Source organism: Pseudarthrobacter sp. 01T43 (assembly GCF_056398665.1).
The window spans coordinates 115,344-493,374 of record NZ_JBFTPV010000003.1 but is presented as its reverse complement, the minus strand read 5'-3'; the positions used below and the strand labels follow the sequence as shown (position 1 = coordinate 493,374).

The following is a 378,031-nucleotide window of genomic DNA, read 5'->3' as shown; positions in this document are numbered from 1 at the left end:
TGAAAACGGGCATAACCGCAGCCAGGCCTCAAGCCCGGGCACCACGCCGTTGGCGGAGGCCTTCCTGTKAGGCAACGAAGCGCCTTCCCGGAGGTTTTCCACTGAGGCAACGACTGCAGCTACGCGGAGGTCTTCTATGAGTCAACGCGGGTACTTGGCTATTGGGCTACTAGCCGGTAGATTTTATCCATCGATTGGACGGCGTTGTCCGGATTCGAATAATCCAATTCACGTATCTAAGAGGGTTTAAAGTGCATGACGACCGCCGGATTACCGAAGTCCGACTGGCCCGGTTTGTCCGCGAGCGGATCAATCCCGCCGTTTACACCCGCAGCGTTCCCCTCACCCTGAGCAGTTGGGACGCGCCCGGCGAACCTGTCGCCGTGATGGAGGCCCTTCGTCATGACTTCCTCCCGCAGGAACACGGTGCAGCCTGGGGCCAGCCGTGGGGCACCAAATGGCTTCGGCTCCAAGGCGATGTTCCCGAGGCCTGGGGTACAGGCCCGGACACGACGGTGGAGATCGTGGTAGACCTCGGGTTTATCAACGAAGCCCCCGGCTTCCAGTGCGAAGGCATCGCGTGGCGTCCCGACGGAACCATCATCAAGGCGATTTCGCCGCGGAACCAATACATCCCGCTCAAACTGCTGGGTAGCGGCATGGCCGTTGACTTCTATGTTGAGGCAGCCGCCAACCCTGATATGGCGCAGGGTTGGACCTTCGCCGCCACCACGTTGGGCGACAAGGGGACGGCGGGCACGGCCCCGCAGTACCGGCTCGGCAAGATCGCCATTGCCGAGCTGAACCAGACGGTCTGGGAGCTTCAGCAGGACGTCTGGACCCTCTCCGGGCTGATGCATGAGCTTCCGATGGAGCAGCCGCGGCGCCATGAGATTCTCCGCGCGCTGGAGCGCATGATGGACCGGATGGACCCGGACGATGTCCCCGGTACTGCCGCCGCCGGCCGCGCGGTCCTGGCCGAGGTACTGTCCCGTCCTGCTTATGCGTCCGCGCACCAGCTGGTGGCCACCGGTCACGCCCATATCGACTCCGCCTGGCTGTGGCCGGTGCGCGAGACCATCCGCAAGTGCGCCAGGACGTTTTCCAATGTCGTGGCACTGATGGACGAGGATCCGGGTTTTGTGTTCTCTTGTTCCTCGGCCCAGCAGTTTGCATGGATGAAGGAGTTCTACCCCGAGCTGTTTGGCAGGATCCGGGAGAAGGTCAAGGCAGGCCAGTTTGTGCCGGTGGGCGGCATGTGGGTTGAATCGGATACAAACATGCCCGGCGGTGAGGCCATGGCCCGCCAGTTCGTTGAGGGAAAGAGCTTCTTCCTGCAGGAATTCGGTGTCGAATGCCGCGAAGCTTGGCTGCCGGATTCGTTCGGGTACTCCGCAGCCCTGCCGCAGATTGTCAGGTCGGCCGGCAGCCGCTGGTTCCTTACGCAGAAAATTTCGTGGAACCAGGTCAACCGGATGCCGCACCATACCTTCAACTGGGAAGGCATCGACGGCACGCGGCTCTTCACGCATTTCCCGCCGGTGGACACCTACAACGCCGAACTGAGTGGGCGGGAACTGGCGCACGCTGAACGGAATTTCCGCGACCATGGGCGCGCCAACACCTCGCTGGTGCCGTTCGGCTACGGCGACGGCGGCGGCGGGCCCACCCGTGAAATGCTGGCCGCCGCACACCGCACCGCGAACCTGGAGGGCTCGCCCAAGGTCAGGGTAGGCTCCGCCGAAAGTTTCTTCACCCAGGCGGAAGAGGGCTATGCGGCGCTGCCCGTGTGGGTGGGGGAGATGTACCTCGAACTTCACCGCGGTACCTACACCAGCCAGGCCAAGACCAAGGGCGGCAACCGGCGCAGCGAACACCTGCTGCGCGAGGCCGAACTCTGGTGCGCCACGGCCGCCGTCCGCAGCTCCTTCGCCTACCCGGCTGCCGAGCTGAAACGCCTCTGGCAACTGGTGCTCCTGCACCAGTTCCACGACATCCTGCCAGGCAGTTCCATCGCCTGGGTCCACCAGGACGCGGAACGGAACTACGCCGCCATCAGCGCCGGCCTGGAAACCATCATTGGCCAGGCGGCGGCCGCACTGCTGGGGGAAGGTTCACGGACGTTCCTGCTCAATGCTGCACCCCACGCGCGCAACGGCGTTCCGGCACTCGGAGCCGCCGAGCCGTCCGTCGGGGGCCGGCCTGTCCAAGCCACTGGGCTGGACGGCGGTTTTGTGCTGGACAACGCCATCATCCGGGCTGTCCTGGACGGCGATGGCCTGCTCACGTCCCTCACCGACTACGCGTCGGGCCGCGAAGCCATCGCGCCCGGATCGCGCGGCAACCTGCTGGAGCTGCACCGGGACACCCCCAACGAATGGGACGCCTGGGACATCGATGAGTTCTACCGCCGTAACGTCACCGCCCTGACAAGCGCGCAGGACGTCCGGCTGGAGCACGTCGGAAACAGTGCCGTTGTGGTGGTGCAGCGTCTTGCAGGTTCGTCGCCGGTCACCCAGCGGATCACGCTGGACGTAGGCAGCGACTCCCTGGCCATCACCACTGCCGTTGAGTGGCAGGAGAGCGAGAAACTCCTCAAGCTGGGGTTCCCGCTTGACGTCAAGGCGGACCGCTCCGCTGCTGAAACGCAGTTCGGGCATCTCTTCCGGCCCACGCACAACAACACCTCCTGGGAGGCGGCCAAGTTCGAGATCTGCGCGCACCGCTGGATCCACGTGGCCGAACCCGGCTACGGCGTGGCGATTTCAAACTCGGCCACCTACGGCCACGATGTCACCAGGAATGTCAGGGAGGCCGACGGCGGGACCACCACGTCAGTGCGGCTCTCCCTGTTGCGGGCACCGAAGTTCCCCGACCCGGCGGCGGATCGCGGACACCATGAACTGACGGTCACGATCCGTCCCGGTGCAGGAATCGCCGAGGCCGTGGAGGAGGGGTACCGCACCAACCTGGTGCCGCGCCTGGTTCGCGGTGGCCGCGGGGCGGAGCCGTTATTCACCGTGGACAACCCGGCCCTGGTCATTGAAGCCGTCAAGCTCGCGGAGGACGGCTCCGGCGATGTGGTGGTCCGGCTCTACGAGTCCCTGGGCCAGCGCTCGGGCGCTGTCATCACAGCCGCTTTCCCGGTCCGTGACGTGCAGGCAACGGACCTCCTGGAACGCCCACTGGATGCACCCGGGGTGACGCCGGCGGAGCAGGGGAGCGTCAGCCTGGCCCTTCGCCCGTTCCAGCTGGTCACGTTGAGGTTCGCCCGGTAGTCCGCATGGAACCGGGAGTTGGCGCTGCTCCTCGCAACTCAACGCGCAGGAACGCGTGACATGGTTGGGCCCTTAAGCAGGCTGAGTGGGGGCGGTCCCCAACGGCCGCCACCACTCATCCCCCCAATGCGCGCAAAGGCATAGGGGCAGCGCGGCGTCCAAGAAGTTATCCCCGTTCGCAAACACCCGCGCGCCACCTTCACACATTCATGATTGTGCCATGTCTAATGATTTTGTGAAAGCTGGACAGGCTACTTTTCAGTAGAAGTCTTTTTCAGCCGGCCGTTTTGGCCACGCCGCAGGCTCGCCACGCCGATCAAAGCCAGCCCAAACACAAAGCAGAGTATTGCCGTGTAGTTGATGATGAACTCCACTGACCCCAGCTCCGGCGGGATGAGCGGGAACAACAGGCTCAGCCCGGTGGCCGCCGCACCGCCGGCCAGCAGGAGCGCCGACACGCGGACCAGCGGCGGGAGCGTGCTGCTGACTGCACGCGCCATGGCCGGCAGCAGGACCAGCGCAACGTAGGCCGGATATGCTCGGCCGGCTGCGCCGTAGTACTCAACCAGCAGTCCGTTCCTGGCGTCCCGGCCCGACACTGCGACCAGGCCTGCAGAGGACCCTGCGGTATCCATCATCAAAAAAAGAATCACCACGATCAGCGAGGTAAGTGCCAGCATTGCCATCCCGATCCGCCCGGCGATCAGCCGGTAGGCGCCGGTGGCCCCAAAGCCCCTGGTGATGCGGATCCCCACAAAAAAGATGACGGCAAAAACGACCAGCCGTAGCAGCAGATTGGCGATGTTCATACCACCCAGGGCTTGGTCTATGGCAACATACGGCGCCTCAATGCTGAGGAGGATCGCCAAGGTCATCAGGGCAAAAATGTAGAAAATTGTCCGGTTCTTCCCCCGCAAGGCGCTGGGAATGCGGGCCATGGCCACCACACCGCAAGCAGCCAAGGTGGACCACTGCAGGATCTCGATCATCCTAGGTTCTCCCAGATCTTGTCGGTTCGTTCTTGGTCATGTTCCTGCCGACGGAGCGCGCGGGCAAGGGTCTGCAGCCGTTCCCCTGCCAGGGTGGTCAGCTCGCCGTCGGTCATACTGTCCAGCGCCGCCTGCCTGGCCCCGGGAGGCCAACCGGCCTCCGCCTCCGTGATGAGCCCGGTTGCCACCAGGCCGCCGGCCGTGGCGACGCCGGCAGCCGAGGCCGTAGCCACGGCCAGTTCCGGGGCGAGCCTGTTGGCAGTCAACTGCGCCGAATAGTTCTGCGGTGCGATCCCAGTGGCTGTCGAGACGCGGTGGCGCAGTTCGCCGTCGTCGATTGCCTCCACCCAGTCCCGCACCGACGTGGCATGCGGTGGCGGGCCCAAGGCCGTTGGCCCCATACCGGGAAGGCCTGCGTCGGGGATCGCCGAGTCGCCTTGGCCGGCCGCCGCTGGTCCGTCCGGTTCAGTGGCGCCGCGCAACAGGAGCGCCCGCAGAAGATCGGCCGTGGAAATCTGGCTGACCAGCTCCGACCTCGTGGGCTGGCGCGGCGGCCCCGCGAGCTGGCTGTAGGCGTCAAAGCCGGCCAATGCGGACACTGGGTCGACGTGATAGGCACGGCTGATGCTCACCACAGTCGCCTCGGCCACCTTGCCCCGGACCAATTGCTGGGCCAGCGTGGTCCGTTTGATCCCGGCCGCCCGGCAAATGTCAGAGGTACTCGTTTCCGGGGCGATATCGTGCAGCCAGCGCTGGAACGCCTTGGCAGGAATGGGCATATCTGCTCTCTGCTGAACGGATGATTGCTCTTGATTTTAGCCTGCCTGCGGCTGACGGTTTGATGCGGGCCGCGGAGTCGACTATGCTTGATGGTCGAGCCCGTTGGTCCGCACACCCCCCAAGTCCGGACCGGCGGGCTCTTTAGTGTCCCGGCACTTTTGCGGGCTGGCATGCTGCGGATTCCCCGCAATTCCGGCTGATTAAGGCGAGGTCAAGAGGCCTTCCGCCGGCCGGGCGAGAGGACTGACCAAGCCATGACTGCAACCCTTGTTGCTAAAGACCTTTCCGGTGGCCACGACCACCGGACACTTTTCTCCAAGCTCTCCCTCACGGTTGCCCCCGGCGACGTTGTGGGCGTGGTAGGTGCCAACGGCGCCGGAAAATCCACCCTGCTGCGCCTGCTGGCCGGAGTTGACCAGCCCCAGGACGGGAGCATAAGCCTCGCGCCCGCCGACGCGTTTGTGGGCTGGCTTCCCCAGGAACACGAGCGCATCGCGGGAGAATCCGTGGCCGGTTACATCGCCCGGCGCACCGGCTGTGCCCTGGCGACGGCGGATATGGAATCCACTGCCGAGGCGCTGGGTTCCGGGGCCCCCGGCGCAGACGACGCCTATTCCCTCGCCTTCGACCGTTGGATGGCATCCGGCGCGGCGGACCTCGATGAACGCATTCCGGCCGTCTTGGCCGACCTCGGGCTGGAAACCGGCCCGGAAGCCCCGATGACCGGCCTCTCCGGCGGCCAGGCCGCCCGCGTAGCGCTGGCTGCCCTGCTGCTCAGCCGCTTTGACGTAGTGCTCCTCGATGAGCCCACGAACGACCTCGACCTGGCCGGACTGGCCAAACTGGAAGCGTTTGTCCAGGGCCTTCGCGGCGGCGTGGTGCTGGTGTCCCACGACCGTGAGTTCCTTGCACGTTGCGTCACTACCATCGTGGAATTGGACCTCGCCCAGAATTCCGTCGCTGTATACGACGGCGGCTACGAGGCTTTCCTGGAGGAGCGCGCGGTAGCCAGGCGGCACGCACGCGAAAAGTTTGAGGAGTTTTCCGCCACCAAGGCAGACCTGGTTTCGCGGGCCCGGACGCAGCGCGAATGGAGCTCCCAGGGCGTGCGGAACGCCATGAAGAAGAGCCCGGACAATGACAAGATCCGCCGCGCGGCCAGCACCGAATCCTCCGAAAAGCAGGCCCAGAAGGTCAGGCAGATGGAGTCCCGGATCGCACGCCTGGACGTGGTGGAGGAACCCCGGAAGGAATGGCAGCTGCAGTTCACGATCGGCCAGGCGCCGCGGTCCAGTGCGGTCGTGGCCACCTTGCGTGATGCCGTCGTCAACCAGGGCAGCGTCACCCTGGGCCCGGTCAACCTCCAGCTGAATGCGGGGGAACGGATTGGCATCACTGGCCCCAACGGGGCAGGCAAATCCACGTTGCTGCGCCTGCTCCTGGGCGTCCAGGCACCGGACTCAGGCAACGCAGCCATGGGCGCCTCGGTGGCCATCGGCGAAATTGACCAGGCCCGCGGACTGCTGGCCGGCCACCTCAACCTGGCGGACGCCGTCGAAACTGTCCTGACGGACCTGACCCCGGCTGAAGTCCGCACCCTGCTGGCCAAATTCGGGCTGAAGGCAGACCACACCACCCGGCCCGTGGATTCCCTCTCACCTGGCGAACGGACACGCGCTGCACTGGCACTGTTGCAGGCACGCGGCGTGAACCTGCTGGTCCTGGACGAACCAACAAACCACCTTGACCTGCCGGCCATCGAACAGTTGGAAGAAGCCCTGGAAAGTTACGAGGGGGCACTGCTGCTGGTCACCCACGACCGGAGGCTGCTCGAGAACGTGCGGCTGGATGTACGGTGGAATGTGGACAACGGCGTCGTCACCGAACTGTTGGGCCACGCCGCCCCGAAAGGCAACAACTCATGAGCATGGACCGGGTAGCCTGGAGCTCCCTCTATAACATCACCCGCGCTTCGAGCGGCTCCAAGCCCTTCTCGAAGGCGACGCTCAAGCGTGTTTTCGGCTTCGCCCGGCCGCACAAGGGCAATCTGATCGCCTTCGTCCTGTTGTCCATCGTGATGGCCGTCCTGGCCGTCGCCACGCCGGTCCTCGCCGGCCAGGTGGTTGATGCAATCATCGCCGGCGCGGGCACCGACGTCGTCATCTGGCTGGCCGTGCTGATCGCCATTGTGGCGGTCGCCGAAGCCGGTCTGGGACTGGTCACCCGCTGGCTTTCCTCCACGATCGGCGAAGGCGTGATCGTGGACCTCCGCACCAAGGTCTTCGACCATGTACAGAAGATGCCCATCGCCTTTTTCACCCGCACCCGCACTGGTGCCCTGGTGAGCCGGCTCAACAATGATGTGATTGGCGCGCAGTCGGCCTTCGCCGGGACCCTGTCCGGGGTGGTCAGCAACGTTGTGGCTCTCGCGCTGACCCTCGTGGTGATGCTGGGGAAATCCTGGCTCATCACCGTGCTCGCCATGATCCTGCTGCCGCTCTTCCTGATCCCCGCGCGGCGGATGGGCTCGAAGCTGGCCGACCTCCGCCGCGAAGCCGCGGAACACAACGCCTCCATGGGTACCCAGATGACCGAGCGGTTCTCCGCTCCGGGCGCCACGCTGGTGAAGCTCTTCGGCCGGCCGGATGAGGAATCCCGCGAGTTCGCCGCGAGGGCGGGCCGGGTGCGTGACATCGGCATCCGGACGGCGATGCTGCAGTTCACCTTCGTGACCGCCCTGACGCTTGTCTCGGCGCTGGCTCTGGCGCTGGTCTACGGCCTCGGCGGCTTCCTGGCGTTGCAAGGGCAGCTGGCCGCGGGCGACGTGGTGGTGCTGGCACTGCTGCTCACCCGCCTGTACGCCCCGCTCACGGCGCTTTCCAACGCCCGGGTGGAGATCATGAGTGCCCTGGTCAGCTTCGAGCGGGTCTTTGAGATCCTGGACCTCAAGCCCCTGATCCAGCAGAAGCCCGATGCGGTGTCATCTCCCCCCGGACCGCTGTCCGTGGAGTTCGACGACGTCCGCTTCTCCTACCCATCGGCCGACAAGGTCTCGCTCGCCTCGTTGGAGGACGTTTCCACCCTGGACACCCGCGGCGGCGAAGAGGTGCTGCACGGTATCAGCTTCCGTGTGGAACCCGGCCAGACCATTGCCCTCGTGGGCTCCTCAGGGGCCGGAAAGTCAACCATCGCGCAGCTGCTTTCGCGCCTGTACGACGTGGATTCCGGTGCCGTCCGCTTTGGCGGGGCCAGGCCCGGGACCGGAGTTGACGTCCGCGACCTCACTTTCGATTCGATGCGGCAAACCCTCGGCATGGTGACGCAGGACGGGCACCTGTTCCACGAGAGCATTGCCTCCAACCTGCGACTGGCCCGTCCCGACGCCAGCGACGAACTCATGTGGGATGTCCTGCGGCAGGCCAGGCTGGAGACCATGGTCCGGTCCCTGCCCGACGGCCTGGACACCGTGGTGGGGGAGCGCGGATACCGGCTTTCGGGTGGCGAACGCCAGCGGCTCACCATCGCCCGCCTGCTCATTGCGCAGCCGCGCGTCGTGATCCTGGACGAGGCCACCGCGGCCCTGGATTCCACGAACGAAGCCGCCGTGCAGGCGGCCCTGGGCGCCGCGCTCGAGGGGCGTACCGCCGTCGTGATTGCCCACCGGCTGTCCACCATCCGCGCCGCGGACGCAATCCTGGTGGTGGAAGACGGGCAGATCGTGGAGCGCGGAACGCACACGGAGTTGCTCGCGGCCGAAGGCCGGTACGCCGAGCTGTACCGGACGCAGTTCGCTGAGGCCACCGCAGTGGCTGAAGAAGCCGTTCCCGAGTACTAAAGCCCGCGATTCCGGCGCCGAGTGGCGACGTCCCGGCGTTAAGGCGGCACTATAGCGCCGAGATCTCGCCGCTCACCGGCGGGAGGCGGCCAAGAGCGGCAGGATGTGGTCCGTCAGGAGCGGCGCCAGGTCCGCCGCGAGCTGGTCCAACGCGCCCCGGACCAACGCACCCTGTTCTAGTGCGGCCAGGTCCAGCCAACGGATTTCGGCGATTTCGGCCGACGGGCGGGCTGTCCAGGTACTGGGTGCCAGGAAGACGGTGGCTTCGATGTCGGTTTCGGCCTCGTTTGCGGCGTCGGCAATCCAGACACCCATCAGTTCGAGGTCGCCCGGCGCAACAATGATCCCCACTTCCTCTGCCAGTTCCCGGGACGCAGCCTGGACGGCGCTTTCGCCGGGTTCGGGCTTGCCGCCGGGGTGCATAAACATGGTGGTGCCGCGCTTGCGGACGGTCAGGAGCCGCCCGGCGTCGTCGAACACGCAGACGGCAGAGACAACAATGCGGGCTTTCACGGCTTCGAGCCTAATACTGTTCGGCCCGGCCCACCCTGGCCTGTTCACGGCAGTCGCCGGAGCGCCGACGTCAGCAGCAGGTCCTTGCGCGGTCCGCTGACGTCCCAGGTGTAGCCGAACGCGTCCGGGCCCTCGTAGCTGTAGTCGACATGGTAGGTGTCGGGGTCGCACCAGTGGGTGTCCAAATTAGCTTCCGGAGTGAAACTCATCCGGTGGAAGGGGCGCCCATCGTCGAAACATACGTCCAGGGTGTCAACCCGGTCGGCGGGTTTCAGGAGGTACTTCCGGGAGGCGGGGCCGGCGAAGGTGGGCCAGCGGATGGTGCCTTCTTCACGGAACACCAGGCCGCCGTCGTCCGTGGGAACAAAATGTACGACGCCGGAAAACGTTCCGCGGGTGCCGGCCGCCCGGTCCAGCAGTTGCCTTTCAACGGACCACTTTCCCGCAACGGCGGGGCGGGCCGGCGATAGGCCGAGCAGGTAGGCGCGGAGGCCGAAGTCCGGAGCAGGAAGGTTCAAGTGCCCTCGATTGGAATCGAACCAACGACACCGGCTTTAGGAGAGCCGTGCTCTATCCACTGAGCTACGAGGGCGCGTGTCCGTTGTTCCGGCAGGGCCGGTCCGTCCGGACACGGATACAAGCATACAAGGTGGGAGGCCGTACTACGCTCTTGGCATGAGTTCAGCACCGTCGTACGCTCCCGCCGCGGTCTTTATCCCGGACACGGCGTCCACCCGCCATTACATCGGCGCCTGGTCCGTCCTGAGCGTCCTGCAGTATTTTGTGGCCGAAGAAGCCGTGATCGGGGGCTGGGCCGGGCCGCGGCCCTATGACCGCCTGACCGGCTATATCAGCGACCTGGGTGCGCTCCATTGCGGGGTCTATGCCGGCCGAGACGTCTGTTCGCCGCTCCACTGGCTGATGAACGCTTCCTTTGTGGCGCAGGGGCTGGGCATGCTCCTGGGCGCATTGCTGCTGACTTCGGGGTTGCTGTGTGTCGCCGCCCGGCCGGGAGCGAGGGTACAGCCGGGACGCCGGAAACCCTGGCTGGCCGCGGTCTGGGTCCGGATCCTGGCCGGCACCGCCGGCGCCGGGACCATGATCGTGGGACTGGTACCGGAGGACCTCGGTTCCGGCTGGCACTACACCGGCGCGCTCATGTACTTTATTGCGGGCGCCCTGGCGTTGCTGGTGCTGGGCGCTTTGTGGCTGCGGCAGACGCCGCTCGCATGGTTCGTTTTAGTGTGCGGGGTGGCTTCGCTCGCAGCACTGGTGACCGGGGCCCTGACGCGGATGGACGTTCCAGAGCCCGGCGCGCTGGAACGGCTGATGGGGTATCCCGTGACGGTCGGCATGGCAGCCGCGGGCCTGGTGATAGCTCAGCGCGTGCACCGGCACCGGCGGGAGCTTCGCCTTCACCCATCCGTTGCTCCGTAAACGCCGTTAAGGGCGCCCACAAGGGCAGTTACGCAGCAGTCGATGGGGAGGCGGCCGTTTCGGCAGACTTTCTGGCCAGGAACACGGCGGCGGCACCGGCCAGCAGGCTCAGAACGAACAGCACCCACCCCGTAACGGTGAGAGCGGATGCCAAGGCGACCTGGCCGGCGTCGGCCGTTTCTGCAGCAAGCGCTGCATCAATGGTGACGTTGCCCCACAAACGGACCACCACAAACAGCAGCGGGACGGCCCACAGAGCCCACCGGAGCGATTTCCTGGCCACGTTGGTGCCGATCAGCAGCAGCCAGGTGAAGCCGAAGATGAGCGGGAACAGTGTGCCTGCGGTTTTGTGGATGTAGTTGAGCTGGCCGCGGGCGTCGCCGTCCATCGCAGCGTTCAGCTGGCCAACGTAGGACGCGTCGAAGCCGCCCACCAGGGAATCCGGCATGGCCAGTCCGCCGGACAGCTGGGTCATCTGGTTCAGCACGAGCAGGTGCAGGTACCAGAACAGGAACAGGCTGGCCACCACGCCCGCGATCAGGATTAAGTTGGTGTTGGACTGGGCCTTCTGCGGCGTACGGCTGGTGGTGGGGTTGATCACCGGCGGAAGGTTGTGCTGCGGCACAACCGCCTTCGAGCCGTGCTTCTTGATCCGCTGCGCTGGGGTTTTGGCCATGGCACCATTATGGCGCTGCATAGACTGGTGCAATGACCACTGGCAGGCACAGCGCCCTCGAACTTGACCCCGCCCTGGATGACTACCAACTGGCATCGGCGCTGGTGCGCGAGGCCGGGCAGCTGGCGCTGCTGATGCGCATGGCCGGCCTGCAGTCGACGCAGAAAACGTCCATCTCCGACGTGGTGACGGCGGCCGATCACGCCGCCGAAGCCTATGTTTTGGAGCAGCTCCAGCGGTGCCGGCCGGACGACGGGATCCTGGGCGAGGAGGGCGCCTCGGTAGCCGGTACCAGCGGCCGGACCTGGGTGATCGACCCCGTAGACGGCACCTACAACTTCCTGCACGGATCCACGTACTGGTGCTCGGCCATTGCCCTGAAGGACTCCTCAGACGTGCTGCTGGGCGCGATCTTCCAGCCGGAGGAGGACAAACTGTGGCTCGGCGGGACTGCGCAGGCCGCGACACTGAACGGTGAGGCGCTGGCTGCTTACCGGGACGGCGGTGCGCGCAACCGCAACCCCCTCGCAGAAGTCGGGGCGGCCACCTACATCCACCCCACGTGGCTGATGGATCCGCTCTGCGCCATGCCGTGGCACGCCGCGGCGACCTCCGCCGCCGCCCTGCGCATGTTCGGCTCCGGATCCTGCGACCTGGGCCGCGTGGCCGACGGTGAGCTGGGCTGCTGGTTCCAGCACAGCTGCCCGGAATGGGACTGGCTGCCGGGCCAGGCGATTGTCCGCGCCGCGGGCGGCGCCACGGACACCGTGCAGGTCAACGGGCTGCAGTGGTTCATGGCTGGAGGCACGACGGCGGTGCAAGAGCTGCGTGTGGCACTCCTCTCCGGCTCGGTGGCCTGAGCCGGGGCTGGGTACTGCTGGCGGGCTGCTGGCGGCAGCGTGGTGCCGGGAAGGCAGTGTTATCCACAGGTTGGACCTGACTGTCAGCCCCACCGCCTAGACTTGTAGGCACCATGGATATGTTGTTTGACCCGTACTCTGACGGACCGTTCAAGGCTGCATCGGCAGCGTCAGCCCGCACCAAGTCGCGCCCGGAAGGCCTTTCCCGGGCTGCCGAATTGGGTGGCGGCGGGACCGGGCAGCAGCGCCCGGCTGACAGCGGCCAGCGCACGGGTGACACCGCCCAGCGCACGGGTGACACCTCGCAGTTCCCGGGCGGCTGGGCCAGCCAGCAGCCCCGCGGAGAGGGCGACGGCGACCAGCCGCACCACCGGCCGAATGCGGCGGAGCTGCTGCAGGGGCTGAACCCGCAGCAGGAAGAGGCCGTCAAGCACGCCGGCAGCGCCCTGCTGATTGTGGCCGGCGCAGGCTCGGGCAAGACCCGTGTGCTCAGCAACAGGATTGCGTACCTGATTGCCACCCACCGGGCCCATTACGGGGAGATCCTGGCTATCACCTTCACCAACAAGGCTGCCGCGGAGATGCGGGAGCGCATCGCGGCGCTGGTGGGCGGCCGGGCCAAGATCATGTGGATTTCCACGTTCCACTCCTCCTGCGTCCGCATCCTGCGCCAGGAAGCGGCGAACGTGGGCCTGAAGTCAAACTTCTCCATCTACGACTCCGCCGACTCCTTGCGCTTGGTGACCCAGGTGTCCAAGAGCCTGGACCTGGACCCCAAAAAGTTCGCGCCAAAGGCCATTCAGCACAAGATCTCCGCGCTGAAGAACGAGCTCATCGACGCCGACTCGTTCGCCTCCACCGCCAATTTCAACGATCCGTTCGAAAGCGCTGTGGCGGACGTCTTCAAGGGCTACACCCAGCGGCTGCGCCAGGCCAACGCCATGGACTTCGACGACCTCATCGCGGAGACTGTCTACATGTTCCGGGCCTTCCCGGCGCTCGCGGASTCCTACCGCCGCCGGTTCCGGCACGTCCTGGTGGACGAATACCAGGACACCAACCACGCCCAGTACGCCCTGGTCCGGGAGATTGTGGGCGAGGGCCCCGGCGCGTCCGAGCTCACGGTGGTGGGCGACTCGGACCAGTCCATCTACGCCTTCCGCGGCGCTGACATCCGCAACATCGTGGAGTTCGAGAAGGACTACCCGGAAGCCCGCACCATCAAGCTGGAGCAGAACTACCGCTCCACCCAGAACATCCTCACCGCGGCCAACTCCGTGATCTCCCGCAACCCCAACCGCCCGGAAAAGCGGCTGTGGACGGCGGAGGGCGATGGCCACAAGATCATCGGCTACGTGGGCGAGAACGAGCACGACGAAGCCCGGTTCATTGCCAAGGAAATTGACCGGCTCCAGGACGAGGACAACCTCCGCCCCGGCGACGTCGCTATTTTCTACCGCACCAACGCGCAGTCGCGGTCCATCGAGGACGTGCTGGTCCGGGTGGGCCTGCCGTACAAAGTGGTGGGCGGCACCCGCTTCTACGAACGCAAGGAAATCAAGGACGCCCTCGCGTACCTCCGGGTCCTGGTCAACCCGGACGACGACGTCAACCTGCGCCGGGTGCTCAACGAACCCAAGCGCGGCATCGGTGACCGCGCCGAAGGTGCCGTGGCGGCGCTCGCGTCGCGGGAGCGGATGTCGTTCATGGCGGCCGCCCGGCGTGCCGAGGAGGCCCCAGGCATGGCAACGCGCTCCGTCAACGCCGTCCTGGGGTTCGTGAAACTGCTCGATGACCTCGCCGAGGTCGCCTCCGGCTCGGGTGCGGCCGCAGCGCTGGAGGCCGTCCTGGAGCAGACCGGCTACCTGGCCGGGCTGCGTTCCAGTACTGATCCACAGGATGAGTCCCGCGTGGAGAACCTGGCGGAACTCGTCGCCGTCGTGCGTGAATACGAACAGGAGAACCCGGAAGGGTCCCTGGGCGCTTTCCTGGAGCAGGTGTCCCTGGTGGCTGACGCGGACCAGATTCCCGACGCCCCGGGCGCGGACATCGACGCCGCCGTGGCTGAGGCCAAGCGCCTGGGCGTGGTCACGCTGATGACCCTCCACACCGCCAAGGGCCTCGAATTCCCCGTGGTGTTCCTGACCGGCATGGAGCATGGGCTGTTCCCGCACCAGCGCTCGGCTACGGACCCCAAGGAGCTCGCGGAAGAACGCCGCCTGGCCTATGTGGGCCTGACCCGCGCCCGCAAGCGCCTCTACGTCACCCGGTCCGAAGTCCGCAGCATGTGGGGCCAGAGCCAGTACAACCCCGCCAGCCAGTTCCTCGAGGAAATCCCGGCCGAGCTGGTGGAGTGGAAGCGCGAAGGCACCAGCAGGCAAACCGGCGGCTGGGGGAGCGGTGGGTCCATCGGCTCCAGCCGGTACGGTGGATCGTTCTGGGGTGCAGGCTCCTCCCGCGGGCCCGCGGCCGATTCCTCGGCGGGTTTCAATGCGGATGTGCCGGCCGTCATCGCCAAGAACCGGGTCCAGCCACAAAAGGAAATCGTGGCCGTCAGTGTGGGGGACAAGGTCAACCACACCAGCTTCGGCAACGGCACGGTGCTGGCACTGGAAGGCGCGGGGGACAAGACCGTTGCCAAGGTGAAGTTCGACGTCGGCGAGAAGCGGCTCCTGCTCCGCTACGCGCCGCTGACCAAGCTGGACGCTTAAGCACTGGACGCTTAAGCACTGCACGCCTGAGCGAAACTGCGGGGAGCGGGCTTCTACTCCGGATGGTCTACTGAGACGGATTCAAGGTACTCGGGTACACGGGCCTTCCACCCCAGCTCACGTTTGATCCGGATGCGGATGGCATCGGATGAGTCAGCTTCCCCATGGGTGATATAGGTCATGGCCGGCGCGGTTGGGGCGGCCTGCATCCATCGGATCAACTCGTCGGCGTCCGCGTGGGCGGACAGGCCTTCCATCTGGATGACTTCCGCGCCGATCCGGATGTCCCGGCCGTAGATGCGCAGATGCTGCTCGCCCGCCGCGAGGGATGCGCCTCTGGTTCCCGCAGCCTGGTATCCGCTGAGGATGATCGCGTTACGCGGATCGGGACCGTAGTTTTCAAGGTGATGCAGGATCCTGCCTCCGGTGAGCATGCCGCTGGCGGACAGGATGATCATGGGGCCGCCCCGGAGATTGAGCAGTTTGGAATCATCGGCGCTTCGGACGGGGGTGGCCAGTTTGTACATCGCCTCAAATTCGTGCTTTTCGAGCCTGTGTTCTTCACGGTGGCGCTGATACATGCCGGATGCATCAATGGCCATAGGACTGTTGAGATAGACAGGGATATGCGGGACCGCATCCTTGCTCATCAGGCGGGACAGGTGCAGCAACACCGTCTCGGCCCGTCCCACGGCGAAGGCCGCGATCATGATCACACCCTGCCGTTTGGCGACGCGCCTGATGATCTCGCCCAGTTCGGCCTCGGGATCTCCGCCGGGGTGTGCCCGGTTCCCGTAGGTGGATTCGGTCACCAGCACGTCGACGGATTCCAGGGCTCTGGGCGGATACATCAGCGGATCGTTAGCCCGGCCGAGATCGCCGGTGAAATGCACGGATCGGCCGTCGAGGTTGAGATGGATCTGTGCAGCGCCGAGGATGTGGCCGGCGGGAAGGAACGTTGCCTCAATTCCGTTTCCCAGCGCGAACGGGGTGTCGAAGCCCCGGGTCTCAAAGCTGTTGAGGGAACGAACGGCGTCTTCCGCGGTATAGAGCGGCGCCGGGGGACGATGTTGGGAAGACCCCCGGTTATCTGCGTAGCGGGCTTCCTCCTCCTGCAGGTATCCGCTGTCAGGCAGGAGCAGCGTGCACAGTTCGGTGGTCCCCGGTGTTGCATAGACCGGCCCGCGGAAGCCGTCCCGTACCAGCGCGGGGACGTAGCCGGTGTGGTCCAGATGGGCGTGGGTGAGGACTACGGCATCAAGGCTTGCCGGACTGACGGGAAAGGCTATGCGGTTTCGATCCCGGATCCGTTTGTAGCCTTGAAAGAGCCCACATTCCACCAGGATTCGCTTTCCGCGTGATTGGATCAGGTACCTGGATCCTGTCACGGTGTCTGTTGCGCCGAGAAACCTCAGCCTCGGCGACTGATTCTTCTCCACGGGGCGCTCCTTAGATGCGGGATTCCGGGAATAGGCCCAGGCCCACCAGCTTCCATGTGCCCAAGTGAAAACAGCCCACGCCCCGGAGATTTATTCGGCCACGGCTAAAGCGCAGAGCGAGCTGATCCTCAGGTTATCCGCAGCGGCTGAGCTCGGGTGCAGCCGCAGCCATGAAGCATAATGGGGACCATGCGACGGACTGTTCTGGGGATCTTCGCCGCCTTTATTCTGCTGGCGGCCACGGCCTGCACCATCACCACTGAGGACCCGGGTTACGTTGCGCCGCCGCCGCTGCCGCCCTTGGAACAGCTGGAACGGGCGGCCCTGGTGGACCCGGCCGGGTTCCGGACCGGCCAGGACGTCCTATCGTTTATCACCGAGGACCGGAACATCGCGTGCTCGCTGACGTCCGCCAAGGGTGAGCACCTCAACCTCCCGTACGCGCCGAACAGCTTCATGGACAGCGCCAACGACAAAATGGCCACTGTTCCGGTGGCATACTGCCAGTTGGCGAGCTACCCCAAACCTGCCGCCGTCGACATCAAGGACGATTGCGCCGGCACCGGGTTGGGCTATCTCGGCGGCACGGCGCTGCTCACACCGGAGAAGGTCACCTACGGGGAATGCCGTTCAGGTGTCACACAAATGGAGGCCGCTTACGGGCCCAAGGGGAGCAAGACCGGCCCGCTCAGCGAACTGCCTGTCCTGGCGGACGGTGCCAACCTGGAACGGAACGGGCTCCGCTGCTCCGCCTACAACCACGGCGTGGCGTGCGGCAACGTCTCCGGTGGCGTCGCCTTCTTCGTCGCCAGGGATCATTACGGAGCCTTTTCGAAGTCTGCCGAAACAACCGGCCCGGCCCCGTCTGAAGGTGCAAAAACCCCGTAATCTAGGGGTTTTTCTACGCTCCATAGAATAGTGTGCTTACTCACATAAGAGGTACTGTGGAACGGGCCGGTCCTCAGAGAGGACTAGAGTTCCGAGTGGAGCATCGCATGCTGTGGCTCGTTTCCGAACAGGTCGCAGGTGCTTGCAATCCGCAGCCCGGTCATCGTCTTCGGCGGTGTCCGACTGTACAGAAACTACTTCGACGTAGAAGGACACTAAACCGTGGACCTGTTTGAATACCAGGCGCGCGATATGTTCGAGGCGCACGGTGTACCCGTGCTTGCCGGCATCGTGGCGTACACCCCAGAAGAAGCAAAAGCAGCAGCCGAAAAAATCGGCGGCGTGACTGTTGTTAAAGCACAGGTCAAGGTAGGCGGTCGCGGCAAGGCCGGCGGCGTCAAGGTAGCCAAGTCCGCTGATGAGGCGCTTGAGTACGCCACCGACATCCTGGGCATGGACATCAAGGGCCACACCGTTAACAAGGTGATGATTGCCCAGGGTGCCGACATCGCCGAGGAGTACTACTTCTCCGTGCTGCTGGACCGGGCCAACCGCAACTACCTGGCCATGTGCTCGGTTGAAGGCGGCATGGAAATCGAGCAGCTCGCCGTCGAACGCCCCGATGCGCTGGCCAAGGTCGCCATCGATCCGGCCGTCGGCATCGACCAGGCCAAGGCTGACGAAATCGTTGCAGCCGCAGGCTTCGCTGAGGAACTGCGCGGCAAGGTCGCCGCCGTGATCCTCAAGCTGTGGGACGTCTTCAAGAAGGAAGACGCCACCCTGGTGGAGGTCAACCCGCTGGTCAAGACCGGCGCGGGTGACATCGTGGCCCTGGACGGCAAGGTCTCGCTGGACGAGAACGCCGAGTTCCGTCACGCCAAGCACGCCCTCCTTGAGGACAAGGACGCTGCTGACCCGCTCGAGGCAAAGGCCAAGGCGCAGGACCTGAACTACGTCAAGCTGGACGGCGAAGTGGGCATCATCGGTAACGGTGCAGGCCTGGTTATGTCCACGCTGGACGTCGTTGCCTACGCCGGTGAAAACCACGGCAACGTTAAGCCCGCCAACTTCCTGGACATCGGCGGTGGAGCTTCCGCCGAGGTCATGGCTGCAGGCCTCGACGTCATCCTCGGCGACGAGCAGGTCAAGTCCGTGTTCGTCAACGTCTTCGGTGGCATCACCGCATGYGACGCYGTCGCCAAGGGCATCGTTGGTGCGCTGGCCGAGCTKGGCCACAACGCSAACAAGCCGCTGGTAGTCCGCCTCGACGGCAACAACGTTGAGGAAGGCCGCCGCATCCTGGCCGAGGCCAACCACCCGCTGGTTACCCTGGCCGCCACCATGGACGAGGGCGCCGACAAGGCCGCCGAGCTCGCCAACGCAGCTAAGTAAAGGGACGCACCATGTCTATCTATCTGAACAAGGACTCCAAGGTCATCGTCCAGGGCATCACCGGCGGCGAAGGCACCAAGCACACCGCCCTGATGCTGAAGGCCGGCACCAACATCGTGGGCGGCGTCAACGCCCGCAAGGCCGGCACCACGGTCATGCACGGGGATGCTGAAATCAACGTCTATGGCACCGTCAAGGAAGCCATGGCAGAAACCGGCGCCGACGTCTCCATCGTCTTTGTCCCGCCGGCATTCACGAAAAACGCCGTTGTTGAAGCCATCGAAGCCGGCATCGGCCTCGTAGTTGTCATCACCGAAGGCGTGCCCGTCCAGGATTCCGCCGAGTTCTGGGCCCTCGCCCAGGCTACGGTTGACGCCGACGGCAACCAGGTCACCCGCATCATCGGACCGAACTGCCCCGGCATCATCACCCCGGGCGAAGCGCTGGTCGGCATCACGCCGAACAACATCACCGGCAAGGGCCCCATCGGACTCGTCTCAAAGTCAGGCACCCTGACCTACCAGATGATGTACGAACTGCGCGACCTTGGCTTCTCCACCGCCATCGGCATCGGCGGGGACCCCGTCATCGGCACCACGCACATTGACGCCCTGGCTGCGTTCGAAGCGGATCCCGAGACCAAGGCAATCGTGATGATCGGCGAAATCGGTGGCGACGCTGAAGAGCGTGCCGCCGAGTTCATCAAGGCGAACGTCACCAAGCCGGTTGTCGGCTACGTGGCCGGCTTCACCGCTCCCGAGGGCAAGACGATGGGCCACGCCGGCGCCATCGTCTCCGGTTCCGCAGGAACCGCGCAGGCCAAGAAGGAAGCCCTCGAAGCCGCAGGCGTGAAGGTCGGCAAGACGCCGTCCGAGACCGCCACGCTGCTGCGCGAAGTTTTCGCAGCGCTCTAGGCTCGAAGCGCCACAGCACCACAAACGCGGGGTCACTCCCTGCCCCTTCCAGAGGTTGGATCGGGCACGGAGTGGCCCCGCGTTGCTGTTTAAAGATTGCTGACTAAAGCACGACGGCGTCCGTCACCTTCCACCGGAAGGCGGCGGGCGCCGTCGTCGTAAGTCCTTCCGTGCCGGATTCTGCCCAATCATTCGCCGGGGGACGACCCCGGGGCGCGGTATGACGCTGATGCGCTCTGTGGAGGAGCCAAGGATGGAGCAGAATCCGTCGCAGCCACTAAGAAAGCCCGCAACCTTCTTGTTCCACGATCCTTGATTTTGTTAGTATGTCAGGACAAACTAACTCAGGGAGAAGCAATGCCGTTGGTTCGAATTGATGTCAATGCCGGCCGAAGTCCCGAGGAGCTTGGCGGCCTCAGCCGCCGGATCCACGATGCCATCCTGGCCGAGTATGGCATTCCGGAGCGCGACTATTTCCATATCGTGACGGAGCATCCACTGGGCCAGATATTCGCCCAGGACGCCGGTCTTGGCTTTGAGCGCAGTTCCGATGTGGTGATGATCCAGATCTTCACTCAGGGCGGGCGCAGCCAGGAGGCCAAGCAGTCTCTCTTTGCGGCCATTGCTGAGCAGTTGGCCGAAGTGGGGGTGACTGGTGAGGATGTTTTCCTTGGCTACGTGGAAAACAGTGCAAGCGACTGGTCTTTCGGGTTTGGGCGCGCCCAGTATGTCACGGGCGAATTGGAGATTCCGCGCAAATAGGGGGCAGGCAGGGGCATCCGGGCCCGGATTCGGGCCCGCCGGGAGCGCCTGCCAGGAAGCTTACGTTTTGTTGTAAATATGTCAGTACAAACCTTTGACAGGACATGAATATTGGTGCAGAGTAGTGGTTGTGGCCCCGCTCACGTGCGGTCCGGCCCAGGCACCGGAGCTCCGTCCCGCAAGAGTTCACAACAGAAAGGTCCGCGATTACCGTGACCCACGAACTGCTCACGATCGGGCGCATCAGCGTTGATATCTACCCGAACGACATTGGGGTGGACCTGGAGGACGTGCAGTCCTTCGGCAAGTACCTCGGCGGCTCACCCTCGAACGTAGCGGTGGCAGCTGCCCGCCATGGCCGCAGGACCGGCGTGATCACCCGCACCGGCGACGACGCCTTCGGCACCTACCTGCACCGCGAGCTGCGCAAGTTCGGCGTGGACGACCAGTTCGTCACCCCGGTCAAGGAGTGGCCCACCGCGGTGACGTTCTGTGCGATCAAGCCGCCGGATGATTTCCCGCTGTACTTCTACGGCCGGTTCCCCACCGCGCCGGACCTCCAGATCAGGGCCGAAGAGCTTGACCTGGACGCCATCCGGGCGGCACGTATCTTCTGGTCAACCGTGACCGGATTGTGCCAGGAGCCCAGCCGTGAGGCGCATCTGAAGGCCCATGAGGCCCGGGACCGTGACCAGCTGAAGATCGGCCAGTTCACGGTCCTTGACCTTGACTACCGGCCCATGTTCTGGGCTTCCGAGGAGGAAGCCCGGGGCGAGATCGCGAAGATTCTGCCGCACGTTACAGTTGCCATCGGTAACGACAAGGAATGCGCTGTTGCGGTAGGGGAGGGAACTCCTGACGAGCAGGCAGACCGGCTGCTGGCCGCCGGCGTGGAGATCGCCGTGGTGAAGCTCGGTCCCGACGGTGTCATGGCCAAGACCCGTTCGGAGCGCGTTGTGTCAGCACCCGTGAAGGTGGAGACCGTCAACGGGCTGGGAGCCGGCGATTCCTTTGGCGGTGCTTTCTGCCATGGTCTGCTGGCCGGCTGGCCGCTCGCGGAAGTGCYGGACTTCGCCAACGCAGCGGGTGCCATTGTCGCCTCCCGTCTTTCCTGCGCAGATGCGATGCCGACGCCGGACGAAGTCACCTCGCTGCTGGCCGACCGCGGCCGACTGGTGCCCGAATTCGCCGGCGCGGCTGCACCTACATCCCATGCAGCAGTCTCCGAAGGAGCAGCGTCTTGAGCGCCAACGACGATCCCCGCCGCTACCAGCACCTGAGCGCCCTCCGGCTCGAAGATCCAGACGCCGTGGCCCGCGCCGCAGCCACGCGCAGGCGCCACCCGGGGCTGAAGTACGGTGTTCAGAACTTCATCGTCGCCGCCGACCACCCCGCCCGCGGAGCCCTCTCCGTGGGAAACGACCAGGTGGCCATGGCGGACCGGCTTGACCTGCTGGACCGCCTCCGGATCGCCCTGGCGAACCCCGCCGTGGACGGTGTGCTCGCGTCACCGGACATCATGGATGACCTGCTCCTGCTGGGGGCCCTGGAGGGCAAGCTTGTCTTCGGTTCCATGAACCGCGGTGGCCTGGCCGGGCTCGTCAACGAAATTGATGACCGCTTCACCGGCCACACCGCCGAGGCCCTGGCGGCACTGGGAGCCGACGGCGGCAAGATGCTCACCCGCATCTGCCTCGGCGACCCGGACACCGCCTCCGCCCTGGAAGCCACGGCGCGGGCCGTCGATTCGCTCGCCGCACGTAAGCTGATCGCCATGGTGGAACCGTTCCTCTCGGTCTGGCAGAACGGCAAGGTCCGCAACGACCTCAGCCCGGACGCCGTCATCAAGTCCGTCGCGATCGCGCAGGGACTGGGCTCCACGAGCGCCTACACGTGGATGAAGCTGCCCGTGGTTGCCGAGATGGAACGCGTCATGGCGTCCACCACGCTGCCCACAGTGCTCCTCGGCGGGGACCCGGAAGGCACCCAGGATGAGGTCTTTGCCAGCTGGCAGGCCGCACTGGCCTTGCCAGGAGTCCAAGGCCTCACCGTGGGCAGGACCCTGCTTTACCCGGCCGACGGCGATGTGGCAGGAGCAGTCGCCACCGCCGCCTCGCTCCTCAAGACCCCTGTGCTGCAGTCCTCAGCGAAAGTATCGGAGTAATCATCGTGGGAACAACAACCCGCCGAATGACGGTGGCCCAGGCCGTCGTCGAGTACCTGTCCAAGCAGTACACCGTGGATTCCGTCGGTGGCCAGGAGTTCCGGCAGCGACTGATCCCCGGGACGTTCGGCATCTTTGGGCACGGCAATGTGGCCGGCGTGGGGCAGGCCTTGAAGCAGTACCAGCAGCTTGACCCGAGCATCATGCCCTACTACCAGGGCCGAAATGAGCAGGCCCAGGCGCACCAGGCCGTGGGCTACGCCCGCCACACCCGGCGCCGCCAGACCTTCGCCATTAGCACCTCGATCGGCCCGGGTTCCTCCAACCTGCTCACCGGCGCGGCGCTGGCGACGACCAACCGGCTGCCCGTCCTGCTTTTGCCTAGTGACACGTTCGCCACCCGCGCCGCGGACCCGGTCCTGCAGCAGCTTGAGCAGCCCTACGCCTACGACATCACCGTCAACGATGCGTTCCGGCCGCTGTCGAAGTTCTTCGACCGCGTCTCCCGGCCCGAGCAGCTCTTCTCAGCCTTCCACCACGGCCTCCGCGTCCTCACCGACCCGGCCGAGACCGGCGCGGTCACGATCTCGCTGCCCCAGGATGTCCAGGCCGAAGCGTTTGACGTCCCCGAGGAATTCCTGGCCGAGCGCGAATGGCGGATCCGCCGTCCCGAAGCCGACGACGGGGACATCGCCCGCGCCGCCGAGGCCATCCGCGCCGCCAAGCGCCCGCTGATCATTGCCGGCGGCGGCGTGCTCTACGCCTACGCCAACGATGAACTCGCTGCTTTCGTGGAGTTGACAGGCATTCCGGTGGGCAACACGCAGGCCGGCGTCGGCGTCCTGCCGTGGGATCACAAGTTCTCCCTCGGCGCGATTGGCTCCACCGGAACGACGGCGGCGAACGCCATCGCTGCCGAAGCTGACCTGATCATCGGCATCGGCACGCGCTACGAGGACTTCACTACGGCGTCGCGGACGGCGTTCCAGAATCCGGACGTGCGGTTCATCAACATCAACGTTGCCGCGATCGACGCGTACAAGCACGGCACCACGCTCCCGATCGTGGCCGACGCCCGCAAGGCACTGGTCAAACTCAACGCGGCGCTCGGCGGCTACCGCGTGGGCGCAGACCTGGAACAGCAGGTCGCGGCCGAGAAGAAGCGCTGGGACGCCACCGTGGATGAGGCCTTCGATACCCGTTTCACGCCGTTGCCGGCCCAGAACGAAATCATCGGCGCCACGTCCCGCGCCATGGACGCGGCCGACGTCGTCATTTGCGCTGCCGGGTCCCTGCCCGGTGACCTGCACAAGATGTGGCGGGTGCGTGACCCGTTCGGCTACCACGTGGAATACGCCTACTCCTGCATGGGCTACGAAATCCCGGGTGGCCTGGGCGTCAAGCGCGCGGCGCTGGCCGAAGCCGCGCGCGGTGGTGAACAGCGCGACGTCGTGGTCATGGTGGGGGACGGCTCCTACCTGATGATGCACACTGAACTGGTCACCGCCGTCGCCGAACGCATCAAGCTGATCGTGGTCCTGATCCAGAACCACGGCTACGCCTCCATCGGCTCCCTGTCCGAATCGCTGGGCTCGCAGCGGTTCGGGACCCAGTACCGGGCCCTGAACGAGGAGCAGCACAGCTTCGACGAAGGCGACACCCTTCCCGTGGACCTGGCCCTGAACGCCGAAAGCCTTGGCGTGAAGGTGGTCAGGATCGAACCGGGGGAGAAGGTCATCGCCGAACTTGAACAGGCCATCCGGGATGCCAAGGCCGCACCCGAACGTGGCGGACCCATCCTGATCCACGTCGAATCCGACCCGCTGCTGGACGCACCGTCGTCCGAGTCCTGGTGGGACGTTCCCGTCTCTGCCGTTTCGGAGTTGGAGTCCACCCGGCAGGCCTACAAGACCTACACCGACCACAAGGACCGCCAGCGCAAGATGCTCGGCTAAGTTCCCGCCTTTCATCCCCTTTCGACTACTCAAGGAAGAGTCCCATGACTGCCACCTCCACTGAGACCACCACTATCAGCCACTTCATCAACGGCGCCGAGACCGCCGGCGAGGGTGACCGCACCCAGCCCGTTTACAACCCCGCCACCGGTGCCGTCTCGGCCCAGCTGCGGCTGGCCAACCGGGCAGACCTTGACGCCACCGTCGCCGCGGCCCGCGCCGCCGCCGACAGCTGGGGCGACATCTCCCTGGCCAAGCGCACCGCCGTCCTGTTCAAGTTCCGCGAACTCGTCGCCGCCCACGTGGATGACCTCGCCGAACTGATCACCGCCGAGCACGGCAAGGTCCTCTCCGACGCGAAGGGCGAGATCGGCCGCGGCCTGGAGGTCATCGAGTTCGCCTGCGGCATCCCAACCCTGCTCAAGGGCGACTACTCGGACCAGGTCTCCACCGGCATCGACGTCTTCTCCTTCCGTGAGCCGCTCGGCGTAGTTGCCGGCATCACCCCGTTCAACTTCCCCGTGATGGTGCCGCTGTGGATGGCCCCGATGGCCATCGCCACCGGCAACGCCTTCATCCTCAAGCCCTCCGAACGCGACCCCTCCGCCTCGATGCTGCTCGCCAAGCTGTGGAAGCAGGCTGGCCTGCCCGACGGCGTCTTCCAGGTCCTGCACGGCGACAAGGAAACCGTTGACGGGCTCCTGACCCACCCGGACGTGGACGGCATTAGTTTTGTTGGTTCCACCCCGATCGCCCAGTACGTCCACGAGACCGCCACCAAGCACGGCAAGCGTGTCCAGGCCCTTGGCGGGGCGAAGAACCACGCCATCGTGATGCCCGACGCCGACCTCGACAACGCCGCCGACCACCTCGCCGCCGCCGCCTTCGGCTCCGCCGGGGAACGCTGCATGGCGATCTCCGTGGCCGTCGCCGTCGGCGACGCCGCAGACCTGATCGTCAAAAAAGTCGAAGAACGCGCCCTGGCCGTGAAGGTCAACAACGGCACCGAACCCGGCGCGGAAATGGGCCCGGTGATCACCCCGGCGTCCAAGGAACGCATCGTCAGGATCGTCACCGAAGCCGAAGCCGCAGGAGCCGCCATGGTGGTGGACGGCCGCGACCTCGTGGTCCCCGGCCACGAGGACGGCTTCTGGGTCGGACCCACCGTACTGGACCACGTGAAGACCGAAATGACCGCCTACACCGAGGAAATCTTCGGACCCGTCCTCGTCGTCGTCCGCGTCCCGGACCTGGAGTCCGGCATCAAACTAATCAACGCCAACCCGTACGGCAACGGCACCGCTATCTTCACCTCCTCCGGCGCGAACGCCCGCACTTTCCAGCGCTCCGTGACCGTGGGCATGATCGGCATCAACGTCCCCCTGCCCGTCCCCGTGGCCTACCACTCCTTCGGCGGCTGGAAGGCCTCCCTCTTCGGCGACAAGCACATCTACGGCCCCGAGGGCGTGTCCTTCTACACCCGCGGCAAGGTAGTCACATCCCGCTGGCCGGAACCCACCCACGCCTCCGGCGCTTCGTACAACTTCCCGTCCAACTAATCCCCACCGCCAACCACCATCGATTGCTCCGTAAACGCCGTTTTGAGCGTCCAAAAGGGCACCTACGGAGCAATCGATGAGAAGGAACAGTCATGACTGACGTCGAGAACAAGCTCATCATCGGCACCGCCCCGGACTCCTGGGGTGTCTGGTTCCCGGACGACCCCCAGCAGACCCCGTGGGAACGCTTCCTGGATGAGGTTGCAGAGTCCGGCTACAAATGGATCGAGCTCGGTCCGTACGGCTACCTGCCCAACGACCGCACCCGGCTTGCAGAGGAACTCAAACAACGGGACCTGAAGGTCACCGCCGGAACGGTCTTTACCGCTTTCCACCGTGGCGCCAAACAGTACGACGAAGCCTGGGAGCCTGCCCGCAAGGTGGCCGAACTGACAGCGGCCATGGGCGGCGAAAACATCGTGGTCATCCCGGCCATGTGGCGTGACGATGTCACCGGCGAAGCGGTCGAGAGCGGCGAGCTCACCGAGGCGGCATGGGCCGACCTGTTCGCAGGACACAACCGCATGGGCAAGGTCCTGCTGGAGGACTTCGGGCTGAAGCAGCAGTTCCACTCCCACGCGGACTCCCACGTCGGGGCCCAACGCGACATCGAAACCCTGCTGGCCGCCACGGACCCGAAGTATCTCAACCTCTGCCTGGACACCGGCCACGCAGAATACTGCGGGGCATCCAGCCTTGAGCTGATCAAGAACTACCCGGACCGCATTGGCTACCTGCACCTGAAGCAGATCAACCCGGACGTCCTCCAGAAGGTCAACGAGGAAAACATGACTTGGGCCGCGGCCAACCTGGCCGGTGTGATGACCGAGCCGCCCAACGGCCTGCCGGACCTGCGTGCCGTCATCGAAGCCGTCGAGGCCCTCAACCGCCCGATCTTCGGCATTGTGGAGCAGGACATGTACCCCGTTGCCTTCGACGTCCCCATGCCCATCGCCAAGCGCACGCGCAACTACCTGCTCTCCTGCGGTTCCCGCACGCGGGTCCAGTAAATAGCCGAACCTCACCAAAGGACAGAACAATGACTGACATTCTCCGCGTTGCCGTGATCGGCGCAGGCCGGATGGGAGCCGACCACATCAAGCGGCTCAGYACCCGCATTCACGGCGCTGAAGTAGCCGCCGTCGTCGACGTCGATCTTGCCCGGGCGCAGGCCGCCATCGAAGGCATCGACGGTGCCGTGGCCCTGACCAGCGCCGATGAAGCGCTCAACAACGGCGACGTCAACGCCGTGCTGATCGCCACGCCGGGCTTCCTGCACGAGGAAATCCTGTACAAGGCACTGGAGAAGGATTTCCCCATCCTTTGCGAAAAGCCGCTCACGCCCGATGCGGAGAGCGCCTGGAAGGTTGTCCAGGCGGAGACCGCGCTGGGCCGCAAGCGTATCCAGGTTGGTTTCATGCGCCGCTTCGATGCAGAGTACGCGGCGCTGGGTTCGGTTATCCGCAACAGCGAACTGGGGGAGCTGCTGATGCTGCACCACCAGCACCGCAACCCGAGCACCCCCGAGGGCTTCACTAACGAGATGCTCATCAACGACTCCGTGGTCCACGAGTTCGATGCAATCCGCTACTTCACCGGTGAGGAAATCACCTCCGTCCAGGTCCGCCTCGGCAAAGCCACACGCAATGCCCCCAACGGCCAGCACGACCCGCAGCACGTCCTGCTGGAGACCGAGTCCGGTGTCCTGGCCGACGTCGAAATCTACGTCAACGCCAAGTTCGGCTACCAGGTGGCCACGCAGGCCTCGTTCGAGGACGGCATCGTGAGCATCGGCGGGGACAGCGGACCGTACATCCAGTCCGCGGGCAAGTGGGGCGGCAACGTCACGCCCGGGTTTGAGGACCGCTTCGGTGCGGCGTACGACGTCGAGGTCCAGGCTTGGGCGGACGCCGCCCGCCGCGGCGAAATCGGCGGCCCCACCGCCTGGGACGGCTACGCCACCGCAGCCTGCTGCGAGGCCGGCGTCGAGGCCCAGAAGTCAGGCGAGAAGGTCAAAGTCCAGCTCAACAGCAAGCCGGCGCTGTACACGTAGCTTTCCGAACCACAGAGGAGTGACGATGAAAATCGCCCTGGACCCCACCCCGTTCCACCACAGCCACAGCCTGCTGGAATTTCCGCGCGTAGCCGCCGATCTTGGCTACAAGTACCTGCAGCTGACCCCGCACGCCGATGTGATCCCGTTCTACAACCACCCCAAAGCCGACGACGAACTGGTGGCCCAGCTGAACAAGGCCTGCAAGGATGCCGGAGTGGAGATAGCCTCGGTGCTTCCGGTCCTGCGCTGGTCTGGCCCGGACGAGGATGCCCGGGAGGCGGCCGTGCGCTACTGGAAGCGTGCCATCCAGATTGCCGTGGACCTCGGCGTCAGCACCATGAACACCGAATTCAGCGGCCGGCCCGAGAAAGCCGAAGAGTCCGAGCGAGCCTTCTACCGCTCCATGGAGGAGCTGCTGCCGATCATCGAGCGCGAAGGCCTGGATGTCCTGATCGACCCGCACCCGGACGACTTCGTCGAAGACGGCCTGGCCGCCATCCGCGTCATCCGAGGGCTCAACTCGCCCAACATCGGCATGGTCTACGTGGCCTCGCACTCGTTCCATATGGGCAACAAGCCGTTGGAGATCATGCGGGCCGCCGGGGATAAACTTCGCCTCGTCCACGTCTCGGACACCATGGACCACCACGCCTCCCACGGTCTGCGCTACATCACCAACCCGCCGGGCAACGCCGTGCGCGTGCACCAGCACCTGAAGATCGGCGACGGCGACGTCAACTGGGATGAGTTCTTTGGCGGGCTCAAGGAAATCGGCTTCCTGGCCAAGGACAACACCGTGATGGTGTCCAGTGTCTTTGCCGAGGACGACAACGCCGAGGAGGTCTCCCGCTACCAGTTGGAGACGATGCGCCAGTACATCCAAAAGGTCAGCGTATGAGTGCCCCTGTCCCTGCGGCCACCGGACAGCAGCCCGGCAACCACAAGAGGGCGCTGCGGACCGTTACGATTATCTCCACGTTCGGCGGCCTTCTCTTTGGCTACGACACCGGCGTGATCAACGGTGCCCTGCCCTACATGCAGGAGGACCTGGGCCTTACGCCACTGACCGAGGGGCTGGTCACCTCATCTCTCTTGTTCGGTGCAGCATTCGGTGCACTTCTCGGTGGACGGCTGGCCGACCGGAACGGCCGCCGCAAAATGATCATGGCCCTCGCGGTCATCTTCCTCGTGGGCACGCTGGCCTGCACCTTCGCGCCGAGCACGGAGATCATGATCGTGGCACGGTTCGTGCTGGGACTGGCCGTGGGCGGCGCGTCCGTGACCGTCCCGGTGTACCTGGCGGAGGTCTCGCCCAGCGCGCGTCGCGGCCGGATCGTCACCCAGAACGAACTCATGATCGTCACCGGCCAGCTGCTCGCCTTCATCTTCAACGCGTACCTCGGCAACACCTTCGGGGAAGCTGGCGGCATCTGGCGCTGGATGCTGGTCATCGCCACCCTCCCCGCCATCGCGCTGTGGATCGGCATGAACTTTATGCCGGAGAGCCCGCGCTGGTTGGCCTCGATGGGAAGCTTCGGTGAGACGCTCAGCGTGCTGCAGCGCATCCGGTCGCAGCCCGATGCACGGACGGAATTCGAAGAAGTCAAGGCCATGGCCGTGGAGGACTACAAGTCCAAGATGGGATCGTGGAAGGACCTCGGCATTCCCTGGCTCAGGCGGATCTTTGTCGTCGGCATCGGGCTGGCGGTCATCCAGCAGATCACGGGCGTGAACTCGATCATGTACTACGGCACCCAGATTTTGGCCCAGTCCGGTTTCGGCCGTGAGGCCGCGCTGACGGCCAACATCGCCAACGGCGCGATCTCGGTGCTTGCCACGTTCGTGGGCATTTGGCTGCTGGGCAAGGTGGGGCGCCGGCGGATGCTGATCACCGGGCAGATAGGTACGACGTCGGCCTTGCTGCTGATTGGCCTCATCTCGCTGATCATGCCGGCGGGCGCTGCCCGCGGTTTCGTCATCCTGTCGCTGACGGTCACTTTCCTTGCCTTCCAGCAGGGTGCCATCTCGCCGGTCACCTGGCTGATGCTCTCCGAGATTTTCCCGCTGAAGATGCGGGGCCTGGGCATGGGTGCCTCCGCTTTTGTGCTGTGGATCGTGAACTTCCTGGTGGGGTTCGGCTTCCCGCAGCTCCTGGCCGGAATTGGCCTCTCCAACACGTTCTTCGTGTTTGCCGTTCTCGGGGTCGGCGCCATTGCCTTCGCCACGAAGTATGTTCCGGAAACCAAGGACAAGAGCCTCGAGGACCTGGAGCACTACTTCAAGAACATCGCCGGCGTGAAGCCGGAGACCGCGGAAACGGCGGGCAGCCGAACAGCCTAGTACCGACCTCCAGTCCATAACTCCAAGGGCAGTACCGCTGAATGCAGGGGTACTCCCCTTTGGCATGAATGCCGGGTCGAAGCCGCGGCGGACGGTCTCTTTGCGCCGACCGCAACCCACTTTAGGTATTTACATCCTAATGTCAGGACAAACTATTGACATGTGTGGCATAAGTCACCATGATCGATGTAGGCGTTATTCCAGAGGCTGCAAAGTAGCAGCCCGGAGCTGAAATCAAAGGAGATTCACGGTGGTTCAATTTTCCTGGCGTAAGGCGGCCCTGGTAGCGGCGGTTGTGCCGATGCTGGCGCTGAGTGCATGTTCAAGTACTGGCGGAAAGTCCCCGGACTCCGGCAACGCAGCCGGTGGCGGCCAGGCCGCCAGCACTCCCCGGATCAAAGTGGCGCTTGTTACCCATGCCGCCCCCGGGGACACTTTCTGGGACATCCTGCGCAAGGGTGCCGAGGAGGCGGCAGCGAAGGATAACGTGGAACTGCTTTACACCTCTGACCCCGAGGGGGGACGCCAGGCCCAGCTGATCCAGCAAGCAATTGACCAGAAGGTTGACGGCATCGCCGTGACCCTCGCCAAGCCGGACGCACTGAGGGATGTCCTCAAAAAGGCTACGGACGCAGGAATCCCTGTCGTCAGCCTGAACTCCGGTGCGGATGTCTGGAAGCAAGTTGGTGCATTCACCCACTTCGGTTCAGATGAAAACCTCGCCGGTGCCGCCGTCGGACAGAAGCTCTCATCGCTCGGAGCCAAGCACCCGATCTGCGTGATCATGGAACAAGGCAACGTTGCACTGGATTCCCGGTGTGCCGGTGTGAAGTCCAAGGTCCCGGGTACTGAGAACCTGTTTGTCCAGGGAACTGATATGACGGCGGTGTCCTCCACCGTCACCGCGAAACTGCAGGCTACTCCTGACGCGGACGCCATCATCGGGCTGGGTGCACCGTTCACTCTGACCATTGACAAGGCCGTTGAGTCACTGAACTTACAAAGCAAGGTCACAGTCGCGTCATTCGATATGAACGGTGACCTGGCGCAGGCCATCATCGACGGCAAGGTGGCCTTCACGGTGGATCAGCAGCCCTGGCTGCAGGGATACGGGGCAGTGGACGCACTGTGGCAGGCCAAGCGTGCCGGCATTCACGTAGGTGGTGGCCTGGCCGTCCTCACTGGTCCGTCAATTATCGATAAGGCCGCCGCCCCGGACGTGCTCAAATTCGCCAAGGAAGGCATCCGCTAAGGATGCCGTGAGCCGGGTTCCGGGGCCCTTCAGGCTCCGGAACCCGCCCTAGCAGGAGAAACCCATGACTCAGACCTTATCCAAGACCCCCCTTCCCGTGGCCGATGAACGCATTGGCAAGCGCAACCCCCTTCAGAAGCTCCTCGGCCGCCCTGAGGTGGGCGCCCTCGTGGGTGCCATCGTTCTTTTTATCTTCTTTGCCGCCGTTTCCCAGACATTCATCCAGCCTGCGTCCATTGCCACCGTCCTGTATGGCAGCTCGACGATCGGAATCATGGCTGTGGGGGTGTCGTTGCTGATGATCGGGGGGGAGTTCGACCTTTCCACGGGCGTCGCCGTCATCACTTCGGCGCTGACCGCGTCGATGTTCAGCTGGTACTTCACCACAAACGTCTGGGTCGGAGTCGTCCTGGCACTGCTCGTCTCCCTGACCATCGGCTTCATCAACGGCTGGATCCTGATGAAGACCAAGCTGCCCAGCTTCATCGTCACGCTGGCGACCTTCCTCATGCTGACCGGCCTGAACCTCGGCCTGACCCGCCTGATCGGCGGCGGCGTGTCCTCACCCTCGATCTCGACGATGGACGGCTACAAGGCGGCGCAGGCGGTCTTCTCCTCCTCGGTAAACATCGGTGGTGTCGACGTGAAGAACACGGTGTTCATCTGGATCTTGCTCGTGGCGGTGGCCTCCTGGGTGCTGCTGCGGACCAAGGTGGGCAACTGGATCTTCGCCGTCGGCGGGGACGCCAACGCGGCCCGCGCCGTCGGGGTGCCGGTCAAGGCAACCAAGATCGGGCTGTTCATGGGTGTGGGCTTCTGCGGCTGGATCCTGGGCATGCACAACCTCTTCGCTTTCGACGCCGTGCAGTCCGGCGAGGGCGTGGGCAACGAATTCCTCTACATCATCGCTGCAGTGATCGGCGGGTGTCTCCTGACCGGCGGCTACGGCTCGGCCGTGGGCGGTGCGATCGGCGCATTCATCTTCGGCATGGCCAACAAGGGCATCGTCTATGCGCAGTGGAACCCGGACTGGTTCAAGTTCTTCCTGGGCCTGATGCTGCTGCTGGCCACCATCGTGAACCTCATCGTCAAGCGCCGCGCAGAGCTCAAGTAAAGGGGCGGAACACATGAATGCCAATCAGATTGACCAGCAAACCCTCCTGCACAACGAATCGGACCCGTTGACCCACACCCCCGTCCACCTGCTCTCGCTCGAGGGCGTCGGCAAGCACTACGGCAACATCGTCGCCTTGAGTGACGTCACCATGGCGGTCGACAACGGCCGCGTCACCTGCGTCCTCGGCGACAATGGCGCAGGCAAGTCAACGCTGATCAAAATCATCGCCGGCCTGCACCAGCACGACGCTGGCGTCCTGAACATCATGGGTGAGGAACGGAAGTTCAGCTCCCCCCGCGACGCCCTGGACGCCGGCATCGCCACCGTATATCAGGACCTGGCCGTGGTGCCGCTGATGCCGATCTGGCGGAACTTCTTCCTCGGCTCGGAACTGACGTCCGGGTTTGGCCCGTTCAAGAGCATGGATGTCCAGCAGATGAAGGACATCACGAAGAAGGAACTCGCCGAGATGGGCATCGACCTGCGAGACGTGGAGCAGCCCATCGGCCAGCTTTCCGGCGGTGAGCGCCAGTGCGTCGCGATCGCCCGGGCCGTGTATTTCGGCGCGAAGGTCCTGATCCTGGACGAGCCGACGGCGGCGCTGGGCGTAAAACAGTCCGGCGTGGTCCTGCGCTACATCCTGCAGGCCCGCGACCGGGGCCTGGGGGTCATCTTCATCACCCACAACCCGCACCACGCCTTCCCTGTCGGTGACCGGTTCCTGCTGCTCAAACGCGGCAAGTCGATCGGATACTACGACAAAAAGGACATCACCCTGGACGAGCTCACCGCCCAGATGGCAGGCGGTGCCGAACTCGCCGAACTCGCCCACGAACTCGAACAACTCGGCGGCCACGGCGACGCCCTCAAGGAAGTCCAGGCCGAAGTCGCCGACGTCGCGGACACCGCAAACCCGAGCGGCCCGAAACACGCCTAGCGGCAGCACCGGGCCGGGTGCTTCGGATATCCTCCGGAGCACCCCGCCATGCTGCGCCAAGCATCCGCACCGCACACACAGACGTACATGAAGGGAACATCATGCCGATCCGGGTAGGCGTCATCGGCGCCGGAGTCATGGGCGCGGACCATATCAGGAACCTCTCCACCACCATCGGCGGTGCCGAAGTCACCTTTGTGGCTGATCTCGACGCCGGCCGCGCCGCCGCGGCAGCGCCGCCATCGGCACGCATCACCACTGATCCGTCGGAGCTGATCAACTCCAGCGAGGTGGACGCTGTCGTGGTTGCCTCGCACGATTCCACGCACGCCGGCCTGGTCCTGGAGTGCTTTGAGGCGATGACCCCGGTGCTGTGCGAAAAGCCGCTTGCACCTACCCTTTTGGAAAGCCTTGAAGTGGTGGCCGCGGATGCCGACATGGTGGCCGCAACGGGAGCGTCCCTGCTTTCGCTCGGCTTTATGCGGCGCTTCGACCCTGGCTACGTGGCACTCCGGCAGGCCGTGCAGGGCCGGGCGCAGGGCGAGCCGCTGATAGTCCATTGCGTCAGCCGGAACGCTTCCGCGGCTCCCGCCGCCACTGCCGAATCGGCCATCACCAATTCGGCCATCCACGAGCTGGACATCATTCCCTGGCTGCTGGACTCTCCCATCACGGAGGTTTCGTGGCAGGCCGGAAAGAGCACCCGGCAGGCCGGCGCCGGGCTGCCGGATCCCGCGTTTATGACGCTCCGCACCGCGGACGGAACCCTCACCACGCTGGAGCTGTTCCTGAATGCGCAGTACGGCTACACCACCCGCTGCGAGGTTGTTTCGGAACGCGGCACCACCGCCCTCCAGGATTCGGCCATGCTGCGCATCGAGCACGACGGAACCAAACAGGAGCAGATCCCGGCGGACTGGCGCCCACGCTTCGCCGACGCGTACCGGCTGCAGCTGCAGGCCTGGATTTCCGCGCTCGCCAACGGAGAGAAGTCCTCCCTCGCCGGCGCGCAGGACGGACTCAACGCCTCGCTCGTTGCCCAAGCAATGATCCACTCGCTGCACAGCGACGGTGCCGCCACGAAAGTCAGCTACTCATGACCCCCACAGCACTGCCACAGTCCCGTGTCCCCGGCTCCCGTGACGCCCCCGTGCTGCGCTGGGGCATCATGGGGCCGGGCTGGATTGCCGAACGATTCACCGAATCGATCCAGGCGCACACCGGCCAGGTGATCGCCGCCGTCGGTTCCCGTTCGCTGAGCCGGTCCAAGGCCTTCGCGGACACCTTCGACGTGCCTGCAGCGTACGGCAGCTATGAGGAACTGGCCGCGGCCCCGGACATCGACATCGTCTACGTGTGCACTCCGCATACCGGCCACCATGCGGCCGCGCTACTGGCCATCGCCGCTGGCAAGCACGTCCTGATCGAAAAACCGATCGGGCTCACTGCGGACCAGGGGCGGGACATCGCCGCCCGTGCCGGGGCTGCCGGGGTTTTGGCCGCGGAGGCCATGTGGACGTTCTTCCTGCCGAAGTTTGATGTGATCCGGCAGATCCTCGACGCCGGCACGTTGGGTACCATCACTACGGTTGTCGCGGAGTACGGCGAGCACTTCGAGCCCTCCCACCGCATCTTTAATCCCGACCTGGCGGGCGGCCCGCTGCTTGACCTGGGTACCTACCCGCTGGCCCTGGTCACCGAGGTGCTGGGCAGCCCCCAGCAACTGGCCGCCATCGGGCAGCCCCACGAGTCCGGGGTCAACGCCCAGCTGTCCGCCATCATGGAGTTCGACGGCGGCGCCCAGGCCGTGGTGAACACGCACCTGCATAACTTCACGCCCACTGCCGCCACGGTGGTGGGCACCGAGGCCACCCTGACCATCGACGGGCCTTTCAACATGCCCGGCGGCTTCGAGGTCTGCTTCCCGGACGGCACACGCCTGCGCCATGACGAACCTGCCGGCGGCCACTTCGAAGGACTGCACTACGAGGCTGCGGCGGTGGCGCGCGCCATTGCCGCGGGCGGCACGGAAGCCAGCCAACGGACGCTGGCGGCCTCCATCCGCACGCTGGAGGTGGCCGATGAGATCCGCCGACAGCTCGGCGTTGTGTTTCCCGGCGAAGCAGCCACTGCCGGCCGCGCCGCCCGTCACTGATCCCCCAAGCAGCCCGCACACTACTGATCCACTCACACGCTACGACCCACCGAAAGGACAAGCCTTGGCTTACCTCGAACAGAACCCCGCTCCCGGCCCGGCACCGGTCCGCATCGGACTTATCGGTTCGGGCTGGATGGGCGCGTTCCACGCCGAAAGCATTGCCCGCCGTGTCCCCGACGCCGTGCTCGCCGCCATCGCCGACCCTAATGTGGAATCCGCGGAGGCACTGGCACGCACGCTCGGCACGGCCAAGGTCACCGCCAGCGCGGACGACATCCTGGCCGATTCCGAGATCGACGCCGTGATCATCGCCAGCCCGGCCCGCTTCCATGCGGCCCTGATCAGCCAGGCCGCCGCGGCCGGAAAGCACGTGTTTTGCGAGAAACCGGCAGGCCAGGGCCTGGACGAGCTCGACGCCGCCCTGGCCGCCGTGGAGGCTGCCGGCGTGCACGTCCAGATCGGCTTCAACCGCCGGTACGCGGAGGATTTCCAGGCCGCCAAGAAGGATCTGGCCGCCGGAACCGTCGGGACGCCGCAGCTCCTGCGCTCGCTGACCCGGGATCCGGGCACCGGCAGCATTCCGCACGCGGCCCGGGTTCCGGCGTGGACCGTCTTCCTGGAAACCCTCATCCACGACTTCGACACCCTGAACTGGTTCAACGAAGGGGCCGAGCCGGTGGAGGTCTACGCCATCGCCGATGCGCTCGTGGAGCCCGGCCTGCGGGACCAGGGCTTCCTGGACACCGCCGTGGTGACCATCCGCTACAGCAACGGTGCCATCGCCGTGGCGGAAGCGAACTTCAGCGCTCTCTACGGCTACGACGTCCGCGGCGAAGTCTTCGGCTCCAAGGGCATGGTCCAGGCCGGCCGGGCCACGGAAACTGCCGCCCGCCGGTACACCGCCGAAGGCCTCGCGGCAGACACCCCGCGGCTCAACGTGGAACTCTTCCGCGACGCCTACACGGATGAACTCGCCGACTTCGCCGCGGTGGTGCGGGCCCGGCGCGACGGTACGCCGCCGCCGTCGGGCGATTTCACGCTCACGCCGGGGGCTCCAGACGCACGCCGCGCCCTTGCCATGGCACTGGCCTGCATCGAATCCGTCAAACGGGGCGTCCCAGTGGCTGTCCCTGCCGTCGCCAAGGCAGGAGTCTGATGCGGCTGGCCGTCTGCGCGGAGATGGTGTTCACCGATCTGCCCTTTACCGAACGGGTACGGCGGATCCACGACGCCGGGTTCGACGTCGAGCTGTGGGATTCCCGGACCAAGGACCTGAAATCACTCACGGCGACCGGCGCGGTCTTTTCCTCCATGACGGGATACACTGCGGGCAGCCTCGTGGACCCCGAAACTGCTGATGACGTGGTGCAGACCGCCGGGACGCTGATCCCCACGGCCGTGGAACTTGGTGTCAGCCGCCTGGTGGTGCACTCCGCGGAACTGGTGGACGGCAAAGCCGCACGTCCCCTCTTCCGTTCCACCGGCCGCATGTGGAGCACCGGAGCCCGGACCCTGGAACGCCTCGGCGCACTGGGCGAAAAGCACAATGTGACGTTCTGCCTGGAGAACCTCAACACGGTCCTGGACCACCCCGGCATCCCGCTCGCCCGCGCCAAGGACACCCTGGCCTTGGTGGAGGCCGCCGGGCACCCCAACGTCAAACTCATGCTGGACCTCTATCACGCGCAGTTGGGGGAGGGGAACCTTATCGAGCTGGTGCGGACCGCCTTGCCGCATATCGGCGAGATTCAGGTGGCGGATGTCCCGGGCCGCTGTGAGCCCGGCACCGGTGAAATCAACTATCAGGCAGTTGCGCGGGCGCTCGCTGAGGCAGGGTACGACGGAACCGTCGGTCTGGAAGCCTGGGCCAGCGGCGACAGCGATGCGGCATTGGACGCCTTCCGGGCGGCTTTCACCGTTCAGCCGGCGCCCGTTCAGCCCGCCCCGATTCATTAGCTCTACTACTTACGAAGGAACACTATGAGGGATGTCATTCTTGGCCTGGTTGGAGTGGGACGCATCGGCGTCATGCACGCCCACAACATTGCCGCGCTCAACGGGGAACTCAACCCGCGCGGAGTCAACGTCCGGCTCAGGCTCACGGACGTTGCCGAAGACCACGCACGGAATATCGCGGCAGGCCTCGGTGCCGAGTTCCTGCCCTCCGTGGCGGACCTGATCGCCTCCGGAATTGACGGTTTGGTTATCGCCACGGGGACCGGGACACACCCGGAACTCATCCGGGCAGGGGTGGACGCCGGCATTCCGGTGTTCTGCGAAAAGCCGGTGGCCATGGACGTGCCGGACGCCCTGCCGGTGCTGGATTACATCAGGGACAATGACGGTGTGGTCCAGATCGGCCACCAGCGCCGGTTCGACGCGGGCTACGTTGAGGCCAAGCGTGCCTACCAGGCCGGTGAGCTGGGCTGGATCCACTCGCTGCGCGCGGTCACCTGCGACATGACTCCGCCGCCAGTGGAATTCCTGGCCACGTCCGGTGGCCTGTTCCGCGACTGCTCAGTCCACGATTTCGACATCCTGCGCTGGCTGACCGGCCGCGAGATCGTGGAAGTCTACGCGAAGGGCTCCAACAACGGTGACCCGGCCATCGGGGGCGTGGGAGACGTGGACACTGCCTTGGCTGTTATTACGTTCGACGACGGCACGGTGGGAACGGTCTCTGCCAGCCGCTACAACGGGGCCGGGCACGATGTCCGGCTGGAGATCCAGGGGTCCCGCCGCTCTATCATGGTGGGCCTGGACAACAAGACTGCCCTGGCCTCGGCCGAAGCCGGGATCGGCTTCCCCGCCGGAGAACCGCACAAGACCTTCGCGGAGCGGTTCGACCAGGCGTACCGCTCCGAGATGGCAGCGTTCGTGGAACTGATCCTGGGCGAGCGGGAGAACCCGTGCACGCCGGAGGACGCCGTGGCAGCATCCCGGGTCGCCGATGCAGCCCAGGAATCGCTGGCAACGGGTGCGCCGGTCAGGGTGGCACTGAGGGTGGCCAACTGAGTCTCGCACTACGAAGCAGTGCCCCGTGGGCGTCATGGAGCGGGGGTTCCGGACGCCATGTGGACCTCTACTCGTGTGTGCTGCTGGTCTTGACGAGGGCCGGTGTGTTGTCCCCCGAAACCACCGGCCTGGTCACCGTGGTGGGTCGGCGCAGCCATGCTTCGTGGGTGACCGCGATCATCGACGGGACGTCGATGATCCCGATGGAGTTCCAGGTGAACATGGCGTAGCCCGGCTGGGTTCGGGCGACTCCCGGGGGGACCTGGACGTCCAGCTGGCCCGCCAACCAGTCGATGGTCCCGTATCCGCAGAGGGCGACGCAGTGGTCCTCGTTGTGATCGCTGTGGAATCCGGTGGCGAACCATCCCGTCTTGCCATCGGTGGTGTGCCAGGCCCGCTCGATTTGGTCCGCCGCTACGCCGATCTTGACCGGACCGTGGGAGATGGCGCTTTGCAGGACGGCAGGACTGGACCAGTCCACTGACAGGTAGGCTCCGTCGTCGTAGACGGTGGAGCCCTTGACGAATCCGTCGGTCTGCATCCAGGTCATGACCTGTGGCAGGTAGGCACCCTCCAAGACGCCGTGACGCGTGGCCCAAGCGATGGCGTCCGCCTCACGGATGAAGATCTCAGGGTCGTGGCACGCTTTGGCGAACGCCTCCTCGGCGGTGACGCAGTCCCCGTGGACGTCATTGCCCCACATCGAAAGCTTTTTCGGTCTTACGAGATGGTGCGGGGGAGCTCCGATCGTCGGCATGTGCGGGGTCGCAGCGGCCAGCGCGCTGCGAGGTGTCGGGATGGCGCCGCGCTTCGGGGTTTGCACAGGCATGGTCTCTCCTTAAGGCTGGATTTGATGGTGTGCCGGGCCGGATTCGGGAGCGTCATGCCCGTTCCCTTGATCGCGATGCGTCGGCGGAGCCAGCTCGTTATCCGCGCCGTGTTCCTCGTGCTCGGCTTCGGCTTCGGGCACGTACGGCGTCGCGGCGTCGATCTCCGACCTCGGCGTTGGGAACGCGCCACGCTTGGGCTTGGGACGTCCACTCTCCGAGGGCTCCGGGGCCCGGGATGCGTCGCTCATGTCCTCCACGGTCCATCTGGTTAGAATCGCTGGTGCATCGCAAAGGCGTAGAAGCAGCTCCCCAATATCTGCCAAGCCTTCGAGTATCAATGGAACCACCGTGCGCGTTATCCGGGCGTTACTGCACCGGCACGCCGGCTAGGCTCCGAACGGCAGCCGGGGGTCGATGTCCTGTCCGTCCCAGCTTTGCCGCACCCAGCCGTGGTGGGGGTCGTCACTGATCAGCCATTCGCGGACCGGACCCGGCCCGGCCATCACGTTGAGGTAATACATGTCGTAGCCGGGTGCCGCCATGGCCGGGCCGTGCCAGCCGTAGGGGACAAGCACCACATCGCCGGTGCGGACTTCGGCGGACACATCGATGGGGCGGTCATCCGAGGCGTAGACGCGCTGGTAGCCGATGGCATCGGCGTCGGCAGGTGCGCCGGAGCCGGCGGCAACCTGAGTCTCGAAGTAGTAGATCTCCTCGAGGTTGGTTTCCCCGTCCTTTTCCTCATCGTGCTTGTGCGGGGGATAGGAGGACCAGTTGCCGGCGGGCGTCAGGACCTCGCAGACGATAAAGCGGTCTGCTTCCAGGGCCGCCGGGGTGCCGAAATTGTGGACTTGGCGGGAACAGTTGCCGGCGCCGCGCAGCTCCACGGGTGTTTCCGCTGCGGTCACGAGGCGGGTGGGGTGCGAGGCCTGCGCCGGGGCCGTGGCGATGGCCACGCGCCCGCCGTCGGCTGAGCTGATGGTGACGGACTTTCCGGTGCCTGAGTACAGGACGTCAGTGGGACCGTGAAACACCGATTGCCGTCCGGCAAGGAGATGGTCCACGCCGTCCACGGTGACGGTGAAGGAGCCATTGAGGGGAACCACAATGCGTTCCTCGCCAGCCGCGGGAAGTTCGACGGCGGCGCCCGCCGCGAGGGTGGCGACCTTCAGGCCCGTGTGGGCCCAGCCGTCCACGGCCGTGGCGGAATCGGAGGTTCCGAGCGAGATGTCCCARTCGCCGTCGKYGGCGGTKCCCAGKGGATAGACCCAGTTGGYCATGGCAGAAGTCCTTGCGTTAGCGCTGTACGAGTGTCATTTCAAAGCTGTAGGAATCKGCSCGGTASACGTGGTGGCCGGTCTCGACCCGGCGGCCGGTATCGTCCACGGCGGTGCGTTCCATGGTCACCAGGGCGGAATTCACGTCCGTCTCGAGCAGGGGCGCCTGGTAGTCRTTGGCGATCATGGCGCCGATCCGTTGGGTGGCCAGGCGGAAGTTGACGCCGCCCCGGCGCAGGATCGCGTAAAGGCCTTCGGCCGCCAGCATCGCTTCGTCCATGGTGGCGATGTCATCGCGGACCCAGTTCTCCATCAGCGCCAGCGGTTTGCCGCCCACCTTGCGCAGGCGCGTGAAGTGGTAGACCTTGGAGCCGGCAGGCAGCTGAAGGGTGGCGAGGGTGGGGGCGTCAGCCTCCATGTGGGAAAAGCTCAGCACCTGTGTGGTTGGATTCTTACCGTTGTTGGTCAGGTCATCAAACAGGCTGGAGAGCTCCAGAGGGCGGCGGACCTGGCTGGAAACCACCTGCGTTCCCACGCCCCGCTTTCGGACCAGCAGACCGGAACGGACCAGTTCGTCCATGGCTTTTCGCATGGTGGGCCGGGAGAGGTTCAACTGGGCCGCGAGGTCGATTTCGTTTTCCAGCCGGCTGCCCGGCTCCAGGACGCCGCTGTGGATTGCAGCCTCGATACCCTGAACCACCTGGTGGTACAAGGGCACCGGTGAGGAGCGGTCGATGGTGAGACCAAGCTGATTCGCCACTGAATGTTCCCCATGTTCCATGGCTCAACCCGCCGCCATCCGCTGCTTGGACGTACCGAGGATGTCGCCATTTGTTCTTTTGATAGGACATGCTTCCTTTTCTCGATAGTAGCAGTCGTCCAGCGAGGGTCAAGGGTGCGGGAAAGGCTAATCTCTGGCGAAATTGCGGGATTGCATGTCGTGACGTCAGTTCACATCACTCAGGGTCCCGGGTGCCCTCACCACGACGGGCGGCACCTTCCCCGCGGAAGGTACCGCCCGTCGTCGTGCCTTTGCGTTTTCAGACCTTTGCGCCGCTGAGCAGCTCATCCAGCCGTTCATACCCCTCGGTCAGGCCGCCTTCCATACCCGACTGCGCCATCCCGTCACGTGCCTCCTGGCTGGGGTAGACGGAGTGGCCCCGCAGCCGCGACCGGCCGTTGCCCAGGTCTTCAAACGTCATGAATTCCAGGCTGACGATGTCCGGGTAGCCGCCGAACTCGAAGGTCTGGATGGCGAACTCGTTTTCGCGGACTGTGTGGAAGACCCCGCTGAACTCGTAGGCCACGCCGTCGGGCCCTGTGTGCAGGTAGCTGTAGGTGCCACCGCTGCGGAAATCGTAGTGGTCGATGTCCATCTTCAGTCCCCGAGGGCCGAGCCACTGGACGATCAGGTCCGGTTCCTTATGGGCCCGGAAGACATCCGCAACCGGAAAATCGAACTCGCGTTCGTAGTCGATAAAGGGGACGCCGTCCGGAACGCTGAGTTTCAGGGAATTGCTCATGATGACTCCTTGGAAGTTAGCCGCCGCTGGCCGCGGCGCTTGATCTAAGTACGGCGTCAAGGCTGCGGAACTGCCCTTCGCGGACCAGCCGGTACTGGTCGATCCACGCGGTGAGCGCCTCAAGCCGTGCGGGGTTCAGGTGTACGGGCCGCCGCTGTGCATCCCTGGTCCGGGTGACCAGTTGCGCCTGCTCGAGCACCTGGATGTGTTTCGAGACCGCCTGCTTGGAGATCTCGAATGGTTCCGCCAGTTCATTCACGGTGGCCGGGCCCCGGCTGAGCCGGGCGATGATGCTCCTCCGCACTGGATCGGCCAGCGCCATAAAGGCCGAGTCCAAGGTGGCGTCGTCGGAGCTCATCGTGTGGCCTTTCTGCTTCATCAAACGAGTAATCAACTTATTTGTTGATCAACCGATTGATTGATTACAAATCTATGCCTGTTGCGACGTCCGGTCAAGGGGGTGGCTAGATGGCCGGGTGAAGCCGCGGCAGGGCGTCGACAAGGCCGGCAAGTTCCGGAATTTCCTGTGCCTCGGCCAGCGCGCGCTCCAGTGTGGTGTCGTGGACCGGCCGGGCTTCCTCCAGTAGGGCCAAGCCGCTGGCAGTGAGCTCGGTGTAGATTCCCCGGCGGTCCTCAGCGCAGAGGATCCGGGTCAGGAGCCCGCGGTCTTCGAGCCGGTTGACCAGGCGGGTGGTGGCGCTGGCACTCAGGGCGGTGGCGCGTGCCAGCTGCTGCATCCGCATGTGCCAGCCGTCCTGCCGGCTAAGGGCGTCCAGGACGGTGTACTCCACCACGGACAGCTTTGATTCGGCCTGGAGTGAGCGTTCCAGCTCGCCTTCGATCAGGCCGTGCAGTGCCGCCAGGGTGCGCCAGCCCTGCGCGCGAACTTCGACGGCGTCGTCCTTGATGCCCATTTTCCTGCCCTCTTCCTGGCTGCGCCGGTACGCAGAAAGCGTGACCCGGTGCACAATCCTAGATAGTTGCTTGCGCGGGATATCTGCACGTGCAACAATAAATAACGCGTCTGCAACTACTAGCTTACGCTTCCTAACTCATTCAGTACATTCTCAAAGGAGCACTCCCATGCCCATCGGCCTGATAGCCCTCGCCCTCGGCGGGTTCGGCATCGGACTCACCGAGTTCGTCATCATGGGCCTGCTGCCCGAGGTTGCCGCTGATTTCCACGTCGACGAGGCCACGGCGGGCTGGCTGATCTCCGGCTACGCCCTCGCCGTCGTGGTTGGTGCCTTGCTGCTCACCGCGGCGGTGACCCGCTTCGACCGCAAACCCGTTCTCGCGGCCCTGCTGGTGCTGTTCATCGCCGGCAACCTGATCTCAGCCATTGCCCCCGATTACGGGATGATGATGATTGGCCGCATCATAGCTGCCTTGGCCCATGGTGCCTTCTTCGGAATTGGCGCCGTGGTGGCCGCGGACATGGTGGCCCCCACCAAAAAAGCCGGCGCCATCGCCATCATGTTCACCGGACTCACCGCGGCCAACGTCCTGGGCGTGCCGTTCGGCACCATGCTCGGACAGGCTGCCGGCTGGCGCTCCACGTTCTGGGCCATCACCGTGATCGGCGTCATCGCCCTGGCAGGCATCCTTGCGCTGGTGCCCAAAACCGGCCACGGTGACACCGTGCCGGGGTCCCTGCGCACTGAACTGCGTGCCTTCCGCTCCGGCCAGGTATGGCTCTCCATCCTGGTGACCATCCTCGGCTACGGCGGGATGTTCGGCGCCTTCACCTACATCGCCTTCACGCTCACCGAGGTCTCCGGCTTCGCGGCGTCCACCGTGCCGTGGCTGCTCATCGTCTTCGGCGTCGGTCTGTTCATCGGCAATACCATCGGCGGCAAAGCAGCGGACCGCAACGTGGACCGCACGCTGATTGTGGTGCTCGCCGTGCTGGTAGTGGTACTCGCGGCCTTTGCCCTGACCGCAGGCAACCAGATGCTCACCATCGCCTCCATCGTCCTGATGGGCGGCTTCGGATTCGCCACCGTTCCCGGCCTGCAGATGCGGGTCATGAAGTACGCGTCCAGCGCACCAACGCTCGCGTCCGGAGCCAACATCGGCGCCTTCAACGTGGGCAACGCCCTCGGGGCATGGCTCGGGGGAGTTACCATCACCGCCGGCCTCGGCTACACCTCCCCGATCTGGGCCGGTGCCGGCATCACCCTGCTGGGTCTCGCCGTTATGATCATCGCTGCCGCCGGCGCTAAACGGACTGCCGCGCAGACCGGCGCGGACTCTGCCGCGCAGCAGGCGCCGTCCGCTCCAGGCGAGCGAGCCGCCGTCGAGCCCGCAGACGCCCTTCTTTAGCCTTCCATCCCACCAGGAGAACCCATGACTTCCACCCCCATCACCACCACCATCCCGGCGATCACCCTTAACAACGGGGTGCGGATGCCGCAGCTTGGATTCGGCGTCTTCCAGGTGTCCGACGCCGACACCACCGCCGCGGTCAGCCTCGCCCTGGCTGCCGGCTACCGGAGCATCGATACCGCCGCGATCTACGGCAACGAAGCGGGCACCGGACGCGCCATCGCAGAATCGGGCATCGACCGCGCAGAACTGTTCATCACGTCCAAACTGTGGGTGGCCGACCTCGGCTACGACGCCGCGCTGGCCGCTTTCGAGGCCAGCCTGGACAAGCTGGGACTGGACTACCTGGACCTCTATCTGATCCACTGGCCCGCCCCGGCCACCGATCGGTACCTGGAGGCCTGGCGGGCGATGGAGCGGCTGCTTGCCGACGGCAAAGTCCGGGCCATCGGGGTGTCCAACTTCCTCCCCGCGCACCTGCAGAAGGTCATTGACCTGGGCGGCACGGTACCGGCAGTCAACCAGATCGAGCTGCATCCGGCCCTCCAGCAGCGGGACGTGGCCGCCTTCAACGCGGCCCACGGGATTGATACGGAGGCATGGAGCCCGCTCGCCCAGGGCGCCGTGCTGGTGCATCCTGCCGTTGCGGACATTGCCGCCAAGCACGGTGTGAGTCCCGCCCAGGCCGTTCTGCGCTGGCACCTGCAGCAGGAGCGGATCATCATCCCCAAGTCGGTGACCCCGGCGCGCATCCGGGAGAACCTGGACGTCTTCGGCTTCGACCTCACCGCAGACGAACTGGCCGTGATCGACAGCCTGGAGCGGGACGGCCGCACAGGTCCGCACCCCGCCGACTTCAACGGCTAGCAGCCTCTCGCCAAGGAGCCGGGACCCGGCCAACCATGGCCCTAGGCTGGGGGAATGAATAACCGATACCTGGTGTCCCGCGAACGATTCATCCCCGCAGCCCCCGACGAAATCTTCGAGGTGCTGGCCACTCCGGCGCTGCATAGCGTGATCGACGGCTCCGGCACCGTGAAGGGTGCCCAGCCGCGCGGACCAGAGCGGCTGGTCCTGGGGGCACGGTTCGGCATGGAAATGAACATGCGCGTGGACTACAAGATCCTGAACACCGTCTGCGAGTTCGAGGAGGGGAGGCGCATCGCCTGGCGCCACTTCTACGGCCACGTCTGGCGCTACATCCTCGAACCCGCCACCGACGCCGACGGCACCGCCGGGACGCGTGTCACCGAACAGTGGGATGCCCGGGCAGTCCGGGGCAAGTTCTTCCTCCGGCTGGCAGGCTACCTGCGCCGCCACCCGGCCAGCATCGAGAAGACCCTGCTCAGGTTGGAGCAGCATGTGACGGGCGCCGCCGGACTGACACGCTAGGGCCGCCGGCATGAACCCTGCAGGCGGCTTGGTCCCCAGCCCGCGGACCATCGAAGTCGAAAGCCTTGAGAGCTTCGACCGCCTGGTCGCGGCCGGCGCCGTGACAATGCGCGGCTGGCACGCCCAGTCCCTGGACCTGCGTGGCCGGACGGCAGTGCTGGGAAGGTTGGACGTGGAAGGCGCAATCTTCCTCGGCTGCACCTTCGATCAGGACGTGGAAGAAGGACTCCGGCGCCGCGGTGCCCTGATCTTTCCCAAGCTTGGGGGTGTGCCGTTCGATCCGTACAGGGCAGGACTGTACACGCCCCAGGAACTTTACGCCGGGCTGGAACACGCGCCGTACGAGAAACTGCCTGACGCCCTCGTGTATCACTGGAGCATCCGTCCCGGGCAGCGGCACCGGCTGGACGCCACCCTGGCCTCAGCGCTGCATGACCACGCCATCGGCGACGCGCTGGACGAGTTCATGAGGTCAGCCCGCCGCGCCGGCCAGACCACCGTGGGGGTGATGGGCGGGCATGAAGCCCGCCGTGGCACCCTGGAATTCGCACAGGCCGCTGAGTTGGGGAGGCTGCTCGCGCAGACCGGCCGACTGGTGGCTACGGGCGGCGGTCCGGGCGCCATGGAGGCCGCCAACCTGGGCGCCTACCTCAGCCGGATTCCGCAGGGGGAGTTCCAGGACGTGCTCGCCGGGCTTGGAACCGTCCCCGGTTTCCGGCCCTCGGTGTCCGCGTGGGCACGCGAGGCAGCCGCCGTCCTCGAACGTTATCCGAACGGAACTCCCTCGCTGGGCATCCCCACCTGGTTTTACGGGCATGAGCCGCCCAACTACTTCGCCACGCATATCGCCAAGTACTTCGCCAACGCAATCCGCGAGGCGATCCTGTTGGAAGTCTGCGACGGCGGAATCATCTTCCTGCCGGGAGCGGCGGGTACGGTTCAGGAAATCTTCCAGGACGCCTGCGAAAATTACTACAGTTCCCGGGAAGCGGTCACGCCCATGGTGCTGGTTGGCAGGCGCCACTGGGAGCAGGAATTGCCCGCATGGCCGATGCTGCACAAACTGGCCAAAGGCCGGCCCATGGCGGACCGGATTTTCCTTGTGGACAGTGTGGCTGACGCGATCGCGGTGCTGGGCAGTTAGCCCACTACGGTCCCGAAGGCGAGTCCCAGCACGTAGGTCACGGCGGCGGCCCCGAACCCAATGCCAAGCTGGCGCAGGCCGCGGCTCAGTGGTGAGGTTCCGGACAGCAGGCCAACAATCCCGCCGGTCACCAGCAGTGCCAGCCCCACGAGCACGCCGGCCACTGCCAGTGCCACCACGCCGGTCAGGCCGAACAGGAACGGCAGGATGGGGATCACTGCACCGGAGGCGAAGAAGCAGAAGCTGGACAGTGCGGCACCCCACGCGGTTCCCACCGCTTCGTGTTCGTCCGGCGACTCGGGCAGTTCGGGCTGGAGCGACAGGCTGGGGTCGCAGTCGCAGCTGAGCAGGCCGGTGCGTTCGGCCACGCGGTGCTCGGCTGCTTCGCGGGACATGCCACGCGCCAAATAGACGAGCAGGAGCTCGTTGTGCTCGAGGTCCAGCTTCGGGGCCGCGGCGAGGGTGATCTGGGTGGGCCGGGTGGCTGCCAGCAGCTCCCGCTGGGAGCGCACGGAAACGAATTCTCCCGCTGCCATGGACATGGCGCCGGCCAGGAGTCCTGCTACGCCGCTGAGGAGCACCACGCTGCTGGCTACGCCGGAGGCGGCCATGCCCACCACGAGTGAGAGGTTGCTGACCAGTCCATCGTTGGCGCCGAAGACGGCCGCCCGGAAGGTCCCGGCGAGGCGGTTGCGGCCCCGGGTGGCCAGGCCGCGGACCACTTCCTCGTGGATCTGTTCGTCGGCGGCCATGGCGGCAGTGGCGTTGGGATCATTGGCGTAGGGGGAGCGGCCCTCGGCGCGCTGGGCCAGGGCCAGGACGAAGACGGAGCCGAAATGGCGGGCCAAAAAGCCCAGGAGCTGACTGCGGAGGGACGCCGGCCGGGACCTGTGTGCATGCTCACCGAGGAGCTGGAGCCAGTGTGCCTCGTGCCGGCCTTCAGCTTCGGCCAGGGCCAGCAGGATGTCGCGCTCTTCACCCTCGCGGTTCTGTGCGAGATCGCGGTATACGGCGGCCTCTGCGCGTTCGTCCGCCAGGTACTGGCGCCACCGGCGGAGATCGGCCGGGGTGGGCGTGCTGGTTTCCGGGGACGTTACGGTGGACGGCCGGGCTTGGCTTGAATTGGCGTGGTGAGACACGGGGCTCCTGTGCTGGATCGGGCATGGTTCGGCCCCATTGCAGAGCCAGCTTACCGCGTAATTCCGCTGATTTTCGGCTGGCTGACCTCACTGATGAGTTTAGGTTTCCCTTAAAATTGAGCTCTTCAGGAGCTGCTCCCGGGGTGCTGCCAAAGGCCCTTGACCGGGCTGGCCGGCGGTGCTCTGATGAAGGTGGGGAGCCCATTGGCGCCCACCAAAATGAGCACGTCAGGCGAACAAACGGAGGTTGAACCATGAACACCGCCGGACCCCAACCGGACATGCCGCACCTTGAGGCAGTTGAAGCGGATCCCGCATACGACTACGCCGAGGATGTCCCCATCAGCGAGGACGAGTGGGACGCCGGAGACGAACTCCTGGACTCCGAACATGCGGTGGTCCCGTCGCCCCCGGTGGAACTGGACGCCGAGGAGCGCGTGGTCCCCCTGGATGATGACGAATTCCGCGGAACTGAATAGAACGGACGACGGCGGCACTTCCGGTTTCGTTGATACGGAACCGAAAGTGCCGCCGTCGTGCGCCTCCTGTTGTTGAACGCTTGTTTGGTGAAGGCTCGTTCCCGGACCCGGTGCCATCCGCGTCATGCCGGCGGTTGACTACTAGGATTGCTCCAGAGATGGGGCCGGACCGCCGGCCACGAAAGGTCCGCACATGAAGGCACTGCCCGTAGAGCCAAGCAACGTTCCGGTGGCCATCGGTTCCAGAATCCGTGCTGCCAGGCAGTCGCAGCGGCTGACCATCGAACAGGTTGCGGACGCCACCGGGCTGACCAAAGGTTTTCTCAGCCGCGTGGAGCGGGACCTTACCTCTCCCTCTGTGGCCTCGCTGGTGACCTTGTGCCAGGTCCTTTCCATCTCTATCGGCGACCTGTTCGCTGCCCCCGAAACGCACCTGACCAAGCGGAATGAAGGTCCCCGGATCTCTCTGGGTGGCGAAGGCATCGTGGAGCGGCTGCTGACTGCCCGGTCCGAGCGGCGCATCCAAATCATCCAGGCAGTCATTGAGCCGCGCGGCCGGGGCGAAGCTGAACTTTATGCAGTGGACTGCGATGTCGATGTGCTCCACGTGATCAAGGGGCACATCCGCCTGATCATGACGAACGAGGAATTCGAGCTCACCACCGGCGATACCGTGACCTTCCCCGGGCGCGAACCCCACACCTGGGTCAATCCGACTGACGAACCGGTGGAGGTCCTTTGGGTCCTGGTCCCTGCAGCCAGCCGATAAGCACTGCTCTTGTAAACATTTGATGCGCAGGGGGCAACCCGGGTCTATGATGGCTGTCACAGATCAATCCTTGAAGGAGAGGCCCGCCGTGAAAGAGCTGCGCATCGAAGCCAATGGGAACCTCGGTCCGATCGATTCGGCCCGCGTCCCGCGATACGCCGGTGCCGCCACCTACGCCCGGCTGCCGCGCCTGGACCAGGTGGCCCAGGCCGACGTCACGGTGGTGGGTGTGCCCTTCGATTCGGGCGTTTCGTACCGGCCCGGCACACGGTTCGGGGCAAACCACATCCGGGAGGCCAGCCGGCTGCTGCGTCCCTACAACCCCGCCTGGGACGTCAGCCCCTTCGAAGACGTCCAGGTGGCCGACGCCGGCGACATGGCGGTCAACCCGTTCAACATCAACGAAGCCATCGAGACCATCCAGCAGAACGCGCTGGACCTGACGGCTGCCGGCAGCAAACTGATGACTCTCGGCGGGGACCACACCATCGCCCTGCCGCTGCTCCGCGCAGCAGCGGAACGTGCGGGCGGCCCCATCGCGTTGCTGCACTTCGATGCACACCTGGATACCTGGGACACGTACTTCGGCGCAGAATACACGCACGGCACTCCGTTCCGCCGGGCCGTTGAAGAAGGCCTCCTGGACACCGACGCGATCAGCCATATCGGCACGCGCGGTCCGCTCTACGGCAAGAAGGATCTCGACGACGACCACCGCTTTGGGTTCGGCATCGTCACCTCTGCCGACGTCTACTACCAGGGCGTCCTGGAGACTGTGGCCAAGGTCCGCGACCGGATCGGCAACCGCCCGCTGTACATCTCCGTGGACATCGACGTCCTGGATCCCGCGCACGCGCCCGGCACCGGCACGCCTGAAGCCGGCGGCATCACCAGCCGTGAGCTCCTGGAAATCATCCGCGGGCTCCGCGGCCTGAAACTCGTGGGCGCCGACGTCGTCGAAGTGGCACCGGCCTATGACCATGCCGAAATAACGGGGGTGGCAGCGAGCCACGTGGCCTATGAACTGGTCACCCTCATGGCGGACAATGCGGTGGAAGGCGACCGTTTCGGCGCCGCCAATGGTTACGCCGCCCAGGCCCTCGGCCGGGAAGCACGCCAGCCTGCCGGTTTCGCGGCCGCCTCGAAGGAGTCATCAGAATGAGTGAATTCGACGCCGGCGCAGCCTCAGGCGACGGGACCGGCGCCGGCCAGCGCAACGGCGGGGACCTCGTCGTCGAGACCCTCGAAGCGCTCGGCGCCAAGACGGTCTTTGGCATCCCGGGCCAGCACGCGCTGGGCCTGTTCGACGCCATGGGGCGCGGCAACCTGCATTTTGTGTCCTCCCGGGTGGAGAACAACAGCGCCTTCGCGGCCGACGGCTATGCGCGCGCCACTGGGGAAGTGGGTGTGCTGTTCCTGTCCACCGGACCGGGCGCGCTGACCTCCCTTGCCGGGCTGCAGGAGGCTTACGCTACCGGTGTGCCCATGGTGGTGGTGGCGAGCCAGATCCCCCTCGACGGGCTCGGCGCCCGCCGCAGGGGCATGCTCCACCAGCTCGATGACCAGAAGGCCTCGGCCGCGAATGTCACCAAGAGCCAGCGCCTGATCCAGCACGCGTCCGGCATCCCGTCGGCCATCCAGGACGCCTGGACCGAGGCGATCTCCTCGCCGCAGGGTCCGGTGTGGCTGGAGATCCCGCAGAACGTCCTGCTGGATCCCATCATGGTCCCCCCGGTGGAGGACGCGCTGGCCGAGGCCGCGGACAACCCGCCGCGCGTGGAGCTGATCCGGGAGGCGGTGAGGTGGTTGTCGACGGCGGAACGTCCGGCCATCATCGCCGGCGGGGGTACGCGGCGGGGCCGGGCCGAGAAATCCCTGCTGTCGATCGCGGAAAAGCTGCGCGCACCGGTGATCTGCACCCCGGGCGGCAACGGCGCGTTCCCCTGGAACCACGAGCTCTCGCTGCAGTCCTGGATCGAGGACCGGTACATGACCGACGTCCTGGAGGATGCCGACGTCCTGATTGTGATCGGCTCGTCCCTGGGCGAGGTCACGTCCAACTACTTCACCTTCGAGCCCCGCGGCCGGATCATCCAGATCGACGCCGAACCGCGGGTGCTCGAATCCAACCGCCCGGGCCTGGGCATCCGTGCCGACGCCGGCCAGGCGCTCGCCGCCCTCGAGGAAGCCCTGGTGGGGGTGCGTGCTGGAACCGGCCAGGTAGGGCGGCCCAACTGGCGCGGCGCCACCCCCGAAGCGTTGGTCAAGGAGTCCCTCGCCAAGGTGCGCGCCCGGCTGGAGTCACAGGACCTGGCCAAGGAACTGAAGTTCATGGCCGATATCCGCGAGGCAGTGCCGGCGGGCATGCAGACCTTCTGGGACATGACCATCGCTGCCTATTGGGGCTGGAGCTGCTGGGACGCACGGGAGGGCCAGTTCCACTCCGCCCAGGGCGCCGGCGGCCTCGGATATGGCTTCCCGGCAGCCATCGGCGGCGCTGTGGGCCTGGAAACAGCGGGCCGGCCCGGCCGGGTCCTCGCCGTCTCCGGGGACGGATCATCCATGTACTCCATCTCCGAACTCGCCACCGCAAAGCAGCACAACGTCCCCGTCACCTGGCTCATTGTGGACGACGGCGGCTACGGCATCCTGCGTGAATACATGGTGGGTGCCTTCGGCAAGGCAACCGCCACCGAGCTGGCCCGCCCGGACTTCGTCAAGCTCGCCGAGGCGTTCGGTGTACCGGCAACGCGCGTGGCCCCGGAGGACGTGGGGGACGCGCTCAAGGCGGGCTTCGCGGCACACGGGCCGAACGTCGTCGTCGTCGAAACGCTCCTCAAAATGTTCGCTCCCACCCACCTGGACGTCTAGCGCCGCCACACCACCCCACCCCGCGCGTTTGCTCGTTAGTTTCCCAAAGCAACTATTTAGATATATAGTTGCTTGAGGCAAACAACTGAGGAGTATTCACCATGGCAGTCGCGCCGGACACCGCAGCGGACCTGGTCTACCGCATTTTCGACCTTCAACGAGTGGTTCGGTGCGTGGCTGCGGCGAGCTTCAGCGGGCAGGACACCGGTGTCGCGCTGCAGGGCGTCCTCCGGTATGTGGGGGAGGGGGAGTCCCGCGCCACGCACCTCGCTGAGCGCCTCGGCGTATCGGCTCCTGTCCTCAGCCGGCATATCGCGGACCTCGAGGAGCAGGGCTATGTTGTCCGTCGGCCGGATCCGGCCGATGGGCGCGCCCAACTGGTTGCCTTGTCACCGGCCGGTGTGGAGAAGCTCCGGCGCATCGAGGAGCACCGCACGGCCACCCTGCAGGGCTACCTCAGTGACTGGAGCCAGGACGACGCCGAGAACACGGCGCGGATCCTGACAAAACTCTCCGAATCCCTCAAACAATCAGCCCGGGCAACGGCGGCCGGACCCATCACCACCCCGACCCTCCAGAAAGACTGATATGTCGAGCCAACCACCCGCCGCACCGCCCTTGGCGATGACCCACCGCCAGATCATGGAAGCCCTCACCGGGCTCCTTGCAGCATTTTTCACCGCCATCCTCAGCAGCACCATCGTGGCGAACGCACTTCCCACCATCATGTCCGACCTCCACGGCACCCAGACCGACTTCGCCTGGGTGATCACGGCCGCGCTCCTGGCAAACGCCGTCACCACCCCCATCTGGGGCAAGCTGGCCGACCTCTTCAACAAGAAGGTCCTGGTCCAGCTCAGCATCGTCATCTTCGTGGCCGGTTCGGTGATGGCCGGACTCTCCGAGACCATCCCGCTGCTGCTCACAGCACGCGTTATCCAGGGCGCTGCCATGGGCGGGCTCACCGCCCTGGCCCAGGCCATCATCGGCACCATGATCCCGCCCCGTGACCGCGGCAAATACTCCGGCTACATGGGCGGTGTGATGGCAGTCGGAACTGCCGGTGGCCCCCTGCTCGGCGGATTCATCGTGGACAGCCCGCTGGGCTGGCGCTGGACCTTCTTCGTCTGCGTGCCGCTCGCCGTCGTCGCCCTCATCCTCCTTCAGGTCACCCTGAAGATCCAGCATGTCAGGCGCCCCGCCAAGATCGACTGGCTCGGCTCCATCCTGCTGACCTCGGGTGTCAGCCTGCTCCTGATCTGGGTTTCCTTCGCCGGCAACCCCGCCTACTACGACTGGGTTTCCTGGCAGTCGGCCGCCATGGTGGGCGGCGGCGTGGTGCTGCTCGCCCTGCTGGTGCTCGTTGAATCCAAGGTGGAGCAGCCCATCATTCCGCTGAAGATCATCTCCGAACGCACCACAGCCCTGGCCATCCTCGCCTCCGTGGCAGTGGGCATCGCGATGTTCGGCTCCACCACCTTCCTGGGCCAGTACTTCCAGGTAGCCCGCGGCGCCACCCCCACGGAGGCCGGGCTCCTGACTCTTCCCATGATCGCCGGCAACCTGACGGGCTCGGTTGTCTCCGGCCTGCTGATCAGCCGCACCGGCAAATGGAAGGGCTACCTGATCGGCGGTTCCATCCTGCTGATCGGCGGCCTGGGCCTCGCCGGCACCATGGACCACACCACCGAGCTCTGGCAGGCCGGGATCTTCACGGCCATCCTTGGCGTTGGCCTGGGCATGCTGATGCAGAACCTCGTGCTGGCCGTCCAGAATACCGTCCGCGCTTCGGACATCGGCACGGCCAGCGCGTCCGTGGCGTTCTTCCGCTCAGTGGGCGGGGCGATCGGCGTCGCCGTGCTTGGTGCCGTGCTGAGCAACCGGGTCACCCAACTCGCCACGCAGGGCCTGGCCGCGGCAGGCATCCCCGTGACTGGCGGTTCGGCCGGCGCCTCCTTGGACCTTGTGGACATGCCCGCACCCGTCCGTGAGATCATGCGCGCCGCTTACGGCGACGCCACTGCCGAGGTTTTCCTGATCTCCGCAGCGGTGGCTGTGGTGGCACTCATCGCGGTCCTGTTCATCAAGGAACGCCCGCTGCGGCGCACCGTGGACATCCAGCCGGTCGCCAAGCCGGGCACCCAGACGACGGCAGATGCTGAACGCGCGACGCCGGAACTCACCAACGCAGGGCACTGACCCGCGGTGAACTGACCGCCTTCGGCGTACCTCCTGAGGATGATTTTGCCCGGGCGTATTTCGCCCGGCCAACTGATTTCGTAGAGTAGGTAGGCTAAGAATGTCAGCCTCTGCTGCTACTACTTATCTCACCATTTCGCGCTCTCTCCCTTAAGGACCCGTGGGCATGCTCCTGACCCTGATACGGCGCTATTCCAAGCCGTATACGCCATACATCGTGGCCGTGATTTTTTTCCAGCTGGCGTCCACCATCGCAGCGCTCTACCTGCCCAGCCTCAACGCCCAGATCATCGATGAAGGCGTTTCCCGCGGCGACACCGACTTCATCTGGCGGACCGGAGCCGTGATGCTCGTGGTGGCACTGGTCCAGGTGGGCACGGCCATCGCCGGGGTCTACTTCGGCTCCAAGACGGCCATGGCTGTGGGGCGCGACCTCCGCCGCGGAGTGTTCCGCAAGGTCACCAGCTTCTCCGCGAAGGATGTGAACACGTTCGGCGCCCCCACCCTCATCACCCGCGGCACGAACGATGTCCAGCAGGTTCAGATGCTGGTGCTGATGGGCCTGAACTTCATGGTGGCTACCCCCATCATGTGCATCGGCGGCATCATCATGGCGCTCCGCGAGGACCTCAGCCTGTCCTGGCTGGTCTGGGTGTCGGTGCCTGTGCTGATTGTGGTGGTGGGCTACCTGGTGGTCCGGCTGATGCCCCTCTTCCGCGCAATGCAGAAGAAGATCGACCGCATCAACGCCGTGCTGCGTGAGCAGATCATCGGCATCAGGGTGGTCCGCGCCTTTGTCCGCGAACCCTACGAGACCGGCCGATTTGGAGTAGCCAACAAGGACCTCACCGACGTTTCCCTGAAGATCGGGGCCCTGTTTGTCCTGATGTTCCCGGCCATCGGGATGATCCTGCACCTTTCCACTGCCGCAGTGCTGTGGTTCGGCGGCCAGCGTGTGGATTCCGGCGACATGCAGGTGGGCTCCCTGACGGCCTTCCTGCAGTACCTGCTGCAAATCCTGATGGCCGTCATGATGGGCACGTTTATGGCCATGATGATCCCGCGCGCCTCAGTCTGCGCGGACCGCATTGGTGAAGTGCTCGACGTCGAACCCTCCATCCATGATCCCGAACGTCCCGAAACGCCCGCCGCCCTCGCCGGCGTAGTGGAGTACCGGAACGTCACCTTTGCCTACCCCGGTGCCGAGTCGCCGGTGCTGAGCAACATCAGCTTCACGGCGAAGCCGGGGGAGACCGTGGCCATCATCGGTTCCACCGGTGCAGGCAAGAGTTCCCTGCTGTCCCTGCTGCCACGCCTTTACGACATTGCCGAGGGCGAAGTCCTGCTGGACGGCGTCTCCGTCAGTAACCTGGACCGCGCCGAGATCACCAAGCGCGTTGCCCTGGTCCCGCAGCGGCCCTACCTTTTCTCCGGCACCATCGAACACAACCTGCGCTTCGGCAAGACCGAAGCCACGGACCAGGAACTGTGGGATGCACTGCACATCGCCCAAGGCGAGGACTTTGTCCGAGAGAAGAAGAACGGCCTGAACTCCCGCATCGCGCAGGGCGGCACCAACGTCTCCGGCGGCCAGCGGCAGCGGCTGTGTATTGCCCGCGCCTTGGTCACCAAGCCCAAGGTGTTCCTCTTTGACGATTCCTTCTCGGCCTTGGACGTGGCCACGGATGCCAGGCTCCGTGCCGCGCTGAAACCGACCACCGCCGATGCCACCGTGATCATTGTGGCCCAGCGCATCTCCACCATCACCGAGGCCGACCAGATCCTGGTTCTGGACAACGGCAGGATCGTTGACCGCGGAACGCATGAGGAACTCCTGGAAACCTCGCCCACCTACCAGGAAATTGTTGAATCCCAGCTGAGCGTGGAGGAAATGGCATGAGCGCCGCCAAGAAGGACCACACCGGCCTGAACCTCGAAAAGACGGAACCCGCGACAACGCCGGAGGACCTCCTGGAGGACGAATTCTTCGAGGAGGAATTCAAGCCTTCCGAGGCCGACGGCGACATGTTCGGCGGCATGCCTGCCAAAAAGGCCGAACACTTCTGGCCCTCGGCGAAGCGGCTGATGGGGCTCCTGAAGCCTGAGGCCGTGGGCATCTACGGTGTGGTGGCCCTGGTGGTGGTCTCGGTGGTCCTGAACGTTATCGCGCCCAAGATCCTGGGCCAGGCCATGGACGTGATCTTCGGCGGCGTGGTGGGCAAACAACTGCCCGCAGGCGCGAGCAAGGACCAGTTCGTTGAAGGGCTGCGCCAGCAGGGCCAGGAGAACTTCGCGGACATGATCGCGAAGATGGAGCTCGTTCCCGGCACCGGGATCAACTTCCAGAAACTGTCCGTCCTGATCGCCATTGTGCTGCTGATGTACTTCGTGGCCAATATCTTCCTGTGGCTGCAGGGCTACGTGCTGAACCGCATCGTGATGAAGGTGATCCGCCGGCTCCGTGACGACACCGAAAAGAAGCTGAACCGGCTCCCGCTGAACTACTTCGACACGCGCCAGCGCGGCGACGTCCTCTCCCGGGTGACGAACGACGTCGACAACGTCCAGCAGGCGCTGCAGCAGGCCTTCGCTCAGCTGATCAGTTCCCTGCTGACGGTCATCGGCATTGTGATCATGATGTTCATCGTCTCCTGGCAGCTGGCCCTGATCGCGCTGATCGCCCTGCCGCTTTCGGGTGTTGCGGCCGGACTGATCGGCTCGCGCAGCCAGAAGCTGTTTGCCGCCCAGTGGAAGAACACCGGTGAGCTGAACGGCCAGATCGAGGAGTCCTTCTCCGGGCACGATCTGGTGCGGGTCTTTGGCCGTGACGCCGACATGCTGGAGCGCTTCGAAGAGCGGAACGAGGCCCTGTACAAGGCCAGCTTCGGGGCCCAGTTTGTCTCCGGCATCATCTTCCCGGTCATGCAGTTCGTCTCCTACCTCAGCTATGTGGGTATCGCTGTGGTGGGTGGCTTGCGGGTAGCTTCGGGCTCGATGTCGCTGGGTGACGCCACGGCTTTCATCCAGTACTCGCGCGAGTTCACCCAGCCGCTGGGGCAGATGGCCGGAATGGCCAACATGCTGCAGTCCGGTGTGGCCTCCTCCGAGCGGGTCTTCGAATTCCTCGACGCCGACGAACAGGACGCCGAGACCGCTACGGACCACTTGCCGGCCAAAACCGACGGGCACGTGGAGTTCCAGGACGTCACGTTCAGCTACACGCCGGACAAACCCCTGATCGAAGACCTGTCCTTCACGGCCGAGCCCGGGCACACCGTGGCAATCGTCGGCCCCACCGGCGCGGGCAAGACCACCCTGGTCAACCTCGTGATGCGCTTCTATGAGCTCAACTCCGGGTCCATCACCCTGGACGGCGTGGATGTCACCAAGCTGAGCCGCTCCGAGCTGCGGTCCAAAGTGGGCATGGTGCTCCAGGATGCCTGGCTCTTCGGCGGTTCCATCTACGACAACATCCGTTACGGCAACCTGGACGCCACCGAGGAGCAGGTCATGGCGGCGGCGAAGGCAACCTTCGTGGACCGCTTTGTCCGTGCCCTGCCCGATGGCTACGACACCGTGATCGATGAGGAGGGCAATAACGTCAGCGCCGGTGAGAAGCAGCTGATCACCATCGCCCGCGCATTTGTGGCCAACCCGTCGCTGCTCATCCTCGATGAGGCCACCAGCTCCGTGGACACGCGTACCGAACTGCTGGTCCAGAAGGCCATGGCCGCGCTCCGGACGGACCGTACCAGCTTTGTGATCGCCCACCGTCTGTCCACCATCCGCGATGCCGACACCATCCTGGTAATGGAGAACGGCAAGATCGTGGAGCAGGGCAACCACAAGGCCCTGCTGGCAGCCGAGGGCGCGTACTACCGCCTGTACATGTCGCAGTTCGCGGGCTCCAACGTTGAGGAAACGGTAGTGGACGACTCGACGGCGGTACACAGCTGAGCGCGCAGACTAACGCCGGACCCCGGCGCATCGAGGTTTTGGTGCCGATGCGCTGGGGTGACATGGACGCCTACGGTCACATCAACAACGTCCAGATTGTGCGGATGCTGGAGGAGGCCCGGATTGCCGCGTTCGGGCCGCCGCGGGGTACCGGCATGCCCGGCATCGAGCCCGAAGTCGGACTCTTCAACGAGGTCCCCGAGGGAACGCTGGCGCTCGTGGTGGACCACAAGATCCGCTACGTCAAGACCCTCGAATACCGCAATGTCCCGGCCGTGGTCCAGGTGTGGATCGGGGCCGTGAAGGGCGCCAGCTTCGACATCCACTACCTGGTGCAGGACCCCGTGACCCGTGAAGACTGCGTCCGGGGCAGCAGCCACCTCGCGTTTGTGGACGAGGCCTCCGGGCGCGTCCTGCGTCTGACACCCGAGCAGAAAGAACGGATGGCGCCGTTCACTTTCTGAGCCGCGGGCACGCTGTGCACTGTCAAGTTGTGCACCTGCAAACCCGCACTTACAACCCGGTACCCGTTGCACGGGCGCCGTGCACACCCGAAACTGGGTATACCCACAAAGGAGCGTTGACCATGGCAAAGAAGGCCAAAAAGACCTGGAAAGAGATGTCACCGGCGGCACGGGCAGGATTCGTGGCCGTGGGGATAGTGCAGGTGGCGCTGATGCTGGCTGCCCAGCGGGATATCAGCAAGCGCCCGGCAGCCCAAATCAACGGGCCGAAGGCGGCCTGGCGGGCGGCGGCCCTCATCAATTTCATCGGTCCGTTGGGATACTTCATTCTTGGGCGCAAGCGGCCCGGTGCACATACATAGGACGCCCCGGCAAGATCCGCGAGGGCAGCGGCCTAGGAGCAGCCACTCAGCTTGAGCCTGTAAATTTGAACATATGACCCCGCCTCCCAAGACTGCAATGCACCGCGCCCTCGGCGTCTCCAAGGAGATCGAGGAGGCTGCGTGGTTTGTACTCGGCCCGGGCCTGCAGGGCAAGCCGTCGGCCCTGGACGGCAAGACCCTCACGTGGACGGCCGACGCCGCTGCCGAGCTGCTGGAGCGGCTGGAGCGTGGCGTGGCGGACGCCAAGGCGCCCATGATGACGAACCTTCGGCAGAACCTCGAAGGAGCCTCCCGCGAGGCGAAACAGCTCGCAGTGGAACTGCTCTTCCTGCAGTCGCTGCCGCTGGCCCACGAGGTGAAGTCGCTCAAGGTCAAGCGCGCCCGCGTGGCGGAAGCCGCGTCCTGGCTGGAGCCTGCGCTGGAGCTGCCCGAGGAACTGTACAAGGGCATGACGGACCACGGCGTGATCAGGGACCGCACCGCCGAGTTCAACTGGACCATCTGGGACCACCTGAAGTGGCTCTGCCGGTTCGTGCAGCACGTGGACCAGCAGGTTCCGGCGGCCATCAACAAGGCGCTGAAGGAACCGCTGAAGTTCCACGAGCTGGCTGCCGGCGCCCCCGAGGACCAGCCTGCCATCCGTCGCAGCATCGAGTACCTGGCATGGCCCAGCTATTTTGAACCGGTGGTGGCGGACGTCGAACGCCGCGAAATCCGTGATGCGTTCGCTTCCTTGGTGGGCGGCGCCAACGGCGACTCGGACGAGGACATTACCGCCGACATCCACCGCATCCGCCTCCACCTGGACGAACAGGCCGGGCAGCGCATCGACTGGTACGCCCGCCAACTGGTGAGCCAGTGGCGCAAGGTCGGGGACCCCGGCCGCCGCGCGTGGCTGTTGCGAACCCACAGCGACAACGCCGAGCTCCTCGCCTCCTGGCACGAGGAGGAAAAGGTGACGCTCGACGTCGAACACCTCCGCCACCTCGACCCCGGGGTGACTGCCGGGCTGGTGCAGCACGCGGTGGATGAGGACTACAAGCATCTGGGCTACGTGGAGCGGGAGGACATCAAGACCGCCGTCTTCGCGTTCCTGACGGTCATGAAACCTGGCGACCTTGTCCTGTACCAGAACTCGGGCAAGGTGCGGCTCGGGGTGGTGCTGGGTGAACCTGAGCACAATGAGGACAACCGCCAGATGCGGCGCAAGGTCCGCTGGCTCGACGACGAAGGGCACACCACGGGCGAACTTCCCCGTCACGTCCAGCGACAGCTGGCCACTGCCGGGATCATCGTGGACGTCACCAAGGTGGTGCAGGCGCTGCAGGCGCTCGTCCCCGGCGAGGCCGAACCGGACGACGACGACCCCGCAACAGCCGCCGTCGAAGTCGTCCCCGTGCCGCAGGGCTTTCGCCCGCTGGACCGCGCCTTCGCGGATTCGCTCCACATGGACCTCGAGCCGCTGCAGGAGATTGCGGAACTGCTCGAGGAGAACCGCCAGTTGGTTCTCTATGGTCCGCCGGGAACCGGCAAGACGTATTTGGCCAAGCACCTCGCCGCGGAGCTCGCGCAGGACAGCACGGATGAACGGGTGAAGCTGGTGCAGTTCCATCCGTCATACGCGTATGAGGACTTCTTCGAAGGCTACCGGCCGGACAAAACGGACGAGGGGCAGGTGTCCTTCAAGCTCGTGGCAGGCCCGCTGCGCCGGTTGGCAGAGGAAGCGGCCAAGCCCGGAAACGAAAAGAAGCCCTACTTCCTGATCATCGACGAGATGAACCGCGCCAACCTGGCCAAGGTCTTTGGCGAGCTGTACTTCCTGCTGGAGTATCGCGACGACAGGATCTACCTGCAGTACAGCCCCAACGAGCCGTTTACGCTGCCGGACAACCTCTACATCATCGGCACCATGAACACCGCAGACCGGTCCATCGCCATGATGGATGCCGCCATCCGCCGCCGGTTCGCGTTCATCGAGCTGCACCCGCAGACAGAACCGGTCAAGGGCTCGCTGCTGCGCTTCCTGCAGGCGCGGCAGCTAGACACCACACCGGCGCTCCTGCTCGATGCGCTGAACGCGGCCATTGACGAGTGGGACCGGGACCTGATGATCGGCCCGTCGTATTTCATGAAGCCGGCAGCGCAGACGCCTGCCGGGCTACGCCGGATCTGGAAGTACGAGCTGATGCCGCTGCTGGAAGAGCATTACCACGGCCAGCTGACCCGGGCGCAGCTGGAGGAGCGGTTCGGGCTGGAGCCGCTGCTGGGACGCCTTGCGGCCAGCTAAGGGGCTGCCGGCTGAGTCGGTGCCGGCCAAGCGGCTACCGGCCAAACCACTGCCGGCTAAGCCCGTCCAGGCCCCGGCGCACGGCGGCCCCGTGAAGGGGAGCAAGCACTTGGTCCTGGACGAGCTGTCCGGCGGCGTTGTGGAGCGTCTCGACGCCGTCAGTGCCGCGTTCCTGAACTCGAGCGGGCTGGCCAAGGCGTCGCCAATGGGCATGGGCCTCTACCGGATCGAACCGGTGGGCAAGGTGGGGTCCGTCCGGACGGCCACCATGCAGCTTGATGTCAGGCCCAAGGACCGGCTGGGCCTGAGCCGGCTGCTTTTCCTCCTCAGTTACGCCGGCAACCAGGGATTCCGGGCCGATTCTGTGTCCGCTGTCGAGGACCGCGAACTGTGGAGTGCTCTGGCGGAATCGCTGGCCCAGTTGGCGGAACGTGCTTTGGGACGCGGGGTGCTGCAGGGCTACCTGACCGTGGACGAGTCCCTCCGCACGGTCAAGGGCCGCATCCGGATTTCGGACCAGATTTCCCGCCGCCCGGGCATGCTGGTGCCGCTGGAGGTCTCCTACGACGAGTTTACGGAGGACATCGCCGAGAACCGGATCCTGCGCGCGGCCTTGGAGCGCATGGGCCAGGTCCCGCGGGTCCGGCCAGAGGTCCTGAGCCGCTTGCGCCAGCTCAAGGGAAAGCTCGACGCCGTCACCCGCCTTCCAGCCGGCGCTCCGCTGCCGCCGTGGACACCGAGCAGGATGAACGTCCGCTACCACTCGGTGCTGCGCCTGGCCGGACTGATCCTCCGGAACGCGTCCGCCGAAGCCGGCGAGGGCAAGCAGCAGACGGCGTCCTTCGTGGTGGACGTGGCGCAGGTGTTTGAGGACTTCGTGGGCGCGGCGCTCCGCGAGGCCATGGCGGTGTATCCGGGGGAGACACGGCTGCAGTACAACGCACTCCTCAGCGAGGCCGTCCGCGATGCTGACAGGCTCTCGGTTAGCCCGGATGCCGTGCATCTGCTGCATGGGCGCCCCGTGGTGGTCTACAACGCCAAGTACAAAGCCGCCGCGGATCTCGGCGCGTCCCTGACAGCCGACCACTATCAGATGCTGGCCCACTGCACCGCCCTGGGCGTGCCGACGGCCTGGCTTGTCTACGCAGGTGCCGGTGAGATGAAGCTGCGGCGGATCCTCAATACCGACATAGACATTGTGGAGTTTCCGTTGGATCTGTCGCTGCCGCCGTCCGAGATCCTTGCCGCGGTGGCGGAGCTGGCGCGGCAGTCCTGGGGTGAAGTGGTCCGCACCTCCCTGGACGCGTAGTCCCGACACGCTCCCAGGGCCCCGCGGGCCCGGCCATTCGCCTACACAGGCATGCGGAAGCTGAAGGTGGTGCCCTCGCCCAGCTTGCTATCCACCTGGATGGTGCCGCCGTGGGCCTCCACGATGGCCTTGCTGATGGACAGGCCCAGCCCTACCCCGGGGATGGCGGTCCGGCGCACGCTGCTGGTCCGGAAGAATTTGGCGAACACCTCGGCCTGGTCCTCGGGGCTCATGCCCATCCCCGTGTCGCTGACACTGCAGGTGAAGTGGCCGTCTCGCTGCGCCAGGGAAACCACCACGTTGCCGCCGTCGGGGGAGTATTTGATGGCGTTCGAGACCAGGTTGTCCAGCACCTGCGAGATGCGGGGACCGTCCACGTGGGCGTCCAGCCGGTCCGGCGCGTCGGCTTTGAGCACAACACGGGCGGCATCGGCCTTGGGTTTGGCCGCGGAGACGCTGGCGCGCACCAGCTCGGCGACGTCCACGGCGTGCGGTGTGACGATCAGCTGGCCGTTCCTGGTGGCCAGTAGGTCCGACACCAGGGTGAGCAGGCGCTCGGAATTGCGCCGGATGATGTTCAGGGGTTCGAGCTGGTCCTCGGCGGGCTCGTCCTCCAGCAGGATTTCCACGTAGCCGAGGATGGACGTCAGGGGTGTCCTGAACTCATGGGACACGCTGGAGACGAACTCGTCCTTGGCTGCCAGGGCGTTCACCAGGTCTGTTACGTCGCTGAAAACAATGACGGAGCCCGCGAACTGGCCGTCGGCGTCCCTCATGGCACGGGCGCTGGTGGTGATGGCCCGTTGTTCCTTCCCTGCGCCCAGCCAGACCAGGTAGTCCGTGAAGGTCTCGCCCAGGACGGCCCTCCGCACGGGGCGCTCCGCCACCGGAACCGGGGTACTGCGGTCCGCGGCGAAGACCAGCAGCTGCGACTCGTTCGGATCCTCGAGGTCCTTCGGGGTGGCCAGTTCGTGGTTGGCACGCTGTTTCCGGTTCATCAGGATGTCGTGTCCATCTGCATCGATGGCCAGGACGCCTATGTTCACGGTTTCCAGGACGGAGTTGAGGAGAGCCTCCTGTTGTTTGGTACCGCGGAGGCTGGCCTGGAGTTGCTCGTCCTTTTCCTCAAGGGTCCGCTGCTGCCGCATCATGCTGAGCGTCAGCACGCTGACAGACACGCCGATGCCAAGCATCATGACGGGAAGGAGGAGCGACTTGGCGAGGCTGGGACCGGACAAGTCTGCACGGACAACCAACGGAACCCAGATAATGGCCAACGGCGCCAGGAAGGAGACCCAGAGGGCAAGCCGCGGATAGTAGCCCGACGCGCAGAGCCAGATGACGGGGAAAACAGCCAACAGGCTGATGCCCGTCAGGCTTTCCTGCCCGCCCTCCCGGCCCAACGCGATGGAGACAAAGTCCAGGACAGGGATGGCGAGGAAGCTTGTATAGGGCAGCTTGTGCCAAGGCACCACCAAGCACAAAGCCATGAGGGCCAGTTGGGAGCCCAGGAACGCCAGGAACATGGGATTGTCCATGGTGTGGGGGTAGAACGCCCACATGAGGAACGCCGTCAGGAGTGTCGTAATAAACAGGGGGAGCTGGCTTAACGCCACCCGGGCCGTCAGCCGATATTCATGGAATGGACGGCGGAAGAACTGCAACCGGCCCGTTGCCCAGGCCACCGGCTCAGTCATGAAGGGCAGCCAGAGGTGTCAGGGTTGTGAGACGCATACCAACAGGGTATCGGCAGCGGGCTATACTTCTCACGTTGTCAAGCTGGCTGAGGGGGCTTGTATGAGTGAAGCACGTGTGGGTCTGGTCATCGAGGATGATCAGGATATACGGGAGTTGGTCCGCGCGGTTCTGACCCAGGCTGGGTTTGACGTGAGCGTCGCCGCCAGCGGAACTGAAGGAGTTCTGGCGGCAAGATCGCTGAATCCTGATGTCATCACCCTGGATTTGGGCTTGCCGGATATTGACGGGTTTGAGGTCTCCCGCCAGATCCGGGAATTCTCCGACGCCTACATCGTGATGCTGACGGCACGGGCGGAAGAACTGGATACCTTGATCGGACTTGAGTCCGGGGCTGATGACTACCTCACCAAGCCGTTCCGCCCCCGTGAACTCCGGGCGCGAATTGCTGCCATGATGCGCAGGCCCCGCACGGTTCCTGACATTGTGGAGGATGCAGCGGCGGGGGAGCAGCCGGGCGAGCCCGGAACCGGCCAGTACAGCCATAACGGCCTGGACCTCACGTACGCGTCACGCTCCGTCACAGTGGACGGCCAGGAACTCAACCTGACGCGGACGGAGTTTGAACTGCTCTACGCCCTGCTCGAGGCGGGACGGACTGTCCGGACCAAATCTGATCTGGTGCGTCGCCTCCGGGACGAGGATTACGACGTCGGGAGTTACATCAGCGAGGCAGACGAACGGTCCGTGGAGGTGCACATGGGCAATCTGCGTAAGAAGCTCGGCGACTCACCACAGCGTCCGCGCTGGCTGCAGACGGTCCGCGGCGTTGGCTACCGGTTGGCGCCCGCGGAACGCTGAGCCGCCAAGCGGTTCAGCGTCTGGCGGCAGCACAGGTTGATGGGCCGGAGGTAGTCGGCGGCCAGTTGCGGCAGCGCGACGGAGGCCCCCTCGCGGGGCGAGTGCTCGCGGATGGAGTGTTCAAGGTCTATGGCCAGGCCGGCCAGCCTTACTGCGCCCACCATCTGGCTTGAGGTCTTGAGGCTGAGGACAGCGTCCACGGCTCCTGGCAGGTCACCTGTGGTCAGAGCCACGCGAAGCTTGCCGATCCGGACGGGTAGATAGTCGATGAAATTGCCCACAAAAACGGTGCAGTAGCCCTCGTCCTCAGCTAATTCATCACGGAGGCGGTCAAGGACCGAGGGATCCACCAAGGGGCGTCCTGCACMGTTGGAGGAAGCCATTTCTGTCCTTTCCGCTTGCGTCGCCCACTCCAGAAGGCTGGGGTGGAAGTGTGGGTCGTCGTGCATCTTCAGAGTAAATCGCTTCCTTGGTCCAGCGACCCTCCGGGATCATGAATGGGGTTTTAATGTGGAGAATGCGGAATTTGCCGTAGTAGTTCATCTTTGCCGGTGCCGATCAATTCGGGCAGGGGCAAACACTCAAGAATGGCTCAAGTTCGGGCGGGCGCTGCCTACGCGCCGAGAAACGCCACCAGCTGGGCTTCGAGGGCTGAGCTGTCCTTCAGTTCGCACTCCCACACGGTAAGTACCTCCCAGCCGGAGGCTTCCAACTGGCGGCGTTGCTGGTCATCCCGCTCCCGGGTCCGGGTCCGCTTGGCTTCCCAGAAAGTGGCGTTCGCCTTGGGGGCGTGCTGCCCTGCGCGGCAGCCGTGGAAGTGCCAAAAGCAGCCGTTAACGAAGATGACCTTGCGCCGGCTTGCGAAGACCAGGTCCGGGTTTCCGGGCAAGCGGACGCTGCCGGACTTGCCGTGGAGACGGTACCGGTATCCCTTGGCATGCAGGAGGCGGCGCACCAGTAACTCCGGCTGGGTGTTCTTGCCCCGAATGCGGGACATGTTCCAGCTCCGCTGCTCGGGCGTCAGCCTGTCCGACATGGTTCCAGTCCAGGAGCTCCTAGATTTCCCGTTCCGGCTGTTCGCCCAGTTCAAAATGGCGACCGCTGACGGACGTGGGCACAACCTCCACGTAGAAATCCTTGAGCGTGGGCACCCAGGTTTTCAGGCCCAGCTCCTCGACGGCGGCGAGTTCCGCTGAGTTGCTCAGGACCCGCGCTGTTCCCCTGAGCACCACCGACCAGGCTTCATCAGAAAGAATGCCGTCTGTTTCCAGCAGCACGCTCGAGTTGATGGTGAGCTGGGCCAGCTTGTTCCCCGGCGCCGTCCGGAGGTAAATCTTCCGGCCCGAAGCGAGGTAGTTGACAGGGAAGATGTCCGGTTCGCCGGCAACGGAGACCACCAGCCGGCCGTGCCGGGTGGCTTCCAAGAGTTTCCAGGACTGCTCGTCGTCGAGTTCCAGGACGGGCTGGCCGTCGGAGTGCGTGTACATCATAGAGGCCATTGTTCTACGTTCCGTAGAAGAATTCTAGGGCTGGGCGTGGGAATTTTCGGCTTCTTGCCGCCCGTACCTCCCCTCTGGACGCTTTTGATTGGTCCCGCACCGTGGTGGAACCGTTGCTTGGAGGCTGTGGATAACTTTGATCGCTCTGATGTGTCCTGGGCTACCCTTAGATCATTGTTCGGAGCGAGGCGTCTTGAAACTATCGGGGGATTAGCTGCCCATGACATCGCACAACTACTTCACTGTCAGGCTTCTGCGGGCCGCCACTATCGCGACCGTTGCGGCGGCGGCCCTGGCCCTTTCCGGTTGTAACTCCGGTGACGGCCCCGGCGCAACGGACACCACATCACCCGCGGTATCGCAGACGCCGAGCGCCACTCCCACGCCAACCCCGACTGTCACCCCGGCTTACGTGCCGGCGTCCGCCAGCGGGCGTGCCCAGAACGTGCCGGTGCCGGTCCTTCCGGAGGTGGCAAAGACGGAGACTAAGGAGGGGCTGGAGGCGTTCGCGCGGTATTGGTATGCCACTTTGACCTACGCCTATGAGACCGGGGAGATGCAACGTCTAGAGAGCATTTCCGGCCCGACATGCTCTACTTGCGCCCGAGTTAAGGAAGTCGTTCAAGGTTGGCACTCAGACGGTCGGTGGCTCGCGGGAGGACGCATGGTCGTTGAGGGGGCACAAACCAAGTTCCTGGAGGTTGCGCCCGGCGAATATCAGGTCCTGATTCAAGTGAAACAGGAGCCGCTTTCCTATTTCCGAGCCGATAAGTCGTTGGATGAGACTACGCAAGACCGACCCGCGATCGGCGACATCATGGTAGCCGGTTATGAAAACGGTCGTTGGACTGCGAAGACCGTTGAGCACCTGGTCAATGGATAATGAAAACAATTTCATGCTGGGGGTTGTTGTCTTCCGTGCTGCTGATAAGTCTTCTGCATGTTCCTCTGGCAGCGGCTGCGGACTCTCCCGTCAAGGGTGACTGGATGGAGACAGGGGTGAGTGTCGGGGGTTGGTTTCAGCACCCTAGTTCGGGAGCCTGGACTCAGACACCGATGGGGCAGCCAAGTGATCCGTATGTGTACATGTACAAGCACGTGTGCCGGACGGACGCAACCCTAGATGGGTCAAACTGCGCTGGACCAGATATTGAGTGCCGTGCAGGTCAGGATGGAAGAAGCGTTAACTGGTATAGATCGTTCGCAGAGTTCAGCCCGCCCGTTTGGAGTCTATTCGCAGGTCCGACCTGCATTTACGGCGAGAAGCCCGTTGACGTGCTGGAACAAATAGCCGCCGATATCCAGCGGCAGTTCGAGAGCTTGCCGATCAACGCTGGCTCGGTCGTCGCGCAGCCGAGTCCGCATACGCTCCGCGGTGCCGAAACGAACTTTTACGCGGACGCGGCGGAGCAGCAGTTCGACGTGACGATGTTCGGGCAGAAAGTTCACGTCATTGCTACTCCGGTCCAGTACACCTGGAACTACGGCGACGGCACCGTCTTCGGCCCCCAACCTTCGATGGGCGGTCCGTTGCCGCAGGCGCGCTGGGGCGAGAAGACGCGGACCAGCCACGCGTACGCGCAAACAGGCGACTTCCAAGTGGTCCTCACCACGTCATTCCAAGGGACCTACTCCGTGAACGCCGGACCGCCGCTGCCCATCCCCGGTCAGGGCCAGTTCAGCGCGCCGCCGCAAGCCATCAGCGTGTGGCGTTCCGTCACCCGGAACTATGCCGACGACTGCAACGCGAACCCGCAGGGGCAGGGCTGCCCCGGAGTGCCGTCAGCGCAGTAAACGGTCCCCGCAGTCAGGTGTGACGGTCGTCTCGACCGGAATAGATGCAGACGCTAACCAGTTAGGCACAGCAGAACTAATTCACTGCGAAAGGAACTGCCTGTGCTGTTTTCCCCGTTGACTCTTGGTGGGCTCGAACTGTCCAACCGCCTGGTGATGGCGCCCCTGACCCGCCTTCGCGCGGGCCAGGAGGGCGTCCCGGGTCCGCTGCTTGTGGAGCATTACCGTCAGCGCGCGTCCCTCGGCCTCATCGTCAGCGAGGGCACCTACCCGAGCCCGGCAGGGCGTTCCTACATGGGCCAGCCCGGACTTGTCACGGACCAGCAGATCGCCGGCTGGAGGAAAGTCACCGACGCCGTTCATGCCGAAGGCGGCCGGATGTTCGCCCAGGTGATGCACGGCGGGCGGGTGTCCCACGAGGACATCACCGGCGGGCACACCATTGTGGCCCCCAGCGCTGTGGCAATCGACGGTGACGTCCGCACCCCGTCCGGCAAGAAGCCATTCCCGGTGCCGCATGCCTTGACCGGTGACGAACTCGCCGTGGTGATGCAGGAAATCGTGACGGCCTCCCGCAACGCAATAGACGCCGGCTTCGACGGCGTGGAGCTGCACTCGGCCAACGGCTACCTCCTTCACGAATTCCTCGCGCCCAGCTCCAACGTCCGCACGGACAGCTACGGGGGATCGCCGGAAAACCGCGCCCGCTTCGTGATCGAGACGGTCAATGCGGTGGCGGCGGCAGTGGGTGCCCAGCGCGTCGGCATCCGCATCTCACCCGAGCACAATGTCCAGGGCGCCTTTGAAACAGATGCGGCTGATGTCCGCGCTACCTACGAGGTTCTGGTGGACAGCATTGCGCCGCTGAACCTCGCCTACCTCAGCGTCCTCCACCAGGACCCCACCAGTGAATTGGTGCAGGATCTCCGGGCGCGTTTCAACGGCACATTCCTGGTGAACTCCGGCTTCGGCACCGTGACCACCCGGGAGGAAGCGGCCGCCCTGGTGGACGGCGGCCACGCTGACGCTGTGGTGGTGGGTCGCCCCGCCATCGCCAACCCGGACCTCGCGCGGCGTTGGCAGGAAAACCTTCCATTGAACGAGCCGGACCCGTCCACGTTCTACGCAGACAGCTCAGTGGGCTACACGGATTATCCCGTGCACTCGGCCTAGCGGCCAGCACGTGGGCCCGGCCCATGATTAACGACGACGGCGGCACCCGGCTTGGGGTGCCGCCGTCGTTGGCTGCTCGGTGTGCTGTCCCGGCAGCTCGAGCCAAAGCCATCCGACGGCTGTGGGCTCTTTTACCAGAAGAATGCTCGCTCAGGCCTGCAAAAGTGAGCGTTACCGCCAGAATACTCCAGCGAATGGATTATTGCTAGGTCTCTACATGAAAGCTTCCCGGCCGGTCCCTTCGCGCATCACGAGTCTGTCGTCCTGGATGGAAACGAGCAGGCTCTTGGGCTTTCCGCTGACTTTGGTGATGGCCTTCAGGCCGCGGTTGGTGACCTCCACGCCGATTTGTGCACCTTTGGCCGGCAGTTCAACGGATGCTTCGTAGGCTTCGCCGATGAGCGGGTTGGTGGAGACGCCAATATCGCGACGGACCTCCTTGCCGTTGACCATGACGGTGATGTTGGCTTCGTCGAATCCATCCTGAAAGACGATGAGCAGTTCCCGCATGGTGGCCTCTTCCTCGAGAGAAATTCCCTGTGACTGCATATCCACTACAGCACTTCGCGGCCCGCAGTGGAATACCCGGCCAGCCGGGTGCCCCCTGACCCGGATGGAGGCGGCCGGGTCCGTAAGGCAAAATGTTCTGGTGACCACCCAACTTCCGCATGCCACGTCCGCACCCGCGTCCGCCAATACCCCGGACGGGGCCATCCACGCCCAGATCGCCGCTGAGCTCGGCGTGAAGACCTGGCAGGTGAAAGCCGCCGTGGAACTGCTCGACGGCGGATCCACCGTCCCGTTCATCGCCCGCTACCGCAAGGAAGCCACAGGGACGCTCGATGACACCCAGCTTCGCGAGCTCGACGAGCGTCTGCGCTACCTCCGCGAACTCGAGGACCGCCGTCGTACCGTCCTGGAGACGATCGCCGCGCAGGGCCAACTGACTGCCCAGCTGCAGGCGGCGATCCTGGCAGCGGACACCAAGTCCCGGCTGGAGGACATCTACCTCCCGTTCAAGTCCAAGCGGCGCACGAAGGCGCAGATCGCCCGCGAAGCCGGCCTTGAGCCACTCGCCGACGTGCTGCTCAAGCGGCCCGACCTGGACCCCGAACGCGAAGCGGCCAAGTATCTGAACGCCGAGCACTCCATCGGCGACGCCGCAGCCGCGCTCGCCGGTGCGCGTTCCATCCTCGTGGAACGCGCAGCCCAGGATCCGGACCTGGCCGCGAACCTGCGCGAGCGGCTCTGGAACCAGGGTCGGATGGTGTCGCGCGTGAAGAAGGGCAAGGAGGCCGAAGGCCAGAAGTTCGCCGACTACTTTGAGTTCACCCAGGCCCCTTCGGGAATGCCCTCGCATCGCGTCCTCGCGCTGCTGCGTGGCGAGAAGGACGGCGTCCTGGATCTGGACCTCGCCGAAGCTGATCCGAACAACGACGCCGCCCTCGCCGCCGCCCGTGCCCGCTACGAGACTGCGGTGGCGAGGTGTCTCGGAGTGGCAGACCGCGGCCGACCCGCTGACGCTTGGCTGATGCAGACCGCGGAGATTGCCTGGCGCTCGCGGGTGCTCGCCAGGCTGACCGCCGACCTCCGGGGCCGCATGTTCACCGCCGCCGAGGACGAGGCGGTTCGGGTGTTCGCCGCGAACCTGCGGGACGTCCTGCTGGCGGCCCCCGCAGGCAACCGCGCCACACTGGGCCTGGACCCGGGACTGCGGACCGGTGTGAAGGTGGCCGTTGTGGACGGCACAGGCAAAGTCGTGGCCACGGACACCGTGTACCCGCACGCGCCGGCACGGAAGTGGGACGAAGCGCTGGCCACCTTGGTGGGGCTCGCACAAAAACACAACGTTGATCTGGTGGCCATTGGCAACGGCACGGCGTCCCGGGAGACTGACAAGCTTGCCGCGGAACTGATCAAGCTGCTGCCCGCCGCCGAGAAGAAACCTCAGAAATTGGTGGTCTCCGAGGCGGGGGCGTCGGTGTACTCGGCGTCGGCACTGGCCGCCGCCGAACTGCCCGGCATGGACGTTTCGCTCCGCGGGGCGGTTTCCATCGCCCGGAGGCTGCAGGATCCGCTCGCGGAACTGGTGAAGATTGATCCCAAATCCATCGGCGTTGGCCAGTACCAGCACGACGTCACGGCATCGAAGCTGGACCGCAGCCTGGACGCCGTGGTGGAAGACTGTGTGAACGCGGTAGGCGTGGACGTGAACACTGCTTCGCCCGCGCTCCTGAGCCGCGTGGCCGGCGTCGGGCCTTTGTTGAGTGAAAACATTGTGGCCTACCGGAACGAACACGGGCCGTTTGCCAAGCGCAGCGAACTGAAGAAGGTGCCGCGGCTGGGCGCGAAGGCCTTTGAACAGTGCGCCGGCTTCCTGCGGATCACCGGGGGAGCGGAGCCGCTGGACGCTTCAAGTGTGCACCCCGAAGCCTATTCCGTGGCCCGGAAAATCCTGGTCGCCGCCGGCTCTGCGCCGGCATCGTCCCTGGATCCGCGGGCCTTCGTCGACGGGACGTTTGGCCTGCCCACGGTCCAGGACATCCTGGCTGAGCTGGACAAGCCAGGCCGCGACCCGCGGCCGGCGTTTGCCGCGGCGACGTTCTCCGAGGGTATCGAAAAGATCTCCGACCTCAAGCCCGGCATGGTGCTTGAGGGGACGGTGACAAATGTTGCCGCGTTCGGCGCCTTTGTTGACGTGGGGGTGCACCAGGACGGCCTGGTACACGTGTCCGCGCTGGCCAACCGGTTCGTGTCGGACCCGCGCGAAGTGGTCAAGTCGGGGCAGGTTGTGCGCGTGAAAGTGCTGGAAGCCGATCCGGAGCGGAAGCGGATTTCGCTGACACTAAGGCTCGACGACGAGCCGCAGCCTTCCGGCGGGCTGCAGACCGTTGGTCGGCCCGAAGCCCGCCGTCAGGAACGGGTCCAGGCCGGCGCCAATGCGTCTGGTGGACGCCCCGCTGCAGCGAAGAAAACCCCGAGTTCAGCGCCGAAAGCGGTGCCGGTGAACACGGCGATGGCTGAGGCGCTGCGCAAGGCTGGCCTGGGCAAGTAGGTCATTATGTCAGGCTGGCAGTCATGCCTTAGGCCTGGGCGGCTGCCGGCTGCCCAGGCGCCTTTTGCCACGGCCAGCGTCCGGTGATTTCCAGTTCCAGCGAGAAGCTCAGGAACGTACGGATGAGGACGATGATCGCCAACACCCCCACGCTCTCGAACGTGGGGGTAACGGCCACTGTGCGGATGATGTCGGCGGCCACCAGGAGCTCAAGGCCCAGCAGGATGGATCTCCCCAACAGCTGCCGGTACGAGCGGTAGACGGTCAGCTTTTCAGCACCGGCGGGCAGTTTTCGCGGCTGGTACCCCCGGAAGGCCATGGGGATTGATACCAAAGCGCCGAGAACCATCACGGCGACGCCGGCGAAGTCCAAGTATTTACCCACGGCCTCGATGATCTGCTGGAAATCCATCATGCTCCTCGAATACGGCTGTTAGCGCGCGGCAGGTTCGCGCGGCAGGTTAGGGGTGGCGTACTCCGGTGCCGGCCAGCACCGCGCGGTAACCTTCCCGGAACGTAGGGTATGCCAACTCGAGCCCGGACGCCCGGAGCAACGCGTTGCTGCAGCGTTTATTGCCGCCGCGGGCCTCGCCGGCCGGACCGACCGGCGGTTCGGGATACCCCATCTCGGCGGCGAGGAACCGCAGGACGTCCCCCAGATCCGCCGGATCGTTGTCCACGCCAACGTAAACCGGTGCCGGGTCGGCGGCCATCGAAGCCAGATGCACCATCGCCGCTGCGGCATCATCCCGGTGGATTCGGTTGGTGAACCGCGGCTCGTCGGGAATCATGGCCTTACCGCTCCGGACCTGGTCTATCAAACGAGTCCGCCCGGGACCGTAGATCCCGCCGAGTCGCAGCACAACGGCCGCGGAACCGGTGCCGCGGAGCCGCGAAAACAGGAGTTCCTCCGCCTCCTGCAGGACGCGCCCCGAGAATCCCCCTGGCGCCGCCGTCGTACCCTCGTCAACCCAGCCGCCTGCAGCGTCCCCGTACACCGCGGTGGAGGACACAAAGAGCACGCGCCGGGGCGTGACGCCGTCGCGCTCCATAGCGTCGAGGACGTGCGCCAACCCGTCCACGTACGCGGCCCGGTAGGCCGTTTCCGTGGGGGAGTCGGCAGCAACAGCGACGACGACGGCGGTGGTGTCCGCCGGGATAACCGGCAGGTCGGTGCCGCTCAGGTCAGCCGACACGCCTTCGATACGCGGCGGCAGCTTTTCCGGCGAACGGCGCCAGCCCACCACCCTGTGTCCCGCGGCGGCGAACCGCAGCCCGGCCTCAGTTCCCAGATCGCCGCAGCCGGCCAGGAGGATCGTCACGCGATCAGGGGGCGAGAACCGACGGAGCCGGAACCGGGAAGAACACGCGCGGATCCTGCAGCAGTGCAGGGTAATCGAACGCGGACCGGTCGATCACTTCGCTGACGCTGAAGTTGCGGCCGAAGCGGCCGTCGTCGAGCGTGATGGGCCGGCCCAGGACCTGCCCCACGGCGAATTTGCGGCCGTCCTCGAACGCCACGGCAACGGTGGTTTTGCCGGGCAGCGTGGCGAATGCTTCCTCCTGCGCCTGGCGCTTCCGTGTGGGCTTCTTGACAAGCTTGGGAGGCAGTTTGCGCGGCTGCTTGGAGGGGCGGCGCGAGCCGTCATCAACGTAAACGGGCGAATAGCCATCCGCCGCGGGAGCCGAAGCGGTGGCATGGGCGCGCCGGACCGGCGGCAGCGCCACGGTATCCAGCTTCTCCGGATCAACCTCGCTGTGCGCGTCCCTGAGGATCCACAGGAAGTCATCCTCGGGGTCCGCCGGAAGGAATTCGTGCCTGGGCTCCGGCCAGATGTAGTCCAGATCCAAATCGGCGTCCAGGAACACTGACTTGTAGAACTTCGGTTCCTTGCGGAGCAGTTTGGCGCGGTGGCTCAAATGAAAATCGGGGTTCCCGAGCCACTCCGGCATGGGAATCTTGGCGGCGTAGTCCGGATGGGCCGCCTGGGGCGCGAACTCGGTGATGTTGGCGCGCGTATGGTCTGCATGGCCGCGCGTGGTCCATTCGTCCACCATCGCCAGGCCATACAAGGTCAGCGCCGGCACGTGGCCCATCCACATGCGGACGGCGGGGTGGGTCTGCCAGCCGTACTCGGGAATCACCAGAGCCCGGAGGGTCTGCAGCGCCTCGACACGCTGCTTGCCAAGCCTGGCGGTGTCCAGTGCTGCGGCGCTCTGCCGGAAATCGGGATACGGAAGGAAGGTTTGCATCCATTCAGTCTGACGGCACGCGGCGGATGTGCCAATTGCAGTGCCCGCCGCCACACGGAGTGCCCCGGCGGCGGGCCAGTGATGTTCACATAGTGGACTGATGCATACGCCGAGGGCCGTTACCCACTAAGATCACCGAAAAGCCCCACCGTCCCGGAAGCCCCCCCATGACAATCGCACCTGAAAAGACCCCCGGTCCATCGTCGCACTTCAAGCCCAAGTTCGGGCAGATGCTGAGCCCGGAGGCCAAGGGCATCCTGGTCCTTGATGAATTTACCCTCGACCCGGCCGAAGCGCGGAAAGAGCAGCACGGCTTCCGCGCTGTCCTGGCCTCCGTAGCCCTGACCCTTCGCCGGATAGTCGCGCTGCGGGTTGTCATTGCTCTCGTAGCCATTGGCAACTTGCCCCTCTTCCTGCTGACGAGCGGCATGTGGATCTACGCCGTGTCCCTCGTCCTCGTGGTCGCCGTCCATTTCGCTGTTTCCTGGCTCAACAAGCACGAACCCAAAGTGCGCCAACGCCAGCTGCTGGAACTTCATCTGCACCGTGAGAAGAGCGCCAACTACCGCAAAGTCCGCGACGCCGTGAAGTACATCATCGACACGCCGAGCCGCATGAACGAGCAGCTCTACCTCGAGCTGCTTGCTGCAAAGCGCGTGGCACTGAACGTAGCCCACGGCACGGTGGCACTGCTGGATACCAGCGACGCCAGCGCCTGGAAAGTGCGGATCGTGAGGGAAATCCCGGTCGCCGGCCTAGGCCTTTAGCAGCAGCGAAAACTGAACAACACACGACGCCGGAGCTCCCGTGGACGGGAGCTCCGGCGTTTGTTGTTTCCTGCTTTGCCGTTCCCGGGAGGGGTGGGAAAGGGGATCCCGGGAACGGGCGGGCGCTAGGCGGGGAGCTGGATGACCTGCCCGGCGAACACGAGGTTCGGGTTGGCAATGGTGTCCAGGTTGGCGTCCGCTAGCTTCTCCCAACCGCCTACGATGCCAAGTTTGGTGGCAACGGTGCTGAGGGTGTCGCCCGCTTCCAGCGTGTAGGTCTCGCCGCTCAGAGCCGGAGGCGCGGAGTGCTGCGGTGCTGTTACATCATGTGCTGGAGACCGAACATCGCCCTGGGTGACCGGCGCCTGGGTGATGGGCGCCTGGGTAACCGGCGCGCTCTGCGGTCCAGCCGCCGTCGCTCCGCCCCCGCCGCTCAGGCCAAGCTGGGCAGCGCAGGCAGGCCACGCGCCCCAGCCCTGCGAGGCCTGGACCTGCTCGGCCACGGCGATCTGCTGCTCGCGGCTGGCGGCGGCCGCGGACCCGGTGCCACCGTGGGCCGCCCACGTGCTGTTGCTGAACTGCAGGCCACCGGAGTAACCGTTACCGGTGTTTGTGGCCCAGTTCCCGCCACTCTCGCATTGGGCGAGGGCGTCCCAGGTTCCGCCGTTGGTGGCCGCGTTGGCGCCGGTGGCGGAGAGCGCAAGGCCGGCCGCTGAGATGGCGGCAACTGTGACTCCGCGGCGTGCGGCAGTACGGATGGTGGTGTTTTTCATGTGATGCTCCTGAAGGCCACCAGCGCTCGGTCCGTCCCCGGAGGTTATCGCGCCACTGCCCGCCCCTGACAAATAGAGGTCAATTTTCGGTGTCTGCCGGCCGGGCAGTTCTGGTGGAGGCAGCACCTGGCATTCATTCCGCCCGCTTGGCGGGCTTGTATTTCACGCTAGGGCATCCGGCTGCCGTTATCAAACCGAGATCAATTCTGGTGATCAGCTGGTGGCTTGCTGGTGGAGCGCTGCTGCCAAGTAGGGCGCGGTGCGGCCCTGGGAGGAACGCGCGACGTCGGCGGCGGTGCCCGCAGCGACGACCCGTCCGCCCGCATCGCCACCGGATGGGCCAAGGTCGATGACCCAGTCGGCGCCAGCCACCACGTCCATCTCGTGTTCCACCACCACCACCGTGTTTCCGCTGTCCACCAGCCCCTGGAGTTGGGTCATCAGCAGTTGGACGTCGGCGGGATGCAGCCCGGTGGTCGGCTCGTCCAGGAGGTAGAGCGTGTGTCCGCGCCGGGCCCGCTGGAGTTCGGTGGCGAGCTTGATTCGCTGGGCTTCGCCGCCGGACAGCTCGGTGGCAGGCTGGCCCAGCCGGAGGTAGCCGAGGCCCACATCGCGGAGACTCTTGAGGCTGCGGGCCGCCGCGGGAATGTCGGCGAGGAACGCGGCAGCGGCGTCCACCGTCAGGCGCAGGACCTCGGCCACGTTCTTGCCGCGGTACGTCACCTCAAGGGTCTCCGGGTTGTAGCGCGAACCGCCGCATTCAGGACACGGACCGTAGCTGCCGGGAAGGAAGAGCAGTTCCACGGCGACGAAGCCTTCGCCCTGGCATGTCTCGCAGCGCCCGCCGGCCACGTTGAAGGAGAACCTGCCCGCGCCGAATCCGCGTGCCCGGGCCTGGTCCGTGGCGGCGAACTCTTTGCGCACAGCGTCAAACAGCCCGGTGTAGGTGGCCAGGTTGGAGCGTGGCGTCCGTCCGATGGGCTTCTGGTCCACGGTCACCAGCCTGTCGATCCGGTCCGTCCCCCTCACCGTCCCCACCGTCAGCGGTGCGGCGGGCCCTGCCTCGTCCGGTTCGGCGGGTTCCGGCGCCGGGTGGTCCCGCAGGCTGGAACCCACTACGTCGGCGAGGACACGGCTCACCAGGGTTGACTTGCCAGAGCCGGACACGCCTGTGACTGCCGTCAGGACGCCGAGCGGGAAACGGGCGTCAAGGTCCTTGAGGTTGTGCTGGCTGATTCCGGTCAGTTCGAGCCAGCCGTCGGGTTCGCGGCCGGCCCCGCGCGGAGCCGGCAAACCGCTGGCCGGAGTGCCGCCGCGGTTCGCGCCGCCGTCGAACAGGAACGGGCGGGTGACCGACTCCGCAACGTCCGCCAGGCCGGCGACGGGACCGCTGTACAGAACCTCGCCGCCGCCTTCCCCGGCGCGGGGCCCAACGTCCACCAGCCAGTCGGCCCGGCGGACCACATCCATGTTGTGTTCCACCACGAAGACCGAATTGCCTGACGCCTTGAGCTGGTCAAGGACGGCCAGGAGCGGTTCGGCGTCTGCCGGGTGAAGGCCTGCGGAGGGTTCGTCCAGCACGTAGATCACCCCGAACAGTCCGGACCGGAGTTGGGTGGCGATTCTCAGCCGCTGCATTTCGCCGGGGGAGAGGGTGGGGGTGGAACGGCCCAGGGCGAGGTAGCCGAGGCCCAGGTCCAGCAGCACCGTGATGCGGTGCAGGAGGTCGGCGGTGATGGCGACGGCCACCTCGTTCTCCTCCCCGGATGACTGCCGGCGGGAGGCGGTTCCGGCGTCCGTGAGGCCGGCAGTGGGGCGGATGATCTCGGCGAGCTCCACCATGGGTGCGGCGTTGAGTTCGGCGATGTTCCTGCCTGCGAAGGACACTGCCAGGGCTTCGGGCCGCAGCCCTGTTCCCCCGCAGCGGGGGCAGGGCCCGGATTCCATGAACGCCAGGACGCGCTCCCGCATGGCAGCGCTCTGGGAGTCCGCCAGGGTGTGCAGGACGTAGCTTTTGGCGCTCCAGAAACGGCCTTTGTACGGCTTGGCCACACGGTCCCTTTCGGGCGTGACTTCGACGACGGGTTGCTCCGCCGTGAACAGGATCCAGTCGCGCTGCTTCTTGGGCAGCTTCCGCCAGGGGACGTCCACGTCGTAGCCGAGGTGGCTGAGGATGTCGCGGAGGTTTTTGCCCTGCCAGGCGCCGGGCCATGCGGCGATAGCACCTTCACGGATGGTCAGGCCGGTGTCCGGCACCAGTGAATTCTCGCTGACCGTGTGGGCCACTCCCAGCCCGTGGCATTCCTGGCAGGCGCCGGCGGCAGTGTTCGGCGAGAAGGCGTCAGAGTCCAGTTGGGCGGCCCCGGGCGGATAGGTTCCAGCCCTCGAGAACAGCATGCGGAGCGAATTGGACAGCGTGGTCACCGTGCCCACGGTGGAGCGGCTGCTCGGTGCGCCGCGGCGCTGTTGAAGCGCGACGGCGGGCGGCAGCCCGGAGATCATCTCCACCTTGGGATTGTGGCCCTGCTGGATGAGGCGGCGTGCGTACGGGGCTACGGATTCGAAGTAGCGGCGCTGGGCTTCGGCGTAGATGGTGCCGAATGCCAGTGACGACTTTCCGGAGCCGGAGACCCCTGTGAAGGCCACGATCGAGTCGCGGGGCACATCCACGTCCACGTTCCGCAGGTTATTCTCCCGGGCTCCCCGGACCCGGACGAAGCCGTCCGAGAGGTGCCCGGAAGCGGGAAAGGTACGATCGTCAGTCTGCTCGGGGTTCCGCATTGGTCCGACTCTAGCGGTGAAGCAGCCGGTGGGCGATATCCTGAGTCGATGGACAATTACCCGGACACAGCTGCCGATCCGCTCCCGGACACTGCCGCCGATCCGCTCCCGGAGACGGAGCTGCCCGAGGCCGACGAAGCGCCGCAACTTCTGCCGCTCGCTGAACTGCACCTGCACATCGAGGGCACGCTGCAGCCCGAGCTGATCTTTGAGCTGGCCGAGCGAAACGGGCTTGCGCTTCCCTACTCGGGCCTTGAAAAGTTGCGGGCGCTGTATGAATTCAGCGACCTTCAATCGTTTCTTGACCTGTACTACGCCAACATGGCGGTGCTGCAGACTGAGCAGGACTTCGCCGACATGACCCGCGCCTACCTGGCCCGGGCCGCCGTTGCGGGGGTCCGGCACGCCGAGATCATGATGGACCCGCAGGCCCACATCTCCCGCGGCGTCAGCCTGGAAACCTGCGTTAACGGTGTGGCCTCGGCCCTGGCCACGTCCGTGGAGGACTATGGAATTTCCACCCTGCTGATCGCCGCCTTCCTGCGCGACCTCTCGGAGGAATCAGCGCTGGAGGTCCTGGACGGCCTGTTGGCCATGAACGCGCCCATCGCAGCCATCGGCCTGGACTCGGCCGAAGTGGGGAACCCGCCGGCCAAGTTCGAGCGGTTGTTCGCGAAAGCCCGCGCAGCGGGCCTGCGGCTCACCGCGCACGCAGGCGAGGAGGGTCCGGCGTCGTACATCCTCGAAGCGCTGGACGTCCTGGGCGTGGAGCGGATTGACCACGGCATCCGCTGCATGGAGGATCCGGACTTGGTGGAGCGTCTCGTGGACGAGCGGATTCCGTTGACGGTCTGCCCGCTGTCCAACGTCCGGCTCCGCGCCGTGGATACCCTGGCTGACCATCCGTTGCCGGCGATGCTGGCCGCCGGGCTCAACGTCTCGGTTAATTCGGACGATCCTGCCTACTTCGGTGGCTACGTGGATGACAACTTCGCGGAGCTGCAGGCCGTGTTTGGGCTGTCGGATTTTGACAGGTCCAGGCTCGCAGCCAATTCAATCCATTCGTCGTTTGCTTCGGAAGAGCGGAAAGCTGAGCTTCTTGACGAGTTGAACGGTGGGTAGCACCGGCCCGAAGGGATCGCTAAACTGGGACTCGCGCGCGTTTGGGAAGTGAGCGGCGGTTCCCGGAAAAGCGGCCCAGGGTTGAGAAAACAGCCCACTAGCCGAGACTCTTGCCTCAGTTCCGCTGTAATCGACGTCATAGTCGGTCACGACACGCAGAGTTAACCATTTCAAGTCGTGCGATTTAATACGGTCTTGGCAAGATGCCTTAAGACAGATCGCTTCACTAAGGGGAATCATGGCCAAGTCCACCGCAGAAAACACCTACCTTCGACTCAAGACCGTGCTGGATGTCCTGACAGAGGGCACGTGGACCGGCGAGGCGCGCAACGCCGGTGAGGTCCTGGCGGAAGCCACTGCCCGCGTGCCGTTCACCGAACATGAAGCCACGCTGCTCAGCGGCGGCATTCCCCGCGGCCACAAGACCCTCACCTCCGCCACCGCAAAGCTGGTGAAGGCCGGCTGGCTGGTCAAGGGCCGTTCCGGCTGGACCATCAGCGAGGACGGCATGCGCGCCACCGTCGCCTTCGCCGATGCGGATAACTTCGCGGCAGCGCTCGACGCCGGGACTCCCGTTCCGGCCGACACACCGCTTCCCGTGGCTCCCGCTGTACAGAAGGCACCCGCCAAGGTGGCGGCCGCCAGCACGACCTCCGGCGCGAAGGCAGTGGCTGCTGAGGCACCTGCGAAGAAGGCGCCCGCCAAGAAGGCCCCGGCCAAGAAGGCTGCCGAGGCTGTGGGCAAGGCTGCGAAGCTGATCGAGGAAGCCGTGGAGCCCGTGGTCAAGGCCGTCCGTTCGCGCAAGGCGCCCGCCACGAAGGCCAAGGCCGACGGCGTTGCGGCGGAGCCGCTGGAAGGCCCGGATGAGGAGACGTTGCCGCAGCCCGAAGCAGTGGCTGTGGCTGGCGACTTCAACACGTTCCTGGGTGCCCCGGAGAACTGGGCGCCGCAGTATGACGAGTCGCAGATGGACTTCGACTTCAGCTCGCAGCTGTGGACGAAGAGCACCGAACTGCCTGCCGGCTACTACACCTTCAAGATTGCGCTGAACCGGTCGTGGACCGAGAACTATGGCGCATTCGGTACGTTCGACGGTCCCAACCACGAACTGCACCACGACGGCGGCACTGTCACCATCCGCTACGACCACCGCACGCGGGACATCACCATCAACTACTGATGGCTCCAACCGCTGCCCGCGGTTATGCGACGGCGCATTCTCTGGACAAAAGGTCCTGAGTGAAGCAGTGTGGGAACCGGCTGTACTAGCCGGTTCCCACACTGTTTCCCAGCACAAGGAGATGCAAAAGTGACCCTTCCCTCAGGCCTGACATCAGGCGTCTGGAACCTGGATATGTCCCATAGTGAGGTCGGCTTCACGGTCCGCCACGCAGGCATCAGCAAGGTCCGCGGCCGCTTCACCGACGCTTCGGCGGAAGCCCGCGTTGGCCAGTCCCTGGCCGATGCTTCCCTTCACGCCACGGTCAAAACCGCCAGCTTCGAGTCCGGCGACGCCAACCGCGACGGGCACGTCAAGGGCCCGGACTTCTTTGACGTGGAGCAATTCCCGGAGATGACGTTCCGTGCCACCTCGGTGGAGGGCGACGGCGAGGATTACACGCTCACCGGCGATCTCACCATCCGCGGCGTCACCAAGCCGGTGGAGCTGGAGGTCGAATTCACCGGGGTTGCCGTTGACCCTTTCGGCGCCACCCGCGCGGGTTTCTCCGCTGAAACCGACATCAGCCGCAAGGAATTCGGCCTGACCTGGAACGCGGCTTTGGAAGCCGGCGGCCTGCTCGTCAGCGACAAAGTCAAGATCAACGTCGAAGCTGCGCTGGTCAAGCAGGCCTGAGTGCCATGACCACTGGAAGTCCCCATCGGGGCGATATCCGGCTCTCTGCCCGCGTCTTTGGCGTGGTGCAGGGAGTCGGTTTCCGTTTCTGGACCATGGGCAAGGCTGACGAGCTTGCGCTCAGGGGCGTGGTGAAGAACCTCGACGACGGGTCCGTGTCGGTGGTTGCCGAAGGACCGCAGGAGCAGGTGCATCAGCTGCTGGACTGGCTGAAGTCGGAGAACGCTCCCGGACGCGTGGAACGTGTGGAAGAGGACATCTCGGACGCGGACGGGTCCTTCCGGGACTTCAGGGCCCGCTGACGCCGTTCCTTGCGAACATTACCTGCGTTCCCTCGGGCCCGGAGGGTAGGCATGGCGCCGGCCGGCCAGGATCAGGACAAACGCAACGGCGGCAGGAATGGCTGCAGCAACCGGGATCAGCACCGGCCCGGCCACGGTCAGGGCGGCCGCCCCGAACATGGCCCCGATGGTGATGCCCACCTGGATGGTCAGCACGGTCAGGCCGTTGGCGGCGTCCCGGTATTCACCGCCCGCCCGGAGGATGGCGGACTGGTTGTAGATTCCCATGGCGCCGATGCCAGTGCCCCACACGAACATGAGGAGCAGTGCCGCGGGCATTGTGAGGTCTCCGCCGGCCAGGCTGCCGAGTGCAACGGCGGGCAGGGCGGTGCCCACCAGCGGAAGCAACAGCAGCGAGACCACCACGCCGGCGACGGTGATGAGATGCCAGCGCCGCGGCTTTGAATCCACAGTGATGCCGGCGATCCAGATGCCCACCAGGCCGGCGACGCCCAGGACGCTGATGGACAGCGGGATGCTGAAATCGGGGAGCCGGACCTCGCGCAGGAACGGGGCAATGTACGTGAACAGCGCGAAGTGCGCCATCAGCATCAGCGGCCACCCCACGGCGATGGTTTTCACGCCGGGCTGCCCGATCGCCTTCCGGAGCGACGGGCGCGGAGCGTCGGGGATGCGGCGCACCGGTGGAAGCAGCCACACGGCGAGGAGGGCCAGCAGCACGCCGGAGGCAGCCAGGACCAGGAAGGCTGAGCGCCAGCCGAGGAGGTTTCCGAGCGCGGTACCCACCGGGGCGCCGATGGCCAGGCCCAAACTGTTGCCGCTGAAGACGATGGCCAGGGCCTTGCCTACTTGGTGGGCGGGGACAATCCGGGCCACGAACGGGGCCATCGCGGACCACAGCAGGCCGTGGGCGATGCCGCCCACCACCCTCGAACCCATGGCGGCGCCGAAGTCCGGGACCACTGCCACGAGCGCGTTGCTGGCGGCGAACGTCAGGATCAGGGCGATGAGTAGGAAGTGCCGCGGTACCCGCGCCAGGGCCATGGACAACGGGATGACGGTAATGACGATGATGGCGGCGTAGCCTGCGGTCAGGTAGCCGGCCGTCGCCTCCGAAACCTTGAAGTCAGCGCTGATCTGGGGCAGCAGGCCTGACGGCAGAAGCTCGGTAGTGATGGCCGTGAAGCCGATGGCAGCGAGGACGATCAGCGCGCCGACAGGCAGCTTGTTGGTCTGGGATGTCACCCACTGAACTTACCCTGTTGATGACTACCTGCCGTGATGGCTACCTACGGTGATGACTACCTGCGGTGATGACTGACTGGGCGGCCCGGGCTGAGGCCAATGAAGGCGCCGAGCTCCTCGAGTCCCTCGGGCTTGGACGGCATGTAGTTGGTGAGTTCCGGCGAACGGACTATCACCGCACGCCATTGCCCCCGCGAAACGGCGACGTTGATCCGGTTCCGGTTCAGCAGGAACTCGGCACCCCGCGGAGCCTCAGCCACCGCGGAGCAGGCCATCGAGACCACAACCACCGGAGCCTCCTGGCCCTGGAACTTGTCCACCGTGCCCACCCGGACGCCGGCAAGGCCCGCCAGCTGCAGTTCCTGCCGGATCAGCTGGACCTGGGCGTTGTATGCGGCCACCACCAGGATGTCCTCGGCCGTCAGGGGCCGGGCAGGTTTGTCGCCGCCGGGAATCCACTTCAGCCCGATATGCCGCTGCGCCTGCCTGACCACCTCGGCCGCCTCTTCCGGGGACGACGTGGTGTTCCCGCTGTGCGCCACGAACACGGTCTCGACTCCGGCCGGCAGCTCGGCCAGGCTCCGCAGCGAAGCCGCGGGCGCAGCTTCGAGCTTGCCGTCGTAGCTGAGAACGGACACGGCACGGCACAGATCAGGATGCATGCGCCAGCTGTCGGCCAGGAAGTAACCCAAGTTCTCCGGCAGGGTGGCATGGCCGGCGGCGAGCCAGCCCAGAGCCGACTCGTCCACCGGCTCGGGGTGCGCGCCCTGCGTGACCTGCGGCAGCTGCTGCGGATCGCCCAGGAGCAGGAGGCGCTTGGCGGCGCGGGCCACGGCCAGGGTGTTGGCGAGGGAGAACTGCCCGGCCTCGTCAATCACCAGCAGGTCCAGTGATCCTGCGGGGACCGACTTGCCGGTCAGGGTCCAGGCGGTGCCGCCCACCAGTGCGCCGCCGGGGGAAGCCATGAGGGCCGCGACGTCGTCGTCCTTCGTCCGGCGCCAAGGCACCGGGTGTTCGGTGACGATCTTTTTTGCGACGCGGGCGGGGTCCACTCCGGCGCCGTCGATGGCGGTGCACAGCATGTTTTCCACTACTGCATGAGACTGCCCCACCACACCTATTTTCCAGCCCCGGGCCACCAGCCTGGCAATGACGTGGGAGCCCACATAGGTTTTGCCGGTACCGGGAGGTCCCTGCACGGCCAGGTACGAATGGTCGATATCCAACAGCGAGGTTGTGATCGCGCTGACGTAATCCGGCGCGCCGGCGCTGTCAGTTTCGGGGCCGCCGTCTCCAACCGGTGCGGGTCCGTGGAGTGAACGGAAGCGCGGCGGGAGCTTGCGCAGGATGTCAACGCCGGGATGCCTGGGGAGGGAAGGAACGGCGGTGCCCACCTCCTCCGCGAGTTCCGCCAGGGCGGCTTCGATGCTGGCGGTGCGGACGGGCTGGTCCTCGGTGAGTGCCACCGGGATGTGTGGGTACGCCGGCACCTTGCCGGTTTCCTTCTCCTCGATGGTGATGATGCTCTGGCCAGGGATCCGGGGGTGGTCCTCCACCGCTGTAACCAGGGTGCCGAAGGTGAAGCCCCGGCCGGTGCCTCCGGAGGGATCCTCCAGGCCGTCAGGCACCGGGGAATCATAAAGCCGGCACCAGGTGCTGCCTGGCTTGAAGTCAGAGCCCTCGCTCATTGTTCCGGTCAGCCTGAGCGTGCGGGTGCGCATGCGCACCGTGGGCTTGGCCAGCGCCCACTCAGCCACCACCTCCGCTGTATCCACCACAAACACGTTGCGGTGATCGGACCAGAGGTCGATCCCGGCTTCGGTGCGGTCGAAGTGTTCCCACCAGAACTGCTTTCTTTCCCGCCGGTGGTACCCCGTGGCCGCGGCTACCATCGCGATGGCCCGTTCGTCGTTCGTCCACTGACGGGTGTCCGGGAGGCCGGCCAGGTACCCCTGGAGCCTGAGCTCGCCCGGAGTTGGTTGCGCTTCAGGCACTTCGGGTCGCAGCAGCGCCGGTGCGCCGCCGTCGTGCGGTTGCCCTGTTCCCGGACTCACGGCGGTGTGGCCCGGAGCGTGGGCAGAGTCCCGCAGTTCCAGCAGCCAGTCCCGGAGGCGGAGAGTGGAGAGGCAGTCGTACTCGTTGTAGTCGGAGATTGAGGCGAGGATCTTCGCAGCTTCCGCGGCATCGCCGCCGTCCCGGGCCGCGCAGTAGGCGGCGTAGGCCACCACGGAGGCGCCGGCGTCCTTCACGTCGCCGGAGCGAAGGTTGTCCCCCATGTACAGGGGCTCGAGTTTCTTGATGGAGTAGGACGGCTCGGAGATCCTGAGCGAATGCCGTGCCGTGGCGTAGAGATCCACGAGCACCCCTGCGCGAAGCCAGTTGTCCACGATGTCCTCGCCCGCCAGATGCCGCACGGACAGGTTCCGCAGCGCTGATTTCTCGTACGCGGCGTAGTGATAAACGTGCATGTCCGGAAACCGCGCACGGCGCTCTTCCACATACGCCAGGAAGTCCAGGAAGGCCTGCCGTTCCCCGGAGCGGGAATGCGCCCAGAAGGGCCGGAACGCGGGGCTGTTGACATCGCCATCCTGCCTGGCAGCAGCGGGTGCCTCGACCACACCGAAGAGGTACTCCAGGCCCCACTGGCTCGTGGCCGGATCCTGCCACAACGGATCGCCCTCGAAGTCAAAGAAGATATCGCCCGGGCTGGGCGCCGGAATGCTGGCCAAGGCGTTCTCCGGCAGGACCTTGAATGCGACCGTATGGTCTTCGCCGTCCTTGATGAAGGTGCGGGTACCGTCCGGCACGTCACGGCGAAGCTGCATCCGGGCCTGGTCGCGGAGCCGTGCCACCGAACCCGAGGCCTTGCCTGACGGGAGATCGGCCAGCGCGTCAATGGTGGTGATGCCCTCGGCAATGAGCTTCTTGCGCCGGACGGTGCTCATGCCACCCACCATGAGGAGGTCGCGGTGGGCCTGGACCTGCTCGGCGCAGTAGTTGCACCGGCCGCAGTAGGTGATGCCGGCCTGCTGCCACTGCACCGCCGAATCCTGCTCCCGGTGGGCGCCGGTCAGGTCACGGAAGCGGTCGCGGCGCTCGCGGAAGACGGGCAGCAGGTCCGGCAAGGAGTGGTGGCTGCGGACGTAGTCGCCGTCCACCACCGCGCCCAGGACCAAGGTGACCCGGGGCGAAGGGTCCAGGCCCATGCCGATGAGTTGATCGCCGTAGGCGGCCAGCTGCAGAAGTGCCCCGACCTTGGCGTGACGGGCCAGCTTGGTGTCCCATACTTCGTAGCGGCCAGGGTTGCCGGTGCCGGCGGCTTCATTGACGATGAAGTCCGCGTAGCCCAGGAATTCGCCGTCGAAGAACGTGGCCTGGAAGACGACGTCCGCCCCGGCCCGGAGCGCAAGCTCGGTTTCGGCCTGTTTGGCGAGAAGGTCCCCGCGCGTGTTGTCCCCCCGCTCAATGGAGTACACACCGGCGGCGCGGCTGGCATCCCAGCTGCCGTACTGCTGGATGAGGCCCGCCAGGACCTTTTCCTCGTGCCTGTCACCGAGTTTCCCTGCCCGGCGCTGCATCTCGTCCTCGGGAAACTGGGCTTTGGGGGAGCGGCCTAGCTTCTCATCCATGATGCGGAGCGTGCGGTACTCACACTCGCTGGCGGCCACCAGATCGCTGGCGGAAAACACCAGGTCAGGAGTTCCTGTTTCAGTAGCAGGATCGAGCAGAAACACGGGGCCTCCCCATTGATTTCCCTGGCCGAAGGAAAGCTCCAAAAGCCATGATCTGAATCTATCAACAGGGACTGACAATCAGCGCCCAGCCAGCGGGACACTACTCCTGGGCGGCCCGTATCTGGGCTTGGTCGTGTTCGGTGTGAGCGCTGCGCAGGAGGTCCATGAACTCGGTTTCGTTGCGGACCAGCCGCTTGTACTTCTCCGGCAACTTCCGGATCTGGTCCTCCTCGCGGACCATCTTCGCGAATATCCGGTCCCGCTCCACAATGTCCGTCTCGTAGTTCAGGTCAAGGTACTCAACAGCGTGCCGCCTGGCGCCGGATACCGCGTTCTTGGCCTTGCCTTTGGGGCTGAAGACGGAGGCCAGGATGGTGACCACCAGGACGCCCAGGATCACCGTCAGGGAGACGCCGGTGCTGACTTCCACCACGTTGACCGGCCCGCCGTCACTGATGAAGGGCAGGTTGTTTTCGTGGAGCGCATGCAGGATGAGCTTCACGCCGATGAAGCCCAGGATTGCCGCCAGGCCATAGGAAAGGAAGATGAGCCGGTCCAGGAGTCCGTCAATCAGGAAGAACAGCTGGCGCAGGCCCATCAGCGAGAACGCGGTGGCGGTAAAGACGATGAAGACGTTTTGTGTCAGCCCGAAGATCGCCGGGATGGAGTCCAACGCAAACAGGAGATCCGAACCGCCAATCGCCACCATCACCAGGAGCATGGGGGTGAGGACGCGTTTGCCATTCTCCATGGTGAACATTTTGTCGCCGTCGTAGTGCTGCGACGCCGGGAGAAGTCGTTTGGCGAGCCGGACCACCAGGCCTTCGCTGTCGTCGTTGTGGTCATCGGGCTTGAGCAGGTTGCCGGCCGTGATCAGCAGGATGAGCCCGAAAATATAGAACACCCACGCGAAACTGTTGATCAGTGCTGCGCCCAGGAAGATGAAGGCCGTGCGGGCGATGAGGGAGAAGACAATGCCAAACAGCAGCACCTTTTGCTGGTCTGCACGGGGCACCTTGAAACTGGCCATGATGATCAGGAACACAAAGAGGTTGTCCACGGACAGGGCCTTCTCCGTGACGTAGCCGGCAAAGTATTCGGTGCCCATGGTGGCGCCGCCAAACAGGAGCACGCCAAGGCCGAAGATCAGCGCCACGCTCACGTAGATGGCTGACCAGACGGACGATTCCTTGAGCGAGGGCGTGTGGGCCTTCCGGACATGGAAGAAGTAATCGAAGGCCAGCAGGCCCACGATTCCCGCGATAGTCAGTGTCCAGGCAACGGGGGAAACTGCCACGGTGGGGGCCTTTCGTGGTGGGTTTACCCCAGACTACCCAAGCCGGTTTCAGGATGCTTCAGCCCTGGTGAGCAGCCTACGCGAGGTGGCCTCCCGCCGTCGTCGGCCGCCGGAAAGCACCCCATCCTGGGACGCTACCGGGTGGCGCTTCCTTGACTTCCGGGACGCCCTGAACAAGTGTGGAAGGGACCCGTACCATTCTGAAGATTTTCGTGTTGACGATGTCAGATTGAAGAAGGAGAGTGCAGCGTGGCGCGTAAAAATCCGAAGGTCGAAGAGGTCAACGAGGCTGACATCGAGGTCACCGGCCACCCCAAGTCCTGGGCCGCCGGCGTCCCGGGCGTCTACCATTCCATGGAGCCGGCCATAACGCACATGGGCGCGGGGCGCGCGGGGAAGACCCTGCTGGCGATGAACCAGAAGGACGGCTTCGACTGCATGAGCTGCGCCTGGCCTGATCCGGACCACCGCAAGACCTTTGAATTCTGCGAAAACGGTGCCAAGGCGGTCACCTGGGAGGCCACGCCTGTGCTGGTCGGCCCCGAATTCTGGACCGAGCACGCGGTGAGCGAACTCCGCGAACGCTCCGAATATTGGCTCGGGATGCAAGGGCGCCTCACCACGCCGGTTTACAAGGCCGCGGGTGAGGACCATTACCGGCCAGTCAGCTGGGACCGGGCGTTCACCATCCTCGCGGACAAGCTGAAGTCCCTGCCGAGCCCGGACCAGGCCACCTTCTACACCAGCGGCCGGACCTCCAACGAGGCCGCATTCCTGTACCAGCTGTTCGTCCGGGCATACGGCACCAACAACCTGCCGGACTGCTCCAACATGTGCCACGAATCCTCTGGCTGGGCCATGGGGCAGACCATCGGCATCGGCAAAGCCACCGTCTCCTACGACGACTACGCCAAAGCGGACCTGATCATCATCATGGGCCAGAATCCGGGCACCAACCACCCGCGGATGCTGACCGCCCTGGAAGAAGCCAAAGAAGCCGGCGGCCAGATTGTGGCCATCAACCCGCTGCCCGAGGCCGGCCTGCGCCGCTACAAGAATCCGCAGAAGGTCAAGGGCATCATCGGCCACGGAACCCAGATTGCGGACCAGTTCCTGCAGATCCGGCTCGGCGGTGACATGGCCCTCCTCCAGGCAGTCTCCAAGCGCGTGCTCGACGCCGAAGCCAGGAATCCCGGCACCGTGCTGGACCATGCCTTCCTGGCGGAGCACTGCCACGGGCTGGAAGAACTGAAGGCGCACCTCGCCGAGTTGGACGAGGCAGCCGTCCTGGAGGCCACCGGCCTGCGGACCGAGGAAATTGATGAACTGGCGGACCGCTACCTGAAGGCCGAGAAAGTAATCGTCACCTGGGCCATGGGCATCACGCAGCACAAGAAGGGGGTGGCCACCATCAAGGAGATCATCAACCTCCTGCTGCTACGCGGCAACATCGGCAAGCCGGGCGCCGGCGCCTCACCTATCCGCGGGCACAGCAACGTCCAGGGTGACCGGACCATGGGCATTTGGGAGCAGATGCCGCCGTCGTTCCTGGACGCCCTGGGCAAGGAATTCAGTTTCGACCCGCCGCGTGAGCACGGTGCGGACTCGGTTGAAACCATCAGGCAAATGCGCGATGGCCGGATCAAGGTTTTCGTCGGAATGGGCGGCAACTTCGTGGGCGCCATTTCGGACACCCAGGCCGCCATTTCGGCGATGGAAAAGACGGAAATGTCCGTCCAGATTTCCACCAAGCTCAACCGCTCGCACACCGTGACCGGTGCCGAGGCACTGATTCTTCCCACCATGGGCCGCACCGAGATTGACCTGCAGGAGTCCGGGCCGCAGTTTGTGTCCGTGGAGGACACTGTCTGCGCAGTCCACGGCTCACACGGCGCCGTCCAGCCGGTGGCATCCGGGCTGCTGTCCGAGGTGGCCATCCTGAGCCGGCTCGCCCAGAAGGTGGTGGGTGAGCGGGTCAACGCTGACTGGGCCGGGTTCGAGAAGAACTACGACCTCATCCGCGACCACATTTCCCGGGTGGTCCCCGGGTGCGAGGACTACAACGGGAAGGTCCGGCAGAAGGGCGGCTTTGTGCTGCCGAACGGTCCCCGGGACTCGCGAACCTTCGACACCCCACTGGGCAAGGCGATGCTCACGGTCAATCAGCTCGAACACGTCGAACGGCCGGCGGGCACGCTGATCCTGCAAAGCATGCGTTCCCACGACCAGTTCAACACCACCATCTACGGCAATGACGACCGCTACCGCGGCATCAGGAAGGGCCGCGAAGTGGTGTTTGTCAGCCCGGAGGACCTGGCCGGCCTGGGCCTCAGCGACGGGCAGCACGTGGACATTCACGGCGTGTACCAGGACAACGTGGAGCGTGTGCTGCACAACTACCGGGTGGTCTCGTACCCCACCGCGGCGGGCTGTGCCGCCGCATATTATCCCGAAGCCAACGTCCTTGTTCCGCTGGACAGCGTGGCCGAAGGCAGCCAGACGCCTGTGTCCAAGGCCGTGATCGTGCGGCTGGAGCCCGTCAAGGCACACGCGCCGGAGGCCGTGGCCGCCGGCTGAGGGTTGCGAAAGAGCTACTGCGCGTTGTGCGTCCAGCCCTTCGCGCCCGGCTCCGGGTGGGGGTTTCCGTGTTGGCGGGCGTCCTCACAGAGGCTGAAGGCGACGTCGGCCGCTTTGGTGATGGACGCCGTCGAGGCTGCCTTGGAACCGGCGCTTCCCGTGCCGGCCTCGAGCGCGGCCGCGTAGCCCACCAGGAACGCAGTAATCGGGGCTGCTGCGTGGGTCACGGAATCTGCGGATTTCCGGGCCAGCTCAAGGACCAGCTCCTGATCCAGTTTCAGGTCCAGGATCTGCAGGGCCTGGGTCAGCTTGTGGGTCCACTGATCCAAAATCTGAGCTTCTTCTTCGTCGTTCAGGGCCATGGTGTCTCCTTCGTAGTGGGCAGGTACATGGTGGGCAGGTACGTGGAACGGGTTCGTGGAGGCCGGCAGCTGTCCGCAGTCAGGTGTCGATGGTGGACATGTTGGGGTAGCGGGCCCCTGCGGCAACCCCGGCCGGTGCCAGTTCATCGAGCTGCCGGAGGTCCTCCGCGGTGAGCTCGACGCCTACGGCGCCGAGGTTCTCGGCGAGCCGTTCGCGCTTTTTGGTGCCGGGGATCGGGACGATGTGCTGGCCCTGGGCCAGCAGCCAGGCGAGGGCGAGTTGGGCGGGGGTGCATTGTTTGTGGCCGGCCAGTTCTTTCACGCGGTCCACGAGCTTCAGGTTGCGGGCAAGGTTTTCGCCCTGGAACCGGGGGGAGTGCTGCCGGAAGTCGTCGGCAGCGAAGTCGTCGGCGGAGCGGATCTGGCCTGTCAGGAAGCCGCGGCCCAGCGGGCTGTAGGGCACAAAACCGATCCCCAGTTCCTCGAGCACCGGAAAGACCTTGGTCTCGGGTTCGCGTTCCCACAGCGAGTACTCGGTCTGCAGCGCGGTGATCGGATGCACGGCGTGGGCTCGTCGGATGGTCTCCGCCGACGCCTCGGACAGGCCCAGATGGCGGACCTTCCCTGCTTCGACCAGCCCGGCCATGGCCCCTACGGTGTCCTCGATGGGGACGGTTTTATCCACGCGGTGCTGGTAGTACAGGTCGATGTGGTCCACGCCCAGTCGCTGGAGGCTGGCATCGCAGGCGGCGCGGACGTAGTCAGGATGGCCGTTGATGCCTACCCAGGAGCCGTCCTCGCGGCGTTCGTTGCCGAACTTCGTAGCCAGGACGACGTCGGCCCGCCGCCCTGCGATGGCGCCGCCCACCAGCTTTTCGTTGGTGAAGGGCCCGTACATGTCCGCGGTGTCCAGCAGCGTCCCGCCGGCGTCGAGGAATGCGTGGATGGTGGCGATCGATTCCTGTTCGTCGCCGGTCCCGTAGAACTCGCTCATGCCCATGCAGCCCAGGCCCAGGGCGGAAACGGTGAGTGATCCAATCGTGCGGTTTTCCATGCGGTTCTCCTTTGCGGCGGAACTGGCTCAAGGGCCTGCCTTTCCGCAAGCCGGATGGTGCACCGTAGGCCACTATAGGCACGTTGTGTGGGGGGTCACAACAGGTTCGCTCGGCAGCGTTAGGGTGGGGGAAGGCCCGCAGCGAAGGAGAATCCCTTTGAATGACATCACTATCAGCAACAATCCGGACCGCGAGCGGTTCGAGGTTCTGGATGACGGAAAAGTTATTGGGAAGGCCTGGTACAAGGCGTACGACGGCGACGGGCCGGCGGAGCGGATTTTCTATCACACGGTGATCAATGAGGAACACGCGGGGCAGGGCCTGGCAGGCAGGCTGGCCGAAGTGGCGCTGGACGAGACGGTTGCCGCGGGCCTGCGGATCGTCCCGGTCTGCCCGTTCATCAAGAGTTACATCGCCAGGCACCCGGAATATGAGGCAAGTACGGTGGCCATCACGCCCGCGCATCTGCAGTTCCTGGACAGGGCACTGGCTGCCCGCGCCTGACGTTCTTCCCGCTGGTGCCGGCCGGAACGTGTCATCAAATCGTGCTTCGAGCACCCGGTAGAGCAAACTGTTTCCGTGAGCAACCAACCCCGAACCCGGCTGGCTGTCGCCGGCCTCAGCCTGGGCACGGCGCTGAACCCGCTGAACTCCTCCATGATCGCCGTCGCGCTGGTGGTGCTGCGCGCGGATTTCGGGCTCGACGTCGCAACGGTCACGTGGGTGATTACCTCCTTCTACCTCAGCTCCGCTGCCGGCCAGCCGCTGATGGGCAAGCTGGCGGACAGGTTCGGGCCGCGCCGGATGTTTATGCTCGGCATGGCACTCGTGGCCGTTACCTGTGCCCTCGCGCCCTTTTCGCCGAACTTCGCGCTGCTCTGTGTGGCCCGGGCCGTGATGGCGTTGGGCACGGCCGCGGCATACCCGAGTGCGGTGGTGATGGTGGGCGTGATGGTCCACCAGTCCGGCACCGCCCAGCCAGCCAACGTCAATTCGTCCCGGCCCCTGGGGCACATCCAGATGGCCAACACGTCCGCGGCGGCCGTGGGACCGGTCATCGGTGGCCTGCTGGTGGGCTTTGTCGGCTGGGAGGCGCTGTTCCTCATCAACGTTCCGCTGGCATTGGCAGCGCTGCTGATCGTGCGGCGGGCGGCTCCCGCCGATGCGGTGCGGGAACGTGGAAGTTTCGCCGCGCTGGTGCGGGATTCGGATATCCCGGGAATCCTGGGCTTCGTCAGTTCCCTGCTGCTGGTGATGATGGCCCTGCTCGACGTGGCGCCGGGGTACCGGTGGCTGCTGCTGGGTGCCGGAACCGTGACGGCCGCGCTGTTTGCCTGGCGTGAGCTGCGTTTCAGCCCGCCGTTCCTGGACCTGCGGCTCCTCGGCAGGAACCGGCCGCTGATGCTGGTGTACGTGGGCTTCGCCGTGTTCAACAGCGTCTACTATTTTGCGTTCTTCGGCCTGCCCCAACTGCTGCAGGAGTCGGGCGGGTACGAACCTGGCCTGGTGGGGCTGCTGATGCTGCCTCTGGCCGCCGCATCCGTCCTGGCCACCCCGTGGTCAGTCCGGGCGATGGGAAGGTTCGGCGTGCGGCGGGTGCTGATTGCCGGCGTCGTACTTCTTGCAGCGGTGTCCGCCCTCATGTGGCTCCTCACCCAGTCGCTGGCCATACCGCTGGTCCTGGTTCTTACTGCCCTGATGGGTGTTCCGTTCGGGGCGGTGAGCATCGCCTCGAACCAGGGCATGTTCGTGTCCACCCGGCCGCAGGAACGCGGCGTTGCTGCCGGAATCTTCCAGACGTGCCGCTACCTGGGTGCCATCACGGCCACCGTCCTGATCGGCGTGTTCGCAGCCGACGGCGTGGACCAGGAAAGTTGGGGACTGATGACTGTGACCATGCTGATCCTCACCGCGGCGGCTTTCGCAGTGACGTTGATGTGGCGGGAACGCAAAGACTAACAACTGCAGGGAATCCCGGGTGGCTGTAAAGGGCAGCGTTAACGGGTGGTGAACACGACATGGATTGTCCTGCCGGGGTCTGGTGGATTCCCGCCGCTGCCCGCTTATGATGGCCGCATGTCATCCTACGAAGTTACCCGCAGCGCCTTCATTCCTGCCTCGCCGGAAGAGATTTTTCCGTTGGTAAACAGCTTTCTTGAGTGGACAAAATGGTCGCCGTGGGAGAACGTCGACCCGGAAATGGACCGTTCGTACGCAGGCAACGACGCCGGCGTCGGAGCCCGCTACGCCTGGAGCGGCAACCGCAAAGCCGGCAGCGGAAACATGGAGATTGTTGAGTCGGATTTTCCCGGGAGCATCAAGGTGCGGCTCGAATTCACGAAGCCGTTCAAGGCCGTGAACCCCACCTCGTTCACGTTTACCCCGGCCGACGGCGGCACCCGGGTGACGTGGCGGATGACCGGGGAAAATAAGGGGTTGGCCAAGGTTTTTGCCCTGGTTGTGAACATGGACAAGATGGTGGGCGGCGATTTCGAGCGCGGCCTGGCGGCTTTGTCCACGGCGGCGACTGCCAGCAAAGCCTGACCCTGGGCTGTTTCCGGTTCTAGCTGTCGAGGATCTGCTCGCGCAGGATGTCGGCGTGGCCGCAGTGCTGAGCGAGTTCGCGCAGGACGTGCAGGTACACCCAGTGCAAGGGGAGCGGGCCGCGTCGGTTCCCGGGGAGCATGTCGTCGAGAGCCAACGATGACGTCGCCTGGCGCGCCGCCTCGCACGCCTCCCGGTGGGCCTGCTGGACACTGGCGATGGTGTCCTGTTCTGTCAGGACGAACGACTCATCAGGCCCGGCTGGTATGCCGATCTCGGCGCGGGACCGGCACGTGACGGCTTCGTCGAACCAGACTTTCTCCACGAAGGTCGCGTGCTTCACCAGGCCGAGCAGGGTGGTGCGGGAAGCCACCAGGGACCGGCGCGCCTGCTCCTCGGTCAGACCGTCCAGGCAGGCGTTGAGCATGTTCCTGTGGTCATCGATAAATGCCTCGAACTGGGCGCGGGCAGGCTGGCGGATGACGTTCTCGGCGAAAGCGGTGTGGGGAGCGGTCATCCACGCAGTATCGCAAGGCCGGGGCGCGGAGGCAACGGCCGACGTCGGAAGCTCACCCGTGGCGATCGGCGCACCACGCGCCTATGGTGATGCCATGTCTAATTCCTTTGCGTCCTTCGTGGAGACCTTCAAGAACGTCGGCGTAGCCCGGGCATACGGCCAGCCGGTCAACGTCGGCGGCGAAGAGATCGTCCCCGTGGCCTTGGTGTCGTTCGGGTTCGGCGGCGGGGGCGAGGCCGGGGATGGCGCCTCCGGCGGCGGCGGGGGTGGTATGGTGCTGCCCCTTGGTGTGTACGGGACCGCCGGCGGCCGCGCGGAGTTCCGGCCCAACACCGTTGTGACCTTGGTCTGCCTGGTCCCGGTGATCGCCGTCCTCGGCGCCGCGGTCCGTGGCGCGATCCGCGCCGCGAGGTCCTAACTCGAGGAGCGCCGGTTGCGCGCCTGGCGGGCCAGCCGGACGAATCCATAAACGAACACGGCCTCGATCAGCATCATCAGTCCCAGCAGCAGCCACTGGTGCTGGGCGATGAAGACGACGGCGCCGGTGAGGACCAACGTGGTTCCGAGTGCCAGCACGTACACGGCGAATCCGAGGGCGACCCTCGCACTGCGCACACCCGTGCTGAAGCCGAAGCCCACCGGTTCGCCGCCCGGACGGCCGGCAACCCGGTCCGGGTGGGTGGGCTTGACCTTGTCGAATTCCTCCCAGAGGTCCGGGTCCTTGTTGCTCATGGTTTCATTATCGCGCGGCGTCACCGCTCCGCTACACACTTCCCACCCCCCGTTGCTCTATCACTTTCAGCTGCCAAAACGAGGTTTTGACAGCTGAAAGTGATAGAGCAACGGGGCGGCTCAAGCGGGGGTATTTCGGTCTGCCCCGGTTCGTTCGATAATGGCCACATAAGCTTCGGGGACCCTCGCGCCAATGATGGCTGGCGGGGCGCCGCAGAGTCCCAGGTGGCCGTCCCGGCACTTGGCGCAACGGATGGCCACGCGGCCCCAGGCAAGGATGCTCCGGGGTCCGCCATCGGGGGAGAGCACCGCCACCAACGCGAAAAAGGCACAAAGGAAATCATCATGCTCAAGGATTCAACGATCATGGCTGTCCTTCCCGCGAAGGACATCAACAGGGCGAAGGATTTCTACCGCGACAAGCTGGGACTCGAATCATCCGATTCCATGGAGGAGGGCAGCCTGCTCTACAAGTGCGGGAACGGAACCAGCTTCCTCGTCTACCAAACAGACAATGCCGGTTCAGCCAAAAACACCCAGATGGGCTGGGAAACAGACAACCTGGAGCGGGAGATGGAGGACCTGCGGGGCCGCGGTGTCGCCTTTGAAGACTACGACATGCCCGGGTTGAAGACGGAGAACGGCGTTGTCACCAATGACTGGGGGAAGTCCGCCTGGTTCCTCGACAGCGAGGGAAACATTCTCAACCTTTCCCAGCGCGCGTAGCCACCGCACGGTCTGAGGACCCAGCACGGGCCGCCCCTGCCATTAGCGCGGGGGCGGCCCGTTCGAGGCTTTGCAGGTGGCTAACCAGAGGTGGCCAACCAGACCCACGGGCCATGACGCCCACCCCGCGCGCCACCTTCCGGGGAATTCGCACGGTCGTGTGCAGGGGAAATGCTAAGTCGGGAGGGTTTAAACCACCCGTTTTGATAGGACGCTGCCAAGGCCGTCACAGACTGACGCGAAAGATTTATTTTTAAAAAGTCTCGACTACAGGAATTCAGAGGCGTAACTTTGCATCTGGAACAAAGCTCCGTGACCTACATCACACCAGTAGGCCTTGGAGTAGAGCCGGACTGGCCCTCTTTAAGTTAGAGGATGCCGGTTTGCAGGCGGCCCTTGCGTTCTTCGCCGGCCACCGCTCCTTCGCACCCTAATTTACTGGGCAGACTGAAAGTAGCAGACCATGATCCTTCGTGAAATTTCGTTCGAACACTTCCTTTTCACTTGCACAGGTTGTGACCACGCCTGGGTGGCCGACTATGACGTCCAGCATGTTGAGGACGGTCACGGGCACGAGCGGGACTATTTCTTTCGCGACGGACTGCACTGCTCCGATCCCACCGGGCTAGGCGAAACAACGTGTCCGCGCTGCGGCCGGGCCTCGGTGCGGGCCCACCTTAGCGCCGGCCAGGCCAGTCCTGCGGTCACGGACAAGGCCCGGGAGGGGCTGGGAGAGATACCCGCGCTTGCCCATACCGCAGCCCGGGCCGCGGCGCCGCTGCTCTCAGACCCAAGACACGCCCCCCRCTAAACAGCTTGGTTCAACACGTTCCGGTACTCAACCCCACCTTGGCTTCACCTGTGCCTGGGTGGGGTTGAGCCCTTAATGTGATGAGGAGAAGCATCGCAGCACGCCGACTATAGGGGGGACCTGATGAAATCCAATGAACTTCTGCTCGATGCCTTCGGCCGGATCCGGGAGACCGTGGAGGCCACGCTTGAAGGGCTCGACGACGGGTCCCTGGTCCGGCGGCCCGCGGGCACCGGTAACTCGGTTGCGTGGCTGATATGGCATCTGAGCCGGGTGGAGGACGCCCAGGTAGGTTCTGCAGCCGGCTTGGATCAGGTCTGGACGTCGCAGGACTTCGTGACCCGCTTCGACTTGCCGCTGCGGGCACGGGACACCGGCTATGGCCATTCGACTGACCAGGTCGATGCGGTGCGGGCGCCAGCGGACTTACTGCTTGCCTACTACGACGCCGTCCACCGGCAGACCGTGGAATTCCTCGGGACCCTCAACGATGAGGACCTGGACCGGGTGGTTGACCAGCGTTGGGACCCTCCGGTCACACTCGGTGTGCGGCTGGTCAGCACCATCGCCGACTGCCTTCAGCACGTGGGGCAGGCCGCGTACGCGAAGGGACTCAAAACTTGAGTAGGACGGAATCCGGGTCGCTGCGGGCCGGGCAATCACGGTTACGGAACCCGGGCGAGGACTCGGCGGTGCTGTTCACCGTGGTCAGAACGGACCGCTAGCGTCCTTGATCTTGCGCCAGCCGCCGGCACGGTTGTTGGCGATGATGGCCCTGAACATCTCAAGCAGGGCTTCCTCAGTCACAGCGTCACCCTTAACGAAGCCGCGCGGGCCGTCCTGTTGGTCTGCCCCGCCCATGGACGAATTATGCGTCGCCACGCGCTGGAATAGAACTCCTCGCAAAGGCTAGAGCCGGGCCGCCAGGGAGCGGCCCACAGTCCGGCCGGTGAAGAGGCAGCCGCCAAGGAACGTTCCTTCCAGCGCGTTGTAGCCGTGGGCGCCTCCGCCGCCGAAGCCTGCGGCCTCGCCGGCAGCGTACAGGCCGGGGACCCGGGTGCCGTCCTGCGCGAACGCCTGCCCGGTGAGGTCTGTCTGGATGCCGCCCAGGGTTTTACGGGTGACAACATGAAGCCTGACGGCGATCAGCGGACCGGCTCCGGGGTCAAGGATCCGGTGCGGCTGTACCGTGCGGAAAAGCCGGTCGCCAAGGAAGCGGCGGCTGTTATGGATGCCCATGACCTGCGCGTCCTTGGAGTAGGGGTTCTGGATTTCGGCGTCGCGTTCCAGGATCTGCCGGTGGATCCGTCCTTCGTCCAACAGCGCATTTCCGGTGAGGCGGTTCATCCCGCTCACCAGGTCCGCGAGGTTGTCGGCGACGACGAAATCGGCGCCGTGCTCCTTGAATGCCTCGATCGGGGCTCCGGCGCCGCGGCCCAGCCGGGACCGGAGCAAGAGCTTGAGGTCCCGGTTGGTGATGTCGGGGTTCTGTTCGGAGCCGGAGAGGGCGAATTCTTTTTCGATGATCTTCTGGGTGAGGATGAACCAGGAGTGGCTGTGCTGCTGGATGTCCGGGGTGGTGCGCAGCAGTTTCAGGGTGCCCAGGGTGTCGTAGCCGGGCAGCCCGGGCGCGGGAAGCCGGCGGCCCAGGGCGTCGAACCACAGGGACGACGGCCCGGGCAGGATCCGGATGGCGTGGTCCGGCCAAATGGGGTTCCAGTTCTGGATTCCTTCGGTGTAGTGCCACATCCGGTCGCGGTTGACCAACCGGACGCCGGCTTGGTCGGCGATGCCCAGCATCCGGCCGTCAACGTGACGGGGGACTCCGGTGATCATCTTCTTCGGAGCTGTGCCAAGGCGCTGCGGCCACCACTTGCGCACCTGCTCGTGGTTGCCGCCGATCCCGCCGGTGGCAATCACGACCGCCTGGGCGTGGAGCTCGAATTCGCCGGTCTTGTTCCGGTTCGAAGCCACACCCCGGGGCGATGAGTCCGGTGCGAGGACGGTGCCGCGCACCCCGGTGACAGTCCCGCCGTCGAACGTTAACCCGTCCACCTGGTGGCGGAAGCAGAACCGGACCTGGCCGGTCGCCGCGGCCGCCCGGGCCTTGTCTGCGAACGGTTCGGAGATTCCGGTGCCGGTTCCCCAGGGGACGTGGAACCTCGGGACAGAGTTGCCGTGGCCGCCGGCCCTGCCGTCGCCCCGTTCGGCCCAGCCCACCAGCGGGGTGAATTTGATGCCCTGCTCCTGCAGCCAAGCGCGTTTCTCGCCGGCCGCGAACTCGACGTAGGCGCGCCCCCACTGCTGGGCCCATTCGTCTTCGGCATGCTCGCCGTCCAGCCGGTCCCATTGCGCGGAGCCCTGCCAGTCCTGCCATGCCAGCTCAAAGGAGTCCTTGACACGGAGGCGGCGCTGCATGGGGGTGTCCACTAGGAAGAGCCCGCCGAGGGACCAGAACGCCTGGCCGCCCAAGTTGGCCGCGCTCTCCTGGTCGAGGATGGCCACGCGTTTGCCCGCCCTGACCAGTTCGTTGCTCGCCGCGAGCCCGGCCAGGCCGCCGCCGATGATGATAACGTCTGCGTCCATACCGCCCTGCTCGTTGAGTTGGGGTCTGACAAGTGAGTGTCAGCTCCAACCTACGGCCTGTTGGGCCAGCAGGGGGAGTGCCCCGGCTGCTGAGCCGTGGGCTTCTGCGCCATCATTCGACGTATGACGGCGGGCCGCCGCGGGACTGGGCGCCCCGCGAAGGGTTGTGGCCGAATGATGGTGCAAAATCCGCCGCTCCCGGGGCGGGGCTGGTTAAATGTCAGGGAAGTCGAGAGAAGGAGCGCGCATGTCCGGTTTGACTGCACCACGGAATCTTCGGGTGAGCCTGCCCAGCCAGGAGCTGGCGGACGCGGTGAAGCCGCCCGCCGGCGTCGAACTCTTCCTGTGGGACTTTACCGGCGACGCGCCGGCGGACCAGTTCGATCTGGTGGTGCCGCCCTACATGGGCAAGCCGGACGCACTCGCGGCGCTCGCCGCCGTCGACGTTGGGCTGGTGCAGAGCCAGTCGATCGGGTACGACGGCGTCGCAAAAGTTCTGCCCGCGGGGTGCCGTTTTGCCAACGCCGCGGGAGTGCACGAGACCTCGACGGCGGAACTTGCGGTGGGCATGATGATCGCCAGCCAACGGGGGATCGCTGACTTTGCACGGAATGCGGTAACGGGAACGTGGGACAACGGGCAACGCCCCAGCCTGGCGGACCGGCGGGTGCTCCTGGTGGGCTACGGGGGAGTGGGCAAGGCGATTGAGGCGAGGCTGCTGCCGTTCGAAACTGAGTTGACGCGGCTTGCCAGCCGTGCCCGGGACGATGAAGGCGGCAAGATTTACGGGATTGATTCCCTGTACGAGCAACTGCCGCTGCACGACATCGTGGTGGTCAGTGTTCCCCTGGGCGAGCAGACCCGGCACCTGGTTGATGGCAAGTTCCTGGCGGCGATGCCGGACGGCGCGCTGCTGGTGAACGTCGCAAGGGGGCCGGTGGCCGATACGGACGCCCTGCTCCGCGAAGCGTCAACAGGCCGGTTGCGGGCCGCGCTGGACGTGACGGACCCTGAACCCCTGCCGCAGGACCATCCGTTGTGGACCGTGCCCGGTGTGCTGATCACACCGCACGTTGGCGGCGCGAGCACGGCCATGCTGCCCCGGATGGCGCGGCTCATCCGCAAGCAGATCGGGCTGTTGCAGGCCGGTGAGGAACCGGTGAATGTGGTGCTGGGCGGAGGTGCCGGGCACTAGCGGGAGATCGCCGCCGGGGCCAGATAATCCGGTGCCGCTTCCAGCCCGAAGTACCCCTCAAGAGTGGCTGCCCCGCCCGGCGCGTGCATCTCCGTTGCGATGACTTTGCCCACATAACGCAGGTGCCAGGGCTCGTAGGTGTAGCCTGTCGTGGCCTCGGCTCCGGCCGGATACCGGACGATGAATCCATACTCCCAGCCGTGCTCGGCCGCCCACTTGCCCGCGGGGGTATTTTCGAAGCAGGCCTGCAGGGCACAGACTCCGCTGGCATTGCCGACGTCCATCGCCAAACCCGTTTGGTGTTCGCTGAACCCCGGCCGGGCCGAGAGGGTATCCGCCGTAGCCTGCCCATACTGGGTCACGTAGCTGTCGTAGAGGCTGGCCTGCTGGCTGTAGGAACGGTAGCCGCTGACCGGTATGACGTTGATGCCCTTGGACTTGCCGGCCTGGGCAAACTGCTTATAGGCGTCGGCGGCCTCGGACCGCAGCCGTTCGCCCTGGATCTTAACGAGCTTCGCCGGCACATAGGAGGCCGGGTTGAGGGGCCTGTGCTTGTTGACAACCACTTGAAGGCTGGACGCGGAATCGGTGTCGTAACCCGTCGCAGCCAAGGCCGGCACCGAGGGCGCGATCAGGCCGAGCGAGAGCATCAGCCCGGCTACGGCCCCTGTCATCCTGCTGGTTCTTTTGAGCACGGGTGCCTCCAAGACGTTGCGGAACAGATGCGGGAACTTTACCGGCCTGCAGAGCCTGCAGTCGAGGGGCAACGTGCGGGCCGTCGGCAGGGGAGCAGAAAGGGGGCATGGGCTATGGCCCTTTCTGAAGAGGCATGCCTAGACTGTCCAGACCTCCACGGCAGGAAGACATCCAGCTGCTCAAGCCGTGGGCAGCCCCTGCACCCGGAGGTCCATCGCAACACTTTATGATCCACCGCGCCCCTACCGGGAACGCGGCGCCGACAAGAGGAGAGCATGATGACAGGGAACAAAGCCGTTGCCTACAAGGAGCCCGGCAAGGTCGAACTGATCGACATCGACTATCCAACTTTCGAACTCAAGGACGGTCCGGGTGTCAACCCGGCGAACGTCGGACGTGCCGTACCGCACGGGGTCATCCTGAAAACCGTAGCCACCAACATCTGCGGTTCGGACCAGCACATGGTCCGCGGGCGCACCACGGCGCCGGCCAACCTGGTGCTGGGCCACGAGATCACCGGCGAGGTAGTTGAGGTGGGGCCCGGCGTCGAGTTCATCAAGGTGGGGGACATCTGTTCGGTCCCGTTCAACATCTCCTGCGGCCGGTGCCGGAACTGCAAGGAACGCAAGACCGGCATCTGCCTGAACGTCAACCCGGACCGGCCCGGCAGTGCCTACGGGTACGTGGACATGGGCGGCTGGGTGGGTGGCCAGGCCAACTACGTCCTGGTTCCCTACGCGGACTGGAACCTGCTGAAATTCCCGGACAAGGACCAGGCCCTGGAGAAGATGATGGACCTGACCATGCTGTCGGACATCTTCCCCACAGGCTTCCACGGGGCAGTGACGGCCGGGGTGGGCGTTGGTTCCACGGTGTACGTGGCCGGCGCCGGTCCTGTCGGCCTCGCAGCGGCCACCAGCGCGCACTTGCTGGGCGCCGCCGTCGTGATTGTGGGAGACATGAACGAGGACCGGCTGAAGCAGGCACGCAGTTTCGGTTGCGAAACGATCGACCTGAGCAAGGGCGGCCCGGCGGAACAGATCGAGCAGATCCTGGGCATACCGGAGGTGGACTGCGGTGTGGACGCCGTGGGCTTCGAGGCGCGCGGCCACGGCCATGACGCCAAGGAAGCGCCCGCCACGGTGTTGAACTCGCTGATGGAAATCACCGCGGCCGGCGGTGCCCTGGGCATTCCGGGGCTGTACGTCACCGGCGATCCGGGTGGAATCGACGAGGCCGCCAAGACGGGTTCCCTGAGCCTGAGCCTCGGCACGGGCTGGGCGAAGTCGCTCAGTTTCACCACCGGGCAGTGCCCGGTCATGAAGTACAACCGGCAGTTGATGATGGCCATCCTGAATGACCGGGTGAGCATCGCCAAGAACGTGAACGCGAAGGCGATCAGCCTGGAGGACGCGCCCAAGGGCTATGCCGAGTTCGACGCCGGTGCGGCCACGAAGTACGTCCTCAACCCGAACGGATACCTCAACTAAGGCGAAAAGCCTCTGCATCAAGTGGTGACGAAAGCCGTGGGTACCTTTCCTTGTGGAAGGTGCCCACGGTTCTTTGACGTGGGCCGGCCGGTCAGCTTCAGAACGGCAGCGTGATCAGTGCTAGCAAGGCCGGGACGGTAGCGCCGAGGGTGCCCGGGATACTGTCGCCCTTCTTGGGGTAGTGGCCTTGCATGTCCGCCAGGAACATGGCCGGAGCGGTCAGTACCATGTTCGCGCAGCAGTAGACCACCAGGGTGTAGCCGACCACCAGGTACCCCATGTTCACGGCCACGACCCCGGCCAGGACTCCCAAGCCAATCACCAGGTTGCGGAACCCTGTGGGAATGGCCCACATCATCACCGCCGGAACATTCTGCGGGGCGGTGCTCAGGAACTTCTGCGCCCCCGGCCGGTGCATCAGGAAGCTCTCCAGCGGGAACACCCCGATGTAGATCACGGCGGAGAGAACCGCGAAAACCTGGGATACGGCGTTCATGGGGGAAGAGTACGACGACGGTGCGCGCCGCCTCCATCCCCCGCGAGGGGGTTCCGGGGTGCTTGAGAATCCCCCGATTTGGGGGATTGCCGCGCCGCCCCTAGGGCGGATACTGGAAATATGTGGGAGGAGCGCGTTGAGCGGGCGCGGCGCGAGATCGCAGCGCTGGCCGCCAGCGGAACAGGCCTGGCCGAGCTCTACGCTTCGGCGCTCGCCGTCGTGCAGCACGAGGTGCCATTTGAGCAGGGATGCTGGGCCGGCGTCGACCCAGAATCCCTGGTGATGACGTCAATAACCAACTGGCGGGATTGGGGTGTAACGGAGGAGTACGCCGCGCGTTTTGCGGAGACGGAATACGCCGGGCACGAACCCAATCGGTTCGCGGAGCTGTCCCTGCGCCCGCAGCCCGTCGCCAGGATGTCCGATGCACCACACCGGGACGTGGTGCGCAGCGTCCGGATCAACGACATCCTGAAGCCGCTTGGACTGGAACACGAACTGCGCGCTGCGTTCCGGGTGGACGAGGCCTGCTGGGGAGTGGGCAGCATTTTTCGGGAACCGGGGCGTGACTTCTCGGACCGTGAGGTGGAGTTTCTGGCTGGCGTGACGGCGACGCTGGCGGCGGCCAGCCGGGTCGCGGTGCGGGCGGAACATGCCGCGCGGCTGGCGGCGGCCGGACCGGTGATCGTAATCGCAGGGCGGCACGGCGAACTCCGGGCAGCCACTGCGGCCGCAGCTTCCTGGCTGGCAGAGGTGGAGGACTCCGCCCCTGGCCGCTTCACCATGACCCTGCATTCAGTAGTTGCGCAGGCCGCCAGCTTTGGCACGGCCAGGGCAAGGATGCGCGATGCACGGAACAACTGGGTGGTGTTGCAGGCCAGCCGCCTCATCAGTGGCGACGACCCGGAACAGATGGTGGTCACCGTCGAGCCCGCCACCACCCGCGACCTGACCACCCTGCTGCTGGCGGCCTATGGTGTCACCGTGCGCGAGCGGGAAGTATGCCTTGAGGTGCTGTCCGGAAACCCTACCGCAGACATCGCCCGGAGCCTGCACATCTCTCCGCACACGGTGCATGACCACCTGAAGTCGCTCTTCGAAAAGGTGGGCGTCGGCAGCCGCGGGGAGCTGGTGGCCAAACTGATGCTGTGAGGGCTGGGCCCAGTCTGCGCCGTGCCATCTGTCCAGGAGCTTACCTGGCCGAGGTCGATGGCGAGATTTATAGGATCCCAAGACGTGGGGAGCGCATTGTGGGTACGGTGTCCTCATGCAGAAGATATCGATAGCGGCCCTGGCCCGCCAGCAGATCACAGCCGCCGTGGCGGCCTCGAGCGGACGCGCCGCCGATACAGCCTTTGGCGGCCACGAAAAGCGGCTCCGGCAGACGGTCATGGCGTTTCGCGCAGGCACGCAGCTCAGCGAACACCAAAACCCCGGCGAGGCCACGGTCTACGTACTCAAAGGCTCTGTAAGGCTGCGGGCCGGAGACGAGTCCTGGCAGGGTAAAGCTGGCGATCTGCTGATCGTGCCAGACGGGCTGCACAGCCTTGAGGCGGACGAGGATTCGGCGGTGCTGTTCACGGTGGTCAAGACCGACCGTCCCTGATTCGGGGTTGCTGGCCAAACTGGGCGACGCCCGTAAATCTGGCCGGGCCGCAGTGTCGGCGCGCCGTCAGCGGCGCCGCGCCGAGGCTGTGAGTTCGTTCGCGCCGTAGCTGTTGTCGTCGGGATTCAACGTCAGTCCCGGGGCAACCAGGCCGTCGATACGGTCGAGGACCTCGACTGACAGCTTCACGTCGGCCGCGGGCAGTTGCGACTCGAGCTGGTCCATGGTGCGCGGTCCGATGATCGCGGAGGTGACACCCGGGTGGTTGATCACAAACCCGATGGCGAGGTCGATGAGGCTGATTCCCGCTTCCTCCGCGACGCGCGCCAGGGCGTCGGCAACCTCGAGCTTCTGCTGGTTCGCGGCGCTCGTCATGTCGAAGCGCGCCTTGGGGCGTGCCGCTGAGGCGGGGGTCGGCGGGGTGTCCTTGCGCCACTTTCCGGAGAGCCATCCGCCGGCCAGGGGGCTGTACGTCAGGGTGCCCATGCCATGGCGTTCTGTGGTGGGCAGGACGTCCTGCTCGGTGCCGCGGACAAGGATTGAGTACGGCGGCTGTTCGGTGACGAAACGGGCGAGGTTCCGCTCACGGGAGGCGACCTGCGCTTCGACGATTTGGCTGCCGGAGTACGAGGAGGATCCGATGTACCGGACCTTGCCTTGGCGGACCAGGTCCGTGAGGGCGCCCAGGGTCTCCTCGACGTCCATCACCGCGCTGGGACGGTGCACCTGGTAAAGGTCGGTGTAGTCGGTGCCGAGGCGCCGGAGCGAGTTCTCCACCGCCTGCATGATCCACTTCCGTGAGCCCCCGCTGCGGTTGGGTTCCTTACCCATCGGCATGAAGAACTTCGTGGCGAGCACGACGTCGTCGCGTCGGCCCCTTAGCGCCCTTCCAACGATCTCTTCTGATTCGCCTGCCGAGTAGACATCTGCCGTGTCGATGAAGTTGATGCCGGCGTCCATTGCCCGGTGGATGACGCGGATCGAGTCGTCAGCGTCCTTGTTGCCCCAGGCGCCGAACATCATCGTGCCCAGGCACAGCGGGCTGACTTCGACGCCGGTGCGTCCCAAGAGGCGGTATTCCATTAGCCTCGATTTTTCATGATGCGCCGTGACGGTCGCGGTTTTGCGCCTGCGGTTGATCCGAGTTTTGTTTTCTGTTTTCGGGCAGTCTGGTGTGGCCTGTTGGTTCGCCTGGTTTGGCGCCGGTTCCACTTCCGGTGATCGTGCTGCTCGTCGGGACAGGGTTAACGGGCCTGTTTCAGCCTGGGGAAAGTAACACTTTGAGCTGGCTGGTGTTGTCCAGGAGCAGTCTCACGAGGTCTCTTTCCGGGGCTGATTCCGGGAGTAGGAGCTGGGTGCGGCGGGCGCGGGTGATGATTTTTCCGGCGGTCGCGAAGAGCCGGTAGCGCCAGCGTTTGATGTCCCAGGCCTTGGCCCGGTGGCCGTCCGGGAGGGCTGCGAGCTGGAGCCAGGAGACGAGGTTGAAGGCGAGGGCGGCGATGTTGGCCCAGGCCTGGTTCGCGGCGAAGTCGTAGAACGGGAGTTTGCCCAGGCCGGTGTTTTTCAGGGTTTTGATCCGGTTCTCGCACCGGCCGCGGGCCCGGTGCCTGGCATCCAGGAAGGGCCCGTGCCAGCGGGGCGAGTTGGTCAGGAACGCGGTAATCCGGTGCCCGTCCGCATCGACCAGGGTCGGCTGCGCGCCCGGATGCAGCGGCTCGGCGCGCAGGAACAGTTTCGTGCCCGGCGGGTAATCGGTGAGCGGGATGACGTCGGTGGCGTTGATGACCCACGCATCGGTCCGGTCGTTTCCGGTCTGGTCCAAGGCCGGCTGCCAGTACTCTTTGTTGCTGAGCCAGTCGACCATGTGGGCTTTGCCGAACGGGAGGGTGTAGCTGGTGGTGAACTGCACGCCCATGCTGTGCAGGTGCCAGAGGAACTTCCTCGAGGCCCCGGCACTGTCGGTGCGGACCAGGACCTTCTCCCCGGCCAGGGCCCCGGTTCCATCGTAGAAACTCTCGGGGAGTTGGGCGGCGGCGGTGTGGAAGACCCGGATGTGGTCCTCGGCGCTGTTCGCCCCTGCGTTCCCTGGCCGGAGGACGGCGGCGAGGATTTCCCCGGACCCGTTGCCGGTGCCGTAGTCGGCGCTGGCGATGAAGGGGGCGAACCCGTAGCCGCCTTTGTAGGTGCCGGCGACGTTTTCCTTATCGGAGTGTGAGGTCACCAGGGTCGCGTCGATGTCGATGATCAGCGGATCCAAGGCTGTTGCGGTCAGGGTAGGGTTTCGGTTCCCGGCGACGTCCCAGGCCCGGGTGCGCAGGTCCCGGACGAGGGTCTCAAACCCGTAGCCGAACAGTTCCGGGTTCGCCACGGTGCGTTCGAAGAACCGGGACACGGTCGCGTTCGAGGGCAGCTGACCRAAGACCGCGGGTGAGGACCGCAGGATATCCAGATCCGAGGCGTGTTCACCGCCGGTGGCGAGCATCGCGGCGAGGGACCCGACCAGCCGGCCGGGCCGGTGCTTCGCGCCGGCGGGAACGAACTGGCCGAGCCGGTCTTCGCAGAGCCTGCCGAATCCCAGCGCGTCCATGAAGCCCGTGAGCACCGAAACCCCCGCGTGGGAGATTAGCGACTGGCCGGTGAAACTGACCGGAACGGACGGGAACAAGCGACTATACTTTTGCATCGGAAGGGTGCTCCCTCGCTCGGCAAATAACGGTCTCGACAACCACTATTTTCCCAGTTCAGAGCACCCTTTCCCTGATTAACACGCCAGCTCAGCGGCGTCCCATGAAAACCCCGGGCTAGTTTCTCCCTGTTTGTTGCGTGCTGTCCGTGCTCAGTCGAGCGACGCGGGGGCGGTGAGTTCGCTGGCTGTGGTTGCCGCCCAGCTGGCGAGTAGTTTGAGGCGTTCGTCGCTCGCCGAGCCGGGTTCGGCCGTGTAGGCGAACATCGTCCAGCCAGGATTGGCCGGCAGTTCCATCGCCTCGTAGCTGAGTTCAAGGTCCCCGACGACGGGGTGGTGGATGCGCTTAAGACCGGTTCGGTGGAACCGGACGTTGTGGGCGGCCCAGCGGGTGCGGAATTCCTCGCTCCGGGTTGCGAGCTCCCCGATCAGGTCCGAGAGACTTCGGTCATGCGGCTGCCGGCCGGCGTAACCGCGCAGGGTGGCGACGACGTCGTTGGCGTTCTGTTCCCAGTCCGGGAAGAAGGTGGGCGCTTCGGGGTTGAGGAACAGAAAGCGCGCGGTGTTCGCAGGTTGGACCCGGTCGGCAAGGACGGGAGCGTATAGGGCGAGGCCCAGCGGATTGGCTGCGATGAAATCCATGCGTTCGTTACGCACCCAGGTGGGGGCGCCGGTGATGGCGTCCATGAACCGTTGCAGGCTGGGCCGCAGTTCCTGCTCTTTGGCTGCGCGCTTCCGCCGGCCCGGGCCGGGCTGGGCGGCGCGGGCGAGGGCAAAGAGGTGCGCGGTCTCGGCTTCGTCAAGCCTGAGGGCGTGGGCGATGGATTCGAGCACTTCATCCGAGACGCCGGTGAGGTTCCCGCGTTCCAGCCGGGCGTAGTAGTCCACGCTGACCGAAGCCAGGGTGGCCAGTTCCTCCCGGCGCAGACCCGGCACCCGCCGGTTGCTGCCAACGATCAGATTCACCTGGTCAGGCGTTACTTTGGCCCGGCGGGATCGCAGGAATTCACTCACATCATTTCGGCTGTCCATGCTCTCAGGCTACGGCCGGCCCGGGGCCGGCGGGAGGGCCTGACAGTACACCCCTTCAGGCCGCCCGCCTGCTGAAGGGTGGTCTGCCGGTACACGGAACAGTGGCCACTCCCGCGGTTTCTTCCTGAGTGGTGAAGTGGATAAGCAGGCAAACGGATAACCGCCGGCGGCCCATCAATGCGAAGGAAAACCTTGAACACCACCACAGCCGAGCCGCCCGCCAAAGTCCGCTCCACGGCCATCCTGGCCATCATCCTCGTGGGCTACTTCATGATCATCCTGGACAACTCGATCATCTTCACCGGCCTGCCCAGCCTCCAGTCGGAGCTGGGACTGTCACCGACCGGGTTGTCGTGGGTCCAGAACGCGTACACGCTGGTGTTCGGCGGCCTGTTGCTGCTCGGCGCCCGGCTGGGGGACGTCTTGGGCCGGCGCCGGGTGTTCATCGCGGGCCTGGCGGTCTTTGCCTTCGCGTCCCTCCTGATCGGAGTTGCCCCTAACGACTGGTGGCTGATTGCCGCCCGGGCACTCCAGGGAATCGGTGCCGCTGTCGTCGCCCCCTCCTCGCTGTCGTTGCTGACGGCCACGTTCCCCGCCGGCCGTGAACGCACCCGGGCGCTGGGCGCCTACGGCGCTGTTGCCGGAATCGGTGCCAGCCTGGGCCTTGTGGTTGGCGGCGCACTCGCCGAATGGGTTTCGTGGCGGGCGGGCTTCTTCGTCAACGTGCCCATCGGCGTCGCCATGATCATCGCCGCCGTCAAATTCATCCCCGAGAGCCCGCGCTCGTCCGGCCGGTTCGACGTGCTGGGTGCCGTGGCCTCGACACTGGGCATGGGTACCCTGGTTTTCTCCATCGTCCACTCCGTCGACGCCGGCTGGGCGGCACCCGAAACGATCACCGCTTTAGCCGCAGCCATTATGCTCCTCAGCCTACTGGTGCTTAATGAGCGGAGGGTGGAGCGTCCCATCATGCCGCTGCACCTGTTTGCCAGCCGGGAACGGGCCGGCACCTACGCGGCCCGGCTGCTGTTTGCCGGCACGATGATCGGGTTCTTCTTCTTCACCACCCAGTTCCTGCAAGGGGTCTACGGCTACGACCCCTTACAGGCCGGCGTGGCTTTCTTCCCCATGACCGTGGTGAATTTCTTCGTCGCGCTGGCCGTCCCACGGTTCACGCACCGCTTTGGCAAGGCATCCCTGCTGACTACCGGGCTCGCCCTGACGCTGGCGGGCATGACCTGGCTCAGCACCATTACGGCGTCCACCCCGTACCTCACCGGGGTTGCGCTCCCGTTGGTGCTGATCGGCGTCGGCCAGGGGCTCGGATTTGCCCCGCTCACCGCTGCGGGCATCGCAGGAGCGAGCACCACCGACGCCGGAGCCGCCTCCGGTCTGGTGAACACCGCGCACCAGCTCGGCAGCGCCCTCGGCGTCGGTGTGCTGGTGGCCGCCTCAGCCAACGCAGGATCACTCGCCGGGAGCGTCGCCGTCGCCTATGCCGGCGGATCCATCATGCTGGCCGGTGCCCTGCTCGTGGCACTGGTGCTGATCGTTCCCGCGGAACGCGCGGCACGCCGGCATTCCAGAAGGCGCGGCCAGTCGGAGCCCGCGTCCGTGCCGGCGCGGATCCCGGCACGCCCAACACCTATCGAACCGCGGCCATAACTCGATATTGCCACCATCCACTATTTGTTCTATAACTGCTATAACAAGGGTGGAGGTGGAGCTCATGATCCTCAACGTAGACCTGGCCGGTGAGGTGCCGATCTACCAGCAGCTTCGGGACCAGATCGTGGAAGCGATCGCCGAGGGCGTGCTGATTGAGGGCAGTTCATTGCCTGCCACCAGGACGCTCGCAGCCGACTTCGGGATCAACTTCCATACCGTGAACAAAGCCTATGACCTCCTGCGCCAGCAGGGCCTGATCCGCCTTAACCGCAAAACCGGTGCGGTAGTGACAGCAACTGTCGCGGAGCAGCCGTTCCCCTCCGACTGGACCGCCAGGGCCCGGACCCTTCTGGCAGAGGCCGTTGCCAGGGGAATCCCGGCAGACGAGGTTCTCCAGACCTGCCGGTCCGTGCTCGATTCATTTGGTGCCACGCAGCGGAAGGATGCGCCATGATCGTTGCCATAGTTCTGAGTCTTGTGCTGTTGGGTCTCGTGCTCCTGCTCGCGCTGGTGCTGCCCTCGGTCACCAGCCCCACTGTGCCCTTCGGGGTCCGCGTGCCGGCTCAGCGTGCCGAGGACCCTACAGTGATCCGGGAGGCCCGCATCTACCGGTGGAGGGTGCTCATCTGCGGGCTCGTCGTGGCAGGGGCCGGTGTTGGGATCTTCGCGGTGACCGGGGAACCGTTGCTGCTGCCGTTGTCGGTGCTGATGCTTGTTGGCCTCTGGTACGGGTGCTTTTTCCTGGCCCATCAGGAGATCCGGGCAGCCAAGACCGCCGGTGACTGGTTCGAGGGCCTGCATCAAGGCATCTCGGTGGACACCGGTCTGCGGACCGATCCGCCGCGGTTTCCTTGGCTCTGGCTGGCGCCGGCGGTGATCATCACTGTCGCAACGGCCGTGATTGGAGTGTTTCTGTACCCGTCCATGCCCCAAATCCTCGCGGTCCACTACGGCGCCAGGGGTGTGCCGGACAGGGTGGTCGCCAAGTCGGTCGGCGCGGCCTTCTCCCTGGTGTTCGTGCAGATCGGCATAACGGCGCTGCTCGCTGGCATGGCGGCGGCCATCATCCGCAGCAGGCCGGACCTGGATCCGGCACACCCGGTGGGCTCCGCGCGCTGGTCGCGGCACTACATCTCCTTGGGTGCCAGGGTGCTGCTTGGGCTTGTGGCCATGATCGATTTGGGAATGCTGGGATCGTCGCTGCTGATGTGGACCGGAACCGTCACGCCGTGGGCGCCCCTGGTGATCGCGCTCCCGGTTCTCGCCGCCGTCGTCATCACCGTTGTCGTCTTGGCCAGGAACAACCGGGAGCGGGGCCGGAACGGTGAGGACACCGGACTGACGCACCGGGACGACGATAAATACTGGCGCGGTGGCCTGTTTTACATCAACCGTGAAGACCACGCACTGCTTGTCCCGCGCCGGTTCGGCATCGGCTGGACCCTGAACTTTGGCAATCCCAGGGCCGCGATGCTCCTTGCCGGCGTGATTGCCCTGATCGGGCTGGTGGTTATCTTCCGTTTGGGCGGCTGACACGGCAGCTTGCCCGGCGCGTCCCGAAGGTGACGGCCGGCGGAAGGGGATAATCGATCCATGAATGCACCTGACACGGCCAGCCCGGAACCGGGTTTCAACACGCTGGTCCATCGTTCGCGCCTCCGCCTCATCGTGATGATTGTTGTGGGCGTGGGCACGGCACTGGCGGTGGGGGCGCTGAAGTCCTGGGCGTACGCGCCGGCGATGGGCTGGGCGGCGGCGTCACTGACCTATCTCATCTGGGTCTGGGCCGTCGTCGGGCGGCTGCAGGCGGAAGCCACGGCGGCCCACGCGCGGCGCGAAGATCCGGGACGCGGCGTCTCGGATGTGCTGGTTCTAAGTGCCACCGTGGCCAGCTTCGCCGGGGTGGCCCTCATCCTGCTGGAAGCCTCCAACGCCGAAGGGGGCACGAAGGCGGCCATCGTCGCGATGGCCCTGGGCAGTGTGGCGTTGTCCTGGTTCCTGGTCCATACGCTCTTCACCCTGCGCTATGCGTCCATTTACTACCGGGACAGGGAGGGTGTGGACTTCAACGAGGACAAGCTTCCGCGCTACATGGACTTCGCTTACCTGGCTTTCACTGTCGGGATGACTTTCCAGGTCTCTGACACCGACCTGAAGACGGAGGCGATACGCACCACCGTGCTGCGCCAGGCACTGCTGTCCTATCTGCTGGGAACCATTGTTCTGGCCACCACCATCAACCTGGTCGCCGGCCTGATCCACTAATCGCGAAGCCGGGACGTCCTTCCGGGAATCCACCGCTCCCTACTCTTAAATCTATAGCGCGCAGGGGGGCTTGCCACAAGATCCCGGTGGGCCCGCAGAATTGTGTGGTCGATGAGCGGATTGCGTGAAAGTGAGCTGATGACGTGTCCCTGACTACCAGCGCGTTCAACCTTCCCGAGCACCTCACTCCCAAGGCGGACCCGGCGCTGATCGCGGGCGACGAGAGGCATTTCGCCGCGATCGCGGAGGGCCTCGAGCAGTCCATTGCCGACCTGTCCGACCACCTCGATGCGGCGCGCAGATCGCGCGGCCGTCTGGGCCAGGAGGTGCTGGAGCGGGACGTGGAGATCCGCCGGCTAACCGCCCGCCTGCGGGCCCTGCGTCGCTTCGGTATGGACGTGTGCCTCGGACGCATCGTCGGCGCAGGCAACCCCGAGCCCGTGTACATCGGACGCCTTGGCCTCACAGACAGTGGGGGTGGCCGGCTGCTCATCGACTGGCGTTCTCCGGCGGCTGAGCCGTTCTTCGGGGCGACCCATGCCCGCCCGATGGGCGTGGTCAGCCGCCGCAGGTACCGCTGGACCCGCGGCCGCATCAGTGACTACTGGGACGAAGTGTTCGCTGCGGACGGGTTCGAAGGGACCGCCGCACTTGAGGATCTCTCGGCCTTCATCGCGAGCCTGGGCAGCAGCAGGTCTGCCCGGATGCAGGACGTGCTCGGCACCATCCAGGCGGACCAGGACGCGATCATCCGGGCGTCATCGCGCGGGGCACTCGTCGTCGACGGCGGCCCCGGCACGGGCAAAACCGTTGTTGCACTGCACCGCGCCGCGTACCTCCTCTACTCGGACCCCCGGCTCGGTCACCGGCGCGGCGGCGTGTTGTTCATCGGTCCGCACCGGCCCTATCTGGCCTACGTCGCCGATGTGCTCCCGAGCCTGGGGGAGGAGGGCGTGCAGACGTGCACCCTGCGCGATCTCGTTCCCGAGGGCGCCGCGGCCTCGGTCGAGACTGACCAGGACGTGGCACTCCTGAAGTCGTCCGCGGACATGGTGAAGGCGATCGAGCCGGCCGTCAGGTTCTACGAGCAGCCGCCCGCGAAGGGGATGGAGGTGGAGACCCCGTACGCCGATATCTGGCTCAGTGCCGAGGAGTGGGCTAGGGCGTTCGAGTCGCCCGGGCCGGGCACCCCGCACAACGAGGCCCGCGATGAGGTCTGGGAGGAACTGCTCACCATACTCGCGGACAGGCTCTACGACGGCGACGTCCCGGCGGGTGTACTCCGCCGGGCCTTGACACAGAACGCGGCGTTGGTGGACGCGTTCAGCAGAGCGTGGCCGCTGCTCCACTACACCGACCTCGTCGGCGACCTGTGGACCGTGCCCGCCTACCTGCGCCTGTGTGCCCCCTGGCTCAGCCGAGACGAGGTAGAGGTACTGCAGCGCGCAGATCCGAAGGCCTGGACCACGTCCGATCTGCCGCTCCTGGACGCGGCACGGCAGCGTCTGGGCGATCCGGCGGCGTCACGACGCAGGCGCCGGCAGGACGCCACCCTGGCTGCCGAGCGGGAGCTCATGGACCGGGTGGTCGAGGACCTGGTGGCGGCGGACGACTCCGAAATGTTGGTGATGTCCATGCTGCGGGGGGAGGACCTGCAGGAGAAGCTGGTCGACGGGGACGCGCTGCCGGCTGCCGACCCGGACATGCTTGCCGGTCCGTTCGCCCACGTCGTCGTGGACGAGGCGCAGGAGTTAACCGACGCCGAGTGGCAGATGCTGCTGCTGCGCTGCCCCTCCCGCAGCTTCACGGTCGTAGGGGACCGCACCCAGGCCAGGCGCGGGTTCACCGAGACGTGGCAGGAACGGCTCGGGCGGGTCGGACTGGCCAACGTGAACCAGGCGACCCTCAGCATCAACTACCGGACACCGGCGGAGGTCATGGCTGAAGCCGGGCCAGTCATTAGGGCCGTGCTTCCGGACGCCAACGTGCCGGCCTCCATCCGCAGCGGCGGCCTGCCCGTCGTCCATGGCTCCACGTCGGAGCTGGGCCCCGTCGTCGATGCGTGGCTCGCCGCGCATGCGGACGGGATCGCCTGTGTCATCGGCAGGAATCATATCGAGCCCGGCGTGATCCCGGCGGCGTCCCGCGTGCGGTCGCTGACCCCGGAACTGTCGAAGGGGCTCGAGTTCGATTTGGTGGTCCTCATCGACCCGGACTCGTTCGGTGCGGGCATCGAAGGAGCAGTGGACCGCTATGTGGCGATGACCCGGGCAACCCAACAACTCGTCCTCCTCACCACCCCCTGAGCTCGAGATTGAGCGGTCCTCCTGGTCCCGGTGGCGCTTCGTTCAGGCAGGCGGGTTACCATAGATATTTCACGGATTGCGTTAGTTTTCCTGACTGCCGGGATCTTGGAGGAGTGGATGAAGAGCTCGTCGCCGCGCGTCCGCGCCGTGATTAAGGCATCCGGTGCTGCGTTGCTCCTTCTTGTGACCAGCTCATGCGTTCCTGCCCGCGCTGATGGGCAGGCAACGCCTGCTCCACCGATTTCAACGGGCACCGCACAAGCAACAGCCGGTAAGAGCGGACCGGAGTCAGGGTCCGGGGGCACCACGGTCAGGGTTGTCGTGATCGGGGACTCGCTGAGCACAGGGCTGGGAACCTCGCCGGAGCAGGCGTGGCCGGAGCTCCTTCAGTCGGCGCACCTGTCCAACCAGCGGCCGCTGCAGGTCACCAATGCTGCAGAGAACGGCAGCGGTTACCTGGTTGCCGGTGACGACGGGAACACCTTCACCATGGAAGTCCAGGCAGCCGTCAGCCCTGACACGGACGTAGTTGTTTTTTTCGGGTCCGACAACGACACGGGCGCCGGGCCGGAGGAACTCCGGGACGCTACGGTCTTAGCGTTCGCCAGCGCCTCGTCGCAGGCGCCCAACGCGGTGCTCGTGGCGGTCGGCCCACTGTCCGGCACCGAGGAGACGGATCCGCTGTTGGCCGACGTTCGCGACATTGAGGCGTCCGCGGCGCAGTCCATGGGCGTGGATTTCATCGATCCCATAGCGGAGCAGTGGCTCAGCGGCCGCGCCGACGTCCTGTTGGGACCGGATGGTGAACACCCGAGCGCTGAGGGGCAAGAGTTCCTGCAAGACAAGATGGAGCAAATCATTTCCGCTGCCGTGCAGGACTGAACGCCCGCACTGCGCGAAACCTGGGTGCGCGCCTTCGACGGACTGGCCCCCATGGGATGGAACGGGCTCGTAGCCGCTACCCCAACCCGCTGGATTCCCGAAGGCCCGCGAGGCGTTCGACGACGGCAAGGCCGGCCGAAGTGCCAGGCCAATGACGCCGTAAGGAGTCCGGACCGGCGGAGCGAATCACGGAGCGAAGAACCAGGGCCATGATGATCACATCATCGGCGTAGCCGATCACCGGCAGGAAATCCGGGACGAGGTCAAGCGGAAAAGCCAAATATCCCAGCAGGAGGACCAACTTGATGCGCACCCCGCGCGACACGGATTTGTCGGCGGCCAGGCGCCTGAGAACGCGCAGCACGTCCGGCAGCAGCCGCAACGCATCGCGCATCCCCACTGTCTCCGGGTGACGCCGGGCGTAAGCCCATAAAGCCAGCAGCAATATGGCGTAGACGGCCACCAGGCCGGCAACGGCTCCGAGGGCAACCTCCCACCACTGAGCATTCACGTAAGCCGTTCCCCGGTGAGACGGCCCAGATAATGCAGCAGCTCGTCCTGCAGGTGCTGATCGCCGGCAGCCGGGAGCGCTTTCTCCCGGTGCTGGTGGTGCCAATAGCCGCCGCTGGTGAGTGCCTCGGGGTCATCGCTGGTGGCGAGCCACTCTTGGGTCACGTGGCCGAGCCGAAGATCGTCCGGCGCCCCGGCACCGCCCATCTTGGTGGGCACCCAGCCCGGATCCACGGCATTGCTGAGGACATCAGGCCATAACCGGGCGACTGCCGCCGCGAGGGCGGTGACGTAAAGCTTGCTGTCCGAATAGGACACCCGGGGCGGCGCACCGCCGGACCCGGCCCCGTCGCGGAAGCTGCCCGCGTGGCCTCCGCGGTGCATGCCGCTGCTGAGGTAGATCAGCCGGCGCGGGCGGTGGATGAGGGCCGTGAGAAGGTAAGGGGCCGCGACGTTGACCTGAAAGATATCGGGACCGTTCAGCACGCCAGCGTTGTGGATGACGGCGTCCACGGGGCCGGCCCGGTTCACCTGGTCCGCAATGTCACGGGTTTGCGCAAGGTCCGACAGGTCGCCGACGACGCCCACCGCCCCGCGCTCAATCAGATCCTTTACCGCGCTCAGCCGTCCGGCATTGCGTGCGTGCACGATGACATTGTGGCCGTCGTCCAGGAGGGACTGCGCCGTGGCCAGTCCGAGTCCGTCGGTGGAGCCGGTGATGAAGATGCGCGCCATCAGTCCTCCAGTCTGATGGTCAGATCGCACGTGACTCGGCTCATCCGCCCATCATGCCACCACCCGACGGCCGCAAGCCATGGTGACGGAGGAAGAGGCCAGGCTCTCGCCGTGTCCTGCGATTCACTCCGGCCGTGCCCGCATAAGGTCGATTTATGGGCAAGGACGGGTGCAGCGAGTTGGAGGGGCAGACCTCCATCAACGAGCTGCTCGAGGAGCCCATCGGCGACACCCACATCCAGCTGGTGCTGCCCTTCCATGTCCAGCTCCGGCCGGGAGAGTTCCGCCGCGTGTCATGACGCTGCGGGCCGGGGACGCAGACGTACGACGGCGGCGCCCGGGCTGGGTGCCGGCGGTCACCTTAGCGCAGTGCGGTGACGAAGCCGCCCCTCGACTGCCCGGACGCCGGCTCCTGTGACGGTGCGGGCTGGCCGGGGCCGGCCAGGGACAGGACGCGGCCGTAGGTGGCGCACAGCTCCACGACCGTGTGCGGGGTGCACCGCCAGCCGGCCGCTGTGAGCAGTTCCGCCGGATCCGGCGGATCAGTCCGCGCCAGGAGTTCGCTCATGGACAGTCCTGTCTGCACGCTGAAGTCGCGGAGCTTGGCTTCCATGTCGTCGGTCTTGGGCAGCGGAACTGCCCGCTCAATCACGGCCCGCGACCCCGGCGCGGACAGCGCTGCCACGTCCCTCAGCACCGACAGCTGAGCGGCGCCGTCGAGGTAGGGCAGCAGGCCCTCAAGGATCCAGGTGGTGGGCTGCTGCGGATCAAAGCCGGCCACTGTGAGGGCCTCGCGCCACGGCAGGGACAGGTCCGTGGCCACCGTGACCAGCTTGCACTGCGGCTCGGCGGAGAGGCGGTCCAACACGCCGGCCTTGAACTCCAGGACGTTCGCGTGATCGATTTCGAAGACCCGTGAGCCGGCGGGCCAGCGGAGCCGGTATGCGCGGGTGTCCAGGCCCGCGCCCAGCAGCACGGTCTGCCGTGTTGCCGGCTCGGACTGCAGGAAGTCGTCGATGAACCGGGTCCGTACGGCGATGTAGATCGATGCCAGCAGGAGCGGCTGCTGCAGGGGTGACACGGCTGTGGGATCCGGCGGCCAGGCGGTGGGGAAATCCACGTGGGAGCGGGCGGCCTCCACCAGTGCCAGGGCAAACGGGTCGGTCACAAGGGCGTCCGGCCGGGATGATTCCACTGCCCGCCCCGCCGCCACGGCAAGCGCCGTCAGCGGCAGCCCCTGGTCCTCAAGTTCCGTCACGCGTGGCTCCTCCCGCCGTCGTACTTCTTCCCACAGGGGAGCCTACTGCGTGACGCGCCCGCCGGTGGTCAGTGCTTGGGGAGGACGTGGCGGGTTTCGACAACGGGTTCAGGCTAAAGCGCTGGTGCCCGCCGGCGGCCGGCTATGGCGAGTGCCGTGGTTGGAATCAGGGTCAACGCCGCAAGGATGGTGCCGACCAGGCCCGGGCCGGTGGTCCCGAGCGGGGAGACGAGGGCTGCGCCGGCGATGGCGGTGCCCACGGCGGTGCCGGCGTTGAACGCGGAGACGCTGAGGGCGGAACCCAGGGTGGCGGCTTTCCCGGCGAAGCGGACAGCCAGGTGGATCAGCACACTGTTGGCGCTCAGTCCGAACAGGCCGAGCAGGACCACCAGTGCGCTGGACAGCCATGGCGAACCGGACACCAGGCTGATGGCCAGGAGGAGGACGGTGGTCACAGCGGGGGTGAGAATGGTGATCGGACCGGGGTGGGCGTCGCCGAAACGGCCGGCGAGGAGGGTGCCGATGACCGAACCGACGCCGAATCCGGTGAGCACCAGCGGGACGTGGGAGACTGTCACACCGGCCTGGTCGATCAGGATCGGGGCGATGTAGGAGTAGGCGGAGAGTACGCCACCGCACGTCGTGGCACACGCAGCCAGTGCCAGCCACAGCCGGCCCGAGCGCAGCCCGGCCAGTTCGGTACGAATCGAGGTTGGATGCGCGCCGGAAACGTCGTGCGGAATAAGCCGGGCGACGAGCACGGTGGCCAGCGCGGCGGCGGCCGCCAGTGCCCAGAAGGTTCCGCGCCAGCCAACCAGCTGTGCGACGAATGCCCCCAGGGGCACGCCGAGGACGGTGGCCAGGGCCCCGCCGGCGCCCACTACGCCTACCGCCCGGGCACCTGAGGACGGGCCTGCGGCGCGGGTGGCCACCACAGCGGAGACTGCCCAGAACGCGCCGGTGGCGAGTGCGCTGACGAACCGCGCCGCCAGCAGCAGCGTGAAGTCCTGGCCGAGCGCCACCACCACATGGCCGGCAATGAATACGATGAGCGCCAGGACCAGCGTCAGCTGCTTGGACAGGCGCATAGTCAGCATCGCCATCAGCGGCGCGCCCACCACCATGCCGATCGCGAAGACTGTGATCAGCGATCCGGCCTGGGCGACGCTCACCTGCATGTCACTCGCGATCAGCGGCAGGATGCCGGCCACCACGAACTCGCTGGTGAGCATCAGGAACGTGCCCAGCGCCAGGACGTACACCACCAGCGGAAGCGGCGCCCGCCGTCGGTCCTTAACGTTTTTGGTACCGCCGGCCGTAACGCCGCCCTCGATCGTGGTCTGCCCGCGCATGCGAACTCCTCATTGGTGCAGTGGAAAATGGCCTGTATCCATTGCACCCGTTCGCTCGCCGGCGAAGAAGGCCGCGCTTATAGGGGTATAGCCAGTGCCCCTTTCGCGCAAATATTCTTCGCGAAATGGGCGGTGGCACCCGGCCGGACTAAGCGGGCCGGGCAGAAGGCCGGGGCCTCCGGGCAGGGCCATGGGCGCGCCGGTAGATGAAGTGTTCGGCCACGGCGAGGCTCAGCACCCACGATGCCCCGATCAGCAGAGCCCGGCTAAGTTCGTTGACCGGCCCTACCAGGACAATCCAGGGAATGGTCACCACAACAATGGTTCCCTGGGCTATGCCGATGGCGTAGGCGCGGGACATCCACTCGCTGTGCCGGACGTAGTTCCGGCGACGCGCTGCGACGAATCCCAGGATAATGAACGCAACCATGGCGGACCCGAAAACCAAGCGAAGGACGAGAAGGAGCGGCCCGTCCAGCGGCGGGAGGTCATAGAAGACCGCCATCCACAGTCCCGACAGGGCGGCCAGCAGGCCGGCGGGGGCAAGGATGCGGCCGGCAATTTTGTGCCAGCTGGCCCTGCCGCTTTGGCCCCGGCGAAGTGGCGGAACGAACTGAAACGCCCCCAGCAGCAGGTACACGGTGACAGTTGGTATATGGATCAGGACTGGCGCCGGCGAATCGAAGAACCGCGCGTTCTCCGGTGTGATCTGTCCGCCCGTTAAGTCCGTCAGGCGCGCTGCCCCGGCGATGATCGGGACGAGGCTGAGAAGGATCAAAGCAGCAGGAACAAGCCACCGGGTTCGGGGTAGCGGACGGGATCGGGCAACGGTTGCAGTTTTCACGGGCTCGCTCCGGTAAGCATGGACTTCTTTGTTCACGCAACGATGAGGGATGAAGTGCCAACGATGGCCGCCGGATTGACCATGCCCAGCAGCATCCCTCGCGTACGGCGTAACGCCCAACGTACTGCAGCCGGTTGGAATAAGCGATAGGCAGGCTCCTGGCAGCGCTCTGATCAAGATCGGCTCAAGAGTCCATCAACGTTGTCCAAGGTTCGTCCCAATTTCGGTTCTCCTGCCTCAGCGCGGATAAGCTCAGCATTTACGTGAAGTTTCAAGAGAAAAGGTCGGGCTCAACGTCGAGCCCTCACTATTGGGGAATAAGAATTGTCGAACTATCAGACCCTTTTCGGGTCAGTACCGTCTGTTCCTGCGCCCGGGCCGAACCCGCCACGCAGGCCGCGCACTTCCACCTTGATCGTCGGCGGCATCACAGCGCTCTTCGTGATTATCGGTGCCTTCGTTGGAGGATTCGGTGGCGCACTGGTTTTCCTGGGTATCTCGGCGGGGCTGACCAGCCTTTATGTCATGGCCACAGGACGCCGTTCGTGGGCGTGGCTGCCGGCGAAGCGGAAGGCAGGGGCCATCGCGCTGGCGGTTTCCTTTGCGCTGTTCTTCACGGGTGCCGTGGCGTTGCCGCGCACCACCGGGGACGACCTTCAGGCAACCTCCTCGGACTGGAAAGCTTCGACGGCCACCGCCACAGCGAGCGCCTCCGCCCAAGGTTCGCCGACGCCGTCGTCCGCTCCAACCGCCCAGGCGGCGGACACCCCGCTCGATCCTGAGACCCCAAACACGCTCGCGAACGGCGTCAGTGCAGCCGCTCCGAAGAGTCAGCCCGCCTTTGCCACCAAGGCCATCGACCTGCTGGCCACCCTCCCTGTCAAGGGCCGGGCGCCGAAGACCGGTTATGACCGCGCGCTGTTCGGGCAGGCGTGGATGGACGTTGACCGGAACGGCTGCGACACCCGGAACGACATGCTCAAACGCGACCTGACGGCGATCACGTACACCAACAGCGTGCCGTGCAAGGTTCAGTCCGGAACGCTCGCGGACCCGTACACGGGTACCACCATCAGCTTCCTGCGGGGGAGTGCCACCAGCAGCGCCGTCCAGATCGACCATGTTGTGGCCCTCAGCGACGCCTGGCAGAAAGGCGCGCAGCAGCTGACCACGGAGCAGCGGACAGCCTTCGCCAACGACCCGCTGAACCTGCAGTCGACGGATGGCCCCACCAACATGAAGAAGGGCGACGGCGACGCAGCCACCTGGTTGCCGCCGAACAAAGGCTTCCGGTGCGAATACGTGGCGCGGCAGATATCGGTGAAGGCAACGTACAGCCTGTGGGTCACCCAGGCAGAGCACGACGCGATGGCCAGGATCCTCGCTGACTGCGCCGGCCAGCTGGCACCAACCAACGAGCAGGCGCCCGTGGCCGCAGTTCCTGCACCTGCACCTGCACCTGCTCCTGCTCCTGCACCTGCACCTGCACCCGCTCCTGCACCGGCACCCGCTCCTGCACCGGCGCCGGCTCCAGTGGCCCCCGCTCCGGTGGCCCCCGTTCCCGCTCCGCCGGCCGCCGTCTACTTCGCCAACTGCGCGGCGGCCAAAGCAGCCGGCGCCGCGCCGATCCGTGCCGGGCAGCCCGGCTACCGGGCGGCGCTGGACCGCGACAACGACGGCGTGGCCTGCGAAAGCTAGACCAGTTCCATCACTCCAATGTTCCAAACTTTCCAAGGGGGAAAAATGAAAAAGACACTGGCACTAGTTGTGCTTGCCGGCCTCATGCTGACCGGATGCGGTGGCGCTCAGAAGGCAGTACAGCCGACTCCCGCTGCTGAAGTGGTAGATGCTGTCGCGGTTCCGGGCGTGGTGGGCCTGACTCTGGATAAAGCCACAGATCAACTGCAAGGTCTTGGGTTCAAGGTCGACTCCGTGGACATCATCGACGGCAAAACGATCGTGTCGAAGAAGAACTGGCAGGTAATGTCCCAAGACCCCACGGAGGGGGCATCCGTGGCAAAGGGTTCCACGGTGAAGCTTGGCGTCAAGTCCCTTGAGAAGATTGCGGCTGAAAAGGCTGCTGCCGACAAAGCTGCCGCCGACAAAGCAGCAGCAGAGGCAGCTACTGCAGCCAAGGTTGCGGCGGACAAGGCGGCGGCAGACAAGGCTGCAGCGGATCAGGCCGCCGCGCAGGTGGCCGCCCAGAAGGCCGCCGAGGCAGCGGCCCAGCAAGCCGCAAAGCCAGCGCCAGTAGCACCGGCACCGGCACCGGCACCGGCGCCCGCGCCGGCCGTCAAGGCGCCGCCCGCGGCTTACTACGCCAATTGTGCTGCCGTCAAGGCTGCTGGTGCCGCGCCGCTGTATGCAGGGCAGCCTGGCTACAGCACCAGCCTTGACCGCGATCGCGACGGGGTCGCCTGCGAAAAATAGTCACCGGTTCACGGTGACCCGCTGCCGTGGATGCTGTCTCTACTTTTGGGCGGTATCCACGGCAGAGGTCTTTTACGGCAGGGTGGCCCGGACAGGCGCGCAGCGCTCTGCGGAAACTGTTGTCACAGCCCTGAAGTGGGCCTACGCTATGGCCACGGCCCCACGCGGGGGACCGGCCAGGACCCTCCCTCACAGGGGTCAGGCACACGCTGGGATGCCGCGTCCTGGACAGCACGGGACAGGAAGAACCATGACCAAGTATCTGTTTGAAGCGAATTATGTGGGCGACGGAATCACGGGACTCATGCGCGAGGGCGGCACCAAACGGCGTGAGGCGCTGGTGGAGGCGCTCAGTTCGGTCGGGGGATCGCTGGAGTGCTTCTACTACGCCTTCGGGGACATCGACGTCCTTGGCGTTTTTGATGTGCCGGACCAGGCGGGCGCGGCAGCCCTGTCACTGATGATCAATTCCACCGGCACCGTGGACGTGCGCCTGAAGCCGCTTATGACACCGGAAGACATTGACGAGGCGGCCAAGAAGACGCCGTCCTACCGGGCGCCGGGGCAGTAGGCGCAGCGGGGCGGTCAGTCAGCAGCCGCCGTCGGAAATTACGACGGCGGCGCGTCAGTTGCCGCCGTTCGGCGGCTCCGGGTGCGGCGGGGCCTGTGGGGTCTGGCGGTAGCCGGCGTCCGTAAGCTGCCCACCGTGATTTTTGGAGGGATAGGGTCATGCATTTTGCCTTTATTTGCCTGCCGGCCGCGGGCCATGTGAATCCGACCTTGCCGGTCGTCGCCGAGCTTGTCCGCCGCGGCCACCGGGTCACCTATGCAACGTCCGCCCGGTACGCGAAGGCTGTTGAGTCCGCCGGTGCCGTCTTCTTTGAGAGCGGGGAGGACCTCGCCGCGCAGCTTCCCCGCATCAACCCGTCAACTGACCCGGCAGCCTCCCCCAGGATGGGGATGCTGGCGGGATTCGGATCAGGGATGATGTCCGGTCTGCTGGAGCGGCTGCTGGAGAGGGCGCGGGTGGAATTCCCGGCACTGCTCACCCGGCTGACCACCGACCCGCCGGACGCGGTATGTTACGACGCCATGACCCTGGCCGGGAAGATGGCCGCCATGAAGCTTGCCCTGCCCGACATCGCGCTGCAGCCGACCTATGCCACCAACGAACATTTCTCGATGCGGGAGCTGATGCCGGCCCGTGCACCGGCCGAAATGCTCAAGGCCTGGAAACAGGTGCGCCAGCTCATCACTGACTTCGCTGCCGAGCAGGGCCTGGCAGATTTCACCTTCATGGAGGGCCCTCCGGCTTCGCTGAACATCTGCTTCATCCCACGGGAATTCCAACCCGCGGGGGAGACCTTTGACGCCAGGTTCCACTTTGTCGGACCCAGCCCCGGCCAGCGGGCCAACGAGGAGCCCTGGCAGCCCCGCGTGAAGGACAGGCCCCTGGTGTTCATTTCGCTGGGCACCACTCCGTTGAACGACCGCCCGGACTTCTTCCGGATGTGCCTGGACGCGTTCGCGGGCACCAACTGGCAGGTGGCCATGGCCATCGGCGACCGGATGAATGTCTCCGAACTGGGGGAGATACCGGACAACGTTGAAGTCCGCCCCTTCTTCCCGCAGCTCGATGTCCTGCGCCACGCCGACGTGTTCCTCTCGCACACGGGCATGAATTCCACCATGGAGGCGCTGTACTTCGAGGTTCCTCTGGTTGCCTTTCCCCTGCAGCCGGAACAGGAAGCCAACGCGCGCCGCGTCCAAGACCTGGGACTGGGACTTCGTCTCCCGGCCGATGCGCTTTCGCCAGCGCTGATCCGCACGGTCATTGCCGACGTCCGTAACGACCGGGACATCCGGCGCAACCTGGAGGCCATGGGCCGGCGCGTCCGGTCTGCCGGGGGAGCAGACGCCGCGGTTGACGCCATCGAGCATTTCATGTCCGGGCGGGAACAGGCGGGGTAGGCAACCCCGGACTCGCGTTTACTGCTTCTCGCCCGTCGCGGTGCCCGAACCGTACATCCAGAGCACGATGTCCATGACGCGGAGGTCGGAGATCGGATCCGAGATCCGTGAGACTCTGCGGATCTCCCTGAGCCGCTGCGGCAGGCCGGTACCGTCAGTCAGGGCGGTGTGCCACCTTTCCCACTGACCCGCCGAGCCCAGGTCGAGGCTCATCAGGTGCCCGACGACGGAATCATAGACCGGGACCAGCAGCGGGCGTTTTCGGGCCATCAGTTTGCTGGTGCGCGTCGCGCCCATTCCCCAGCGGCCTGTGTCGCGTCCGCGCAGAACATGCCAGAGCTGAAGCGCAGGGCTGGCTTCACCGAACAGTTTGTCGAACTCGTCTGTCCTTACATCCGCCATGTCGAGGTCGGCCGGGATCTGCGCGAGGAGATCAGAAATCAGTTCTGCTTGAGTTTCCAGGATGCCAAAGGCTGCTTCGCCGGGGACGTCAACAGAAAGAAAGGAGACGGCGATCAGGTCATCTGGCGTCACCCGGTTCACCTCACGCGGCGCATCTTCACGGCCGCCCCAGCAGTTGTACATACTGCCCGTGTACGCGGGAAGGCCGGCAGGTGTTCTGCGGTAGTAAGTGCCGAGCAGTTTGGCTGCGGTGTCGATATGGTCTTCATCCAGAATATTAGGAATTGCCATGTGTCCCCCATTGTTGTGCCCGGCGCGTGCCGGTCATACGGACTGCAGTTGGTCAGCGAACCCGGAAATCTCCGGAAGTCTATCCGCAGAAGGTGAATGCGGTAGCCGTCGTCTCACATTACGACGGCGGCGCTTCAATTCCGCGCCGCGGGCCGCTTCCAGAGCGCCACAGCCAGGACGGCCACCCAGAGCAGGAACGCCCCGATACTGATCCTCTCGCCGATGCCCAGCACGAGGTTCGGTCCCGGCGCGGCCATGAACGCGACCATTCCCGTGACCGCGGAAGCCACAAGCGAGATGACCGAATACCAGCGCATCCGGCCGCGGAATCCTGCGGCCACGAAGCTCATTGAAGCGACCATGAGGGCGAGTTGCACGTTGGTGGCCACGATATGCAGCGGAATGGACGTATCGTCACCCAGCCTCAGCGGAAAGAAACCTCCCGCGATATTCCATAACCCGTAGGCGGTGAGTAGTCCGCCGCCGGTGTGCAGGGCGCGGTTGCCGTGCGTGGAGCCCCAGACGCCTACCCCAAAGGCGATGAACAGCAGCGTGTAGATCCACATGAGCGGGACGATGACGTCGTGGCCGGGGGAGCCGACGGCGAGCAGTTCGCTCACCATCTGCTCGCTGCGGCGGTAACCGTCCCAGCTGGACGCCGCCACGACGTCGGTGGCCACCACGTAGAGCAGCGATGACAGCGGCCCTGAAGCGAGGAGGGCCTTGCGAACCGCGTCACGGCGTGGGCTTTGCACCGGCGCGGCCCGCCTGCGCTGCGGGAGCCGACGCTTGTCGATTGACATGTCCGGATGTCCTCAGAGCCCGCGGTTCAGCAACGGCTCGGCGCAGGGGCCCGCGAGCGTCCGCCCCGACGCCTCCGTCTTAAAAGCTTGGGCCTCGCGGCCGGCGATCAGTAGGGCCGAACGGCCTTTGGCCTGAGGCGGGACAGCAGCAGGACGGGCGAGTAATCTGAAACCAGTGACATTTTATTCTTCTCTGTGACCCAGTCCCCTTCAGCGATTCCAGTTCGCTCCGTCGAGGGGCCGTGATTTTGTGCGCCCGCGAGGGGAGCTCCCTTTGGAGTTCCCCGATCACCGGCCCCCATCCCGAATTCACCACTGGAAGATCACATGCAAACGAATTCAGCCAACCCCGCGGCACCCTTGGCGCCTGCCCTTGACCGGGAGTCGCTCCGTCCCGACTGCGGTAACTGCTTTGCCCTCTGCTGTACCGCCTTCGGGTTCTCGCGGTCCGCGGATTTTGCGCTCGACAAACCCGCAGGCGCGCCCTGCCAGAACCTCGCCCCCGACTTCTCCTGCACCATCCACACCAGTCTGCGCGCGCGGGGCTTCCGAGGCTGCACGGTCTTCGACTGCTTCGGCGCCGGGCAAAAAGTGTCCCAGGGGCTCTTCGGCGGGACGAGCTGGCGGGAGGACCCTGGCACCCAAGACCGGATGTTTGCCGCGTTCAAAGCCGTGCGGCAGTTGCACGAGATGCTCTGGTACCTGGCCGAGGCCCGGCGTCGGACGTTCGATCCCGACGTCGCCCAGCGTGCCATGGAACTTGGCGCCACCATAGGGCACGCGGTCGACGGCGGGCTGCAGCAACTGCTCGCGCTGGACGTCCAGGATCTTCACGCTCAGGTGCGGTCAACGCTGATGGAAGTCAGCGCGGAAGTCCGGGCCTCCTACTTTGCCGCGGGCGGTGATCACCTGGCTGCCGGGCTGGGGCCCGGCGCGGACCTGATGGGCGTCAATCTCAGGGGCCTTCGGCTGTGCGGGGCGGACCTCAGAGGGGCCTACCTGATTGCGGCTGATCTGCGCGGCAGTGACTTCTCGGGTGCGGATCTGCTCGGCGCGGACCTCCGGGACGCGCGGCTTGGGGACGCCGACCTGTCGAGGGCCCTCTACCTGACCCAGCCGCAGCTCAACGCCGCCGGCGGCACCCCAGCAACCCAGCTGCCCGCGGATCTGGTGATGCCCCCGCACTGGCACCGGGAATGAGCGCATGGCGAGGCCGGCGTGGTGGCGGCGTCGTTCATTTGCCGGGCTCGTAGCCGACCAGCCAGTGAAGTCCATGACGATCGATGACCTGGCCGTCGGACGCACCCCATGGCTTGGGCGAGAGGGGATCGATCACCGCCCCGCCAACGGAGAGCTTATCGAACCATTCGTGAAGGACAGCCGGTTCGGCGGTTCCCAGTAACGAGAGCATGATGCCTTCGAGCCGGACCGTTGCCTGGCCGGCGGCTGCGTCGGATCCCGCCAGGGCAACCACGCCGCCGAGTGTTCCATGGGCTATGGCGCCTGCCGGGCCGTCGTTCCTGCCGAAGTCCTCGTAGGTGTGCAGGGCAAGCTCACCGCCGAAAACATCAGCGTAAAAGTTCAGTGCTTCGCGCGCCGTTCCCGGGAAAATGACGTAGATCTGAGGCCCTGCCGGGCGGTTAAGGGTGAAGCCTCGCTCCTGCGGCGGGTGGTCGGTCATCATCTTTCCTCCGGTTCTGTGGGCTCATCGGCCTCAGTTGATGGCCTCGATGCCCTGGGCTTTGAGTTCTGCCAGGCGGCTCAGCATGTGCTGGAGTACCTCGGGCGGGTGGGGCTGCCAGTCCAGAATCTCGCCAATCACCCGCAGCGGTTCGCGGGTGCGGTAGGACCTGGTCGGGTTGCCCGGGAACTTCTTGTCTGTCAGGTTCGGGTCATCCTCAAAGGATCCGGTGGGTTCCACCCGGTAGATCCTGCCCGGACCCTCGCCGGCACCGAGTTCGGCGCCCCACGTGGCCGCGTCCAGGGTGGCAGTCAGGTAGATGTAGTTCGCGGTCCTGCGCTCGCCGTAGTTCGAGCTGTAGCCGGGCCTGAGCAGGTCGCCCGGCAACAGGTCAGCCTTCGTGCCGTGGTAGAAAGGCCCCGGATCCTCGGCCCCGGATGTACTCGGCTCGTTCTCCATGCAGACCTCCTGGAAGTTGGGGTTCCACTGTAGCCGCGGGCCCGGACAAAAAGCCCTTGGCATGGTGTGGCTTCTTTTGGAATTCTGGTCGTAGTTGTCGATCTGGGCTGCCGGGGGGCGTCGTATGAGTAAGGGCCATTACGGACGGCCCTGGTGAGTTACCACGAAGGGAGTACGAAAATGTCAAAGTATTTGGTCCTGATCTTCCAGGATGGAGCCGCGAAACAATCCGAAGGCGAGTCCATGAGCGCCCCCTACCAGGAGTTCCAGCAGCGCCGCGGCGCGTCCCTGCTCGGCGGGGCCGCACTGCAGCCACCCTCGACGGCGACGTCCATCCGGCGCGACGGAGCGGGCGGGTTCGCGGTGACGGATGGTCCTTTCGCCGAGTCGAAGGAAACGCTGGGCGGCTACTACCTGATCGAGGCGTCCGACCTGGATGAGGCTCTGGAGATCGCCAAGGAGGTTCCCGCCGGCATCGGGGTAGAGGTCCGCCCCGTGCGAATGGTCAGCTGATGCCGCAGGCCGCCAGTTCGGAGGTTGCTGCCGCGGTTGCCGATGCGCACCGCAGGGAGTGGGCCTTCGTGCTGGCGGCCACCGTACGTGTCACCGGTGATATCGACACCGCCGAAGAAGCCGTCCAGGACGCATACGCCAGTGCCTTGTCCACGTGGGGTCCGCGCGGCATTCCGAAGAACCCTGGCGCGTGGCTCACGGTGACCGCGCGCCGGCGGGCCCTGGACATGCATCGCCGTGCCGCGACCGCGCAGCGGGCGCTTCCCAAGCTTCTCGACCCGGAGGGGTTTGCGGGCCGGGACCCGGAAGACATTTCCGATGACCGGCTGCGGTTGATCTTCACCTGCTGCCACCCTGCCCTGGCCTTGGACGCCCAGGTCGCCCTGACACTGCGGCTCCTCTGCGGCCTGTCCACCGCCGATGTGGCACGGGCGTTTCTGCTGCCCGAGGCCACGATGGCGGCGCGGATCACCCGGGCAAAGAAGAAGATTGCGGCCGCGCACATCCCCTACCGGGTGCCGGCGGCATCGGAGCTCCGGGAGAGGCTCGACGGCGTGCTGTCGGTCGTTTACCTGGTGTACACCACCGGGCACACTGCCCCGTCAGGAGCGGACCTGATGCGCCGGGATCTCGCGGAACGCGGCCTTGAGCTGGCAAGAATGCTCCGGGTCCTGCTTCCCGCGGACCGCGACGTCGCCGGGCTGCTGGCGCTCGTGGTGCTCACCGACGCTCGTAGGGAAGCCCGGCTCGATGAGCACCGTGAGCTCGTGCTCATGGAGCACCAAGACCGGTCGAAGTGGGACCGGCAGGCCATCGAGGAGGGGGTGGCGCTCCTGCGCGAGGCGTTGCAGGCGCGGCCGCCGGGCCGATTCGCCGTCATGGCGGCAATCGCGGCCGTCCATGACGAGAGCGAGTCGTGGTCCGGCACTGACTGGCAGGAGATCCTGGGGCTCTACGACGTTCTCATGGAGACGTGGCCCTCTCCCGTTATCCAACTCAACCGGGCCATAGCACTCGGCTTCGCGGTGGGCCCGGCGGAAGGCCTGGCGGAGCTGGATGCGCTCGGAGCCGAGCCCCAGCTGGCCCGCTACCCCTACCTGGCCGCCGCACGAGCCGACTTCCTGACCCGGCTGGGCCGTCCTGTCGAGGCCCGGGTCGCGTTCGAGGAGGCGTTGATCCTGACCGACAATGAAACCGAACGGCGCTACCTCCGGACCCGCCTGGACGAACTGGCGGGTTGAGCCGGGGTAGCGGCCCGGGCGTTGTGCTTGGGGTCCGCCGGGGGCGGTGGGAGGATGAATCCGTGGACCAATTCTTTGACTTCCTTCGCCATTACTGGTGGCTCGCCTTCCCCCTCAGCGGAATCGCCGGAGGGTGGGCAAGGCAGTGGTCCAAGGCCAGCGAACGCCGGCACCGCCGCCGCATGGAGCTGTACAAGCTCAAGAACCAGGCGGTGCAGGCGGAACACGCCAGCCAGGCCCAGGTCGCCGCACTGATGGCAGCACACGATGCCGTGAACCGGCGGTGGCTGGACTACGAGCTCGATGTTGGGAAACTTATCGACTTCCCGGTCATGACGGATGTGCGGGAACCTCTTACGGTCGCGTTCATTCGGGCAAAGAAAGCGGCGGACGGATTGCGGCCGGCAGCCCCCGGCGACATTACGACGCCGGCCGCGCTGGCCGAGTACCGGACTGCGGTTCACGGCTTTGAGCTGGCATTCGACGTCGCAGAGCGCGAGGCCAAGCGGATCAAGGACCACAACTTTACGGAGCTGGAACGCCAACGCCTGGCGACGGCCAGGAAGCTGCTCAACATCGCCTCCGACAACGCCGCGACACCTGCCGAACGGCAAACCGCGTACAAGCGCGCCCGGCGGGAACTGGACGGTCTCATCGTCCTGCCCGAGGCCACACTGGCGGCGTTGGAAGTCAAGATTGCGGGCGAACTGAACGCACCACGCGCCTCTGACTGACCGCAGGGGAGTACGACGGCGGCACCCGGGTTGGGTGCGGGCGGTGCGATTGTTGGGGCATGTGTTCAACGTATAGTTGAATGCTCCCTGCCCGGAGGTCTTCCGCGGCCAGCGGGGTCCAACTCTGTCCGTGGAAAGGGCAATGGCGTGGCCAATTCTCGCAGTGGAGATTCGGTGATCGGCCGGGTGGTCCGTGTCCTTGAGGCATTTGACCGCGACCGGCAGACCATGACGTTGTCGAACCTGGCTGTCAGGGCGGGCGTGCCCCGATCCACGGCGCACCGGCTCGTTGCGGAACTCATTGGCTACGGCCTGATCCGCCGCTCCGATTCCGGTGAACTGCAGATCGGGCTGCGCATGTGGGAAATCGCCACTCGCTCCCAGACGGCCATGGACGTTCGCGAGGCCGCGTTGCCCTTCATGGACGACGTCCTCTCGGTGGTCCGGCAGCACACCACCCTCGCCGTCCTGGATGGGGGGTCCGCGCTGTACGTTGAGCGCATGTCGGCACCGGACTCAGTCCTGGATGCGGCGCGGATAACTGACCGCCTTCCACTGAACGCCTGTTCGCCTGGCCTGGTGCTGCTGGCCCACTCACCGTCAGCGTTCCAAGAGAGTTTCTTGTCGGGGCCTTTGACGAAGCTCACCGACGAAACCCCTGTAGATCCCGGCCTCATACGCCGGCATCTTGCGGAAGTCAGGCAGCGCGGGTTCGTTGCCTTGCCGGGAATCGGGGAATCAGACTGGCTGGGCATCGCAGTTCCGGTGTTCGGGCCCGGGCGTACTGTCGTCGCCGCGCTGAGCGCCATCGTTCCCCGGGACCAGGGTGACGTGCCGCTCATTGTGCCGGCTCTGCTTACCGCGGCCCAAGGAATTTACCGGACTCTGACTCCGGTGCCGCGGCCCTCCGCTGTCCGGCGCTCCGGCGTCAACGACGGCTAGCCGCGCCGAGCATTTATCCACGGTTTGGCGTCCATTGAATGGACGCCTGGACTTTTCATGCCGTGATGGCCCTCACAGTGGAAACGAGGCATGAACCGGCGGAACGCGTGAAAGATGTTCTCTTTCGCGATGCCTGGAAGGAGCGTCCCCGCAGGTTCTGCCTCACCTGTTTCCGGCTTTCGATCTCCCCGGCGCGGCCGGCGGTGACGATGGCCCTACATGATGAGAGGACCACGATGCTCGCAGCAACGACGCTCGACGCGCCACTGCCCCGAAGTGAGGAGGGCAGCCTTCCCTACTCCCATGAACTGCAATGGCCGGATGGACTGGAGCCGTTCAAAGTGGTTGACGACGGTTCCCAGGAGGATCCCTACGCGCATTACACCTGGATGCGGGAGAACGCACCCGTCCTCCGGTGCTGGTCACCGGTCTCGGATGTCTACTTCATCTCCCGCTACGAGGACGTCCGCAAGGCTTTCCGGGCACCGAAAATCTTCTCCTCGGAAGTGGTCTCCCCGCCGCCGATGACTTTCCTGACCCTGTTCGATGCGCCGAACCACAACCGTCTGCGTAAGGTTGTTGCCACCGCGTTTACCCCTAAAGCCATCAAACTGTTCGAGGACCGGATACGGGAAACCGCCAACAAACTCCTGGACGCCCTGCTCGCCAAGGGTGGCGGCGAAATCGTGGAAGACTATGCCATCCAGCTGAGCATGGCCACGATCTCCGCCTTGCTGGACGTCCCGGCTCAGGACTACGAGAAGATGAAGTTCTGGTCCGACGAGACATTCTCCTACTTCGGACGCCTCGCCCGGAACGCGCCGGGCACGGGCACCGACAAGGACAGCGCACATGATTTCTGGGCGTACCTGAAAGACACTCTGGAGCGCCTCTACGCGGAGCAGAGCCCGTCCATGGGCGGGCACATCGCCCGGATGTGGAAAGACGAGGGCATTCTCACCGAGCAGGAGGCCAAGGAGCTGTGCTCGTTCGTTTTCATCGCCGGACACGACACCACCACCATCCTGCTGGCGAACGCCTTCCGCATCTTTGCGGAGCAGCCCGGCCTGCTCCGCCGCATTCGCGAGACTCCGGCGGATGCCGGAAAGTTCGCCGATGAACTGGGCCGGCACAGCGGCGCCGTTCACCGCGCCAGCCGCATTACCACCGAAGCCGTGGAGGTGGCGGGAGTGACCCTGGCCGCCGGCAGCATTGTGCGCCTGCTCAACGCCTCCGCCAGCCGGGACCTTTTCGAGGACGGCGACATCTTTGACATGGACCACGACAACAGCAAGTCCTTGGGCTTCGGCCACGGTGTGCACAGTTGCCTGGGCCAGCCGCTGGCACTCCTGGAGACCACAGTGACCGCGGAAGTGCTTGCCCGCCGGTTGGCCTCGGTCACCTTGGATCCGGCGCACCGGATTGAGTGGGTCCGCGGCAATAACCTGACCAACGCAGGTCCCCACCGCATGAACGTCTTCCTGGAGGAACTCAATGACTGAACAGGCTTTGGAACCCATCGTAATTGTCGGCTCCGGGCACGCCGGGGTGGCCGTGGCAGCCGGCCTGCGGACCCGGGGCTGGGACGGGCGCATCGTCGTCGTCGACGCCCAGGACAACGTTCCCTATGAGCGGCCGCCGCTGTCGAAGGACCTTCTGGCGCCGGGTTCCGGGGACCGGAGCGCGCTGCTGCGCAAGGAGGACTACTACGAGGCCAAGGGGATCGAGCGTGTAACGGGCCAGACCGTCGGAGCGATCGACCCCGCAAACAGCGCCGTGGTCCTCGCTGACGGTAGCCGGCTTCCGTACCACCGGCTGGTGATCGCCACAGGCTCAAGGGCGCGCGAGCTGCCCGTGCCGGGGGCTGACCTTGACGGGGTACTGGCCTTGCGCACCTACCAGGACGGCGTGGCCATCAAGCGGGCTCTGGTTCCCGGCGCGAAGGTGGTAGTCATCGGTGCCGGTTTCATCGGGATGGAGGTGGCCGCCGCAGCGGTAAAGAACGGTTGTTCCGTCACGGTACTGGAGTTCCAGGACCGTGTGATGAAACGGGTGACCTCCCAGCCGGTGTCTGCTTTCTTCGAGCAGCTCCACCGCTCCCAGGGCGTTCGTCTGGAGTTTGGGGCCGCAGTGACCGAACTGCAGGGCAACGGCCGCGTTGAACGGGTCCTGACCTCTGACGGCCGGAGTTTTGAGGCCGACGTCGTGGTGGCGGGCATTGGGGTCCTGCCCAACCAGGAGCTGGCCGAGGCTGCCGGGCTCACCTGTGGAGACGGTGTCCTGGTGGACGAACAGTGCCGGACAAGCGTCCATGGCATTTACGCTGCAGGGGACGTCACCCGGTTCACCAGCCCGTTCAGCGGCGCAAGCCAGCGGCTGGAATCCATTCAGAATGCCAATGCCCAGGCCGAGGCTGTGGTAAACGACATCCTCGCTGGCGAGGTATCGCCAACAGAGACCCCTTGGTTCTGGACCGTGCAGCACGGTGTGCGCCTTCAGACTGCCGGCGTGATGCACCCGGACGACGAGGTCATTGTGCGCGGTGATCCGGCCACGGGGAAGTTCTCCGTCGTTTACCTCCGCGAGGGCCGTCTTGCCGCCGTCGACACCGTGGGCGGACTGACCGATTTCCGTCCTGCCAAGAAGCTGATTCCAACCGGCCTGCTGCTCGACCCCGATTTGGTTCAGGACCCGGCCGTGAAGCTTGAGGACGCTGCAACCGGCGCAGGTCCCCGCCCCGACCCCTACGAGACCGCAGCAGCACTGGTCTAAGTCAAAAAACCCCTAGAAAAGAGCCCTGATGAGCAACAACACCCTGACCGTACTGGACCGTGACGGGCAGCAGCACGCTGTGGAGTGGGAGCCGGAGCAAAGCCTGATGGAGGCCTTGCGGGATAACGACCTGCCGGTGCTGGCGTCCTGCGGCGGAACGGCATCCTGCGCCACCTGCCACGTCTTTTTGGACGGTGACATCGTCAAAAGCCTCGGCGAACGCAGCGAGGACGAGGCCGAGCTGCTGGTGGACGCCGAAGGCTTCTGCGAGGACTGCTCACGGCTGTCCTGCCAGGTCGCGTTTGACGACCGTCTGGACGGTATGACCGTCACCCTCGCGCCGGAAGAGTAGGCCCGAACAAATGACTGTGCCCCCGTCGCCGATCAGGCGACGGGGGCACAGTCATTTGCTTTGTGGTGCCTAACGGACAGGGCTGTCCTGTTCCCGCTCCACCTTCGCGGCGGCGTGCTGTCCCCGCCGCAACGCTGTGCCCTCAAGATAGGGTGCCCCGAGCTTCTCAATGGGCGTCCTGTACGTCTCGCGGGAGTAGAAAACACAGACGCCGGCAATGAGCATGCAAACAGTCGCAAAGACAGCAACGGGCAGCCACCCAGTGACTCCCGGCGCCAGCAGCATGCTGGCGATCATCGGTGCGAACCCGGCGAGGACCAGGCCGAGCTGGTTGCCCAGTGCCATGCCCGTGTAGCGCACGGGAGTGGCGAACTGCTCAGCCACGAACGCGGGCCAGACACCGTTGTAGGCCGAGTACAGGACTGTCATGTTCAGGAATGCCGCCAGGAAGACCAGCACGATGTTGCCTGAGGACAACGCGAGGAAATACAGGAAAATGGTGGCGGAGCAGCCGATCGCGGCAGCCAGCAGCAGGGGACGGCGTCCGATCCTGTCCGCGAGCCTCGCGGCCAACGGCATGAAGAGCATCGACAAGCCGATGGCAACGGCGTTGACCGTGAGAATGGCGGAGCGGTCGAAGCCAGCGGTGGAGGTGGCATAGGCCAGCCCAAAGACGGTGAAAACTGTCTGCATAACCACCATGATGGACATGCCCGCAACGCGCGCTACGTCAGGGGCCTGAAACTTGAGGACCTCCTTGACGGGCATCGGCGTGACCTGTTCCTTCTCCTGGGCTGCTTCGAAGACAGGCGTTTCGTCCAAATGTGTCCGGACCCAGTAAGCGACGGCGAGGACCACGATGGAGAGCCAGAACGGGACGCGCCAGCCCCAGCTCATCATCGCTTCCTGGGGCAGGGAAGTGATGGGAATGAAGACCAGGGTGGCCAGGACCATGCCCGAGGCGTAGCCCATCATCACGAAGCTGGTGAAGAAGGCCCGTTTGCCTTCAGGGGAGTGTTCCAGGGTGAGCGTGGAGGCGCCGGCGGATTCAGCCCCGGCGGAGAATCCCTGGGCCAGGCGCCCGGCCACCAGCAGTATCGGGGCCCAGACCCCCACCTGCTCGTACGTGGGGAGGCAGCCTATGCCGAGCGAGGCCAGGCCCATGATGCCCAGCGTGAGCAGCAGGATTTTCTTACGGCCCAGCTTGTCGCCGAAGTGGCCCATGACCAATCCGCCAACAGGCCGCGCCACATAGGCGACGCCGAAGGTGGCGAGGGCGCCGATCAGTCCGATGGCGGGATCGGCCGATGGGAAGAATAAATGCGGGAATACCAGCGCGGCCGCCGTCCCGTAGATAAAAAAGTCGTAGTATTCCAGCGTGCTGCCCAGGAAGGAGGCCAGGGCTGCCTTTCCAGGGGTCTTGGGTGCGGCCGGGTGTGCAGTTGCAGTGTCCATGTGGAGTCTCCTTAAGACAGCGGTGTCTTGGTGGAAGCCGGCTGGGAATCCTGGAGGTGGAAGTCCACCGAGAGGATCTGCTGGCTGTTGGGGAACGAGTACGCCTTCAGCGGCTCGTGCAGTGGGTGAGTGTTGTACACCGCCATGTCCTCGACGTTTTCGAAGTCCGCCACGATGGCGTAGTCGAAGGATCGCTCGGTGCTGAGCACATCCGGCCCGTGCGTCAGGGTGAGCATGCCCGGGATATTGCCCCTCATCCTGTTGAGTCCGGCGATCCAGGCCTGTTTGTCGGCGGGCGGGAAGTCCGGCTTGAACTTGAAAAGTACGGTGTGGCGGATCATCTCAGGCACCCACCAGTTCCGCTGCCGGCCTTCCGCCGGCCAGTGGCCCGGCGGCATAGTGGGGGTCCTGGCCGGCGATGGTCCGTCCGGCGAGGTACCCCATGGTCATGATGGGGCCCAGCGTGGCGCCGGCGCCGGGGTAGCCTGCGGCGTAGGCGTTTTCGGTGGTGTTGCCGGCTGCGTAGAGTCCTTCGATAGGGCGGTTGTCGACGTCGAGCACGCGGGCCAGCCCGTCGGTGGCCACGCCGCCGTTGGTGCCGAAGGCGCCGTTGACTACTTCCATGGCGTAGAAGGGCCCGGTCTGCAGTGGGCCCAGGGACGGGTTCGGGTACAGGTTTTCCTCGTCGCCCCAGTACTTGTCGTATGCGCTTTCGCCGCGGCCGAAGTCCGGGTCTTCGCCTTTGACGGCGTGCTCATTGAACCGGGCCACGGTGGCGGTGAGGTTTTCCGCCGGCACGTTGATCTTTTCCGCCAGTTCTTCCAGCGTTGCCGCCTCGATCAGGTAGGCGGGGGTGGGCTGGCCGGCGCGGTGGGCCAGGATGCCGTAGCGCTCCATGTAGGTGTGGTCCACGATCACGTGGGCCGGAGTGTTCAGGGTCTGGTTTGCGGCGGAGTCCCAAGACTGCAGGCTCCGGGCGAGGTCGTTGTAGTTCTGCGACTCGTTGGCGAAGCGGCGGCCGTGGCGGTTCACCATGATGGACCCCGGGCCCTGGCGTTCGAAGCGCAGCAGGGTGCCGATCGGCTGCCCGTCGCGGGTGTCGCCGGTCACCGACATGGGTGCCCACCAGGCTTCGCGGGTGCCGCGGGTCTGCCCGCCGATCCGCTGGGACATCCGCAGCCCGTCGCCGGTGTTCGAGGGCGGCGAGCACATCGTGTAGAGCCGCGAAGCGAGCATCGAGTCGGCCAGTGCCTTGTCCCATTCGAAGCCGCCGGTGGCCAGGACCACGCCGTCGTTCGCGTGGAACACCTCACCGGATTCAAGCTCGACGCCGGTCACCCGGCCGCCGTCGGTGAGCAGACGGTGCCCCCGGGCTCCGGTGACAAGCGCTGCGCCGCTGTGGACCAGGCTCGCCAGGAGCATGGACACCAGTGCCTGGCCCTTCGCCACGAGGCCCTCCTTTTGGCGGAGGTCCAAATCGTCCCAGGGGAACTTGGTGAAAGCGCCCCAGGTCTCGTATTCCTGCATCGTGAAGGGTGCCCGGCCATCGGTGCGGACATGCGCCGCGAGGGAACCCAAAGCTTCCTTGCTGTTGAACAGTTCCGGTTCCACCGTGCGGCCGCCCGCCAGGGCGCCGGGCAGGTCCTGGCGGTAGTCCGGGAAGTTGTCCAGGAAGATGAATCGGACGCCGCACTCCTCTTCCACAAACTGCAGCATCTGGTCGCCGTAGTTCAAGGCGGCGTCCAGGAGTTCCCCGCGGCCGCGGCCCCGGGCCACCGCGCGCACATATTCGGCGGCCGCTGCCTTGGAGTCGGTGATGCCCGCTTCGCGGGCGTGGTGGTTGTCAGCCACCCACAGCATGCCACCGGAAACGGCCGAGGTGCCGCCGAGCAGGTCGCTTTTCTCAAGGATGATGACGGACTTGCCGGCGCGGGCAGCAGTAGCCCCTGCGGTGAGTGCGCCGGCGCCGGAACCGACGACGACGACGTCGTACGTTTCCGCTGCGGTTCCACTGACGAATTTCATGGTTTGTTGATGCCTTTCGGGAGATGGTTGAACGCGCCGCCGTGCACCTGTAACGGCGCCGGCTGCGGGAGTGGGAGCGTGGCTCAGACCGCGGTGTAGCCGCCGTCGATCACGAGCTCCGAACCGGTGGTGAAGCGGGATTCGTCCGAAGCGAGGTAGAGGACGCCGTAGGCGATTTCTTCGGGTTCACCCTGCCGGGGCAATGGGTTCGAGCCAAGGAGCTGCTTGTAGTACTCCTCGGGGCCCACCACTGACTGTTCCGCGGAGCGGCGGCTCATGCGGGTGTTCATGGAACCGGGGTGGATGGAGTTGACCCTGATGCCGTGGACCCCGTAGGCGGCCGCATCCGATTTGCTCAGCAGCCGGACGGCGCCCTTCGTGGCGTGGTAAAGCGGGACAGTGCTGCCACCGGTGAGGCCGTGGATCGAGGAGAAGTTGATGATGCTGCCGGCGCCCTTGGCAATCATGCCGGGGACCACGTGCTTGGTCATCAGCCAGACGCCTTTGACGTTGACGTTGAAGATCGTGTCGAAGTCCGTGATGGAGGCGGTGTGCGAGGCCCCGGCCGGTCCGATGATTCCTGCCGCGTTGACCAGGATGTCCGGGGCGCCGATGTCCTCGGTGACGCGCTGGATTGCCTCGGCAACGCTGTCTTCGTCGGTGACGTCAACGTCGTACTCCCGAACGTTCCCGTGGACGGCCGAGGCGGGGGTCCCCGCCATATCCAGGCTCGCGACGGTTGCGCCGTGTTCGGCGAGCAGCGCCGCCGTGGCGCTGCCGAGATCCCCCCTGCCACCGGTGATGACCGCCGTCTTGCCAGCGACACGGCCGTGTGTGTTGTTCATGATCCGCTCCTTGTAACGCCGCAGCCTCGTTGCCGCGCCTTAGCTACGGTGACAGGTGAGGTGTGAGCGGAACCACAAGATTACCGATGAACGGTAATGGCGGGTTTTATTGGCTTTTGCGGACCGTTCCCTTGAGTTCGCCCCGCCAGCCCAGGGCGCGGGAAACCCCGCGTGCTCCGGCCATCAGCACTGGGACCCGGGCGGCCGTATGCTCCTCGGTCCGCGGCACGATCACGCTCAGGGCTGCCACGGTGGTGTTGTCAGGTCCGAAGACCGGCACGGCAATGCCGGTGGTCTCGGGAACGATGACCCCGGGCATGGCGGCGAAGCCCCGTTGCCGGATGTCGGCCAGATGGCGGCGCAGCACGGCCGGCTCGGTGAGTGTGGTGTCGGTGTACTTGGTCAGGGGTCTGGCAAGTATCACGTCCTGGTACGCGGCGGGGGAATGAGCCAGCAGAATCAACCCCGACGACGTTGCGTGCAGCGGGAGCCGGCCCGCGATCTTCGAAATGTCCACAACAGTGGAATGCGTCCCGATCCGCTCGATGTAGAGGACTTCGTCCGAATCCAGGATGCCCAGGGTGGTGGCGTGCTGGACCACGGACTGGACGTCCTCCATGAAAGGCAGCGCAGCCTCCCGCAGGCCCACCATCTTTGACCCGCGGGACACGAGTTCCCACATCCGGGTGCCGATATGGATGTCGCCGCCCGGTTCGCGTTCCAGGAGGCGTTCGAGGAGCAGTTCGTTCACAATCCTGTACGCGGTGGTGACCGGAAGCCCCGTCCGGCGGCCCAGTTCGGCCACGCTCATGGTCTGGTGGCTGTCATCGAAGGCGCTCACCACCCTGACGAACCGGGCGATCATCGACTCGCCGGATGCGGAATTTGCCACTGAACCTCCTCATGAGTTCCCGTTCAATGGTAATAGCGGTCGTGATGATTCGCCGCACCCGCTCTACTGGGGGCTAGTTTTCCACCCCGGCTGCCGCACCGACGCGTGCAGCCACTGAACGGAGCAAGAAGCATGAGTAAGAGCGTTGTGTGTGATGTCCTGGTGATCGGCTCTGGTGTGGCAGGGATGGCTGCGGCGTTGAAAGCCGCATCGCAGGGTTTGAGCGTGATCGTTGCCGAGAAGGACCAGTACTTTGGCGGCACCACGGCGATTTCCGCGGGCTGGGCCTGGGTCCCGGGCAACAAACAGGGAGTGGCCCAGGGAGACACCCGCGAGGAAGCGGAAACGTACCTGAAGAACCTCGCGCCGGAGACGTTCAACGAGGCCGGCGTCCGCAGCTTCCTGGACACCGTGCCCGAGGCCATCGACTTCTTCGAGAACGAGACCGACGTGAAGTTCACCTATCCGGAGAAAGCCCCGGACTACAAGATGGACCTCCCCGGGGCGAAGCTTTCCGGCCGGGCCATCCTGCCCCAGGACGTTGACGCGCGCGTACTCGGTGACAAGCGCCTCCTGATGCAGCCGTACATGAGCTCCTACACGGTTTTCGGCTACATGCCGCAGGTGGGCCCGGACATCAACGAGTTTTTCCACGTCAACCAGTCGGTCAAGTCCTTCGTTTATGTGGCGAAGAAGCTGCTGCGCACCTGGGCCGACGCCGCCCGGTACAAGCGACCTGTCCTGCGTTCCAACGGCAACGCCCTGATGACCCGCATGGTCAAGAGCGCCGACGATTTAGGTGTGCGGCTCTGGAACTCCTCACCCGCCCTTTCGCTGACCCGGGACGACGCCGGCACAGTGACCGGGGCGGTCATCGGTGGAGACCATGGCGCCACGGTTACGGCAAAGCTGGGCGTCATCCTCGCCGCCGGCGGATTCTCCGGGAACAAGGAACTGCGCAAGCAATACTTCCCGCACGATGCGCAGGGCGACGACCATTTCACCCCCACCCTGGGCCATGGCGGCGACGCCGCTAACCTGGCGATCAGCGCCGGCGGACACATCGACAACTCCGTGTTCAGCGTCGGTTCCTGGGCGCCGGTGACCGTCTTCAAGTACCTCAACGGCAAGGAGCGGCTCTTCCCGCACCTCCGCGCGATCGGGCTGCCGGGTCTGATCGCCGTGGACCGTCACGGCAAACGCTTCGGCAACGAAGCACTGAGTTACCACGACTTCGGCGGTGCGATGATCGGCCACAACCAGGACGAGGACAAAACGTTCGGTTATGTGATCGGGGACGCCAAGACCATGCACAAGTACGGCATTGGCTACGCCAAGCCCTGGCCCATGCCGCGCGGCTACTTCTACAAGACCGGCTACCTGGTCAAGGGGGCAACCCTGGAGGAACTTGCCGCCAAGCTCGGCATTGACGCAGAAGGCCTGAAGGCCACCGTGGCGGAGTTCAATCCGGCTGCCGAACGCGGCGAGGACCCGGCGTTCGGCCGGGGTTCCACGCTGTACAACCACTTCCGCGGCGACATGGACCACAAGCCCAACCCGAACCTGGCCACGGTGGGCAAAGGACCGTACTTTGCGGCCAAGCTCCAGATGGGCGATCTTGGCACCTTCGCCGGCATCGGTGTCAACGAATCCTCCGAGGTCAAGACCGAGGAGGGAACGGCAATTCCCGGCCTGATCGCCGTCGGGGCGGCCGCAGTCAGCGTGTTCGGCGGCGGCTACCCGGGCTATGGTTCCCACATTGGCCCGGCCCTCGTCTTCGGTTACCGGGCCGGGCGGGACATCGCCAAACTCGCGGCTGAGCGCGGCAAGCGTTCCGAACTGGTCTGACCGTGGGAGATCCAGGGTCCGCGGTGGTGACGGGTGGTGGTTCCGGGATCGGGGAAGCCATTGCCCTGAAGCTTGCGGATGCGGGTTATGCAGTCACCATCGGTGACATCGGCAGCGCAGGCTCGCAGGTTGCCGAGAAAATTGCCGCTAGTGGTGGAAGGGCCCAATTCGTCCACACGGATGTGACCGACGAAGACTCGGTGCGCAGTCTGATGGAAGGAGCGGCGCGTATGTTTGGCGGCTTGGACGTCCTGGTGGCCAACGCCGGCGTTCCCGAAGTCAAGGCTCCGCTCCACGAACTTGACCTGGCCAAGTGGCAACGTGTCATTGACGTCAACCTCACTGGCGTTGCCGTGTGCAACAAATGGGCTGTGGCCACCATCCTCGAAGGCCGGCGGGGGACCGCGGACCCGCGCCCAGCCTCCGTGATCAACATGGCGTCGATTCTGGCTCATGTGGGGCAGGCGAACAGCAACGCCTATTCCGCAGCGAAGGCAGCCGTCGCCAACTTCACCCGTTCGGCGGCACTGACGTACGCCCGGGAAGGTATCCGGTTTAACGCTGTCTCACCGGGCTACGTGGACACGCCGTTGCTGGCGCAACTGCCGGACGAGACACGATCCCAGATGGTTTCCCGGCAGCCCATCGGGCGGCTGCTTCGGGCCGAGGAGATCGCCAACGTGGTGCTGTTCCTCGCGGGGGAGGGCTCGTCGGCGCTGACCGGATCCATCATCAATGCCGACGGCGGATACACCGCTGCATAGTGGCGCCGGAAGCAGAAAGTTCGACGGCGGCACCCGGTTGAGTGCCGCCGCTCGTACTTCCCCGGAGACTCACCGGATTCCATTGATGTGCCCGGGCGGCGGTGGGAGGATGGGCGGAGTAGCAAAATGAGCCGAGACGACCCCCTGGACAGGGCCTAACGCAGGCGCTTTTCCGTAGATCGGACCTTCGACTCTTCTCGACCGCCCGGCACGGTTGCCGGACACGTGGGCATCGCCATCGCGGCGGGTCCAACGCCAAGGACGGCGCCATCCGTCGGTGGCGTGTGACCTCCATCGGAGGAACGAAGTGTCTGTACGCCAGCTGATGAACCACTTCTGTTGGGCGGTGGGGCAAGCATGACCCAGCAGCCTCTCAAGAAGCGCCGGCTCCGCGTTTCAGACGTCAACATCGTAAACCACCGGACCCTGAGAAAAGCGCTCGGCGGGACGATCGTGGGCAACACGATGGAATGGTACGACGTCGGGGTGTTCGGTTATCTGATCACCACCATGGGGCCGGTGTTCCTGCCCGAAGCAGACAAAGCCGTGCAGAACCTCTTCCTGCTGGGAACCTTCGGGGCAACGTTTATCGCCCGTCCGCTGGGTGGTGTCTTTTTCGGCTGGCTGGGCGACAAGATCGGCCGGCAGAAGGTTCTGGCCATGACCCTGATGATGATGGCGGCGGCCACCTTCGTCGTCGGACTTCTGCCGGGCTACGCGGTTCTGGGCATCTGGGCCGCCGTCCTCCTGGTGGTCACCAAACTGGTGCAGGGGTTCTCCACCGGCGGCGAGTATTCGGGCGCCACCACGTTCGTTTGTGAACATTCCCCGGACCGCCGCCGTGGCTTCTTCGCCAGCTTCCTGGACATGGGCAGCTATCTGGGCTTTGCCCTGGGGGCCGGCCTGGTGTCTGTCCTCCAGTTGACCCTGGGCCAGGACGGGATGGAGGCCTGGGGCTGGCGCATTCCGTTCTTGATCGCCGGGCCGCTCGGCATCATCGCGATTTACTTCCGGATGAAAATCGAGGAATCGCCCGCGTTCCAGGCAACCCTCGACGCAGAGGCACAGATCGCCAGGCATCCCGAAACCGGTGAGGTGCTCGGCCCCCTGGGACCGGTGGGTATTTTCAAGGCCTACTGGCAGCGGATAGTGCTGGCCATGATCCTCGTGGCCGCTGCCAATACGGTGGGTTACGCGCTGACGTCGTACATGCCCACGTATCTGACCACCGACAAGGGATACGACGAGATCCACGGAACCCTCCTGACCATCCCGGTCCTGGTGGTTATGTCGCTGTGCATCCCCCTGACCGGTCATCTCTCGGACCGCATTGGCCGGCGCCCCGTGCTGTGGATCGGTGCCCTCAGCACGGTGGTGCTGTCGCTGCCCGCGTTCATTCTGATCTCCGTCGGAACCGTCCCGGCCACTATCACCGGCCTTGCGCTGGTGGCCTTCCCCGTCACGTTCTACGTTGCCAATCTTGCCTCGGCGCTGCCGGCGCTCTTCCCCACGGCCCACCGCTACGGGGCCATGGGCATCGCCTACAACTTCGCCGTGGCCATTTTCGGCGGCACCACCCCGTTTATCATTGCGAGCCTGATCCAACTCACGGGCAATGACATGATGCCCGCCTACTACCTCATGGCCACCTCGGCAATCGCCGCCGTCACCATCTACTTCCTGCCCGAATCTGCCCAGAGGCACCTGCCCGGGTCGATGCCGAGCGTGGATTCGGACGAAGCTGCCCGCGAACTCGTGGCAACCCAGGACGATAACCCCATGCTGGACATGGCCACGCTGCCCTTCGGCGCCGGCTACGAGGCCGCCAGGGCGGCGCACCCGGGACCCGAACGTACGGCGGGGGAGCGGTGAGGCGGCTGCGCGAGCGGGCGGCCGCCGTCGCCCCTGTATCCTGACAACGTAGGTTCAAGGGCTCCAGCAGCCATCGACCAAGCGCGGTTCGCGGATCGTCAGCCGCCCATCGGCCCCCGAAATCCCGGAACGGATCCTTTATCAGTACTGACACGCCAGCTCCCGTGGACATCCCGACGCCGGCCCCCAAACCCCCGCGCACGGCTGCGTTAATTGAGCCCGCCGTCGTGACCTGGGTGGAGGCGGGCGGGAGCAGGACCGCTCGATGGCGTTCGGCGAACGGCAGGCCTGCGCCGACGCGCGTGGAAGTGGTCGACGACTCCCTCACGGCTGACGATGCGAACCGGATGGCATCACAGGGGATTGCGATGCTTTGGCACGGTGACTTCCACAACGCACGGCAGATCCTCAACGCACTGGACCGTCGGATAGGCGCCGGAAAGAAGAGCGCAGGAACTCCGGCCGATCAGTTCTATCGGCACCGCCAGTCCCGCTCGCACCGTGCCCGCATTCTCGGCCTGCTGCTGATTCCGCTTGATCCGGGCCCGGTGGTGCCGCTGCGCCGCGCACCGGATATCCGGGAGGCCGCCGCTGGAGCGTACGGTGACATCGGCGAATCTTCCGTGGTTTCCCTGCATGAGCTGGTGGGGGCCATTGGCGCCCACGAGTGGCGGCGGAATGGCGTCTATGTTGATGCCCTGCAGGGCCGCATCCACCCGCACTACGGCACGTTCTTCCCCACCCGGAGCGAGTATGTGGATCTCGTGGCCGCGGCCGCGCTGCCCTCTGAGACGCTGGCGTTCGACGTCGGAACCGGCACCGGAGTGCTCGCTGCCGTCCTCGCCCGCCGCGGAGTCCACCGGGTGGTGGCCACGGACAATGAACCGCGTGCCATCGCCTGCGCCGCGGAGAATTTCCGGAACCTCGGTGTCCAGGACCGGGCCGAGGCCGTCCTGACCGACATGTTCCCGCCCGGACGCGCACCGCTCATCGTGTGCAACCCGCCCTGGATTCCGGCCACGCCGCATTCCAGCCTGGACAGCGCCGTCTACGACCCCGGGAGCCGGATGCTGTTCCGCTTCCTGAACGAACTCCCCGAGCATCTGGAGCCGGGCGGAGAGGGCTGGCTTGTCCTCTCCGACCTCGCCGAGCACCTTGGCCTGCGGTCGCGTGAGGATCTGCTGACAGCCATCGAGGCGGCCGGGCTGAAGGTGATCGAACGGCTCGACACCAGGCCAACGCATCCGAAGGCATCGGACCGTGACGATCCGCTGTTCGAGGCGCGCACGGCCGAGGTCACGTCCCTGTGGCGGCTTGTTCCCCGTTAATGAGGTCCTGTGTCTGCGGCCCGGGGTTCAGTCGGTGGGAGGCTCCCGGGAGACGGTGACTTCGAGTTCGTAGTGGCCGTCATCGGTGTCGAAGTCGATGGGATAGACGCCCCGGATGGCGGCCCCGTCACGGGTGATGATTTGTTTGGCCGCGGTAACGGCAGCCGGCAGCATCGGGATCTGTACGGACGCCCGGTCCGCGGGGGAGAAGTCATCGAGCTCCACCAGTTCGAACTTCGCCTCCGAGGTGTAGGCGACGGTTGGCATCACGATGTCGCGGCGGGTGTCGTCGTCGAACTCGAGGTCGTCTGAGTTTGGGATGTGGGCGGCATTGACGCCGTTGACGTCGACGTTGATCTGGATGTCGTCGGAGCCTGACTCCGAACCCAGGAACCCGTCCGTTTCGTCGAAACAGATCAGCCGGGCATCCCCGCCGATAGCACGCCCGCCGCGTTCGGTGCCGTTCGAATACAGGTAGCAGGCATTGGTTTCAAGCAGCACGGTGAACGACCTGGCAGCGAACGGACGCGGGTCCGGCTCCTCACGACGCACCAGCACGTAGAGCCTGCCGTGGCGGCTGTGGTTGACCGTGACCACGATGGGGTCCGGGCCGTGGGAGCGTTTCTCGATGACTTCGAAACCGTTGCCGCCGTCAGCCCGGAGGACCACCAAACCGAACAGCTGGCCGTCGATGTCCTTGAGGGTCACGGTGGACGTGTAGCTGCCCACGCCGGGATAGGTGCGGTCCAGCCGGGCGGTGAACCAGACGCTGTCGAAGTCGTCCACGTCCGTGTCGGGATTGTCGTAGGAGTGCGGTGCGCCCACCCGCGCTTCGCCGGGGCACGGCCAGCTGCGCATCAGCGGGATGGCATCCTTCGGGCCGGTGCCGATGAAGCGGCGCGAGTAGAGGGAATAGTTGGCGCTGGTGACGTTGGGCCGCAGCCACACCCGGACGAAGAACGGGGCTTCGGCCAGGGCATAGCGGTACACGGCCGGGCTCTCGGCCGTGGGCGGCGAGGTGTCGCGGACGAAGGGTTGGTAGGGCTGGGACAGGTCGGCCTTGGTGTAGATGGCGTGGAAGACCTGGGTGGAGCCGTTGACCATCGCGAACCCGTAGCCCCCTGGATCGTCGATGCGGTACCAGTGCATTTCGCCGTCGTGCAGTGTCGAGGTGGACCGGTTCTCCGGGTGGTCGATGCTGAACGCCAGCTTCTCCGCGGTGTTGGCGGTGTTGAACTGCCTCGCCTCGTGCAGGTCGATCGACAGTGGCAGATGGTCGCTGGTGTACATCGTCGGGCTGGTGGGCGAGATCTGGGCGACGTCGTGGGCGATGTTGATGTGCTGGGCGACCATCCGGCCGGGATAGGGCTTGGGGCGCAGCACGTAATCGAGGCGCTGGGCGTGCGTTGTGATTCCGGGGTCGCAGTTGTCCGGCAGCGGCGTGGTGCCGAGCAGCGGGCGGCCCGGGCACTGCTCGAACGTCCATGCGTCCTGCAGGACCTTGGTCAGCATGGTGGACGGCGTGCCGAGCAGGGACGTCCACTCCGGCCGCAGCCCGTTGGCGTCGGCCATGCCCTGGACGTTGAAGTCGCCGCAGAACAGGATCTCCTTGCGGGCGGTGTTGCCCTCGAGGCAGCTGTCGAGGAGCGCCATCGCGGTGGTGAACTGGGATTTACGGGTGGCTTTGTTCTTGCCGATGTCGTCGAGGGGGTCGGCCTGGGTGTGGCTGATCATGATGTTGAACAGCGATTCGTCCGGCAGGACGAGCTGTGCATACACGACGCCTTTGGCCGCATTCTTGTCGCCTCCGACGGCGTCCTCGTAGGGGACGAAGGCGACGTTGGGGATGGTGGTGCCGGCGGTTATCCCGGCGAGCTGGGCCAACGCGTCCGGAATGCGGATGCCCTTGAAGGGGAACTTGCTGAACAGCATCAGGCCGCTGTCTTCCCACCGTGATGACAACAGCGAGACGCCGCCGAGGAGGCCGAGCGCGATTCCCCACAGGGCCCCGCCGATGGCGAACACGGACCCGGCGGCGACCAGGAGGGCGCCGACCCCGCGGTCGTCGGCGTCGGCTTTGAGGACGTAGTTGGGGTAGGCCGTGCCGAGCCGGTGTTCGAGGATCTCGCGGCCGTCCTCATCGAAGACCTCATTGAAGCACAGCACATCCCACGGCTCCGTGGCGGCGAGGATCCGGTCGGCGATGGCGTTCGCACGTTTCTCGACGCTGGTGACCGGCGTCAGCGAGCCCTGCGCGCCGACCTCCATGCCCCAGGACCGCATCTGCACGTTGTAGGTGAGCACCCGCAGTCGTCTCGTCACCACACCACCATCCCCAGGGGCCGCCGGATGTCGAGGTCAGCGAGGTACACCTGCGTGGTGACCTGGCTGAGTGCGTCGTTGATGGTCACCAGGCGGCGGGCGGCGGCGTCGAGCCCGACGATGGTCGCGTCATGGATCTGCACCGCCGCAGGCGCGGTCAACCTGTTGGGCGGGGTCGCGGCGGTGAGGGCGCCGGTCGCGGCGTGATGCCGGCTGACCCGCTTCGCGCCGATCGCGCCGACCAGGATTGCCGAGTTGGAGTCGTCGGAGGCGAGGGCCACCGGCGCATCAACGGTCACGGTGGACCAGCCGGCACCCGCCATGGAGGCGATATGGACCACCCGTGAGCACTGCCAGTCGGCGATCCACAACTCGTCATTGATGTCCACCGCCAGCCCGGTGGGTTGGCGGAACTTGCCGACTGCCGGATCGGCTGGCGTGGGCGTCCCGCCGGTGCCGAAGGAGACCCATCCGGAGCCGTCGATGCCGTCAATGCGCACCACCCGCCGGTTGCCGGTATCCGCGATGTAGATCCGTGATTTGCTGTCCACCGCGACGCCGGCGGGCTGGTTGAGCTGGCCAGCACCTGAGCCGTAGGCGCCGAAGGTGCGCCATCCGCTGCCGGACGCGTCGTCGATCGATACCACCCGGTGGTTGCCGCTGTCGGCGATCAGAAATCCGGTGCCGGCCCGCACGATCGCGCGTGGGGTCTGAAACTCGCGGGTGCCCGGCCCCGGGACGCCGAGCCAATTCGGCGCCGCGGACGTGTAGTCGTCAAGGTAGGCCAGCTGATCACGGCCGGCGTCGGTGATGAGCACCTCCGGCATGGCGGAAGCTTACCGCTGGCGGGCCGGCGGGATCAATGGCGAATTGGTGAGGTGAAGGTACTCGTCAGGAGTACGACGGCGGCACCCGGGCTGGGTGCCGCGCCTCCCCTTAGGTGTACATGAGGGATCCGGGGGTGGTGAGCTTTTCGCCGGTCTCGAGCCAGGTCTTCAGGCCGGAGAGGATCATGGGCCAGCCGCCGTAGAGCTGTTCGTTGGCGCCTTCGCGGAGCTGGTCGTGGGTGACGGTGAGGTGGCAGGAGTCGCCCACGGGTTCGATCTCCCAGGTGATGCGGGAGGTGCCTTCGGCCTTGACGTCCTCGCCCCAGAGCGCGGTCATGGTCTGGACGAGCTTGCGCGGCGGGTCAACTTCGACGTTTTCGCCTTCGCCCAGCAGCGCCCCGGCTTTGGGGTTGCCCATTTCGAACCGTCCCCCCGGGGTCCAGTCGGAGGTGATGGAGTTGCCGAACTGGTATTTGCTGCGGATTTCGCTGTCCGTGATGGCTTCCCAGAGCCGTTCCGGGGTGGTCTTGATGTAGATTTCGAAGATCTTTTCCATGGGACTTTCCAATCTGGTTTTGAGGTCGCTGAGGCCAGCGGCCCATGGTTCGGCGTACTTGCTCACCCAGCGGTCGTGGATCAGCCGGATGGGCACCGGATTCAGGAAGTGGAGTTTCTCGCGGCCCCGACGGCGGGTGACCACCAGGCCGGCATCCTCCAGCAGCTTGAGGTGCTTCATGACCCCGTAGCGGGTCATCTCGAAGCGGGCCTCGAGTGCATGGAGGGTCTGCCCGTCCTCCCGGAAGAGTTCATCGAGCAGGTCCCGGCGGGTGGGGTCGGCGAGGGCCTTGAATACGGCGTCCACAGTTCAAGAATAGGTGACCAATTGGTCACATGTCTAGGGGTGTTCGAAGCCAATCGTGCCCAGTCTCTGGCCGCCTGCGCCGGACCGGCGTAGGGTCTGGAACCATGACCGAACAGCAACCCTACGAGCTGGTCCACAGCTACCCGCACTTCGAGTTGCGGCGCTATCCCGCGCATGTTGTCGCCGAGGTGCATGTCAAGGCGACCTTTGACCGCGCCGGCAACGCTGCCTTCCGGAGCCTGTTCAACTACATCAGCGGCAGCAATACGGGCGGGCAGAAATTGGCGATGACCGCCCCCGTCATCCAGGACAGCGGATCCTCAGAAAAACTGGCGATGACCGCGCCGGTGGTTCAGAGTGGTCCGCTGCCGGGCAGCGATGCGCCCGCTGACTTTGTGGTCGCCTTTGTGCTCCCCGCGGGATTGACGGCGGAAACAGCTCCGGTTCCGACCAACCCCGACGTCGGCATCCGGCCCGTTCCGGGTTCGCTTGCCGCCGTTGTCCGCTTCTCGGGCAGCGGTACCGGAGCGGCCTTTGCGCACCGCAATACGGGACTGCAGGCTGCCCTGACGCTCGCCGGGCTGACCACCGTGGGCCCGCCACGGTTTGCCCGCTTTGATCCGCCGTTCAAGCCGTGGTTCCTGCGGCACAACGAGGTCATCCAGGACGTGCAGGAACCCTCCATCGCCCCGGAAGCGCCCGGCACTACGCCGGCCTAGGTCACCGCAAAGCTTAGGTTGAACGGATGGACTATCAGTTCCGCCAGGCCACTCCCGAGGACGCCCGGGCCGTGGTGCTCTTTCACACGCTGGCTCATGAGGAGAGCTACGGGCACTTGCTCTCCMCGGAGTTCTTCCGCGGCCGAAGGGCGAGCATCCCCGAACGCGTGGAACGGCGTCGTCCCCACCTCGCAGTTGCCCACCCGCGGATCATTGCCGTGGACGGCGACAACCGCATTGTGGGACTGGCGGACGCCGGCCCGGGCCGGGACGACCCTGAGCCCGAGCAGCTGGAACTGTATTCGATCTTTACCCTCCGGCACACCTACGGAACGGGACTGGGCGCGGCACTGTTGAGTGCCGCCGTCGGCGATTCACCCGCCTATCTGTGGGTGCTCCGGGACAATCCCCGGGCGCAGGCGTTTTACCTCAAGCATGGCTTCCGCCCCGATGGGGCGAAGGGCCTGCTGCCGCCGGAGTGGGAAGAGTTGCCCCAGCTCAGGATGGTCCGGCCAGTCCACAGCCTGCGCTAGGCGGGGCCGCCGTCGATGGTCAGGATGGTTCCGTTGGTGTAGCCGGACCGGGGGGAGGCGAGGAACGCTACGGCGCTGGCGATTTCCCCCGGGGTGGCAGCCCGTCCGTAGGGCAGCGCCGCGTTGAGTTCCGCCCACCGGTCCCCGTCACCGAATTCCGCCTGGGCTTTGTTCCGGAGCATCGTTTCGTTCCGGGGCGTGGAGACCGGCCCTGGATTGATGCCAACCACCCGCATGTGGTCCACGGCGGCTGACTTTCCGAGGGCGCGGGTGAAGGCCATGAGTGCGGCGTTGCCCGCGGCGCCGGCGATGTAGCCCGGGTTGAAGGACTCGCCGCCGGCGCCGATGACGTTCACGATCACGCCCTGCCGCTCCTTGAGGTTCGCGTACAGGGTTCGGGTCAGGTTGATGTAGCCGAAGACCTTGAGGTCCCAGGCGTCCCGCCATTGCCGGTCCTCAATCTGGTGAAGGGTCCCGGGCGGAATGGCGCCGGCATTGTTCACCAGCACGTCGATGCCCGCCACGCTGGAGGCCACACGTTCCACTTCCTCAGTCGAGGACAGGTCCGCAGCCACCACGTTGACTGAGGCGCCGTGCTGGGAGCGGATGCTATCGGCGAGGTCGTTCAGGCGCTGGGCGTCGCGGCTGACCAGGACAAGGTTGCAGCCTTCCTCCGCCAGTACCAGTGCCGTTTCGCGGCCGATGCCCTGCGAGGCGCCGGTGATCAGGACGGTCTTTCCCTGCAGGTGTAGATCCATCGTGAGGGGTCAGCGCCAGCCGAGCTGGGGCGCCACATATTTCAGGATCGACTCGATGACGTGGGCGTTGTAGTCGACGCCGAGCTGGTTCGGGACCGTGAGCAGCAGGGTGTCGGCCGTGGCGATCGCCTCGTCCTCGGCCAGCTTCGCGGCCAGTTCGTCCGGGGCGCCCGCGTACGAGCGGCCAAAGACCGCGCGCGTTTTCTCGTCGATGTTGCCCACCTGGTCGGAGCTGTTGCGGTCGCGGCCGAAGTATTGCCAGTCGCGCTCGTCCGTCAGTGCGAAGATGCTGCGGCTGACCGAGACGCGCGGCTCCCGCTCGTGCCCCGCCTCCTTCCAGGCCTGCCGGTAGAGCTCGATCTGCTCGGCCTGCTGGACGTGGAACGGCTTGCCGCTCTCGTCATCCTTAAGTGTGGAGCTCTGCAGGTTCATGCCGAGCTTCGCCGCCCAGATGGCCGTGGCGTTCGAGCCGGAACCCCACCAGATGCGCTCGCGCAGGCCCTCCGAGTGCGGCTCCACGCGCAACAGGCCCGGAGGGTTCGGGAACATCGGGCGGGGGCTCGGCGCCGCGAAGCCCTCACCGGTGAGTACCTCGAGCAGACGCTCGGTGTGCCTGCGGCCCATATCGGCGTCGGACTCTCCCTCGGCCGGGACGTAGCCGAAGTGGCGCCACCCGTCGATGACCTGCTCGGGTGAACCCCTGCTGATGCCCAGCTGCAGCCGGCCGCCCGAGATCAGATCGGCCGCGCCGGCATCCTCCGCCATGTAGAGCGGGTTCTCGTAGCGCATGTCGATCACGCCGGTACCGATCTCAATGCGGCTTGTCCGGGCCCCGATCGCAGCGAGCAGCGGGAACGGGGAGGCGTATTGCTGCGCGAAGTGGTGGACGCGGAAGTAGGCACCGTCCGCCCCCAGCTCCTCGGCCGCGACGGCGAGGTCGATCGCCTGCAACAGTGCGTCCGCCGCGGTCCGCGTGCCGGACTCCGGGTGGTCGGTCCAATGGCCGAAGGACAGAAATCCGATGTTCTTCACACCGGAAACTGTAGTACTAGTCGCATTCAGGCTGAAGCGAGGCAATGATCTTCCGGCTCACCGACGCTAGGGCATCCTGTTCGGCGCGCGTGAGCTGATCGAAGAAGTGGGCGCGGACGAACTCCAAATGACCCGGTGCCGCGTGCTGGATGGCGTTCCGGCCGTCCACGGTAATCTCCACGTCCAGGCCGCGGGCATCGGAGGAGCAGTTCTTTCTCACCAGCAGGCCCCTCGCTTCCATCCGCTTGAGCAGGTGGGACAGGCGGCTGCGGTCCCAGCCGAGGGACCTGCCCAGATCGCGGGCACGAACCACGCCGTCTGCGTGCTCAGAGAGTGGGACCAGGACAGCAAACTCGGCCCCGGAGAGCTGCGAATCCCGCACGAGCTGGCGGTCCATGGCGGCCACCATTTGCTGGGAAGCCTCAAGGAATCCGCGCCAGACTCCGGTCTCGCGCTCATCCAGCCATTGCGTCTGCTCCGTCACAACTTCACTCCCGTTAGTTGGTCATATTGCTGAGTTTCCAGAAAAGCTCGCGGCCGCGAGGCCACCCCGTTCGAGGAGTGTCGTCGCGGCCGCGAGTTGAGCTTGGCAGCAGTGCCGGAATGTCTTAGCGGATAGTAGCAAAGCCCCTGGACCACGAGACCACCTGGTCAACCATCGGGGCCAGGGTGCCGGCGTTCTGCTCGGTCGGCTTGAACTCGGAGAAGTTCTCGAAGTCGTTGAACAGGGAGAACATTACCTGGTTGCGCACGTGGGCAACCTGGAGTTCGGAAAGGATCTCGCGCAAGTGCTCGACGGCGCGGGCACCGCCTGCGGAGCCGTAGGATACGAAGCCCGCGGCCTTGTTGTTGAACTCTGCGTTCAGGTACGACAACGCGTTGGTGAGCACCGGGCCTGCGGTGTGGTTGTACTCGTGCACGACGAAAATGAAGCCGTCGAACTCGCTGACCTTGGCCGACCAGGCCTTGGTGGCTGGGTTCTGGTAGTTCTGGTAAGCGGCGGGGTAGGCCTCGTCCAGCAGGGGGAGGCTGAAGTCGGCAATGTCCACAAGCTCGACGTCCGCATCCGTGCGCTCCGCAACCTGGGCCAGAACCCACTCGGCGACGGACTTGTTCACGCTGCCCGGCCGGCTGGCGCCTGTGATGATGGCGATCTTGGGCAGGGCCTTCTCGGCCAGGGGATCGGCGGCCGGGGCAACCTCGGGGGCAGCTCCGGCGGGAACCTGGGTGGCAGCGGCACTCACGCGCGGGGCTACCGACGCAGCGGAGTGACCGGGCTTGGACTTGCGGGAAAAAATCTTGAACCAGGACATGGCGCCTCACCGTTCAGAATGGTTGATGTTTCAATCATTCTAGGTGGTTTTTTGATGATGTGTCAACAAAAGTCCGCCGCCGGTACATGATGGCGGCCACCACGAGTCCCAGCACAAACCAGATGAGTCCCGCCGCCAGGGCGATGGGTGTGGCGGACGCCAGCACCACCACCAGCAGGACTGCCCCGACGCCGGGAACTGCTCCGTGCAGGAACCAGTTGCCGGGACCGGCGCCCAGCTTCTTGACCAGGAAGTAGCCGATCACTGAGGCGTGCAGCAGGATGAAGGCCGTCAGGGCCCCGACGTTGACGGCCGAGCTGAGGATGTCCAGGCCGTCGGCGCGGGTGGCCGCCCAAACCGCCACGATGATGTTTCCGGACGCGGTGAGCAGGATGCTGCGCACCGGCACGCCCGTCCGCACCGAAACTTTCGCCAGCGCACCGGGCAGCCGGCGCTCGCGGGCCATGTCCATGATGATGCGGCTGCCCGCCCCTTGCCCCACCATCGCGGCGAAGGCGGCGCCGGCCGCCTTGGACAGGGCCAGCAGCCAGTGCAGCCACGGCCCGATGCTGGTCCCCACCGCGTTGTAGTAGGCAGCGCCTTCGAGTTCGGGGTTGGCCGCCAGCTCGGCCGGGGTGGTGGGGGACAGCAAGGCACCGACGTAGCTTTGCGCGACGAACAGGACGCCGGCGATGGCCAGGCACAGCATCGTGGCACGGCCCACCATCCGGACGCTGCCCTTGGCCTCCTCGGCGAAGGTGGCCAGGGCGTCGAAGCCCAGGAATGACAGGACGGCCACGGAGACGGCCGCCAGGACCGCAGTGGTTGAAAAGCCGCCAACCCCCGTGAAGGGGCTCAGCCAGGGCCGCGTGGGCCCGTGGGCCGCCAGCACCCAGGCTCCGCACACCAGCACCACCAACAGAACCAGCACCTCCAGCAGGACGACGCCGGTGATCACCTTGGAGGCGAGCTGCACCCCCGCGAGGTTGAGGGCCGTGGTGGCCAGGACCGCGGCCGCCACGAAGGCCCAGACGGGGATGGCCGGGAACAGCGAATTCAGGGCGATCCCCGTGAACATGTAGGCGACGGAGGGAATGAGGATGTAGTCCAGCAGGATCATCCAGCCGGACACGTAGCCGGCCCGCGGGCCGATGCCCGTTCCCGCGTAGGCAAAGACGGAACCGGCGCGCGGCACTTCCCGGGACATGCGCATGTAGCTGAGCGCGGTGAACGCCATGACCAGCGTGGCGATGACGTACACCGTTGCCACCGCGCCCGACGATTTCGCATCCAGGGTGCCAAAGATCCCCACCGCGGCGGCGGGCCCGATGAAGACGAGGCCGAAGAAGATGAGCTGGCCCAGCGTGATGCTGCGCCGCAGTGTTCCGGTGACCGGGGCCGATGCCTGCACGTCCATGGGGATCATTCTTCACCTCACTGGCGCACAGCGCACGGAAACCCCGTTGCCTGCTGGTGGCATCATGGTCCCATGAGCGAAAAAGAAGACCCCACGCTGCGTTCCATTGAGCTGACCCGGACGGCAACGGCCCGGTACCTGGTGCGCAATGCTGCGGGGGCAGAAATTGAATTTGGCCACGGCGCGGGGCTGCTGAGCCCGGTGGAGCTGCTGCTGGCGGCAATCGCCGGATGTTCGGCCATCGACGTGGACACGGTGACGGCACGGAGCGCCGAACCCACGGCCTTCCAGGTCTCGGCGACCGGCCACAAAGTGGTGGAGGAGGGTGCCAACCGGGTGGACGGGCTGCACCTGTCCTTCAACCTGGCCTTTCCCGATACTTCCGAGGGGCAGAAGGCCGCCGGCATGGTGGAACGGCTGGTGGACCTCTCCCACGAGAAGTACTGCACCGTGTCACGGACAGTGGAGCGCGGAACTGCAGTCACCAGCGAGGTCCACGTCGCCGTCGGTGACCCCGGGACCTCATCTCACTCCTGACACACCAGCTCCCGCGGGAATCCCGACGCCGGCCCTCAAACTTTCGCGCGGAGCTGCGGCGGGTGCCGCCGGCAGTCCGGGGAAATAGCTTGCGTGCCGCACCCCACTTTCGTCGCCAGCTACTTTTGTCCGCGCCTTCGGCCTGTTTTGGGCGTTCCCAGCGTCGTCCCGCTTTATGATGCTGATGTTCGCATCATCTCTTACATTGTTGTTCGAGGCCCGGAGGAGTCCGTTCGTTGATGAGGCACAGCCTATGGCACACGCGCGGGAGCACGGCTGCTGCCGCGATGCGGATCGTGCTGGCCTTGTTGTGCGTCGTTGCGCTCATCTCCGGGTGCGACGGAATTGCCGGATCCCGTGCCTCCGGACACCGACTTCCAGGAACGCTGGCGGGAAAGACCGTAGAGGTTGCACCGCTGCCGCTGTCGGATGTGCCGAGTCTCCCGGTCACGGTGCCGGGCGGGTATCCGATGTCGTTGACAGCCCTTGTCGGGGCGCGTCAGGTGAAGGCGTCCTGGACGTACGTGGACGGGCTGCCGGGGTTGAACACGCAGCTGGATTCCTGGCTACTGGGTATCTTGGATGCTGCAGCCGCCCCTGTGGGCGGGCGCTACCGTCCCGCGATGGCACTGAGCGCTGCCCGGCGTTCGGGTTCGGCCATCACCGTATCGGCCGAACCCGTACAGGCCAATGGAACGGTGATTGTGGTCCGCGAAAAGGTGGCGGATACCGGGACGAACGGCACCGGCGCCGTCAGTTCTGCCACCGTCTACGCCGATACGGTTTCCGGAGAGGTGCACGGTGCTGCCGAGCTCCTGAGGCCTGAGGCTGTGGCCACCATCCGGTCCCGGGTCACAAGTGTGCCCACGGCCATAGCCGGGCCTTCATTGCAGGCGCCGGCCTTGACCGACATGGTCCTTGGCCCTGCGGGGGAGCTCCAGGTCACCGCTGAACGGCCAGCAGCGCCCGGCCGGTCCGGGATGGAGGAGACAACGGTCATCGATGCCCGCGACACCGAAGGCATGCTAAGCGATTTCGGCCGAAGGGTACTGGGCCAGCTAAGTGCTCCAGTCGTGTCGCCGCCAGCCACTGCACCGGCGCTGAGGCATGTCAACTGCGACCTCGTCCCGTGCGCTGCCCTGACCTATGACGACGGCCCGAACCCCAAGACGACACCGCAGCTGCTGGGCCTCTTGAAAGAGAAGAACGCCCAGGYGACGTTCTTTATGACCGGGTCCAGTACCGCTGCCAGCCCGGCAACCGCCAGGCAAGTCGCCGATGCCGGTGAGGCCATCGGCAACCACACCTACAGCCATCCATACCTCACCAAGCTGTCTCCGGCCGCGGTCCGAAACGAACTGGACCGGACCGACTCCGCCATCCAGGCGGCCACAGGCTCGTCCCCGTCGTTGATGCGCCCGCCCTACGGGGCGGCCAACGCTGCTGTGCAGGCGGCCGTTGGCAAGCCGCTCATCCTATGGGCCGTCGACTCCCTGGACTGGCAAAGCAAGAATCCGGCCGTATTCGTGCCAAAAATACTCAAGGAAATCACGCCCGGCGCTGTGGTACTCATGCACGACGTCGACCCGACGACGATCGCCGGACAGCCAGAACTGATCAACAGCCTGCAAACGCAGGGCTACCGGCTTGTGACGGTGCCGCAACTCTTCGAAGGAACACCGCTAGTTTCGGGGCACGTCTACCGGTCACGGCCTGAACGTAATAGCCGCACGCCGTGATCGTGCTGCTGGTCAACGCGTTGATGGTTCAGGCGCCCGCGTTGTACACGTCGAGTCCGAACCGGTTCAGGCCGGGTGTCCCGGCATACCCCAGGTAGGGCAGCCCGAAGGTGTCCTCAATGCTGGCGAGCAGGCTGTAGTGGTTGTACGGGGTGGTGGACCACGTGCCGCCCTTGGTGAACGGGGAGAGGACCAGGGCGCCTACCCGGCCGCCGCCCATGCCGGTGATGCCCGGAAGCGCGGCGTTCGGCCCGGGACCCTCACCGCAGCAGGCGCTCGCATCGGACTGCGGCCCGTCGGACTCGTCAAAGGTGATCACCAGGACACCGTCCTGCTTGAATGCGGGGGAGTTGGTGATGACGGGAACCCACTGTTTGAGCCACGCGTCAGCGCTGGCGAGGCCGCCCGGCTGCCCGTCGACGCAGGGGGAGTCGTGCCCGTCATGGCAGAGGTTGGGCGTGATCATGGACAGGTTGGGCGTGGTGGCAGCCGAGGCGAGGTCGGTCTTTAAGGCGGACAGGTCGACGTCGTTCTTGGCGCAATCCGGCGAACCGGTGATCCCGGCGAAGTAGACGAACGGGTTGTGGCGCGCCGCGTACTGGTCCCCGACTTTGGCTTTCTGGGTGTCATCGACGGCGCCCAGCGCCGGGTGCCGGCACGGCGTTCCCATGTCCTCCATGTAGCCTTTCCAGGTCTTCCCGGCATCCTTCAGCTGGCCGGCGACGGTGGGAACGCTGGCCGGAAAGACGCAGCCGTCCCCGATGGCCTGGCCGGGGCTGGCTGTGCCGGTGCCCGCGAATGGCGTGTAGTTCTGGCAGTCGGCCTGCATCTGGGGGTTCGGTCCCTGTCCGGAAATCTGGGCCACGTAGTTGGGCTGGGAGTTGTGGGCCGTGCCGTAGTACTGGTTCAGCAGCACGCCCTGGCTGCGGAGCGTCTGGGAGAGGTAGGGGGCGGCCGACGCCGGGCCCCAGGTTTCGTCGTAGCCCTTGTTTTCGAGGTTGATGACGAAGAGGTGCTTGGCACCGGGCAGATAGCCCTGTGTGGAGGCGGCAGGGGCGGCGTCGGCCGGGTTGGAGGAAATCGCCGCGCCGCCCAGCGCGGCGGCGGTGGCGAGTACGGCTATGGCCGCAGCGGCGGCCCGAAGTTTGGTTTTCACGGCAGTGTCCATCCGTCGTTGAGGGCTTTCTGTTTCAGTCCGGACCATTCCTCGGCCGGCGGCGGGCCCACGGGGGTGCAGGCCGGTCCGGCCACGAAGGGCGGGACGAGGTACTTGGGGGCTACCAGGTTGGCCGGGGTGCCGAAGTCGAGGACTTCAGCGATGTTGCGGGCCGCCTTGTCCCGCGGCGTCAGGGACGGCAGGTTCCAGCGCCACTCGATCGCTTTCAGAACCGAGGTGTGGTCATAAACGTCGTGGGCGACGTACCGGCGCCGGGCGCGGGGCGAGACAACCAGGGAGGGAACCCGGAAGCCGCGCAGGGCCGTATCCGCTGACGTGTCCGGCGCCGTCGCGGGTGCGACGTGGTCGTAGAAGCCGCCCCACTCGTCGTAGTTGACCACCAGCATCGTGTTCGCCCAGCCCGGGCCGGCCGTGACGGCGTTGTAGACCTCGGCCAGGAATGTTTCGCCGGAGCGGATGTCCGCGTGCGGATGGTCGTCACCGGAGGTGCCGGAGCCTTCGTCGGTGAAGCGCGGGTCCACGAAGGACACGGCCGGCAGCGTTCCGGCTGAGCAGTCGGTGAGGAACTCGGCGTAGTGGTGTGAGATGCCGAGGTACTTGGTGCCCCAGAGTGCGGTGAAGGGGATGTCGCCGTAGTAGTACTTCCCGGACACGCCGGCGGCGGCCAGCCGGTCCCAGATGGTGGGCAGCGTGCTGGTCACGGTGGAGTTGTGGATCCGTGGCTGCGGCGTGCTGGTAAAACCGGTTGGGGTAGGTTTCGGCCATGGTCGCCGCGAAGTAGCGGTCGCAGACCGTCCAGTCCGGGCCGGCCTGCCGCCAGAAGTCCAGGTCTGCCGCGGCGTAGTACCCGACGGCGAACTCGTCGTTCTCGCCGGCCCGGAGCCAGCCGTCGTTCTTACCGTTGTTGTGCTCGATCCGGCCGCCCTCATATGAGTGGTCGGGGTCTGGATGGCCGCAGCCCTGGAAGTCCGTCAGGTGATAAGTGGAGTGCGGGATGCCGTAGCGGTCCGTGTAGCTGAGCCCGGACTGCTTGCCGTCGGCCCCGGGCATCCAGCCGAGGAAGTGGTCGAAGGAGCGGTTTTCCATCATGACCACGATGATGTGTTCGATGCCTGACTCGCCGGGTGCGGGGAGTGCCGGCTGGGCGGCGGTTGCTGACCGGAGCGTGCTGCCGGTGGCCAATGCGGTGGCGGCGGCCGTGCCTGCCGCACCGAACAAACTGCGTCTGGAAAGTTTCACCATGGATTCCTTATCGGTCAGGGACGGACGGCGGTGGATGGTGCCGGCGTCCCTCGGTTGCCGGAAGGGAAGCTACCCGCGGGTAACGTTCGCGTGCAACAGTAGATCACGGAATGGTTACGGCGCCGGATCATTTCGGGATCCGTTCACCGAGTGTTCACCGGACGTTTGGAGGTCTGGCATCCGGCGCCGGGGCAGCGGGCCCGTTCGTGCTTCTGTAGATGGTCGTGAAAATGAGAGCCTCCAACGACTTTAGTAATTAACTCAAAAGCCATTGACGGACGGTTCTGCGGCGAGGATGATATTGAACCGTAGGCAGTCGCGGCCGCAAAAGGCGAGAGGCCCTGCCGGTGATATTCAAAAGGGATTTGTTATGACCCGAAATCAATTTCAGGAATGGCCTGCGCGATCCCGCCACTGGCAGGATCGGCGAATAATTCCTTTTTGGATAAGTAATGGGGACAGTATCGGGCTGGGCGATGCGGTTAAGGATCTGACAACCTTTGCCGGAATTCCGCCTTGCAGCAGTTGTGAACAGCGCGCAGCTTTCCTCAACAGGCTTTTGCGCCTGCCGCGGTTCCGGAAGCGGAACCGGTCCTAAGTATCGTGTTGCCCCGGCGCCAAGCCGGGATGCCGGCCTGCCCGCAGCACGGCCGGCGGAGTGTCAGGAGGCGGCCATGCCGCAGCAAGTAGTGGTAACGGAAACCTATTGGTGTCCCGGGGCGTGGCCTTGGGAATGGTTCGATACGTGCACGCGCAAGGTGACCAAGTGGTGCTATGACTTCAGCTGGGTTGAGGAGACAGGCTACGGGCTGGCCAGCCATCTGAAAGGCTGTGAAAACGGAATTCTTTACAGCTGGTGGGCCTTTTCCTTCAATATCTGGGGCAGTACCCAGTACGGTCCGGGACGAATGTGTTTTACCAGTCAATTGAGTTCATCGGGGCGCTGCGCGGCGTCCGCCGTTTCGGGCCTGACCGTCACGGCTGAAGCGCCACGGATTCAAACCATGGCCCGCCGTCAAATCCGAGGACCGGTGCACCGGCAGTTACCGGGTGAAGAAGAGCAGCCCATGCTTGACGACGATAGTTCGAAGTAATTCCATGCGCGCCACGCTGAATTTGGAAACGGTGCTGCAGAATGTCCATTGCCATGACGAGGGCGATGGGTGGGGAAACGCGGAGCCGTATATCTGGACCGTGTTCTTCAAGGTGGACGGGGACAGCTTCGCCGTCGAGGCCGGGTCCGGCCTGATCGGCTCACCCACCATCGTTTCCAGCAATGGAAGCCACGGGAACCTGGGCAACACGGACGTGGACGCCGGGGACGATGTGGCGGTGCCGGACGCCGTCGGCCTCTGGTCCACCAAGCTGAAACCCATCCCCGTGAACGATGCCGGGCTGCGTGCCCTGCTCGGCGAAGACGATCTCCCCGCCTTCGCCGGCGTGGTGGTGTCCCTCATGGAGGAAGACGGCTGGCCGGACTCCCTGGCGAACACAGGGTACGCGGCGTTTGTGGACGCCGTCCAGCTGGCCGTGGTCAAGGTGGCCGCGAGTTTCCAGCATGCGCTGGCCGCACCCACTCCGCAGCAGATTAAGGACGCGATCGAGGCGGTGAAGGCCTCGGCGGCCACGTCGGTCAAGGCGGCAGTTAAGAATGCCATGTCCGGGTGGGAGCTGATCTGGTACGGGACGTTCGGGAACAACGACGACGGGATCGGCACCGAAGCGTTTACCACCACTACCGATGAGCTGGTGGCCACGCCGGCGATCGCGATCAACCGGCGGTGGTCCGGGGACGAATCCGGGGACGGGGACTGGGAAATCAGCGGGGTGTTCCGCGGCTTCCCGCAGCTGGACTGCCACCTGGAGAGGCTGTTTTCCTTCAGCGCCGGCAGAGAGGCCCGGCAGGAAAAGTCCCAGGCAGGGAGCTTCGACTCGATGCGGACCTTCCGGGACGGAGCCTTCCGTGAGTCGCCGGGCCTTGGGGCGTGGTGGGCGGAATTCGCCGCGGCGAGCCCTGCTCTGGCCATGCTCGCCGAGCAGCGCCCGGACGTCAGGGAGGCACTGAACGGGCTGGTGAACGACGCCGGCACCTGGCTGGGGGACGGGGCGGAACGTATCGGCGGGCAGTCTCTGGAACACCTGAACACGGTCCTGGATGCCCTCGCCGCGGACGCGCCCGGCCACCGGGCCCGCGTGCTCCGGCAGGCGAAGCGCCTGGTGAAGCGGCTGGACGGGGCCAGCTTCGAGGACGGGCTTCGGTTCGCCGCAGAGATGAAGCCGGTGGGCCGGACACCGCGCAGGGGCGCTGCCCCGCCGGCCGGGTCACGTGACTAGGGTTTGCGTGCGGCCGGATCAGTGAGTGGTGGGTGCGGGTACCGCGGTGAACCGGTGCGTTAGGCGCCGGTCCGCCGCCGGTACATGACCCCCGTGCGGGCAGGCAGTTGTCCGGCTCCTAGCCGTTGTCCGCCGCGTCGCCCGTGTCCTCCCATATGACATCCAGATTGTGGAACGTCACGGGTCCATCGCACAGTTCGGCCATCTTGGCAGCGAACTCCGACGTTTCCGGCCGGCCGGAATTCTCCATCGCGGAGTCAAAGGAATCGAACTCGACGATGGTGAAGAAGGTCCCTTGGTGGTCCCTGTCCGCCGTGGCAATAATGCGGCGGAATGTGGGCGCAGTGCTCCCCTCGGTTCGGGAGGGACGGCCCAGTTCTTCGATCTCCTTGATGCGGGAGGACTTGAATTCGATGATCTGCACAAACCCGGCCATGATGACTCCTCGACAGCAGTGGACGTTGATGCGGCTGAGAATAGTCCTGGAATCGGGCTGCGAACAGGGGAGAAGTGCCCTAGTCACGTGTGGACGTGAGCCTTCCCACCTTATTTTGAGTAGCTCATGATAAGTCCGTAAGGTTGAGGGCAGGCCGCCGTAGCCCTGAGTGCCGCACCGGTGAACATACCCGGGCCAGCGGGGCAAGCGACACAACGCGCAACCGTCCTCCTGCTTGAGCGGCGCTAGAACCTGTACGGCCCTCATCGTGAAAGCCCAAGGAGAACCATGACTTTGCTGACCGAACGCACCGCAACATCCTCGTCCACCACTCAAGCCACCCTCAAGACCGTCGCCGGGACTTCCGTCGCTGACACCGCAGTGCGCGGCGGCAGCTACGTATCCCTGCCCGACGGCGTCGCCTACGCCCGCGTCGAGGGCAGCTATGTCACCGTCGCCGGCGCCCGAAACCTGCATCCCGTCACCCGTGGCAGCTATGTCACCGCAGACGGCACTCCCGTTGTTGCCGCCCGCGCCATCGAGGACAGTTACGTGACGCTTCCAGCGGCGGCCTAGGGTCCGGCGCCCTGCAGGGGACAGCGCTGCGAGGGCATTAAGGGAGGCCGACGGCGACACCCAGTGTCGCCGTCGGCCTCCTTTTTGGGGCGGCGGGGATTGATCTCCGTTCGCCTGAAAGACGTCTTGCGGTCATCTGGGATGCGTACGTTGAACGCACTGCTGTTCGTACTGCCGTTTTTCGATGTCAAGGAGTTCCATGTCCAGGGGACGCACACTCACCGCTGTAATAACCACCACTGTTCTCGGCAGCCTTGCCATTGGTTTCGGCGTGGCTCCGGCCGTCGCCGGGCCCAAAAAGGACAAGTCGGTGGACCTGCGGGTGGCCACCTACAACTTGTCGCTCAACCGGGGAACCGCCGGCGAACTTGAGAAGGATCTGAGCACTCCGGACAACCAGCAGGCCCGCACCGTGGCCGAGGTCATCCAGCGTGCCAACCCGGACGTCATCCTGCTCAATGAGTTCGACTACGTGCCCGGGATGCGCGCGGCCGACCTGTTCCGTGAGAACTACCTCGCGGTGGGCCAGGGCGGGGCAGATCCTGTCAGCTACCCCCACGCCTATGTTGCGCCGTCGAACACCGGGATCCCCAGCGGGTTCGACCTCAACAACGACGGCAAAGTCGGCGGCGGCGACGACGCCTTCGGGTTTGGGGCCTTCGAGGGGCAGTACGGCATGGCCATCCTGTCGAAGTACCCCATCGACACGGAGAACGTGCGGACGTTCCAGAACTTCCTCTGGAAGGACATGCCGGGGGCGCTCTTGCCGGATAACCCGGCCACGCCCGAACCGGCAGACTGGTTTTCCCCGGAGGAGCTCGACGTCGTTCGCCTGTCCAGCAAGTCGCACTGGGACGTTCCGGTGACCGTGGGCCGCGAAACGGTGCACGTGCTCGCCTCGCACCCCACACCGCCGACCTTCGACGGCCCTGAGGACCGGAATGGCCGCCGCAACCACGACGAAATCCGGTTCTGGGCCGACTACGTCACCCCGGGCAAGTCGCAGTACATCGTGGACGACCAGGGCAAAAAGCGCGGGCTCCTGCCGAGCGAACCGTTCGTCATCGTCGGGGATCAGAACGCAGACCCGTTCGACGGCGACTCCGTGGATTCCGCGATCAACCAGCTCCTGGATTCCAAGCAGGTGGTGGACCCGTTGCCGGTCTCCGCCGGTGCCGTGGAGGCGGCGGCCCTGCAGGGCGGAGCCAACGCCGCCCATGCAGGTGACCCCCGCTACGACACCGCCGATTTCGGCGACACCGCGCCGGGAAACCTGCGGGTTGACTACGTGTTGCCTTCACGCAAAACCACGGTGCTCGGTTCCGGCGTGTTCTGGCCGACCCAGGCTGACCCGCTCTCGCGGCTGACCGGCGTCTATCCGTTCCCGAGCAGCGACCACCGTCTGGTGTGGACGGACATGCAGGTCCGCGGCTGAGATCGGCGGAAGGTGATCTGACAGGGTCAGCTCACCTTCCGGAACCCGCGTGACGGCAGCCTTACTCGCGCAGCACCCACGCGGCGTTGTCCGGCTGCAGCCAGCCGTCCGTCTCCAGTGGCACGGCAGTCGCTAGCACGGTCCCGGCGGGCAGCCGCACTGGGCCGGTTCCCATCGCCACGGCAACCAGGAATTTGGGGCTGCGCTCGCAGACCAGAAGGTTCCCGTCCTCCACACGCCAGCTGCCGCCGTCATCCGCGGTGAACACGCCTTCCCCCCACAACTTGCGGCAGAGTCCGACGGCGGCAGTCACCAGCGCGAGCATGGAACCGGGGTCCTGCTGCTGGGTTTCCGCCGCGTATGAACCCCAGCCGGCAGGCTGCGGCAGCCACGGGTCCACCGCCGAAGGCGCCGAGGAAGTAAAGCCGTGGCGTGCGGGCGAAGTCGTTGGCGGTGCCCAGTGGAAGAACGCCGAGCGCGACGTTTGTGCCGGCAACCCGGCCGGCGGCGTAGGAGACCGTCCCGCCGCCGCCGCCGACAACCACCAGGTCGTGCCCGTCCGCCAGCACCCGGTCTAGCGTCCCGGCCAGGTCTGCCCCGGACAGCACGGGGTGCACGGCGGAGATGGGCACGCCTGCCTTGCGCATCGTGTCCAGCGCCAGCTCGTGTGCCGCCCCTCGGCGTGATCCGGCGTTGATCACCACGGCGGCAGAGCGGGCGTCCCGGGCAGCTTTCATGGGGAACATCGTAGGGCGCGGACCTGTGGGTTTCCCTATGTCGTGCCGCAGTGCGGGACCTGGCGTACGACGGCGGCGCGTGAGTTCCAGCCGAAGGACCCTGCGTGCGGGGAAGACACAGACCAGGTCGGTCGAACCGCCACTTGGTTAGAGCACCTTGAATATGTGGCCCATCATCCGGACAGAAGCTGGAGCAACAGCCCTTCCAGCGGAGTGACCTGGGATGAACCAGTTTCGGTTGGACTGATTTCCGACCCATTGAATTTCGGCGGAATGATTGCTGAGGGACTGATTTCGGGCTGGAGGACTCCCGGTGGCCATTGTGGTGGTTCGCGGTCGGGTTGTTCGGATTGGTAGTGGCGGCCGGTGGGTGATGTCCAGCCGGGTGGCTCATCTCTGGTTGAGGCCGTGGGTTCCCAGCCGCTGTTGTGTTTCAGGCGGTGATGTTTTGGGCAGAGCTGTGCGAGGTTGCTGATTCCGGTGGTTCCGCCGTGTTGCCACGCCAGTAGGTGGTCGGTGTCGTTGTCCAGGGAGTTGTTGTTGAAGCCGGGGAAGACGCACCTGCCGTCCCGCAGCTGCAACGCTTTTTTCATCGCCTTGGAGAGTCGATAACTGGTGCGACCGATTTCCAGGGGTGTTCCGTCGCTGGGGTCGAGCAGGACCCTGCGGAAGGATTCGGCGCCGCCGGCAAGGAGCTGACGGGCCATGGAGGCGGGAATGGGCCCGTAACCGTCGAGGTCTGCGGGTTCGTCGGTGAGGCCCAGGAGTGCGAAGTACGGGACGGTGACGAGCACGTCGGCGCGGGGCGTGGGGCCCTTGCCTGCCTCCGGATCCGTGGTGGTTCCGCTCAACACCGCTTCGGCCTGGTCCGGGCGGTCACTGTTTGCGACGGTATCGAAGCTACCGAAGTTTGCCGCGGGTTCATCGGAGCCGACGAGAGTGGCCAAGCCAAGCAGGTCCTCCTGCGCATCGCCCTCGCGCTGGAGGGAGACGGTGGTGGGGATGGTGGCGGTTCTGTTGGTGAGGAGGCGTCTGGCGAAGTCGTCGGATTTGAGTTGGGTAAGAGTGCGGGGTTCGTTGGGGCCTTGGAGGCTTCTGGCGGTTGCAGTGAGGTCGTTCAAAATCGCCAGTGCTTGGTCTGCTGGGAGGTATGCGGCGATCCAGGCCATCCCGTCACGGTCCGGAGTGAATTCCACCCGCCGGTCCGCGGCGCTTTTGCGGTGTCGCTTCTCAATCGATTCCGGGTGGCGGCGTTCCCGCCAGCCCCGGAGCCTGGCCCGCAACCGGGCCGGCACCAGCTCCGGCGCGGGGCAACCCCTCGCCGGGTCAGGGGCGTCTGGGTCGAGGAAGTGCTCCACCAATGCGGCCGCGGCGGGATGGTCCAAAGCCTCGGTCTCGTCGGCGAAGATCCGTGCCTGCTGCCAGGAGAGGCTGCCTGTGGAGAGTGCGTCCATGACCGGCGGCAATGCACACACCCGCCGGGACTGAGCCACGAACGCGGACGCGGCCCCGGAACTGATGGTCAGGATCCCGCCGATTTCCTCAACCGTAGACATCTCGGTGTAGGTCCGCTCATGCAGGGGCACGTCCGGTGGCGTCATAGCGAGTTGTAGGTCCATGGCTTCGGCCACGGACCTGGCCTTCCGGGCTGCGGCCTGGGCCTCCAGCTTCTTTTCCAGTCCCATCCGTTTCAGCCGAATTTCGTACGCCCGCGCCAGCACATCCACACCGTCCCCGGCCACAGCGGAAGCACCGGCGGAGGCGAGGGCATGGTCCTCGGCATCGAGCGCGGCGAGAGCAGCAACGGTGGCATAAATAGCCTCCATGCCTGTCCCCGTCCCCGCACTGGTTCCCATACGAACATCCTCTAACGGGGGTACGACAATTTGGCCGGCAGCCATGCAGCGACCAGCGTCTGGTTTGGGGGGTCATGGGGGTCATGGGGGTTCGCGGCTGACAACGAAGCGTAGCCGGTGGCGTCACCGGCGGCTCCTGCTCTCAGCCGCTGAAACGGGGGAGGGCTTCCACAGGAGGTGTCCTGCGGAAGCCCTCCGGCGACCGGAATGGTGTGGGTCAGCGCTGCGGGAGGACTTTGGTTCCCTCGATCTGTACTGCTTGGAGTTTGTTCGGGTTCAGGCCGAGGGTTTTGAGGATAGTCGGGGCGATCTGTGTGGTTTCAACGGTGCTGGTGACGGTGCGGGCCTTCTCGTCGTTGGCGCCGGAGAYSACGAGCGGCACRTCGCGGTCSTCGGCGGAGGCGCCGCCGTGTTCAGCGATTTTTGATGTACCGCCGGTGTAGACGACGCCGGCTTGTGCGATGCCCAGGATGTCGGGGTAGCGGGCGTCGCTGGTTTTCGTGTTGAAGTAGTTGGCGACTTCGCTGCCTGCGTAGACGGTACTCAGTCCCGAGGTTGGCACGGACTTGGCGGCGCTGTTGATGTCGTTGCCGGCGGCCGGGTGGGATGTCAGGTAATCCTTGGCGAACTGCGCAGCTGCCTGGGAGTGGTCGGAGAGCCAGAGCTGCATGATGTCATCATCCGTGGAGAAGGCCACCAGGTCAGCGGTCCCAGGGTGGGCGGCCTTCCAGGCGGCGTTGAGTCCGTCGATGATGGTGCTGTCCGGAACCCGGGTGAGTTGGTTCGGGTCGGTGGGTGACTGTCCGTGTTTCGCCGAGAGGATGATGGTGGTGTCCTCGGCGTGTTCGGAGGCGGACAGGGCGGACTGCATCTTCCCGACGGCGGTATCGACATAGTCGAGGGCTTTGGCCAGCAGGGGGCCGGGGACGGTGCCGCCCGGGAGGTAGCCGCCGGTGAGTCCGTCCGACGTCGGGAGCTTCTGTGCGGTGGAAACGGACTGGAAGTTCATGCCGAAGATCGCCGGGGTCGCGGCCGCGCGGGTGCCGGAGTGGTCCTTCCCGCCGATTTCGTTCAGGACCGCTTGTACTTTGTACCCGTCGTACTGCTGGGTTGCGGCGTTGTCCTTCGTCCAGTCGCCGGTGAACGGCGCGGGTGCCTTGCTGTTGATCTCGGGGGTGAAGAGGTCGTCCACGCCCTTGCCGGAGGGGCCGTTGAGGATTTCGTAGGCCGGGTGCTTGTCCGACCATGCGGTAGTCATTCCTGCGCTCTTGGCGACTTCAAAAACTGTGTTGACCTTCAGGTACTGATGCGGGTAAACGGGCTTGCACGTCGCCGGGTCCACGGGCAGTGCTGCCGGATTGAGCAGGGATCCCGGCTGGCCGGTCATGTTCATGATGCTGGAGGGCAAACCCGTGAGGCCCTGTCCAGCGTCGAGCGCGTCGGGATTCTTGTCCGCAGCCTCGGTCAGGGCCACCTCGGTGCCGGGGGCGGTGTTTTTGCAGTCGCTGGTGCCGGCGGGCAGGAGCGACCGGTTGTACGTGTCGTCGTAGTAGATCCCGGTGGTTCCAGGGTTTCCGCCGGTCAACTGGCCCACCATGCCGGGGAAGGAATCCGAGGGCACAGGGGTCTGGGCGTGCGTGTAACTGGTCCCGTGGTTCACCAAGGCGGCCAGCGCCGATTGCGGGTGCGCCGAGACGTACCAATCCAGGTCCTTCTGGTGCAGGCCGTCCACCGAAAGCAGGAGGACGTGCTTGGACGTCTCGCCGTTGCCGCCCTGGCCTTCGCCGTGTTGCCCGTTCTCGGCCAATGCCGGGGTCACTGCTGATCCTGCCATCATGACTGCGCCGAGAACCGCGCCTGCGGCGACCCCGTATTTTTTCGCTGACTTCATCAAAATAAGACCCTTCGTCAATGAGAGAACCACGGGAATGACTTTCTTCCCTTGGGGATTCTTGCTGCAGGCAGGTCCTCGCGTCTTCCGTTTTCGGGCGATCCTGTTGAAGGTTCATCATTGATTCAACCGTGCATCATGAAACTTTCCGGGAATTCACAGCCGGAGACTATCTCTGGTACAGGGTTGGTGTGCGTGCCGCCGCTGGAAAATCGATAGCTGTGGATTCAGCCCRCCACCGCCGCCTTCGCCCCCTGCTTGGCCTCCATCCACTCGCTCATCCACGGGGCCCGGACGCTGGAGGTGATGCGGCAGTCGGCCACGAAGGTTCCCTTGGCACCGGCGTCGATCCAGTCCTGAAGCGCGGACAAATCGGAAAGCGAGCGGATGATCGCGGACTCAGCACCCAGGGCGCGGGCAACCCCGCTGAAGTCCACCTCAGGGATCAGCATCGGCTTTTCGGTCAGGCCCTTGGAAGCGTACTGGTGGATTTCGGCTCCGTAGGCGGCGTCGTTGTAGATGACGACGACGGCGCTGCGGGCCGTGCCAATGAGCGATTCGAGGTCGGACAGGCCCATCAGGAAACCGCCGTCGCCCGAGGCCAGCACCAGGGTGCGGCCGTCCTCCACCGCGCGGGCTGCCCCGACGGCGCTGGCCAGGCCGAGCCCGATGCTCTGGAAGGCGGTCCCCACCATCACCAGGTCCTGAGGCCGCGGGATGCGCCAGTACATGGGTGCCCAGCCGAGGAAGTGCCCGCCGTCCTGGACCACCGTGCGGCGCTCCGGCAGCACGGCGTCCAAGGCTGTGGCCAGGGCGCGCGGGTCCAACCGTCCATCCGCCGTTTCCGAAGAGCCAGGGTGGTGGGCCGGTCCTTCGGCCACGCGCTTGCGGGCTTCCGCGCGCCACGCGCTGCCCGCAGGCCTGCCGTCCAGCATCCGCAGAAGGCGCGAAGCAGCAGACTTCACGTCCGCGCTGACGAACGTGTCCACCCGGGGGTGCGTCGGCTGCAGGGCGGTGTCGATCTGGATGACAGTGGTGTCCGGGCCGAGCAGGTGCCCGAACCGCATGGTGAACGGGCTCAGGCTTGCCCCGGCCACGAGGACCACATCGGCCTCGCCCATGAGCCCGGCCGCGGTCTCGGTGCCGAAACCGCCGGCCACGCCCAGGTACCCCTCGCCATTGAGGAGGTTGAGCGCCAGGGCGGTTCCGGCGGTCAGTGCGCCGAGGCGGTCGGCGAGTTCGCGGAGTTCCGGACCGGCGCCGGCAAGGTGCGCACCGCGGCCGGCGAGGATCAGCGGCCGCTTCGCCCCGGCGAGCAGGCGGGCTACCTGCCCAAGGCCGCCGTCGACGTCGTCCGTTACCTGCGGTGCCAGCGGCGCCGGAAGTTCTTCATCCTCCGCCTCGAGCGCCGCGAGGTCGTAGGGGATGGCAATTACGACGGCGGTGCGCTTGGTGAGTGCGTACTCCACCGCCTGCCGGGTAATGGAGCCCGCGGCGTCGCGGGTGACGGTGAAGGTGGCCGCGCCGAGGCCCGCGGCGATGGCCGCCTGGTCCACGTCCTGGGGCCGGGCGCCGACGCTCGGGGCGTCCCCGGTGACCAGCACCACGGGGATCTGCGCCTGGACCGCCTCGGCGAGGGCGGTGAGCGCGTTGGTGTAGCCGGGGCCGTAGGTGGTGGTGCCCGCGGCGAGGCGTCCCGACGTCCGGTAGTAGGCGTCGGCCGCGGCGATGGCGGCGCCTTCATGGCGGACGGCGGAGAAGCGGAGGCCCAGCTGTTCCGCGGCGTCCAGGAAGTAGACGTTGCCGTTGCCCATGACGCCGAAGACATCGCTGACGTAGCTGCTGAGAACCTGTGCCACGCGGCCGGAGACGGTAAGAGTAGTCATGCAGGAATCCTCCGGTCTGGACCTCAGATAGGCAAGAGCACAGCGTTCGATTGGGATAATTGGCAGGGGAGTACGAGCGTAAGTGAAAATATGCCCACTTGTGGCGTGCGTCACCCGACCTTAGCTGGAGGGGCGGGATTCCTGCTCGGTGAGCCGGCTCAGGAGGCCGTCGTAGCGGGGTGGCATGAGTTCCAGCACGGAAATGGCCGTGCTGGTCCGCTGGATGCCCTCGATTTCCAAGATCTCGTTGGTGATGCGGTAGAGATCGGCCGTGCTGCGTGCCACCACCTTGGCCATGAGGTCCGCGTCGCCGGTGGTGGCGTGCACCTCGATGACCTCCGGGATCGCGGCGAGCCCGTCCTCCACGGCACCTGTCCGGGTCTGGCTGATGGACAGGGAGAGGAAGGCCATCAGGTCATAGCCCAGCGCGGCGGGGTCCAGCCTCCGGCTGAAGGAGCGGAGGGCGCCGCTGCGCTCGAGCCGTGCCAGCCGGGCGTGGACCGTGTTGCGTGCGACGCCGAGTGTCCGGGAGAGTGCCAGGGCGCTGGCTTCCGGATCCTCGTCGAGGGCGAGGATGATCCGGCCGTCGAGGGAATCCAGGGTGCGGGGGTTCGGGATGGTCATATTTTCACCACAGTTAGTAGAAGTTGAGCAGAAGTCCCAATGGCTTGAGGGTATCTTGCATTGTGGGCCGGGTCACAATCATGATCAGTCCTCATGACCAGTGATCAGCTCCTCTTCGCACCGGATACCGTGCTTCCCACCCTTCGTGGCGCGGTGGCCGGACTTCCGTCCTACGTCCCGGGCCGCCGCGGCGCCGGTACGGACATCGCAGCCCTCGCCAGCAACGAAAGCCACTACGCCCCGCTGCCGGCTGCCGCCGCGGCGGTGGCCGCGGCGGCGGGCACCATGAACCGCTACCCGGACAGTGCCGCCGTCGAACTCCGAGAACGGCTTGCCCGCCACCTCGGCGTCACGGCCGGAGAGGTGGCGGTGGGACCCGGCAGCGTGGGCGTCCTCCAGCAGATCATCACCGGTTTGTGCGACGCCGGGGATGACGTGATCTTCGCGTGGCGCTCCTTCGAGGCCTACCCCATCCTGGTGGAGCTGGCAGGCGCCCGGCCGGTCCGCATCCCGCTGGACGAGGCTGAGGGCCACGACCTCGATGCCATGGCCGCGGCCGTCACCGACCGCACGAAGGTCATCCTGCTCTGCACCCCCAACAATCCCACCGGCGTGCCGATCAGCCACGACCGCATCGAGGCCTTCCTGCAGTCCGTCCGCCCGGACATCCTCGTGGTGATTGACGAGGCCTACGTGGAATACGCCGAGGCGGGCAGCGGCCCCGATTCCCTGGCGCTCTACCGGCACTACCCGAACGTCTGCATCCTGCGCACCTTCTCGAAGGCCTACGGACTCGCCGGCCTGCGCGTGGGGTATGCAATTGCGACGCCGGCAATCGCCGAGGGACTGCGTCGCACCGCCCTTCCCTTCGCCGTGAGCGCGCTGGCACAGAAGGCAGCCGTCGCGTCGCTGGACGCGGGGGAGGAGATGGAAGCGCGGGTGGCCGACGTCAAGCGGGAGCGCGCCCGGATGGCCGCGGAGCTGGAAGCCCGGGGCTGGAAGCTGCAGCCGAGCCAGGGAAACTTCCTGTGGATCCGCGCCGATGACAGCCTCCGGGCGACGCTGCTGGACGCGTTTGACCTCGCGGACATCATGGTCCGGGCGTACCAGGGCGACGGCGTGCGGATCACCGTTGCCGATCCCGCCTCCAACGACCGCGTGCTCCGGCTCTTGGAAGCCAACGCGGCCTGAGCACTCACTGACCTTTTACCAACCCGTTCCGCCTACAACCAGAGGAATCCTCAATGGAACAACAGACAAAGACGTCTGCCCGCGCCCTCGGCGCGGCCCTTAAACCCCGCCAGCTGACCATGATGGGCCTGGGAAGCGCCATCGGCGCGGGCCTGTTTATCGGCTCCGGCGCCGGCATCCAGGCCGCCGGTCCGGCGGTGCTGATCTCCTACCTCGTGGCCGGCACCCTCATCATCCTGGTGATGTGGGCGCTCGGCGAGATGGCCGCCGCCAACCCGGACAGCGGCGCCTTCTCCGTCTATACCGCCAAGGCCTACGGGCCGGTGGCCGGTGCCACGGTGGGCTGGCTCTGGTGGCTGCAGCTTGTGGTGGTCATCGCGGCCGAAGCGCTCGGTGCGGCGGGCCTGCTGGCCACGATCTTCCCGGCCCTGCCGGTGTGGCTGATGGCCTTCGTGTTCATCGTGGTGCTCACCGCCGTGAACCTCACCAGTGTGAAGAACTTCGGTGAGTTCGAGTTCTGGTTTGCGCTGCTCAAGGTGGCGGCCATCGTCGGGTTCCTCCTGGTGGGTGCCGCCCTGCTCTTCGGCTGGCTGCCGGGCGTCCAGTCGCCGGGCCTGTCCAACTTCACCGGTGCCGGCTTCGCACCCAGCGGTTTCGCCGGCATTGCCACGGCTCTCTTCGTGGTGGCGTTCGCGTTCGGCGGCACCGAGATCGTCTCCGTAGCGGCAGCCGAGACCGCAGAGCCGGCCCGCAGTGTGAAGAAGGCAGTCCGTACCGTGCTGTGGCGCATCCTCATCTTCTACATCGGCGCCATCTTCGTCATCGCTGCCGTGGTTCCCGTCGGTTCGGCAGGCCTGAAGAGCCCGTTCGCCGCGGTGTTGGACGCTGCGGGAATGCCCGGCGCAGCCACCGCCATCACCCTGGTGGCAGTCGCAGCACTGCTGTCCGCCCTCAACGCCAACCTCTACGGCGCCTCCCGGATGGCGTACTCCCTGGCCGAGCGCGGCGAAGCGCCCCGCCTGCTTGCCTCGGTGTCCAGGGCCCGCGTCCCGGTTGTTGCAGTCCTGGCCAGCGTCGCCTTCGGCGTTGTCACGGTGGTGCTGGAGCTGGCCTTCCCCGAGAAGGTCCTTCCCGTCCTGCTCAACATCGTGGGCTCGACCTGCCTGCTGGTATGGACTTCCGCGCTCCTCGCCCAGCTCGCGCTGCGCCTCCGCGCCGACCGCGACGGAACGGAGCTTCCGTTGCGGATGCCCGGCTTCCCGTGGCTCACGGGCTTTGGTCTGGTCATACTGGCGGCGATCTTCACGGTGGGGTTCATCGGCGAGGATTCCCGTCCCCAGCTCCTGAGCACTTTCGGTCTCGTGGCGCTGCTGGCGGTGGCGAACTGGCTGCACCACCGTTCCGGCAAGGTTTCGCCGGTTGTCGAATCGGATGGTGCCAAGCAGCCGGTGCTTATCGACTGAATTAGGCGCCGCGACCCATTTCAAGGGTTCGGTGCGCACGGAGGGGCGCGTCTGGCTTGGCCGGGCGCGCCCTTCGCGATGCGTACCGGGGTGGTCTCTACGCATCGCTCGGCAGACTGACTGGGCGTTCGAGGTTTCTAGCTTTCGGAACAGGCGTTGGAACAGGCGTTGGAACAGGCGTTGGAACAGGCGTCTTACGCCCTGTAACAACGAGCTTAAAAGTGCGGCCAGACCGGGAACATCGACTGCATGGAGCTTTCCACGCACCAATGGAGGGAAGGATCTCGGAGCCGAGTTGGCCATACCGGGGTGCGGTAAATGCCAGCGTGCTTCACTGACATCACAGACGGGAGGCTTTGATAGTGCCCGGTCCTCATCTTCCGAGCGATCAAAGGCCTAACTGGTTGCAGCCATAGCCGGCAAAGCTTCGCTTCCCCAGTCCCCGGGCGGCGCCGGGGACTCCGACCCGATCATTGCGTTCCCTGGAAAGCTTTCAGGGTCCTCAGGGATAGTCGTAAAGTGGGAGATTTCGGAGTCGGGGAGGTAGATTTTGAATGTCCAATTTTCCGCGTTGTGGCACGCAATCGCCAGCTCCTCGATCTGCTGAGCCGTGGCGTGAGGGTCTGCCCCGAGCTTCCTGAGCTGCTTGTGTACATGGTCTTCTGACTCGCGGTCGATGGCGAACAGCGGGTACTCCCTACCGTGCCAGACGCCTTTGAAACTCCGGCTCCCCATGAAGATCAAACCATCATATTGCCCTAGGCTGCTGCTCGTACTCGCTCTGGCGAAGATCCACGCCGCTTCCAGCGACAAAGTGAAGTAGCGCTGACTGCATGCGGAAAAAACTCGGAAGCCAGTGTCAATACTTGGGCCGAAGAAGTCGTAGAGATACTCCGCGCTGTTGGAGGCGAGGGCTTCGCGGTTGAGGTCCTCTACTTCCTTGTCGCTCGACTCGTTTTCGGGATCAATCGGGATGGCGACCTCGCTATCTGGGCCGGGAAAGGTTGCCAAGAAGGCTCCCCCCTTGGTTGCTAGTCCTTCGCCATCCAACGATGTGAGTTCGTACTGCTTCATCGCCTTCAGCCAAGCCTCGATGAGAAGCTGGACGTCCCGCTCCCGCCTAACCTCCGCCTTGAATATCAATTCGTCACCGACTGGCTTCCAAAGAACTGGCTTTACCGAGACATTCATCTCTTTGAGGATCATGGCTAGGGTCTGTGGGAACTCGCGATAGAACTGAAGGAATGCGCGGCGCCAATTGTTTCTTGACTGTTTGTAGTTGGTCGAGCCGACTAGGTCACAAGACAGGAAGAGAATTGATCGGGGCGCTCGAGCGCTCAACGTAGCCCCAAGACTGAACTTCGAACTTCAGCTGCCGATGGGGAAACATCGAATCGCGAAGCGAGGGCCCAAGGGTCTCCGCCCAGCTCGTTGTATGCCTTTATGAAAGCTGCTGCAGGCATCAGGAGAGATGCGGCGAAAGTATTTGCCTCGGTTTCCGACCGGTGTATGCCGCCGCGGGCGTAGGTCCGCTCGCCCTGAGCCTCGGGCAGACGGTAGTGAAGGAAGTAGTGGGCTATCTCATGGGCGATAGTGAAGCGATCTCGTCTTGATGACGTGTGCGTAGGAATGTATACGGTGAAGTCACCGATCCCGCGTACATGGAGGGACTCCGCAGAGTCCCTTGTCTCTAGGGTCCCGCCTAAGCGCTGCAACAGCCGAGCAATATCGGCCCGCCCTTGGGAATCATAAATCCCATGAGCTCCGCCAATTTTCTCCGCATAATCCCTGACCGCATCGGAGGTTAGACTTGTGTGTTGCGGGAACTCACTGGACAATATGATCCGCCCCAATCGGCTACTTGACTGTTTGCTACACCCCACTCTAACGCGAGGGCTGGCGCGTGCTTCTGAATTGTGACCGACAGCGCCACATGCGTTTGGTCTCCGAAGGTCGTGACCCGGCAAGAACGAAAGGTACTAAGTGACAGTCTGGACTGAGTTGAATTGCGATCTGCCAAGGGATCGCCCTAGGGCGATGTCGTGGGACGACTATACGGCCAGATTGACTAAGGAGTGGGCGGAGCTTCTTGACAGCGACCCGAAAGAATCCAAAGTGCAGTCCTTCCTAGAGGCACACCCCTCCCTTCTTCCTGGGTCGTTTGGTGACGTGGGACCGGGCGGACATCATGGGCCGAGGCTAAGCGGCGTCTTCCGGGAACCGCCCCTTAAAGGACTGAACCGGTCACGTCGACCTGATTTTATGTGGGTGACTTCGGCAACTGGCCTCGTTACGCCTATTTGCATAGAAATTGAAAAGCCGAGCCGTCCTTGGTTCAATCTAAACGGCCGGCCGAGTAGTGAGCTCACAGCGGCGCTAGACCAGTTCGCGGACTGGAAAGTCTGGTTCTCAGAACCTGAAAATCAGTCGATCTTTAGGAAGACTTATGTTTCAAGTGAGTTTGACCACCGCACGCTTGAGCCCCAGTTCGTATTGATCTACGGACGTGCTTCGGAGTTTGACCCTGCCCATTCGCGGCATTCGAATCCAAACGCGCTGCGCAAGAAGCGGGGCTTTCTGGCGCGACGGGACGAATACTTCTACACCTTTGACTCCCTCAAGCCCAATCAGAAGGCCAAAGACTGTACAACCATCACCATGAAAGAAGACCGGGGCCCGGTATTGCACTCCGTCCCACCGACATTCGAAACAGGGCCTGACACCATGGACGAGGCGGTCATTATGAGGGATCCTTCCAAAGCGCTCGCTCGTGCTCCATGGATGTCTGAAGATCGTCGAGAGCACGTCAAGGCCCGATGGCAACACTGGCGTTCGGAGGGCGATCGTGTCCGTGATCCTGGTGAGATCGTGGTGCGGAGTATGGGTTCGACAGAGTAGTTGCGTTGCACCAGCCCTCGTGCCACTCCACGACTTCTTTTTTGCTCCCGGGAATGGTCCTCGACCTACGGCTTTCGGGCAAAGGGTACAAACCGGGAGGACGTGCCGCAGGCCTCAGTCAACTGCCGTGAGCTGGATATAGCTAGCTGAGCACGCCGGGGAGACTTATCCCGCCGTCCACGTCGGGTCGTTTGCGCTTAGAGTTGGATCTGCCAATTTTGTACTATCGGCGGAATATTACTTTTCAGTCTCATGAACCGATAAACGGTCGTCCGGCTGGCTTCGAGCAACTTTATTGTCGGTTGGCTTCAGGCTCAATGCCTTCAGCTCGGTGTACACGCAAAACGGAGTTCCCTGTGCCATGACTTCTTTCCGTCTGCCGCTATGCCTGCCGTGGTCCGTGCAGCGAGCGTGTCACGCTCCAACTGAGCGAAGGCCGCCATGATCGTGATCACGGCCCTAGCCATCGGGTCTGTGGTTGGAACGCCTCTGTTAGCGGCCAAGACGTCACACCGTATTCTCGAGCCCGTCCACAAGCTCCATCACATTTCTAGTGTTACAGCCCAACCGGTGAAGTTTCCAAATCACCAGGATCAGCCCCTATCAGTTATTTATCAGCCCGGTTGCTGTCCATCTTGGCTGGCTCCGTGTGCCATTGTTGACGATCCAGCCTTGGCGTCTGGCTTTCGTCAACAGGTTTGTCATCCAGGCCGGGTCGACGGGCTTCTCCTGGATCTGCATGAAGTGGTGCTCAATCTGGGAGCGGTCGGCTGCGCCGGCATCGTCGAGGAACTCAATCAAGTGATGGATGTTGGGGTCATCAGGCACGTTAGCTTCGAGCTGGGCACGAGAGCGGTTTAGCTCTGTGATGCGCTCGAGGGCGGTTGCAAGGGGGGTCAGCGCGGCCGTGAGGCCCTCAAGATCGACATCCTTGGTTAGCGCTGTCGACGCCTTTGCAAGGGGGGTCAGCGCAGCGACGAGGCCTTGGATGTCTGGGTAGATTCCGACTTTCTCCGGGCCGGGGGCTCGGTACTCCCGCTGCACAGTTCGCTCAGGGTTGGCAAGCCACTGTGCCCTCCCGGGGAGAGCCTCGAAGCCTATGGCAGTAACTCTGCCCGACGAGGGGGCGCATCCGACCTTCCGAATCCGGTAGCCGGCTGCCCACCATGCGTTGACTTGAGGGCGACCTTCAGGCTTCGCACCACTTCCCGCCCACCAAGAACGATCGGCACTGGCGCTCACAGGCAGGCGCATCTCGCCGGCCTCAACGAGGACGCGGTCAATCTCGGCGAGTGTGTAGTCGGGATGGTCGCTCTCGTCTGCAGCGAGTGCCTCGTATAGCGACCAATATCTGCCACCTGGCCGCGGCGCGCGATAGAGGTCTTGCTCATGCGCCTGGCCAGCATTCACGTGTCCCCGCGGGAGTTTCTTTACTACGCTCTCGAGATTTTCTAGAGTGAGGAAACGCAGCTGGTTAGAGATCCCGCTGGCCACGACTGACTGTTCGATGCGACGCGCAAGACGTTGCGGGTCGGTCAGGACCCAAGTCAAAGCATCCGTAAACTCCAACTGGAGCACCTTACTAAGGTTGACAATGGCGGAGAACGGGAACGGTGTGTACCCGTGGAGCAGTCGATCCAGCTCTAGGTCGGTGAGGGGAGTCAACCACTTCAGGTGGGTTTTGAGGTCTTCAACAGGGCAACCAACTGCCCGTGCTGTGGTCGTAATAATTAGCTCGAAGCGACGTGCGGCGACTTGGCGCCGCCTCTGACGTTGGCGATCAAACGCTTGTCTTGTCGCTGCGCAAGCCTTCTCTGACTTGACTCCGGGTGAGTGTTTGGCGGCGCTCCTGAGCGTTTGGTTGTCACTTGAGGCGATGTCGAACGGATCATACCCCGGTTCGTAGATTGGGCTCGGCCATAGCCAGCTGACGATGAGGATGCCATCCTTCGAATTCAGCAGTTCAGTGTCATCACAAACCTCGTCCTCCGCCGGCTGCATTCGATCGAGGTAGGCAAGCTCGTTTTGGAAACGGACGAGCTGCGACTTGTCTGCAACTATGTCGTGGGGCGTCATACTCAGAACTCTAGCTCAATTTTGCACGACTGAGATTCCCCTGTGCAAAATGAAAATGGATGATAGTGTCTTTATCTCACGGAGGAATTTACTCTGTGCAGAAACGCCCCATGCACCTAAGAAAGGTCCACCATGACTCACTCCACCGCTGCTCGGCCCATATTCGACGCAAACGCGCTCGCTACGCTCAGGCGGGCAGTCCGCTTTCTGCAGGACACTGCGATACATGACGAATGGCGCGAAGCGGCCTGTTATTACGCTGAGGCCATTCACGCAGGCAGGAGGGCCGTCGGCTCGATCAGGAAGGCCTGTAGCAAGACCGCCGTCTCGTGGCATAGCCAAGGCGGAGAAGACTCCTCAGCTGACTGAACACGCCGGCGAGACGAGTCCGCTCTTGTGCCAGTAACGTGACACGTCGTGGCAGCGCGTGAGAATGAAGCTCAGATTATGGGGAGCCCGTTCTCATGCTCGTGCGCGCGGGGCAGTCATTAGGTTTCAGGTGGATGCACTCGTGGTTGCACGGACCTTTAGTGTAGCTCAGGGCCACGCGCTTAGCGCCACCCAAGATGATGTTTGTAGCCGGGTTATCGAGGGTCCTGTCGGAGCTGAACCTGGAGGGCAAACAGCTGCTCCAGATCGCGTTCGTCGACCAGCCGCCAAGGGTATCCGTGATTGCGGACCCTCCCTTGCGCGGACAAACGCATAGCAAACTCGAACACAATGCGGCGTGCAGCCACTAGCGACACGAAACGATCGATGTGGGGACGTTCACAGTAGAGGAGGTGGCTGTAACGGTACTGGGTGCGGCCACTTTGGCTTCGGCTTTGCGTGCTAACGAAAACAGCTCTTGAGTGTTTTTCCGATAGTCGCTTAGCCAACTTTTGATGCTCCCATTGCCCAATCATGTCTTCGTGCTTGAACACGTCAAGTGCAGGATTTGAGGACGATGGACTGAGCCACAGGTCCTTATTGTTCGGGGTCGTTGTGACCTGCGAGTAGCAAGACAGGACGCCACCCGCGTTCGGTGCTCCGATTACGTCGAGTCTTTTACGATTCGGTCCAGGAAGCGTCCAACGGGGTGCCAGCTGGAAGAGATTAATCTTTCCCGACGGCGAGACGGACTCCTTACGCAGTTTGCACTTAATCTCGATGCCCCGAAAATCTGCCAATTGGTGGTTGTTTTCTTCAATCCCCACAAGCGTTTCGAAGGTGTAGCCGATCCCTGTGTCGCCGGACCGGAGGCTGTCAATCCACCCCATGGCCTTCACCCGGTCAAATCGTTCCAGGAGCTCGTTAAGGTCTTGGTCGATCACAAATTGAGGAGCATCGAGCGGCAGTACAGCGTACGCTCCGGGACTGGTTGGAGCATCCCCGAAAAAGAGTATGGCCAAACTGGCAAACCGTGGATCCAAGTGTTCGAGGGCTACGTCCACGAAGTAGACGCTCTCACCCGAGGCGAGGTTCAGCCGGGTAAGGATGAGGAGTCTGCGGCCATGGGCACGATCATCTAGCTGTGGCCCGGCGCGGGTGATTCTCCGCTCCGGGTACCGCTGGTAGTAGATCCAGGAAAGATTTTTGACATGGTTCGTTGCCATGTCTTGGGCCGAGAAGGCAACTGTTGAATTTTTGTCGGGGTCGGGGATCGGCAGTTCGGGAAAGAACCCGTAGCTTGGCTTCGGAATCAGGACGCCGTGCCGGCTGCTGTCATCGTTTTGGGCCAGAATCTTCGCAAAGATCTCACCAGAGACGGAATCGGGTTTATCGGTGAACGAGCCAATGTAAGCCCTGAGTGATTCGTTGATGGTCGTCTCTTGTTTTCGATTCCGTATTCCAGCATTGCCAAAGTCACCATAGCCGTCCAGAAATTAGTCTGGCTAGTTCTGCGTCTCAGCCGTGGTGCGAAAACGGAGCGCGCCACCCAACCAGGGGACGGACGCCTGCTGACCTAGGACGGTGCGGCGCGCCCTGTTCCCCGCGAAGGGCACGGTTCGAATACGGGTGACAGAGGCACTCAGAGCAGCGCGAGCTGAGGAGGCCCTTGCTGATCTCGGTCCCGGGCCAGCTGGATGAAATCATCCACGCCCATCAGCCATTGCCGTTGCTCCGGTTTGTACGGTTCGTGCAGACTCCGGGGGATGACGAGCTGGATCCGGTGGTCGCGCATCTCGTCGGTCTGGGCCGGGCTGATCGGGCTTTCGAGTGTCAGCAGATGCTTGTCATCGATGCGTTTGGCTTCGCTGATGACCTGCCGCCACCGGTCCTTGCAAGTGGTCTTGACGCCCAGCATGGTCAGATCCACGTGAGGGAAACCAAGATCGCGGTATTCATCGATGCCGGGGAAGATAAAGTCCGGGCGTGCCCGGTTTTCCGTTACCGGGTTGAAGGTGTGGCGAACGTCTAGGGCGGCGAATAAGGCGATGAGATGGTTTTCCAGCCCTTTCCCGGCGCGGCTTTTGCGCCGGTTGTGCAGGGACAGGGACACTTCGATGAACCGGTCCACGTCGACGTGCCCGTCACTATAAAGGGCATCGAGGGTGTCCGCTGCCAGATGACGTTCCAAGGTGCGGAAGAGGATTTCCTCCTGTTCCAGCCAAGCCATCAGGACCGTGTCCGGGTCATCGGCCGGGTGCAGATCAGGCAGGGTGGAGCGGGCGAAGGCGCCGAACTCCGCGGAGGTGGGGAAGCGGGGCCCGAATTTCGCCAGAATCTTCTCCAGCCAGTCATCGTTGGCGGGCTCGACGGCGATGCCGAGCATGTCCAGCAGATACATGGCGGTCAGGCCCAGGCTGTCGTGGCCGCTTTCCAGTCCGGTGCGGACGGAGAAGCCATGGTGTTCGAGCACGTCGGTGCCGAAGAGCCAGTCCAGCTGCGCGGCGATGCTGGAGCCGGCCGGGGCCACGATGAATAGGGCGTCACCGGTGTTCTGCTTGGCGATAAAGACCAGGTCGCCGGGCTGGGCCGTTTTCATGGCGTCCACCGACGCCGGGTAGTACAGGCGGTATTCGGATCGGTTGGGGGTGTTGAGCCGGGCATCGTAGAAGGTCAGGGTTCCGTCTTCGGCGACAGGTTCGTCCGTGTCATCAGTCACCGCAAGAAACCGCGTGGGGATGATCAGCTTTTCGGCCGGGCGCCCGAAGAGGCCCTGGAGTGCCTTGACGCCGTCGAGTTCGTGCTGATTCGACCTCCGCCCGACCGTTTCGACGGTGCTGAGGATCTTGGCCGCGACGCCGTCAAAGTGATCGGCCAGGTCCCCGAAATCCATGCGTAAATCCCCCAAGTAGTCATCATTGCCCGGCGCGAGCCGCGGAACTGACAGTACCGCGGCGCCAGGGTTTCCCGGCGCCGCGGCACTCGGCGTACGCTGCCGGGCGTGTCAGGCCGACAGGCTCTCCGCGACGGCCGGCTGGCTGGTGATTTTAATGACGTGCGGGGTCATGATCCGGGCGATTTCCTTCATCACCGGGGTGACGACGCTGTTGCCGAACTGCTTGTAGGCCTGGGTGTCGCTGACCGGGATCCGGAAGGTGTCCTCGTAGCCCATAAGGCGGGCGCATTCGCGCGGTGTCAGCCGGCGGGGACGGTTGCCGTCCTGGGCGACCAGGATTTCGGAGCCGTCCTTGTAATACCGGGCCGACAGGGTCCGGGTGGTCCCGGCCGGGTGGACCAGACCGAAGCCGAAGCCGTTGCCGGCGGCCTTGTGCTTGGCGGCGTAGGCCTGCAGGTAGGTCCACAGGTTCGGGGTCAGCGTGAACTTGGGCTGGACCTCGGCGTTCTCGTGGTCGAAGAACCGGTCTTGGTCCCATTCGAGGAACGGCTCGGTGCCGTCGGTCCGGTGCAGGATTGTGTCGAGTTTCGGGCCGACCGGGGGGACTTCCAGATCCTCCCAGCTGAAATCCGTGGGTTCGCGGAAGCCGACGATGATGATCCGCTCCCGGTGCTGGGGGGTGAAGTTGATGGCGTCGATGACCTTGGCGTGGACCTCGTAGCCGAGCTCCTCCCGCAGGGTCTCCATGATCACGGCAAAGGTCCGCCCCTTGTCGTGGGAGCGGAGGTTTTTGACGTTTTCGAGCATGAACGCCGCCGGGCGCTTGGCGTTGATGATCCGAGCCACGTCAAAGAACAAGGTGCCTTGGGTGGCGTCCTCGAAGCCGTGCAGCCGGCCCAGGGAGTTCTTCTTGCTCACGCCCGCGATGGAAAACGGCTGGCACGGGAAACCGCCGAGCAGGACGTCGTGGTCCGGAACCTCATGGGCCGGGAAGGGCTGGATGTCCCCGACAAAGGTGTGGGACTCCTCCTGATCGTCCGGGAAGTTCGTCAGATAGGTCTTCTCAGCGTATTTGTTCCACTCGCTGGTGAACACGCAGCGCCCGCCGTGGGCCTCGAAACCCTTGCGGATCCCGCCGATCCCGGCAAACAGATCAATGAACCTGAAATCATCGGCCCCGGCGGCCGGGCGGAGCCCGAGCAGTTCCCGCAGGGCCGGGGCGAGCATCGTCGGGCAGGCCGTCTCGCCGCTCTCCCAACGGGCGACCGTCCGGTCCGAGACGTTGAGCTGGTCAGCGAGCTGACGTTGGGTGTACCGGGCACGTGCCTGGCCGAGGAGCGTATTTGCGTTGTCCATCATGTCCTATCTGGGTTGTTCACCTGACATTCTGTCGCATGAACGACCCAGAGAGGGTGTGCCACGCCGCCGGGTGTCGAGGAGATATCCACCAGGAGCCACTGTACGTTTCACCACTGACAAGATTGCCGCAGAGCCAGGGAAGGCTTGCGGGGGGACCTACGGAGGCATCCAAAGGGCCTGCAGGCTTCGGCATCCGGGTGCTCCACCCGGAGCCAGCCCGCTTTGTCTCGCCTGACCTCGGTGCCGGGAAGGCAGCGCCGGCATCTTTCAGGGCCGAGACGCGCAATGTCGCTGCACTGTTATATGTTTACGAAGGATTGAAATTGGGGGGAAAGTGGAATTTGAAGTTGTGCCACCGGGGCCGCAGCTCATGGAGTCTATGAGGGCAGTGGGCTATTCGCTGAAGACGGCCATCGCTGATGTCATCGACAACTCGATCACAGCCAAGGCGACAGCGATTGACATCCGCTTCAGCGCAGAACCGGGTAATACCTTCGTATCGATCAGCGACAACGGGACCGGCATGGATGCCGCCGGGGTGCGCCACGCAATGAAACTCGCCGGCCATGACGCACGGTCGACCAGAAACGCCGGGGATCTTGGCCGGTTCGGTCTCGGTCTGAAGACGGCCTCGCTCTCCCAGTGCCGGGTCCTGACACTGATCAGCAAACGGAACGGAACCCTGGTGGGGGTCCAGTGGAATCTTGACCGGCTGGCCGAGTCAGGCCAGTGGCAGCTGTATATCCTTTCCCAGGATGACCTCTCTAAGCTCACACACACCCGATATCTGGAGGACAAGGCGTCGGGGACTGTCGTCCTGTGGGAAGAAATCGACCTTTCGGATCCCGACCATGCCAGGTTCACCGAAGATTTCACGGCCAAAATGGCTGCTGCCAGGGAACATCTTTCCCTCATTTATCACCGGTTCCTCGAAGGCGAAGACGGGCACAAGCTCAGCATCAGTCTGAATCTGGAAGACATCGAGCCCGCGGACCCATTCCTGACCCACAACAGGGCGACCCAACGAGGACACAAGGAAATCATCCGCGTCGAGGGCGGGGAGATCACCTTCCGGCCCTACACGCTGCCTTTCATCAATAAGATGTCCGTCAAAGACCGGAGCCAGGCACAAGCCAACGGCCCGCTTAGAGACAACCAAGGGTTCTATATTTACCGGGCCAAACGACTGGTGATCTGGGGAACGTGGTTCCGGCTGGTTCCCCGAGGCGAGCTGGGAAAACTCGCCCGGGTGCAGGTGGACATCCCCAACACCCTCGATCATCTTTGGGCCTTGGACATCAAAAAGTCTGCAGCCAGTCCACCTCCTGCCATTCGGCAGGCGCTGAGACAAGTGATTGATCGGATCATCCAGCCCAGCGAACGTGCGTTCCGGCATAAGGGCGTCATCGACGACTCAGAAGGCAGAATGACGCGTTCATGGCTGGGCCTGAGCAGCAGGGACGGATTCTATTACCAGATCAACCGGGACCACCCTCTGGTAGAAAACCTTGCCGATCAGCTCAATGCCGAGCAATTGCTTGCCCTTGACACTGCGTTGAAAGCCATCGAGTCCTCATTCCCCGTTACCGACGCGTATGTGAAGCTCAGCGGTGACCAACCGCAGAAGTCACCAGACACGACCGAGACGGCCCTGAAAGACCTTGCCGCCGAATACTGGCGGCAATGGTCGGTAGGTGGGGGATCCGCAGCAGATTTCATCAACGGGTTCAAGGCTGCTGAACAGTTCTCCCGGTGCCGGGACATCAATGCCCTACTGACTGAAGTTACTGAACCGGGAGTTACGAAATGATGCATCTTGAGGACATGCGGGCCCAGGAATCAGCTCAGCTGGAGCGGATGTTGAAATCACAGCTCGTTGGTGGTGCTTTGACGGAAGAAATCGTCGACAATAACCTGAGCCTGTTGGCCGGCATGTTCGGAAAGCACCTCGGACCCGATGATCTGGCCGGAATTGCCCAGCGGATTCAGGCCTCCATGGGTGTGTCCATGGACCGCGGGACCGTTTTGACCGGCGAAGGCTATGAGCCGTGGGTGAAGCAACAACGCGGCCAGATCGAATGGCAGCGCTGGACCGCCTACCAGGACTGGCTGGTGAACGAAAAGGGCATCTCTCCGCGCGTAGTGAAGGATATGGGCGTGCTGACCGATGACATCCTTGATCTGGTGGGCGATCCCCACCGGGCTGGTGCATGGAACAGGGTCGGCCTGGTGCTGGGTGATGTCCAGTCCGGCAAGACCGGAACCTATCTCGGACTGTTCAATAAGGCAATCGATGCCGGATACCGGCTGATCGTCGTTCTCGGCGGCCACACCGGCTACCTTCGCCAGCAGACCCAGAAGCGTGTCGACGAAGGCGTTGTGGGGATGTCCAAACCCATGCCGGGCTCCAGACTGGGAACGGATGCGACCCCGGAACGCTATGTGGGTATCGGCGTCAACAATAGGGAACTCGTGGGCCGGGTGGCGGCGAGGACGAGCGTTTGGTCGGACTTCAACGCCGCAACCCAGCGGACATCGATGATCCACGTGGGTAACACGCCGGATCAGACCTTCGTGTTTGTGGTCAAGAAGAACAAGTCCATCCTCCAAAGTCTTGTGAACGAGTTCCAGGAACAGACCGGCGCCAACGGAAAACTCGAACTGCCGATGATCTTGCTCGATGACGAGTCGGACTATGCCTCGGTCGATACGAGCAAGGAAGACGACGATCCGACGGTCATCAACGGCCTTATCCGGGAGCTGCTGACCAAGTTTGAGCGCAGCTCCTACATCGGGTTCTCTGCCACACCCTTTGCCAATATCTTTATTGACAGCGAGGTTGAGGACGATCTGTTCCCGAAGGACTACATCTATGCCCTCCAAGCGCCCTCCAACTATGTGGGGGCGGACAAGGTCTTCAGCCCGGGAGAGGGACATGCAGCCGATCCTGTGGTGAATTTGACCGACGCCGAGGAATTCTTCCCTCCCAAGCACAGGGCGTCACTTTCCGTTCCCGGAATCCCGGAGAGTCTGCGGGAGGCGATCAGGACGTATCTGATCGCCAACGCCATCCGTGATATTCGCGGGGATAAAGATGAGCTGAGGGCCATGCTGGTCAATGTCTCACGATTCATCAACGTTCAGGATCAGGTGCTCACCCATGTCACCAGCGAGCTGACTCATCTTCAGAACACCATCGGCCTCCACTCCAAGACCTACGCCTCAGGCCAACCCAACCTGGTGCTGGACCAGCTCAAAGAGACCTACACCAGGCACTATGCAACGGCTGGCGTCACCTGGGACAAAGTGCTGGCAGAGCTGCCTTCGGCCGTTGCCGACATCACTCCGGTGGTGATCAACTCATCCCTGAACAAGAGACAGACGTCGGAGCCGTTGAGCCAGAAACAGCGGGCACGCCAGATCGTGGTGGGCGGGGACGTCCTGAGCCGCGGGCTGACACTGGACGGGCTCATGGTCAGTTACTTCTTCCGCCATGCCACAGCGACGGACACGCTGCTCCAGATGGCACGGTGGTTTGGCTACCGTGAAGGCTACGAGGATCTTTGCCGGGTCTGGATCACCGCCGAGCAAGCCGACAACTTCGCGTATATCGACCGGTCCGTGAAAGAACTCCGGGCCGATCTGGTCAGCATGCACAACGACGGGTACACGCCGTCCGACTTCGGCGTAGCAGTGCGCAAGCACCCAGGCTCCATGTTGATAACTGCCCGCAACAAAATGAAGTCAGCAACACAGTGGAAGGTACGTGTTTCCTTCTCCGGGAGGTCACCGGAAACAACGAAACTTTCCGCCAGACCCACCCACGTCAAAAACAACTATGCAGCCGTGGAGGGACTGATTAAGGCGGTTGAAGCCGACACCACCGCCGCGTACGTGGCCCGGGACAAGACCCTCAGTCATCGTTGGACTGATGTGGACCGGTTGATGGTTGCCGACTTCCTCGGCAAATTCACGGCGCACCTGAAAGACTTCCAGTTCTCCCCGGCCTTGGAACGCCATGTGCGCTCCGGCTCAGTTCACGACAGCTGGGACGTGGTCATGATGGCAGGAACAGGGAGGTCCCGAACAGATAAGCCCGCCCAGACCCGGAACATCGGGGCCAGGACCATCACTTTGAACCAGCGGACAATCGGGTTGAATGACGAAACGTATGCGGTGGCCGGCAGCAGTCGGCGCCTGGGCGGCCGCAGCGATTTTCGTCTGGTCGCCGATGCCCGGTCCGTGTTGGAGATGGAGAAGAAGTACGCGGAAAACAACACCTCTGCAAACCCGCCGGAGCCCGAATACATCAGGCTTCTGGAGCGGCCCGTCCTCTTTATTTACGGGATGGACCCCGATGAGATAGACGACGAGGGCGCCGGGCACAGAAAGCCGAAAGACCCCATTGTCGCCATCAAGCTGGCATTCCCGCACGCGTCATCTGATCCGTCTGATGAGACCGAGGATGTTGAGTACATGATTACCAAATCGATGCTCCGCAAAATAATGGGTCCAGAGGACCTTGACGGTGTATCCGATGAGTAGGCAGATCCCCGAGAGCGTCCTGGCCTCATGGGACGAACTGCTCCAGCGACAGGAGGGCCGGCAACGGCTGCTGTCCGTTGGGCACCCCCTGAAGATCCATTTCGGGGACGGTGACGCGGGAGAACCCATATTCTTCGTGCGCTCCAAGATCCGGCCGCGGAAACCTGAAATATCGGCAGCTGTCCGGGTGGAGCTAGGTCTACGGCACGACGGGGAGTGGGCCATGACGTTCACCCTGACGGACCTACGCTTCAAGAAGACTTTCATGAGTCTGTGCTGGGATCTTGCAGAACGCAGCAAAGGCGCTTCCTCTGAAGCCGATGGGCTGTCATTATTCGCCGTGGCACTGGGGGAATGGAAGAAGCTGATGACCTTCCACGACTCTGACACCCTTTCACAGTCGCAGGTCCGCGGGCTGATCGCGGAAATGTGGTTCGGATTCGTCTCCGGCCACATTCATGCCCCCGCCGAGCAGATCCAGGAGGCTTGGCAGGGCCCCTTGGGAAGTGATCAGGACTATAAGTTTGTGGATCACGTATATGAGGTCAAATCGGTTCATACGGACTCCACAACGGTGCGGATTTCCTCGGCCGAGCAGTTGGATGCGCCATCCATGAACCTCGTTCTGGTGACCCTGACCGAAACCCCGGTGAAGGTAGCAGGGTCCTGGACCCTGGTGGACCTTATCCGCCATGTGGAGGACATCCACGCCGGCGACCTGTCCAGTCTGGAACGGTTGACCTTCAAACTGGAGCAAAAACTCCGGGTTGATAAGAGCAATCCTTACTACGCCGAACACCACTACCTTCCCGTGGGCTACCGGGGTTTTACGGTCTCCCCTGACTTCCCCGCCGTGCGTGCCTCCAAGATTCCCACTGACGTAGTGGATGTCTCCTACAGCATCAAGATCCCTGCCCTAAACAATTTCTTGACGTTCACCGTCCCCTCAGACGAATCAATATCCGTTCCCGACCCCGGAGCCATCAGCCTGTGAACATTGAAGAATTCCACCTGAGCCTTAAGTCCGACGTGCGGGCGCGGGCCGAATCGGAAAATGATTTCGCCGCCGGCGCCTTCGCCAACCTGATGTCCGAGCGGCTTTCGGACGTCGAAGAGATCGACAACCTTCAGGTATTCCACTATGAAGGCCTAGGCTCCAAACGTCAGAACCTAGCCATTGACGGATTCGACCTAGACGACGCTGACGGCCAGATTTCTCTGGCCGTGGTCGACTGGCGCGACTCCGAAGACATCGCTGTCCTTTCCACTCCGGATGCCAAGAAGCGGCTCAAGTCCCTTGAATACTTCCTCACAGAGTCCGTTCAGAACTTCCTCGAAGACGCACTTGAGGAAAGCTCCGTGGCCTACCAGCTCGCCCGGGACCTCCGCTCGCGCGGGCGCAACGTCAGCCGCTATCGCCTGTATGTTCTGACCGATGCGCGCACGAGCGACCGGATGAAGGACGTGGTCAGCTCCGAACTCAACGGTGTCCCCATCGAGTATCACATTTGGGACCTGCAGCGGCTTCACCAGATCCAGGAGTCCAACAGTGGCCGGTCAGAAATCGAAATTGATCTTGAGCAATGGCTCCCCAACGGCCTGCCCGTCCTAAAGACCGAGGGCAAAAGCCAGGACTTCGTAACCTACCTCGCATCGGTCCCCGGCGACGTGGTCGCGGACCTCTACGGCCAGTACGGAAGCCGTTTGCTCGAAAGCAACGTGCGCAGCTACCTCAGCGCCCGCGGCATGGTCAATAAAGGCATCAAGACAACAGCTCTTTCCAAACCGGAAATGTTCCTAGCTTACAACAACGGCATCACCGCAACCGCAACAGCGGTGGCGGTCGACTCCTCATCAGACATGCCGGTCCTCCGCGGGATCCACAACCTGCAGATTGTCAACGGCGGCCAGACCACCGCATCCCTGTACAACCTGCGGAAAGACACGTCCCCCAAACCGGACCTGTCCGACATCTTCGTCCAAATGAAACTCATCGTTGTCGACTCCGCCAAGGCAGAGGAAATCGTTCCGGATGTCTCCCGCTATGCAAACAGCCAGAACAAGGTTAGCGCAGCAGACTTCTTCTCGAACAGCGCGTTCCACCGCCGTATCGAGGAGCTTTCCCGGCGCGTCGTGGCACCGGCTCTGGCGGGCAAGTCGTATCAAACATACTGGTTCTATGAGCGGACCCGGGGACAGTACCTGAACGAAAAGTCACGTGGCGGCGCTGCACAGGCAAGGGCCTTTGAGGCTCGCAATCCGAAGAACCAAGTGATGACGAAAACGGATGTGGCAAAGTTTGAGCTTTCGTGGCAGCAGAAGCCCCACATCGTCAGCCAAGGCGCCCAAAAGAACTTCATGGCCTTCGCAAACTCCGTGGCGGACACCTGGGAACGATCAGAGTCGGACTTCAACGAGCTCTACTTCAAGAGCGTCGTCGCCCGGGCCATCATGTTCAACACAATCCGCGCGGATATCGCTAAAGCAGAGTGGTACGACAAGGGCTACCTGGCCAATATTGTCACCTACACCGTGGCGAAAATCGCCCGTGAAATCGAGAAACAGGGCCAGGGGCACCTGCTGGACTTCAACACGGTGTGGGCGACCCAGTCGCTGCCCAAACCCGTCCGTGATTTTGCCGTCCAAACAGGCAGGCTGGTCCTTGGAATACTCAACTCTCCCGATCGTCCCGTCAACAACGTCACGGAGTGGGCCAAACGTGCTGAGTGCTGGAACCTCGTTGAGCAGATTCCCATCCGCTTCCCGGAAACGTTCATGAGTGCACTGGTTTCCCCCACGAAGCAGATCGACCGCCAGCGTCAAGCTGCCGCTACCCAAAAAATAGACAACGGAATCAACGCAACCATGAAAGTACTGCAGATCCCGCCAACAGCATGGGCAGAAGCCATCAGCTACGGGCAGCAGCACCGCGCGTTCACCGAAAAGGAACTCGGCGTCCTTAAACTCGTTGCCAAGCCAACCCCGGCCATCCCCACAGACCGCCAAAGCGCCGTCATCCTCGGGGCCCTGCAGAAAATACAGGACCTCGGATTCACCAATATATGAGCCGCCCAGAGGCAATCCCAAGCTAGCGCGGAAACACAAACGTGAACCGGATAAAGGCCACCATGACCTTCCCTACTTTCGAGCGCTTCAAAACCACCCAGTCAGGCGCAGGTCGGACCATGTGTCGGTAGCCGCCCCGTGGAGCTGCAGGCCGAGTACTGGAACCGCCGTGAAGCTTAGGGTGGTCCGCCGCGGATGTCATCTTTTGCGGATGTTCCGGGCTCCGGGTGGGCGGCCGCGCTTCCTACCGTCGCGCCAGCGGGGAAGGACCGTGTTCAATTGTGTTTCTTTCTCAGCGTCCAATTCGTTGCGGCGGTATTTCATGCGTTGGATGTGAAGCCACATGCCAAGGACCCGTTCTTCTTCGGTGTCGGTCTTCTTGTGGCGGGGCCAGTCGTTCCCGGCGGCCATGTAGGCGGTGAGCTCGTACAGGCGCCGTGTCCAACGTGCTTCGTCGTTGGACGTGCGGGTGCGTTGCGCCCATCCGGGGATCTCTTGGAGGGCGTCGCTGTAGGTGGGGGAGAGGGTGCCACGGTCGTGGTCCTGGCGTCGTCGGAGGAGCCAGGTGGCCAGGGCCCGTTCACGTGCTGAGGGGGACTTGGACGAGGGAAGCCGGCCTTCGGACTTGAACAGGGCGATGGTGTCGGTGAGGTTTCGCAGCCCCTCTGTCGTGACCCGGGTCGACGGTGTGGGGCGGGCGGCGTTGTGGTGGTCACCCCGAATCGAGGGTTCCGCCGCGGCAGCGATGGCCAGATGGTAGCGGACGGTGCTTTGGGCGGCGCCCGTAGTGACGGCGATTTGGGCGGTGGTGAGGCCTTGCCGGTACATCTGGACCCATTCCGGGTGCGGGGCTGTCCGCTTCTGTTCGGGCATACCGCTCAGGCTTCCGTGTGGAGGTCGATCAGCTTGGTATCCCCGGGTTGAGCGGCCTCAAGGGCCACCTTGGCGTTGTCGTAGCTGTCCCCTTCTGCGGGTGCGTGGTCGATATTGCCGTCGGCCATCTGTAGTATTCGGGTGATTTCCACTGGATCAGCCTAATTGGCTCACTGGGTCCCCGGAGCCTGTGCCCCGGAGCCCTCCCAAAAGTGGTGCAGGCCCAGTATCTGGCAACAGAGACCTTGGCCGCACCCCGGCTCGGTTTGCCGAGGGGCAATTATCCAGACGGCAAAGTAGTTGTGCGGAATCTTCAGCTTCATAGCGGCTCAAGGCATCGGACACGTGGTGTAGGTGCCGCTGGCTATACTGTTGGCCCCATCGCGGAGGTGGAACCGTATCAGGAACGTCACAAATGCTATGTAGATGACGTTCATATTCGCTTGAGCAACGCCCTGCAGGTGCTCCGTGGGCAATCGAAAGTTTGTCAATCTTAATGCTCCTCTTTACGTCACCCCAAGTTTGAGGTTATGGCAATGCCCTTGTTCTCCCCGTAAATCTTCCACATGGCGGCAGATTCGTGCTCCAAGGCATTCCAGCACGAAATATACGTTGAGTCCCTCATGCGTGAATGCCGGAAAAGTTCGCGGTTCTGGTCGGCTAGCAGGAAATACGAAGGGGCCCGATCTCGCTAAGGGAACAGGTGGATCGGGGATTCGACACCCTCGTCAACCGCGGCGACACGGCGGTGACGTGCTGGTACACCCGTAGTAGTCCCGAGTGCACCGCCTCAGTTCCGGAGGGCGGCACAGCGAAGCCCCCAGCTGATCAGCCGGGGGCTTCGCGAACTTCCTCTGAGTTTTATTTGGCTGCCACGAATACCTTGTCACCAAACATGCCCGCCCTGACGGCGAGAACGCCTTGAGACGCGGTGGCCGACGGCACTTCAAAAGCCTTGTTCCCTGTTGCCGAGCCGCCCTTAAAGAGCGCGTTCGAGCTGATGGGATCCGGTTCTACGACGGGCTTGTCGTAGCTGTTCACAGTCCTGCCGTCCGCTGTCACGTATTCGACTGACACGAACGAAGGCGTCTGCCCGTTGGCGTCATCGCCGATGTAGGTGACCGAGTAGTTCACGAGGATATACTCCGAACCCGCGGCAGGCGGGTCGTTGAATTGGTTGGCAGCGACAACAGCGCCTGTGGCAGCAAGGGTGACCGAGTTGACCACAACGCGCCAGTCCTTGGACTCAATGACCGAGCCGATCGGATGTGGGGTCTCGCGGGTCCCGGTTTTGGCAGCGGGAGCGTCCGCTGCCCCGCCGTTAGTGGCGCCTGTATCCCCGGACGGTGCTACAACTTTCGTGTCGCCGCTGCCGAATGCATTGCTGGCCGCCGACCCGACGACGGAGAAAAATACGACGAAGCCGACAATTGTTCCAACGATTGACAGGATCAAGGCAGTGATGCCCATGCCCTTGGGTTTGTCTTTAAGGAACAGAGAAACGAGAGCCAGAACGAATGCGATCGGCAGCAGAATCCAGCCAACGATCAGGGCTCCGGGCATGCAGGCGAAGATGAACCCGAGCGCTGCTGCGATGAGGGCGATGAGCCCCAGTATGTTCAACGGCTTTTTAGCCTTCGCCGGCTGATGCGGGAGGGTCTGCGTTGACGCCTCGTGATCAGCCTGCGCGAGAGATGGGTTGTTGGGCGAAGTCTGCTGTGAGCCCGCCCCAGGGAACTCTGGTGTTGTCATGGCTCAAATATGGCAGACGCAAAAGGTTTTTGGGTCTTACGACAATACGTAATCCCAAATATGACAAGCCTGAGTGGCATCTTGCGTGTTAGTTACAAAGACTGTGTATTGTTGAAACTCTAACTAAAGTACCTTTGGCTGCGTTTAGCGCGGAGTTTAGGCTTGCAGACGGGCCCGGGGCCGGAACTTAAATCATCGGACATCACGTCGTTCAGCACCGGCATGACCTACTGCAACCGGTGCTTCAGCAGCAGCGAGAGGATGTTGGCGCCGTCGTGCAGGCGCCGCGGGCTGTGCTGGTCCGTGTTGATGCCCAGCGCCATGGAGAGGTGCCACGAAGCTGGCAGGTCGTCGTGGATCCGAGGGCGCCGCTGAATCTTGATGACGGCATCATAGAATCGTTAACTTCGTGACAAGAAAGTGTTGGCTAAGACCCGCGAGAGTTTCGGGAGTCGAAATGCTCCTGCCAAGAACGCCCCGCTGCGCGCGGCACGCCCGCGAAAAGCTCACGCCCCAGGTGAGGATGGAGCCATGGCAAAGCGCAAACGCGGCCTAACAGCCGTGACCTACAAACAGACCGTATTCGTGCCGGTGATCCAAAGTTCATCCTCTTGAAGCAGATGAGGCTCCGGTACGCCGGAGCGTGTCGGCTGTGTGCCGGGTCGCTGCCGGCCGGGACACAAGCGATCTACGAAAGCGAGACGAAGACCGTCCGCTGCTTGGAATGTGCCACCGAGGCTCCGGAAAACCGGCCTCCCGAACTCGAGCCACCCGCTGATGAGTCGTTGTCCTCTGACTCTGGAGTAGCCGGTTCGTCCGCCCGCCGGGAATATGAGCGCCGAAAGGCGAAGGACGAGGAGAAGCTCCGCGAGAAGTGGGGTCGCTTCGGTGGCCTTGCCGTCGCCCTCTCGGACGAGAGGCAACCCACCAAAGCCTGGGATCGGGGCGCGATCGGTGAGGAACGCCTCGGCGCTCGGCTGAATGCCATGGGCTCAGCCGGCCTGGCTGTCCTCCACGACCGGCGCATCCCGGGCTCGAAGGCCAACATCGACCACATCGCCATCACTCCCGGTGGGATCTGGGTTATTGACGCCAAGCGGTACAAGGGCCGGCCTGAACTGAAGATCGAAGGTGGCATCCTTCGCCCACGCGTTGAGAAGCTTCTCGTTGGCCGGCGTGACTGCACGAAACTGGTGGACGGGGTGCTCAAACAGGTCGACGTCGTGCGCGACCTCGTCGGGGACGTCCCTGTCACCGGGGCACTGTGCTTCGTCGAAGCGGACTGGCCCCTAATCGGGGGCTCGTTCTCGACTCGTGGCGTTCACGTTCTCTGGCCGAAACGACTAACCAAAGTGCTGACAGAGCAACCAGCCGGCGACGTTGATGTGGCGCAGATGCGTGAGGCGGTAGCGTCGCACTTCAGGCCTGCGTGACGTCAAGTGGGGAAATTCGTTGGTGCAGGCCTAGGAAGGACGACGGCGGGAGGCAAGTCCCGCCGTCGTTCTTCTGGCACTGCCCGCTGGCCACTGCCCGGGCAGCCGGGAACAAATCAAGGGACTTTCCCCCTATCCAGCCGGGCCATCTGCGCGGAAGATTAGCCCATGAAAAAGCTTGTGCTGGCGAGTCTCGCCGCCCTTCTCCTGGTTATTGGCACCCTCGTGGGCGGTGTCGTCCCAGGCAATGCCGCGCCGGACCCGGCCATCACGGCAGGGCAGATCCTGGTCAAGTTCCGCGACAACGCCGCGGCCGCAGCCGTCCTCCGCCCGCACGGGCTTACCGATGGGCCCGACGTCGGCAGCACCGGCGCGCACCTGCTTACCGTGCCGGCAGGGAAGGAGCTGCAGCTCGTCGAAGCCCTGGGCCGGAACCCGATGGTGGAATATGCCGAACCGGACTACGTGGTCTCTCCGGCCTCAGACGACACCTACTTCCTGCGCCAGTACGCGCTGCAGAATACAGGCCAGTCATTTACGAACACTGACGGTACGGTGACCGTGGCTGCGGGCACATCTGACGCCGACGTGGACGCCGTCGAAGCCTGGACCGTCACTACCGGTACCGGGATCCGGGTTGCTGTCCTCGATTCCGGCGTCGCCATGGACAACCCCGACATCAACCCGAAGGTCGTGGCACGGACTAACTTCACCACGTCCAGAAGCAACGACGACAACTACGGCCATGGCACACATGTCGCCGGAATCGTCGCGGCCACCGCCAACAACGGCATTGGCGTCGCCGGCGTGTGCCCGGGGTGCAGGATCCTGGCTGGAAAAATCCTCAGCGACACAGGTGCAGGGTCCAGCGCAGGCCTGGCGAACGGCATCAACTGGGCCGTCAAGAATGGTGCGCAGGTCATCAACATGAGCCTGGTGGTTGGCGCGTCAACCACCCTGGAAACCGCTGTGAACAACGCCTGGAACGCGGGTGTGGTGCTGGTTGCCGCAGCCGGCAACGGGGGAAACACCAGCATGAATTACCCGGCCGCGTACCCCAATGTCATTTCTGTGGGGGCAACCGACAATAAGGACAAGAAGGCGTCGTTCTCCACCTACGGAACGTGGGTGGACGTGGCAGCGCCGGGTGTCAGCGTCTACTCCACCTTCCCCAACCACAGGTTCACCCTCGCCAGGGAATACAACCGTTCCCAGGGGTATGACATCGGCAGCGGCACCTCGATGGCGTCACCGATTGTTGCCGCAGTCGCCGCGCTCGCCCGCAGCGCCAACCCCGGCGGCACCAACTCGGACATCCGCGCCAAGGTGGAATCCACCACCGACGCAGTTGGCGCCATCGGCACTGACTGGGCCCATGGCAGGGTGAACGCCTGCAGAGCGGTCGGGGCGCTAGGTTGTTGACCCTTCCGGCGGCGTGGAGCCCGTTGTAGGGTCGTGGCGTGATTGTCCCGGATATCTCCCAGAACGCCGTGGCGGTGGCGGATCACTACGACGAGCTCGATCCCATCTATCGCCGGGTGTGGGGGGAGCATGTCCATCACGGGCTCTGGGTGACGGGCCGAGAGACGCCCGGTGAGGCTGTCGAGGCGCTGGTAGACACCGTCGGCGATCGGTTGGGCCTCAGGCCCGGCCAGGCGTGCGTCGACATCGGCTGCGGTTACGGCTCCACCGCACGGCGCCTTGCGGTGACACGTGGGGTCCGCGTCACCGGCTTCACGCTGTCCGCTGAGCAGGCCCGCTACGCCGCCGTGCCTCCGGTTCCCGGCGTCGATGTCCAGGTCCGCGACTGGCTCGGCAACGGGCTGTCCGACGCCTCGGCCGATGCCGCCTGGGCGATCGAGTCGAGCGAGCACATGGTGGATAAGCCCAGGTTCTTCGCCGAGGCGCACCGCGTGTTGGCGCCCGGGGGCCGCTTCGTCATCTGTGCGTGGCTCGCCGAGACCGGTGCTCGAGGCTGGAAGGTCCACCACCTGCTCGAGCCGATCTGCCGCGAGGGGCGCCTGCCCTCGATGGGCACGCGAGAGGAGTACGAGGCGATGGCCATGTCGGCGGGCTTTACGGTCACCGGCTATGAGGATGTCAGCCGCCGCGTCGCCCGCACCTGGCCCATCTGCGCTCGCCGGCTCGTGAAGGCCCTGCTCGTCGACCGCGAGACACGCCGTCTGGCCCTCGGCGCACGCAACCGCAACTCGTTTCTGGGCATTCCTCGCCTGATCCTGGCCTACCGCACCGGTGCCATGCGCTACGGGATCTTCACGCTCACCAGGGTTGGGGAGAACGGGGCGGCACCTGATCGCACGCCCGCTTGACGCACTGCCTCACGGCAGCGGCCGCCGTTCGCCCCCGCTGACGGAGGACGACGGCGGCAGGTTGTCCCGTCGTCGTCGTTCCATCCGCTGCTGCTGGCCGGGAGACGGATCCGGGCGGGTAACCATGAGCACGTTGGCCCGGTGCGGACAAGGTGCTGGAAGCAGTCCGTGCGAGAATGGCGCCATGACCCACGAGCAGCACCCATCCGCCGCGCCGGAACTGGACCGCACCGCCCACCCCGCATTCGAAGCCGCGTATCAGGCCGCCCGGAAGAGCCTGGCCGAGGGCGGCATCCCCATAGGGGCGGCGCTCGCCCGGGACGGCGTGGTCATTGCCAGCGGGCACAACGAGCGGGTCCAGAACGCCGATCCGATTGCCCACGGAGAAATGTCGGCGCTCCGCGCCGCTGGCCGGCAGAAGAGCTACCGGGACACCACGCTCTACACCACCCTCGCCCCGTGCGCCATGTGCGCCGGAACCATCGTGCAGTTCAAAATTCCCCGCGTGGTGGTGGGTGAGGCACGCACGTTCGACGGCGAGCTGGAGCTCCTGCGGACCCGCGGGGTTGAGGTGGTGGTCCTGGATGATCAGCGTTCCGTAGACATGATGCGCACCTTCCAGTCCGACAACCCGGACCTCTGGGCAGAGGACATCGCCGAGTAGGCCCGCAGTACACTGGCGTTCATGGTCTCCCGTATCAGCGAACTGGTCCTCAACTGCTCCGATCCGGAACTCCTCGCAGGGTTCTGGAGAGGGGTCCTCGGATATGTCGAGCTGGGCCGGGAGGACGGTGCCATTGAGATCGGCCCCCCGGACGCCGGGTTCGGCGGCCTGCAGCCAACCATCATCCTGAGCCCGAGCAGCAACCCGCACACCGGACGCCTCCCCCTGCACATCGACGTCAACCCGGTGGACCGGGACCAGGACGCCGAGCTGGAACGCTTGCTTGCCCTTGGGGCCCGCCCGGCCGACGTCGGGCAGACAGGCAGCGAGCAGTGGCACGTCCTGGCTGACCCTGAAGGCAACGAGTTCTGCCTCCTGCGCAAGCGGCTTGAACCCTGACCGGGCGCCGGGGCTAACCCAAACAAGCCCCTTCCCACGTCCCGCCAGCCGTCCCAGGGCCTCGACTGGTTCAGTCGCCGCGGCCACGGGCGACGCGGCAGCGTGTTGGCGGTCAGGACGCTGCCGCCCTTCTGGGGTAGATAGCATGCTGACATGCCACATGCATCCGGAACCTCGACGACGATAGAACCGTTGAGCGCCGGAGTCAGTTCGGAACTGCTGACTTTCGAACGAGACAACCGCGAATATTTCGCGGAGTGGGTGCAGGACCGCGGTGACGACTACTTCTTACAGTTCCAGGCGCGCCATCAGTTGCTCCTGGATGAACAATCAGCGGGAGGCTGTTTCTTCTTCGTCGTGCGGGACGAAACGAACCGGATGGTGGGGCGGGTCAACCTGGTCGATGTCGGGGATGGTTCGCCCTCACTCGGTACCGCATCGCTCGGGACGCAGCGGGCCTTGGACATGCCGGACGAGCGGTCAGGTTGGTGATTGCTTTTGCGAGCGGGCATGGATTGCAGACCATCAACGCGATGACGACGCTCGCCAATGCTGGATCACAGCGCGTCTTGGTGCGGGCGGGCTTTGGCAGAGTCGCAGGTAGCCCGAAGACGGTCTTGCAGAACGGCGTCGAGCACAAGCTATTGCACTACACGCTCGATCTAAACTCTCATGGCTAACTTCACCGATGACGACCAATTAGGGCCGCAGCTTGTCATTTGGTTACCTCAATAGTTGTCCGGTGAGGTGGACGGCGCCGCTCCAGCCCATGGTTGCAGTAGTGGGGCTCAGGGTGCCGTTGGCACGCGGGTAGCGGTTGATGCCAGGCCCCGAATTGTAGTCTCCTGCGCGGATCCGAATTCGTCGGACACGGATTCCCGGGCCCGCTGGAGCCCTGCGATCAGACGGGGATACGAGCCCGCGCAGTGCGCAGGCCCAAACTCTGGCGTTCTCACTCCAGCCGCCAGGGGTGTCCATCGCCGACGGATGTCCGACCGGAGTGGACCATCAGCTCGACGAGCATCTCCTTTGAATCGACGTAGCGGTAGAGCGCGGCGGAAGCCCTGTCAGCCGCCGGGTGAGACCGTATGGAGTCCGGCTTGAGTTGCTGCCCTCACAAGCTCCTTGTCGAACGCGACCAGGGCCTGCGTTTCAAGCCTGATCGCCGCGGCAAGGTGGATCGCGTCGCCGCTGCGCAGTCTTCCCGGGAGGGCCGCCGCATACAGGAGGTCCGAGCGCGTCAGGTCCACCAGGTTCAATGCGTCAAGGACAGCGTTGACCAGTTCCGGCGGCAGGCCGCGGCGGTTGGCGGCACAGTGCAGTTCCGTGTGGAGGAGCATTGAGGCTACAAGCCGATCACCCCGCTGCCCCGGCTTCTGAAAGGAAATCGGCGGTGGGACCGGATTCCGGTTCCTCGACCACCAGCTTCAAGGCGGCCGACGTGTCCACGTAGACGATCATCGGTTGCCGCGGAGGTCAGCGATCATCTCTGCCGTGCCGGCGTCAGAAGCCACACGCTGCAGCAACCGGAAGTCGACAGGGCTCTGCGCTGCCTGTCGAACGCCGCCGGACTTGAGCAGGCGCTCGAAGGGTGAGGCTGCTGGCGGAATCAGGGTGGCTGCAATTTCACCATTATTCGTGACATCGATGGTCTCGCCGTTCTTGACCCGCTCCAGAATCTTGCTGCTCTGGTTTCGTAATTCGCGGTGGGGAATTGTAGTCATGCCGCACCTCCGTAGCAATCGTAGCATTCTGCACTTCAACGCAATCGGATACCTTCGAGCGCCCACTCCCACCGGATCAGCTCCTGCTCCAGCCGGACGGCCGGGCCAAACGCGCCATTCCCCAGCGCCTGGTACAGCGCCAATTCCTCTTCCGTCAGCCGCGTCAGGTCAGCGGTGGAGGGCTGCGGCTCGTTGCCCCACACGTCCCGGTGCTCCAGCAGCGTGGCCTCATCCATCAGGACGCTCACCACGTGCGGGTGCACTGCCCTGAGCTCATCCAGGATCCGGAAGCCGTGGGTATCCAGGTCACCCCAGTACAGGACTTCGCACTCACGCAGCCAGGCGGCGTCGCGCAGGGACGAGAATCCGTACCCCCCGCCGTAGATCGCCAGCGAGCCCGGACGCTCCGGCAGGGCCAGGAAGTTCACCAGGTTTTCTGTGACGATCACTGATGCCACGGGCAGCCGCAGCGAGCCGAACGCCGCCGCCGTGATGGTGACGTCCCGCGCACCGCCGAGCAGGGGTACAGCAGGGTCCAGCATCCGGAACCTGACCAGTTCGGGCGGATGCACGAATCCGTGCCGGGCAGCGAAACGGGCGGCGGGTGTGCGCGCTGCCGACTGCCCCAGCAGGGCATCCAGTTCCGCCGGGACGTCCGGCAGGTCCCCGCCAACGGGCGGCGCCTCCGCGAGAGCCGGCGAACGCAAACACTCCGCCAGTTCATCGATTACCCTCCGGTGGTTCTCGATGAACTTGGTGTGCACACCGGGCAGGCTGAGCTGCCGGACGTAAACCCCTGGAGCAGGATTGTCACGCAGCCACAGCGCCACCCGCCCGGCCGTCAGCGCATCGGCCCCGAGTTCCAGCAGCCTGAGCGGCCGCCGCAGCACCCACTGACGAAAAGCGGGGTCCAGGGCCGCCATGCCCTCGGCAAGCTCCGTGAACCGGGCAGCGTCCTTTGTCTTTCCAACGAACCCAATCTCATCCCGGGCCGCCGCAAACACCGCAGCGGCGGGCAGCCGGTTGGAACCGATCGTGCTCCGGCCCACCTCCACGGTCTCCAGGCTGAACGGACCGGCGGCGGCAAACAGCTCACCTGCCCACGCACCTGCTGCAGCGTAGTCACGGAGGAGGGCCGCCGCCGTCGGACGCTTCAACGGACGACGCCGGGGGTACAGTCCCGTGGGTTCGAGCAGCTCCCGCAGGAGCGAACCGCTGCTCCACGCCTTCAGCGACAGGGCCCGCAGGTCCGCCAGCGTGGTCCAGGAGTCAGCGGGCATACTGCTCCTTCTCCTCGCGGTACTCCTGGATGGTCATGTTGCGCAGCTGCGAATCGTCGCCGTTGGTGTTCGCCACGAACCCCACGTGCGAGACGAACGGCTCGATCACGTGGATCTTCTGCAGGGGAGTGACGATCAGCAGCTGCAGCTTCATCCGCTGGAACAGCTCCAGTCCATACCGGGCGGACTCATCCGAGCCGCGGCCGAACGCCTCGTCAATCACCACGAACCGGAAGCTCCTGCCGCTGCCGGCGTTCCGGCCCGCCCCCTTGCCGGACCCCAGCCCGAACTGGAACGCCAGGGCCGCCGCCAGGATGGTGTACGCCAGCTTCTCCTTCTGCCCGCCGGACTTGCCGCCCGAATCCGTGAAGTGCTCGTACTCCTCGCCGGTCTCCGTCCACTTCTCCGACGCCGAGAACGTGAACCAGTTCCGCACGTCGGTCACCTTCGCCGTCCACTTCCGGTCCAGGTCCGTCAGCCCTTCCCGGCCGCGGAACCGGTCAATCAGCCGCTCCACCTGCAGGTACTTCTGCTCCGAGTACTGGTCCGTCTCGCCGATGGTCCCCTCCGAGCACGCGCGCAGGTCGCTGCCGAACTCGCGCACGTCCTGGTCCGATGTGGCCTGGTGCTCCAGCTGGATATGCCGGCCCGTGTTGTACGGAATGCCCGCCAGAGACTCGTTGATCTCGCCGATCCGGTCCATGATGTTCTGCCGCCGGCTGTCCAAGAACGCATTGAACGCCACCACCTCGCGGATGGTGTTCTGGTTCAGCAGATCCTTGAACTGATTCTCGAACCGGGGCAGGTCGTTGCCCACCAGCTGCTCCAGCAGCCGGTTGTAGTCCGCCGCGGCCTCCAGTGCAGCGTCGACGTCCGTGGTTTCGTTCGGGTACTTGTTGCGGAAGTCCGCCATCTGCCGGACCGTGCTCTCCGCCGCACGGGCGATCCGCTTGGACAGTGCGTCGATGGTGTCCGTCAGGCCGCTCCGCACGGTGCTTTCCACGGTGGCCGTGTTCTTGTAGGTGAGCGGTTTGTCCCCGAGCGCTGCCTCGGCGAGGCGTCCGACGGCGGCCAGCACCCCGGCGTCGTCCGTCACCGGCGTTTCACCCAGGAGAGCCCGGCACTCCTCGATTGCCTCCGCGATGTCCCGCGCGTCCTTCTCGTTGGCGCCCAGCCGCTCCCGCAGCTTGCCCGCCTTCTCCTCCAGCCGCTCCAGCTCCATGGTGACCTGTTGTTGCTTGGCCATCAGCTGCTGCAGGACGTCGCTGGTGGTTTCCAGGGCCCGCTTCTCGGCTTTCAGGTCCTCGATGCTGCGGGCCGTGGCCTGCCAGCTGATTTCGCCGAACTCCGTGACGGAACGGACGGTGCCCAGCTGCTGGTTGTGCCGGCCCAACGCCCCCAGTTGCTGGTTGACGCGGTCCAGCTGGCCGGCCACCACCTTCAGGGTGCCCTGCACCTCGTCCAGGTCGGCGCGGAACCCGGCGATCTTGTCGTGGTTGTCCCAGCCCAGCACGTAATTGCGCCGGTCAGCCAGGTCCTTGCGGTCGTCCTTCTCGTGCCGGCCGCGGCCGCCTTTGAGCTGGCCGTTGGCCGTCAGCGCCTTCGGGTAGCGGCGGAAATCGGCCAGGTTCTCGCAGCAGAAGTAGTCGAACCGGCTGCTGAGCTCGTCCTGCAGGAAGTCCCGGAACGGGGTGCCCTGCTTGATGGCGATCTTCGCCGCGAGCGTCCCCGGCTCAGCGGCCCTGGGCGCAGGGGACTCGCCGATCCTCAGGTACACCAGCCGGCCGCGCAGGTTGTTTGTGTCCACCCAGCTGCTGACCGCGGCGTAGTGCTCCGCCGGGACCAGGAGCGAGAGGGCGAACCCGCGGAGGGTCCGCTCGGCAGCGCCCTCCCACGCGGCCTCGCCGTCCCGGACCTTGAGCAGCTCACCCACGTAGGGCAGGTCGCTGTCCGGGATCCCGGTGCCTTCGCAGAGCCGGCGGCGGATATCCAGCTGGGGGAGCGGAATCAGGTTGCGCCGGGCCTGCAGGCTGGTGAGCTCCGCTTTGATCTCCCCGGACCTGGCCGAGTGTTCAGCCTGCTGCATGGACAGCGTGGTGCGCTGTTCGTGCAACGCGTCCGATCTCGCTGCCAGGTCCTGTTCCACCCCGGCGATTCCCGCCCGGTTCGCGTCGAAGAGGACACGGTCCTCCGGGGCCTGCAGGCCGAGGTCCGCGGCGGCGGCGGAGTAGGCCTCGAACCGCTGCCGCTGCTCGGCGGACTTGGCGGCCAAAGCGGCCAGCTCGGCGTCGATCGCTGCGAGCCGGCCGCCGCCGTTGGTGCGGATGTCCTCCTCCACCCCGGCCAGGTCCCGGCGCAGCTGCTTGATCTCCCCGTTCAGCCGGGCCGAGTCCTCCTTGAGCCGGACGCCCGTCTGTTCCAGCTCTGTTTGGTGCTCCAGGCTCAGCTGCAGCTTCCGGTCCGTGAACCAGGGGTGCAGCTGGTCGCGCTGTGTGCGGGCCAGTTCGTCCTCGGCGGTCAGCCCGGCATGCAGCGCGGCGCCGTCCCTGATGGGGGTCAGCAGGGCGATCTGGTCCTTGGCGCGGAGGACGGCGTCGTGGGCTTTCTTCAGGTCGTCAAAGTGGTGGATCAGGTTGGTGATCCGGGTGGCGACATCGTCCTCCTCGAGCATGTTGCTGCGCACGAACGAGGTGATGTTCTCCACCTGCTTCATGGACACCGTGCGGTGGAACAGCTCCATGGCCTGGTTGCCGCTGATCCCGAACTGGCGCTTGAACGCCGCCGAGTACGGCTCGAAGGAATCATGGACCGAGGCCCCGGCGGCGCGCAGCTTCTTCTTCAGCTTAAGCGGGTCCTGGCCGAAGTTGCTGAAGTCCGCGGCGATGCTCTGGTCCGTCTCCGCAAGCGAATAGAAGCGGTTCGGCTGCCCCGCCTCCTGCGTGGCCCACAGCGTGATGCCCAGGGTGACCCACTTGCCCAGCACAGCGTTGTGGAAGACGCCCAGCACCACGGTCAGCTGGCCGGTGGCGCGCAAAGGTACCGGCTTGGAGTACTCCCCGCCGGCGCTCCGGGCGCTCTTGTGGAAGCCCCGGACGTACGACAACAGGGAGCGTTCCTTCTTCTGCGCGCCCGCGGCCTTGTTGTACTCGATTTTGTGCGCCGGAAACAGCAGCGTGGTGATCGCATCCACCACGGTGGACTTGCCGGAGCCGATGTCGCCGGTGAGCAGGCTGTTCGCCGCGTCCAGCCGGAACGTGCGCACCCCCTGGTGGAACGTGCCCCAATTGAGCAGCTCCAGGCGGTGCAGCCGGAAGCCCGGGGGAGTGCCGCCGTCGGCCGCTGTTTCATCCAGACTGAACAGGCTCTCCTGCAGGTCCGTGCCCAAGTCCGCCGTCACTGGTCTTCCCCTTTCCCTGCTGCTCCGCCGGCGGCCGCCGGAGCGGGCGGCTCCCCGGCGAGCGTTGCGCGGTAGTCAGCCAGCCGCGCGTCGAACTCTTCCAGCCACTGCGCATCCACGTACGCCTTCAGGATCCGGGCCACCTCGTAGGTGTCCGACTGCCCCTTGAGCTTGCGCAGGAAGCCGAGCTCCAGCACCTTCTTGATGTCCGTGCCCAGCCGGTCCAGGACGCGGGCCTCGTTGCTGGATTCGGGCAGGAACACCGAGACCATGTCCGCGATTTCCTGTTCGGTCATGATGAGCCGGACCTCGCTGCTGTTGATGTCGAACTCCATCATGCGCCGGCGGAGCAGGGCCAGCAGGAGGCTGACATTGAAGGTCAGGGAGCGGCGGGCGATGAGCCGGGGGAGCGTGCCGTCCGGATCATCCTTGGACCGCAGGAACGCGTAGCCCTCGGATTCGTCCAGGACCAGGTCCAGGCCCAGCACCGAGACGTAGTCGCGCATGTGCGAGGTCAGCCCGAGCAGGGACTGCCACAGCTTCTCATCGTTCTCCGCGTACAAGACGCCTTTGAAGAGCCGGGTGACGACGGCGGGAAGCTCCTCCGGCGTGCGGGTTTCAGTGTCAGCTGTGGTGGGGGTGGCGGGGTTCATGCCGGCCTTCCGAAGATGATCTGTTCGATGGTGGCTTCGCGGACGGTGCCGTCCGGCAGTTGCCAGGACAGCTGCTGGGACTGTTCCGGGTTGATGGTGGCCCAGTCGGATTCGGTGGCCAACTGGTAGTACCCCACCACTTCCGCCAGGCCCTGGGAGAGCGGGTACGCGTCCGTGACTTCGGCGAGGGTGGCCTGCTCGGCCTCGGCCAGCATGGCGTCAATGTTGGCCCGCAGGCGTTCCTTGTCCACGAAGAACTGGGCGAACAGGGCCGAGGCGTCCACGTCGGCGTCGTCGGCCGTTTCCACGGTGTCGTCCACCAGCACCTTGCGGCTGGGCTCATAGAGGGGCCGTTCGAAGGGCAGCACCACGTCCACGGAGGGCGCGTCAATCTCCATGAAGGCGCCCGACGGCGGTGCCTCCCGGGTGCCCAGCGCACCGGATTCGATGCTGCGGATCAGCTGCATGATGCGTTTGTTCTCCAGGAACACCTTGTCGTCCAGGAGCCGGCGCATCTGCTGGGACAGCTGGCGGACCGTTGCCTGCGTCTGCTCGACGGCGGGCAGCCAGTCCTGGTGGAGGGTGGCCACCGCGTTGAGGCTGTCCGTTTTGGCCAGGGCTTCGATTTGGGTTGCTCTCTGCAGGAGGTCCTGCAGCTCGGTGCGGAGCTGGGGCGACATCAGGTAGTCCCAGAACCCCTGGAAGGTGCGGCCCTGGAGGGAACTGCTGATGTCCTGCTGGTTGTCGAAGATCGATTCCAGCAGTTCACCCTGGGTGCCGTCCCAGGTGGCGATCTGCTCGCGCACCTGCCGGTCCAGTTTGCGGAAGTTCTGCTCCACCTCACGGAAATCGGAGAGCAGGTCCTTGGCCAGAGCGGTGAGCTGCTGGAGGTGGTCCAGGGCTTCGGGGCCGGTCATGACGCGGATGTTGCCGTCGCGGATCCGCTGCATCTCGGCGTCGATCCCGTCCCGCTGGCGCTGCAGCTCAGCGAGCCGCACCTCCGGGTCCGTCTCAGACTGCTGTACCAGCTGCTTCAGCACCGCGAAGATGCTGGTGAGCCTGGATTGGGTTGCGACGAAGTCCCGCCCGCGCAGGTTCTCCACCCAGCGAACCACATCCTCCGCGGCCGCCGTGAGGTCGTAGTGGGGTTCGTCCTTACCGGGAACGTAGTACTTCCTGAGCCACTGGCGTTCGTCGGCCGCCCAGTCATCCAGGTATTCACCTGCGGCGCGGGGGAACCTGTCCTCGCCTTCGCTGTCCCGGAGACCGAACAGCACATCATCCAGGACGTCGATCAGCTCCTGCCGGCCCAGGTTGCGCTGGTTGGGTGCGGTGAACGCGGCCATGAAAAACGTCAGGGCCAGAGGAGCGTTCTGGGCACGGAGCAGTGACCAGCCTGCATGGTTCTCCCGCAGGGAATTGATGGCGTAGAAGTCCATTGGGGTCCCGTGTTTGGTGCGTCACGTCGTCGGCTTTCACTCTAGGCGATTGGCCCCTGGTCAGGGACCACCGGCCGTGTCCCGGGTTGACCAATCCGTCCTCCTCGGACGCTCTATCACTTAATGCGGGTTCCCTTCGAACGCTCTCTCATTTAACGCTGGTTTTGATGAACGCTCTCTCATGCTCTGTTAGTCTCAGGCTCCATGACCGAACTCCGCCCCGACGGTCCAGCCACAGTCGGCTTCCTCCACACGGCGCAGGTCCACGTGGAGACGTTCGAGTCCCTGTGCCGGGAGCTCGTGCCTTCCAGCCGCACTGTCCACCGGGTGGATCCCGACGCTCTGGCGCTTGCCGGGCAGGACAACACAACGGGCCGCGTGCGCGCCGTCGTGGCCGGCCACATTGCCGAGCTCCGTCAGGCGGGGTGCGAGGTGATTCTGTGCACATGCTCAACGCTCGGCGAGGTCGCCGAGGGGCTGTCCGCAGACGGTCTGGAAGTGATCCGCATCGATCGGCCGATGCTTCGTCGGGCCGTCGCACTCGGTCCGCGGATCGGTGTCCTTGCGGCGCTCACAAGCACCGTGGAGCCGACCACACGCGTCCTCGCCGAGGAGGCCCCGGGCAAGGGATCCGCCATATCCGTCGAGGTCTGCGTGGTGGACGGCGCATGGGACGCGTTCCTCAGGGGAGATGAGGAGGACTACCGCTCCCGCGTCGCGGAGGCGGCGCTCGCGCTCTCAAGCCGCTGCGACGTCGTCGTTCTCGCCCAGGCGAGCATGGAACCTGCCGCCGCCCTGCTGGCCGGGCTCGCGACGCCCGTCCTGACGAGCCCCCGCTCCGCCGTCGAAGCGGTCGCCACGGTCCTTCCCTCCCGTTGACGGGGCGGCTCCGATGAACAAACGTGACCGATTAGAACTAAACTCGACTCCGGCCCTGTCCACGATCCGAGGAGTCTTCATGCGCGCTACCATCATCCACGGCCCCGGCGACATCCGGGTCGAAGACCGCGACTACCCCACCGTCCTGCAGCCCACCGACGCTGTCGTGAGGGTCACCGCCGCCTGCGTTTGCGGCTCCGACCTCTGGCCCTACCGCGGCGTGAAGCCCACCCACAACCCCACTGCGATCGGGCATGAATTCATCGGTCTTGTGGAAAGCATCGGCGACGCCGTCACCGATTTGGCCGTGGGAGACTTGGTCATCGCTCCGTTCGTGATCAGTTGCGGAAAGTGCCCGCAGTGCCTGAACGGCGTCACCGTTGCCTGCGACCACTTGGCTGGCTGGGGCGACAAGGACGACGCCGGACTGACGATCGACGGCGGCCAGGGCCAGGCGGTCCGTGTCCCGCTGGCCGAATCGACCCTGGTTAAGGTCCCTGGAATCACTGAGCCTGACGATGCTCTGCGCGCCAGCCTGCTGACCCTCTCCGATGTCATGGCCACCGGCCACCACGCGGCCCTCGCCGCGAAGGCCGGGCCCGGCCGGACCGTCGTTGTGGTCGGCGATGGCGCCGTGGGCCTGTGCGGGGTGCTGGCAGCCAAGCGGTTGGGTGCCGAACGGATTATTGCCATGTCCCGGCATGCCGACCGGCAGGCCATTGCCCGGGAATTTGGCGCCACGGATATCGTGGAGGAACGCGGGGATGAGGGCGTGGCGAAGGTCCGTGAACTCCTCGGCGGGGTTCTGGCCGATTCAGTCTTGGAGTGCGTCGGTACCAAGGAATCCATGGAGCAGGCGCTGCACAGTGTCCGCCCGGGCGGCGCTTTGGGCTTTGTCGGCGTTCCCACGGGCGGAGCCGAGATTCCGCTGCGCTACCTCTTCGACACCAACATCACCATCGGCGGCGGCATGGCCCCGGCCCGGACCTACATCCCGGAGCTGCTTGCCGACGTCCTGGCTGGCAGCATCAACCCGGGCCGGGTGTTCGACGTCGTCATGCCACTCGAGGAAGCACCCGAGGCCTACCGCGCGATGGATGAACGACGCGCCATCAAAGTCCTGCTGACCCCCTAGCCCGGCCGTTCGGAAGCGCTGCGGCGCGCCCGCTAAACGGACCGAAACCCATCCCTCCGAAAGCAGTTCTTTATGGTCGAACAGCTCATTGCCTTTGCATTGACCTGCGTCGTCGTAGTTATCGTTCCCGGCCCTGACTTCGCCCTGGTGCTGAAAAACGCTCACCGCGGGCCGGCGTCGGCGGCATCAACGGCTACCGGGATCATGGTCGGCAACACGATCCTCGCCCTTCTCGCTGTGTTCGGCGTAACCGCGCTCTTGGGGGCGTCCGAAATTCTTGGGACCGTCATCAGGATCGCCGGCGCCGCATACCTACTCTTTTTGGGGATCAGCGCCCTGCTGGAGGCCTTTGGCCGTTCCCGCCGCCAAGCAGCGGCGTCAAAACCCAAGTTGCCATCCAGGGGAGGTTCCCCGTTCCTGCAGGGGATGCTGAGCAATCTGCTTAACCCCAAGGTCGCCATCTTCTATCTTTCCCTCTTCCCGCAATTCAATCTCGGTACGCTTCCCCCTCTGGGGCAGCACGCCTTAATGGCGGGCATCTTTGTACTCATCGCGCTGGTTTGGTACGTCGTGCTGGTACATGCGCTGGCGAAGGTCTCCACGACGTTGGCCCGTCCTCGCGTGAAACGGATCATCACCGGTGGATCCGGGACCCTTCTTACCGGTGTCGGCGGGTCAATCCTGGTGAAATCCTTGGTGTCCACGTAATGGTGACCATGCGTTGTCCCCGCCTCCTGAGAGAAGCCCCCTTGTAGTAGACCCTGACGTCGTTGGCCCGGCCGTCTGCACCGGCCGCTTCCTCCAGCAGCCTCAGGGCAAACAAACCGTGCGTGTCCGATTCGTTATTGTGAGCCGCTTCACAAATTAATCAAAGACCCTATAGGATCTATGATTGTGCAGCCGGGGGCTGCCAGTAATCACGAGGGAGTGAAAAGTGCAGACTGAGACTTTTGCCAGCAAGCCAAAAGAGTCGGCCACGCGGCGTACTATCAAGAATTTGCGGTGGTGGATCCTTGGCTGGGCACTGGCCGCAGGAATCATCAACTACATGGACCGAAGCGCCATCTCCATTGCCGCGCCGGAACTGATCAAGGAATTCGGCCTCAGCCGGACGGACATTGGTCTGCTGGGAACAGTCTTCTCCTGGACCTACGCTTTTGCGCAGCTCCCGGCCGGCTGGCTCGTGGACAAGCTGGGCGCCCGCCGGATGTATTTCCTGGCCATTGCCGGCTGGAGCATCGCCACCGCCCTGATGGCGATGGGCAGCAGGATGTGGCAGTTCATCACGTTCCGGTTCCTGCTCGGCGTCGCGGAGGCTCCCAACGGGCCGGCGTCCGCGAAGCTCACCGCCGACTGGTTCCCCCGGTCGGAGCGCGGACAGGCAACCGCGATCTGGGACAGCGGCTCCAAGTGGGGCCCGGCCATCGCGCCGCCCATCCTCACCGCCATCATGCTGACCTTCGGCTGGCAGGCCATCTTCATCTTCCTCGGCGTCGCCGGCCTGGTGCTGGCACTCGCCTTCTTCATCTACTACCGCGCCCCGGAGGAGCACAAGCGAGCCAGTGCCGAGGAACTTGAGTACATCGAAAGCCAGCGGACCACGCAGCAGCTGAGCGCCAAGAAGGTTTCCTGGCTCGGGCTCTTCAAGCACCGCCAGATCTGGGGCATGATGGCCGGGTTCTTCTGCGTCATCTGGATCTGGAACATCTTCATCGTCTTCCTGCCGCTCTACCTGCAGGAAGAGCGCGGCGCCAGCATCGCAAACTCCGGCTGGCTCGCGGCAGTCCCTTATCTCGGCGCGGCCATCCTGGGCATCACCGGCGGTTGGGTAATGACCCGCTACTCGAAGAAATCCGGCCGCGACCCGCTGCAGGCCAAACGCCACGTGATGTCCGTTGCGGCCGTCATCGCCGGCATTCTCATCTGCCTTATCCCGTTCGTCGATTCCCTCCCGCTCGCCATCGCCGTGATGACCCTGGCACTCGGCTTCGTTGCCACCATGCAGGCCGCCGCCTGGGCGATGCCCGGAGACATCGTGGACAACTCCCAGGTGGCATCCGTGGGCGCCATCCAGAACTTCGGCGGCTACTTCGGCGGCGCCTTCGCGCCACTCCTGACCGGCGTGATCGCTGACGCAACCGGCTCCTACGCGCCCTCGTTCGTGATCGGCGGCATTATCGCCGCAATGGCCGCAGTGGCCTACACGGTGCTGGTGCGCGAACCCATCCGGGAAAAGACCGCAGTACCCGCCGATGGGAACGGATCCAACGCATGAGCACGGCAACGAATGAATTGACGACGCCGGGAACCTCCGTGCGCGCGCCGTTCACCGTCGCGGTCACGGCAGACGCCGCAAAACCTGATGGCAGTTCCATCCACGGAGACCTCGGCCTCCGGCGGCTCACCGAGCAAGGCGTTCAGTGGCACGTCCTGCCCAGCTACACGGACCCGATTCCGCCGGCCGATCTCACCGGCGTCCACGCCGTGCTGTCGCTCGGCCACATCGCGTTCGATGCCCGGACCCTGGACCATGCGCCGGACCTTCGGCAGATTGCCCGGTTCGGTGCCGGGTTCGAGACGATCGATCTCGAGGCCTGCACCCGGGCCGGCGTGGTGGTCACCAACACGCCGGACGCCATCCGGCGGCCGCTCGCGGTAGCCGGCCTCACGCTCCTGCTGGCGCTCTCGCACAAACTGCTGGCCAAGGACCGTCTCACCCGGACCTCGGACTGGGCTGCCCGCGAACGCTACCGCGGGGCCCCGATCGTCGGCCGGACGGTGGGCATCGTGGGCTTCGGCAGCGTCGGCGCAGAGCTCGCCAGGCTCCTGGCCCCGCTGGGGATGAAGGTGGTGGGCAACAACCGCAGCGGCCGCCACCCGGAGGCCGCCGGCCTGGGGGTGGAGCTGCTCGGACTGGACGAGCTGCTTGAGCGTTCCGACTACGTAGTGCTGTGTGCGGCACTCACGCCTGAGACGGAAAACCTCATCGGCGCAGACGCCCTGGCACGGATGAAGCCAAGCGCCCACCTCATCAACATCGGCCGGGGAAAACTGGTGGACACCGACGCCCTGCGCCACGCCCTGCAAACGGGCCTCATCGCCGGTGCCGGACTGGACGTCTTCGAACCCGAGCCATTGCTTCCCGACGACGCGCTGCTGACCCTGGACAACGTGGTGCTCTCGCCGCACTCGCTGTGCTGGACCGAGGACTTCACCCGCGATGTTTCCGCGGGCGCGGTGGGCTCAATACTTGCCATGGCCGCGGGGGAGAAGCCGCTCAATGTCCTCAACCCCGAGGTGTTTGGCACAGCTGCCTTCGCCGCCAAACAGGGGAGGAACTGTGACAGCTGACCAGGCCGACAGCCGCATAGTTGCAGCCCACCAGGCCTACGAGCGCGGCCGGGACGTCGAGCCACGCGTCAGGGCGCGGTGGCTCGAGGAAGTCGCCTCGGCACTGGAATCCCACGCCGATGAGTTGGTGTCACTGGCGCAGGAGGAAACACACCTGGACGAGGCCCGGCTTCGTTTTGAGCTGCGAAGGTCCGTGTTCCAGCTCCGGCTGTTCATCGGAGAAATTGTCCGCGGGGAACACCTCGACGTGACCATCCCCCACGCGGATCCCGCGTGGGGGATGGGCCCCAGCCCAGACATCCGGCGCGTCAACGTGCCGTTGGGTGTGGTGGGTGTCTTTGGCGCCTCGAACTTCCCCTTCGCCTTCAGCGTGATGGGCGGAGACAGTGCTTCGGCGCTCGCGGCCGGCTGCGCCGTGGTGCACAAAATCCACGAAGGGCACCTCCGCCTGGGCATCCGCACGGCTGATGTGGTCACGGCGGCCCTGGCAAAGGCCGGCGCTCCCCAAGGCCTCTTCTCCACACTGGTTGGCAGGGAAGCGGCAGAACGCCTCGTGGACCATCCCCTGGTCAAGGCAATCGGCTTCACCGGGTCAACAGCCGGCGGCCGGGCACTCTTCGACCGGGCCTCCAACCGGCCGGCGCCGATCCCGTTCTACGGCGAACTGGGCAGCATCAATCCCGTTTTCGTCACCGAAAAGGCCTGGGAGGCCAGGCGCGAGGAAATCCTGACCGGTTATGCGGCCTCCTTCACCATGGGTATGGGTCAGTTCTGCACCAAGCCGGGGCTGCTGTTCGCGCCGGTGCAGGATCCCGAAGAGATCAGTGACCTGCTGCACCGGGAGTTGGCTTCGAAACAGCCAAGCCCGCTCCTCAGCCCGGCCTTGCGGGAGGGGTTCGGCAAGGCGCTGAACTCCGTCCAGGCAGCGTCCGGCGTCGACGTCCTGGTGCCCGGGGATGGCGCAGAGGTGCCCAAACCAACGGTGCTGTTCATCGCTGCCGGGAAAGTCCGTCAACACCCCGAAGTCCTCGAGCAGGAGATGTTCGGTCCGGCAACACTGGTGGTCGGTTACAGCCCGGGCGATGACCTGGCGGACCTGGCCCGGCTGCTGGACGGGCAGCTGACAGCGACAGTCCAGGCCGAGCCTGAGGAAGACGTGTCCGTTTTGCTGACGGAGTTGCGGGAGCGGGCCGGCCGCCTGCTCTGGAACGCCTGGCCAACGGGTGTCACCGTGACCTACGCCCAGCACCATGGCGGACCGTACCCCGCCACCACCGCAGCCACCACCTCCGTGGGGACCGCTGCCATTGGCCGCTTTATGCGCCCTGTCGCCTACGACAGCTTCCCGCCGTCGCAACTTCCTGTGCCGTTGCGCGACGGGAATGCCTGGCGGATTCGACGCCGGGTGGATGGCGAGTGGGAACCGGCCGTGCAACGAGAGGACAGCAAATGACAGCAACCGATCCCCGGCAGATTCTCCCCGCACAAGTTCTCCCCACAGAGGGGGCAGCCGCGGTCCTGGTGGGCCGTGTGTGGGATCCTGCGTCGAGGGGGCCGCGAGTGGTGGGCGTCCGTGGCGACGAGGTCTTCGACCTCACCCACAAAGTCCGCACTGTGGCAGGACTTCTGGAGCAGGAAAAGCCTGCGGACTACGTGCTGCACGCCGGTGGTGCTCCCCGCTGGAGCCTTGCCGATCTGATCGACGCTTCACTGGCGGAGGACCGGGAACGGCCCCATCTGCTTGCCCCGGTTGACCTGCAGGTGGTCAAAGCGTGCGGAGTGACGTTCGTGGAGAGCATGGTGGAGCGGGTCATCGAAGAGCGCTGCGGTGGTGATTCCAACCGCGCGGCAGAGGCCCGCAGGACGGTCCTCGAGGCGCTCGGGGGAGGCCTGGACACGCTGCGCCCCGGCTCGGAAGAGGCGCGGGAAGTCAAGCGGGTGTTGTCAGCCCGGGGGATGTGGTCGCAGTACCTTGAAGTGGGCCTTGGCCCCGACCCGGAGGTGTTCACCAAGGCTCCGGTCCTGTCCTCCGTGGGTTTCGGCGCCGGAGTGGGCATTCCCGGCTTCTCGTCATGGAACAACCCCGAACCGGAGCTGGTGCTTATTGTCGACTCGGCCGGAAACGCCAGGGGCGCGACCCTCGGAAACGATGTCAACCTCCGTGACGTGGAAGGCCGCAGTGCCCTGCTCCTGGGCATGGCCAAAGACAACAACGCATCCTGCGCCATCGGCCCGCTGATCCGGCTCTTCCATAAAGACTTCACCCTGGAGTCCCTCCGGGCGGAGGAAATCAGCCTCACGGTTGAAGGCACGGATGGTTACCGGCTGGAGGGCCGCAACAGCCTTGCGCGGATCAGCCGTCCGTTCGAGGAGCTCATCAGTGCTGCGTGGGGCCGTCACCACCAGTACCCGGACGGCTTCGCCCTCTTCACTGGAACACTGTTCGCGCCGACGCAGGACCGGGACGCCGAGGGGCTCGGGTTTACGCACAAGCCGGGCGACGTAGTCACCATCAGCAGTCCCCAGCTTGGAACGCTCGTCAACCGGACCCGGAAGACCGAGGACATGGAACCGTGGACCTTCGGGATCAGCACCCTCTTCGAATACCTGTCGGGGTTGGAGACGGGGTCAGGGAGCGGGCAGTTGAATGCCATGGCCGCCGCAGTACCCGCACCGTAGCGGCTGGATCGTCAGCCCGGGCGCCGCCTTTCACCATTGCTGTCTGCTGCGGTGCCTGCAGCAGGCCATCGCATTACCTTACTTGCCAGCGTCTATTCCAACAGGCGGGATCTTCCCGTCGAAGTAGGCGACCGTGCTGCGCTTGAAGATCCCGGCCACGAGCGAGACGTCCGCACCGGTCACACCGGGACGCACGGCGATCCCCTTCATGACGGCGTGCAGCTCGGCTAGGCTCCGGGTCGCGGTCTGGACCAGGATGCGGCCCGAAACGTTCGCGGCCCAGCGCGTCGCCGGCAGGTCAGCAACGTAACGTCCGGCGGCGTCCAGCGCGGGGGCTTCGGCCCGGACGGTCAGGAGGGCCTCCACCGGATACCCGATCGACGCAGGGTCGAGGATCGCCCGCACGTACACCGCACCGTCGGCGATGAGTGTCTCCAGCCGCCGGCTCGCGGTGGCCTTGGACACTCCCAGGCCGGCGGCCAGCTCGTCAATTGTGATCCGGCCGTTGGCGCGCAGGAGCTCGGCGAGGGCGCGGTTCGGCTCGTCCAGGGGCGGCATCCCGAGTTCCATGTACTGTGCGGCGAACTGCGGGTGTTCGGAAGGGCTGAGCGCCTCGTACTGCTCCAGGGTGAGGAGGTCCGGCCGCCAGCCCGAGACAGTGCGGTAGTACTCGAAGATCGGATCGAGCGAGAAGTCCCGTACGCCGTCAAGGCCGGCCAGCTCGCTGTAAAGGAAGGGGCCCAGGGCGTCCTGTTCGAGGAAAAGCTCCACGATGCACCCGCTCGCCCCGGACAACGAGCTGATCCAGTGCGTCTCCGGCCGCTCGGCGAGCCAGGTCCCCACCGCGGTGACGGCGGCCGGTGCGGCATCGACGCGGAGCATGTAGAGGTCCACGGGCGCCAGCGCCGCAGGACTCGGGAACGATTGAACGCGCACCTCCCCGGACGCGAGGAGCCTGTTGCCCCGGCGGGCCACGGTGCGCTCCTGCTGGCCAAGCACCTCGGCAATGAGCCGCCACGGCGCGCGGCCGTTGCGGATAAGGGCCGCCACAATCTGGCGGTCGAGGTCATCGAGCATGCGCTTCATCCTTCCATGCCCGGGGCATCACCCCGGGCAGCCCCGCTTAAAGGCGAACGCACGACGGCGGGTGGGAACCCGCCGTCGTGCGTTTGGCTAGTTGCCCAGGTACTCCAGCAGCACCGCCAGCGCGGCTCCGGTGCCGTTGACCACGGCGAGCTCGGCGTCGGGCGCGAACTGCGGGGAGTGGTTGCCGGCCGGCGCCTGGCCGTCGGTGAATGCCGCGGCCGGGAATGCACCGAACGCCCAGAACACCACGGGAACGCCGATCGCGTCGCCCAGCCAGCCGGCGTCCTCAGAGCCCATGCCCAGCGGCGCGGCGATGACGGAGTCTGGTCCGAAACCTGCCTGGAGCGCCGCCGTGGCGCGCGCGGTGTGGGCGGCGTCGTTGAAGAGGCGCGGGAAGCGGTTGATCTCCACGATGGCGGGTTCGTCGATGCCGGAGGCGGCGGCCTCGGCGGCGACGATGCGGCGGATCGAGCCCAGGACGTGGGCGCGGACGTCCTCGTCGGGGGTGCGCACGTTGACGGAGAACTCCGCGGTCTCCGGGATGATGTTTTCCTTCAGGCCCGCGTGGAACGTGCCGACCGTCACGACGGCGGGTGTGATGGGTGCTAGCTCGCGCGAGACGATCGTCTGCAGGCGCAGGACCATCGAGGCCGCGGCGACGATCGGGTCAAGGGACTTCTCCGGCTGGGACCCGTGGGCCTGGCGCCCGCGGACGGTGATCCGCCACGAGTCGGCGAGGCTGGCCATGTTTCCGGCGCGCAGCCAGAACTTTCCCGCCTCGACGGGCATCACGTGCTGGGCGAGGACCACTTCGGGGCGCGGCGCGCGGTCCCAGAGGCCGTCGTCGACCATTGCCTTGGCACCCCACGCAGTCTCCTCGCCCGGCTGGAAGAGGAACACCACGGTCCCGTGCCACGCACCCCGGTTCGCGGTGAGGTACGCGGCGGCGGCTAGGGCGGCCGTGATGTGGGTGTCATGGCCGCAGCCGTGCATGGTGGGCCCTTCGTTGCCGTCGGGCAGCGTGCCGGTGGCGGTGCTCGCGTAGTCGAGGCCGGTGGCCTCCTCGATGGGCAGGCCGTCCGTGTCCGCGCGGAAGCCGACCACGGGCCCCTCGCCGTTCGTCAGGAGACCGACGACGCCGGTCCCGCCCGAGCGGAAATGTTCGACTCCCAGCTCGGTCAGCCTGGCCTCGATCGCTTCGGCGGTGCCGTGTTCCACCGAGGACAGCTCGGGCGTCCGGTGGTACTCCTTGTACATCTCGACGTGCTCGGCGACGAAGCCTGCGGGGACCTCAATGCCTTTGGCGAGGGTGGCGGTGTCAGTCATGGTGGCCTTTCATGTCACTCAGGTTCGGTTCTGCTGGTGGAGCTTAGTGTCCGATGGAGGACGGGGCCTCGGACGACGTTGCGTCCACGCTGCGGTTCCGGGCGAACCAGGCGACGAGGATGACAGCGACGACCGAAACCGCGGTGGCATAGTTCGTCAGGGCCGGTGCAATCCGGATCACGCCGTAGACGACGATGGCCGAGACCACGGCGGCGATGATGGTGGTCCGCGCGTTCTTCATGGTCACCACGGCCTGGACCGTCACGGCGCCGAAGACGGCGGAGAGGATGTACAGGCGGGCCACCGCGATGAGTCCCGCCGGCAGGAGGCCGAGAAGCCACGTGCCGAGGAAGCCCACGAAGATGATGAGCGAGAGGATGTGGACGGCCGCCGCGCCGATGATCGCGGCGCCCGCGATAAGTTCGGCGCGGCGCGTGCCCGGCTTCTCGCCGAGATCGGTCTGGGCGATGAGGGCCGACGGGAGCAGCTTGTTGGCGATGTTGCCGATCATGAACGCCTGGTACATGGCGGAGCGTCCGAGGATCGGGTAGTAGGAGATCGGCTCGACAACGGCGATGATGCCGAACGTCGCGAAGACGATGCCGAACGCGGTCCACACCTCCTGGCCGGTGATGCCGAGGCCGGTGCCAAACGCTGCGAAGAGCGCGGCGGCGAGGGAGACGAGGAAGCCGAGCCCCAGGGTGATGGGGCCCCAGATGGACGTGGTGCGCTCGAACTGGGCGAGCCCGTCGAGGGATGCGGTCTTAGAGGACATGAGCGGTTCTCCTGGGCTACTTGGCTGTGACAAGGAAGGCGGCGGCGAGGGCCACGAAGATCGCGATGCCGAGGCCCCACTCGCGCAGCCAGGGCTTGTTGAAGAACTTCGCGGCGGCGATGCACAGACCCATCACTAGCGCGGAGGCGAGCAGCGTGAGGACATGGACCCCGGACTTGGTGGTCTCAGTGAACGCGAGTGTGAAGAACGCGGCGAGGATCGCTGCCGTGGGGACCACGGTCATCACGGCGGGGTTGACCTTGCGCAGCGTCTTGTCGCCCTTGGCCAGGATGGGGGTGAGGATCAGCGCGGTGAGCATCCACACCAGGCCGCCGAGGGTCATCGCGGCGAATCCGATGGCGAAGACCTTCTGGGTGTAGGTGGGGCCGCCGAGCTGCGCACCCTGAGATTGGGCTGCCAGGCCGGCCGCGGCGACGTCGAACGCCGCGGAGCCGACGAGGCCGATGCGGGTCAGGACGGCCGGGGTACTGAAAAGCGGCAGGAGCGAGACCGCGACGAGGGCGACGGCGAGCGAGGGGCCGATCGCGGCGATGCCGCCGCGGCGGACCGAGCCGATGACCTGCTTGTCCGTGAGGTTCACCGAGCCGGCGGCCTTGCGGATGGCGCGCAGGTAGATGACGGACTGGAGCACGATGACCGCGAACACGGCTGCCGCGCAGATCCAGAGGACAGGGTGGAAAGACACTGGGGTGATGTCGGTCGAACCCGGGTCGACGGCGAAGCGGTGCATCCGCACTCCTTGGGGGTTTCATGGTTTGGCTCAGGTGTGATGTCGATCTAACAGGTCTGTGATCCACATCATTGCTGATTTCTTCCATGAAACGCCATCGAATGTCCATAAGTCAAGTGTTTTGTCGTGTTTCTGTCGATATCGATGAGCGCCGTCGGAGTCCCGGGCGCGGATCACCACAAGATGATCTTCAGTGCCGGCCGCAACACTGACAGGCGAAGGTGTTACATGTAACAATTGACTATGAGCGTTAGGGATCGTGTTGCACGCCACCGAATTGCCATGCGTGAGCGCGGCCTGCGGCAGGTTCAAATGTGGGTGCCGGATGTCCGTACGCAAGACTTCAAGCTTGAGGCGCGGCGGCAAGCACTGGCTGTTGCTGCCGCCGACAGGGCCAGCGACGACCAGGACTTCATCGAGGAAATTTCGGAAGATTGGCCGGAGTGAAGCGAGGCGAGTTGTGGACAGTTTCAGGCGGAACTTATGCACAGAAACCCAGGCCAGCGCTCATAATTCAGGACGACTTGTTTGAGGCCGTGGAGTCCGTCACGCTTTTGCCGCTGACGTCCCAACTGACCAACGCTCCACTCCTGAGGCCGTCAGTCGATGCCGGCGCCTCGACCGGCCTGGAGCGCGAAAGCCAGATCATGGTAGACAAGCTGACCACGGTGCGGCGGACCAATCTTGGACACAGACTTGGGCAAGTAGACGCCAAGACGATGACTACGGTCGAGCAGTCCCTCGCCGTCTTTTTGGGGCTCGCGCGCTGAGCGACGACGGCGGATCGGCCCGAAATGCCGGGCCGACCCGCCGTCGTCGGATGGTTCTGTAGGAGGGGAGCTATCCCCGTGCCACCAGCCCCGGCACACCGTCCTGGATGGCGAAGGAGGCCTTCGTCGAAACGGGCGCGCCCGGCGTCGTGACGTAGTCCAGCGTGCGGAAGTCCGCGGTCATTGCATCCTTCGTGATCCGGGTGTTCACGTAGCCGCGGTTGTCGTTGTAGAACTTCAGGTGCGGGTTCCATGCCATCACGGGATCGGCTGTTGAGCCGTTGCCGTTGCCGGTGGACGTGATGGACGTGCAGACCAGCTCGGAGCCGACCACGGGGGAGGCAGGGTCCTTGTAGTCCACCTTGACGTCGTTGGCCCAGTTGCGGTGCACGTCGCCGGTGAGGACCACGGCGTTGCGGACGTTCGCGTCCACCCAGCCCTGCGTGATGCGGCGGCGCGACGCGGCGTAGCCGTCCCAACCGTCCATGGAGACGTCGTCGATCTCCGGGGCCTTGTCGCGGTCCCGCTCGGTGAAGAACACCTGCTGGCCGAGGATGTCCCAGCGCTGCGTGGAATTCTTGAACCCGTCCAGCAGCCATTTCTCCTGCTCGGCGCCGGTGATGGTACGGTCCTCGGCCAGGCGCTCGGCCACGTTTTTCTTCCAGCCGTCGCCGGCGAGCTGGTCGTCGCGGTACTGGCGGGTATCCATCATGTGGAAGTTGGCCAGCTGGCCCCACTGCAGCTTCCGGTAGATCTTCATGTCGGCACCCGCCGGCACGGACGACGGCCGCAGCGGCATGTTCTCGTAGTAGGCCTGGAACGCGGCGGCCCGGCGCTGCCTGAAGTGCTCGGTGGTGTCGTTCAGCTGGCTCGCATCCCGGTTTTCCGGGACGTCGTCCGCCCAGTTGTTGTCCACCTCGTGGTCATCCCACACCACCAGCCACGGTGCGATTGCGTGCGCGGACTGCAGGTCGGCGTCGGCCTTGTACTGCGCGTGCCGCTGGCGGTAGCTGGCCAGGCTGACGGTCTCCGGGCCGGCGTGGTCGCGCGGGTTGCCGCCGCCGATCACGTAGCCGCCCTTCGTGTACTCGTACAGGTAGTCGCCCAGGTGCAGCACCAGGTCCGGCTGGTCCTGCGCCAGTCGCCGGTACGCGGTGAAGTAGCCGTGCTCGTACTGCGCGCAGCTGGCGAACGTCATGGCCAGCGCCGCCGGCGTCTCGTGCAGCGCCGGGCTGGTCAGGGTGCGGCCCACCGGGCTGATGTGCTTGCCCGTGCGGAAGCGGTAGAAGTACTCGCGCCCCGGGCGCAGTCCCTTCAGCTCCACGTGCACCGAGTGCGCGGTTTCGATCCGGGCATGCTCGACGCCGCGGGCTACTACCGTGCGCATGTTGGCGTCCTCGGCCACTTCCCACCGCACGGCGACGTTGCGGGAGGGCATGCCGCCCAGTCCGTCCTCCGCGACCGGGTCAATGGCGAGGCGGGTCCAGATCACGAAGCCGTCCGGCCACGGCTCGCCGGAGGCGATGCCGAGCATAAACGGGTCGGCGCGGAGGCCGGCGTCGTCCGCGGTTGAAGCGAAGGCCGCACCCGGAAGGGCTGCGACGAGGCCGGCCCCGAGGCCGGCGGAAAGGAGGGATCTGCGCGAAATGTTATCCATGCATCCGACCCTAGGGGGGATGGTTAGACGGGTCCTGAGGGGGATATGAATGGATAGTTAACTGCATGACAAGAGTTGTTGATGTGGCGTAGTGCGGGGTTATCCGTTGTCATTACCCACTTCCCCGGCAGGGCCGCCGTTCTGAAAGGGTATCTTTGGCGAGGGGGGCCGTACCGGTCAAGTCCTACACCGGTGTCCGGGTTTGCCYGCGGCCAGGCCGAGCAGCAGCACGTCTCCGGTGTCCGCGTCCGACGGCAGTGACGTCGTCAGCATGACTGAGGAGAGTGACTGGTGAGCAACGCCGGTGAATGGACTGCCACGCTGAAGGCATTCCACGAAAAGCAACTGGACCGTCCCCGCCGTGTGTACCGGCTCGGCCGCACCAAGGTCATCTTTTCAGGTGGCCACGCCGCCTGCACTGTGGGTGCAGCAGTTGTGGCATCATGGCTGGATTTTCCCACCTTGGCGTTCTGGATTGCCATCGCCATCGGGTTTGTGGTGGGTAAGTACCTCTTCCCGGTCCCGCGCAGCAGCGTTGCGAGCCGATACGGCTCCCGAGCGGTGGCCAGGAAATCTCCCGGCGAACTGGACTACATGACGCCGGAGGAGATCCGGGCTTACCAGTACAACGTCCAGTTCACCCAGAAGGGCGTTACCCCTTTGGCGCTGGGGACCGAAGAAGCTCTTGGCCGCCAGTCTGAGGGAGTCAGGACAGTGTCCCTGGCGGCGGGCGCGGACGCCGGGCTGTTGGCGCACCTTTCGCTGGCCGATGTCAAGGAATACGGGAGGACCGCCGACCGTCACGATCTGCTGAAGCGGCGGTGGCTCACCTACGAGGTGGACCCGCAGTTGCAGTTCAATTACCCTGGAATGTCCGATATGGCACTCCCGGCCACCGTGACCATGATCAGGGCGCGGGCGGCCGGCGTTCCGTAGTGGCCGCTGGTCCACGGGCCGGGTGGCCGGTCGTGAGCCAAGGCTTGGATACGAATGAGCGCCGAGACTTCCGAATCCGCCGGTGCGGTCAGATCTTCGTGGCCCGCAGGCGCAGGGCGTTGGTGATGACGCTGACGGAGGACAGTGCCATCGCGGCGGCAGCGACGATGGGGGAGAGCAACAGGCCGAAAGCGGGGTAGAGAATGCCTGCGGCGAGCGGGATCCCGGCCGCGTTGTAGATGAACGCGAAGACGAGGTTTTGCCGGATGTTGGCCATGGTGGCTTCGGAGAGTTTCCTGGCCCGCACTATTCCTGTCAAATCCCCTTTCAACAGCGTGATTCCGGCGCTTTCGATCGCTACGTCGGTTCCGGAACCCATGGCGATGCCGACGTCGGCCGCGGCCAGAGCGGGAGCGTCGTTGACGCCGTCGCCGGCCATGGCCACGATCCGGCCTTCGGTGCGCAGCCGCTCGACGACGGCGCTCTTGTGATCGGGCAGCACCTCGGCCTCGATCTCGGTGATCCCCAGCCGCCGGGCGACCGCTTCGGCGGTGGTGCGGTTGTCGCCGGTGAGCATAACGACGCGGATGCCTTCCTGCCGCAGGGCGTTCAGCGCGGCTGGTGTGCTTTCCTTGACCGGGTCCGCGATGGCGAATACCGCGGCGGGGAGTCCGCCGATGCCGGCGAAGATGGCGGTCGCGCCGTCGGCCCGCAGCTCCTCGGCGCGCGCGGCCAGGGCATCGGTCGGCACGCCCTCTGAGGCCAGGAACTTTGCACTGCCCAGCAGCACGCGCCGTCCCTCAACCGTTCCGGAGACACCCTTGCCCAGCGGCGAGTCGAAGTCCGCCACCGGCGGAATCGTGATGCCGGCGCCATGGGCGGCTTCGACGATGGCCAGGCCGAGCGGGTGCTCGGAGGCCTGCTCGACGGCGGCGGCCAGGCGCAGCACCTCCTGTTCCGCGAAGCCGTCTGCCGGAACGATGCCGGTGACGGAGGGACGTCCCTCTGTCAGGGTCCCGGTTTTGTCCACGACGAGCGTGTCCACCTTTTCCATCCGTTCGAGGGCTTCGGCGTTCTTGATCAGCACGCCCAGTCCCGCACCGCGCCCGACGCCGACCATGATGGACATCGGTGTGGCTAGGCCAAGGGCACACGGGCAGGCAATGATCAGCACGGAGACGGCCACGATCAGGCCGTGCGCCATCCGGGGTTCGGGTCCCACCAGTGCCCAGATGATGAAGGCAGCCACGGCGATGGCGATGACGATGGGAACGAACCAGGAAGCCACCTTGTCGGCCAGGCCCTGGATCGGGGCCCGTGAGCGCTGGGCGGCGGCGACCATGGTGACAATGCGGGCCAGCATGGAGTCGCTGCCCAGTTTCTGTGCGCTGATGACCAGTGCCCCGGTCTGGTTGAGCGTGCCGCCGACGACGTGATCCCCGGCTTGTTTGGTCACGGGCATCGATTCGCCGGTGACGAGGGATTCATCGAGTGTGGCGCGCCCGTCCACCACTTCGCCGTCGACCGGGACCTTTTCCCCGGGCCGGACCCGGACCCGGTCGCCGACCTGCAGCTGGCCGAGCGGGACTTCGAGTTCGGCGCCGTCGGTCCCGATCCTTCGCGCGGTCTTGGGCGTCAAATCCAGCAGGGCCTTGATGGCGCCGGAGGTCTGTTCCCGGGCGCGCAGCTCGAGCACCTGGCCGAGCAGGACCAGGACCACAATGACCGCGGCGGCCTCGAAGTAGACATCGACGCTGCCGTCCATGCCCCGGAACGCCTCCGGAAAAGCGGAGGGCACGAAGATGGCGGCCACGCTGTAGAGCCACGCGACGCCGGTGCCGATCGCGATGAGCGTGAACATGTTCAGTTTCATGGTCCGGAGCGAGGCCCAGCCGCGGACGAAGAAGGGCCAGCCGGCCCACAGGACCACCGGCGTGGCCAGGAAGAACTGGATCCAGGCGGAGAGCTGCGGCGGGACCACTTCGTGCAGCGCGGGGAACAGGTGGCCCCCCATTTCGAGGAGGAAGACCGGGATTGTCAGTGCCAGGCCGACCCAGAACCGCCGGCTCATGTAGGCGAGTTCGGGGTTTGGTCCGCTCTTGGCCGTGATGACCACCGGCTCCAGTGCCATCCCACAGATCGGGCAGGAACCCGGCCCCGACTGCCGGATTTCAGGGTGCATGGGGCAGGTGTACTCGAGCTCCTCGTCCTTTGCAGGCGCGATGGCGGTTGACTCGCCGGTTCCAGGCAGATACCGGGCCGGATCCGCCACGAACTTGTCCAGGCATCCGGCCGAACAGAAGTAGTACTGCTGTCCCTGGTGATCGGCGTGGTGCCCAGTGGCTTGCGGGTCGACAGTCATCCCGCAGACGGGGTCCTTGACCTGTTCGGCCGTTCCGGCCCCATGGCGGTGATGTGCATGCTCGGTCATGATAACGCTGGTCTCCTCACACGGATTGCGGGTTTCCGTGGAGTCCGGAAGCGTCAGGTCACTTGAGATGGCGCTCCACTGAACCGCGGAGGAAGACCTTCAGTGCGTTCGGGCGTGCCCTGGGCGGGGGCCGTGACGACTCTTTCCGGTAACTCTCAAATTATACCCCTAGGGGGTATAAATCAAGCCCGGTCGGCTTGTGCGGTCAGTAGTGCGTGGACCCTTGCGGGGGTCCATGCGCAGGCGGACAATGGCCAAACGCACCACCGAGCTCGGGAGATGAAAATGCCAAATCTAGTTCGCATGAGCCTGGATTCGCCGGAGGAGACCCGTCCCTTCGAAGGTGAGACCGGCCAGCTTCAACTCGTCAACATGGAAAAGGGGGCAGTCGGCCGCGCCACGTTCAAGCCTGGATGGCGCTGGTCCGAACATGTGAAGCCGATCGCGAAAACGGAGAGCTGCCAGGCATCCCATATGGGGTACTTCGTTTCCGGCCGGATGAAGGTGGTCATGGATGATGGCGAAGAGATGGAGTACGGGCCCGGCGACTTCGCCACCATGGCCCCGGGGCATGACGCCTGGGTGGTCGGAGACGAGCCCTGCGTCATCATCGACTGGCAGGGATTCGCCGACTACGCCAAACGCTGAAAGCTTTCCGCTGAGCGGGCCACTTCAAAGATCAAAACGGTAGCGCTGCCGGACGTCGTTGTGGGGGCGCTAGGAGAACGGAGACACCATGCAGGACGAAAGCGTTGGCCAGAATCTCAAGGGAATGGACGATCTCGACTTCGACGGCTGGAACAAGGCCGACTGGAACGGCGTCTTTGCCCATCACCACACCGAGGACGTCCTGGTGGACTGGAAAGGCCAGGAACCAACCCGCGGAGTCACCGAACACATTGACGCGATGAAGGCTTTCGTTGAATCCGCGGGTGGCACGCCACCTCAGATCACCGCACATCCCATCGCCTTCGGATCAGGTGAGTGGACCTGTGTCATCGGCGAGTTCGCAGACGGGAGCCGCATGGTGACCGTGGCGAAGTGGCATGACGGGGCAATCGCCGAAGAATACATCTGGGCATAACCCCCGATCTGCCGGCCGAAGCCGCTTCCTCGGCGGGAGCGGCTTCCGCCTTGCCATCCGCGGGCGACGTCATGTGCGCCAGCGTTATCGGCGGTGTGGCGGCCTCCATGGCTGGGGTGGCCGGGTGGAGCCTCGTTGCACTGAGCACCGTCATTGCCGGCGCCCTCTCGCTGGCGGCCGCCGCGGTAGGTGCGAGTGTCGCCGTCGTCCTTCTCCTCGGGTTCGCCGGACGGCTCCGGGCCCGCCGGACCGACCCCGGCCGCGCGCTCCACGAGCCGCCGCACCGGTCCTGGCCCAGGATGCTCAAACATGCCGGACGGTAGTGCTGGCAATCGGCGTGGCGGGTTCCCTTGCCACGCTGGCCGGCCTGGGCCACAGCTATTGGGCGGATGGTGGCGCTTCATCGTCATCATCCTCACAACTCGCGCCTGCGCCGCACGGCTGCGGGCCGGTCAGCAGAACTGCTGACCGGCCCGCAGTCGATGTCACTTATACGATGAGACCGATTCCAGGTCGTCGGCATCGTCGTCTGAACTGGTGACAGAAGGAATGACAGCGACTGCTTCATCCTTCGAGCCACGCGATTCGCGCTGCGAGTACAGCCAGATGGGAATGTAGAGGGACAGGACGAGGAAGCCGAGCCAGGTTGAGGTCCAGCCGATTTCCTGGCTGTTCAGGTAGACCACGCCGATCAGGCACAGCGGCAGGTTGAACAGGCCGAAGAGCATGGCGACATGCTTCCAGCCCTTGGGCGCTTTGAAGGGCCTTTCCAAGGTGGCGAAGGCCGGGTGCTTCTTGGCCCTGACGTAGGCGAACAGGCTGATGCCGTTGGCACAGGTGTAACCAATGGCGGCGGCCGCCAGGATTGCCGCGAGGGATCCCATGGAAATCAGGACCATGTTGAACGCCGCAGTGACGAGCAAGGCAATGAACGGGGTGCCATGGCGGTTCGTCTTGCCGAAGACACGGGGAAGGTTGCCTTCGGTCGTCATGGAGTGCAGGGCCCGGGAAGAACCCAGGTAAGCCGTCTGGATGATGAGGATCATGGCCGCGATCAGCATGATGATGGTGATGACGGAGCCCGCTTCGCCAAAGACGGCCCGGGCCACGGGAATCAGGGGCGAGAGAGGCTCCGCCATCACACCGTCAACGCCAAGCACGCCGATCACCGAAGTTTGCACCAGTACGTATGAGACTAAGCAAATGAGGCCGCAGGAAAACAGCGCTTTGGGGACGTCTTTGGATGGGTTCTTGTATTCAGGGGCGTAGATGGCTGCCGTTTCCCAGCCGCAGGCACTCCACTGTGCGATCGCAAAGATGCCAAAGAGAATCAGGATGTGGTGCATGTCCCAAGACCAGTCTGCCGGCCACCAGTTGCCGGTGATATTGGCCATGTCAACGTGTCCGGTAGCAAAGGGCGCCACGGCCAGGATGATCAGCGGGATCAGGGAAACCGCGGCGAGGACGTAACCCAGGATGGCGCCGTCCTTGAGGCCGAACCAGTTAACAACGAACAACCCTGCGAAAATTACCAGGCCCGAGATCAAGGAGAGCTGATACTCGGTGAAGGTCTCGGCCAGCACCGGAAACAGTCCGTGCAGGTAGCCGCCCACCAGGATGGCGAAGATCGCCAGGACCGGGTTCCAGGCAAACCAGTAGCTCCAGGCGGAGAAGCCGCCGATCAGCTTGCCCTTGTCGTACTTGCCCTTATAGTTCTCGGTGCGGAAGACATGCTGGGCGAAACCTGGCAGGCCGGAGGCCTTGGGAAAAGTGGTAGCCATCTCGGCATAGGCAGCGTTCTGTATAAAGCCCTGCATGACCGACAACCCCCAGACCAGGATTGCTGCGGCCGCCATGTACATGGGCAGGTAGCCCAAGGACGGCAGAATCAACAGAGGCACACCCAGGGCAATGGCCAACCCCTGTTTCCAGTTGATGGATCTTTCCAGGTGGCCAACGCCATCCGAAATGTTTTTACTCATGACAGTCTCCTTGGGCGACAAGTCGCCTGGTCTGTGAGGTTTGGGTAGAAAGCTTTTGAATACCGCGGCGGCCTCGGGAATATCCCTGCAGGCGCCTTGAATAAGGCGGCGCACAATGCAACGGCGGATTAGCCCGCTGATTCAAATTGCATGCCATCCGGGGCGCTATATTGGCACGTAAATTTCTGAAATACCGAGGCTTTTGTGCGCACTGTGCGGCAAGCCAAAGATTGATATATCTTTATGCTTTTTATGGCTCGGCCAACCTGCAGATGCGCAGAAGCACTTGGGCGAACGGATGCGGGGAACGTGGCAGAAGGTGGCATGCAGCCATCCTGGTGATGACCCGCGGGCGCCGCGCCGGGAGCGGCTGGGAAGCTGAATCCTAGAGTTCGTAGTACCGGAAGGAGTGCGACGCTGCACCCTCGGGGTTGGGACCGTAAATTGTCACCATCCGGGCGTAGACGGGTGCCCAGTAGTGGCCAAGCTGTCCGGGGTTAACGCGTGCTGAATCGCCGGGTCTCAGCACGACAGTCTTGCCCTCACTCTCGATGTACAGTTCGCCTTCCACGACGAAGTTCGTTTCGGAGTGAGGGTGGAAGTCTTCCCACCCGCAGGCTTCCATTTCCCATTCCGAGAGCCGGAAGTCATCCCAGGGGCCGTCGGGATTCGCGTTGATAAATCTGCAGCGCAGCCGCGGCCATTCGTCTTTCATGACCTTCATGGACTGCATTGACCAGAAGTCGATCGTTTCGCCCGTCGTCAGTGACGGGTGCTGGGTGGTGGCTGTGGCCATAATCTTTCACCGTTCTTCAATGGAAGCCTGCTAAGGGAACTTCGGTGAATCTAAAATCAGGTGGATCAACGTGATGTGGATCACGGATTTGAATACTGTGACATTGACAGTCGTCCTAGTCAAGGGTCCATGAGTAGGAATGTGCATGTTTTTCACGCATCTATCTGAGGGTCAGTTCTCAAAAAGAATCTCGGGAAATCTTTTCCTGAACGATTGACTTGCACGGCCGTTCATGTGAAAGTCGGTGAACGAACAAACGTGATTCACTTCACACCGATTTGGTTCAAAGAGGAGCTGAGCCGGTCCGTCGCGAATCAGGAATGTCGGATTTGCAACCATGCCTCCCGGAGCCATAACCCGGTTTCAGAGGTGACCTTCAACGCAGTCCCCGTATGTGCCACAAGCGCAATCCCTATGGCTATTTATGCCCTCAACGACGAGTTCTGAAGAACTCTTCGCCTACTTCACAGGAGAGACCATGGAAACCACCCTCGTAGGAACACTGAGCAAGGCCGGCTCCATCCACAAAGTAGAAAACGGCTTCACCGCCCTGCCGTCGATGAACGAGCCAGGGACTGACGCTGCGATCGGCGATTCCCTCCACAACCCCGAGGGTTCGGTCATGTGCGCCGGATTCTTCGAGCTGAAGGCCTCCGAGCCCCTGGTGTACACGTACACCTACGACGAAATGAAGGTGGTTATCCAGGGCGAATTCATCCTCACGGACCAGACGACGGGCGACGTGACGCACGCCAAGGAACGCGACGTGCTGTTCTTCCCCAAAGGCACCACTGTCAAGTTCGAAACCCCTGAATACGCCCTGGGGTTCTTCGTCGGCGACCGCACCTTCGAACCCTAGGACGGTCCAGCGCGTTCGCGGGASGGGGGATGCCCCCGTCCCGCGACGTGCCCAAGACCGTGATGGAAAATCCAGTAAGAAGCCACAACGCCGCGCATCTGCGGCCCATGAACATTAGGAAGAGGAAAGCAACATGACACTTCGAGTCGGAATCATTGGTGCGGGCCCCAGCGGCATGGCACAACTGCGGGCCTTCGAATCAGCACGCCAAAAAGGGGCCGAAATCCCCGACATCATGTGCTTTGAGAAGCAGGACGAGTGGGGCGGACAGTGGAACAACAGCTGGCGTATCGGGCTGGATGCACACGGCGAGCCGGTTCACTCCAGCATGTACCGCCACCTCTGGTCCAATGGGCCCAAGGAGTGCCTGGAGTTCTCGGACTATTCCTTTGACGAGCACTTTGGCCGTCCTATTTCTTCCTTCCCTCCCCGCGAAGTCCTCTTCGACTACATCAAGGGCCGCGTGGAGAAGTCCGACGTCCGCAAGTACGTTCGGTTCAACAGCGTTGCACGGCACACCAGCTACAACGAGGCCACGCAGGAATTCACGCTGACGGTGGAGGACCTCAAGACCAACCTCACTGAAACCCACGTGTTCGACAAGCTCGTGATTGCGACCGGCCACTTCTCCGTCCCGTCAGTCCCTGAGTTCAAGGGCATCAAGACTTTCCCTGGCGAGGTTATGCACGCCCATGATTTCCGCGGAGCCGAGCGGTTTTACGGCAAGAATCTGCTCATGATTGGCAGCAGCTATTCCGCTGAGGACATTGGCATGCAGTCCCACAAGATGGGCGCCGCGTCCATTACGCTCAGCTACCGCACTACCCCGATGGCCTATGACTGGCCGGAGAACACGGTGGAGCGCCCGCTCGTCACCCACTTCAATGGCCCCACCGCATACTTCAGCGATGGCACCCAAGATGACTTTGACGCCGTCGTGCTTTGCACCGGATACCAGCACAAGTACCCGTACCTTCCCAGTGAGCTGTCGCTGAAGTCGCCGAACGTGCTGTACCCCGGCAACCTCTACAAGGGCGTCGTGTGGCAACAGAACACGAACCTGTTCTACCTGGGTGCGCAGGACCAGTACTACACCTTCAACATGTTCGACGCGCAGGCCTGGTTTGCCCGCGACGTCATGACCGGAGTGATCGAGCTGCCGTCCCTCGCCGAGCGCGAGGCGGACATCCAGCTCTGGCTCGAGCGCCAGGCCGCACTGCCAAACCACGATGCCGAGGCCGACTTCCAGACGGACTACCTGCGGGAGCTCATCGAGGCCACGGATTACCCGCCCTTCGACCTGGACGCTGTTTGCCAGTTGTTCAAGGACTGGATGCACCACAAGGAGACGGACATCCTGGGATACCGGGACATGCTCCACCGATCCGTGGTCACCGGCACCATGGCGACCAAGCACCACACCCGCTGGCTCAACGCCATGGATGACTCCATGAAGCGGTACCTGGAGGGCCCGTCGCAGGATGCGGACGCCGGCGTGCCCTATCTCGTAGCCGACACCGTGGCCGCGAGTTAGCTACAGGCAGCCATCATGTAGAGGGCTTCCGGCGCTCCGGACCGTATCCTGGCTGTTGCATCGACAGCCAGGATACGGTCCTCGGCGCTACCGGAATCCAAGTCTTCCCAGCCACAACCGCGGAGAGTGGTCTATGCGGGTATCCGCTTCGGAACGAAAAGAACAGCTGATTGCGGCCACGGTTGAAATTATGCGCCGTGAGGGCATCCAGTCGGTAACTATGCGGGCGATTGCCAAGGAGGCTAATGCTCCCTTGGCTACGGCTCATTATTGCTTTAGCGATAAAGACGAACTTATGGGCAGGGCCGCCGAGGCCTGGTTGAAGAATCTGAGTCGCTTTTCCAGTGACGTGCCGGTCCATCTGGGTCTGCGCAAGGCTGTGGAACAAGTGGCTGAAGGTTATTGGCGAGCCCTGGAGGAAGAGCCGGCGAACATACTTGCTGAGATCGAACTCATTTTGTGGGCAACACGCAATGCCGCCGTCAGCCCGCTGGCGGCGAAGATTTATCCCGCCTATGAAGTGGAACTGGGAAACATATTCTCCTCCGCCGCGCTAAACAACGGGGAGGAGTGCCTCATGGGCTTCCCGACGCTGGTGAGGCTCTTTCTGATGATTTACGACGGCGCGGCCATCCAATACATGACCGACCCCCGGGCTGCAGATCACAGCACCCTGTTCTTCCTGATGATCGACGCGCTCCTGACCAAAGCCGGCGTTTAGGTCGCGTCGCCATGGTTCGCCAGGTTCATGGCCGCCACCTGATGGGTGGCGGCCATGAACCGGGTCGCTTAGGGCTTCCTTAGGACATGGAGCCGTGGGCGGTGAAGAAGCCCAGACCGTAGTCGGGGGTTTCAAAGGTAATTTCTGCCCCCTTGGGGAAGAAGAGCACGTCGCGCTCCTTGGCGTGTGTCACTTCTCCTGTCGCCCGGTCGGTGAGGATGAATTCACCCTTGACGACGACCTTCATTTCGTCGCAGGTGTACGTGTAGACCAGCGGCTCGGAGGCCTTGAGCTCGAAGAATCCGGAGCTCATGACCGAACCGTTGGGGTGGGTGAGGGAGTCGCCGATGGCGGCGTCGACGCCCGGGACGTTCATTGACGGCAGTCCGATAAAGCCGTTTTCCACCTTGTGGATGGATCCGGCCTTGGTGAATGTGCCCAGTGTTGTGGTTTCCATGATCTCTCCTGTGAGTGGTGTTGTGAAAATCTGACTAGTCTTTGTCAGAACTGTTTATCTTTGCCGGAACCGTTCATTTTTTTGTTTGGGAATGGTTCTCGGTTGAAAGCCTTTTATTCGGTGTCAGAAAATTACGTAGAGCTTGCGCAGCGTCTCGTGAATTTCCCAGTTGCCGCTCCAGCCGCGGGGGATGAAGACCGTGGTCCCGGGGCCAACGAATTCGGGCTCGCCGCCGTCCGGCGTGATGGTCATCGAGCCTGAAAGAACGTGCACAAATTCGTTTGTCTCGAGAACCCAGCGAGAGGGTCCCGCAGTGCACTCCCAGATGCCGGACTCTGCACCGCTCGCGTCTTTCCACAGATAGATTCCGCGAGTGTCCATCGTCTGCGGTCCGGTCGCTTCAGGGCAGGGACCCCAATCGTCCAGATCCGTAACATTCTTCGCATCGCGGATGAGGGTCGCGGAGATTGAGGTTATCTGTTGTGTCATTTGTATTGCCTTTCAAAGAACAGGGCGTCCCTGTCGTGGGGGGTGGGGACTCAGACTTCGGAGTACCGGAAGGAGTGCGATTCGATGCCTTCGGGGTTTGGGCCATAAATGGTGATCATCCGCGCATAGACCGGTGCCCAGTACCGGCCCACGCCGCCTGGATTGACGCGTGCCGAATCGCCGGGCCTCAGGATGACAGTCTTGCCCTGGCTCTCAATATGGAGTTCGCCCTCCAGGACGAAAGCAGTTTCACTGTGCGGGTGGAAGTCTTCCCAGGCACAGGAATTAAGCGTCCATTCCGAGAGAATAAAGTCATCCCAACTGCCCACCGGGTGAGAATTGATAAACCGGCAGCGCAGCCGACCATAGTCGCCACCCAAGGCCTCCAAGGGCTTCGCCGCCCAGAAATCTATTGCGTTTCCCGTCGTCACTGGCGGGGACTGAATGGTGCCTGCAGCATTCATGGCTTCAACCGTTTCAAGAGTCGGAAATCTTCTATCAAGACATGCCCGGTGAATGGCAGTTACATCGCTCATAGTGAGGTGGATCACCGTGCTGTGATAGACATTACATGAACAAATGTTCAAGTCAACCGTTCGTGATGAAAAGAATGCTGGCCTGACCTCTGCCGCAAGGGGCCGGCTTACCCGCCGTGGACCTCGTACTTCGCCTTGCCGCCGTGCTTCGCCCGGTACATGGCCGAGTCCGCCTGCCGCAGCAGCTCCGAGACATCCGCGGCATCCGCGATGCGCGGCGCGACGCCCATGCTCAGCGAGACGCGCAGCGACCTTCCGCCGATCACAAAAGGCTCGGTGAGTGACTGGTAGATCCTCTCGGCGACAGGCGCAGTCGCCGGAGTGCCGTCGTCGTGATCCACCACCACGACGGCGAACTCGTCGCCTCCCAGCCGGGCCACCAGATCCTGGCTGCGGACGCTGGCCTGCAGGCGGTGCGCCAGCTGGACAAGCAGGGCGTCGCCGCCCGCGTGGCCGAGGGAATCATTGACGTCCTTGAAGTCGTCGATGTCGATGAACAACAGGCCCTCGTGCCGGGTCCGGAGGCCGGTGCCGGGTTCAAACGCGGCCGCCAGCCGTTCTGCGAGCGCCGCGCGGTTGCCGAGCCCCGTGAGCTCATCGTGAGTGGCCCGGTACGTCAGGGTGGCGTGGCTGTCCTGGAGCGCCGCGGCCATCCCGTTGAACGCCAGCGTCACATCGCCCAGTTCATCGTGCCGGGCCACGGTCAGGCGGTGGCTGTAGTCCCCGGCCTGGACTTTGAGAACGCCCTTGCGCAGGGTGTTCAGAGGACGCTTCAGGTCCCTTGTCATGCGGCGGCGGAAGTACAGCGTGGCACCGATGACACCCAGGAACAGCGCCACCCGGCCAGCCGCCAGAAGGTTTTCCATGGCATGGGTGTCCACGAGGCCCCGGTCCAGGGCCTGCAACGACTCCTTTTGGATGGCGGCCAGTTGCATCCTTACATGGGAGCTGGCGGCTGCGAACGCCGGCGCGTTGGCAGCGTTGTTGCCGGTGCGGATAGTCGCTTCGCCGTCCCATAAGCCGGCCTTGTCCAGGGCGGACTGCCAGTCCTGCCGTGCTTCGGCCAGCGCCTCCGGCCGGCCGCTATCGAGGGCCTCAACCGCGGCGGCCGCGTCGAAGAGCCGTCCGATGTCACGCTGCTCCGCGGCGAATTCCTGCGTGTTGACGGGTGAGGTCAGCAGCACTTGATGGCCAAGCTGCTCGTGCGATTCGAGGGCTTCCGTCAGTGCTGCGACGCTGGCGTATTCCGCCTGGAGCCTGCCGGCCGCGCCCTCCATCTGGTTCACCACAAAACGGACACCGACGATGGTCACCACGGCGCCCACCAGCAGGGCCAGCAGCATCAGGGTGAAGGCCCGGGACCATTCGCGCCGGAGGCTGTACGAGCGCGGCGTGGCGGGGGCGGTGTTCAATGGGCATCCTGGGACCGGGGGATATTATGCCTAAGTTACACGGCGGGGCCAGGGGATCGGCGCTAGGAGGGGGTCTGTTTCGTGGATTCGCGTCATTCGATCCGTTGCGCCAGCACCACGATGATTCCTTCGGGGCCACGCCCATAGGCCATGCGCCAGGTACTCACCGATGCCACCCGCCAGCCAAAGGTCCCTACCGAACCTCCGGCTCCGGTGCAAGGATGTTCGGGTGCGGCCCGGGCGCCTCGCCGGCCCCGGGCCCTTCGAGGATATTCACGTTCACCGAATGGAAGGCTCATCATGAAGGCAGCACGATTCCACGGCCGCAAGGACATCCGCATCGAGGACATCCCGGAACCTGAGCTCCGGGCCGGAGCCGTGAAAATCGACGTCGCGTGGTGCGGCATCTGCGGCACTGACCTGCACGAATACCTGGAAGGTCCCATCTTCTGCCCCGCACCCGGGCATCCGCACCCGCTCTCCGGCGAGGAGTCACCGGTGACACTGGGCCACGAGTTCTCCGGAACTGTCTCCGAGGTCGGCGACGGTGTGGAGGGGCTCGCGGTGGGTGACAACGTGGTGGTCGAACCCTACTTCGTGGACGGCGACTGCGACATGTGCCAGGCGGGCAGCTACCACCTGTGCCGGCAGATGGGCTTCATCGGACTCTCCGGCGGCGGGGGAGGGCTCAGCGAAAAGATCGTGGTGGACAAGCGGTGGGTGCACCCCATCGGGGACATTCCCCTGGACGAGGCGGCCCTGATCGAGCCGCTGTCCGTGGCGCACCACGCCGTGGCCCGCAGCGGCGCGAAGGCCGGCGACGTTGCCCTGGTGGGCGGCTCAGGCCCCATCGGGCTGCTCACCGCTGCCGTCCTCAAGGGCATGGGCGTGACCACGATCATCAGCGAACTGACCGCGGCGCGGAAGGAGAAGGCGATCTCCAGCGGCGTGGCGGACCACGTGCTCGATCCCAGCCAGGAGAACGTCCCGGCGCGGGTGCGGGAGTTGACCGGAGGAGCGGGCGCCGACGTCGCGTTCGAGTGCGCCGGCGTGAACGCCGTGCTGGACACCATGCTCGACGCCGTCCGGCCGGGTGCCGTGGTGGTCAACGTGTCCATCTGGGGTGCTCCGGCGACCGTGGACATGCAGAAGCTGGTGCTCAAGGAAATCGACCTCCGCGGCACAATCGCCTACGTCCGGGACCACGCCGCAGTCATCAAGATGGTGCAGGAGGGCAAAGTGGATCTGAAGCCGTTCATCACCGGCAGGATCGCCTTGGATGACCTGGTGGAGCAGGGCTTTGACACCCTCATCAACCACAAGGACACGGCGGTGAAGGTGCTGGTGCATCCGTAGGGGGGGCGGGACTGCCGGATGAACCATCACAACGCCAACCCGGGCCGGCCTTCCAAGCAGCCGTCCTTCAAAAATGTCCTTGCGGGGGTCCATGCGCAGGCGGACAATGGCCTCACTGGCGGGGTTCCATCTCCTTCCCCGCCGTGGGTATCGAGGCCTCGCCGGAGTTCAACACAAACACCGAGCTCGGGAGATGAAAATGCCAAATCTAGTTCGCATGAGCCTGGATTCGCCGGAGGAGACCCGCCCCTTCGAAGGTGATACCGGCCAGCTTCAACTCGTCAACATGGAAAAGGGAGCAGTCGGGCGCGCCACGTTCAAGCCCGGATGGCGCTGGTCCGAACACGTGAAGCCGATCGCGAAGACGGAGAGCTGCCAGGCATCCCATATGGGGTACTTCGTTTCCGGCCGGATGAAGGTGGTCATGGATGACGGCGAAGAGATGGAGTACGGGCCCGGCGACTTCGCCACCATGGCCCCTGGGCATGACGCCTGGGTGGTCGGAGACGAGCCCTGCGTCATCATCGACTGGCAGGGATTCGCCGACTACGCCAAACGCTGAGACCCGGGATCCATGCATCCGGCGCGTCCACTTCCGGCATGCCCGGAATTGACGCGCCGGCCCGGCGGCAGGCTGGCGCCGCCGGACTTAAGTCCCTATTCGGACAATCGGCCCCGGCGTAACTTGAAGCAGGGGTCCGAAAGGCGGCCCCGCATCCAAGGGGGCATCATGACCAGGCCCAGGCTTTCGGCATTCAGCGTTCTCGGGGTTGGCGCCCTGTTCGCGCTCACAGGCTGTTTCGGCCCGCCCGCCCCGGCGCCCACGACCAGCTCCGCCGCACCCACCACGTCCGCGACCCAGTCCGCCGCGCCGAGCGCGACGGCGGGCCCGACCGCCTCAACCAGCGCGTCGGTGACGGCTTCTCCCACGGTGACAGCACCGCCGTCGTCCACCCCGCCGTCGTCCGCCGCCGCGAGCCCGACGGCGACGGCGACGGAGACGCCGACACCGGAGCCCACCTTTACGGGGTTCCCGGAGCAGGTCGCCCCGCTGACCGTCTACTACGTCGCCGTGGGCGACAACGGCATATCCGGGCCAAAGATCGGCTGCGGTGACAGCCTCATCGCCACCACCACGGCACCGGTCCGCTTTACGGACCAGGTGGGACCCAGCATCGGGGCCCTGCTCGCGAACAAGAGCCGCAACATCGGCATGTCGGGACTCGTGAACGTGCTGTACCAGTCGAACCTGACATACCTCGGCGGCGAGCTGGACGGCAGCACGATCACCATCTGGCTCTCCGGGCAGTTCATGCTGGGAGGTGTGTGCGACATCCCCCGCGCGAAGGCTCAGCTGGAGTACACCGCCATGGCGGCATCCGCGGCCACAAGCGCCCAGGTGTTCGTCAACGGCCGCCCGATCGATGAGGTCCTCAGCCTCAAATAATGCGCTCCGGAAGATCCGCGGCGCGCGGCTGCCAGACTATTCCCAGCTTGTGGACAGGTGCCATGGAGGATTCGATGAGAAGCCTGCTTGCCATTGCCTGACTCCGGCTTTAAGGCATATAACCGTAAGGGTTGCCCCGGACGCCACTGGCTGTTCCAAGCCTTAGGATCTGACGCCCGGATTCCGCGGTTCCGAACCTTGTCGTGAAGGAGAAGCAATGCATCTTTTGCCGCGTGAGCAGGAAAAACTCATGATCGTTGTAGCCGCCGACCTCGCCCGTCGCAGGCAGGACCGGGGCCTGAAGCTGAACTTCCCCGAGGCCGTCGCACTCATCAGTTACGAACTGATTGAAGGGGCACGCGACGGCCGGACCGTGGCGGACCTGATGAGCTATGGAACCACGCTGCTCACCCGCGACGACGTCATGGAAGGGGTGCCGGAGATGATTCACGATGTCCAGATCGAGGCCACGTTCCCTGACGGCACGAAGCTCGTCACCGTTCACGATCCGATCCGATAGGAGCATGGCCCCATGATTCCCGGAGAATACGTCCTCAGGTCCGAACCCGTGACACTCAACGCAGGACGGGACGCCATTGACGTCGTCGTCACCAACACCGGCGACCGGCCCGTCCAGGTAGGCTCGCACTTTCACTTTGCCGAGGCGAACTCCGCCCTTGAATTTGACCGCACCGCCGCATACGGCCGCCGTTTGGACATCCCTGCAGGCACCGCCGCCCGGTTCGAGCCCGGCGACAGCAGGCCTGTCCGGCTGATCGAACTGGCAGGCAACCGGGAGGTCTACGGCCTGAGCAACGCCGTCAACGGGCCGCTCGCCAAGACTGAGGGAGTAAACAAATGAGCCTCGAAATTCCCCGCCGACAGTACGCGGACCTGTACGGCCCGACCACCGGCGACGCCATCCGCCTGGCCGACACCGACCTGTTCCTCGAAATTGAGAAGGACCTCACCGTCTACGGCGAGGAAGTAGTGTTCGGCGGCGGCAAGGTGATCCGCGACGGCATGGGCCACAACGGCCAGGTGACCAGGGACGAGGACGTCCCGGACACTGTCATCACCAACGCGATCATCCTGGACTACACCGGCATCTACAAGGCAGACGTCGCGATCAAGGACGGCCACATCTTCAAAATCGGCAAGGCCGGCAACCCGCAGATCACCGACGGCGTGGACATCGTGATCGGCGCCAGCACCGAAATCATCGCCGGGGAGCGGAGGATCCTCACCGCCGGCGGCATTGACACCCACATCCACTTCATCTCCCCGGACCAGGTCCCCACCGCCCTATGCAGCGGGATCACCACCATGGTGGGCGGCGGCACCGGCCCGGCGGAAGGCACCAAAGCCACCACCATCACACCGGGCAAGTGGCACATCCAGCGCATGCTGCAGGCCGTCGAGGGGCTTCCCATCAACGTCGGCCTGTTCGGGAAGGGCCACGCGTCCGCCGTCGAACCTTTGGCCGAGCAGATCCGGGCGGGCGCCATCGGGCTGAAGGTCCACGAGGACTGGGGCGCCACGACGTCCTCCATCGACACCTCCCTGAAGGTGGCCGACGAGTATGACGTCCAGGTGGCCATCCACACCGACACCCTCAACGAGTGCGGCTTCGTGGAGGACACCATCCGGGCCATCGACGGCCGGGTCATCCACACGTTCCACACCGAAGGAGCCGGTGGCGGGCACGCGCCGGACATCATCAGGATCGCCGGCCTGCCGAATGTCCTCCCGGCCTCCACCAACCCGACGCTGCCATACACGCGCAACACCATCGAAGAGCACCTGGACATGCTCATGGTGTGCCACCACCTCAGCCCGGCCATCCCGGAGGATGTGGYGTTCGCCGATTCCCGCATCCGCGCGGAGACCATCGCCGCCGAGGACGTCCTGCAGGACCTGGGCATCTTCGCCATCACCTCCTCGGACTCGCAGGCCATGGGCCGCGTGGGCGAAGTGGTGACCCGCACCTGGCAGGTGGCGGACAAGATGAAGAGGCAGCGCGGCGTATTGAAAGATCCCGACGGCGGGACGCACGGTGCCGCGAACGGCGCCGGGGCCGAGAGCGACAACTTCCGGCTCAAGCGCTATGTCGCGAAGTACACCATCAACCCCGCCATCGCGCAGGGCATGGCGGACTCCATCGGCTCGGTTGAAGTGGGAAAGTTCGCCGACCTCGTGCTGTGGGACCCGGCGTTCTTCGGCGTCAAGCCCGGGATGGTACTCAAGGGCGGCCAGATCGCCTACGCGCTGATGGGCGACTCCAACGGCTCCATCCCCACCCCGCAGCCCCGCACCATGCGGCCCATGTACGCCACCTTGGGCAAGGCCCTGCAACAGGCCTCCATCACCTTCCTGTCCAAGGCCGCCATCGAGGCAGGTGTGCCGGAAGAACTCGGACTGGAAAAGGTCATCCGCCCCGTTTCCGGTATCCGCTCCCTCACCAAAGCGGACCTCAAATACAACAATGCGACGCCGGACATCCAGGTGGACCCGGAAACCTACAGTGTGACGGTGGACGGCGAGGACGTCACCTGTGAACCCTCGGACGTGCTGCCCATGGCCCAGCGCTACTTCCTCTTCTAGGAGCAATTTTGTGATTATCGACAAGGTCCTGGGCAACCTGCACGATCTACCGCCGGACGCGGGGGAGTACGCAGGCCTGCACCTGGAGAAGGTGGTCCTGCCCAGCGCCGAGCTGGTCAAGCGGATCCAGCGCGTCATCACCGACCACGGCAAGGAGCTTGGCATCCGCCTGCCCGCAGGTTCGGCGGACCTGCGGGACGGTGACATCCTGCACGTGGCGGACACCAACATGATCGTGGTCTCCGTCCTGCCCACCGACGTCCTGGTGATCGCGCCACGGTCCATCCACGAGATGGGAATCGTGGCGCATTCCCTGGGCAACCGGCACCTGCAGGCCCAGTTCTTCGACACATCCTCGGAGTACGGCTCCGAGGTCATGGTCTGCGCCTATGACCACACCGTGGAGGATTACCTCAAGCACGCCGGTGTTCCCTACGACCGGCAGGAACGGGTCATGCCTGTTCCTTTCCGCCATGCCGAACACTCGCACTAGCTACCAGCTCGGGCTCCAGCAACTGACGGACTCCGCACTTCCCACGGGGGCCTTTGCGCACTCGCTGGGGTTCGAGACGTACATCGAGCGCGGGCTGATCCACGACGCCGACTCCTATGGGCACTGGCTCACGGCCTTTATCGGCCAGCAGCTCACCCACTCCGACGGCCTCGCCATCCGCCTGCTCTACGAGGGAATTCCCGTCGCGGAGCTGGACGCCGTACTCACGGCGCAGCTACTGGCCCGGCAGGTGCGCGAGGCCAGCATCACGATGGGCGGCAGGTTGCTGGAGATCGGCTCCCAGATCTTCCCGTCGCCCGAGCTGGCGGAGTACAGCGACCTGGTGACCACAGGCCGCGCCGCCGGCCACCAGCCGCTGGCGTTCGCCGTCGTCGCCCGTTCCCTCGGCGTGCCGCCGGCGGAGGCGCTCGCCGCGTACCTGTTCGCCGCCGTGACATCGCTGACGCAGAACGCGGTGCGGGCCATTCCGCTCGGCCAGAACGCCGGGCAGCGTCTCCTGGGGAGGGCGGCCGACGACGTCGCTGCCGCCGTCGAGCGGATCGGGCACCTGACGCCGGAGGACTTCGGGGCCATGACCCCCGGACTGGAAATTTCGCAAATGCGGCACGAGCGGCAACGTGCGCGCATGTTCATGAGCTAACAGGAGGACAGAATGACTGAGCCCATCATTATTGGTATCGGCGGTCCGGTCGGGGCCGGTAAAACCCAGCTCGTGGAGCGGCTGACCCGCCACATGAGCGGTGAAATCTCCATGGCCGCCATCACCAACGACATCTACACCACGGAGGACGCGAAAATCCTGGCCGCGAACGGGATCCTCCCGGAGGACAGAATCATCGGCGTCGAGACCGGCGGCTGCCCGCACACCGCCATCCGTGAAGACACCTCCATGAACACGGCGGCCATCAAGGAACTCAAGGCCCGGCACCCCGATCTCCAGGTGATCTTCGTCGAGTCCGGCGGCGACAACCTGTCCGCTACGTTCAGCCCCGAACTTGTCGACTTCTCCATCTACATCATCGACGTTGCCCAGGGCGAGAAGATCCCCCGTAAAGCGGGCCAGGGCATGATCAAGTCCGACCTCTTCATCATCAACAAAACCGACCTCGCCCCCCACGTCGGCGCCGACCTCTCGGTGATGGAGCGGGATTCCAAAGAATTCCGGGGCGACAAACCCTTCTGCTTCACCAACCTCAAAACGGACGAAGGGCTCGACACCGTGATCAATTGGGTCCGCCACGACGTCCTGATGCTCGACCTGGCGACATGAACCAAAACAGTTCCGCTGTCATCTCGCCTTGGGCGGCGCCCGCGGAGGAAGGGGGCCGTGCCCGCTCCGCGGTGCCCACCACGCCGCGGCCCCCTTCCTCCGCGACCGCTGATCGCCCAGTAAGAGGGCGGTTGGAGCTGGGTATCGAAGTGCGGAACGGTAAGTCCATCGCTTCCACGCAGTTTCATCAAGGCGCATTAAGAGTGTTGCGGCCGCACTATCTGGATGACTCCGGTCAGGTTTGCTATGTCGTCGTGAACCCAGGCGGGGCGTATTTGGGGGCCGATCTCTTCCTTATTGATGTGGAAGTCCAGGAGGGGGCGGCGTTGCTTTTGACCACGCAGTCTGCCACCAAGATCTACCGGACTCCCGGCTCCTTTGCCGAGCAGCGGATGACCCTGCGGCTGGGGGACGACGCTCAGCTGGAGCTGGCGCCGGACCAGCTCATTGCCTATCGCGAGGCGCGCTATCGGCAACATACGCACGTAACTTTGCGCCCGACGTCGAGCCTGATCATGGCTGAAGTGGTGACTCCCGGCTGGTCGCCCGACGGTTCCTCGTTCAAGTACGAGGAACTGCGCCTTCGGAATGAGATCCACGTCGCCGGCCCCCACGGCACGCACTTGCTGGCGTTGGACAACCTGCTCATCCGGCCCCCGCTGGGCGATGTCACCGGGATGGGCTTTATGGAGGGCTTCAGCCACCTGGGCTCGCTGATCGTCGTCGACCGGCGGGCGGACCAGGCCCTTGCGGATGAACTCCACACCCTGACCGCAGGATACGACGCCCACACCGGCGTGTCCTTGACCGCCAAGGCTGCCGGGACGGCGGGGCTCGTCCTGCGGTCCCTGTCCAACAGCACCGGGGAACTCAACCGCCTCCTGCAGGCCTGCACCGGATTGCTGCGTGAACGCTGGTACGGGCAGTCACCGCTGAACCTCAGGAAGTACTGATGACCACGCTCAGCGATTTCGCTGTCATGTACCGGCAGCGCGAGCAGCTGCCGGCGAAGACCCGCGTGCTCGTGGTTGCCGGTGCCGTCCTCCTGCTCCACTGCACCGCCGTTGTGCTGCTGGTGATCGGCACTGCCGCGGCACAGCCACTTGCGCTGGGGCTGGTCCTCACCGCCTACCTGGCCGGAGTCAAGCACAGCTACGACTGGGACCATGTGTCCGCGATCGATAACTCCACCCGCAGATTCGTGGCGCAGCACAAAGACCCCGTCAGCGTGGGATTTGCGTTCAGCCTCGGCCACAGCTCCGTTGTGGTGCTGGCCGGGCTGCTGGTGGTGTCCGGCGTCGCCCTGGCGGGGAAGCTGATGGAAGCGGGGACTACCGGCAACCTGGTGCTGGGTCTGATCGGCAGTGCAATATCCGGACTTTTCCTGCTGTTCATGGGGCTCTTCAACGGCTCGGCCTTTATCAAAGCAGCCCAGGCGTACCGGAAAGCGGTCAGGGGAGGGGACGTCCACGAGGAGGATCTGGAGTCCAAGGGGTTCATGGCGCGGCTTTTGGCCAAACCCTTGGCCAAGGTGGAGCGCCCGCGGAACATCTACGTGATCGGCTTCCTGTTCGGTTTAGGGTTCGATACCGCCACTACCATCGGCCTGCTGGTCATGACCACCGCCGCCACGCTCGCCGGGGTCTCTCCGCTTGCCCTGATGACGATTCCGCTGGCGTTCGCGGCAGCCATGACCCTGTGTGACTCCCTGAACGGGATGGCCATGATGCGCATGTACAAGTCAGCCATGGAAAACCCGCAACGCCGGCTGGGGTTCAACGCCGTCATCACCGGATTGTCCGCGCTCTCCGCACTGTTCGTTGCAGTGATCACGCTCGGCGGGCTGGTCAACGTTTTGGGGCTGGACCAGCCGGCCATCACGTGGCTGGCCGGGATCGACCTTGGGGACGCCGGGCTGGCTCTGGTTGCCGTGTTTGGCGCTGTGTGGGTTGGTGCCGTGCTGCTGGGGCGGCGGAAAGCAACATGACCTCCCTCTATCTGCGCAGGGAAGCCGTCGGCAGCCTCAACTGGATTGCTGCCACCACCCGCGGGCTGAGCCAGATCTTCTTCCAGGCAAACGTCTGGACGGGCCTGACGGTGCTGGCCGGGTTCGCCATCGCGAACTGGCAGATGGCAGCCCTGGCGGTTGTGGGGCTGCTGTGCTCAACCCTCAGCGGCGTGCTGTGCCGGCGCCGGCTCGGCGAGCTGGGCAACGGCCTGCACGGCTATTGCGGGGCCCTGGTGGGAGCGGCCCAGTTCTCGGCGCTGGGCTTCACGTGGCCAGCCGCCGCGTTCGCGGTCGTCGGCGGGCTCGCCTGCGGTCCAGTGACCGTGGCGCTGGCATGGCTGTTCTACCATCCTTCCAGCCGGAAGTATTCACTACCCGTGACCACGGCGCCGTTCTGCATTGTGGCCGGGGTGCTCTTCGCCATTCATGCACCACTGCACGGGCCCCGCACAGATTTGCCCGAGGTGCCGGAGAACGTCCTGGCGAACGTGGGCCAAGCCATCCTGAACAATATCTCCGAAGTGGTGCTGGTTGACTCCGCCATTGCCGGGGCCGTCATCCTTGTAGGGCTCTTCATCGCCCACTGGAAGGTGGGCGTTGCAGCGCTCCTGGGCAGCACCCTGGAGGCGGGCATGGATCTTGCCACAGGCTCGGATGTGCAGGCCCTGGCCCACGGACTCCTCGGCTACTCCGGAGTCCTGACGGCCATCGCCCTGGCCGCGGTGTTCTTGCGCGGAACCTGGCAACCCTGGGTTGCCGCCGTCGTTGGCGTCATCGTTTCTTCGGTTCTCGCCTGGCTGATGGGCCTGACTGCGTTGCCTGTCTACACGTGGCCCTTCATCCTCGCCACCTGGCTCATGCTGGTGGTGCTCCACCACATTCCGGGCTTCACTCCGCGGCTGTAAACGCCTTCCGCCGGCTTGATCACCGGATGTGACGGGGCGCGACCCCGGATGTCCAGCTTGCCGTCGTACTCTTAGCCGTAAATCGATTGTCCGAAGATCGACGTGTCCGAACGGGATTCGCATGGCAGAGCTCAATGTCCAGGAGCGGACCTCACTCCAGTTGCCCATCACCGACGCCRCGAGCCTGTCCGCCGAACAGGTGCTGGCGCAGCTGGGCTCCAGCCCCGCCGGCCTGTCCGACGAAGAAGCCGCCGGCCGCCTAGCCACGCTCGGCCCCAATGCCGTCCGCACCCACCGCGCCAACGGCTGGGCGGTCCTGGGCCGGCAGTTCGCCAGCCCCATCCTGATCCTGCTGCTCATCACGGCCGGGCTGTCCCTGTTCCTGGGCGACGCCACCAACTCGATCGTCATCGGTGTGATCCTGCTGGTCAGCGTGGGCCTCGGCTTCACCAACGAGTTCCGCGCCGAGCGGGCCTCCGAGGCCCTGCACTCCCGCGTCACCCACCGCGCCGTGGTGCTCCGGGGCGGAACCGCCGGCGGAAACACTGCCGGAACCACCCGGGAAGTGGACGTCACCGCCCTGGTGCCCGGCGACGTCGTCCATCTTTCCCTCGGCGCCATCATCCCCGCCGACCTCCGGCTCCTGACCACCAAGAACCTCCTCTGCGACGAAAGCATCCTCACGGGGGAGTCTTTGCCCGCAGCGAAGGACCCGGAGCCGGTCCCGGCCGGTTCCGGCCTGGCCGACCTCGCCTCCTGCGTGTTTATGGGCACCGTGATCCAGTCCGGCGGCTGCACCGGCGTGGTGGTGGCCACCGGCGGCCGCGCCGAATTCGGCCGGATCGCGCTGGGCCTGGGCGAACGGCAGCCGCAGACAGAATTCCAGCTCGGGCTCAAGCGGTTCTCCTTTCTCCTGCTGCAGGTGGCAATCGGGCTTACATCGCTGATTTTCATCGCCAACCTGCTGCTCCAGCGCCCGCTCCTGGAATCCCTGCTGTTCTCGCTGGCCATCGCCGTGGGCATCACGCCGCAGCTGCTCCCCGCCGTCGTCAGTACTTCCCTGGCCACCGGCACGCGGCAGCTGGCCAGGCGGAAGGTACTGGTCAAACGGCTGGTCTGCATCGAGGACCTGGGGGACATGGACATCCTGGTCACCGACAAGACCGGCACCCTGACGGAGGGGCGGATCAGCTTCACTGGGGCGCTTCCGGTTACCCCCGAGACGTCCGACGGCGCCCTGCTCACCTTGGGCCTGCTCGCCACCGAGGCGGACTACAGCGAAGCCAAGCTCTCCGCCGCCGGACAGAACCCGCTGGACGCCGCCCTCTGGGACAGTCCCGGCGCGGCCGGCTTTGACCCGGCCCGCTTCGAGCGGCTGGACCTCATTGACTTCGACCACCAGCGCCGCCGCACCACAGTGCTCGTCCGGGAGGCCGGCGGTCCCGCGCGGCTGGTCACCAAGGGCGCCCCGGAGGATGTCCTGGCCCTCTGCGGGCCCACCCCGCCCGCCGTGCAGGCCATGATGGATGAACAGTTCGACGCCGGCTCCCGGGTGGTGGCGGTGGCCGCCCGCTCGGCTGCGGGGCTGGGCAAGCTAACGCCGGCCGACGAGCGCGACCTCACCCTGGCCGGCTTCCTGATCTTCCTCGACAAGCCCAAAGCCAACGCCAAGGCGTCCCTCGACGAGCTGGCCGCGTTGGGGATCAGCGTCAAGATTGCCACGGGGGACAACGCCAAGGTGGCCGAACGCGTCTGCGCGGACCTGGGCGTGCTGTCCGGCGGGACACTGACCGGCGCTGACGTGGAGGCATTGTCTGACGCCGAACTCACCGCCGCCGCACGGACCGCCACTATCTTCGCCCGCGTCTCGCCCGAACAGAAGGCGCGCATCATCACCATCCTGCGGCAAACCGGCGGGGCCGTGGGGTTTATGGGCGACGGCGTCAACGACGCCCTGGCACTGCACAAGGCGGACATCGGCATCTCCGTGGACAGTGCCACCGACGTCGCGAAGGACGCGGCCGACGTCGTCCTGCTGGACAAGGACCTGGGCGTCCTGGCCGAAGGCGTGCGGGAGGGCCGGCGGATCTTCGCGAACACCATCAAGTACGTGCTGATGGGCACGTCCAGCAACTTCGGCAACATGTTCAGCGCCGCCACGGCGTCGGTGGTGCTCAGCTTCCTGCCCATGCTGCCGGGCCAGATCCTGCTCAACAACCTGCTGTACGACTCCGGCCAGCTGGCCATCCCGGGCGACCGCGTGGACAAGGAGCAGCTCCGGGCGCCGTCGCACTGGAACATCGCGTTCATCCGCCGGTTCATGTTCCTGTTCGGGCCGATCAGTTCTCTCTTCGACTTCGCCACGTTCGGGCTGATGCTGTTCGTGTTCAATGCGGTGCCGGGGGAGTTCCGGGCCGGGTGGTTCATCGAATCCATCGCCACCCAGACCCTCATCATCTTTGCCATCAGGACCCGGCGGGTGCCGTTCCTGCGCAGCCGGCCGTCCGTCGGTTTGCTGGTTGCCTCGCTGGGCGTGGTGGCGCTGGGGATCTACCTGCCGCTCTCACCCCTGGCCGGTGTGCTGGGCTTCGACCCGCTGCCGGTCCCGTTCTTCCTGGCCCTGCTGGGCATGATCGTGGTCTACCTGGTCCTGGTGGAAGGCGCCAAGGCCTGGTTCTTCGCCCGGGACGCGCAGGCGCTGCCCGCCGGGCCGGTGACCGTCCGCCGTCGGCCCGAATACCACCACATCGCCCGCCGCGCCTTCCGCTTCAGCGCTCCGGTGCCGGTGGCCGGGCCGCGGCACCGGCGCCTGCTGCGCCGCGGCCGCGCCCTGGCTTGAGGTCCCCAAAACCCTGCAACGCGGGGTCACCTCATGCCCGATAATTCCTGTTTTTTGGGTGTTATGTGACCCCGCGTTGCAGTTGAAATGCCGTCTCCGCCTGCTCCCAGTGCCGCCGCAGGAACTCCGCCAACCGCCCGGGTTCGATCAGGTGTGGCGGGTCGAAGTGGTGCCGTTTCGGGAACAGTTCCACGTGGAAGTCCGGGAAGAAAACCCTCGACAGCCGGCCGGCAATTTCGCCGAAGTCGTCCGGGTTGCTCAGGCCGCCGAGGGCGAAGAAGACAGGCCGGCTGAAGGCGGCCAGACGCGCCCGGTCCAGGTCATAGGTCTTGAAGGTCCGCAGGAACGCCCGGATGCCCGCCGGCCGCGTGGCCATCCACGGCGGTACGGGATCCGGCGGCGGCGGCAGGACGACGCCGGGCTTAACTCCCAGCCTCATGAAGGCGGGCATGAACTGCTCCGGCGGGAGGGCCTCCAGCTGCCCGTACTGCTTCCAGAGCGCCGTGTGGGCGGGGCTCCAGTCCCATACCCCGGCCCAGGCCGGCTCCAGCAGCGACAGGCTTAGCAGCCGGTCGGGGTGCTTGGCCGCGAACGCCAACGCCGCCGCACCGCCACCTGAATAACCCACCAGATGGAAGGTCTCCCATCCCAGGGCGTCGGCCTCGCGCAACACGCCATCAACCTCGGTGTCCAGGCTCCAGTCCGGCGGAGGAGCGTCGCCAGCGTACAGCTCCAGGTCCTTGGCGACCGCCTGGACATCCGGTCCCAGAGCCTCGATGAGCGGCCCGTAGGCGGGCCTGGCGGGGAGCACGCTCCCGGGAAGTAAGATAACCCGAATTGGTCCCATGGCAGGATGCTACGCCGATGATGGAATTTCGGCACGAGCTTCCGGCACGAGCCTCCGGCACGGAAGCCCTCAGTGTTGCTGTGACCGGATCAAAGTGGTCCAAAGGTGCCAGAGCATCCCGGCGAAGGTGGCCAGGAAAGCGGCCACGGCCAGCCACAGCTCGGCCTGGCCGATCGCCGCCACAATGGGCAGATCCGCCGCGCGGCCCAGGTAGATTCCGGCCACGGCGTACATACCCAGCGGGAAAATGACGCTCCAGAGGCCGGGCTCGAAGGACAGCGGTACGCGGTGGCTCACGTGCCTCCACCAGCCGGCCGCGAGGAGCACCGGGAAGAGCCACGAGGCGAAGGACCAGAACACCACGGACGAGCCGGCCACGAGTCCCCGCGTCGCATCCACCATCGGCGCGCCGGCCATCTCGACGATCCGCGCGCCGGCGAGAACGCTGATGGCCATGGCACCCATGGCCACGAAGTACTGCGGCTTGAGGTCCTCGGGCTGGATGGGGTAGGTCATGAGCCGCAGCGAGACGAAGATCCCCACCGCGGCGTACAGGATGAGGCCGACGGACCAGGCCACGACTGCCACGAGCGCCAACGCCGGGCGCCATTCCGGCCCGGCCAGGGGTTCGATGGACGCCGCCGCCACCGACACGGACTGGCTCGCCACGCACCAGATGAACCAGGTGCCGTTGGCGTCCTTGACCACCGGCCGTTCGGCCCGGCCAAGCACGGCGGTCCACGGCACGACGTAGCCGAGCACCACCCAGGCGAGCAACGCCACAGCGAGGAGCGCCGCCGTCGTCCCCGGCCACCCCGCCATGCCCAGCCGCACTCCAAGGACGTTCGTGCCGGCGATAAAGGTGAAGAAGCCGAACGCGCGGGCAGGGTCCATGAAGTCCCGCCGCATGTCGGCGGGGAACCTGGCCAGACGTACGAGGCTGAGCACGAGGATCACCGCGTAGGAGGCCGCGCAGACCGCCAGGAGGGCTGCGGAAAACGCGTGGACGCCTTCGAGCTCAAGCCCCACCGAGATGATCCCGGCAGCCATGGGGAGGGCGAAATACCCCGGGGTGAGGGTCTGCACCGACTCCGCCAGGCGGGAGCCGAAGGAGTCCGGGACGGAGCCAGCCGTGGTCATGCCCCAAGCTTAGGACTGTTGCCATCGCCCGTGCCCGGAGACAGGACGTTAAGGCGAGAGTAGACGGCGGCAGCTCGTGGTCATAGCTGGTCCGGTCATCAAGCGAGACCATGGCCGAAGCAGCGGTGATGCAACGGGCCGCCTGCCAAAACTGGGCCGGTGCGGCCGGTGTTGGTTGCTGTTGGTAAATAACGCGCGAAATCTCCTGTACAGTTGATCTTGTTGTTGTGTTTATGCAGTTGGTAGTTCAGGCAGTACGCGCGGTCGAAAGTCCGCGTTCTTCTGAAGTAGCGGTTTTGAACACCCCACACCGGAGGACCCGAAAGTCGGGACTTTTCCTCCACCTTCACGAAGGACAAAAATAATGGCTACTGGTACCGTCAAATGGTTTAACGCTGAAAAGGGCTTCGGCTTCATTTCCCCCGATGACTCCTCACAGGACGTTTTCGCGCACTACTCCGCGATCGCTTCCTCCGGCTWCCGCTCMCTCGAAGAGAACCAGAAGGTYTCCTTCGAMRYCGAGCAGGGCCCCAAGGGTCCCCAGGCMGTAAACATCCAGTCCCTCTAATTCCTTAGAGATTCTGGGGCCTTAGGGTTTCATATTTCAAAGCAGGGCCGGTCATTCTGACCGGCCCTGCTTTTCTTAACCCAAGTGTGCTTGTCCGTCTTCGCAGCTCTGGCATTGGTCAGTGGCCGGGTTCCGGGTTCCTTACGTCCCTGTCGCCGATGTCGGCAGCGCCCAGAGCTGCTGCTGCGGGGCTGTGTGAGGCGCCGTGCTCGCGGATGCTGAGTTCGGGGTGGTGCAGGTCCAGTGCCGGGCGCTCTGACCGGATGCGCGGCAGGGACGTGAAGTTGTGGCGCGGCGGCGGGCACGAGGTGGCCCACTCCAGCGAGGCGCCGAAGCCCCACGGGTCATCCACTTCAATCTTTTGGTTGCTGCGCCAGGTGATGTAGACGTTCCAGAAGAACGGGATCAGCGAGGCACCCAGGAGGTACGAGGCAATGGTGGAGAACTGGTTCATCCACATAAAGTTGTCCTCCACCAGGTAGTCGGCGTACCGGCGCGGCATGCCCATGACGCCGAGCCAGTGCTGGATGAGGAACGTGCCGTGGAAGCCCAGGAACAGCATCCAGAAGTGGATCTTGCCGAGGCGCTCGTTGAGCATCTTGCCCGTCCACTTCGGCCACCAGAAGTAGAAGCCGGCGAACATCGCGAACACCACGGTGCCGAAGACCACGTAGTGGAAGTGCGCCACCACGAAATAGGTGTCCGAGACGTGGAAGTCCAGCGGCGGTGAGGCCAGGATGATGCCGGTCAGGCCGCCGAAGAGGAACGTGACCAGGAAGCCGATGCTCCACAGCATGGGGGTTTCGAAGGTCAGGGACCCACGCCACATGGTGCCGATCCAGTTGAAGAACTTCACGCCGGTAGGCACCGCGATCAGCATGGTCATGAAGGCGAAGAACGGCAGCAGCACCGAGCCGGTGACGTACATGTGGTGCGCCCAGACGGTCACGGACAGGGCGGCAATCGCGATCGTTGCGTAGACCAGGCCCTTGTAGCCGAAGACCGGCTTGCGGCTGAAGACCGGGAAGATCTCCGAGACGATGCCGAAGAACGGTATTGCGATGATGTAGACCTCGGGGTGGCCGAAGAACCAGAACAGGTGCTGCCAGAGGATCGCACCGCCGTTCTCCGGGTCAAAGATGTGTGCCCCGAAGCGCCGGTCCGCGCCCAGCGCGAGCAAAGCCGCCGCCAGCGGCGGGAACGCCATCAGGACCAGGATGGACGTGATCATGGCGTTCCAGGTGAAGATCGGCATCCGCCACATGGTCATGCCCGGGGCACGCATGCAGATGATGGTGGTGATGAAGTTGACCGCACCCAGGATGGTTCCGAAGCCGGACAGGGCCAGGCCGAAGACCCAGAGGTCACCACCGATGCCGGGGCTGAACGTGGTGTTGTTCAAGGGGGCGTAGGCGAACCAGCCAAACGATGCAGCACCCTGGGGGGTGATGAAGCCCGAGACGGCGATGGTGGAGCCGAAAAGGAAGAACCAGAACGCCAGCGCATTCAACCGCGGGAACGCAACGTCCGGCGCGCCTATCTGCAGCGGCATGATCACGTTCGTGAAACCGGCGAACAGCGGCGTTGCAAACATCAGCAGCATGACAGTGCCGTGCATGGTGAACAACTGGTTGTACTGTTCTTTGGTCTGCAGGATCTGCATGCCCGGTTCGAACAGCTCAGCCCGGATCAGCAGCGCCATGACGCCGCCCAGGCAGAAGAACACAAACGAAGCGATCAGGTACATGTACCCGATGATTTTGTGGTCCGTTGACGTGATCCATCTAACAACCATGGCGCCTTTGCGCCGGGGTACTGCGTCGGGGACAGCGGTCCCCCTTTGTGATTGTCCGGTGATGGCCATCTTTCACCTTCCAGCTACTTCTGCCCGGCACTGGTGGGCCCCTTGCATGAGCCCCTCATTGCAGGCTACTCAGGAAAGAGGAGTGCGGGAAGGGCCGTGTGGGGAGGCTCAGCGACCGCGAGTGTTAGTGCAGGCCCATTGCCGTCCGGACTTCGTCCAAAATATGGTGCATGCCGGTTTCGGCGCCGGCGGCATCCCCGCCGGCGACGGCCACGGCCACGTCCTCATGTGCCTTCAAAACTTCGTCCTCGGGCTTGAACGGCATGAGGCCCTGCCGGGTGCGGCTGGTCAGGACCTCGGCCACCATCCCTTCCAGCGCCATAAACATCTCGTTGCCGCAGCTGCGGAGCAGAAGGCAGTGGAACTCGATGTCGGCGGCCAGGAACGCGTCGAGTTCGCCGGCCTCACCGAGGCGCCGCAGTTCTGAAGCCAGCTCCACCAGCCGGGCACGCTCCGCGGCACTGGCCCGGCGGGCGGCCCCCGCAGCGGCTATGGGTTCGACGGCGATGCGCAGCTCGGTAAGGCTGCCGTACTGGACCTCGCGTTTGCCGGAGGCGAGGCGCCACCGGACAAGCTTCGGGTCGAACACGTTCCACAGCCGGCGCTCCTGCACCACGATGCCTACGCGGCGCCGCGAATAGACCATGTTCGTGGACTCAAGCACCTTCATGGTGTCGCGGGCAACCGTCCGGGACACGCCGTGTTCCTGCTGTATCCCCTCCAGGGTGAGCCGGCTTCCCGGCGGCAGGCTCCCGGAAGCGATGGCAACCCCAACCGCCTCCAGAACGCGGCCGGGGGGCGCCACGTTGGTGCCGCCGTCGTCCGCGGCCTCCGGGCCCTGATTACTGACATTGTGCATTCGGTCCCCATCATGGTCGGGCGTAGGAAGAGAACCCGACGCGCAATAAAGGTCTGACTTAGGTCCGCAGAAGGTAGTATCTTATCAACCTTATGGTGATACCTTATCGCCCCAACCAGCCACTTCGGAGGCCTACATGCACAATCCCCCCACGCACCTGGTGGTCATGGGAGTTTCCGGAACCGGCAAGTCCACCATGGCTGCCGCCCTGTCCCAGCAGCTCGGTTGGGCCTGCGCGGAGGCGGATGAGTTCCATCCGCAGGCCAACATCAACAAGATGAGCCAGGGAATCCCGCTGCAGGACGCGGACCGGTGGCCCTGGCTTCAGGAAATCCAGGACTGGATGAGCGCCCAAGCCGCCGCGGGCAAGAGCACCGTCCTGACCTGCTCCGCACTCAAACAGACCTACCGCCACCTGCTGTCTGCCGCCCAGGGCCGGGTGCTCTTTATGCACCTTGACGGCGACGCCCACCTGATCGGCGAACGCATGCAGGGGAGGGAGGGGCACTTCATGCCGCCGACGCTCCTGCCCAGCCAGCTCGCAACGCTTGAACCGCTGAGCGTGGAGGAACTGGCAAGCGGAAGCATGCGACTGGATATCTTGCGGACACCTGAGGAGCTGGTCCAGGCCGTGTTGGAGGCTCTCAAGGTTCCGGCACAGTCCTAACCGAGGCGGCCGGCGATGTGTTCCGCGATGAACTCCGAGTCCGGGCCCACCCCGGGAAGGGCGGCCGAAATATGCCGTGTGAGCCAGGGCAGCCCTATGGCGTACAGCCCGGGTACCTCGGTGACCCCGCGGGTATGGCGCGGATAATTCCACTCATCCAGCACCGGCATGTCTAGAATGCTGTTATCGAGCCTGTACCCGGTAGCCCAGATGACGGAGGAAACATTCTCTGCGGCCAGGTTGAGGCGGGAGCCTGGCGCGTCGGGGAGCCAGCTGTCCGGCGGCGGAGCTTCGGGCTCCGGGGCGTTGATGCCGGCGGCGGCGATGTAGGCGTCCGCCATCAGCTTGAGCCGTTGCCCGAATCCGGCCTCCACCATCGTCAGGCGCTCGGGGAGGTCAGCGCTGAAGCGGAGCTCGCCGTCGCCTGCCGTCTCCAGATGCCCGTGCAGCCGAACGCCCCGGCGTCCCAGATCCCTCAGATGGATGCTGTGCCCGCCGTCGATCCCCGAGAGCAGCGGGTTGCAGGCGAAGCGTGCGGCGGGTGAAGGCAGGTGGTCCGCCAAGAGGCCGTTGATGCCATGCTCCGCTCCGTGCAGGTTGACCTGCAGGATCCAATGGAACACGTCCTGGCCGCGGTATCGCCGCGGCGCTTCCGGACACATCGCAACGGACAGATGAACGTCGCGGCCGGCGGCCAGCAGGTCCTCGGTGATCTGCCCGCCCGACTGGCCCGTCCCCACCACCAGAACGGCGCCGGGGGGCAGCTCCTGCGGATTGCGGTAGTCATGGCTGTGCAACTGCCGGACATGCTGCGGAATCTGCCGGGCGACCGGAGGGACGCGTGGCTCCTGGAAGGCGCCGTTTGCCAGCACCACGTTCCGGGCAGACCACGTGCCCTGATCCGTCTCCACGGTATAGGGGGCCTGACCGTCCCGGGAGACCCTCGTGACCTCTGTTTCCAGCTGGACAGGCGCGGCAATCCCGGCCGCATAGTTCCGGAAGAATTCGACGGCGGCGTCCCGGGCAATGAAACCGTCCGGGTCCTGCCCTTCGTAGGGCAGGCCGGGAAGGCTGAGCGCGAAGTTGGGTGTGTTCAGGTAAAACGAATCCCACCGATCCAGCCAGGCGCCGCCCAACGTGCTGCGCCGTTCCAGCAGCACATGCTCCACGCCGTGGTGGGTGAGCCAGTAACTCATAACAAGGCCGGCCTGGCCGGCCCCAATCACCATCGTGTCCACCTCGCGGGGTGCGCCTGCCTGAGCGGACATGGCTACTTCCTGGCGGCCTTAGGTGCTGCGGCCTTGGGCGCTGCGGCCTTGGGCGCTGCGGCCTTGGGCGCCTTCGGCGGGAGCGCCGACACATGGGCGTACGCCTTCTCCGCCCAGGCCCGTGCCCGTGCGTCGTCGCCTTCACCTTCGGCGTTCCACACTTCCGGCAGCCCGGTGTAGCCGCCCATCGGCCGCTCCGGCGGGCCGAACGGGACGGTCCGCTCGGTGCCCTCAAGTTCCTGCTTGTCTGCCTCGGCGAGCTTGACGCCGATGGTGGGGCCGAACAGTCCGGCGAACATGTTGCCGTTGACGAAGGCGCCAAGGTTGCCGAACATCGGCTTGATGGTCACGTCCGGGTGCCCCGGCACGACGGTACGGAACCGCTCTTTGTCCTCGTCTGTTGCCTTGGGCATATCCATGGTTGACCCCTTCCGGGTGACAGAATGTGTGGCGGATCTGAGTGCAGGATATGCCTGGGACGGCGGCGGGTACAGGGTTGGACTTCCGCGCGGCTTAGGCAATCGACGGGCCGCCGGGGAACACTGGCCGCGCCGCCGTCGTTGTGCCAGAGGCAGCGTGTTCCACCCGAGCGCACCACCCCGACCAAAGGACACCCCTTGACTCCTCGCACCATTGTGATCACCGGCGCCAGCGACGGCATCGGCGCGGCAGCCGCACGGACACTGGCCGCGGCTGGGGACAGGGTGGTCGTCGTCGGGCGTTCCGCGGAGAAGACGCGCGCACTCGCCAAGGAGCTCGACGCCGACTACTTCGTGAGCGACTTCGCCGAACTGGACCAGGTCCGCGCGCTCGCCGTGCAGCTGCGGGACGACTACGAACGGATCGACGTCCTGGCCAACAACGCCGGCGGCATCCGGGGCAAACACCAGCTCACCGTGGACGGCAACGAGTCCACGTTCCAGATCAACCACTTGGCGCCGTTCCTGCTCACCACCGAGCTCATGGACGTCCTCACTGCCAGCAAAGCCAAGGTCATCAACACCTCAAGCGGCGCCAACAACTTCGGCAAAATTGACCTGTTCGACCTCAACGCCGAGCACAGCTATTCCACCAACCGCGCCTACGGCACGGCCAAACTCGCCAACATCCTCTTCACCAGCGAGCTGCACCGCCGCTTCGGTGAGCAGGGAATCACGACTGCGGCGTTCCACCCGGGCGTGGTCCGCACCAATTTCGCCGCGGACTCCACCAGCCCCATGCGGCACGCGTACAAGACGCTGCTCAACCGCTTTATGCTGACCCCGGACCAGGGTGCCGACACCCTGCTCTGGCTCATCAACGGCACCGCCGGCACCGACTGGGTCTCCGGCGCCTACTATGCCAAACGGGCCCTCGCCAAAGCCAATGCCCAGGCCTACGACGCCGAGTTGGCCCAGGGTTTGTGGGAGGCCAGCGAGGCGCTAGTGGCGGCCCGCTGAGTTTCTTGCCGGCCCGAACCAAAATGCGTAACTTTTGGAGTTCCTGGCAGGCGCAGCCCGCGCCAATCCGGGCCGCGGGGCAATGCGGGCGGCTATAAGTTACGCATTCTGGCAGGCCGGGACCTGGACAGGCTGGCCTGCGACTGCGAGAACGCCGTGTGATCATTGCGGCCGGGCGGGAATGGTTTCCCGCCGAGCCTGCCGGCCCGTTCATCGGGCTCAACTGCTCGGGCACCAGCCCGGGCGCCTTCCCTGAAGGTGCCCGGATCATCGGCCAGATGCTGGAGCGGAAGGGGGGCTAGGCGGGGCTTGGCGCGCTATGCGCCGAGCAGGCTGTAGGTGCTGACTACGTTGCCCTTGGACGTGCGGTACTGGTCCGTCAGGCTGAGCCGGGTGGTGGGGTCCCCGGCTTCGAACAGGCGCCGGCCGTTGCCTGCCACCACCGGGTGGGTCATGAGGGTCAGTTCATCCAGCAGTCCGGCGAACAGCAGCTGGCGCACCAGGGAGATGCTGCCCATGACGGCGATGTCGGCGCCGTCGCGCTCTTTCAGACCGGCCACGAACTCCTCGAGGGGACCAACGATCAGGTGCGAGTTCTGCCACTCGAGCGGCTCCTTCAGCGTCCGGGAGGCCACGAACTTTTCCACCGGGTTGATGAAGCCGGCGAAATCGTTATCCTTGGCCGCAGTGGGCCAGTAGCCTGCCCACTCCTGATAGCTCACACGTCCCAGCACCACGGTATCCACACGTTCCATCACGTCGGTGAGGCCCTTGCCCAGATCGTCATCGAAGCTGTCGAACTGCCAAAGATTCGGGTCTGACACCACGCCGTCAACGGAGTGGAACAGGCCGGACGTGACTTTACGCATAAGGACCTCCAAGGGTTCTGACTGCAGTGCGGCCGGCGGATGCGCCGGACAGGTCCACGGTATTCTGCGGCCCGCCAATGGGGAAGGGCGCCAAAGGGCGGTTGGTCAAGTTATGTTCATCACCACTGCCTGCGTGTTGCGCGAATCCACGGTCCGGCAGGCTCATACTTGTCTCTATGCGGCCTTGCGCTGCGCCCCGGCCAGGCAGGAGGAAGTGCGTGGAAACCCTGAAAAAAATCGTGAGCAACCAGTATTTTCCGGCGGCGGCTGTGCTGACGGTCGTGGTGCTGTTCTGGACCATCGCCATGTTCGGCGGGCTCTCCCTCCTGCACAACAATCAGCCGCCCATGGCCACCCTGACCTGGATGCTGTTTGTCTACGGTGCGGCAGTCCTGACTCCGCTGGCAGGCATCATCGCCGCCGCGGACCTGATCCGCCGCTGGCGCCGCAACCGCCAGTACTCGCAGATCGACATGGCGGAGTATGACTCGACTGAGTACGACTTGGCTGAGTACGAAGTGGCGCAGGGCGAGGTAGCCGAAACCGAGCCGGCGGACCAGGAAATGGCGCAGGACGAGGCTGCCGAAACCGCACTGGCGCAGGACGAGCAGGCTCCCGAGGCACCTGAACAGGCAGCCCCTGAGACACCGAGGCAGTCCGCCCCTGCCCAGCAGCGACCTGCCCAGCAGCGACCGGCTACGCAACAACCCGCCACACATCAGCCCGCCAAGAAGCAGCAGACCGAGCCTAAGCAGCGTAAAACAGCCGCTTAGCCGAGGCCGGAGCGGCTGGACAACGCGTCGAGCGCCCGTCCTGCATTATTCAGCGCCTGCTCGAAGTGGACGGCCGGCTCCGGGTGCGAGAACAAGTAGCCCTGCAGCGAATCGCACTCCAGCGCGATGAGGTAGTTCGCCTGTTCTTCGGTTTCGATGCCTTCAGCCGTGACGGTCAGCCCAAGGCTGTGCGCCATGTTAATCATGGAGCTGAGGATAGGCAGGCGTTCGTTGCCGGTGCGGACCATGGAGACAAAGGTCTTGTCGATTTTGATGATGTCCACCGGCAGCTCCTGCAACCGTCCCAACGACGAATATCCGGTGCCAAAATCGTCCAACGCCACCCGGGCCCCGTCTGCCCGGAGACGGCTGAGCTGTTTGATGACGTTGCAGTCGGCGTCGAAGAACACACTCTCGGTGACCTCAAGCACCAGCTGGTAGGCCCCCACGCCATATTTTTCGGCAAGTCCCAGGACACTTTCGGCGAAGTCGGATTCCTGCAGCTGAACCCCGGAAACGTTCATGGACAACGACCGCGACGGGTCCTCGCGCAGCCACGATGCCAAATGCTTCAGGCTTTGCGCCATCACTTCGCCGCCGAGTTCGTTGATAAGGCCGCTGCGTTCGGCCAACGGAATGAACAGTGCGGGCGGGACACGCTGGTTTCCCCGGTCCCAACGTGCGAGTGCCTCAAATTTGACCACGCGGCCCATCCGCGGGGACACGATGGGCTGGAATTCCACCGAAATTTCACCGCGGGCCAAAGCGAGCTGGAGACCGGCTTCCAGGTCTGTCCGCTTGACGAGGGCGGTCATCATATCCGGGTGGAACCGGAGGAACCGGTTCTTGCCTGCCGCCTTGGCCGCGTACATGGCGATATCCGCCTCACGAAGCAGCTCCGAAGCGCCGCGGGCATAGCTGCCGATGGAGGCGAGCCCCAGGCTCAGGCTGGGGCGTAGCATCGTGCCCTCGATGGAGAACGGCACGTGCAGGCAGCGGACGATGCACTCGGCGATGGCTTCCGGGTTGGGGCAGGCGGTCAGGAGGATCACAAACTCGTCGCCGCCCAGCCTCGCCACCACATCCGCGGTGGGGACGCAGCCCCGCAGCCGGCGGGCAACTTCGACCAGCATGACATCGCCGGCATGGTGGCCAAGAATATCGTTGACCTCCTTGAAATCGTCCAGGTCAATCAGGAAGACATCCACGGACTTGAGCCGCGGCTCCTTCAGGGCGGAGAAGAGTTCCTCATTGAAGACCGCCCTGTTCGCCAAGCCGGTCAGTGGGTCCGTGAACGCCATGGCCCGCAGCTGTTCCGCCTGGGATGCGAGTTCCCGCAGGGCCTGTTGCGCTTGCTCCTGAGCTTGCTGCGCCAGTTCCTGGGCCCGCCGGCGTGGTGTCACGTCGCGGAAGCTCCAGACCCGGCCTACTACCTTGCTGCCCACCCGCTGCGGACGCGAATACCGTTCGAAGGTGCGGCCGTCCAGGAAATCCACCACATCGTGGCTTTCCGCCGCAGGGTCCTGCGCCAGTTCAGACACCCGGGCCAGGAAGTCCTCCGGATCCTTGACCTGGGCCAGGATCAGCTGCATGGCCGGCTCGTCAGAATCGCCCTCCATGTATTCGGGCGGTATGCCCCACATGGTGAGGAATTGATCGTTGATCCCGGCAATCCTGCCTTCGGCGCTGATGACGAGGATCCCGTCCGCTGTGGACTGCAGCGTGGCCGTCAGCAGGGACATTGCGTCCCGCAGTTCAGCGTCCACCGGCTTCCGGTGGGACGTGCCTCGGAAGGACAGCAGCAGCAGTTGCGGCCCGTCGTCGTCGATCAGCGAGCCGGCCATTTCGGCGGCGAAGTCCGTGCCGTCACGGTGCAGCATGCGCACCTCGCGCGGCGGCGTCGGTTCGCTCGGCTCCGCCTTAAGATCTTCCAGCAGCTGGCGGGCTTCCATCCGAAACGGCTCGGAGAGAAGCAGCGAGTGGTCACTGCCGAGCAACTCATCGCGCGTGTATCCAAACAGTTTGGTGGATGCTGTGTTCGCGAGCCGGATGATGCTGTGTGTGTCCAGTGCCAGGAGGGCATCCGGACTGGCATCGAGGAGCGCACCAAAAGACGGTGCCGCCAAAACCTTGTTCTGCCGCCTGGATCCCCCCATGCGCAACCACCCCCACGCACATCATAAAGTGCCTGCGCGGATCTCAGGACGAAAATGCGTTATTTGCGCCCCTTTAGAAAAATCCAGCCCGGAAATCCGCGCTTTCGGCACCCTGCAGGACCCTGCCGGAGTTGGTGCCCAGCCCGCGGACCGTCCAGCCCTCGGCCTGCCAGGCTGCGGCGTCCAGGACGTTTCGCCCGTCCAGGACCACCCGGCGTCGGACGAGTCCGCCCGCAACGGCGGGGGACAGGCGCCGGTACTCGTCCCATTCGGTGAGCAGCAGGACCAGCTCGGCGCCTTCCAGCGCCCGGGCAGTGGAGGCCTCAAACCGCAGCTGGGGGTAGCGCAGCCAGGCGTGGTTTACGGCTTTCGGGTCCGTCACGGTCACGTGCGCGCCGGCAGCTGCCAGCCGGGCGGCGACGTCCAACGCCGGCGAGTCACGGATGTCGTCAGTCTCCGGTTTGAAGGCGGCGCCGAGGACAGTGATGGCGCGTCCGGACAGGGCCCCGCCGCACAGTTCCGCGGCGACGTCCACGGTCCGGGCCCGTTGGCGGACGTTGATGGCATCCACCACTGCCATCCACTCGTTGACCGGGTCCACGCCCAGCAGTGCGGCCTGGCTGCTGAGGCTGCGGATGTCCTTGGGTAGGCACCCGCCGCCGAAGCCCAGCCCCGCATGCAGGTAGCGGCTGCCGATCCGGGGGTCCATGCCCATGGCCTCGCTGAGTTCGGCCACATCCGCACCGGACGCGTCGCACAGTTCGGCGATGGCGTTGATGAAGCTGACCTTGGTGGCCAGGTAGGCGTTGGCCGCCGACTTGATCAGCTCGGCCGTGGCGAAGTTGCACACCAGGCGCGGAATGCCAGCGTTCAGCAGGGGCTCGTAGACGGCGTCCAGGGCAGCTGTCACCCCGCGCGGCGCACCGGTTCCGGGGTTGAAAGCCACGGCCCGGCCGCCGTCCACGCCGTACACCAGCCGGTCCGGCACCAGCGTGTCCTTCACCGCCGTGCCCTGGCGCAGGAACTCCGGGTTCCAGCCCAACTGCACGTCCGGCCGCCCCGCCAGGACTTCGCCGAGCATGTCCACCGTGCCCACGGGCACCGTTGATTTACCGACGACGACGGCGCCCCTCGCCAGGTGCGGGAGCAGCGCCGCGGTGGCGTCCACCAGGAAGGTGAGGTCGGCGCCGTCGGACGTTTTGGACTGCGGTGTCCCAACGCACAAAAAGTGGACCTGGACGCCCGCGGCGGCGGCGAAGTCCGTGGAAAACTTCAGGCGTCCGGTGGTCCGCCCGTCCCGGAGGAGTTCATCCAGGCCAGGCTCGAAGAATGGCGCCACGCCGCGGCTCAGCTGCTCCACCTTGGCGGCATCCACATCGATGCCCACCACGGTGTGGCCCATGGATGCCAGCGTGGCGGCGTGCACGGCGCCAAGGTAGCCGCAGCCGATCACGGAAATTTTCACAGGGACACTCCTCGTTTATACTCGGCCGGCCGGATGACCGGGTGGCTTGCAACAACTTCGCCGTACTGCTCCACAAGCTGGGCGCACAGCGCGGGCCAGGTCCGGTCCTGAACCGTCGCATGGGCAGCGGTGGCGAACGCGCGGCGTTTGGCGTCATCGCCCATCAGGTCCATCACGTGGGCGCGGAAGCCGGCGAGGTCCCCGGGCTGGTACAGCCAGCCGGTGCGGGAGTTTTCCACCAGGTCCAAGGGCCCGCCGCGGCCAGTGGCCACCACCGGGACGCCCGATGCCATGGCCTCCTGGATGGTCTGGCAGAACGTCTCAAACTCGCCGGGATGGACAAAAAGATCGAAGGACGCCACCGCCTTTGCAAGCTCCTCCCCGCCGAGGAACCCCGTGAAATGAGCGTCAGGCAGCGCTTCCTGCAAGGCCGTCCGCTGCGGGCCGTCGCCCACAATCACCAGTTTGGAGTTCGGAACATCGGCTAGCGCGGCGAGGTCCTCCACCTGCTTTTCGATGGCCAGCCGGCCGACGTAGCCGATGATCCGTTCACCGCCTGGCGCAACGGCGGCCCGCCACCCGGCGTCGCGCTTTTCCGGCGAAAACCGCGCGGTATCCACCCCGCGCCGCCACATTTCCACCCGTGGGATTCCGCGGCCGCGCAACTGGTTCAGCGCGAACGTGGACGGCACCAGCGTCCGGGTGGCCAGCAGGTGGATGTTCTCGACGCGGTTCCATGCCCAGTTTTCCAAAAACGGCACCCCATACCGGGCGGCGTAGCTGGGCACCTCGGTCTGGTAAATGGCCACGGTGGGGATCCGCAACTGATGGGCCGCCTGCACTGCCCGCCAGCCGAGGACAAACGGCGAGGCCAGGTGGACGATGTCCGGTGCGTAGTCGGCAAGGATTCGCTTGACCCGATACACACCGCCCATCGCCACTCTGACGTTCGTATAGCCGGCCAACGGAACCGCGGGAACCCGGTGCACCTTCGCGCCGTGGACCACCTCGGCCGGTCCCACAAATTCGGCCATCGCATCGGCAACCGCGTGGGTTGACGGGGCGATGACCAGGACGTCGTGACCCTGGCCCTCCAGGTGCTCAAGCACCCGCAGTATGGAGTGCGTCACCCCGTTCATCAGTGGCAGGAATGATTCGGCAACAATTGCGATCCTCACCCCTCCAAGGTGCGCCCGCCGCTTGACGATGCGGGGTCACGCGGGTTGAGCCGAGGGAAAGGTTGGGTGAACAGGACCTAATGAGGGCCCAGGATTTCCAGGGCCACCCGCTGTGCCTCAAGTTCTGCGGGGGTGACGACTGATCCCGTCAGGAATCCGGCGTCGGCAATGGCGCGCCGGAGTTCCACCTCGGTCCTCGGGGTGGTCACTGCGTGGTGGGCCATGGCGTGACAGTTGGCGCACAGGGGGACCAGGTCCGTGAGCGGGTCCAGCTGATAGTCGCCGCCCAGGCGCCCGGGCGGCACCACGTGGTGGACGTCAATGAAGTCCTTGCCGATCTCCCCGTAGGCGACTTCGAACGAAAAGCCACACACCGCGCAGCTGCTGCCGCGGTGGGCGATGCACGCCCGCCGGGCTTCGGGATCACGTTCGTACCGGTTGAGTGGCACACGGGTGACGGCCTCGTCCGGGTAGGTGCCGGGGCGCAGCTCGGTGGGGTGCGGCCCCGGCAGCGGCCCGAATTCGGCCCAGAGACTGCGGATGGCCGCAGCGTCGCCGGGGCCGACCGCCAGGCCCTCGATTTCAGTGCTTTCCCACGCGACGCCGGGCATTGCCTTGTTGAGAATCTCTGCGGGTACTTGGTCGCCAAGGGGAAGAAGCGCATCGAACGCCACCTGCGGCTGAACAGTGTCCTCGCCGACCACGACGCCGTGGCCGATCAGGCCGCGGTGGTTCGCTCCCAACAGAAGCAACCACACGTCCGTGCCGGCGGCAACGCTCCGGCCCACGCCCCACGGTTCCAGGTGCAGCCCTGAAGTGCTGACCTGTTCAACAATGGCCGCGTAGTTCCAGCGTTTCCTGTTGGCCGGGTCCCAGCCCACGATGATGGCGTTCATAGGGCCATTGTCCCAGCGGGATGGCTCGTCCAACGGCAGCAAGGGCCGGACAGCAAAAGGCCGCTCCCTCAGTTGGGGGAACTGAGGGAGCGGCGGTCTTGGTGGCGGCTTACACGCCGGTGTAGACGGTTTTGCCCCATGTGAAGAAGTCCAGCGCGGACCGGCCCTGCTCGCGGAACGTGTTGGTGGAGGAGTCCTTCACACCGCCGAACGGCACGTTGAGGTCCAGTCCCGCAGTAGGCCGGTTGACCTTGATCACGCCMGCCTGSGCGCGKGCRGCGAAATCCGTGGCSMRKGCCAGSGARTCGGTGCARAYGCCKGCGGTSAGGCCRTAGCGGGARTCRTTGATGGCGGCGAGYCCGGCCTCRTAGTCGGGGACCTCGAGGACAGCCACCACCGGACCGAAGATCTCCTCGGTCACGGCGGCGTCGTCGAACGGCAGGCCGGTGAGCACCGCAGCAGGGAAGAACAGCGCGCCGGCGGGGTCGCCGTCGGACGTTCCGTGCAGGAGGGTGGCGCCGCGCTCGACGGCGGAACGCACCGCAGCCTGGTCCTGCTCGAACTGCTGGCGGCTCACCACAGCGCCCATCCGAACCGCGTTGGGGCCGTCGCTGTCGAGGCCGTCGCCGGTGCTGTAGGACGCGGCTTCCTCGGTGAGCGCCTCGAGGAACGCGGACCGGATGCCGGGGGTGACGTAGACGCGGGACGTGGCGGTGCATGCCTGGCCGGTGAGGCCGAACGCGCCGGCGGCCACCACCTGGGCAGCTCTGCGGGGATCGGCATCGTCGAGGACCAGGACGCCGTTCTTGCCGCCCATTTCCAGCTGCACGCGGGCCCGGCGGGCATTCAGGATTTCCTGCAGGCCCAGCCCCACGTTGGTAGACCCGGTGAAGGAGAGCCCGGCGACGCGCGGGTCCCGGGCCAGGGCATCGCCCACCACCCGGCCCTTGCCGTGCACCACGTTGAACACGCCGGCGGGGAGTCCGGCGTCCTGCAGCGCCCGGGCCAGGTGGGTGGCCGAGAGCGGGGTCAGTTCGGCGGGCTTGATGACCACGGCGTTGCCGCTGATCAGGGCGGGGGCAGCCTTCCAGGCCGGGATGGCGATGGGGAAGTTCCAAGGCGTGATGAGCCCCACCACGCCGAGCGCCTCGCGACGGGTGGTGATGGTGGTGTCCGGCAGGCCGCTGGGCAGCACTTCGCCGGTGGCGGCCCAGCCGAGCGAGCCGAAGAACCGGAGTACGTCCGAGGCGCGCTTGACCTCGCCCTTGGCTTCGGCGAGGGTCTTGCCTTCTTCCCGGACCAGGTCCTCGGCGATGGCGGTCTGCCGGTCGATCAGCAGGTTCCCGGCCGTGATGAGGATGGCGCCCCGCGAGGGTGCGGGCAGGGCGGCCCAGCCCGGCTGCGCGGCGGCGGCCGCGGTGATGGCGGCGTCCACGTCCTCGGCGGAGCCGCTGGGGGAGAGGGCCGCGAGCTCGCCCGGGCGGGCCGGGTTCATCCGCTCGGTGCTGGCCTCGCCGAGCCATTCGCCGTTGATGAGGTGCCGGGCGGTGAGGAGTTCGGTGGCGGTGGACGTGGTGGCTGTGGAAGTCATGGGGTTTCCTTCGGAAAGAGTGGGGGAGTCAGAGGCTGCGGATCAGGCCGCCGTCGCACCGGAGTGCAACACCGGTGATGTACGACGCCGGGGCGCTGCAGAGGAACGCGGCGGCGGCGCCGAACTCCTCGGGTTCGCCGTAGCGGCGGGCGGGAATGGTCTTGCGGGATTCGAGCTGGATGTCCTCCACCGTGGTGCCACGGCGTTTCGCGGCGGCGTGGTCGAGTTCGGCCACCCGTTCCGTGGCGATCCGGCCGGGCAGCACCATGTTCACGGTGACGGAGTCCAGCGCCACTTCCGCGGCCAGGGTCTTGAGGTAGCCGGCCAGGGCGGCCCGGCCGGTGTTTGAAACGGCGAGGTTGGGCAGCGGGGCCACCACTCCGCTGGAGCCGATTGCGAGGATCCGGCCCCAGCGCCGTTCCCGCATCCCTGGCAGGACGTGGGAGATGATGGCGTGGTGGGGCTTGACCAGCAGGTCGAAGGCGGCGGCGATGTCCTCGGGGCTGAGGGTGGCCGCGGCGCCCGGCTTGGGACCCGGGCCGTTGAGGACCAGGATGTCGATGGGCCCCAGGTCCGCCACGGTCTGCTCGACGGCGGACTCGATGCCTTCCTGCGTGGTCAGGTCCGCCTCGATGGCCACGGCATCAAAGCCTGGCACGGCAGAGCCCGCCGCGCCACTGCCGGCACCGGTGTGGCTGTAAGCGGCCTGCAGCTCGGCGACGATCTCCTTGGCTCGGTCCCGGCGGCGGCCGACGATGGCCACCCGGACTCCCTCGGCCGCAAGGGCCCGGGCCACGGCCAGGCCCAGTCCACCCGTGGACGCAGCCACCAGGGCTGTCTTGCCGGCGATTCCCAGATCCATCAGAAGCTCCTTGCCGTCGTGTGTGCGCCGCGGAGGGCGGGGATATGCAGTTCCAGGGCTGCGGCAGCTTCGGCCAGGTGGGTTCCCATGCTGGACCGCAGGTTTTCGGGGAAGCCGGCAGCTGGCGCCCGGACGCCCGAGTCCTTGATGAGGCCACGTTCGCGCAAGCATTCCTTCCGGATGGCCAGGGCGACTTTGGCCTGCTGCTCAAAGTTGATCAGCGGCAGGTACGGCAGCAGCTGGTCCTTCGCAGCCTGGTAGCCGTGTTCCTGCCAGGCCCGCACGCAGGCAATGAGCGCCTCCGGGTAAGAGAAACCGGTCATGGCACCGGCGGCACCGGCCAGGAGCTCGTCCAGCAGGCCCTGCCCGCCGAGGCCGCCGAAGACGGACACACTGCCAACCAGTGCGGCAGTCAGCTCCGCGATGGCCACGCTGGTGGGTGGGGCCTCGGCCTTGACCGCGATGACAAACGTGCACCAGGTCACCACCGAGATGAGCGCTGCGGTGCTGATGCTGACGCCGCTGGCCAGCGGATAATCCTGGAGCACCACCTTGACGCCGGTGGCCCGGTGGATGGCGTCCAGATGCGCAATCACCACCTCGGGACGTGCGGAGTTGGCCTGCACCATCACGGCGGCCAGGCGCTCGCCGGCCACCGCCTGGGCGGCGAGGATTTCGTCGATGGCGGGGCGCGTGGCAAGCGCCGTCACGCCCACCACCAGCGGGAGGTCCGTACATTCGACGGCGATCTCCAGCACCTGGCGGCGCTCCTCAGCCGTGAGGGCGGCGGCTTCGCCGAATACGCCCAGGACGGTCAGGCCCGTGGCGCCGATGGCTCCGTAGTGCTCCACCAGCCCGGACAGGCTGTCCAGGTCGACGTCGAGTGTGCTGCCCTGGAATGGTGTGGCCACCACGCCCCAGACGCCCGGGGCGAGTGATTCGCGGGTGTCTGTCCCGGTTCCGTTAGTCAGTGATTCTGTCATTGAATCCTCCTCGAAGTGGTTGGGCATCAGCGGCCCGGCCAGACCGGCGGGCGCTTTTCCTGGAAGGCGCGCACGCCCTCGGCCGAGTCCTCGCTGTCCAGCGCAGCCATCAGGGCCGGCAGCCGGAGACCGCGGGCTTCCTTGGCGGTCAGGTGGCCGGTCTGGGTGACCATCTGCTTGACGGCACGGACGGAGGTGGGGGCACACGCCAGGATCTGGTCCACCCAGCGCTGCACTGCAGCGTCGAGTTCCGCTGCCGGGACAACCTCGTTGACGAGCCCCATGGACTGCATTTCGAGCGCGTCGGCCTTCCGCCCGGTCAGGAGCATGCCCATGGCCTGGGTGTGGGGGATGCGCCGCACCAGCTGGTGGATGCCGCCGTCGAGCGCCAAACGCCCCACGCGCGGTTCGGTCAGCCCGAACTTCGCGTTGCCCGACGCCACTACGATGTCCGCGCCGAGCACGATCTCCAGGCCGCCGCCCAGCGCGTAGCCGTTCACCCGGGCGATCACCGGGATGTCCAGGGTGGTGCGCAGGCTCAGTCCGCCGAACCCGTTCGGATCCAGGCCGGCCCAGTACTCCAGGCCGGTCTTGTCCACGGCGGAGGCGGACATGTCCGCTCCCACGCAGAAGGCGCGGGTGCCGGCGCCGGTAATGACAACGGCACGAACGTCCGGATCGGCCTCAAGCTGGTCCCAGATCTCGTTGAGTCGGGCCTGGGCGGTGCCGTCGACGGCGTTGAGTACGTGCTGCCGGTCGATCACCACAGTTGCGACGTGGTTTTCGATGGTCAGCGTGACCTGGTCCACGGGCGCGGAAGCCGCAGCCGCCGTCGTGCGTTCCTCTGCGACGGCGGTCACCGGAGCACCCCCAGCTGCTGCAGGCGTTCGATGGTCTCGGGATCGAAGCCGTTCTCCAGCAGGACCTCCACGTTGTGCTCGCCCAGCCGCGGCGCCACGCGGCGGACCGTGGGCGGGGTGGCGGAGAGCCGGATGGGCGCGTTGAGCATGCGTACGGTTCCGACACCGGGGTGTTCGGCTTCGACGATCATGCCGTTGGCTTCGGTCTGGGCGTCGGCGAGGGCCTGCTCGAGGGTGTGGACCGGGGCGTTGAGCAGCCCCTGGTCCTCCAGCTTGCCCGTCCAGTATTCGGTGGTGTTGGTGGCGATGCGCTCGCGGAAGATCGCCTGCAGTGCCGGCTTGTGCTTGAACTGCTGCTCGAGGTTGGCGAACTCGGGCCGCTGCGTGAGGTCTTCGTCCAGGCCGAGGGCTTCGGAAATGCGGGCCAGCGGGTCAGGGGTGAAGCCGCCCACCATGCACACGGCGCCGTCGGTGGTTTCGAACACGCCGCTCAGGGGCATGGCGCCCCAGTTGACCTCGTAGCCGCGGTTGAGCTGCATGCAGGCTTCCTGCATTTGCAGGTGCAGCATGGAATCGTACATGGTCACCTCCACCTTCTGGCCGACGCCGGAGGTTTCCCGGGTGCGCAGCGCCAGCAGGATGCCCTGCATCAGGTGCATGCCGGTGATGTAATCGCACAGCGTGGTGGGGTAGATGGACGGCTTCTGGTCGTCCGATTCGCGCCGCCACATCACCCCGGAATAGGCCTGCGCGATCGCGTCCTGGCCGCCCTTGTGCGAGTACGGTCCCAGCGGGCCGAAGCCGGTGCCGGAGGCCCAGATGATGCCCGGGTTCTCCGCCTGGCCGTCCTTGTCCGGGAAGGAGTTGCGGGAGATGTCCCCGGCGCCCGGGCGCTCCACCTTGATGATGTCCGCGCCGTAGTCGCCCAGCATCTGGGTGCAGGACGGGCCCATAAACACCTGGGTGAAGTCCACGATCTTGATGCCGTCCAGCGGCAGCGGGGTAACTGCCGGTTCAGCAGCGGTGCGGGGCGCAGCAGCGGCGGGTGCCGCCGTCGTGCGTTCTGTCTGTTCTGCCGCCTGGTCGATAGTCATGGTGCTCATGCGAGGACCGCCGCATCCGCGTCAACGGTAGCGTTCGACGACGGGACGTCGCCCGGGTCGGCGCCGTGCCGGCGCATGCCCTGCTGGATGTCTAGCGCCGATACCTCGCGCACCAGGGTGCCGTTTTCGACGGCGAGGGCTGCTGCGACGCCCACGGCCTGGCCCATGGCCATGCAGGGCGGGATCTCGCGGGACATTTTCTGCGCGTCCGGGGTGGCGGAGTAGTGGCGGCCGGCAACGAGCAGTTGGTCCACTTCGCGGGGGAGCAGCGAGCGGTACGGGTAGTAGTAGTCGCGGCCGCGGGCCACGGTGTCGGCGAAGTGCCTGCGCTGGGTGACGTCGTCCTTGGTCATGACGTATTCGCCCTGCAGCAGGCGGGTCTGGCGGACGCCCATCTGGGAGGCGACGTCCAGCATGTAGCAGTTTTCGAAGCCGGGGAGGTTGGCGCGGACGTAGTCCACGGCCTCGGAGATCCGGTCGCGGGCGGCGAACTCGGCGGCCGTCATGTCTGCCGGGTCGGTGCCGTCGAAGCCGGACATGTGCGGCGCGTTGCACCAGACCACACCGTCGATGGGGGTCTTGAGCCACCACAGCTCCCAGGCACCGCCGAGGAGGCGCTTGATCTTGCGGTTGATGGCGCGGGCTTCCTTCGGGTTGGCCTGCTCGAAGGCCTCGGCCGCCGTGGTGTCCACGTTGCCTAGGCGGAAGACGAGGGTGGTGATGTAGTTGTCCTTGGCGTAGCTGGCGCCGGCCCGGGACGCGACGTCGATGTCGCCGGTGGTGTCAATGACAACGTCGGCCATGAACGCCTGCGGTCCGGACTTGGTCTCGCAGATGACGCCCTTGATCACGCCGTTGTCCACGATGGGGCGGGAGAACCAGGAGTGCAGCCGCAGGTCCACGCCCGCCTCACGGACGAGGTCGTTGGAGACGCGCTTCCAGCCGTCCGGATCGAAGGCGGCCGCGTAGCAGATCGGCTTGGGGGTGGTGTGAGAGTGGAAGTCGAAGGTCCCGTAGCGGCCCCACTTGTTCCAGAGTTCCTCGGAGGTCTTGCGGTCATCGGCGGGCGGGACCACGGCGAGGCCCAGCTTCTGCAGGCGCTCCACGTATTCGGACACAATGCCGGTGACGGTGATTTCCTGGCCGTTGATCATGTCATCCAGCACCAGGACCATGCCGCCGGAGGCCAGGCCGCCGAGCGATGAGTAGCGTTCCAGGAGGGTGACTTTGGCGCCGGAACGGGCGGCTGTTACGGCGGCGGCAACACCCGCGGGGCCACCGCCAACCACCAGGACGTTCGAACGGGAGATGACCGGCGCGGTGAGTTCCGCCGTCGTAGTGGCGAGTTCCAGGGAGCCCGCAAAGGTGTTTTCGGGCGCGGCAAAGCTAGCTGTGGTGATCATGGGGGGAGATTCCTTTAGTTTCCGACGAAGATGCCGTTGCGGCGGCGGGCGGCGAGATAGAAGACGATGCTGAGGACGGACAGGACAGCCACGTAGACCGGGAAGACCCAGCTGAGGTTCATGGACTGGAGCCAGACCAGCAGGTAGGAGGCGGTGCCGCCGAAGAGGGCGACGCCGATGCCGTAGCCCAGTGCCACTCCGGCGCCTCGGCAGTTCTTGGGCATCAGGGACGAGCTGACCACGTTGTAGAGGGTCATGTTCAGGACCAGGACCAGCGAGCCGCCGAGGAGGACTGCGGCAAATCCGCCGATGCCGGGCTGGACGTACATCAGCATGAGGAACACCGACGGGATGGCAAGGATGCGCGTGATCAGGAACCAGCGGGACATGGACCGGCCGTCGGCGAACTTGCCGATGATCCAGCTGCCGGCAACCAGGATGACGCCGAGGACGGTGGTCAGGGCGAAGACGGCGGTGGGGTCTTCCTTGAACCCGCTGCGTGCTGCGCTGGGGAGGCCAATGTTCCAGGCGTAGTTGTAGGCCTGGGCTGCGCCCACTACAAAGATGATGGCGAGGACGGAGAGCCAGTGCTTGCGGACTCCGGTCCATACGGCACCGGTTGTGTTGCTGGCCATTTCCTCGGCCTTGAGGGTTTCCGGCAGGGCCCGCCGGAGGTAGAGCACCACAAAGCCGAAGAGCGCGCCGATGATGAACGGGACACGCCAGCCCCATTCGCCCATGGCCGCGGCGCCGAGGACCAGGCTGCAGAGGAAGCTGACCAGGGAGGCGAGCAGGATGCCGATGTTGACGTAGAAGGACATAATGCCGGCCACGTAGCCTTCGCGGCCTTCGGGGACCAGTTCCACGGCGTGCGAGGTGGAGAGAGGGGCTTCGATGCCCGTGGAGATGCCCTGCAGGACGCGGCAGGCCAGCAGGATGATGCCGGACCACGCGCCGATCTGGGTGTAGCTCGGGGTAATCGCGATGACAAGGGTGGTGCCGGCCATCAGCATGATGGACAGCAGCATCACGCGGCGGCGGCCCACGCGGTCTGCCAGCGTTCCGAGTAGGATGCCGCCCAGCGGGCGGAAGGCGAAGCCGACGGCGAAGACGGCCAGCGCGTCCAGGGTGGCGGAGAGCGGATCGGTGGCGGGGAAGAAGTTGGGGCCGATGAAGGCTGACAAGAGGCCGAAGACCATCCAGTCGTACCATTCCAGGGCATTGCCGAGGCCGAGGCCCAGCAGGCCTTTGCGGACTTCGGGGGTCAATTTCGCGGACCGGGGGGAGGCGGACGTGACAGCTTTGTCCGTCGCTTTGCGTCCTGTTGGTTGAGAGTCCGTCGCTTGTATATCGAGCATGGAGGTGTCCTTACGCTTACGCCGGGGAGGGCGTGGGAGGGTATGACGCAGCGGCGTCCCGGAAGCAGGACGGCAGATGCGCAGGATCCAAGGACTGTCGGGGCGCAGGTCAGGCCGGGACAGCGGAGATGGAAAAGTAACGGCCGGTTGGGGTCGGCGGGGTTACCACGCGTGAGGTGCGTTAACCCAGATCGCTACGCATACCTCTTCGTAGCTGTTTTTGTACCAGTGCGGGGTGTCCGAGGAGAAGGTGATGGAGTCGCCTGCCTCCAGGGTGTGGCACTCGCCGTCAAGGAAGATGTCCTTCTTGCCGGAAAGGATAATGCCGAACTCTTCGCCATTGTGGCGGAAAGGGGTTGCGCTGGTGTCGTGGCCGGGAGGGCTGACAATCCACTGCGCCTCCAATGCTCCGTTGAGGTCAGGAGTGAGCAGTTCATAGACTGCCTCTCCCACGGATTTCTTGGTGACGCCTTTGAGGTTGCGCCTCTCGGCTTTGCGGACCACGGGGGACCTGGTTTCTTCCTGGCCGAGGAAGAATTTCCCTACCGGAATGTCCAGGCCGTGGGCCAGTTGCGCCAGCGTCGTGAAGGACGGGTTCGCCATGCCGCGTTCGATCTGGCTGACGATCGCCTGGCTGAGGCCGGTGCTTTCCGAGAGCTTGGCGAGGGTCATGCCTTTTTCCTTGCGCATGGCACGCACCTTGTTGCCCACAGTTGCCAGCAGTGCGCTGGTAGCTGGCGGGGCGGGGGTGGCGCTCTCGGTGGTCATGGTGAATCTTTCACTAGGGTGATCTGACTCACATAACTATAGTGAAGATTTTTAGCGAGTCAATGGTTTTCCTTAACTAAAGTGAAGAAATTTACAGGAGTGCGTGTTTTGGCTGGTGGGCGCGCCGTGCGGGCCGCAGCTGGCGCAGCGCGACATCTCGCACGGCTGGTAGACGGCACAAAGAAGCCGGTGCAGCCGATCGCGGGACCGCGCCGACTGCACCGGCGAGTAGGACGAATATTCAGAATTTACGGATCATTCCTCATGCGCGGCTCCTATGTCCCGGTTTGTCTTTCCGGGCTACGCCCTGTCCCCGGCCCTGGTGCGGGTCAGGAGCCAGCCGCAAGCGATCATCGCTACGCCCAGCACCAGGTGGGTCCAGTTGTCCGTCATGTTCAGCGACAGGAAATTGGCCGCCGACCCGACACCGACGCTAAGCCCGAAAATGCTGAGGATGATGTACAGCGCACCGGCGCCCATGAGGAAATTGCGCGCACCGTGTTCGCTCCGGGACATCGCCCAGCCTGTGGCGCCGATGGCCAGCTGCACAATGTTCAGCAGCATGGACACCTGGAACGCACCGAGGAGCATGGCGTGGGAATTAGGCCCTAGGAACATCAATTCGCCGTACCGGGTGGTGATGCCGGGGATAAAGCCCAGGACACCCACTACCAACATGAGGATACCTACACCCATGCCCGCATTCTGGACGTCTGCGCGCCCGAAGTGAATGCCGTGTGCATGTGGGGATGCGGTAGTCATTTTTCTGCCTCCAACCACTGATTGCGGACACTCCAATTTTACGGCGGAGCCAGGGAAAAAGCGCCGGAAGCGCCCCGATGGCGACTTCTGTGCGCCCACGTGCGCACCCGGCACGGGTGCATGATCAGCGTCACGGGCTACGAACTCTGGTGAGGCGGGTCTCCTCGCCGAATGAGCCTGTCGCAGACGGGCTGCCGGGTCCGGCCGTGACACCATGGAACACGATGAAACTGCGCGCTGATCAGACCGGAGACCGTGGCCTTCCCATGCCCTTATGGCTGCAGGGCGCCCTCGAAACGGCGCAGGCAGCCATTATTTCGGCGCTGCTGGTGCTCGTTCCTGTCGTCGCCGTCTGGGCGACGGGCGGCTTCCAGAACACGGCGTTCGACACACTGGCCCGGCTCGCCGGCCAGGCGTGGCTCCTGATCCACGGCGTGCCGCTGGAACTGGCCGACGTCGGAACCGGTGCGGCCAGCAGTACGAGCTCGGGCATGCTGACCCTGATTCCGCTGGGGCTCACCCTGATCCCGTTCCTGCTCGCCTGGCGGGCCGGACGGCGCCTGGCCAGGGCCTCGTATACGGACCAGCTCTGGCAGGCTGTGCTCGGTTCCTGGCTGGTCTACTCTGCCTTCGGTGCGGCCACTGGGTTTGTGTGCCGCACTCCGGACGTCGTCATCAACATCTGGCACGCCATGCTGATCCCGCTGATCCCCTTCGCCCTGGGCATGGTCATTGGGGCCCGTCGCGAGGCCGGTTCGTGGAGCCGGCTGATCGGCGTCGACGCCGTGGACTGGATCTCGCGCACCAGCCAGCATTCGCGCTGGGCCGGGTCCTACCTTGGGTCCGCCGCGAAGGCCGGCTTCCTGGCCCTGGCGTCCGCGCTGACGCTCGCCTGTGTACTCCTGGCCGTTGACGTTTTCGTCCACTGGAACCTGGTGCTGGCGGTGTATGAAGCGGTCCACGCCGGCGCGGTAGGGGGTGCGGCGCTCACCATCGCGCAGCTTGGCTACTTGCCCAACCTCGCGGTCTTTGCGCTGGCTTGGATCTCCGGATCCGGTTTCGCCGTGGGCGTCGGCTCCCAGGTGGGGCCGCTGGGCACCGCAACCGGGCCGCTGCCCGCCATCCCTGTTTTCGCCGCGATCCCGTCGGGTCCCCTTGACTACGGGTTTGTGGCCCTGGTGGTCCCGGTCCTGGCGGGCGTGCTGGCCGGCTGGTGGTTCCTGCGTGAAGGCGAGAACCACTTCGATGAATGGTTGTCCATCAAAGTGCACGCCCGCTGGTTCACGGCCACCGCGTCCACCCTTGCACTCGGGGTCCTGATCGGTGCCGTGTCGGGCCTGCTGGCGGCCGGACTGGCCTGGCTGGCACGCGGCTCTGCGGGACTGGGACGCCTCAACGACATCGGACCGGACCCCTTGTGGCTGGGACTGTGGCTGGCCGCGGAAGTGGGAATCGGCGTCGTGATCGGTTACGCGGCCGGGCCGTGGCTGGAACGCCAGCAGCAGGTGGAAGAGGACTCGGAACTGGTCCGCTAGGTTTCGTTGGCGCGTGACCTTCAGGGTTGGCAGGTCCACGGTGACCGTGTGGAGAGACTTGCGTTTTGGCGGCGAAAATCATTCCGGGGCCAACCGGTTTTGCCGGATGTTTTGGGGCTAGTGTGGCAGAGGTCGGCACCTGCCGCGAAGACCCTCAGGGAGGGTGCATGAACTCCAACCAATCCAGCTCCTACCAATCCAGCTCCGAGCAGTTCGGCCAGCACTTAGTCAGCGTCGGGGGTTCAGAGGCTGACGTCAGTGGATCCGCCTACGAGGTCACCGGGGACGACACGGTCGAGACCGTAGTGTCGGCTCTGCGGATCAAACAGCAGCAGCAAGGCACCCCTGCCAGCAAGCCGTCGATTCTTCATGCTTCAGCGCAGGTCCTGATTAGCCGGCGCGATGAACATGACCCCGAGGGCCACGCCGGAACGTCCCAGTCGGGAGAATACCAGTTGGACATCCACCTCAGCGCGGACCACAGCACCCGGGAATCCATCCCGGAAAAGGATCTTGAGCAGGCTCAGATCTGGGCGCAAGGACGGATCGAGGCCGAGGGAGCCGATTTCGGTGCCATCTACTTCCCTGCCGGCGGCGGCGTCGAACCCGGCACTGGAGCGCTCGAGTGCCGTTACGACCGCGCGGTGGGCTGGTACCGGTAGCGGAGTACCTGCGCGGATTCGAGTCCCACGCGGGTTCGAGCCCCTAGCGCATGCCGGGAAGCGACCGCTCCAGCTGGACGCGGCAAGTGGAGAGCGCCTGGTCCGTCAGCGCTTGCCGCTGGCAGGCCTGGAATTCCTGGACCTGGCTGAAGAAGACCGCCGAAGCCAGGATGACCAGCAGCATGATGAGGGAAACCACCAGCCCCGCGATGGTGCCGAAAAGGACCAGCCTGGATTCCTTCAGCTTTGCCGACCGGACCAGCAGCAGGATTCCCAGGACGAAGCTTGCGGCGGTCAGGATGCCGGTGAGCCAGAGGTAGCTGACGTCCAGCTGGTAGACGAAAAAGGCACCGAGGACGGTGAGGATAAAGATCCGGAACAGGTTGCGGGTCTGGCTGAGCGAGATCTTGGCGGCCTCGCTGAGCTGCGGTTTTGTCCGCTGCTGGCCAGCTGGTTCCGGGGGAGTAGTCATGGATTCCAGCGTACGCGAGCCTGCCCATAAGCTAGACCCATGCGCATCGTAGTCCTCGTTTCCGGTACCGGCTCCAACCTCCAGGTCGTCATCGACGCCGTGAAGTCAGGGGAGCTGGACGTGGAAATTGCGGCGGTGGGTGCCGATCGCGAGGGGACCTACGGCGTCGAGCGTTCCTCCGAAGCCGGGCTGGAAACCTTCGTGGTCAACTTTAACTCGTTCCCCACGCGCGACGAGTGGGATGCCGCGCTAACCGCGAAAGTGGCTTCCTACGCGCCGGATGTGGTGGTCTCCTCCGGGTTCATGCGGATTGTGAGCGCGGACTTCATCGATGCCTTCAACGGCAGGTACCTCAACACCCACCCCGCCCTCCTGCCTGCCTTCCCCGGCGCGCACGGTGTCCGCGACGCCATGGCCTACGGCGTGAAAGTCACCGGTTGCACGGTGCACTGGGCCGACGCCGGGGTGGACACGGGCCCCATCATCGCGCAGGAAGCCGTCACCATTGAACCTGCCGACACTGAGGAAACCCTGCACGAAAGAATCAAGGTGGTGGAGCGCCGCCTCCTCGTCCAGACCCTCGCCGCCCTCGCCGCCACCCCCTCCGCCTGACCCCTCCCAACCCTTCCCCCCTGACCCCTCCGCCCCTCCCAACTAAGTAGCAGCACATGTCGGTTTGAGGCCCCAAACCGACATCTGCTGCTACCTACATGGGCGCACCGGGGCGCACCTGTGGATAACTTCCGCGGCGGTGCGCAAATTTTGTCACGATGGCCTCATGAAGACTCCGCAGCCAATGCCGGAACCGCTTGGTTCCGGGGCGTTCACTTTCCAGGAAGCGGCCGACGCCGGTGTAACAGTCGGGCGGTTGCGGCACCGTTCGCTGGTCTCACCGAGCCGAGGAATCAGGCAGCCCTGGACCAGACGCCGCCAGAGCTGTCGTCAGTGGTCCGGCCGCTGACCCTGATCACCGAATTCTCGGCGGCTTCCCACGCCACAGCGTTCATATTGTGGTCCTTTCCGGGATTTCTCCCCGGCAGTGACGATCCCATCACGCATATTTCCAGGCCGGACCACATGGCCATTCCGCGTCGCGCCGGAGTCAGAGGCCATCGTGGGCAGTTCTTCGCCGATGAAATTGTCACCCTCAACGGCCTTTTCATGACGTCACGCACGCGCACCTGGCTGGACTGCGCACGGAAGATGAGCGTCGAGGAGCTGACTGTGGTTGCGGATCACCTGTTGAGGATTCCGCGGCCGGACTTCGAGGCGAGGTCCGAGCCTTTCGCAACGATGGAAGACCTCGCAGACATGCTGGACCGCCACAAGGGAACGCCGGGAATTCGCAAGGCCCGCCTTGCGCTGGAGCAGGCCCGGGTTGGATCCGACTCCGCCCCGGAAACCAGACTCCGGCTGGCACTGGAGTACGCGGGGCTGCCGGAACCGCAACTGAACGTGCCTACGGAGTTGAGTGTCGGCGTCGTACGTCAACCGGATCTGGCCTATCCGGAACAAAAAGTTGCGGTGGAATATGACGGCGAGGGGCACTCCGAGGTGGCACAGATCGTGAAGGACATAGCCCGTGAGGAAGACTTTGCGCGGGCTGGCTGGTTGCCGGTCAGGATCTCAAAGCGCCACATGCAGAACGAAGCGCGGGCCGCCATCGCAAAAGTCCGTTCAGCGCTGTTGAACCGCGGCTGGCAGCCCAACTAAGTAGCAGCACATGTCGGTTTGAGGCCCCAAACCGACATCTGCTGCTACTTAGTTGGGAGGGACGGACAGGCCGGGGTGCGGCGCCTAGTCGAGGCGGCGCAGCTTGGTTTCGGGGGAGAAAAACGCCATCCAAAGCACTGCCACCAGGACCAGGGCGCCGGCCAGGGCGAAGGATGTGGCCAGGCCCAGCTCCGGCCAGAAGTAGTTGGCGAAAATGAGCGGCCCGAAGCCGGCACCCAGCCGGGAGAACGTGGATGCCCAGCCGAAGCCTGTGCCGCGCAGTTCCGTGGGGTACAGCTCGGACACGTAGGCGTAGAGCACCGGTATGGCCACCTGGACCACAAAGCCGAACACGAGCAGCCAGAAGATCGCCGCAGAGGGTATATCCACCACAAACGCCACGATCACCAGGGTCAGGGCGGCGAGCGGGCCCGTGATGGCGAGGATCCACTTGCGGCCCACGCGCTCCACCAGCAGGGCCGCCACCACTACGCCCAGCAGGCCCACAGCCGACATGGACGCCGTGGTTACAAAGGCCTTGTACTCGGCGAAACCGGCGCCGATCAGGATCCTCGGCATCCACGTCAGGGACAGGTAGTAGACCAGCAGGATGCTGAAGAACAGTGCCCAGGCGGTCGTCGTGATCTTCCAGTTGAACTGCCACACGAGGCGCAGCTGGTGCCATGCACTGCCGGCGGACAGTCGCGGAACGTCCTGCGCGTCGGGCAGGCTGTAGGCGCGGGGTTCGGCGCCGGTGGCCGCCACGAGGTCGTCAATGACCTTGGCGGCTTCCTCGCGGCGGCCCTTCCGGATCAGGAACAGCGGAGACTCCGGCACGCTGCGCCGGATCCAGAACACCAGGAGCGCGGGCAGCACCATCACTAGCATTGTCAGCCGCCAGTCCCCGAAAATGCCCACCAAACCGGCGGATATGAAGCCGGCCAGGGCGGCTCCCACAGGCCACCAGCCGTCCATCGCCGTGAGGACCTTGCCGCGTTGCTTCCGAGGCGTGAACTCGCCGACCAGCGCATAGTCCACTGGAATGCAGCCGCCCAAACCGAATCCGGCCATAAAGCGGAACACGCAGAACCAGATGAAATCGGGGGAGAAGGCGCCCAGCACGGTGAACAGCGAGAAGATCAGCAGCGTTGCCGTGAACGCCTTCTTCCGCCCGATGGTGTCCGCGATGGTTCCCCACACAAACGCGCCCAGCGCCATGCCGATCAGGTTGGCCGTTCCCACCCACGCGACCTCACCGGCCGCGAGGGCCCAATGGGTGGAGAGCAGAGGGATGAGGATGCCGTTGAGCGTCACGTCCCAGGCGTCAAACATAAAGCCGAGGCCGCCGATCACGAAGATCCGGCCCTGGACCTTCCACCGCCACGGCAGTTCCTGGACCACCTGTTCGCCGCTGGGCACAGTGGTGTAAATATTCATCGCAGCCTCCTGCCTAAATCTTAGAGGCATGCGAAGTTGCCGGGGGCCCGCTCTCCGTCGCCTCGCAACACGATAAACTGACCCTATCCCCACCACCCGCGGCACTGGTCCGCGACATAAGACGGAGACTTTTTGTGAGCTTCACGCAGCCTGAACGTGTATCCATCGACCGAGTTCCCATCCGCCGGGCCCTGATCTCGGTCTACGACAAGACCGGTCTGGAGGAGCTCGCCAAGGGACTGCACGCAGCAGGCGTGAAGATCGTCTCCACCGGCTCAACAGCCAAGAAGATCGCGGCGGCCGGGATCCCGGTCCAGGAAGTCGAGGAAGTCACCGGCTCCCCGGAGATGCTGGACGGCCGCGTCAAGACGCTGCACCCGCGCGTACACGGCGGAATCCTGGCCGACCGCCGCGTTCCCGCCCACATGCAAACCCTCGCCGAGATGGACATCGAAACCTTCGACCTGGTGGTGGTGAACCTTTACCCGTTCGTCGAGACGGTCAGATCCGGTGCAGAAATGGACGACGTTGTCGAGCAGATCGACATCGGCGGCCCCGCCATGGTGCGTTCGGCAGCGAAGAACCACGCCGCCGTCGCCATTGTGGTTGACCCCGGCTTCTACGGCCAGGTGGTCACCGCCGCGGCTGAAGGCGGCTTTGATTTGAAGACCCGACGCCGGCTGGCTGCCAAGGCGTTCGCCCACACCGCCGCGTACGACAACGCGGTTGCTACCTGGACGGCCAGCCAGTTCAAGGATGAGGACGGCGACGGCATCATCGACTGGCCCGCCTACGCCGGGCTGTCCCTGGAACGCTCCGAGGTCCTCCGTTACGGCGAAAACCCGCACCAGCAGGCCGCGCTCTACGTGGACAAGGCCGCTCCCGCCGGCATCGCCCAGGCCGACCAGCTGCACGGCAAGGCCATGAGCTACAACAACTTCGTCGACGCCGACGCCGCCCTTCGCGCCGCGTTCGACTTCACCGAGCCCGCCGTCGCCATCATCAAGCACGCCAACCCGTGCGGTGTGGCCGTGGGGTCAGCAGATGCTGAGGACCCGATCGCCGACGCCCACGCCAAGGCCCACGCCTGCGATCCGGTCTCCGCGTTCGGTGGCGTCATCGCGGCCAACAGCACCGTGACCGCCGGCATGGCCCGCACCGTCGCCGGCATCTTCACCGAAGTGGTCATCGCCCCGGACTTCGAACCCGAAGCCGTGGAAATCCTCTCCAAGAAGAAGAACATCCGCCTGTTGGCCCTGCCCGAGGGCTATGGCCGTTACCCCACGGAGTTCCGCCAGGTCTCCGGCGGCATGCTGGTCCAGGCCACCGACAAGGTGGACGCCGACGGCGACAATCCCGCCAACTGGACCCTCGCCGCCGGTGAGGCCGCGGACGAAAAGACCCTCGCGGACCTCTCCTTCGCCTGGACCGCCTGCCGCGCCGCAAAGTCCAACGCCATCCTGCTCGCCGACAACGGCGCCGCTGTGGGCATCGGCATGGGCCAGGTCAACCGCCTGGACTCCTGCCGACTCGCCGTGGAGCGGGCCAACACGCTCGGCGTAACGGTGGAGTCCGACGTCGAGGGTGCTGGCGGTGCGTCCAACGCCGACGCGAGCGACGCACCTGCCCGTGCCCGCGGCGCCGTGGCCGCGTCCGACGCGTTCTTCCCGTTCGCCGACGGCCTGCAGATCCTGATCGACGCCGGCGTGCGCGCCGTGGTCCAGCCGGGCGGGTCCGTCCGGGACGAGGAAGTCATCGCCGCGGCCAACGCGGCCGGCATCACCATGTACTTCACGGGTGCCAGGCACTTCTTCCACTGATCCCGGCGTGGGCGCCAATGGATGAAGTCTTGAAACGCCCGACGGCGCCTGTCCCCACTGAGGGGAGAGGCGCCGTCGGGCGTTAATGGAACTTCAGGAAGGATCCGGTGCTGGGCTTTCGTCGTCGTCCGGGGGACTTAGAGCGGGTTCCGGGATCCGAAGCTCCCGGGGCTTTGCCTCCGCCATCCGCTCCGGCGTCCAGTACGCGAGAATCTCCTCCTGCGTCTGGCGCGATTCGCTGTGGCTAACAGGACCTTTGCCTGGCTCCCGGCCAGGGCGGGGAGCGGGTACCGGAGTCTTTTTAGGCTGCCTGGGCAATGTCGTAAGCCTTGTGGATGTCAGCGCCCCAGTATGGTCCGTACATCACATTGGAGTCGTTGTAGCCGTAACTGTTGATGGAGTTCTGCAGGCCGTTGCCGAGAAGCCAGGGGCCACCGGAGGAGCCGCCGGTCATGGTGCACGGGATTCCCTGGGTATTGAACTCAGGGTGTTTGGTGTCGTTCGATGCCTTGCCCTTGCAGGTCCAGAGCTGTTCGCCGTCGTAGGGCGCGGCGGCAGGGTAGCCGTAGGAGGTGTACTGGACGCCGCGGTCGGCACTGAATTCAACGCCGGAGCCGCCCACCACGTCGGTCAGGGCTTTACCCTCCGCATTAAGGTTCATGACGGCAAAGCCGGTGTCAAAGGCGATGTCCCCCTGGTTCTTCCACTGGGGTGTGGTGTGCAGGTCCCTGGCCGTCCACCGGCCGTAGGGTTCGTCGCCGTTGTCATAGGCCGGGACAAAAATGAAGTTCGTCGCGAACGCGCCAGGACCCTGGTTCACGCAATGGCCGGCTGTGGCCACGGTGCTCTTGTTCGCAGACGCGACGGCATTGCCCGAACACACATAGTTGGCCCCGGCCATGGTGAAGAAGACCTTGCCGATGTGGTCCACCGTGTCCGCCTCCCGGGCGAACTTGGGGCTGCTGCTGTTGGCTTTGCTTGCGTTGCTGGGCTTCACCTTGGTGTTTTTGCCCTTAGCCACGGCGTCACTGGGAGTAGTAAGGCGTTGGGGCGTAGCGCCCGCCAGGGCATCGCCGGGAATCGCGGCGCGCATGCGGTCCGGCGTCCAGTACTCGGCGGCGCCGGTGCTGTCGACCTTGGCGCTGGCAACCACGGGGGCTGTGTTATCGGCCGGCGCCGCCGGAGCTGCACTCGCAGTGCCGGCGCCAACCAGCGCCAGCAGGGCAGCCGCCGAAAGGCTGAGGAGACTGGCCGCCAGGGACCTGGTACGCGTCATGATTGTCCTGTCTGAACGGGGAGTGGGCGGTATCAGAGAGCCCGCCCGTGACCAGTAGAACCTACCGATGCAGCACGACTTTTGTAAATAGTAGTACCGTCTCGAGTGGCGCGTCACTCTGGTAAAAGTTGAGGCCAAAGGGTACTTTTCTCTTATCAATGACTTGTCCGATCTGGGCTCCGGACTCCGAGCGAAGTTGGGGCCCCATCGTGATTGGTTTCTGGAAATCCGCCAAGAAAAGATCCGCAGCAAACGGCAGGCATTTTGCAGCTGACAGGCGACCGGAGGTAGCAGTCCCCGATATGGAGGCCTTCACCGAGGCTCTCCAGTTGCGGGACGTCGACCCGGTCCACACATTCACCGCGACGGAAGAACTCCGCCGCCAGGACCCTAAGTACGTGCAGCTCTGGCCTAGTGATATTCCCCACAGGCGGCGCTAACTGACGCTCCGCCTTCGCCGGTTGCTGCCGTAAGTAATGCCCGATGGCGACGGGCCCCACCGAGGTGCCTCCCGCCGTCGGGGGCTGTCCAGCGCTCCCCAAACCTGCGGTAATACGGGGCGTCGGGCCGTCCCGGGTGGGGCTCAAAGCCGTGTCCTCGGGTAAGTTGGGCGTGGTGAAATAGACCAAATTTCCAAACAGCCGACCTCTAGGGAGACGCCCGCGCATGTCCAAGATCATCTATACCCACACCGACGAAGCGCCGATGCTGGCTACTTATTCGTTTTTGCCGATCATCGAGGCGTTTGCTTCGACCGCAGGTGTGGAGGTGGAGACCCGTGACATTTCGCTCGCAGGCCGCATCATCTCCGTGTTCGGTGACTACCTCACCCCGGAGCAGCAGACCGGAGACGCCCTTGCCGAGCTCGGTGACCTGGCAAAGACGCCCGAAGCCAACATCATCAAGCTGCCGAACATCAGTGCGTCCATCCCGCAGCTGAAGGCCGCGATCGCCGAGCTGCAGGGCCAGGGCTTCAACCTGCCKGATTACCCCGACAACCCCTCCTCGGACGAGGAAACGGCCGTCCGCTCCCGCTACGACAAGATCAAGGGCTCCGCCGTGAACCCTGTCCTGCGTGAAGGCAACTCGGACCGCCGGGCGCCGCTGTCCGTGAAGAACTACGCACGCCAGAACCCGCACTCCATGGGCGCCTGGTCCGCGGACTCCAAAACCAACGTCGCCACCATGGCGGCCGACGACTTCCGCTCCAACGAGAAGTCCGTGGTCATCGAGTCTGACGGCACCATCGCGATCCAGCTGGTCCGCGAGGACGGCTCGGTCAAGGTCCTGAAGAAGGCCTTCCCCGTCCTGGCAGGCGAAGTCATCGACGGCACGCTGATGCGCGCAGCTGCGCTCGACGAGTTCCTGGCGGCCCAGGTTGCCCGCGCCAAGGAAGAAGGCGTCCTGTTCTCCGCTCACCTGAAGGCCACCATGATGAAGGTCTCGGACCCCATCATCTTCGGTCACGTGGTGAAGGCATACTTTTCCGAGCTCTTCGAGACCTACGGCAAGCAGCTCGCCGCAGCCGGCCTGAGCCCCAACAATGGGCTGGCCGCCATCTTGAATGGCCTCGAGGATCTGCCGCAAGACGTCCGCGAAGGCGTCAAGTCCCTCATCCAGAAGGGCCTCGAGGACGGGCCCGCGCTGGCCATGGTGGACTCGGACAAGGGCATCACCAGCCTGAACGTGCCGTCCGACATCATTGTTGATGCGTCGATGCCGGCCATGATCCGCTCCTCCGGCCACATGTGGGGCCCGGACGGCAAGGAAGCCGACACCCTGGCGGTACTCCCGGATAGCTCCTACGCCGGTATCTACCAGGTTGTGGTGGACGACTGCCGTGCCAACGGCGCCTTCGACCCGACCACCATGGGCACCGTTCCGAACGTCGGCCTCATGGCCCAGGCCGCCGAGGAATACGGCAGCCACGACAAGACATTCGAAATCCAGGAAGCCGGCACGGTGCAGATCGTTGACGGTTCCGGCAACGTGCTGATTGAACACGAAGCGGCTCCCGGTGACATCTGGCGCGCCTGCCAAACCAAGGACGCCCCCATCCGCGACTGGGTCAAGCTTGCCGTGACCCGCGCCCGCGCGTCTAAGACGCCTGCCGTGTTCTGGCTGGACGAGGGCCGCGCCCACGACACCAATCTCATCGCCAAGGTGAACGAATACCTCAAGGAGTACGACACCGAGGGCCTGGACATCCAGATCATGTCCCCGGAGAAGGCCACCGCGTTCACGCTGGAGCGCATCCGCAAGGGCGAGGACACCATTTCCGTCTCCGGCAACGTGCTCCGTGACTACCTGACGGACCTGTTCCCCATCCTGGAGCTGGGCACCAGCGCCAAGATGCTCTCCGTGGTTCCGCTGATGAACGGTGGTGGACTGTTCGAGACCGGTGCCGGCGGATCGGCCCCCAAGCACGTCCAGCAGCTGCTCAAGGAGAACCACCTGCGCTGGGACAGCCTGGGCGAATTCCTGGCCCTGGCCGTCAGCTTCGAGCACCTCGCCACCACCACGGACAACGCCCGGGCGCAGGTCCTGGCGGACACCCTGGACAAGGCCACCGGCACCTTCCTGCTGGAAAACAAGTCCCCGAGCCGCCGCGCCGGCGAACTGGACAACCGCGGGAGCCACTACTTCCTGGCCCGCTACTGGGCTGAGGAATTGGCCAAGCAGACCGAGGACGCCGAGCTCGCAGCAGCGTTCCAGGCTGTGGCGGGCGAGCTGACATCCAATGAGGAGACCATCGTCGGCGAACTCGCTGCCGTGCAGGGCTCACCGGTGGACATCGGCGGCTACTACCGTCCGGACGAGGCCAAGGCTTCGGCTGTGATGCGTCCCTCCGCCACGCTGAACAAGGTCATCGCGACCCTGAACTAAGAAACATCGCGCCTCGGAGGCGCAGCAACACAGGCGCGGSGCCCCGGGAAACCGGGACGCCGCGCTTTGTTGTTGCAGGTGCAGGATGCGAAGGGCTGCACTCCGCACGGGTGGGCTTCTTTTCCGTTAGCCGTCCTTGCCTTTACCCTTGCCGGCTTTGCCGTTGTTCTGGGCGGGCGCGGGGACAACAGGGGCCGGGGCGACCTTGCTGGCCTCTGCGGCAGCGGCTGCGGCCGCGGCATCCGCTTCGGCCTGGCGCTGCGCCGCGGCGGCATCTTCAGCAGCCTTCGCGGCGGCTGCGGCCGCGGCCACGGCTTCATTCAGGTCCGCGCGGACGGCCGCAACCGCGGTTACTATCGACCGACGGCGGTCGTCGGACACGGTCCCGTTACTGGTCGCTGCCGCCAGGTCCGTCTCGAGGGCCGCCAAAGCGGTCAGGCCGCCGGTCGGGTCATTGCCCGCGGCCGCCTCGCTGACGGCGAGGACACGGTGCTGGAGTTGCGCCGCGGTGTCCTGCTTCAGGCCCGAGTCCGCAGGACCGCATGCGGCCAGGGACCCTGCCAGCAGCAGTGCTGCCGCCGCCGTTGACACGCAGCGGAGAGCGCCGCGGCCACGGTGGCTGTTTCGCTCGGCCGTCATGGTTCCACGCTTTTCTGGAGTTCTTGGAGATGGTCACCCAAGCTGCCGGTGACGGTGGGGTAGGGGACGACGTCGGGCGTCTGCTGTGAGGCGAGGCTGACGGTCAGTGCCGTTGCGGCCGCCACGATGGCGAGAAGCCCCAAGGCAACGGCAAGCCAGAAGCGCCTTCCCCTGCGGTGCACGCGGGGCAGTTGAGATTCGGCGGTGATAGCGATGGAGGGCGGCCTGAAAGGCATGGCCGGGAGCACCCTGGTGGTCTCCGTCGCGAGTTCACCGGGGGTGGATGCCGGCGAGACGAGTGCCTGGCGGAGCACGGTTTCTACGTCGGCAGCGGCGGGGCGCTCCAGTGGCTCGATGGCTGTCATGGAGCGGATCAGGTCAGCCCATTCGGAAGGGAGATCGTCCGGAATTTCGGGCGCGCGGTGCAGCCTTGCCACGGCGGACTCCACAGCATTTCCCGGAAACTCCACTGCTTGCTTGATGCACTCCAAAAGGACCAGCCCGAACGAATATATGTCCGTCGCGGGAGAGAGCGGCGAGCCCAGGGCCTGCTCCGGGCTGAGGTACGCCGCGGTTCCCACCATGGTTCCGGTGGCGGTGAGCCGCGTTGAGTCCGCGATCCTGGCTATGCCGAAGTCCGTCAGCTTGGGCCGCAGGGGCTCGCCCGGACGGATCTGAACGAGGAGGATATTGCCTGGCTTGATGTCGCGGTGGATGACGCCCAATCCGTGGACATAGGCCAGTGCGTCGGCAATGCCCGCTCCGATCACGGCGAGCTCATCCAGGGGGACAGGGCTGTGCCTGATACGGCTGCGAAGGTCCTGCCCCTCCACCAGCTCCATGGTCAGGAACGGCCTTGGTTCGTCCGCGATTCGGGTGTCGATTCCGGCGTCAAACAGGGTGACCAGGCTGGGATGGTTGAGGGTAGCCAGCAGCTGGATTTCGGCTTCCTGGCGTTTGAGTTCGTCGGCGTCCGGTGCCTGCGGGATGAAGAGTTTCAGCGCCACGTCCCGGCCAAGATTTTCATCCCGGGCACAGTAGACAGTGGACATGCCGCCCCTGCCGACCACTTCGCCCAACCGATAGCGTCCACCGATCACGTCATTCCTGAGCGAGCTGGGCGATTCCGCCACCATAACCGTCCTCCCGGTGTGCCCCGGGGCACTGTTGTACGCCAAATTATACTTGCGAAACCGGGATGCTAAGGCTGCTTCGGTTCGGGGCGCCGCGCACACCGACGGCCCGGTTGGGAAGTTGATAGGGACTTCCCAGCCGGACCCTCGGTAACAAGGATGAGTGCTGGTGATGGGGATCTGCGGTGGCCCACCTCCTTTCAGGGCCGCTCACCGGAAGGCGAACGGCGGGATGGGTGGATTGATCGGTTCAGGGCGCCAGATTCCTCTGGAGAAAGGACCTTAGGAGGTCCGGCGGCGCCTGAGCAGCAGCACTCCGGCTACCAGGAGGATCAGCGCGAGCGGGATCAGCGAGGCGTCGAGGCCGGTCTTGGCCAGTGTTTCGCTGCCGCCCCGGGCTGGTGCGCTTGCTGCTGCGGCTCCTGCGATCCCCGTTGTGGCGAGGCCGGTGATGGTCCCGGCCGGAACTACGGCGATCCCGGGAGTCACAGACCCGGCGGTGTCAGCCGTGCCCGGTCCTGAGCTGTCCGTTCCGGTGTCGGGGGCGTCAGTTGCACCCGTTGTGCCGGTTCCCGGATCCGTGGTGCCCGGGTCTGTGGCGCCGGGATCCGTGGTGCCCGGAGTCTCGGCGCCATCCGTGGATCCGCCGATGATCACGGATCCGCCGACGCCCACGGCAGCATCATTCGACCCGGAGGCGTCCAGACCCAGACCGAGATCAACGGCTGCATTCAGGCCACCATCGGTATTGCCGGGGAGGCTGTTGGTGCCGCCGAGGTTGACGTCAGCCGCTACGTTGGCTGTGGTGCCGGCGTCAGTGGTGCCGAGGACACCGTTGCTGCCGCCGACGTTGATGTTAGCCGCTACGTTAGCGGCGCTGGCGCCGGTGGTGGTGCCGTTGGGGCTGCCGAGCAGGCCGTTCGCGCCGCCGAGGTTGACGTCGACTGCGGCTCCGGTGCCGGCGTCAGTGGTGCCGTTGGTGCCGCCGAGGTTGATGTCAGCCGCTACGTTAGCGGTGCTGTCGCCGTTGGTGGTGCCGAGGACACCGTTGGTGCCGCCGGGGAGGCCGTTCGCGCCGCCAAGGTTGACGTCGACTGCGGCTGCGACGTCAGCGGTGGTGCCACCGCCGTTGGTGCTGCCGAGCGGGCCGTTCGCGCCGCCGAGGTTGACGTTGACTGCGGCTGCGGTGCCAGGGTCAGTGGTGCCGTTGGTGCCGCCGAGGTTGATGTCAGTCGCTACGTTAGCGTTGGTGCCGCTGGTGCCGCCGAGGTTGACGTTGACTGCGGCTGCGGTGCCAGCGTCAGTGGTGCCGTTGGTGCCGCCGACGTTGACGTCGAGCCCAGCGGCGACATCCGTGCCGCCCGACTGCGTTGAGCCACCCAGCAGGCCCAACGTCGTCGTGTTTGGGGATGTCGCCGCTGAGACCAGAGCGGAGGCCGTAAGGTCCGGTCCGCTGGTTGTGTCTGCAGCCGTGGCTGCGGCTGCACCGAAGGCTAAGAGCCCGCCGGCAAAGAGGGTGCCAAGCAGCCCTCTGCGTAGATTGGAATGCATGATGGTTTCTCCTGAAAAGTTGATATATGGGCGGCGTGCAGCAGCCCGGTGGCCGTGTTCTGCCATGAAGAAGGCAGAAGGGGGCTCAACTAGTCAGGAGACGAACCGGGGTCGAATGACACCGGTGAGTGGGCATGCTCGGATGCACCGCTGATGGGGTAGTTACCCGCCAATGGCAGGTCAAGGTCAAAGTCATCGAGCCAGGCGGCAGCGCCTGAAGGGCCTGACGGCGATGCGCCGCCTCCTGCCCCCGAGCCAGGAGCTGCCGGTGCCGGTGCTGGAACCGGCCAGGGCCCCGGGTCTTCAGTGAAGGGTGCACGAGCAGCAGCCTGATGAAGCGATGCGCCGGGTGTTCCTGCGGCGGCGGAACCTGTAAGGACCAGTGATGGTCCCGAAGATCCTGTAGCTTCACCGGCGGTCGTCTCGGCAAGATCCGTCCCAGCAGGTGCTGAGACTTCGGAGGCCGTCATTGGCGCTGCCGCGTCCAAAGCCAGGGCCTCCGGGAGATCGCCCGAAGCATCCGGAACGCCAGGCAGAACGGCAGGCACCACGGCAGGCAAGGGAGTTGTGCCCGTTACTAGGCCGGCAACAGGCTGCACAACTGGTTCCAGAACGGGAACCGCTTCGACGAGCGGAGGCACGGCTACATCCACAAGGCCGGCAACGGCGCCATCGGCAGCGGCGGCAAGGGGAACGGCCACCGTGGAGACAGTTCCTGACGGAACAATGCTTCTCACAACCGGGACGGCCGCCACCAGCTGATCAGTGGTGTCTGCCAGGCCGCCAACCAGCGGCTGCAGGAGTCCGGTGGGTGTGGCCGCCGCCGCACGGGGAGTAGCGCCCGTCAGCGGAGCCGTCAGGGAGGAAACAGAGGACGTGACCCCGCCCAGCAGGGAGCCGGTATCCGTGGAAGTGTCCGCCGTTGCTGCGGACGAAGAAAGCGTCAGCCAGGTGGCAGTTACCGCTCCTGCAAGGAAAAGCGGGCGGAGCAGACGCCATGGCGAACGAACCTTTGCCACGCGTACCACCCCCAGTACGTACCGTTGAGACCGACGATGGCTACAGCCTAAGACCGCTCCGTGCAGCGAGTCTAGGAGAAATGGAAAATAAATACAGCAAACTTACTAATCCGTGGTGTTGCAGGCTCGATCAGTTAGTGGGCATCGTTGGGGTAGCTGACCCCCAGCTGCCCGCGAACCCCGTCGAAAAGTCGCATGGTTTTGAGGGAATCCTCCAACGGCATGACCGGGCTTTCGGTGAGACCTTGCTGGATGCAGCGCGTCACCTCGCGTAGCTCGTAGGTGTAGCCGAGGCCAACGACGTCGAACGGCTCGGTGCGCAGCTCGCCCAGGCCGATGCCGATCACGAGTTCCCGCGGATTGTTGATGGAGCCCAGGCTCTGCAGATAGCCCAGGCTACCCGCCACGGTGGCAGTCCGGGGCCCAAACGCCAGCAGGGACGACGTCAGCTGGGCCTGGGCACCGTGGTTGTAGCCGAGCGTCAACGCATTCTGGGCGTCCACGCCGTCGTCATTAATGAAGCCGGTGGCACTGACTGTCTGGGGGAACCCCAACGTCCCCAAGGCCCACAGCAGCGGGTACACCGAGATATCCAGGAGCGCCCCGCCGCCGTCCTGCCTGGCCCAGAGCCGGGATGTTGGGGAGTAGGGGGCGGGGAAGCCCAGATCGGCGGTCACCCAGTGCACATCCCCCAGCTCGCCGGACGCAGCGATCCCGAAGGCCCGCTGCATGCCCGGCAAGAACCGGCTCCAGATCGCCTCCATCAGGAAGAGCTTCCGTTCACGCGCCGCGGACACAAGCTCGCCGGCTTCCCGCGCATTGATGGTGAAGGCCTTTTCGCACAGGACATGCTTGCCGGCATTCAGCCCCGCGAGCACGATCTGGTGGTGCTGTGCGTGTGGCGTGGCGACGTAGACAACGTCCACCGCGTCGTCGGCGAGCATATGCTGGTAGCCGGAGACGCCGCCGTCGTCCCAGTAGCTACGGCTGAAACCGTAGGCGGTAGCGAAGCTCTCCGCCGTGTCCCGGCCGCGGGAACTGACGGCGTACAGCTCGGCGTCCGCCAGCAGGGCCAGGTCCCGCGACACCGAACGGGCAATCCCTCCGGTGGCGATGACGCCCCAGCGCAATGGCTTTCCGGTGGCGGACCGCGGGTCCTGGTCGGGCTGGCTGGACAACCACGGCGTGGCAATTGGCGCGCTCATGGTGCCCATCCTCTCACCCCGGGCTGCCCACGCGTCAGACCATGGCCCGCACAGTTTCTTCCGTCAGCCTGCCCTGCTGGAGCCTGAAGCGCCGGTCCGTCTTATTGGCCAGTGCCCTGTCGTGCGTGACCACGAGGATGGTGGTGTTGTGGTCACGGCTGAGCGCGCTCAGGAGCTCGATGATGTGGTCGCCGGTCTGCTCATCGAGGTTGCCGGTGGGCTCGTCCGCGAGGATCAGCTTGGGTTCGTTGGCCAGGGCGCGGGCAATTGCCACCCGCTGCTGCTCGCCGCCGGACTGCCTGTTGATGCGGCGCACCTGCTTCTCCGGATCCAGCTGCACCTGCTCCAGCAGGTCCTTCGCCCGCTGCAGGCGCTCGGCCTTCCGGACGCCGGCGAACTCCATGGGGAGCATCACGTTGTCCACCGCGGAGAGGTTCGGGATGAGGTTGAACTGCTGGAACACAAAACCGATGTCCCGGCGCCGGTACTCGGTCAGCTTGCCGTCCGGCATTCCGGCGAGTCTCACGCCGTTCACGACGACGTCTCCGCTGGTGGGTTTGTCCAGGGCACCGAGGAGGGACAACAGGGTGCTTTTGCCGCTGCCGCTCTTGCCCACGATGGACGCCAGGGTGCCCTGCTCGAGGACGAAACTCACGTCGTTCACGGGTTTGATGGTGCGGTCGCCGGAGTTGAACGTGCGGACCAGGTTCTTGACTTCAATCATGGTTATTCTCCTCGCAGGACTTCGATCGGACGGATGCGCGCAGTGAGCAGTGCCGGAACCAGCGCACCGATGATGGCCACGCCGAACACCGCGGCGATGCCGGCGGCGATGACACTGGGGGAGGCGCTGGCCGTGACCGAAGTCAGCAACTGGGATGCGCCTCCGGTGAATCCGCCGCCACCGGGGAACCCGGCCCCACCCGGACCGCCGCCGCGGCCGGTGGTGGTTGCCGCCGTCGCGGTGTTGCCGCTGATCAGCGCGGAGGCAATGCTGCCGCTGGCGAAGGACGCGATGGCCGCGCCCACCGCGCTGCCCATGGCCACCAGCACCAGGGCTTCGAGTACGAACTGAAGGCCGGTGGTGCGGTTGGGGGCGCCGATCGCCTTCAGGACGCCGATTTCCCTGCGCCGCTCCCGGACCAGCATGACCATGATCAGCAGAATGATGATGCCCGCCGTGCCCAGGGCCGCGATAAAGGCAATGAAGGAGATGTTCTTCACGCTGTCCAGTGAGCTGACGGCGGTTTTCAGGTTCTGGCCCTGGGTGACGTCAGCTTTATCGGTGCCGAGCGCTGACTGCAGGGCAACCTTGGTGGAATCAACGTTGTCGAGAGTATTCACGGTGACGATCATCGAGGACAGCTCACCCGGAAGCGCCGCCAACGTCTGGGCAGCCGGCAGAGTCAGGTAGAGGGCGTTGTTGCCGAACGCTGTGCCTGCATCAAAGAGTCCGGCCACCGTGAACGTCTGGTCATTGACAGTGAAGGTGGAACCGACGGTGAGGTTATTCTTTTCCGCCAGGGTGGTGCCGAGCAGGGCGTACGTGGAGGCTGCCGCATAATCGCCCAGACCGGTGCCGGCCGTGATGGTCAGGGCTTTGCCTGTGCTGTCCACCTCGGCGCCGACGCCCGTTGCGGTGATGGGCAGTGAACGTGCCGGCTGTGTTGTGGTGCTGCTGGAACCCGTGCCTRAACCGGTGGTGCCGTTCGCGGCCTGGTTCCGGCCGCCCAGCGTGCCGGCGTCGATTGCCGCGATGAGGCTGGTGGTCAAGGTGGGGGTCGTCTGGCCGCCCGGTGCGCCCTGGCCCCCGCCGGGGCCACCCTGGCCACCGCCGGCCGTGCCTGACGCAGCTTGGGCTGCCTGCGCAGCCGCCTGCGCCGCCGCTTCGGTGGCGTTCCGGAGCCGCAGGGAACTGGTTCCGACGACGGAGCTCACGTTGGGGACGGCGGCCGCGGTTGCGGCCTGCTCGGCAGTGAGCGGTTCGCCGCCGCCTTCGAAGCCCTGGCCGCCGGCAGGGTTGACGGTCAGGACGGTTCCCACGGAGGCATTCAACTCCTGGACTTTCGCGCCGACGGCCTGGTTCGCTACCAGCATGGCCAAGGCAAGTCCGATTGCGACGGCCAGGACTGCTACCACTGCAGCTGTTCGGACTTTGTTTCTGAAGGCGTTGCCAACACTCCGGGCAAGGATGCTCACTGTACTCCTCGGGACACGGCCCGCCTGGTGCGGGCCTCTGCCTCCACAGTGCTGAGTCCCGCTGTGCACTCGCGTTGGCATTCCTTTGTGCGGGCTGTGAATCCGCGAGTGCGAGAGGGTTGGGCGCCGGAAACCCGCAACAAATGAGAGCATGTGGGCGGAGGCAGCAAAAGGCCCCGGTCCGCCGTTGCCGGCGGGCCGGGGCCCGATGCTGCAGGTTTACCTGGTGATCAGCCTTACTTGGTGAGCGGGCCGAGGACCGGATCGTCCGCGTAGGCCGTCTTCACGTTGGCGGCAGTCACGATGACCGGCGGAAGCAGGTAGGCCGGGACGGTCTTGTTCCCGTTGTTGTAGGACTTGTCATCGTTGACCTCAGGTGTTTTGCCTGCCTGAAGATCCTTGACCATGACGATCGCGTGCTCAACGAGCTTGCGGGTGTCCTTGTTGATGGTCGAATACTGCTCGCCTGCAAGGATGGACTTAACCGATTCTTCCTCGGAGTCCTGGCCGGTGATGATCGGGATAGGCTTGCCGGCCGCCTTGACAGAGGTGATGACTGCGCGGGCGAGGGTGTCGTTGGGTGAGAGGACACCGTCCAATGAGGCCGTCCCGTAGGAACCGGTCAGGAGGGTATCCATGCGGCGCTGGGCGTTCTCAGCCTTCCAGTCCTGGGTGACTGCCTTTTCAAAGGTGGTCTGACCGGAGAGTACTTTCAGCGTGCCGTCGTCGATCTTCGGCTTGAGGACCGACATGGCGCCGTCGAAGAATACCTTCGCGTTGGCGTCATCCGGCGAACCCGCCAGAAGCTCAATGTTGTACGGACCATTCGGCTTCTTGGCCTTCATGCCGTCCAACAGGGCCTGGCCCTGAAGCACGCCGACCTTGAAGTTGTCGTAAGCCACGTAGTAGTCCACGTTGGCGGTGTTCAGCAGGAGGCGGTCGTAGGCAATGATCGTGGCGCCTGCGTCCTTGGCCTGCTGGAGCTGGGTCCCCAGCTGTGAGCCGTCGAGGGCGCCCACGATAATGACCTTGGCACCCTTGGCGATCATGGCGCTGATCTGGTTTTGCTGCTCTGCCACACCGTTGTTGGCGAACTGGACGGTCGGCTTGAAGCCGGCGCCGCTGAGGCCGTCATTGAACAGCTTTTCCGCCAGTACCCAGTTTTCGCTGGTCTTCTTGGGAAGTGCGACGCCGATCGCGGAGTCCTGCGGGAAGCCGGCGGTTCCGCTGCTGGCACCGCCGCCCGAGGTGCTTGGTTCGGATCGTCCGCAGCCCGTTAGCGCCAACGCGGCGATCGCAGCTACCGCTGCTGCCTTTCCTGCTTTGCCAAACATTCGCATTTTCTGTGTCCACTTTCTTTTGGGGGTGTTGGGTCAGGAAGCTGACGTGCTCAGGCTTCCCGGGAAATGGTTTCTCTGGTGGAGGTGACCTCGTCCGGCTGCAGCGGTGTGCCGGGACCGCCCGACGGGCGGTTGAAGTTCCTCATCATCAGCCCGATGATGGATGCGCGGCCCTGGGACTTGTTATAAACGTCGATGGCCACGGCCACCAGCAGCACCAGGCCCTTGATCATGGACTGCCAGTCGGCGCCTACGCTGAGCAGCTGCAGGCCATTGTTCAGTACGGCCATGACCAGGCCTCCGACGATGGATCCGATCACAGTGCCCACGCCGCCGGTGACTGCCGCGCCGCCGATGAAGACAGCGGCGATGGCGTCAAGTTCCCAGCCGGTGCCGTCCGAGGGGCCCGCAGAGGTGGAACGGGCCACGAAGATCATGCCGGCCAGTCCGGCGATGATGGACATGTTCATCATGACCAGGAAGTTGATCTTCTTCGACTTCACGCCGGAGAGTTCCGCCGCATGGCGGTTGCCGCCGACGGCGTAGACGTGGCGGCCAACCACGGTCTTGGACGAGATGAAGCCGTAGACCAAAACCATGACGGCGAGGATGAGGCCCGGAACCGGGAAGGACGTGCCGGGCCGGCCGGTGGCGAACAGGTACGTTGCGTAAAGGATGGCGCCGCAGACCAGGACGAGCCTCAGAACGGTGACCCAGGTTTCCTCGACCTCCGCCCCGAGCGCCTTGTTGGTGCGGCGGCGACGGACAACGCTGAAGATCACGAACGCAACGCCGGCAAGCCCCAGGAGCAGTGTGAGGTTGTTGAAGCCGGTGTCCGGACCGACTTCAGGGAGGTAGCCGGCACCGATGTACTGGAATTCCCTCGGGACGGGAATCGAGTTGGACTGGCCAACAAACTGCTGTGCGCCGCGGAAGATCAGCATGCCCGCCAGGGTCACAATGAACGCCGGTATGCCGACATACGCAGTCCACATGCCCTGCCACGCACCGATCAGGGCGCCAAGGCCCAGCCCCAGCAGGATGGCAACGAACCAGGGGAGATGCCAGTCCCGCATGCAGATTGCCACCACCATGCCTACGAACGCCGCCACAGAGCCCACCGAGAGGTCGATGTGCCCGGCGATGATGACCAGCACCATGCCGATGGCCAGGATAAGGATGTAGGAGTTTCCGTTGAAGAGGTTGATGACGTTGCCCGGGGTGAGGGTGATGCCGCCTGTAAGCCACTGGAAGAGAACTATCAGAGCCACTAGGGCAAAGATCATCCCGAACTGGCGGGTGTCGCCACCGAAGAGTTTCTTGAGCGCGTTCATTGTTTTCGGTCCTCGTATCTGGAAGGTTCTGGAAGGCTCCAGAGGTTTAGGCGGCTTTTCGGGCGGAGGTCATGAGCTTCATCAGGCTTTCCTGGCTCGCTTCCTCTTTGGTGAGTACGCCCGTGATGGCGCCCTCGAAAATGGTGTAGATGCGGTCCGAGAGGCCCAGCAGCTCAGGCAGTTCGGAGGAAATCACGATCACGCCTTTGCCCTGGTTGGCCAGTTGCTGGATGATGCCGTAGATCTCGTACTTGGCTCCAACATCGATGCCGCGGGTGGGTTCATCCAGGATCAGCAGTTCCGGGTCCGTGAACATCCACTTGGCCAGGACCACCTTCTGCTGGTTCCCGCCGGACAGCTTGGCCACCCCTTCCAGCACCGAGGGGGCCTTGGTCCGCAGGGACTTGCGGTACGCCTCGGCAACCGCGAACTCCTTGTTCGTGTCCACCACGCTGTGTTTGCTGATCTTTTCGAGGTTCGCTGACACCGTGGTCGTTTTGATGTCATCGAGCAGGTTCAGGCCGAGGGACTTCCGGTCCTCGGTGACATAACCGAGCCCGGCGTCGATGGCCTGGTGAACGCTCTTGAGGTTGACATCCTTGCCGTGCATGTAAATCTGTCCGGAGACGAAGTGGCCGTAGGACCGGCCAAAGACGGAACGGGCCAGTTCGGTGCGGCCGGCGCCCATGAGCCCCGCAAATCCGACGATCTCGCCGCGCCGCACAAAGAAGTTCGAGTTCTTGCAGACCATGCGGTCCTGGATCTGCGGGTGTGCCACGTTCCAGTTCTTGACCTCGAAGAACACCTCGCCGATGTTGGGTGTGTGGTCCGGGAAGCGGGATTCAAGGGCGCGGCCCACCATGCCCTTGATGATGCGGTCTTCGTCCACACCGTCGGCCTTGACGTCAAGGGTTTCGATCGATTTGCCGTCTCGGATGATGGTGATCGAATCGGCGATCTGCTCGATCTCATTGAGCTTGTGGGAAATGATGATCGAGGTGATGCCCTTGCCCTTCAGGCCGAGCATTAGGTCCAGCAGGTGCTGGGAGTCCGATTCGTTCAAAGCCGCGGTGGGTTCGTCCAGGATGAGGATTTTCACTGACTTGTTCAGGGCCTTGGCGATCTCCACCAGTTGCTGCTTGCCGACGCCGATTTCCTTGATGGGGGTGTCCGGGTTTTCCCGAAGGCCCACCCTGGCCAGCAGTTCGGTGGAGCGCAGCCGGGCTTCGGCCCAGTCGATGACCCCGCGTTTGGTGGGTTCGTTGCCCAGGAAGATGTTCTCCATGATGGACAGCTCGGGGATCAGGGCCAGCTCCTGGTGGATGATCACGATGCCGGCCTGCTCGCTGGCGCGGATGTCCCGGAACTGCTGGACTTCGTTCTGGTACACGATGTCGCCGTCGTAGCTGCCATACGGGTAGACACCCGAGAGCACCTTCATCAGGGTGGACTTGCCGGCGCCGTTTTCGCCGCAGATGGCGTGGATCTCGCCTGCCTTGACGCGGAGGCTAACTTCCGACAATGCCTTGACGCCGGGAAATTCCTTGGTGATGGAGCGCATCTCCAGGATGACGGGGTCTGTGTGCGTGGGATGGGACGTCATGTGCCCTTACGCCTCCAATACGTGACTTCTTTGTCCGGCCCCGCAAAACGCAGGGGTCGTCTGATGAAAAAGTAAACTGGATCACACCGGTTGTCGTCAAGTCTTTAACGCAATTGCGGGATAACGAAATGGTCTACGTGCTGCGGATCCCTGCGTGCTGGAATACCAGCGCCGCTGCCCCCAGGGCCTCTGCGCGGTCCCCGAGCGAGGACATCGTCAGGGTGGTGGTCTCGCCGACCACCGGTACTGCGTGGCGGATCAGGCCCCGCCTGATGGGGTCCAGAAGCAGGTTCCCCAGGCCGGCGAGTGGGCCGCCCACGACGATCACTTCGGGGTTGATCAGGTTGGCCACGTTGCCCAAGGCGCGCCCGACAGCCTGGCCGGCGTCGTCCACCACCCGCAGGGTGGCGGGGTCGCGGGCCAACGCCTTCCGCACGATGTCCGCGGGGCTGGCCGGCGGGTCCTCGCCGCGGCTGAGCAGTTCGATCATGGTGGTGGTGGAGGCAATGGTTTCCAGGCAGCCGCGGTTGCCGCAACGGCACACCAGGCCGTGCTCGTGGATGGTGGCGTGGCCGATTTCGCCGGTGATGCCAACGGTTCCGTAGTAGGGTGCGCCGTTGAGGATCAGGCCCGCGCCGATGCCCGATCCGATCTTGAGGAACATCAGGTTGCTGACCCCTGTGTGGGGCCCCCAGGTTACCTCCGACCACGCCCCCAGGTTGGCGTCGTTGTCAACGAACACGGGCATTTTGAGGGTGTCTTCCAGGTGCTGCAGGATGTTGATGCCCACCCATTCCGGAAGGATGGCGCCCTGCGCCACAGTTCCGGTCCGCCGGTCGATGGGTCCCGGTATTCCGACGCCGGCACCCACCACGGTGGCACGGTCCACACCGCTTTCCAGCAGGAGCTTGTCCAGGAGCAGGACAGCGGCGTCGATGCCTTCTTCGGACTGGTGGCCGAGCGGGAGCAGCACTGATTCTTCCGCGATCACGTGGTAGCTCAGGGACGCGAGGACGACGCGGAGGTGACGCCTGCCGAAGTCGATGCCGACGGCCACTGCGCCGTTGCTGTTGAGCCGGACGTTAAGCGCCCGGCGCCCGGAGCTGGTGATCGGCTCGGTGGACGCCAGGCCCGCGTCCTGCATTATTTTGACGATATTGGAGACGGTGGCAGTGGACAGCCCGGTCTGCCGTGCAAGCTCGGCCTGTGTGGACGGGCCGCTCATCAGGGTCTCGATGATCCGCTGCTGGTTCAGCTGCCTGAGGGCGGACTGGGACCCCGGATTTTTTGGCCTGCTCCTCGTCGAGCGCGATGTGGGGGACATAGAAAGAAGATTGCCCTACTCTGGCAGTTGCGGTCAAGAAGTTAACGCAAGTCGAGGTAACCTACCCGTGAAGGTCGCGGTGAGCGCGGGACAGTTCGACATAGCGTGCGGCGTTCTGTTTCACGCCCTCGAACTCCTCGTCGGTGAGTTCCCGCCGCACCTTGGCCGGGACGCCTGCCACCAGCGAGCGGGGTGGCACAACAGTCCCTTCCAGAACCACGGCGCCGGCCGCCACCAGCGAGCCGGCGCCGATGACCGCGCCGTTCAGCACCGTGGCGCCCATGCCGATCAGGCAGTCGTCCTCCACGGTGCAGCCGTGCACCACGGCAGCGTGCCCCACGCTGACCCCGGCGCCGACGGTGCAGGGGAAGCCCGGATCTGCATGCAGCACCACGTTGTCCTGCAGGTTGCTGCGAGGGCCCACCATGATGGCCGCTGTGTCGGCCCGGACGGACACGCCGTAGAAGGCGCTGGAATCCTGGGCCAGGGAGGCGTTGCCGATGATGGACGCGGTGGGGGCGATGAACGCGGTTTCGTGGACGGCCGGAGCATGGCCGGCGAAAGTGTGAAGAGGAGCCATACGGCCAAGCCTAAGACATCCGCCCCCGGCCCCAACTAAGTAGCAGTACATGTCGTTTTGAGCCGTCAAAACGACACTTGCTGCTACTTACTTGGGGGAGGAGGGGGTGCGCAGGAGCAGGAAGCGGTGGTGCTGCGTCCGGGCATGCTCTTCGTTCCGGCCCAAAGAGAGCACGACGGCGATGGGTGCCCCGGGTGCCGTCACGCGCACCAGTTCGCGCAGGACGGCATCAATGTCGGCATCCGGGCCGTGCAGCAGCGTGCTCGTGGTCCAGGCGGCTAAGAATGTTCCGTCCGCAAAGGGCAGGTGCCGGCCATCCGCCACGGTGACATCGAGCCCCTTGGCGCGGGCCAGGTGGACGTTCTCTTCCGACGGGTCCACCCCCGTGTAGTGGATGCCGGCACGGACAAACTGCACCCCGTCAACGCCTTGGCCGGCGTCGACCTCCAGGACGTTGTGCCGGCCCTCCGCCTTGAGGAGGCTGATGAACCGCCCGCGCTGCGGGTCCCGTCCGGTTGCTGCTGGATACTCCATGCCTTTGCCCGCGACCTGTCAGGCGGAGGTTGCTAGTTGAAGACCACAGTCCGGTTGCCATCCAGCAGCACCCGGTGCTCGGCATGCCACTGGACCGCCTGCGTTAATGTCCGACCCTCCACGTCCCGGCCCATTTGCACAAACTGTTCCGGGGTGCGGGCGTGGTCCACCCGGATGACTTCCTGCTCAATGATGGGGCCCTCGTCCAGGGCGGCCGTGACGTAATGTGCGGTGGCCCCTATCAGCTTCACCCCGCGCGCATGGGCCTGGTGGTATGGCTTGGCGCCCTTGAAGGAGGGCAGGAACGAGTGGTGGATGTTGATGGCCTTGCCGGTCAGCTCCGCACAGAGGTCATCGGAAATGACCTGCATGTAGCGGGCCAGCACCGTGAGTTCGACATCGTGCTCTGCCATGAGCGCCCGAAGCTTGTCCTCGGCCTCCGCCTTGGTCTGCGGCGTGACAGGGATGTAGTGGAACGGGATTCCGTAGAACTCGGCCAGGCCGGCAAGGTCCCGGTGGTTGGAGACGATGGCGGGAATCTCGATGGGCAGGGTGCCGGAACGCTGCTGGAAGAGAATGTCGTTGAGGCAGTGCGCTGACGTGCTGGCCATGAGCACGGTCCGCACCTTTTGGCCGACGGCGTTGAGGCTCCACTGCATGCCGAAGGCGGCGGCCACCGGCTCGAGGGCCGCCTGCAGCTCGGCCCGGGAGGCCGTCGTCGTGGCTTCCACGCGCATAAAGAAGTTCCCCGTCGCAGGGCTGCCGTACTGCTGCGAATCCAAGATATTGCAGCCGGCCACCAGCAGGGCGCCGGCCACGGCGTGCACGATTCCGGGGCGGTCCGGGCAGGACAGTGTTAATACATACGCTTTGTTTAGCTGCTCATCACTCACGACAATTAGCCTACCCGCGCACCACCGAGGGTTTTGGTAGTCTTGGCAGGTCGCAACTGGCGTTGGGTGGCTTAACCACCAGGGAGCGGCAACCACGAAGACCACGGATCGTACGCCTGGGCCGAGGGTCATGTCTTGCCGGACAAGTGCTGCAACCCGAGGGGAGCGGCACCATCCTGTGCGCTTTTCCGCCCTGTCATCAAGGGGCGGTGCCGAACGCCAGCCGGTAGCCTGACCTTAGCAGTGCCCGTATCCCTAGCCAGGAGTTTTTCGTGACTACTACCGCCACCACAACAGTCGCCGTCAGCAACCAGTCGCTGGCCGAGCTTGATCCCGAAATCGCTGCAGTCCTCGACCAGGAACTTGGCCGCCAGCGCGGCACCCTGGAAATGATCGCCTCCGAAAACTTCGCGCCGCGCGCAGTGATGGAAGCCCAGGGCTCTGTCCTGACCAACAAGTACGCCGAGGGCTACCCGGGCCGCCGCTACTACGGTGGCTGCGAATATGTGGACATCGCCGAGCAGTTGGCCATCGACCGCGTCAAGGCACTGTTCGGTGCCGAGTACGCCAACGTCCAGCCGCACTCCGGCGCCCAGGCCAATGCCGCCGCATTGTCCGCCATGATCACCCCCGGTGACAAGATCCTGGGCCTGTCCCTGGCCCACGGCGGCCACCTGACCCACGGCATGAAGCTGAACTTCTCCGGCAAGCTGTACAACGTGGCTGCCTACCAGGTGGAGGAGGATAACTTCCGCGTGGACATGGACAAGCTGCGCGAGCAGGCCATCGCCGAGAAGCCCCAGGTCATCATCGCCGGCTGGTCCGCCTACCCGCGCCACCTCGACTTCGCAGCCTTCCGTTCGATCGCCGATGAAGTGGGTGCGCTCCTCTGGACCGACATGGCGCACTTCGCCGGCCTGGTTGCAGCAGGACTGCACCCGAGCCCGGTGCCGTACTCCGACGTCGTCACCTCGACCGTGCACAAGACCCTCGCCGGTCCGCGCTCCGGTGTGATCCTGGCGAAGCAGGAGTGGGCCAAGAAGATCAACTCCAACGTCTTCCCGGGCCAGCAGGGCGGCCCGCTGATGCACGTCATCGCTGCCAAGGCTGTGGCGTTCAAGATTGCCGGCACCGAGGAATTCAAGGAACGCCAGGAGCGTGTCCTCGAAGGTGCAAAGATCATCGCCGACCGCCTCAACCAGGCCGACGTCGCCGAAGCCGGTGTCTCTGTCCTCACCGGCGGCACCGATGTGCACCTGGTCCTGGTGGACCTGCGCAACTCGCAGCTGGACGGCCAGCAGGCCGAAGACCTCCTGCACTCCGTAGGCATCACCGTGAACCGCAACGCGGTTCCCTTCGACCCCCGTCCGCCGATGGTCACCTCCGGCCTGCGCATCGGTACTCCCGCCCTCGCCACCCGAGGCTTCGGCGCAGCGGAATTCACCGAGGTCGCCGAGATCATCGCCACCGCACTGAAAGCCGGCTCCGCCACCGACGTTGAGGCTCTGCAGTCCCGCGTGGACAAGCTCGCCGCCGACTTCCCGCTGTACCCGCAGCACGAGCAGTGGTGATCCATGACTTCTGCAAAAGTGACTGAGACCGCCAAGATCCTCGACGGCAAGGCAGCCGCAGCCGACATCAAGTCCGAGCTCGTGGAGCGTGTCGCGGCCTTGAAGGCCAACGGCGTAATCCCCGGCATTGCCACCGTCCTTGTGGGCGCCGACCCGGCCTCGCAGCTCTACGTGTCCATGAAACACAAACAGTCAGCGGCGATCGGGATGAACTCGATCCAGCGTGAGCTGCCCGCGGATGCCACCCAGGCGCAGGTCGAGGCCCTCATTGACGAACTCAATGCGGATCCTGCCTGCCACGGCTACATYGTGCAGCTGCCGCTGCCCAAGCATCTGGATACCGACGCCATCCTSGAGCGGATYGACCCCGCCAAGGATGCCGACGGCCTGCACCCGACCAACCTTGGCCGGCTGGTGCTCAACGTCAGCGGCAAGATCACCTCGCCGCTGCCGTGCACGCCCCGCGGCGTCATCGAGCTCCTGGAGCGGAACGGCTACAGCCTCGCCGGCAAGCACGTCGTGGTGGTCGGGCGCGGTGTCACGGTCGGCCGTACTATCGGCCTGCTGCTCACCCGCCGGTCCGTGAACGCCACCGTCACGCTGACGCACACGGGCACCAAGAACCTCTCGGAGCTGTTGCGGCAGGCGGACGTTATTGTGGGCGCCGCGGGTGTCAAACACATCGTCAAGGCCGCGGACGTCAAGCCGGGTGCAGCGCTGCTCGACGTCGGAGTCACCCGTGAAACCGATCCTGTGACAGGCAAGAGCAAGGTCTACGGCGACATCGATCCTGCCGCTGCGGAGGTGGCCGGCTGGATTTCGCCGAACCCCGGCGGCGTKGGTCCCATGACCGTTGCGCTGCTCATGACCAACGTGGTCGAAGCAGCGGAACGGCAATTGGCAGAGAAGAGCGGCACCGGAATCGCCTAGTTCCGCCGCACTGAGTAACGCCCGACGGCGGCCCGCACCTTTTTCACTGGAGGTGCGGGCCGCCGTCGGCCGTTAAGCCCAAGTGTTCGCCGGGGGTGGAAGGTGCGCAACGGGTGCCCCGGCGTTTGAGACAATGGACCCATGCAATCTCTGGGTAACCCTCACTCTCCGTCCGGCCGGTCCAAGGGCGGCTTCTCCATGCTCCGGATCAGCGGCCCGGGGATGATGGTTTTTATCATCGCCTTCCTGGTTGCCGTGATCTTTGCCGCGAACCAGAACGACGTTGTGGGCTGGGTAGTGGCGGTCATCGCCGGCTTCTGGCTCGCACTGGCGGCCTTTGTTGTCTTCAGCATCCAGAAGGCGGCCAAAAAGGCCGGTGCCAAGCTGACGGAAGCCCAGAATGCCTTCAACAGCGCTGCCGGCCGCGCGCCGTCGCCGGCCTCCGCGGACCACGGTGGCACCCGGGTGGTGTCCGAGCGGCCCGGGGCGGACGAGGTCCGGGACCTCAAGCTGGACCACTCCTTCAAGATCGTGCAGGTGCAGATCCGGGTGGTGGAGGAGGAACGGGCCAAGGGCGAGGCCGCGGACCAGGACACTATCCGCCGGGCGCTGGAGACCATCGAGATCACCGCAACGAACGCCCGGGACATGATCCGCTCCGCCGGCGGCACCGGGGAACCGGTCAGTGGAACCATCATCGACTAGAGTGGTGCGGGTGAGTTCGGCATTGAAGAAGGATCACCTTCGCATCGCATCAGTCAACGTCAACGGCCTCCGGGCTGCCTATAAGAACGGCATGGCGGCCTGGCTGGAGCCACGCGACGTGGACATTCTCTGCCTCCAGGAAGTCAGGGCACCTGACGCGATCGTCCGCCAGTTGCTTGGCGAGGGCTGGCACATCCTGCACGCCGAGGCGGAAGCCAAGGGCCGCGCCGGCGTCGCCATCGCGTCCCGCGAAGAACCCCTGTACACCCGCAACGACATCGGCGATGACTATTTCGCCACCGCCGGCCGCTGGGTGGAAGCCGATTTCAGGCTGACCGACGCCAGCGGAGAACCCGTCCAGCTGACCGTTGCCAGCGCCTACGTGCACTCCGGCGAAGTCGGAACCCCGAAACAGGTGGACAAGTACCGGTTCCTGGACGTCATGAGCACCCGACTGCCGGAGCTCACCAAGCACAGCGACCACGCCCTTGTGGTGGGCGACCTCAACGTCGGCCACACCGAACGGGACATCCGGAACTGGAAGGGCAACGTCAAGAAGGCCGGCTTCCTGCCCGACGAACGCGCCTACTTTGACCGCTTCTTCGGCGATGAGATCGGCTGGAAGGACGTTCACCGCGCCCTGGCGGGCGATGTGGACGGCCCCTACACCTGGTGGTCACAGCGCGGCCAGGCGTTCGATAACGACACCGGTTGGCGCATCGACTACCACCTGGCCACCCCGGACCTCGCCGCTGCCGCCTTCTCGGCCGTTGTGGACCGGGCGCCCTCGTGGGACACGCGCTTCTCTGACCATGCCCCGCTGGTAGTGGACTACCGGCTCTAAATCTTAAGGTTCGAACGAATGACCAGCTCACCCTCACACGGCCGCAAGCGCATCCTTTCCGGCGCGAAGCCGACGGCCGACTCCCTGCACCTGGGCAACTACATCGGCGCGGTCCGCAACTGGGTGGACATGCAGTCCGCCTACGACGCAGTCTTCTTCATCCCTGACCTCCACGCCATCACGGTGGATTTCGACCCGGCGGAACTGAGCAACCGCACCCGCGTGGTGGCGGCCCAGTACATAGCGGCCGGCATCGACCCGGACAAGAGCATTTTCTTTGTCCAGTCCCACGTCCCGGAACATGCGCAGCTCGCGTGGGCCCTGAACTGCATCACCGGGTTCGGCGAAGCCTCCCGCATGACCCAGTTCAAGGACAAGACCCAGAAAGCCGGCGCCGACGCCGCCACGCTGGGACTGTTCGCGTATCCCACCCTGATGGCCGCCGATATCCTGCTGTACCAGACCGACCTGGTGCCGGTGGGTGAGGACCAGCGCCAGCACCTGGAGCTGACCCGGAACCTGGCCCAGCGGTTCAACACCCGCTTTGGCGAGACCTTCACCGTGCCCGAGGCCACCATCCTCAAGGAAAGCGCGAAGATCTACGACCTGCAGAACCCCACCGCCAAAATGTCGAAAACGGGGGAGTCGCCCAACGGCTCCATCCAGCTCCTGGAAGACCCCAAGCTCGCCGCCAAGCGCATCAAGTCGGCGGTGACGGATACCGGCACGGAGATCCGCTTTGATCTCGAAGAAAAGCCGGGCGTCTCCAACTTGCTGACCATTTATTCCTCCCTGACAGGCAAGTCGGTGGCGGAGCTCGAGGCCGAATACCAGGGCAAAATGTACGGCCACCTGAAGGTGGACCTCGCCGAGGTGATGGTGGACTTCATCACGCCGTTGCGGAACCGCACCAACGAGCTGATGGCGGACCCGGCCGAGCTGGACAGGCTGCTTGCCCAAGGCGCAGAACGGGCCCGCGAGATCGCCTCGGTGACGCTCAGCAAGGTCTACGAGCGGATGGGGTTCCTGCCCTCGCTGCGCCTGGCCGGAGTCCGCTAGAGCAATGCCGGCCGCAAGGACTGTCAGCGAAGGAATGAGCGTCGGCGTCATTCTCGGGTTCCCGCCTGCCATCGCGGCGGAACTGCAGCGGTGGCGGGCTTCGTTCGGTGATCCCATGGCCGGGGTGGTCCCAGCCCACATCACGCTGGTCACCACCACTCCCACCCATGACTGGGAAGCCACCCGCGCCCACGTCCACGAGGTGGCGCGCAACCAGGCCCCGTTCATGGTGACCATCTCCGGCACGGGTACCTTCCGGCCAGTCTCCCCGGTGGTCTACATCAAGGTTGAAGAGGGCTTCGAGGCGTGCGTGGACCTGCACGCGAAGCTCCAGACCGGTCCGCTTCAGCGGGAGCTGCCGTTTTCTTACCATCCCCATGTCACCATCGCCCACGATGTTGCCCCGGAGAGCCTCGATGAGGCCGAAACGGTGCTCGAAAGCTACAAGGCCACCTTCCCTGTGGTTAGCATGGGACTCTACGAGCACGATGCTGACGGCATCTGGCAGCTACGGGAAGAGTTGGACTTTGGGACCGAAACTGACGACGACGGCGGGACCGGTGGCAGCAAAACGGACGCCGACGCAAACGGAGCCACCGCTTCCCACTGAGCAGGCCCGCCTGAAGCTGGCCGTCATCCAAAAAAGGATGGACTGGGGCAAGGCCAGAAGGTCCGACGGCGGCCCGCTGGCCAGCCTCATGGCCATGGTCCAATGGCTGCTCGCCCGGCTGAATGCCTTCCGGCCGATGCGCGCGTGGCAGCATTACAACCTCCAGCATGGCCCGCTCATGAGCGCCGGCATCGGGTTCAACATGTTCTTCTCCATCACGGGCCTGCTGGCAACGGGATTCTCCATTGCCGGCCTGGTGCTCCGGGGCCAGCCTGCCCTGCTGGACAACATCATCAGCAGCGTGGCCCAAAGCGCGCCCGGCCTGCTGAAGGTTAATGGCGGGGCCGGCCTGGTTGATCCCAAGGACCTGCTGAACCCGGACGGCCTCGGCTGGACAGCCGTGATAGCGGCCGTGGTTACGGTCGTTACGTCCCTGGGGTGGATCGCTGGCCTCCGCGACGGCCTCCGCGGCGTGGTGCAACTGCCGCCGCTGAAAATGAACATCATCCTGATGAAGCTGCGGGACACCGGCACCCTGCTCCTCCTGGGCGTCGCCCTGGTCATCAGTGCCGGAGCTTCCCTGGTGTTCGGCACGGCGGCCGGCTGGGTCAGTGACTTCCTGCGGCTGGACCCTGCCGTCGCAGGTCCCCTGACCACGCTGATCAAAATCGGTGTGCCGCTGGTTCTGAGCTGGGTGACGGCCATGGTGATGTTCCGGCTGGCGGGCGGCCTCAAGCTGTCCCGGCGTGCACTGCTTGAGGGAACCATCCTGGCCGCCGTGGGCACCACCGTCCTGCAGGTATTCAGCACGGAACTGCTCGCCGGCGCCGGCCGGAACCCCATCCTGGCACCGTTCGCCATCATCATTGGGCTGCTGATCTGGTTCAACCTGGTCAGCCAGGTCTACCTGGTGTCGGCAGGCTGGTCAGCCATCCGCGACGAGGACCTCAAGGGCGCGTCTGCGGGTCACGAGAAGGCGCTGTGGGGCTCCCGCCACATCCAGCCGGGCAAGACTCCCGTGGAGCACGAGAGCAGTGCCGTTACTAGTGCGCGGCGTCGAGGTATTGGTCGGCCCAGGCAGAAATAATCCGGGCGGCGCGGGCGGCCTGGCCCTTCCCGGTCAGGAGGTGGTCRCTGCCTTCGAGYGARATGAARYTCCGMGGGTGCCGYGCRGTYTGGAAGATSKYGCTGGCGTTSTCGATGCCCACGGTGTTGTCSGTGGGGGAGTGCAGCACCATCAGCGGCTTGTGCAGCTGCCGGATGCAGTCGGTGAGGTCCGCGTTCTCCAGGTCCTCCACAAAGTGCCTGCGGATTTCCACCCGCTTCCCGCCGAGGTCCACCTCCGCGCTGCCTTCGCTGAGGATCTTGTCCAGGGCGGCGTCGAACACGTGCGCCACGTGCTTGGGCGAGAACGGGGCACCCACGGTAGCGACGGCGTCGAGCTCGGGAATCTGCCGGGCGGCGGACAGTACGGCCGCACCGCCGAAGGAATGGCCCACCAGCAGGGAGATGGCCCTTTCCTGGGCGCGCATGAACTCGGCTGCCTTCACAGTGTCCGCAACTTTATGGCTGAACGAGCCCTCGGACCAGTGGCCTGCGGACTCGCCCAGCCCCAGGTTGTCGAAGCGCAGCATGCCGATCCCGGTGTCAGCCAGGGCTTTGCACATCCGCGACGCCGATGGGCTGTCCTTGCCCAGCGTGAAGCCGTGGGAGAACAAACCCCAGCCCCGCACCGGTCCCTCCGGTAAGTCGATGATGCCGGACAGGATTTCACCGGTGGAGCCTTCGAAGCTGACTTTTTCGGAACGGGACATCGTGTGCTGCTTTCGTGGGTGCTGTCAGGGGTTAAACCACGACGGCGCCGCATCCCCTGGGTGGGGAAGGGCGCCGTCGTCGGCTTGATCTTAAATTTAGACCTTGCGGGCGAGGATTGCCTGCTTGACCTCGGCAATTGCCTGTGTCACCTGGATGCCGCGAGGGCAAGCTTCGGTGCAGTTGAAGGTGGTGCGGCAGCGCCACACGCCTTCCTTGTCGTTGAGGATCTCCAGGCGCATGTCGCCGGCGTCATCACGGGAGTCGAAGATGAAGCGGTGTGCGTTGACGATCGCGGCCGGGCCGAAGTACTGGCCGTCCGTCCAGAACACCGGGCACGAGGACGTGCACGCGGCGCACAGGATGCACTTGGTGGTGTCGTCGAAGCGCTCACGGTCCTCGGCGGACTGCAGGCGCTCCTTGGTGGGCTCGTGACCCTTGTTGATCAGGAAGGGCATGACTTCGCGGAATGACTGGAAGAACGGTTCCATGTCCACGATCAGGTCCTTCTCCACCGGCAGGCCCTTGATGGGCTCAACGGTGATGGGCTTGGACGTGTCCAGGTCCTTCAGGAGGGTCTTGCAGGCAAGGCGGTTACGGCCGTTGATGCGCATGGCATCGGAACCGCAGACGCCGTGGGCGCAGGAACGGCGGAACGAGACGCTGCCGTCGATTTCCCATTTGACCTTGTGCAGGGCGTCCAGCACGCGGTCGGTGCCGTACATGGTCACCTTGAAGTCATCCCATGTGGCGTCCTCGGACACCTCGGGGTTGTAGCGGCGTACGCGCAGCGTGACGTCGAAGGAAGGGATGTCCCCGCCCCCGCCGGCGCCGGCGGGCAGTTCGATCTTGGAGGCTGGCTCAGCGAGTTCAGCGGTCATCTTAGTACTTCCTCACCATCGGCTCGTAACGCGTAAAGACCACCGGTTTGGTGGCAAGTCGGATGCCCGCGATCGACTCAGCGGAACCGTCCGCCGGTGCGTGGTCGTCCTTGTACGCCATGGAGTGTTTCATGAATTTTTCGTCGTTCCGGTCCGGGAAGTCCTCGCGGAAGTGTCCGCCGCGGGATTCCTCACGGTGCAGGGCCGCTACGGTCATGACCTTGGCCAGTTCCAGCAGGAAGCCGAGTTCAACGGCCTCGAGCAGGTCCAGGTTGAAGCGTTTGCCCTTGTCCTGGACGCTGATGTTCTTGTAGCGCGCTTCGAAGGACTCGATGTCGCGCAGAACCTGGTTCAGCGTATCTGCAGTGCGGAACACCTGCATGTTGGCGTCCATGGTGTCCTGCAGGTCCTTGCGGATCAGGGCCACCTTTTCGTCGCCGGAGCCGTTGCGGGCAATGTTCAGCAGATCGATGGTGTAGGCCTCCGGGTCTTCGGGGAGTTCCACGAAGTCGGCGGTCTTGGAGTACTCAGCCGCTGCAATGCCGGCGCGCTTGCCGAACACGTTGATGTCCAGCAGCGAGTTGGTGCCCAGGCGGTTGGAGCCGTGGACGGACACGCAGGCCACTTCACCGGCGGCGTAAAGGCCCGGAATCACGGTGTCGTTGTCCTGCAGGACCTCGGCGCTGATGTTGGTGGGAATGCCGCCCATGGCGTAGTGCGCCGTCGGGAACACGGGAACCGGCTCCGTGTACGGCTCCACACCAAGGTAGGTGCGGGCGAACTCGGTGATGTCCGGCAGCTTGGCGTCGATGTGCGCCGGCTCCAGGTGGGTCAGGTCCAGGAGGACGTAATCCTTGTTCGGGCCGCAGCCGCGGCCTTCGCGGACTTCGTTGGCCATGGAGCGGGCCACGATGTCACGCGGCGCGAGGTCCTTGATGGTGGGGGCGTAGCGCTCCATGAAGCGCTCACCCTCGGAGTTACGCAGGATTGCGCCCTCACCGCGGGCTGCTTCGGACAGCAGGATGCCGAGGCCGGCAAGGCCTGTCGGGTGGAACTGGAAGAACTCCATGTCCTCCAAGGGGATGCCTCGGCGGAAGGCGATTCCCATGCCGTCACCGGTGAGGGTGTGGGCGTTGGAGGTGGTCTTGAAGACCTTGCCCGCGCCGCCGGAGGCGAACACCACGGACTTGGCCTGGAAGACGTGCAGTTCACCGGAGGCGAGGTCGTAGGACACGACGCCGGCAACGCGCTTCTGCTTGTACGGCGTGCCGTCTTCGCGGACGGCGTCTTCCTCGACCGTCAACAGATCCAGGACGTAGTACTCGTTGTAGAACTCCACATTGTGCTTGACGCAGTTTTGGTACAGCGTCTGCAGGATCATGTGGCCGGTACGGTCGGCGGCGTAGCAGGCGCGGCGGACCGGAGCCTTGCCGTGATCGCGGGTGTGGCCGCCGAAGCGGCGCTGGTCAATCCGGCCTTCAGGCGTGCGGTTGAACGGCAGGCCCATTTTCTCAAGGTCCAGCACGGCGTCGATGGCTTCCTTCGCCATGACCTCCGCAGCGTCCTGGTCAACCAGGTAGTCGCCGCCCTTGACGGTGTCGAAGGTGTGCCATTCCCAGTTGTCTTCCTCGACGTTGGCAAGGGCCGCACACATGCCACCCTGCGCCGCACCGGTGTGCGAGCGGGTGGGGTAGAGCTTGGTCAGTACTGCTGTGCGCGCGCGCTGACCGGACTCGATCGCGGCGCGCATGCCAGCGCCACCGGCACCGACGATGACGACGTCGTACTTATGGACCTGCATACTTTGGCGCTCTTTCTCTCAAAATTCGCAATAAAACAACGGGCAGGAGTTACCTGATCCGCAAAACGCAGGCCGCGGCCCGTGGGCGACGGCCAGGATGTGGCTACGCGGGGCAGAAACCGCCGGGCAGGGGAACACCGTCGATGACGGGGCACGGGTTGAAGGTGAAGATCACCAGGGTGCCCAGGACGATGATCACGGTTGTGGCCGCGTACAGGACGATCTTGAGCGCGAGACGGGTGGAATCCTTTTCGGCGTAATCGTTGATGATGGTGCGGACGCCGTTGGTGCCGTGCAGCATGGCCAGCCACAGCATGGCGAGGTCCCAGACCTGCCAGAACGGGTCAGCCCACTTGCCGGCGACGAAACCGAAGTCGATGGCGTGGATGCCGTCGCCCACCAGGAGGTTCACGAAGAGGTGGCCGAAGATCAGCACCACCAGCACGATGCCGGAGAGGCGCATGAAAAGCCATGCCAGCATTTCGAAGTTGCCCTTGGATCCGCCGGTGCGGCGGTACTGCGGGGAGATTTTCCCACTGCGTGGGCTGTCGATAGTTGCAGTCATGGCTTAGTGACCTCCAAGAGCGAGGGAAAGGTGGCGAATGGAGAAGCCGACCATCACAACTACCCACAGGGCCAGGACGGTCCACAGCATCTGCCGCTGGTACTTGGCGCCCTTCTTCCAGAAGTCGACCGCGATGATCCGCAGGCCGTTGAAGGCGTGGAAGACAATGGCGGCAACCAGGCCCGTTTCACCCAGGGCCATGAGGGGGTTCTTGTATGCACCTATGACTGCGGTGTAGGCCTCAGGGGACACGCGCACCAATGAGGTGTCCAGCACATGGACCAACAAGAAGAAAAAAATCACTACACCGGTAATACGGTGTCCTACCCAGGACCACATGCCTTCACGGCCGCGGTACAAGGTGCCAGCTGGTTTCGTCGGCACTGATAAACCTCCCTGCAACACAGCGGCGCTGGCATGAGATCCACGCGGGGGGAACGCCTGCTGCGAGAGCACTCGTAGCTCAGAGCCTAAATGTAGGCTTCGCTAACAGCTTATTCAATTTAGGAACTCCTTGGTGACCCCGCAATGCCGCGGTTTGGGTTTTAATTGAGACAAAGGCCACACGGCACCGCCCGGAGGAGGCCTTCTGACACCTCCACAGCGGGGATCCGGGGGTCCGTCGGCTAAAGTAGGCCCTGATGAGTACAGACAAAGTGACAAGCCCGGCTTCACCCCTTGACCGTTTTATCGCGGTGATTCCGGCAGGCGGAGTGGGGACCCGCCTCTGGCCCCTGTCACGTGCAGCAGCTCCCAAATTCCTTCACGATCTCACCGGTTCCGGCAGTACTTTGCTGCGGGCCACCTACGACCGCCTGGAGCCCCTCGCGGGCCGGCGCGTCCTGGTGGTCACGGGCACTGCGCACCGGGCGGCCGTGTGCCGCCAGTTGCCTGAAGTGCAGGACTCGGACCTGGTCCTCGAAAGCGAGCCGAAGGATTCCGGTGCCGCGATCGGCCTGGCCGCCGCCATCCTGCACGAGCGCGATCCGGACACCATCATGGGCTCGTTCGCGGCGGACCAGGTGATCAGCCCGGACCACCTCTTCCAGGCAGCGGTCCGCGAAGCCATTTACACGGCAGCCGCCGGCAAGATCGTGACCATTGGGATCAAGCCCACCCACCCGTCCACGGGCTTTGGTTACATCCGGGCCGGGCAGGCGCTCCACATTGATGGTGCGCCCAGCGCCCAGGCTGTGGTGGAGTTCGTCGAGAAGCCGGACGAGGAAGTTGCCCAGCAGTACGTGGCGAGCGGCGAGTACGTCTGGAACGCCGGCATGTTCGTGGCTCCGGTGGCCCTGATGCTCAAGCACCTTGAAGCCAACCAGCCTGAGCTGTTCAAGGGCCTGCTGGAGATCGCCCAGGCCTGGGACACTCCTGAACGTGATGCCGTGACGGCCCGCATCTGGCCCACGCTGCCCAAGATTGCCATCGACTACGCAGTGGCAGAACCAGCCGCGGCCGCCGGCGACGTCGCCGTGGTGCCGGGCACTTTCGGCTGGGACGACGTCGGGGATTTCGCTTCGGTGGGCCGGCTCAACAGTGCGCGGGAAGTGGACGACGTCACGGTCATCGGTGAGGGTGCACGCGTCTTCACTGAGAACGCGAGCGGCGTGGTGGTTTCCGACACGAAGCGTGTCATCGCGCTGATCGGTATCAAGGACGTGGTCATTGTGGACACGGGAGACGCCCTGTTGGTAACCACCAAGGAACACGCCCAGCGGGTCAAGGGAGCGGTTGACGCGCTCAAGGCCAGTGGTGACACGGACGTCCTGTAACTCTCCAACCTTGATGACGCTATTCCCCGGACGCTCGCTAGAGTAAATGAGTGCGTAATTACACTACTGAAGCCGAGCCCACCACATTAGTGCGGCCGTGGCTGGAGCCCCTCCTGCCGGAACTGATCGATTTCCGCAGGGATCTTCACGCGCACCCGGAGCTTTCCTTCAAGGAATTCCGCACCACTGACAAGCTGGTGGAGCGACTCGAAGCCGCCGGCCTCGCGCCGCGGCGGCTTGAGGGCACCGGCCTGACCGTGGACATCGGCGAGGGGCCGATAGCCGCGGCACTCCGCGGCGACATCGATGCCCTGCCGATCATCGAGGAAACCGGGCTGCCGTTCGCCTCGAAGAACCACGGCGTGACGCACGCCTGCGGCCACGACGTCCATACCGCCACCATGCTCGGCGTCGCCCTGATCCTGCAGAACATGCACGAAGAGTCGCCGCTGGGCGGCACCGTCCGCATCATCTTCCAGCCTGCCGAGGAGACCATGCCAGGCGGCGCGCTGTCCTGCATCGAGCAGGGCGTCCTGGAAGGGGTGCCGCGCATCTTTGCGCTGCACTGCGACCCGAGGATCGACGTCGGACGCATCGGTACGCGCATCGGTGCGATAACTTCCGCGTCGGACACCATTAAGATCGAGCTGAGCGGCCGCGGCGGCCACACTTCCCGGCCGCACCTCACCGAGGACCTGGTGTTCGCCCTGGCGCAAATCGCTGTCAACGTTCCCGCCGTGCTGTCCCGCCGGGTGGATGTCCGCAGCGGTGTGTCGGTGGTGTGGGGCCAGATCAGCGCCGGATCCGCGCCTAACGCCATTCCGGGAACGGGGTACATGGCCGGCACCATGCGCTGCCTCGACCGTGATGCCTGGCACGACGCCGGCGAGCTCCTGGACGAAGTGGTTCAGCAGGTGGCCGCGCCCTATGGCGTGGACGTGCACCTGGAACACACCCGCGGAGTGCCGCCCGTGGTGAACTCCGAGCACGAAACGGCCCTGATTGAGGCTGCTGCCCGCGCCGAACTCGGGGAAAGCGCAGTGACGCTGACGCCGCAGTCCATGGGCGGCGAGGATTTCGCCTGGTTCCTTGCCGAACTGCCGGGTGCCATGATGCGTCTGGGCACCAAGACTCCCGACGGTGAGGAATACGACCTGCACCGGGGGGACTACATCCTGGACGAACGCGCCTTGGGTCTGGGCATCCAGGTCCTGACAGCCGCAGCTCTCCGGACCATCCGCGACCTTTAGCACGCCGCTGCGAACGGACACTTGAGGCCCCGGCAAGGGGCGTCAGGTGTCCGTTTTGCAGTTAAAGGTAGTTGACGGCCGGTGAAAGAAGGGCAGCAACATTCCGATAAGTTGTGCACAATCGAATTGTGCCCTATCGTTGTTAGTGTGAATGATGCACCCCGCCTCGACCGCCAGGTCTGCTTCGCCCTTTACTCCGCCTCCCGCGCGGCCACGGCGGTCTACCGCCCCGTGCTAGAAGACCTCGGCCTGACCTATCCGCAGTATCTGGTCATGCTCGTCCTCTGGGAATCGGAACCGAAGGGAGTCAAGGAGCTCGGCGGCGAACTGGGCCTTGACTCCGGCACGTTGTCGCCGCTGCTCAAACGCCTCGAAGCGATGGGCCTCGTAGAGCGGCGCCGGTCCGGGGAGGACGAACGCCGCGTGGCGGTACACCTGACGCCCACCGGCCGTGAACTCAGCAGCAAGGCCAACGCGATTCCGCAGCGCCTGGCAGAGGCTGCCGGTCTGTCGAATGAGGAGTTGGAACACCTCCGGAGCACCCTCGAACGGCTTACCGAAGCACTTCACAGCTCCCGCTGAGTAGCGGATCCCCATGAGCACCCACAGATTTCCGTACACCACATCCAGCAGAACGGATCCTATGAAAACCCTCTACATTGCCGAGGCCCTGGCTTCAGGCGAAGGCCGCGACGGCAACGCACGCACGAATGACGGGAAACTCGACGTCAGCCTGGCCAGCCCCGTCGAGTTGGGTGGCAACGGCCAGGGAACGAACCCGGAACAGCTCTTCGCTGCCGGCTATGCGGCCTGCTTCCACTCGGCACTGCGACTGGTGGGGCGGAAGGAGAATGCCGACCTGACGGACTCAGCCGTGGCGGCCAAGATCCACTTTGGCGCTTTGGACGACGGTGCCGGCTACGGCCTCGCAGCCGAGCTGGAGATCGCCGTTCCCGCCTTGGACCTGGCGACAGCGGAGGCCCTCGTGGCCAAGGCACACCAAATCTGTCCCTACTCCAACGCCACCCGCGGAAACATCACCGTAGACATCAAGATCCTGGAGTTCGCCTCATGAACACAACCGCAGCACTGCCCACGTCCACCCGCGAAATCCGCCTTGCCTCACGTCCGGTAGGCCGCCCGGTTCCGGAGAACTTCCGCCTCGCCGAATCGCCCTTGCCTGAACTGCAGGACGGCCAGATCCTGGTCCGCAACCTCTACATCTCCGTGGATCCCTACATGCGCGGCCGCATGAATGACACAAAATCGTACTCCGCGCCGTTCGCACTGGACGCCGCGCTCGACGGCGGTGCCGTCGGCGAGGTGATCGCGTCCCGGTCGTCCGAGCGCAAGGTGGGGGACGCCGTCGTGCACAGCCTCGGCTGGCGCGAATATGCCGTTCTGGACGCCGACGCAACGTCGGTTGCCCGCACGGACCTCGCTCCGGCGTCGGCCTTCCTTGGCGCGCTGGGAATGACCGGCCTGACGGCTTACGCCGGACTGCTCAAGGTTGCCGAGTTCAAGCCCGGCGACGTTGTCTTCGTCTCTGGCGCCGCCGGAGCCGTGGGCTCCCTGGTCGGGCAGATCGCCAAGGCCAAGGGCGCCTCACGCGTTATTGGCAGCGCCGGCACACCGGAAAAGGTCGCCCGGCTGCTGGAACTGGGCTTCGACGCCGCGTTCAACTACCACGACGGGCCGGTCCGCGAACTGCTGCAGCAGGCGGCGGGGGAGCGCGGCATCGACGTCTACTTCGACAACGTCGGCGGCGAGCACCTGGAGGCCGCCCTGTCGGAGCTCACCGTGGGCGGCCGCGTGGCCATGTGCGGCGCCATCGCGCAGTACAACGCCACCGAGGCGCCGGCCGGGCCGCGTAACCTCGCCGTAGCCATCGGCAAGCAGTTGACCCTCCGGGGCTTCCTGGTCAGCGGCCAGCAGCAGCACGCGGCCGAGTTCGCCGGGCAGATGGCGGACTGGCTGGCCGACGGCACTGTCCGCTACGACGAGACGGTGGTGGACGGGCTGGAGAACGCGCCGCAGGCCTTCATTGACCTGCTGGACGGGGCCAACACCGGAAAAATGCTGGTCCGCCTCTGACCGCACTGCGGCAGCAACCTTTGAGGCCCCGATGTCTGCGATTTCGGGGCCTCAGGCGTGCCCGGACGGGATGGCGTACCGCTTGGTAACAAGTTCTCAACAATCTGGGAAATGGCTGTGAAGTGTGTTACTCGACGTGTTCCGGGCCACTAAAGTGGCTTCCATCCGTGCGCCTCGGCGCAGTGCTGCGGATCCGTCAGTGACAACAGTGTTTCGGGGGAAAACCGGAAGCAGGCTCATTGGACTCGTCGCGGCGCTTATCTCTTTCTTCCTGGAGGAACTTTGAAGAACTCACTGCGCGCAACCCTCAAGCGCGGTTCATTGGCCGGCGTCGCCACCGCGGGTGCGGCTGCCCTGATGCTCACCGGTTGCGGCGCCGCCCCGACCTCGCCGAGCGCTTCCGGCTCGGCGACGAAATCGGACTACATCGCGTGCATGGTCTCCGACTCCGGCGGATTCGACGACAAGTCGTTCAACCAGTCCGGCTACGAAGGTTTGCAGCAGTCCGTCAAGGACCTCGGCATCCAGGAGAAGCACGTCCAGTCCAAGGCTGACACGGACTACGACCCCAACCTGCGCTCCATGGTGCAGCAGGGCTGCAAGCTCACCGTCACAGTCGGGTTCCTGCTCGGCGACGCCACGAAGTCCGTCGCCACGGCCAACCCGGACAGCCACTTCGCGATCATCGACTACAACGACCCCACGTTCCCCAAGAACGTCAAGCCGATCGTCTACGACACGGCCCAGGCTGCGTTCCTGGCCGGCTACCTGGCCGCCGGCACCACCAAGACCGGCAAGGTCGCCACCTTCGGCGGCATCAACATCCCCACCGTCACCATCTTTATGGACGGCTTCGCCGACGGCGTTAAGTACTACAACCAAAAGAAGAGCAAGAACGTCCAGCTCCTCGGCTGGGACAAGGACAAGCAGGACGGCACCTTCGTCGGTGACTTCAAGCAGGTTGACAAGGGCAAGGTCCTGACCCAGGGCTTCCTGGACCAGGGCGCCGACATTGTCCTTCCGGTGGCCGGACCGGTCGGGTCGGGCGCAGGCAGCGCCATTCTCGAGGCCAAGTCCAAGGGCAAGGATGCCAAGCTGATCTGGGTTGACTCGGACGGCTACCTGACTGCTGCGGATTACAAGTCCGTGATCCTCTCCTCCGTCCAGAAGACTATGTCCACTGCCGTGGAGACGGTCATCAAGGACGACAAGGATGGCAAGTTCGACGCCACACCGTACATCGGAACCCTCGAAAACGGCGGCGTGGCACTGGCTCCGTTCCACGATCTGGATTCCGCTGTGCCGGCAGACCTGAAGAGCGAACTGGACCAGCTCAAGAAAGACATCATCTCCGGCAACGTCAAGGTCGAGTCGAAGTCCAGCCCGACCAAGTAATCCCTAAACCATGGGGCGCGCTGCCCTTCCGCCGTTAGCTCGGCCGAAGGGCAGCGCGTTCTGTTTTGCTGGCAGCGTCCGCCAGCAGCGACTTGCCGGCACTTTTTGCCGGCAGTCTGCCCTGCCCAGGAAGCACCCGTGACACTAGGCTGGGTTTACCCGCTGCCCTGCCGCCACCAGCGAGCCGGTGCAGATCCATACACACACAGATTGGTTGGGGTTTTGAAACTCGAACTGAAAGGGATCACGAAACGATTCGGGTCCCTGGTAGCCAATGACCACATCGATTTGGTCGTCGAACCGGGGCAGGTGCACTGCCTGCTGGGAGAAAACGGCGCAGGGAAATCCACCCTGATGAACGTGCTCTACGGCCTGTACGACCCGACCGAGGGTGAAATCCTGGTCGACGACAAGCCCGTCTTCTTCAAGGACCCCGGCGAGGCGATGGCTGCCGGAATCGGCATGGTCCACCAGCACTTCATGCTCATTCCGGTTTTCACCGTGGCCGAGAACGTGGCGCTGGGGAACGAGACCACCAAAGCCGGCGGCCTGCTCAACCTGGAAGCCACGCGTGAGAAGATCCGCCGGATCTCGGACCAGTACGGGTTCGACGTCGATCCCGACGCCATGGTGGAGGACCTGCCCGTCGGCGTCCAGCAGCGCGTGGAGATCATCAAGGCCCTGGTTCGTGATGCTGAGGTGCTCATCCTGGACGAACCCACCGCGGTGCTGACGCCGCAGGAGACCGATGAACTCCTCGACATCATCCGGCAGTTGAAGCGGGACGGTAAGTCGATCGTCTTCATCTCCCACAAACTGCGTGAAGTCAAAGCCATTTCCGACACCATCACGGTCATCCGCCGCGGCAAGGTCGTCGGCCAGGCCGACCCCACGGCTTCTCCCACCGAGCTGGCCTCCGCCATGGTGGGTCGCGCGGTGAGCCTGACGCTGGACAAGGCGGCGGCCAAAACCGGCGAGGTGACGTTCAAGGTCCGCAACCTGACCGTGACGGACCACAATGGCCAGCACGTCGTCGACGACCTGTCATTCGACATCGCCAAGGGTGAAGTGCTCGCCATCGCCGGTGTGCAGGGCAACGGCCAGACGGAACTGACCGAGGCGATCCTGGGTGTGCAGCCGCACGTTGCCGGATCCATCACTCTCGACGGGGAGGAACTGCTGGGCAAGAGCGTCAAGCACGTGCTCGGCGCCGGCGTGGGCTTCGTCCCCGAGGACCGTACCCTCGACGGGCTTGTCGGGACGTTCACCATTTCCGAAAACATGATCCTGGACCTCTACGACAAGGCGCCCTTCGCGCGCGGCGTGGGCATGAAGCCCGGCTTGATTGCGGAGAATGCCGCCAAAAAGGTCGAGGAATTCGACGTCCGCACCCCGTCGGTTTCGGCTGCGGTGGGCACCCTCTCCGGCGGCAACCAGCAGAAGGTCGTCCTGGCCCGCGAGCTCTCGCGTCCCCTGCGCCTGTTCATCGCTTCGCAGCCCACCCGCGGGCTCGACGTCGGCTCGATCGAGTTTGTGCACAAGCGCGTCATAGCCGAACGTGACCATGGAACGCCCGTCATGATCGTCTCGACCGAACTGGACGAAGTGATGCAGTTGGCCGACCGGATCGCGGTGCTCTACCGCGGACGGCTGGTGGGCATCGTTCCCGCCACCACGTCCCGCGACGTGCTGGGCCTGATGATGGCCGGCGTCCCGGCCGCAGAAGCCGAAGCCAGCGCCTCCGCCCACGCCCACAGCGGCACGACGACGGCGGCGGTATCGGAGCCTGCCGGCCACGAAGGAGAAGCCCATGTCTGAGAAGGCAACCCCGGAGCCGCAGGCCCCGGGCCACAACGACGCGGCGGACCCCGCGGACATCCAGGTACCCGGCGGCACCACGCCGGAGGCTGTGGCCTCCGACGTCGCTCTTGACACGGCAGGTGGCCAGATGCCGCCGTCTGCCGTCCCGGCAGCGACCCAGCGGCGTAGCCCGGATCGGGACCAGGACCGGGACAGCAGCGGTTCAGTGCTCCACCAGATCTTCACCGGCAACGCCATGGTGTCCCTGCTCTCAGTGCTGCTCGCCATCGTGCTAGGCGGCATCCTGATGGCCGTGACCAACCCCAAGGTCGCTGCCGCATCCGGCTACTTCTTCGCGCAGCCCGGGGACCTGCTGACCGAAGTCATCCGTCCCTACACTGCGCTGGTGCAGGGTTCCATCTTCAACTGGGCCGGCGCCGGCCTGGCCGCACAGCTGTACCCGATCACCGAGACCCTCACCGTCGCCACCCCGCTGATCTGCGCCGGGCTCGGCGTTGCCCTGGCGTTCCGCGCCGGCCTGTTCAACATTGGTGCGCAGGGGCAGATCATCTTCGGCGCGCTCTTCGGCGCCTACGCCGGCTTTGCCTGGCACCTGCCGATCGGCCTGCACCTGCTGGTCGTCATCGTGGCCGGCCTTGTCGGCGGCGCGGTCTGGGGCGGCGTCGTCGGGCTGCTGAAGGCACGAACCGGAGCGCATGAGGTGATCGTGACGATCATGCTCAACTACATTGCCAACTTCCTTCTGCTTTTCCTGCTCACCACCCCGGCTTTCCAGCGCAAGGGTTCCACCAACCCGATCTCCCCGTTCCTGGACTCCACCGCGTTGTTCCCCGAACTGCTCGGACCGCAGTTCCGCCTGCATGCAGGTTTCCTCGCCGCGATCGTGGCCACCGCCTTCGTCTGGTGGCTGTTGAACCGCTCCACAATCGGCTTCGAGTTCCGGGCCGTCGGCGCCAACCCTCACGCGGCCCGCACTGCCGGCATCAACGTCGCCCGCAGCACCATCCTGGTGATGGCGGTCGCCGGTGCGCTGGCAGGGCTGGCCGGTGTGGCCCAGGTGTCCGGTACGGAGAAGTACCTTTCCGGCGGCGTCGCCGCCTCCATCGGCTTCGATGCCATCACCGTCGCACTGCTGGGACGCTCGACGCCGTGGGGAACCTTCTTCGCGGGCCTGCTGTTCGGCGCCTTCCGCGCCGGCGGCGTGGCCATGCAGGCCCAGACACAGACGCCGATCGACATTGTGCTGGTCATCCAGTCCCTGATCGTGCTGTTCATCGCGGCACCGCCGCTGGTCCGTGCGATATTCGGACTCAACCCCCGTAAGAAGAAAACCACCACCAGTGGGACCGCCGGTTCGCGTACTGGCGGCGTCAAGAGCGGAGCGGCAGTATGAGCGCCACCACACAATCTCCCGCTACCAAGCAGCCCGGCGCGCCGGCGCGCACAACGGAACTGGTGAGTTGGAAGGCCGGAATCGGACTGGGCCTGCTGGCAATCCTCGGCACCGTCCTGTTCGGGTTCCTGGCCAACACCAAATCGGCCGGGTTCCGGATCGCCGAGGCACGGGACCCTAACGCCTCCTCCGCGGCGGCCTGGATCACCCTTGCCGTCGCGCTGGCTGCCGCCGCCTACGTGGGGTACCGGTGGATCAGCCAGCGGCGCGAGGGTGCGGCAGTGGAGCGTTGGATTCCCGCCACCACCATCGCCGCCGTCGTGGTGCTGGGCCTGGCCGCCCTGGGCGTAGCCCGGGTGGAGAAGATCACTGTGCCTTCGACAGCGCTGGGCTGGATCTGCTCCATCGTGCTGCTCGCCCTGGCCGGGTACGCCTGCTTCCTCACCCTGCAGCGGCGGCGCACACCGGGATGGCTGGGCGGCAGCTTCGCCGTGGTCTTCCTGATCGGGTTCATGATCTGGATCGTCGCGGGCGGCCGGGACCCCGAGCCGTCCATTTCCCTCGGCGGGCTCATGGCCGGTGCCGTGACGCTCGCCGTTCCGTTGGTATTCGGCTCGCTCTCCGGCGTGCTCTGCGAACGGGCCGGCGTGGTCAACATCGCCATCGAGGGCCAGCTCCTGCTCGGCGCATTCTCCGCCGCCGTCGTCGCCACCGTGACGGGCAACGTCTACGTGGGGCTCATCTCCGCGGCCGTCGCCGGGGCCCTCGTGTCCCTGGTCCTGGCCGTGGTGAGCATCAAATACCTCGTCAACCAGATCATCGTCGGCGTGGTGCTCAACGTCCTGATCAGCGGCCTCACCAGCTTCCTGTTCTCCACCCTCCTCACGGCCGATCCCGAGCACCTGAACAAGCCCGGCCGGCTTCAGGCGGTGGACATCCCGTTCCTGGCCGATATTCCGATCATCGGACCCATCCTGTTCCACCAGTCCCTGGTCGGCTACCTCATGTATGTGGCCGTGATCGTGGTCTACGTCGGGCTGTTCCACACGAAGTGGGGCCTGCGGGTGCGTGCCGTCGGCGAACACCCGCAGGCGGCGGACACGGTGGGCATCAACGTCAACCGGACTCGCTTCACAAATGTCCTCATGGGCGGGGCGATCGCCGGCATCGGCGGCTCATTCTTCACCCTGGTGTCCGTGGACGCGTTCAGCAAGGACATGTCCGGCGGCCGCGGCTATATCGCCCTCGCGGCCATGATCTTCGGCCGCTGGAACCCCATTGGGGCGTTCCTGGCCGCGCTGCTGTTCGGCTTTGCCGACAACCTGCAGAGCATCATCACCATCATCGGCTCGCCCGTACCCAGCCAGTTCATGGCGATGCTGCCCTACGCCCTGACCGTCATCGCGGTGGCAGGGCTGGTGGGACGGTCCAGGCCGCCCGCGGCCGACGGCATACCGTATGTCAAGGGGTGACGAAGGTGACCGAAACCAGTGTTCCCGGCGCTTCCGGGCCTTCCGGTGCTGCCGCGGACGGTAGCTCCGGCGTCGATTGGGCGGCCTTGGAGGCCGCCGCCATCGCGGCGATGAAAAAAGCCTATGCCCCGTATTCGAGGTTCCCGGTGGGGGCAGCTGCCCTCACTGCCGACGGCCGGCTGGTCAGCGGCTGCAACGTGGAGAACGCCAGTTACGGGCTGACCCTCTGCGCCGAATGCGCGCTGGTCGGCAACCTGCAGATGACCGGCGGCGGGCAATTGCGGGCCTTCTACTGCGTGGATGCTGCCGGCAATGTGCTGATGCCGTGCGGCCGCTGCCGGCAACTGCTGTATGAATTCCGGGCTCCGGCGATGGAGCTTATGACAACCCAAGGCATCAAGACGATGAACCAGGTGCTGCCCGACGCATTTGGTCCCGAGAACCTGGAGGAGACACCGTGACACAGACCAGCAGCCACGCGGAAGCGTTCGACGCCGTCGACATCATCCGCGTCAAGCGGGACAAGGGCGTGCTCAGCGCCGCCCAGATCGACTGGACCATCGACGCCTACACGCGCGGCGCCATCGCCGAGGAACAGATGGCGGCCCTCAACATGGCCATCCTGCTCAACGGCATGGACCGCGCGGAGATTTCCCGCTGGACTGCCGCCATGATCGCCTCCGGGGAGCGGATGGACTTCAGCGGCCTCCGTCGGCCCGACGGCGGCACGAAGGTTACCAGCGACAAGCATTCCACCGGGGGAGTCGGGGACAAGATCACCCTCCCGCTGGCCCCGCTGGTAGCCGTGTTCGGCGTCGCCGTGCCGCAGCTATCCGGCCGCGGGCTCGGCCACACCGGCGGCACCCTGGACAAACTGGAATCGATCCCCGGCTGGCGGGCCGATCTGAGTAACGACGAAATGATGGCACAGCTCCAGGACGTCGGTGCCGTGATCTGCGCAGCCGGGGCCGGGTTGGCGCCGGCGGACAAAAAGCTTTACGCCCTGCGGGACGTCACGGGCACGGTGGAGGCCATCCCGCTCATTGCCTCCTCGATCATGAGCAAGAAGATTGCCGAAGGGACGGGCTCACTGGTCCTCGACGTCAAAGTGGGCAGCGGGGCGTTCATGAAAGACGAGGCCCGGGCGCGGGAACTGGCGGAAACCATGGTGGCGCTGGGGAAGGACGCAGGCGTTAACACCGTGGCCTTGCTGACCAACATGAGCACGCCACTCGGCCTGACGGCGGGCAACGCGATCGAGGTGGAGGAATCGGTGGAAGTCCTGGCCGGCGGCGGCCCGGAGGACGTGGTGGAGCTGACGGTTCGCCTGGCCGAAGAGATGTTGGCATGCGCAGGCGTCCACGGCGCCGATCCCGGCGCCGCGTTGAAGGACGGCCGGGCCATGGACGTTTGGAACAGGATGATCGAGGCGCAGGGAGGCGATCCGCGGGCCAAGCTGCCGGTGGCCAAGGAGTCGGAAGTCATCTACGCGCCCGCCGACGGAGTGCTCGTGGAACTTGATGCCCTGGCCGTCGGGGTCGCCGCGTGGCGCCTCGGGGCCGGCCGTGCCCGCAAGGAGGACGCAGTGCAGGCAGGGGCCGGGATCCGCATGCACGCGAAGCCCGGGGCGGTGGTCCGGGCCGGTGAACCGCTCATGACATTGCTCACTGATACGCCGGAAAAGTTTTCGCGCGCCAAGGAATCCCTGGAACACGCGGTCACGATCGCACCGGAAGGGTCACGCCCGGCACAACGGCTCATCATCGACCGAATAGCATAGGGAGAATGCAAGCCATCAATGACTTCATCCTCACTGCCGCCGGGCAGCCGTGGGTGTTGTGGCTTGTTTTCGCCTGTTGCCTTATTGACGGCTTTTTCCCGCCGATCCCCAGTGAATCCGTGGTGGTGGGCCTGGCCGCCGTGGCAGCCACCGCGGACGTCCCCAATCCGTGGCTGCTGATGGCCGTCGCGGGGCTCGGGGCGTTCGCCGGCGACAACATTGCCTACCTGATCGGACGCAGGGTGGGCACCAACCGCTGGCAATTTATGCGGGGACCGCGGATGCAAAGCGCGTTCCGGTGGGCCGGCAAGGAGCTGAGGAAGCGCCCGGCGTCGTTGATCCTCGTGGCGCGGTTTATCCCGATCGGCCGTGTTGCAGTGAATCTCACGGCAGGGGTGACGCACTATCCGCACCTCCGTTTTGCGGGCCTGACCGTCCTCTCCGCCACCCTCTGGGCGGCGTATTCGGTAGGGATCGGACTGTTTTTTGGCCAGTGGTTTGAGAACAACCATTTCCTCGGTGCAGTCATAGCCATCGTCTGCGCCGTTGGCCTGGGGATCATCGTGGACCTGGTCATCAACCGCATTCGCGGCAAGGTTCCGGTGGTGGGGCGGCTGAAGGACCCCGAAGCGCAGGAATGAAGGTCTGCGGGCGTAGCGGTGGATGTCCCGGACATGGGACACTGAGGAGCGATTTATCTCACTTCCAGCTGCAGTATTTTCGTCTAGGAGTAACACCCGCGTGGAGTTTATTAATGAGGCCGTGCTCCATGCGGCGGGCCAATGGTGGATCTATCCCGTTCTGCTGGTGTTTTTCTTCGTCGACGGCTTCGCCATGGTGCTTCCCAGCGAGACCCTGATCGTTGCGCTGGCAGCGTTCTCCCGGCACAGCGGCGAACCCAACCTCTGGATCCTTGGCGCGACGGCTCTGGTCGGTGCCATCGCCGGCGACAACATGGCATTCATGCTGGGCCGGAGGATCGGCCTTGAACGTTGGAAATGGATGCGCCGGCCCAAGGTCCAGAAGGTTTTCGGCTGGGCACGGTATGAGTTGGACAAGCGTGGCGCCGTCCTGATTTTCACGGCCCGCTACATCCCGTGGGGGCGCGTGGCGGTCAACTACGTGGCTGGCAGTACAGGTTTTGGGCACCGCCGGTTCTTCCTGCTGGACGCCTTTGCCTGCCTCACCTGGGTGGGGTACTCCATCGGCATCGGCCTGCTGGCCAGTTCCTTCCCCTGGCTCCATCACAACCCGCTGCTGAGCGCCGGCATCGCGGTCGTGTTCGCCATCGTTCTCGGCATCCTCATTGACCACCTGCTGCGGTGGTGGCATAACCGCCTGGCCAGCAAGGATGCTGACAGTGTGGACCAATGGCTCGACGGCGGCCCGGAAGGGTCCCTGCCCCCGCACAACGGAGCGTCCCCCCTGCTGGCACCCGCACCGGCGGAGGCCGAGCCCGGAAAGTAGCGGCTGGCATATGCTGCCTGCCGACCCTAAGGTTGGAAGGTGACTGAGCCCATTGTTGACACCGCCCCTGCCATCGATTTCGACCTAAAGAGCCTGCCCAAGGTTTCGCTTCACGACCACCTGGACGGTGGTCTCCGGCCCGCCACCATTATTGAACTGGCCCAGGCCGTTGGCCACACGCTGCCCTCCACCGATCCTGTGGCACTCGGCCAATGGTTCCGGGAATCCGCCGACTCCGGCTCGCTGGTCCGCTATCTGGAGACCTTCGACCACACTGTTGCCGTGATGCAGACCAAGGAAGGCCTGTTCCGCGTCGCCAAGGAATTTGTCGAGGACCTCGCGGACGACGGCGTGGTGTACGGCGAGGTGCGCTGGGCACCGGAGCAGCACCTCCAGCAAGGGCTCTCCCTTGACGAGGCCGTGGAAGCAGTGCAGGAAGGCCTCGAGGCCGGCGTCGACGCCGTCGCAGAAGGCGGCCGTGAAATCCAGGTGGGCCAGCTGATCACCGCCATGCGCCACGCCGACCGCGGCCAGGAGATCGCCGAACTGGCCGTCCGCCACCGCAACAAGGGCGCCGTAGGCTTCGACATCGCCGGTGCCGAGGACGGCTTCCTGCCGTCCCGGTTCAAGGATGCGTTCACCTACCTGGCCCAGCACAACTTTCCTGCCACCGTGCACGCCGGCGAGGCCGCCGGGCTTGAGAGCATCCAGTCCGCTTTGGTGGACGGCCGGGCCCTGCGCCTGGGCCACGGGGTCCGGATCGCCGAAGACATCCTGGTGGAGTTCGACGACGAAGACGACGCCGAGGGCGCCGAAGGCGGGGAGGACAGCATTGGCCTGGTCACCCTGGGTGACCTCTCCAGCTGGATCCGTGACCGCGGCATCGCCCTGGAGATCTGCCCCTCATCGAACCTCCAGACCGGGGCCATTGCCGGCTTCGGCGAGGGCATCGAGAGCCACCCGCTGGACATGCTCTACCAGCTGGGTTTCAACGTCACCATCAACACGGACAACCGGCTGATGAGCGGCGTGACGCTGACTGACGAATTTGAGCTCCTCGTCGAAACCTTCGACTACGACCTCGACGACCTGCTGGAGCTCACGCTGAATGCGGCCGAGGCCTCGTTCCTGCCGCTGGAGGAGAAGGAAGCGCTGGTGGAGTACATCAACAACACCTACGCCAACCTTGGCTGACCAGGTTCCCGTTGACCAGCCTCCCGTGGCGCGTCTTGTCACGGTCATAGCCGAACTGCGGGAGCACTGCCCGTGGATGGGTGCCCTCACCCATGCCTCGCTGGTGGAGTACCTCCTGGAGGAAGCCTACGAGGTGGCCGAGACCATCGAGACGGGGGCGGATGACACCGAGCTCCGCGGCGAGCTGGGTGACGTGCTGCTCCAGGTGGTGCTGCACGCCCGGCTCGCCGAGGAGCGCGGGTCGTTTACTTTCGACGACGTCGCGCGCGGACTGAGTGCCAAGATGGTCCGCCGCAATCCGCACGTGTTCCGGGCCGACGGCACCCTGCAGGACAGCTTCCCGGCCACGGTGGACGAGATCGTCCGGACCTGGGACGCGGTCAAAAGTTCGGAACGGCCCGAACGTCGCGACGCCTTCGAGGGGATCCCCGACGCCCTGCCTGCCCTGGCGAAGGCGCAGAAGTTCCTCGACCGGACCGAGCGGTCCCCAACCGCCCGCTCCCCTCGCAAGCTCGGCCAGGGAACCCTGCGGTCCTGGGCCCTGGCGCAATCACCTGAGGCCCTCGAATCACCGCAGGCCCTGGAAACAGCTGAGGCGTTCGAAACCGAGGAGGACCTCGGTGAGCTGCTGCTCGCCGTCGTCGGATCTGCGCGTGTCCAAGGATTCGACGCAGAGCGCGCCCTGCGGGGAGCCATCCGCAGGCGGTTCGGGCCGCCATCATGACGTCCGGGTGACGGATAGCGTTCCGTAACGTCCGCCACTCTCGACTACGCTAGTCCGTGACGACGACGTCCCAAAGACTCCACCAATTTTCAGCTGTTAGATCCACCAAAAATCGCCCCCAAGGAGCAAATCCATGGCGCTTATCGATGCCATCCACGCCCGCGAGATCCTCGATTCCCGTGGCAACCCGACCGTAGAAGTTGAAGTACTGCTCTCCGACGGCCAGATCGGCCGCGCAGCAGTTCCCTCCGGTGCCTCCACCGGCGAGCACGAGGCCGTTGAGCTTCGTGACGGCGACAAGGGCCGTTACCTCGGCAAGGGTGTCCAGAAGGCCGTTGACGCCGTCATCGACCAGATCGCTCCGGCCCTGATCGGCTTCGACGCCACGGACCAGCGCAGCATCGACCAGGCCATGCTGGACCTGGATGGCACTCCCAACAAGGGCAAGCTCGGCGCCAACGCCATCCTGGGTGTTTCCCTGGCCGTGGCCAACGCAGCCGCCGCGTCCGCCGATCTGCCGCTGTACAAGTACCTCGGCGGCCCGAACGCGCATGTCCTTCCCGTTCCGCTGATGAACATCCTCAACGGCGGCTCCCACGCGGATTCCGACGTCGACATCCAGGAATTCATGATCGTCCCGCTCGGTGCGGAGACCTTCTCCGAGGGCCTGCGCTGGGGCGTTGAGGTCTACCACAACCTCAAGTCCGTCCTGCAGGCCAAGGGCCTTTCCACCGGCCTGGGCGACGAGGGCGGCTTCGCGCCGAACCTGCCGTCCAACCGCGCCGCGCTGGACCTGATCCAGGAAGCCATCAGGAACGCGGGCTACACCCCGGGCAAGGACATCGCCCTGGCCCTGGACGTCGCCTCCTCCGAGTTCTTCAAGGACGGGGCATACCAGTTCGAAGGAAAGGCCCTGTCCGCCACCGAGATGAGCGCCTACTACGCCGAGCTCGTTGCCGACTACCCGCTGGTGTCCATCGAGGACCCGCTGGATGAAAACGACTGGGACGGCTGGAAGACCCTTACCGACAGCATCGGCGACAAGGTCCAGCTCGTGGGCGATGACCTCTTCGTCACCAACCCGGCCATCCTGCAGCGCGGCATCGACACCAAGACAGCCAACTCGCTGCTGGTGAAGGTCAACCAGATCGGTTCGCTGACCGAGACGCTGGATGCCGTTTCCCTGGCCCAGCGCGCCGGTTACACCACCATCACCTCGCACCGCTCCGGCGAAACAGAGGACACCACCATTGCTGACATCTCCGTTGCCACCAACGCGGGACAGATCAAGACCGGTGCCCCGGCCCGCTCCGAGCGCGTTGCCAAGTACAACCAGCTGCTGCGCATCGAAGAGGAACTCGACGACGCCGCACGCTACGCCGGCCGGAGCGCGTTCCCGCGTTTCAAGGGCTAGTAGCCGCGTAAACCACTGACCGGTGGCTATGGTTGAAAGACCATAGCCACCGGTTTTTGTTTCGGCCTGCTGCTGGCAGGGCACTTGTACCAGCGCAGGCTTTTGTACGAGCGCAGAGTTGCGGGCCGAGGCAGCCCGCACGTTTCAGGAGTGTCATGGCTACCCGCCGTCCCAAAGTTCCCAAGGCCGCTTCGACTCATCGTGGCGCAACGGATCGGCCCCAGGAAGCTGCCGATACCGCCGATGTCATCCGCGCCCATTTTGGCGGGTCAAAGGACGGCAGCGCCCAAGGTAAAGCCGGTCGGTCCGAGGGCCCCGCCGCGAAAGCGCCGGCCTCTACCCAGGCCCCGGCCTCCTCCAAGCGCACTCCTATCAAGGGTTCCCAAGCCACGAAAGTGCGGGGGAGCGGCGGATCCGCCGCAGGCGGAACGCCGAAGGGCGACGCCCCGAACGATTCCCAGCCCGTACCGGCCAAAGCGTTCTCCGGGCGCATGCTGGCACTCGCCGTCGTGATGATTGCCATCACCATCATGCTTGCGCCTACTGTCAAGATTTTCTTCGACAAACGTGCCGAACTTACCGCCCTGAGCGACGATATCTCCGCCCGCCAGGCCGAGGGCGACAGGCTGCGCCAGCAGATCTCGCGCTGGCAGGATCCCAACTACGTGAAACAGCAGGCCCGCGACCGCATTAACATGGTTATGCCGGGCGAAACCGGCTACTGGGTCTTTGGCAGTGATTTGCCGGCCGGAACCAGCAGTAGCCGGAACGCCACAGCAGCGCAAGACCCCGCCGATCTGCCGTGGGTGGATTCCCTGTGGGAGTCCGTCCGGCGCGCGGCCACAGACTGAACCACCAGAGGAAGGATGGCCGCGCCAGTGGAAGCACGCACGGCACCTGAGCCGGAGAAATCCCGCCAGCCATCAGCACATGATCTTGAAGTACTCAGCAGGCAACTGGGACGGCCGGTGCGCGACGTCGTCGAAATCCCGGCCCGTTGCGTGTGCGGCAACCCCTTGGTGGCTGCCACGGCGCCGCGCCTGGGGAACGGCACACCGTTCCCCACCACCTTTTACCTGACGCACCCTGTCATCACCTCGGCCGTCTCCCGGCTCGAAGCTGCCGGCCTGATGAACGAAATGAACGAGCGACTCACCGCGGACGAGCCCCTTGCCGCCGCGTACCGCGCCGCCCACGAGGACTACCTCGCGGCCCGGGCCGGGATCGGCGAACGGGCGGGCATCGGCGCCGTCCCTGAAATTGACGGCATCTCCGCCGGCGGCATGCCCACCCGCGTGAAATGCCTCCACGTGCTGGTGGGCCATTCCCTGGCGGCCGGGCCCGGCGTGAACCCCCTGGGCGACGAGGCCATCGCCGGCATCCGCGAGTGGTGGACCGCAGACCGCTGCTACTGCGACGGCGCCTGGGACACCGATGGGGAAGCTCCGTCCCGGGACCTGAGCCGCCACGGACCCCAGGGCCTGCCGGAGATCGTTGGCCGGCCCGCCCCGGTCCGCAAAACCGCAGGTAGCGCGGAAGCCGTGCCGTGACCCGCGTCGCCGCCATCGACTGCGGAACCAACTCCATTCGCCTGCTGATCGCGGACGTGGACCGCAGCAACGGCACTGCCAGGCTCACGGACGTGGTCCGCGAAATGCGCGTGGTCCGCCTCGGCGAGGGCGTGGACGCCACCGGTGAACTTTCACCGGAGGCACTCGAGCGGACCTTTGCCGCCACCGCGGATTACGCCGCCCTGATCCGTGAACACGGCGCGGAGTCGGTTCGGTTTGTGGCCACGTCAGCCAGCAGGGATGCCCGGAACCGCCACGTTTTTGTCGACGGCGTCCGGGACTTGCTTGGTATTGAGCCCGAAGTCATCTCGGGGGACGAAGAGGCGGCCCTGTCCTTCGCAGGTGCCAGCAGTGTCCTGCCCATCCACGACGGGGACCAGGTCCTGGTGGTTGACCTCGGCGGTGGCAGCACGGAGTTTGTCCTCGGCACGGCCAACGGTGTCACCGCTGCCAAATCAGTGGACATCGGCTGCGTGCGCCTGACCGAACGGCACCTTCGCGACGACCCGCCCACGGCGGAACAGATCGCCGCCGCGGAAGCCGACGTCGACGCCGCCATCACCCGCGCGGGCCTCGACGTTCCGCTGGAACGCGCCACCGCCGTCGTCGGGGTTGCCGGTTCGATCACCACCATCACGGCGCACGCCCTGCGCCTGCCGGGATATTCGCCGGCGGCCATCCACGGAGCTGAACTGCCCCTCAGCACCATCACCGGGGCCGCCGCCGACCTCCTGGCGATGACCAGGGCCGCACGTGCGGCCCTGCCGTACATGCACCCGGGCAGGGTGGACGTGATGGGCGCCGGCGGACTGGTGTGGCGCCGGATCCTGGAGCGGCTCCATGACGTCAGCGCCGGCCGGATCGTCACAGCCACTGCCAGCGAACACGATATTCTTGATGGAATTGCCCTGAGCCTCAACTGACGCCGGGCATCATCGCACCAAGCAGGGGAATCCACATGACCAGAGCAACAGCCCGGCTCCGCCGGACCGCCTCAGCGCTCCTGGCGATGACTCTCGCAGGCGTCAGCCTTGCCGCAGGCCTGGTGCTGGCGCCCGCCGCGCAGGCGGATGAGGTGCGGGACAAACAGTATTGGCTGGGCGAGACCGGGATCACCAAGGCCTGGGACGTCTCCAAGGGTGCCGGCGTGAAGGTCGCGGTGATCGACAGCGGCGTGGACGCTGGCCACCCTGACCTGAAAGGTGCAGTCACCGGCGGCTATGACGCCTCGGGGGCAGGCACCGCCAACGGCCAGAAAACCCTCGGCATCAAACCCGAACACGGCACCCTGGTAGCCACGATGCTGGCCGGCCGCGGCCACCAGGCTGCCACGGCCTCACCCTCACCGAGTGCCTCCCCATCATCAGTCGGCCCGGACGGCATCGTGGGCGTGGCACCGGAAGCAGAGATCCTGTCCGTCTCCACGTGGCTGGGCTCGGCGAACCCAGCGGGCAAGAGCGACCAGGACCAGATTCCCGAAGCTGTCCGCTGGGCCGTGGACAACGGCGCTCGGGTCATCAATATTTCGCTCGGCAGTACCACTCCGCAGTGGCCCCAGAGCTGGGACGCCGCCTTCCTCTATGCGGAGCAAAAAGACGTCGTGATCGTCGCGGCGGCCGGAAACCGGGTGGGGGGCAACCTCCAGGTGGGTGCCCCGGCCACCATTCCCGGCGTCCTGACGGTCGCCGGACTGGACCGTAAGGGCGTTGCGAGCGTCGACTCGTCATCGCAGGGGATCAGCATCGGTGTGGCAGCCCCGGCGGAGAACCTCTTCGGCGGACTGCCCGGCGGCGGCTACGCCGAATGGGCGGGTACTTCCGGAGCTACCCCCATTGTGGCCGGCGTCGCCGCGCTCATCCGTTCCAAGTGGCCGGACATGAGCGCGAAGCAGGTCATCAACCGGATCGTCAGCACAGCCAAAGACGCAGGACCGGCGGGAAAGGATCCGCTCTATGGATTTGGCGTCCTGAATGCAGAGGCTGCGCTGAAGGATTCGGTGCCTGAAGCCACGGCCAACCCGCTGGGCTCCATTTCTGACTGGATCCGGGTGCACCGCCGCGGGAACCTTGCTACGCCGGCCCCGGTCCCCAGCGCTGATGTGGCCAGTGCCGTTCCCACCTTGTCCGACCCGACAGTGCCCGCCGCGGTGGCTCCCTCCCAGCGGGACAGTGCCATCGGCGCCGCCGTCGTCATCGGTTCAGCTTTGCTGTTTGTGGTGATCATCGCCGTGGCCGGTTTCCAGTTGCGCAGGGCCGCGCGGGACCCGGGCCTGGCGCGCGACGATCCGGATACGGGGGTCTTCGATACCGCGGATTCCGGCGGCAGCCACAGTTAGTGAAGATTTTCACAAACTACGGTATCCTTGAGCCATGGCAACCACCCCAGAGCTCCAGGACCGTCCCAGGGTACTCGTCGTCGGCGGCGGGTACGTCGGCCTGTACGTAGCACTCAAACTGCAGAAGAAGATCGCGAATGCCGGTGGCATCGTCACCCTCGTGGATCCACTGCCTTACATGACCTACCAGCCTTTCCTGCCCGAAGTTGCCGGCGGCAACATCGAGGCCCGCCACGCAGTGGTGTCCCACCGCCAGCACCTGAAGCAGACTGAACTTATCCAGGGCAGCGTCACCTCGATCGACCACGCCAACCGCACCGCCGTCGTGGCGCCCGCGGATGGCGGCGGACACATTGAGGTTCCCTACTTTGACATCGTGGTGGCCGCAGGCGCCATCACCCGCACGTTCCCCATCAAGGGCCTTGCGGACAAGGGCATCGGCCTGAAGACCATCGAAGAGGCCGTGGCCCTGCGGAACAAGGTGCTGGAGCGGATCGAAGCCGCCTCCACCATCACGGACCCCGCGGCCCGCGCCAAGGCCCTGACCTTCGTTGTAGTGGGTGGCGGCTTTGCCGGCATCGAGTGCATCACCGAAATGGAAGACCTGGCCCGCGCCGCAGTCAAGAACAACCCGCGCATCAAGCAGGAGGAAGTCCGCTTCGTCCTGGTTGAGGCCATGGGCCGCATCATGCCCGAGGTCACCGCACCCCAGGCTGAATGGGTTGTGGAGCACCTGCGCAGCCGCGGCATCGAGGTCCTGCTGAACACCTCGCTGGACAGCGCCGAAGGCACCCTGAAGCTGATCAACCTCCCGGACAAGAGCCTGGCCCAGGAATTCGAAGCCGACACGCTTGTCTGGACCGCCGGCGTGCAGGCCAACCCGATGATCCGCTCCACCGACTTCCCGCTGGAGCCCCGAGGCCGCGTCCGGGTTCTTCCGGACCTCCGCATCGCCGGTGACGAAGGCATCATCGAGAACGCCTGGGCCGCCGGCGACATCGCTGCCGTGCCTGACCTGACGGGCAGCGGCCTGCCGGACGGCACCTGCGTCCCGAACGCCCAGCACGCACTGCGCCAGGCCAAGCGCCTCGCCAAGAACCTGTGGGCTTCCCGCTGGGACAAGCCGATGAAGGACTACAAGCACAAGAACCTTGGTGCCGTGGCCGGCTTCGGCGAGTGGAAGGGTGTCGCGAACATCAACCTCATCGGCCGCATCGGACTCAAGGGTCCGCTGGCCTGGCTGGCACACCGCGGCTACCACGGCATGGCCATGCCCACGGTTGAGCGCAAGATCCGCGTGATCATGGGCTGGATCCTGGCGTTCTTTATGGGCCGCGATACCACGCAGCTGATCGACCTGGACAACCCGCGCGGCGCGTTCGTTGCGGCTGCCACTCCTGCGCCCAAGCCGGCCGCAGCCCCCGCGGCTGCGCCTGCGGCGCCCGAGGCCTCAGCCGCCGCAAAGCCCGGCTCGGCGGCCGCCACCAGCGTGGACCCCAAGCAGTCAGTCACGGCAGACGCCAAGTAGCGCCTTCCGCACCGCACCGCAGTAATGCCCGACGGCGGCTGTCCCTTCAGGGGGCGGCCGCCGTCGGCGTATCCCGGCCCGCCCTCCTTCCGGGCCCGTCTTCCTTTTAGACTGGCAGGATGACTGGCGAAACGAACCTCCAGGCCCTGCTCGCAACACTGCATCCCGTGCTCCGGGACGGCGAATACGTCTACGTGCTGTGGCCTCACGGCAGGGCACTGGAGCCAGGGATCCAAGCTGCGGTGCGTGAAGCCGAGGGCCTCACGGTAGTCCTGCCGCGCGAGACCGCGGACAGCTTGGGGCTGACCTACGACTTTGTGGGTGCCTGGATCACCCTGCAGGTGCATTCGGAACTGGAGGCTGTTGGGTTGACTGCCGCCGTCGGGAAGGCCCTTACCGATGCCAGGATCAGCTGCAACGTGCTGGCGGGCTTCCACCATGATCACCTGCTGGTGCCGGCTGCGGACGCGCCGCGCGCCCTCGAGGTCCTCCATGAACTCTCAGCTGCCAACCTGGACCAGCCGAGGCCGGAGCTGGTGCTCCGGAACGAGACGCCCGCAGACAGGGACAAGATCCTCGCGCTAGCGGCCGAAGCGTTCGCCATCTCTCCCGTCACGGGCCTGGCTGTGGAGGGCGAGCCGATTGAGGTTGAGGTGCTTCGCCAGCTCTTTGCGTGCGAGGAGTACCTGCCCGAATTCAGCGTGGTGGCTGAGTTGGCGGGTGAAGTGGTGGGCCACGTGATCAGCACCCGCAGCTGGGTGGGCGATTACGGGCTGCTGGGGCTGGGACCTATCGGCGTCACGCCCAGGCTGCAACGCCACGGGATCGGCACCGCGTTGATGAAGGACACCATCGCCCGGGCCAACATCGCGGGGGAGGGCGGCATTGCCCTGCTGGGCAGCAATGAGTACTACCCCCGGTTCGGCTTCGTGCCGGCGGCATCTTTCGGCGTGCTGCCGCCTGACGAGGCCTGGGGCGACCATTTCCAACTGCTTCCGCTGGCTCTATGGCCCGGCGGGGTCCACGGCACGTTCCGGTATGCCGCACCACTGGCAGGCTGATCACGGGATACCATTGACCGGGCGCCCCAGTAGCCCAATTGGCAGAGGCAGCGGACTTAAAATCCGCGTGTTGTGGGTTCGAGTCCCACCTGGGGTACACATTCCCTCTTTTGACGCGCCTTCGGGTGCCCTTCACTGTGCCCTTTCCCCGCACCGCTGAGCGCCCGGGGTACACGCAAACCAGACATCTCCTTGCGCGCTTGATTTCGCATATGCAACGACTGTTATAAGGATGTGACCTCAGTCACTTATATCCGCAGCATATATGCATTATTTTGAAGCTAAATCAGGAGCCCCTGATTCACTGTCATCCAGTTTTGGCCACGCCCTAACTCAAATGTGTTTCAGGACACACTTTAGGGAGTAGTCTCAGGAAACAATTTCGGAAGTACGCGTAAGCTGCCTCGGTCATCCGCAGCAGTCGAGATAATCCGGCTCGGAAGGTAAATAAATGTACCGAAAGAAAGTCATCACGGCGTGGGCGGCAGCGGCCACCCTTACCCTGGCACTCTCGGGTTGTGCCAATCAGGCCGGCCCCACCACCAGTGACACCTCTGGAGCCTCCGGCAAGGTGAATATCCCGTCAATTTCCAAGGTCGATGTGCCCTCCGGTGCTGTCCTGCCGAAGGGCGATGGCAAGGCTACCTGCGCCGCAACGACGACGTTGGCGTATGCAGGTGCCCAGACGGGAGCGAACGCACAGCTCGGTGTCAACATCTTCAATGGCATCCAGCTGGCCATCAACCAGCACAACGCCGCAAATCCCGGCTGTCAGGTCCAGTTCAAGAAGTTTGACACGGAAGGCGACCCCAACAAGGCCACAGGACCCGTCACCCAGCTGGTCAGTGAAGCGGACATTGTCGGCGTCGTCGGACTCCCGTTCTCGGGTGAATCCAAGGCTACCGGCAACATTTTCGAACAAAAGGGCCTGGTTCACATCACGCCTTCGGCTACCAACCCCGGCCTGACGGAGAATGGCTGGACCACCTTCTTCCGCGGCCTGGGTAACGATGCCGTGCAGGGTCCGGCTGCAGCCAAGTTCCTGACCGGCAAGCTGGGCGCGAAAAAGGTTTACCTCGTCCAGGACGATTCCGATTACGGTATCGGACTTGGCACGTCCACCTCCGCCGGGCTCGGCAGCGCACTGGTCGGGACGGAGAAGGTCACCACCGGCCAGAAGGACTTCTCGGCAGTGATCTCCAAGATCATGAACGCCAAGGCCGATGCTGTGTTCTACTCCGGCTACTACGCCGAGGGCGCACCCTTCGACCAGCAGCTCTCGGGCAAGGGATTCACCGGCACCTTCGTGGCACCTGACGGCGTCAAGGATGATCAGTTCATCAAGCAGGCGGGCGACGCGTCCAACAACGCATACTTCACCTGCCCGTGCATCCCTGGCGAACTGATTCCTGATTTTGCGACGGCATACAAGGACGTCTCGAAGGGCGCTGAGCCGGGAACCTATTCCATCGAGGGCTACGACGCAGCCACGGTGCTCCTGTCCGGTATCGATGCGGGAAAGCAGTCGCGCGCAGATCTGCTGTCCTGGGTCAAGGCCTACGACAAGGACGGCCTGAGCAAGCATTACAAGTGGGACGCCAAGGGCGAACTGCAGGCACCGACTGTTTACGGTTACAAAGTTGAGAACGGCAAGATCGTTCCGATTGGACCAATCGGCGAGTAATCGTCGCCTTAGAGTAACCGGCTGTGGGGGCCAGCAATCGCCGGCCCCCACAGCCTTTTCCTTACCTAACGCCTGACAGGAAGTCCCGATGCTCCCCTTGCTCGTCCACCTGCCGCTGGAAAATGATTGGATTTCCTTCGACGTCCCGTCCCTCATGGAAAATTTCTGGAGCGCAACGTTTGACGGCCTGACCTTCGGTGCCATCTACGCGCTGGTTGCGCTCGGCTATACCCTCGTCTACGGCGTCCTGAACCTCATCAACTTCGCGCACTCCGAAGTGTTCATTGTGGGCTGCTACGCAGTCTTCTTTACCCTCAGCGGCCTGGGTTTCGGCCCCTCAGCCCCGCGGCTGGACATCTGGGCAATCATCCTTAACCTGGTGCTGGCGCTGGTAGTCGCCATGGTTGCTTCCGCACTAACAGCCTTCGTCCTGGAACGTGTGGCCTACAAACCGCTCCGGAAGAAAAATGCTCCCCGCCTCGTCTTCCTGATCACCGCCATCGGGGCCTCGTTTACCATTCAGTACCTGATCTACCTGTGGCGCGGTCCCAGCCCGGAGCTGGCATTGACCATGTTCCGGCCGACCCCGATCTTCGATGTTTTTGGAACCATCGTGGATTCCCAGCAGCTGGTCATCATCATCGCCGCCGTGATCATGATGGTTGCAACTGAGCGGTTCATCCGGAAATCGCGGACCGGCCGCGGCATCCGCGCGGTGGCCCAGGACCCGGACACGGCGACGTTGATGGGCGTCAATAAGGAACGCATCATCATCACCACCTTTGTCATCGGGGGTCTGCTGGCCGGAGCGGCGGCCCTCTTCTACGTCATGAAGATACCGTCCGGGGTTCAGTACAGCGGCGGTTTCGTGCTCGGAATCAAGGCCTTCGCCGCCGCTGTCCTGGGCGGCATCGGCAACGTCCGTGGTGCGCTCCTGGGCGGTCTGCTCCTGGGCCTCATTGGCAACTATGGCCAGATCCTGCTCGGAAATTCGCAGTGGACCGACGTTGTTGCCTTCGTGGTCCTGGTGCTGGTCCTTCTGCTGCGACCGCAGGGAATTCTCGGCACTGCCCTGGGAAGGAGCAAAGCATGAGCATGACAGATGGACCCACACCGCTTCCGGAGGCGGCATCTGCACAGGCTGCGGCGGACCGCGAGGCAGAAACCACCGGTCCGGGAAGCAGCGTAACCCCGGAAAAGCGGGGCGGGCGCGGGATCTTTGGATCATGGAGTGAGCGGTGGAACGCACTCTCCCGCCAGCAACAGTGGGCCTTCCTGATTGTCGTGGTGGTCCTGGCCTACCTGCTGCCGCTGATCAACCCGCCCATCATCACCACCGAGCCCGGCAACAATTTCGCCCTCGCCTGCTTCGACATGGCACGTTTCGCGCTGATCGCCGTTGGACTGAACGTAGTGGTGGGCTACGCGGGCCTGCTGGACCTCGGGTATGTGGCCTTCTTCGCCGTCGGCTCCTACTGCGCGGCGATGCTGACGAGTCCGGACTCGCCGTTCCTGCACATCCCTTACTTGTGGACCATCCCGGTCGCCATGGCTGTGACCATGTTCTTTGGCGTAGTGCTGGGCGTTCCAACCCTCCGGCTCCGCGGAGACTATCTGGCCATCGTCACCCTCGGGTTCGGGGAAATTGTCCGGATTCTTGCCACGATTATTCCGGCCATGAAGGGTCAGGTGGGATTTCAGAACGTAGGCCACCCGCCCGGCACCGAGGCGGACGGAACTCCCATCTTCTCCAATTCCAACGGTGTGCCGTGGTACTGGCTGACCCTGACCATCATCATCATCATTACGCTGCTGGTGGGGAACCTCGAGCGAAGCCGAGTGGGGCGGGCCTGGGTTGCCATCCGGGAGGATGAAGACGCGGCGGAAATTATGGGCGTGCCCACATTCAAGTACAAAGTCTGGGCGTTTGCCATCGGGGCGGCGATTGGTGGCCTCTCGGGGGCCCTGTTTGCCGGTCAGGTGGGCTTCGTGAACAACCAGAAGTTCGACGTCACCACGTCCATCCTCTTCCTCGCCGCGGTGGTGCTCGGAGGCGCTGGAAACAAGGTCGGAGCCATTCTGGGCGGCGCCCTGGTGAGTTACATTCCGCTGCGTTTTACCGCGATCGCGGAGTACAAATACCTTATCTTTGGTATCGCACTGGTGCTGATCATGATCTTCCGGTCCCAGGGCCTGCTGCCTGCGCGCCAGCGCCTGCTCGCCTACGGCCGGACAGCGTACGCCAGGGTGGCCAAGAAGGGCGCCACCGGCCGGTCATCGGCCGGGGCGCCACCGGCAGCCGGTCCGCGGACGGGTCCCAACAGTGAGACAGGAGCGCAGGCATGAGCGAGGAAAACGCGACGGCCGGGCCGGCGCAGGCAGGGGAAGCGGAGGCGCCCGCGCAGGCCGGTCCTGACACGGCTGCGCTGGCCGAAGCCGGGGTGGAGCCGGCGCTGTCCGAAATGGTGGCACCGGACCGCGAAATCGCCGTCGAGGTTGGCGAGAACATTGTTGAGGTGAAGAACCTCACCATCAAATTCGGCGGTCTCATCGCGTTGGACAACATCAGCTTCAATATTAAGCGTGGCGAGATCCTCGGGCTGATCGGGCCCAACGGAGCCGGGAAGACCACCTGCTTCAATGCCATGACGGGGGTATACAAACCCACCAGCGGCGAGGTGGTCCTCGAAGGCCAGGTCATCAACGGGCTGAAGCAGCACAAGATCACCAGGCTGGGGCTTTCGCGCACCTTCCAGAACATCCGACTCTTCGGCGAGATGACGGCACTCGAAAATGTCGTGGTTGGTTTGGATGCGCGCCACCGGACAAGCGTCGGCGGAGCGTTGCTGAGGCTGCCCACCCACATCCGGGAGGAAAAGTCCGCTATTGAGCGCGGCATGGCGCTGCTGGAATTTGTGGGAATCGCCGACCACGCGCATTTTCTGTCCCGCCACCTTCCCTACGGCTATCAGCGGCGACTGGAGATTGCACGCGCCTTAGCCACGGACCCGAAGGTACTGTGCCTGGATGAGCCTGCCGCCGGCTTCAACCCGGCGGAGAAGGAGGAGCTGATGGCCCTGATCCGCACCATCCGCGATGAGGGCTACACGGTGCTGCTCATTGAGCACGACATGAAGCTGGTCATGGGCGTAACGGACCGGATTGTTGTCCTGGAATTCGGCAAGAAGATCGCCGACGGCCTGCCACGGGCCATTCGTGAAGATCCGCGGGTTGTTGCGGCCTACCTGGGGGAGCCCGAAGATGACGTTGCTTGAGGTTGAAGGGATTTCTGTCCACTACGGGCGCATCCGTGCCATCCGGGACATGTCCTTTACGGTCAACGAGGGGGAGGTTGTTTCCCTGATTGGAGCCAACGGGGCCGGCAAGACAACCACCATGAAGACGATCTCCGGGATCCTTAATCCCTCGGCCGGCAAGATCACTTTTGCCGGTGAGGACATCACCAGGATGAAGGCCCATATCCGGGTTGTCCGCGGGATCTCCCAGGCGCCGGAAGGCCGGGGAATTTTCCCCGGCATGACTGTTATGGAAAACCTGGACATGGGGACCTTCGGAAGGAAGGACAGAAGCGGCGTGCCGCAGGACCTGGAACGGGTGTTTGACCTGTTCCCGCGGTTGAAGGAACGGATCAAGCAATACGGCGGGACCATGTCCGGCGGCGAGCAACAGATGCTGGCGATCGGACGGGCACTGATGTCCGGCCCCAAGCTGTTGCTCCTTGACGAGCCGTCGATGGGACTGGCTCCGCAATTCATTCGCCAGATCTTCAAGATCATCAGGGAGATCAATAACCAGGGGACCACCGTGCTCATGGTGGAACAAAACGCCAACCAGGCGCTTGCCGGAGCACACCGCGCCTTCGTCCTCGAGACCGGGGAGATCACCCACAGCGGTACCGGCAAAGAGCTGTTGGCGAATCCGGCGATCAAGGAGGCTTACCTGGGAGTGGGCTGAGAACGCCGGCCAGCATCACAGTTGGGTTTCAGCGCCTTGGATAGGGGAACTTATTGGCGCGTGCGCGCGTAGATATTGGTAGCGTGGCTTGTAGTTCACGACTCTCAACCCTTTACTTGGAGGACACCAGCAATGGCACTTGGCGGAAACCCGATCTTCAACGGAAAGAATTTCCGTGGAGCAACGCAGGCCCCGCGTGTCCCGCAGGCGCCCTATGGACAGGCCCAGTACGGCCAGCAGCCTTACGGACAGCAGTCCTATGGCCGCGCACCCGGCCAGGTCATGGACGGGCAGGGCGGTTGGGGCCAGCAGCAGCCGATGACCACTGAGCAGCTGCAGCAGATGTACAACCAGCCGGCCGCGGGTCCTGCGGACACCGGCCGGATGACGTACGACGACGTCATCGTCAAGACCGCTGCCTGCCTCGGAGTCCTGTTGGTTGGTGCCGCGGTGACCCTGTTCGTCAGCATGGGCCTTGCCAGCATGCTGATGATCGTCGGAGCCCTGGGCGGCTTCGTCCTGGCCATGGTCAACACGTTCAAGAAGCAGCCCTCACCGGCGCTGATTCTCGCCTACGCCGGACTGGAAGGCCTGTTCCTCGGTGGACTCACCCGCATCCTGGACCAGATGTACCCCGGCGTCGGGCTGCAGGCTGTCATCGGCACACTGTCTGTCTTTGCCGTGACGCTGGTCCTGTTCAAGAGCGGCAAGGTCAGGGCGACACCCAAGGCCATGCGTTTCTTCATGATTGCGATCATCGGCTATGCCGTGTTCTCGCTGATCAACCTCGTGATGATGTGGACCGGTGCGGTGCAGGAACCCTTCGGCCTGCGGACCAGCATTGAAATCTTCGGCATCCCGCTGGGTGTCTTTATCGGCCTGCTTGCCATCGGCCTGGCCGCATTCTCCCTGATCATGGACTTCACCAGCATCGAAGCCGGCGTGCAGAGCGGCGCTCCGCAGCGCTTCTCCTGGACCGCAGCCTTCGGCCTGACCGTCACCCTGGTGTGGCTGTACGTGGAGATCATCCGCCTGCTCGCCATCCTCCGGGGCGACGACTAGCACCCAGTCGGCATCCGCCGTCGTTCGAATCCAAACACCAGGAGGGCTCCCGCCCGTGCAGTGCGCACGGGCGGGAGCCCTCCTTTGTTGTCGCTGTCAGCCATGCCCCTGAGCTACGATATGCGCTTCGCCCCGGCGGCCGGGGTCACGGTGAAGATCTCGGGAGCCGTGTAGCCGGCCCCGGAGAACGCGCGTTCGACGGCGGTGCGCACGTGCTGCTCAGCCGCCACCGGGGTGAGGGCAATGGCCGCCCCGCCGAAACCGCCGCCGGTCATCCGCGCGCCGATAGCCCCATTGGCGCGCGCGGTGTCCACGGCCAGATCCAGTTCCGGGCAGGAGATCTCGAAGTCGTCCCGCATGGAAACGTGGCTGGCGTCCAGCAGTGCCCCGATGGCGGCGGGACCATCGCTGCTGAGCAGTGCCACGGTCTGCAGGACGCGCTCGTCCTCGGTCACCACGTGCCGGACGCGCCGGTAGGTGACGTCGTCCAGGAGGCTGGCCGCCTTCGGCAGGTCGCCGGACTGGACATCCCGGAGCGCCTTGACCCCGAGGAGCCCGGCGCCGAGCTCACAGGAGGCGCGGCGGGACGCGTAACCGCCGTCGGCATGGGAGTGGGACACCTTGGTGTCAATCACCAGCATGACAAGCCCGGCGGACTCGGCGTCGAAGGGAACGAGCTGGACGCTCTGGTCCCGGCAATCCAGAAACACTGCCTGCCCCTTCGAGCCACGCAGTGAGGCCGACTGGTCCATGATGCCCGTGGGGGCACCAACGAAGTCGTTTTCGGCGCGCTGCGTGGCAAGGACCATGTCCTCCGGTCCCAGCCCGGCTCCAGTTAGTTCGTTGAGGGCCGTGATGACGGCGCACTCGATGGCGTGTGAAGAGGACAGGCCGGCACCCAGCGGCACGTCGGAATCAAGGAGCAGGTCGAGGCCAGGGACCGCAATGCCGCGCTGCTGCAGGGCCCAGATGACGCCGAGCGGATACTTCGTCCAGCCTTTCGCTGAGCCTGGCGCCAAGGCGGCCAGATCGGCGGTCACCAGGCCCTGGTCGCCGTAAGTGGACAGGAGCCTGACCGTGGAGTCCGGCCGGACCGCGACGGCGACGCGGGCAGTTTTGTCGATGGCGAACGGGAGCACATAGCCCTCGTTGTAGTCGGTGTGTTCGCCGATCAGGTTAACGCGTCCCGGTGCCTGCCAGACGCCGTCGGGAAGCGCTCCGAACTCCTGCTCGAACCGCGCGGCGAGGTCCGCGGCGCCGGCTGTGGCCTGTGTGGTCAGCGGATCGGGGGCTGCGCTCACGTGTGTACTCCTTCGGGTTGGGCGGCCAGCGGGGCAGCGGGGTCGGCAGATTCCGGAACAGTGACGGCACGGAGCCGTTCCGCCACGCTTTCCGGTGTGGTGTCGTTGATGAACGCGCCCATGGCGGCCTCGGAGCCGGCAAGGTACTTGAGCTTGTCCGCTGCCCGGCGGGGGGAGGTCAGTTGGAGGTGCAGGTAGCCTGCCGGGCGCAGCATGTCGTCCAAGGGGGCTTGGTGCCAGGCCGAAATGTAGGGCGTCGGCGTCGGGTAGAAGGCGTCAAGCCGTTTGAGGAGGTCCAGGTAAACGTGAGCCAGTTCGTCCTTTTCCTCGCCGCTCAGGGCGGCAAGATCAGGTACCTGGCGGTGCGGGACAAGGTGGATTTCCAGCGGCCAGCGGGCAGCGAAGGGCACGTAGGCGCTGAAGTTCTCGCCTTCCATCACCATCCGGCTCCCGTCGTCGCGTTCCGCCCGCAGCAGCGACCCTGTGAGGGTCTGCCGCCCGTCGGATCCATCATAGAATTTCCGCGCTGCAACTCCGAGAGTCCCCGCCCGGGGGGTGATGTACGGGTAGGCGTAGATCTGGCCGTGCGGGTGGTGCAGGGTGACGCCGATATCCGCTCCCCGGTTCTCGAACGGAAACACCTGGCGGACCCCCGGGAGCTTGCTGAGGGCCTCGGTTCGGTGTGCCCAGGCCTCGACCACGGTGCGGGCGCGGGCCTCGCTCAGTCCGCTGAATGACCCCGTGTGCTCTGGCGTAAACGACACCACCTCGCAGCGCCCGTAGGCGGGGCCTGTGGTTCCCCAGGCCGGAGCCCGCGGGATCTGCCCAACCGCAGGACCCAGCGAGGGGAAGCGGTTTTCGAACACCACAACGTCGTAGTCGGGCGAGGGAATTTCCGAGGCATTGTTCGCGGTGGTGGGGCAGAGGGGGCACTGGTCGGCGGGCGGCAGGTGTGTACGGGTCTGCCGATGGGCGGCAACGGCCACCCATTCATTGGTCAGCGCATCGAAGCGGATTTCTCCCGGCTCCGCGCGTCCGGGAAGCTCCCGTCGATCGGGGTTCGTCACGTGGGCGCGGGACGCGGCGAGGCGGGACCCGGCGTCGTCGAAATAGATGAGCTCCCGGCCATCGGCGAGCCGGCTGCTGGTGATTCCTGTCATGGCTGAAGTCCTTAGAGAGTGCGGCGTGAGGTTAATCATGCCAAGAATCTGCCCAAAAAGGAAGATTTTCAAACAAAACATAACAAAGGGGTGATGGCAGGAGACGTCAGCCCCCTGTACGGTGGTGCTCATGACTTCGAGTACAACCCCGGACGCCAGCGCCCCCTCCGGCTTTCAGCCTTACGCCACGGGACGTCAATACGAAATCCGCAGGGCTGATGCCCTGGCCGTGGTCACCGAACTGGCGGCCGGCCTTCGGCTCTACAGCCGGGCCGGTGTGCAGCTCACAGAGACGTACGGTGACGATGAAATTTCGCCCGGGGCCACCGGAATCACGCTCGCCCCCTGGGCAAACAGGGTGGAGGACGGGGTCTGGTACCTCGATGGAAAGAAGCAGCAACTCGACATCACGGAGGTTTCCCGGAACAACGCCAGCCACGGGCTGCTCCGCAACGCCGCCTACAACCTCGTCGACGAGTCACAGTATTCGGTGACCCTTGAGGCGACGGTGTTTCCGCAGCACGGCTATCCCTTCCTGGTACGGCACCGGGTGCAGTACCTTCTGGCGGAGGATCTGGGCCTGGAAGTGCGTCAGACCCTGATCAACGACTCCAATGCCCCGGCACCGTTCGTGCTGGGGGCCCACCCGTACCTGCGGCTCGGCGACGCGGACGTGGACACCCTGGTCCTGACTGTGGGTGCTGACACCCGGCTCGTGGCGGACGAGCGGCTGATTCCGCGCAGCTCGGAACCTGTCGGCGGCGACAGCGACCTTCGCGGCAGCCGGCGCGTAGGGGACCTTGACATCGACGTGGCACTGACAGGGCTCACGTTCGACGGCGGCAGGGCCCGCCACACGCTCGCCGCGCCGGATGGACGCAGCGTGACGTTGTGGCAGGACGAATCCTGCGGTTACGTCCACGTCTTCGTGACGACCCAACTGCCGGGCCGGCCCAAGGCGGTTGCCATCGAACCCATGACCGGTCCCGCCAACGCCTTCAACTCCGGTGACGGGCTGCGGTGGCTCCCGCCGGGAGACTCCTTCACCATGGCGTGGGGCATCGACGCCGTGTTGGGTGACGCCGGGTAGCCGTTTCGCATAAGGCTCGCGGCTGAGGAAGTATTAGGCTATGACGCCACCCGAGGACGCCACCCCATCCACTTCACCTACCGGCCGGCCGGAACCGGATCCGGTCCCGCCTGCAGTCAGTCCGCGTCCGCCCCGGATCCGGGCGGACCGCGAACTCGAGCAGGACATCCCGTACGGGGTACGCATCGCAGCATCGTGGGCATGGCGGATCGGGCTCATCCTGGTGGTCGGGGGCGCCCTGGTCTGGCTGCTTGGCCGGATCAGCTTCCTGATCATTCCCGTGATGGTCGCAGCGCTCCTTGCCGGGCTGCTGAGCCCCGTGGTGCGGTGGTTGCGCAGCAAGCGGCTGCCAAACGGCGCCGCGGTAGCCGTCACCGTGATTGGATTCATCGGCCTGATCGTGGGCGCCCTTGCCCTCGTTGGACGCCAACTGGCCTCGGGTTTCGGTGAACTCTGGGCCCAGGCGCTGGCCGGCGTGAAGCAGGTCCAGGACTGGCTGGCCGACGGGCCGCTGCACCTGACCGCGGACCAGATCGACCAGTACCTGCAGGATGCCACCAATGCCCTGCAGAACAACAGCAGCAGCATCCTCAGCGGCGCACTGTCCTTCGGGAGCACTGCAGGCCACTTCGCGGCCGGCCTGGTGCTGGCCCTCTTCATCCTGATTTTCTTCCTGCTGGAGGGTGACAGGATCTGGGCCTTCATGGTCAGGCTGCTGCCGAAGAAGGCACGCGCTGCCACGTTCGGTGCCGGGCGCAAGGGCTGGGCATCCATGGTCAGCTACGCACGGATCCAGATGTTCGTGGCGTTCGTGGACGCGGTGGGTATTGGCGTCGGAGCGGCGATCATCGGTGTTCCGCTGGCCCTGCCGCTGGGCGTGCTCGTATTTATCGGCTCCTTCATTCCGGTGGTCGGCGCCTTGGTGACAGGCGCCATCGCCGTCCTCCTGGCGCTCGTGGCAAACGGTCCGATCAACGCCCTCATCATGCTGGCCATCGTGCTCCTGGTCCAGCAGTTGGAGAGCCACATCCTGCAACCCCTCGTGATGGGCAAGGCCGTGTCCCTGCATCCGGTGGCGGTCATCCTGAGCGTGGCAGCAGGATCCTACCTGGCAGGTATTCCCGGGGCGCTGTTCTCGGTGCCGATTCTCGCCGTAGCAAACTCCGCAATTCGCTACATCGCGGCCAGAACGTGGGAACATGAACAAGTGCTGGTAACCCCCGAAGGGGCAGTGACGCTTGGCCCGGACGCTGATGACACCATCAGGGACGTCCGGTCGCCGGGCGGCAGCTCCCTCCGTGGCAACGACGCCGCAGCCAGCACAGACGCATCCAACCCGGAGGGCCAGGCCTGACCCGTCGGCCGGCCACCGGGGCCGAATCCACCCAAGGAGAACAGTCCGTGAACACCCTCGATACCCTTCCCGTCACGCTGGACGATGTCCTGGAGGCGCAGAAGTTGCTCGAGGGGATTATTACCCGGACACCGGTGGAATCGTCGCGGGCCCTTGGCAGCATGGTGGGCGGCGAGGTCTTTTTCAAGTGCGAAAACCTGCAGCGCGCCGGTTCCTTCAAGGTCCGTGGTGCCTACGTGCGGATGGCCAAGCTGTCCGCTGAAGAGAAAAAGCGCGGTGTTGTGGCGGCGTCGGCGGGCAACCACGCCCAGGGCGTTGCGGTGGCAGCCAAAGCGCTCGGCATCAAGGCCCGTATCTACATGCCCCTGGGCGTAGCGCTTCCCAAACTGGCCGCCACCCGCAGCCACGGAGCCGAGGTGGTCCTCCACGGGCACAACGTGGACGAGGCCCTCGCCGAGGCCCAGCGATATGCCGACGAGTCCGGCATGGTATTTGTGCACCCCTTCGACAATGTGGATGTAGTGTCCGGCCAGGGCACCGTGGGCCTGGAGATCCTGGAACAGATCCCCAACGTGGACACCATCCTGATGGGAGTCGGCGGCGGCGGGCTGCTGGCCGGCGTTGCCGTCGCCGTAAAGGCAAGGGCCCGTGAGCTTGGCCGTGAGATCCGCATCATCGGCGTCCAGGCCGAAAACGCAGCCGCTTATCCGCCGTCGCTGGCAGCCGACGCCTTGGTTCCGCTGAAGAAAGTTTCCACCATGGCTGATGGCATCGCCGTGGGCCGCCCCGGCCAACTGCCGTTCAGCATCATCCGTGAGTTGGTGGATGACGTGGTCACCGTCAGCGAGGACTCCTTGGCGCGGGCGCTGATTTTCCTGCTGGAACGGGCCAAGCTGGTGGTGGAACCCGCAGGAGCTGTGGGGGTTGCAGCACTGATGGACGGGAAGATCGAAAACCCCGGCACCACCGCTGTGATCCTGTCCGGCGGCAATATCGACCCCATGCTGATGCTCAAAGTCATCCAGCGCGGCCTGTCCGCCGCCGGCCGCTACATGACGGTGCGCATGATGCTTGACGACCGGCCGGGCTCCCTGGCAACCATCGCCCGGATCATTGCCGAAAACGACGCCAACGTGACCGGGCTGGACCACACGCGCGTTGGCGGGTCAATCAGCATGGGTGACGTCTCCATCACCGTCAACCTCGAAACCAAAGGCCACGAACATTGTGAACAGGTCCTGGGCGCCCTCCGCGCTGAGGGTTTTCAGCCGATAGTGGTGCACTAGGAGCAGCCATGCTGGATGCAATGGGGGACGGAAGGCCGAAGAACAGGGAAACCACGGCTTCGCGCGCCAAAGGCGGGCTGCTGGTTTCGGGCGGTTTTGTGCTCCTGCTCTTTGTTATTGAAGTGGTTAATACGCTGACCCTTCACGCCCTGAACCGGACGTTCGGACTGAGGCCAAGGTCCCTGGACGGGCTCCTGGACATCTTCACCTTCCCGCTTCTCCACGCCAACATGAACCATTTGCTGTCCAATGCCCTTCCGCTGGTCATTTTCGGGTTCCTGGTCTTCCTTTCGGGCCTGCGGGTGTTCCTGACGGCGCTGGCGTTCAGCTGGCTGGGCTCCGGACTGACTGTCTGGCTGATTGGCGACGGCGGCATCACCGTGGGAGCCTCCGGACTGGTCTTCGGATTGTTCGCCTTCCTCCTGGTCCGTGGTTTCTTCAACCACAGTTGGCGGCAAATCCTCCTGGCCGTGGTGCTTTTTATGGTCTACGGAAGCATCCTGCTGGGTATGCTGCCGATTATGGGCGGTTTCATCTCCTGGCAGGCACACCTTGGCGGGGCGGCAGGCGGAGTAGCGGCAGCCCTTTTGCTCCGCCCCAGGCACGCCAAAACGCCGGCCCCCTGAAGCGGGGGCCGGCGTTGAGGTTGAGGCTATTGGATGTCAGCCGGTGTATGGCTTGGCCGAGATGATCTCAACCGTGATGTCCTTACCGTTCGGAGCGGAGTAGCTAAGCGTCTCGCCCTCTTTGTGGCCGACGATTGCGGCGCCGAGCGGAGACTTCTCGCTGAAGACGTCCAGGTCCGAGTCGCCGGCGATTTCGCGGGAGCCGAGCAGGAACTTCTCTTCGTCACCAGCGATCCTGGCGACAACAAGCATGCCGGCCTCGACGATGCCGTCATCCGCCGGGGCTTCCCCAACGTGCGCATCGCGCAGAAGTGCCGTCAGCTGGCGGATCCGGGCTTCGATCTTTCCCTGCTCTTCTTTGGCTGCGTGGTAGCCGCCGTTTTCCTTAAGGTCGCCCTCCTGCCGGGCAGATTCAATCTTCTGGACAATCTCCGCACGGCCAGCGCCGGAAAGGTGGTCCAGCTCTGCCTTCAGGCGGTCAAAAGCTTCCTGGGTGAGCCAGGCTGCAGGCGCGCTGTTGGTGGTAGACACGGACTTCTCCTAATGGTCATACATGCAAAAGACCCCGCCACGGTGGCCACTTGTGGAACTCAGTAACCAGCTCAGCGGGGTAAAGGGTATTGGTACATTGTAGTCAAAACTGTGGAGATATCCCAACGGGGAAGCGGCGCAGATCACATGGTGTTACTTTCCGCCAGCCGGAGCCCAGCAGTTGTCCACCACGCCGGAAACGGAAAGCGACTCCGTCCGTACTGCCACGCGCTGCGCAATCGTTCGGCCGCCGTCGGCCGTTTTGTCCGCTTCTCCCAGCGGGATGTCCACCACTTTCCAGCCCACCACAGCGAACTTGGAATCCAAGGCCTTTACAGCGCATTTAACGGCCGTGCCGGGCTCCCTGGTGACCTGGAAATCAATCTCGGCCTGCGTGGCGTCCACAGTGCTGAAGCCAACGTCCTTGAAGGTCACGGCAGTGACAGCTGAGGACGTGGAGACCCAGGCCATAAAACCCACGCCGACGGCGACGGCCGCCACAGCCATGCCGCGCTTGGCCGTCCGCGAAAGGGGGCGCTTTTGACCGCCATAACGATTGGCTAGGCTAGTGTCTGCAGGCGGGGACACGGCGGGCTGATCCTGGGTAGTCACCAGTCCAGTTTAGTTCGGATCCGGACCGTGCCCGTCCCAGCGGATCATGCAGCCGGTCCGTGCCTGGCCGTGAACCCGATTCAGTACCGTAGCCGTCAACGTTCCGCAGCCCGTTAAGCCAAGTGGCCGAAATGCCAGTCCCTGAAGATTCCAACCCTGAAGATTCCAGACCCAGAAGAATAAGGAGCCGTCCTCCGATGACAGCGTCCACCCAAAGCCCGGTCCCACTCCGTCTGCTCGCCGTTCATGCGCACCCGGATGACGAGTCCAGCAAGGGTGCGGCCACCATGGCCATGTACGCTGCCGACGGCGTGGACGTGATGGTGGCCACCTGCACGGATGGCTCCCGGGGCGATATCCAGAATCCCGCCGTCGAGGGTGCACCCCACCCAAAACGGGACATGGCGGGCGCGCGGCGGCTGGAGATGGACCAGGCGGCCCGGATCCTGGGCATCAGGCAGCGATGGCTGGGGTTTATGGATTCCGGGTTGCCCGAGGGCGATCCGTTGCCGCCGTTGCCGGCCGGATCGTTCGCCGTGCAGCCGTTGGAGCGCGCCGCTGCGCCCCTAGTGCGGCTGGTCCGGGACTTCAAGCCGCACGTCATCGTGAGCTATGACGAAAACGGGGGATACCCGCACCCCGACCACATCATGGCCCACCGGGTGGCCGTGGAAGCCTTTGCCGCTGCCGGTGACCCGGCCCGCTACCTCGGAACGGGCCCCGCCTGGGAGCCCAGCAAGCTCTATTACGACCGTGCCTTCAACCCTGCCAGGTTCCGTGCTTTGCACTTTGCCCTTGAGGAAGCAGGCCTGCGGTCCCCGTACGCCGAGCGCCTCGCCGCGTGGCTCGAAGCCGACGCCGAAGGACATACCCCGCCGCCGGGCGCCCACACCACCACAACGCAGATTGATTGCGGTGACTACTTCGAGGCCCGCGACGACGCACTCAGGGCGCACAGCACCCAGGTGGATCCCCTGGGGTTCTTCTTTGCTGTGTCCGCTGAGATGCAACGCCGGGTGTGGCCATGGGAAGACTACTCGCTGATCGAGTCCAAGGTTCCGGCCACCTTTCCGGAGAAGGATCTGTTTGCCGGGCTAAGATAGATGCGGCAGATTATTCTATGCCGTGTAGAAGAGCGGTGGGATGACCCGGGTCCAGCGGCCCCGGGTGCGGAAACCGTCGCCGGCTGCCCACCAGTTTCCACAGAAGGTTAAACCGTGCATCACTTGCTCCTCGTTTTGTCCACCACGCCCACGCCCTTGCCCACGCCAAGCCTGCGGGACGGCATCTCCGAGGACCAGATCACTCCGGGCCTGTGGGGCTTTATCATGACGGCCTTTTTTGTCCTGGCCACGACGCTGCTGATTGTGGACATGGTCCGTCGCATCCGGCGGGTCCGGTACCGGGGCCAGGTGGAAGAAGAACGCCAGGCTGCGGCCGAGGCGGCAGACATTGAAGCCGACGACGTCCGCCATCCCTTGGAGGACGACATCCAGGGCCGGGATGGCTCAGACACCAGCCGGCGCGGCTCAGACGCCAGCCAGCGCGGCCCGAAGGACTGAGCCAYGCTGCTCCCACGCCCCCACCCTGCTCGGCACTAAATCCGTAGACTGGGACGGCCGGCAACATTCCCTGCAGTGAGTGGACGAAGGGGCACGGATGGACAGCGAAAACCACGGCCTTCCCGTTGAGGCGAGCGTGCCTGCCACCGCCGCCAATGTTCTGGGCAGTGAACCCTCCGCGTATCTGCGCCAGCACGCGGGCAACCCGGTCCACTGGCAGCCGTTCGGCGGTGCTGCCTTCGCCGCCGCCGCCGCCCGTGACGTGCCGGTGTTCCTGTCGATCGGCTACGCGGCCTGCCACTGGTGCCACGTCATGGCGCACGAGTCGTTTGAGAATCAGGAAACCGCCGACTATCTGAACGCGAATTTTGTCGCCGTCAAGGTGGACCGCGAAGAACGCCCCGACGTGGACGCCGTGTACATGGCCGCCACGCAGGCGATCAGCGGCGAGGGTGGCTGGCCGATGTCGGTCTTCCTGACCCCGGAGGGCCTGGCCTTCCATGCCGGAACCTATTTCCCGCCCCGGCCGATGCCGGGGCGGCCCTCCTTCCGGCAGGTGCTGGCAGCGGTCCAGGACGCGTGGCGGGAACGGCGCGATGCGGTGGAGCAGAACGCAACATCACTGGCTCAAAGCCTGGGCGACGCGCAGCTCTCGGCCGCCGTAACGGTTTTCGGACCGCCGCCCCTGCTTGACCCGGACCTCCTCCCAGCCGCCGTGGCATCCCTGGCCCGCTCCGAGGACGTGGCCGCCGGCGGCTTCGGCACCGCCCCGAAATTCCCGCCGTCGGCCGTGCTGGAGTTCCTCATCAGGCATGCCGCAGTACCCTCGGATACCGCTGACGCCGCACGGGACATGGCGGGCCGGACTTTGGCTTCCATGGCGCGCTCGGCGCTGTTCGACCAGCTGGGCGGTGGCTTTGCCCGGTACTCGGTGACCCGGGACTGGTCAGTCCCGCACTTTGAAAAGATGCTGTACGACAATGCCCAGCTGCTCCGCGAGTACGTGCACTGGGTGCGGCTGGGCGGCAATGAGGTGTACTCCATCGAGGAAGCTGCGGACGTGGCCGTTCGTACCGCGGAATGGCTGCTGGAATCCCTCGGCCTCGGCACGGTGGGCGACTCAGGCGGTACCGGCTTTGCACTTGCGTCGTCCCTCGATGCCGACTCCCTGGTGGACGGCGAACATCACGAAGGCGCGAGCTACCTGTGGACCGTTGAGGGGCTGCAGGAGGTGCTGGGCGACGCCGATGGAGCCGCCGTTGCCCGCCTGATGAACGTCGGGCAGGAAGGTACCGTATCTGCGTACGGCTCGCCCTTGCACCCCGCACGGAGGCTGGACCGTGCGGAGGCGGAGTTCTGGGCAAGGGCCCGTCCCGTCCTGCGGGCCGCTCGGAACATGCGGCCCCAGCCTGCCCGGGACTACAAAGTGGTAGCAGGCTGGAACGGGCTCGCCGTCGCCGCGCTGGCCGAAGCCGGGGCAGTGCTGGGACGGGCGGACTTTGTCGGCGCTGCCGAGTCCATCGCCGCCTACCTTGAAGGCGTCCATTGGCAGCCGGAGGCCCGTACGCTGATCCGGGTCTCGCATGCCGGTACGGCCCGCGGGATGGATGGGCTGCTTGAGGACTATGCCTTTTGCGCAGAGGGGTTATTTGCCCTCTATGCCGCCACTGGCCGGACGCGCTGGTACCGCTTCGCCGGGCAGTTGGTGCACACGGCCGGCAGCCGCTTCGTGGTGGCCGGCCGCCTGGTTGACGCCGCCGGGGGAGACGGCCAAGTACGGGCGGCGCAGGGCGGCCAGGCCGGCCTGGACCCGTTCGATAACGCCACGCCCAGCGGCGCCGCCGCGTTCGCCGGCGTCCTGCTCAGCTATGGGGCGCTTTCCGGGTCCGCGGAGCACCGTGCCCTGGCCTCGCAGGTCCTCGCGCTCCTGCCGCCGCTGGCAGGCCGGGCACCGCGGGTGGCCGGCTGGCTCCTGGCGACCGCCCAGGCCGCCCTCGCGGGTCCCGTGGAGGCCGCTGTCGTTGGGCCGCCCAGTCCCGAAAGGACGGAACTGCACCGGGAGCTGCTCAAGTCAGCCAGTCCCGGCCTGGTGATCGCGGTGGAGGACGACGGCGCCGCGGACGTTCCGCCGTCGGACGCTCCTTCGGAAGGGGAGCCCTTCCGATCCGGAGGGGAGCCCGTCCCGTCCGGAAGGGAGCCCGTCCCGCTGCTGGCAGGCAGGCCAGCCGGGCCGGGCGGATCCCCGGTGGTCTATCTGTGCCGGAACATGGTGTGTGAACGCCCTGTAGCTACCCCCGAAGACCTGCGGGCGCGGCTCCGGCTGATGGTGGCTGCCGGGCCAGTCAGCTGAGGACGGCGATGAGGATAGCCGCGAAATGCGCGCCGAAGGCGAACACCGTCAGCGCGTGAAAGAGCTCATGGAAGCCGAAATGCTGGTAGCTGAAGTTGGGCTTCTTGAGCGCATAGAAGACGGCGCCGGTGATGTACAGGACACCCCCAACGCAGATCAGGACGGCTGCCGGGATGCTGGCGGCGAAGAACTCCGGCAGGTAGAACAACGATCCGCAGCCGAGCGCGATGTAGATGGGAACATACAGCCAGCGCGGGGCGTCCGTCCACAGGAGGCGGAAAAGGACTCCGAGGATCGCGCCGGACCAGATGACCCAGAGCAGCAGGACGGCCTTGGGCTGTTCAAGCAAAGACCAGGCAAGTGGCGTGTAACTGCCCGCGATCACCAGCATGATGTTGGTGTGGTCCAGGCGTTTGAGGACCATCTTAACGCGGGGGGACCAGTTTCCCCGGTGATAGACGGCGCTGACGCCGAAAAGCAGGACGCCCGTGGCGGCGTAGATGGCCGAGGTGATCTTGCGGTCCGTTGTAGGGGCCACGGCCACCAGGATAATGCCCGCAACCAGCGCCAGCGGTGCCGCGACCGTGTGGATCCAGCCACGCCACTTGGGCTTGATCATCAGGAGTTCGGCCAGCCGGACCGCGGCGTCATCCACCGGGCTATGGCCGTCCGCTCCGGCTGCGCGCCCGGCGTCGGGAGTCTGGCTGTTCATGCCCCCAGAATATCCTCCAGCGACGTAAGTTACCCACCGGTAACCCAATTTGACGGCCCGGATGCCTTACTACGGCGCCAGAGCCCCGTTCGCGGACGGTAGCCTAAGATGTGCAATGCCGTCGAACAGTAACGGAAGTCAGGTGAGTCTCCTCGTGGAATTGGGCGGGTTCCTTTATGGCTTCTACGAGAGGCGGCTGCTCCGGGAGCTGGCCGGGGGCCGCATCCCCAAACACATCGGCGTGATGGTGGACGGTAACCGCCGGTGGGCCAAGCAGTTCAACGCACCCACCAGCCAAGGCCACCAGGCCGGCGCCGACAAGATCCACGAATTCCTGGGCTGGTGCCAGGAACTCGGCGTCAAAGTCGTCACGCTGTACATGCTCTCCACGGACAACATGAGCCGCTCCAGCGAAGAACTGGATCTTCTGATGGGGATCATCGCCAACACTCTGGACCGGCTCGACGAGGATGCCAACATCTCGGTGAACGCCATGGGAGCACCCGAGCTCCTTCCCGGCTATCTCGCTGAGCGGCTCAACAAGCTGACGGCCCGGACGCCCGTGCAGGAAAAGATCCACGTCAACGTTGCGGTGGGGTACGGGGGACGCCGGGAGATCGTCGACGCCGTCAGGGAATTGCTTCACGACGCCGTCGCCAAGGGATCTGACATCTCGGCGCTCGCGGACAGCCTCAGCGTGGACGACATTTCGCGCTTCCTCTACACCCGCGGCCAGCCCGACCCGGACCTCGTGATCAGGACCTCCGGGGAACAGCGGCTGTCCGGCTTCCTCATGTGGCAAAGCGCCTACAGCGAGTTCTACTTCTGCGAGGCCCTGTGGCCGGCGTTCCGCAAGGTCGATTTCCTGCGGGCGCTGCGCGACTACGCCGGCCGGCAGCGGCGCTTCGGCACCTGACTCCGGTTCATCTGGAATTCACAAGCCGGCAACAGGAATCGCCGACGGATGACTCCGGAAATTACTGGCGGTGGATTTACGTTGTAAGCATCAGCAGGCAAAACCGCCGGCTGTTCGGGGAGGCCAGTACATGGAGCGAATTTTCGCACCGGTTGTATGGGAGGCCGCGTCCGGCCTTCAGGCCGAACCGCCTCACCAATAACAAATCCGGGCATGTGCCCGGGGCTGGAGTCGATGTGGCTACTTCTGAACTACTGCCCGAGGTCGTTTCCGAGGGACAGAAAGCTACCTCTCGCACCACGCGAGCTACCTCAAAAACCGGTGCAGCCACTAAAGCTGCGGCCGGTTTTGCCGTCTCCGGAAGGGAAGCCACCATCAGCAGCTTTGTGATTGATACCTCCGTCCTGCTCTCGGACCCGCACGCACTGCTGCGCTTCGCCGAGCACGAGGTCATCGTTCCGATCGTTGTCATCACCGAACTTGAGGGGAAGCGGCACGACCCCGAGCTGGGCTACTTTGCCCGCAAGGCCCTCCGGCTGCTCGATGATCTCCGGGTGAAGCACGGCGGACTAAGCCAGCCCATCCCCATTGGTAACGCCGGCGGCACCCTGATGGTGGAGCTGAACCACATCTCCGCTGACGTGCTTCCGCTCGGGTTCCGGAGCGGCGACAACGACAGCCGCATCCTGGCAGTAGCCAAGAACCTGGCCAACGAGGGCCGGAATGTCACCGTTGTGTCGAAGGACCTGCCTATGCGGGTCAAGGCCTCCGCCATGGGGCTCACCGCCGACGAATACCGCAACGAACTGGTTCAGGATTCGGGTTGGACGGGCATTGCCGAGGTGGAAGCCAGCGAGGACGAAGTCAACACCCTCTACGGACACGAACCGGTCTTCATCCCCGCAGCCGCGGAAATGCCGGTAAATACCGGTCTGGTGCTCCTCTCCAACCGGGGTTCGGCCCTGGGCCGGGTGGGCGCCGACAAGCAGGTCAGGCTGGTCAAGGGTGACCGTGACGTGTTCGGGCTGCACGGACGCTCGGCCGAGCAGCGGCTGGCCATCGACATGCTGATGGATCCCGCCGTCGGCATCGTGTCCATCGGCGGAAGGGCGGGCACCGGAAAATCCGCGCTGGCCCTCTGTGCGGGACTCGAAGCGGTGCTGGAACGCCGCGAACACCGCAAGGTGATCGTCTTCCGGCCGCTCTACGCCGTAGGCGGCCAGGAACTCGGTTACCTGCCCGGCTCCGAGTCGGAAAAGATGAACCCCTGGGCGCAGGCCGTGTTCGACACCCTTGGTGCCCTGGTCAGCCAGGAAGTCGTCGAAGAAGTTATGGACCGCGGCATGCTGGAAGTCATGCCACTGACCCACATCCGCGGCCGCTCGCTGCACGACGCCTTCGTGATCGTTGATGAGGCACAGTCCTTGGAAAAGAACGTCCTCCTCACCGTGATGAGCCGCATCGGCCAGAACTCGAAGATCGTCCTCACCCACGACGTCGCCCAGCGCGACAACCTCCGCGTCGGCCGGCACGACGGTATCGCCGCCGTCGTCGAAACCCTGAAGGGACATCCACTCTTTGGCCACATCACCCTGACCCGTTCGGAACGTTCGCCCATCGCAGCGCTGGTCACGGAGCTGCTGGAGGGGGCCGAGATTTAGTCTTCGTTCCGTTGGTTGAGGGGCCGTGGTTCCGTTCGTCGGGTCACGGCCCTTCCGTTGTGTGCGTGGCGTGGTTCCGTTCGTCGGGCCACGGCCCTTCCGTTGTGTGCGTGGCGTGGTTCCGTTCGTCGGGCCACGGCCCTTCTCCGTCGCTTAGACACAGCGCATAGGGGCCCCTCTGGTCGCTGGGCGACCTCCGTGTCCCGATGCGCCGCGATGCGCTCCTACGAGAAGGACCGTAACCCGACTGCAGCGCGCCGTTCACCTTGAGAAGCGCGCCCACGAGTCCTTCGCATAGGAGCGCATCGCCGACCAAAGCGTTGCGTAGGTCGCCCCGCGACCGTAGCCGCGCGCGGGAGGTGTCTAAGCGACGGCGAAGGGCGCGGGGCGGACGAAACCAGCCACGCTTCGGCACTCAGACGAGCGGAGCCCCGAGAAACTTGGCAGCGGCTTCGTGGCCTTCTACCTTGAGGGTCCAGGCGGGGCGCTTGAAGGTTGCCGGGGTGAGCCGCACTTTTTGGACGTCCACGGCTTTGCTGCCCCAGGACCTGCGGGTGGTGCCGTTGAGCTCGTAGCCAAGGGATCGCGACACGCCGAGCGAGGCGGCGTTCCAGGCAGCGGCTTCCGATTCGGCGACTTCCGCGCCGAGCCAGTCGAAGGCATAAAGCGCGACGGCGGCGCGCATCTCCTTTCCCAGGCCTTGGCCGTGGACGGACTGCTTGAGCCACGAGCCGGTGCTGACGGTCTTGAGGATGGCGAAGTCTTTCGCACCGATGTCCTGGCAACCGATGAACTGGCCTTCGTGCCAGATGCCGAGCAGCAGGGTCCAGTCTTCGGGGGTGGCTTGGCCGCGGCAACGCCAATACCACTGCGCCATGTTGGTGCCTAACGAGTCCGCCGGAAGTTCCGTCCACGGGTTGCTGAAGGGATTTCGGCCGGGATCGTGGATGCCGCTCGCAGCCGCTGCGACAGCGCCCGGTATGTCGTCATCGGTGATGGGGCGCAGCACCAGCCTGGGTGTGCGCAGCGAGAGGCCGAAGAGGGGCCAGATGGAGGTCAGCGCGATCATCAGGGAAGCCTAACCGACGGTGGAAGATTCGGCCTGTCAAGTGGAGGTTCAGGCCCGGATGTCCCAACTGATGTGGCGGCGGACGTCCGTGAGGTTCATCGACTGGGCGAGGAAGAGGTCGTCCAGCATGTACTCGTCAACCGCTATGATCCGGATCCAATGGCCATGATCCAGCGAGGCGTCCTCCAGCGACTGGCTGGCGACACAGACGCCCGTCTCAAGGTCGATTCGCACGCGGTTGCTGCCGGGCAGGCAGAGCGGTGCACGGGGATCCGTGGGGCGGTAGGAGGCAGTGGGAGAAACTCTCGCCTCCAATGCTGGCCGGCCGTGGTGTTCGACGCGGCGTACCCCGTCCACGTCGATCGGATTCGTCCCCGGGAACTCCAACGGAACCGGAGCATTGCCGGCAAGCTCCACAGGATCCAGGGCGGCCGAGAAGCGCCCGTTTCCGAAACCCGGTTCGCCGTATGCGGCCTCCGGCCGCCGCCTGACCAAGCCACCGTCGTCGTATACGGGCGCCACCAGGTGCGGCGGCAACAGCCAGGACTTCCGCGTCGAGCTGATGTATAAACCGTCCCTCGAATCGTTGATCCCCGTAGTGCTGTGGAGGACAAGACGGTCAGCAGTCTCCAGGCGAAGCGCTCCGGGCCGCCGAAGCCAGGCTCGGACCAGCGGTGCCGCTGGATCGGGGGTATCGGCAAAGGGTTCATCCCAGTATTCAAACCGCAGGGATTGCCATTTCCAGGGGGAAGAACGGCACAGGTTCCGGAAAGTTGCGGTCAGGTCTGTGGCCGCTGCACCGCTTTCCGGGCCCGGCCGGCGCCTCGTGTCCCAGGTCGACATATCCACAGTTTACGCGTGGGCCCTGCGCGGCCGCGCCGCAATCCAGTAGCATCCGAGGGGTGATCCGACGACTCGATGGACTATGGGATGCCACCCCGCTGGCGTTCTGGCTGGTGCTTGCCGCGTGTGCCTACTTCCTGGTGATGGCCGCCAGGCTGACGGTCATCGATGTCCGCCATCATCTGCTACCCAACCGCATTGTGTTTCCGTCCTATGCCGTCGCGGGCGGCCTGCTCCTTGCAGCGGCGATTGTTCACGTTTTTGCCGGTTCCGGCGCCATGCAAGGGGCGCCCGACGGCGGCGCTGAACTTTTGGGCGTACCCGCCCTTCGGATCCTGGCCGGGGGAGCGGTTCTCTGGCTGTTCTATTTTGTCCTGCGCCTCGTCTACCCGCCCGGCATGGGCTTTGGCGACGTCAAGCTCGCAGGCGTACTGGGGATGTACCTGGGCTACCTTGGCTGGGCCCATGTCTTTGCGGGCACCTTCGCGGCCTTCCTGCTGGGCGGACTATGGTCCCTGGCCCTGCTGGCAGCACGACGCGGCACGCTGAAGTCGGCCATTCCTTTCGGTCCCTTTATGCTCGCGGGGGCGGCCGCCGCCATGCTGCTGCCGGCCTGACTTAGTTTCGCCGTCCCGGACATCGTCCGGCTGGTTCCTTATCCGCGTGGGCTACTTATCCACATAGGGAACCTGCCTGGGTCCCGATGGTGCTGACGGCTGTGATGCTTGGGGTATGGAAGGCACAGCGGCGGTGGATGCGGTGGAGGCCCTCGCGGCTTCGGCCGTTGAGGGGTCCACCGTTGCGCCGGTTGCCGGGGGCGTGAGCCGTTCGGAAGGGGCTGGGGCTTTGGAAGGGTCCGGGGCTTTGCGCTTGTCGGATGTCGGTGATCCGCTGCGCCGGGAGTACGACGAGTGTTTGGACTCGTTGGCGGAGATCGCCCGTGAGGAAGCGATGTTGGCGGCGCGGAAAGTCCGGACGGTTGCGCGGTGTGCCCGGGTTGCCCGGGCCATGACGGCCCCGGGGATGTCCCTGCAGGAGCAGGCTGCGCAGGAGATGGCTTTTGTGGCGGAGGTGGCGTGTGTGCTGGCGGTCAGTGAACCGGCGGCTGCCAACTTGCTGGCCGAGGCCCGCGAGCTGACCACTGCCTTGCCGTTGACGTTATCCGCGCTGCAGGGCGGGACGATTTCGTGGCAGCACGCCCGGATCATGGTCGATGAGACCAGCGGCCTGAGCCCTGAGGGTGCGCAGGCGTTGGAGGCACACTTCCTTGGCCCGGAGGCCGTCAATCCTGCCCGTGGGTGTCCGGCCGGTGAGATGGTGGCCGGCCGGTTCCGGGCCAAGGCCCGGACCTGGCGGGAACGGCACCACCCGGTCAGCATCGAAAAACGCCATGCGAAGTGTGTTGCGGACCGGCGGGTGCTGTTTGCTCCTGACCGGGACGGCATGGCCTGGCTCTCCGCCTATTTGCCGGCGGACACCGCCTCGGGGATCTGGGAACGGACCACCACCGCCGCCCGGACCATGCAGGGCCCCGATGAGGCCCGGACCCTCACCCAGCTCCGGGCCGATAACATCGCCAGGTGGCTGCTCGGCGGCAGCCATGCCAGCCCGGGCAACGCAGGCGGAGAGAACGGCACAGGCGGAGCGCACACTGTCCCAGCCGCCACGCCCACCGCGGAACCCACGCCCGCCGCGGATGATGCCGGCCCTGGCGGCCCCGGCGTCGATGTTCCCTCGCCGCGGGCGCAGGTCCTGATCACCGTCCCGGTCATGGCGCTGCTCGGGGTCACGGAGGAGCCCGCCATGCTGGACGGGTACGGGCCGATTCCGCCGTCCATGGCCCGGCAGCTGATCGCCGACGGCGCCTCATCCTTCCACCGCGTCCTGATCGACCCCCGCGACGGTGCACCGTTGGAAATCGGGCGGACCAGCTATCCGGTCACCAAAGCCCAACGCCAATGGCTCAGACTCAGGGACGGCAAGTGCCCGTTCCCCGGCTGCGGCAACCAGTCCCTGGACAACGAAGCCGACCACATCCTCGCCTGGGCCAACGGCGGGGTCACCGGGATCTCCAATCTTGGCCAGCCGTGCCGGCGTCACCACCGGCTCCGCCACACCACCGCCTGGACCCCCACCAAACCCAGCAAGCACGAACCACCCGGCTGGACCTCACCGTCAGGACGGCACTACCAAAGCGAACACCCCGACTGGGAACCACCCCACTGGCCGGATGAGCCAGTCGGGTCAGTCGGGCCCAGCGGGCCAGTCAGGCTGGGCGGAGACGTTCAGCACGGTGCCGACGACACGAGCCCGGATTCGGATCGGTGACCTTGAGCCCAGTAATGTCGACGCGCGCCCTGCTCCGGATCCGTAACACGGCTTTCTTGGATGCTTTGCGCCGTCAACGAGGGTCCACTTGGCCGGCAAATGGGTCGGGGCGTGTACACCAACAACAGTCTGATCTGCAGAAAAACAGGGGCGCCGCCCCCAAAGGGTGCGGCGCCCTGCTCGCTTCCTCATGAAACATTCACCCGGTCAGGCTGGCACCTGGCTGTATAACGGCGGCGAGGCGCCAGCCCTCCTGGTCGGTGCGAGACCAGGGTTGTTGAGCGATCAGGGTCGCTGGGAGGTCAGCTCGCCCTCCTGTTCAAGGCTCTCCGGTTCGCCGTTCGGGACTGCGACGTCGGCGGTAGTTTGCGTGCTGTCCTGGCGCACAGCAAGCAAACGCTCTGCTTCCCGCCGATCCGCTTCTTCGCCGCCGACAGCCTCGCCGCGAGCCACCATGCCTGCGGTGTCCGAGAGCGGGATCTGCTTCAGGGTCAATGCCAGGAGCAACGCGATGCAAAGGAACGGCAGCAGGTACCAGAACACCGGAGCGAGCGAATCCGCATAGGCGTTGACGATTGCGTCCTTGAGCTGAGCGGGCAGCTGGCTGAGGGCCTGGGGATCCAGTGTTTTGGTGGACTGCGACGCGTCCGCGCTGGAGGCGCCGGCACCTGTAAAGGCTTTGGTCAGCGACTCGGAAAGCCGGGACGTGAAGATCGAGCCGAACACCGCGACCCCGAGCGAGGCACCGACCTCGCGGAAGTAGTTGTTGGTGCTGGTGGCGGTGCCGATCTGTTCGGCCGGGACGGAGTTCTGTACCACCAGGACGATCACCTGCATGATTGATCCGAGGCCTGCGCCGAAGATGAACAGCTGGACGCAGATGACCCAGATAGGAGTCGCCGCCGTCAGTGTGGTCAGCCACAGCATGGCGGCAATCGTGAGGACCCCGCCGAGGATCGGGAACATCTTGTACTTGCCGGTCTTGGAGATCCGGATGCCGGAGAAGATAGCCATGCCCATCAGGCCCACCATCATGGGCAGCATCAGCAGGCCGGACTCTGCGGCGGACGTTCCGGAGGACATCTGCAGGAAGGTCGGGACAAAAGCGATCGCGGCAAACATCCCCAGGCCGAGGGTGAAGCCGATCGCGGTGGCATTGACGAAGATCGGATTCTTGAACAGGCTCAGCGGGATGATCGGGTCCTCGGCCCGGCGCTCCACCAGGATAAAGGCCGAGGCGGCGAGGACAACGCCGGCGCCGAAGGCCCAGGTGACCGGTGAATCCCAGCCCTGGTCCTTTTTGCTGCCGAAGTCCGTAAAGAAGATCAGGCAGGTGGTGGCCGCGGAGAGCAACAGCACTCCGAGGATGTCGATCCGTTTCTCGGCCTTCTTGTTCGGCAGAGTCAGGGTAAACCAGGCAACGGCAAACGCCGCGATGCCGATGGGGATGTTGATGTAGAAGGCCCATTCCCAGGTCAGGTGGTCGACAAAGAAGCCACCAAGCAGCGGGCCGGCGACGGCAGAGAGGCCGAAGATCGCTCCGAGGGGGCCCATGTATTTGCCGCGGTCCTTGGCCGGAACAATGTCAGCGATGATGGCCTGCGACAGGATCATCAGGCCGCCGCCGCCCAGCCCCTGGATGGCGCGGAAGATGACAAAGCCCCAGAAATCCGTGGCCAAGGCGCAGCCCACCGATGCGAGCGTAAACAGGGCGATGGCAACGAGAAACAGGTTCCGCCGGCCCAGGACGTCACCGAACTTGCCATAGATGGGCATCACGATGGTCGTTGCCAGCAGGTAGGCAGTGGTGATCCAGGCCTGGTGTTCCACACCGCCGAGCTTTCCCACAATGGTGGGCATGGCGGTGGACACGATGGTCTGGTCAAGGCTGGACAGGAGCATCCCGGCAATGAGCGCCGAGAAGATGATCCAGATGCGCTTCTGGGTCAGCAGCAGCGGACCCGCCGCGGCTTTGGGACTGACAGTGCTGCTCATGGGCGTCCTTCTATGGGTTCTGGTTTTATGAAGTGCTGGGAGAAGAGTTGGCTGGCGGCGGTGATGTTTTCCATCAGTAACTCGGAGTAGGGGCGAGTGTTTCCGTCGGAAAAGTACGCCATGCTGCTTTTCCGGGCGATGGTTCCCAGCAGGGCAACAGCCATCTGCACCACGGGATGGTCAGGGGCCACACCCTCGCGCCGCGCCACATCGCGGGCGAACTGCGCTTCCCGGTGCTCCGTGGCACCGATGATCCGAAGGACCAGTTGGGGTTCTTTTTTGACTACGCCGATCAGTTGGCGCGTCTCCTCTTCAGAGGCCGCCATGTGTTCGGACAGCTTCAACGAGAGCCGGATCAGATCCCGAAACAATGTGGGGGAGATTTCCCCGGGCGGCGACGACGCGCCGCATGCGACAAACTCCTCCACAACGTCCTGGGGGATCTCATCGTCCGCATGGCCAATGATGGCGTCTTCCTTGGTGGGGAAGTAGTTGAAGAACGTCCGGCGGGAGATCTCGGCCCGTTCGCATACTTCTTCTACCGTGTAGCCGTTCAGTCCGCGTTCGGCAGTGAGGGAACGCGCGACGGCGGTGACGGCCGCCCGCGTTGCGGCGCGCTTGCGCTCACGAAGTCCGCCCTCAATTTCTGCACTATTATCCACAAAGTAAAGTTTTGCACCCTGGTTCTAATAGTGCAAGATTTCTGAATGTGGCCTTAACCACCAGCGGCCACCCGCCTTCGCTGGGAAGGTGGGCGGCCGCCGTCGTGCCTGAGGGAGGCGGTGGGACCTATGCCTTGTGCGGCGGACGCGTCATGGACATGACGTCCAGCGCGGTATCCAACTGCTCTTCGGTCAGTTCGCCGCGTTCCAGGAAGCCCATGGCCACCACGGTTTCGCGGATGGTGAGGCCCTCTGCCACGGCCTTCTTGGCGATTTTTGCGGCGTTTTCGTAGCCGATGTGCTTGTTCAGCGGCGTGACGATGGATGGCGATGCCTCGGCCAGGAAACGGGCGCGCTCCACGTTGGCGGTGATGCCATCGATCATCTTGTCGGCCATCACGCGGCTGGTGTTGGCAAGCAACCGGATGGACTCGAGCAGGTTGGCGGCCATCACGGGGATGCCGACGTTCAGCTCGAAGGCGCCGTTGGTGCCCGACCAGGCGATGGCGGTGTCGTTGCCGATGACCTGGGCGCAGACCATGATGGATGCCTCGCAGATGACGGGGTTGACCTTGCCCGGCATGATCGAGGAGCCCGGCTGCAGGTCCGGGATGGCGATTTCGCCGAGGCCGGTGTTGGGACCGGATCCCATCCAGCGGAGGTCATTGTTGATCTTCATGAAGGAGATCGCGATGTTGCGGAGCTGGCTGGAGGCTTCGATGAGGCCGTCGCGGTTGGCCTGCGCCTCGAAGTGGTCGCGCGCTTCGGTCAGAGGCAGGCCGGTGTCGGTGGCGAGCAGTTCGATGACGCGCTCCGGGAAACCTGCAGGGGTGTTGATGCCGGTGCCCACGGCCGTGCCGCCGAGCGGAACTTCGGCAACGCGGGGGAGGGAGGCGTTGATGCGCTCGATGCCATAGCGGACCTGCGCTGCGTAGCCGCCAAACTCCTGGCCAAGGGTTACGGGGGTCGCATCCATCAGGTGGGTGCGGCCGGACTTGACGACGTCCTTGAACTCAACAGCCTTGCGCTCCAGCGACTCGGCCAGGTAGCCAAGGGCGGGGATGAGGTCGTTGATCAGGGCCGAAGTCGCAGCAACGTGGACGGACGTGGGGAAGACGTCGTTGGAGGACTGGGAAGCGTTGACGTGGTCGTTCGGGTGGACAACCTTGTCGCTGCCGGCAGCTTTGAGGGCGCGCGAGGCGAGTTCGGCGAGGACCTCGTTGGTGTTCATGTTCGAGGACGTGCCGGAGCCCGTCTGGAAAACGTCGATCGGGAAGTCGCCGTCGTACTTGCCGGCAGCTACCTCATCCGCGGCTTCTGCAATCGCCTTGGCCAGCTCGCCGTCGAGCACCCCAAGTTCTGCGTTGGCCTGGGCAGCCGCCTTCTTGACCCGGGCGAGGGCCTCGATGTGCGCCCGCTCCAGGGTCTTGCCGGAGATGGGGAAGTTCTCAACTGCACGCTGCGTCTGGGCACGGTACAGGGCGTTCACGGGGACGCGGACTTCGCCCATCGTGTCGTGTTCAATGCGGAATTCTTCAGTGGAAGTCATGGGGCTAGCTTAGGACGAGGTGCGCCCCGGGCTGAAACCGTGAACTGCATGCTACGGGCACCGCCCCGGGCCTGGCCTAGAGCTCGCCGATGCCCGAAACCAACTTAGCCCGGCCCTCGAGGAGGCTGTACTTCAAACCGATCACGGCGGCGCGGCCTTCGTCGACTGCGTCGGAGATCACACGGGAGCTGTCCACCAGCCGCTGTGAAGTCTGCTTGGTGTGCTCCACCACCATTTCATTGATTTCGTGCTGGTTGTTCCGCAGGGACGTCAGCACGGAGGGCGTGATCCGCTCCACGAGGTCGCGCATAAAGCCGACGGGCATCTCGCCGGTATCCACCGCCGCTTTGGTTGCGGTCACGGCGCCGCAACTGTCGTGGCCAAGCACCACGATCAGGGGCACCCCCAACACGCTGATGCTGTACTCCAAGGATCCCAGGACGGCGTCGTCAATTACCTGTCCTGCCGTTCGCACCACGAAGGCATCGCCGAGCCCGAGGTCGAAAATAATTTCGGCCGCCAGCCGTGAATCGGAGCAGCCGAAGATCACGGCAAACGGATGCTGGGTCTCCACCAGCGACGACCGGCGGGACGCATCCTGGTTCGGGTGCGAAGACTCGCCGTTGACAAATCGTTCGTTGCCTTCGCGCAGCCGGCGCCAGGCGAGGGCGGGAGTCAGGTATGTAGCCACTGACCAACCTTACGGCGTGGGGCCGGCCGACGGTGAAACCGTTACGGCCGGATTGCCGTCCAGAGACTTTACGACGGCGTCGGCCAGGACCGTGAACTCGTCCAGTTGCGCCGTGCCATTGAGGACAACGGTGGTTCCTCGATAGTCCAGGATCATGCTCTTCTCACCTTTTCCGGCATCCCTGAGTTCCCAGGACTGGCCGCCGGCGTCGCGTTTTCCGGTGACGGGAGCGCTTTTGGTCTGCTGCAGCAGCCAGGTGGGATTGGACTGCCGGGTTTGCACGAGGCCGATAAAGGCGTCCTTGGGCGTGATGTAGCCCACCTCCCAGGTGGGAACGCCGCTGCCACTCCCGGACTCCCACCGTGCGTAGTTTGGCCGGAAGGCGTTGGCCGTATCCGGGGCCGCGGGTGTGAATCCCGCCACATCCGCAGCGTTCCCTGCCACGGCACTGACGTTGATGTCCGGGCGGAACCCGTCGCTTTTGGGAAGCGGATTCATCAGGACGATGGGCAGGAAGGCGGCAATGCTGATCACCAGGGCAACGATCATGCCGATCACGGACGCATTGGCCCGCTTGGCCGCTGCGGCCGGAATGACGGGCTTTACGGCGGGCTGGTCACGGTCCGGGGTGTCATGTCCGGTGCGTCCGGTGTCCGAGGGATCTGGCCCCGGGCTGGTCTTTTCCTGCATTTCGTTCACCCCTCTATAGTCGCCCATCCGCGCCCCCATCTCACATTCGGGGGACCACAACCGGCCGGTGGCGCATATTGCGGGGAGGCGTCATCCCGCCACTCCGGAGTGGCGCCACGACTATGATCAGTAGCAGAGGAATCACCGCGTCGGCTGAATCCGGCTGAGCGGGTCCAATGATCGCCACTCGAAGAAGAGGTTCACGTGCCAGGAACGCCTATGACCCAGCAGTACTCCACGCTCTCCCCCTCACTTGCTGTGGGTATTGACGAGCCGGACCGCAACCTTGCCCTTGAGCTCGTCCGGGTCACCGAAGCCGCTGCCATCGCGGGCGGCCACTGGGTTGGTTTCGGCGACAAGAACAAGGCTGACGGTGCCGCCGTTGACGCCATGCGCTCCTTCCTTCAGACGGTCCACTTCAATGGTGTTGTGGTCATCGGCGAAGGCGAAAAAGACGAAGCCCCCATGCTGTTCAACGGCGAACACGTTGGCGATGGCACCGGGCCCGAGTGTGATGTTGCTGTTGACCCGATCGACGGTACCCGGCTCACCGCCCTGGGCATCAACAATGCCCTCGCCGTCCTCGCCGTGGCCGAACGCGGCTCCATGTTCGACCCCTCCGCCGTGTTCTACATGGAAAAGCTCGTCACGGGTCCGGAAGCTGCGGACATGGTCGACTTGCGCCTCCCGGTGAAGCAGAACCTGCACTTGATCGCGAAGGCCAAGGGCGTAAAGGTCAACCAGTTGAACGTCATGATCCTGGACCGAGACCGTCACCGCCCCTTGGTCGAAGAGATCCGCGAAGCCGGTGCCCGCACCAAATTCATCATGGACGGCGACGTCGCCGGCGCCATTGCTGCAGCCCGCTCCGGCACCGGCGTGGACGCCCTCATGGGCATCGGCGGTACCCCGGAAGGCATCGTCGCCGCCTGCGCCATTAAGTCCCTCGGCGGCGTTATCCAGGGCCGTCTGTGGCCCACAAGCGATGACGAGAAGCAGAAGGCCATCGATGCCGGCCACGACCTGGACCGCGTGCTGTCCACCAACGACCTCGTGTCGAGTGACAACTGCTACTTCGCGGCCACGGGTATCACCGACGGCGACCTCCTCAAGGGCGTCCGCTACTCCAAGGACAAGGTCCTGACCCAGTCCATCGTGATGCGTTCCAAGTCGGGCACCATCCGCTTTGTGGACGGCGAACACCAGGCCAGCAAGTGGGAAGGCTACGCCCGCAAGAACTAGTTCACGGCACAGTGAGGGAAGCGCTCCACCGCATCTGCGGTGGGGCGCTTCTCTGCATGCAGCCTGGCTTCCCGTGCGGGCGGCGGCCTGAGTCGGGGCCCGCCGTTGCAGGGCGTTGGTATAGGGTTGAATTCATGAGTCTTGCCGTTGTGCCCTGTACTGACCGCGCCGTCTGGGACGGATACGTTGACCGGTTCCAGGGCCATCCACAGCAACTCTGGGGCTGGGGTGAGACCAAGGCCATGCACGGCTGGTCCGTTGACCGCATCGTGGTCACTGACAACGAAAACATTCTCGGCTGCGCGCAGTTGCTGGTCCGGAAACTGCCGTTGCCATTCCGGGCGCTGGTCTACGTACCGCGCGGACCCATGTGCTCCGCCGAGGACGCCACCGCCGTCCTGGAACAGCTGGCCAACTATGCGTCCTCCCGCTACCGGGGTGTGGCGCTCAGCATTGAGCCCGACTGGGACGCCGAGTCCCCCTACGAAAGCGCGGTCGCTGCCGCCGGCTTCCATCCATCCGAGAACACCGTGCTGATCCCGCGGACCCTCATCCTTGATCTGGCCAAGACGGATGATGAGCTCATGGCCGACATGTCCAAGTCCACGCGCGCCAACATCCGTAAAGCGATGCGCAGCGAGGTGGATTTCCGGAAAGTTCAGACCGCTGCAGAGCTTGAGCAGGTGTTGGGCATCTATCACGAAACGGCCACCCGTGCCGGGTTCGGGATACACGAGGACCAGTACTACCGCGATATCTTCGCCAACCTGGGGGAAGGTTCACCCATTATCGGGGCCTTCGACGGCGGCGAGTTGCTAGCCTTCGTCTGGCTGTCCCGGAGCGGGGCAACAGCATTTGAACTCTACGGCGGTGTTTCGGCCGAGGGCCAGAAACAGCGGGTGAACTACGGCGTTAAGTGGGCTGCCCTCCGGGCCATGCGTGAGGACGGCTGCGGACGCTACGACTTCAACGGCCTGCTCAACGACGGCATCTCAGATTTCAAGAAGCAGTTCGCCAAGCACGAGAACATGCTCATGGGAACGTGGGAGAAGCCGCTCTCACCGCTCTACCCCGTGTATGCGCGGGCCATGCCGGCCGCCCGCAAGGGGCTGCAGGCAGCCCGCAAGGGTGTACAGGCGGCCCGCAAGGGGCTGCCGGCCGCCCGCAAGGGTGTACAGGCGGCCCGCAAGGGGCTGCCGGCCGCCCGCAGCAAAGGACTGCCCGCCGCCCGCCGGCTCCTGGAACGGGTTACCCGGCGCTAAGAGCCGTGGTGACGGCGAACGCCACGGTCTTCTCCGTAGCCCCGGCGACAGCATGGACGTTCACCGGAGCCTCGGAGAAGGCCAGGAACGCGCTGCCGCCACGGCCCAGTTCCAGGTCGCCCTTGGGCGAGTCGAGGTATACGGCGCCTTCCACCACAATCACGACGACGGCGCCTGACTGGGCGAGCGGGACGGGTGCCGCGCCGGGGGCCAGTTCGATCCGCTGAAGCTGGAACTCCCGGAACGGGGGCCGGTACAGCTGCTGGCCCAGTCCGGAAATTTCCGGGTTCAACATCGGGACCGCCACGGAAGTGAAGTCGACGGTGCGCAGGAGTTCGGGCACGTCAACGAATTTGGGTGTCAGTCCGCCCCGGAGCACGTTGTCGGAGGAGGCCATGACCTCCACTCCCAGGCCGGAGAGGTAGGCATGGATCTTGCCCTCGGGCAGGTAGACAGCCTCACCGGGGGCCAGCGAGATGCGGTTGAGGAGCAGCGATATCAGGACCCCAGGATCACCCGGGTACTGCTCATTGAGGCTGACGACCGTGGACAGTTCCGTCTCGTACGGTGCCAGCGAAGCTCCCGACGTCAGGGCTGCCGCCACCGTCGCCGTGGCCAGCGGGACATCTTCGCCGCCCTGAATCAGACGTTCGAAGGCAGCCCTCAGGCCGGCGCCCTCGTCCGGATTTTCCAGGAACTGGATCAGTTCGGTCAGCAGGTGCGGCACCTCGGTTTCGATCGGGTCGAAACAAGAGCCAATATGGGCCAGGATCTTCCGGGTGGCGGCAGGATCCCGGAATCCACAGAGCGATTCAAAGGGCGTCAGCGCAAGGATCATCTCGGGCTTGTGGTTGTCGTCCCGGTAATTCCGGTTGGCTGCGTCCGGGGCGATGCCGGCAGCATTTTCCCGCGCAAAACCAGCCTTCGCCTGCTCGATGCTGGGGTGAACCTGAAGCGACAAGGGCTGGGCAGCCGCAAGAATCTTTGCCAGGAAAGGTAGCCGCGGCCCAAATTCCGCTACTGATTCGCTGCCCAGGAAGTGCTCCGGATCTGAGGCAATCAACGCATCCAGTGGTGTTTCCGAGCCGTCGGTCCGGCGGGCCATTGACGGAGCACCGGGGTGTGCACCGATCCACAGTTCGGCTTCCGGACCACCGGACGCAGGGCGCCCCAAAAGTTCTGCGATGGCTGTTCTGGATCCCCAGGCATAGTCGCGAAGGGCGTTTTCAAGTTCGTACACAGCCGGGTCCATTCCTTAGTGTTCAGGTCTTCAAGTGGGTGTCTAGGCGGGGCAGCGTGGTCAGCGGGCCCCTACAAGGGCGCGCACTGACCGTTCGTGGCCACGAGTTCGCGGATGGCCTCCTCGTTGCCGTCGCGCTTGAGCTGGGTCAGCAGCTCCTCAGTGATTGGCTTTCCATCGGGTGTTGTGGTCACCGGTGTGAAGTCCGACGACGGCGGGGCAGTCTGTTGTGCGGGCCAACCGCCTGAGGGGCCGGAAACAGAGCGCAACGGTCCGGCTGCCTGCAACTCTCCGCCAGCCGTGGGAGGCTGCACCATGCCGTCGACGGGTGCGGCAGCCTGGGGGCCCGAGGCAGATGCCAGCAGCTGGTCCACCCTGTCGTGGATGACGTCGAAGTCAGGCACCGTGGAGAAGGAGGGGTCGAAGTCGGGCGGTCCGATGGTGAGCCGCTTGACCGACTGCCCCTTGGCCTTCATGGCGAGGTCAACGAAACTGCCCAGCTGGGACGAAGAGATATTGGACTCCACCACCTTGGTGCCTGCGTTGGCGATGTCCTCGAACTTGGACAGCAGCGTGGCCGGGTCCAACTGCTTCAGCATGGCCTGCTGGACGCACTGCTGGCGTTGGATCCGGGAATAGTCGTCGACGTATTCGCGGGACCTTCCGTACCAAAGTGCATGGTCGCCATCGAGGGTCTGTTCACCGGCGGGTATCCAGCCCAATGGCATGCCATGAGTGCGGGTGGCTTCGTCGTAGAAACCGCTCATCGGAACCCAGCCGCCGGCCTTGATTTTGATGCCGCCCATAGCGTCAATGAGTTTGGCGAAGCCCGCCATATCCACCAGGACGTAGGCCTGGACCTTGAGCCCCAGGGTGCCGGAGACCGCCTCCAGTGTGGCCTGCGCGCCCGGATCCTCCACCCCGGGGTACAGGTCCTTGTACTTGTTGGTGACCTCGGTGTTGATGGCGTTGACCAGGCACTCGTCACCACAGTTGTACCCATCCGGGTAGACCTTGCGCATGGGGGAGCCCTCGCTGAACTGGGCGTTCTGGAGGTTTCGCGGCACGGAGATAATGGCAGTCTGGCCGGTCTTGGCATCCACGCTGAGCACGGAAAGACTGTCCGGGCGCCGCCCGGTCCGGTCATCGCCGGCGTCGCCACCCATCATCAGGAAGTTGTAGCGGCCCTCCACGGGATCGATCGACGGCCCGCCCGAGAAGATATTGCCAATGGCGTTGCGGCCCACGTTGAGCAGGTAAGCGGCGTAACCCAATGTGCCGCTGCTGAGGACCAGGGCAAGGACAAGCGAAATCACGACGGCGGGACGTGCCCCCGGTGCCAGGAGGACCGGCCTGATGAGCCGCAGGGTGTTGATGAAGAGCAAGGCCCAGCCGAGGGCGAGCGCCACCAGGAACAGGATGATCACCAGCGAAGCGAAAGGGTTCGTGATGACGTTGATCAGGAGGGTGCGGTTGAGGACCAGCAGCAGCACTGCTGCCACCAGCACCACCCAGACGCCCAGGGTCACCCGCAGCGCGGTTCGGCCGAGTCTACGGTCACCGGCCACAAGCTGCGCGCTTCCGGGCACCAGAAGGGTCATCAGCAGCAGGACAAAGGCCCGTTTGGTCCGAACCGGGGACGAGGCGCCGGACGGAAACCGTACGGGGTCGGTCATGACCGGACCGGGGGCGGGGTGCTGCGGTTCGCTTCTGGACATGTTCCCGTACCTAGCGGCTGCCCCGGAGGACGCCATTGCCGTCAGCGAAGACTTCGCTGACTTTCTGCCTGAGGTTGGCTCCCTTGCGGGCGGCGACATCGTTGAGCTCCTGGGCGAAGTCCACAAGATCGGCGCGGAGCGAGGCCGCCAGAGCGTCCGTACCCGAGGCGAGGATACGGACGGCCAGCAGGCCGGCGTTGCGGGCGCCGGCTATGGACACGGTGGCGACCGGGACGCCGGCCGGCATCTGCACGATGGACAGGAGGGAATCCATGCCGTCCAGGGTCTTCAACGGGACCGGAACGCCAATGACAGGCAGGGGAGTCACACTGGCGAGCATGCCCGGAAGGTGGGCTGCCCCGCCGGCCCCAGCGATGATGACGCGCAGGCCGCGTTCATGGGCCGTTTGCCCGTACCGGATCATTTCCGTAGGCATCCGGTGAGCGGAAACCACGTCGGCTTCAAAAGGTATGCCAAACTCAGCCAGCGCATCGGCCGCGGCCTCCATCACCGGCCAGTCCGAATCTGAACCCATTACAAGCCCGACAATAGGGCCAGTGCCCGTGCCGGCAGTTCCGGCGTCGCCGGGGGTGGTTTCGGTGCTCATGCGTTCTCCTCGGAAAGCCGTGCGGAATCTTCGGCCGGGACCCGGCCGTCCCGGATGATGGCTGCCACTCGGGTGGCCCGTCGCCGGACCGAGTCCACATCGTCGGTGGAGTCCCCGACGAGGTTGACATGGCCGATCTTGCGGCCCGGACGCACCGTCTTGCCGTAACAGTGGACCTTGGCCGCCGGCTCACTGGCGAGGGCAGCCGGGTACGCCGAGAACAGGTCCTGGTTGTCGCCGCCCAGGAAATTCTTCATCACCACTACCGGGCCCAGAACGTCGGTGGCGCCCAGCGGAAGGTCCAGGACTGCCCGCAAATGCTGTTCAAACTGGCTGGTCACTGAACCGTCCTGGGTCCAATGGCCGGTGTTGTGCGGCCGCATGGCCAGTTCGTTGATGAGGAAGCCGGCGCCGGCGCCGGGTGTTTCAAAGAGTTCCGCGGCCATCACACCGGTGACGCCGAGTTCGTGGGCGATCCGCAGGGCCGCGTCTTCGGCTGCTGCCGCCACCTCCAGGGGGAGGCCCAGGGCGGGCGCAATGACTTCGTCGCAGACGCCGTCCACCTGGATGGTGTGCACCACCGGCCAGGCTCTCGCTTCACCGCCGGGAGTCCGCGCAACCAGGGCGGACAGTTCGCGGCTGAACTCGACCTTTGCTTCCGCAAGGAGCGGGCTCATGGCCTCGAACCACGGAGCAGCCCCGGCTGCGTCCTGGGCAGAGTGAACTATCCGCACGCCCTTGCCGTCGTAGCCGCCGCGGGGCATCTTGAGGACCACCGGCCAGCCGATTTCATCGCCGAAGTTCACCAGCGCGGCGACGTCAGCAACCTCAGCCCACGCCGGGTTCGGGAGGCCGAGCCTGTCGATGGCGGCCCGCATCACCAGTTTGTCCTGCGCGTTGACCAGGGCATCGGGGCCCGGCTGGACGTTGACGCCGGCGGCCAGGAGTTCGCGAAGGTGATCGTTGGGAACGTGCTCGTGATCGAACGTCATAACATCCAGGCCGTCCGCGAAATCGAGGAGCGTTGGGAGGTCTTTGTAGTCACCCACCGGTGAAGTGGAGACAGCTGAGACGGCTGAAACGTCCTCAGCTTCGGCCAGAACGCGGAGTTCAAAACCAAGGGCGGTGGCGGCTGGGGCCATCATGCGCGCGAGTTGGCCGCCGCCAACCACGCCGATTACTGGAAAAGTCACATATGCCAGCCTACAGAAAAGGTCGCCGTATCCCGGCTTTCGGGCGCCACGGGGCCACAAACGAGGTAACCCGGCCACCGCGCAACCCGGCTGGCAGGCTGGTTCCCAGATTTGGGGGCTAAAATAAACCTCTGGCCGTGTGGCCCACAGAACGGACGGCCATGGAGGGTCATGATTAACTCACTCGCAGATCGTATCCGGGGACTAGCCTCGCTGTTTTGGCGCGAGGTAGCCAAGTTCGGAGCAGTTGGCGGTGTGGCGTTCGTCATTGACAACGGCCTGACCTATTACCTGATGCACGGCCCCATGACGGACAGCGAAGCCAAGGCTCGCTTCGTCGGCGCCACCATTGCCACGGTCTTTTCCTGGATCGCCAACCGGTTGTGGACGTTC

351 protein-coding genes, 2 tRNA genes, 2 pseudogenes and 1 riboswitch (1 of these 356 running past the window's edge) are annotated in these 378,031 nt (G+C 65.0%); of the genes and pseudogenes, 198 read left to right on the top strand and 157 right to left on the bottom strand.

The features are described 5' to 3' along the window. Positions 1-251: 251 nt before the first annotated feature. The gene (locus AC1DIM_RS05745; protein ID WP_477709529.1) at positions 252-3,278 is read left to right on the top strand and encodes an alpha-mannosidase; all 3,027 of its coding nucleotides are present in this window, start codon (positions 252-254) and stop codon (positions 3,276-3,278) included. Positions 3,279-3,529: 251 nt separating this feature from the next. Here AC1DIM_RS05745 and AC1DIM_RS05740 read toward each other — a convergent pair whose 3' ends face one another. Both AC1DIM_RS05740 and AC1DIM_RS05735 read right to left on the bottom strand, forming a co-directional pair. Further along, the gene (locus AC1DIM_RS05740) at positions 3,530-4,267 is read right to left on the bottom strand and encodes a hypothetical protein (RefSeq protein WP_477709528.1); all 738 of its coding nucleotides are present in this window, start codon (positions 4,265-4,267) and stop codon (positions 3,530-3,532) included. Then, positions 4,264-5,046 (bottom strand): hypothetical protein, encoded by a 783-nt coding sequence (locus AC1DIM_RS05735; RefSeq protein WP_477709527.1) that lies wholly within the window; start codon positions 5,044-5,046, stop codon positions 4,264-4,266. The genes AC1DIM_RS05740 and AC1DIM_RS05735 overlap by 4 nt, the downstream gene beginning before the upstream one ends. A gap of 255 nt (positions 5,047-5,301) precedes the next feature. On the opposite strand from AC1DIM_RS05735, the gene AC1DIM_RS05730 reads away from it, so the two are divergent. Further along, complete coding sequence (locus tag AC1DIM_RS05730; protein ID WP_477709526.1) at positions 5,302-6,972, top strand: ABC-F family ATP-binding cassette domain-containing protein; 1,671 nt, start codon at positions 5,302-5,304, stop codon at positions 6,970-6,972. After that, positions 6,969-8,882: an ABC transporter ATP-binding protein gene (locus AC1DIM_RS05725; protein WP_477709525.1), complete on the top strand. Its 1,914-nt coding sequence runs from the start codon at positions 6,969-6,971 to the stop codon at positions 8,880-8,882. The genes AC1DIM_RS05730 and AC1DIM_RS05725 overlap by 4 nt, the downstream gene beginning before the upstream one ends. Positions 8,883-8,954: 72 nt before the next feature. On the opposite strand, the gene AC1DIM_RS05720 is transcribed toward AC1DIM_RS05725, so the two are convergent. The 3 genes from AC1DIM_RS05720 to AC1DIM_RS05710 all read right to left on the bottom strand — a co-directional run bounded on the left by AC1DIM_RS05720 (position 8,955) and on the right by AC1DIM_RS05710 (position 9,987). Continuing rightward, complete coding sequence (locus AC1DIM_RS05720) at positions 8,955-9,395, bottom strand: NUDIX hydrolase (RefSeq protein WP_477709524.1); 441 nt, start codon at positions 9,393-9,395, stop codon at positions 8,955-8,957. 44 nt (positions 9,396-9,439) lie between these two features. Continuing rightward, complete coding sequence (locus AC1DIM_RS05715; RefSeq protein ID WP_477709523.1) at positions 9,440-9,913, bottom strand: DUF6314 family protein; 474 nt, start codon at positions 9,911-9,913, stop codon at positions 9,440-9,442. 1 nt (position 9,914) lies between these two features. Next, positions 9,915-9,987: transfer RNA gene (locus AC1DIM_RS05710), tRNA-Arg, on the bottom strand. 83 nt (positions 9,988-10,070) lie between these two features. On the opposite strand from AC1DIM_RS05710, the gene AC1DIM_RS05705 reads away from it, so the two are divergent. After that, positions 10,071-10,832, top strand: a complete 762-nt coding sequence (locus AC1DIM_RS05705) for a DUF998 domain-containing protein (RefSeq protein ID WP_477709522.1) — start codon at positions 10,071-10,073, stop codon at positions 10,830-10,832. Positions 10,833-10,860: 28 nt separating this feature from the next. On the opposite strand, the gene AC1DIM_RS05700 is transcribed toward AC1DIM_RS05705, so the two are convergent. Then, the gene (locus AC1DIM_RS05700; RefSeq protein ID WP_477709521.1) at positions 10,861-11,508 is read right to left on the bottom strand and encodes a hypothetical protein; all 648 of its coding nucleotides are present in this window, start codon (positions 11,506-11,508) and stop codon (positions 10,861-10,863) included. A gap of 32 nt (positions 11,509-11,540) precedes the next feature. Here AC1DIM_RS05700 and AC1DIM_RS05695 point away from each other — a divergent pair, with 32 nt between their 5' ends. Then, positions 11,541-12,368: an inositol monophosphatase family protein gene (locus AC1DIM_RS05695; protein WP_477709520.1), complete on the top strand. Its 828-nt coding sequence runs from the start codon at positions 11,541-11,543 to the stop codon at positions 12,366-12,368. Between the two features lie 113 nt (positions 12,369-12,481). Beyond that, on the top strand, positions 12,482-15,079 hold the full coding sequence (gene pcrA / locus AC1DIM_RS05690; protein ID WP_477709519.1) for a DNA helicase PcrA: 2,598 nt from the start codon (positions 12,482-12,484) through the stop codon (positions 15,077-15,079). 53 nt (positions 15,080-15,132) lie between these two features. Here pcrA and AC1DIM_RS05685 read toward each other — a convergent pair whose 3' ends face one another. Further along, on the bottom strand, positions 15,133-16,518 hold the full coding sequence (locus AC1DIM_RS05685; RefSeq protein WP_477709518.1) for an MBL fold metallo-hydrolase RNA specificity domain-containing protein: 1,386 nt from the start codon (positions 16,516-16,518) through the stop codon (positions 15,133-15,135). Between the two features lie 180 nt (positions 16,519-16,698). Between AC1DIM_RS05685 and AC1DIM_RS05680 the strand changes: the two genes are divergently transcribed. The 20 genes from AC1DIM_RS05680 to AC1DIM_RS05585 all read left to right on the top strand — a co-directional run bounded on the left by AC1DIM_RS05680 (position 16,699) and on the right by AC1DIM_RS05585 (position 39,027). Further along, on the top strand, positions 16,699-17,406 hold the full coding sequence (locus AC1DIM_RS05680; protein ID WP_477709517.1) for a hypothetical protein: 708 nt from the start codon (positions 16,699-16,701) through the stop codon (positions 17,404-17,406). A 222-nt stretch (positions 17,407-17,628) separates the two neighbouring features. Further along, entirely contained in the window at positions 17,629-18,798 is a 1,170-nt protein-coding gene (gene sucC, locus AC1DIM_RS05675; protein ID WP_477709516.1) for an ADP-forming succinate--CoA ligase subunit beta, read from the top strand. 11 nt (positions 18,799-18,809) lie between these two features. Beyond that, positions 18,810-19,712, top strand: a complete 903-nt coding sequence (sucD, locus tag AC1DIM_RS05670) for a succinate--CoA ligase subunit alpha (RefSeq protein ID WP_477709515.1) — start codon at positions 18,810-18,812, stop codon at positions 19,710-19,712. A gap of 357 nt (positions 19,713-20,069) precedes the next feature. Continuing rightward, positions 20,070-20,474, top strand: coding sequence for a tautomerase family protein (locus AC1DIM_RS05665; RefSeq protein WP_477709514.1), 405 nt, complete (start codon positions 20,070-20,072; stop codon positions 20,472-20,474). Between the two features lie 212 nt (positions 20,475-20,686). Continuing rightward, positions 20,687-21,718: a 5-dehydro-2-deoxygluconokinase gene (gene iolC / locus AC1DIM_RS05660; protein ID WP_477709513.1), complete on the top strand. Its 1,032-nt coding sequence runs from the start codon at positions 20,687-20,689 to the stop codon at positions 21,716-21,718. Continuing rightward, positions 21,715-22,638, top strand: a complete 924-nt coding sequence (locus AC1DIM_RS05655) for a Cgl0159 family (beta/alpha)8-fold protein (RefSeq protein ID WP_477709512.1) — start codon at positions 21,715-21,717, stop codon at positions 22,636-22,638. Before iolC ends, AC1DIM_RS05655 begins: the two co-directional genes overlap by 4 nt. A 26-nt stretch (positions 22,639-22,664) precedes the next feature. Beyond that, positions 22,665-24,593: a 3D-(3,5/4)-trihydroxycyclohexane-1,2-dione acylhydrolase (decyclizing) gene (iolD, locus tag AC1DIM_RS05650; protein ID WP_477709543.1), complete on the top strand. Its 1,929-nt coding sequence runs from the start codon at positions 22,665-22,667 to the stop codon at positions 24,591-24,593. A 44-nt stretch (positions 24,594-24,637) separates the two neighbouring features. Next, on the top strand, positions 24,638-26,152 hold the full coding sequence (locus AC1DIM_RS05645; protein ID WP_477709511.1) for a CoA-acylating methylmalonate-semialdehyde dehydrogenase: 1,515 nt from the start codon (positions 24,638-24,640) through the stop codon (positions 26,150-26,152). Positions 26,153-26,244: 92 nt separating this feature from the next. After that, a complete protein-coding gene (locus AC1DIM_RS05640) occupies positions 26,245-27,162 on the top strand; it encodes a sugar phosphate isomerase/epimerase family protein (protein WP_477709510.1) in 918 nt (305 codons plus the stop codon). A gap of 29 nt (positions 27,163-27,191) precedes the next feature. Next, positions 27,192-28,205: a Gfo/Idh/MocA family protein gene (locus tag AC1DIM_RS05635; protein ID WP_477709509.1), complete on the top strand. Its 1,014-nt coding sequence runs from the start codon at positions 27,192-27,194 to the stop codon at positions 28,203-28,205. Positions 28,206-28,230: 25 nt separating this feature from the next. Further along, a complete protein-coding gene (locus tag AC1DIM_RS05630; RefSeq protein ID WP_477709508.1) occupies positions 28,231-29,106 on the top strand; it encodes a sugar phosphate isomerase/epimerase family protein in 876 nt (291 codons plus the stop codon). Beyond that, entirely contained in the window at positions 29,103-30,548 is a 1,446-nt protein-coding gene (locus tag AC1DIM_RS05625; protein WP_477709507.1) for a sugar porter family MFS transporter, read from the top strand. The genes AC1DIM_RS05630 and AC1DIM_RS05625 overlap by 4 nt, the downstream gene beginning before the upstream one ends. Positions 30,549-30,798: 250 nt before the next feature. After that, a complete protein-coding gene (locus tag AC1DIM_RS05620) occupies positions 30,799-31,800 on the top strand; it encodes a substrate-binding domain-containing protein (RefSeq protein WP_477709506.1) in 1,002 nt (333 codons plus the stop codon). A 64-nt stretch (positions 31,801-31,864) separates the two neighbouring features. Next, entirely contained in the window at positions 31,865-32,914 is a 1,050-nt protein-coding gene (locus AC1DIM_RS05615) for an ABC transporter permease (protein ID WP_477709505.1), read from the top strand. A 13-nt stretch (positions 32,915-32,927) separates the two neighbouring features. Next, entirely contained in the window at positions 32,928-33,854 is a 927-nt protein-coding gene (locus AC1DIM_RS05610; RefSeq protein WP_477709504.1) for an ATP-binding cassette domain-containing protein, read from the top strand. 101 nt (positions 33,855-33,955) lie between these two features. Then, the gene (locus AC1DIM_RS05605; protein WP_477709503.1) at positions 33,956-34,954 is read left to right on the top strand and encodes a Gfo/Idh/MocA family oxidoreductase; all 999 of its coding nucleotides are present in this window, start codon (positions 33,956-33,958) and stop codon (positions 34,952-34,954) included. Further along, the gene (locus AC1DIM_RS05600) at positions 34,951-36,009 is read left to right on the top strand and encodes a Gfo/Idh/MocA family protein (RefSeq protein ID WP_477709502.1); all 1,059 of its coding nucleotides are present in this window, start codon (positions 34,951-34,953) and stop codon (positions 36,007-36,009) included. Before AC1DIM_RS05605 ends, AC1DIM_RS05600 begins: the two co-directional genes overlap by 4 nt. A 64-nt stretch (positions 36,010-36,073) precedes the next feature. Next, complete coding sequence (locus AC1DIM_RS05595) at positions 36,074-37,168, top strand: Gfo/Idh/MocA family oxidoreductase (protein ID WP_477709501.1); 1,095 nt, start codon at positions 36,074-36,076, stop codon at positions 37,166-37,168. Next, positions 37,168-37,968, top strand: a complete 801-nt coding sequence (locus tag AC1DIM_RS05590; protein WP_477709500.1) for a TIM barrel protein — start codon at positions 37,168-37,170, stop codon at positions 37,966-37,968. The genes AC1DIM_RS05595 and AC1DIM_RS05590 overlap by 1 nt, the downstream gene beginning before the upstream one ends. Before the next feature lie 24 nt (positions 37,969-37,992). Next, the gene (locus AC1DIM_RS05585) at positions 37,993-39,027 is read left to right on the top strand and encodes a Gfo/Idh/MocA family oxidoreductase (protein ID WP_477709499.1); all 1,035 of its coding nucleotides are present in this window, start codon (positions 37,993-37,995) and stop codon (positions 39,025-39,027) included. A 67-nt stretch (positions 39,028-39,094) separates the two neighbouring features. On the opposite strand, the gene AC1DIM_RS05580 is transcribed toward AC1DIM_RS05585, so the two are convergent. The 7 genes from AC1DIM_RS05580 to AC1DIM_RS05550 all read right to left on the bottom strand — a co-directional run bounded on the left by AC1DIM_RS05580 (position 39,095) and on the right by AC1DIM_RS05550 (position 43,571). Further along, positions 39,095-39,856 (bottom strand): hypothetical protein, encoded by a 762-nt coding sequence (locus AC1DIM_RS05580; RefSeq protein WP_477709498.1) that lies wholly within the window; start codon positions 39,854-39,856, stop codon positions 39,095-39,097. 9 nt (positions 39,857-39,865) lie between these two features. Beyond that, complete coding sequence (locus AC1DIM_RS05575) at positions 39,866-40,105, bottom strand: hypothetical protein (protein ID WP_477709497.1); 240 nt, start codon at positions 40,103-40,105, stop codon at positions 39,866-39,868. Positions 40,106-40,243: 138 nt separating this feature from the next. Continuing rightward, a complete protein-coding gene (gene iolB / locus AC1DIM_RS05570; protein WP_477709496.1) occupies positions 40,244-41,137 on the bottom strand; it encodes a 5-deoxy-glucuronate isomerase in 894 nt (297 codons plus the stop codon). A gap of 16 nt (positions 41,138-41,153) precedes the next feature. Continuing rightward, complete coding sequence (locus AC1DIM_RS05565) at positions 41,154-41,894, bottom strand: GntR family transcriptional regulator (RefSeq protein WP_477709495.1); 741 nt, start codon at positions 41,892-41,894, stop codon at positions 41,154-41,156. Positions 41,895-42,174: 280 nt separating this feature from the next. Further along, on the bottom strand, positions 42,175-42,657 hold the full coding sequence (locus AC1DIM_RS05560) for an SRPBCC family protein (RefSeq protein WP_477709494.1): 483 nt from the start codon (positions 42,655-42,657) through the stop codon (positions 42,175-42,177). 16 nt (positions 42,658-42,673) lie between these two features. Beyond that, complete coding sequence (locus AC1DIM_RS05555) at positions 42,674-43,015, bottom strand: ArsR/SmtB family transcription factor (protein WP_477709542.1); 342 nt, start codon at positions 43,013-43,015, stop codon at positions 42,674-42,676. Between the two features lie 106 nt (positions 43,016-43,121). Further along, the gene (locus tag AC1DIM_RS05550; protein WP_477709541.1) at positions 43,122-43,571 is read right to left on the bottom strand and encodes a MarR family winged helix-turn-helix transcriptional regulator; all 450 of its coding nucleotides are present in this window, start codon (positions 43,569-43,571) and stop codon (positions 43,122-43,124) included. A gap of 169 nt (positions 43,572-43,740) precedes the next feature. On the opposite strand from AC1DIM_RS05550, the gene AC1DIM_RS05545 reads away from it, so the two are divergent. Genes AC1DIM_RS05545 through AC1DIM_RS05530 form a run of 4 tightly spaced genes read left to right on the top strand, consistent with a single transcriptional unit; the run spans position 43,741 to position 47,521 of the window. Next, entirely contained in the window at positions 43,741-44,982 is a 1,242-nt protein-coding gene (locus AC1DIM_RS05545; protein ID WP_477709493.1) for an MFS transporter, read from the top strand. 24 nt (positions 44,983-45,006) lie between these two features. Continuing rightward, a complete protein-coding gene (locus AC1DIM_RS05540; RefSeq protein ID WP_477709492.1) occupies positions 45,007-45,852 on the top strand; it encodes an aldo/keto reductase in 846 nt (281 codons plus the stop codon). Positions 45,853-45,906: 54 nt separating this feature from the next. Then, positions 45,907-46,377: an SRPBCC family protein gene (locus AC1DIM_RS05535; protein ID WP_477709491.1), complete on the top strand. Its 471-nt coding sequence runs from the start codon at positions 45,907-45,909 to the stop codon at positions 46,375-46,377. Between the two features lie 10 nt (positions 46,378-46,387). Further along, positions 46,388-47,521: an LOG family protein gene (locus AC1DIM_RS05530; protein WP_477709490.1), complete on the top strand. Its 1,134-nt coding sequence runs from the start codon at positions 46,388-46,390 to the stop codon at positions 47,519-47,521. Here the strand turns inward: AC1DIM_RS05530 and AC1DIM_RS05525 are convergent. Beyond that, positions 47,518-48,660, bottom strand: coding sequence for a VIT1/CCC1 transporter family protein (locus tag AC1DIM_RS05525; RefSeq protein WP_477709489.1), 1,143 nt, complete (start codon positions 48,658-48,660; stop codon positions 47,518-47,520). The genes AC1DIM_RS05530 and AC1DIM_RS05525 overlap by 4 nt on opposite strands. Before the next feature lie 254 nt (positions 48,661-48,914). Between AC1DIM_RS05525 and AC1DIM_RS05520 the strand changes: the two genes are divergently transcribed. The 12 genes from AC1DIM_RS05520 to AC1DIM_RS05465 all read left to right on the top strand — a co-directional run bounded on the left by AC1DIM_RS05520 (position 48,915) and on the right by AC1DIM_RS05465 (position 63,378). Beyond that, complete coding sequence (locus AC1DIM_RS05520; protein ID WP_477709488.1) at positions 48,915-49,139, top strand: hypothetical protein; 225 nt, start codon at positions 48,915-48,917, stop codon at positions 49,137-49,139. 193 nt (positions 49,140-49,332) lie between these two features. Then, the gene (locus AC1DIM_RS05515; RefSeq protein ID WP_477709487.1) at positions 49,333-49,908 is read left to right on the top strand and encodes a helix-turn-helix domain-containing protein; all 576 of its coding nucleotides are present in this window, start codon (positions 49,333-49,335) and stop codon (positions 49,906-49,908) included. A gap of 88 nt (positions 49,909-49,996) precedes the next feature. After that, on the top strand, positions 49,997-51,070 hold the full coding sequence (speB, locus tag AC1DIM_RS05510; protein ID WP_477709486.1) for an agmatinase: 1,074 nt from the start codon (positions 49,997-49,999) through the stop codon (positions 51,068-51,070). After that, on the top strand, positions 51,067-52,779 hold the full coding sequence (locus AC1DIM_RS05505) for a thiamine pyrophosphate-binding protein (RefSeq protein WP_477709485.1): 1,713 nt from the start codon (positions 51,067-51,069) through the stop codon (positions 52,777-52,779). Before speB ends, AC1DIM_RS05505 begins: the two co-directional genes overlap by 4 nt. A 101-nt stretch (positions 52,780-52,880) precedes the next feature. Continuing rightward, positions 52,881-53,366 carry a MarR family winged helix-turn-helix transcriptional regulator gene (locus AC1DIM_RS05500; protein ID WP_477709484.1) on the top strand — a complete coding sequence of 162 codons (486 nt, stop codon included), beginning with the start codon at positions 52,881-52,883 and terminating at the stop codon, positions 53,364-53,366. A gap of 1 nt (position 53,367) precedes the next feature. Next, positions 53,368-54,978 carry an MFS transporter gene (locus AC1DIM_RS05495; RefSeq protein ID WP_477709483.1) on the top strand — a complete coding sequence of 537 codons (1,611 nt, stop codon included), beginning with the start codon at positions 53,368-53,370 and terminating at the stop codon, positions 54,976-54,978. Positions 54,979-55,144: 166 nt separating this feature from the next. Further along, positions 55,145-56,878, top strand: a complete 1,734-nt coding sequence (locus AC1DIM_RS05490; RefSeq protein WP_477709482.1) for an ABC transporter ATP-binding protein — start codon at positions 55,145-55,147, stop codon at positions 56,876-56,878. Then, entirely contained in the window at positions 56,875-58,935 is a 2,061-nt protein-coding gene (locus AC1DIM_RS05485) for an ABC transporter ATP-binding protein (protein WP_477709481.1), read from the top strand. The genes AC1DIM_RS05490 and AC1DIM_RS05485 overlap by 4 nt, the downstream gene beginning before the upstream one ends. A gap of 47 nt (positions 58,936-58,982) precedes the next feature. Continuing rightward, on the top strand, positions 58,983-59,399 hold the full coding sequence (locus tag AC1DIM_RS05480; RefSeq protein ID WP_477709480.1) for an acyl-CoA thioesterase: 417 nt from the start codon (positions 58,983-58,985) through the stop codon (positions 59,397-59,399). Positions 59,400-59,521: 122 nt separating this feature from the next. Beyond that, the gene (locus AC1DIM_RS05475; protein ID WP_477709479.1) at positions 59,522-59,761 is read left to right on the top strand and encodes a PLDc N-terminal domain-containing protein; all 240 of its coding nucleotides are present in this window, start codon (positions 59,522-59,524) and stop codon (positions 59,759-59,761) included. A gap of 73 nt (positions 59,762-59,834) precedes the next feature. Continuing rightward, positions 59,835-62,069 carry an McrB family protein gene (locus AC1DIM_RS05470; protein ID WP_477709478.1) on the top strand — a complete coding sequence of 745 codons (2,235 nt, stop codon included), beginning with the start codon at positions 59,835-59,837 and terminating at the stop codon, positions 62,067-62,069. A 91-nt stretch (positions 62,070-62,160) separates the two neighbouring features. Next, complete coding sequence (locus tag AC1DIM_RS05465; RefSeq protein ID WP_477709477.1) at positions 62,161-63,378, top strand: 5-methylcytosine restriction system specificity protein McrC; 1,218 nt, start codon at positions 62,161-62,163, stop codon at positions 63,376-63,378. Positions 63,379-63,419: 41 nt separating this feature from the next. Here AC1DIM_RS05465 and AC1DIM_RS05460 read toward each other — a convergent pair whose 3' ends face one another. After that, the gene (locus tag AC1DIM_RS05460; protein WP_477709476.1) at positions 63,420-65,075 is read right to left on the bottom strand and encodes a sensor histidine kinase; all 1,656 of its coding nucleotides are present in this window, start codon (positions 65,073-65,075) and stop codon (positions 63,420-63,422) included. Between the two features lie 100 nt (positions 65,076-65,175). Between AC1DIM_RS05460 and AC1DIM_RS05455 the strand changes: the two genes are divergently transcribed. Next, positions 65,176-65,934, top strand: a complete 759-nt coding sequence (locus tag AC1DIM_RS05455) for a response regulator transcription factor (protein WP_477709475.1) — start codon at positions 65,176-65,178, stop codon at positions 65,932-65,934. Here AC1DIM_RS05455 and AC1DIM_RS05450 read toward each other — a convergent pair. From AC1DIM_RS05450 to AC1DIM_RS05440, 3 genes are all read right to left on the bottom strand, one after another. Beyond that, positions 65,907-66,317, bottom strand: coding sequence for an Hpt domain-containing protein (locus tag AC1DIM_RS05450; RefSeq protein ID WP_477709474.1), 411 nt, complete (start codon positions 66,315-66,317; stop codon positions 65,907-65,909). The genes AC1DIM_RS05455 and AC1DIM_RS05450 overlap by 28 nt on opposite strands. Positions 66,318-66,547: 230 nt before the next feature. Next, complete coding sequence (locus tag AC1DIM_RS05445; protein WP_477709473.1) at positions 66,548-66,970, bottom strand: very short patch repair endonuclease; 423 nt, start codon at positions 66,968-66,970, stop codon at positions 66,548-66,550. Positions 66,971-66,989: 19 nt separating this feature from the next. Continuing rightward, positions 66,990-67,424, bottom strand: coding sequence for a pyridoxamine 5'-phosphate oxidase family protein (locus tag AC1DIM_RS05440; protein ID WP_477709472.1), 435 nt, complete (start codon positions 67,422-67,424; stop codon positions 66,990-66,992). A gap of 229 nt (positions 67,425-67,653) precedes the next feature. Here AC1DIM_RS05440 and AC1DIM_RS05435 point away from each other — a divergent pair, with 229 nt between their 5' ends. The 3 genes from AC1DIM_RS05435 (at position 67,654) to AC1DIM_RS05425 (ending at position 70,400) form a co-directional block, all read left to right on the top strand. Beyond that, positions 67,654-68,316 (top strand): DUF6318 family protein, encoded by a 663-nt coding sequence (locus tag AC1DIM_RS05435; RefSeq protein ID WP_477709471.1) that lies wholly within the window; start codon positions 67,654-67,656, stop codon positions 68,314-68,316. Between the two features lie 392 nt (positions 68,317-68,708). Next, a complete protein-coding gene (locus AC1DIM_RS05430; RefSeq protein ID WP_477709470.1) occupies positions 68,709-69,227 on the top strand; it encodes a PKD domain-containing protein in 519 nt (172 codons plus the stop codon). Positions 69,228-69,329: 102 nt separating this feature from the next. Further along, entirely contained in the window at positions 69,330-70,400 is a 1,071-nt protein-coding gene (locus AC1DIM_RS05425; protein ID WP_477709469.1) for an alkene reductase, read from the top strand. 213 nt (positions 70,401-70,613) lie between these two features. Here the strand turns inward: AC1DIM_RS05425 and AC1DIM_RS05420 are convergent, their stop codons facing one another. Next, positions 70,614-70,910 carry a hypothetical protein gene (locus AC1DIM_RS05420; RefSeq protein ID WP_477709540.1) on the bottom strand — a complete coding sequence of 99 codons (297 nt, stop codon included), beginning with the start codon at positions 70,908-70,910 and terminating at the stop codon, positions 70,614-70,616. A gap of 103 nt (positions 70,911-71,013) precedes the next feature. On the opposite strand from AC1DIM_RS05420, the gene AC1DIM_RS05415 reads away from it, so the two are divergent. Further along, entirely contained in the window at positions 71,014-73,455 is a 2,442-nt protein-coding gene (locus AC1DIM_RS05415; protein ID WP_477709468.1) for a Tex family protein, read from the top strand. 28 nt (positions 73,456-73,483) lie between these two features. On the opposite strand, the gene AC1DIM_RS05410 is transcribed toward AC1DIM_RS05415, so the two are convergent. The 3 genes from AC1DIM_RS05410 to AC1DIM_RS05400 are packed head-to-tail and all read right to left on the bottom strand — an operon-like array spanning position 73,484 to position 75,708. Beyond that, entirely contained in the window at positions 73,484-73,867 is a 384-nt protein-coding gene (locus tag AC1DIM_RS05410) for a DUF1622 domain-containing protein (RefSeq protein ID WP_477709539.1), read from the bottom strand. 49 nt (positions 73,868-73,916) lie between these two features. Then, entirely contained in the window at positions 73,917-74,777 is an 861-nt protein-coding gene (locus AC1DIM_RS05405; RefSeq protein ID WP_477709467.1) for an SDR family oxidoreductase, read from the bottom strand. A 4-nt stretch (positions 74,778-74,781) separates the two neighbouring features. Then, positions 74,782-75,708 (bottom strand): MSMEG_6728 family protein, encoded by a 927-nt coding sequence (locus AC1DIM_RS05400; protein WP_477709466.1) that lies wholly within the window; start codon positions 75,706-75,708, stop codon positions 74,782-74,784. A gap of 167 nt (positions 75,709-75,875) precedes the next feature. On the opposite strand from AC1DIM_RS05400, the gene AC1DIM_RS05395 reads away from it, so the two are divergent. Beyond that, positions 75,876-76,475, top strand: coding sequence for a hypothetical protein (locus AC1DIM_RS05395; RefSeq protein ID WP_477709465.1), 600 nt, complete (start codon positions 75,876-75,878; stop codon positions 76,473-76,475). Positions 76,476-76,600: 125 nt separating this feature from the next. Here AC1DIM_RS05395 and AC1DIM_RS05390 read toward each other — a convergent pair whose 3' ends face one another. Next, a complete protein-coding gene (locus AC1DIM_RS05390) occupies positions 76,601-77,248 on the bottom strand; it encodes a transglycosylase family protein (RefSeq protein ID WP_477709464.1) in 648 nt (215 codons plus the stop codon). A gap of 213 nt (positions 77,249-77,461) precedes the next feature. Continuing rightward, entirely contained in the window at positions 77,462-80,029 is a 2,568-nt protein-coding gene (locus tag AC1DIM_RS05385; protein ID WP_477709463.1) for an excinuclease ABC subunit UvrA, read from the bottom strand. 48 nt (positions 80,030-80,077) lie between these two features. Here AC1DIM_RS05385 and AC1DIM_RS05380 point away from each other — a divergent pair, with 48 nt between their 5' ends. The 4 genes from AC1DIM_RS05380 (at position 80,078) to AC1DIM_RS05365 (ending at position 83,308) form a co-directional block, all read left to right on the top strand. Next, positions 80,078-81,151 (top strand): adenosine deaminase, encoded by a 1,074-nt coding sequence (locus AC1DIM_RS05380; protein WP_477709462.1) that lies wholly within the window; start codon positions 80,078-80,080, stop codon positions 81,149-81,151. Between the two features lie 238 nt (positions 81,152-81,389). After that, positions 81,390-82,331 (top strand): pullulanase X25 domain-containing protein, encoded by a 942-nt coding sequence (locus AC1DIM_RS05375; protein ID WP_477709461.1) that lies wholly within the window; start codon positions 81,390-81,392, stop codon positions 82,329-82,331. Between the two features lie 129 nt (positions 82,332-82,460). Next, positions 82,461-83,006 (top strand): YceI family protein, encoded by a 546-nt coding sequence (locus AC1DIM_RS05370; protein ID WP_477709460.1) that lies wholly within the window; start codon positions 82,461-82,463, stop codon positions 83,004-83,006. A gap of 5 nt (positions 83,007-83,011) precedes the next feature. Then, positions 83,012-83,308 (top strand): acylphosphatase, encoded by a 297-nt coding sequence (locus tag AC1DIM_RS05365; protein WP_477709459.1) that lies wholly within the window; start codon positions 83,012-83,014, stop codon positions 83,306-83,308. A gap of 18 nt (positions 83,309-83,326) precedes the next feature. On the opposite strand, the gene AC1DIM_RS05360 is transcribed toward AC1DIM_RS05365, so the two are convergent. The 3 genes from AC1DIM_RS05360 to AC1DIM_RS05350 all read right to left on the bottom strand — a co-directional run bounded on the left by AC1DIM_RS05360 (position 83,327) and on the right by AC1DIM_RS05350 (position 89,584). After that, entirely contained in the window at positions 83,327-84,553 is a 1,227-nt protein-coding gene (locus AC1DIM_RS05360; protein ID WP_477709458.1) for an MFS transporter, read from the bottom strand. Positions 84,554-84,609: 56 nt separating this feature from the next. Continuing rightward, entirely contained in the window at positions 84,610-88,287 is a 3,678-nt protein-coding gene (locus AC1DIM_RS05355; protein ID WP_477709457.1) for a TM0106 family RecB-like putative nuclease, read from the bottom strand. A 100-nt stretch (positions 88,288-88,387) separates the two neighbouring features. After that, positions 88,388-89,584 carry a TerC family protein gene (locus AC1DIM_RS05350; RefSeq protein ID WP_477709456.1) on the bottom strand — a complete coding sequence of 399 codons (1,197 nt, stop codon included), beginning with the start codon at positions 89,582-89,584 and terminating at the stop codon, positions 88,388-88,390. A 249-nt stretch (positions 89,585-89,833) separates the two neighbouring features. On the opposite strand from AC1DIM_RS05350, the gene AC1DIM_RS05345 reads away from it, so the two are divergent. Continuing rightward, entirely contained in the window at positions 89,834-92,161 is a 2,328-nt protein-coding gene (locus AC1DIM_RS05345; RefSeq protein ID WP_477709455.1) for an FdhF/YdeP family oxidoreductase, read from the top strand. Between the two features lie 14 nt (positions 92,162-92,175). Here the strand turns inward: AC1DIM_RS05345 and AC1DIM_RS05340 are convergent, their stop codons facing one another. Continuing rightward, positions 92,176-92,523: a DUF6457 domain-containing protein gene (locus AC1DIM_RS05340; RefSeq protein WP_477709454.1), complete on the bottom strand. Its 348-nt coding sequence runs from the start codon at positions 92,521-92,523 to the stop codon at positions 92,176-92,178. Between the two features lie 79 nt (positions 92,524-92,602). Continuing rightward, on the bottom strand, positions 92,603-93,577 hold the full coding sequence (locus tag AC1DIM_RS05335; RefSeq protein WP_477709453.1) for an aldo/keto reductase: 975 nt from the start codon (positions 93,575-93,577) through the stop codon (positions 92,603-92,605). A gap of 157 nt (positions 93,578-93,734) precedes the next feature. On the opposite strand from AC1DIM_RS05335, the gene AC1DIM_RS05330 reads away from it, so the two are divergent. The 3 genes from AC1DIM_RS05330 to AC1DIM_RS05320 all read left to right on the top strand — a co-directional run bounded on the left by AC1DIM_RS05330 (position 93,735) and on the right by AC1DIM_RS05320 (position 96,122). After that, a complete protein-coding gene (locus AC1DIM_RS05330) occupies positions 93,735-94,082 on the top strand; it encodes a GNAT family N-acetyltransferase (protein ID WP_477709452.1) in 348 nt (115 codons plus the stop codon). A 75-nt stretch (positions 94,083-94,157) separates the two neighbouring features. Continuing rightward, positions 94,158-95,537, top strand: a complete 1,380-nt coding sequence (locus AC1DIM_RS05325) for an MFS transporter (RefSeq protein ID WP_477709451.1) — start codon at positions 94,158-94,160, stop codon at positions 95,535-95,537. Between the two features lie 117 nt (positions 95,538-95,654). Next, positions 95,655-96,122 (top strand): SRPBCC family protein, encoded by a 468-nt coding sequence (locus AC1DIM_RS05320; RefSeq protein WP_477709450.1) that lies wholly within the window; start codon positions 95,655-95,657, stop codon positions 96,120-96,122. A gap of 19 nt (positions 96,123-96,141) precedes the next feature. On the opposite strand, the gene AC1DIM_RS05315 is transcribed toward AC1DIM_RS05320, so the two are convergent. Beyond that, positions 96,142-96,639 carry a DinB family protein gene (locus tag AC1DIM_RS05315; protein WP_477709449.1) on the bottom strand — a complete coding sequence of 166 codons (498 nt, stop codon included), beginning with the start codon at positions 96,637-96,639 and terminating at the stop codon, positions 96,142-96,144. Between the two features lie 94 nt (positions 96,640-96,733). Between AC1DIM_RS05315 and AC1DIM_RS05310 the strand changes: the two genes are divergently transcribed. Next, positions 96,734-97,057 carry a hypothetical protein gene (locus AC1DIM_RS05310; protein WP_477709448.1) on the top strand — a complete coding sequence of 108 codons (324 nt, stop codon included), beginning with the start codon at positions 96,734-96,736 and terminating at the stop codon, positions 97,055-97,057. Here AC1DIM_RS05310 and AC1DIM_RS05305 read toward each other — a convergent pair. Further along, positions 97,054-97,371, bottom strand: coding sequence for a hypothetical protein (locus AC1DIM_RS05305; RefSeq protein ID WP_477709447.1), 318 nt, complete (start codon positions 97,369-97,371; stop codon positions 97,054-97,056). The two genes, AC1DIM_RS05310 and AC1DIM_RS05305, sit on opposite strands and share 4 nt — an antisense overlap. A 345-nt stretch (positions 97,372-97,716) precedes the next feature. Here AC1DIM_RS05305 and AC1DIM_RS05300 point away from each other — a divergent pair, with 345 nt between their 5' ends. Then, complete coding sequence (locus AC1DIM_RS05300) at positions 97,717-98,097, top strand: VOC family protein (protein ID WP_477709446.1); 381 nt, start codon at positions 97,717-97,719, stop codon at positions 98,095-98,097. 934 nt (positions 98,098-99,031) lie between these two features. After that, complete coding sequence (locus AC1DIM_RS05295; protein ID WP_477709445.1) at positions 99,032-99,532, top strand: mycothiol transferase; 501 nt, start codon at positions 99,032-99,034, stop codon at positions 99,530-99,532. Positions 99,533-99,616: 84 nt separating this feature from the next. Here AC1DIM_RS05295 and AC1DIM_RS05290 read toward each other — a convergent pair whose 3' ends face one another. Together AC1DIM_RS05290 and AC1DIM_RS05285 are read right to left on the bottom strand one after the other, a co-directional pair. After that, on the bottom strand, positions 99,617-99,769 hold the full coding sequence (locus AC1DIM_RS05290) for a hypothetical protein (protein ID WP_477709444.1): 153 nt from the start codon (positions 99,767-99,769) through the stop codon (positions 99,617-99,619). A gap of 48 nt (positions 99,770-99,817) precedes the next feature. After that, positions 99,818-101,494 carry an FAD-binding dehydrogenase gene (locus tag AC1DIM_RS05285; RefSeq protein WP_477709443.1) on the bottom strand — a complete coding sequence of 559 codons (1,677 nt, stop codon included), beginning with the start codon at positions 101,492-101,494 and terminating at the stop codon, positions 99,818-99,820. Between the two features lie 247 nt (positions 101,495-101,741). Between AC1DIM_RS05285 and AC1DIM_RS05280 the strand changes: the two genes are divergently transcribed. After that, the gene (locus AC1DIM_RS05280) at positions 101,742-102,689 is read left to right on the top strand and encodes a 2-hydroxyacid dehydrogenase (RefSeq protein ID WP_477709442.1); all 948 of its coding nucleotides are present in this window, start codon (positions 101,742-101,744) and stop codon (positions 102,687-102,689) included. Here AC1DIM_RS05280 and AC1DIM_RS05275 read toward each other — a convergent pair. After that, positions 102,686-103,363, bottom strand: coding sequence for a M15 family metallopeptidase (locus AC1DIM_RS05275; protein ID WP_477709441.1), 678 nt, complete (start codon positions 103,361-103,363; stop codon positions 102,686-102,688). The two genes, AC1DIM_RS05280 and AC1DIM_RS05275, sit on opposite strands and share 4 nt — an antisense overlap. A 300-nt stretch (positions 103,364-103,663) precedes the next feature. Between AC1DIM_RS05275 and fdhA the strand changes: the two genes are divergently transcribed. Next, positions 103,664-104,875, top strand: coding sequence for a formaldehyde dehydrogenase, glutathione-independent (fdhA, locus tag AC1DIM_RS05270; protein ID WP_477709440.1), 1,212 nt, complete (start codon positions 103,664-103,666; stop codon positions 104,873-104,875). 97 nt (positions 104,876-104,972) lie between these two features. On the opposite strand, the gene AC1DIM_RS05265 is transcribed toward fdhA, so the two are convergent. Continuing rightward, on the bottom strand, positions 104,973-105,371 hold the full coding sequence (locus AC1DIM_RS05265; protein WP_477709439.1) for a DUF1304 family protein: 399 nt from the start codon (positions 105,369-105,371) through the stop codon (positions 104,973-104,975). A gap of 120 nt (positions 105,372-105,491) precedes the next feature. Between AC1DIM_RS05265 and AC1DIM_RS05260 the strand changes: the two genes are divergently transcribed. Then, positions 105,492-106,523, top strand: coding sequence for a helix-turn-helix transcriptional regulator (locus AC1DIM_RS05260; protein ID WP_477709438.1), 1,032 nt, complete (start codon positions 105,492-105,494; stop codon positions 106,521-106,523). A 115-nt stretch (positions 106,524-106,638) separates the two neighbouring features. Next, on the top strand, positions 106,639-106,977 hold the full coding sequence (locus tag AC1DIM_RS05255; protein WP_477709437.1) for a cupin domain-containing protein: 339 nt from the start codon (positions 106,639-106,641) through the stop codon (positions 106,975-106,977). A 66-nt stretch (positions 106,978-107,043) separates the two neighbouring features. Here the strand turns inward: AC1DIM_RS05255 and AC1DIM_RS05250 are convergent, their stop codons facing one another. The 3 genes from AC1DIM_RS05250 to AC1DIM_RS05240 all read right to left on the bottom strand — a co-directional run bounded on the left by AC1DIM_RS05250 (position 107,044) and on the right by AC1DIM_RS05240 (position 110,692). Next, entirely contained in the window at positions 107,044-108,060 is a 1,017-nt protein-coding gene (locus tag AC1DIM_RS05250) for an aldo/keto reductase (RefSeq protein ID WP_477709436.1), read from the bottom strand. A 175-nt stretch (positions 108,061-108,235) separates the two neighbouring features. After that, complete coding sequence (locus AC1DIM_RS05245) at positions 108,236-109,660, bottom strand: IS1380 family transposase (RefSeq protein WP_477709435.1); 1,425 nt, start codon at positions 109,658-109,660, stop codon at positions 108,236-108,238. 153 nt (positions 109,661-109,813) lie between these two features. Next, positions 109,814-110,692, bottom strand: coding sequence for a helix-turn-helix transcriptional regulator (locus AC1DIM_RS05240; protein WP_477709434.1), 879 nt, complete (start codon positions 110,690-110,692; stop codon positions 109,814-109,816). 192 nt (positions 110,693-110,884) lie between these two features. Here AC1DIM_RS05240 and AC1DIM_RS05235 point away from each other — a divergent pair, with 192 nt between their 5' ends. The 6 genes from AC1DIM_RS05235 (at position 110,885) to AC1DIM_RS05210 (ending at position 117,813) form a co-directional block, all read left to right on the top strand. Next, positions 110,885-112,357, top strand: coding sequence for an MFS transporter (locus AC1DIM_RS05235; RefSeq protein WP_477709433.1), 1,473 nt, complete (start codon positions 110,885-110,887; stop codon positions 112,355-112,357). A gap of 64 nt (positions 112,358-112,421) precedes the next feature. After that, entirely contained in the window at positions 112,422-112,814 is a 393-nt protein-coding gene (locus AC1DIM_RS05230) for a GntR family transcriptional regulator (RefSeq protein ID WP_477709432.1), read from the top strand. Beyond that, complete coding sequence (locus AC1DIM_RS05225) at positions 112,811-113,893, top strand: DUF1648 domain-containing protein (RefSeq protein WP_477709431.1); 1,083 nt, start codon at positions 112,811-112,813, stop codon at positions 113,891-113,893. The genes AC1DIM_RS05230 and AC1DIM_RS05225 overlap by 4 nt, the downstream gene beginning before the upstream one ends. 60 nt (positions 113,894-113,953) lie before the next feature. After that, positions 113,954-114,625 (top strand): DUF1345 domain-containing protein, encoded by a 672-nt coding sequence (locus AC1DIM_RS05220; RefSeq protein ID WP_477709430.1) that lies wholly within the window; start codon positions 113,954-113,956, stop codon positions 114,623-114,625. A 143-nt stretch (positions 114,626-114,768) separates the two neighbouring features. After that, entirely contained in the window at positions 114,769-116,931 is a 2,163-nt protein-coding gene (gene helR / locus AC1DIM_RS05215; RefSeq protein WP_477709429.1) for an RNA polymerase recycling motor ATPase HelR, read from the top strand. A 117-nt stretch (positions 116,932-117,048) separates the two neighbouring features. After that, on the top strand, positions 117,049-117,813 hold the full coding sequence (locus AC1DIM_RS05210) for an SGNH/GDSL hydrolase family protein (RefSeq protein ID WP_477709428.1): 765 nt from the start codon (positions 117,049-117,051) through the stop codon (positions 117,811-117,813). A gap of 76 nt (positions 117,814-117,889) precedes the next feature. Here the strand turns inward: AC1DIM_RS05210 and AC1DIM_RS05205 are convergent, their stop codons facing one another. Beyond that, positions 117,890-118,324 carry a YkvA family protein gene (locus AC1DIM_RS05205; protein ID WP_477709427.1) on the bottom strand — a complete coding sequence of 145 codons (435 nt, stop codon included), beginning with the start codon at positions 118,322-118,324 and terminating at the stop codon, positions 117,890-117,892. Next, entirely contained in the window at positions 118,321-119,058 is a 738-nt protein-coding gene (locus AC1DIM_RS05200) for an SDR family NAD(P)-dependent oxidoreductase (RefSeq protein ID WP_477709426.1), read from the bottom strand. Before AC1DIM_RS05200 ends, AC1DIM_RS05205 begins: the two co-directional genes overlap by 4 nt. A 155-nt stretch (positions 119,059-119,213) precedes the next feature. Between AC1DIM_RS05200 and AC1DIM_RS05195 the strand changes: the two genes are divergently transcribed. After that, positions 119,214-119,357, top strand: a complete 144-nt coding sequence (locus tag AC1DIM_RS05195; RefSeq protein ID WP_477709425.1) for a hypothetical protein — start codon at positions 119,214-119,216, stop codon at positions 119,355-119,357. Between the two features lie 62 nt (positions 119,358-119,419). Here the strand turns inward: AC1DIM_RS05195 and AC1DIM_RS05190 are convergent, their stop codons facing one another. The 3 genes from AC1DIM_RS05190 to AC1DIM_RS05180 all read right to left on the bottom strand — a co-directional run bounded on the left by AC1DIM_RS05190 (position 119,420) and on the right by AC1DIM_RS05180 (position 122,446). Continuing rightward, a complete protein-coding gene (locus AC1DIM_RS05190; protein WP_477709424.1) occupies positions 119,420-120,316 on the bottom strand; it encodes an SAM-dependent methyltransferase in 897 nt (298 codons plus the stop codon). 113 nt (positions 120,317-120,429) lie between these two features. Further along, positions 120,430-121,668 (bottom strand): MFS transporter, encoded by a 1,239-nt coding sequence (locus tag AC1DIM_RS05185; protein WP_477709423.1) that lies wholly within the window; start codon positions 121,666-121,668, stop codon positions 120,430-120,432. A gap of 148 nt (positions 121,669-121,816) precedes the next feature. Beyond that, entirely contained in the window at positions 121,817-122,446 is a 630-nt protein-coding gene (locus AC1DIM_RS05180) for a DUF2306 domain-containing protein (protein WP_477709422.1), read from the bottom strand. Between the two features lie 477 nt (positions 122,447-122,923). On the opposite strand from AC1DIM_RS05180, the gene AC1DIM_RS05175 reads away from it, so the two are divergent. The 4 genes from AC1DIM_RS05175 to AC1DIM_RS05160 all read left to right on the top strand — a co-directional run bounded on the left by AC1DIM_RS05175 (position 122,924) and on the right by AC1DIM_RS05160 (position 126,913). Continuing rightward, positions 122,924-124,210 carry a GmrSD restriction endonuclease domain-containing protein gene (locus AC1DIM_RS05175; RefSeq protein ID WP_477709421.1) on the top strand — a complete coding sequence of 429 codons (1,287 nt, stop codon included), beginning with the start codon at positions 122,924-122,926 and terminating at the stop codon, positions 124,208-124,210. A 45-nt stretch (positions 124,211-124,255) separates the two neighbouring features. Then, entirely contained in the window at positions 124,256-124,942 is a 687-nt protein-coding gene (locus AC1DIM_RS05170) for an excalibur calcium-binding domain-containing protein (protein WP_477709420.1), read from the top strand. A 250-nt stretch (positions 124,943-125,192) separates the two neighbouring features. Next, on the top strand, positions 125,193-125,513 hold the full coding sequence (locus tag AC1DIM_RS05165) for a GYD domain-containing protein (protein ID WP_477709419.1): 321 nt from the start codon (positions 125,193-125,195) through the stop codon (positions 125,511-125,513). A 158-nt stretch (positions 125,514-125,671) separates the two neighbouring features. Then, positions 125,672-126,913, top strand: coding sequence for a macrolide family glycosyltransferase (locus AC1DIM_RS05160; protein WP_477709418.1), 1,242 nt, complete (start codon positions 125,672-125,674; stop codon positions 126,911-126,913). A gap of 18 nt (positions 126,914-126,931) precedes the next feature. On the opposite strand, the gene AC1DIM_RS05155 is transcribed toward AC1DIM_RS05160, so the two are convergent. Together AC1DIM_RS05155 and AC1DIM_RS05150 are read right to left on the bottom strand one after the other, a co-directional pair. Beyond that, on the bottom strand, positions 126,932-127,606 hold the full coding sequence (locus AC1DIM_RS05155; RefSeq protein WP_477709417.1) for a DUF6308 family protein: 675 nt from the start codon (positions 127,604-127,606) through the stop codon (positions 126,932-126,934). Positions 127,607-127,740: 134 nt separating this feature from the next. Then, positions 127,741-128,409: a DUF998 domain-containing protein gene (locus AC1DIM_RS05150; protein ID WP_477709416.1), complete on the bottom strand. Its 669-nt coding sequence runs from the start codon at positions 128,407-128,409 to the stop codon at positions 127,741-127,743. Between the two features lie 327 nt (positions 128,410-128,736). Here AC1DIM_RS05150 and AC1DIM_RS05145 point away from each other — a divergent pair, with 327 nt between their 5' ends. Beyond that, on the top strand, positions 128,737-129,609 hold the full coding sequence (locus tag AC1DIM_RS05145) for a pentapeptide repeat-containing protein (protein ID WP_477709415.1): 873 nt from the start codon (positions 128,737-128,739) through the stop codon (positions 129,607-129,609). A 34-nt stretch (positions 129,610-129,643) separates the two neighbouring features. Here AC1DIM_RS05145 and AC1DIM_RS05140 read toward each other — a convergent pair whose 3' ends face one another. Continuing rightward, complete coding sequence (locus AC1DIM_RS05140) at positions 129,644-130,090, bottom strand: VOC family protein (RefSeq protein WP_477709414.1); 447 nt, start codon at positions 130,088-130,090, stop codon at positions 129,644-129,646. Positions 130,091-130,123: 33 nt separating this feature from the next. Further along, positions 130,124-130,549, bottom strand: coding sequence for an NAD(+)--rifampin ADP-ribosyltransferase (gene arr / locus AC1DIM_RS05135; RefSeq protein ID WP_477709413.1), 426 nt, complete (start codon positions 130,547-130,549; stop codon positions 130,124-130,126). A gap of 180 nt (positions 130,550-130,729) precedes the next feature. Here arr and AC1DIM_RS05130 point away from each other — a divergent pair, with 180 nt between their 5' ends. The 7 genes from AC1DIM_RS05130 (at position 130,730) to AC1DIM_RS05100 (ending at position 137,103) form a co-directional block, all read left to right on the top strand. Beyond that, a complete protein-coding gene (locus AC1DIM_RS05130; RefSeq protein ID WP_477709412.1) occupies positions 130,730-131,062 on the top strand; it encodes a YciI family protein in 333 nt (110 codons plus the stop codon). Next, the gene (locus AC1DIM_RS05125) at positions 131,062-132,303 is read left to right on the top strand and encodes an RNA polymerase sigma factor (RefSeq protein ID WP_477709411.1); all 1,242 of its coding nucleotides are present in this window, start codon (positions 131,062-131,064) and stop codon (positions 132,301-132,303) included. The genes AC1DIM_RS05130 and AC1DIM_RS05125 overlap by 1 nt, the downstream gene beginning before the upstream one ends. A gap of 62 nt (positions 132,304-132,365) precedes the next feature. Beyond that, positions 132,366-133,037 carry a hypothetical protein gene (locus AC1DIM_RS05120; protein WP_477709410.1) on the top strand — a complete coding sequence of 224 codons (672 nt, stop codon included), beginning with the start codon at positions 132,366-132,368 and terminating at the stop codon, positions 133,035-133,037. A 147-nt stretch (positions 133,038-133,184) separates the two neighbouring features. Then, the gene (locus tag AC1DIM_RS05115) at positions 133,185-133,979 is read left to right on the top strand and encodes an IclR family transcriptional regulator (protein WP_477709409.1); all 795 of its coding nucleotides are present in this window, start codon (positions 133,185-133,187) and stop codon (positions 133,977-133,979) included. A gap of 236 nt (positions 133,980-134,215) precedes the next feature. Next, a complete protein-coding gene (locus AC1DIM_RS05110) occupies positions 134,216-135,481 on the top strand; it encodes a cytochrome P450 (protein ID WP_477709408.1) in 1,266 nt (421 codons plus the stop codon). After that, complete coding sequence (locus tag AC1DIM_RS05105; RefSeq protein ID WP_477709407.1) at positions 135,474-136,751, top strand: NAD(P)/FAD-dependent oxidoreductase; 1,278 nt, start codon at positions 135,474-135,476, stop codon at positions 136,749-136,751. The genes AC1DIM_RS05110 and AC1DIM_RS05105 overlap by 8 nt, the downstream gene beginning before the upstream one ends. Positions 136,752-136,779: 28 nt before the next feature. After that, positions 136,780-137,103: a 2Fe-2S iron-sulfur cluster-binding protein gene (locus tag AC1DIM_RS05100; protein ID WP_477709406.1), complete on the top strand. Its 324-nt coding sequence runs from the start codon at positions 136,780-136,782 to the stop codon at positions 137,101-137,103. 69 nt (positions 137,104-137,172) lie between these two features. Here AC1DIM_RS05100 and AC1DIM_RS05095 read toward each other — a convergent pair whose 3' ends face one another. From AC1DIM_RS05095 to AC1DIM_RS05075, 5 genes are all read right to left on the bottom strand, one after another. Further along, positions 137,173-138,558, bottom strand: a complete 1,386-nt coding sequence (locus AC1DIM_RS05095) for an MFS transporter (RefSeq protein ID WP_477709405.1) — start codon at positions 138,556-138,558, stop codon at positions 137,173-137,175. An 11-nt stretch (positions 138,559-138,569) separates the two neighbouring features. Next, the gene (locus AC1DIM_RS05090; RefSeq protein ID WP_477709538.1) at positions 138,570-138,899 is read right to left on the bottom strand and encodes a Dabb family protein; all 330 of its coding nucleotides are present in this window, start codon (positions 138,897-138,899) and stop codon (positions 138,570-138,572) included. Position 138,900: 1 nt separating this feature from the next. After that, a complete protein-coding gene (gene chcC1, locus AC1DIM_RS05085; protein ID WP_477709404.1) occupies positions 138,901-140,583 on the bottom strand; it encodes a 4-oxocyclohexanecarboxylate 2-dehydrogenase in 1,683 nt (560 codons plus the stop codon). An 83-nt stretch (positions 140,584-140,666) separates the two neighbouring features. Then, positions 140,667-141,428, bottom strand: a complete 762-nt coding sequence (locus AC1DIM_RS05080; RefSeq protein WP_477709403.1) for an SDR family NAD(P)-dependent oxidoreductase — start codon at positions 141,426-141,428, stop codon at positions 140,667-140,669. A gap of 106 nt (positions 141,429-141,534) precedes the next feature. Continuing rightward, positions 141,535-142,320, bottom strand: a complete 786-nt coding sequence (locus tag AC1DIM_RS05075) for an IclR family transcriptional regulator (RefSeq protein WP_477709402.1) — start codon at positions 142,318-142,320, stop codon at positions 141,535-141,537. A gap of 132 nt (positions 142,321-142,452) precedes the next feature. On the opposite strand from AC1DIM_RS05075, the gene chcC2 reads away from it, so the two are divergent. The 4 genes from chcC2 (at position 142,453) to AC1DIM_RS05055 (ending at position 148,132) form a co-directional block, all read left to right on the top strand. Further along, positions 142,453-144,168 (top strand): 4-oxocyclohex-2-ene-1-carboxylate 5-dehydrogenase, encoded by a 1,716-nt coding sequence (gene chcC2 / locus AC1DIM_RS05070; protein ID WP_477709401.1) that lies wholly within the window; start codon positions 142,453-142,455, stop codon positions 144,166-144,168. A 2-nt stretch (positions 144,169-144,170) separates the two neighbouring features. Continuing rightward, entirely contained in the window at positions 144,171-144,932 is a 762-nt protein-coding gene (gene chcB2, locus AC1DIM_RS05065; RefSeq protein ID WP_477709400.1) for a cis-4-hydroxycyclohexanecarboxylate dehydrogenase, read from the top strand. A 357-nt stretch (positions 144,933-145,289) separates the two neighbouring features. Next, entirely contained in the window at positions 145,290-146,804 is a 1,515-nt protein-coding gene (locus AC1DIM_RS05060) for an MFS transporter (protein WP_477709399.1), read from the top strand. Between the two features lie 227 nt (positions 146,805-147,031). Then, positions 147,032-148,132 carry a methyltransferase gene (locus AC1DIM_RS05055; protein WP_477709537.1) on the top strand — a complete coding sequence of 367 codons (1,101 nt, stop codon included), beginning with the start codon at positions 147,032-147,034 and terminating at the stop codon, positions 148,130-148,132. A 27-nt stretch (positions 148,133-148,159) separates the two neighbouring features. Here the strand turns inward: AC1DIM_RS05055 and AC1DIM_RS05050 are convergent, their stop codons facing one another. The 3 genes from AC1DIM_RS05050 to AC1DIM_RS05040 form a co-directional block, all read right to left on the bottom strand. Next, positions 148,160-150,454 (bottom strand): endonuclease/exonuclease/phosphatase family protein, encoded by a 2,295-nt coding sequence (locus AC1DIM_RS05050; RefSeq protein ID WP_477709398.1) that lies wholly within the window; start codon positions 150,452-150,454, stop codon positions 148,160-148,162. Beyond that, a complete protein-coding gene (locus AC1DIM_RS05045) occupies positions 150,451-151,281 on the bottom strand; it encodes an NHL repeat-containing protein (protein WP_477709397.1) in 831 nt (276 codons plus the stop codon). The genes AC1DIM_RS05050 and AC1DIM_RS05045 overlap by 4 nt, the downstream gene beginning before the upstream one ends. 109 nt (positions 151,282-151,390) lie before the next feature. After that, on the bottom strand, positions 151,391-152,143 hold the full coding sequence (locus AC1DIM_RS05040; protein ID WP_477709396.1) for an ArsR/SmtB family transcription factor: 753 nt from the start codon (positions 152,141-152,143) through the stop codon (positions 151,391-151,393). 104 nt (positions 152,144-152,247) lie between these two features. Here AC1DIM_RS05040 and AC1DIM_RS05035 point away from each other — a divergent pair, with 104 nt between their 5' ends. Together AC1DIM_RS05035 and AC1DIM_RS05030 are read left to right on the top strand one after the other, a co-directional pair. After that, a complete protein-coding gene (locus tag AC1DIM_RS05035) occupies positions 152,248-152,862 on the top strand; it encodes an SOUL family heme-binding protein (protein WP_477709395.1) in 615 nt (204 codons plus the stop codon). A 26-nt stretch (positions 152,863-152,888) separates the two neighbouring features. Continuing rightward, entirely contained in the window at positions 152,889-153,395 is a 507-nt protein-coding gene (locus AC1DIM_RS05030; protein ID WP_477709394.1) for an N-acetyltransferase family protein, read from the top strand. On the opposite strand, the gene AC1DIM_RS05025 is transcribed toward AC1DIM_RS05030, so the two are convergent. The 5 genes from AC1DIM_RS05025 to AC1DIM_RS05005 all read right to left on the bottom strand — a co-directional run bounded on the left by AC1DIM_RS05025 (position 153,392) and on the right by AC1DIM_RS05005 (position 157,915). Then, complete coding sequence (locus AC1DIM_RS05025; RefSeq protein WP_477709393.1) at positions 153,392-154,153, bottom strand: short-chain dehydrogenase/reductase; 762 nt, start codon at positions 154,151-154,153, stop codon at positions 153,392-153,394. The genes AC1DIM_RS05030 and AC1DIM_RS05025 overlap by 4 nt on opposite strands. A 9-nt stretch (positions 154,154-154,162) precedes the next feature. Next, entirely contained in the window at positions 154,163-155,185 is a 1,023-nt protein-coding gene (locus AC1DIM_RS05020) for an LLM class flavin-dependent oxidoreductase (protein ID WP_477709392.1), read from the bottom strand. 16 nt (positions 155,186-155,201) lie between these two features. Further along, positions 155,202-155,669, bottom strand: a complete 468-nt coding sequence (locus AC1DIM_RS05015; RefSeq protein ID WP_477709391.1) for a MarR family winged helix-turn-helix transcriptional regulator — start codon at positions 155,667-155,669, stop codon at positions 155,202-155,204. Positions 155,670-155,793: 124 nt separating this feature from the next. Continuing rightward, complete coding sequence (locus AC1DIM_RS05010) at positions 155,794-156,498, bottom strand: NADPH-dependent FMN reductase (RefSeq protein WP_477709390.1); 705 nt, start codon at positions 156,496-156,498, stop codon at positions 155,794-155,796. Between the two features lie 34 nt (positions 156,499-156,532). After that, positions 156,533-157,915: an APC family permease gene (locus AC1DIM_RS05005; protein ID WP_477709389.1), complete on the bottom strand. Its 1,383-nt coding sequence runs from the start codon at positions 157,913-157,915 to the stop codon at positions 156,533-156,535. Positions 157,916-157,987: 72 nt separating this feature from the next. Here AC1DIM_RS05005 and AC1DIM_RS05000 point away from each other — a divergent pair, with 72 nt between their 5' ends. Together AC1DIM_RS05000 and AC1DIM_RS04995 are read left to right on the top strand one after the other, a co-directional pair. After that, positions 157,988-158,452, top strand: a complete 465-nt coding sequence (locus tag AC1DIM_RS05000) for an OsmC family protein (RefSeq protein ID WP_477709388.1) — start codon at positions 157,988-157,990, stop codon at positions 158,450-158,452. A gap of 239 nt (positions 158,453-158,691) precedes the next feature. Beyond that, entirely contained in the window at positions 158,692-160,191 is a 1,500-nt protein-coding gene (locus AC1DIM_RS04995; RefSeq protein WP_477709387.1) for a polysaccharide deacetylase family protein, read from the top strand. A 28-nt stretch (positions 160,192-160,219) separates the two neighbouring features. On the opposite strand, the gene AC1DIM_RS04990 is transcribed toward AC1DIM_RS04995, so the two are convergent. Continuing rightward, the gene (locus tag AC1DIM_RS04990) at positions 160,220-161,347 is read right to left on the bottom strand and encodes an alkaline phosphatase family protein (RefSeq protein WP_477709386.1); all 1,128 of its coding nucleotides are present in this window, start codon (positions 161,345-161,347) and stop codon (positions 160,220-160,222) included. After that, positions 161,344-162,418 (bottom strand): annotated as a pseudogene (locus AC1DIM_RS04985) (alkaline phosphatase family protein). The gene AC1DIM_RS04990 and the pseudogene AC1DIM_RS04985 overlap by 4 nt, the downstream one beginning before the upstream one ends. Positions 162,419-163,284: 866 nt before the next feature. On the opposite strand from AC1DIM_RS04985, the gene AC1DIM_RS04980 reads away from it, so the two are divergent. Both AC1DIM_RS04980 and AC1DIM_RS04975 read left to right on the top strand, forming a co-directional pair. Beyond that, positions 163,285-163,704 carry a hypothetical protein gene (locus tag AC1DIM_RS04980; RefSeq protein WP_477709385.1) on the top strand — a complete coding sequence of 140 codons (420 nt, stop codon included), beginning with the start codon at positions 163,285-163,287 and terminating at the stop codon, positions 163,702-163,704. 4 nt (positions 163,705-163,708) lie between these two features. Beyond that, positions 163,709-164,944, top strand: coding sequence for a hypothetical protein (locus tag AC1DIM_RS04975; protein ID WP_477709384.1), 1,236 nt, complete (start codon positions 163,709-163,711; stop codon positions 164,942-164,944). A 118-nt stretch (positions 164,945-165,062) separates the two neighbouring features. On the opposite strand, the gene AC1DIM_RS04970 is transcribed toward AC1DIM_RS04975, so the two are convergent. After that, positions 165,063-165,380: a hypothetical protein gene (locus tag AC1DIM_RS04970; RefSeq protein WP_477709383.1), complete on the bottom strand. Its 318-nt coding sequence runs from the start codon at positions 165,378-165,380 to the stop codon at positions 165,063-165,065. A gap of 288 nt (positions 165,381-165,668) precedes the next feature. Between AC1DIM_RS04970 and AC1DIM_RS04965 the strand changes: the two genes are divergently transcribed. Together AC1DIM_RS04965 and AC1DIM_RS04960 are read left to right on the top strand one after the other, a co-directional pair. Then, positions 165,669-165,956 (top strand): hypothetical protein, encoded by a 288-nt coding sequence (locus tag AC1DIM_RS04965; protein ID WP_477709382.1) that lies wholly within the window; start codon positions 165,669-165,671, stop codon positions 165,954-165,956. Between the two features lie 199 nt (positions 165,957-166,155). Then, positions 166,156-167,391: an endonuclease/exonuclease/phosphatase family protein gene (locus AC1DIM_RS04960; RefSeq protein WP_477709381.1), complete on the top strand. Its 1,236-nt coding sequence runs from the start codon at positions 166,156-166,158 to the stop codon at positions 167,389-167,391. 61 nt (positions 167,392-167,452) lie between these two features. Here the strand turns inward: AC1DIM_RS04960 and AC1DIM_RS04955 are convergent, their stop codons facing one another. The 6 genes from AC1DIM_RS04955 to AC1DIM_RS04930 form a co-directional block, all read right to left on the bottom strand. Next, positions 167,453-167,659, bottom strand: a complete 207-nt coding sequence (locus AC1DIM_RS04955) for a hypothetical protein (RefSeq protein WP_477709380.1) — start codon at positions 167,657-167,659, stop codon at positions 167,453-167,455. Continuing rightward, on the bottom strand, positions 167,643-168,128 hold the full coding sequence (locus AC1DIM_RS04950; protein WP_477709379.1) for a diacylglycerol kinase family protein: 486 nt from the start codon (positions 168,126-168,128) through the stop codon (positions 167,643-167,645). The genes AC1DIM_RS04955 and AC1DIM_RS04950 overlap by 17 nt, the downstream gene beginning before the upstream one ends. 173 nt (positions 168,129-168,301) lie before the next feature. Further along, complete coding sequence (locus tag AC1DIM_RS04945) at positions 168,302-169,984, bottom strand: HNH endonuclease signature motif containing protein (protein WP_477709378.1); 1,683 nt, start codon at positions 169,982-169,984, stop codon at positions 168,302-168,304. A gap of 217 nt (positions 169,985-170,201) precedes the next feature. After that, the gene (locus AC1DIM_RS04940; RefSeq protein ID WP_477709377.1) at positions 170,202-171,875 is read right to left on the bottom strand and encodes an alkaline phosphatase family protein; all 1,674 of its coding nucleotides are present in this window, start codon (positions 171,873-171,875) and stop codon (positions 170,202-170,204) included. A gap of 227 nt (positions 171,876-172,102) precedes the next feature. Next, on the bottom strand, positions 172,103-173,761 hold the full coding sequence (locus AC1DIM_RS04935; protein ID WP_477709376.1) for a thiamine pyrophosphate-binding protein: 1,659 nt from the start codon (positions 173,759-173,761) through the stop codon (positions 172,103-172,105). A 120-nt stretch (positions 173,762-173,881) separates the two neighbouring features. Then, complete coding sequence (locus AC1DIM_RS04930) at positions 173,882-174,385, bottom strand: Lrp/AsnC family transcriptional regulator (RefSeq protein ID WP_477709375.1); 504 nt, start codon at positions 174,383-174,385, stop codon at positions 173,882-173,884. 93 nt (positions 174,386-174,478) lie between these two features. Here AC1DIM_RS04930 and hisC point away from each other — a divergent pair, with 93 nt between their 5' ends. Next, entirely contained in the window at positions 174,479-175,576 is a 1,098-nt protein-coding gene (gene hisC / locus AC1DIM_RS04925) for a histidinol-phosphate transaminase (protein WP_477709374.1), read from the top strand. 53 nt (positions 175,577-175,629) lie between these two features. After that, positions 175,630-177,039 carry an amino acid permease gene (locus tag AC1DIM_RS04920; protein WP_477709373.1) on the top strand — a complete coding sequence of 470 codons (1,410 nt, stop codon included), beginning with the start codon at positions 175,630-175,632 and terminating at the stop codon, positions 177,037-177,039. A gap of 396 nt (positions 177,040-177,435) precedes the next feature. On the opposite strand, the gene AC1DIM_RS04915 is transcribed toward AC1DIM_RS04920, so the two are convergent. Further along, positions 177,436-178,245 carry a hypothetical protein gene (locus AC1DIM_RS04915; protein ID WP_477709372.1) on the bottom strand — a complete coding sequence of 270 codons (810 nt, stop codon included), beginning with the start codon at positions 178,243-178,245 and terminating at the stop codon, positions 177,436-177,438. A 131-nt stretch (positions 178,246-178,376) separates the two neighbouring features. Beyond that, a complete protein-coding gene (locus tag AC1DIM_RS04910) occupies positions 178,377-178,922 on the bottom strand; it encodes an ImmA/IrrE family metallo-endopeptidase (protein ID WP_477709371.1) in 546 nt (181 codons plus the stop codon). 154 nt (positions 178,923-179,076) lie between these two features. Between AC1DIM_RS04910 and AC1DIM_RS04905 the strand changes: the two genes are divergently transcribed. Then, positions 179,077-179,937, top strand: a complete 861-nt coding sequence (locus AC1DIM_RS04905) for a Shedu anti-phage system protein SduA domain-containing protein (protein ID WP_477709370.1) — start codon at positions 179,077-179,079, stop codon at positions 179,935-179,937. Between the two features lie 323 nt (positions 179,938-180,260). Here AC1DIM_RS04905 and AC1DIM_RS04900 read toward each other — a convergent pair whose 3' ends face one another. From AC1DIM_RS04900 to dcm, 5 genes are all read right to left on the bottom strand, one after another. Beyond that, positions 180,261-180,440 (bottom strand): recombinase family protein, encoded by a 180-nt coding sequence (locus AC1DIM_RS04900; protein ID WP_477709369.1) that lies wholly within the window; start codon positions 180,438-180,440, stop codon positions 180,261-180,263. 100 nt (positions 180,441-180,540) lie between these two features. Then, positions 180,541-182,013, bottom strand: coding sequence for a hypothetical protein (locus tag AC1DIM_RS04895; RefSeq protein WP_477709368.1), 1,473 nt, complete (start codon positions 182,011-182,013; stop codon positions 180,541-180,543). Between the two features lie 584 nt (positions 182,014-182,597). Further along, positions 182,598-183,608: an MvaI/BcnI family restriction endonuclease gene (locus tag AC1DIM_RS04890; protein ID WP_477709367.1), complete on the bottom strand. Its 1,011-nt coding sequence runs from the start codon at positions 183,606-183,608 to the stop codon at positions 182,598-182,600. 416 nt (positions 183,609-184,024) lie between these two features. Then, a complete protein-coding gene (locus AC1DIM_RS04885) occupies positions 184,025-185,275 on the bottom strand; it encodes a type II restriction endonuclease (RefSeq protein WP_477709366.1) in 1,251 nt (416 codons plus the stop codon). A gap of 111 nt (positions 185,276-185,386) precedes the next feature. Beyond that, on the bottom strand, positions 185,387-186,634 hold the full coding sequence (gene dcm / locus AC1DIM_RS04880; RefSeq protein WP_477709365.1) for a DNA (cytosine-5-)-methyltransferase: 1,248 nt from the start codon (positions 186,632-186,634) through the stop codon (positions 185,387-185,389). A 337-nt stretch (positions 186,635-186,971) separates the two neighbouring features. Here dcm and AC1DIM_RS04875 point away from each other — a divergent pair, with 337 nt between their 5' ends. Genes AC1DIM_RS04875 through AC1DIM_RS04860 form a run of 4 tightly spaced genes read left to right on the top strand, consistent with a single transcriptional unit; the run spans position 186,972 to position 194,248 of the window. Further along, entirely contained in the window at positions 186,972-188,447 is a 1,476-nt protein-coding gene (locus tag AC1DIM_RS04875; protein ID WP_477709364.1) for an ATP-binding protein, read from the top strand. Beyond that, on the top strand, positions 188,444-191,182 hold the full coding sequence (locus AC1DIM_RS04870) for a Z1 domain-containing protein (RefSeq protein WP_477709363.1): 2,739 nt from the start codon (positions 188,444-188,446) through the stop codon (positions 191,180-191,182). Before AC1DIM_RS04875 ends, AC1DIM_RS04870 begins: the two co-directional genes overlap by 4 nt. After that, complete coding sequence (locus tag AC1DIM_RS04865; RefSeq protein ID WP_477709362.1) at positions 191,175-192,176, top strand: PD-(D/E)XK motif protein; 1,002 nt, start codon at positions 191,175-191,177, stop codon at positions 192,174-192,176. The genes AC1DIM_RS04870 and AC1DIM_RS04865 overlap by 8 nt, the downstream gene beginning before the upstream one ends. Beyond that, positions 192,173-194,248, top strand: coding sequence for an AIPR family protein (locus tag AC1DIM_RS04860; RefSeq protein ID WP_477709361.1), 2,076 nt, complete (start codon positions 192,173-192,175; stop codon positions 194,246-194,248). Before AC1DIM_RS04865 ends, AC1DIM_RS04860 begins: the two co-directional genes overlap by 4 nt. 198 nt (positions 194,249-194,446) lie before the next feature. Here AC1DIM_RS04860 and AC1DIM_RS04855 read toward each other — a convergent pair whose 3' ends face one another. The 3 genes from AC1DIM_RS04855 to AC1DIM_RS04845 form a co-directional block, all read right to left on the bottom strand. After that, positions 194,447-195,121 (bottom strand): helicase associated domain-containing protein, encoded by a 675-nt coding sequence (locus AC1DIM_RS04855; RefSeq protein ID WP_477709360.1) that lies wholly within the window; start codon positions 195,119-195,121, stop codon positions 194,447-194,449. A gap of 5 nt (positions 195,122-195,126) precedes the next feature. Next, a complete protein-coding gene (locus AC1DIM_RS04850; protein ID WP_477709359.1) occupies positions 195,127-195,273 on the bottom strand; it encodes a hypothetical protein in 147 nt (48 codons plus the stop codon). Between the two features lie 709 nt (positions 195,274-195,982). Continuing rightward, positions 195,983-196,873 carry a DUF4352 domain-containing protein gene (locus tag AC1DIM_RS04845; RefSeq protein ID WP_477709358.1) on the bottom strand — a complete coding sequence of 297 codons (891 nt, stop codon included), beginning with the start codon at positions 196,871-196,873 and terminating at the stop codon, positions 195,983-195,985. 719 nt (positions 196,874-197,592) lie between these two features. Between AC1DIM_RS04845 and AC1DIM_RS04840 the strand changes: the two genes are divergently transcribed. The 7 genes from AC1DIM_RS04840 to AC1DIM_RS04810 all read left to right on the top strand — a co-directional run bounded on the left by AC1DIM_RS04840 (position 197,593) and on the right by AC1DIM_RS04810 (position 202,379). After that, complete coding sequence (locus AC1DIM_RS04840; RefSeq protein WP_477709357.1) at positions 197,593-198,306, top strand: nuclease-related domain-containing protein; 714 nt, start codon at positions 197,593-197,595, stop codon at positions 198,304-198,306. 168 nt (positions 198,307-198,474) lie between these two features. Next, entirely contained in the window at positions 198,475-199,728 is a 1,254-nt protein-coding gene (locus AC1DIM_RS04835) for a S8 family serine peptidase (RefSeq protein WP_477709356.1), read from the top strand. Positions 199,729-199,766: 38 nt separating this feature from the next. Next, positions 199,767-200,636: a class I SAM-dependent methyltransferase gene (locus AC1DIM_RS04830; RefSeq protein ID WP_477709355.1), complete on the top strand. Its 870-nt coding sequence runs from the start codon at positions 199,767-199,769 to the stop codon at positions 200,634-200,636. 184 nt (positions 200,637-200,820) lie between these two features. Beyond that, a complete protein-coding gene (locus tag AC1DIM_RS04825; RefSeq protein ID WP_477709354.1) occupies positions 200,821-201,300 on the top strand; it encodes a nucleoside deaminase in 480 nt (159 codons plus the stop codon). A gap of 21 nt (positions 201,301-201,321) precedes the next feature. Then, on the top strand, positions 201,322-201,699 hold the full coding sequence (locus AC1DIM_RS04820; protein WP_477709353.1) for a VOC family protein: 378 nt from the start codon (positions 201,322-201,324) through the stop codon (positions 201,697-201,699). A 153-nt stretch (positions 201,700-201,852) separates the two neighbouring features. Further along, complete coding sequence (locus AC1DIM_RS04815) at positions 201,853-202,191, top strand: hypothetical protein (RefSeq protein ID WP_477709352.1); 339 nt, start codon at positions 201,853-201,855, stop codon at positions 202,189-202,191. Then, on the top strand, positions 202,185-202,379 hold the full coding sequence (locus tag AC1DIM_RS04810; RefSeq protein WP_477709351.1) for a hypothetical protein: 195 nt from the start codon (positions 202,185-202,187) through the stop codon (positions 202,377-202,379). Before AC1DIM_RS04815 ends, AC1DIM_RS04810 begins: the two co-directional genes overlap by 7 nt. 387 nt (positions 202,380-202,766) lie before the next feature. Here the strand turns inward: AC1DIM_RS04810 and AC1DIM_RS04805 are convergent, their stop codons facing one another. The 6 genes from AC1DIM_RS04805 to AC1DIM_RS04780 form a co-directional block, all read right to left on the bottom strand. After that, the gene (locus AC1DIM_RS04805; RefSeq protein WP_477709350.1) at positions 202,767-203,039 is read right to left on the bottom strand and encodes a PIN domain-containing protein; all 273 of its coding nucleotides are present in this window, start codon (positions 203,037-203,039) and stop codon (positions 202,767-202,769) included. A 117-nt stretch (positions 203,040-203,156) separates the two neighbouring features. Next, on the bottom strand, positions 203,157-203,423 hold the full coding sequence (locus tag AC1DIM_RS04800) for a type II toxin-antitoxin system Phd/YefM family antitoxin (RefSeq protein WP_477709349.1): 267 nt from the start codon (positions 203,421-203,423) through the stop codon (positions 203,157-203,159). A 35-nt stretch (positions 203,424-203,458) separates the two neighbouring features. Beyond that, positions 203,459-204,703, bottom strand: coding sequence for a Wadjet anti-phage system protein JetD domain-containing protein (locus AC1DIM_RS04795; RefSeq protein WP_477709348.1), 1,245 nt, complete (start codon positions 204,701-204,703; stop codon positions 203,459-203,461). Next, a complete protein-coding gene (locus AC1DIM_RS04790; protein ID WP_477709347.1) occupies positions 204,693-208,100 on the bottom strand; it encodes an ATP-binding protein in 3,408 nt (1,135 codons plus the stop codon). The genes AC1DIM_RS04795 and AC1DIM_RS04790 overlap by 11 nt, the downstream gene beginning before the upstream one ends. Next, on the bottom strand, positions 208,097-208,753 hold the full coding sequence (locus tag AC1DIM_RS04785; protein ID WP_477709346.1) for a DUF4194 domain-containing protein: 657 nt from the start codon (positions 208,751-208,753) through the stop codon (positions 208,097-208,099). The genes AC1DIM_RS04790 and AC1DIM_RS04785 overlap by 4 nt, the downstream gene beginning before the upstream one ends. After that, positions 208,750-210,192 carry a DUF3375 domain-containing protein gene (locus tag AC1DIM_RS04780; protein WP_477709345.1) on the bottom strand — a complete coding sequence of 481 codons (1,443 nt, stop codon included), beginning with the start codon at positions 210,190-210,192 and terminating at the stop codon, positions 208,750-208,752. Before AC1DIM_RS04780 ends, AC1DIM_RS04785 begins: the two co-directional genes overlap by 4 nt. A gap of 204 nt (positions 210,193-210,396) precedes the next feature. On the opposite strand from AC1DIM_RS04780, the gene AC1DIM_RS04775 reads away from it, so the two are divergent. The 7 genes from AC1DIM_RS04775 to AC1DIM_RS04745 all read left to right on the top strand — a co-directional run bounded on the left by AC1DIM_RS04775 (position 210,397) and on the right by AC1DIM_RS04745 (position 218,236). Beyond that, complete coding sequence (locus tag AC1DIM_RS04775) at positions 210,397-211,071, top strand: aspartate/glutamate racemase family protein (RefSeq protein ID WP_477709344.1); 675 nt, start codon at positions 210,397-210,399, stop codon at positions 211,069-211,071. Positions 211,072-211,150: 79 nt separating this feature from the next. After that, positions 211,151-212,206, top strand: coding sequence for a zinc-dependent alcohol dehydrogenase family protein (locus AC1DIM_RS04770; protein ID WP_477709343.1), 1,056 nt, complete (start codon positions 211,151-211,153; stop codon positions 212,204-212,206). Positions 212,207-212,278: 72 nt separating this feature from the next. After that, positions 212,279-212,914 carry a LysE family translocator gene (locus AC1DIM_RS04765; protein WP_477709342.1) on the top strand — a complete coding sequence of 212 codons (636 nt, stop codon included), beginning with the start codon at positions 212,279-212,281 and terminating at the stop codon, positions 212,912-212,914. A 226-nt stretch (positions 212,915-213,140) separates the two neighbouring features. Next, positions 213,141-214,481, top strand: coding sequence for an MFS transporter (locus tag AC1DIM_RS04760; RefSeq protein WP_477709341.1), 1,341 nt, complete (start codon positions 213,141-213,143; stop codon positions 214,479-214,481). Further along, positions 214,478-215,557 (top strand): 2-hydroxyacid dehydrogenase, encoded by a 1,080-nt coding sequence (locus AC1DIM_RS04755; protein WP_477709340.1) that lies wholly within the window; start codon positions 214,478-214,480, stop codon positions 215,555-215,557. Before AC1DIM_RS04760 ends, AC1DIM_RS04755 begins: the two co-directional genes overlap by 4 nt. After that, positions 215,487-217,010 (top strand): aldehyde dehydrogenase (NADP(+)), encoded by a 1,524-nt coding sequence (locus AC1DIM_RS04750; RefSeq protein ID WP_477709339.1) that lies wholly within the window; start codon positions 215,487-215,489, stop codon positions 217,008-217,010. Before AC1DIM_RS04755 ends, AC1DIM_RS04750 begins: the two co-directional genes overlap by 71 nt. Next, positions 217,007-218,236: a fumarylacetoacetate hydrolase family protein gene (locus AC1DIM_RS04745; RefSeq protein ID WP_477709338.1), complete on the top strand. Its 1,230-nt coding sequence runs from the start codon at positions 217,007-217,009 to the stop codon at positions 218,234-218,236. Before AC1DIM_RS04750 ends, AC1DIM_RS04745 begins: the two co-directional genes overlap by 4 nt. A 78-nt stretch (positions 218,237-218,314) precedes the next feature. On the opposite strand, the gene AC1DIM_RS04740 is transcribed toward AC1DIM_RS04745, so the two are convergent. From AC1DIM_RS04740 to AC1DIM_RS04725, 4 genes are all read right to left on the bottom strand, one after another. Next, the gene (locus AC1DIM_RS04740) at positions 218,315-219,313 is read right to left on the bottom strand and encodes an Lrp/AsnC family transcriptional regulator (protein ID WP_477709337.1); all 999 of its coding nucleotides are present in this window, start codon (positions 219,311-219,313) and stop codon (positions 218,315-218,317) included. 96 nt (positions 219,314-219,409) lie between these two features. Next, positions 219,410-220,648, bottom strand: a complete 1,239-nt coding sequence (locus AC1DIM_RS04735; protein WP_477709336.1) for an amidohydrolase — start codon at positions 220,646-220,648, stop codon at positions 219,410-219,412. 43 nt (positions 220,649-220,691) lie between these two features. Next, positions 220,692-221,423, bottom strand: a complete 732-nt coding sequence (locus tag AC1DIM_RS04730; RefSeq protein WP_477709335.1) for a hypothetical protein — start codon at positions 221,421-221,423, stop codon at positions 220,692-220,694. 16 nt (positions 221,424-221,439) lie between these two features. After that, positions 221,440-222,174 carry a DUF5058 family protein gene (locus tag AC1DIM_RS04725; RefSeq protein ID WP_477709334.1) on the bottom strand — a complete coding sequence of 245 codons (735 nt, stop codon included), beginning with the start codon at positions 222,172-222,174 and terminating at the stop codon, positions 221,440-221,442. A gap of 243 nt (positions 222,175-222,417) precedes the next feature. Here AC1DIM_RS04725 and AC1DIM_RS04720 point away from each other — a divergent pair, with 243 nt between their 5' ends. After that, a complete protein-coding gene (locus AC1DIM_RS04720) occupies positions 222,418-222,621 on the top strand; it encodes an antitoxin MazE-like protein (RefSeq protein ID WP_477709333.1) in 204 nt (67 codons plus the stop codon). Then, on the top strand, positions 222,618-222,944 hold the full coding sequence (locus AC1DIM_RS04715) for a type II toxin-antitoxin system PemK/MazF family toxin (protein ID WP_477709332.1): 327 nt from the start codon (positions 222,618-222,620) through the stop codon (positions 222,942-222,944). Before AC1DIM_RS04720 ends, AC1DIM_RS04715 begins: the two co-directional genes overlap by 4 nt. Before the next feature lie 70 nt (positions 222,945-223,014). Here AC1DIM_RS04715 and AC1DIM_RS04710 read toward each other — a convergent pair whose 3' ends face one another. Then, positions 223,015-224,601, bottom strand: a complete 1,587-nt coding sequence (locus AC1DIM_RS04710) for an alkaline phosphatase D family protein (RefSeq protein WP_477709331.1) — start codon at positions 224,599-224,601, stop codon at positions 223,015-223,017. A gap of 291 nt (positions 224,602-224,892) precedes the next feature. Here AC1DIM_RS04710 and AC1DIM_RS04705 point away from each other — a divergent pair, with 291 nt between their 5' ends. Then, the gene (locus AC1DIM_RS04705) at positions 224,893-225,537 is read left to right on the top strand and encodes a hypothetical protein (RefSeq protein WP_477709330.1); all 645 of its coding nucleotides are present in this window, start codon (positions 224,893-224,895) and stop codon (positions 225,535-225,537) included. 88 nt (positions 225,538-225,625) lie between these two features. Here AC1DIM_RS04705 and AC1DIM_RS04700 read toward each other — a convergent pair whose 3' ends face one another. After that, positions 225,626-227,968: a heavy metal translocating P-type ATPase gene (locus AC1DIM_RS04700; protein WP_477709329.1), complete on the bottom strand. Its 2,343-nt coding sequence runs from the start codon at positions 227,966-227,968 to the stop codon at positions 225,626-225,628. Positions 227,969-228,271: 303 nt separating this feature from the next. Here AC1DIM_RS04700 and AC1DIM_RS04695 point away from each other — a divergent pair, with 303 nt between their 5' ends. The 3 genes from AC1DIM_RS04695 (at position 228,272) to AC1DIM_RS04685 (ending at position 229,375) form a co-directional block, all read left to right on the top strand. After that, the gene (locus AC1DIM_RS04695; protein ID WP_477709328.1) at positions 228,272-228,616 is read left to right on the top strand and encodes a cupin domain-containing protein; all 345 of its coding nucleotides are present in this window, start codon (positions 228,272-228,274) and stop codon (positions 228,614-228,616) included. 88 nt (positions 228,617-228,704) lie between these two features. After that, positions 228,705-229,052, top strand: coding sequence for a hypothetical protein (locus AC1DIM_RS04690; protein ID WP_477709327.1), 348 nt, complete (start codon positions 228,705-228,707; stop codon positions 229,050-229,052). A gap of 71 nt (positions 229,053-229,123) precedes the next feature. Continuing rightward, the gene (locus AC1DIM_RS04685) at positions 229,124-229,375 is read left to right on the top strand and encodes a hypothetical protein (protein WP_477709326.1); all 252 of its coding nucleotides are present in this window, start codon (positions 229,124-229,126) and stop codon (positions 229,373-229,375) included. A gap of 162 nt (positions 229,376-229,537) precedes the next feature. Here the strand turns inward: AC1DIM_RS04685 and AC1DIM_RS04680 are convergent, their stop codons facing one another. Beyond that, on the bottom strand, positions 229,538-231,034 hold the full coding sequence (locus AC1DIM_RS04680; protein WP_477709325.1) for an APC family permease: 1,497 nt from the start codon (positions 231,032-231,034) through the stop codon (positions 229,538-229,540). A gap of 385 nt (positions 231,035-231,419) precedes the next feature. Then, positions 231,420-231,830 (bottom strand): cupin domain-containing protein, encoded by a 411-nt coding sequence (locus AC1DIM_RS04675; protein ID WP_477709324.1) that lies wholly within the window; start codon positions 231,828-231,830, stop codon positions 231,420-231,422. Between the two features lie 478 nt (positions 231,831-232,308). On the opposite strand from AC1DIM_RS04675, the gene AC1DIM_RS04670 reads away from it, so the two are divergent. The 3 genes from AC1DIM_RS04670 to AC1DIM_RS04660 all read left to right on the top strand — a co-directional run bounded on the left by AC1DIM_RS04670 (position 232,309) and on the right by AC1DIM_RS04660 (position 234,944). Beyond that, on the top strand, positions 232,309-232,689 hold the full coding sequence (locus tag AC1DIM_RS04670) for a cupin domain-containing protein (protein WP_477709323.1): 381 nt from the start codon (positions 232,309-232,311) through the stop codon (positions 232,687-232,689). A 133-nt stretch (positions 232,690-232,822) separates the two neighbouring features. Beyond that, the gene (locus AC1DIM_RS04665) at positions 232,823-234,223 is read left to right on the top strand and encodes an NAD(P)-binding domain-containing protein (protein ID WP_477709322.1); all 1,401 of its coding nucleotides are present in this window, start codon (positions 232,823-232,825) and stop codon (positions 234,221-234,223) included. 133 nt (positions 234,224-234,356) lie between these two features. Beyond that, positions 234,357-234,944 (top strand): TetR/AcrR family transcriptional regulator, encoded by a 588-nt coding sequence (locus AC1DIM_RS04660; RefSeq protein ID WP_477709321.1) that lies wholly within the window; start codon positions 234,357-234,359, stop codon positions 234,942-234,944. Between the two features lie 79 nt (positions 234,945-235,023). On the opposite strand, the gene AC1DIM_RS04655 is transcribed toward AC1DIM_RS04660, so the two are convergent. The 4 genes from AC1DIM_RS04655 to AC1DIM_RS04640 all read right to left on the bottom strand — a co-directional run bounded on the left by AC1DIM_RS04655 (position 235,024) and on the right by AC1DIM_RS04640 (position 237,838). Beyond that, on the bottom strand, positions 235,024-235,401 hold the full coding sequence (locus tag AC1DIM_RS04655) for a cupin domain-containing protein (RefSeq protein WP_282331776.1): 378 nt from the start codon (positions 235,399-235,401) through the stop codon (positions 235,024-235,026). A gap of 123 nt (positions 235,402-235,524) precedes the next feature. Beyond that, a complete protein-coding gene (locus AC1DIM_RS04650) occupies positions 235,525-235,890 on the bottom strand; it encodes a cupin domain-containing protein (protein ID WP_477709320.1) in 366 nt (121 codons plus the stop codon). Positions 235,891-235,940: 50 nt separating this feature from the next. Further along, positions 235,941-236,441: a cupin domain-containing protein gene (locus AC1DIM_RS04645; protein ID WP_477709319.1), complete on the bottom strand. Its 501-nt coding sequence runs from the start codon at positions 236,439-236,441 to the stop codon at positions 235,941-235,943. Positions 236,442-236,533: 92 nt separating this feature from the next. Further along, positions 236,534-237,838: a diguanylate cyclase domain-containing protein gene (locus tag AC1DIM_RS04640; protein ID WP_477709318.1), complete on the bottom strand. Its 1,305-nt coding sequence runs from the start codon at positions 237,836-237,838 to the stop codon at positions 236,534-236,536. A 300-nt stretch (positions 237,839-238,138) separates the two neighbouring features. Here AC1DIM_RS04640 and AC1DIM_RS04635 point away from each other — a divergent pair, with 300 nt between their 5' ends. The 13 genes from AC1DIM_RS04635 (at position 238,139) to mgtA (ending at position 250,781) form a co-directional block, all read left to right on the top strand. Next, on the top strand, positions 238,139-239,194 hold the full coding sequence (locus AC1DIM_RS04635) for a 2,3-butanediol dehydrogenase (protein ID WP_477709317.1): 1,056 nt from the start codon (positions 238,139-238,141) through the stop codon (positions 239,192-239,194). Between the two features lie 217 nt (positions 239,195-239,411). Then, positions 239,412-239,756: a cupin domain-containing protein gene (locus tag AC1DIM_RS04630; protein ID WP_477709316.1), complete on the top strand. Its 345-nt coding sequence runs from the start codon at positions 239,412-239,414 to the stop codon at positions 239,754-239,756. A gap of 168 nt (positions 239,757-239,924) precedes the next feature. Next, the gene (locus tag AC1DIM_RS04625) at positions 239,925-240,641 is read left to right on the top strand and encodes a hypothetical protein (RefSeq protein WP_477709315.1); all 717 of its coding nucleotides are present in this window, start codon (positions 239,925-239,927) and stop codon (positions 240,639-240,641) included. Between the two features lie 217 nt (positions 240,642-240,858). After that, the gene (locus AC1DIM_RS04620) at positions 240,859-241,161 is read left to right on the top strand and encodes an urease subunit gamma (RefSeq protein ID WP_477709314.1); all 303 of its coding nucleotides are present in this window, start codon (positions 240,859-240,861) and stop codon (positions 241,159-241,161) included. A gap of 12 nt (positions 241,162-241,173) precedes the next feature. Then, positions 241,174-241,503 (top strand): urease subunit beta, encoded by a 330-nt coding sequence (locus tag AC1DIM_RS04615; protein ID WP_477709313.1) that lies wholly within the window; start codon positions 241,174-241,176, stop codon positions 241,501-241,503. Further along, positions 241,500-243,245, top strand: coding sequence for an urease subunit alpha (gene ureC / locus AC1DIM_RS04610; RefSeq protein WP_477709312.1), 1,746 nt, complete (start codon positions 241,500-241,502; stop codon positions 243,243-243,245). The genes AC1DIM_RS04615 and ureC overlap by 4 nt, the downstream gene beginning before the upstream one ends. A gap of 10 nt (positions 243,246-243,255) precedes the next feature. Then, positions 243,256-243,738 carry an urease accessory protein UreE gene (gene ureE / locus AC1DIM_RS04605; RefSeq protein WP_477709311.1) on the top strand — a complete coding sequence of 161 codons (483 nt, stop codon included), beginning with the start codon at positions 243,256-243,258 and terminating at the stop codon, positions 243,736-243,738. Next, entirely contained in the window at positions 243,719-244,399 is a 681-nt protein-coding gene (locus AC1DIM_RS04600; RefSeq protein ID WP_477709310.1) for an urease accessory protein UreF, read from the top strand. Before ureE ends, AC1DIM_RS04600 begins: the two co-directional genes overlap by 20 nt. A 12-nt stretch (positions 244,400-244,411) precedes the next feature. Further along, positions 244,412-245,029 (top strand): urease accessory protein UreG, encoded by a 618-nt coding sequence (gene ureG / locus AC1DIM_RS04595; protein WP_477709309.1) that lies wholly within the window; start codon positions 244,412-244,414, stop codon positions 245,027-245,029. Continuing rightward, positions 245,026-245,982, top strand: coding sequence for an urease accessory protein UreD (locus AC1DIM_RS04590; RefSeq protein ID WP_477709308.1), 957 nt, complete (start codon positions 245,026-245,028; stop codon positions 245,980-245,982). Before ureG ends, AC1DIM_RS04590 begins: the two co-directional genes overlap by 4 nt. After that, positions 245,982-247,016: a HoxN/HupN/NixA family nickel/cobalt transporter gene (locus tag AC1DIM_RS04585; protein WP_477709307.1), complete on the top strand. Its 1,035-nt coding sequence runs from the start codon at positions 245,982-245,984 to the stop codon at positions 247,014-247,016. Before AC1DIM_RS04590 ends, AC1DIM_RS04585 begins: the two co-directional genes overlap by 1 nt. Next, positions 247,013-247,942: an urea transporter gene (locus AC1DIM_RS04580; protein ID WP_477709306.1), complete on the top strand. Its 930-nt coding sequence runs from the start codon at positions 247,013-247,015 to the stop codon at positions 247,940-247,942. Before AC1DIM_RS04585 ends, AC1DIM_RS04580 begins: the two co-directional genes overlap by 4 nt. 121 nt (positions 247,943-248,063) lie before the next feature. Beyond that, positions 248,064-250,781 carry a magnesium-translocating P-type ATPase gene (gene mgtA / locus AC1DIM_RS04575; protein WP_477709305.1) on the top strand — a complete coding sequence of 906 codons (2,718 nt, stop codon included), beginning with the start codon at positions 248,064-248,066 and terminating at the stop codon, positions 250,779-250,781. Positions 250,782-250,842: 61 nt separating this feature from the next. Here the strand turns inward: mgtA and AC1DIM_RS04570 are convergent, their stop codons facing one another. From AC1DIM_RS04570 to AC1DIM_RS04560, 3 genes are all read right to left on the bottom strand, one after another. Next, complete coding sequence (locus AC1DIM_RS04570; protein WP_477709304.1) at positions 250,843-251,592, bottom strand: alpha/beta fold hydrolase; 750 nt, start codon at positions 251,590-251,592, stop codon at positions 250,843-250,845. Positions 251,593-251,697: 105 nt separating this feature from the next. Then, entirely contained in the window at positions 251,698-252,768 is a 1,071-nt protein-coding gene (locus AC1DIM_RS04565; protein WP_477709303.1) for a tellurite resistance/C4-dicarboxylate transporter family protein, read from the bottom strand. A 98-nt stretch (positions 252,769-252,866) separates the two neighbouring features. After that, positions 252,867-253,127: a hypothetical protein gene (locus AC1DIM_RS04560; protein WP_477709302.1), complete on the bottom strand. Its 261-nt coding sequence runs from the start codon at positions 253,125-253,127 to the stop codon at positions 252,867-252,869. 5 nt (positions 253,128-253,132) lie between these two features. On the opposite strand from AC1DIM_RS04560, the gene AC1DIM_RS04555 reads away from it, so the two are divergent. Next, positions 253,133-253,336, top strand: a complete 204-nt coding sequence (locus AC1DIM_RS04555; protein WP_477709301.1) for a cold-shock protein — start codon at positions 253,133-253,135, stop codon at positions 253,334-253,336. Between the two features lie 118 nt (positions 253,337-253,454). On the opposite strand, the gene ctaD is transcribed toward AC1DIM_RS04555, so the two are convergent. Together ctaD and AC1DIM_RS04545 are read right to left on the bottom strand one after the other, a co-directional pair. Continuing rightward, positions 253,455-255,200, bottom strand: a complete 1,746-nt coding sequence (gene ctaD, locus AC1DIM_RS04550) for an aa3-type cytochrome oxidase subunit I (RefSeq protein ID WP_477709300.1) — start codon at positions 255,198-255,200, stop codon at positions 253,455-253,457. Positions 255,201-255,324: 124 nt separating this feature from the next. Further along, complete coding sequence (locus tag AC1DIM_RS04545; RefSeq protein ID WP_477709299.1) at positions 255,325-256,059, bottom strand: FadR/GntR family transcriptional regulator; 735 nt, start codon at positions 256,057-256,059, stop codon at positions 255,325-255,327. 136 nt (positions 256,060-256,195) lie between these two features. On the opposite strand from AC1DIM_RS04545, the gene AC1DIM_RS04540 reads away from it, so the two are divergent. Then, entirely contained in the window at positions 256,196-256,726 is a 531-nt protein-coding gene (locus tag AC1DIM_RS04540) for a gluconokinase (protein WP_477709298.1), read from the top strand. On the opposite strand, the gene AC1DIM_RS04535 is transcribed toward AC1DIM_RS04540, so the two are convergent. After that, the gene (locus tag AC1DIM_RS04535) at positions 256,723-257,994 is read right to left on the bottom strand and encodes a flavin-containing monooxygenase (protein ID WP_477709297.1); all 1,272 of its coding nucleotides are present in this window, start codon (positions 257,992-257,994) and stop codon (positions 256,723-256,725) included. The genes AC1DIM_RS04540 and AC1DIM_RS04535 overlap by 4 nt on opposite strands. A 2-nt stretch (positions 257,995-257,996) precedes the next feature. Beyond that, positions 257,997-258,413, bottom strand: coding sequence for a TfoX/Sxy family protein (locus tag AC1DIM_RS04530; protein WP_477709296.1), 417 nt, complete (start codon positions 258,411-258,413; stop codon positions 257,997-257,999). 198 nt (positions 258,414-258,611) lie between these two features. On the opposite strand from AC1DIM_RS04530, the gene AC1DIM_RS04525 reads away from it, so the two are divergent. Further along, positions 258,612-259,433, top strand: coding sequence for an SDR family NAD(P)-dependent oxidoreductase (locus AC1DIM_RS04525; RefSeq protein WP_477709295.1), 822 nt, complete (start codon positions 258,612-258,614; stop codon positions 259,431-259,433). Between the two features lie 99 nt (positions 259,434-259,532). Then, a pseudogene (locus AC1DIM_RS04520) lies at positions 259,533-259,735 on the top strand (PLP-dependent aminotransferase family protein); the annotation flags it as partial. A 15-nt stretch (positions 259,736-259,750) separates the two neighbouring features. On the opposite strand, the gene AC1DIM_RS04515 reads toward AC1DIM_RS04520, so the two are convergent. Then, entirely contained in the window at positions 259,751-260,302 is a 552-nt protein-coding gene (locus AC1DIM_RS04515; protein ID WP_477709294.1) for a dihydrofolate reductase family protein, read from the bottom strand. Positions 260,303-260,520: 218 nt separating this feature from the next. Between AC1DIM_RS04515 and AC1DIM_RS04510 the strand changes: the two genes are divergently transcribed. Next, positions 260,521-261,075: a hypothetical protein gene (locus AC1DIM_RS04510; RefSeq protein ID WP_477709293.1), complete on the top strand. Its 555-nt coding sequence runs from the start codon at positions 260,521-260,523 to the stop codon at positions 261,073-261,075. Here AC1DIM_RS04510 and AC1DIM_RS04505 read toward each other — a convergent pair. The 13 genes from AC1DIM_RS04505 to AC1DIM_RS04445 all read right to left on the bottom strand — a co-directional run bounded on the left by AC1DIM_RS04505 (position 261,072) and on the right by AC1DIM_RS04445 (position 276,460). Then, on the bottom strand, positions 261,072-263,231 hold the full coding sequence (locus AC1DIM_RS04505) for a sensor domain-containing protein (RefSeq protein WP_477709292.1): 2,160 nt from the start codon (positions 263,229-263,231) through the stop codon (positions 261,072-261,074). The genes AC1DIM_RS04510 and AC1DIM_RS04505 overlap by 4 nt on opposite strands. A 73-nt stretch (positions 263,232-263,304) precedes the next feature. Beyond that, positions 263,305-264,696 carry a UDP-glucose dehydrogenase family protein gene (locus AC1DIM_RS04500; protein WP_477709291.1) on the bottom strand — a complete coding sequence of 464 codons (1,392 nt, stop codon included), beginning with the start codon at positions 264,694-264,696 and terminating at the stop codon, positions 263,305-263,307. Further along, positions 264,693-265,874, bottom strand: a complete 1,182-nt coding sequence (locus AC1DIM_RS04495) for a glycosyltransferase family 4 protein (RefSeq protein ID WP_477709290.1) — start codon at positions 265,872-265,874, stop codon at positions 264,693-264,695. The genes AC1DIM_RS04500 and AC1DIM_RS04495 overlap by 4 nt, the downstream gene beginning before the upstream one ends. Positions 265,875-265,951: 77 nt before the next feature. Continuing rightward, on the bottom strand, positions 265,952-266,770 hold the full coding sequence (locus AC1DIM_RS04490; RefSeq protein WP_477709289.1) for an HNH endonuclease: 819 nt from the start codon (positions 266,768-266,770) through the stop codon (positions 265,952-265,954). A gap of 109 nt (positions 266,771-266,879) precedes the next feature. Then, positions 266,880-268,361 carry an aldehyde dehydrogenase family protein gene (locus tag AC1DIM_RS04485; protein ID WP_477709288.1) on the bottom strand — a complete coding sequence of 494 codons (1,482 nt, stop codon included), beginning with the start codon at positions 268,359-268,361 and terminating at the stop codon, positions 266,880-266,882. Positions 268,362-268,389: 28 nt separating this feature from the next. Then, entirely contained in the window at positions 268,390-269,223 is an 834-nt protein-coding gene (locus tag AC1DIM_RS04480; protein WP_477709287.1) for an SDR family oxidoreductase, read from the bottom strand. Next, the gene (locus AC1DIM_RS04475; RefSeq protein WP_477709286.1) at positions 269,223-270,206 is read right to left on the bottom strand and encodes a dihydrodipicolinate synthase family protein; all 984 of its coding nucleotides are present in this window, start codon (positions 270,204-270,206) and stop codon (positions 269,223-269,225) included. The genes AC1DIM_RS04480 and AC1DIM_RS04475 overlap by 1 nt, the downstream gene beginning before the upstream one ends. A 26-nt stretch (positions 270,207-270,232) precedes the next feature. Next, positions 270,233-271,066 (bottom strand): enoyl-CoA hydratase-related protein, encoded by an 834-nt coding sequence (locus AC1DIM_RS04470; protein WP_477709285.1) that lies wholly within the window; start codon positions 271,064-271,066, stop codon positions 270,233-270,235. Then, positions 271,063-272,169 (bottom strand): CaiB/BaiF CoA transferase family protein, encoded by a 1,107-nt coding sequence (locus AC1DIM_RS04465; RefSeq protein WP_477709284.1) that lies wholly within the window; start codon positions 272,167-272,169, stop codon positions 271,063-271,065. The genes AC1DIM_RS04470 and AC1DIM_RS04465 overlap by 4 nt, the downstream gene beginning before the upstream one ends. Next, positions 272,166-273,572, bottom strand: coding sequence for an FAD-dependent oxidoreductase (locus AC1DIM_RS04460; RefSeq protein ID WP_477709283.1), 1,407 nt, complete (start codon positions 273,570-273,572; stop codon positions 272,166-272,168). The genes AC1DIM_RS04465 and AC1DIM_RS04460 overlap by 4 nt, the downstream gene beginning before the upstream one ends. 14 nt (positions 273,573-273,586) lie before the next feature. After that, on the bottom strand, positions 273,587-274,930 hold the full coding sequence (locus tag AC1DIM_RS04455; protein ID WP_477709282.1) for an MFS transporter: 1,344 nt from the start codon (positions 274,928-274,930) through the stop codon (positions 273,587-273,589). A 162-nt stretch (positions 274,931-275,092) separates the two neighbouring features. Further along, the gene (locus AC1DIM_RS04450) at positions 275,093-275,698 is read right to left on the bottom strand and encodes a helix-turn-helix domain-containing protein (RefSeq protein WP_477709281.1); all 606 of its coding nucleotides are present in this window, start codon (positions 275,696-275,698) and stop codon (positions 275,093-275,095) included. Between the two features lie 300 nt (positions 275,699-275,998). Next, positions 275,999-276,460, bottom strand: coding sequence for a DUF4383 domain-containing protein (locus AC1DIM_RS04445; RefSeq protein WP_477709280.1), 462 nt, complete (start codon positions 276,458-276,460; stop codon positions 275,999-276,001). A 224-nt stretch (positions 276,461-276,684) separates the two neighbouring features. Between AC1DIM_RS04445 and AC1DIM_RS04440 the strand changes: the two genes are divergently transcribed. Together AC1DIM_RS04440 and AC1DIM_RS04435 are read left to right on the top strand one after the other, a co-directional pair. Beyond that, positions 276,685-277,995 carry a cell division protein PerM gene (locus tag AC1DIM_RS04440; protein WP_477709279.1) on the top strand — a complete coding sequence of 437 codons (1,311 nt, stop codon included), beginning with the start codon at positions 276,685-276,687 and terminating at the stop codon, positions 277,993-277,995. Between the two features lie 167 nt (positions 277,996-278,162). Further along, positions 278,163-278,657 (top strand): hypothetical protein, encoded by a 495-nt coding sequence (locus AC1DIM_RS04435; protein ID WP_477709278.1) that lies wholly within the window; start codon positions 278,163-278,165, stop codon positions 278,655-278,657. A gap of 43 nt (positions 278,658-278,700) precedes the next feature. Here AC1DIM_RS04435 and AC1DIM_RS04430 read toward each other — a convergent pair whose 3' ends face one another. Continuing rightward, positions 278,701-279,129: a hypothetical protein gene (locus AC1DIM_RS04430; RefSeq protein WP_477709277.1), complete on the bottom strand. Its 429-nt coding sequence runs from the start codon at positions 279,127-279,129 to the stop codon at positions 278,701-278,703. Positions 279,130-279,168: 39 nt separating this feature from the next. Here AC1DIM_RS04430 and purN point away from each other — a divergent pair, with 39 nt between their 5' ends. Together purN and AC1DIM_RS04420 are read left to right on the top strand one after the other, a co-directional pair. Continuing rightward, positions 279,169-279,741 (top strand): phosphoribosylglycinamide formyltransferase, encoded by a 573-nt coding sequence (gene purN, locus AC1DIM_RS04425; protein WP_477709276.1) that lies wholly within the window; start codon positions 279,169-279,171, stop codon positions 279,739-279,741. A 549-nt stretch (positions 279,742-280,290) separates the two neighbouring features. Further along, positions 280,291-280,842, top strand: a complete 552-nt coding sequence (locus tag AC1DIM_RS04420; protein ID WP_477709275.1) for an endonuclease domain-containing protein — start codon at positions 280,291-280,293, stop codon at positions 280,840-280,842. Positions 280,843-280,926: 84 nt separating this feature from the next. Here the strand turns inward: AC1DIM_RS04420 and AC1DIM_RS04415 are convergent, their stop codons facing one another. Next, the gene (locus AC1DIM_RS04415) at positions 280,927-282,279 is read right to left on the bottom strand and encodes an MFS transporter (RefSeq protein WP_477709274.1); all 1,353 of its coding nucleotides are present in this window, start codon (positions 282,277-282,279) and stop codon (positions 280,927-280,929) included. A gap of 134 nt (positions 282,280-282,413) precedes the next feature. Here AC1DIM_RS04415 and purH point away from each other — a divergent pair, with 134 nt between their 5' ends. Further along, positions 282,414-284,099, top strand: a complete 1,686-nt coding sequence (purH, locus tag AC1DIM_RS04410) for a bifunctional phosphoribosylaminoimidazolecarboxamide formyltransferase/IMP cyclohydrolase (protein WP_477709273.1) — start codon at positions 282,414-282,416, stop codon at positions 284,097-284,099. A gap of 301 nt (positions 284,100-284,400) precedes the next feature. On the opposite strand, the gene AC1DIM_RS04405 is transcribed toward purH, so the two are convergent. Continuing rightward, positions 284,401-285,375, bottom strand: coding sequence for a trypsin-like serine peptidase (locus tag AC1DIM_RS04405; RefSeq protein WP_477709272.1), 975 nt, complete (start codon positions 285,373-285,375; stop codon positions 284,401-284,403). Between the two features lie 666 nt (positions 285,376-286,041). Between AC1DIM_RS04405 and AC1DIM_RS04400 the strand changes: the two genes are divergently transcribed. Next, positions 286,042-288,261 carry an NADP-dependent isocitrate dehydrogenase gene (locus AC1DIM_RS04400; RefSeq protein ID WP_477709271.1) on the top strand — a complete coding sequence of 740 codons (2,220 nt, stop codon included), beginning with the start codon at positions 286,042-286,044 and terminating at the stop codon, positions 288,259-288,261. A 126-nt stretch (positions 288,262-288,387) separates the two neighbouring features. Here the strand turns inward: AC1DIM_RS04400 and AC1DIM_RS04395 are convergent, their stop codons facing one another. From AC1DIM_RS04395 to purU, 14 genes are all read right to left on the bottom strand, one after another. Next, complete coding sequence (locus tag AC1DIM_RS04395) at positions 288,388-288,900, bottom strand: hypothetical protein (RefSeq protein WP_477709270.1); 513 nt, start codon at positions 288,898-288,900, stop codon at positions 288,388-288,390. Beyond that, a complete protein-coding gene (locus AC1DIM_RS04390; RefSeq protein ID WP_477709269.1) occupies positions 288,897-290,036 on the bottom strand; it encodes a serine/threonine-protein kinase in 1,140 nt (379 codons plus the stop codon). The genes AC1DIM_RS04395 and AC1DIM_RS04390 overlap by 4 nt, the downstream gene beginning before the upstream one ends. Before the next feature lie 279 nt (positions 290,037-290,315). Then, complete coding sequence (locus AC1DIM_RS04385; RefSeq protein ID WP_477709268.1) at positions 290,316-291,584, bottom strand: beta strand repeat-containing protein; 1,269 nt, start codon at positions 291,582-291,584, stop codon at positions 290,316-290,318. 89 nt (positions 291,585-291,673) lie between these two features. Then, complete coding sequence (locus AC1DIM_RS04380; RefSeq protein WP_477709267.1) at positions 291,674-292,603, bottom strand: hypothetical protein; 930 nt, start codon at positions 292,601-292,603, stop codon at positions 291,674-291,676. A 134-nt stretch (positions 292,604-292,737) separates the two neighbouring features. Next, the gene (locus AC1DIM_RS04375; RefSeq protein WP_477709266.1) at positions 292,738-293,808 is read right to left on the bottom strand and encodes a Gfo/Idh/MocA family protein; all 1,071 of its coding nucleotides are present in this window, start codon (positions 293,806-293,808) and stop codon (positions 292,738-292,740) included. 34 nt (positions 293,809-293,842) lie between these two features. Next, on the bottom strand, positions 293,843-294,532 hold the full coding sequence (locus AC1DIM_RS04370) for an ABC transporter ATP-binding protein (protein WP_477709265.1): 690 nt from the start codon (positions 294,530-294,532) through the stop codon (positions 293,843-293,845). 2 nt (positions 294,533-294,534) lie between these two features. Then, positions 294,535-296,007 carry an ABC transporter permease gene (locus tag AC1DIM_RS04365; RefSeq protein ID WP_477709264.1) on the bottom strand — a complete coding sequence of 491 codons (1,473 nt, stop codon included), beginning with the start codon at positions 296,005-296,007 and terminating at the stop codon, positions 294,535-294,537. A gap of 236 nt (positions 296,008-296,243) precedes the next feature. Further along, the gene (locus tag AC1DIM_RS04360) at positions 296,244-297,347 is read right to left on the bottom strand and encodes a substrate-binding domain-containing protein (protein ID WP_477709263.1); all 1,104 of its coding nucleotides are present in this window, start codon (positions 297,345-297,347) and stop codon (positions 296,244-296,246) included. 50 nt (positions 297,348-297,397) lie between these two features. Then, positions 297,398-298,681, bottom strand: a complete 1,284-nt coding sequence (gene mmsB / locus AC1DIM_RS04355) for a multiple monosaccharide ABC transporter permease (protein WP_477709262.1) — start codon at positions 298,679-298,681, stop codon at positions 297,398-297,400. A gap of 46 nt (positions 298,682-298,727) precedes the next feature. Further along, positions 298,728-300,284 (bottom strand): multiple monosaccharide ABC transporter ATP-binding protein, encoded by a 1,557-nt coding sequence (mmsA, locus tag AC1DIM_RS04350; RefSeq protein WP_477709261.1) that lies wholly within the window; start codon positions 300,282-300,284, stop codon positions 298,728-298,730. A 133-nt stretch (positions 300,285-300,417) separates the two neighbouring features. Then, positions 300,418-301,608, bottom strand: a complete 1,191-nt coding sequence (locus tag AC1DIM_RS04345; protein ID WP_477709260.1) for an ROK family transcriptional regulator — start codon at positions 301,606-301,608, stop codon at positions 300,418-300,420. 61 nt (positions 301,609-301,669) lie between these two features. Next, entirely contained in the window at positions 301,670-302,188 is a 519-nt protein-coding gene (locus AC1DIM_RS04340; protein ID WP_477709259.1) for a gamma carbonic anhydrase family protein, read from the bottom strand. A gap of 87 nt (positions 302,189-302,275) precedes the next feature. After that, on the bottom strand, positions 302,276-302,722 hold the full coding sequence (locus AC1DIM_RS04335; protein WP_477709258.1) for a class I SAM-dependent methyltransferase: 447 nt from the start codon (positions 302,720-302,722) through the stop codon (positions 302,276-302,278). 32 nt (positions 302,723-302,754) lie between these two features. After that, entirely contained in the window at positions 302,755-303,615 is an 861-nt protein-coding gene (purU, locus tag AC1DIM_RS04330; protein WP_477709257.1) for a formyltetrahydrofolate deformylase, read from the bottom strand. Between the two features lie 42 nt (positions 303,616-303,657). Further along, a riboswitch (ZMP/ZTP riboswitch) is annotated at positions 303,658-303,744 on the top strand. 143 nt (positions 303,745-303,887) lie between these two features. On the opposite strand from purU, the gene glyA reads away from it, so the two are divergent. The 7 genes from glyA to AC1DIM_RS04295 all read left to right on the top strand — a co-directional run bounded on the left by glyA (position 303,888) and on the right by AC1DIM_RS04295 (position 310,421). Further along, entirely contained in the window at positions 303,888-305,186 is a 1,299-nt protein-coding gene (glyA, locus tag AC1DIM_RS04325; RefSeq protein WP_477709256.1) for a serine hydroxymethyltransferase, read from the top strand. A 3-nt stretch (positions 305,187-305,189) separates the two neighbouring features. Next, positions 305,190-306,116, top strand: coding sequence for a bifunctional methylenetetrahydrofolate dehydrogenase/methenyltetrahydrofolate cyclohydrolase (locus AC1DIM_RS04320; protein ID WP_477709255.1), 927 nt, complete (start codon positions 305,190-305,192; stop codon positions 306,114-306,116). A gap of 141 nt (positions 306,117-306,257) precedes the next feature. Continuing rightward, complete coding sequence (locus AC1DIM_RS04315; protein ID WP_477709254.1) at positions 306,258-306,821, top strand: hypothetical protein; 564 nt, start codon at positions 306,258-306,260, stop codon at positions 306,819-306,821. Positions 306,822-306,831: 10 nt separating this feature from the next. Further along, complete coding sequence (locus tag AC1DIM_RS04310; protein WP_477709253.1) at positions 306,832-307,665, top strand: exodeoxyribonuclease III; 834 nt, start codon at positions 306,832-306,834, stop codon at positions 307,663-307,665. Positions 307,666-307,683: 18 nt separating this feature from the next. Then, the gene (gene trpS / locus AC1DIM_RS04305) at positions 307,684-308,724 is read left to right on the top strand and encodes a tryptophan--tRNA ligase (protein WP_477709252.1); all 1,041 of its coding nucleotides are present in this window, start codon (positions 307,684-307,686) and stop codon (positions 308,722-308,724) included. Positions 308,725-308,728: 4 nt separating this feature from the next. After that, positions 308,729-309,334: a 2'-5' RNA ligase family protein gene (locus AC1DIM_RS04300; RefSeq protein WP_477709251.1), complete on the top strand. Its 606-nt coding sequence runs from the start codon at positions 308,729-308,731 to the stop codon at positions 309,332-309,334. 37 nt (positions 309,335-309,371) lie between these two features. Further along, positions 309,372-310,421, top strand: coding sequence for a YihY/virulence factor BrkB family protein (locus tag AC1DIM_RS04295; protein ID WP_477709250.1), 1,050 nt, complete (start codon positions 309,372-309,374; stop codon positions 310,419-310,421). On the opposite strand, the gene AC1DIM_RS04290 is transcribed toward AC1DIM_RS04295, so the two are convergent. The 5 genes from AC1DIM_RS04290 to sdhC all read right to left on the bottom strand — a co-directional run bounded on the left by AC1DIM_RS04290 (position 310,378) and on the right by sdhC (position 314,777). Further along, entirely contained in the window at positions 310,378-311,148 is a 771-nt protein-coding gene (locus AC1DIM_RS04290; protein WP_477709249.1) for an alpha/beta hydrolase family protein, read from the bottom strand. The genes AC1DIM_RS04295 and AC1DIM_RS04290 overlap by 44 nt on opposite strands. Before the next feature lie 96 nt (positions 311,149-311,244). Continuing rightward, positions 311,245-312,027 (bottom strand): succinate dehydrogenase iron-sulfur subunit, encoded by a 783-nt coding sequence (locus AC1DIM_RS04285; protein ID WP_477709248.1) that lies wholly within the window; start codon positions 312,025-312,027, stop codon positions 311,245-311,247. A 1-nt stretch (position 312,028) separates the two neighbouring features. Continuing rightward, positions 312,029-313,828, bottom strand: coding sequence for a succinate dehydrogenase flavoprotein subunit (gene sdhA, locus AC1DIM_RS04280; RefSeq protein ID WP_477709247.1), 1,800 nt, complete (start codon positions 313,826-313,828; stop codon positions 312,029-312,031). A gap of 103 nt (positions 313,829-313,931) precedes the next feature. Then, complete coding sequence (locus tag AC1DIM_RS04275; RefSeq protein ID WP_477709246.1) at positions 313,932-314,393, bottom strand: succinate dehydrogenase hydrophobic membrane anchor subunit; 462 nt, start codon at positions 314,391-314,393, stop codon at positions 313,932-313,934. Positions 314,394-314,396: 3 nt separating this feature from the next. Continuing rightward, the gene (gene sdhC, locus AC1DIM_RS04270) at positions 314,397-314,777 is read right to left on the bottom strand and encodes a succinate dehydrogenase, cytochrome b556 subunit (RefSeq protein ID WP_082576094.1); all 381 of its coding nucleotides are present in this window, start codon (positions 314,775-314,777) and stop codon (positions 314,397-314,399) included. A gap of 257 nt (positions 314,778-315,034) precedes the next feature. Here sdhC and AC1DIM_RS04265 point away from each other — a divergent pair, with 257 nt between their 5' ends. The 29 genes from AC1DIM_RS04265 (at position 315,035) to AC1DIM_RS04125 (ending at position 345,388) form a co-directional block, all read left to right on the top strand. Next, a complete protein-coding gene (locus AC1DIM_RS04265) occupies positions 315,035-316,168 on the top strand; it encodes a mannose-1-phosphate guanylyltransferase (protein ID WP_477709245.1) in 1,134 nt (377 codons plus the stop codon). A gap of 50 nt (positions 316,169-316,218) precedes the next feature. Further along, positions 316,219-317,418: an amidohydrolase gene (locus tag AC1DIM_RS04260; RefSeq protein WP_477709244.1), complete on the top strand. Its 1,200-nt coding sequence runs from the start codon at positions 316,219-316,221 to the stop codon at positions 317,416-317,418. A gap of 147 nt (positions 317,419-317,565) precedes the next feature. Beyond that, positions 317,566-318,000, top strand: coding sequence for a MarR family winged helix-turn-helix transcriptional regulator (locus tag AC1DIM_RS04255; protein ID WP_477709243.1), 435 nt, complete (start codon positions 317,566-317,568; stop codon positions 317,998-318,000). Positions 318,001-318,061: 61 nt separating this feature from the next. Further along, complete coding sequence (locus AC1DIM_RS04250) at positions 318,062-318,493, top strand: organic hydroperoxide resistance protein (protein ID WP_477709242.1); 432 nt, start codon at positions 318,062-318,064, stop codon at positions 318,491-318,493. Next, positions 318,490-319,512 (top strand): NADP-dependent oxidoreductase, encoded by a 1,023-nt coding sequence (locus AC1DIM_RS04245; RefSeq protein WP_477709241.1) that lies wholly within the window; start codon positions 318,490-318,492, stop codon positions 319,510-319,512. Before AC1DIM_RS04250 ends, AC1DIM_RS04245 begins: the two co-directional genes overlap by 4 nt. Before the next feature lie 282 nt (positions 319,513-319,794). Beyond that, entirely contained in the window at positions 319,795-320,907 is a 1,113-nt protein-coding gene (locus AC1DIM_RS04240) for a BMP family lipoprotein (protein WP_477709240.1), read from the top strand. 222 nt (positions 320,908-321,129) lie between these two features. After that, complete coding sequence (locus tag AC1DIM_RS04235; RefSeq protein ID WP_477709239.1) at positions 321,130-322,725, top strand: ABC transporter ATP-binding protein; 1,596 nt, start codon at positions 321,130-321,132, stop codon at positions 322,723-322,725. Then, positions 322,718-324,121, top strand: a complete 1,404-nt coding sequence (locus tag AC1DIM_RS04230) for an ABC transporter permease (protein WP_477709238.1) — start codon at positions 322,718-322,720, stop codon at positions 324,119-324,121. The genes AC1DIM_RS04235 and AC1DIM_RS04230 overlap by 8 nt, the downstream gene beginning before the upstream one ends. Further along, a complete protein-coding gene (locus AC1DIM_RS04225; RefSeq protein ID WP_477709237.1) occupies positions 324,118-325,593 on the top strand; it encodes an ABC transporter permease in 1,476 nt (491 codons plus the stop codon). Before AC1DIM_RS04230 ends, AC1DIM_RS04225 begins: the two co-directional genes overlap by 4 nt. Before the next feature lie 86 nt (positions 325,594-325,679). Further along, positions 325,680-326,054, top strand: a complete 375-nt coding sequence (locus AC1DIM_RS04220; protein ID WP_477709536.1) for a cytidine deaminase — start codon at positions 325,680-325,682, stop codon at positions 326,052-326,054. Further along, positions 326,051-327,373 carry a thymidine phosphorylase gene (locus AC1DIM_RS04215; RefSeq protein ID WP_477709236.1) on the top strand — a complete coding sequence of 441 codons (1,323 nt, stop codon included), beginning with the start codon at positions 326,051-326,053 and terminating at the stop codon, positions 327,371-327,373. Before AC1DIM_RS04220 ends, AC1DIM_RS04215 begins: the two co-directional genes overlap by 4 nt. 5 nt (positions 327,374-327,378) lie before the next feature. Next, a complete protein-coding gene (locus tag AC1DIM_RS04210; protein ID WP_477709235.1) occupies positions 327,379-328,014 on the top strand; it encodes a DedA family protein in 636 nt (211 codons plus the stop codon). A 100-nt stretch (positions 328,015-328,114) separates the two neighbouring features. Next, entirely contained in the window at positions 328,115-328,840 is a 726-nt protein-coding gene (locus AC1DIM_RS04205) for a DedA family protein (RefSeq protein ID WP_477709234.1), read from the top strand. Positions 328,841-328,879: 39 nt separating this feature from the next. After that, positions 328,880-330,034 carry an adenosine deaminase gene (locus tag AC1DIM_RS04200; RefSeq protein ID WP_477709233.1) on the top strand — a complete coding sequence of 385 codons (1,155 nt, stop codon included), beginning with the start codon at positions 328,880-328,882 and terminating at the stop codon, positions 330,032-330,034. Between the two features lie 76 nt (positions 330,035-330,110). Continuing rightward, on the top strand, positions 330,111-330,758 hold the full coding sequence (locus tag AC1DIM_RS04195) for a MazG nucleotide pyrophosphohydrolase domain-containing protein (RefSeq protein ID WP_477709535.1): 648 nt from the start codon (positions 330,111-330,113) through the stop codon (positions 330,756-330,758). Between the two features lie 133 nt (positions 330,759-330,891). Continuing rightward, the gene (gene eno / locus AC1DIM_RS04190) at positions 330,892-332,172 is read left to right on the top strand and encodes a phosphopyruvate hydratase (protein WP_477709232.1); all 1,281 of its coding nucleotides are present in this window, start codon (positions 330,892-330,894) and stop codon (positions 332,170-332,172) included. Positions 332,173-332,327: 155 nt separating this feature from the next. After that, a complete protein-coding gene (locus tag AC1DIM_RS04185; protein WP_477709231.1) occupies positions 332,328-333,023 on the top strand; it encodes an FtsB family cell division protein in 696 nt (231 codons plus the stop codon). A gap of 15 nt (positions 333,024-333,038) precedes the next feature. Next, the gene (locus tag AC1DIM_RS04180) at positions 333,039-333,722 is read left to right on the top strand and encodes a DUF501 domain-containing protein (RefSeq protein ID WP_477709230.1); all 684 of its coding nucleotides are present in this window, start codon (positions 333,039-333,041) and stop codon (positions 333,720-333,722) included. Then, positions 333,719-334,666 carry a Ppx/GppA phosphatase family protein gene (locus AC1DIM_RS04175; RefSeq protein ID WP_477709229.1) on the top strand — a complete coding sequence of 316 codons (948 nt, stop codon included), beginning with the start codon at positions 333,719-333,721 and terminating at the stop codon, positions 334,664-334,666. The genes AC1DIM_RS04180 and AC1DIM_RS04175 overlap by 4 nt, the downstream gene beginning before the upstream one ends. 35 nt (positions 334,667-334,701) lie before the next feature. Continuing rightward, positions 334,702-336,078, top strand: a complete 1,377-nt coding sequence (locus AC1DIM_RS04170) for a S8 family serine peptidase (RefSeq protein WP_477709228.1) — start codon at positions 334,702-334,704, stop codon at positions 336,076-336,078. A 34-nt stretch (positions 336,079-336,112) separates the two neighbouring features. Then, entirely contained in the window at positions 336,113-337,606 is a 1,494-nt protein-coding gene (locus AC1DIM_RS04165) for an NAD(P)/FAD-dependent oxidoreductase (protein WP_477709227.1), read from the top strand. Between the two features lie 119 nt (positions 337,607-337,725). Further along, positions 337,726-338,667 (top strand): N-acetyltransferase, encoded by a 942-nt coding sequence (locus AC1DIM_RS04160; RefSeq protein WP_477709226.1) that lies wholly within the window; start codon positions 337,726-337,728, stop codon positions 338,665-338,667. Positions 338,668-338,690: 23 nt separating this feature from the next. Further along, positions 338,691-338,764, top strand: a tRNA-Leu gene (locus AC1DIM_RS04155). A gap of 354 nt (positions 338,765-339,118) precedes the next feature. After that, positions 339,119-340,351 carry a branched-chain amino acid ABC transporter substrate-binding protein gene (locus tag AC1DIM_RS04150; protein WP_477709225.1) on the top strand — a complete coding sequence of 411 codons (1,233 nt, stop codon included), beginning with the start codon at positions 339,119-339,121 and terminating at the stop codon, positions 340,349-340,351. Between the two features lie 88 nt (positions 340,352-340,439). Then, complete coding sequence (locus tag AC1DIM_RS04145; protein ID WP_477709224.1) at positions 340,440-341,444, top strand: branched-chain amino acid ABC transporter permease; 1,005 nt, start codon at positions 340,440-340,442, stop codon at positions 341,442-341,444. Further along, complete coding sequence (locus AC1DIM_RS04140; protein WP_477709223.1) at positions 341,441-342,697, top strand: branched-chain amino acid ABC transporter permease; 1,257 nt, start codon at positions 341,441-341,443, stop codon at positions 342,695-342,697. The genes AC1DIM_RS04145 and AC1DIM_RS04140 overlap by 4 nt, the downstream gene beginning before the upstream one ends. 116 nt (positions 342,698-342,813) lie before the next feature. After that, positions 342,814-343,626 (top strand): ABC transporter ATP-binding protein, encoded by an 813-nt coding sequence (locus AC1DIM_RS04135; RefSeq protein ID WP_477709534.1) that lies wholly within the window; start codon positions 342,814-342,816, stop codon positions 343,624-343,626. Further along, positions 343,613-344,326: an ABC transporter ATP-binding protein gene (locus AC1DIM_RS04130; RefSeq protein ID WP_477709222.1), complete on the top strand. Its 714-nt coding sequence runs from the start codon at positions 343,613-343,615 to the stop codon at positions 344,324-344,326. The genes AC1DIM_RS04135 and AC1DIM_RS04130 overlap by 14 nt, the downstream gene beginning before the upstream one ends. Before the next feature lie 132 nt (positions 344,327-344,458). Beyond that, positions 344,459-345,388 carry a Bax inhibitor-1/YccA family protein gene (locus AC1DIM_RS04125; protein WP_477709221.1) on the top strand — a complete coding sequence of 310 codons (930 nt, stop codon included), beginning with the start codon at positions 344,459-344,461 and terminating at the stop codon, positions 345,386-345,388. 113 nt (positions 345,389-345,501) lie between these two features. On the opposite strand, the gene galK is transcribed toward AC1DIM_RS04125, so the two are convergent. Further along, positions 345,502-346,689, bottom strand: coding sequence for a galactokinase (gene galK, locus AC1DIM_RS04120; protein WP_477709220.1), 1,188 nt, complete (start codon positions 346,687-346,689; stop codon positions 345,502-345,504). After that, positions 346,686-347,849 (bottom strand): galactose-1-phosphate uridylyltransferase, encoded by a 1,164-nt coding sequence (galT, locus tag AC1DIM_RS04115; protein WP_477709219.1) that lies wholly within the window; start codon positions 347,847-347,849, stop codon positions 346,686-346,688. The genes galK and galT overlap by 4 nt, the downstream gene beginning before the upstream one ends. 130 nt (positions 347,850-347,979) lie before the next feature. Between galT and AC1DIM_RS04110 the strand changes: the two genes are divergently transcribed. The 4 genes from AC1DIM_RS04110 to AC1DIM_RS04095 are packed head-to-tail and all read left to right on the top strand — an operon-like array spanning position 347,980 to position 352,205. Then, entirely contained in the window at positions 347,980-348,939 is a 960-nt protein-coding gene (locus AC1DIM_RS04110) for an aldose 1-epimerase family protein (protein ID WP_477709218.1), read from the top strand. Positions 348,940-348,979: 40 nt separating this feature from the next. Then, complete coding sequence (locus AC1DIM_RS04105; RefSeq protein ID WP_477709217.1) at positions 348,980-350,293, top strand: AI-2E family transporter; 1,314 nt, start codon at positions 348,980-348,982, stop codon at positions 350,291-350,293. A 47-nt stretch (positions 350,294-350,340) separates the two neighbouring features. Continuing rightward, positions 350,341-351,579 (top strand): threonine ammonia-lyase, encoded by a 1,239-nt coding sequence (gene ilvA / locus AC1DIM_RS04100; protein ID WP_477709216.1) that lies wholly within the window; start codon positions 350,341-350,343, stop codon positions 351,577-351,579. Positions 351,580-351,587: 8 nt separating this feature from the next. After that, complete coding sequence (locus AC1DIM_RS04095) at positions 351,588-352,205, top strand: rhomboid family intramembrane serine protease (protein ID WP_477709215.1); 618 nt, start codon at positions 351,588-351,590, stop codon at positions 352,203-352,205. Between the two features lie 36 nt (positions 352,206-352,241). Here AC1DIM_RS04095 and greA read toward each other — a convergent pair whose 3' ends face one another. Both greA and AC1DIM_RS04085 read right to left on the bottom strand, forming a co-directional pair. Next, entirely contained in the window at positions 352,242-352,736 is a 495-nt protein-coding gene (gene greA, locus AC1DIM_RS04090) for a transcription elongation factor GreA (protein ID WP_477709214.1), read from the bottom strand. Between the two features lie 153 nt (positions 352,737-352,889). Continuing rightward, complete coding sequence (locus AC1DIM_RS04085) at positions 352,890-353,348, bottom strand: DUF4307 domain-containing protein (RefSeq protein ID WP_477709213.1); 459 nt, start codon at positions 353,346-353,348, stop codon at positions 352,890-352,892. A 197-nt stretch (positions 353,349-353,545) separates the two neighbouring features. Between AC1DIM_RS04085 and mca the strand changes: the two genes are divergently transcribed. The 3 genes from mca to AC1DIM_RS04070 all read left to right on the top strand — a co-directional run bounded on the left by mca (position 353,546) and on the right by AC1DIM_RS04070 (position 357,260). Continuing rightward, a complete protein-coding gene (mca, locus tag AC1DIM_RS04080) occupies positions 353,546-354,451 on the top strand; it encodes a mycothiol conjugate amidase Mca (protein ID WP_477709212.1) in 906 nt (301 codons plus the stop codon). Between the two features lie 114 nt (positions 354,452-354,565). Further along, on the top strand, positions 354,566-354,910 hold the full coding sequence (locus AC1DIM_RS04075; RefSeq protein WP_477709211.1) for a hypothetical protein: 345 nt from the start codon (positions 354,566-354,568) through the stop codon (positions 354,908-354,910). A gap of 97 nt (positions 354,911-355,007) precedes the next feature. Continuing rightward, a complete protein-coding gene (locus AC1DIM_RS04070) occupies positions 355,008-357,260 on the top strand; it encodes a thioredoxin domain-containing protein (protein ID WP_477709210.1) in 2,253 nt (750 codons plus the stop codon). Here AC1DIM_RS04070 and trhA read toward each other — a convergent pair. Beyond that, positions 357,253-357,894 (bottom strand): PAQR family membrane homeostasis protein TrhA, encoded by a 642-nt coding sequence (gene trhA / locus AC1DIM_RS04065; RefSeq protein WP_477709533.1) that lies wholly within the window; start codon positions 357,892-357,894, stop codon positions 357,253-357,255. The two genes, AC1DIM_RS04070 and trhA, sit on opposite strands and share 8 nt — an antisense overlap. Before the next feature lie 232 nt (positions 357,895-358,126). Between trhA and AC1DIM_RS04060 the strand changes: the two genes are divergently transcribed. Beyond that, positions 358,127-358,888 carry an isoprenyl transferase gene (locus tag AC1DIM_RS04060; protein ID WP_477709532.1) on the top strand — a complete coding sequence of 254 codons (762 nt, stop codon included), beginning with the start codon at positions 358,127-358,129 and terminating at the stop codon, positions 358,886-358,888. Positions 358,889-359,124: 236 nt separating this feature from the next. Beyond that, positions 359,125-360,549, top strand: coding sequence for a PhoH family protein (locus AC1DIM_RS04055; protein ID WP_477709209.1), 1,425 nt, complete (start codon positions 359,125-359,127; stop codon positions 360,547-360,549). A 415-nt stretch (positions 360,550-360,964) separates the two neighbouring features. Here AC1DIM_RS04055 and AC1DIM_RS04050 read toward each other — a convergent pair whose 3' ends face one another. Together AC1DIM_RS04050 and AC1DIM_RS04045 are read right to left on the bottom strand one after the other, a co-directional pair. After that, positions 360,965-361,618 (bottom strand): GNAT family N-acetyltransferase, encoded by a 654-nt coding sequence (locus tag AC1DIM_RS04050; protein WP_477709208.1) that lies wholly within the window; start codon positions 361,616-361,618, stop codon positions 360,965-360,967. Positions 361,619-361,666: 48 nt separating this feature from the next. Further along, positions 361,667-362,461 (bottom strand): hypothetical protein, encoded by a 795-nt coding sequence (locus AC1DIM_RS04045; RefSeq protein WP_477709207.1) that lies wholly within the window; start codon positions 362,459-362,461, stop codon positions 361,667-361,669. 59 nt (positions 362,462-362,520) lie between these two features. Here AC1DIM_RS04045 and AC1DIM_RS04040 point away from each other — a divergent pair, with 59 nt between their 5' ends. Together AC1DIM_RS04040 and AC1DIM_RS04035 are read left to right on the top strand one after the other, a co-directional pair. After that, on the top strand, positions 362,521-363,078 hold the full coding sequence (locus AC1DIM_RS04040) for a prepilin peptidase (RefSeq protein ID WP_477709206.1): 558 nt from the start codon (positions 362,521-362,523) through the stop codon (positions 363,076-363,078). A 115-nt stretch (positions 363,079-363,193) separates the two neighbouring features. Further along, complete coding sequence (locus AC1DIM_RS04035) at positions 363,194-364,789, top strand: HNH endonuclease signature motif containing protein (RefSeq protein WP_477709205.1); 1,596 nt, start codon at positions 363,194-363,196, stop codon at positions 364,787-364,789. A gap of 285 nt (positions 364,790-365,074) precedes the next feature. On the opposite strand, the gene AC1DIM_RS04030 is transcribed toward AC1DIM_RS04035, so the two are convergent. From AC1DIM_RS04030 to AC1DIM_RS04010, 5 genes are all read right to left on the bottom strand, one after another. Further along, the gene (locus AC1DIM_RS04030) at positions 365,075-366,784 is read right to left on the bottom strand and encodes an MDR family MFS transporter (protein WP_477709204.1); all 1,710 of its coding nucleotides are present in this window, start codon (positions 366,782-366,784) and stop codon (positions 365,075-365,077) included. Continuing rightward, positions 366,781-367,446, bottom strand: a complete 666-nt coding sequence (locus tag AC1DIM_RS04025; RefSeq protein WP_477709203.1) for a TetR/AcrR family transcriptional regulator — start codon at positions 367,444-367,446, stop codon at positions 366,781-366,783. The genes AC1DIM_RS04030 and AC1DIM_RS04025 overlap by 4 nt, the downstream gene beginning before the upstream one ends. Before the next feature lie 127 nt (positions 367,447-367,573). Beyond that, entirely contained in the window at positions 367,574-368,995 is a 1,422-nt protein-coding gene (locus AC1DIM_RS04020) for a class II fumarate hydratase (RefSeq protein ID WP_477709202.1), read from the bottom strand. 76 nt (positions 368,996-369,071) lie between these two features. Continuing rightward, on the bottom strand, positions 369,072-369,686 hold the full coding sequence (locus tag AC1DIM_RS04015) for a carbonic anhydrase (RefSeq protein ID WP_477709201.1): 615 nt from the start codon (positions 369,684-369,686) through the stop codon (positions 369,072-369,074). Positions 369,687-369,695: 9 nt separating this feature from the next. Continuing rightward, positions 369,696-370,376 carry a DUF4245 domain-containing protein gene (locus AC1DIM_RS04010; RefSeq protein WP_477709531.1) on the bottom strand — a complete coding sequence of 227 codons (681 nt, stop codon included), beginning with the start codon at positions 370,374-370,376 and terminating at the stop codon, positions 369,696-369,698. Between the two features lie 219 nt (positions 370,377-370,595). On the opposite strand from AC1DIM_RS04010, the gene glpX reads away from it, so the two are divergent. Next, positions 370,596-371,618, top strand: coding sequence for a class II fructose-bisphosphatase (glpX, locus tag AC1DIM_RS04005; protein WP_477709200.1), 1,023 nt, complete (start codon positions 370,596-370,598; stop codon positions 371,616-371,618). A gap of 134 nt (positions 371,619-371,752) precedes the next feature. Continuing rightward, on the top strand, positions 371,753-372,880 hold the full coding sequence (locus tag AC1DIM_RS04000) for a lipid II:glycine glycyltransferase FemX (RefSeq protein ID WP_477709199.1): 1,128 nt from the start codon (positions 371,753-371,755) through the stop codon (positions 372,878-372,880). On the opposite strand, the gene manA is transcribed toward AC1DIM_RS04000, so the two are convergent. From manA to AC1DIM_RS03980, 4 genes are all read right to left on the bottom strand, one after another. Beyond that, positions 372,867-374,120 carry a mannose-6-phosphate isomerase, class I gene (manA, locus tag AC1DIM_RS03995; protein ID WP_477709198.1) on the bottom strand — a complete coding sequence of 418 codons (1,254 nt, stop codon included), beginning with the start codon at positions 374,118-374,120 and terminating at the stop codon, positions 372,867-372,869. The genes AC1DIM_RS04000 and manA overlap by 14 nt on opposite strands. Positions 374,121-374,191: 71 nt before the next feature. After that, positions 374,192-375,838, bottom strand: a complete 1,647-nt coding sequence (locus AC1DIM_RS03990; protein ID WP_477709197.1) for an LCP family protein — start codon at positions 375,836-375,838, stop codon at positions 374,192-374,194. 10 nt (positions 375,839-375,848) lie between these two features. Further along, on the bottom strand, positions 375,849-376,445 hold the full coding sequence (purE, locus tag AC1DIM_RS03985) for a 5-(carboxyamino)imidazole ribonucleotide mutase (protein ID WP_477709196.1): 597 nt from the start codon (positions 376,443-376,445) through the stop codon (positions 375,849-375,851). Then, a complete protein-coding gene (locus AC1DIM_RS03980) occupies positions 376,442-377,638 on the bottom strand; it encodes a 5-(carboxyamino)imidazole ribonucleotide synthase (protein WP_477709195.1) in 1,197 nt (398 codons plus the stop codon). The genes purE and AC1DIM_RS03980 overlap by 4 nt, the downstream gene beginning before the upstream one ends. A gap of 171 nt (positions 377,639-377,809) precedes the next feature. On the opposite strand from AC1DIM_RS03980, the gene AC1DIM_RS03975 reads away from it, so the two are divergent. Beyond that, positions 377,810-378,031, top strand: partial view of a GtrA family protein gene (locus AC1DIM_RS03975; protein ID WP_477709194.1) — the 5' portion only. Its footprint extends 381 nt past the window's final position; 222 of the gene's 603 nt are visible here — the first part of the coding sequence; the start codon lies at positions 377,810-377,812; the stop codon falls past the right edge of the window.

What these genes read in the sequence shown, in the direction of transcription:
- AC1DIM_RS05740 (WP_477709528.1), bottom strand. Translation starts at nt 4,267, where the DNA reads ATGATCGAGATCCTGCAGTGGTCCACCTTGGCTGCTTGCGGTGTGGTG.
- AC1DIM_RS05735 (WP_477709527.1), bottom strand. Translation starts at nt 5,046, where the DNA reads ATGCCCATTCCTGCCAAGGCGTTCCAGCGCTGGCTGCACGATATCGCC.
- AC1DIM_RS05730 (WP_477709526.1), top strand. Translation starts at nt 5,302, where the DNA reads ATGACTGCAACCCTTGTTGCTAAAGACCTTTCCGGTGGCCACGACCAC.
- AC1DIM_RS05725 (WP_477709525.1), top strand. Translation starts at nt 6,969, where the DNA reads ATGAGCATGGACCGGGTAGCCTGGAGCTCCCTCTATAACATCACCCGC.
- AC1DIM_RS05705 (WP_477709522.1), top strand. Translation starts at nt 10,071, where the DNA reads ATGAGTTCAGCACCGTCGTACGCTCCCGCCGCGGTCTTTATCCCGGAC.
- AC1DIM_RS05700 (WP_477709521.1), bottom strand. Translation starts at nt 11,508, where the DNA reads ATGGCCAAAACCCCAGCGCAGCGGATCAAGAAGCACGGCTCGAAGGCG.
- AC1DIM_RS05695 (WP_477709520.1), top strand. Translation starts at nt 11,541, where the DNA reads ATGACCACTGGCAGGCACAGCGCCCTCGAACTTGACCCCGCCCTGGAT.
- AC1DIM_RS05680 (WP_477709517.1), top strand. Translation starts at nt 16,699, where the DNA reads ATGGGGACCATGCGACGGACTGTTCTGGGGATCTTCGCCGCCTTTATT.
- sucD (WP_477709515.1), top strand. Translation starts at nt 18,810, where the DNA reads ATGTCTATCTATCTGAACAAGGACTCCAAGGTCATCGTCCAGGGCATC.
- AC1DIM_RS05665 (WP_477709514.1), top strand. Translation starts at nt 20,070, where the DNA reads ATGCCGTTGGTTCGAATTGATGTCAATGCCGGCCGAAGTCCCGAGGAG.
- iolD (WP_477709543.1), top strand. Translation starts at nt 22,665, where the DNA reads ATGACGGTGGCCCAGGCCGTCGTCGAGTACCTGTCCAAGCAGTACACC.
- AC1DIM_RS05645 (WP_477709511.1), top strand. Translation starts at nt 24,638, where the DNA reads ATGACTGCCACCTCCACTGAGACCACCACTATCAGCCACTTCATCAAC.
- AC1DIM_RS05640 (WP_477709510.1), top strand. Translation starts at nt 26,245, where the DNA reads ATGACTGACGTCGAGAACAAGCTCATCATCGGCACCGCCCCGGACTCC.
- AC1DIM_RS05630 (WP_477709508.1), top strand. Translation starts at nt 28,231, where the DNA reads ATGAAAATCGCCCTGGACCCCACCCCGTTCCACCACAGCCACAGCCTG.
- AC1DIM_RS05625 (WP_477709507.1), top strand. Translation starts at nt 29,103, where the DNA reads ATGAGTGCCCCTGTCCCTGCGGCCACCGGACAGCAGCCCGGCAACCAC.
- AC1DIM_RS05615 (WP_477709505.1), top strand. Translation starts at nt 31,865, where the DNA reads ATGACTCAGACCTTATCCAAGACCCCCCTTCCCGTGGCCGATGAACGC.
- AC1DIM_RS05610 (WP_477709504.1), top strand. Translation starts at nt 32,928, where the DNA reads ATGAATGCCAATCAGATTGACCAGCAAACCCTCCTGCACAACGAATCG.
- AC1DIM_RS05605 (WP_477709503.1), top strand. Translation starts at nt 33,956, where the DNA reads ATGCCGATCCGGGTAGGCGTCATCGGCGCCGGAGTCATGGGCGCGGAC.
- AC1DIM_RS05600 (WP_477709502.1), top strand. Translation starts at nt 34,951, where the DNA reads ATGACCCCCACAGCACTGCCACAGTCCCGTGTCCCCGGCTCCCGTGAC.
- AC1DIM_RS05590 (WP_477709500.1), top strand. Translation starts at nt 37,168, where the DNA reads ATGCGGCTGGCCGTCTGCGCGGAGATGGTGTTCACCGATCTGCCCTTT.
- AC1DIM_RS05585 (WP_477709499.1), top strand. Translation starts at nt 37,993, where the DNA reads ATGAGGGATGTCATTCTTGGCCTGGTTGGAGTGGGACGCATCGGCGTC.
- AC1DIM_RS05580 (WP_477709498.1), bottom strand. Translation starts at nt 39,856, where the DNA reads ATGCCTGTGCAAACCCCGAAGCGCGGCGCCATCCCGACACCTCGCAGC.
- AC1DIM_RS05575 (WP_477709497.1), bottom strand. Translation starts at nt 40,105, where the DNA reads ATGAGCGACGCATCCCGGGCCCCGGAGCCCTCGGAGAGTGGACGTCCC.
- AC1DIM_RS05560 (WP_477709494.1), bottom strand. Translation starts at nt 42,657, where the DNA reads ATGAGCAATTCCCTGAAACTCAGCGTTCCGGACGGCGTCCCCTTTATC.
- AC1DIM_RS05555 (WP_477709542.1), bottom strand. Translation starts at nt 43,015, where the DNA reads ATGAGCTCCGACGACGCCACCTTGGACTCGGCCTTTATGGCGCTGGCC.
- AC1DIM_RS05550 (WP_477709541.1), bottom strand. Translation starts at nt 43,571, where the DNA reads ATGGGCATCAAGGACGACGCCGTCGAAGTTCGCGCGCAGGGCTGGCGC.
- AC1DIM_RS05545 (WP_477709493.1), top strand. Translation starts at nt 43,741, where the DNA reads ATGCCCATCGGCCTGATAGCCCTCGCCCTCGGCGGGTTCGGCATCGGA.
- AC1DIM_RS05540 (WP_477709492.1), top strand. Translation starts at nt 45,007, where the DNA reads ATGACTTCCACCCCCATCACCACCACCATCCCGGCGATCACCCTTAAC.
- AC1DIM_RS05535 (WP_477709491.1), top strand. Translation starts at nt 45,907, where the DNA reads ATGAATAACCGATACCTGGTGTCCCGCGAACGATTCATCCCCGCAGCC.
- AC1DIM_RS05530 (WP_477709490.1), top strand. Translation starts at nt 46,388, where the DNA reads ATGAACCCTGCAGGCGGCTTGGTCCCCAGCCCGCGGACCATCGAAGTC.
- AC1DIM_RS05520 (WP_477709488.1), top strand. Translation starts at nt 48,915, where the DNA reads ATGAACACCGCCGGACCCCAACCGGACATGCCGCACCTTGAGGCAGTT.
- AC1DIM_RS05515 (WP_477709487.1), top strand. Translation starts at nt 49,333, where the DNA reads ATGAAGGCACTGCCCGTAGAGCCAAGCAACGTTCCGGTGGCCATCGGT.
- AC1DIM_RS05505 (WP_477709485.1), top strand. Translation starts at nt 51,067, where the DNA reads ATGAGTGAATTCGACGCCGGCGCAGCCTCAGGCGACGGGACCGGCGCC.
- AC1DIM_RS05500 (WP_477709484.1), top strand. Translation starts at nt 52,881, where the DNA reads ATGGCAGTCGCGCCGGACACCGCAGCGGACCTGGTCTACCGCATTTTC.
- AC1DIM_RS05495 (WP_477709483.1), top strand. Translation starts at nt 53,368, where the DNA reads ATGTCGAGCCAACCACCCGCCGCACCGCCCTTGGCGATGACCCACCGC.
- AC1DIM_RS05490 (WP_477709482.1), top strand. Translation starts at nt 55,145, where the DNA reads ATGCTCCTGACCCTGATACGGCGCTATTCCAAGCCGTATACGCCATAC.
- AC1DIM_RS05485 (WP_477709481.1), top strand. Translation starts at nt 56,875, where the DNA reads ATGAGCGCCGCCAAGAAGGACCACACCGGCCTGAACCTCGAAAAGACG.
- AC1DIM_RS05480 (WP_477709480.1), top strand. Translation starts at nt 58,983, where the DNA reads ATGCGCTGGGGTGACATGGACGCCTACGGTCACATCAACAACGTCCAG.
- AC1DIM_RS05475 (WP_477709479.1), top strand. Translation starts at nt 59,522, where the DNA reads ATGGCAAAGAAGGCCAAAAAGACCTGGAAAGAGATGTCACCGGCGGCA.
- AC1DIM_RS05470 (WP_477709478.1), top strand. Translation starts at nt 59,835, where the DNA reads ATGACCCCGCCTCCCAAGACTGCAATGCACCGCGCCCTCGGCGTCTCC.
- AC1DIM_RS05460 (WP_477709476.1), bottom strand. Translation starts at nt 65,075, where the DNA reads ATGACTGAGCCGGTGGCCTGGGCAACGGGCCGGTTGCAGTTCTTCCGC.
- AC1DIM_RS05455 (WP_477709475.1), top strand. Translation starts at nt 65,176, where the DNA reads ATGAGTGAAGCACGTGTGGGTCTGGTCATCGAGGATGATCAGGATATA.
- AC1DIM_RS05445 (WP_477709473.1), bottom strand. Translation starts at nt 66,970, where the DNA reads ATGTCGGACAGGCTGACGCCCGAGCAGCGGAGCTGGAACATGTCCCGC.
- AC1DIM_RS05440 (WP_477709472.1), bottom strand. Translation starts at nt 67,424, where the DNA reads ATGATGTACACGCACTCCGACGGCCAGCCCGTCCTGGAACTCGACGAC.
- AC1DIM_RS05435 (WP_477709471.1), top strand. Translation starts at nt 67,654, where the DNA reads ATGACATCGCACAACTACTTCACTGTCAGGCTTCTGCGGGCCGCCACT.
- AC1DIM_RS05420 (WP_477709540.1), bottom strand. Translation starts at nt 70,910, where the DNA reads ATGCGGGAACTGCTCATCGTCTTTCAGGATGGATTCGACGAAGCCAAC.
- AC1DIM_RS05415 (WP_477709468.1), top strand. Translation starts at nt 71,014, where the DNA reads ATGGAGGCGGCCGGGTCCGTAAGGCAAAATGTTCTGGTGACCACCCAA.
- AC1DIM_RS05410 (WP_477709539.1), bottom strand. Translation starts at nt 73,867, where the DNA reads ATGGATTTCCAGCAGATCATCGAGGCCGTGGGTAAATACTTGGACTTC.
- AC1DIM_RS05400 (WP_477709466.1), bottom strand. Translation starts at nt 75,708, where the DNA reads ATGCAAACCTTCCTTCCGTATCCCGATTTCCGGCAGAGCGCCGCAGCA.
- AC1DIM_RS05395 (WP_477709465.1), top strand. Translation starts at nt 75,876, where the DNA reads ATGACAATCGCACCTGAAAAGACCCCCGGTCCATCGTCGCACTTCAAG.
- AC1DIM_RS05390 (WP_477709464.1), bottom strand. Translation starts at nt 77,248, where the DNA reads ATGAAAAACACCACCATCCGTACTGCCGCACGCCGCGGAGTCACAGTT.
- AC1DIM_RS05385 (WP_477709463.1), bottom strand. Translation starts at nt 80,029, where the DNA reads ATGCGGAACCCCGAGCAGACTGACGATCGTACCTTTCCCGCTTCCGGG.
- AC1DIM_RS05380 (WP_477709462.1), top strand. Translation starts at nt 80,078, where the DNA reads ATGGACAATTACCCGGACACAGCTGCCGATCCGCTCCCGGACACTGCC.
- AC1DIM_RS05375 (WP_477709461.1), top strand. Translation starts at nt 81,390, where the DNA reads ATGGCCAAGTCCACCGCAGAAAACACCTACCTTCGACTCAAGACCGTG.
- AC1DIM_RS05365 (WP_477709459.1), top strand. Translation starts at nt 83,012, where the DNA reads ATGACCACTGGAAGTCCCCATCGGGGCGATATCCGGCTCTCTGCCCGC.
- AC1DIM_RS05340 (WP_477709454.1), bottom strand. Translation starts at nt 92,523, where the DNA reads ATGGCCCTGAACGACGAAGAAGAAGCTCAGATTTTGGATCAGTGGACC.
- AC1DIM_RS05335 (WP_477709453.1), bottom strand. Translation starts at nt 93,577, where the DNA reads ATGGAAAACCGCACGATTGGATCACTCACCGTTTCCGCCCTGGGCCTG.
- AC1DIM_RS05320 (WP_477709450.1), top strand. Translation starts at nt 95,655, where the DNA reads ATGTCATCCTACGAAGTTACCCGCAGCGCCTTCATTCCTGCCTCGCCG.
- AC1DIM_RS05315 (WP_477709449.1), bottom strand. Translation starts at nt 96,639, where the DNA reads ATGACCGCTCCCCACACCGCTTTCGCCGAGAACGTCATCCGCCAGCCT.
- AC1DIM_RS05310 (WP_477709448.1), top strand. Translation starts at nt 96,734, where the DNA reads ATGTCTAATTCCTTTGCGTCCTTCGTGGAGACCTTCAAGAACGTCGGC.
- AC1DIM_RS05305 (WP_477709447.1), bottom strand. Translation starts at nt 97,371, where the DNA reads ATGAGCAACAAGGACCCGGACCTCTGGGAGGAATTCGACAAGGTCAAG.
- AC1DIM_RS05300 (WP_477709446.1), top strand. Translation starts at nt 97,717, where the DNA reads ATGCTCAAGGATTCAACGATCATGGCTGTCCTTCCCGCGAAGGACATC.
- AC1DIM_RS05295 (WP_477709445.1), top strand. Translation starts at nt 99,032, where the DNA reads ATGAAATCCAATGAACTTCTGCTCGATGCCTTCGGCCGGATCCGGGAG.
- AC1DIM_RS05290 (WP_477709444.1), bottom strand. Translation starts at nt 99,769, where the DNA reads ATGGGCGGGGCAGACCAACAGGACGGCCCGCGCGGCTTCGTTAAGGGT.
- AC1DIM_RS05285 (WP_477709443.1), bottom strand. Translation starts at nt 101,494, where the DNA reads ATGGACGCAGACGTTATCATCATCGGCGGCGGCCTGGCCGGGCTCGCG.
- AC1DIM_RS05280 (WP_477709442.1), top strand. Translation starts at nt 101,742, where the DNA reads ATGTCCGGTTTGACTGCACCACGGAATCTTCGGGTGAGCCTGCCCAGC.
- AC1DIM_RS05275 (WP_477709441.1), bottom strand. Translation starts at nt 103,363, where the DNA reads ATGACAGGGGCCGTAGCCGGGCTGATGCTCTCGCTCGGCCTGATCGCG.
- fdhA (WP_477709440.1), top strand. Translation starts at nt 103,664, where the DNA reads ATGACAGGGAACAAAGCCGTTGCCTACAAGGAGCCCGGCAAGGTCGAA.
- AC1DIM_RS05265 (WP_477709439.1), bottom strand. Translation starts at nt 105,371, where the DNA reads ATGAACGCCGTATCCCAGGTTTTCGCGGTTCTCTCCGCCGTGATCTAC.
- AC1DIM_RS05260 (WP_477709438.1), top strand. Translation starts at nt 105,492, where the DNA reads ATGTGGGAGGAGCGCGTTGAGCGGGCGCGGCGCGAGATCGCAGCGCTG.
- AC1DIM_RS05255 (WP_477709437.1), top strand. Translation starts at nt 106,639, where the DNA reads ATGCAGAAGATATCGATAGCGGCCCTGGCCCGCCAGCAGATCACAGCC.
- AC1DIM_RS05250 (WP_477709436.1), bottom strand. Translation starts at nt 108,060, where the DNA reads ATGGAATACCGCCTCTTGGGACGCACCGGCGTCGAAGTCAGCCCGCTG.
- AC1DIM_RS05240 (WP_477709434.1), bottom strand. Translation starts at nt 110,692, where the DNA reads ATGGACAGCCGAAATGATGTGAGTGAATTCCTGCGATCCCGCCGGGCC.
- AC1DIM_RS05230 (WP_477709432.1), top strand. Translation starts at nt 112,422, where the DNA reads ATGATCCTCAACGTAGACCTGGCCGGTGAGGTGCCGATCTACCAGCAG.
- AC1DIM_RS05225 (WP_477709431.1), top strand. Translation starts at nt 112,811, where the DNA reads ATGATCGTTGCCATAGTTCTGAGTCTTGTGCTGTTGGGTCTCGTGCTC.
- AC1DIM_RS05220 (WP_477709430.1), top strand. Translation starts at nt 113,954, where the DNA reads ATGAATGCACCTGACACGGCCAGCCCGGAACCGGGTTTCAACACGCTG.
- AC1DIM_RS05210 (WP_477709428.1), top strand. Translation starts at nt 117,049, where the DNA reads ATGAAGAGCTCGTCGCCGCGCGTCCGCGCCGTGATTAAGGCATCCGGT.
- AC1DIM_RS05200 (WP_477709426.1), bottom strand. Translation starts at nt 119,058, where the DNA reads ATGGCGCGCATCTTCATCACCGGCTCCACCGACGGACTCGGACTGGCC.
- AC1DIM_RS05195 (WP_477709425.1), top strand. Translation starts at nt 119,214, where the DNA reads ATGGGCAAGGACGGGTGCAGCGAGTTGGAGGGGCAGACCTCCATCAAC.
- AC1DIM_RS05185 (WP_477709423.1), bottom strand. Translation starts at nt 121,668, where the DNA reads ATGCGCGGGCAGACCACGATCGAGGGCGGCGTTACGGCCGGCGGTACC.
- AC1DIM_RS05170 (WP_477709420.1), top strand. Translation starts at nt 124,256, where the DNA reads ATGAAAAAGACACTGGCACTAGTTGTGCTTGCCGGCCTCATGCTGACC.
- AC1DIM_RS05165 (WP_477709419.1), top strand. Translation starts at nt 125,193, where the DNA reads ATGACCAAGTATCTGTTTGAAGCGAATTATGTGGGCGACGGAATCACG.
- AC1DIM_RS05160 (WP_477709418.1), top strand. Translation starts at nt 125,672, where the DNA reads ATGCATTTTGCCTTTATTTGCCTGCCGGCCGCGGGCCATGTGAATCCG.
- AC1DIM_RS05155 (WP_477709417.1), bottom strand. Translation starts at nt 127,606, where the DNA reads ATGGCAATTCCTAATATTCTGGATGAAGACCATATCGACACCGCAGCC.
- AC1DIM_RS05150 (WP_477709416.1), bottom strand. Translation starts at nt 128,409, where the DNA reads ATGTCAATCGACAAGCGTCGGCTCCCGCAGCGCAGGCGGGCCGCGCCG.
- AC1DIM_RS05145 (WP_477709415.1), top strand. Translation starts at nt 128,737, where the DNA reads ATGCAAACGAATTCAGCCAACCCCGCGGCACCCTTGGCGCCTGCCCTT.
- AC1DIM_RS05140 (WP_477709414.1), bottom strand. Translation starts at nt 130,090, where the DNA reads ATGACCGACCACCCGCCGCAGGAGCGAGGCTTCACCCTTAACCGCCCG.
- arr (WP_477709413.1), bottom strand. Translation starts at nt 130,549, where the DNA reads ATGGAGAACGAGCCGAGTACATCCGGGGCCGAGGATCCGGGGCCTTTC.
- AC1DIM_RS05130 (WP_477709412.1), top strand. Translation starts at nt 130,730, where the DNA reads ATGTCAAAGTATTTGGTCCTGATCTTCCAGGATGGAGCCGCGAAACAA.
- AC1DIM_RS05125 (WP_477709411.1), top strand. Translation starts at nt 131,062, where the DNA reads ATGCCGCAGGCCGCCAGTTCGGAGGTTGCTGCCGCGGTTGCCGATGCG.
- AC1DIM_RS05110 (WP_477709408.1), top strand. Translation starts at nt 134,216, where the DNA reads ATGCTCGCAGCAACGACGCTCGACGCGCCACTGCCCCGAAGTGAGGAG.
- AC1DIM_RS05105 (WP_477709407.1), top strand. Translation starts at nt 135,474, where the DNA reads ATGACTGAACAGGCTTTGGAACCCATCGTAATTGTCGGCTCCGGGCAC.
- AC1DIM_RS05100 (WP_477709406.1), top strand. Translation starts at nt 136,780, where the DNA reads ATGAGCAACAACACCCTGACCGTACTGGACCGTGACGGGCAGCAGCAC.
- AC1DIM_RS05095 (WP_477709405.1), bottom strand. Translation starts at nt 138,558, where the DNA reads ATGGACACTGCAACTGCACACCCGGCCGCACCCAAGACCCCTGGAAAG.
- AC1DIM_RS05090 (WP_477709538.1), bottom strand. Translation starts at nt 138,899, where the DNA reads ATGATCCGCCACACCGTACTTTTCAAGTTCAAGCCGGACTTCCCGCCC.
- chcC1 (WP_477709404.1), bottom strand. Translation starts at nt 140,583, where the DNA reads ATGAAATTCGTCAGTGGAACCGCAGCGGAAACGTACGACGTCGTCGTC.
- AC1DIM_RS05080 (WP_477709403.1), bottom strand. Translation starts at nt 141,428, where the DNA reads ATGAACAACACACACGGCCGTGTCGCTGGCAAGACGGCGGTCATCACC.
- chcC2 (WP_477709401.1), top strand. Translation starts at nt 142,453, where the DNA reads ATGAGTAAGAGCGTTGTGTGTGATGTCCTGGTGATCGGCTCTGGTGTG.
- AC1DIM_RS05060 (WP_477709399.1), top strand. Translation starts at nt 145,290, where the DNA reads ATGACCCAGCAGCCTCTCAAGAAGCGCCGGCTCCGCGTTTCAGACGTC.
- AC1DIM_RS05045 (WP_477709397.1), bottom strand. Translation starts at nt 151,281, where the DNA reads ATGCCGGAGGTGCTCATCACCGACGCCGGCCGTGATCAGCTGGCCTAC.
- AC1DIM_RS05035 (WP_477709395.1), top strand. Translation starts at nt 152,248, where the DNA reads ATGACCGAACAGCAACCCTACGAGCTGGTCCACAGCTACCCGCACTTC.
- AC1DIM_RS05025 (WP_477709393.1), bottom strand. Translation starts at nt 154,153, where the DNA reads ATGGATCTACACCTGCAGGGAAAGACCGTCCTGATCACCGGCGCCTCG.
- AC1DIM_RS05010 (WP_477709390.1), bottom strand. Translation starts at nt 156,498, where the DNA reads ATGTCCTGGTTCAAGATTTTTTCCCGCAAGTCCAAGCCCGGTCACTCC.
- AC1DIM_RS05005 (WP_477709389.1), bottom strand. Translation starts at nt 157,915, where the DNA reads ATGGACGTGCAGGCATCGGCCCCGGTCACCGGAACACTGCGGCGCAGC.
- AC1DIM_RS05000 (WP_477709388.1), top strand. Translation starts at nt 157,988, where the DNA reads ATGAGCGAAAAAGAAGACCCCACGCTGCGTTCCATTGAGCTGACCCGG.
- AC1DIM_RS04980 (WP_477709385.1), top strand. Translation starts at nt 163,285, where the DNA reads ATGCCGCAGCAAGTAGTGGTAACGGAAACCTATTGGTGTCCCGGGGCG.
- AC1DIM_RS04975 (WP_477709384.1), top strand. Translation starts at nt 163,709, where the DNA reads ATGCGCGCCACGCTGAATTTGGAAACGGTGCTGCAGAATGTCCATTGC.
- AC1DIM_RS04970 (WP_477709383.1), bottom strand. Translation starts at nt 165,380, where the DNA reads ATGGCCGGGTTTGTGCAGATCATCGAATTCAAGTCCTCCCGCATCAAG.
- AC1DIM_RS04965 (WP_477709382.1), top strand. Translation starts at nt 165,669, where the DNA reads ATGACTTTGCTGACCGAACGCACCGCAACATCCTCGTCCACCACTCAA.
- AC1DIM_RS04960 (WP_477709381.1), top strand. Translation starts at nt 166,156, where the DNA reads ATGTCCAGGGGACGCACACTCACCGCTGTAATAACCACCACTGTTCTC.
- AC1DIM_RS04950 (WP_477709379.1), bottom strand. Translation starts at nt 168,128, where the DNA reads ATGAAAGCTGCCCGGGACGCCCGCTCTGCCGCCGTGGTGATCAACGCC.
- AC1DIM_RS04945 (WP_477709378.1), bottom strand. Translation starts at nt 169,984, where the DNA reads ATGGGAACCAGTGCGGGGACGGGGACAGGCATGGAGGCTATTTATGCC.
- AC1DIM_RS04930 (WP_477709375.1), bottom strand. Translation starts at nt 174,385, where the DNA reads ATGACCATCCCGAACCCCCGCACCCTGGATTCCCTCGACGGCCGGATC.
- hisC (WP_477709374.1), top strand. Translation starts at nt 174,479, where the DNA reads ATGACCAGTGATCAGCTCCTCTTCGCACCGGATACCGTGCTTCCCACC.
- AC1DIM_RS04920 (WP_477709373.1), top strand. Translation starts at nt 175,630, where the DNA reads ATGGAACAACAGACAAAGACGTCTGCCCGCGCCCTCGGCGCGGCCCTT.
- AC1DIM_RS04915 (WP_477709372.1), bottom strand. Translation starts at nt 178,245, where the DNA reads ATGATCCTCAAAGAGATGAATGTCTCGGTAAAGCCAGTTCTTTGGAAG.
- AC1DIM_RS04905 (WP_477709370.1), top strand. Translation starts at nt 179,077, where the DNA reads ATGTCGTGGGACGACTATACGGCCAGATTGACTAAGGAGTGGGCGGAG.
- AC1DIM_RS04895 (WP_477709368.1), bottom strand. Translation starts at nt 182,013, where the DNA reads ATGACGCCCCACGACATAGTTGCAGACAAGTCGCAGCTCGTCCGTTTC.
- AC1DIM_RS04890 (WP_477709367.1), bottom strand. Translation starts at nt 183,608, where the DNA reads ATGGCAACGAACCATGTCAAAAATCTTTCCTGGATCTACTACCAGCGG.
- AC1DIM_RS04885 (WP_477709366.1), bottom strand. Translation starts at nt 185,275, where the DNA reads ATGGATTTCGGGGACCTGGCCGATCACTTTGACGGCGTCGCGGCCAAG.
- dcm (WP_477709365.1), bottom strand. Translation starts at nt 186,634, where the DNA reads ATGGACAACGCAAATACGCTCCTCGGCCAGGCACGTGCCCGGTACACC.
- AC1DIM_RS04870 (WP_477709363.1), top strand. Translation starts at nt 188,444, where the DNA reads ATGATGCATCTTGAGGACATGCGGGCCCAGGAATCAGCTCAGCTGGAG.
- AC1DIM_RS04865 (WP_477709362.1), top strand. Translation starts at nt 191,175, where the DNA reads ATGAGTAGGCAGATCCCCGAGAGCGTCCTGGCCTCATGGGACGAACTG.
- AC1DIM_RS04855 (WP_477709360.1), bottom strand. Translation starts at nt 195,121, where the DNA reads ATGCCCGAACAGAAGCGGACAGCCCCGCACCCGGAATGGGTCCAGATG.
- AC1DIM_RS04845 (WP_477709358.1), bottom strand. Translation starts at nt 196,873, where the DNA reads ATGACAACACCAGAGTTCCCTGGGGCGGGCTCACAGCAGACTTCGCCC.
- AC1DIM_RS04835 (WP_477709356.1), top strand. Translation starts at nt 198,475, where the DNA reads ATGAAAAAGCTTGTGCTGGCGAGTCTCGCCGCCCTTCTCCTGGTTATT.
- AC1DIM_RS04825 (WP_477709354.1), top strand. Translation starts at nt 200,821, where the DNA reads ATGACCCACGAGCAGCACCCATCCGCCGCGCCGGAACTGGACCGCACC.
- AC1DIM_RS04820 (WP_477709353.1), top strand. Translation starts at nt 201,322, where the DNA reads ATGGTCTCCCGTATCAGCGAACTGGTCCTCAACTGCTCCGATCCGGAA.
- AC1DIM_RS04815 (WP_477709352.1), top strand. Translation starts at nt 201,853, where the DNA reads ATGCCACATGCATCCGGAACCTCGACGACGATAGAACCGTTGAGCGCC.
- AC1DIM_RS04805 (WP_477709350.1), bottom strand. Translation starts at nt 203,039, where the DNA reads ATGCTCCTCCACACGGAACTGCACTGTGCCGCCAACCGCCGCGGCCTG.
- AC1DIM_RS04800 (WP_477709349.1), bottom strand. Translation starts at nt 203,423, where the DNA reads ATGACTACAATTCCCCACCGCGAATTACGAAACCAGAGCAGCAAGATT.
- AC1DIM_RS04795 (WP_477709348.1), bottom strand. Translation starts at nt 204,703, where the DNA reads ATGCCCGCTGACTCCTGGACCACGCTGGCGGACCTGCGGGCCCTGTCG.
- AC1DIM_RS04785 (WP_477709346.1), bottom strand. Translation starts at nt 208,753, where the DNA reads ATGAACCCCGCCACCCCCACCACAGCTGACACTGAAACCCGCACGCCG.
- AC1DIM_RS04780 (WP_477709345.1), bottom strand. Translation starts at nt 210,192, where the DNA reads ATGGACTTCTACGCCATCAATTCCCTGCGGGAGAACCATGCAGGCTGG.
- AC1DIM_RS04775 (WP_477709344.1), top strand. Translation starts at nt 210,397, where the DNA reads ATGACCGAACTCCGCCCCGACGGTCCAGCCACAGTCGGCTTCCTCCAC.
- AC1DIM_RS04770 (WP_477709343.1), top strand. Translation starts at nt 211,151, where the DNA reads ATGCGCGCTACCATCATCCACGGCCCCGGCGACATCCGGGTCGAAGAC.
- AC1DIM_RS04765 (WP_477709342.1), top strand. Translation starts at nt 212,279, where the DNA reads ATGGTCGAACAGCTCATTGCCTTTGCATTGACCTGCGTCGTCGTAGTT.
- AC1DIM_RS04755 (WP_477709340.1), top strand. Translation starts at nt 214,478, where the DNA reads ATGAGCACGGCAACGAATGAATTGACGACGCCGGGAACCTCCGTGCGC.
- AC1DIM_RS04750 (WP_477709339.1), top strand. Translation starts at nt 215,487, where the DNA reads ATGTCCTCAACCCCGAGGTGTTTGGCACAGCTGCCTTCGCCGCCAAAC.
- AC1DIM_RS04745 (WP_477709338.1), top strand. Translation starts at nt 217,007, where the DNA reads ATGACAGCAACCGATCCCCGGCAGATTCTCCCCGCACAAGTTCTCCCC.
- AC1DIM_RS04740 (WP_477709337.1), bottom strand. Translation starts at nt 219,313, where the DNA reads ATGCTCGATGACCTCGACCGCCAGATTGTGGCGGCCCTTATCCGCAAC.
- AC1DIM_RS04735 (WP_477709336.1), bottom strand. Translation starts at nt 220,648, where the DNA reads ATGACTGACACCGCCACCCTCGCCAAAGGCATTGAGGTCCCCGCAGGC.
- AC1DIM_RS04730 (WP_477709335.1), bottom strand. Translation starts at nt 221,423, where the DNA reads ATGTCCTCTAAGACCGCATCCCTCGACGGGCTCGCCCAGTTCGAGCGC.
- AC1DIM_RS04725 (WP_477709334.1), bottom strand. Translation starts at nt 222,174, where the DNA reads ATGCACCGCTTCGCCGTCGACCCGGGTTCGACCGACATCACCCCAGTG.
- AC1DIM_RS04720 (WP_477709333.1), top strand. Translation starts at nt 222,418, where the DNA reads ATGAGCGTTAGGGATCGTGTTGCACGCCACCGAATTGCCATGCGTGAG.
- AC1DIM_RS04710 (WP_477709331.1), bottom strand. Translation starts at nt 224,601, where the DNA reads ATGGATAACATTTCGCGCAGATCCCTCCTTTCCGCCGGCCTCGGGGCC.
- AC1DIM_RS04700 (WP_477709329.1), bottom strand. Translation starts at nt 227,968, where the DNA reads ATGACCGAGCATGCACATCACCGCCATGGGGCCGGAACGGCCGAACAG.
- AC1DIM_RS04695 (WP_477709328.1), top strand. Translation starts at nt 228,272, where the DNA reads ATGAGCCTGGATTCGCCGGAGGAGACCCGTCCCTTCGAAGGTGAGACC.
- AC1DIM_RS04690 (WP_477709327.1), top strand. Translation starts at nt 228,705, where the DNA reads ATGCAGGACGAAAGCGTTGGCCAGAATCTCAAGGGAATGGACGATCTC.
- AC1DIM_RS04685 (WP_477709326.1), top strand. Translation starts at nt 229,124, where the DNA reads ATGTGCGCCAGCGTTATCGGCGGTGTGGCGGCCTCCATGGCTGGGGTG.
- AC1DIM_RS04680 (WP_477709325.1), bottom strand. Translation starts at nt 231,034, where the DNA reads ATGAGTAAAAACATTTCGGATGGCGTTGGCCACCTGGAAAGATCCATC.
- AC1DIM_RS04675 (WP_477709324.1), bottom strand. Translation starts at nt 231,830, where the DNA reads ATGGCCACAGCCACCACCCAGCACCCGTCACTGACGACGGGCGAAACG.
- AC1DIM_RS04670 (WP_477709323.1), top strand. Translation starts at nt 232,309, where the DNA reads ATGGAAACCACCCTCGTAGGAACACTGAGCAAGGCCGGCTCCATCCAC.
- AC1DIM_RS04665 (WP_477709322.1), top strand. Translation starts at nt 232,823, where the DNA reads ATGACACTTCGAGTCGGAATCATTGGTGCGGGCCCCAGCGGCATGGCA.
- AC1DIM_RS04660 (WP_477709321.1), top strand. Translation starts at nt 234,357, where the DNA reads ATGCGGGTATCCGCTTCGGAACGAAAAGAACAGCTGATTGCGGCCACG.
- AC1DIM_RS04655 (WP_282331776.1), bottom strand. Translation starts at nt 235,401, where the DNA reads ATGGAAACCACAACACTGGGCACATTCACCAAGGCCGGATCCATCCAC.
- AC1DIM_RS04650 (WP_477709320.1), bottom strand. Translation starts at nt 235,890, where the DNA reads ATGACACAACAGATAACCTCAATCTCCGCGACCCTCATCCGCGATGCG.
- AC1DIM_RS04635 (WP_477709317.1), top strand. Translation starts at nt 238,139, where the DNA reads ATGAAGGCAGCACGATTCCACGGCCGCAAGGACATCCGCATCGAGGAC.
- AC1DIM_RS04630 (WP_477709316.1), top strand. Translation starts at nt 239,412, where the DNA reads ATGAGCCTGGATTCGCCGGAGGAGACCCGCCCCTTCGAAGGTGATACC.
- AC1DIM_RS04625 (WP_477709315.1), top strand. Translation starts at nt 239,925, where the DNA reads ATGACCAGGCCCAGGCTTTCGGCATTCAGCGTTCTCGGGGTTGGCGCC.
- AC1DIM_RS04620 (WP_477709314.1), top strand. Translation starts at nt 240,859, where the DNA reads ATGCATCTTTTGCCGCGTGAGCAGGAAAAACTCATGATCGTTGTAGCC.
- AC1DIM_RS04615 (WP_477709313.1), top strand. Translation starts at nt 241,174, where the DNA reads ATGATTCCCGGAGAATACGTCCTCAGGTCCGAACCCGTGACACTCAAC.
- AC1DIM_RS04600 (WP_477709310.1), top strand. Translation starts at nt 243,719, where the DNA reads ATGCCGAACACTCGCACTAGCTACCAGCTCGGGCTCCAGCAACTGACG.
- ureG (WP_477709309.1), top strand. Translation starts at nt 244,412, where the DNA reads ATGACTGAGCCCATCATTATTGGTATCGGCGGTCCGGTCGGGGCCGGT.
- AC1DIM_RS04590 (WP_477709308.1), top strand. Translation starts at nt 245,026, where the DNA reads ATGAACCAAAACAGTTCCGCTGTCATCTCGCCTTGGGCGGCGCCCGCG.
- AC1DIM_RS04585 (WP_477709307.1), top strand. Translation starts at nt 245,982, where the DNA reads ATGACCACGCTCAGCGATTTCGCTGTCATGTACCGGCAGCGCGAGCAG.
- AC1DIM_RS04580 (WP_477709306.1), top strand. Translation starts at nt 247,013, where the DNA reads ATGACCTCCCTCTATCTGCGCAGGGAAGCCGTCGGCAGCCTCAACTGG.
- AC1DIM_RS04565 (WP_477709303.1), bottom strand. Translation starts at nt 252,768, where the DNA reads ATGACCACGGCTGGCTCCGTCCCGGACTCCTTCGGCTCCCGCCTGGCG.
- ctaD (WP_477709300.1), bottom strand. Translation starts at nt 255,200, where the DNA reads ATGGCCATCACCGGACAATCACAAAGGGGGACCGCTGTCCCCGACGCA.
- AC1DIM_RS04545 (WP_477709299.1), bottom strand. Translation starts at nt 256,059, where the DNA reads ATGCACAATGTCAGTAATCAGGGCCCGGAGGCCGCGGACGACGGCGGC.
- AC1DIM_RS04540 (WP_477709298.1), top strand. Translation starts at nt 256,196, where the DNA reads ATGCACAATCCCCCCACGCACCTGGTGGTCATGGGAGTTTCCGGAACC.
- AC1DIM_RS04535 (WP_477709297.1), bottom strand. Translation starts at nt 257,994, where the DNA reads ATGTCCGCTCAGGCAGGCGCACCCCGCGAGGTGGACACGATGGTGATT.
- AC1DIM_RS04530 (WP_477709296.1), bottom strand. Translation starts at nt 258,413, where the DNA reads ATGGATATGCCCAAGGCAACAGACGAGGACAAAGAGCGGTTCCGTACC.
- AC1DIM_RS04515 (WP_477709294.1), bottom strand. Translation starts at nt 260,302, where the DNA reads ATGCGTAAAGTCACGTCCGGCCTGTTCCACTCCGTTGACGGCGTGGTG.
- AC1DIM_RS04505 (WP_477709292.1), bottom strand. Translation starts at nt 263,231, where the DNA reads ATGGGGGGATCCAGGCGGCAGAACAAGGTTTTGGCGGCACCGTCTTTT.
- AC1DIM_RS04490 (WP_477709289.1), bottom strand. Translation starts at nt 266,770, where the DNA reads ATGAACGCCATCATCGTGGGCTGGGACCCGGCCAACAGGAAACGCTGG.
- AC1DIM_RS04480 (WP_477709287.1), bottom strand. Translation starts at nt 269,223, where the DNA reads ATGGATCTGGGAATCGCCGGCAAGACAGCCCTGGTGGCTGCGTCCACG.
- AC1DIM_RS04475 (WP_477709286.1), bottom strand. Translation starts at nt 270,206, where the DNA reads ATGACAGAATCACTGACTAACGGAACCGGGACAGACACCCGCGAATCA.
- AC1DIM_RS04465 (WP_477709284.1), bottom strand. Translation starts at nt 272,169, where the DNA reads ATGAGCACCATGACTATCGACCAGGCGGCAGAACAGACAGAACGCACG.
- AC1DIM_RS04460 (WP_477709283.1), bottom strand. Translation starts at nt 273,572, where the DNA reads ATGATCACCACAGCTAGCTTTGCCGCGCCCGAAAACACCTTTGCGGGC.
- AC1DIM_RS04455 (WP_477709282.1), bottom strand. Translation starts at nt 274,930, where the DNA reads ATGCTCGATATACAAGCGACGGACTCTCAACCAACAGGACGCAAAGCG.
- AC1DIM_RS04450 (WP_477709281.1), bottom strand. Translation starts at nt 275,698, where the DNA reads ATGACCACCGAGAGCGCCACCCCCGCCCCGCCAGCTACCAGCGCACTG.
- AC1DIM_RS04445 (WP_477709280.1), bottom strand. Translation starts at nt 276,460, where the DNA reads ATGACTACCGCATCCCCACATGCACACGGCATTCACTTCGGGCGCGCA.
- AC1DIM_RS04440 (WP_477709279.1), top strand. Translation starts at nt 276,685, where the DNA reads ATGAAACTGCGCGCTGATCAGACCGGAGACCGTGGCCTTCCCATGCCC.
- AC1DIM_RS04435 (WP_477709278.1), top strand. Translation starts at nt 278,163, where the DNA reads ATGAACTCCAACCAATCCAGCTCCTACCAATCCAGCTCCGAGCAGTTC.
- AC1DIM_RS04430 (WP_477709277.1), bottom strand. Translation starts at nt 279,129, where the DNA reads ATGACTACTCCCCCGGAACCAGCTGGCCAGCAGCGGACAAAACCGCAG.
- purN (WP_477709276.1), top strand. Translation starts at nt 279,169, where the DNA reads ATGCGCATCGTAGTCCTCGTTTCCGGTACCGGCTCCAACCTCCAGGTC.
- AC1DIM_RS04420 (WP_477709275.1), top strand. Translation starts at nt 280,291, where the DNA reads ATGACGTCACGCACGCGCACCTGGCTGGACTGCGCACGGAAGATGAGC.
- AC1DIM_RS04415 (WP_477709274.1), bottom strand. Translation starts at nt 282,279, where the DNA reads ATGAATATTTACACCACTGTGCCCAGCGGCGAACAGGTGGTCCAGGAA.
- AC1DIM_RS04405 (WP_477709272.1), bottom strand. Translation starts at nt 285,375, where the DNA reads ATGACGCGTACCAGGTCCCTGGCGGCCAGTCTCCTCAGCCTTTCGGCG.
- AC1DIM_RS04395 (WP_477709270.1), bottom strand. Translation starts at nt 288,900, where the DNA reads ATGACGGCCGAGCGAAACAGCCACCGTGGCCGCGGCGCTCTCCGCTGC.
- AC1DIM_RS04390 (WP_477709269.1), bottom strand. Translation starts at nt 290,036, where the DNA reads ATGGTGGCGGAATCGCCCAGCTCGCTCAGGAATGACGTGATCGGTGGA.
- AC1DIM_RS04385 (WP_477709268.1), bottom strand. Translation starts at nt 291,584, where the DNA reads ATGCATTCCAATCTACGCAGAGGGCTGCTTGGCACCCTCTTTGCCGGC.
- AC1DIM_RS04375 (WP_477709266.1), bottom strand. Translation starts at nt 293,808, where the DNA reads ATGAGCGCGCCAATTGCCACGCCGTGGTTGTCCAGCCAGCCCGACCAG.
- AC1DIM_RS04370 (WP_477709265.1), bottom strand. Translation starts at nt 294,532, where the DNA reads ATGATTGAAGTCAAGAACCTGGTCCGCACGTTCAACTCCGGCGACCGC.
- AC1DIM_RS04360 (WP_477709263.1), bottom strand. Translation starts at nt 297,347, where the DNA reads ATGCGAATGTTTGGCAAAGCAGGAAAGGCAGCAGCGGTAGCTGCGATC.
- mmsB (WP_477709262.1), bottom strand. Translation starts at nt 298,681, where the DNA reads ATGAACGCGCTCAAGAAACTCTTCGGTGGCGACACCCGCCAGTTCGGG.
- mmsA (WP_477709261.1), bottom strand. Translation starts at nt 300,284, where the DNA reads ATGACGTCCCATCCCACGCACACAGACCCCGTCATCCTGGAGATGCGC.
- AC1DIM_RS04345 (WP_477709260.1), bottom strand. Translation starts at nt 301,608, where the DNA reads ATGTCCCCCACATCGCGCTCGACGAGGAGCAGGCCAAAAAATCCGGGG.
- AC1DIM_RS04340 (WP_477709259.1), bottom strand. Translation starts at nt 302,188, where the DNA reads ATGGCTCCTCTTCACACTTTCGCCGGCCATGCTCCGGCCGTCCACGAA.
- AC1DIM_RS04335 (WP_477709258.1), bottom strand. Translation starts at nt 302,722, where the DNA reads ATGGAGTATCCAGCAGCAACCGGACGGGACCCGCAGCGCGGGCGGTTC.
- AC1DIM_RS04315 (WP_477709254.1), top strand. Translation starts at nt 306,258, where the DNA reads ATGCAATCTCTGGGTAACCCTCACTCTCCGTCCGGCCGGTCCAAGGGC.
- trpS (WP_477709252.1), top strand. Translation starts at nt 307,684, where the DNA reads ATGACCAGCTCACCCTCACACGGCCGCAAGCGCATCCTTTCCGGCGCG.
- AC1DIM_RS04300 (WP_477709251.1), top strand. Translation starts at nt 308,729, where the DNA reads ATGCCGGCCGCAAGGACTGTCAGCGAAGGAATGAGCGTCGGCGTCATT.
- AC1DIM_RS04295 (WP_477709250.1), top strand. Translation starts at nt 309,372, where the DNA reads ATGGACTGGGGCAAGGCCAGAAGGTCCGACGGCGGCCCGCTGGCCAGC.
- AC1DIM_RS04285 (WP_477709248.1), bottom strand. Translation starts at nt 312,027, where the DNA reads ATGACCGCTGAACTCGCTGAGCCAGCCTCCAAGATCGAACTGCCCGCC.
- sdhA (WP_477709247.1), bottom strand. Translation starts at nt 313,828, where the DNA reads ATGCAGGTCCATAAGTACGACGTCGTCATCGTCGGTGCCGGTGGCGCT.
- AC1DIM_RS04275 (WP_477709246.1), bottom strand. Translation starts at nt 314,393, where the DNA reads ATGACTGCAACTATCGACAGCCCACGCAGTGGGAAAATCTCCCCGCAG.
- AC1DIM_RS04265 (WP_477709245.1), top strand. Translation starts at nt 315,035, where the DNA reads ATGAGTACAGACAAAGTGACAAGCCCGGCTTCACCCCTTGACCGTTTT.
- AC1DIM_RS04250 (WP_477709242.1), top strand. Translation starts at nt 318,062, where the DNA reads ATGAAAACCCTCTACATTGCCGAGGCCCTGGCTTCAGGCGAAGGCCGC.
- AC1DIM_RS04245 (WP_477709241.1), top strand. Translation starts at nt 318,490, where the DNA reads ATGAACACAACCGCAGCACTGCCCACGTCCACCCGCGAAATCCGCCTT.
- AC1DIM_RS04230 (WP_477709238.1), top strand. Translation starts at nt 322,718, where the DNA reads ATGTCTGAGAAGGCAACCCCGGAGCCGCAGGCCCCGGGCCACAACGAC.
- AC1DIM_RS04225 (WP_477709237.1), top strand. Translation starts at nt 324,118, where the DNA reads ATGAGCGCCACCACACAATCTCCCGCTACCAAGCAGCCCGGCGCGCCG.
- AC1DIM_RS04210 (WP_477709235.1), top strand. Translation starts at nt 327,379, where the DNA reads ATGCAAGCCATCAATGACTTCATCCTCACTGCCGCCGGGCAGCCGTGG.
- AC1DIM_RS04195 (WP_477709535.1), top strand. Translation starts at nt 330,111, where the DNA reads ATGGGTGCCCTCACCCATGCCTCGCTGGTGGAGTACCTCCTGGAGGAA.
- eno (WP_477709232.1), top strand. Translation starts at nt 330,892, where the DNA reads ATGGCGCTTATCGATGCCATCCACGCCCGCGAGATCCTCGATTCCCGT.
- AC1DIM_RS04185 (WP_477709231.1), top strand. Translation starts at nt 332,328, where the DNA reads ATGGCTACCCGCCGTCCCAAAGTTCCCAAGGCCGCTTCGACTCATCGT.
- AC1DIM_RS04180 (WP_477709230.1), top strand. Translation starts at nt 333,039, where the DNA reads ATGGCCGCGCCAGTGGAAGCACGCACGGCACCTGAGCCGGAGAAATCC.
- AC1DIM_RS04170 (WP_477709228.1), top strand. Translation starts at nt 334,702, where the DNA reads ATGACCAGAGCAACAGCCCGGCTCCGCCGGACCGCCTCAGCGCTCCTG.
- AC1DIM_RS04165 (WP_477709227.1), top strand. Translation starts at nt 336,113, where the DNA reads ATGGCAACCACCCCAGAGCTCCAGGACCGTCCCAGGGTACTCGTCGTC.
- AC1DIM_RS04160 (WP_477709226.1), top strand. Translation starts at nt 337,726, where the DNA reads ATGACTGGCGAAACGAACCTCCAGGCCCTGCTCGCAACACTGCATCCC.
- AC1DIM_RS04150 (WP_477709225.1), top strand. Translation starts at nt 339,119, where the DNA reads ATGTACCGAAAGAAAGTCATCACGGCGTGGGCGGCAGCGGCCACCCTT.
- AC1DIM_RS04145 (WP_477709224.1), top strand. Translation starts at nt 340,440, where the DNA reads ATGCTCCCCTTGCTCGTCCACCTGCCGCTGGAAAATGATTGGATTTCC.
- AC1DIM_RS04140 (WP_477709223.1), top strand. Translation starts at nt 341,441, where the DNA reads ATGAGCATGACAGATGGACCCACACCGCTTCCGGAGGCGGCATCTGCA.
- AC1DIM_RS04135 (WP_477709534.1), top strand. Translation starts at nt 342,814, where the DNA reads ATGGTGGCACCGGACCGCGAAATCGCCGTCGAGGTTGGCGAGAACATT.
- AC1DIM_RS04130 (WP_477709222.1), top strand. Translation starts at nt 343,613, where the DNA reads ATGACGTTGCTTGAGGTTGAAGGGATTTCTGTCCACTACGGGCGCATC.
- AC1DIM_RS04125 (WP_477709221.1), top strand. Translation starts at nt 344,459, where the DNA reads ATGGCACTTGGCGGAAACCCGATCTTCAACGGAAAGAATTTCCGTGGA.
- galT (WP_477709219.1), bottom strand. Translation starts at nt 347,849, where the DNA reads ATGACAGGAATCACCAGCAGCCGGCTCGCCGATGGCCGGGAGCTCATC.
- AC1DIM_RS04110 (WP_477709218.1), top strand. Translation starts at nt 347,980, where the DNA reads ATGACTTCGAGTACAACCCCGGACGCCAGCGCCCCCTCCGGCTTTCAG.
- AC1DIM_RS04105 (WP_477709217.1), top strand. Translation starts at nt 348,980, where the DNA reads ATGACGCCACCCGAGGACGCCACCCCATCCACTTCACCTACCGGCCGG.
- AC1DIM_RS04095 (WP_477709215.1), top strand. Translation starts at nt 351,588, where the DNA reads ATGCTGGATGCAATGGGGGACGGAAGGCCGAAGAACAGGGAAACCACG.
- mca (WP_477709212.1), top strand. Translation starts at nt 353,546, where the DNA reads ATGACAGCGTCCACCCAAAGCCCGGTCCCACTCCGTCTGCTCGCCGTT.
- AC1DIM_RS04070 (WP_477709210.1), top strand. Translation starts at nt 355,008, where the DNA reads ATGGACAGCGAAAACCACGGCCTTCCCGTTGAGGCGAGCGTGCCTGCC.
- AC1DIM_RS04050 (WP_477709208.1), bottom strand. Translation starts at nt 361,618, where the DNA reads ATGATCGCGCTGACCTCCATCTGGCCCCTCTTCGGCCTCTCGCTGCGC.
- AC1DIM_RS04045 (WP_477709207.1), bottom strand. Translation starts at nt 362,461, where the DNA reads ATGTCGACCTGGGACACGAGGCGCCGGCCGGGCCCGGAAAGCGGTGCA.
- AC1DIM_RS04035 (WP_477709205.1), top strand. Translation starts at nt 363,194, where the DNA reads ATGGAAGGCACAGCGGCGGTGGATGCGGTGGAGGCCCTCGCGGCTTCG.
- AC1DIM_RS04030 (WP_477709204.1), bottom strand. Translation starts at nt 366,784, where the DNA reads ATGAGCAGCACTGTCAGTCCCAAAGCCGCGGCGGGTCCGCTGCTGCTG.
- AC1DIM_RS04020 (WP_477709202.1), bottom strand. Translation starts at nt 368,995, where the DNA reads ATGACTTCCACTGAAGAATTCCGCATTGAACACGACACGATGGGCGAA.
- AC1DIM_RS04010 (WP_477709531.1), bottom strand. Translation starts at nt 370,376, where the DNA reads ATGCAGGAAAAGACCAGCCCGGGGCCAGATCCCTCGGACACCGGACGC.
- glpX (WP_477709200.1), top strand. Translation starts at nt 370,596, where the DNA reads ATGACCCAGCAGTACTCCACGCTCTCCCCCTCACTTGCTGTGGGTATT.
- AC1DIM_RS04000 (WP_477709199.1), top strand. Translation starts at nt 371,753, where the DNA reads ATGAGTCTTGCCGTTGTGCCCTGTACTGACCGCGCCGTCTGGGACGGA.
- AC1DIM_RS03990 (WP_477709197.1), bottom strand. Translation starts at nt 375,838, where the DNA reads ATGTCCAGAAGCGAACCGCAGCACCCCGCCCCCGGTCCGGTCATGACC.
- purE (WP_477709196.1), bottom strand. Translation starts at nt 376,445, where the DNA reads ATGAGCACCGAAACCACCCCCGGCGACGCCGGAACTGCCGGCACGGGC.